The organism is Treponema primitia ZAS-2 (assembly GCF_000214375.1).
Lineage (GTDB): Bacteria > Spirochaetota > Spirochaetia > Treponematales > Breznakiellaceae > Termitinema > Termitinema primitia.
Map to the genome: position 1 here is coordinate 1 of NC_015578.1, position 461373 is coordinate 461373.

The 461373-nt window shown below is 48.8% G+C and carries 402 protein-coding genes, 4 tRNA genes, 3 rRNA genes and 3 riboswitches (1 of these 412 only partly in view); of the genes, 272 read left to right on the forward strand and 137 right to left on the reverse strand.

What is annotated here, in order from left to right; genetic code table 11:
- Positions 1-300 precede the first annotated feature (300 nt).
- The 5 genes from dnaA (at position 301) to TREPR_RS00030 (ending at position 5961) form a co-directional block, all read left to right on the forward strand.
- Entirely contained in the window at positions 301-1740 is a 1440-nt protein-coding gene (gene dnaA, locus TREPR_RS00010) for a chromosomal replication initiator protein DnaA (RefSeq protein WP_015706206.1), read from the forward strand.
- Positions 1741-1937: 197 nt separating this feature from the next.
- A complete protein-coding gene (gene dnaN, locus TREPR_RS00015) occupies positions 1938-3041 on the forward strand; it encodes a DNA polymerase III subunit beta (RefSeq protein ID WP_015706208.1) in 1104 nt (367 codons plus the stop codon).
- 23 nt (positions 3042-3064) lie between these two features.
- The gene (gene recF, locus TREPR_RS00020) at positions 3065-4174 is read left to right on the forward strand and encodes a DNA replication/repair protein RecF (RefSeq protein ID WP_015706209.1); all 1110 of its coding nucleotides are present in this window, start codon (positions 3065-3067) and stop codon (positions 4172-4174) included.
- Positions 4171-4749: a DciA family protein gene (locus TREPR_RS00025; protein ID WP_015706210.1), complete on the forward strand. Its 579-nt coding sequence runs from the start codon at positions 4171-4173 to the stop codon at positions 4747-4749. Before recF ends, TREPR_RS00025 begins: the two co-directional genes overlap by 4 nt.
- Positions 4750-4752: 3 nt before the next feature.
- On the forward strand, positions 4753-5961 hold the full coding sequence (locus TREPR_RS00030) for a hypothetical protein (protein ID WP_015706211.1): 1209 nt from the start codon (positions 4753-4755) through the stop codon (positions 5959-5961).
- A gap of 41 nt (positions 5962-6002) precedes the next feature.
- On the opposite strand, the gene TREPR_RS00035 is transcribed toward TREPR_RS00030, so the two are convergent.
- Both TREPR_RS00035 and TREPR_RS00040 read right to left on the reverse strand, forming a co-directional pair.
- Positions 6003-6791: a hypothetical protein gene (locus TREPR_RS00035; protein WP_015706212.1), complete on the reverse strand. Its 789-nt coding sequence runs from the start codon at positions 6789-6791 to the stop codon at positions 6003-6005.
- Between the two features lie 9 nt (positions 6792-6800).
- Positions 6801-7661 carry an RsmE family RNA methyltransferase gene (locus TREPR_RS00040; protein WP_015706213.1) on the reverse strand — a complete coding sequence of 287 codons (861 nt, stop codon included), beginning with the start codon at positions 7659-7661 and terminating at the stop codon, positions 6801-6803.
- Between the two features lie 157 nt (positions 7662-7818).
- Here TREPR_RS00040 and TREPR_RS00045 point away from each other — a divergent pair, with 157 nt between their 5' ends.
- Genes TREPR_RS00045 through TREPR_RS00055 form a run of 3 tightly spaced genes read left to right on the forward strand, consistent with a single transcriptional unit; the run spans position 7819 to position 11290 of the window.
- Complete coding sequence (locus tag TREPR_RS00045) at positions 7819-9312, forward strand: sugar ABC transporter ATP-binding protein (RefSeq protein WP_041610941.1); 1494 nt, start codon at positions 7819-7821, stop codon at positions 9310-9312.
- 15 nt (positions 9313-9327) lie between these two features.
- Positions 9328-10293, forward strand: coding sequence for an ABC transporter permease (locus TREPR_RS00050; protein WP_015706215.1), 966 nt, complete (start codon positions 9328-9330; stop codon positions 10291-10293).
- A 55-nt stretch (positions 10294-10348) separates the two neighbouring features.
- Positions 10349-11290, forward strand: a complete 942-nt coding sequence (locus TREPR_RS00055) for an ABC transporter substrate-binding protein (RefSeq protein WP_015706216.1) — start codon at positions 10349-10351, stop codon at positions 11288-11290.
- A 34-nt stretch (positions 11291-11324) separates the two neighbouring features.
- Here TREPR_RS00055 and TREPR_RS00060 read toward each other — a convergent pair whose 3' ends face one another.
- Positions 11325-12350, reverse strand: a complete 1026-nt coding sequence (locus TREPR_RS00060; protein ID WP_015706217.1) for a LacI family DNA-binding transcriptional regulator — start codon at positions 12348-12350, stop codon at positions 11325-11327.
- An 88-nt stretch (positions 12351-12438) separates the two neighbouring features.
- Between TREPR_RS00060 and thrC the strand changes: the two genes are divergently transcribed.
- The gene (gene thrC / locus TREPR_RS00065; RefSeq protein WP_015706218.1) at positions 12439-13743 is read left to right on the forward strand and encodes a threonine synthase; all 1305 of its coding nucleotides are present in this window, start codon (positions 12439-12441) and stop codon (positions 13741-13743) included.
- Between the two features lie 21 nt (positions 13744-13764).
- A complete protein-coding gene (locus TREPR_RS00070; RefSeq protein WP_015706219.1) occupies positions 13765-15291 on the forward strand; it encodes a mechanosensitive ion channel family protein in 1527 nt (508 codons plus the stop codon).
- Positions 15292-15316: 25 nt separating this feature from the next.
- Here the strand turns inward: TREPR_RS00070 and hemB are convergent, their stop codons facing one another.
- From hemB to thiS, 6 genes are read right to left on the reverse strand one after another with little or no spacing between them, the layout of a single operon-like run.
- Positions 15317-16303: a porphobilinogen synthase gene (gene hemB, locus TREPR_RS00075; protein ID WP_015706220.1), complete on the reverse strand. Its 987-nt coding sequence runs from the start codon at positions 16301-16303 to the stop codon at positions 15317-15319.
- Positions 16304-17884 (reverse strand): uroporphyrinogen-III C-methyltransferase, encoded by a 1581-nt coding sequence (gene cobA / locus TREPR_RS00080; RefSeq protein ID WP_015706221.1) that lies wholly within the window; start codon positions 17882-17884, stop codon positions 16304-16306.
- Positions 17881-18882 (reverse strand): hydroxymethylbilane synthase, encoded by a 1002-nt coding sequence (gene hemC, locus TREPR_RS00085; protein WP_015706222.1) that lies wholly within the window; start codon positions 18880-18882, stop codon positions 17881-17883. Before hemC ends, cobA begins: the two co-directional genes overlap by 4 nt.
- Positions 18879-19457 (reverse strand): precorrin-2 dehydrogenase/sirohydrochlorin ferrochelatase family protein, encoded by a 579-nt coding sequence (locus TREPR_RS00090; RefSeq protein ID WP_015706223.1) that lies wholly within the window; start codon positions 19455-19457, stop codon positions 18879-18881. Before TREPR_RS00090 ends, hemC begins: the two co-directional genes overlap by 4 nt.
- 1 nt (position 19458) lies before the next feature.
- Positions 19459-19863 (reverse strand): M67 family metallopeptidase, encoded by a 405-nt coding sequence (locus TREPR_RS00095; RefSeq protein WP_015706224.1) that lies wholly within the window; start codon positions 19861-19863, stop codon positions 19459-19461.
- Positions 19857-20069, reverse strand: coding sequence for a sulfur carrier protein ThiS (gene thiS, locus TREPR_RS00100; RefSeq protein WP_041611300.1), 213 nt, complete (start codon positions 20067-20069; stop codon positions 19857-19859). The genes TREPR_RS00095 and thiS overlap by 7 nt, the downstream gene beginning before the upstream one ends.
- A gap of 90 nt (positions 20070-20159) precedes the next feature.
- Here thiS and TREPR_RS00105 point away from each other — a divergent pair, with 90 nt between their 5' ends.
- The 11 genes from TREPR_RS00105 (at position 20160) to TREPR_RS00155 (ending at position 32160) form a co-directional block, all read left to right on the forward strand.
- Positions 20160-21362, forward strand: coding sequence for a threonine synthase (locus tag TREPR_RS00105; RefSeq protein ID WP_015706226.1), 1203 nt, complete (start codon positions 20160-20162; stop codon positions 21360-21362).
- Positions 21363-21473: 111 nt separating this feature from the next.
- Positions 21474-22541 (forward strand): sulfate ABC transporter substrate-binding protein, encoded by a 1068-nt coding sequence (locus TREPR_RS00110; protein WP_015706227.1) that lies wholly within the window; start codon positions 21474-21476, stop codon positions 22539-22541.
- A gap of 9 nt (positions 22542-22550) precedes the next feature.
- Positions 22551-23396, forward strand: coding sequence for a sulfate ABC transporter permease subunit CysT (gene cysT, locus TREPR_RS00115; RefSeq protein ID WP_015706228.1), 846 nt, complete (start codon positions 22551-22553; stop codon positions 23394-23396).
- Complete coding sequence (gene cysW / locus TREPR_RS00120) at positions 23393-24238, forward strand: sulfate ABC transporter permease subunit CysW (RefSeq protein WP_015706229.1); 846 nt, start codon at positions 23393-23395, stop codon at positions 24236-24238. Before cysT ends, cysW begins: the two co-directional genes overlap by 4 nt.
- 11 nt (positions 24239-24249) lie before the next feature.
- Complete coding sequence (locus tag TREPR_RS00125; protein WP_015706230.1) at positions 24250-25317, forward strand: sulfate/molybdate ABC transporter ATP-binding protein; 1068 nt, start codon at positions 24250-24252, stop codon at positions 25315-25317.
- Entirely contained in the window at positions 25307-26017 is a 711-nt protein-coding gene (locus TREPR_RS00130) for a phosphoadenylyl-sulfate reductase (protein WP_015706231.1), read from the forward strand. The genes TREPR_RS00125 and TREPR_RS00130 overlap by 11 nt, the downstream gene beginning before the upstream one ends.
- Positions 26014-26910 (forward strand): sulfate adenylyltransferase subunit CysD, encoded by an 897-nt coding sequence (cysD, locus tag TREPR_RS00135; protein ID WP_015706232.1) that lies wholly within the window; start codon positions 26014-26016, stop codon positions 26908-26910. Before TREPR_RS00130 ends, cysD begins: the two co-directional genes overlap by 4 nt.
- Complete coding sequence (locus tag TREPR_RS00140; protein ID WP_015706233.1) at positions 26910-28295, forward strand: sulfate adenylyltransferase subunit 1; 1386 nt, start codon at positions 26910-26912, stop codon at positions 28293-28295. The genes cysD and TREPR_RS00140 overlap by 1 nt, the downstream gene beginning before the upstream one ends.
- 206 nt (positions 28296-28501) lie before the next feature.
- Entirely contained in the window at positions 28502-29380 is an 879-nt protein-coding gene (locus tag TREPR_RS00145; protein WP_015706234.1) for a nucleotide-binding protein, read from the forward strand.
- Between the two features lie 9 nt (positions 29381-29389).
- Positions 29390-30799, forward strand: a complete 1410-nt coding sequence (locus TREPR_RS00150; RefSeq protein ID WP_041610942.1) for a nitrogenase component 1 — start codon at positions 29390-29392, stop codon at positions 30797-30799.
- A 2-nt stretch (positions 30800-30801) separates the two neighbouring features.
- Positions 30802-32160 carry a nitrogenase component 1 gene (locus TREPR_RS00155; protein ID WP_015706236.1) on the forward strand — a complete coding sequence of 453 codons (1359 nt, stop codon included), beginning with the start codon at positions 30802-30804 and terminating at the stop codon, positions 32158-32160.
- A 19-nt stretch (positions 32161-32179) separates the two neighbouring features.
- Here the strand turns inward: TREPR_RS00155 and TREPR_RS00160 are convergent, their stop codons facing one another.
- From TREPR_RS00160 to TREPR_RS00185, 6 genes are all read right to left on the reverse strand, one after another.
- Complete coding sequence (locus TREPR_RS00160) at positions 32180-33028, reverse strand: HesA/MoeB/ThiF family protein (protein ID WP_015706237.1); 849 nt, start codon at positions 33026-33028, stop codon at positions 32180-32182.
- Between the two features lie 10 nt (positions 33029-33038).
- Entirely contained in the window at positions 33039-33293 is a 255-nt protein-coding gene (locus TREPR_RS00165; protein WP_015706238.1) for a sulfurtransferase TusA family protein, read from the reverse strand.
- Positions 33290-34156 (reverse strand): 4Fe-4S binding protein, encoded by an 867-nt coding sequence (locus tag TREPR_RS00170; protein ID WP_015706239.1) that lies wholly within the window; start codon positions 34154-34156, stop codon positions 33290-33292. The genes TREPR_RS00165 and TREPR_RS00170 overlap by 4 nt, the downstream gene beginning before the upstream one ends.
- Before the next feature lie 100 nt (positions 34157-34256).
- Positions 34257-35549, reverse strand: a complete 1293-nt coding sequence (locus TREPR_RS00175) for an HDIG domain-containing metalloprotein (protein ID WP_015706240.1) — start codon at positions 35547-35549, stop codon at positions 34257-34259.
- A 78-nt stretch (positions 35550-35627) separates the two neighbouring features.
- Positions 35628-39512 carry an alpha-amylase family protein gene (locus TREPR_RS00180; protein ID WP_015706241.1) on the reverse strand — a complete coding sequence of 1295 codons (3885 nt, stop codon included), beginning with the start codon at positions 39510-39512 and terminating at the stop codon, positions 35628-35630.
- Positions 39513-39524: 12 nt separating this feature from the next.
- Positions 39525-41555 (reverse strand): 4-alpha-glucanotransferase, encoded by a 2031-nt coding sequence (locus tag TREPR_RS00185; RefSeq protein ID WP_015706242.1) that lies wholly within the window; start codon positions 41553-41555, stop codon positions 39525-39527.
- 166 nt (positions 41556-41721) lie between these two features.
- Between TREPR_RS00185 and TREPR_RS00190 the strand changes: the two genes are divergently transcribed.
- The 3 genes from TREPR_RS00190 to TREPR_RS00200 are packed head-to-tail and all read left to right on the forward strand — an operon-like array spanning position 41722 to position 44837.
- Positions 41722-43269: a DUF1538 domain-containing protein gene (locus tag TREPR_RS00190; RefSeq protein WP_015706243.1), complete on the forward strand. Its 1548-nt coding sequence runs from the start codon at positions 41722-41724 to the stop codon at positions 43267-43269.
- Positions 43256-43966, forward strand: coding sequence for a P-II family nitrogen regulator (locus tag TREPR_RS00195; protein ID WP_015706244.1), 711 nt, complete (start codon positions 43256-43258; stop codon positions 43964-43966). The genes TREPR_RS00190 and TREPR_RS00195 overlap by 14 nt, the downstream gene beginning before the upstream one ends.
- 1 nt (position 43967) lies before the next feature.
- Entirely contained in the window at positions 43968-44837 is an 870-nt protein-coding gene (locus TREPR_RS00200; RefSeq protein WP_015706245.1) for a VIT1/CCC1 transporter family protein, read from the forward strand.
- 68 nt (positions 44838-44905) lie between these two features.
- On the opposite strand, the gene TREPR_RS00205 is transcribed toward TREPR_RS00200, so the two are convergent.
- The 6 genes from TREPR_RS00205 to TREPR_RS00230 form a co-directional block, all read right to left on the reverse strand.
- Positions 44906-45814, reverse strand: coding sequence for an ABC transporter permease (locus tag TREPR_RS00205; RefSeq protein WP_015706246.1), 909 nt, complete (start codon positions 45812-45814; stop codon positions 44906-44908).
- The gene (locus TREPR_RS00210) at positions 45811-46911 is read right to left on the reverse strand and encodes an ABC transporter permease (RefSeq protein ID WP_015706247.1); all 1101 of its coding nucleotides are present in this window, start codon (positions 46909-46911) and stop codon (positions 45811-45813) included. Before TREPR_RS00210 ends, TREPR_RS00205 begins: the two co-directional genes overlap by 4 nt.
- Positions 46904-48457 carry an ABC transporter ATP-binding protein gene (locus TREPR_RS00215; RefSeq protein WP_015706248.1) on the reverse strand — a complete coding sequence of 518 codons (1554 nt, stop codon included), beginning with the start codon at positions 48455-48457 and terminating at the stop codon, positions 46904-46906. The genes TREPR_RS00210 and TREPR_RS00215 overlap by 8 nt, the downstream gene beginning before the upstream one ends.
- 33 nt (positions 48458-48490) lie before the next feature.
- On the reverse strand, positions 48491-49513 hold the full coding sequence (locus tag TREPR_RS00220) for a BMP family ABC transporter substrate-binding protein (protein WP_041610943.1): 1023 nt from the start codon (positions 49511-49513) through the stop codon (positions 48491-48493).
- Between the two features lie 120 nt (positions 49514-49633).
- Positions 49634-49776, reverse strand: a riboswitch (FMN riboswitch).
- A 100-nt stretch (positions 49777-49876) separates the two neighbouring features.
- Positions 49877-50491, reverse strand: coding sequence for a TlpA disulfide reductase family protein (locus TREPR_RS00225; RefSeq protein ID WP_015706251.1), 615 nt, complete (start codon positions 50489-50491; stop codon positions 49877-49879).
- Between the two features lie 34 nt (positions 50492-50525).
- On the reverse strand, positions 50526-51473 hold the full coding sequence (locus tag TREPR_RS00230; protein ID WP_041610944.1) for a cytochrome c biogenesis CcdA family protein: 948 nt from the start codon (positions 51471-51473) through the stop codon (positions 50526-50528).
- A gap of 1056 nt (positions 51474-52529) precedes the next feature.
- Here TREPR_RS00230 and TREPR_RS00235 point away from each other — a divergent pair.
- From TREPR_RS00235 to guaB, 4 genes are all read left to right on the forward strand, one after another.
- Complete coding sequence (locus tag TREPR_RS00235) at positions 52530-53819, forward strand: O-acetylhomoserine aminocarboxypropyltransferase/cysteine synthase family protein (protein WP_041611305.1); 1290 nt, start codon at positions 52530-52532, stop codon at positions 53817-53819.
- A gap of 202 nt (positions 53820-54021) precedes the next feature.
- Positions 54022-54408, forward strand: a complete 387-nt coding sequence (locus TREPR_RS00240; protein ID WP_015706254.1) for a hypothetical protein — start codon at positions 54022-54024, stop codon at positions 54406-54408.
- A gap of 39 nt (positions 54409-54447) precedes the next feature.
- Complete coding sequence (locus tag TREPR_RS00245; protein ID WP_015706255.1) at positions 54448-55920, forward strand: lyase family protein; 1473 nt, start codon at positions 54448-54450, stop codon at positions 55918-55920.
- Between the two features lie 23 nt (positions 55921-55943).
- Positions 55944-57380, forward strand: coding sequence for an IMP dehydrogenase (guaB, locus tag TREPR_RS00250; RefSeq protein ID WP_015706256.1), 1437 nt, complete (start codon positions 55944-55946; stop codon positions 57378-57380).
- A 20-nt stretch (positions 57381-57400) separates the two neighbouring features.
- On the opposite strand, the gene TREPR_RS00255 is transcribed toward guaB, so the two are convergent.
- The 6 genes from TREPR_RS00255 to TREPR_RS00280 all read right to left on the reverse strand — a co-directional run bounded on the left by TREPR_RS00255 (position 57401) and on the right by TREPR_RS00280 (position 63142).
- Positions 57401-58033, reverse strand: a complete 633-nt coding sequence (locus TREPR_RS00255) for a GyrI-like domain-containing protein (protein WP_015706257.1) — start codon at positions 58031-58033, stop codon at positions 57401-57403.
- Between the two features lies 1 nt (position 58034).
- The gene (locus TREPR_RS00260; RefSeq protein WP_015706258.1) at positions 58035-58421 is read right to left on the reverse strand and encodes a VOC family protein; all 387 of its coding nucleotides are present in this window, start codon (positions 58419-58421) and stop codon (positions 58035-58037) included.
- 95 nt (positions 58422-58516) lie between these two features.
- Entirely contained in the window at positions 58517-60043 is a 1527-nt protein-coding gene (gene malQ, locus TREPR_RS00265; protein WP_015706259.1) for a 4-alpha-glucanotransferase, read from the reverse strand.
- Positions 60044-60047: 4 nt separating this feature from the next.
- Positions 60048-60902 carry a carbohydrate ABC transporter permease gene (locus TREPR_RS00270; protein ID WP_015706260.1) on the reverse strand — a complete coding sequence of 285 codons (855 nt, stop codon included), beginning with the start codon at positions 60900-60902 and terminating at the stop codon, positions 60048-60050.
- Complete coding sequence (locus tag TREPR_RS00275) at positions 60899-61741, reverse strand: carbohydrate ABC transporter permease (RefSeq protein WP_015706261.1); 843 nt, start codon at positions 61739-61741, stop codon at positions 60899-60901. The genes TREPR_RS00270 and TREPR_RS00275 overlap by 4 nt, the downstream gene beginning before the upstream one ends.
- 78 nt (positions 61742-61819) lie before the next feature.
- Positions 61820-63142, reverse strand: a complete 1323-nt coding sequence (locus tag TREPR_RS00280) for an ABC transporter substrate-binding protein (protein ID WP_015706262.1) — start codon at positions 63140-63142, stop codon at positions 61820-61822.
- 197 nt (positions 63143-63339) lie between these two features.
- On the opposite strand from TREPR_RS00280, the gene purA reads away from it, so the two are divergent.
- From purA to TREPR_RS00300, 4 genes are all read left to right on the forward strand, one after another.
- Entirely contained in the window at positions 63340-64566 is a 1227-nt protein-coding gene (gene purA / locus TREPR_RS00285; RefSeq protein ID WP_041610945.1) for an adenylosuccinate synthase, read from the forward strand.
- Positions 64567-64645: 79 nt separating this feature from the next.
- Positions 64646-66319, forward strand: a complete 1674-nt coding sequence (gene guaA, locus TREPR_RS00290) for a glutamine-hydrolyzing GMP synthase (RefSeq protein ID WP_015706264.1) — start codon at positions 64646-64648, stop codon at positions 66317-66319.
- A gap of 260 nt (positions 66320-66579) precedes the next feature.
- Positions 66580-66819: a type II toxin-antitoxin system Phd/YefM family antitoxin gene (locus tag TREPR_RS00295; RefSeq protein ID WP_041610946.1), complete on the forward strand. Its 240-nt coding sequence runs from the start codon at positions 66580-66582 to the stop codon at positions 66817-66819.
- Positions 66816-67217 (forward strand): type II toxin-antitoxin system VapC family toxin, encoded by a 402-nt coding sequence (locus TREPR_RS00300; RefSeq protein WP_015706266.1) that lies wholly within the window; start codon positions 66816-66818, stop codon positions 67215-67217. Before TREPR_RS00295 ends, TREPR_RS00300 begins: the two co-directional genes overlap by 4 nt.
- Before the next feature lie 47 nt (positions 67218-67264).
- Here TREPR_RS00300 and TREPR_RS00305 read toward each other — a convergent pair whose 3' ends face one another.
- Positions 67265-68143 carry a nucleotidyl transferase AbiEii/AbiGii toxin family protein gene (locus tag TREPR_RS00305; RefSeq protein WP_015706267.1) on the reverse strand — a complete coding sequence of 293 codons (879 nt, stop codon included), beginning with the start codon at positions 68141-68143 and terminating at the stop codon, positions 67265-67267.
- Positions 68140-68730 carry a type IV toxin-antitoxin system AbiEi family antitoxin domain-containing protein gene (locus TREPR_RS00310; protein WP_041610947.1) on the reverse strand — a complete coding sequence of 197 codons (591 nt, stop codon included), beginning with the start codon at positions 68728-68730 and terminating at the stop codon, positions 68140-68142. Before TREPR_RS00310 ends, TREPR_RS00305 begins: the two co-directional genes overlap by 4 nt.
- Before the next feature lie 208 nt (positions 68731-68938).
- Between TREPR_RS00310 and vapB the strand changes: the two genes are divergently transcribed.
- Both vapB and vapC read left to right on the forward strand, forming a co-directional pair.
- A complete protein-coding gene (gene vapB / locus TREPR_RS00315) occupies positions 68939-69157 on the forward strand; it encodes a type II toxin-antitoxin system antitoxin VapB (protein ID WP_245534759.1) in 219 nt (72 codons plus the stop codon).
- On the forward strand, positions 69120-69557 hold the full coding sequence (gene vapC / locus TREPR_RS00320; protein ID WP_015706270.1) for a type II toxin-antitoxin system tRNA(fMet)-specific endonuclease VapC: 438 nt from the start codon (positions 69120-69122) through the stop codon (positions 69555-69557). Before vapB ends, vapC begins: the two co-directional genes overlap by 38 nt.
- Before the next feature lie 11 nt (positions 69558-69568).
- Here the strand turns inward: vapC and TREPR_RS18540 are convergent, their stop codons facing one another.
- The gene (locus TREPR_RS18540) at positions 69569-69706 is read right to left on the reverse strand and encodes a hypothetical protein (RefSeq protein WP_015706271.1); all 138 of its coding nucleotides are present in this window, start codon (positions 69704-69706) and stop codon (positions 69569-69571) included.
- Between the two features lie 146 nt (positions 69707-69852).
- Here TREPR_RS18540 and TREPR_RS00325 point away from each other — a divergent pair, with 146 nt between their 5' ends.
- The 17 genes from TREPR_RS00325 (at position 69853) to TREPR_RS00400 (ending at position 87334) form a co-directional block, all read left to right on the forward strand.
- Complete coding sequence (locus TREPR_RS00325; RefSeq protein WP_015706272.1) at positions 69853-70815, forward strand: UDP-glucuronic acid decarboxylase family protein; 963 nt, start codon at positions 69853-69855, stop codon at positions 70813-70815.
- A gap of 43 nt (positions 70816-70858) precedes the next feature.
- Positions 70859-72220, forward strand: coding sequence for an O-unit flippase-like protein (wzx, locus tag TREPR_RS00330; protein WP_015706273.1), 1362 nt, complete (start codon positions 70859-70861; stop codon positions 72218-72220).
- Positions 72221-73042 carry an FkbM family methyltransferase gene (locus TREPR_RS00335; RefSeq protein WP_015706274.1) on the forward strand — a complete coding sequence of 274 codons (822 nt, stop codon included), beginning with the start codon at positions 72221-72223 and terminating at the stop codon, positions 73040-73042. It abuts the gene before it with no gap.
- 53 nt (positions 73043-73095) lie between these two features.
- Positions 73096-73509, forward strand: a complete 414-nt coding sequence (locus tag TREPR_RS17700; RefSeq protein ID WP_052299676.1) for a hypothetical protein — start codon at positions 73096-73098, stop codon at positions 73507-73509.
- 506 nt (positions 73510-74015) lie between these two features.
- Positions 74016-75029: a glycosyltransferase family 2 protein gene (locus tag TREPR_RS00345; RefSeq protein ID WP_015706275.1), complete on the forward strand. Its 1014-nt coding sequence runs from the start codon at positions 74016-74018 to the stop codon at positions 75027-75029.
- Positions 75026-75928: an SDR family oxidoreductase gene (locus TREPR_RS00350; protein ID WP_015706276.1), complete on the forward strand. Its 903-nt coding sequence runs from the start codon at positions 75026-75028 to the stop codon at positions 75926-75928. The genes TREPR_RS00345 and TREPR_RS00350 overlap by 4 nt, the downstream gene beginning before the upstream one ends.
- Before the next feature lie 10 nt (positions 75929-75938).
- On the forward strand, positions 75939-77114 hold the full coding sequence (locus TREPR_RS00355; protein WP_015706277.1) for an EpsG family protein: 1176 nt from the start codon (positions 75939-75941) through the stop codon (positions 77112-77114).
- A 100-nt stretch (positions 77115-77214) separates the two neighbouring features.
- A complete protein-coding gene (locus TREPR_RS00360) occupies positions 77215-78372 on the forward strand; it encodes a glycosyltransferase (protein ID WP_015706278.1) in 1158 nt (385 codons plus the stop codon).
- A gap of 115 nt (positions 78373-78487) precedes the next feature.
- Complete coding sequence (locus TREPR_RS18300) at positions 78488-78751, forward strand: class I SAM-dependent methyltransferase (RefSeq protein WP_148257199.1); 264 nt, start codon at positions 78488-78490, stop codon at positions 78749-78751.
- A 66-nt stretch (positions 78752-78817) separates the two neighbouring features.
- Complete coding sequence (locus TREPR_RS17705; RefSeq protein WP_052299677.1) at positions 78818-79132, forward strand: hypothetical protein; 315 nt, start codon at positions 78818-78820, stop codon at positions 79130-79132.
- Positions 79133-79150: 18 nt separating this feature from the next.
- Positions 79151-80074: a hypothetical protein gene (locus tag TREPR_RS00370; RefSeq protein ID WP_052299678.1), complete on the forward strand. Its 924-nt coding sequence runs from the start codon at positions 79151-79153 to the stop codon at positions 80072-80074.
- Positions 80075-80145: 71 nt separating this feature from the next.
- The gene (locus TREPR_RS00375) at positions 80146-81249 is read left to right on the forward strand and encodes a glycosyltransferase (RefSeq protein ID WP_015706281.1); all 1104 of its coding nucleotides are present in this window, start codon (positions 80146-80148) and stop codon (positions 81247-81249) included.
- 3 nt (positions 81250-81252) lie between these two features.
- A complete protein-coding gene (locus TREPR_RS00380) occupies positions 81253-82020 on the forward strand; it encodes a glycosyltransferase family 2 protein (protein ID WP_015706282.1) in 768 nt (255 codons plus the stop codon).
- A gap of 137 nt (positions 82021-82157) precedes the next feature.
- Positions 82158-83168: a GumC domain-containing protein gene (locus TREPR_RS00385; RefSeq protein WP_041611309.1), complete on the forward strand. Its 1011-nt coding sequence runs from the start codon at positions 82158-82160 to the stop codon at positions 83166-83168.
- On the forward strand, positions 83165-84631 hold the full coding sequence (locus tag TREPR_RS00390) for a polysaccharide biosynthesis/export family protein (protein ID WP_015706284.1): 1467 nt from the start codon (positions 83165-83167) through the stop codon (positions 84629-84631). Before TREPR_RS00385 ends, TREPR_RS00390 begins: the two co-directional genes overlap by 4 nt.
- Positions 84632-84720: 89 nt before the next feature.
- Positions 84721-85575, forward strand: a complete 855-nt coding sequence (locus TREPR_RS00395; protein WP_015706285.1) for a methyltransferase domain-containing protein — start codon at positions 84721-84723, stop codon at positions 85573-85575.
- The gene (locus TREPR_RS00400; RefSeq protein ID WP_015706286.1) at positions 85559-87334 is read left to right on the forward strand and encodes an LTA synthase family protein; all 1776 of its coding nucleotides are present in this window, start codon (positions 85559-85561) and stop codon (positions 87332-87334) included. The genes TREPR_RS00395 and TREPR_RS00400 overlap by 17 nt, the downstream gene beginning before the upstream one ends.
- Positions 87335-87418: 84 nt before the next feature.
- On the opposite strand, the gene TREPR_RS00405 is transcribed toward TREPR_RS00400, so the two are convergent.
- Positions 87419-87814: a type II toxin-antitoxin system VapC family toxin gene (locus TREPR_RS00405; RefSeq protein WP_015706287.1), complete on the reverse strand. Its 396-nt coding sequence runs from the start codon at positions 87812-87814 to the stop codon at positions 87419-87421.
- Positions 87811-88050 (reverse strand): type II toxin-antitoxin system Phd/YefM family antitoxin, encoded by a 240-nt coding sequence (locus TREPR_RS00410; protein ID WP_015706288.1) that lies wholly within the window; start codon positions 88048-88050, stop codon positions 87811-87813. Before TREPR_RS00410 ends, TREPR_RS00405 begins: the two co-directional genes overlap by 4 nt.
- A gap of 96 nt (positions 88051-88146) precedes the next feature.
- Here TREPR_RS00410 and TREPR_RS00415 point away from each other — a divergent pair, with 96 nt between their 5' ends.
- Together TREPR_RS00415 and TREPR_RS00420 are read left to right on the forward strand one after the other, a co-directional pair.
- Positions 88147-88434, forward strand: coding sequence for a type II toxin-antitoxin system Phd/YefM family antitoxin (locus TREPR_RS00415; RefSeq protein ID WP_015706289.1), 288 nt, complete (start codon positions 88147-88149; stop codon positions 88432-88434).
- Entirely contained in the window at positions 88431-88814 is a 384-nt protein-coding gene (locus tag TREPR_RS00420; RefSeq protein WP_015706290.1) for a putative toxin-antitoxin system toxin component, PIN family, read from the forward strand. The genes TREPR_RS00415 and TREPR_RS00420 overlap by 4 nt, the downstream gene beginning before the upstream one ends.
- 341 nt (positions 88815-89155) lie before the next feature.
- Here TREPR_RS00420 and TREPR_RS00425 read toward each other — a convergent pair whose 3' ends face one another.
- The 4 genes from TREPR_RS00425 to TREPR_RS00440 form a co-directional block, all read right to left on the reverse strand.
- Positions 89156-90346, reverse strand: a complete 1191-nt coding sequence (locus TREPR_RS00425) for an ABC transporter substrate-binding protein (RefSeq protein WP_015706291.1) — start codon at positions 90344-90346, stop codon at positions 89156-89158.
- Between the two features lie 99 nt (positions 90347-90445).
- The gene (locus tag TREPR_RS00430; protein ID WP_015706292.1) at positions 90446-91513 is read right to left on the reverse strand and encodes a GGDEF domain-containing protein; all 1068 of its coding nucleotides are present in this window, start codon (positions 91511-91513) and stop codon (positions 90446-90448) included.
- Positions 91482-92903: a hybrid sensor histidine kinase/response regulator gene (locus tag TREPR_RS00435; RefSeq protein WP_015706293.1), complete on the reverse strand. Its 1422-nt coding sequence runs from the start codon at positions 92901-92903 to the stop codon at positions 91482-91484. Before TREPR_RS00435 ends, TREPR_RS00430 begins: the two co-directional genes overlap by 32 nt.
- Positions 92904-92920: 17 nt before the next feature.
- On the reverse strand, positions 92921-93436 hold the full coding sequence (locus tag TREPR_RS00440) for an NUDIX hydrolase (protein WP_015706294.1): 516 nt from the start codon (positions 93434-93436) through the stop codon (positions 92921-92923).
- A gap of 46 nt (positions 93437-93482) precedes the next feature.
- Between TREPR_RS00440 and TREPR_RS00445 the strand changes: the two genes are divergently transcribed.
- Complete coding sequence (locus TREPR_RS00445; RefSeq protein WP_041611311.1) at positions 93483-93890, forward strand: acyl-CoA thioesterase; 408 nt, start codon at positions 93483-93485, stop codon at positions 93888-93890.
- Between the two features lie 4 nt (positions 93891-93894).
- Here the strand turns inward: TREPR_RS00445 and TREPR_RS00450 are convergent, their stop codons facing one another.
- Genes TREPR_RS00450 through TREPR_RS00460 form a run of 3 tightly spaced genes read right to left on the reverse strand, consistent with a single transcriptional unit; the run spans position 93895 to position 100004 of the window.
- The gene (locus TREPR_RS00450; RefSeq protein WP_015706296.1) at positions 93895-97914 is read right to left on the reverse strand and encodes a transglutaminase domain-containing protein; all 4020 of its coding nucleotides are present in this window, start codon (positions 97912-97914) and stop codon (positions 93895-93897) included.
- A complete protein-coding gene (locus TREPR_RS00455; RefSeq protein WP_015706297.1) occupies positions 97892-99085 on the reverse strand; it encodes a DUF58 domain-containing protein in 1194 nt (397 codons plus the stop codon). The genes TREPR_RS00450 and TREPR_RS00455 overlap by 23 nt, the downstream gene beginning before the upstream one ends.
- Positions 99054-100004 (reverse strand): AAA family ATPase, encoded by a 951-nt coding sequence (locus TREPR_RS00460; protein WP_015706298.1) that lies wholly within the window; start codon positions 100002-100004, stop codon positions 99054-99056. Before TREPR_RS00460 ends, TREPR_RS00455 begins: the two co-directional genes overlap by 32 nt.
- A gap of 165 nt (positions 100005-100169) precedes the next feature.
- Here TREPR_RS00460 and TREPR_RS00465 point away from each other — a divergent pair, with 165 nt between their 5' ends.
- The 3 genes from TREPR_RS00465 (at position 100170) to TREPR_RS00475 (ending at position 104477) form a co-directional block, all read left to right on the forward strand.
- Positions 100170-101258: a hypothetical protein gene (locus TREPR_RS00465; protein ID WP_015706299.1), complete on the forward strand. Its 1089-nt coding sequence runs from the start codon at positions 100170-100172 to the stop codon at positions 101256-101258.
- Between the two features lie 162 nt (positions 101259-101420).
- Positions 101421-102164, forward strand: coding sequence for a septal ring lytic transglycosylase RlpA family protein (locus TREPR_RS00470; RefSeq protein ID WP_041610949.1), 744 nt, complete (start codon positions 101421-101423; stop codon positions 102162-102164).
- A 399-nt stretch (positions 102165-102563) separates the two neighbouring features.
- On the forward strand, positions 102564-104477 hold the full coding sequence (locus tag TREPR_RS00475) for an AMP-dependent synthetase/ligase (RefSeq protein WP_015706301.1): 1914 nt from the start codon (positions 102564-102566) through the stop codon (positions 104475-104477).
- A gap of 53 nt (positions 104478-104530) precedes the next feature.
- On the opposite strand, the gene TREPR_RS00480 is transcribed toward TREPR_RS00475, so the two are convergent.
- Both TREPR_RS00480 and pepT read right to left on the reverse strand, forming a co-directional pair.
- On the reverse strand, positions 104531-105418 hold the full coding sequence (locus TREPR_RS00480) for a lysophospholipid acyltransferase family protein (protein ID WP_015706302.1): 888 nt from the start codon (positions 105416-105418) through the stop codon (positions 104531-104533).
- Positions 105418-106680 (reverse strand): peptidase T, encoded by a 1263-nt coding sequence (gene pepT / locus TREPR_RS00485; RefSeq protein WP_015706303.1) that lies wholly within the window; start codon positions 106678-106680, stop codon positions 105418-105420. The genes TREPR_RS00480 and pepT overlap by 1 nt, the downstream gene beginning before the upstream one ends.
- Before the next feature lie 265 nt (positions 106681-106945).
- On the opposite strand from pepT, the gene TREPR_RS00490 reads away from it, so the two are divergent.
- From TREPR_RS00490 to TREPR_RS00515, 6 genes are all read left to right on the forward strand, one after another.
- On the forward strand, positions 106946-107845 hold the full coding sequence (locus TREPR_RS00490) for an ABC transporter ATP-binding protein (RefSeq protein ID WP_015706304.1): 900 nt from the start codon (positions 106946-106948) through the stop codon (positions 107843-107845).
- Position 107846: 1 nt separating this feature from the next.
- A complete protein-coding gene (locus TREPR_RS00495; RefSeq protein WP_015706305.1) occupies positions 107847-108683 on the forward strand; it encodes an ABC transporter permease in 837 nt (278 codons plus the stop codon).
- A 104-nt stretch (positions 108684-108787) separates the two neighbouring features.
- On the forward strand, positions 108788-109810 hold the full coding sequence (locus tag TREPR_RS00500) for an ABC transporter substrate-binding protein (protein ID WP_169313395.1): 1023 nt from the start codon (positions 108788-108790) through the stop codon (positions 109808-109810).
- A gap of 14 nt (positions 109811-109824) precedes the next feature.
- Positions 109825-111102, forward strand: a complete 1278-nt coding sequence (locus tag TREPR_RS00505) for a radical SAM protein (RefSeq protein ID WP_015706307.1) — start codon at positions 109825-109827, stop codon at positions 111100-111102.
- 14 nt (positions 111103-111116) lie between these two features.
- Complete coding sequence (locus tag TREPR_RS00510; protein ID WP_015706308.1) at positions 111117-111602, forward strand: pyridoxamine 5'-phosphate oxidase family protein; 486 nt, start codon at positions 111117-111119, stop codon at positions 111600-111602.
- A 109-nt stretch (positions 111603-111711) separates the two neighbouring features.
- The gene (locus TREPR_RS00515) at positions 111712-112056 is read left to right on the forward strand and encodes a type II toxin-antitoxin system PemK/MazF family toxin (RefSeq protein ID WP_015706309.1); all 345 of its coding nucleotides are present in this window, start codon (positions 111712-111714) and stop codon (positions 112054-112056) included.
- Positions 112057-112091: 35 nt separating this feature from the next.
- Here TREPR_RS00515 and tsaD read toward each other — a convergent pair whose 3' ends face one another.
- From tsaD to TREPR_RS00540, 5 genes are all read right to left on the reverse strand, one after another.
- Entirely contained in the window at positions 112092-113150 is a 1059-nt protein-coding gene (gene tsaD / locus TREPR_RS00520; RefSeq protein WP_015706310.1) for a tRNA (adenosine(37)-N6)-threonylcarbamoyltransferase complex transferase subunit TsaD, read from the reverse strand.
- Positions 113131-114240, reverse strand: a complete 1110-nt coding sequence (locus tag TREPR_RS17710) for a divergent polysaccharide deacetylase family protein (protein ID WP_015706311.1) — start codon at positions 114238-114240, stop codon at positions 113131-113133. The genes tsaD and TREPR_RS17710 overlap by 20 nt, the downstream gene beginning before the upstream one ends.
- 293 nt (positions 114241-114533) lie before the next feature.
- The gene (locus TREPR_RS00530; protein ID WP_015706312.1) at positions 114534-115388 is read right to left on the reverse strand and encodes a sigma-70 family RNA polymerase sigma factor; all 855 of its coding nucleotides are present in this window, start codon (positions 115386-115388) and stop codon (positions 114534-114536) included.
- A 179-nt stretch (positions 115389-115567) separates the two neighbouring features.
- The gene (locus TREPR_RS00535) at positions 115568-116983 is read right to left on the reverse strand and encodes a sigma-54-dependent transcriptional regulator (RefSeq protein ID WP_015706313.1); all 1416 of its coding nucleotides are present in this window, start codon (positions 116981-116983) and stop codon (positions 115568-115570) included.
- Positions 116980-118329, reverse strand: a complete 1350-nt coding sequence (locus TREPR_RS00540; RefSeq protein ID WP_015706314.1) for a sensor histidine kinase — start codon at positions 118327-118329, stop codon at positions 116980-116982. The genes TREPR_RS00535 and TREPR_RS00540 overlap by 4 nt, the downstream gene beginning before the upstream one ends.
- Positions 118330-118676: 347 nt before the next feature.
- On the opposite strand from TREPR_RS00540, the gene TREPR_RS00550 reads away from it, so the two are divergent.
- The 4 genes from TREPR_RS00550 to TREPR_RS00565 all read left to right on the forward strand — a co-directional run bounded on the left by TREPR_RS00550 (position 118677) and on the right by TREPR_RS00565 (position 122371).
- Positions 118677-119177 carry a hypothetical protein gene (locus TREPR_RS00550; protein ID WP_015706316.1) on the forward strand — a complete coding sequence of 167 codons (501 nt, stop codon included), beginning with the start codon at positions 118677-118679 and terminating at the stop codon, positions 119175-119177.
- Between the two features lie 130 nt (positions 119178-119307).
- Positions 119308-119856 carry a helix-turn-helix domain-containing protein gene (locus tag TREPR_RS00555; RefSeq protein ID WP_015706317.1) on the forward strand — a complete coding sequence of 183 codons (549 nt, stop codon included), beginning with the start codon at positions 119308-119310 and terminating at the stop codon, positions 119854-119856.
- A gap of 1 nt (position 119857) precedes the next feature.
- Complete coding sequence (locus TREPR_RS00560) at positions 119858-121570, forward strand: AMP-binding protein (protein ID WP_015706318.1); 1713 nt, start codon at positions 119858-119860, stop codon at positions 121568-121570.
- Positions 121571-121576: 6 nt separating this feature from the next.
- Entirely contained in the window at positions 121577-122371 is a 795-nt protein-coding gene (locus tag TREPR_RS00565; RefSeq protein ID WP_015706319.1) for a PHP-associated domain-containing protein, read from the forward strand.
- Positions 122372-122393: 22 nt separating this feature from the next.
- Here the strand turns inward: TREPR_RS00565 and proC are convergent, their stop codons facing one another.
- Both proC and TREPR_RS17715 read right to left on the reverse strand, forming a co-directional pair.
- Positions 122394-123269 (reverse strand): pyrroline-5-carboxylate reductase, encoded by an 876-nt coding sequence (gene proC, locus TREPR_RS00570; RefSeq protein WP_015706320.1) that lies wholly within the window; start codon positions 123267-123269, stop codon positions 122394-122396.
- A 77-nt stretch (positions 123270-123346) separates the two neighbouring features.
- Positions 123347-125155 carry an ATP-binding protein gene (locus TREPR_RS17715; protein WP_015706321.1) on the reverse strand — a complete coding sequence of 603 codons (1809 nt, stop codon included), beginning with the start codon at positions 125153-125155 and terminating at the stop codon, positions 123347-123349.
- A 214-nt stretch (positions 125156-125369) separates the two neighbouring features.
- Between TREPR_RS17715 and TREPR_RS00580 the strand changes: the two genes are divergently transcribed.
- Both TREPR_RS00580 and TREPR_RS00585 read left to right on the forward strand, forming a co-directional pair.
- Entirely contained in the window at positions 125370-125654 is a 285-nt protein-coding gene (locus tag TREPR_RS00580) for a TRL domain-containing protein (RefSeq protein ID WP_041610951.1), read from the forward strand.
- Between the two features lie 63 nt (positions 125655-125717).
- Positions 125718-126215 carry a hypothetical protein gene (locus TREPR_RS00585; protein ID WP_041610952.1) on the forward strand — a complete coding sequence of 166 codons (498 nt, stop codon included), beginning with the start codon at positions 125718-125720 and terminating at the stop codon, positions 126213-126215.
- A gap of 61 nt (positions 126216-126276) precedes the next feature.
- On the opposite strand, the gene TREPR_RS00590 is transcribed toward TREPR_RS00585, so the two are convergent.
- From TREPR_RS00590 to TREPR_RS00630, 9 genes are read right to left on the reverse strand one after another with little or no spacing between them, the layout of a single operon-like run.
- Entirely contained in the window at positions 126277-126486 is a 210-nt protein-coding gene (locus TREPR_RS00590; RefSeq protein ID WP_015706323.1) for a SlyX family protein, read from the reverse strand.
- 26 nt (positions 126487-126512) lie between these two features.
- Positions 126513-127304 (reverse strand): glutamate 5-kinase, encoded by a 792-nt coding sequence (proB, locus tag TREPR_RS00595; RefSeq protein WP_015706324.1) that lies wholly within the window; start codon positions 127302-127304, stop codon positions 126513-126515.
- Positions 127305-127321: 17 nt separating this feature from the next.
- Complete coding sequence (locus TREPR_RS00600; RefSeq protein ID WP_015706325.1) at positions 127322-128581, reverse strand: glutamate-5-semialdehyde dehydrogenase; 1260 nt, start codon at positions 128579-128581, stop codon at positions 127322-127324.
- 11 nt (positions 128582-128592) lie between these two features.
- Positions 128593-128802, reverse strand: a complete 210-nt coding sequence (locus TREPR_RS00605; RefSeq protein WP_015706326.1) for a hypothetical protein — start codon at positions 128800-128802, stop codon at positions 128593-128595.
- 19 nt (positions 128803-128821) lie between these two features.
- Complete coding sequence (locus tag TREPR_RS00610; protein ID WP_041611319.1) at positions 128822-129454, reverse strand: GNAT family N-acetyltransferase; 633 nt, start codon at positions 129452-129454, stop codon at positions 128822-128824.
- A gap of 59 nt (positions 129455-129513) precedes the next feature.
- Positions 129514-130362: an HRDC domain-containing protein gene (locus TREPR_RS00615; RefSeq protein ID WP_015706328.1), complete on the reverse strand. Its 849-nt coding sequence runs from the start codon at positions 130360-130362 to the stop codon at positions 129514-129516.
- Positions 130355-131380, reverse strand: a complete 1026-nt coding sequence (locus tag TREPR_RS00620; protein ID WP_015706329.1) for a P1 family peptidase — start codon at positions 131378-131380, stop codon at positions 130355-130357. Before TREPR_RS00620 ends, TREPR_RS00615 begins: the two co-directional genes overlap by 8 nt.
- Entirely contained in the window at positions 131377-131928 is a 552-nt protein-coding gene (locus TREPR_RS00625; RefSeq protein WP_015706330.1) for a flavoprotein, read from the reverse strand. Before TREPR_RS00625 ends, TREPR_RS00620 begins: the two co-directional genes overlap by 4 nt.
- On the reverse strand, positions 131925-132731 hold the full coding sequence (locus TREPR_RS00630) for a phosphopantothenoylcysteine decarboxylase domain-containing protein (protein ID WP_015706331.1): 807 nt from the start codon (positions 132729-132731) through the stop codon (positions 131925-131927). The genes TREPR_RS00625 and TREPR_RS00630 overlap by 4 nt, the downstream gene beginning before the upstream one ends.
- 62 nt (positions 132732-132793) lie before the next feature.
- On the opposite strand from TREPR_RS00630, the gene TREPR_RS00635 reads away from it, so the two are divergent.
- Positions 132794-133870, forward strand: coding sequence for a polysaccharide deacetylase family protein (locus TREPR_RS00635; RefSeq protein ID WP_015706332.1), 1077 nt, complete (start codon positions 132794-132796; stop codon positions 133868-133870).
- Positions 133871-133943: 73 nt separating this feature from the next.
- Positions 133944-134042 carry a type II toxin-antitoxin system Phd/YefM family antitoxin gene (locus TREPR_RS18050; RefSeq protein ID WP_245534760.1) on the forward strand — a complete coding sequence of 33 codons (99 nt, stop codon included), beginning with the start codon at positions 133944-133946 and terminating at the stop codon, positions 134040-134042.
- A gap of 23 nt (positions 134043-134065) precedes the next feature.
- On the opposite strand, the gene TREPR_RS00640 is transcribed toward TREPR_RS18050, so the two are convergent.
- From TREPR_RS00640 to TREPR_RS00650, 3 genes are all read right to left on the reverse strand, one after another.
- Entirely contained in the window at positions 134066-134575 is a 510-nt protein-coding gene (locus TREPR_RS00640) for a GNAT family N-acetyltransferase (protein ID WP_015706333.1), read from the reverse strand.
- A 9-nt stretch (positions 134576-134584) separates the two neighbouring features.
- A complete protein-coding gene (locus TREPR_RS00645; RefSeq protein WP_015706334.1) occupies positions 134585-135640 on the reverse strand; it encodes a hypothetical protein in 1056 nt (351 codons plus the stop codon).
- A gap of 94 nt (positions 135641-135734) precedes the next feature.
- Positions 135735-136463: a hypothetical protein gene (locus tag TREPR_RS00650; protein ID WP_015706335.1), complete on the reverse strand. Its 729-nt coding sequence runs from the start codon at positions 136461-136463 to the stop codon at positions 135735-135737.
- 506 nt (positions 136464-136969) lie between these two features.
- Here TREPR_RS00650 and thrS point away from each other — a divergent pair.
- From thrS to TREPR_RS00670, 4 genes are all read left to right on the forward strand, one after another.
- Positions 136970-138787, forward strand: a complete 1818-nt coding sequence (gene thrS / locus TREPR_RS00655; protein ID WP_015706336.1) for a threonine--tRNA ligase — start codon at positions 136970-136972, stop codon at positions 138785-138787.
- A 14-nt stretch (positions 138788-138801) separates the two neighbouring features.
- Entirely contained in the window at positions 138802-139335 is a 534-nt protein-coding gene (locus TREPR_RS00660; RefSeq protein ID WP_015706337.1) for a nitroreductase family protein, read from the forward strand.
- 86 nt (positions 139336-139421) lie between these two features.
- Positions 139422-140456, forward strand: a complete 1035-nt coding sequence (locus tag TREPR_RS00665; RefSeq protein ID WP_015706338.1) for an NAD(P)-dependent alcohol dehydrogenase — start codon at positions 139422-139424, stop codon at positions 140454-140456.
- Between the two features lie 12 nt (positions 140457-140468).
- Entirely contained in the window at positions 140469-141236 is a 768-nt protein-coding gene (locus TREPR_RS00670) for an SDR family oxidoreductase (protein WP_015706339.1), read from the forward strand.
- Positions 141237-141258: 22 nt separating this feature from the next.
- Here the strand turns inward: TREPR_RS00670 and TREPR_RS00675 are convergent, their stop codons facing one another.
- Both TREPR_RS00675 and TREPR_RS00680 read right to left on the reverse strand, forming a co-directional pair.
- Complete coding sequence (locus tag TREPR_RS00675) at positions 141259-142056, reverse strand: DeoR/GlpR family DNA-binding transcription regulator (protein ID WP_015706340.1); 798 nt, start codon at positions 142054-142056, stop codon at positions 141259-141261.
- Between the two features lie 189 nt (positions 142057-142245).
- On the reverse strand, positions 142246-143037 hold the full coding sequence (locus TREPR_RS00680) for a DeoR/GlpR family DNA-binding transcription regulator (protein ID WP_015706341.1): 792 nt from the start codon (positions 143035-143037) through the stop codon (positions 142246-142248).
- Positions 143038-143287: 250 nt separating this feature from the next.
- Here TREPR_RS00680 and TREPR_RS00685 point away from each other — a divergent pair, with 250 nt between their 5' ends.
- The 4 genes from TREPR_RS00685 to TREPR_RS00700 all read left to right on the forward strand — a co-directional run bounded on the left by TREPR_RS00685 (position 143288) and on the right by TREPR_RS00700 (position 148132).
- Positions 143288-144526 (forward strand): S1C family serine protease, encoded by a 1239-nt coding sequence (locus tag TREPR_RS00685; protein ID WP_015706342.1) that lies wholly within the window; start codon positions 143288-143290, stop codon positions 144524-144526.
- Between the two features lie 2 nt (positions 144527-144528).
- Positions 144529-145500 (forward strand): cation diffusion facilitator family transporter, encoded by a 972-nt coding sequence (locus tag TREPR_RS00690; RefSeq protein WP_015706343.1) that lies wholly within the window; start codon positions 144529-144531, stop codon positions 145498-145500.
- A gap of 221 nt (positions 145501-145721) precedes the next feature.
- A complete protein-coding gene (locus TREPR_RS00695) occupies positions 145722-147533 on the forward strand; it encodes a hypothetical protein (RefSeq protein WP_245534761.1) in 1812 nt (603 codons plus the stop codon).
- Between the two features lie 128 nt (positions 147534-147661).
- Positions 147662-148132, forward strand: a complete 471-nt coding sequence (locus TREPR_RS00700) for a single-stranded DNA-binding protein (RefSeq protein WP_015706346.1) — start codon at positions 147662-147664, stop codon at positions 148130-148132.
- Positions 148133-148514: 382 nt separating this feature from the next.
- Here the strand turns inward: TREPR_RS00700 and TREPR_RS18305 are convergent, their stop codons facing one another.
- Positions 148515-148715, reverse strand: coding sequence for a hypothetical protein (locus TREPR_RS18305; protein ID WP_148257200.1), 201 nt, complete (start codon positions 148713-148715; stop codon positions 148515-148517).
- Positions 148716-148845: 130 nt separating this feature from the next.
- Here TREPR_RS18305 and TREPR_RS00710 point away from each other — a divergent pair, with 130 nt between their 5' ends.
- A complete protein-coding gene (locus TREPR_RS00710; RefSeq protein ID WP_015706348.1) occupies positions 148846-151005 on the forward strand; it encodes a peptidase U32 family protein in 2160 nt (719 codons plus the stop codon).
- Between the two features lie 130 nt (positions 151006-151135).
- On the opposite strand, the gene TREPR_RS00715 is transcribed toward TREPR_RS00710, so the two are convergent.
- Positions 151136-153085 carry a VWA domain-containing protein gene (locus tag TREPR_RS00715; protein ID WP_041610953.1) on the reverse strand — a complete coding sequence of 650 codons (1950 nt, stop codon included), beginning with the start codon at positions 153083-153085 and terminating at the stop codon, positions 151136-151138.
- A 13-nt stretch (positions 153086-153098) separates the two neighbouring features.
- Positions 153099-153929: a formylglycine-generating enzyme family protein gene (locus tag TREPR_RS00720; RefSeq protein ID WP_015706350.1), complete on the reverse strand. Its 831-nt coding sequence runs from the start codon at positions 153927-153929 to the stop codon at positions 153099-153101.
- Between the two features lie 113 nt (positions 153930-154042).
- Here TREPR_RS00720 and metH point away from each other — a divergent pair, with 113 nt between their 5' ends.
- Positions 154043-157774, forward strand: a complete 3732-nt coding sequence (gene metH / locus TREPR_RS00725; protein WP_015706351.1) for a methionine synthase — start codon at positions 154043-154045, stop codon at positions 157772-157774.
- A 16-nt stretch (positions 157775-157790) separates the two neighbouring features.
- On the opposite strand, the gene TREPR_RS18715 is transcribed toward metH, so the two are convergent.
- From TREPR_RS18715 to TREPR_RS00740, 3 genes are all read right to left on the reverse strand, one after another.
- Positions 157791-159149 carry an MATE family efflux transporter gene (locus tag TREPR_RS18715; RefSeq protein ID WP_015706352.1) on the reverse strand — a complete coding sequence of 453 codons (1359 nt, stop codon included), beginning with the start codon at positions 159147-159149 and terminating at the stop codon, positions 157791-157793.
- A 12-nt stretch (positions 159150-159161) separates the two neighbouring features.
- Positions 159162-160430 (reverse strand): ABC transporter substrate-binding protein, encoded by a 1269-nt coding sequence (locus TREPR_RS18720; RefSeq protein ID WP_015706353.1) that lies wholly within the window; start codon positions 160428-160430, stop codon positions 159162-159164.
- 177 nt (positions 160431-160607) lie between these two features.
- Positions 160608-161228, reverse strand: a complete 621-nt coding sequence (locus TREPR_RS00740) for a shikimate kinase (protein WP_245534762.1) — start codon at positions 161226-161228, stop codon at positions 160608-160610.
- 41 nt (positions 161229-161269) lie between these two features.
- On the opposite strand from TREPR_RS00740, the gene TREPR_RS00745 reads away from it, so the two are divergent.
- Both TREPR_RS00745 and TREPR_RS00750 read left to right on the forward strand, forming a co-directional pair.
- On the forward strand, positions 161270-161932 hold the full coding sequence (locus tag TREPR_RS00745; protein ID WP_015706355.1) for a PrsW family glutamic-type intramembrane protease: 663 nt from the start codon (positions 161270-161272) through the stop codon (positions 161930-161932).
- Between the two features lie 57 nt (positions 161933-161989).
- Positions 161990-162062, forward strand: a tRNA-Met gene (locus TREPR_RS00750).
- Positions 162063-162123: 61 nt separating this feature from the next.
- Here the strand turns inward: TREPR_RS00750 and TREPR_RS00755 are convergent.
- The gene (locus tag TREPR_RS00755; RefSeq protein WP_015706356.1) at positions 162124-163485 is read right to left on the reverse strand and encodes a M15 family metallopeptidase; all 1362 of its coding nucleotides are present in this window, start codon (positions 163483-163485) and stop codon (positions 162124-162126) included.
- A gap of 222 nt (positions 163486-163707) precedes the next feature.
- On the opposite strand from TREPR_RS00755, the gene TREPR_RS00760 reads away from it, so the two are divergent.
- The 4 genes from TREPR_RS00760 to TREPR_RS00775 are packed head-to-tail and all read left to right on the forward strand — an operon-like array spanning position 163708 to position 166760.
- A complete protein-coding gene (locus TREPR_RS00760; RefSeq protein ID WP_052299680.1) occupies positions 163708-164178 on the forward strand; it encodes a hypothetical protein in 471 nt (156 codons plus the stop codon).
- Entirely contained in the window at positions 164175-165371 is a 1197-nt protein-coding gene (locus tag TREPR_RS00765; RefSeq protein WP_015706358.1) for a hypothetical protein, read from the forward strand. Before TREPR_RS00760 ends, TREPR_RS00765 begins: the two co-directional genes overlap by 4 nt.
- A 17-nt stretch (positions 165372-165388) precedes the next feature.
- Complete coding sequence (locus TREPR_RS00770; protein WP_015706359.1) at positions 165389-166105, forward strand: FecR family protein; 717 nt, start codon at positions 165389-165391, stop codon at positions 166103-166105.
- A gap of 1 nt (position 166106) precedes the next feature.
- Complete coding sequence (locus TREPR_RS00775) at positions 166107-166760, forward strand: hypothetical protein (RefSeq protein ID WP_015706360.1); 654 nt, start codon at positions 166107-166109, stop codon at positions 166758-166760.
- A gap of 10 nt (positions 166761-166770) precedes the next feature.
- Here TREPR_RS00775 and TREPR_RS00780 read toward each other — a convergent pair whose 3' ends face one another.
- Both TREPR_RS00780 and TREPR_RS00785 read right to left on the reverse strand, forming a co-directional pair.
- Positions 166771-169764: a chromosome segregation SMC family protein gene (locus TREPR_RS00780; protein ID WP_015706361.1), complete on the reverse strand. Its 2994-nt coding sequence runs from the start codon at positions 169762-169764 to the stop codon at positions 166771-166773.
- Positions 169765-170092: 328 nt separating this feature from the next.
- Positions 170093-171211 (reverse strand): ABC transporter ATP-binding protein, encoded by a 1119-nt coding sequence (locus TREPR_RS00785; RefSeq protein WP_015706362.1) that lies wholly within the window; start codon positions 171209-171211, stop codon positions 170093-170095.
- 216 nt (positions 171212-171427) lie between these two features.
- On the opposite strand from TREPR_RS00785, the gene TREPR_RS18060 reads away from it, so the two are divergent.
- The 3 genes from TREPR_RS18060 to pgsA all read left to right on the forward strand — a co-directional run bounded on the left by TREPR_RS18060 (position 171428) and on the right by pgsA (position 172660).
- Complete coding sequence (locus tag TREPR_RS18060; protein WP_148257201.1) at positions 171428-171742, forward strand: BrnT family toxin; 315 nt, start codon at positions 171428-171430, stop codon at positions 171740-171742.
- Positions 171687-171941 carry a hypothetical protein gene (locus TREPR_RS00790; protein ID WP_015706363.1) on the forward strand — a complete coding sequence of 85 codons (255 nt, stop codon included), beginning with the start codon at positions 171687-171689 and terminating at the stop codon, positions 171939-171941. Before TREPR_RS18060 ends, TREPR_RS00790 begins: the two co-directional genes overlap by 56 nt.
- Positions 171942-172069: 128 nt before the next feature.
- On the forward strand, positions 172070-172660 hold the full coding sequence (pgsA, locus tag TREPR_RS00795) for a CDP-diacylglycerol--glycerol-3-phosphate 3-phosphatidyltransferase (RefSeq protein WP_015706364.1): 591 nt from the start codon (positions 172070-172072) through the stop codon (positions 172658-172660).
- Between the two features lie 41 nt (positions 172661-172701).
- On the opposite strand, the gene TREPR_RS00800 is transcribed toward pgsA, so the two are convergent.
- On the reverse strand, positions 172702-172893 hold the full coding sequence (locus TREPR_RS00800) for a hypothetical protein (RefSeq protein WP_015706365.1): 192 nt from the start codon (positions 172891-172893) through the stop codon (positions 172702-172704).
- A 2-nt stretch (positions 172894-172895) separates the two neighbouring features.
- Positions 172896-173030: a hypothetical protein gene (locus tag TREPR_RS19070; RefSeq protein WP_015706366.1), complete on the reverse strand. Its 135-nt coding sequence runs from the start codon at positions 173028-173030 to the stop codon at positions 172896-172898.
- A 347-nt stretch (positions 173031-173377) separates the two neighbouring features.
- On the opposite strand from TREPR_RS19070, the gene TREPR_RS19075 reads away from it, so the two are divergent.
- From TREPR_RS19075 to rrf, 10 genes are all read left to right on the forward strand, one after another.
- Entirely contained in the window at positions 173378-173512 is a 135-nt protein-coding gene (locus TREPR_RS19075; protein ID WP_015706368.1) for a hypothetical protein, read from the forward strand.
- Positions 173502-176051 carry a carboxypeptidase-like regulatory domain-containing protein gene (locus TREPR_RS00805; protein WP_148257202.1) on the forward strand — a complete coding sequence of 850 codons (2550 nt, stop codon included), beginning with the start codon at positions 173502-173504 and terminating at the stop codon, positions 176049-176051. Before TREPR_RS19075 ends, TREPR_RS00805 begins: the two co-directional genes overlap by 11 nt.
- Positions 176052-176217: 166 nt before the next feature.
- Positions 176218-176649, forward strand: a complete 432-nt coding sequence (locus TREPR_RS00810) for an IS66 family transposase zinc-finger binding domain-containing protein (RefSeq protein WP_281054604.1) — start codon at positions 176218-176220, stop codon at positions 176647-176649.
- Between the two features lie 69 nt (positions 176650-176718).
- Entirely contained in the window at positions 176719-177555 is an 837-nt protein-coding gene (locus TREPR_RS00815) for an Rpn family recombination-promoting nuclease/putative transposase (RefSeq protein WP_015706371.1), read from the forward strand.
- Between the two features lie 206 nt (positions 177556-177761).
- Positions 177762-178364: an Rpn family recombination-promoting nuclease/putative transposase gene (locus tag TREPR_RS00820; protein ID WP_015706372.1), complete on the forward strand. Its 603-nt coding sequence runs from the start codon at positions 177762-177764 to the stop codon at positions 178362-178364.
- Positions 178365-178525: 161 nt separating this feature from the next.
- Positions 178526-178660 (forward strand): hypothetical protein, encoded by a 135-nt coding sequence (locus TREPR_RS19080; protein ID WP_281054602.1) that lies wholly within the window; start codon positions 178526-178528, stop codon positions 178658-178660.
- A gap of 690 nt (positions 178661-179350) precedes the next feature.
- A 16S ribosomal RNA gene (locus tag TREPR_RS00835) occupies positions 179351-180891 on the forward strand.
- 154 nt (positions 180892-181045) lie between these two features.
- Positions 181046-181119: transfer RNA gene (locus TREPR_RS00840), tRNA-Ile, on the forward strand.
- A 175-nt stretch (positions 181120-181294) separates the two neighbouring features.
- Positions 181295-184256 (forward strand): 23S ribosomal RNA (locus TREPR_RS00845).
- Positions 184257-184387: 131 nt separating this feature from the next.
- Positions 184388-184503 (forward strand): 5S ribosomal RNA (rrf, locus tag TREPR_RS00850).
- Together the 16S, 23S and 5S rRNA genes with 1 tRNA gene alongside form the textbook arrangement of a ribosomal RNA operon.
- A gap of 169 nt (positions 184504-184672) precedes the next feature.
- On the opposite strand, the gene TREPR_RS18310 is transcribed toward rrf, so the two are convergent.
- From TREPR_RS18310 to TREPR_RS00880, 7 genes are read right to left on the reverse strand one after another with little or no spacing between them, the layout of a single operon-like run.
- A complete protein-coding gene (locus tag TREPR_RS18310) occupies positions 184673-184984 on the reverse strand; it encodes a hypothetical protein (protein ID WP_148257203.1) in 312 nt (103 codons plus the stop codon).
- Positions 184985-185039: 55 nt separating this feature from the next.
- The gene (locus TREPR_RS00855) at positions 185040-185921 is read right to left on the reverse strand and encodes a DUF1848 domain-containing protein (RefSeq protein ID WP_015706374.1); all 882 of its coding nucleotides are present in this window, start codon (positions 185919-185921) and stop codon (positions 185040-185042) included.
- 8 nt (positions 185922-185929) lie between these two features.
- Positions 185930-186817 carry a glycerophosphodiester phosphodiesterase gene (locus tag TREPR_RS00860; protein ID WP_015706375.1) on the reverse strand — a complete coding sequence of 296 codons (888 nt, stop codon included), beginning with the start codon at positions 186815-186817 and terminating at the stop codon, positions 185930-185932.
- A 24-nt stretch (positions 186818-186841) separates the two neighbouring features.
- Positions 186842-187702 carry an ABC transporter permease gene (locus TREPR_RS00865; RefSeq protein ID WP_015706376.1) on the reverse strand — a complete coding sequence of 287 codons (861 nt, stop codon included), beginning with the start codon at positions 187700-187702 and terminating at the stop codon, positions 186842-186844.
- Positions 187703-187713: 11 nt separating this feature from the next.
- Positions 187714-188559 carry an ABC transporter permease gene (locus TREPR_RS00870; protein ID WP_169313396.1) on the reverse strand — a complete coding sequence of 282 codons (846 nt, stop codon included), beginning with the start codon at positions 188557-188559 and terminating at the stop codon, positions 187714-187716.
- 8 nt (positions 188560-188567) lie between these two features.
- The gene (locus TREPR_RS00875; protein WP_015706378.1) at positions 188568-189635 is read right to left on the reverse strand and encodes an ABC transporter ATP-binding protein; all 1068 of its coding nucleotides are present in this window, start codon (positions 189633-189635) and stop codon (positions 188568-188570) included.
- Between the two features lie 55 nt (positions 189636-189690).
- On the reverse strand, positions 189691-190860 hold the full coding sequence (locus TREPR_RS00880; protein ID WP_015706379.1) for an extracellular solute-binding protein: 1170 nt from the start codon (positions 190858-190860) through the stop codon (positions 189691-189693).
- A gap of 284 nt (positions 190861-191144) precedes the next feature.
- Here TREPR_RS00880 and TREPR_RS00885 point away from each other — a divergent pair, with 284 nt between their 5' ends.
- Together TREPR_RS00885 and TREPR_RS00890 are read left to right on the forward strand one after the other, a co-directional pair.
- Entirely contained in the window at positions 191145-192176 is a 1032-nt protein-coding gene (locus TREPR_RS00885; RefSeq protein WP_015706380.1) for a LacI family DNA-binding transcriptional regulator, read from the forward strand.
- A 65-nt stretch (positions 192177-192241) separates the two neighbouring features.
- Complete coding sequence (locus TREPR_RS00890; protein WP_015706381.1) at positions 192242-193405, forward strand: DUF362 domain-containing protein; 1164 nt, start codon at positions 192242-192244, stop codon at positions 193403-193405.
- Here TREPR_RS00890 and TREPR_RS00895 read toward each other — a convergent pair.
- The 3 genes from TREPR_RS00895 to TREPR_RS00905 form a co-directional block, all read right to left on the reverse strand.
- Positions 193356-195098 carry a hypothetical protein gene (locus TREPR_RS00895; RefSeq protein WP_015706382.1) on the reverse strand — a complete coding sequence of 581 codons (1743 nt, stop codon included), beginning with the start codon at positions 195096-195098 and terminating at the stop codon, positions 193356-193358. The two genes, TREPR_RS00890 and TREPR_RS00895, sit on opposite strands and share 50 nt — an antisense overlap.
- 36 nt (positions 195099-195134) lie before the next feature.
- Positions 195135-198515, reverse strand: a complete 3381-nt coding sequence (locus tag TREPR_RS00900) for an ATP-binding protein (RefSeq protein ID WP_015706383.1) — start codon at positions 198513-198515, stop codon at positions 195135-195137.
- 112 nt (positions 198516-198627) lie between these two features.
- Entirely contained in the window at positions 198628-199374 is a 747-nt protein-coding gene (locus TREPR_RS00905; protein ID WP_041610958.1) for an early set domain-containing protein, read from the reverse strand.
- Positions 199375-199549: 175 nt separating this feature from the next.
- Between TREPR_RS00905 and flcA the strand changes: the two genes are divergently transcribed.
- From flcA to murA, 4 genes are all read left to right on the forward strand, one after another.
- The gene (flcA, locus tag TREPR_RS19085) at positions 199550-203389 is read left to right on the forward strand and encodes a periplasmic flagellar collar protein FlcA (protein ID WP_015706386.1); all 3840 of its coding nucleotides are present in this window, start codon (positions 199550-199552) and stop codon (positions 203387-203389) included.
- A 69-nt stretch (positions 203390-203458) separates the two neighbouring features.
- Positions 203459-203530: transfer RNA gene (locus tag TREPR_RS00915), tRNA-Val, on the forward strand.
- 180 nt (positions 203531-203710) lie between these two features.
- Positions 203711-204361, forward strand: coding sequence for a diacylglycerol/polyprenol kinase family protein (locus TREPR_RS00920; RefSeq protein ID WP_015706387.1), 651 nt, complete (start codon positions 203711-203713; stop codon positions 204359-204361).
- Positions 204362-204419: 58 nt separating this feature from the next.
- Positions 204420-205700, forward strand: coding sequence for a UDP-N-acetylglucosamine 1-carboxyvinyltransferase (murA, locus tag TREPR_RS00925; RefSeq protein WP_015706388.1), 1281 nt, complete (start codon positions 204420-204422; stop codon positions 205698-205700).
- A 6-nt stretch (positions 205701-205706) separates the two neighbouring features.
- Here murA and TREPR_RS00930 read toward each other — a convergent pair whose 3' ends face one another.
- The 6 genes from TREPR_RS00930 to TREPR_RS00955 form a co-directional block, all read right to left on the reverse strand.
- Positions 205707-207101, reverse strand: a complete 1395-nt coding sequence (locus TREPR_RS00930; RefSeq protein WP_015706389.1) for a neutral metalloprotease — start codon at positions 207099-207101, stop codon at positions 205707-205709.
- 74 nt (positions 207102-207175) lie between these two features.
- Positions 207176-208996, reverse strand: a complete 1821-nt coding sequence (locus TREPR_RS00935) for a hypothetical protein (protein WP_015706390.1) — start codon at positions 208994-208996, stop codon at positions 207176-207178.
- Positions 208993-209985 (reverse strand): hypothetical protein, encoded by a 993-nt coding sequence (locus TREPR_RS00940; RefSeq protein WP_015706391.1) that lies wholly within the window; start codon positions 209983-209985, stop codon positions 208993-208995. The genes TREPR_RS00935 and TREPR_RS00940 overlap by 4 nt, the downstream gene beginning before the upstream one ends.
- 354 nt (positions 209986-210339) lie before the next feature.
- Positions 210340-211038: a PspA/IM30 family protein gene (locus TREPR_RS00945; RefSeq protein WP_015706392.1), complete on the reverse strand. Its 699-nt coding sequence runs from the start codon at positions 211036-211038 to the stop codon at positions 210340-210342.
- A 33-nt stretch (positions 211039-211071) separates the two neighbouring features.
- Positions 211072-211449, reverse strand: coding sequence for a type III secretion system chaperone family protein (locus TREPR_RS00950; RefSeq protein ID WP_015706393.1), 378 nt, complete (start codon positions 211447-211449; stop codon positions 211072-211074).
- Between the two features lie 34 nt (positions 211450-211483).
- Positions 211484-212035, reverse strand: coding sequence for an STAS domain-containing protein (locus TREPR_RS00955; protein ID WP_041610959.1), 552 nt, complete (start codon positions 212033-212035; stop codon positions 211484-211486).
- Positions 212036-212278: 243 nt separating this feature from the next.
- Between TREPR_RS00955 and TREPR_RS00960 the strand changes: the two genes are divergently transcribed.
- Positions 212279-213085 (forward strand): RNA methyltransferase, encoded by an 807-nt coding sequence (locus tag TREPR_RS00960; protein ID WP_015706395.1) that lies wholly within the window; start codon positions 212279-212281, stop codon positions 213083-213085.
- Here TREPR_RS00960 and TREPR_RS00965 read toward each other — a convergent pair.
- The 4 genes from TREPR_RS00965 to TREPR_RS00980 all read right to left on the reverse strand — a co-directional run bounded on the left by TREPR_RS00965 (position 213066) and on the right by TREPR_RS00980 (position 216958).
- Positions 213066-213884 (reverse strand): WecB/TagA/CpsF family glycosyltransferase, encoded by an 819-nt coding sequence (locus TREPR_RS00965; protein WP_015706396.1) that lies wholly within the window; start codon positions 213882-213884, stop codon positions 213066-213068. The genes TREPR_RS00960 and TREPR_RS00965 overlap by 20 nt on opposite strands.
- Positions 213857-214738 carry an RsmE family RNA methyltransferase gene (locus TREPR_RS00970; protein ID WP_015706397.1) on the reverse strand — a complete coding sequence of 294 codons (882 nt, stop codon included), beginning with the start codon at positions 214736-214738 and terminating at the stop codon, positions 213857-213859. The genes TREPR_RS00965 and TREPR_RS00970 overlap by 28 nt, the downstream gene beginning before the upstream one ends.
- Positions 214739-214742: 4 nt before the next feature.
- Positions 214743-216260, reverse strand: coding sequence for a S41 family peptidase (locus tag TREPR_RS00975; protein ID WP_015706398.1), 1518 nt, complete (start codon positions 216258-216260; stop codon positions 214743-214745).
- 98 nt (positions 216261-216358) lie between these two features.
- Entirely contained in the window at positions 216359-216958 is a 600-nt protein-coding gene (locus TREPR_RS00980) for a hypothetical protein (RefSeq protein ID WP_015706399.1), read from the reverse strand.
- 56 nt (positions 216959-217014) lie between these two features.
- Here TREPR_RS00980 and TREPR_RS00985 point away from each other — a divergent pair, with 56 nt between their 5' ends.
- Positions 217015-217833, forward strand: coding sequence for a metallophosphoesterase family protein (locus tag TREPR_RS00985; protein ID WP_015706400.1), 819 nt, complete (start codon positions 217015-217017; stop codon positions 217831-217833).
- Positions 217834-217864: 31 nt separating this feature from the next.
- On the opposite strand, the gene TREPR_RS00990 is transcribed toward TREPR_RS00985, so the two are convergent.
- Genes TREPR_RS00990 through TREPR_RS01000 form a run of 3 tightly spaced genes read right to left on the reverse strand, consistent with a single transcriptional unit; the run spans position 217865 to position 221574 of the window.
- A complete protein-coding gene (locus TREPR_RS00990) occupies positions 217865-218503 on the reverse strand; it encodes a CatB-related O-acetyltransferase (RefSeq protein WP_041611335.1) in 639 nt (212 codons plus the stop codon).
- Between the two features lie 37 nt (positions 218504-218540).
- Positions 218541-220751, reverse strand: a complete 2211-nt coding sequence (locus tag TREPR_RS00995) for a putative glycoside hydrolase (RefSeq protein ID WP_052299682.1) — start codon at positions 220749-220751, stop codon at positions 218541-218543.
- A 7-nt stretch (positions 220752-220758) separates the two neighbouring features.
- Positions 220759-221574, reverse strand: coding sequence for a phosphohydrolase (locus TREPR_RS01000; RefSeq protein ID WP_041610960.1), 816 nt, complete (start codon positions 221572-221574; stop codon positions 220759-220761).
- Positions 221575-221644: 70 nt separating this feature from the next.
- On the opposite strand from TREPR_RS01000, the gene TREPR_RS01005 reads away from it, so the two are divergent.
- A complete protein-coding gene (locus TREPR_RS01005; RefSeq protein WP_015706403.1) occupies positions 221645-222757 on the forward strand; it encodes a vWA domain-containing protein in 1113 nt (370 codons plus the stop codon).
- Between the two features lie 75 nt (positions 222758-222832).
- Positions 222833-223498: a hypothetical protein gene (locus tag TREPR_RS01010; protein ID WP_041610961.1), complete on the forward strand. Its 666-nt coding sequence runs from the start codon at positions 222833-222835 to the stop codon at positions 223496-223498.
- Positions 223499-223547: 49 nt separating this feature from the next.
- On the opposite strand, the gene TREPR_RS01015 is transcribed toward TREPR_RS01010, so the two are convergent.
- A complete protein-coding gene (locus TREPR_RS01015) occupies positions 223548-225371 on the reverse strand; it encodes a methyl-accepting chemotaxis protein (RefSeq protein WP_015706404.1) in 1824 nt (607 codons plus the stop codon).
- A gap of 129 nt (positions 225372-225500) precedes the next feature.
- Between TREPR_RS01015 and TREPR_RS01020 the strand changes: the two genes are divergently transcribed.
- Together TREPR_RS01020 and TREPR_RS01025 are read left to right on the forward strand one after the other, a co-directional pair.
- Positions 225501-226424, forward strand: a complete 924-nt coding sequence (locus TREPR_RS01020; protein WP_015706405.1) for a M15 family metallopeptidase — start codon at positions 225501-225503, stop codon at positions 226422-226424.
- Between the two features lie 94 nt (positions 226425-226518).
- Positions 226519-226872 (forward strand): helix-turn-helix domain-containing protein, encoded by a 354-nt coding sequence (locus tag TREPR_RS01025; RefSeq protein ID WP_015706406.1) that lies wholly within the window; start codon positions 226519-226521, stop codon positions 226870-226872.
- 8 nt (positions 226873-226880) lie between these two features.
- Here the strand turns inward: TREPR_RS01025 and ftsH are convergent, their stop codons facing one another.
- A complete protein-coding gene (ftsH, locus tag TREPR_RS01030; protein WP_015706407.1) occupies positions 226881-228842 on the reverse strand; it encodes an ATP-dependent zinc metalloprotease FtsH in 1962 nt (653 codons plus the stop codon).
- Positions 228843-229041: 199 nt separating this feature from the next.
- On the opposite strand from ftsH, the gene TREPR_RS01035 reads away from it, so the two are divergent.
- From TREPR_RS01035 to TREPR_RS01230, 42 genes are all read left to right on the forward strand, one after another.
- The gene (locus TREPR_RS01035; RefSeq protein WP_015706409.1) at positions 229042-231918 is read left to right on the forward strand and encodes an InlB B-repeat-containing protein; all 2877 of its coding nucleotides are present in this window, start codon (positions 229042-229044) and stop codon (positions 231916-231918) included.
- Between the two features lie 7 nt (positions 231919-231925).
- Positions 231926-234967 (forward strand): hypothetical protein, encoded by a 3042-nt coding sequence (locus TREPR_RS01040; RefSeq protein WP_148257205.1) that lies wholly within the window; start codon positions 231926-231928, stop codon positions 234965-234967.
- A 1-nt stretch (position 234968) separates the two neighbouring features.
- Entirely contained in the window at positions 234969-238925 is a 3957-nt protein-coding gene (locus tag TREPR_RS01045; RefSeq protein WP_015706411.1) for an SUMF1/EgtB/PvdO family nonheme iron enzyme, read from the forward strand.
- 12 nt (positions 238926-238937) lie between these two features.
- A complete protein-coding gene (locus TREPR_RS01050) occupies positions 238938-239774 on the forward strand; it encodes a hypothetical protein (protein ID WP_015706412.1) in 837 nt (278 codons plus the stop codon).
- Between the two features lie 44 nt (positions 239775-239818).
- A complete protein-coding gene (locus TREPR_RS01055) occupies positions 239819-241756 on the forward strand; it encodes a tetratricopeptide repeat protein (protein ID WP_245534763.1) in 1938 nt (645 codons plus the stop codon).
- 2 nt (positions 241757-241758) lie between these two features.
- Positions 241759-243375 (forward strand): hypothetical protein, encoded by a 1617-nt coding sequence (locus TREPR_RS01060; RefSeq protein WP_015706414.1) that lies wholly within the window; start codon positions 241759-241761, stop codon positions 243373-243375.
- 90 nt (positions 243376-243465) lie between these two features.
- Entirely contained in the window at positions 243466-244494 is a 1029-nt protein-coding gene (locus tag TREPR_RS18725; protein WP_174269880.1) for a hypothetical protein, read from the forward strand.
- Between the two features lie 60 nt (positions 244495-244554).
- The gene (locus tag TREPR_RS01070) at positions 244555-245904 is read left to right on the forward strand and encodes a galactokinase (protein ID WP_015706416.1); all 1350 of its coding nucleotides are present in this window, start codon (positions 244555-244557) and stop codon (positions 245902-245904) included.
- A 53-nt stretch (positions 245905-245957) separates the two neighbouring features.
- The gene (dinB, locus tag TREPR_RS01075) at positions 245958-247148 is read left to right on the forward strand and encodes a DNA polymerase IV (protein WP_015706417.1); all 1191 of its coding nucleotides are present in this window, start codon (positions 245958-245960) and stop codon (positions 247146-247148) included.
- Between the two features lie 117 nt (positions 247149-247265).
- Positions 247266-248966: a hypothetical protein gene (locus TREPR_RS01080; RefSeq protein ID WP_015706418.1), complete on the forward strand. Its 1701-nt coding sequence runs from the start codon at positions 247266-247268 to the stop codon at positions 248964-248966.
- A 12-nt stretch (positions 248967-248978) separates the two neighbouring features.
- Positions 248979-250403 (forward strand): DUF5723 family protein, encoded by a 1425-nt coding sequence (locus TREPR_RS01085; RefSeq protein WP_015706419.1) that lies wholly within the window; start codon positions 248979-248981, stop codon positions 250401-250403.
- Positions 250404-250534: 131 nt separating this feature from the next.
- Positions 250535-250608, forward strand: a tRNA-Arg gene (locus tag TREPR_RS01090).
- 208 nt (positions 250609-250816) lie between these two features.
- Positions 250817-251935: an S-methyl-5-thioribose-1-phosphate isomerase gene (mtnA, locus tag TREPR_RS01095; RefSeq protein ID WP_041611340.1), complete on the forward strand. Its 1119-nt coding sequence runs from the start codon at positions 250817-250819 to the stop codon at positions 251933-251935.
- Positions 251928-252545, forward strand: coding sequence for a class II aldolase/adducin family protein (locus tag TREPR_RS01100; protein WP_015706421.1), 618 nt, complete (start codon positions 251928-251930; stop codon positions 252543-252545). The genes mtnA and TREPR_RS01100 overlap by 8 nt, the downstream gene beginning before the upstream one ends.
- Positions 252546-252587: 42 nt before the next feature.
- Positions 252588-253334, forward strand: coding sequence for an S-methyl-5'-thioadenosine phosphorylase (mtnP, locus tag TREPR_RS01105; RefSeq protein WP_015706422.1), 747 nt, complete (start codon positions 252588-252590; stop codon positions 253332-253334).
- Between the two features lie 575 nt (positions 253335-253909).
- Positions 253910-254401: a hypothetical protein gene (locus tag TREPR_RS01110; protein ID WP_015706424.1), complete on the forward strand. Its 492-nt coding sequence runs from the start codon at positions 253910-253912 to the stop codon at positions 254399-254401.
- 123 nt (positions 254402-254524) lie between these two features.
- Positions 254525-255451: an FkbM family methyltransferase gene (locus TREPR_RS01115; protein ID WP_015706425.1), complete on the forward strand. Its 927-nt coding sequence runs from the start codon at positions 254525-254527 to the stop codon at positions 255449-255451.
- 154 nt (positions 255452-255605) lie between these two features.
- Positions 255606-255803: a pyruvate formate lyase family protein gene (locus TREPR_RS19200; protein ID WP_425358174.1), complete on the forward strand. Its 198-nt coding sequence runs from the start codon at positions 255606-255608 to the stop codon at positions 255801-255803.
- Positions 255804-256482: 679 nt separating this feature from the next.
- The gene (locus TREPR_RS01120) at positions 256483-256734 is read left to right on the forward strand and encodes a hypothetical protein (RefSeq protein ID WP_041610963.1); all 252 of its coding nucleotides are present in this window, start codon (positions 256483-256485) and stop codon (positions 256732-256734) included.
- 57 nt (positions 256735-256791) lie between these two features.
- Entirely contained in the window at positions 256792-258108 is a 1317-nt protein-coding gene (locus TREPR_RS01125; protein ID WP_015706427.1) for an MATE family efflux transporter, read from the forward strand.
- 272 nt (positions 258109-258380) lie between these two features.
- The gene (locus TREPR_RS01130) at positions 258381-259094 is read left to right on the forward strand and encodes a class I SAM-dependent methyltransferase (RefSeq protein WP_015706428.1); all 714 of its coding nucleotides are present in this window, start codon (positions 258381-258383) and stop codon (positions 259092-259094) included.
- A 47-nt stretch (positions 259095-259141) separates the two neighbouring features.
- Positions 259142-259918 (forward strand): glycosyltransferase family 32 protein, encoded by a 777-nt coding sequence (locus TREPR_RS01135; protein WP_015706429.1) that lies wholly within the window; start codon positions 259142-259144, stop codon positions 259916-259918.
- A 23-nt stretch (positions 259919-259941) separates the two neighbouring features.
- Complete coding sequence (locus tag TREPR_RS17720) at positions 259942-260937, forward strand: glycosyltransferase family 2 protein (RefSeq protein WP_015706430.1); 996 nt, start codon at positions 259942-259944, stop codon at positions 260935-260937.
- Positions 260934-261893, forward strand: a complete 960-nt coding sequence (locus TREPR_RS01145) for a UbiA prenyltransferase family protein (protein ID WP_015706431.1) — start codon at positions 260934-260936, stop codon at positions 261891-261893. Before TREPR_RS17720 ends, TREPR_RS01145 begins: the two co-directional genes overlap by 4 nt.
- Complete coding sequence (locus tag TREPR_RS18065; protein WP_015706432.1) at positions 261890-262258, forward strand: SMR family transporter; 369 nt, start codon at positions 261890-261892, stop codon at positions 262256-262258. Before TREPR_RS01145 ends, TREPR_RS18065 begins: the two co-directional genes overlap by 4 nt.
- Positions 262259-262263: 5 nt before the next feature.
- A complete protein-coding gene (locus TREPR_RS01150; protein WP_015706433.1) occupies positions 262264-262938 on the forward strand; it encodes an HAD family hydrolase in 675 nt (224 codons plus the stop codon).
- A gap of 52 nt (positions 262939-262990) precedes the next feature.
- Positions 262991-263563 (forward strand): hypothetical protein, encoded by a 573-nt coding sequence (locus TREPR_RS01155; protein WP_041610964.1) that lies wholly within the window; start codon positions 262991-262993, stop codon positions 263561-263563.
- Positions 263560-264981, forward strand: a complete 1422-nt coding sequence (locus TREPR_RS01160) for a hypothetical protein (protein WP_015706436.1) — start codon at positions 263560-263562, stop codon at positions 264979-264981. Before TREPR_RS01155 ends, TREPR_RS01160 begins: the two co-directional genes overlap by 4 nt.
- A complete protein-coding gene (locus TREPR_RS01165) occupies positions 264981-266288 on the forward strand; it encodes an O-antigen polymerase (protein ID WP_015706437.1) in 1308 nt (435 codons plus the stop codon). Before TREPR_RS01160 ends, TREPR_RS01165 begins: the two co-directional genes overlap by 1 nt.
- A gap of 69 nt (positions 266289-266357) precedes the next feature.
- Positions 266358-267467: a glycosyltransferase family 1 protein gene (locus TREPR_RS01170; protein ID WP_015706438.1), complete on the forward strand. Its 1110-nt coding sequence runs from the start codon at positions 266358-266360 to the stop codon at positions 267465-267467.
- A gap of 113 nt (positions 267468-267580) precedes the next feature.
- A complete protein-coding gene (locus TREPR_RS01175) occupies positions 267581-268276 on the forward strand; it encodes a TylF/MycF/NovP-related O-methyltransferase (RefSeq protein WP_015706439.1) in 696 nt (231 codons plus the stop codon).
- Positions 268277-268297: 21 nt separating this feature from the next.
- The gene (locus TREPR_RS01180) at positions 268298-269365 is read left to right on the forward strand and encodes a glycosyltransferase family 4 protein (RefSeq protein ID WP_015706440.1); all 1068 of its coding nucleotides are present in this window, start codon (positions 268298-268300) and stop codon (positions 269363-269365) included.
- Positions 269366-269678: 313 nt separating this feature from the next.
- Complete coding sequence (locus TREPR_RS01185) at positions 269679-270644, forward strand: glycosyltransferase (RefSeq protein ID WP_015706441.1); 966 nt, start codon at positions 269679-269681, stop codon at positions 270642-270644.
- Between the two features lie 42 nt (positions 270645-270686).
- Positions 270687-271607, forward strand: a complete 921-nt coding sequence (locus TREPR_RS01190) for an NAD-dependent epimerase/dehydratase family protein (RefSeq protein WP_015706442.1) — start codon at positions 270687-270689, stop codon at positions 271605-271607.
- On the forward strand, positions 271604-272269 hold the full coding sequence (locus TREPR_RS01195; RefSeq protein WP_015706443.1) for a sugar transferase: 666 nt from the start codon (positions 271604-271606) through the stop codon (positions 272267-272269). The genes TREPR_RS01190 and TREPR_RS01195 overlap by 4 nt, the downstream gene beginning before the upstream one ends.
- 16 nt (positions 272270-272285) lie before the next feature.
- A complete protein-coding gene (locus TREPR_RS01200; RefSeq protein ID WP_015706444.1) occupies positions 272286-273476 on the forward strand; it encodes a UDP-N-acetylglucosamine 4,6-dehydratase in 1191 nt (396 codons plus the stop codon).
- An 11-nt stretch (positions 273477-273487) separates the two neighbouring features.
- Positions 273488-274492: an LPS biosynthesis protein gene (locus TREPR_RS01205; RefSeq protein WP_015706445.1), complete on the forward strand. Its 1005-nt coding sequence runs from the start codon at positions 273488-273490 to the stop codon at positions 274490-274492.
- Positions 274489-275949, forward strand: coding sequence for a polysaccharide biosynthesis/export family protein (locus TREPR_RS01210; protein ID WP_015706446.1), 1461 nt, complete (start codon positions 274489-274491; stop codon positions 275947-275949). Before TREPR_RS01205 ends, TREPR_RS01210 begins: the two co-directional genes overlap by 4 nt.
- 200 nt (positions 275950-276149) lie before the next feature.
- Positions 276150-277424, forward strand: a complete 1275-nt coding sequence (locus tag TREPR_RS01215) for an MBOAT family O-acyltransferase (RefSeq protein WP_201765753.1) — start codon at positions 276150-276152, stop codon at positions 277422-277424.
- 77 nt (positions 277425-277501) lie between these two features.
- Positions 277502-278572, forward strand: coding sequence for a hypothetical protein (locus TREPR_RS18325; protein ID WP_148257206.1), 1071 nt, complete (start codon positions 277502-277504; stop codon positions 278570-278572).
- 81 nt (positions 278573-278653) lie between these two features.
- On the forward strand, positions 278654-279871 hold the full coding sequence (locus TREPR_RS01225; protein ID WP_015706449.1) for an acyltransferase family protein: 1218 nt from the start codon (positions 278654-278656) through the stop codon (positions 279869-279871).
- Between the two features lie 65 nt (positions 279872-279936).
- Positions 279937-280194 (forward strand): hypothetical protein, encoded by a 258-nt coding sequence (locus tag TREPR_RS01230; RefSeq protein ID WP_015706450.1) that lies wholly within the window; start codon positions 279937-279939, stop codon positions 280192-280194.
- Positions 280195-280501: 307 nt separating this feature from the next.
- Here the strand turns inward: TREPR_RS01230 and TREPR_RS01235 are convergent, their stop codons facing one another.
- Both TREPR_RS01235 and TREPR_RS01240 read right to left on the reverse strand, forming a co-directional pair.
- Entirely contained in the window at positions 280502-281728 is a 1227-nt protein-coding gene (locus tag TREPR_RS01235; RefSeq protein ID WP_169313397.1) for an integrase catalytic domain-containing protein, read from the reverse strand.
- Positions 281729-281909: 181 nt separating this feature from the next.
- Positions 281910-283148, reverse strand: a complete 1239-nt coding sequence (locus tag TREPR_RS01240; protein ID WP_169313398.1) for an integrase catalytic domain-containing protein — start codon at positions 283146-283148, stop codon at positions 281910-281912.
- A 137-nt stretch (positions 283149-283285) separates the two neighbouring features.
- Between TREPR_RS01240 and TREPR_RS01245 the strand changes: the two genes are divergently transcribed.
- Positions 283286-284350, forward strand: coding sequence for an acyltransferase family protein (locus tag TREPR_RS01245; protein ID WP_015706455.1), 1065 nt, complete (start codon positions 283286-283288; stop codon positions 284348-284350).
- A 171-nt stretch (positions 284351-284521) separates the two neighbouring features.
- Here TREPR_RS01245 and TREPR_RS17725 read toward each other — a convergent pair whose 3' ends face one another.
- The 3 genes from TREPR_RS17725 to TREPR_RS01255 form a co-directional block, all read right to left on the reverse strand.
- Positions 284522-285469, reverse strand: coding sequence for a transposase (locus tag TREPR_RS17725; RefSeq protein WP_052299683.1), 948 nt, complete (start codon positions 285467-285469; stop codon positions 284522-284524).
- Positions 285433-286065, reverse strand: a complete 633-nt coding sequence (locus tag TREPR_RS17730) for a transposase (protein WP_052299684.1) — start codon at positions 286063-286065, stop codon at positions 285433-285435. The genes TREPR_RS17725 and TREPR_RS17730 overlap by 37 nt, the downstream gene beginning before the upstream one ends.
- 195 nt (positions 286066-286260) lie before the next feature.
- Complete coding sequence (locus TREPR_RS01255; RefSeq protein ID WP_015706456.1) at positions 286261-287352, reverse strand: IS110 family RNA-guided transposase; 1092 nt, start codon at positions 287350-287352, stop codon at positions 286261-286263.
- A 687-nt stretch (positions 287353-288039) separates the two neighbouring features.
- Between TREPR_RS01255 and TREPR_RS18070 the strand changes: the two genes are divergently transcribed.
- A complete protein-coding gene (locus TREPR_RS18070; protein WP_015706459.1) occupies positions 288040-288423 on the forward strand; it encodes a TylF/MycF/NovP-related O-methyltransferase in 384 nt (127 codons plus the stop codon).
- A gap of 469 nt (positions 288424-288892) precedes the next feature.
- Here the strand turns inward: TREPR_RS18070 and TREPR_RS01260 are convergent, their stop codons facing one another.
- The gene (locus tag TREPR_RS01260; protein WP_015706460.1) at positions 288893-289786 is read right to left on the reverse strand and encodes a DMT family transporter; all 894 of its coding nucleotides are present in this window, start codon (positions 289784-289786) and stop codon (positions 288893-288895) included.
- Positions 289787-289844: 58 nt separating this feature from the next.
- Here TREPR_RS01260 and TREPR_RS01265 point away from each other — a divergent pair, with 58 nt between their 5' ends.
- The 4 genes from TREPR_RS01265 (at position 289845) to TREPR_RS01285 (ending at position 296409) form a co-directional block, all read left to right on the forward strand.
- On the forward strand, positions 289845-291578 hold the full coding sequence (locus tag TREPR_RS01265; protein WP_052299774.1) for a B12-binding domain-containing radical SAM protein: 1734 nt from the start codon (positions 289845-289847) through the stop codon (positions 291576-291578).
- Positions 291579-291839: 261 nt separating this feature from the next.
- Positions 291840-292043: a hypothetical protein gene (locus TREPR_RS01270; RefSeq protein WP_015706462.1), complete on the forward strand. Its 204-nt coding sequence runs from the start codon at positions 291840-291842 to the stop codon at positions 292041-292043.
- Positions 292044-292451: 408 nt separating this feature from the next.
- Positions 292452-293852, forward strand: a complete 1401-nt coding sequence (locus tag TREPR_RS01280; protein ID WP_015706464.1) for a ClC family H(+)/Cl(-) exchange transporter — start codon at positions 292452-292454, stop codon at positions 293850-293852.
- Entirely contained in the window at positions 293836-296409 is a 2574-nt protein-coding gene (locus TREPR_RS01285) for a DNA polymerase domain-containing protein (RefSeq protein WP_245534764.1), read from the forward strand. The genes TREPR_RS01280 and TREPR_RS01285 overlap by 17 nt, the downstream gene beginning before the upstream one ends.
- Before the next feature lie 124 nt (positions 296410-296533).
- Here the strand turns inward: TREPR_RS01285 and cls are convergent, their stop codons facing one another.
- From cls to TREPR_RS01300, 3 genes are read right to left on the reverse strand one after another with little or no spacing between them, the layout of a single operon-like run.
- Positions 296534-298072 (reverse strand): cardiolipin synthase, encoded by a 1539-nt coding sequence (gene cls, locus TREPR_RS01290; protein WP_015706466.1) that lies wholly within the window; start codon positions 298070-298072, stop codon positions 296534-296536.
- A gap of 55 nt (positions 298073-298127) precedes the next feature.
- Positions 298128-298985 (reverse strand): GNAT family N-acetyltransferase, encoded by an 858-nt coding sequence (locus tag TREPR_RS01295; protein ID WP_015706467.1) that lies wholly within the window; start codon positions 298983-298985, stop codon positions 298128-298130.
- A 3-nt stretch (positions 298986-298988) separates the two neighbouring features.
- Positions 298989-300686, reverse strand: a complete 1698-nt coding sequence (locus TREPR_RS01300; protein ID WP_245534765.1) for a glycoside hydrolase family 3 protein — start codon at positions 300684-300686, stop codon at positions 298989-298991.
- Between the two features lie 172 nt (positions 300687-300858).
- Between TREPR_RS01300 and TREPR_RS01305 the strand changes: the two genes are divergently transcribed.
- The 13 genes from TREPR_RS01305 (at position 300859) to TREPR_RS01365 (ending at position 314581) form a co-directional block, all read left to right on the forward strand.
- Positions 300859-301884 carry a helix-turn-helix transcriptional regulator gene (locus TREPR_RS01305; protein WP_015706470.1) on the forward strand — a complete coding sequence of 342 codons (1026 nt, stop codon included), beginning with the start codon at positions 300859-300861 and terminating at the stop codon, positions 301882-301884.
- A gap of 78 nt (positions 301885-301962) precedes the next feature.
- Positions 301963-302286 (forward strand): nucleotidyltransferase domain-containing protein, encoded by a 324-nt coding sequence (locus TREPR_RS01310; protein ID WP_015706471.1) that lies wholly within the window; start codon positions 301963-301965, stop codon positions 302284-302286.
- Positions 302279-302677, forward strand: coding sequence for a HEPN domain-containing protein (locus tag TREPR_RS01315; protein WP_015706472.1), 399 nt, complete (start codon positions 302279-302281; stop codon positions 302675-302677). The genes TREPR_RS01310 and TREPR_RS01315 overlap by 8 nt, the downstream gene beginning before the upstream one ends.
- 539 nt (positions 302678-303216) lie before the next feature.
- Positions 303217-303810, forward strand: coding sequence for a 3'-5' exonuclease (locus TREPR_RS01320; protein WP_015706473.1), 594 nt, complete (start codon positions 303217-303219; stop codon positions 303808-303810).
- A gap of 46 nt (positions 303811-303856) precedes the next feature.
- The gene (locus TREPR_RS01325) at positions 303857-304531 is read left to right on the forward strand and encodes an endonuclease/exonuclease/phosphatase family protein (protein ID WP_015706474.1); all 675 of its coding nucleotides are present in this window, start codon (positions 303857-303859) and stop codon (positions 304529-304531) included.
- 194 nt (positions 304532-304725) lie between these two features.
- Positions 304726-306756, forward strand: coding sequence for a flagellar biosynthesis protein FlhA (locus TREPR_RS01330; RefSeq protein WP_041610967.1), 2031 nt, complete (start codon positions 304726-304728; stop codon positions 306754-306756).
- 45 nt (positions 306757-306801) lie between these two features.
- A complete protein-coding gene (locus TREPR_RS01335) occupies positions 306802-307545 on the forward strand; it encodes a hypothetical protein (RefSeq protein ID WP_015706476.1) in 744 nt (247 codons plus the stop codon).
- An 85-nt stretch (positions 307546-307630) separates the two neighbouring features.
- Positions 307631-308413: an exonuclease/endonuclease/phosphatase family protein gene (locus TREPR_RS01340; protein ID WP_015706477.1), complete on the forward strand. Its 783-nt coding sequence runs from the start codon at positions 307631-307633 to the stop codon at positions 308411-308413.
- A 158-nt stretch (positions 308414-308571) separates the two neighbouring features.
- Entirely contained in the window at positions 308572-309924 is a 1353-nt protein-coding gene (locus tag TREPR_RS01345) for a tetratricopeptide repeat protein (RefSeq protein ID WP_015706478.1), read from the forward strand.
- Between the two features lie 96 nt (positions 309925-310020).
- Complete coding sequence (locus tag TREPR_RS17735) at positions 310021-310896, forward strand: tetratricopeptide repeat protein (protein ID WP_052299685.1); 876 nt, start codon at positions 310021-310023, stop codon at positions 310894-310896.
- Positions 310897-311106: 210 nt separating this feature from the next.
- Positions 311107-312696 carry a tetratricopeptide repeat protein gene (locus TREPR_RS01355; RefSeq protein ID WP_015706479.1) on the forward strand — a complete coding sequence of 530 codons (1590 nt, stop codon included), beginning with the start codon at positions 311107-311109 and terminating at the stop codon, positions 312694-312696.
- A gap of 115 nt (positions 312697-312811) precedes the next feature.
- Positions 312812-313357, forward strand: a complete 546-nt coding sequence (locus TREPR_RS01360) for a hypothetical protein (protein ID WP_015706480.1) — start codon at positions 312812-312814, stop codon at positions 313355-313357.
- Between the two features lie 132 nt (positions 313358-313489).
- Positions 313490-314581 (forward strand): tetratricopeptide repeat protein, encoded by a 1092-nt coding sequence (locus TREPR_RS01365; protein ID WP_015706481.1) that lies wholly within the window; start codon positions 313490-313492, stop codon positions 314579-314581.
- A 43-nt stretch (positions 314582-314624) separates the two neighbouring features.
- On the opposite strand, the gene trxB is transcribed toward TREPR_RS01365, so the two are convergent.
- Positions 314625-315551: a thioredoxin-disulfide reductase gene (gene trxB / locus TREPR_RS01370; protein ID WP_015706482.1), complete on the reverse strand. Its 927-nt coding sequence runs from the start codon at positions 315549-315551 to the stop codon at positions 314625-314627.
- 90 nt (positions 315552-315641) lie between these two features.
- Between trxB and TREPR_RS01375 the strand changes: the two genes are divergently transcribed.
- Positions 315642-317126, forward strand: a complete 1485-nt coding sequence (locus tag TREPR_RS01375) for a hypothetical protein (RefSeq protein WP_015706483.1) — start codon at positions 315642-315644, stop codon at positions 317124-317126.
- Between the two features lie 249 nt (positions 317127-317375).
- Here TREPR_RS01375 and TREPR_RS01380 read toward each other — a convergent pair whose 3' ends face one another.
- Genes TREPR_RS01380 through TREPR_RS17740 form a run of 3 tightly spaced genes read right to left on the reverse strand, consistent with a single transcriptional unit; the run spans position 317376 to position 321189 of the window.
- Positions 317376-318410 (reverse strand): hypothetical protein, encoded by a 1035-nt coding sequence (locus TREPR_RS01380; protein WP_041610968.1) that lies wholly within the window; start codon positions 318408-318410, stop codon positions 317376-317378.
- A gap of 21 nt (positions 318411-318431) precedes the next feature.
- On the reverse strand, positions 318432-319052 hold the full coding sequence (locus TREPR_RS01385) for a hypothetical protein (protein ID WP_148257209.1): 621 nt from the start codon (positions 319050-319052) through the stop codon (positions 318432-318434).
- Complete coding sequence (locus TREPR_RS17740; protein ID WP_015706486.1) at positions 319024-321189, reverse strand: leucine-rich repeat protein; 2166 nt, start codon at positions 321187-321189, stop codon at positions 319024-319026. The genes TREPR_RS01385 and TREPR_RS17740 overlap by 29 nt, the downstream gene beginning before the upstream one ends.
- A 115-nt stretch (positions 321190-321304) precedes the next feature.
- Between TREPR_RS17740 and TREPR_RS17745 the strand changes: the two genes are divergently transcribed.
- Complete coding sequence (locus TREPR_RS17745) at positions 321305-321640, forward strand: helix-turn-helix transcriptional regulator (protein WP_201765754.1); 336 nt, start codon at positions 321305-321307, stop codon at positions 321638-321640.
- Positions 321641-321648: 8 nt separating this feature from the next.
- Here the strand turns inward: TREPR_RS17745 and TREPR_RS18080 are convergent, their stop codons facing one another.
- Both TREPR_RS18080 and TREPR_RS01400 read right to left on the reverse strand, forming a co-directional pair.
- Complete coding sequence (locus tag TREPR_RS18080) at positions 321649-321822, reverse strand: type II toxin-antitoxin system HicA family toxin (protein WP_015706488.1); 174 nt, start codon at positions 321820-321822, stop codon at positions 321649-321651.
- The gene (locus TREPR_RS01400; protein WP_015706489.1) at positions 321819-322010 is read right to left on the reverse strand and encodes a hypothetical protein; all 192 of its coding nucleotides are present in this window, start codon (positions 322008-322010) and stop codon (positions 321819-321821) included. The genes TREPR_RS18080 and TREPR_RS01400 overlap by 4 nt, the downstream gene beginning before the upstream one ends.
- Positions 322011-322140: 130 nt before the next feature.
- On the opposite strand from TREPR_RS01400, the gene thyX reads away from it, so the two are divergent.
- The 7 genes from thyX to TREPR_RS17750 all read left to right on the forward strand — a co-directional run bounded on the left by thyX (position 322141) and on the right by TREPR_RS17750 (position 330521).
- Positions 322141-322983, forward strand: coding sequence for an FAD-dependent thymidylate synthase (thyX, locus tag TREPR_RS01405; protein WP_015706490.1), 843 nt, complete (start codon positions 322141-322143; stop codon positions 322981-322983).
- Between the two features lie 21 nt (positions 322984-323004).
- A complete protein-coding gene (locus TREPR_RS01410; RefSeq protein WP_015706491.1) occupies positions 323005-323916 on the forward strand; it encodes a nucleotidyltransferase family protein in 912 nt (303 codons plus the stop codon).
- Complete coding sequence (locus tag TREPR_RS01415; protein ID WP_015706492.1) at positions 323916-325046, forward strand: phosphotransferase enzyme family protein; 1131 nt, start codon at positions 323916-323918, stop codon at positions 325044-325046. Before TREPR_RS01410 ends, TREPR_RS01415 begins: the two co-directional genes overlap by 1 nt.
- An 82-nt stretch (positions 325047-325128) precedes the next feature.
- Complete coding sequence (locus tag TREPR_RS01420; protein ID WP_015706494.1) at positions 325129-326397, forward strand: ABC transporter substrate-binding protein; 1269 nt, start codon at positions 325129-325131, stop codon at positions 326395-326397.
- 72 nt (positions 326398-326469) lie between these two features.
- Positions 326470-327381, forward strand: coding sequence for a carbohydrate ABC transporter permease (locus tag TREPR_RS01425; protein ID WP_015706495.1), 912 nt, complete (start codon positions 326470-326472; stop codon positions 327379-327381).
- Positions 327382-327390: 9 nt separating this feature from the next.
- Positions 327391-328242 (forward strand): carbohydrate ABC transporter permease, encoded by an 852-nt coding sequence (locus TREPR_RS01430; protein WP_015706496.1) that lies wholly within the window; start codon positions 327391-327393, stop codon positions 328240-328242.
- 2 nt (positions 328243-328244) lie between these two features.
- A complete protein-coding gene (locus TREPR_RS17750) occupies positions 328245-330521 on the forward strand; it encodes a DUF5107 domain-containing protein (RefSeq protein ID WP_015706497.1) in 2277 nt (758 codons plus the stop codon).
- A 73-nt stretch (positions 330522-330594) separates the two neighbouring features.
- Here TREPR_RS17750 and lgt read toward each other — a convergent pair whose 3' ends face one another.
- On the reverse strand, positions 330595-331656 hold the full coding sequence (lgt, locus tag TREPR_RS01440) for a prolipoprotein diacylglyceryl transferase (RefSeq protein WP_015706498.1): 1062 nt from the start codon (positions 331654-331656) through the stop codon (positions 330595-330597).
- Positions 331657-331855: 199 nt separating this feature from the next.
- Positions 331856-331952, forward strand: a riboswitch (glycine riboswitch).
- 1 nt (position 331953) lies between these two features.
- Positions 331954-332045, forward strand: a riboswitch (glycine riboswitch).
- Positions 332046-332131: 86 nt separating this feature from the next.
- Between lgt and gcvT the strand changes: the two genes are divergently transcribed.
- From gcvT to TREPR_RS01490, 10 genes are all read left to right on the forward strand, one after another.
- Positions 332132-333217: a glycine cleavage system aminomethyltransferase GcvT gene (gene gcvT / locus TREPR_RS01445; RefSeq protein ID WP_015706499.1), complete on the forward strand. Its 1086-nt coding sequence runs from the start codon at positions 332132-332134 to the stop codon at positions 333215-333217.
- A gap of 24 nt (positions 333218-333241) precedes the next feature.
- Positions 333242-333613 (forward strand): glycine cleavage system protein GcvH, encoded by a 372-nt coding sequence (gene gcvH, locus TREPR_RS01450; protein ID WP_015706500.1) that lies wholly within the window; start codon positions 333242-333244, stop codon positions 333611-333613.
- Between the two features lie 10 nt (positions 333614-333623).
- Entirely contained in the window at positions 333624-334973 is a 1350-nt protein-coding gene (gene gcvPA, locus TREPR_RS01455) for an aminomethyl-transferring glycine dehydrogenase subunit GcvPA (RefSeq protein WP_015706501.1), read from the forward strand.
- A complete protein-coding gene (gene gcvPB, locus TREPR_RS01460; protein ID WP_201765770.1) occupies positions 334967-336403 on the forward strand; it encodes an aminomethyl-transferring glycine dehydrogenase subunit GcvPB in 1437 nt (478 codons plus the stop codon). The genes gcvPA and gcvPB overlap by 7 nt, the downstream gene beginning before the upstream one ends.
- A 10-nt stretch (positions 336404-336413) precedes the next feature.
- Positions 336414-337442 (forward strand): lipoate--protein ligase, encoded by a 1029-nt coding sequence (lplA, locus tag TREPR_RS01465; RefSeq protein ID WP_015706503.1) that lies wholly within the window; start codon positions 336414-336416, stop codon positions 337440-337442.
- A gap of 22 nt (positions 337443-337464) precedes the next feature.
- A complete protein-coding gene (locus tag TREPR_RS01470) occupies positions 337465-338970 on the forward strand; it encodes a dihydrolipoyl dehydrogenase family protein (protein ID WP_015706504.1) in 1506 nt (501 codons plus the stop codon).
- A 63-nt stretch (positions 338971-339033) separates the two neighbouring features.
- Positions 339034-339756 (forward strand): DUF5058 family protein, encoded by a 723-nt coding sequence (locus TREPR_RS01475; protein WP_015706505.1) that lies wholly within the window; start codon positions 339034-339036, stop codon positions 339754-339756.
- A 14-nt stretch (positions 339757-339770) separates the two neighbouring features.
- The gene (locus TREPR_RS01480; RefSeq protein WP_015706506.1) at positions 339771-340451 is read left to right on the forward strand and encodes a hypothetical protein; all 681 of its coding nucleotides are present in this window, start codon (positions 339771-339773) and stop codon (positions 340449-340451) included.
- Positions 340448-341800 carry an amidohydrolase gene (locus TREPR_RS01485; RefSeq protein WP_015706507.1) on the forward strand — a complete coding sequence of 451 codons (1353 nt, stop codon included), beginning with the start codon at positions 340448-340450 and terminating at the stop codon, positions 341798-341800. The genes TREPR_RS01480 and TREPR_RS01485 overlap by 4 nt, the downstream gene beginning before the upstream one ends.
- Positions 341801-341901: 101 nt before the next feature.
- Positions 341902-342807, forward strand: a complete 906-nt coding sequence (locus TREPR_RS01490) for a 4Fe-4S binding protein (RefSeq protein ID WP_148257210.1) — start codon at positions 341902-341904, stop codon at positions 342805-342807.
- A 135-nt stretch (positions 342808-342942) separates the two neighbouring features.
- Here the strand turns inward: TREPR_RS01490 and TREPR_RS01495 are convergent, their stop codons facing one another.
- Both TREPR_RS01495 and TREPR_RS01500 read right to left on the reverse strand, forming a co-directional pair.
- On the reverse strand, positions 342943-344082 hold the full coding sequence (locus TREPR_RS01495; protein ID WP_015706509.1) for a nucleotide-binding protein: 1140 nt from the start codon (positions 344080-344082) through the stop codon (positions 342943-342945).
- The gene (locus TREPR_RS01500) at positions 344073-344624 is read right to left on the reverse strand and encodes a hypothetical protein (RefSeq protein ID WP_015706510.1); all 552 of its coding nucleotides are present in this window, start codon (positions 344622-344624) and stop codon (positions 344073-344075) included. Before TREPR_RS01500 ends, TREPR_RS01495 begins: the two co-directional genes overlap by 10 nt.
- 576 nt (positions 344625-345200) lie before the next feature.
- Between TREPR_RS01500 and TREPR_RS01505 the strand changes: the two genes are divergently transcribed.
- On the forward strand, positions 345201-345380 hold the full coding sequence (locus tag TREPR_RS01505; protein ID WP_015706512.1) for a hypothetical protein: 180 nt from the start codon (positions 345201-345203) through the stop codon (positions 345378-345380).
- A gap of 235 nt (positions 345381-345615) precedes the next feature.
- Here the strand turns inward: TREPR_RS01505 and TREPR_RS01510 are convergent, their stop codons facing one another.
- The 3 genes from TREPR_RS01510 to TREPR_RS01520 form a co-directional block, all read right to left on the reverse strand.
- Positions 345616-346023, reverse strand: a complete 408-nt coding sequence (locus TREPR_RS01510; protein WP_015706513.1) for a PIN domain-containing protein — start codon at positions 346021-346023, stop codon at positions 345616-345618.
- A complete protein-coding gene (locus tag TREPR_RS01515; RefSeq protein ID WP_041610969.1) occupies positions 346013-346261 on the reverse strand; it encodes a hypothetical protein in 249 nt (82 codons plus the stop codon). Before TREPR_RS01515 ends, TREPR_RS01510 begins: the two co-directional genes overlap by 11 nt.
- A 109-nt stretch (positions 346262-346370) precedes the next feature.
- A complete protein-coding gene (locus TREPR_RS01520) occupies positions 346371-346757 on the reverse strand; it encodes a DUF6941 family protein (protein ID WP_041610970.1) in 387 nt (128 codons plus the stop codon).
- Positions 346758-346905: 148 nt separating this feature from the next.
- Here TREPR_RS01520 and dnaE point away from each other — a divergent pair, with 148 nt between their 5' ends.
- The 5 genes from dnaE to TREPR_RS01545 all read left to right on the forward strand — a co-directional run bounded on the left by dnaE (position 346906) and on the right by TREPR_RS01545 (position 355742).
- Positions 346906-350898 (forward strand): DNA polymerase III subunit alpha, encoded by a 3993-nt coding sequence (gene dnaE, locus TREPR_RS01525; RefSeq protein WP_015706514.1) that lies wholly within the window; start codon positions 346906-346908, stop codon positions 350896-350898.
- Between the two features lie 10 nt (positions 350899-350908).
- Positions 350909-351496 (forward strand): YggT family protein, encoded by a 588-nt coding sequence (locus TREPR_RS01530; RefSeq protein ID WP_015706515.1) that lies wholly within the window; start codon positions 350909-350911, stop codon positions 351494-351496.
- 24 nt (positions 351497-351520) lie between these two features.
- Positions 351521-353806, forward strand: a complete 2286-nt coding sequence (gene recG, locus TREPR_RS01535) for an ATP-dependent DNA helicase RecG (RefSeq protein ID WP_015706516.1) — start codon at positions 351521-351523, stop codon at positions 353804-353806.
- Between the two features lie 323 nt (positions 353807-354129).
- Positions 354130-355032, forward strand: a complete 903-nt coding sequence (locus tag TREPR_RS01540) for a sigma-70 family RNA polymerase sigma factor (protein WP_015706517.1) — start codon at positions 354130-354132, stop codon at positions 355030-355032.
- A gap of 17 nt (positions 355033-355049) precedes the next feature.
- Positions 355050-355742 (forward strand): HAD family hydrolase, encoded by a 693-nt coding sequence (locus TREPR_RS01545; protein ID WP_015706518.1) that lies wholly within the window; start codon positions 355050-355052, stop codon positions 355740-355742.
- 260 nt (positions 355743-356002) lie between these two features.
- On the opposite strand, the gene TREPR_RS01550 is transcribed toward TREPR_RS01545, so the two are convergent.
- The 3 genes from TREPR_RS01550 to TREPR_RS01560 all read right to left on the reverse strand — a co-directional run bounded on the left by TREPR_RS01550 (position 356003) and on the right by TREPR_RS01560 (position 358967).
- Positions 356003-357118, reverse strand: a complete 1116-nt coding sequence (locus tag TREPR_RS01550; RefSeq protein ID WP_245534767.1) for an SPOR domain-containing protein — start codon at positions 357116-357118, stop codon at positions 356003-356005.
- Between the two features lie 189 nt (positions 357119-357307).
- A complete protein-coding gene (locus tag TREPR_RS01555) occupies positions 357308-357964 on the reverse strand; it encodes a Crp/Fnr family transcriptional regulator (protein WP_015706520.1) in 657 nt (218 codons plus the stop codon).
- 1 nt (position 357965) lies between these two features.
- Positions 357966-358967 (reverse strand): cyclic nucleotide-binding domain-containing protein, encoded by a 1002-nt coding sequence (locus TREPR_RS01560; RefSeq protein WP_015706521.1) that lies wholly within the window; start codon positions 358965-358967, stop codon positions 357966-357968.
- A gap of 146 nt (positions 358968-359113) precedes the next feature.
- On the opposite strand from TREPR_RS01560, the gene TREPR_RS01565 reads away from it, so the two are divergent.
- From TREPR_RS01565 to ettA, 8 genes are all read left to right on the forward strand, one after another.
- Complete coding sequence (locus tag TREPR_RS01565; RefSeq protein ID WP_015706522.1) at positions 359114-360001, forward strand: PHP domain-containing protein; 888 nt, start codon at positions 359114-359116, stop codon at positions 359999-360001.
- 37 nt (positions 360002-360038) lie between these two features.
- Positions 360039-360458: a hypothetical protein gene (locus TREPR_RS01570; RefSeq protein WP_015706523.1), complete on the forward strand. Its 420-nt coding sequence runs from the start codon at positions 360039-360041 to the stop codon at positions 360456-360458.
- Between the two features lie 71 nt (positions 360459-360529).
- Positions 360530-361507: a DHH family phosphoesterase gene (locus tag TREPR_RS01575; RefSeq protein ID WP_015706524.1), complete on the forward strand. Its 978-nt coding sequence runs from the start codon at positions 360530-360532 to the stop codon at positions 361505-361507.
- 77 nt (positions 361508-361584) lie between these two features.
- Positions 361585-362448 carry a hypothetical protein gene (locus TREPR_RS01580; protein WP_015706525.1) on the forward strand — a complete coding sequence of 288 codons (864 nt, stop codon included), beginning with the start codon at positions 361585-361587 and terminating at the stop codon, positions 362446-362448.
- Positions 362449-362539: 91 nt separating this feature from the next.
- On the forward strand, positions 362540-363424 hold the full coding sequence (locus TREPR_RS01585) for a 23S rRNA (adenine(2030)-N(6))-methyltransferase RlmJ (RefSeq protein ID WP_015706526.1): 885 nt from the start codon (positions 362540-362542) through the stop codon (positions 363422-363424).
- Between the two features lie 282 nt (positions 363425-363706).
- On the forward strand, positions 363707-366472 hold the full coding sequence (locus tag TREPR_RS01590) for a hypothetical protein (protein ID WP_015706527.1): 2766 nt from the start codon (positions 363707-363709) through the stop codon (positions 366470-366472).
- A 101-nt stretch (positions 366473-366573) separates the two neighbouring features.
- Positions 366574-367230, forward strand: a complete 657-nt coding sequence (gene trhA, locus TREPR_RS01595) for a PAQR family membrane homeostasis protein TrhA (protein ID WP_015706528.1) — start codon at positions 366574-366576, stop codon at positions 367228-367230.
- Positions 367231-367283: 53 nt separating this feature from the next.
- On the forward strand, positions 367284-368981 hold the full coding sequence (gene ettA / locus TREPR_RS01600) for an energy-dependent translational throttle protein EttA (protein ID WP_015706529.1): 1698 nt from the start codon (positions 367284-367286) through the stop codon (positions 368979-368981).
- Here ettA and TREPR_RS01605 read toward each other — a convergent pair.
- Positions 368978-369736 (reverse strand): hypothetical protein, encoded by a 759-nt coding sequence (locus TREPR_RS01605; RefSeq protein WP_015706530.1) that lies wholly within the window; start codon positions 369734-369736, stop codon positions 368978-368980. The genes ettA and TREPR_RS01605 overlap by 4 nt on opposite strands.
- Before the next feature lie 87 nt (positions 369737-369823).
- Here TREPR_RS01605 and TREPR_RS01610 point away from each other — a divergent pair, with 87 nt between their 5' ends.
- Genes TREPR_RS01610 through TREPR_RS01620 form a run of 3 tightly spaced genes read left to right on the forward strand, consistent with a single transcriptional unit; the run spans position 369824 to position 372893 of the window.
- Positions 369824-370555: a winged-helix domain-containing protein gene (locus tag TREPR_RS01610; protein WP_015706531.1), complete on the forward strand. Its 732-nt coding sequence runs from the start codon at positions 369824-369826 to the stop codon at positions 370553-370555.
- Positions 370556-370590: 35 nt separating this feature from the next.
- On the forward strand, positions 370591-371697 hold the full coding sequence (gene serC / locus TREPR_RS01615; RefSeq protein ID WP_015706532.1) for a 3-phosphoserine/phosphohydroxythreonine transaminase: 1107 nt from the start codon (positions 370591-370593) through the stop codon (positions 371695-371697).
- Positions 371698-371717: 20 nt separating this feature from the next.
- Positions 371718-372893, forward strand: a complete 1176-nt coding sequence (locus tag TREPR_RS01620; RefSeq protein ID WP_015706533.1) for a phosphoglycerate dehydrogenase — start codon at positions 371718-371720, stop codon at positions 372891-372893.
- A 184-nt stretch (positions 372894-373077) separates the two neighbouring features.
- On the opposite strand, the gene TREPR_RS01625 is transcribed toward TREPR_RS01620, so the two are convergent.
- Both TREPR_RS01625 and TREPR_RS01630 read right to left on the reverse strand, forming a co-directional pair.
- On the reverse strand, positions 373078-373506 hold the full coding sequence (locus tag TREPR_RS01625; protein ID WP_015706535.1) for a flavodoxin: 429 nt from the start codon (positions 373504-373506) through the stop codon (positions 373078-373080).
- Between the two features lie 170 nt (positions 373507-373676).
- Positions 373677-375989 (reverse strand): MFS transporter, encoded by a 2313-nt coding sequence (locus tag TREPR_RS01630; protein ID WP_015706536.1) that lies wholly within the window; start codon positions 375987-375989, stop codon positions 373677-373679.
- A 130-nt stretch (positions 375990-376119) separates the two neighbouring features.
- On the opposite strand from TREPR_RS01630, the gene TREPR_RS01635 reads away from it, so the two are divergent.
- The 13 genes from TREPR_RS01635 (at position 376120) to purF (ending at position 395058) form a co-directional block, all read left to right on the forward strand.
- The gene (locus TREPR_RS01635; RefSeq protein WP_015706537.1) at positions 376120-376851 is read left to right on the forward strand and encodes a DUF1638 domain-containing protein; all 732 of its coding nucleotides are present in this window, start codon (positions 376120-376122) and stop codon (positions 376849-376851) included.
- Positions 376851-379853: a PD-(D/E)XK nuclease family protein gene (locus tag TREPR_RS01640; RefSeq protein WP_015706538.1), complete on the forward strand. Its 3003-nt coding sequence runs from the start codon at positions 376851-376853 to the stop codon at positions 379851-379853. Before TREPR_RS01635 ends, TREPR_RS01640 begins: the two co-directional genes overlap by 1 nt.
- Positions 379846-383655 carry a UvrD-helicase domain-containing protein gene (locus TREPR_RS01645; protein ID WP_015706539.1) on the forward strand — a complete coding sequence of 1270 codons (3810 nt, stop codon included), beginning with the start codon at positions 379846-379848 and terminating at the stop codon, positions 383653-383655. Before TREPR_RS01640 ends, TREPR_RS01645 begins: the two co-directional genes overlap by 8 nt.
- 12 nt (positions 383656-383667) lie before the next feature.
- Positions 383668-386190 (forward strand): helix-hairpin-helix domain-containing protein, encoded by a 2523-nt coding sequence (locus TREPR_RS01650; protein WP_015706540.1) that lies wholly within the window; start codon positions 383668-383670, stop codon positions 386188-386190.
- 5 nt (positions 386191-386195) lie between these two features.
- Positions 386196-386993, forward strand: coding sequence for a 16S rRNA (guanine(527)-N(7))-methyltransferase RsmG (locus tag TREPR_RS01655; RefSeq protein ID WP_148257214.1), 798 nt, complete (start codon positions 386196-386198; stop codon positions 386991-386993).
- Positions 386978-388363, forward strand: coding sequence for a DUF3943 domain-containing protein (locus TREPR_RS01660; RefSeq protein WP_015706542.1), 1386 nt, complete (start codon positions 386978-386980; stop codon positions 388361-388363). Before TREPR_RS01655 ends, TREPR_RS01660 begins: the two co-directional genes overlap by 16 nt.
- Before the next feature lie 145 nt (positions 388364-388508).
- Positions 388509-389099 (forward strand): TetR/AcrR family transcriptional regulator, encoded by a 591-nt coding sequence (locus TREPR_RS01665; RefSeq protein WP_015706543.1) that lies wholly within the window; start codon positions 388509-388511, stop codon positions 389097-389099.
- Entirely contained in the window at positions 389096-389743 is a 648-nt protein-coding gene (locus TREPR_RS01670) for an MBL fold metallo-hydrolase (protein ID WP_015706544.1), read from the forward strand. The genes TREPR_RS01665 and TREPR_RS01670 overlap by 4 nt, the downstream gene beginning before the upstream one ends.
- Positions 389740-390915: a YhgE/Pip domain-containing protein gene (locus TREPR_RS01675; RefSeq protein WP_015706545.1), complete on the forward strand. Its 1176-nt coding sequence runs from the start codon at positions 389740-389742 to the stop codon at positions 390913-390915. The genes TREPR_RS01670 and TREPR_RS01675 overlap by 4 nt, the downstream gene beginning before the upstream one ends.
- Positions 390916-390918: 3 nt before the next feature.
- Positions 390919-392307 carry an MATE family efflux transporter gene (locus TREPR_RS01680; RefSeq protein WP_015706546.1) on the forward strand — a complete coding sequence of 463 codons (1389 nt, stop codon included), beginning with the start codon at positions 390919-390921 and terminating at the stop codon, positions 392305-392307.
- Positions 392308-392400: 93 nt separating this feature from the next.
- Complete coding sequence (purE, locus tag TREPR_RS01685; RefSeq protein ID WP_015706547.1) at positions 392401-392895, forward strand: 5-(carboxyamino)imidazole ribonucleotide mutase; 495 nt, start codon at positions 392401-392403, stop codon at positions 392893-392895.
- On the forward strand, positions 392892-393611 hold the full coding sequence (gene purC, locus TREPR_RS01690) for a phosphoribosylaminoimidazolesuccinocarboxamide synthase (protein WP_015706548.1): 720 nt from the start codon (positions 392892-392894) through the stop codon (positions 393609-393611). Before purE ends, purC begins: the two co-directional genes overlap by 4 nt.
- Positions 393586-395058, forward strand: a complete 1473-nt coding sequence (purF, locus tag TREPR_RS01695) for an amidophosphoribosyltransferase (RefSeq protein ID WP_015706549.1) — start codon at positions 393586-393588, stop codon at positions 395056-395058. Before purC ends, purF begins: the two co-directional genes overlap by 26 nt.
- 99 nt (positions 395059-395157) lie before the next feature.
- Here purF and TREPR_RS01700 read toward each other — a convergent pair whose 3' ends face one another.
- Entirely contained in the window at positions 395158-395508 is a 351-nt protein-coding gene (locus tag TREPR_RS01700; protein WP_015706550.1) for a cupin domain-containing protein, read from the reverse strand.
- Between the two features lie 30 nt (positions 395509-395538).
- The gene (locus tag TREPR_RS01705; protein ID WP_015706551.1) at positions 395539-397161 is read right to left on the reverse strand and encodes an FGGY family carbohydrate kinase; all 1623 of its coding nucleotides are present in this window, start codon (positions 397159-397161) and stop codon (positions 395539-395541) included.
- A 161-nt stretch (positions 397162-397322) separates the two neighbouring features.
- Between TREPR_RS01705 and lsrF the strand changes: the two genes are divergently transcribed.
- From lsrF to bioB, 6 genes are all read left to right on the forward strand, one after another.
- Positions 397323-398201: a 3-hydroxy-5-phosphonooxypentane-2,4-dione thiolase gene (gene lsrF, locus TREPR_RS01710; RefSeq protein WP_015706552.1), complete on the forward strand. Its 879-nt coding sequence runs from the start codon at positions 397323-397325 to the stop codon at positions 398199-398201.
- A gap of 41 nt (positions 398202-398242) precedes the next feature.
- Positions 398243-399343 carry a phosphoribosylformylglycinamidine cyclo-ligase gene (gene purM, locus TREPR_RS01715; RefSeq protein ID WP_015706553.1) on the forward strand — a complete coding sequence of 367 codons (1101 nt, stop codon included), beginning with the start codon at positions 398243-398245 and terminating at the stop codon, positions 399341-399343.
- Positions 399344-399487: 144 nt separating this feature from the next.
- Positions 399488-400099 (forward strand): phosphoribosylglycinamide formyltransferase, encoded by a 612-nt coding sequence (purN, locus tag TREPR_RS01720; RefSeq protein WP_015706555.1) that lies wholly within the window; start codon positions 399488-399490, stop codon positions 400097-400099.
- Positions 400100-400129: 30 nt separating this feature from the next.
- Complete coding sequence (locus TREPR_RS01725) at positions 400130-401299, forward strand: aldo/keto reductase (protein WP_015706556.1); 1170 nt, start codon at positions 400130-400132, stop codon at positions 401297-401299.
- 14 nt (positions 401300-401313) lie between these two features.
- Positions 401314-402978 carry a bifunctional phosphoribosylaminoimidazolecarboxamide formyltransferase/IMP cyclohydrolase gene (gene purH, locus TREPR_RS01730; protein WP_342610060.1) on the forward strand — a complete coding sequence of 555 codons (1665 nt, stop codon included), beginning with the start codon at positions 401314-401316 and terminating at the stop codon, positions 402976-402978.
- A gap of 23 nt (positions 402979-403001) precedes the next feature.
- Positions 403002-403979: a biotin synthase BioB gene (gene bioB / locus TREPR_RS01735; protein WP_015706558.1), complete on the forward strand. Its 978-nt coding sequence runs from the start codon at positions 403002-403004 to the stop codon at positions 403977-403979.
- 113 nt (positions 403980-404092) lie between these two features.
- Here the strand turns inward: bioB and TREPR_RS01740 are convergent, their stop codons facing one another.
- Positions 404093-405622, reverse strand: coding sequence for a TDE2508 family outer membrane beta-barrel protein (locus TREPR_RS01740; protein WP_015706559.1), 1530 nt, complete (start codon positions 405620-405622; stop codon positions 404093-404095).
- Between the two features lie 149 nt (positions 405623-405771).
- Here TREPR_RS01740 and purD point away from each other — a divergent pair, with 149 nt between their 5' ends.
- Positions 405772-407103: a phosphoribosylamine--glycine ligase gene (purD, locus tag TREPR_RS01745; RefSeq protein WP_015706560.1), complete on the forward strand. Its 1332-nt coding sequence runs from the start codon at positions 405772-405774 to the stop codon at positions 407101-407103.
- Positions 407104-407197: 94 nt separating this feature from the next.
- On the opposite strand, the gene argA is transcribed toward purD, so the two are convergent.
- Positions 407198-408550, reverse strand: a complete 1353-nt coding sequence (gene argA / locus TREPR_RS01750; RefSeq protein ID WP_015706561.1) for an amino-acid N-acetyltransferase — start codon at positions 408548-408550, stop codon at positions 407198-407200.
- Positions 408551-408678: 128 nt separating this feature from the next.
- On the opposite strand from argA, the gene TREPR_RS01755 reads away from it, so the two are divergent.
- The 4 genes from TREPR_RS01755 (at position 408679) to TREPR_RS01770 (ending at position 413408) form a co-directional block, all read left to right on the forward strand.
- Positions 408679-409149 (forward strand): bacteriohemerythrin, encoded by a 471-nt coding sequence (locus TREPR_RS01755; RefSeq protein WP_015706562.1) that lies wholly within the window; start codon positions 408679-408681, stop codon positions 409147-409149.
- 456 nt (positions 409150-409605) lie between these two features.
- Positions 409606-412047: an endopeptidase La gene (gene lon / locus TREPR_RS01760; RefSeq protein WP_015706563.1), complete on the forward strand. Its 2442-nt coding sequence runs from the start codon at positions 409606-409608 to the stop codon at positions 412045-412047.
- Positions 412048-412052: 5 nt separating this feature from the next.
- On the forward strand, positions 412053-412454 hold the full coding sequence (locus TREPR_RS01765; protein WP_015706564.1) for a hypothetical protein: 402 nt from the start codon (positions 412053-412055) through the stop codon (positions 412452-412454).
- A gap of 93 nt (positions 412455-412547) precedes the next feature.
- Positions 412548-413408 carry a M48 family metalloprotease gene (locus TREPR_RS01770; RefSeq protein ID WP_015706565.1) on the forward strand — a complete coding sequence of 287 codons (861 nt, stop codon included), beginning with the start codon at positions 412548-412550 and terminating at the stop codon, positions 413406-413408.
- Between the two features lie 6 nt (positions 413409-413414).
- Here the strand turns inward: TREPR_RS01770 and TREPR_RS01775 are convergent, their stop codons facing one another.
- Entirely contained in the window at positions 413415-414653 is a 1239-nt protein-coding gene (locus TREPR_RS01775; protein ID WP_245534768.1) for a tetratricopeptide repeat protein, read from the reverse strand.
- A gap of 61 nt (positions 414654-414714) precedes the next feature.
- Entirely contained in the window at positions 414715-415659 is a 945-nt protein-coding gene (locus tag TREPR_RS01780; RefSeq protein WP_015706567.1) for a PilZN3 domain-containing protein, read from the reverse strand.
- Positions 415660-415900: 241 nt separating this feature from the next.
- Between TREPR_RS01780 and TREPR_RS01785 the strand changes: the two genes are divergently transcribed.
- The 11 genes from TREPR_RS01785 to TREPR_RS01835 all read left to right on the forward strand — a co-directional run bounded on the left by TREPR_RS01785 (position 415901) and on the right by TREPR_RS01835 (position 426275).
- A complete protein-coding gene (locus TREPR_RS01785) occupies positions 415901-416329 on the forward strand; it encodes a 4Fe-4S binding protein (RefSeq protein WP_015706568.1) in 429 nt (142 codons plus the stop codon).
- A 182-nt stretch (positions 416330-416511) separates the two neighbouring features.
- Positions 416512-416994 (forward strand): GNAT family N-acetyltransferase, encoded by a 483-nt coding sequence (locus TREPR_RS01790; protein ID WP_015706569.1) that lies wholly within the window; start codon positions 416512-416514, stop codon positions 416992-416994.
- 103 nt (positions 416995-417097) lie between these two features.
- A complete protein-coding gene (locus TREPR_RS01795; RefSeq protein WP_015706570.1) occupies positions 417098-417595 on the forward strand; it encodes a HigA family addiction module antitoxin in 498 nt (165 codons plus the stop codon).
- Between the two features lie 368 nt (positions 417596-417963).
- Positions 417964-418515, forward strand: a complete 552-nt coding sequence (locus tag TREPR_RS01800; protein ID WP_015706571.1) for an ECF-type riboflavin transporter substrate-binding protein — start codon at positions 417964-417966, stop codon at positions 418513-418515.
- A gap of 1 nt (position 418516) precedes the next feature.
- Positions 418517-420310 (forward strand): ABC transporter ATP-binding protein, encoded by a 1794-nt coding sequence (locus TREPR_RS01805; RefSeq protein ID WP_052299686.1) that lies wholly within the window; start codon positions 418517-418519, stop codon positions 420308-420310.
- Positions 420307-421137, forward strand: a complete 831-nt coding sequence (locus TREPR_RS01810; protein WP_015706573.1) for an energy-coupling factor transporter transmembrane component T family protein — start codon at positions 420307-420309, stop codon at positions 421135-421137. Before TREPR_RS01805 ends, TREPR_RS01810 begins: the two co-directional genes overlap by 4 nt.
- Positions 421138-421456: 319 nt before the next feature.
- Positions 421457-422986: a YjjI family glycine radical enzyme gene (locus TREPR_RS01815; RefSeq protein WP_041610972.1), complete on the forward strand. Its 1530-nt coding sequence runs from the start codon at positions 421457-421459 to the stop codon at positions 422984-422986.
- A gap of 16 nt (positions 422987-423002) precedes the next feature.
- On the forward strand, positions 423003-423869 hold the full coding sequence (locus tag TREPR_RS01820) for a YjjW family glycine radical enzyme activase (RefSeq protein ID WP_215904811.1): 867 nt from the start codon (positions 423003-423005) through the stop codon (positions 423867-423869).
- Positions 423866-424819 (forward strand): carbohydrate kinase family protein, encoded by a 954-nt coding sequence (locus TREPR_RS01825; RefSeq protein WP_015706576.1) that lies wholly within the window; start codon positions 423866-423868, stop codon positions 424817-424819. Before TREPR_RS01820 ends, TREPR_RS01825 begins: the two co-directional genes overlap by 4 nt.
- 9 nt (positions 424820-424828) lie before the next feature.
- Positions 424829-425752, forward strand: a complete 924-nt coding sequence (locus TREPR_RS01830; RefSeq protein WP_015706577.1) for a pseudouridine-5'-phosphate glycosidase — start codon at positions 424829-424831, stop codon at positions 425750-425752.
- Positions 425753-425777: 25 nt separating this feature from the next.
- Positions 425778-426275: a DsbA family protein gene (locus tag TREPR_RS01835; RefSeq protein ID WP_015706578.1), complete on the forward strand. Its 498-nt coding sequence runs from the start codon at positions 425778-425780 to the stop codon at positions 426273-426275.
- Positions 426276-426526: 251 nt separating this feature from the next.
- Here TREPR_RS01835 and cysK read toward each other — a convergent pair whose 3' ends face one another.
- Complete coding sequence (cysK, locus tag TREPR_RS01840) at positions 426527-427447, reverse strand: cysteine synthase A (RefSeq protein WP_015706580.1); 921 nt, start codon at positions 427445-427447, stop codon at positions 426527-426529.
- A 641-nt stretch (positions 427448-428088) separates the two neighbouring features.
- Between cysK and TREPR_RS01845 the strand changes: the two genes are divergently transcribed.
- From TREPR_RS01845 to TREPR_RS01975, 28 genes are all read left to right on the forward strand, one after another.
- A complete protein-coding gene (locus tag TREPR_RS01845; RefSeq protein ID WP_015706581.1) occupies positions 428089-428580 on the forward strand; it encodes a hypothetical protein in 492 nt (163 codons plus the stop codon).
- Between the two features lie 104 nt (positions 428581-428684).
- A complete protein-coding gene (locus TREPR_RS18545) occupies positions 428685-428846 on the forward strand; it encodes a hypothetical protein (RefSeq protein WP_169313399.1) in 162 nt (53 codons plus the stop codon).
- 105 nt (positions 428847-428951) lie between these two features.
- A complete protein-coding gene (locus TREPR_RS01850) occupies positions 428952-429539 on the forward strand; it encodes a hypothetical protein (protein WP_041610973.1) in 588 nt (195 codons plus the stop codon).
- Positions 429539-429712 (forward strand): hypothetical protein, encoded by a 174-nt coding sequence (locus tag TREPR_RS18550; RefSeq protein WP_169313400.1) that lies wholly within the window; start codon positions 429539-429541, stop codon positions 429710-429712. Before TREPR_RS01850 ends, TREPR_RS18550 begins: the two co-directional genes overlap by 1 nt.
- A 434-nt stretch (positions 429713-430146) precedes the next feature.
- Positions 430147-430980, forward strand: a complete 834-nt coding sequence (locus tag TREPR_RS01855; protein WP_015706583.1) for a glycosyltransferase family 2 protein — start codon at positions 430147-430149, stop codon at positions 430978-430980.
- Positions 430981-431009: 29 nt separating this feature from the next.
- Positions 431010-432404 carry an O-antigen polysaccharide polymerase Wzy gene (gene wzy, locus TREPR_RS01860; protein WP_015706584.1) on the forward strand — a complete coding sequence of 465 codons (1395 nt, stop codon included), beginning with the start codon at positions 431010-431012 and terminating at the stop codon, positions 432402-432404.
- 19 nt (positions 432405-432423) lie between these two features.
- A complete protein-coding gene (locus tag TREPR_RS01865; protein ID WP_015706585.1) occupies positions 432424-433467 on the forward strand; it encodes a glycosyltransferase family 4 protein in 1044 nt (347 codons plus the stop codon).
- Between the two features lie 44 nt (positions 433468-433511).
- On the forward strand, positions 433512-434348 hold the full coding sequence (locus TREPR_RS01870) for a glycosyltransferase (RefSeq protein ID WP_015706586.1): 837 nt from the start codon (positions 433512-433514) through the stop codon (positions 434346-434348).
- A 534-nt stretch (positions 434349-434882) separates the two neighbouring features.
- Positions 434883-436454 carry an ABC transporter ATP-binding protein gene (locus TREPR_RS01875; RefSeq protein ID WP_245534814.1) on the forward strand — a complete coding sequence of 524 codons (1572 nt, stop codon included), beginning with the start codon at positions 434883-434885 and terminating at the stop codon, positions 436452-436454.
- A gap of 9 nt (positions 436455-436463) precedes the next feature.
- Positions 436464-437312 (forward strand): aminoglycoside phosphotransferase family protein, encoded by an 849-nt coding sequence (locus TREPR_RS01880; protein WP_015706588.1) that lies wholly within the window; start codon positions 436464-436466, stop codon positions 437310-437312.
- 2 nt (positions 437313-437314) lie between these two features.
- Positions 437315-438382 carry a hypothetical protein gene (locus tag TREPR_RS01885; protein WP_015706589.1) on the forward strand — a complete coding sequence of 356 codons (1068 nt, stop codon included), beginning with the start codon at positions 437315-437317 and terminating at the stop codon, positions 438380-438382.
- A gap of 14 nt (positions 438383-438396) precedes the next feature.
- The gene (locus TREPR_RS01890; RefSeq protein WP_015706590.1) at positions 438397-439407 is read left to right on the forward strand and encodes an NAD-dependent epimerase/dehydratase family protein; all 1011 of its coding nucleotides are present in this window, start codon (positions 438397-438399) and stop codon (positions 439405-439407) included.
- Positions 439408-439498: 91 nt separating this feature from the next.
- Entirely contained in the window at positions 439499-440356 is an 858-nt protein-coding gene (locus TREPR_RS01895) for a hypothetical protein (protein ID WP_015706591.1), read from the forward strand.
- A gap of 194 nt (positions 440357-440550) precedes the next feature.
- Positions 440551-441336: a DUF268 domain-containing protein gene (locus TREPR_RS01900; protein ID WP_081468617.1), complete on the forward strand. Its 786-nt coding sequence runs from the start codon at positions 440551-440553 to the stop codon at positions 441334-441336.
- A 36-nt stretch (positions 441337-441372) separates the two neighbouring features.
- Positions 441373-442269, forward strand: a complete 897-nt coding sequence (locus tag TREPR_RS01905; RefSeq protein WP_015706593.1) for an alpha-1,2-fucosyltransferase — start codon at positions 441373-441375, stop codon at positions 442267-442269.
- Positions 442269-443189, forward strand: coding sequence for a hypothetical protein (locus TREPR_RS01910; RefSeq protein ID WP_015706594.1), 921 nt, complete (start codon positions 442269-442271; stop codon positions 443187-443189). The genes TREPR_RS01905 and TREPR_RS01910 overlap by 1 nt, the downstream gene beginning before the upstream one ends.
- Complete coding sequence (locus tag TREPR_RS01915) at positions 443190-443801, forward strand: acyltransferase (protein ID WP_015706595.1); 612 nt, start codon at positions 443190-443192, stop codon at positions 443799-443801.
- Between the two features lie 169 nt (positions 443802-443970).
- The gene (locus tag TREPR_RS01920) at positions 443971-445071 is read left to right on the forward strand and encodes a glycosyltransferase family 4 protein (protein ID WP_041611367.1); all 1101 of its coding nucleotides are present in this window, start codon (positions 443971-443973) and stop codon (positions 445069-445071) included.
- 35 nt (positions 445072-445106) lie between these two features.
- Positions 445107-446114 (forward strand): GumC domain-containing protein, encoded by a 1008-nt coding sequence (locus tag TREPR_RS01925; RefSeq protein WP_015706597.1) that lies wholly within the window; start codon positions 445107-445109, stop codon positions 446112-446114.
- Positions 446115-446177: 63 nt separating this feature from the next.
- Positions 446178-447797 (forward strand): hypothetical protein, encoded by a 1620-nt coding sequence (locus TREPR_RS01930; protein ID WP_015706598.1) that lies wholly within the window; start codon positions 446178-446180, stop codon positions 447795-447797.
- A 223-nt stretch (positions 447798-448020) separates the two neighbouring features.
- Positions 448021-449400: a hypothetical protein gene (locus TREPR_RS01940; protein WP_015706600.1), complete on the forward strand. Its 1380-nt coding sequence runs from the start codon at positions 448021-448023 to the stop codon at positions 449398-449400.
- A gap of 151 nt (positions 449401-449551) precedes the next feature.
- Positions 449552-451003, forward strand: a complete 1452-nt coding sequence (locus tag TREPR_RS01945; protein WP_425358175.1) for an SLBB domain-containing protein — start codon at positions 449552-449554, stop codon at positions 451001-451003.
- A 61-nt stretch (positions 451004-451064) separates the two neighbouring features.
- Entirely contained in the window at positions 451065-452120 is a 1056-nt protein-coding gene (locus TREPR_RS17755) for an acyltransferase family protein (RefSeq protein WP_015706602.1), read from the forward strand.
- 580 nt (positions 452121-452700) lie between these two features.
- On the forward strand, positions 452701-452991 hold the full coding sequence (locus tag TREPR_RS01955; protein WP_015706603.1) for a type II toxin-antitoxin system Phd/YefM family antitoxin: 291 nt from the start codon (positions 452701-452703) through the stop codon (positions 452989-452991).
- Positions 452991-453428: a PIN domain-containing protein gene (locus TREPR_RS01960; RefSeq protein WP_015706604.1), complete on the forward strand. Its 438-nt coding sequence runs from the start codon at positions 452991-452993 to the stop codon at positions 453426-453428. Before TREPR_RS01955 ends, TREPR_RS01960 begins: the two co-directional genes overlap by 1 nt.
- 386 nt (positions 453429-453814) lie before the next feature.
- A complete protein-coding gene (locus TREPR_RS01965; RefSeq protein ID WP_041611369.1) occupies positions 453815-454624 on the forward strand; it encodes a substrate-binding periplasmic protein in 810 nt (269 codons plus the stop codon).
- A gap of 18 nt (positions 454625-454642) precedes the next feature.
- Complete coding sequence (locus tag TREPR_RS01970) at positions 454643-455302, forward strand: amino acid ABC transporter permease (RefSeq protein ID WP_015706606.1); 660 nt, start codon at positions 454643-454645, stop codon at positions 455300-455302.
- Positions 455303-455315: 13 nt separating this feature from the next.
- Positions 455316-456092, forward strand: coding sequence for an amino acid ABC transporter ATP-binding protein (locus TREPR_RS01975; RefSeq protein WP_015706607.1), 777 nt, complete (start codon positions 455316-455318; stop codon positions 456090-456092).
- Positions 456093-456113: 21 nt separating this feature from the next.
- On the opposite strand, the gene epsC is transcribed toward TREPR_RS01975, so the two are convergent.
- From epsC to TREPR_RS02000, 5 genes are all read right to left on the reverse strand, one after another.
- Positions 456114-457073, reverse strand: coding sequence for a serine O-acetyltransferase EpsC (gene epsC / locus TREPR_RS01980; protein ID WP_015706608.1), 960 nt, complete (start codon positions 457071-457073; stop codon positions 456114-456116).
- Positions 457074-457084: 11 nt separating this feature from the next.
- A complete protein-coding gene (locus TREPR_RS01985; RefSeq protein ID WP_245534815.1) occupies positions 457085-458926 on the reverse strand; it encodes a family 2A encapsulin nanocompartment cargo protein cysteine desulfurase in 1842 nt (613 codons plus the stop codon).
- A 22-nt stretch (positions 458927-458948) separates the two neighbouring features.
- Positions 458949-459893: a family 2A encapsulin nanocompartment shell protein gene (locus tag TREPR_RS01990; protein ID WP_015706610.1), complete on the reverse strand. Its 945-nt coding sequence runs from the start codon at positions 459891-459893 to the stop codon at positions 458949-458951.
- A gap of 161 nt (positions 459894-460054) precedes the next feature.
- Positions 460055-461230, reverse strand: coding sequence for a molybdopterin-synthase adenylyltransferase MoeB (gene moeB / locus TREPR_RS01995; protein ID WP_041610975.1), 1176 nt, complete (start codon positions 461228-461230; stop codon positions 460055-460057).
- Positions 461230-461373: the 3' portion of a MoaD/ThiS family protein gene (locus TREPR_RS02000; protein ID WP_015706612.1), read on the reverse strand. Its footprint extends 141 nt past the window's final position; only the last 144 of its 285 coding nucleotides appear in the window; its start codon lies off the right edge, out of view; the stop codon is at positions 461230-461232. The genes moeB and TREPR_RS02000 overlap by 1 nt, the downstream gene beginning before the upstream one ends.

Consider the following 461373-nt stretch of genomic DNA (forward strand, 5'->3'; position numbering starts at 1 on the left):
AGTAAAATCACTTTCTATAGATAGGGCTGTTATATTTCCCTGTTTTCTTGTGGGTAACTTGTGTATATCTTGTCTGTAATCTGTAGATACTGGGACAGTAAAAAATGTCTCGGAGGTGCTTTTTCGTAAATTGTATTTTTATCAATACTAATTATATACAATACAATGAATTACAAACCTTATACTATTCATGTTTTAAGGTACTCCCATAATGTAACATAAATATATCTTTTTTTTTCATTTTGATATATGATTATCTCCTGTGGATAATATGTTAATAAATTTCATATAAAGGGAACCATGGCTGACGGGGATTACGATTTAATCTGGAAAGAGACAATGAGCCAGATCCAGGAAGAACTGGGGGAGCAAGAATTTGCCATGTGGTTCAACCTGGAGTATCTGGGCGCCTCAGAAAATGAATTAACCATAGGGGTTCCCTCTTTATTTTACCTGGATCAGGTTAAAACCCGATATCAGCTCTATATCGAAGGCAAAATTCGAGAACTTATCGGTAAAAATATATCCATTGTCTTTATTATCAAGACCAGAACAAAAGAGGATCCTGTCCTGCCACCGGCTGAGGGAAAACCTGTTCCGGAATTTGCCCCTACGCGGGGAACTTCGTTGCAAGTGTCGCGAGGAACTTCGCAAGTTACGCCAAAGCCCATCCAGGGCGTTACTATGGCACATAAAAAACGCCATCCCCAGCTGCGGGAGGACTATACCTTTGATAAGTACGTCATCGGCGACGACAACAACTTTGCCGCCAATGCCGCCCAGGCCGTTGCAAAAAATCCGGGAACCGCTTACAACCCCTGCCTTATCTACGGCAGCGTTGGTTTGGGCAAAACCCACCTCATGCAGGCTATTGGAAACTATATCCACGAAGGTACGGATAATAAAATCATCTATATCACCGCTGAAGGCTTTATGAATGAGTTTATCCAGTACCTTGGGGAAGGCAAAATGCCGGCTTTTAAGAACAAGTACCGGTATGTGGATGTGCTTCTGATTGACGATATCCATACCCTGGGGGCCAAGGGCAATCAAACTCAGGAAGAACTGTTCCATACCTTTAACGCCCTTTACAATGACAAAAAACAGATCGTATTTACCTGTGACCGGCCTGTTTCGGAACTGAAAAATTTGACTGACCGGCTAAAATCCCGGTTTTCCCAGGGCTTGAACGTGGATCTGCAACCCCCTAATTATGAAACCCGGTGCGCCATTCTGAAAAAGAAGGTCGAATTCCAGGGCATTTCCATCCCCGATGAGGTAATCACCTTTGTAAGTAAGAATATATCCACCAATGTCCGGGATTTAGAGGGCGCCCTGAATAAATTAATCGCCTATACGGTACTTGGGAAAAAGACCCTGACCCTGGAAATTGCCCAGCAGCAGCTTAAGGACATAATCCATTCCTCTAAAACAAGCCAAATGTCTATCGATATAATACAAAGGGTCATCGCCGAGCACTATCATTTATCGCCAAATGACCTAAAGGGAAGAAAAAAGACCCAAAATATCGTCACCCCTCGGCAGCTTGCTATGTATATAACCCGGGAGCTGACTGAAAATTCAACTACCGAAATTGGGCAGTTCTTTGGGGGCCGGGATCATACCACGGTAATGCATTCCTGCCAAAAAATAGAAGAAAAGATCCGTTCTGATCCCCAGACCGAATCTTTGATACAGACCCTTATCAGGCTGATAAAGGACAGTAGCGTCAAATCTTAATAAAGTGTTATTATATGGAGCATAAACGGTGGATTATTTTGGCATATGTGGAAACTGTGGAAAAACAGGGTAACTTTTCCAGAAAATGTGGAAAGCATAATTCTTTATTTTATAAGGAATTAAATGATTTTTCCACATTCCTGGGCCCTCTACTAATACTACTATTAGTTTATATATATAAATAGGAGAAATAGAATATGAAGTTTACATGTGAACGAAGCATATTACTCAAGGAAATTGCCATAGCCCAGGAAATCATTTCCTCCAAGAATGCAATTTCAATTCTTTCCAATATTTACCTGGAAGCGGAGAATGATTCCCTTATCATCAAGGCTACGAATATAAAGGTCAATTTTGAGACCCGGGTCCCGGTTATGGTCGAGGAAGCGGGATCTACCACGGTATTTGGAGAGAAATTTCTTGGGATCCTCAATTCCATACCCGATGGGGAGTTGGAATTTGACCAGAAGGATATGAGGATCATCATAAAGCCGACCCAGAGAAAGATAAAATTCCAGCTGAAAAGCATTGCATCGGATAAATTTCCCGAATTTCCCGTGCCAAATAATAATGATGCTTTTGATTTGCCGGTTAAAGACTTCAAGGAGATGATACAGCAGACTGTTTTTGCGGTCTCTGATGATGAAACCCGGTATTTTATGAACGGCGTGTTTTTTGAAAAACAGACGGACAAGCTTATCATGGTTGCTACCGATGGTCGGCGCCTGGCCTATATCGATAAACCTGTTGGCGCAAATATAAAGGACTTTGCCGGCATTATAGTACCTCCAAAGATTCTCAATACCATTATGAGGTGGGCCGGGGATGAAGGGTTTGTAAGCATTTCTATCACGGATAAGATAATTTTTATCCAGTTTGGTTCCTATCAGCTTTCTTCAGTGTTAATTGAAGGCCAGTTCCCCAATTATCACCGGGTTATTCCTGAAAGCCAGAGCTATTCCTTTTCCATGAACCGGCTTGAAATGCTGGATGCCCTGAAGCGGGTTTCCCTTCTAGTGGAACAAAAATCCCGGCGGGTATACCTTGGGGTTTCCCCGGGGCTTATGTCTATTTCTTCAGAGGAAAGCGATATAGGGACCGCCAAGGAAGAGATACCCTGTAAGTACGAAGGGGAGGATGTGTCCATGGCCCTTAATTATCGGTACATTGAAGAGCCCCTTAAGGTTATGAGCGAGGTAGAGATTAGTGTCCACTTTACGGAGCCAAACAAGGTGATAACCATAAAGCCGGCGCCGGAAAAGGACTTCTTCCATATCCTTATGCCCATGCAGCTCGATTAATCCGGCTCTTAAACGGCTGAACCATGCCCTTTGAAACCCTGCGAACCGCTGCTTTCCGGAACCTTGAGGATATTGAAGTAGATGTGCGGGGAAAGGACATATTTCTGGTCGGTGAAAACGGTCAGGGAAAAACCAATTTTTTGGAAGCCCTCTATTTTTGTTCCTATGCCGCTTCTTTCAGGGGAGTACGGGATAACGAAGTTGTCTGTACCGGAGAAAAGGATTTTTCTGCAGCAGTAAAACTATCCGGTTCACTCTACAACCGGATACTGGTAAAATTTGAAAAAGGAAAAAAATCGGTTACCATTGACGGGAAACCCCTGGAGGACCGGAAGGATCTTCTGGAGATAAGCCCCTGCATTGTGTTCTGTCATGAGGACATGGAATTTGTTGCCGGCGCTCCGGAACGGCGGCGATGGTTTTTTGATCAGTGTTTAAGCCTCTATGATCCGGTGTATCTGGATGACCTCAGAAGGTACCGTAAAATTTTAAAAACCCGGAATGCCGTGCTGAGGGAAGCCCAGGGAAATGCAAACCGCAGTCAGGTCTATTCTGTTCTTGATGCCCTGGACTCCCAGATGGCAGTCTACGGCTTACGTCTCATGGAAAAAAGGGAAGAGGCAGCCAAGCTCTTTTCTGAAACCTTTGGGCCCCTCTACGAAACAGTGGCGGAAATAGAGGGGATTGAAGTACGGTACACTCCTTCCTGGAACAGAAAAACTGCGGGCCTCGAATCCCTTACAGCATACCTGGAGGAACGGCGGGATATGGATCTTTCCGCAGGGCTTTGCCTGTCCGGGCCCCACCGGGACCGTTACGGCTTTACCTGCGCCGGCGCCGATTTTTCCGCCAAGGCCTCCACAGGCCAGCGGCGCCTTCTGGCCCTGCTTCTGCGCATTGCCCAGGCCCGCCGCTTCTCCGAAATGACGGGCCGTAATCCGGTGCTGCTTCTGGACGACGTGCTCCTGGAACTGGACCCGGAAAAGCGGCGGCGCCTCCTTTCGGTGATGCCCGGTTATGATCAGGCCTTCTATACCTTTCTCCCCGAGGAACCCTATGAGCGGTATCGTAAATCCGATACCCTGGTGTATTATATGCAGGGCGGTCGGGCATCCGCCCGGGGAGATGCATGAAAAGAGCAGGTGAACTTCTTTCCTCATTTTTTGACGAAGGTTTTCTGAAAACCGCCCGGGAATATTCGGACTTATTTTCCTCCTGGCAGTCCATTGCGGGGGACAAGATCGCTGCCCACTCCTGGGTCCGGGAGCTGGAACGCTCTGTCCTGCTAGTGGAGGCGGACCACCCCGGGTGGATACAGATTTTGCAGACAAAAGAGAAGTATCTCCTGGACACCCTGCGCCGCCGTTTCCCGGAACAGAACATTACCGGCATTGCCTTCCGTTTGAGCCGGGAGCCGCCAGGGCCGGGCCAATTACGGGCCGGTATGGAGCCGGGAGGCACTGCGCCGGAGACGCGCCCAGCGGGTTCGGGGGATGGTTCCGGTGTGGAACTTCACCCGGCGAGTCCGGAGGAGGGGTCCGGGGGAGATGTGGGCTTAGCAGAAAGCTCCGGGGAAGCCCTTGGGGAACAGGCCGGCGCCATAGAATCGGACGGCGGCGACCCTTACGGGAAAATAAGCGACGAGAATTTCAGGGAAACTCTGAAACGGTTGGAAGAAGGGATTATTTCCAGGAATAAATTGGGGTAAAAAATGACGAAGAATGTTTTTCGGTCGTTAATTATAACAATGTTGGTGTTGGAAATGGGTATTATTTCGTGCGCTACAGATGTTCCAATCAAGTCGGTGAGGCTACCCACAATAGACACAACCGGAATACAGCGGCTGGGTATTAAGCCATTCGAAAATGTAAGCGGGATTGACGGCTCTGATACTGCACAGCTTACACGGTATCTAACGGACAAAGCGACAGCGCTGATTACGGGTACCCGAAAGTTTACCATGGTAGCCCCTGGGGATCCAAATGCAGATGGGATATTTTCAGGTGAACTCACAATCATTACATCGAAAGATTCACAGGAAACACAGGAAGTTAAAGATAAAGATGGGAAACCTTATACCCTAATCACGTATAAACGTGATGCCTCCATAGAATTCTCGTATAGCATAATTAGTTCAAGGACTGATATGCCGGTTGGAAAGGTTGTAAAAAAAGGTTCGACCTATTCTACCAGCTCATCGCCTGGTGAGCTTTCTGATACATTGACACTTGCCAAGAGTATAGTTGATTCCCAAATGCGCGGCTTCTCCAACGATATAGTTCCCTATATTGTCAGTGAGAATCGTAAGCTGATGAATGAAATTTCAAAAGACAAAGTTTTGAAAGGGAAGATGAAAGCGGTTTTGGCTCTCGTTAAGAATGGCAATTATGAGGAAGCTATAAAGCAATACGATATAATTAGCAGCGAAAACGGCAGTGTTGCCGCCCAAATAAATGCCGACATTCTAAGGCAATCTATTGCAAGTGATAACGCTGCTAATGCCAGACTGTCAGAACTTCTCAACGATAAAAGCGGATTGACTGAGAAGGCGATCAAGCAGGCAGTTGACGCGCTACATTCAAAACTGCCATCCGGGACAAACATATCAATTATGAAAACACGATCCACAGAGCGCGATATGATTGATTATGTTGTTAACCAGTTGACAAAGACCATTATTCAGACGGGGAAGCTTACGATAATTGAGCGTTCAGATCAGGCTTTGATTGATGCCGAGCAGCAATTCCAGTTGTCCGGCGCTGTAAGCGATGAATCGGCAGTCTCTATAGGCAAACAGCTTGGCGTTAAATACATAGTGCTCTGCTGGATAGGCGGCGAGAAAAGCCTTCGCCGATTTTATACAGAAGTGCTAAATATAGAAACAGCACAGATCGAGTATCAAGATGATGTTGAGATATAAACGCTAAGAGTCCGTTTTCGTGGGGGGTTCTTGGCTGGGTGCTACTCCCCCGCATCCAGCTCCCGTTCAACCTCATCCAGCCGCTTGGTGAGGGACGCGATGGTCCGCTCCAGCCGTATTTTCTCCTTCTCCAGCTTGTGCCGGGGATCCTCATCGTCAGGTTTTTTCTTAGCTTCCAGTTTTACTGCGTCCGGGCTCTTTCCCGCAAGCAGGGATTTTTCCGCCGTCATCCGGTCATCTTCGTTTTTGATTCCCGCCAGGAAGCGCATGTTATCGGCGCCGACTGCGGGGTCCAGGTCGTATTCGAACATCTTCATGGACATCTTGGCTGCGGCCCGGGGTATGCAGAGGACCCGGTCTATATAATCCTCAAACCGGGCGCCGATGGCGTTACAGAGTTCACCGGCTTTAAGGAGCAGCATTCCCAATTCCTTCACCAGGCTGCCGTTTTGCAGGAGGCACTTTTGCCGGATGGTCTCGGTCAGCTCCGCCAGTTCTGGGGATTCGGTAAAGACGTTTTTGTAGACACCCCGGGCTTCGGCTTTTTCCAGAAGAGCGTGGAGTATGGCCCAGAATTCCGTCGAATGGGCCCGGGAAGGGAGCGTGCCTCCCTGGGAACAGGCGTGAAGATGGTGGGCGTATTCATGGATGGCGGTGTACAGGAGCAGGTTGTCGTCATCAAAATTTTTGTTGTGGATGATGATTTCCCGAGTGTCCGGTTTATAGAGGCCGTTTACCTTCACGCTTTTTTTGCCCGAAAGGATAACCGTGAAATCCATGGGGGCGTCCTCTATTGAAAGGAGCGTGGCCTTTATCTGATCCTGATTCATGGGGACAGTTTACCAAAGCGCCCCGATTTTTTCCATAGCCAGTACTGCCGCTGTTATACAGGCGGTTTCGGTGCGCAGTGCCCGGTTCCCTAGGGAGAGCCGGGCAAAGCCGGCTTTGTCCAGCAGGTCCCGTTCCCGGTCAGACCAGCCCCGTTCCGGGCCTATGGCCAGGACTATCGGCCCCCCGTGGGGGGGAAGGCTCGCCATGGCGCCTGAGGGGCGGACATTGTCCGGGGCAATCAGCAGTGCACGGGGGACTTCGTTGCAAGTTGCGCGGGAAACTTCGTTACAAGTGGCGCTTTCCTGCCCGGCGCCCCTTGCAACATCGGCTTTAGCCGGAGAGTTCCCCGCGTCCGGGGCTTTATCCCAGGGCCGTTTTTCCAGCCACTCTATCAGGCTGGGATAGAGTGAAAGTTCCGGGATGGTGGTATCCCGGGCCTGGACCGCCCCTTCAATAAGAGCGGCCCGGGCGCCGCCATCGGTAAACAGTTTGGTATCCCGGTAGCTCTTTTCGCCCAGCTCGGTCCCTATAAAGTCCACCGCTTCCAGGCCCAGGTTGGAAAGGTCCCGCAGGATACGGCGTATCTGTATGGGCCGGGGAAAACCCACGGCTATCCGTATGGGCAAGCGGGGGGGCGGGATTTCGTCCAGGTCCAGGGAATAGGCTAAGGCCCCGTCCGGCTCTATCGCTTCGATTTTTCCGGCGCCCCGGGAGGCTTCTCCGGGAATGCCCGGCTTGTCCCTGAGGATTCCCGCGTCAAAGGTATCGCCGGGTTTTTTGTGCAGCACCTTGAGCAGGTGTATGGTCCGTTCGTCCCGCTTGGGAAGGGGCTTTCCCAGCTCCGGGGGTTCAAAGAGGATGATGTTCACGGTATAGGTATATCATACAAGAGAATATTTGTAAAATTTTGTTTGACAAACTGGAAAACCCCGGATATCATTTTAATAAAGAAACTTTTTTTGATAGAGAAAAATGAAACCGGTTTCATTTCCCGGTTTGCTGTTTAAGGGGGGTGCTGAATACAATATGGCGGTCGATTTAGTTACGGTTGAGCACATATCGAAGTCATTTTCCGGCGTTGCGGCCCTGAGGGATGTCAAATTTGATCTTCGGCCCGGTGAGGTTCATGCCCTGCTGGGTGAAAACGGGGCGGGAAAATCTACTTTGATGAAGATCATTTCCGGGGTCTACACCCGGGATGCGGGGGATTTTTATGTTAACGGGGATAAGATAAGCGGTGACTTGAGCCCCCAGACCGCCCAGAACCTGGGCATAGGGATCATTCACCAGGAATTGAACCTCTGCCCCCACCTGACGGTGGCGGAAAATATTTTTTTGAACCGGGAATTTACGGTTACGGGGTTTCTTAATACAAAAAAGCAGAACGAAGAATCAAAGGGCTATTTACAGCAGCTTAACCTGGACATTGATCCCAATACCCGGGTGAGCGAACTGCCGGTTTCCAAACGGCAGATGGTGGAGATATGCAAGACCCTGTCCATGAACGCCCGGATAATTATCATGGATGAACCCACTTCGGCGCTGACAGAAAAGGAGATAGAGGATCTTTTTAAGGTAATTGCCCTGCTGAAAAGCGAAGGCCGGGGGATCATCTATATATCCCACCGCCTGGAGGAGCTGTCCCGCATTGTGGACAGGGTTACTATTCTGCGGGATGGACAGTACGTTAAGACCCTTAACTTTGCCGAAACGGGTCTTCCGGAAATTATCAGCCTTATGGTGGGCCGGGACCTGACAGAAAAATTCCCCCGGATAGAAGTAAGCCGGGGAGAAAAGGTGCTGGAGGTAAAGGGCCTGTCCTCCCCCCATGGCGCGGGGGTAAAAAACGTTTCCTTCAATTTGTACAAGGGAGAGATCCTCGCCTTTGCGGGACTCATGGGTGCCGGCCGGACTGAAACGGTTCGGGCAATTTCCGGCGCCGACCGGATGAGCGGCGGGGAAGTAATAATCAACGGGAAACCCGTGGCTATCCGCAGCCCCAGGGACGCCATCCGCAACGGGCTTTTCTGCGCCCCTGAGGATCGCAAACAGGACGGCCTCTGTGTCAAGATGACCCTTGCAGAAAACATCACCCTGCCGAGTCTGGATATCATATCCAGGTTCGGGATTATCAGCAAAAATCTGGAAGCGAAAAAATCCAAAGAGATGATGCAGAGCCTCAAAATAAAGTCTCCCAGCGTCGAACAGTATGTGCGGAATTTGTCCGGGGGAAATCAGCAGAAGGTAGTGGTGGGAAAATGGCTCATGCGAGATGCCCAGGTGGTGATCTTTGATGAGCCGACCCGGGGCATTGACGTGGCTTCAAAAATAGAGATCTACAATATTATCAATGAACTGAAAAAGAACGGCATCGGCGTGATGTTTGTGTCGTCCGAATTGCCTGAGGTGCTGGGCATGTCTGACAGGATTATTGTTATGTGCAACGGCAAGATTACTGCGGAACTGGTGACGAAAGATACTAACCAGGAAGAAATCCTCCATTATGCAACCCAATATTAAGGACAGGAGATATTTATGAGCGATAGTGCGGCAAAAAGCGGTTTGAAAATACAGGTGTCCCGGTCACAGAAACAATTGCTGTCAACCTTCAGCGGCTTGTTCATCCTTGGGGTGGTTTTTTCCATATTAAGCCCCTACTTCTTTTCGGTGAACAACCTCCTGACCGTGGCTACCCAGACGGCGGTGATCGCCATCATCGCCATTGGGCAGACTTATGTGCTTATCACCGGGGGCATTGACCTGTCCATCGGTTCCAACATCGCCCTGTCTGCCATGGTGGCCGGGCTGGTCATGCGGGCCCAGCTGCCGGTACCCCTGGCAATTTGCGCCGGGCTGGTCACCGGGGCGATCTCCGGGGCGGTCGGCGGCATACTGGTCGCCATTGCCAATATCCCGCCCTTTATCGCAACCCTGGGAACCATGACCATAGCCCGGGGTTTGGCTTTGACCTTGACCCAGGCTATTCCCATCAGCGGCCTGCCGAAAAGCTTTACGGTGTTGGGAACCGGAAGTACCCTGGGCATACCGAACCCGGTTATTGTAATGGTGCTTCTGGTGGTTGTTTTTGGATTTATCCTGGCAAAGACGAAGCTGGGCAGGCATGTCTACGCCACGGGAAGCAACTTCGAAGCGGCGCGACTTTCCGGGGTAAACACCAAAAAAGTTCTGATCACGGTGTATGTTTTTTCAGGGCTTCTGGCGGCTTTTGCAGGGCTTATCATGGCGGCGCGGATCATCTCCGCCCAGCCTGCAGGAGGGGACGGGTATGAGCTGGACGCGGTGGCCTCTTCGGTCATTGGCGGCACCAGCACCATGGGCGGTGAGGGAACTGCGGCGGGGACGTTTATCGGCGCCTTCGTCATCGGAGTTCTCAGGAATGGCCTTAACCTGATCGGGGTATCTCCCTTTATTCAGAAAATTGTTATCGGCATCGTGATTGTGGCTTCCGTATTCCTGGATAGGATGCGGAAGAAGGATTAAATTTGCAACATGGTCCTCTTATGGGGATCATAAAATATGCAGGAGGATAGGAAAGATGAAAAAGAAAATTTTATTACTCGCGGTATGTTTTGCCGCGCTGGTTGGTGTTCTGCCAATCTGGGCCGGTGGTAAAGCTGACGACAGTGGAAAGGTTAAAGCTATTTTCATAGCCATGGATGCCATGGATGAATATTGGCTGAACATTCAGAACGGCGCCAAAGCCAAGGCTGCGGAACTGGGTAATATTGACCTTACCTTCAATGCACCGGCTGGGAAAAATGATCCCGCCACACAGCTCCAGATGGTGGAAGATGCCATCACCCAGAAAATACAGATACTGCTGATTGCGCCGAACCATGCAGATGCTCTGGTTCCGGGAATTGAGAAGGCCAAGAAAGCAGGGCTCAAGGTAATTTTTGTAGACTCTGGTGCCAATACCGAGGACTATGATTCCTTCCTGTTCACCGACAACGCCGCCGCCGCACGGCTCGCTGCGGACACCCTTGCCGCGCAAATCGGCGGAAGCGGTAAAATCGCCATCATCAATGCCCAGGCGGGCGCCGGGACCACCATGACCCGGGAGAATGAGTTTAAGGATCAGATTAAAACCAAATATCCTAACATCACCGTGGTGGGGACCCAGTATTCCGACGGGGATCGGACTAGGGCACTCAATATCGCCACGGACTTCATGACTGCCAACCCCGACCTTGTCGGCATCTACGCCTGTAATGAAGGCGCCACCATTGGCGCCGGCAATGGTATTGAGCAGGCCGGGAAAGCGGGTAAGGTAAAACTTGTTGGGTTTGACTCCTCTGCGGATACCACTGCGCTGATCAAGCGTGATGTTCTCCAGGCCACCATGGTGCAGAATCCCTACAAGATGGGTTACCAGGGACTGCAGCTTGGGGTGGATGTGCTCCAGGGCAAAGCGGTTCAGAAAAGGTTTGATACCGGCGTAACTGTGGCTACCAAGGAAAATGTTGATAGCCTTTAGTTAAAAGTTTTTTATGAAACAGAGAGAGGGCATCCTAAAGGGCGCCCTCTTTTTTTGGCACCGGAGGGCAGGTTGAATCCCGGACTACGAGACGGGGTTCGATGGTGTGCTTGAAGGGCGCCTGGCCGTCTTTTTTGATAAGATGCATCAGGGATGCCGCCGCAATCCGCCCCATATCAAAGACCGACTGGGAAACCGTGGTAAGGGGCACCTTGCAGAAGGCGGAAATACGGATATCATCAAAGCCCGCTACCGCAACCTGGGCGGGAATGGGGATGCCCATTTCCATGAGCCGGACCACAATCCCCATGGCTACATAGTCGTTTGCCACAAAGAGGGTGGTTTTTTTTGTCCTGATGGAATCGTGTTCCACCAGGTCCGGGGCGAGTTTATAGCCGTCCTGGTAGGTCTTAGCGTTGAAGTACCGGGTTACCCGGTTGGTTTCGGCGTGAAGATGGTCCTCAAAACCCGCAAGCCGATCCTGTACCGACTGATGGTCCGCCACAGAGATGATTATCACCTGTTCCCGGCCCAGGGAATTGATATGTTCCGCCATGAGGCTTCCGCCCTTGTAATTATCGCAGCAGACATAGGATATATCGGGATCCGGGGAGTTGCAGTTCATCAGCACAAAGGGGAGGCCGGATTTTTTAAGCAGGTCCACCGCCAGGGACTCCGGGGAAATCGGGGCAATTAATATGCCGTCAACCCGGTTCATGAGCATGGAGCGGATCCCCTGGGCTTCCCGTTCTGGCAGCCAATGGGAACTCATGACCTGAAAAAAGTAATTATTAGCTGAAATTACGCTGTCAATGCCCTCTGCCAGCTCTATATAAAAAGTATTGGGAAATTCATCAACGATTACACCGATGTTTTTGGTGGGCAGCCCGGCGAGCCCCTGGGCAAGGACATTTGGGGTATAGGAATATTTATCAATGATGGAGAGTATCTTTTTCGTAGTTTTTTCGCTTACCAGCTGGGGGTTGGACAATACCCGCGATACCGTGGCCTTGGAAACTCCGGCCTCCCTGGCAATATCGGTGATGGTAATTTGCTTCATTCTGAGTATTATACTTGCCCATACGCCCTTTGGGGAGTACTATAGAAAGTATAAGTAAATACGGATAATTAATAAAACAGAGGATATAATGCAATTTAGGTCTACACGGTCACAAAGTCCACTTGTTTCTTTTAAGGATGTGATCCTGCGCTGTTTGCCCTCAGACGGTGGGCTCTATGTTCCCGCAACAGTGCCTGATATGCGGCAGTATTTTCTTTATATGGATACGGATACCAGCTTTCCCGAACTGGTAGCCACCGTGGCTCCGGCCTTGCTACAGGGGGAGCTGAATCCTTTTTCCGCAGCCCGGGTAGCCGAAAGCGCCTTTGACTTTGAGCCGGAACTGATACAGCTGGATGATAATTTTTCAGTATTAAGTCTTTATAACGGACCTACCGGTGTGTTTAAAGATTTTGGTGTTGCTTTCCTGGCAGCGGTTATGGAGGAACTCCTCAAAAATGAGGGTCAGGCCATGATACTTTCTGCAGCCCGGGAAGATACGGGGTTCAGCATAGCCCATGCCTTTTCCGGACGCAAAGGCATAACTTCGGTTATACTCTACCCTTCCGGGCCTGTCCGGGGCTTGGATCCAAAGTCCTATAGTACCAATGGGGGCAATGTTATTCCCATACAGCTTCGGGGTACCTTTGACGATTGCCAGCGTATTATCATCGAAGCCATAAAGGACCTGCCCTTTGCGGATCGCTACAGTATTACCACGGCCAATGCAATAAACATAGGCCGACTCCTTCCCCAGGTTTTTTATTACCTTTATGCTTTTATTAAACTGAAAAAGAAATTGTCCGGGGATCTTCTTTTCAGTGTACCGGCGGGAAATTTCGGCAATTTGATAGCCGGTCTCTATGCCTGGAAGATGGGGATGCCCGTAAACGGTTTTATTGCCGCCATGAACGCCAATAATGCTTTTGGGGACTATATTAGGGGGGGAGAATTTAAACCGGGAAAATTGATTCAAACCAATTCTCCGGCCCTGGATGTGAGTGCGCCGTCAAATTATGAACGGCTGGCGTCATTCTATGGTGAAGCGCCGGCGGTGATGCGGAATATGGTATATCCCGATGCTATCGATGATAAGACTACCCTGCTGGCCATAGAAAAGGCCTGGAAAAAATACCATATTATGCTGGATCCCCACGGCGCAGTGGCCTTTGCTGCTGCCCAGCGTTTATCCCAATCCAAAGGGTTTAACGGCCATGTGGTGGTCCTTGCCACCGGGCACCCGGCTAAACATGCCGACCTGGTCACGCAAGCCACCGGACAGCCGGTTGATATTCCGGAAAAATTTACCAATCTTTGGAAAAAGACCGATCCCATGGCGGATATTCCGCCTCAACTTGATGCCCTTGAAGGAGCCATAGCCAGCTGTAGTTAAACTATCGGAAAGGAGGCGACGATGAAGATTCGGAAATTTGTGTCCTCTGTTTTGTTCATAGAATTGATATGTTTATTCCTTCCCGGCAGTACAACTGCTCAGGAAGGCGGCAGCGAGGAGCTAATCTCCCCAACCTTGCAGCAAGTTCCGGCGCTACCCTCCCCGGAATTGGATGGTAGCGCCGGCGCAAATGCGGCTGAACCTTTTCTTCCTTCCTCGGCCCTACAAGTTCCGACGCCGGATTTAACCGGAGAGCTTCCTGCGCAGGAAATCATAGAAAACGCTCAGGGTTTGGGCGAAGAAATAAAACTCGCCGTTGAAAAAGAGCCGTTCAACTTGAATATCTTTATACGCTTAGGGATCGCGGCAGCAATCATCCTTTTCCAGATTTTGTTAATCCGGTTCGTGTGGTATCTTTTTAAAGTGTTTCAGGAAAAGCTTTCCGCATATGGGTCAAAACATTTCAAGTCCCTGACCATAAAAAAATTCCACATAATGGATACCAAGCAGATCCTCAGCATACTTTTTTCATTATTAAAAATAGCAAAATATATTGTTACCGTGTTTCAGTTGTTTCTCACCATTCCTATTGTATTCAGTCTGTTTACCCTGACAAAAAACCTTGCCTCGGTTCTGTTCGGGTATATTCTGAATCCCCTTAAAAGTATTGCCCTGGGGATAATCGGTTATATTCCCAATATATTTACCATTGCGATTATAGTTATCATAACCCGATATGTGATACAGTCCCTTAAATTTTTCACCGTCCGTATTGAAAAAGAAAGGCTGGTGATACCGGGGTTCTACCCCGACTGGGCCCGGCCGACCTTTAATATTTTGCGGATACTCCTGTATGCCTTCATGATAGCGATTATATTTCCTTACCTTCCCGGTTCAGAATCAAAATTCTTTCAGGGAGTTTCGGTATTTGTGGGTATCATCATTTCCCTGGGGTCCAGTACTGCCATAGGAAACCTGGTGGCCGGGATGGTGATCACCTATATGCGGCCTTTTAAAATTGGCGACCGGATAAAGCTTAACGATACTGTGGGATTTGTGGTTGAGAAGTCCCCTATTGTCACCAGAATAGTTACCCATAAAAATGAATATGTTACCGTTCCTAATCTCATGGTTCTCACTTCAAAGATTGTTAATTATCATACCTCAACGGAGAATGAAGAAGGGCTGATACTTTATGCGGATGTAACCATGGGATATGCGGTTCCCTGGCGGCAGGTACACGAGATTCTTATTAATGCTGCAAAAAAGACTTCCCATACGGAAGCGAAGCCCGGCCCCTATGTATTACAAACTGCCCTGGATGATTATTACGCCCGGTATCAGATCAACGTGTATACCAGGGAAGTGGAACTGGTGCCCGCCATCTATTCGGAACTGTATCAAAATTTGCAGGACGGTTTCAGGGAAGCGGGCATAAGCCTGACGGCGCCGGCTTACCAGATCCGGCTGCCCCCTGACAATGGGACGACGCTGCCTTCAGGATCTACTCGCAACGAAGTTCCCCGGGCCACGCCGGAGAAGGGGTGATCGGGCAGTGAGGCTGATCGGTAATTTACCGGTCAAGCCTGCCTTCATCGATCCATCGGGCCAGTTGGGGGGCGTAATAGGTGATCAGTATCCGTGCGCCGGCCCGGAAGATGCTAATTGTTGCTTCGGATACTACACGGGGTTCATCCAAAAGGCCCGCCTTGGCGGCGGCGCGCAGCATGGCGTATTCACCGCTTACGCTATAGGCGGCTACAGGCAGCAGGGAATCTGACGCGACCCGGTACAGAATATCCAGGTAGGGTAAAGCAGGTTTCACAATCAGGATGTCGGCGCCTTCTTCCGTATCAAGCCGGGCTTCTCGCAGGGCTTCCTTGGCGTTGTGGGGGTCCATCTGGTACCCCTTCCGATCCCCAAAGGCTGGGGCTGAACCCGCTGCGTCCCGGAAGGGGCCGTAAAAGGCGGAGGCATATTTTACCGCATAGGACATGATCGCCCGTTGCTCGAACCCTTCGCTGTCCAGGGCGGAGCGGATTGCACCGACTCTCCCGTCCATCATATCCGAAGGGGCGACTATATCGGCCCCTGAGCGGACATGGGACAGGGCGGTTTTGGCCAGAAGGGGCAGGGTTTCGTCGTTTTGAACAATGCCGTCCTTTATCACCCCGCAGTGGCCGTGGCTGGTGTATTCGCAGAGACAGACGTCGGTAATAACCGTAAGTTCGGGAAAAGCCCGCTTTGCTTCTCTAACCGCCCTTTGAACCGGGCCGTTTTCGTCCCAGGCGGAACTTCCGGTTTCGTCCTTATGATCCGGAAGGCCAAAGAGCAGGATGCTCCGTACCCCTGCGGATACCGGTTCTTCCAGCAAAAAGGGCAGCTTGTCCGGGGTGCAGCGTTTCTGTCCATCCAGGGAGGGGATGTCCTCTACAATGCCCTGTCCCTCCCGGATGAAGAGGGGATAGACCAGGGCGTTTTTGGAAACCCGGGTTTCCATGACCATAGACCTGAGCCCTTCGTTTGCACGCAGCCTGCGCGGACGCTCTGTTAAATCCATTTAATTATTTCCTTTTTTGTTGTGGATTAAATCACAGAGAAGCTGCACCATGGCGTTGGTACTTGCTTCTGCCGGAACATAGGTTTCCATGCCGTATTCCTGGGCTTTTTTTGCCGTACCTTCGCCGATACAGACTGCCTTGACCGGTTTCTGCAGGAAGTCTCCACGGTTTTTTCCAAAGGTTTCCCTAAAGGTGCTTACTGCCGAAGGGCTGGTGAAGAACAGATAATCAAAACGCCCCTCCCCAATGACCTGCCGGGCATAATCCCCTATTACCGCAGGAACCGTATCGTAGACCGTTAACTCCCGAAAGGAGGCGCCGCTATTAGAGAGGATTTCTCCCAGGTCCGGTGCGCCCTGCCGGGGACGGATTAGGAGGATTTGTTCTTTGGGATTTATTTTCTTTACCAGTTCTTCACCCAAACTCCGTCCATTATAGACCTGGGGAACATGGTCAGCAATAAATCCACGCCATTTCAGGGCTTCCGCTGTAGCGGGTCCTATCGCAGCAAAGCGACAGGCAGAAAAACTGCGGAGATCGCCTCCTCCGCAGAGATACTGATCAAAGAACATATCTACCCCGGTTGAACTAGTAAATACTATCCACCCGGTGAATCTCTCTGAAAAAAGGGGGCCGGCGTCATTCTCCAGGGGTATGGTTTTGATGCACGGGATAGGGAGGGCTTCTCCGCCGAGTTCCCGTATCCGCCGGCAGAGGTCGGCATTTCCCGGTTCGGGTCGGGTTACCACAATGCGAATTCCCTCTAGGGTCCGGTTCCCGCAGTCCGGCGAGTTCTTCTCCTGAAGGCGAGCTTCCTGTGCTTGGGCTTCTACCGGCTGGATTTGGCTGGGCGCTGTTGGTTTTCCTAAAGAGCAGACATGGCCGATCACTATTAACGCCGGAGAAACGAGACCTTCAAAGTCTGCGGTTTCTCCCATCCTGTTCAGGGCGGTAATCCAGGTCCGTTGCTGGGGGCTTGAGCCTTGTGAAATAATTGCAGCGGGAAGATCCGGGTTAAATCCCGCTTTTATCAGGCGGACACTTATGTCTTTCAACGCTGCGGATCCCATGAGGATAACCAGGGAGCCTCCTGCCTGGGAAAGACCGGTCAGGGCTTCATCGGTGGGGGTCCCCTCTTTTCTTTGCCAGGTAATGATGTGAACCGAGGAACTCAGGTCCCGGTGGGTCAGGGGAATACACGCATTCGCCGGAACCGCAAGGGCGGAGCTAATACCACTTATCACTTCAACAGGAATTTTCTTTGCAGTAAGGATTTGGACTTCCTCACCGCCCCGGCCAAAAAGATAGGGGTCTCCTCCCTTGAGCCGGACAACCTGTTCTCCCCGGAGTGCCTCTTCAAGCAATATGCGGTTTATTTCTTCCTGAGGAACAGGATGGTTTCCCGAAGATTTTCCAACGTTGATAAGCCGGGCTTCCGGGGGAATGGTCCAAAGTATGGCTTCAGAAACCAGTCGGTCATAAACAACCACAGTGGCTTGCTGTAAGGTTTCTTTTCCCTTCAAAGTTAATAGTCCCGGATCTCCCGGCCCGGCGCCCACAAGCCAAACTTTACCCTTCATCGACGGCCGCCTTCCGGCGCGTCTCGCTGCGGAGTCCTGCCGGGATCCCGGCTTGCAGCTTGGATGAGCCGACGGGCTAATTCTTCCGCCAACTGAAGGGCGTGTCGCCGATCACCGGAAATTTCCTCCCGGGCGAAGGGTATTTCATCTATATTAGTAACATTGGCTAGGCCGATTCCTTCGGTTTCCAGGGGAGTATACATACCGGTAATAAAAATTTCATTTCCCGAGATTTTTGCATAGGCGGCAGCGGGGGATGAGCAGCCGCATCCCAGGGTTCTGATAAGAGCCCGTTCAGCTAGCGCCTCCTCTTCGGAAATCGGGTCACGTAAAAGCTCCAGGAAGGGGTAGTCTTCACCACGCCGGCCTTGAATCGCAAGGGTACCCTGGCCTGCGGCGGGGATCATTTCCTGTAGGGAAAAAAGACGTCCACCCTGACGGGTAATGCCTAACCGTTCCAGCCCTGCAGCCGCAAGGATCAGTGCCCCGTATTGACCACTGTCAAGTTTGGACAGGCGGGTGGGAACATTGCCCCGGATCGGGGCGCTATGCAGCTCGGGGGCAAGTGCCTGGAGTTGAATACGCCGCCGGAGACTGGAACAGCCGATGGGGAGAGCCTTTTCAAGGGCTGTAAAAATATCTTTTTCATCTTTGCCCTGGAAAAAATCCTGGGGTGGAATTAGCATATCCCAGGGATTACCCCGTTTTGGTATTGCCAGGATGGGCAGATCCTCTGGCTGGGTTTCCGCCATATCCTTAAGGCTGTGAACGCAGAGGTCCAGTTCCCCCGCAACTAGGGCCCGCTCTAAAGTACCGGTAAAAAGGGCCTTCCCAGTGAAGCCCAGGGGCAGGTCCGGGTTAAGATCCCCTTCGGATTTCATGGTAACCAACCGCAGGGATAGTTCAGGATGGGCCCGCATAATGGGGTCCATGATTAGGCGGGTTTGAGCTATGGCCAATACGCTTTCCCTGCTGCCTATACGAATTTCACGAATCAATGCGTTTGCTCCTCAAGTATTTCGGAGATCAGACGGTCCAGTTCCTCAACTATAGAAGCAGTATTCTTCGTTTTCTTGAGACGGTGGCGCTGTTCTTTGAGTAATTCCAGGGACTTCCCAAGATCAGGAGACCAGGCTTCATCAAGACGTTCTCGAAGCCGCGCTGCCAGACGGGGACAGGCTCCGGAGGTGGAAATACCTGCGATCAGATCTCCCCGCCGTACTAGAGCAGGGAAGAAAAAGGTACACAACTCCGGGTCATCCGCAATATTTACGGGTATCCCCGCATCTTTGGCGTCCTGGGCTATCCGGGCGTTCAGTTCCCGGTTATCGGTAGCGGAGATTACCAAGCTTGCCCCGGCTAAATCTTCCGGGCCGCCATAGGGGCGCTCTTTCAGGATGATGCGGGCCAGCCGGGAAAGGGAGTGGACTTCCTCTGAGGCCTTTGTTGTTAGGACAAGGACCTTTGCCCCAAAATCGCTTAGGGCCTGCATTTTTCGGGCTGCCACCGGACCGCCGCCCACCACCACACAATGCTGACCATTCAAGTCCACGAATAGGGGAAAAAAGGGCATGCTATACCTGAACCGGTTCTTCTGAAGCGGCGCCGTTCCGGATGATAAAACTTTTCAGTGCCGGGTCCGGGTCTTTTAAGGAGATGATAATGTAGCTTAAGGAGGGATCGAAGGCGAGACGTATATCCTCTTCCGAAGGCCGGGCGGGAGTAGCAGGGTGGCTGTGGAAGTTGCCCAGCAGGGTGTAGCCCTTTTTTCGTATATCCGCGATAGCCTTAAACTGTTCTTCCGGGGCCATGGAAAAATGTTCTGCGCTTTTGTCTGTATTGGTAAGGCAGTATACCGCCTTGACGGTTTTTTCGTTCCCTACAGTTTCGCCCGCAAAGAGACCGCAGGCTTCGTTGGGAAGCCCCTGGACCGCATGGGCTATCATGAGGTCAAAATGCTCCTTGGGCAGGATCAGCATCTTCCACCGCCGCCCATATAGTAGAGAAATTCAACAACAGCGCCTTCTTTCACCAGGGTGGTGTCAAAGTTGGCCCGCAAAATCATTTCATCGTTTAGCTGGACACTGACATATTCGGGCATTTCAACCTTGGCTTCTTCAAGCAGCTTGCTGACGCTGATTTCCCCGGAAACTTCAATTTTTTTTCCATTTGTTGTAACTGTCACCGCGGCTTCCTCCAGGGTTTTTATTACATGTTTACATCTTTTTTGCAAGCCCCTTGACATAAATCATCATACTATTTACCTATAATTAATATGAAAAGTTCTATAACTGGACTGATATGTCCCAAGTGTCACGCGCATTATGATCACCGGGAATTGCAGGGCCTTTGCCGGTGCGGTTCTCCCCTGCTGGTCGAATATGATCTGATCAGTGTGGGTAAAAAGGTAAACCCGGACAAACTTCGGCACCGTCCTGCCACGCTCTGGCGCTATGGAGAACTGTTGCCGGTTCTGGATGAAAGCAATATTGTGTCCCTGGGCGAAGGTTTTACGCCCCTTACCCTACTTCCAAAAATTACCGCTAAATATGATTTTGGCAATCTGCTTATGAAGGACGAAGGAGTGATCCCTACCGGGACCTTCAAAGCCCGGGGCGCAGCGGTAGGGGTGTCCAAGGCTAAAGAATTGGGTGTGACCCATGTAGCTATGCCGACTAACGGTAACGCCGGAGCCGCCTGGGCAGTATACGCCGCCAGGGCTGGTATTTCGGCCCACATCCTCATGCCCGAGGATGCGCCCCGGATCACCAGAAATGAAAGCATAGCCGCCGGGGCAGAAGTGTACCTTGTCCAGGGGCTTATCAGCGACTGCGGCAAAATTCTGGCCCGGTCCATCCCTGCCCACGGCTGGTATGATGTCAGTACCCTCAAGGAGCCTTACCGTATTGAAGGCAAAAAGACCATGGGTTATGAAATTGTTGAACAATTAGGCTGGCAGGTTCCGGACGTCATTGCCTACCCCACAGGTGGCGGTGTGGGGATTATCGGGATTTATAAGGCCTTAAAGGAGATGCAGGGATTGGGCTGGATCGGGGAGAAATTGCCCCGGCTGGTGGCGGTCCAGGCTTCCGGCTGCGCTCCCATTGTGGAGGCTTACCGTAAAAAGGCAAAAGAAAGTGAATTTTTCCCCAATTCAAAGACAATCGCCTTCGGCATTAACGTTCCAAAGGCGCTGGGGGATTTTTTGGTCCTGGAAGCCCTGTATGAAACCGGCGGCTGTGCGGTCGCGGTGGAGGATCGGGAAATACTGGAATCCCTTGCGGAACTGGCTTCGACGGAGGGCGCCTTTGTCTGTCCGGAAGGCGCGGCGGTTCTGGCGGCCTTGAAAAGACTAAGGGCCGAAAACTGGCTCAAGGCGGACGAAACGGCGGTTTTGCTGAATACCGGCGCGGGTATTAAATATCCCGATACCCTGCAATTTAAACTAAACTATTGCCCAGTGGATGGGACTATTTGATCTTATCGATACTTAATTTTTTTAGGCTGTTCTAAATTCGCTTGACAGGAAATTCTCGATACAATATGATATTAAATATCTATATTTAGTAGGATATAAAAGGAGGAAAAAATGAAAAGAGAAGGTTTTGGTAAAATAGTACCCTATGCATTAGTGGTTTCCCTGTTTTTTGCAGCGATAGGCGGGGTCAGTGCGGGCGGACAAAGCGCCTCCGCTGGTGGGACAGAACAGAAGGGCAGCGTTGAGTTGCTCAATGTTTCTTATGATCCCACCCGGGAGTTATACCGGGAGTATAACGATGCCTTTGCAAAGTATTACAAGGATAAGACCGGGGTTGAGGTAACCATCCGGCAGTCCCATGGCGGTTCCGGGGGACAGGCTCGGGGCGTTATTGAAGGTAACGAAGCGGATGTGGTTACCCTGGCATTGGCCTACGATGTGATGCAGATAGGCGATAAGGCCGGCATCATTGACTCAAACTGGCAGACGAGGCTCCCAAACAACAGTTCCCCCTATACCTCGACCATCGTGTTTCTGGTGCGGGCGGGAAATCCCAAAAATATTAAGGATTGGGATGATTTGGTAAAGAGCGGCGTTCAGATCATAACCCCGGACCCCAAGACTTCCGGCGGGGCCCAGTGGAATTACCTTGCGGCCTATGCCTTTGCCAAGGAAAAATACGGCAGCGATGCCCAGGCCAGGGAATTTGTGAAACAGCTTTACAATAATGTCCCGGTCCTGGATTCCGGTGCCCGGGGGGCCACCAATACCTTTGTACAGAGGGGCCTGGGGGATGTGCTCCTGGCTTGGGAAAATGAGGCCTTCCTTTCTATCAATGAGCTTGGGAAGGATCAGTTTGAGATTGTGGTTCCTTCCCTGAGTATCCTGGCGGAACCCACGGTTTCCTGGGTGGACGGAATTACCTCCAGGCACGGAACCCTTGAGGTGGCCAAGGAATACCTGAGCTACCTGTATTCCGATGAGGGCCAGAGGATAGCCGGGAGGAACTACTACCGTCCTTCAAACCCGCAGATAGCCCAGGAATTTGTGACCCAGTTCCCCAATTTGAAGCTGGTTCATATTGATGATTACTTCGGCGGCTGGAGAAAGGTTCACGATTACTATTTTTCTGACGGTGGGGAATTTGACACTATCATAGCGGAACTGAAGAAGAAATAGGGACGTAGTATGGGAATAAGGATATTCGGACCGAAAAAGAACAGGGCCAAGCTCCCGGGTTTTGGATTAACCCTGGGTTTGTCCATGCTCTATATGACCATCCTTATCTTTATTCCCTTGAGCGCCCTCATCTTGTATTCCGCTAAGCTGCCGATTAAGGAATTCTGGGCCCTCATCTCGGATGAACGGGTTGTTACGGCTTTTAAAATTTCATTTTCATCAACTTTCTATGCGGCGGTTTTTAATTTTTTCTTCGGCCTCATCCTGGCCTGGGTTTTGACCAGGTATAATTTTTTTGGCAAGCGGGTTCTGGATGCCCTGATCGATCTGCCCTTTGCCATACCAACCGCAGTGGCAGGTATTTCCCTGGCCACCCTGTTTTCCAAAAACGGAATCCTGGGGGTCTTTCTGCATAAGTTCGGCATAGAGATTGCCTATTCAAAAGCAGGGATAGTAATAGCCTTGATCTTTATCGGGCTACCCTTTGTGGTACGGACCGTGCAGCCGGTTATCCAGGAACTGGACAAGGAGCTGGAAGAAGCCGCCAGCAGCCTGGGGGCGAATTTCTACCAGATTTTTTTTAGGGTACTTTTTCCCGCTATTTTTCCCGCCCTGCTTACGGGCTTTGCCCTGGCCTTTGCCCGGGGCCTGGGAGAGTACGGTTCCATCATATTCATTTCCAGCAACATGCCCTACGAAACGGAAATCGTACCATTGTTGATAGTAAAGAAACTGTTACAGTTTGATTACCGGGGCGCCAGCGCCATCGGTGTAACCATGCTTGTTTGCGCCTTTGTACTTTTGCTTTTAATCAACCTTCTGCAGAGTTTTGCCCGGAGGAGGAAAATTAATTGAGCGCCTATCATCGGCTCAACAAGGAGCCCCGCTGGATTAAACCGGTTTTAATAGCTATTTCCCTGATTTTTATGGCGGTATTTATTTTTATACCCCTCATAACCATCTTCTCCCAGGCCTTTGACTCCGGGGTGGGCGCCTATTTTAAGGCTCTGGGCAACAAGGATATTTTTGCCGCCATACGGCTCACCCTGGTTACCGCCTTGGTCTGCGTTCCCCTCAATACATTCTTTGGCATTTTGCTTGCCTGGGCTATCACTAAATTTGATTTCAGGGGTAAAAATATTCTTATTACCCTTATTGAAGTACCCTTTGCCATTTCTCCGGTTATTGCGGGGCTGCTTTTTATTTTTCTCTTTGGTTCCTTTGGCTGGTTCGGACACTGGCTTATGGCCCATCATGTAAAAATTGTTTTCGCTGTTCCGGGTATTTTTATTGCCACCGCCTTTGTCACCTTCCCCTTTGTGGCCCGGGAACTGATTCCCCTGATGCAGGAGATGGGCAAGGATGATGAGGAGGCGGCCATGACCTTGGGTGCAAACGGCCTGCAAACCTTTTTCAGGATTACCCTGCCCAATATTAAGTGGGGGCTCCTGTACGGGGTGGTCCTGACCAACGCCCGGGCCATGGGTGAATTCGGCGCAGTGGCGGTGGTCTCCGGGCTTATCCGGGGGGTAACTACCACCATGCCGCTATACATTGATATCCTCTACGGAGAGTATCTGTTCCGGGCGGCCTTCGCGGTGGCCTCCCTCTTAACCCTCCTTGCCCTGGTAACACTTATTGCCAAAACTATCATTGAACATTTTATTGCGGAGCAGCGGAAATCCGCTGAAGTTTAAGGAAGCGCCTTATGAGTATAGAAATCGCGGGGATACATAAAAAATTCGGGGACTTTACTGCTCTGGAAAACGTCAACCTTTCTATTCCCACCGGGGAGATTACCGCCCTTCTGGGGCCCTCGGGCTCGGGGAAGACAACGTTACTGCGGATCATCGCCGGGCTTGAAACTCCCGATGCGGGAACCATCAGTCTATTCGGCGAGGATTCCACCAACAAGCAGACCAAGGATCGGAAGGTGGGCTTCGTCTTTCAGCACTACGCCCTGTTTAAACACATGAGCGTTTTTGAGAATATTGCCTTCGGTCTGCGGATTCGCCCCCGGAAGCTGCGGCCCTCTAAGGCGGAGATTCGCGATAAGGTCTTTAAGCTGCTTTCCCTGGTTCAACTGGAGTCCCTGGCGAACAGGCTGCCTTCCGAGTTAAGCGGCGGCCAGAAACAGCGGGTTGCCCTGGCCCGGGCCTTGGCCATTGAGCCCCGGGTACTGCTTTTGGACGAACCCTTCGGCGCCCTGGACGCCAAGGTGCGGCAGGAACTGCGGCGCTGGCTCCGGTTCCTCCACGACGAAATCCACATTACCAGCGTGTTTGTGACCCATGACCAGGAAGAGGCTTTGGAGGTTTCGGATAATATTGTTATTCTGAATAAGGGAAAGGTTGAACAGGTCGGGTCCCCTGAAGACGTGTATGATCATCCGGCGAATCCCTTTGTATATGGATTCCTGGGTAATGTAAATCTCTTTCACGCCCGGCTGGACAAGGGGGTTCTTAACCTGGAACACCGGGAAGACGATCCCCAGGATGCGGATGTTTCATTCTTTGTCCGGCCTCAGGATGTTGCCATCAGCCTTACGAACGGGGATGGGCGGGGCATTGAAGCGCAAATTCTTACCCATAGAATTCTGGGGGGCAGGGTACGGGTGAACCTAAAAACTCTGGTGGGGGATAAAGAAATCGAAGCAGATATTGAAAAGAAACAGTGGAACCTTATAAAAGAAGAAAACAGGGATAGGGTGTATATCATTTTTTCCGGGGCTAAAATATACTCAAAGGATGAAGTTTGGAGCGACTATGCCATCTAACCGGATACTGGCCTCTATATTGGATAAGATCAGTGGCCCCATGGCCCTTGCGTTCAGCCATCAGGCGGAGGACGCCGCTGTATTGCACCTGGTATTACAGTCCTTTCCGGAATTCGCTTCCGGGGGCTTAGAAGGATCGGGCCGGACTCTGGAAGTTTTTACCCTGGACACAGAAAAACTATTCCCCGAGACCCTCGCGTACCACGAAGAGGTGGAACGGTTTTTTAAAGTTCCCATTAAAAAGTACCGCCCCGATGGGGGTGAAGTCAAAAAACTGGAAGAAGAGCTTGGTGATGAATGGGGCATGCGGGGGAGCCTGGAAAAACGGCACCTCTGCTGCAAGGTAAGAAAGGTGGATGTCCTGGGCAAAGTCCTGGCGGGCAAGAGTGCCTGGATCACGGGCCTTCGGGCTGCCCAGTCGGTTACCCGGACGGGCCTTCAGGTTTTAGAATACGATGAACAGAACGGGCTTATCAAAATAAACCCCCTGGCCGCCTGGAGCGACGATGACCTGGCTGCCTATATTAAAGAACATCAGATACCTCTTAACCCCCTGTATAGTGAGGGTTTTAAAAGTATAGGCTGCGCTCCCTGCACCCGGGCGGTGAAGGAAGGGGAGGATATACGGGCCGGCAGATGGTGGTGGGAAAACCCGGACCACAAGGAATGCGGCTTGCATAATAGAAGGAAAACAGGGTGAGTGAAGAAACCGGATTGACAAAACTGGACAGGCTGGAATCCCAAAGTATTTTTATTATCCGGGAAGCCTATAAATCATTCAAGAACATCGGTATGCTCTGGTCCATTGGCAAGGATAGTACGGTGCTGTTATGGCTCGCCAAAAAAGCCTTCTTCGGCCATATCCCCTTTGAACTGATCCACATCGATACTAATTATAAGATCCCCGAAATGATAGCCTACCGGGACCGGTTGGCAAAGGAACTGAAGCTGCGGCTTGTGGTGGGGCAGAACAAAAAAGCCCTGGCGGAAAAGCGGACCTTTGTGGATGGCCTGGACCGGATATCCTGTTGCAAGGAACTCAAAACCATACCCCTCAGGCAAACCCTGGACGGCGTTGGCGCCCGGCGGGTCTACGATCCTAACCGGGATGTATGGGAAGAGTTTGAGACCGCCGAACCCTACAACGCGGTGATCGTGGGGGTACGGAGTGATGAAGAGGGGAGCCGTTCCAAGGAGCGGGTTTTTTCCGCCAGGGACGAAAAGAGCGAGTGGGACGCCAGTGCCCAGCCTCCTGAATTGTGGAATCTTTACAAAACCGAGTTCGCCCCCAAGACCCATGTGAGGGTCCACCCCCTGCTGGACTGGACCGAGCTTAATATTTGGGAATACATTGAGCGGGAAAAGATACCCACCATTTCTATTTATTATAACCAGGGTGAAGGCAAACGCTACCGTTCCCTGGGCTGTTACCCCTGCACCAGCCCGGTGGATTCCGATGCCCGGAACCCCGGGGAAATTATTGAGGAACTTATCAGTGGCAAATTCCGTAATATCGCTGAACGGTCCGGCCGGGCCCAGGATATAGACGGGGGCGGTACCCTGGAAACCCTGCGGAAAGAGGGGTATATGTGATGGCTATAACAACGACGGTGGAAGCTGCCAACCGGGAGCGGATGGACATCGTTATTACCGGTCATGTGGACCACGGCAAGAGCACCCTGGTAGGCCGGCTTCTGGCGGATACCCAGTCCCTGCCGGAGGGTAAATTACAAGCCGTGAAAGATTCCTGTAAAAAAAACGGCCGGGTTTTTGAATACGCCTTTCTCCTGGACGCCCTGGAGGATGAACAGAAACAGGGCATTACCATCGACAGCGCCCGTATATTTTTTAAGAGCAAGGTCCGGGAGTATATTATCATCGACGCTCCGGGGCATATCGAATTTTTGCGGAACATGCTGAGCGGTGCGTCCCGGGCAGTGGCGGCGGTGCTGGTAATCGACGCCGTTGAAGGGGTGGCGGAAAATTCCAAACGTCACGGCCTCCTCCTCTCCCTCCTGGGGATATCCCAGGTCCTGGTAGTGGTGAATAAGCTCGACGCCTTGAACTATGATCGGCAGGTATTTGAGGATATTAAAAAAGAATATGTGGCCTACCTGGAAACCCTTAAGGTAAAGCCCCTGGCCTTTGTGCCGGTGAGCGCACGGGAGGGCAAGAACATTACCGAAGCTGCGTCGGAGATGCCCTGGTATACTGGAAAAACGGTTCTGGAGATCCTCGATAGTTTTCGTAATCTCCCCTCCAACGAGGATTCCTTTTTTGCCATGCCGGTTCAGGATGTATACCGGTTCAGCAATGACAATGATGAACGGCGGATCTACGCCGGCACCATTGTAAGTGGGGAAATCAGCGTGGGGGAGTCCGTAACCTTTCTGCCTTCCCGCAAGGAAGCGCATATTAAAAACATTGAGGTTTGGAACGCGCCTTCTAAGACCAGGGCCATTACCGCTGAAGCATCAGGCTTTACCCTGGAAGAGGAAATCTACGTGAAGCGGGGGGAGGTGATGGTCAAATCCGCCGAGAAAGCCCCGGTGCAGACCGCCGAACGGATTCGGGCCAATGTAATTTGGCTTGGCGTCCGGCCCTTTAGTTTCAATAAGTCCTATCTGTTAAAATTGGGAAGCGCCCGGGCGGAAGTCCGGCTTGAAAAGATAGAAAGTTTCCTTGGCGAAGGCGAGCGGGAAGAGTACAGCGAACTCCGCCGTAACGACTGCGGCAGCGTGATCCTGAGCCTTTCCCGTCCCATGGCGGTTTCCGCTTTTTTTGACAACCCCGTTTTGGGGCGCTTTGTTATCGTGGACGGCTATGACGCCGCCGGCGGGGGCATAGTGCTGGAAAACCTGGATGCCAAAAAGACCTGGCAGAGCTTGAACAGCTTTGAGGGGGTCAACACCGGCGGGGGGTTTGAGGAAGAGCTTTTTGCGCTGCTGAAGAAGTATTTTCCCCATAGGTTCGAATGATGCTGTTGAATTTGACCTTTATCGGTTGGAACAGGGAATCCGGATTAATGAAGCGGGAAAATTGAAATATACCGCGGGGAAGCGGTTTGAAAATAGTTTTGTTGGATATTATTGGGATTGAAACGGAAATAGCGGTGTTTTAGCCGTGAACCCTAGTAATAACCTATAAATAATAATATACTGAGTGAAAATTGGAGATCAAAACCATGGGTAATCAGAAAGGAAAACACATTGCCATTTACGGCAAAGGCGGTATCGGGAAATCGACCACTACCTCCAATATCAGCGCCTCCCTGGCCGAGGCGGGATTTAAGGTAATACAGATAGGCTGTGACCCGAAAAGCGATTCCACTAATGTCCTACGGGGGAATGAATATCTGCCCACCGTGCTGGACAGTATGCGGGATGGCGGAAAGGTCCACCTGGATGATATTTCCAGGGCCGGATTTGGAGGGGTGCTGTGCATCGAATCCGGCGGGCCGGTGCCGGGTGTTGGCTGCGCGGGTCGGGGGATCAATGCCGCAGTAACTTTGCTGCAGGAACTGCATCTTTTTGACGAATTCAAGCCTGATTATGTGCTCTACGATGTGCTGGGGGACGTGGTATGCGGAGGCTTTGCCGTACCCATCCGGGACGGGATCACCGACCGGGCCTATGTGGTCAGTTCCTCGGATTTTATGGCCATCTATGCTGCAAATAATCTTTTTAAGGCCATCAGCAAATATGCCCCTTCAGGGGGAGCAAAGCTGGGGGGCATCATCGGCAATGGCCTTTCGGCGGGATATTCCCAAAGCATCATCGACGATTTTGCCCAAAAGACCGGTACAAAAGTGACGGGCTATATTCCCCGGTCTCTGGTTGTTTCCCAGAGCGAGCTCTACGGAAAAACGGTAATTGAGGCAAGTCCTGAATCGGAACATGCAAAACTGTACCGCGCTCTGGCAAAGACTGTAGCGGAAAATGAGGATTTGATGGTACCCAACCCCTTGGCGACCACAGAGCTGCGTTCCTGGGCAAAGGACTGGGGCGACAAGGTCTTTAAACTAGAGGAAGGGATAGTTGTAGGCAGCAGGGAAGCAATTTAAGAAAAACCAATGGCATTACTTGAAAGCAGAAAAGCGCTGACTAGAGAGAAACGAAACGGCGCGATCAGTCATTATCACGGGACCCTGGCGTCCATCTTGGAAGATAGTTCGGGGAAAGAACTTCAGTCCCGGGTCCGTACCTTAACCCAGAGCTCCCCGGGTGAAATAATATACGCCCTGCAGGCGGTAAGCGGCATTCATGATGCGGTGGTGATTATCCATGGCGCTTTGGGATGCGCCGCATCGGGGGTATGGTTTAATTCGGGCGAAAATCGCTCCTGGTATACCACCAACCTGAATGAAAGCGATACTATTCTTGGGGGTGACGAAAAACTGCGGGCTGCTATTCTGCGGGCTTATAATGAAAATCATCCTGAAGCAATTTTTATCATCGGAACCCCCATCATAGCAATCAATAATGATGATGTGGATTCGGTGGTCATTGAGCTGAGCGACGAACTTGGATGTAAAATTATTTATATAGATGTAAACGGCTTTAAAACAAAAAATGCCCTTTCCGGGTATGATGTGATTTTTCATGGGTTCCTGAAACATCTGGTGGAACCAAAGCAAAATCCGGTCAAGCCCTTTCTCAATCTTTTTACTGTATCGGAAAGTCCTGATAACGTGGCCGCAATCGTAGAACTGCTTCAGGTTCTTGATATTCCCTGCAACATTGTACCCCGGTTTTCCGGCCTTAATGGGATACGCCGTGCTTCCGGGGCCCTTTGCAGTGTTTCTCTGGACGATGCGGAAAATGAATATATAATGACCGGGCTTGAAGAACAGTATGGGGTTCCTGTGGTAAAAACAAATCCGCCTATAGGCACCGCAGGGGTTTATGATTTTATTAAAAAAATTGCCGCCCACTTTGACCGGAATGCACAGGCGGAGACGCTGATAAAAGACGAGGAACAGAAGATCAGCGGCCGACGCAGTAAGAAACCATTCGCAGGTAAAAAGATTCTACTGGAGGCGGATTTGCACCGAGTCGTGAGTTTTTCCTCATTGATTGAAGAATTGGGGGGAGAAATATCCGGCATTGTAATCCCTCATTTGGATATTCAGAATGCGGGTAAATTAAAAGACCTTTCGATACTGCCCAGAACCGTACCTTTTATAGTGGCCCAGGGGCAGCAGTTTGAAATTGCCAATGTTCTGAATAGATATCCGGCGGATTTTTATATAGGGCGATCCGAAACTGCGGCTGCGGCAGCCCGGTTTGGCGCAATTCCTCTTCCCCTTGATGGGATTACCTATTATGGGTATCGGGGGATCGGCGAAGTGGTAAAGCGGGCTTTGAAGCTGGGGACGAATAATAACTATGTTTCTTTGCTGGGCCAGAAATTGGGGGCACCCTATTCTGAATCATGGCTCAAGCGAAGCGGAAACTGGTATGTCAAATTTGAGGTAAAGTAGCCATGCATGAAGTACTGAAGAATTCCCGTCATGGGTGCGATCTGCACGGCGCCCTGCAAACCCTGGAAGAACTTTCCGGCGTAGCGGCGGTGGTACATGCCAACGCCGGCTGTGTGTATCAGCATTATTTGGCGGACCGGGCTGGCCATCTGGCTGGCGGGAGTGTTTATGGGCCGGAGATACCCTCTACTGAGGTTATTGAAAAGCAAATCGTTTTCGGCGGGGCATCCCGTCTGCGGGAAGAACTCAAAAATGCGGCTAAGGTAATTGACGGATCATTGTATATCATCCTGGGAAGCTGTGAAGCTGCCATGGTGGGGGATGATCTGGCGGCCATGACCAAGGAAGCTACCGATATTGCTCTGCCGGTTATTTTTTATTTTTCCGCAGGATTTAAGGGAGGCAGCCACTGGGGTTATGCTAATATTATGCGCGTCATTATACAGCAGCTGCCCTCGGTGAGAAAATTTAGCTCGGAAAAAATACCTGGTTTGGTTAATGTCTTAGGTATACTGCCTAAGGCGGATATCTTTTATAAAGGGGATATCCGGGAGATAAAACGACTCCTGGAAACTGCGGGATTGACGGCCAACACTTTTTTTGGGCCCCGGGACGGCGTAGCAGAACTGGAACGGAGCGCCCTGGCGGAGCATAGCCTGGTGTTTTCCCATTGGGGGCTTGCCGCTGCAGAACAGTTGAAAGAACAATACGGCATTCCCTATACGTTTTTTGAAAGTCTGCCCTTGGGAATCGAAGGAACAGCGGCATTTTATAAACAGCTTTCATCGGTGATTAAAATTGACGAGACGAGAACCACTGCTTTTCTGGGACAGGAAGAAGAACAATACCGCTATTACCTAAAATCCCTGACCGATGTCTATTTTGGAGAAACCCTGCAGAAAAACACAGCCCTGGTGGGGGACATCAGTACCGTAAAACGAATAAGCCCCTTTTTGGAACATTCCCTGGGCACGGTGATTCATACAGCAGTACTAACCGATGTATATACCCACGGTAAGGAAGAAGCCCGGCCTCCGGTTCCTGAGGGATTGGCCGGAGAAGTTTTTAAGACCGATGACAGCGCGGAAATTGATCAGATCCTGAGTGATGCGGATGTGGAGATGGTCCTGGGAAGTGCTCTGGAAGAGGATGCTGCGAAGCGCCTCAAAATTCCCCACCTTACCATTTCGACCCCTAATGGAAACCAGGTTCTGCTCCACAAGACCTACGCGGGGATCACGGGCGCGTATTTTCTTCTGGAAGACTATGCAAGCGCAGTCTTGCGGAACAATGCAGAACAGCGGGAGGAAAAACGGCGTTTTTTAAAAAGCCTGGACGTTTTCCAAGAGCCTTTATCTTAATAGCCGTTTTCGCCCCTGTTTAAGAAATACTAACTTCTGCTTCTTTCTCGTTATGATAGTCTTTCAGGCTGCACACCGCCTGTTCGTAATCGATCAGTGTAGTGATGCTGGGATGCTCACCACAGACCTGGCAATCATGATTTGGGGCAAGCTTGATCTTGCGAAACTCCATGGTCATAGCGTTGTAGGTTAAAAGGTAGCCGTTAAGAAGGCCCTCCATGCCCATGAGATACTTCAACGCTTCTGTGGCCTGGAGGGTTCCGATGACCCCGCCCATGACGCCGATGACCCCCGCTTCACGGCAGGTGGGTACCGCATCAGCCGGGGGCGGCTCTTTGAACACACAGCGGTAGCAGGGGCCTTTGCCGGGGATGTAGGTCATAAGCTGGCCCTGGAAGCGTATGATCCCCGCATGGGAGAAGGGTTTGCCCTGCATGACGCAGGCGTCGTTGATCAGGAACTTTATCGGGAAGTTGTCGGTCCCGTCGATGATAAAATCGTAGTCCCGGTCTTTGATAATGTCGACAATATTGGTGGAGTTGATCCATTCCCGGTAGGTCACCACTTCTACGTCGGGGTTCATGGCGTTCATGGTTTCCTTCGCAGAGATGACCTTGTGTTTCCCCACATCCGGGGTTGAATGGATGATCTGCCGCTGAAGGTTGGAAAGATCCACCGAGTCGGCATCGGCGATGCCAATGGTTCCCACCCCGGCTGCGGCCAGGTACATTGCGGCGGGCGCCCCCAGGCCGCCGGCACCGATGATCAGGACCTTGCCTCCCATGATCTTTTTTTGTCCCTTGACGCCGACTTCCTTTAAAATGATGTGGCGGGAATACCGCTCCAGTTGTTCATCTGAAAAAGCCATGATTGCTCCTTTAAGAGGACAGCCCGCCCTTGACTACGGTGAGAAGCCAGGTTCCGTCCTCAGTTTTAGTAACATTGGTTACCTTATGTCCTTCGTCCTTGAGGCTTCGGGGTACGTTTTGAATGGGTTCTCCGTCGTTGAGCCGGACTTCCAGTACCTGGCCGTCCTCCAGCTCTTCCAGTGCTACCTTGGTTTTAACAAAGGTCACTGGGCATACCACGGTAGTGATGTCTACCCGGGCGTCAATTTGCAGGGCATCGCTCATTGTACTGCCTCCTCAACTTCTTTTTTTAAGCCCCCAGATCCCACCCGGATAAGGGTTCGGCCCAGACGTTCCCCGCCTTTGCCGTTGTTCTGGTAGAATTTGACCGTGGCGTCCACGGCTTTAAAGACCTTTTCCTTGTCAAAAAGCAGGGGCAGGAGGTGGAGGCCCTCTTTTATTTCATTGCCGAACATTCCTCCGAATGAGAGGAAGTAGCCGTTTTTTCCCTGCCATGCGCTGGAGGGGCAGCTCTTAACGCATTTACCGCAGTAGACACAGGCGGACTCAGTAAAGCTGAGCTCCGATTTATCCTTATCAACCTTTACCGCATTTACCGGGCATACCGCTTCGCAGACCCCGCAGTAGGTACAATCCTGCTTGTTCCATTCAGGGGAGATGCCCCCCTTGATACCCAGATCGTTTTCCTCCGCCTTGAGGCAGTTGTTCTTACAGCCCGTGATGCCTATTTTGAACTTGTGGGGCAGCTCCCGGCCAAAATACCGGGTGTCCAATTCTTCCGCCAGGGCGCTGGTTTCAATGGCGCCGGAAGGGCAGATTGTCGAGCCCTGGCAGGCGGTGACGGTCCGCACCCGGGGCCCGCAGACGCCGATGCTGACCCCTGCAGAGGAAAGTTCCTTCTTCACCTCCTCAATATCCTTGAGGGAGATGAAGGGAATCTCCACCCCCTGGCGGCTGGTCAGGTGAATATAGCCTTTGCCGTATTTTTTTGCGACCTCGCTGATCTTTTGCAGATGCTCCGCTTTGAGCTGGCCACCTATTACTTTTAGACGCATGGAAAACTGATCCGTCTGGATTTGCCGCATGAAACCACCCTTCTTTAGGGTGGCGTAATCAACTTCCGCCATTGTTGCCTCCTACTTTTCTATAAAGCATATGGGTTTTCTATGTTATCGATTCTGTGAGTTTTTAACAAGACCCATTGACCGCCGTCGGCGCCAAACATAGCTAGTATTTCCGGGTACCTTGTTTCCCGAGTTTTTTTCCATCCGCAGACCGGTAGGGGTTGCGGCGGTTACGCAGGTAGCTCTGATAGGCAGCGCTGCTTTCATAGTACCCGTCCAATCCTTTGAAGGATGATGACTCGTCACAACGGTAGAGTTCCAGCAGGGTGGGAAACAGGGGGGATTCCAGGATTTCCTGGGTACGGATCAAGGGAAGCCGTGGAAGAGCCGCAGGGAGCATATGGTTCTTTACCAGATAATAAATATCTTCAATAAGGGAAGATTTGAATTCCATGCGTTCCAGAAATTTTCGTGCTGCTTGGGCGCCTAGTTCGGCATGGCCGTTGAAACGGCGGCTTCCGGAAGATGCCGACAGGGGTTTACCCACATCGTGGAGCAGGAGCCCCAGGGAAAGCCGAAAATCGTAGGCGGCCCGGTTATGTGTTGTGGTTTTCCGGTATCGTAAGGTTTCCAGGGTGTGTTTCCAAACGTTGCCCTCGGGGTGGAATTCCTTAGAGTGATCCACATCGTCCAGTAGATCTAGTTCCGGCCAGAATTCGCGGATGAACCCGGCGGCTTTTAGGAGTTCCAGCCCTCTGCCGGGGTTGGGGGATACCAGGATGCCCATCAGGAGGAGCCGCTGGGCTTCGGATTTTGGGGGGAGTCCCGGAGAAAGGGTATCCAGGGACCGCAGGATTTCTTTAAGCGGCTGGGTGTTGCGCCCGATGATGGAATCGCCGGGTTCATCGTAGCGGGCCAGGATAAGGGCTGCATCCATGAGCGCCTGGAAATGGTCCGCCCTGGGGTTGAGGCCGGATTGCCAGGATAGGTACTCACTGGTCGGTAGGGCGAATTCTTTCTGATTACCGGGATCGAGGCGTAGGGGATCTTTTTTGCTGCCAGGAATTTTCCGGGGGTCTCCGGTAAAACGAAGCGCCCGGATCAGGGGGTACATATCAAGGGGGTCCCGGAAACGTTTGGTGTTCCAGTTCTGGTAGAAAGACAACAGGGTATAGGAAGGGGAACTTGGATTTGAATTATGGAAAAAGTCCTCGGGATCAATACAGCGAAAATAGTAACTATGCTCACCAGCATCTACTGCCCCATCGGCAATATCCGTGCCTGGAAAGCGGAGACCCTCCAGGAGCCGGGCCAGGGCGGGAATGTCGGCATTGGTATCTACCCGGGTAAAGGGCAGGGGGGTAAACCCCATGTAGCAATCCAGGGCGCTGAACCCGCAGAGGCTCACCGAATGACCGGCGGAAACAAGGGGCCCGAAGATCGCTGAATGGTCCATGAGTCAGTTTAGCACATTAGCTACCGTTGTAAAACCGGCTGTTATTTCCCGAATGAGTATAAGATTATACCAGCCCGATTATTTTTTTCTTTTAGGCTTTTCTGGCAGGGCCTGGGGTCCTAAGGCTTCCAGAAGCCCATCAAGCCGGTACCCGGATTTTGCCTCCGCTGTGGCGATTGCCTCGGTGATTGCTCCAATCTTTGCAACCCGGTTAAGCCAGTCATCGCCGGTTAAAGCCGACGCTGGAAGCTTCGCGGTGTCCTTCACTTTAGATGCGGTCTTTTTCGGCGGACGAGGGACCCCTTCCAGGGCGGCGGCGCTATCCAGTGCTATGAACAGGGGTGCGTAGAAAAGCGCTTCCTCAAAGGCTTCCTTGTTGAACCATACTACGTCCTCGAAAAGGTTCACCCCCAGAAGTTTGCGGAAGTCTTCGGCGTGATAATTTTTCAGGATTAGTGTTTCTGCGGGAGACAGGGACTGGGCGGCGGCCTTTGGGGTCGGTGTCTCAATGACCGGGCTGGTTCGGGCAAGTACAGCCTTCATGATTTCCGTAACCCGTCCAGCTTCATCCCCAGCTATGCCGAGGCCGGTAAAACATTCCCGCAGTTTCCGGTCCAGGCTCCAGTGTTCGGCCAGCGCTCTGGCCTCCGCCCCGGAAGCGCCGGCACCGAGTATATCCCGCAACAAGGTGAGTGCCCCATAGGCGGTAGCGTAAATAGCGATACTCGGCTTGGCAATAATTTTGGCGCCCTGTTCCTGCAGAAAGCGGTCCGCAGGTTTAGCGCCTTTTTTCCCTGCGGCGTGTCCATAGTCTATCAGCGCTATCAGGCGCTCAAAATAGGCGGTGAGTCCCTTCCGGATTTGTTCATGCGGGACCCGGGGGTATGACCACTGGACGGTGAAGGGATCGTACTGGCCTTCGGCACCGTCCAGGAATTTCTCTGCGGCGGCGATAAAGTTCAAGGCAGGGGTCTTCAGGGCCGCGAAAAGTTCCTCTGCGGACCCAGCGCCGTTTCCGGCTGGAGCAGACGCTGATTGAGCCACTGTAGCTTGGGTCAGTTTTTCTGCGGACCGGGCATCGTCTCTGATCGGTACAGATATTGATTTATCTGTCGTAGCCTGGGTCGTCTTTTTTGCAGACTTAGCCCCAGAGGCTTTACCCGACGCCGCGCTTTGCGCAGGACCTTTGGTAATAATACTGAGCAGGTTATCGATAATGTCCTGCTTAAAGAGTTCCGTAAATCGGTAGTAAAGCTCTCCCAGGTAAGTATCCTGAATCGCGGCTTGAACATCCTTGACGCCCCGGCCGTTAAGTTCCGCGTGCAGCCGGGCAAAGCGGCCCCTGCTATCGTCCTCTACCTCTTGAATATCGATAAAGACCTGGGCCTCGTAACCCCGCAGAGAAACGAAGAGGCCCCGTTCGGCAATTTCCTTGGAGGAACGGATATACCAGAGATCCTGCCGCTGTTCCTTGAGCAGGGCGAAGAATTTGTCCGTCCCGTGGAACCCCAGAGCCTGGGAGAGGCTGTCCTGACGGGAACTGCCGTCTTTCTGGGGGATAGCCACTGCGCCCCGGTGGATCCAGCCTGAGGCTTCGGAGTAGGCGTTGTTGTAGAGTACCAGGCTCCGGTCATCCCCGGCGCGGTTCGAGTAGGCAAAAACGTTTTCGTTTACCGATTTCTGGGGGGTGAAGAGATCGTAGAGACAAAAATCGACGCTGCCGGAATAGATGTGCCGCTTTTTCATCAGGGGGAAAATTTCGTGTTCGTGGCGGTCTACCAGATGGCGGTCCGGCTGTTCGTCCCGGTAGGCCCGGCGGTATTCCATGCCGTACTTTTCCTCGTAGCCCTCAACTTGGCCGTGGCCGAACATGGGGAGCCCCGGCATGGTTACTAAAAGTGTGGCAATGCCGAAGTACTTGTCCCCCTTGCCGAACTGGGCAACCGCCGTGTCCTCGTCAGGGTTGTTCATAAAGTTGACGAAGCGTTTGAGTATTTCCGGGTCAAATTCCAGGGTGTTCTTGATGGTGGCCCGGTATTTGGCGTTTTCTTCGTTTTTGAGCATGTTCATGAAGGCTGAATTGTACACCCGGTGCATACCCAAGGTACGTACAAAGTAGCTCTCCATCATCCAGAACGCCTCTGCCAGAAGCAGGGTGTGGGGCGCCTCTGCGGCGCAGCGGTCCACTACTTCCCGCCAGAATTCGTTGGGAATGCGGCGGTTGAATTCCGCAGAATCGATGGCGTGTTCAGAACGGCTGGCAATGTCCCCGCCGTGGCCCGGCTCGGGGTACCAAAGCCGCTGTATGTGCCGCTTGGCCAGGGTCATGGCCGCGTCGAAACGCACGATGGAGAATTGCTGGCAGACTCCGATGATGGTACGGATCACCGCTTCCCGCGCTTCGGGGTTCAGAAAGTCTATCTGTGCGGTATCGTTCCAGGGCATGGAGGTGCCGTCATTGCCGTGGTAGATGTAGCGCACATCCCCGGTATGGTGATCGATACGCTTAAAAACTACCGCAGCATCACTGCGGTTGTAGTAATGGTCTTCAATCTGAACAGTAATCCCGTCCCGGTTAGAAAGATTGCCGCCGTTAAAGGTATAGGTCGGGAAGGGGGGATAGCTCAGTTGCAGGAAACGGTCCGGGTGTTCCATGACCCACCGGGAGTCGATGCCCGTGTGGTTGGGGACCATGTCCGAACCAAGCCGTATGCCCCGCTTGAAACAGCGTTCCCGGAGATTGGTCAGAGCCCCCCAGCCCCCCAGTTCCCCGGCTATGTCGTAGTCGTGGAGACTGTAGGCGCTGGCTGCAGCTTCGGGGTTGCCGGTCCACTGCTTGATGGTTTTGGAGGCATTGCTCCGTTCCCAGAGGCCGATGAGCCAAAGCCCGGTAAAACCACGGCGGGCCAGTTCGTCCAGTTCTTCATCGGGGATTTGGTCCAGCCGTTCTATGGGGTGGGCGTATTTTTTTGAAAGCTGGAAGAGCCAGACCAGGGTGCTTTTTGCCATAAGTACCGTCCGGGGCATCCATTCCTGGTCCGGGCTGAAGCGCTCGTACTCATCCAGGCCATCGTAGGTATAGACCTGGGTTGGGCCGGGGCCGAAAAATGAGGGCTTTTCTTCTTCTTTAATAACATCCAGGCCCAGAAGAAGCCGGGCTATAAATTTGCTTAACAGGAGCCCCCAGCGGCTTCGCATATAATCAAGCTGGCCGCTCAGGGTATCAGAGGCCAGGGCCGGCGCCCGGAGCAGGTCCCAGAGGTTCATGCCGTCCGGGCCAAAGGGGGGCAGTTCCGCCAAATAGGTCCGCAGTTCTGAAATCGCTTCATTATAAACAGTTGCGGTTTCCAGGTCCTTATCATCAAAGAGGAAGACAAAGGGTTTAAAGGCGGGGTTGAGGTTTGCCAGGGCCAGGAGCATTAGTTCTTCCAGAGCCAGGGATTTGCAGCTTTCTCCCTCGTCGGAACTCTCAAGGTATTCGGTTACCGTCTGTTCCTGAGTATAGACTTTCTGGGGCGGGAATTGGGCGCCGAAGGATTCCAGAAGCTGGGCGGTTTTGTCCTCTCCCAGGGAATTGTTCAGCCGTTCCAGGGCGGTTTCAAAGATATCCCGCTGGATCTCCTGACGGTAGAGGGCCACCATGTAATGCAGTATTTCGTCGATAAGCCCCATGGCATTAAGCTGGCTTGCTTTGATAATGCTTTCAGGGTGGGCAGCGCCATCAACTTTGGCGTTGAATTGGTTGGTAAGTTTCCGGACCTGCTGAAAATCTGCAAGGACAACATTCCCCCGCAGGGAGAAGAGCGCTGTTTCCAGCCCATGCTCAAGCCGGACATCCTGGCGTATATGAAATTCCATGGTGGCTCGGCGTTTGTCCGCCCAGCCTTCAGTCGCAGATTGCAACGCCGACTTCAATCGGAGAGTTCCCTGCGCTGCCGGAAATTGTATGGCAAATTTTTTCACTGTTTATTTCCCCTATCTGCTCTTTTTTTTCGGCGTAACTGCGGCCAACTCCTGTATTGATTTGATAAGAGCCTCGTCTTTCCGTATCTCCTTAATGGCCGCCGGAAGACGGTAGGTCCAGTTAAATTCGTTGACAAAGCCGGGCACGTTGATCCGTTCAGACGCGGGATCCTCGGCGTACCATTTGGTGGAAAGGTGGAGCAGGTCCTGGATCTGGAAGACCCGGAACCGGGAGGCCGCCGCCGCCGCATGGCTCAGGATGGTTTTGGCTGTTCCGGGATTATAGACCTTGGGCAGGGAGGGAACCCCCAGGAATGCGCTGAATTGCCCCTGGTCCGCTTCCTTGTCCCACCATTCCCGCAGGGTGGAGCTGTCGTGGACCGAGGGGGTGCATACGCTCAGCTCAGGATAATCCTCAAAGGCGTAATAGGGCTGACCCGGCTTGTCCCATTCCCGGTGCCAGCGGATAACCCGGAGCCCCAGTATCTTCAGCTTTGCCAAGACCTTGGGAACGCAGTCCGGGACCGCCCCCAGATCCTCCGCGCAGGGCAGCATCTTGGAACTTTCAACCAGAATGGAGAGAAGCTTTTTCCCCTGGGTTTCCCAGGTCTTTTCAGATTCCTCCAGCCGCTTTGCCAGCAGCGCATCCAGGGCGTTTCGTTCATCCCCGGAAAAAGACTGGTAAGCCCGGGATTCCCGGTAAAGCCAGACCGGGAAGAACTTGCCCTTTTCGTATTCCAGGAAAAGCCGGTTCCGCCAGGCTTTGCGGAGATAGGCGGTCGGCGCCGGGTGGAGACCCAGGGCAGTTATGTCCTGTTCCCCTTTGATGGATTTCTTGAAAAGCCAGAGCTCCTCATTGCCGATACGGTCCAAAACCTGGGAAAAGATTTTTTCCGCTTCCTTGGCAGCGGCGCCTGTGTCCTGTATTTCGTTCAGAGCGCCCCAGACTTCACTGGTGGGCACATGGGGCTGGGAAATCCAGCGTATCCGGCCTTCGTCAAAGTGAAGCTCATCCAGGTCCTTTTTCGTGATCGGCGAATAGGGCACATAGCGGCCCAGAATTGCATTATCGTAATTGTTTTCCCGCAGGGAGGACCAGATGCGGAAAAAGCCCAGTACATGGTCAATGCGGTAGGCGTTGTAGTACTTTTCCGCGATACTCAGGCGCTGCCGCCACCAGGCGTAATCGTCCTTGGCTTGGGCCTGCCAGTTGTAGGTAGGGAAGCCCCAGTTCTGGCCTTCGGAATTGTACATATCCGGGGGGGCCCCGGCGGAAAGTTCCGGGTAAAAATACTCAGGGTGGGCCCAGACATCGCAGGAATCCTCGTTCATCAGAATGGGCAGGTCCCCTTCCAGGAGTATCCCCATCTTGTTCAGGGCCTTGGCGGCCTTGCTGAACTGGGTGTCCAGGGCTTCCTGGAGCCAGGCCCAGAACAGGTGTTCTTTTTGCTGCTTCTGGTCCTTCCAGAGCACCTGGATATCCTCAGGGTTAACGGTCCGGTGGGTTTTCCATTCCTTCCAGCTCTTTTCCCCGTTAATTTCCTTGAGCCGGCGGTACACCGCATATTCCTTTACCCAGGGATTTTTATCAATCCAGGTGGCCAGGGAGCCCCCGGACTTAGCCTTGGCAGTAATATCTTTTTCGTTAGCTGCAAATATTTCTCTGAGCAGATCAATTTTTGCCCGGAGAATCTTGTAGTAAGGGAACCGGGTTTCCCCGTCGAACTGTTTTTTCAGGGCGATAAGTTTGTCCGTAAAGCCGGCGGCTTCTCCCAGATCCCCGATTCTCAGGTAGAGGGGATTCAGGGCAAAGGCGGTCAATGAGCCGTAGGGGGAGCTTTCGTACCCCGTATCGTTTACCGGCAGGATCTGGATCAGCTCCACCCCCATGGTTATGCAAAGCTCGGCGAATTCCACCAGATCCGGGAATTCCCCCACCCCAATACTCTGTTCTCCCCGGAGGGCCCCCACCGGGACAGCCACGCCAATCAGGCGTTCGGTGGAAATTCCGGCGGCATTCTGTTCTTTCTGCGTTTTAGCCATATTTGTCCTCCAGAGAATAACGTACTTTCGTTTCAATTTTAAATATAAATATAGTATTACCCATAAATACGTAAAATGAAAGGGTCTAAGCGGGGTATCGCCGAGATTTAAAGGGACTACTGGTTAAACCATCGGAATTGGGGTAGCCTGTTACCAGAGCCGTATTATGAACAAAATACTTAAAGAAAAAATTCGGGAAGCCTATACATCGGTGCTTCCAATTTCCGTGATAGTTCTTGTGGCAAGCGTGGTATTGGTACCCATGCCTACGGGTACTATCCTGATGTTCATCGTCGGCGCCGCCCTGCTTATTGTGGGGATGGGGTTTTTCACCCTGGGGGCGGATATGGCCATGATGCCCATGGGGGAAGGCATCGGGATACAGCTCACCAAAACCACAAAGTTGGTGTTGACCCTGGTTATCAGTTTTTTTATGGGGGTCATTATCACCATTGCCGAGCCGGACCTCCAGGTTTTGGCTGCCCAGGTGCCTTCGGTTCCTCCGGTTACGCTGATTTTAACCATCGCCCTTGGGGTAGGTCTGTTCCTGTCTCTGGCAATACTCCGTATCCTCTTTAAGATACGGCTTTCCATATTGCTTCTGATTTTTTACGGTGTGGTGTTTGGGGTTACGCTTTTTACCCCGGTTAATTTCATCCCCGTGGCCTTCGATTCCGGGGGCGTTACCACCGGCCCTATTACGGTGCCCTTTATCCTGGCCATGGGAGTCGGCGTCGCTTCCATCCGGTCCGACAAGGACTCCCAGGATGACAGTTTCGGCCTGGTCGCCCTGTGCAGTATCGGCCCTATATTGGCGGTCCTTATTTTGGGGATGTTTTTTAAACCCACCGGGGCGGAGGTGGGGGCTTTTGCCATTCCTTCGGTTGAAACTACCCGGGATGTGATTGAACATTTTGCCATTGAATTCCCCGAGTATACCAAGGATGTGTTTCTGGCCCTGGCGGCAATTGTGGTGTTCTTTATCATCTTCCAGGTCGTTTCCAGACGTTACCAAAAACATCAGCTGGGCCGTATTTTCATAGGTTTCCTGTATACCTTTATTGGCCTGGTAGTTTTTTTAACCGGGGTCAATGTGGGCTTTATCCCTGTAGGGCATTTCCTGGGAGAACAACTAGGAGCTTCCCCTTATAAGTGGATACTGGTTCCTCTAGGCATTTTGATCGGTTACTTTATCGTGGCTGCGGAGCCGGCGGTTCATGTGTTGAATAAACAGGTCGAGGAAATTTCCCGAGGCACCATTCCCCAGAAGGCCATGAAGCGGGGGCTTTCCATCGGCATGGCCGCTGCCCTGGCGATCACCATGGTTCGTATTCTGCTGGGTATACCCATCATGTGGATACTGATCCCCGGCTATGCCTTTGCGCTGATCCTGACCTTTTTTGTTCCCAGAATATTTACCGGCATTGCCTTTGACTCAGGGGGCGTTTGCTCCGGGCCCATGACCTCCACCTTCCTGCTGCCCCTGGCCATGGGGGTCTGCCAGGGTGTTGGGGGCAACCTGATGACCGACGCTTTCGGTATTGTAGCCATGGTTGCCATGACCCCCCTTATTGTTATACAGATCATGGGGCTGCTCTATGGTCATAAGATCAAGACTGCGACGAAACTCGCCGAGGAACAGGTTATGGATACCACCGGCGCCGGAGAAATTGTTGAATACCGAGTGGAGGATTCCTCTGATGACAAACAGTGATGGAATAAAAATACCCCTGTTAAAATGCGTGATCTTTATTGTTGACTGGACGAAAGCCCAGGTGGTTACGGATATTTTTGAACAGGAAAAGGTCCGGTTTCACTTTATCAGTAAAGGCCGGGGTACCGCCCGTTCGGATATTCTGGATATTCTGGGCATAGGGAGTACCGAAAAAGCGGTGATCATCTGTCTGGAGCAGGACATAGGGGTGCCGGTGCTTTTAAAGGAGGTTGCCAAGAAACTGGGCCTCCATAACCCCGGCGCGGGGATTGCCTTTACCCTCCCCCTTTCGGGGATCAACCAGCCCATATTACAGGTGTTTAAGACCAGCATAGAGAAAAATTTTAATATTTCAATTGAGAAGGAAGTAGAAAAAGTGAGCACCGAAACCAAATTTGATTTGATAGTATCAGTGGTGAACCAGGGATACAGCGATGAATTTATGACCGTTGCCCGTGAGGCGGGGGCTACCGGGGGAACCGTGATCAATGCCCGGGGTATCGCTCACCAGGGGCCGGTAAAATTTTTCGGTATTTCTGTCCAGGACGAAAAAGAAATCATCACTATCCTGGCAACCCGGGAGAAGAAGGCGCTTATCATGCAGGCTGTAAGCCAGGCCTTCGGTATAAACACCAAGGCGGGGGGGATCATCTTTTCCCTGCCCGTGGACGGAGTGGCCGGGTTGGATTTGAAGTAATATGAGGGAAGAAGCAGAAATCCGCACCATCGCTCTGGGGATCCAGCGTGAAGAAATAACCGAATATCATGTGTATACCCAACTGGCAAAGATTTGTAAGGACCCTCATAACGCCGGGACGCTTCGTAAGGTTGGGGAAGCGGAAAAAAAACACGCCGCCTTTTGGCAGTCCAAGACCGGCGTCCGGATAAAGCCGGACAGGTTTAGGGTTTTTACCACCGTCCTCACCGCCCGGGTTCTGGGGCTTTCCTTTACCCTGAAACAGATGGAAAAAAACGAAGGCACTGCCTCTAAACGCTACCTGGCCCTGACGGAACAGTTTCCGGAGCTGCTGTCCATAAGCCTTGAAGAGGCGGAGCATGAAAAGGAACTGCTGTCCATGCTGAATGAAGAGCGGCTCCAATACGCCGGTTCCATCGTGCTGGGCCTGAACGATGCCCTGGTGGAACTGACCGGCGCCCTGGCGGGGTTCACCCTGGCCCTGGGGGAAACCCGTACCATAAGCATGGCCGGCTTGGTAACGGGAATATCCGCCGCCTTTTCCATGGGCGCCTCGGAATACCTTTCCTGCAAGGCCGATAATGACCCCCGGGCAGTGAAATCCGCCCTCTATACCGGGACCGCCTACATCATCACGGTGATGCTCCTGATTCTCCCCTTCCTGCTTATCCCGAATAAATATGCCGCCCTGGGAATAACCCTGGCCGCCGCAGTGTTTATCATTTTTCTTTTTAATTACTACTTGGCCATCGCCAAGGATCTGGACTTTAAACGGCGCTTCGGGGAGATGACCCTTATCAGCCTTGCGGTGGCGGCCCTATCTTTCGCCGTGGGTTGGGCGCTGAAGAATGTCCTTGGAGTAGACGGGTAGTTTCATGGCGCTGATGCGCCTCTTGCAACGCAGCTCCCCACAATTATACGCCGATTGGAACTCCGGTGCTAAACTTTTTTCCTCCCCTTAACCCTGCCGACAACATTAGACAGCGTATACAGCACCAGCGCCAGTGCCGACGGCAACCCCAGGACCACCGTGGCGGGTAATGCGCCAAAGCTCTGCACCCCCAGTCCTATCCGCTCCGCCAGGGCGAACACTAACGCTGCTATAAGGGTCCCCCAAACCCGGCGGAACCCCAGGAATACTGCGGCCAGGCAAATCCAGCCCCTGCCGGCAACCCCGCCGGGGGCATAGACCCCCACACGAAAGCTAAGGGCGGCGCCGGCCAGTGCAGCAAGAAAGGCGGCGGCGGCCCAGGCCCCTTCCCGATACCGTTCCGGCCGTATGCCCCGTTCCGAGGCGGCCTCCGCCGACAGGCCCGCAGCCCGCAGCCGCAGCCCAAGGCGGGTTTTGCCCACCACAAACGCTGCCAGTATCGTTAAGCCCCAGGCAAGATACACCGAAGGCTGATTGCCCGAAAGTATATTTCCTATGAAGGGGATGTTTTCAACCAGAGGAATGTGCAGTGGTTTCGGGAGGGAGATGGCCGGGTTCCGCAAAACCCCCTTGGTACCAAACCAGAGTATCGAAAGGGTTTCGGTGATCCCCCCGGCGGCGAGGTTCATGGCCAGGGCGGCGATAAAGGGGTTTGCCCCGGTAAGGTGGACGAACCGGGCCAAAGCCCAGCCGATCAGGGCGGCCAGGAGGGCGGTGAAGAAGATGCCCCAGAAGGCGGAATGCATCCACCCGGTAAATATCCAGGAAAAGAAGGAACCCAGGGACATGAAGCCTTCAATAAAGATTCCCAGGGAACCGGAAATTTCCGTAAAGAGGGCCCCCAGGCTGCCCAGCATCAGGGGGGCGGCGGATTGGAGGAGGCTCCGGATTGCTTCTGAAGAAAAGAGGGCGCTCATGCTTCATTCCTCCCCGAAGTGTCCGGGGCTTTCCGCGGTAATTTGCGGGGCTTCAGGATAATCGGCGCAGTAAACCGGATGGTCGCCAGGATGAGTACCACCGCCTGGATGAAGGAGGTGGTTTCAAAACTGAGGCCCCGGGACAGCAACGCTGCGTCGGACCCAGCCTTGAGCCAGCCGAAGATCAGGGCTGCGGGGATCAATGCCAGGGGACGGTTCCGGGCGATAAGGGACACTGCTACGGCGTTCCAGCCGAGGCCCCCGGGGAAGCCCAGGTGGCAGAGTCCGTAGGTACCGGCCACGGCGAAAAAACCTGTCAAGCCATTCAGGGCTCCCGAAACGGTCATGGCCGGTACTATGCATCGTTCGGGGTTGATGCCGCCGTAGCGGGCGAAATCCGGGGCGGACCCGGATATCTTGTACCGGTAGCCCCAGACGGTGTGGTATAGGAAGATGCGCCCCAGGCAAACAAGGGCCAGGGCGAAAATAAAGGAGAGCGAAAGATTTGATGGGGGCATGATTCGGGGAAGTAGGACGGTGAAGCGCCTTGTAGCCATGAGGCTTCCCTCGGGATTCCGAAAAGGCCCAGAAATAATATAGTCCGCCACCGGGGACAGGGCCGAGGAGATGAGAAAGGAGGTGATCAGCTCGTTTGCCCCGAAGCGGCGTTTGAGTATCCCCGAAAGGCCGCCCATGGCGCTCCCGATCAGGATCGCCGCCAGGGCTGCCAGGGCGAGTATGCCAAAGGCTGCCAGGGTCGGCGGGGTGTTTTGGGGGGACGCCTTCAGGAGCACCACCGATGCAGCCAAGCCGCCCAGGTAGATTTGCCCCTCCCCTCCTAAATTGAAGCAGCCCCCCCGAAACGCCAGTGCTATGCCTAGGGATGCAGTCAGCAGTAATGCTATGCTGTCCAGGGTATTTCCCAAAAACCAGGAGGATTTCCAGGGGCCGGTAAAAAATGCCCGGAGCGTAAAACCGGGATCGGAAGAGGTGAACAAAATGATGAGCGTTGCCAGGAATACTGCGCAGACTACCGAAATGATGGCCCCCATCAGGGCGCCGGGTATGGTAAGGTTTTTCCGGTTTGTTTCAGACATTGTTCGCTTCTCCAATCATGGCCCGGCCTATGCGCTCCTTAAGCCCCCGTACCGTATCAGGGTCCCCGGGAACTCCCGCTAAGGAAATGCGGTCGGAAAATTCACCATTCCGTAATACCAGGATTTCATCTGAGACAGAGAGAAGTTCATCCACGTCGGTGGAAAAAACCAGGACCCCGGTCCCTTTTTCGGCCTGGGCCTCGATTTCCCGGATAAGCCTGGCCCTACCTGCATAGTCCAGCCCCCAGCCCGGGTCCGCCAGCACCAGGAAAGCCGCGTCCTCGGCAAATTCCCGCATCAGGATTATCCGCTGCTGCATACCGCCGGAAAGGGAATCTGCTTTTTGCATGGGGTTTGCCGTGATCCCCGCATTGCTCAGGATAGTTTTTACCCAAGACTTTAAAAGCCCCGTATCCATGATCCCCAAAGCACCAAGCAAACCCATCCGGGACCGACGGTGCACATGGATAATCAGGTTATCCCTGATCCGCAAGCCCGGCGCCAGGGCGGTCCCGGATCGGTCTGCCCCAATGTAGGCGCCCCGGGCATCTCGAAACGCCCGGGGCCCCTTCCCGGTAATGTCCCGCCCGCCCAGGCTCACCGTCCCCCCGGCGGGTGGCAAAAACCCCGTAAGCCCTAATTCCAGGGTTTCCAGGCCGCTGTCCCGGACCCCGGCGATTCCCAGCACCTTCCCGGGCGGCAGGTCCAGGTCCACCTTGCGTATAAAGGGCTTGCCCGGAACCTCCACCGAAAAGCCCCGGACCGAAAAAAGGGTGCCAGGCACCGTTTTGGCAAAAGGGTACTTGGCACCCTTTTGACCGGTGCCAATTGCAGCGCCGAACATGAGGGCGCCGGCTTTTTCGCTGTCCAGGGATGAAGCGGGCATGGTTGCGATGGTTTTCCCTTTCCGCAGAATACTTACCCGGTCGGCGAGCCCCAGGGTCTCTTCCAGTTTGTGGGAGATGATGACAATGCCCTTTCCATCGGCACTGAGCTGCCTGAACAGGCTGAAGAGACCTTCAGTTTCTCCGGGGCTTAAAACCGCAGTTACTTCGTCAAAGATGAGGTACCGTTCCCCCCGGAGCAGCAGGGCGAGGATCGCAGCTTTTTGGCCCTGACTTACGGTTAGTGTTTCTGTTGGTTTATCTAGGGGCAAATCAAAGCCCCAGCGATCCGAAAGGGCCTGGACCTGGGCGCGGGCTTTGACCCGGTTTACCAGGCCCGCTGAAAGGGGTTCTGCGCCGAGTATGCAGTCCTCCCAGACCGTAAAGCCCGGTACCAGGTGGGGGTGCTGGCGGACCATGCCTATGCCCGCTTTGAGGGCGGCTCCCGGGGCGGGGAAATGATGTTCCGTTCCGTCGACCAGTATCCGCCCCGAAACGGGTTTGAGGTACCCTGCCATGACATGCATGAGGGTAGATTTCCCCGCGCCGTTTTCTCCCAGGAGGGCATGGATTTCCCCGGGCCGGAGATCGAATTCCGCATGGTCCAGGGCAATAACCCCGTTGGAGGAAAAGTGTTTCTGTATACCCCGCAGCTCAACCACCGATCATTGCTCCCACATCCCAACCGGGACGAATCATTCCAAGACTAAATCCCGTGAACGGATGCGTTTAATAAGAGCCGCCTGTTTTTCCCGCAAATCCGCAGATACCGCCGCGATATAATCGGGATCATCTTCTATAAAGTCCACGTAGCCATCGGCAACCCCCACCATTTCTGCGCTGCCAAAGGGGAGGCTCCCTTCCAAAAAACGCCTGGTCTGTTCGTAAGCGGCCCGTTCCTGGTGGAGAATAGCGCTCCCCACCACGACACCCGGCCGCAGGGCATACCCGTTGATGTCGAACCAGACCACCTTGGCCCCCGCTTCGGAAGCCGCCTGGAGCACCCCCTCGTTGGCCCCGCCGGCGATGCCGAGAATAACCTTAACCCCGCCGAGGATCATGTCCTGGGCGATTTCCGCGCCCCGCTCGGCGTCAAACCAGTTCCCCACCAGCCGAAAGTCTACGGTATAGCCGGGGTTCACCGCCCGGCCCCCTTCCCCGAAACCGGGCAGGATGACCTTGTTCATGGCCGGATACTCCTGGGCAGCCACCAGGCCGATCTTCCGCACCTGGGGCCCGGCGGCTTCGGTGATCAGGGCGGCGATATAACCTGCCATATAGGCCTGTTCCCGCTGATTATAACGCAGGGTATAGATCATGGGGTTTCCGGAAAGTTCGCCATCCAGGAGCAGAAAGCGCTGCTGGGGAAACTTAGCGGATACCGCCTCTGCGATAGTCGGCAGGGAGGGGTTTGAAGACACGATAAGATCGTAATCCCCCGAGGCGGCCATGGAAGTTACCCGGCTTTCCCACTCAGCCTGATTGTACCCGCCTTCGATTACTGTGGCTTCAGTCCCGGCTTTGTCCGCCGCCGCCCGTTGCACCCCCTGGGCCAGCATCTCGTAAATGGGACTGCCGGACATTACCCCGGGAATGAAAATACCTATGGACACTGTTTTTGTGTCCCCGCCGCTTTTTGCTCCGTCTTTTGTTCCTCCGCAGCCCCCAAGCAATAAACCTGCAAGGGTAAGGGAGAGGATCAGCCGCACATGATTCATAAAGGCCTCCGATGGATTGTTCAATCGGGGCAAAAAAATGCCCCGGATGAAATCCAGGGCTTGCATTCATGGGAAATTCGGGCGTTGAACGTATATATTTTGTATATACAAATTCGGGCTCGAGATTTTCTTCCATCCGGACTATACCGTCGGCACCGGAATCTCACCGGTTCGATCTGGGGTTTTTTACCCCCGATTCGCGGGCTATACCGCCGGTTGGGAATCATGAAGTCGCCTTCAATCACCCGACCCTGAAAATCTTAATTCATATATAGAATAATCAGTATGGTTTAGAAGGTCAATAGGTGCCAGGGCACTCCGGGAACTCTCCGACTGAAGTCGGCGTTGCAAGTGGCGCTTGCCCTAAGCTTTCAGCAGTATTTCAAAGAGCTCAATCAGTTCCGGAACATCCCAGTTAATCGCCCCTACCAGCCTGGTAATGATCCCCCCGTTCCGGTCTATGATATAGGTTGTCGGAAAGGCCTCAATCGCGTAGTTCGCGGCAATATCTCCATTTGTATCCAGGGCTGCGGGGAAACTGAGCTTATACTCGTCCATAAAGGCCTTCACATCCTTTTGGCTTTCCCGGACATTTACCGCGAGAATCTCAAGCCCATCTTCCTTAAAACGCTGATACAGGGCTTCCATAGAGGGCATTTCCATCCGGCAGGGACCGCACCAGGTGGCCCAAAAATTCAGGAAGATCAGCTTCCCGGTCAGATCCCTTAGATTTATGGTTGTTCCATCCGCAAGGGTTACAGAGAAATCCAGCATGGGTATGGGCTGTTGTAGCACAGGGATCCCCAATTCCTCAAAGGCCAGTTGAATTTCCGGGGTTATTTCTGGCAGGGTTTCCCAGTTTACATCCTGGGCTTCCGTATTTCCGGATTCAGGCTCAGCGGACTTCTCTGTCCGGTTGCATTGGGGAAATAAGAAGAAAGCTGCGAGGATAATAAAAAGGCCAAAAGACTTTTTCATATTATTAACTCCCTATCTGTTCATAATAACCGATTTATATGGTCTGCCGGTAGAGAAGCCACTGTGCAAGAAGGCCCGCGCTGTCCAGGATTCCTGCGGCCTGAACAATGCCCAGGATAAAAAAAATTCCGGAAAAGATAATCGGGGGCAATGAACGCAGGGGCCGTTTTCTGAGCAGACGAAAGACCGGGGGCAGTGCGGCAATAATGAAAAAAAGTATTGTCGGTATAAGCCGGACCAGGCTGCTCCCGCTTTTCGTCCAGGTGGAGAAGGCGTATTCGCTTTTCATGAGAAAGATATTCAGCCGCTGATATTGTCCCAATAGGATGAAGATACCGATGCCGATGAGGAAGATTCCGCTGATTCGTCTTATCAGGGGCAGGTACGGGCGGAGTTTTGCAGTCCCTCTGAAAAAGCGGTTAAAAAAGACCGCCCCTGCCAGAAAGGGCAGCCCCAGCCCGGCGGAATAGGCCGTCAGGTACAGGGCAGCCTGTCCCGCTTTGCCGCTTTGCCCTGCTAAAAGGAGTATGCTCCCCAGGATAGGCCCTACGCAGGGGCTCCACCCGGCTCCAAAAGCGATCCCTGCCAGGAAGCCCCCAACCAGGCCTTTGGGGCGCCTGGTGAGCTGAACCCGTTTTTCATAGTTCAGGATTCGGAGAAAATCAAAGAGAACGTTCAGCCCCAGGATGATGACGATGAGCCCCGCAGCTATATTGATATACCGGGCTGCCCCGCCTAAAAGGAAAAAGGTCCCCGAAAGAAGTATGCTCAGAACCACAAAGACGGCGCTGAACCCCAGGATAAAGCTTATCGTTACCGCAACCAAGTGGGGGTTGAATGCTGGGTTGCCGCGGTTTGCCGAAGTCCCGCCTACGCCACCAAGAAAGGCCAGGTAGGAGGGGATCAGGGGTAATACACAGGGTGACAGGAACGAAAGCAAGCCTGCCCCAAGGGCTAAGAAGACAGATATATCTTGGGCCATAAGCTCCTCATAAACAAAGTTCAAATCGGCAAAAGATCCGGTTGACAGATTTAAATATAGGGTATAAATTGGTTTATGTAAAGCATACTAATCCTATGGTATTTATATAATATAAATTCAATGGGAATAGGGCTTATAAATTCACTTAATAAGGAGAATAATGGAATAAAGTTATATCTGAGATGATGGGGGTGCCCTCAGGGCTGGGTTATCTGGTAATCTACTCGGGTCCGGGGAATAATGATGAGCGATAACAATGAACTGAAAGAAAGAATTGTCTCTTATGCGGATCAGCTGGGCTTAAGCCTTTTGGGGTTTGCGCCGGTAGAGCGGTGGCAGGAGACGGGGAATCAGCACCGGGAATATTTCCCCCAAAGTATTTGGCCCTGGAGCAAAACAGTTATTGTGGCGGGGGTGCCGATCTTTCTGCCCATGGTGGAAACCACTCCGTCTAATCTGTACTCCGAGCTGTACAACACTACCAACCGTTTGCTGGACGATGCGGCCTATAGGATGGCGAGCCTGCTTTTCTCCCTGGGCCATAGGGCCCACTTCTTTCCCCGGGACGGGTATGGGGAGATTTCTGCCCTGGTAAAAAAACCGGAAGCGGCTTTCTCCCAGGTTATGGCGGCCAAGTATGCCGGGCTGGGGACCATAGGGGCCAACCACTGTCTCCTTACGCCGGAGTACGGGCCCCGGGTACGCTGGGTCTCGGTGATCACCGATGTGGAATTTGCCGGGAGCCCTTTACAGGAGAAGGAGCTTTGCATCAGCTGCGGACGTTGCCAAAAGGGCTGCCCCATCGGCGCCTTTACACCCCGGCCGGATTCTATCATCAACGATATGGAAAAGTATAAGTGCGCCCAGTACCACCAGTTTTTGCGCCAGGAATTGCGTTATCCCTGTGGAGTCTGCACCGTGGTGTGCCCCGTGGGGAATGATAAGAAACTCTACGGGGATAAGGCCATCTCCGAAGAGGGATTTTACCATGTTCAGAATTTTGGTTCCAAAGAAAGGAACGCTACCGAATTTTATAAAGCCAGAAGGAGATACATTATGGCTAACAAGAATTACAAGTTCGAAACCCTCCAGGTCCATGCAGGACAGGAGAAGCCGGATTCCGCCACCGATGCGCGTGCGGTACCTATCTATCAGACATCCTCGTATGTTTTCCCTTCATCAAAGTCGGCGGCAGATCGTTTTGCCCTTACTGAATCGGGGAACATCTACACACGGATCATGAACCCCACATGGGATGCCTTTGAGCAGCGGATCGCCGCCCTGGAAAAGGGTGTCGCCGCTCTGGCCACTGCGTCCGGGGCTGCCGCCACCACCTACGCCATCCAGAATATCACCAAGGCGGGGGATCACATCGTTTCTGATTTCCAGATCTACGGCGGTACCTTCAACCTTTTTGCCAACACCTTTAAGGATCTCGGCGTGGAGACCACCTTTGTGGACGGCAGCAAGCCTGAAAACTTTGAGAAGGCCATTAAGCCCAACACCAAAGCTATTTTCTTTGAAACTCTGGGTAACCCCAACTCATCGGTGGTTGATATTGAAGCGGTGGCGAAGATCGCCCACGGCCACGGTATCCCGGTAATTGTGGACAACACCTTTGCCACGCCCTATCTTTTAACCCCCATTGAGCACGGCGCCGACATCGTGGTCCATTCGGCTACTAAGTTTATCGGCGGGCACGGAACCTCCATCGGCGGTGTCATCGTGGACGGTGGTAAATTCGACTGGGCGCAGAATGATAAGTTCCCCGGCCTCAGCAAGCCCAACCCCAGCTACCACGGCGTGGTCTTTACCGATGCGGTGGGCCCCGTGGCCTTTATCATCAAAGCCCGGGTCACCCTGCTTCGGGACACCGGCGCTGCCCTCTCCCCCTTCAACGCCTTCCTCTTCCTCCAGGGCCTGGAAACACTATCCCTGCGGGTGGAGCGTCACGTGTCCAACACCATCAAGGTATTGGACTTCCTCAAGACCCATCCCCAGGTGGAAAAGGTGAACCACCCGCTTCTGGCGGATCACCGGGACCACAATCTCTTTGTGCGCTACTTCCCCCGGGGCGGCGGCTCCATCTTCACCATTGAAATCAAGGGCGGCGCGGAAAAAGCCAAGCGCTTTACCGAAGAACTGCACCTCTTTTCCCTTCTGGCCAACGTGGCGGACGTGAAATCCCTGGTGATCCACCCGGCATCCACCACCCACTCCCAGGTTGAAGAAAAAGACTTGCTGGTCCAGGGCATCAAACCCAACACCGTGCGGCTGTCCATCGGAACAGAGCATATTGATGATATCATCGATGATCTGAAGCAGGGCTTTGAAGCAATAAAGTAAAAAAGGCGCCTGCGGACCTTTGAAGAAGGTCGGTCACCTTTATGTAAATTCGGACCTATCCGTACACGATTAAAAATTGTGTGCAGATAGGTCTTTTTTATGCTAAAGCAAAGCCCAATGTTGCCGCCGGCTTATTCCGTAAACTTATTCCGCCGAATAGAGCCTGATTATTTGCAATAGCAGATCGTCCAGGGATTCATCGGTGGTATTTTGGGTTCATTATAAGAAGAAAAAGGATCTTTTCTATGACGGTTCGGAGGGCTGGGAGGAACTTTCTTCCGGCTTTGAAGGGATAGGCGCTGCCTTTTTGCTTATCGATATCAGTATACCTTCCCTCCGTATAGGCCGTGGGAAATCCCTGTATTTTGGAATAGGCAAAGTCCTCGCAATACCCTGGGGATATGAAATTTTTTCCCTGGATAATGAAGAGAATACCGGTGGTACCGACAGCAGCGGGGGTGGTGGCAGCGGAGGAAGCGGGGGCAGTATCGGCGGCGGCGGGGACAGCGGCAGCGGGGATCAAAGCCAATGGCTCCGAACAATATTTTTATCAGGCTTATCCTTGAATATTAAGCTTATCATAAATTAAGATATGGACAAAATTCCCCATTCTATGCCATAGTCTGGTATGGAAGCCCGTAACATTTTCCAAAACATTTCCCCCATTGATCACCGTTATTCTATTTCTGAGAAAGCCCTCTTTGACTCCCTGGGCGCCTGGATTTCCGAGGAAGCCTCGGTCTCCTCCGAGGTAAAGGCGGAAATTGCCCTGGTTATTGCCCATCTGACTGTCCGGGACGGTCTGACGCCGGCCCTGAAGGCTGCCTTGGAGGCTGCTGGAGCAAAGATAGACCCGGCGGAGGTGTACGCCGAGGAAGAAAAGACCAGGCACAATATTCGGGCCCTGGTAAATGTCCTCAAGGCCAAGGTTCCACCTGAGACGGCGCCCCTGGTTCACCTGGGGGCCACCAGCGTGGATATATTGGATACTGCCCTTTCCTACAGGATGCGGGGGGTTACTGAGGGGGTGGTTTTGCCCCAACTGAAAAAACTGGAACTCCTGCTCTGCGACTTTGTTGAGCGGGAGGCGGAAACCCCCCAGGTGGGGCGTACCCACGGTCAGCACGCGGTGCCCATCACCGTGGGCTTTGCCCTGGCGGAATACGTTTCCCGGTTGGGGAAGTCCATCCTGGAAATACAGCGCCTGGCAGGGCAGCTCAAGGGCAAACTGGCCGGCGCGGTGGGGGCCTACAACGCCACCGCCATGATCGTCAGGGACCCGGAGGAACTGGAGCGGATTTACCTGGCTGAGCTTGGGCTTGAGCCGTCTGAACATTCCACCCAACTGGTGGAGCCCGAATACCTTCTGCGGCTCCTTCTGGAATTCAACGTGGCCTTTGGTATCATCGCCAATCTGGCGGATGATCTCCGGAACCTCCAGCGCACCGAAATTGGCGAACTCAAGGAAGGCTTTTCCGCCGACCAGGTGGGCTCCTCCACCATGCCCCAAAAGCGCAACCCCTGGAATTCCGAACACGTTAAAAGCCTTTGGAAGGCCTTCATGCCCAGGGTTACTAGCTTTTTCATGGACCAGATAAGCGAGCATCAGCGGGATCTGTCCAATTCCGCAAGCCAGCGTTTTGTGGCGGATTATACCGCAGGGTTCTGCATGGCGGTGAGCCGCATGGCCTCGGTCATAGAAGGGCTGGGCGCGGACCGAGAGCGGCTGCTCTACAACCTCCGGGGCGCTGCGGGAAGCGAAAGCGGCAAAGGTCCCGGCATACCCGGGGGCGGTATTCCCGGCGGAATCATGGCGGAACCGGCTTACATACTGCTGGCGGAAACCGGAGTTTCCGATGCCCACGAGGTGATACGGAAGATCACCCTGGCCGCAGAAAAAGAGCACAGCAGTTTTGCTGCGGCCCTGGCAAAGGAAGGGGACGTACTCCCCCGCATCGGGGCCAAAATGTCGGAGCTGGGACTGGTCGGCACAGCCGCAGAAGCCCTGACTTTTTTTGAAAAGCCGGAACGCTACTGCGGCCTGGCAGTGAAAAAAGCCCGATCCCTTGCCGCAAAATATAGAAAGTTAATAAATAATTAGCAATACTATTCTAGGAGTTAACCATGTTTGAAGAAGCTTTATCCTACGATGATGTCCTCCTTTTGCCGGGGTATTCAGATATCCTGCCCAAGGATTGTGATGTGCGGACCCTGTTATGCGCTGATGTGAGCCTGAATGTCCCCATCGTTTCTTCCGCCATGGATACGGTTACTGAAGAAAAGCTGGCCATTGCCATTGCTCTGGAAGGGGGCGCCGGGGTGATACACCGAAATCTGGGGCCCGATGAGCAGGCCCAGCAGGTGTCCAACGTGAAGCGTTACCTCAACTGGGTGATTGATTCCCCGATTACAGTCATGGAGAATGCCCTGATCCGGGACGTAAAAACCCTGCGGGACAAGTTCCGTGTTTCCGGTATGCCGGTGCTGAACAAGGAAGGCGTGCTTGTGGGGATCATCACCAGCCGGGATCTGCGCTTCTGCCAGGATGATACCCTGGCGGTGACCGATGTGATGACCAGGGACGTGGTGGCGGAACAGGGTGACCCTTCGGTTTCCAGCGCCCGGGAAAAGTTTGACAAGCACCGCATAGAAAAACTGCCTGTTGTTGATGACCAGGGACGGCTCACGGGGCTCATTACGGTGAAGGACATGGAAAAACACGCCCGTTACCCCCGGGCCGCCACTGATAAAAGCGGCCGGCTCATCGTCGGCGCTGCAGTGTCCCCCCAGGATTACTTGGTACGTATGCCCCTTCTTAAAAACGCCAAGGTTGATTTTGTGGTTCTGGACACCGCCCACGGGGACTCCAAAAACGTGATGGACGCGGTGCGGGGCATCAAGGAACAGTTCGGCGTCCCGGTTATCGGTGGAAACGTGGCTTCCAAGGAGGGAACCCGCAGGCTTATTGAAGCCGGGGCAGACGCAATAAAAGTGGGCATAGGCCCCGGCTCGATCTGCACCACCCGCATTGTGGCCGGCGTGGGGGTACCCCAGTTTACCGCCGTTTGGGACTGCGCCGAAGAAGCCGCTAAATCAAACATCCCGGTCATCGCCGACGGGGGCATCAAGTTTTCCGGGGATATCACCAAAGCCATAGGCGCTGGCGCCGGTGTGGTAATGATAGGAAACCTGTTCGCCGGCCTCAAGGAAGCCCCGGGCAGTGAAATTATCTACGACGGCAGGATATACAAGGAGTACCGGGGCATGGGCAGCCTCGCGGCCATTGCGGGTGGCTCAGGAGATCGCTATCAAATCACTAAAGACGAATCCCCGGTGCCCGAAGGCATCGAAGGCCGGGTTCCCTACAAGGGGGAGTTGCGGAACTTCCTGCATCAGCTGGTGTCGGGCCTCCGCAAGGGAATGGGCTACTGCGGCTGCAAAACCATCGATGAACTCAAAAGCTACCGCAAGTTTGTGCGGATCACCGCAGCAGGCCTGAAGGAAAGCCATGCCCACGATGTGACCATCACCCAGGAAGCGCCGAATTATAGCAGGGTGTAGATTCTTTACTGATTGCCCCTCTAAATTTTCTTTACCGGTATTCTTAATACCGTTTTCAGTTTCGATGGTTCCACTTTCCGCGGATCCGACAGATAGATTTCATGATGCCATCTTTTTTTGTTTATATCATTCAGCAAATTATTCTCTTCAATATAGCTATCAATCAGTTTCATTGTTTTCGGCTCTTCGTCAAACGGCCCAAGGTGCATACATTGAACGCATAAACCTTCCTTGGTTTTCAGATATTTCGCTTTTTCCGTATTCAGATTTTTTTTCTGTTTGACAGTATCGCAAGCCCTTTTAAATATTTTGTCATTAACAAATTCGGGCAGCCGTATGATAGAATTCCAAATATATTGAGACTTGTTTTTTATATTATCTTTGTTATCAACCCACCAGAGACCCTCAAGGGGCGGAACTACATAGTCAAAATAGCCTTCCGGTATATGATCGCCCATTTTGCTCATTTTTATTGTGTATTGTATGGCATACAGTAATTCTATCGCTTTAGCGTATTCGCCATCCTTATCATTAGGATCGCCTTTTCCTTCAATTGCAACAAAATGTATTTCCGGAATTTCTATTAGCATAGGCTGGGTTTTGAGGGAATAGAAATCTTTATATTCCTTTTTGTAATCCAATACGTCCGCCATATTACGCTCCAAATGAACCTATTTCCAGTAAATTTCCTTCCGGATCGGCTATATAACAGGTATGCTGTCCCCAAGGCATTGTTGTCGGTGGGAAAAGACTTTCAGCGCCTAATTCTATAAGGCGCTTATATTTTTTATCAACAGCATCATAGGTTTTCAGGTTAAAGGCTATTTCCATTGTTCCGTTTAATCCCCTGGGATACACAAATGATTTTGAAACCATGTTTTCAAAATCATTCCTGCCGAACATTATTAAGCGGCAGTTTCCCGCCTCAAGGTCGGCATTTGGCTCGCCATTCCAGTTTGTGTTTAAGCCAATAATATCGCGGTAAAATTTTACCATAATTTCCATATTTTTTACAAAAAGTCCGATGCACGCTATTTCCATAGCTTGGTATTATGGATATTTTATTTTTTTTGTCAAGTATCTATATAGCCAAAGAAATTCACATTATTCCTAACAACAGTGATATAAACGCAGTTCTATGTCCGCCCGTAAATCCGCGTAAGCCGCTCAATCTTTTTCGCCAGCCCGCTGTCCAAGGCATCACTCTGTAATCGCCAGCGCCAGTTATTGCCCCCTGTGGTGGATGGTGTGTTCATCCGGGCATTGACGCCCAGGCCCAGATAGTCCTGCATGGGGATGACCGCCAGGTTGGCGACGCTGGACAGGGCTGCGCGGATAAAAGCCCAGTGGCCTTCCCGTATATCCTTGAGGCCCAGGTATTCCCTTGCCAGGACCACGTCCTCGAAGCGGGCGGTTTTCATCCAGCCCAGGGTGGTGGGGTTGTCGTGGGTGCCGGTGTATACCACGCAGTGGCGTTCAAAGGTGTGGGGCATATAGTCGCTGGATTCCCGTGAGTCGAAGGCGAATTGCAGTATCTTCATGCCGGGGTAACCGGAAGCGCGAAGGAGTTCCCGCACCTCCGGGGTAAGGTAGCCCAGGTCCTCAGCAATGATGTTGGCCCCGGGCAGTTCCCGGTTCAGGGCGTTAATAAAACTGAGCCCCGGCCCCTTTACCCATTCGCCCCCGCTGGCATCCCTGTCGGCGGCGGGAATGGAATAGTAGCTTTCAAAACCCCGGAAGTGATCGATGCGGGTAACGTCGTAGAGGGCCATGCAGGCGCGGAGCCGGGAGATCCACCAGGCAAAGCCGCTTTGTTCCAGCAGGTCCCAGCGGTACAGGGGGTTTCCCCAGAGCTGCCCGGTGGCGGAAAAGGGATCCGGGGGGCAGCCGGCGACCCGGATTGGCCTGCGCTGTTCGTCCAACTGGAACAGATCGCTGTTTGCCCAGGTATCGGCGCTGTCCATGGCAACGTAGATGGGAATGTCCCCGATGATCGAAACACCGTTACTGTTCGCGTAGGCTTTGAGGCTTTCCCACTGGGTATAGGCCTGGTACTGTACGAATGAATGGTATTCGATATCCCCGGCGAGTTTGTCCCGAAAGCGGGAAAGGGTTTTCTCGTCCCGGAACCGCAGCGCATCCTCCCAATCCAGCCAGGAAGCGCCTTTACTGCGGCGTTTCAGGGCCATGAAGAGGCTGTAATCCTTGAGCCAGTGGGCGTGTTTCTCCTGAAACGCGGTGAAGGCGGGATCCCCCCGTGCGGAAGAATTTTCCCTGAACCGGGCAAAGGCTTCCCGCAACACCTTCTCCCGGTGGAAGTACTGGGCGGCGTAATACACCCGGTTTGGCTTTTGTCCCCAAGGTAGGGTCTCAATCTCCTCACTGGTAAGCAGTCCCTGATCGCGGAGTATATCCAAATCAACATAATAGCTGCTCAGGGCAAAGGCGGAAAAACTCTGGTAGGGACTGTCCCCCCAACCGGTGGTTCCCAGAGGCAGGATCTGCCAGTACTTCTGCCCGGCCTCTTTCAGAAAATCTACCCATTGCCGGGCGGTCTGCCCAAAGGTCCCGATGCCATACCGGGAGGGCAGACTGCTCACCGCCAACAGTATTCCTGCGGCCCGTTGGTTCTGAACCGCAGGGGAAACAGCCGTTGTTGACATGGCCTTAACCCTTTACAGAGCCGGCGGTGACGCCCTGAATAATGTGTTTCTGGCAGACAAAGTAGAAGATGATGATCGGGATTACCGCCAGCACTATCATGGCCATCATATAGCCCCAGTCGATGGAACCGTAACCGCCCCGCAGGTATTGTACCGCCACCGGGATGGTCCGGTATTCGGAGCCGATGATCAGATTGGGCAGGAGGAAGTCGTTCCATATCCACATGGCGTTGAGGATCGCCACGGTGATGGCAATGGGACTCAGCATGGGGAATATGACCGCGAAAAAAGCCGTGATGGGGTTGCAGCCGTCAATAACCGCCGCTTCTTCCACCGCAATGGGAACGGACTTGACGAAGCCACTGAACAGAAACACTGACTGGGCCGCGCCGAATCCCAGGTAGAGTACCAGAATTCCCAGGGGGTTATCCAGGTGGAGCAGGTTTGCTACCTTGGTCAGGGGGAACATCACCATCTGGAAAGGGACTATCATGGCGAATACAAAGGCAAAGTAGAGAACCTTGCAGAAAAGGCTGGTGCAGCGGGTGATGTACCAGGCGGTCATGGCGGAGAAAAGCACGATGATCCCCACGGAGAACACCGTGATGAACAGGGACCAGCCGAAGGCAGAGGGAAATCCCGTAGCGGTGATACCGCTGACATAGTTGTTGATCCCCGTAAAGGTTTCTGCATTGGGAAAAGCAAATGGGGTGTTGATTACATAGAGTTTTCCCTTAAAGGAATTCAGGAACACCAGCAGGATGGGAGTGATGAAGAGCAGGGAAATGACGCAGAGTAGTAGGATTAACACTATCCCGCCTGCATTCAGGGGTTTCTTTTGTTGTTGTATACCGCTCAATTTACTATCTCCTTTCGTCGGGTAATGGAAAGCTGTACCAGGGTGATGACCACCACTACCAGGAAGAACATCAGTGCCTTGGCCTGGCCCACCCCTTCCCAGCCCACGCGGCTGTAGAAGGTATTGTAGATGTCCAGGGCAACCATGGTAGTTTCCTTACCCGGAGCGCCTGCGGTAAGGGCCAGGTTCTGGTCGAACATCTTGAACGAGTTGGCCACGGTCATGAAAAGGGTGATGGTTATCGAAGGCATCACCAGGGGCACGATAATTTTTCTGAGGGTCATAATGGGCCCTGCGCCATCGATGGTGGCGGCTTCAAGAATCTCCTGGGGCACGTTCTGTATACCCGCAATAAAGATAATCATCATATACCCGATAAATTGCCAGTTGCTCAGTATTACCAAGCCCCAGAACCCGTATTTGGCGTCCACCGTGATGGTTACCCCAAAGACGCTGAGAAAGCCGTTGATGATAAACTGCCAGATGTACCCCAGCACAATGCCCCCGATAAGGTTGGGCATGAAAATCATGGTACGGAAAACATTGGTGCCCCGTATGCCCCGGGTAAGGAGCAGGGCCAAGGCAAAGGCGATAACGTTGATGAAGATCACCGAAACGATGGTGAAGGACGCGGAAAACTTCAGGGCGTTCAGGAAGTCGCTGTTTGAAAAGGCCCGGACATAGTTGCTGAATCCAACCCAGCTTATATCCGTCATGGTGGTAAACCTGGCAAAGGACAGGACAATCCCCGCAATAAAGGGAATCACAAAGGCGATCAAAAAGGCAAGCAGGGTTGGTCCTACAAAGAACAGAAAGTATTTCTTCAGGGATTTTTCCATCTCATCTCCTTTAACTATTTATCTATAAACAAGTGGCGGAACGGAACGCGCCCCGCCGCTTTTCCTAACGAAACACTATTACTGTATAGCAGCTTTTTCCGAAGCCCAGCTCGCGATAGTCTTTTTGGTAAGATCATCCCAGGACTTATTGCCCAGGGCGTACTGATACAGGTCCGCTCCCAGCTCGTTTTTGAATTCCTGGCTGGGGAAGGTGGGGAAGTTCCAGGCCACCGAATTAAGGCCCGGATTATCCAGGTACCGGAACATCTCTGCAACTAGGGGGTCCGCAGGCCGTTCCGTGGGCCCAAAGGTACTGAAGGGCGCCACAAAGCCCAGCTTTTCGATAACGTTCTTCTTCCCGGCCGGGGTATTGAAGAGCCATTCCAACAGTTTTAGTGACGCTTCCTGGTCCGCCTGAGAAGCCCGGGCGTTCACGCAGATAAAGTTTTCCGTCCCCGTGCAAAGCCCCTGGGTTTCTTCCCCGCTTACACCGGTATAGATAGGCAGAAACTTTACGTCCTCAGGCCGCACCACATTCCCGGCCTCATTGGCGATTTGCCCCCAGCCCCAGTTCCCGTTCTGCACCATGGCCACCTTCCCCAGGGCGAATTCCGACATGGAGTCCCCCACAGTTTTGGAACCAATCATCTTGCGGTCCGTGACAGAGTTGTTGATATAGAGGTCGAAAATGTTCTGATAGTCCTTAGTATAGGTAAGATCGATTTTCTCAAGGTCCCCCACCCCCTTGGCCTTGTACTCATAGTAGATGGGCAAATTGGCCAGGTGGGTCTGCCATCGCCAGTCCTCCCCGGGGCTGAACGAGGTGGAGGCAAAGACCCCGCCGATTCCCAGGGCAGCCCTGTTTTTCGTCATATCCTCCACCACTGCCTTCAGGGTGGCGAAGTTTTTGATCTCCCCGGCGCTGGAAACATTCACCGCCTTGTTAGGCAGGGCAAAGTACTTCCGCAGAATGGCATCGTTGTAGATGATGCCGTAGGTCTCCACCGCGTAGGGGATGCCGTACACCCCGTCCCCAGAGCTGACCGCCATGCTCTTGTCCAAGAGCCAGCTATAGAGCCGGGAATCCTTCAGGTCCGCGCAATAGCTGGCCCAAGTTTTATACCCCACCGGCCCGTTGATGTTAAACACCGTAGGGGGTGCGGATTTTGCGATTTCAGAGCGCAGGGTCTGTTCGTAGCCCCCGCTGGCTGCGGTAACCACCTTCATGGGGATCCCGGTTTCGGCGGTAAACTGGGCCGCCACCTCCTCCCACTGGGTCTGGATTTCCGCCTTAAAGTTGAGCAGGTAGACCGATGGGGCGGTATTCTTTTTCGCGCAGCCTGAGACCAGGACCGCCAGGACAAGAATGGGTAAGTATCGGAACCCTTTGTTCCTTTTCATATAATTCCTCCAGAATATATTATTTATAGTATAATCATCTTACTTAGGGCTTAATTTGTCAATGAAAGGGTAAATATGTCAAATGAAACTTCGTATTTTTACGATATGTAAGAAGGGCTAAGCTTCCAGATCGACAGCCCCGCAAGATTTTCCCCAGCCCCTAGCTTCAAGCCGCGCCCTCATGCTACCCTTTGCCTATGAATGTAGTCGTTATGGGCGCCCAGTGGGGTGATGAGGGAAAGGGTAAAATCGTGGATTATCTGGCCAATGAGGCCCAGATAATCGTCCGTTTTGCCGGCGGAGCCAATGCCGGGCATACTATCGTCATTGGACAGGAGCAATATGCGCTCCATTTGATCCCCTCGGGTATATTGTACCCGGATAAAATGGTGATCCTTGGCGCGGGGATGGTTATCGACCCGGTGGCCCTGTTTAGCGAGCTTAAAATGCTCCGGGATCGGGGAATTGATACCACCGGGCGGGTTTTTATTTCCGACCGGGCCCACCTGGTGCTGCCCCGGTACATTCAGATTGATAAGGACCGGGATTTGGCCCGGAAAAAGCCTATCGGCACCACCGGGCGGGGTATCGGGATCACCTATTCCATGAAGAGCGACCGAGACGGCATTCGCATTGCCGACCTGGAGTGGAAAGAAAAGATGGAGGAACTGGAGCCGGCGGACCGGAATTTCCTGGCCCCCTATGTAGAACAGCTCAAGGGTATGTCCATCGATCTTTCCGCCTACATGGTACACCACAAAAATGCCCAGATTTTGTTTGAAGGCGCCCAGGGTGCCCTTTTGGACCTGGACCTGGGAACCTACCCCTACGTGTCTAGCGGCATGTCCTCTGCCGCCGGGGCTGCTATCGGCGGCTGCATAGGCCCCCGCCGGCTGGACAAGGTGCTGGGGGTATTCAAGGCCTATTCCACCCGGGTCGGCAACGGCCCCTTCCCCAGCGAATTCGACCCGGACTCGGAGGACGAGCTTTGCCGCTTTGTCCGTGAAACCGGCCGGGAATACGGGGTCACCACTGGCCGCCCCCGGCGCTGCGGATATCTGGACTTGGTGGCTTTGCGCTACGCCTGCCTGACCAACTCCATTGATTCCCTGGTGATGACCCACCTGGACGTATACGACACCCTGGATGAAATCAAGGCTTGCATTGCCTACCGCATTGATGACCGGATGGATGAAAATTTTCCCGCCTCCGTGGAGGCCCTGAACAAGGCCGTGCCGGTGCTTCGCAGCTTTACGGGCTGGAAAAAATCACTCGCCAATGCCCTGACCTATGATGAATTCCCCACTTCGGCAATGGAGTATATTGAGTTTATAGAACGGTTTTGCGAGACCCCCATTGATATCGTTTCTGTGGGCTATGACCGCAAGGAAACTATTATACGAAAGAGCCCGTGGGCTAAATAAAAAATCTTCAAATTTTTTATTTAGCCCATTGGAGTTTTTCATACTGAAAAACTCTACAGTGAAATAGGCGGATGATATTATGGATAAAATACTTATTTTAGATTTTGGCAGCCAGACCACCCAGCTCATCGGACGGCGTATCCGGGACCTGGGGGTCTATACAGAGATCATCCCCGGGGACGCGGTTCTCACCGATACTATTCTTGCAGGAAGCGAAGGCAGCGTACTGAGGGGCATCATTCTTTCAGGTTCCCCCGAATCGGTCTATACCCAGGAAGGCGCCGTGCCGGACAAAAAGGTCTATACTTCCGGCCTTCCCCTGCTGGGGATCTGTTACGGCCTTCAGCGCATGACAGCTGATCACGGTGGCCTGGTGGAGCCTTTGCCCAAGCGGGAGTATGGCAGGATAGGGGTAACAGTCAGGAATGAGGAAGATACTGCGGGGAAGGGGCTTATTCGGCGCTTTCTTACGGGGTTCGATAAGGCTATCCCCCTGGAAAAAATTGTTGAGGGGGCGCCGGGTACTTTGCAAGATCAGCCCTGTACCATTACTGCCTGGATGAGCCACGGGGATACCCTTACCCGGCTGGCCCCGGGGTTTCGGGAATACGGCGTCAGTGACACCGGCTACCCCGCAGTGGCAGCCCACGGAGAAAAACCCTGGTTCGGGCTCCAGTTCCACCCCGAGGTAACCCATACCGAGCGGGGCCTGGAGATACTCGCAGCTTTTGTGTTCGGGATTTGTGGTTGCAAAAAAAGCTGGACCATGGAACAGTACGTAGAAGAACTCGGCGATGCCCTCCGGAAACGGGTGGAAGCAAACCCGGTGTTGCTCCTTATTTCCGGCGGGGTCGATTCCACTGTGGCGGGTGCGCTGCTCCTCAAAACCCTGAAACCGGACCTGGTCCACCTCATGTATATGGACACCGGCCTCATGCGCAAAGATGAAACAAAAACCGTTTCTACCGCCCTGGAAAAACTCGGGGCAAAACATCTGCATATTATTCACTGTGAGGAAGAATTTCTCTCTGCCCTGAAAGGTCTTGAGGACCCGGAGGCGAAACGCAAAGCCATCGGGGATCTGTTCATCACCATCCAGGAGCGTGAGGTGAAGCGGCTGGGCCTGCCGGATTCCTACTTCCTCGCCCAAGGCACCCTCTACACGGACCTTATTGAAAGTGGCAAGGGGGTAGGCAAAAAGGCCCATCTGATCAAGAGCCACCACAATGTGGGAAGTCCCCTGGTAGACGCCAAGCGCAAGGCCGGCCGGATCATTGAACCCCTGGACCGGCTCTACAAAGACGAAGTCCGCCAACTGGGCCGTATTCTGGGCATAGACGAGGAGGTGGTCCTCCGGCACCCCTTCCCCGGGCCTGGCCTGGCGGTGCGTATCCTGGGAGAAGTAACCCAGGAAAAGTGTGACATACTCCGGGAAGCGGACGCCATCTATATTGAAGAATTAAAGAGCCGCCTCTCCCCTGAGGGCAAACGGCTCTACGATGAGATATGGCAGGCCTTCGCGGTACTCCTCCCCATACGCTCCGTAGGCGTGGCTGGGGATGTCCGCAAATACGGCTGGGTCCTCGCTCTGCGGGCCATAGTCAGCGCCGACGGCATGACCGCCGATGTGTACCCATTCCAGATAAAAGACCTGCTGGAAATTTCCACCCGCATCACTAATACTGTTAAAGACATAGGCCGGGTAAGCTACGATATTTCCTCCAAGCCCCCGGCGACCATTGAATGGGAGTAGAATCCTACACAACGGACCTTGCAGCAAGCGAGGTTCCTGGGTGCAAATTTCCAAAATTTTACTGAATTTTACCTATTTTGAGATATTGCGCTATTTGTTTGTGGTATAAAGAATTAGGTAGGGTTTCGAAATTTGCTGGAGTAGACAGAAATAGCTATTATGGTGAGTGGGATCACCGTTGCAGCAAGGCCTGAGACTGCTCAGAGAAAGCGACATACCATATACTTGACAAGTTGACAAAATAGAGCGATACTAAACATATGAAAGCAATGCCGGTTGGGGAAGTTAAAACGCACTTTTCAGAGGTCCTTGAAGAAGTGAGGCAGGGAAGCACGGTGGGGATTTTATACGGCAGGGCCAAAAAACCGGTCGCTATGATTGTCCCGTACGTTGAAGAAAAAGTTAAAAAGAGGAAAATAGGAATTTTGGACGGAAAGATGACCGTGAAATTTATGCCCGATTTTGAAATGACCGTAGAAGAATTGCTCGCTGTAAAATGAAATTACTGCTGGATTCCCATACGCTCCTATGGTCTATAGGGAAAAGCGATGAGTTATCAAAAAAAGTTATACAGGAACTGGAAGATACTAATAATGATATTTTAGTAAGCGCCGTATCATTATGGGAACTGGCATTAAAACAGAGCATTGGGAAATTAGTTCTTAGCTCTTTTGATATAAAAGATATTCCCTATTATTGCAAAAAGATGGGCTTTGAACTGATACCGTTAAATCCTGTGGAAGCATTGGAAAGCTTTGCCTTAGCGCAAAAAGAAAAACATAAGGATCCATTCGACCGGATGCTGATTTATCAATGCATACGCAATAACTATATATTTGTAAGCCGCGATACCAAGAATGAATTATATAAAAAAGATGGATTAAAATATATTTGGTAGAATCGTTCTGACTTATGCAGAAAGTATCTATATCGTGGAAAGGTTGCTCAAGGGGTGATGCGCAGCTTTTCTTGTGAAAGGGAAATGAAAAAATCCTTGCTCCATAAGTCCAGTGGGCGGGTGTCCCTGATAAAAGGGAGCACATCGTTTTTTATCTGCTTATAATCAACCGATGAAAAGCGGTCTGTTAGCAAGCGGAGTATATCTTTTAGGGCGAGAGGCTCCGGCCCGGCCCAGTGCCCGCCCTGGCGTATGCCGGCTTCTAAGTACCGGCGATTGACCGGGATGCCCTTTGAAAGGTACCAGAGGTAGTCGTAAAAATCACGGCCCTTGGCGCGGGATTTCCAGGAGCGGTACAGGAGCGCGTGAAGTTTGCCCGCGAAAAGCGATGGAAGGTCAAAGAGCCGGACCGAATAGGGGATCGGCATAAGGCCATATTTGACTTCGTAGCCAGCGCCCGGGTAGGGGTTCGTATCAACTTCAAATTTGACCTTAATCAGTTCATTTGGGGGAACACCGGGAACCGGCGGGGTGATGGAACCTATCTTTAAAAGATGAAGCAGGGTTCCCCCTTTAATAAAGGCTGACTGAACGGCGGTGTCAGTCACCTTTTCTTTCGTTTCTACGGTCATGTCAAAACCGTATGATCCCAGCTCGTCCCAGACAGCGTTCAGATAGAGACCTAAGTCAAAGGATGAGTCCGGTTCCATAAGACTGAAATCCAGATCTTCGGAAAAACGGTCGAGCTGGTGAAAGATACGGAGGGCCGTTCCTCCATAGAAAGCAGCGTGGGTAAAAAAATGGGCGCGGTCAAGGGCTGCCAGGGTGATTTCCTGAATAATCTCCTTGAGGGCGTCCCGGCGTTCTTCGGTAGTAGTACAATGGTACTGCTCAAACATTATTTGTACCGGTGATTTGGTGTTCATTGGTATACTTCCTTGCCCAGCCAATCGGCCAGGGCCAGCAGTGATTTTCTGCGGTAGAGCGGAGCAATCCAGCGGATAAAGGCGCCATCCAGATTGCGGAGATCTTGGCGATCAATGCGCCAGTCCTCTAGGAGCAGGGACCCCATATCGTTCAGGGAAGTAATTAACGGATTTTTATAGACCATATCGCAGAGGGCCTTTTCCGGCGAAGCGATAAGATAGGGCAATCCCGCCTCTTCCCGCACGGTAATGCCATAGGGATACACCGTAGGGGGAAGATAGAAATACCGGAATTCCCCCAGAGGAGTGCGGAACACCTTGTCCTTGTTTTTATTGAAGCTTGCGGATGTTACCACCCGTACCCGTTCAGGGATAAGGCCTGCATTGGCCAGGGCGTACTGAAAGGAAATATAGGAAGGTCCGTAGAGCAGCGGGGCAATAGGCGGGTGGGGAGTTGCGGGATCGTCCACAAAGAGGCCTTTCCGCAACTGTACCAGGGCGCCGGCCTTTAAAAGCCGGGTAAGCCGCGCTTGGGGGGAAGCATAGCCTGCGAGTTCATCCATAACCATCAAATGGGTCTTAATCATTGTATCTCCGGTAAGTACAAATATACGATACTTTCTGGAGATAAACAAGGGATAAAAACACAAAATTTCGATATATCGAGAATATTCAAGCAATCACGAGAAAATCCTCGATATATCGAGAAACCTAAAGAAATTGGCCAAGCTGCGGCCCTTGACTTTGTATACACACCTGTATATACTAAATAATACAGGCGGTGGTACAATGCAAATGACGAAGGTTTTTAAAAGCGGAAATAGCCAGGCAATACGTATTCCCAAGGAATATCAAGTTGATGAAGATGAGCTATGTATCAATAAAATTGGCAATACAATAGTCCTTTTCCCGAAAAATGATCCATGGGAATTATTTAAGAAAAGCCTAACTGAATTTTCAGATGATTTTCTTTTTGATGGGAGAAATCAACCTCCGATGCAGAAGCGTTTTTAGTATCGTGTATTTATTAGATACTAATATTTGCATTTATATAATTAATAAACGGCCGCAAAAGATCATAGAGAAAATTAGTCTGCATGAACCTGCAGAGATAAAAATATCGGCTGTATCAATAGCTGAAATGGAATATGGGGCTGCCAAAAGCGCCTATCCTGAAAAAAACAGAAATGCCTTACGGGATTTTTTAATATCATTTGAAATAATCCCTTTTGATCTTAAGGATGCAGAGATTTACGGAATAATACGAGCCGAGTTGGAACGGAATGGAGAAGTTATAGGTCCCTATGACATGCAGCTTGCTTCCCAGGCTTTAAGCCGGGATTATATTTTTGTAACAAATAATATTCAGGAATTCCAGAGAATTAAAAAACTTAAATTAGAGAATTGGGTATAAACCGCAGAATCTTATTCAGGCCTCGGGTCTAACTTAAAAACGACAAAGAAAATTCGAAAGGAATTGCCTGAATTAGTGATGTTTTTCCCGATGAAGAGCCTGATTTTCCTGATAAAATCGTCCCGGTTTATGCAGAATATGTCATCCATATCTAGTGTTTCTCCTTAATGGATATAGTTTACTCGGTATATCGGGTAAATGAATATCCCATAAAAGACTATATGTTGACACATATTTATCATGATTCAAATTGGTTAATAATAAAAGCAACAAAATAGAGTTGTGTGGAGTTTCTATGAGCAGGAAAGATCAGTATGCTCTTAATACCCGTGCGCTTGTTACAGGTGGGGCAGGATTTTTAGGTAGCCATCTGTGCGAACGATTAATCAAAGAAAAGTACGATGTTCTTTGTCTGGATAATTTTTTTACCGGGCAAAAACGTAATATTGAGCATCTTATGGGGAATTCATATTTTGAGCTTGTTCGGCACGATGTAACGTTTCCCTATTACGCAGAGATTGACCAGATATATAATTTTGCCTGTCCCGCAAGCCCACCACATTACCAGTACGATCCGGTCCAGACAACCAAGACCAGTGTGCATGGAGCTATCAATATGCTGGGCTTGGCGAAACGTACCGGGGCGCGTATCCTCCAAGCATCGACCAGTGAAGTATATGGCGATCCGGTAGTACACCCACAAGTTGAATCTTACTGGGGGAATGTTAACCCCATCGGAATCCGGTCCTGCTATGACGAGGGGAAACGATGTGCTGAAACCCTGTTTTTTGATTATCACCGGCAGCATCAGGTTGAAATAAAAGTAGTCCGAATTTTTAATACCTATGGGCCGCGTATGCATCCCAATGATGGCAGGGTTGTAAGCAATTTTATCATGCAGGCGCTCCGGGGAGATAACATAACGATATACGGTGATGGTAGTCAGACCCGGTCGTTTTGTTATGTGGATGATTTGATAGAAGCTATTGTCCAGATGATGAAGACGCCCGCAGACTTTACCGGCCCGGTAAACATTGGAAATCCCGGAGAATTCTCTATGCTGGAGCTTGCGGAGACCATTTTATCCCTCACCGGGAGCAAGTCCAAAATTATATATCAGCCACTACCATCGGATGATCCAAAGCAACGGAAACCTAATATCGCCTTGGCAAAAGAAAAGCTGAATTGGGAGCCAAAGATTCATTTGCGGGATGGATTAAAAGAGACGATTGCATATTTTGAGGGACAGATCAAATAACATATAATGTTAAATTTTGTAAAATTACGATGGCGGAAAATAATTGCAAATTGATCGAAAAGATGTTTTGTGGAATTATGCTGCTACATTCTTACAAATAGCAGCGCAACTTATACTTTTCCCATTTATTTTACGTATTTTACCTCAGGAAACAATAGCAATTTGGACTATTTTCTCAACAATTATTATTTTAATTAATTTATTGGATTTTGGTTTTAATCCTTCATTTACTCGCAATGTAGCTTATGTGTTTAGCGGTGTAAAGGCTTTAAAGACAAATGGCTTTTCTGTTGTTGACACTGGGCAAACAACAGATGTTGACTATAAACTACTGAAAGACCTTATTACTGTCATGCGTTTATTTTATTCATGCGTATCAGTAATTCTTTTTTTTATTCTAACCACAATAGGAACATATTATATTTATACTGTTCTAAAAACATATATCGGTAACCAAACTGAAGTATATATAGCTTGGTTTATATTGTGCTGCATAAATGCTTACTCCTTCTTTACCCTCTATTATGATTCCCTCTTACAAGGAAGAGGTTTAATAAAACGGTCAAAACAAATAGGGATTATAGGGCAGTCTTCATACTTGATTGTTGCAATAATTTTAATATTATCAGGATTTGGCCTTATTGCTATTGTTAGCGCACAGGCGGTATCAATTATCATTCGGAGAGTTTTATCGTATAATTCATTTTATACTGCGGATATCAGGCTTAATTTACATAATATAGTTAATCAAACACAGCGAGGTATTCTGAAGGCAATTTATCCGAATGCGATTAAAATTGGTATAAATAGTATAGGTGGCTTTTTGATTAATAGATCGCCTGTAGTTATTGGATCGCTTTATCTATCGCTGGATTTCATTGCTTCTTATGGTATAACGACACAGATTATTGGAGTTATTTCGTCATTGGCGAGTGTTTATTTTTCAACTTACTTGGTACAAATAATGCACTATCGAGTACAGAATAATATGGATGAAATAAAACATATCTATTTCAAGAGTTGCTTGTTATTCCTTATTATGTATATTTTTGGTGGACTGGTTCTTATATTTTTGGGTAATTTTATGTTAGATATAATAATTAAAAGCAAGACACCTCTTTTGTCACAACGATTTATTATTATATTATTGATTTCAGGTTTATTGGAAGCAAATACGAGTATTGCTGGTAATATATTGCTTACAAAAAATGAAGTTCCATTTTTTAAAGCGGGACTGATTTCTGGAATTTGTATATTAATTCTACTTCTTGCTCTTTTTAAATATACTAATTTAGGAGTATGGAGCATAATTTTTGCGCCTTGTGTTGTACAGTGTTGTTACTCATATTGGAAATGGCCTTTGAAGGCATATAGAGAATTAAACGTTAGTCAAGTGAGACATTAGATGAAAAAAAAAATAATTACTGCTATGCGAATCATTTATAGTAAAATAAATAAAGATATATTTTATTTTAAAGAATTCGGCTTAAAAAATTTACTTCGTGCAAAGGGTCGCCATGTTGCTTTTCCCTGTTTGATAGAGGTAAAGCGGACAGATTGCAAGTATCCATTTTGGCTTAGAGAACCCTCAACAGATGTTTCTATGTATTCACAAATATTTATTAATTTCGAGTATGATTTTGCCATAGAGAAAGAACCGGAAGTAATTATTGATGCAGGAGCAAATATAGGGTTAGCTTCTATTTATTTTGCAAATAAATACCGACAGGCTAAAATTATTGCTATAGAACCGGAAAAGAATAATTTTGAGTTATTGCTAAAAAATACAGCACAATATACAAACATTATACCTATTCAAGCAGCATTATGGAATTTGGATGGTAAAATTGATATATTGGATTCAGGATTGGGTGAATGTGGATATATGGCTTCAGATAAAAGTATAAATACGGTTTTAAAAACACCATCTGTGCGCTATGTTCAACAGGTTACATCAGTTACAATAAAAAAAATTGTTAAAGAATATCAATTAGACAGAATTGATATTCTTAAAATGGATATAGAGGGATCTGAAAAAGAAGTTTTCAGTAATTCTGTTGAATGGATAGATAAAGTAAAATCAATTATTATTGAATTACATGAATATATGAAAAGTGGATGCAATAGGATATTTTATAATTACACAAACGACTTTGATAATGAATGGCAACAGGGAGAAAATGTTTTCTTATCAAAAGGTCATTATCTTAAAAAGATTTCCAGGTAAATAATATGCTATTAGTTTTAATTATAGATGGCATAGGATGATTAATATAAAAAATGATGTTGGGTATATTCACAAGATTATTTAAAAAGAATTGGCCAAACATTTATCGACGCATAAAATTAATAAAGGCGTCCGGTAAAGGGGATGCGCTTATTCCGGATTATCCAATTGAACATTTTTATTCTCCATTTGCAACAATGAATGAGATAAAGGAATATGAAAGCTATTTACCGCTTGAAATTCAAGGCATTGATTTAAATGATAAAGTTCAATTAGAATTATTATCTATATTTGATTCATTTTATAGGGAATTACCTTTCAGGGATGAAAAGACCGAAGGATTAAGATATTATTTTAAAAATGATCATTATTCTTATTCTGATGCTATATTTACGATATTTGAAACCACAAAAGTTAATAGAAGTTGGTTCTGGTTTTTCATCCTGTGTGACCCTGAATGCCAATGAAATATATTTCAAAAATAAATTTTATTGTACCTTTATTGAGCCATTTCCTGATAGATTAAAATCATTGACAGGGGATTCATCCGATATAGAAATACTTGAATTAAAATTACAGGATATTCCATTAAAATTATTTACGCAATTAGGGGAAAATGGCATTTAATTTATTGATTCAACGCATGTTTCCAAATTTAATAGCGATGTAAATTATATTATTCATAACATATTGTCTTTACTGCAAAAAGGTGTGTATATCCACTTCCACGATATATTTTATCCATTTGAATATCCAAAAGAATGGCTGCTTGAGGGAAGAGCATGGAATGAACAATATATATTAAGGGCCTTCTTGGAATATAATAGCAATTTTAAAATAGTACTATTTAATACATATTTAGAATTGATGTATGAAAAAGAATTAGTGGAAAAGTTTCCCCAAATTTATAAGCAAACTGGTGGAAGTCTTTGGATAAAAAAAATATAAAATTAGTTTTAAAAAGAAAATCAGTATGCCATTAGTATCGGTTATAATGCCTGTCTATAATGCTGAAATATTTGTCAGAGAAACTATAGACAGTATTTTAAATCAAACATTTCATGATTTTGAATTTATTATTATTGATGATGCCAGCAGTGATTCTTCGCCGGATATTATCAAATCTTATAATGATCCGAGAATTAGATTTTATAAAAATGAAAAAAATATTGGTTATGTCGCCAATCTTAATAGAATGATTGATTTGGCGCAGGGTAAATTTATTGCCCGCCAAGATAATGATGATATCTCACATCCTGACAGATTAAAAAAACAAGTTGCTTTTTTGCAAAAATATGAAAATGTAGGCGTTTGCGGATCCTATGTACAATTAATAGGTACAAAGAAAGGATTATTTAAACGACCTATAAGAGATAAGGATATCCGGGCAAGGCTTTTGTTTTTTTGTCCTATGGTGCATCCTTCTGTGATGATGAGGGCATCCCTTTTTAAACAGGGAATAAAATATGACGAGGAATTAAGTCCAGCTGAAGACTATAACCTGTGGTTTGAAATATCAAAAATGACAAAAATAGCAAATATACCAAGGGTATTACTGTATTATAGATTGCACGATAATAGTGTAAGTAACTTAAAGCAAGATATTCAAACAAATATAAGCGATGCTATTAGACATAAAATAATAGAATACTCATTATCAATTAGACTGACTGAGGAAGAAAAACGTGTTCATGATCTAGTTGTACGCCCACATACTATTAGTTATAACGACTTAATTTTATTGCAAGAATGGTTGATGCATCTTCAAGCGTTAAGTATTAAAAGCAATTATTATAATACAAAGGCTGTAAAGAATGCAATTTTTGAAGCCTGGTCTGGTGTTTGCAGAAATAACAGTATAATAAATCCGTTTCAAATGTTATGTTTTTATTATAATTCTACTTTTTTTAATATGCATAAAATATTTATAATTCAATCTCTTAAAACAACAATAAAAATACTATTTAAGATGGTAAAAAATATATGAAAAAGAAGATATATATTGCTGGTTGTGGTGGAATGTTAGGGGAGGCTTTTTATGGGCAATACAAGGATAAGTATACTCTTAAATGTACTGATAAGGATGTAAATGCCAACTGGCTCAGTTTCCTTGATTTTCGTGATTTAAAGGAATATCGAAACCAAGTCAAAGAATTTGCGCCCGATTATCTGTTTCATTTAGGTGCTTATACTGATTTAGAATTTTGTGAAAAAAACCCGGAAGACACCTATGCAACTAATACTATATCGGTTGAAAATGCAGTATATATTGCCAATGAATTGAATATTCCTCTTTTGTATATTTCAACTGCGGGTATTTTTGACGGCAAAAAAGATTTGTATGATGATTGGGATGTGCCTAATCCCCTTGGTGTATATGCCCGTTCAAAATATATAGGGGAACGATTTGTAGTAGAAAACGCAAACCGTTTTTTGGTTTGTCGTGCAGGTTGGATGATGGGTGCAGGTCCAGGCAAGGATAAAAAATTTATTCAAAAGCTGATGAAACAGTTAAAAGATGGCAAAAAAGAACTTTTTATTGTAAATGATAAAGATGGAACCCCCACATATACTCATGACTTTGCAAAAAATGTAATGCTTTTGCTGGAAAATGAATATTGGGGATTGTATAATATGGTTTGTGGAGGACAAACAAGTCGCTATGATGTTGCTGTAGAGCTTTTAAAAATATTGAATTTAAATGATGTTGTCAAGTTAACCGCCGTTTCTTCTGATTATTTTAAAGAAACGTATTTTGCTGCTAGACCGCCGTCGGAACGCCTTTTAAATCAAAAATTAAATATTCGCAATATTAATGTAATGCGAGATTGGCGTATTGCCTTAAAGGAATATGTAAATATTTATTATAAAGATTATTTATTCTAAAAGTATCAAAATGATTTATATAATTTTTATAGTAATTCTTTTTATATTTTCTTTAGTTGAAATTATTGAATTTGGAAATAATATCTTATATAAAAAAGATGATAAAATATTTTTTATTCTATTTTCGTTTTTTATGATAAGTTTGTCAGCCCTTAGATATAAAACTGGAGGTGATTGGTATCATTATATTCCTTATTTTGATAATATAAAAAAGACTTATAATCCTTTGTTCGATATGGAATATGGATATTTTCTGTTAAACGTTATCTTTAAGCATACATTTAATAATTATTTTATAATGCAGTTTTTCCTTGAGCTGTTTTGTGGAATCTGTGTTTATCATCATATCTATAAGTATTCTACACACCCTGTTTTTTCATTATTTTTATACTTTTTTTGGATGTATTTTTCTTTAGATATGGCACTTAATCGTCAGTATTTAGCAGTGGCAATTGTTTTATGTGGCTATAAATATATACAGAAAAAAAAATTTTTTTCATATTTACTTATAATTATTATTGCTATGCAATTTCACAGCAGTGCATTTGCCTGTATAGTAATTTATTTTTTTAATAAACAATTGCCAACATATTTAGTTTGCCTTGTATTCTTATTTTCTGTTTGTATAGGATTTTGGGGACATGAAATAACCTTAAGTGCTTTGAAATTAGTTTATCCATTTATGCCGCTAAGATTTTCTAGCATGATAGACTTGTATCTAAAATCAAGTATACATACTGGAGTAATAGAAGCTAATACGGGACTTGGTGTTATTATGATATTATTAATAGCAGGCATAATAGTATTTCTAAACAGTAGAAAGAAAATGAATCCTATGTTCTTTAATAGTTTTCTTGTATTATTTTTAGTCAATCGTTCTGGTGTAGGAATTTTGGGACGCTTCAATTGCTATTTTTATCTAATTGGAGGTGGTTTATTTTCTTATAATATTCTTTTAGACAATGACTTCTTCAAAAAGATATTTTCAATAAAGTACATATATTTCGTATTGGTGTTATCATATTTTGTATTTACCTTTTATAAAGGCACTTTATTTGTAAGGCACTATAATTGGCCTCCAATGTGGGATCTATTTGTGCCATATCATATTGTTTTTTCTTCAGTTGATGAACCTGGTCGTGAAACCTTAGGCTTATTGTTAACTAGAGGAGTATTTAATAGATAGAATGAAGTATGAAACTGAAAACTGTTCTAATACTAAAATATTTCTGTAAAAACCAAGTTAAGTTTAGCGGTTAATTAAAATAGTAAAAGGATAATATTTAATGAAAAAAATATTATATATTGCAACAGGTAATCCATTTGTTCGATCCGGGGAGGGGTTGGCTACGATTGCTTATTATAATGCATTAATGAGTATTTTTAATAATAATATTGATATAATAATGGGTCTGGAAGCTATCGATAAACATAAAAACAAGAATAATTATTTTGGCGCACCAAGAAGAAATAAACTATATGCCAGTATAGCTTTAATTTTTGGACATTTGCATCGAAATAAAAAATATGTCTATTTGCATCTGCAAAAATATAAAGATCAATATATGTGGTGTATAATAAATGGAGGTATATATGCAGGTGATATGATAGATTATATTAAGTCTATGGGTATTAAAACTATTGTTATTCACCATAATTATGAAAGAGAATACAGTGTAGATAATCGAACCATAACGTCTTTTGGTGGGTTATTTCCGTATTATATTATACGAAATGAAAAAAATGCTTATTTGAAAGCTGATTTAAATATGTTTCTAACTAAATCTGATATGAAGTTATTTGAAGAAAATTATGGTGTTTGTAACGGTGAAATAAATTTACTTGGAGTTTTTGAGCCAACTATTGAAAATATTCCAATGGTAGTACAAAAACAGAGTTTAGTGCCAAGTATAGTAATTACCGGAACATTAGGTAGTGTTCAAACGGAACATGGCATTCGTAATTTTTACAAATATTACTATCAAACCTTAATAAAAATTTGTCCTATGGCAAAAATAGTGATTGCAGGAAGGAATCCAACAAAAAAAATTAAAGATATTGAAAAAAATTCAAATAATCGAATTAAAATTATTTCTAATCCTGATAATATTGAAGATATAATCCAGTCTGCTTCGATTTATTATTGTCCTATAGATATTGGCGGTGGTTTAAAGTTAAGAGTAATGGATGGTTTAAGGCAGGGCTTGCCTGTCTTGGTTCATGAAGTATCATCAAGAGGGTATGATGTTTTTTTTGGGAAGCCATATTTTAAAATTTATAATGATTATGAAACGTTTAAGGAAGGGTTTTCGAGTCTTGTTAGGATGTATGGTAATAATGAAATTGATAATAAACAAATACAAAATGATTATGTTGAATATTATAGTTTCAAAGCAGGTTGTATAAGGCTAGAAAAGGCTTTGTATATTTTGAAAAATGAATAGAATCCTCTACAAGAATATAAAAAAATTATAAATGAATTAAGAGTATTTGAGTCCGGATGGAGTTAAAAGAATTTGTGTTACTATGATGATAAAATACTTGACACAAGGATATTTTATGAGAAAAATGAACAAACAACAAACAATCTATTTACAATATGGCTGCGGCTCATCCGCGCCAATAAATTGGTTGAATTATGACGCCTCTCCGATGATTATATTGCAAAAAATACCGGGTATTGGATTAATGATACAAAAAATAAGAAATGTATCATTCGATAAAAATGTAAAATATGGTGATATTGTTAAAGGAATTCAAAAATATAATAATTCATGTGATGCTGTATATTGTTCACATGTATTGGAACATTTGACCTATTAAGAATGCCTAATAGCAATACAAAACACTTATTCCCTGCTAAAGGACGGTGGGGTCTTTCGATTATTAATGCCAGATTTAAAAGAAATGTGTGAAGAGTATATGTCGGGAAGAATGGATCCCGAAGCATCAATTAAATTTATAAAGTATTCTGGATTATGTATAGAAAAGAAGAGGAGATTTTTCGATAGAATAATTAGTGTATTCAGTAATTCCAGGCACAACTGGCTTTGGGATTACAAATCCACCGAAATGATATTAAAAAGAGCCGGGTTTAAAGGCATTCGGGCCTGTAATTATCACGATTCAAGTATTAAAGCCTTTGAAATCGTCGAAAACGCCGACCGTTTTAAGAATTGCTTGGCAATAGAAGCAATAAAGTAATTTAAAGGATGAAGATAAATGCCGATTAATTTTAATCGATCTCCGCATGAAGCACCCGTGTTATTTTTGGTTTTTAATCGACTGGAAACTACAAAAAAAGTTTTTGAATCAATTCGGGAGAAAAAACCATTGCATTTATATATTGCTAGTGATGGACCTCGAAATGATCATATGGGTGAAGATGAAGTAGTTCAATCAGTGCGTGATTATGTACTAAATAATATAGACTGGGATTGTAAAATAGAAAAACTTTTTAGAGATACTAATCTTGGTTGTGGAAAGGCAATAAGTTCCGCTATAACATGGTTTTTTGAAAATGAAGAAAAAGGAATAATATTAGAAGATGATTGTTTGCCAAATCAGAGTTTTTTTTCATACTGCGAAGAATTACTTGAATATTACAAAAATGACACACGCATATTTGTAATTAGTGGGAGAAATAATAGTGGTATATGGAATCAGGATCGATATGACTATTTCTTCTCAAAGACGCCGTTTATTTGGGGGTGGGCAACATGGGCACGGGCATGGAAATATTATGATATTAATATGTCCGACATTGACGAATTTATTAAATATAATAATTTTGTGAGGTTTCTTGGGAAAAAACTGGGTCCTAGATGCCAGAATATTATTTATAATAGAATTATGACAGAAAGAGTAGATACTTGGGATTATCAGTGGAGCTATACGCTTTATAAAAACAATGGTTTGGCATGTATTCCATCGAAAAATATGATTAAAAATATAGGAAAGAATTTAAATGCAACTCATCGTACAATAATAAAAAAAGAAGAACCAAAAATTTATGAACTATCATTTCCACTCAAAAAAAATAATTTTGTAATTGCAGATGGTATATTTGATAAATCTTTTTGGGAATATAATACTCTTGTTTTCCGTATAGTTAGAAAAATTATTAAATTTATTTTTAAAATATAAATTAAGAAAATATCAGTCCTAAGAACTGCAAAAAGATCACAAGTCAATATATATTTATAGAGATATTTTAAATGAAAGGTACAATAGTTGTAAATGCTTCTGCTTTAAGAATTGGCGGTGCATTAACGATTTTATATCAGTTTATTGCCGCATTGCCCGATGATGATTATCAATATATTGTGTTTGTCCATAAATCAATAGAGAACTTACAGTTTAAATTAAATTTAAGAATTATATATGTTGATAAATCTTCCCCTATTAAAAGGGTATTATGGGATGCGTTTGGTTTAAGAAACTGGTTGAAGCTTAATAATATAATACCTATTGCTTCAGTATCTTTGCAAAATACAAGTTTTCGAATTAATAATGACTGCCCTAATTTTATTTATTTTCATCAACTGATTCCATTATATCCGTACAAATGGACTGCCCTTTCTTATGAACAGATAAAACGATTTTTTGTTAACAAAATATTATATAAATATTTTGTTAAAAGATATTTTGATGAATTTACAGAAATATTTGTTCAGCTTAAATGTACAAAGGATGCTTTTGTTAAAACATTTAAATTCAATCAAAATAGAGTTCATATTATATATCCCTCGATTTATCTTCCCGAACCAGTTAATAAAAGTGGTCTGTTTATAGATAACCAAAAGTTAAATATTTTTTTCCCTGCTACTCCTTATTCATATAAAAATCATTCTATACTAATAAAAACTTTCAAATATATTGATATTTTATTAAAAAAGAAAATTACTTTATATTTAACATGTTCTCCAAAAGAAATACATAATCCATATTCATTTAAAAATATTGATATTATTTTTCTTGGTACCTTAAAACATAGTGAAGTAGTTTGCCTTTATACAAAATTAGATGTTTTGGTATTTCCTAGTTTTTTGGAATCATTTGGATTACCGCTAATAGAAGCAGCTTCATTTGGACTACCAATAATTGCATCGGATCTACCTTATGCCAGAGAGGTATTGAAAGACTATAGTGGGGCAACATTTGTCAAATACAATGATTATCATAAATGGGGGAAAGAGCTTTTAAGATTAAGTTTTGAACCAAAGAATAAATATAAATCATTAAAAATAGATGAAAAAAAATCATGGAATGAATTATATAAAATTATAGAAAAAAAAATATGCAATTATAATGCAAAATGATAAATGAAAATATCAATAATAACTGTCTGTTATAATAGCGAATCTACTATTCGTGATACATTTGAGTCTGTATTAAAGCAAAATTATCCTGATATCGAATATATTGTAATCGACGGTCAATCAACTGATATGACCGTAACTCTGATAAAGGAATATGAATGTAAATTTAGGGGTAGGATGAGGTGGATTAGTGAGCATGATAAAGGAATTTATGATGCTATGAATAAAGGCATAAAAATGGCGAGTGATTCAATTATAGGGATTTTGAATGCTGATGATTTTTATACTTCAAATGATATTCTTGAAATTGTTAATAAAACAATTACAGAAAAGGATGTAGATTCCTGCTTTGGAAATTTGTTATATATTAAGGATGATAAACCATACCGATATTGGAAATCAGGAAAAAATAGAGCATTTAAATATGGGTGGATGCCTCCGCACCCGACTTTTTTTGTAAAAAAAAGCATATATGAAAAATATGGATTATACAGATTTGACTGTGGTTTAAACGCAGACTATGAACTAATGCTTCGTTTATTAGATAAAAATAAAATATCGACGATTTGGATAGATAAAACATTTGTATATATGCGTGCCGGCGGAAGTAGTAACAATGGAATTAGATCAAGAATAAATGCAGTTATTGATGATAAAAATGCATGGGTAGTTAATAAATTGTCAATGCCGTTTTTTGTTTTATTGCTTAAAAAGGCGAGAAAGTTCCCACAGTTTTTTCTATCTATATTTTACCGTTTTCATAATGTTTGATAATTTATGCATATTTAACCAAAAGGGGAACTGATAAATCAAAATGTATATATGCTTGATGCATAAAATCGTAGAAGACAAATTCCGATGGCCAGTAAAGGAAATCAAATTCACTTGTTATGGCCTTAGAAGAAAATATGGAAAAGATAGAACAAGATAACGAAATCAGTCTTATTGATATCTTTGCTCTCCTCTGGCGTCATAAATTTATGATCATCATCATCACACTTATCGCCATGTTCGGTGTAGTTGTATTTGCTGTTCTCTCTCTAGTCCTACCATCCGAGACCTCCCCGCTTCCTAACGAGTATACTCCTTCAGCTCATATGCTCATAAATAATACATCTTCATCTAGTGGTGGCATGGCCACTATGCTCAGTGCCAGCGGCCTTGGTGGGTTGGCTGGCCTTGCTGGAGTGAACACCGGTTCATCCTTCAGTGATCTCGCAATTTATCTTGTCGGTACCAATTCTTTCATGGATGCAGTGGTTGAAGAATTCGACTTGGTTACCCGATATAAAATTGAAAAGCCCGATAAGAAAGCAAGGTCTCCCCGGACTGATAGTCGCAAGGTGCTGAAGAAAAAGCTTATCGCTTCTTATGAAGAAAAAAGCGGTGTTTTTAGCATCAGTTTTACCGATATAGATGCAGCTTTTGCCCAGAAGGTTGTTAACTTCTGCATGCACTATCTTGAAGGCTGGTTTAATGAATTGGGAATTGATAAAAATAAACTGGAACGAGAAAATCTGGAACGGAACATCGAAAACACTTTCCAGGAAATACAAAACTTGGAACAGGAAAGCCAGAAATTGGGCGTGTCAGTTACCGACGGAAGGACTATCCCATCAATCGCTCTTGAACAACGCCGTATCGCCCTGGAATTGGGCGCCCAGCAGCAGGTTTATACCCAGCTTAAAGTTCAGTATGAACTCCTTAAGGTAACCATGGCTAGTGAAAAGCCTGTTTTCCAGGTATTGGAAATGGCTGAAATCCCGGATAGGAAATCTGGTCCAAGCCGGGGAGTAATTTGTGCCATCGTTACTTTTGCTGCATGGTTCCTCGCAGTATTCTTGGCATTTGTGCTAAACGCAATAACTAATATTAAAAGAGATCCAGAAGCTATAGCAAAATTACGAGGCGCATCTTGAAGCATAGACTGATTGCTCTCTGTTTTTTACTTATTATTATCCTCTTGAGAGTTTTTGCGCAGGAGTTAAATGCCTCTGAAGTAAAGGAATCTGATGCGTTAAGCCGATTTGCCCAGGTGGCCCTCTCCAGCTCCGATTACCGGGTTACCGCCGGGGATATCTATACTCTTCAGTATGCTGCTGGTACTGTCCCAGTGGTTTATAAGATCGTTGTGGATTCCAGTTATCGTATCAATGTTTCTAATCTTGGGATTATTAATGTTGCGGGAAAAAGTTATCAGCAACTTAAGACTGATGTAGAAGGCATTGTTACCAACAACTACCCATTAAGCGGGGTTCAGTTGGTCCTCACCGAACCGGCGTCATTCCGGGTTCGGGTTACTGGGGAGGTGCAGAATTCCCAAGAAATTGTAACTTGGGCCTTAGCTCGGCTCTCTGGTCTTTTGAATATAGATAACCGTACCCCTTATTCCTCCCTCAGAGATGTGTCGGTACGTTCTCAGAATGGTCAAATCCGGACTTACGACCTCTTTAAGGCCCAACGTTTCGGTGATATGACCCAAGACCCATATGTTCGCCCAGGAGATGTGATTACGGTGAGCCATGCTACCCGTGTGGTCACTGTGGCTGGGGAGGTAGAGCGCCCTGGGATTTATCAGTTGTTACCTGGGGAAAGTCTCCGGGAATTGATTGGCTATTATGCCAATGGACTCTCTCCAATAGCAGATCCTACCCGGATAGAACTGGTGCGGCAAGTGGAAAGTGCCGTCGATTCAGGGGATAAAATTTACCTGACTCGTGATGCTATTGACTCAGGCTATCCTCTGCAGCATCTGGATGCAATCAGGATTCCTTCGATAATTGAGCTGATTCCGGTGATGTTCGTGGAAGGGGCGGTCCGGTTAACTGAGGAAGGTGATGAACTAAGCACCGCTACCCGGCTAACGGTTCGGTTTACTGTGGGGGAAAATTATGCATCCCTGGTACAGCGAAACCAAGCCTGGTTCTCGGCTATTTCAGACACCAAAAATGCCTACCTCATACGAGGCGTTGCACGTATTCCCCTTAACTTGAACCCTATGCTCTACGATTCATCTTACCGTAGTCAGTACTTTGTTGAGCATAACGATACATTGATTATCCCGTTCCGGCAGTATTTTGTAACTGTATCCGGTGCGGTCCATTCGCCGGGGCGTTTTCCCTATATTCCGGATCGGTCCTGGGACTACTATATCGGTCTGGCCGGGGGGTTCCTTCCGGAACGGAACTCCCATAAGATAGTAGATATTATAGACTTTGCTGGGAATAAGCTGACGAAGAAAGATATTATTACACCAGAGACGAATATCACTGCCCGGGCGAACAGTGGATTATATTATTTTAACCAATATGCGCCGGTGATTACTACCGTATTATCTGTTGTTTCTACCTTTATTACTATTACATTGCTTATTTCGCAATAAGTATGATTTATATATATAAGCTGTTTTAAGATTAAGATACGGTTCATATTTGCGGATGAAGAGTGTGATAAGGAGTTTGACAAAAGGGTATGAATAATTCAATAACAAATTTTAATGATATTTTGAAAGATGAAAGGGCAAAATTTTATTTGAATTGTGTAAATAATATAATTAAAGAAAAAACATCAAAAATATTAGTTTGCGGTGGTGGGGTTTTAGACAAAGCTATATTTGAAGCATTGAATTTTAAATATGTGACTATCTCAAATCTTGATACACGAATGAATGAAAATGAATATTTTCCCTTTAATTGGAAATTTGAAGATGCCGCATCTCTGTCTTTTGAGAATGAATCATTTGGCTTTGTAGTTATTCATGCGGCAATCCATCATGCCTCTTCGCCTCACAAGGTTCTAACAGAAATGTATCGTGTATCAAAGATTGGAATCTTAGCATTTGAATCAAGAGATTCCTTAACTATGCGTATATTAGAAAAATTAAAATTAACACAAACCTATGAACATACTGCCGTATTTTACAATGATTGTAAATATGGCGGTGTCAATAACACAGAAATACCTAATTATATATATAGATGGACGGAGAGGGAAATTGAAAAAACCATACAATCATATTCGCCATATTTTAAACATAAATATATTTATAGATATGGTACTGCCTTCCCATGTACGCCTGAATTACAGAGAATAGGGTGGTTTAAATATTGTTTTTTAAAAATTATACGCCCACTCTCCTTTATTTTTTTTAAATTATTTCCTAAACAGCAAAATCAATTTTCATTCTATGTTGAAAAACAAAATGTAAAAGAATCACTTTTCCCATGGCTTGTTATTGATGAAAATAAAAATATAATATTTAACAGGGAATGGGGCAAAAAAAATTATAAAAAAACACCGGAGATATCTAATGTTTTTAATAATTAATTCGTTTATTGCAGTGCTACCGCTGTTTGTTTATGTTCTAATAATAAGAAAAATGTCTATAATAAAAACATTAGGGATATTATATATTGGGGGCAATGCATTTTTTCTATGTATGTATACCCTTTATTATGTTCTTGTTTCTGCGACAACGTTAGATCCTTCAAATAGTTTAATTTTAATCTCTCAGAGACTTTCGCTTAAATATATAGTTGTCTCATGTTTTTTAGGTATATGTGGTATATTATTATATAGTATATTGATTCATAATAATATCATTTCCATAAAAAAAAGAAAATGTGGAAGCATTTATATATCGTTTTTTTGTACATTGTTGATAATTAATTTGACATTACATTATTCTTCAGTGTTCGGAATTAATGCTATTGCGGCGTTACATTTTCATATTATACAGCCAATAAATGAAATCAATTTTGTAATGGTAAAACAATTTGTTATATTGCCATTTATTAGTACGGTACTAATGTTTGTGGTTTTTTTTATACTATCTTCTATTAGATTAAATATCAGTTTTTTTATGATTACGATTTCAAAATCAATAAAAAAAATATGTTCTATAACTATATCTATTATAATGCCGATTATTGCCCTTGTGTTTGCAGCATTTCAAATTGGTCTACCACAATATTTACGGACCTTAGATTTGCCTCCATCAAGTTTTTATGAGAATAATTATATTGACCCGGTAAATATAAAAATTTCTTTTCCTGAGAAGAAACGAAATCTAATTGTAATATTTGTAGAATCTCTTGAGATAGGTTTTTTACCTTACGAACTTGGAGGAGGTTTTTCAGAAAATCTTGTTCCTGAAATAAAATATCTTATAGAAAATAATATTAGTTTTAGCAATAGTGAAAATTTTGGTGGTTCAAACCAAGTAAATGGAACCGGATGGACAATGGCGGGCATTTTATCCCAATTGAACGGGGTACCAATTGCTCCTTCATTTGGCGGTCATTCGTTGGGCTATTATTTTGCCGATACATTTATGCCCGGTGCATATGGTGTAGGAGATATACTAAATTCCAATGGATATAAACAATATTTGATATGTGGTGCTGATGCGAATTTTTCAGATAAAGATAAGTATTATCTAACCCATAAAGATTCTATAATATATGATTACAAATATTTTCAGGAGAATAAATTTATTTCAAAATTTTATAAAGTATGGTGGGGTATTGAAGATAGAAAATTATATTCATTTGCCAAGGAATTAATCTCAAAAAATATAGAAAATGACGAGCCATTTTTTCTTACAATAGAGACAGCAGACACGCACCCAATTGATGGATATCTTGATAAAAATGCTGAAAGAAATTATGACTCTCAGTTTAAGAATGTATTACATGATATGAGCAAGCAACTAAATGATTTTATTTCATGGTTAAAGCAGCAAGCATTTTATAAAAACACAACAATTGTAGTATTGGGAGACCATTTGTATATGGATGATACTGTTTTTGACACAGTCCCGTCAGAGAGGCATCCTATAAACATATTTATCAACTCCCTGCTTGATGATACCTATTCTAAAAATAGGCAATTTACCAGTTTTGATATTTTTCCGCTGGTTATCGGATCAATAGGCGGAGAGTATAGTGAAAAGGGGTTGGGGCTTGGACGTTCAATAAATACCAGTGAGAGAAGTTTGCTGGAAGAATTTGGTGATATACAATTACTCAACAATGAGCTTAGCCTAAAATCCATACTATATAATGAATTAGTAGGGATTAATTGAAACTATAGTAAATTGGAGTTGTTTTTATTTCTCCCAAGAATGACATTTTTCTGAAAAACGTCATAATAAACTAGATTTTTTCGTTTAGTTTACTGTTCGTAATCCGTCATTTTTATATTCATTGATTGATCCATCAACGGTTATTAAGACAAAATCATTTCTTATTGCTTCCCATACTAAAAACCTGTCAAACGGATCTTTATGGTGTAATGGTAAATGATAATTTGTGATTATGTCCGGATTATTTATTTCTTTGCATAAATAATAACTATTATCCAATTCTTCAAAGAATTCTTCCGGCTTTAGTCCTTTTAGGTCTAATTTTTTTAATGAGTACTTTATAGAAATTTCCCATAAATTTATTGGGCTATAGTATATATCATTATTTTCATCCAATAATATTATCTTAACATTTTTAGATAGTTGTTCCGGTTCAATAAATGACCATAATAGAATGTGGGTATCTACAAGATATTTCATGGGTTTATAAATTCTTCCGTGCTTATACTGAAATCTTTAGAAAAAGTTACTTTTGCCCTATGTTTTAAGGTGCCTAATTCTCTTTTTTTTGATTTCTTCCATTGTTCATACGGAATGATTACGGCAATAGTCTCTTTCTTTTTGCCATAACAAATAGCTACCTCATTGCCCAGTTCGACATCTTTTAATACTGCGGAAAAATGATTTTTAGCTTCTGCTAACGGTAGAATTTTCATATCCACAATATAGCCTATTTGTCCAACTTGGTCAAGTAAAATTGGGTGTTGACAATTGTGAGACGATAGTGTATTATTTAACGCAAGAGGTTAATTGTGAAATTTATATCCGTAAGGGATTTTAGAACATCTTCTGCCAATATCTGGAAAACATTGCCGGAGGAACAGGAAATGGTAATAACAAACAATGGAAAGCCGATTGCATTATTAACCCCCTTGAATGATAAGAACCTTGAAAACACCCTTGCTTCACTGCGGCAGGCTAAGGCAATTAATGCCGTAAAATTAATTCAGCAAGAATCTGTGGCAAAGGGACTGGATAGGACAACCATGGGAGAGATAGACGAAGAAATTAAAAAAATCAGGAAAGAATCAAAAAGATGAAACTTGTCCTGGATACGAACATAATCGTTTCAGCATTTTTAAACCCCATGGGAATCCCCGGAGAAATACTTTCAATGGTATTAGCAAAGAAAATAAAAATATGTTATGACAATAAAATTTTTGCGGAATATACAGAAGTCCTGACCAGATCAAAATTTAACTTTAATAAAGAACTGGTTAATGATTTTTTGGAATTTATAAAAATCTATGGCGAATATGTATTGGCTGAACCGCAAAACATAGTATTTATAGATGAAGACGATAAAATATTTTACGATGTATTAAAAAGCAGTAATGCAGATTACATTATAACGGGCAATAAGAAACATTATCCTAAAGATAGAAGTATTGTATCTCCAAAAGAATTTAAAGAAAAGTGACTATCTGGGAGATATGACCGAGGCCGGTTTTTATTTCCCTCAAGAATGACATATTTCATAAAAATGTCATAATAAACCTGTTCCATCCAGGACTCTCCCCTTCCATTATGATTGAAACTTTCCCTAAAACACGGTATACTTTCAATCATGATGGAATCTATTCCGAAATACACGGAACCTTCCGCTGGATATCGCCAAACTTGTTGAACAGGCAGTGTATCTGTTCTTCATTCAAAGGGGCTTTGCTGTTACTGTCGGAAAAATAAACGCTATGGAACTGTAGATCTGGCTATATATTCCAATCTCTTTTCAATGCCTATGCCTATCCCTTTCACTCAAACTTATGGGTTTACGATAGTTTCAAAGACGAACTTGCCGCCTTTTACGCTTTTGATGAAGGCGCTCTTGGTGGCGTCTCCATTGGCGTCCAGGGTGACTGTTCCGGTGGCGCCTACAAATCCGGTGGTTTTGGCGATGGCGTCCCGTATGGCCTGGGGATCAAGCGAGCCGGCCCGCTTGATGGCATCCAGGGCGACCAGGTAGCCGTCATATCCCAGGGCGGTGACCGCCACGGGGTCTCTGCCGCCGTTCCGGGCGCGGTATTCCTTGAGGAAACTTTCCGCTACCGGGGAAGCGGTGTATACGGCGGCGAAGAAGGTGGAGAACACCACCCCTTCAACGGATTCCCGGCCTAGGTCGATGAATTCTGGGGCCTCCCATGTATCACCGCCGATGATGGGTACAGTAATTCCCATCGCCCGGGCCTGTTTGATCATCAGGGCGGATTCGGTGTAGTTCCCCGGGGCAAAAATTATTTCAGGGTTCAGGGATATAATGCTGGTAAGCTGGGCAGTGAAATCCCGGTCACCGGTATTGTAGTTAACTGTGGTCAGGATGGCGTTGGGGTTCCTGGTGAGGAGCTTGAAGTTGTCGGAGAAGAATCTTGCCAATCCTACGGAGTAATCGCTGGAAACCTCCTGAACGATAACGGCGTTTTTGGCTTTGCGGTTATTGAAGGCGTAGTTGGACATGACTGTGCCCTGGAAGGGCTCGATGAAGCATATTCGGAAGTAATAGTCGTTTCCGGCAGTAACCAGGGGGTTGGTACAGGAAATTCCTATTGCGGGGATTCTTGCACCCTTGATGATTTCCCCGGCGGCTATGGACATGGAGGAACCATAGGAGCCCAGGATTAGATGGGCCTTATCCCTATCAATAAGCCGCTGAACCGCGTTTACCGCTTCAACTTTATCGGATTTGTTATCCTCCATGACCAATTCTACCCTGTAGGTTCTTCCGCCCACTTCGACGGTGGGGAAAAGTTCATTGGCAAGGCGTATTCCTTCCACTTCCATGGCCCCGCCGGCTGCGTAGGCCCCGGTTATGGGTTCAAAAATCCCGATACGAATTACATCCCCAGCGGGTTCGCTAGCCCCTCCGGCGAAAACAGGCAGCGCCATAAGCGTCATGAGCAGAGCTATGATCAGTACTGCGGGAAGCTTCGCTGGAACTACCTTTACAGCTTTTCTCATAATCTCCTCCTTGAATAGGTGATGGTAAGTCATTTCTATTATGCAATAATGACCCTGTAATGGCAAGGTGAGTGGAAAAGAAATAAAGGAAGGCTCTGCTTAGTCTTTTCTCTTCATTTGCAGTTTCCGGGCGTACATGTTCTTATCTGCCTGGTTGATCAGATCCTCCATGGTGGTTTTTCCGAGGCTTCCCAGCACATGCCCTGCGGCGTAACTGATCTTTTCCAGCTCGTTGACGCAGATGCTGTTCCGGGCGACTATCCGGCTGTTAAGCCTGGACAGATAGGATTCCGCCGCCGCGTCATTGGCGTTCTGAAAAATCGCCAAAAATTCATCCCCGCCGTAGCGTCCCACAAAGTCAGATTCCCGAACTTCGCTTTTCAGAAACTGGGCAAAGTCTTTGATGATCTTGTCTCCCCCCTTGTGGCCAAAGAAATCGTTGGTCAGCTTGAGGTTGTTCATATCAAACATGATCACCACGATATCCTTTTCCGGCGGATATGTTTTCAGTTTGTTAATAAGCCTTTCACAACTCGCCCGGTTTTCAATCCCCGTGAGGGGATCAATGTAGGCGATGGCGTTCAAGGCCGCCAGTTTTCTCTGTATCCTGAGGGAACGCAGAAAGCAGGCCATGCTGATAATAATTAGGAGGAAGAAGCACCCTATGGCAGCTATAAGGGAGATGAGGCTCCGGCGCAACACCTTTTCTGAATACCGTTCTGCGGAAAATACCGTGTCATTTACCAGGCTAAAATAATCCTGGCTTAAATCGTAGAGGGGCATAGTGTCCTCTTTCTGGCGTATATCCTGGATTTGATTTTTCAGACGGCTCCAGTATTCCTGTACCTGCCGCATATGGTTCAGGAAATCCCTATCCGGCAGGACGATAAGATCGTGCTGGTCGGTTTGTTCGTCGGTGTACAGTTCCGTTACTATGGAATCAAGCCGGGCGATCAGAGCGTCGTTGGGGTGACCCAAAAGTTCTTCCTTAACTAGTTTCTGGGTTGCCCCCCGGACTATGCCCACATAGTTTATTACCCGGGCGTTACCGTGTAGTTTTTTAATAGAAGACAGTGAAAGAAAGCTGACAAAGACAAAAAGAAATACCATTACGACAATTACTATGTATTCATTTTTAATTTTTCTTTTTTTTACCTGAATGTCCATTTGAATCCCCCATTATTTTCTGCATGGTATGAAAGGCTTTGTCGATGTCCACGGGTTTTCCGATATGTCCATTCATTCCGGCGTCATGGACTTTTTGTATATCTTCTTTCATAACATTCGCTGTCATGGCAATTATGCTGATTGTCAGCGCGTCACTACGCTTGCTTTGGCGTATCTTGATGGTGGCTTCACAGCCATCAAGCACGGGCATCTGCATATCCATCAATATTAAATCGTAATATCCTTCCGGAGATTTCATGAACATGTCCACTGCCTCCTGACCGTTTTCTGCGGTTTCCATTTCCGCCCCGGTAACGCCCATGAGTTCTATACAGATTTCTCGGTTGATATCGATATCGTCCACGATGAGGAAACGTTTGCCTCTAAAATCAGGGTTATCCGCCGAATCATCTTCATTCTTTGGCTGTTTTCCCGATTCCTGGGATTTAACCCGGATAGTAAAACTAAAGACGCTGCCCTTGCCGCCCTCACTTTGAAGTTCAATTTCTCCGCCCATCATTTCTACGATATTCTTTGAGATTACCAGCCCCAGGCCGGTTCCGCCGAAATTGGTGTTAATCCCGGCATTGGCCTGGACAAAGGGGGTAAAGAGTTTTTTGGCTTGTTCGCTCTCAATGCCGATCCCCGAATCGCTTACGGTAAAACGGTAGACCCCTTCATTGCCCATATGGAGCAATTCTTCGACGACAAGATCGATCCGTCCCCCCTGGGGGGTAAATTTAAGGGCATTGCTCAGGAGGTTTATCAGTACCTGGTTAAGTCGCAGTGCATCGGTGATGATGCCTTCATTTTTAATATTCTGCAGTTCCGCATTGAAGCTGATTTCTTTATCGGTCATTCGGGATTTGAACATGGAAAGGATGAAGTCCATGTTCTGGGTAAGAGAGATGAGACTTTCATCCAGGGTGAGTTTTCCTGCTTCAATTTTTGAAAAATCCAATATGTCATTGACGATCCCCAGCAGGTGGTTCGAGTTGTCTTCTATTTTCTGGAGACAGTCCAGTACCCGGTCTCCTGCAGCGTCGTCGGGAAGCTGTTCATCCTGGAAGCAGCTTTTGGCAATCAGGGTCATGCCGATGATGGCGTTCATGGGGGTGCGGATCTCGTGACTCATCCGAGAAAGGAAATCACCCTTGGCCCGGCTCATGTTGGCCATGTTTTCCATCAACACATTGAGGCTTTCGGCGATTTTTCGGAAATCAGAATCACCTAAAGCTTCGATCCGTTCGTCCAGGTAACCCTGAGACGCCCGGGTAGAAAATCTGCTGACCTGTTTCATCCGCTTATGGGACACCCACTTAAATCGTACAAGGAAGGCCGAGAGTATCACTATGCAAGCAAAGGCTGAAGCCAGTAAATAATAGTACATTTAATCCTTAGAACATCCTATTTTCTGAAATTCAAAAAGGCGTTTATTGCCCGCCTTGTTGAATCAAAGGCTAAATCCTCCTGTTTTATTTCGAATGGGTTTACAAAAAGTACACCCCCAATTTCATGCTCCTCCAGTTTAAAATCCCCGGGCTTGAGTCCCGGCGCGGTGATGGTAAAGAAGAGGTCGCAGGTATTATAGGTAATGTTTTTATAGGGGTAGATATTGGGGAAGGAGGCGAAGAGGACTAAGTCCGGTCCCGGGTCCCAGCTGATTTCCTCCAGGCACTCCCGGCGCAGCCCTTCGATGGCCCCTTCCCCGGGGTTTATGAAGCCCCCGGGGAGGTCCAGTTTTCCTTTGGCGGGGTCCTTGGCCCGGATCAAAAGGGCGATTTCCGTCCCGGTGCTGATGACACAGCCTGCGGCGGCGGCGGTGTTATGGTAGAAGGTAAACCCGCAGTCCGGGCAAAAAGATTTTTTGCCTTCTTTGAATTGTATATTCTGTGAACTGCAGTCAGGACAATATCTGAACATGGCAACCTCGTTGAACCTTACTTCTCTATATTATATAATAAGCGGCATGATTTGTGAATGTTTTTTAACCGTTCGTACCTACGAATGTGATAGTAATGGGCATGTAAACAACGCTAACTACCTGAACTACCTGGAATACGCCAGGTATGAGCTGCTCAAGTCCGTAGGCTTTGATTACCCTTCTATGGTAAAGGCGGGCTACGGTGTCTATGTTGCCCGGGTTGAGATCGATTACAAAAAATCCGCCTGGGCGGAGGATGAACTTCTCATCCGCTCTTGGCCCATCAAGAAAGGCGCGGTAAGCGGCGTCATCGCCCAGTGCATACTCCGGGGGGAGGAGATCATCGCCGAAGCAAAGGTCACCTGGGCCTTTGTGGACTCCAAGGGCGTTCCTACCCGGATTCCGCCTCAGTGGGATATGCCCGGACTCAGGCCGGAAAAACCCCAACCTTAGGGATTCATCTTACCGAAAAAGCCGTTCCCGCCAGGGTGCGGGCAAATTCCGCCAGGTCCTTCCTGGACAGGCTGGGTAGGGGGATGGAGCGCTGCCAGACCTTTGTTCCCCGGCCACCATCGTAGAGTTCGCAGTGAATTTCTGCGGCCTCGGTGGTGGTGAGCTTTAGGATGAAACGGGGAGGGATGGCTTCGTCGCTTGGCTTAACCGGCTCCAGGCCAGCCTTGGGGAGGATCTTGCGGAGGGCGCGGTCCAGGCGGCGGGTATCTGCGGCAGAATCGGGCGAAGCGTCCAGGGTCAGTTCTACCGGAAGCTTTAAGCCATTTTGGCGGATAGCGCCCCGGTTGAGGGCATAGAGCCGTTCGGTGGTGTCCCGCAGTTCCGTCCGGCGGGAGAGGCCGGTGGAAAGTTTAGCTAAATCGGCGTAGGTGTCGGCTATCATGTCCCGTTCCCAGATGGGGTCGAAATTGTCGATGGACTGGCGGAGCAGGTCCCGGTTTTTCAGGAGGGCCCCTAATTCCTCATCGTAGGAATAGGCCGCCTGGGGTATTTGGGCGACTTCGGCGTCCCGGGCCAGGACAAGGTAGGCCTGGGCCCGGCGGGGATAGGCTTCAAAGGCGTTGTAGTACTGGATCAGGGCGTCCTGGCGCAATTCACCCGGGGCCTGGGGATCCGCCCGATAGGCGTCTGCCGCAAGGAGGCTGTACTTCCGGAACAGGTGACGATGGACCGCGGATTGGAAGCGGTAGTAGCCGGCCCGGGCCAGATGGTTGAAGCGATTCCGGATGCCGGTCCAGGGGGTCAGGGTTTCGGTTTTTCCAAGACCCTCGTAGGTATACCAGAGTATCTGATGGATATCCCGTTTATACCGGACCGGATCGATGCCGTAGTTTATCATCCACGATAAATCCCGGCTGCCTAAACAATCTTCTGCGTAAAGCCGGGCTTCCTCCAGGCGGCCGGCAATTTGAAAAGCCTGGGCCATGTTGATCTTGGACAGGGGGGAGTTGTCGCTTTCGTAGGCTTCCTGATAATCAGCGAAGGTTCGGGGGAAGTCCAGCCGGTGAAGGTAGAGTTCGCCTCGGGAAAGCCACCCCGATGAACGGTTCTGGGCTGCCAGGGAAGCGTTGGTCCGGTCAAGGGCCTCGGTAAAATGGTAGAACCGGGCTTCCAGGAGGGAGAGGTTGTAGTGGGCCACCGAGGCGAAGCGCATGTCCCCTGCCCGTTCGCCCCCGGCTATGGCTTCCAGGTACCACTTTTTAGCATCCTCATAATAGAACATTTCTGAATAAATGGTTCCCAGGGTCATGGCAAAATCCGGGCTGTGGCCCAGCCGTTCCTGGGCGTCTATGAGAAGCCGCTCCCCTTCATTCAGTCGGTGAAGCTTATAGTAATTCCAGGCTAGGTTGCCGATGGCCTCCTGTTGATCCGGGTACAGGGCCAAAAGCCGTTCCAGGTATTCCACTGCTGCTACGGTTTCATTCAGGTATCCTGTAGTCTGGGCCATCTGGTAAAGCAGTTCCCTGTCCTTGGGGTCTATGGCTTCCGCCTTCCGGTATACGTCCCAGGCCAGGCCGTAGAGGCTGCGGCTATCATAAAGCCGGCCCAGGGACCAGGGGAAACGGAAGTCATTCGGGTAAAGTTCCATCCCCTGTGAGTAAAGCTCGATAGCCCGCTCCCAGAATTCCGCCTGTTCGGCATCCATAGCTTTCCCATACAGGACGCTTGCAGGGCTCCCTTCTCCGTCAATAAACTGGGCCTGGACCCCATCGCCACTTAAGGCAATCAACAATATGACAAGCAGCCCAAAAAGGTGACTGTCACCTTTTTTCCTTTTTATTAGGGCCAGGGGTGGGCAGAGCCAGGCTAGGATGCGCCGGGAACGGGGTATACGCCTGGCATATTCGGCGGAAAAGGCCCGGTACAGGTCTGCGAAGGGCAGCCACTGTTCCGGACGGTAGTCTGGGGCATACCGGGCGGCGGCTACACCCTGGTAGAGACCGTACACCCCGGGGATGGCTTGTTCCAAGCCCTGGGCCCATTCGGCTTCCCCGGTTCGGGGATCCCGTTTATAGCCTGCCAGACGGAGCCTGCGCAGGGTATGGGCCCAGAGGAGCCCCGTCTTTTTCCGGGGGAATTTCTGCCCGGTCAGGAAGGAAAGCCAGAGGAGACCTGAGCGTATGCTTAGAAAGACGAGACAGACAAGGAGTATTCCCAGGGGAATCCAGTAGCGGCCAAGGAAATGGCGGACATTCCGGCCCAGGGCGCCCAAGGCGGAGGATGAAGCGCTGTCATCGGCCCCTTCCTTAGGAGAAAGCCGGGAGCGGTTTTCCAGGATCTCCCGCATGAGCCGTTCAAACAGGTCCTGGGGGACCCCGGATGAAAAGCGGAATTCCTCATCCTCCGCCAGGGTCACCGAGGTTGGGTCGTATTCAATCCAGCCATATCCGGGGAAGCGTACCTCTACCCAGGCATGGGCCATATCGGAACGGACGGGGTAGTAATTAAACGTATTTGTTTCGGGATCAAGGTAAAAACCAGCCGCCACCCGGGCGGGTATGCCCAGGGAGCGGAGCATCAGGGTCATGGCAAAGGCGTAGTAGGAACAGTAGCCCCGCTTAGCATCAAAGAGGAAGTAACCCAGTTGATCCCCGTCCGGGGCTATCCCCGGTTTGAGACTATACCGGTAGTCCCCGTATTTCAGGGTTTCATAGATGAGCTCCACCTTTTCCCAATAGGAATCAAGCCCCTCGGTGAGTTCCCGGGCATGGGCGGCGATAGGTCCGTTTTCGCCGTATTCGGTGTACCAGGCGTACTCCTCCGGGCTTAGGCCCAGGAGTTCAGGCAGGGTTTTGCCATCCGCCGGGATAAACTTGCCTTGAGCGGAAAAGGTTCCCGCCACAGAATCCGCCATTTCAAAGGGGAAGACGTCGCTGGCATAACTGCGTACCCCATAGGCGGAACTGAAGGAGGATGCGTCCCAACTGTCAAAGGGAAGTATTTCTACAGGCTCTTTCATGGCAATCAGGGCGGAAGAATCGAAGTTTACTAAAAAATATTCCTGATTTGTTTCCCGAAAATTGATGATAGGCTCCGTATCCAGAAGGATCCGCCGGTCCGGCAGCCGCTGGGGCTGGGCCGCCTCATCGATAGTTTCGTGACGGTAGAATCCCTGCTTGGGATTGTACCCGGAAAGCACAAAACGCCTGAGGAAGATATGATCATCCTCAGGGTCCTTGCGGACGATAAAGGCCAGATCATCGTTCATGCTGATTTCACTTTCTAATCTGAGGACCTGGGAAAAATCAAAGTGGAACAGGTTCGGTTCCAGGAGCCCGCCCCCCTTGCCCACCGCACCCTCTTGGGAAGGCCGGATCAGGAGTATGCCCCCCAGGCAGACCAGGATGAACAGCACCGCGCCTCCCAGGATACCCTCCCGCTTCCGCAGCTTGTATTCCGGGGGCAGGGATAATATGAAGGCAAGCATCTGTAAAAAGAGTATGCCTGCAAAAAGGGCAATCATCAGAACCGGCCAGCGGTAAGCTTCCAGGTCCGAACTCCGTATGATCGAGTACAGTATCAGGATGAGCAGATCCGCGCACAGGATTTCCCCCCGGAGGAAGCGCCGGGACCGTGCGGCAAAATAACTGGTGATTGCTGCCCAATAAAAGGGGAACAATGATACAAAGTTGTTCCGATCCAGGTTGAGGAGCAGGGAATCCAGTTGTATGGCGCCGACGCCTATCCCCTGACTGGGGGTGAAAAACCGGGGCAGGGCGATGGCAATCCGGGTAATCCAGGGTATGAGAATAAGTATCGCCAAAGCGGGAAGGGCCCGGACCTTTTTCCCCCCCAGGATAAAGGCTGCCGCAAAGGCACAGCCCAAGGCCGCCGCATAGACCGGGGTATCCGCCAAATCCGCCGCCAGCAGCCGGAATTGCCAGAGTATGGCAAAGAGGGCCAGGGACCGGAGGACCAGGGCCGCCGCCTTGGGGGCGATGTTAGAGCCGGATTTGCCGGGCATGGATCCCCCCCCTCCGGTTATAGGCCTGCACACAGGCTTCGGCGGCCTCCTCCAAGTTTTCCTCATGAAGGAACGCCAAGTCCAAGCCCTGCCCTGCCCTGCCGCGCTCCTTCAGAAAACGGTCTAGGGCGCCGGCATCAGCCTCAGTCCGGGGCAAGGCCAGAATCAGCAGCCCCCGGTCTGCCGGCGGAACCGGCAAGTCCGCGGAGTTTCCTCCGGAGGCTGCCGGATAGGCCAGCGCTTCCGCCAGTTCCGGACCTTGCCCTTCAATCATAATGCTGCCGGTATAGCCCAGGGAGATTTCCATGCCCCGGAGCTGATATTCCAGGACAATCGCCAGGGCGTTCTCACAGAGCAGATCCACACCCCGCCGGCCTGCAGCGGGATCGTAGAGGGCCGGGTCCGCCAGGGTATCTATCAGTATGGTCAGCCTGGAATGGGGGGGCGGCTCCGGCTCCCCTTCCCGGACAAAGAGCTCGCTGGAGGGGGCATGGCCGTAGAGCTTCCAGTTGATCCGCCGGGGATCGTCCCCAGGCATATAGGGCCGGTGGTCGATAAGGTTGTCTGTGCGCTGATAGTGGACATTCTGGCGCTGGGAGTCCCCGCCGGAGTGGATATATACCGGTATGGGCTCAGACGCCGCTCCGGGGAGGGCCAAAAGCCGCACTTCCTTTTCCTGGGGGATGGGAAGGTACAGGGTAAAAAACCCCAGAATATCTCCTATAAATAGCCGATCTAAAGGGCCATAATAGGCTCCCCGTTCAGGGACCGGGAAAGAGGAGTATTCACCCTTCAGATCCGGATCAAAAAGGTGGTGAATCTCCCGGCCGTCACGGGTTCCGAGCCGCAGTTCGTAGCGTATGAGTATGCCTGGCAGGCGAAAAAACCGGCGGCTCCCGGCTTTATCCCGGTTGAGGGTCAATTCCCCGGTTCCACCAGCGGGGATACTGCGGTTCAGTATGCGGGCTGAAAGGAGCCGGACCCGCTTCCGGTATAGCCCCCCCAGAATGAAGGCGGCGACGAGGAAATAGATCAGGGCCCCAAGAAATACGGCGCCCACCAAAGTCAGGGCGAGTTCCTTCCGCAGGGCTCCCACTGCAAGGGCCAGAACGGTCAGACCGAACAGGGAGGCCCCCAGGTCAGAGGGTCTTGATCCTGTCGATTCGCGCAAGGCAGATCTCCCGAATAAGCTTTTCCCCGTTTCCGATCCGGGGGTCCCGGAGTTTCAGCCGGTGGGCCAGTACCGGCGCCCCCAGGGCCACCAAGTCTTCGTCAATAACAAAGTCCCGGCCCCGGACCAATGCTAAAGCTTTTACCGCTTCCAGCAGGTGAAGGGCCGCCCGGGGTGAGGCCCCCAGGAGGAAGCCCCGGTGGGTGCGGGTATCCCGGACCGTGTCGGCGATGGCCTCCTTCAGGGAACGGTGACAGAAAACCGCTTCCGCCGCCTGTTGAGCTGCCAAGAAATCTTCCATAGTGAGCGCAGGTTCAAGATCATTGAGAGCGTGTTCAGAAGGGTTGTCCTCCAAGATTGACAGTTCCGCATCCCGGTCAGGGTAACCCAGGGAGAGGCGCATCATGAACCGGTCCAGCTGGGCGGCAGGCAGGGGAAAAGTCCCCTCGCTTTCAATGGGGTTCTGGGTGGCTATGACAAAAAAGGGCAGCGGCGGGTAGTGGGTGGAGGCGCCGATAGTTACCTGCCGTTCCGCCATTACTTCCAGCAGGGCGGACTGTACTTTGGGAGTGGTCCGGTTGATTTCATCGGCCAGCACGATATTAGCCAGCACCGGCCCGGGGACAAAGCGGAAGGAGCGGCTTTCAGGGTCAAACACGTCCACCCCGGTAATATCATAGGGAAGCAGATCCGGGGTAAACTGGATACGCTTAAACAGCAGCGGCTTGCCGTCTGCACCGGCGATGAGCTTTGCCACGGTTTTTGCCACCGTAGTTTTGCCCAAACCAGGATAATCTTCTATTAATACATGTCCTTTGGCGAGGATCGCCGCAGTGAGCAGTTCCAGAAAGGAGCCTTTCCCCCGGATAATCCGCCCAGCCCCGGCAATCAGGGCTTCCGCCGCTTGTTCAGGTTTCATATAAAGTTTAGCATACCATACATTGGGGAATGATTGGAAGTCAGAACAAAGGCTAAACTAATATCGGAAAATCATAGAAAAAGTTGAGAAATTTATGGGCAAAATCGCATTAATTGACGATAATTATCATGGTAGACTAAAAATAACTGGCGGGTTAGTAACCAAATGAAAAAGCTATTATGTGTAACAATTTGTTTCTTCTCGGCTGTCCTGGTATTTTCCCAAAACAGAGCAGATACCACGATATTTGTTGAACCCGTGACAGGCGGGAGCCGGGCGGACCAATCCTTCTTTGAGGAAAACGTCAAGATGGAAGTTTCCGCAGCGGGGTACACCATCATTGACGATCTCCTGGATGCTATTTACTCGGTTAGCAGTTCCTTAGCTCCGGAAGATGATGGGAATGTGCTGAGCATTACCCTGAGCAGCGTGAGAGAAGGGCGGGAATTGGTTGCCCAGGAGTTGTTTTATACCCGGGTAGAAGAATCCTATGAACAGCTACCGTTCCTGGTCTGGCAGATGATGGCTAATGCCCCCTTTCTTGTTTCCGAAGCCCCTCCCCCGGTGGTGATTGCCCCCCCTTCCGATACCTCGGAAAACAATTCCGGCCGTATAGCCAATATCGTTAACCTGGTTAACGCGGTTCCGGATGATGATTCTTGGAAGCATAAGTGGATATACTTGGGCGGGAAGATCGGCTTGTCCCCCCGTCTGTATAGTCCCAGTGGGGATGATTTTGATGTCTGGACTTTTACCGGTGAAGCAGGGGTAGATGCGGGAATACATGTTGTTAATTTTCTGACTATTCAGACGGAAGCAATTTTCAGTCTGGACAATGCTGAATTTTCTTCCTTAAAGGCTGCATCCGCCGATGGGACAGTGGCTGCGGGAGCGAAGGGCAAATATACAACTCCCCTGTTCACCATTCCCTTTCTGGTTAAGGGGGTAATAAAGCCCGGGACTTCCTACCTTGTTGAACCTTATGGGGGGATATATACAACCATCGCCCTCACTGAAGACAGTAAGCCTTCCCCGTTAGGCTGGTGCGCCGGTTTGGACTTTGGGATTAAATCCGGAGCGGGTATCCTGGTGTTTGATATGCGGTTCAATATGGACCTCTTGAATAACACTACGGTCAAGGATAAGCGGGTTGAGTATCAGCGGTATGTCATTTCCGTTACCGCCGGGTTCAGAACAGGGTTCATGAACCGGAGGCAGGGTGTCAACCGGCTGAGAGGCGCAAGGTTTAACTAGGTGTTGTTTGCCCCGGGGGCCGTGTCCTTGGGGCGTTTTAATTCGTATTTATGGGCATGATACCCCTGCTTGTGGCGGGATATGTTGATTTAATAATACGGAACTATTGACCGATAAATATACAGTATACCCAGGGAAGGGTATTAACTTGTGAGGTATAAAATGAAACGGATTTTTACGGTACTTTTGCTGGGTATGATGATCACAGGATTCTGTGCTGCACAAGCCCAAATCCGGAATTTCAGGCAGCGGGGATCTGCAACAGGAACTCTGGATTCAGATGGGCTTACCGCAGCCCACCCTAGCTTGCCCATCGGTACCACTATAAAGCTAACCAATACCGAAACCAATCAGGAAGTCACCGCCACTGTTACAGGGCGTATACAAACATCGGTGGACCGCATAGTGGATCTGTCCCGTGCGGCGGCCGATGCAATTGGCATACCTGCGGATGGTTCAATCCCGATCCTTCTGGAAAGAGTGACCGTTGTGGCTGCACCGCCTCCGCCGCCTGAGCCGGAACCGGTGGTGATTGTTGAGGCCGAGCCTGAGCCGGAACCAGAGCCTCCGGCAATCGTGGCAGCGCCGCCGCCGCCCCCTCCGCCTCCCCCACCGCCGCCACCCAGACCGGTGGTCAAGCCTCCCGCCAGGATCATACCCCGTATGCCTGAGCCAGGCAGCACCGCCATATTCCGCGTGCAGGCAGGGTCCTACCGGCTGCCCTTACATGCCAAAGAGGCCTTTGATCGCCTGGTAGCGGCGGGCTTCCACCCCTACTTTGAACGGTTTGAGGACTATATCCGGGTGGTAATTCCCGGCGTGCCTGCGGCCTATATACCCTGGATAGCCCAGCGTTTAGGCAACCTGGATGTTACGGAAGCCTGGATTAGGCCTGAGAGTTATTAATACTTGCTTTTAGTGAAAAGGCCCCGCAAAATAGCGGGGCCTTTTCTTTCAGAGCTTATTTGAGGGGAAAACAGGCGGAATTTTCAAATTTTTGTGTTTTATTACTCTATTAATCAACTATTTTTTTCCTAATCTCTTGACCCTGGGGGGTAAATATTATATCTTTTAACTTGATGAAGCGGTTATTTAGACGAGCCTTTACATCAGTGTTTTGCAATCAGTCTAAAATTTGTTAAGCAGCATAGCTAATGCAACAACCGTTTTGTCTTTGCCTCCCGGGTTTCTTCACCTCCTTTTCCCGGGGGGCTTTTTTTTGCCCGAAAATGACAAATTGGCAAATAGTGTCATCTTGACATTGCATATGAAAGGGGGTATACTATCTCCGGAGTTATTGTTTTTATGGAACAAACCCTTCCTCTTATGCTTCGGGAACGCGTCCGGGCTATTCCAGCCGTTGGGGCTCAGTATGCGAAGGATGCCTCCGGGCATTTTCAGCCCAAGACCTATCAGCAATTTTATGATGAGATTCGCCATGTGGCAGCCGGGCTTTTGGAGCTTGGGGCTAAGCGGGGGGATCATATCGGTATTATTTCGGACAATCGCCAGGAATGGCTGGTGAGCGATTTTGCGGTGCTGTCTATAGGCGCCGCGGACGTACCCCGGGGCTGCGATTCCCTGGAACAGGAAATTGCCTATATTCTGGGATTTACTGACTGTACCATCAGTTTTGTGGAAAACCAGAAGCAGATAACCAAGATACTCGCCCGCAGGGAGGAATTGCCCCTGCTTAAAACCCTTATTAGCTATGACACAGTTGATGAAAAGACCCTGGAAGCGGTAAAGGCTGGGGGGCTCTCTGTCTGCCTGTACGAAGAATTACTGAAAATGGGGGAAAAGCGTCATTCCCAAAACCCTGAAGAGATAGATGCGGAAATGAATAAGGGCCAAGGGGAAGATCTGGCGACCATCATCTTTACTTCCGGCACTACCGGGATACCCAAGGGTGTTATGCTGACCCACAGGAATTTTCTGGTTCAGCAGCCCTCGTTCCGCCTGGTGTTCGAGACAAAGACCGGGGATATCTGGCTTTCGGTTTTGCCGGTATGGCATGTTTTTGAGCGGTCTATAGAGTACGTTATTTTTTACCTGGGCAACGGCATTGCCTATTCTAAGCCCATATCTTCGGTGCTGCTACCGGATTTCCAGAACATACGCCCACAGTGGATGGTCAGCGTTCCCCGGGTCTGGGAATCCATCATGGACTGGACCAACCGGAATGTAAAACAGCAGGGCTGGTTTTGGAAAAACTGGTTTAATTTTTTTGTCAATTTAGGGATCATGTACAATTACTTTCGGGACCTGACTTTTGGCCTACTCCCCAATTTTCACGGGCGGATCCGTGTCCTGGACGCAATTATCGGCTTTTTCCCCTGGGTCTTGCTCTGTCCGGCCCGGGGCCTTGCCTGGCTGTTGGTGTTCCGGCGGGTAAAGAAGCGGCTTGGCGGGCGGTTCAGGGCGGGCATTTCCGGCGGGGGCAGCCTACCCGTGAAGGTGGACCTCTTTTTTAACGCTGTGGGCCTGCGGCTTCAGGAAGGCTACGGCCTTACGGAGACATCGCCCATTGTGGCGGTTCGCCGGTACAAGGCTGCCCGGCGGAATACCGTGGGACAGGTCCTCTTGGACACCGAATGCAGGATCGTGGACAATAAGGGTGCTATCCTGCAGCCGGGGAACAACGGGCATCTCCAGGTACGGGGGGGCCAGGTCATGAAGGGCTATTACCGGAAGCCCGAGGAAACCGCCAAGGTGCTGTTCGACGATGGCTGGATTGAAACCGGGGATATTGCCATGATGACCTACGACAATGAGGTGCGGATCACCGGCCGGGCCAAGGACACCATAGTACTCCGGGGCGGTGAAAACGTGGAGCCTATTCCCATAGAGCTTAAGATCCAGGAAAGCCCCTGGGTTGCCCAGTGCATGGTGGTCGGTCAGGACCAAAAGTACCTGGCAGCCCTGATCGTCCCGGTCCAGGAAGCGATTATGGGCTTTGCGGAGGAAAACAACATCCCCATTGTGGACTACGATCTGCTCCTGCAGCAGCCGGAAATAAATGAACTGATAGCCAATGATGTTTTCCAACTGGTGAGCCCCCAGGCAGGGTTTAAGCCCTTTGAGCGGATCTTTAAGTTCAGGCTTATTCCTAAGCCCTTTGCAGTGGGAGTTGAGCTGACCGGCAAGATGGAGCTGATACGCCAAAAGATTTCCGCAAACTACAGCAGGGAAATTGCGAACCTGTTTAAGGGCAAATGAGCCTTCGCGGGGCAAGCCCCACCGGGGTATTAAACCAGACTCACGAATAAAAGTTATTTTTTCAGATATCCTTGCCGGTCCGCCTCGCCGGCAATGTGCATTTCTTCCAGCCTTTCCATGATCGTATCCACCACGGCTTGCTTCTTGTCCTCTACCCCGGCAGCTTCGGCTACGGCCCGGGCGGCACTGCGGAATTCGGCGCAGGAGAGGACCGGCCCTGCGGTGTAGCGCACCACATCTTCGCTGACGAAATCATCCATCATGTCACCCGGGCTGACGTGGAGGACTTCTCCATTTATGGCTACCATGCACATATATTCAAAGGATTTTATATAGGAATCAATTTCCCGGACACCCTTCTTGGTTTGGGGATCCCAGGGCCGGTACCGGGTTCCGGAAGGGAAGACCAGGATCAGTTTGCCCTTCACCTTAATATCGCTCAAGGCTTTCATGGCGGCCCGGTTGATGCCGTTACTGCGGACTAGTTCGGCCCGGTCCTTTACAGGGTCCAGGTGGGACAGTGAACGGCTGGGATAAATGACCAGCCGGGTATGGGCGCCGGTGAAGGCCGCCACCACCGGGTTTTCTTCGTTAAGCTTGATCCCCGCAATGGCTACCAGGGCATCGGCGATGGCTTTGCCCGGGTCCGGTTCCTTCTGTAAAAGATAATGGAAGGCTGACAGATCCATATTGCTGTAATGTTCCACAAAGAGGAGGCAGGAATGGCCGGCGTTGGCCTTTTCCAGCAGTTCCTTCAGGTGCTCAAAGCCGGAGATACCCGAACCGGGCAGGACCAGGGTTTCCACCATCTTATGCAGAAAGGGCAGGACATTCTGGTCCCCTTCCTGGTAGACATCCTGTTCGGTCACCACCGTAGAGACTTTTGAAAGCCGTACCGCTTTCTGTATTTGTTCCTTGAATTTCCCGCTTAGTGTTTCCATTATACTTCTCCCCAGCTCCGTATTAGTTCGATCACCAGTTTGCAAGCCGCGATCATCTCGGAGACCGCCGCCCATTCGGTGCGGCTGTGCCAGTTCCGGCCCCCGGTAAAGATATTGGGGGTGGGTATCCCCAGCTCTGTAAGCCGTGAACCATCGGTGCCGCCCCGTATAGGCTTAAGATAGGATTCGATTCCCAGATTAGAGGCTGCTTTTTGAAGTATTTCCAGCACTTCCGGCCGGGCGTCAATTTTTTTCTTCATGTTAAGATACTGGAGATCCGTATTCATAGTGATTGACCCTCCGGGGAACTGGGCCTGTACTGCAGGTAAAAAAGATTCCAGAGCCGCAATCCGCCGCTCTATGCCGGATTGTTCAAAGTCCCGGATATTAATTTTCAGGGAAGCGCTTTCCGGATTGCCTGTAATTTCCATGGGGTAGTAGTAACCGTAATAGCCATCGGTAGCTTCCGGGCTCTCCGACCGGGGGAGCATAGTGGCGAAGGAAGCCGCCATGAGGACTGCATTGGCCATGATCCCCCGGGCATAGCCGGGATGTATGGCCTTCCCTTGAAAATTAACCGTTGTGACATAGGCGTTAAAACATTCAAGCTCAAGCTCACCCCAGGGGCCGCCATCCAGGGTATAGCAGGCAGCAGATTTGATGCGCTCCAGGGGAAATTCCGGAAGGCCCTTGCCGGTTTCTTCGTCCGGGGTAAAGATAATTTCCACCGGCCCGTGGGGAATCTCCGGGTGGGAAAGGAGCCATTCCAGGGCGCCCATAATTTCCGCAATGCCCGCCTTGTCATCCGCCCCCAGGAGGGTGGAGCCGTCGGTGTGAATAATGGCCTTCCCCTTCTGAGCGGCAAGGGAGGTGTCCTCTTTTGGGTCAAGAACATTGGTGCCGGTTAGTTGTATTTTTTGCCCATCGTAGTTTTTAACCAATTGGGGCTTAACATCCTTGCCCGAGACATCCGAGGCGGTATCCAGGTGGGCCAAAAATCCCACAGTCTGTCGGGATTCCCTGCCCGGGCTGGGGGGCAGCCGGGCTATGACATAGCAATGATCCGTTAGGTCTACGTCCGTAAGCCCAAGACCCCGCAGTTCTTCAGCCAGGGCTTTTGCCAGGTCCCATTGGCCGGGGGTAGAAGGGGTTTCCTTAACATTGGGATCGCTGGTGGTCCAGTACCGGACATATTTCAGAAAACGGGGTATCACCAGCTCCGAGAGCCGGGAATCGTCGATATCGCTGATTTTGGTAGCCATAGGGGGGTAGTATACCATTCACGGGAATGGTATGCAAAGTACCTGAATTTGTCGCATCAGCCATTGGCCGCAGTTGCAGTTATTTTTTCCGGACACGCCGACACAATACGGCAGCGATATTATAAACTTTTGTGAAACTGTCGTAGTTTTCACGACATACAGGCACTATTAAAAGCCATATCTTATTAAACATAAGTATATTATAATATACACTGGATACCTTGAGTTCTATCGAAAAAGCAGGATCTGAGAAGAGGGAGAAAGTATGCCTAGACAAAGGGCGATAAAAATTCAGTCAAAAGGCCTCAATATGAGTTTTGTGCTGAGACCTCAAAAAAAAGGCAAAATTGGTGGACCGGATCTGCCAGGGAGTTTTATCGCACTGAAGGATGTGAATCTTGAGGTCCTGGAAGGCGAATTTATGGTACTGGTGGGACCCAGCGGATGTGGAAAGACTACTTTTTTGCACTTGCTGGGAGGACTGGAAAGAGCAACCGGCGGTGCCATTTATATCGACGGTAAACCCATAAACGGGCCTGGGCTTGACCGGGGTATAGTGTTTCAACAATATGCCCTCCTGCCATGGAAAACAGCTTTGGGAAATGTAGAATTCGGCCTGGAAGTTAAAAAGGTAGCTAAAAAGGAACGAATAGCAATTGCAAAACGTTACCTTACCTTGGTGGGGTTAGATGGTTTTGAGGATAGGTATCCCCACGAACTTTCAGGTGGAATGAAGCAGCGGGTCGCTATTGCCCGGAGCCTGGCCTATGACCCGGATATACTCCTCATGGATGAACCTTTTGCGGCTCTGGACGCACAGACTCGCGAAACCCTGCAGGATGAATTGTTACGCATTTGGGAAACTACCGGAAAAACTATCGTGTTTATAACCCATTCTATTGATGAAGCGGTCTATCTGGGACAACGGGTAGCAATAATGACAAGTAAACCAGGGAGAATCAAGCAGGTTGTAGATATATCATTACCCTCTTCACGGCAGGATATTGACGATTTGCGGTCGGACCCTGAATTTGTACGGATTCGGCATATAGTTTGGGAATTATTGCGAGAGGAAGTTAAAAAAGCTCAAAGTGAGAAGATCCAAAAGGGGCTGGAAAAAAATAATGGAATAGATCTTACGGTCAACTTGAAAGAGGTTGTTTAAAATGAGTGAAATAATCCTGGAAGCGGTCACAGACAAGTGTGATAACAAGGTGGGAAGTATAAAAAAAAATATTGATCCCTTTGTGTGGGTTATTATAAAAAGGATACTCCTCTTAAGCTTATTAATAAGCGCTTGGGAGATTGCACCCCGTAAGGACTGGGTAGATCATACCTTCCTCCCTCCCTTGTCCTTGATCCTAGCTGAATTTAAAAAAATGATAATGTCAGGAGCCCTTTGGCGCCATGTATCTATCAGCCTTTTTAGATCAATTGCAGGTTTTTCCATAGCCATAGGAATTGGGATACCTCTGGGACTGGTTATAGGCTGGTATAAAACCATGTCTGATCTGCTTACCCTACCCATTGAGGTATTCAGAAATACCTCTGCCCTGGCGATGTTACCTGTTTTTATGTTATTTATGGGGATAGGAGAGGCGTCCAAGTTTACCATTGTAGCCTTTGCCTGTCTCTGGCCTATTATCTTGAATACCATCAGTGGAATAAAAAATGTGGATCCTCTGCTCATCATGCTGGCCAGATCCATGGGACTGACCAATGCGGTTATGTTTCGAAAAATCATCATACCTGCGGCTATACCCTCCATATTTACAGGGCTGCGGATTTCATCTGCAGCGGCAGTGTTGGTGATTATCGCCGCCGAAATGGTGGGCGCTAAATCCGGTTTGGGCTATCTCATCACCAATGCTCAATACAGTTTCATGATACCCCGGATGTACGTTGGGATTCTTACCACCATGATATTGGGAGTATCAATAAATTATCTGATTTTAGGAATCGAAAACAAATTTACCTCATGGAAACCAAAATCTAGTCCATAAAGGATAGTCCTAAACTGTTAAAAGACAGTTATGACATATATTTTTCAAAAGGAGAAAACAGAATAATGGTTTTTAGGAAACAAATAGGAATCTACTTAGCAGGTATGGCCTCAGTTTTTTTCGTTCTTGGATGCGGAAATAGCGGAACCAATAAACCGGCGGTCAATACACAAAACGCTGCTGTAGACCAGTATGAGACGCTTGAAATAAGGTACCAGGGAAGCCCTGGTATGGTACAGCCCTTTGAGTTGGCCGAAGATCTTGGGTACCTGGAACCTTTAAAGCTGGTTTATGTTGGGAGTGGCGGCGGTGGGCCGCAGTCTTTGCAGACTCTACAAACAAATCAAATCGATCTTGGTGGGTCCCACATGACCGGAATTATTAACTTGCTTGCATCGGAGGCTGATCCCGCTAATGGAAAATTGATAAGCATCATTGGTTCCCTTGGCAGTGATGAAAAGACGACCACTGGTTTATATGCTTTGGAAAGCAGCGGTATCCGAACCCCACGGGATCTTATCGGCAAGATAATAGGTTTAAATAGTTTCGGCGCCGCATCTGAGGCTTTTATCAAAAAATATCTTACTAACGGAGGACTTAGCCCTGCGGAGATAGAACAGGTACAGCTTGTACTTGTCCCTGCCATGAATGCTGAACAGGCCCTGCGCTCAAAACAAATTCATGGGGCTACCCTGAACGGACAAACAAAAGAAAAAGCGGTAGCCGGCGGCGGGCTTTGGGAATTGAGCACCGATGTGGCAACCTTTGGGCCCACGGTTTCCAATATCAGTACCGTTACCAAAGAATTTGCAAAGAATAATCCTAATACAACCAGAAAACTGGTAGAGGGCATAGCGACGGCTATAGAATGGTCCAAGAATAACCCACTGGATGTGGTTGTTGCCCGGTTGAGGAACATTATGGAAAAAAGAAATCGGGAGGAGGATCCGGCTGTAATGAATTATTGGAAGGGTTTTGGCATTGCCAGCGAGGGGGGGCTCATGTCTGAGCAGGATGCTCAGTTGTGGATAGACTGGCTCGTGACTTTGGGAAATGTAAAGGAGGGGCAAATAAAACCTGCCCACTTGTTTACCAATGAATATAATCCCTATTACAAGGGCAAATAAACAAAGGAGAAAAAATGAATTTAGAAAATGCAAGTTCTGTTTTGAAGGATACCGCTGAACGTTTTCAGGATATTCCGCCGACCATTTTATTCAAAACCGATGCTTCCCTGCGGGGGATCAGGGCGACCGATAGTGCGGAGGTGTTGGCGCTAAAAAATGGCTATCTCTTTGAGACTACAAATGGAGGAAAGAAAAAATACATCCTTGATGGATTTTTTACCAGCGATGGATTGAATCTTGAAAAGCCGAGATTCCCCGGAGAAAGTTCCCAGTCGAAGGATCAGGATATACGCCTTGAAGGCAGTTCCCCCTATGTCCTAGATACAATTGATGATCAGTTTTGGATCTTTGAAAACAATAAACCGGTAGAACAGGTATTTCTTTCCAGTTATGCAGAATATTATGGAAAAAAAACCAGTCGCGGAACCCCTATGGAAGAGGTGGTTTCCGTCGTTCCCAATGGCTGCCTTACGGTTGATGTCTATGGATATTGTCATTTTTGGAAAGAGGGAATTCCCTGTAAGTATTGCAGTTTGGTTGGGGATTATATTAAGGGTGGTTCAAAACAAACAGAAGAAAGTTTGCAGGATATAACGGAGACCATAACAGAAGCGCTGAAAGAAAAAGGCCGTTGGCAGGGATTCCGGGTTACCGCAGGGTCCGATCCCAGGGGAGAAACACCCTATGATTATGAGGCCGATGAATACCTCAAGGTTATGGGAGCGATAGAAAGGGGAGCTGGTACCAAAGATCTTAACTGCCGGCTTGTGGTAAGCGCTCTGGGTAAAGAACATTGGAAAAAACTCAAAGCCGCAGGGGTATCCGCAGTGGAGCCTCACCTTGAGGTATGGGATCGAAAAATGTTTGCTGAAATTTGTCCGGGAAAGAATAAATACAACGGGTATGATTATTGGTGGGATAGCGCCCTTAATGCGGTGGAAATATATGGAAGGGGCAATGTATGTAATCAAGTGGTAGGGGGCGCTGAATTGGCAAAACCCTATGGATTTAAAACTATTGAAGAGGGTCTGGAATCTACCTTGACGGGTGCCGAAATTATGGCCCAGCATGGGGTTAGTACTACCCTCTGTGTATTATGGGTCCGAAAGCCATCGGTGTTTTATCGGGAAGGGCAGACTCCTCCGTCATTGGAATATTATGCCCGCCTTACCAGGGGTTTATATGAACTGCGTAAAAAATATCATATCCCGGTTGGTTTTAATGATTATCGTCGTTGCGGTCATGTGGATTCTTCCCTTAGCCGTCTTGATTACCCCTACATAACTGTTTAAGGAGTTTTATAAAAATGAGTATATTGACACGGGAAATTATTGATCTGATTCAAAGTGACAAATCGATCAAAATAATAGCCACCACTGATGAACAGGGGAGTCCCCATGCGGTTGCGAGAGAGGATTTTCTGGTATTGGATGATGGTCTTATTGTATTTGCGGAATGGCGGGAATCTTCCCGTACAAACAGTAATTTGGTCCGGGCTATTTATTTTGGCAATTATGTATCTTTGTCGGTCTTTAATGACCGGGGACATTCCTTCCAGATTAAGGTAAAGCCTGTTCGTTTTGATTTTTATAGCCCCCTGTTTAAGCAGTTTTTTGCAGCCATAAGGAAAAAACGCGGAGATGATTCGGATATTACCGGACTATGGTACCTGGCTCCGGTTGATATTAGAAATGAAAACCCGGAGATTCGGAAGAAAGAAGAAGATGTTTTACATCCCCATTTCCGATATCTGGACCGATCAAGTATCAGGCCGGGGGTGAATTCCTTGTAAATCAAGTACTGTAACCAATCGGCCAAATTCTCAATATAGGGGAAAATTCCATTCTGGATGATGATATACAACAGGCCCAATCGGCCCTGTTTGCCGGGGAAGACTGGTAATGGTTCGGGGTGAAATCTGGTGGACGGAATTGCCGCCGCCCAGGGGATCGGAGCCGGCAAAACGGCGGCCTGTTCTGGTTATCCAGGGGGACACCTATAACCGCAGCGCCCTTAGTACGGTAATTTGCGCAGTCCTTACTTCAAACCTGGAACTTGCCAAGGCGCCCCCAAATTTTCTATTGGAGAAGGCTGTTTCCGGTCTGGAAAAAACATCTGCTATTAATTTTTCCCAGATTTTCACGATTGATAAATCCTATCTTTTAGAACAGGTTTCCATGCTTCCCAAAAGTGTTATGGAAAAAATCAATGCGGGGATAAAGCAGATATTTGAACTTCCGGAATAAGAGCTGTTTACCTTAACAGCCGAACAGAATTGCTGTCAGGGATATTTTTTCTTAAACCCCTGTACCCGGGCGGAAGCAACCACATTTAGCGGCGAGCGATCCCCCCGGGCGAGGTATTGATAGCCGATGCCGGCGATCATGGCGCCGTTGTCCCCGCAGAATTCCAGAGGCGGGAAGATGCAGCGCAGCTCGGTCTTTTCTGCGAGCCGCGCCCGGAGCAGGGAGTTTGCCGCCACCCCGCCGCCGGCTACGATGGTGGTCAACCCCGTGTCCTCAGCGGCCCGGAGGAGGCTGCGGAGTAGTATTTCTACCGCAGTTTTCTGGAACGAGGCGGCGATATCTTCGGGCCGCGAGGCGGGGGTCGCGCCGTCCGGGGCTGATGCGGCTTTGGAATTGCGGAACTGGTTCAACTGGTTAATCACCGCGGTTTTGAGTCCCGAGTAGGAGAGGTCGTAGGGGTGGTCCCCCTTGTGGAGGCTGGGCATGGGGAAATGGAAGGCATCGGGATTCCCGGTTTTTGCGAGCCGGTCGATGTAGGCACCCCCGGGGTAGCCGAAGCCGTAGTATTTGGACACCTTGTCAAAGGCTTCACCCACCGCATCGTCGATGGTGGTCCCCAGGACGGTGATGTCGTCAAAATTCTCTACCCTGCAAATGATGCTGTGCCCGCCTGAAACCAGGAGTCCTAAAAAGGGGTAATCAACTTGCTGCACTGTTTCCCCGGTTAAAGAAAGACGGGGGGCGTAGAGGTGGGCTAGCATATGGTTTATGGCGATAAAGGGGAGCTTCCGCGCCCAGGCAAAGGCTTTGGCAAAACTGAGGCCCACCAGGAGGGACCCCAGCAGCCCCGGGTGGGCGGTGGCGGCAACCCCATCAATGTCTGCGGGGCTGAGGCTTGCCTTTTCCAGGGCTTCCTGCACTACCCCGTAGATCCATTCGGTATGCATACGGCTGGCTATTTCCGGGACCACCCCGTTGTACTTGGCGTGAAAAGGGATCTGGGTGGCTACCACATTGGAGAGTACCCGTTCCCCATCCTCCACTACCGCTGCGGCGCATTCGTCACAGGAGGATTCAATACCAAGAACCTTCATCACCGATTCCCATCACGAGCCGGGAAATGGTTGTCAGGGAGAAGCCCCTTTCTACCAGCTCCGGGTACAGTTCCATCAGGGTGGAGGCAAGTTCCTGGGACCAGGTATGGCCGATCAAAACCGCGCTTCCTTTTTGCTCCGCTTTTTTCATTCCCTCTTCCATTGACCGGATCATAGCCGCCTTTTCCTGTATGTTGTCAATAAACACGTCCCGTTCTCCTATTTTTATGCCCATCTGCTTTGCCAACCCAGGCGCGGCGGTATTTGCGGTGGTCTTTGAATCTAAAAAATATATGCCATATTCACGGCAGATGGCAAGTACGGTTTCCATTGCCTCCGGGTCCAGGGAAACCTTGGAGCCCTGATGGTTGTTCATCCCCGCAATAGGCCCAATTTCAGCGATGTTTTTTTCAATAATAGCCCGTATCTCCCGGGGGTTCATGCCGCTGTAGATAGCCCCGGGGCCCGGGTCCTGGCCTCCCAGGGCTTCCATGGGCTGGTGGAGAAAAACCTCCTTCCCCGCCGCCCGGATGCGCAGAGCCGCTTCGGCAGAATGGGGCAGCCCCGGCAGCACCGCGATGGTCAGGGCACCGGGAAACCGCAGAAAGGGGTCCAGCTCCCAAAGGTTGTTCCCGGCATCATCGATCACGAAAGCCAGGGTTCCCAGGTGCACCGGCGCAGGTCTTGAGGGAGCGGCGGAAGGGGTGAGCGGCGCCGCAGGAAGCGCCGGTTCTGCGGGAGACTTCGACGGAAGCACCGGCGCCGGATTGAACGGCGAGGGCGCCTCCGGGTTGTGGCTGTCAGGCGCCGCCGGCGGAGATTGCCGGGGCAGAGTAGGAGTATCCGCCGTAGGATTCCGCGGCCTGGTTTGGAGCGCTACAGGGTTGGTCAGTAATAGGATGAGAAAAACCAGCCCCGCAGCAGCGATAATAGCCGCCGCTGCCAGGATTGCAGAGAGGCTGGATTTTTTAGCTTTCTTTTTTCGAGCTGTGCTGCGGGAATTGCCCCGGGGTTCCCGTGTTTTTTTTCGCCCGGATTTTGTTGATTGTTTTCGCTTAGCCGGCCCAGGCTTTCTAGGAATTTTCCCCACAAACCAGAAGATACTCCTTAATAGGCGCCTAGGTCAACGCATATTAACCAATCCAGTTTACCCAGAACAATGTATAACAATAGTTTTACGGTAGATATACAGGGATAGAGGCAGGGGCGGGAGGGGAATAGCCCTGCCCCCTGTCTCTGGAATTCCCTGCTGGAGGAGACCTACTGGGCTCCGCAAGCAGACTCTACAGGTTAGGGTCGGGGGGGGGGGGGGGGGGGGGAATTGCCTGCTCGACCCGGTCAGTAACCCAATATAGTCATCATAAACAGAATTGTTAATGCAAGCTATATTGCTTCCAGATACATACAAGTTTTCAATTCCTCCGCATGAGGCTGCATTTTTTTCAAGGCTCGCAGTTCAATTTGCCGCACAGTTTCTGTGGAGATGCCCATCTTATCGCCTATTGACTTGAGGGTAGGCCGTTCCCCGCCGTTGAGCTGGTAGCGATCCAGGAGTATGCTTTTTTCCCGGTCCTTGAGACGGTTCAGAAATCGGATAGTTTCGAGCCGGGAAGATTTTTTCATGAACGCCCGTTCGGGACTGTAGGTAAAATCCTCCTGAAGATCCGCCACGGTTATTGATTCATCGGTTCCGGCATCCATATCCAGGGAGATCAGACTACTGGTCATACGCAGGATGAATTCGATTTCCTCAACCGGAATTCCAATTTCTATTGCAAGATCATTACTGGTAGGCTTGTGCATCAGAGTCTGACTGAGGGAATGATAGGCCCGTTGGATTCTTTTCAGCAGCAGTTCCTTCCGGTGGGGCAACCGTATAGCCCGACGCTTGTTGGTCAGAGAACGGGTGATGGATTGGCGGATCCACCAGCAGGCATAGGTTGAGAAGCGAACCTGCTTCTTATGATCGTATTTTTCTGCCGCATGCATAAGTCCGAGGTTTCCTTCCTGAATGATATCCATGAAGGGCATATCCGAGGTCATATAGGAACGGGCGATTTTTACCACCAGTCGCAGATTGGCCTCAATAAGCCGGTTGCGGGCGGCGTCATCCCCTTGCTGTATTCTTTTTGATAATTCCAGCTCTTCTTCGAAACTCAAAAGGGGAATCCCTTTGATCTGATCAAAGTAGGTTTGTAACGCATTTTCAGATTGGCTGGTAAGTTGTTTCTTTTCCATAATAACCTCGCACTATATACAAGCATAAATCGTGCCAAGTAATTGTATTAATAAAAGAAAATTAGCTAATTCTTTCTACAATAAGGAATTAAATTTAACAGCAAATTTTTTTTAAGAAAAATTTTGCCTTTTTAGTATGAAATAACATACCTTTTAGCAATAATGGTGTATGAAAAATGTTACTCCAATTTATAAGCTTTGATTTTATTGATGATGGTTTTTCGGCTGATTCCCAGCAAAGAGGCTGCTCTGGTCCGGTTCCCCTCTGTGCTGGCAAGGGCATTTCGTATAGCTTCCCGTTCAACGCTTTCAAGGGAGGAAACGCCGTTCTCCGTTTCATTACCGTTATGGCTGTTTATCCGGATTTCACTGTCCCCAGGGTCTCCCTGCGGGGCCGGAACCCCGGTGTCATCGGTCTCGGCGGTATGTACCGGGCCTCTACCGGGGCGGCGTAGATCGATGTCCTTTGGGGTGATGGTTCCACCTTCACCGTAAATAAGGGCCCGTTCCAGGATGTTTTCCAATTCCCGCACATTGCCCGGAAAGGGGTAGCCCCGGAGTTTTTCTGTGGCCCCCTGGGAAAGAGCGGGAAGGTGGCGCCCCATGCGGGAACTGAGTTTTTTCAACAAGTATTCCGCCAGAAGAAGTATGTCTTCCGGATGTTCCCGCAGGGGCGGAATTGTCAGGCGGAATACGTTGAGTCGGTAATAGAGGTCTTCCCGAAAGTGGTTTTCCCGGACCAAGGTCTCAATATCCCGGTTGGTGGCGGAGATGATCCGGGCATTGACGGGGATGTCGTCGTTGCCACCCAGGCGGCGGATCTTCCGTTCCTGAAGCACCCGCAGGAGTTTGACCTGGAGGGGCATGGGCATTTCGCCCACCTCGTCCAGGAAGAGGGTGCCCCTGCCGGCAAGCTCAAAGAGGCCTTGTTTCCTGGCGGCGGCCCCGGTAAAGGCGCCCTTTTCGTGACCGAAAAGCTCGCTCTCCATGAGCCCCTCGTGGATGCCGCCTATGTTTACCGCCGCAAAGGGCTCCGGGGCATAGCCGCTGCGCCGGTGTATCTCCCGGGCAGCCACCTCCTTGCCGGAGCCACTTTCACCGGTGATCAGCACCGTAACGTCCGAGACGGCGATCTTATCTATTTGGGCGGATAGTTCCCGCATTGCCGGGCTGTTTCCAATCAGGGAATTTTCCCCGGCTCCGGCGCGATCCTCCGTTTCCTGGCGGTTTTCCCGGCGCTTGTTTTCAACCAGCTGCCGGAGTTTGATAATCAGCTCCGCAGGATCAAAGGGCTTTACCAGGTAGTCCCTGGCCCCGGATTTCAGGGCCGTCACTGCATCGGCGATCTGCCCGTGGGCGGAGATCATGATCACCGGGGAGAGTATGCCCCGGCTCTGGATCCATGCAAGCACTTCCTGGCCGCTCATCCCAGGCAGCTTGAGGTCCAGGATTACCGCGTCAAAGGCTTCCCGTTCCAGGCAGCGGAGCGCCGATTCTCCGGTTTCCGCGGCGGTTGAATCTATTTGTTCAAGGTTTAAATATTTTTTCAGGGACTCCCGGATGTTCCGTTCATCGTCTACTATTAATACTTTCATGATGCCCTCTCTGTTGTTTGTTCTTTGTATTCTTTCAGGGTAACCGAAACTACGGTTCCGCCCCCTTCCCGGTTTTCAACTTTGATGGTCCCCCCGGCGGCTTCCACAAAGCGCTTGCTGATGGAAAGGCCGATGCCGGTGCCGGTACTTTTACTGGTAAAAAATGGATCGAACACCCGTTCCAGATCCTTCTCTGCTATGCCGCCGCCCCGGTCATAGATACTGATGGTCAGGCTGGTTTCACCGCTGGAATTGCCTTCGCCGATCCGCGTTATAGAAGCGGTGATAGCCGCATCGGGGCTTCCGCTTTCCAGGGCGTTTCTGAGTATATTTTCAAAGACCGAACGGGCCCTTTCACTGTCCATAAGGACAAACCCATTCTGAACAGAATTTTCATCAATACTATTTCTGCCCAGGAGTCTGATTGATATTTCACTAAGCACAGTAACACTATTTATTGGTACAGGATGCCCTTCGGCTTCCCGGAGATAATCATTGATGCGGTAGCTCAGGGCGGAAAGGCGGTCAATTTCTTCGTTGATAATTCCCAGTTCTTCCTTCCCCTTGTCGGGGAATATTTTTGTCAGTATTCCTGTTTGGAGTCGGATGGAGAGGAGGGGATTTTTTATTTCGTGGGCCAGGGTGCTTGCGGCGGTTCCCAGGACTACCAGATTCTGCTGGGCTTCGATACGGTCCCGGTATTCCCGGTTGCGGAGGTACAGCCCCCGGACAAAGAAAATTAGCGCCAAAAGGGCCAGTTCGGTAAGGGGAAAGAATACTGCGGTCAGTGTCCGGTTTCGCCAGTAGGCTTTGTGGTCTATATCAATGTAGATGTACTTGCTCCGGGCAAGGTAGTTGAAGAAACCTGGCAAAGGCTGGGGGATTTTTTCGCGGTGGTCATTACGGTTCTTGTTCGTTTCCTGGTTGCGCGGGGGAGGCTGGGGGGCGGGCATCCACCCGGTTTGGAGTATGAATTTTACCCGGGACCCCCGTTTGTCCGGAATGGTGTAGCGGCCGTTTTTGACGGCCCTCAGATTCTGCAGCCCGCTTTCATCAAACACCGGGGGTACTGTCCCCCAGTAATAGGACAGGGTGAGATCTTCCCCATAAATACCAAACCCGGCGATCCGTTCCATAAGAACCGGGGAAGACTCAATGGCGGAACCAAAATCGTCATAGGTTCTGAGGCTGGTAAAGAGCAGGTTAAAGAGCTGCTCATTATCGTTGTCCCGAATAAGCCGGGCCCGGTCCCGCATCCCCAGGATGATAAAAACCGTGAGAGCCGAAAAGAGGGCCCAGCAAAGCAAGGCTGCTATAAAGGAGGATGTCCGTTGAGAAATTTTCATGTATTTTGTCCCCTTCCTTTCATTATATCGGCGCCGCCTGGATGTCCAGGGTAGTTTTCCCGGTTTTCTACTCCTGGTATATATTAAGCAAGAATCATGCCAAGGACAGGGACGGGCTAAAACAGGCGGGTATAGTACTCCGGACACCGTGTTTATTCGTCATCGTGGAGCGGAACTGTATAAAATTTACCCATTCCTGGTCAACAATATATAATATTTACGCAGTCCGGTGTACTCTTCCAGTAAAATTTCGTGCCCCGTCGGTCTATGCTGGAACGATGACCGGAATATGCACAAGCTGTTCTGATGTGGCACGGTTTTTGCTATATATAAGCGTGGAGGCTTATATGAAACGAATGATTAGTATGTTGGCGGTGATGTTCTGCCTTGCCGGAACCCTTTTTGCCCAAAATCAGGGACCCCGTGGCGCGGGTAGCCGGGAAGCGCCTGTAACTCTTACGGTCAGTGGAACCCTGGAACTTATTAATGGGAATATCGGCCTGAAAGAGGGGGATACCACCTATTATGTATTCGGCCTGGACAGGCTTATCGGTTTTGTGGACGGATTAAAGGAAGGTGCGGCAGTAACCCTGGAAGGAAGGGCTTTCCCCGCTCCCCGGCAGCCGAATTTCAAGGTTTTGGCGGTTTCCAAGCTTAGTTTTAACGGGAAAGACTATGAGGGGTTGGCCCCATTTTTCGGGGAGTTCGGTCCCGGTTTCGGTCCGGGGACTATGCCCCAGGGGGATACACGCAATTGGGGTTCATCGAACAGGAGACCATCGACTCGGAGCCGGAGAGAAGGCTGGGGACAGCCCTGGAATCGTTCGGGACCGCATCACCGGAACTGAGTAGAATTTATACAAAGGCGATAGAAGGCGTGTAATTATTGCACGTCTTCTATCACCAACTTTTGTCATCATCCCTTATCTTCCCAATTTCCCCATTATGGTATATATTCACCAAGACAAGGAAGATCGCATGCAAGATAATCTGGCCCAGATACCGGGCAGAATTAAGGAACTTCGGGAAATCATGGAAATTAGCGCCATGGACATGGCTGCGGACATTGATGTTCCCTATGAGACCTATTCCCGGTACGAATCCGGGGAATTGGACATCCCCATCAGTGTTCTCTATAAAGTGGCCAACCGCCTGGAGACAGATACCACGGTGCTTCTGACCGGGGAGGACCCCAGAATGGACACCGCCGGAGTATGCAGGGCCGGGAAGGGCGTCCAAATAGAGCGGTATCCGGGGTATGAGTTTTCAAGCCTGGCCTATAATTTCAAAGGCCGGACCATGGAACCCCTCCTGGTGTCCCTAGACCCCAACAAGAAGACTGCCGCGCCGGTAACCCATTCCGGACAGGAGTTCAACTATGTGCTTGAAGGGGTAGTTAAGGTAACGGTCAATAAACGAGAGTACCTCCTGGAAGCGGGGGACTCCATCTACTTTAACGCCCTGCTTCCCCACGCCCAGAGCGCGGTTAAGGTTCCCTCAAAATTTATTACAATTATACAGGAATGATATGAACGAGATACTGTCCAAATATTGTCCCCGGATAGAATTTGAAAGCTATGAGGATTTCTATCGGAATTATACCTGCCGGGTCCCGGAAAATTTTAACTTCGCCTACGATGTGGTTGATGAATGGGCGCGGATTAAACCGGATAAGACGGCCCTAGTCTGGACCAACGATGCGGGAGATATGGCGTCCTTTACCTTTGCTGATATGAAGCGCCTGAGCGATAAGGCCGCCAATGTCCTTCTTGCCCAGGGCATCGTAAAAGGTGATGTGGTCATGCTCATCCTCAAGCAGCGCCCCGAGGTATGGGTACTGATGATCGCCCTGATGAAGATCGGCGCGGTCTGTATCCCCGGCACCTATCAGCTTACCCAAAAGGATATTGTATACCGCTGTAATATTGCCGAGGTTAAGTTACTGATACATGTGGACGATCCGGATCTGCTTAAAAACATCAAGGGCGCTTTGCCGGAATGTACTTTCCTTAAAAAAACCGCCGTGGTGGGGACCCAAATCCCAGAAGGTTGTATTGATATGCGGGCGGAGATCGACAAGGCCTCCGCAGAGTTTACCCGACCCACAGGTTCCGCAGGGACCCAAAACACGGACCATATGCTGATCTACTTTTCCTCGGGAACCACCGGGATGCCCAAGATGGTACTCCACAACTACACCCTTCCCTTGGGGCATATCGTTACTGCCAAGTACTGGCAATGCGTGGAGGATGATGGGATACATTTGACCCAGACCGATTCGGGGTGGGCCAAATTCGCCTGGGGCAAGATCTACGGTCAGTGGATCTGCGGCGCGGCCATAGGCGCCTACGATACGGAGAAGTTTACCCCCCAGGGCATACTCGCCGCTCTGGGCCGTCTGCGCCCGCTTACCTTTTGCGCCACCGCCACGATTTTCCGGTTCCTCATCAAGGAGGATCTTTCGGGGAATGATTTTAGCTATATCAAACACGCCTCCGTTGCCGGAGAACCCCTAAGCCCCGAGGTGTACCACAAGCTTAAGGAACTTACGGGCATGGAACTTAGGGAAGGGTTCGGCCAGTCGGAAACTTCGGTAATGGCCGCCACATTCAAGTGGCTGCCGGTAAAACCCGGTTCCATGGGGAAGCCCTCGCCCCTTTTCGGCCTCAACCTGCTGGACGAAAACGGAAAGCCCTGCGACGACGGCATCGTCGGGAATATCAGTATTACTAACGGCGGGGATAATCCGCCGCCGGGATTGTTTACCGGCTATTGGAAGGACGAGGAGATCACCCGGAACTGCTGGTACGACGGGGTCTACCACACCGGGGACATGGCCTGGCATGACGGCGACGGCTACTACTGGTTCGTGGGCAGGAACGACGATGTGATAAAATGCTCCGGGTACCGTATCGGGCCCTTTGAAGTGGAAAGCGCCCTGATGGAACACCCCTCGGTGCTGGAATGCGCGGTCACCGCCGCTCCGGACCCTAACAGGGGCCAGGTGGTTAAGGCCACCATCGTGTTAGCCCGGGGCTTTACCGGGTCGGATGAACTAAAGCGGGAACTGCAAAACCATGTAAAACGGGTTACTGCTCCCTACAAGTACCCCCGGATTGTGGAATTTGTTGATGAACTGCCAAAAACCGTCAGCGGGAAGATCCAGCGGAACATGATACGGAAGAAGGATGCATCGGAATTTCCCTCGTCGGAACCCACACAGTCTCCGGCAAAGGGTTAAATCCCGGTGCAGTATCTGTATGAAACCCACCTACACACGGTTCAATCCAGTTCCTGCGGAGAATCTGATGGCCGCTCCTATATCCGGGGATATAAGGATTTGGGTTATACCGGCATTATCGTGACGGATCATTTTTTTAACGGGAACAGCGCCATCAACCGTCATCTTCCCTGGCGGGAATGGGTAAACCGTTTCTGCCAGGGCTATGAGGATACCCTGGATGAAGGGGAAAAACAGGGGCTTGATGTATTTTTCGGCTGGGAAGAAACTTTTGAAGGGGATGATTACCTTATCTACGGACTGGATAAGGATTGGCTCCTGGATCATCCTGAAGCGGCCCGCTGGACCCGGCTGGAACAGTTTAACGAAGTACGCCGATACGGCGGCTGCGTGGTTCAGGCCCATCCCTTCCGGCATGTGTACTATATTGATACTGTTCATTTATCTACCGGCTGTGTAGACGCCGTGGAGGCCGCCAATGCCGGTAATGCCTCCCCTGCCTACGATGCCGCAGCCAAACGTTACGCCGGGAAACTGGGCCTCCCGGTTACCGCCGGATCGGATATCCATAACTGCAAGCAAATCAAAGCCGGTCAAATTTTCGGGGTTTATCTGGATAAAAAACTGGATACTATCCAGGATTATGTAAGGGCAATTAGGGAGCATACCATAACAGGATTACGGATACCCCAGGGGCGTTGTGATTTTTTTAATAAAAAAGACATCACCCTCCCGGTGGATATCCGGGATGCCGACGACCGGAGCACCAGGCAGAGTCTATGGGATTTTCTGGAACGGTAAATTCCTACCGTCCCTTGTCTGTTCAACCCAGTTGCTTTGACCGCTTGTAGGCCGCTTCCACGGCGTTTATCACTGTGCCCCGGAACCTGCCGTTTTCCAGGGCGGCTACTCCGGCTATGGTGGTCCCAGCGGGGGAGGTTACCATGTCCTTGAGTTCCCCCGGATGTTTGCCCGTTTCCTTAACCATGGCGGCAGCGCCCAGAACCGTCTGGGCGGCATAGCGCAGGGCCTTGTCCCGGGGCAGCCCGGCCTGAACCCCACCATCCGCCAGGGCTTCAATGAACAGGTACACGAAGGCCGGCCCGGAACCGGAGAGGCCGGTTACCGCATCCATATAACTTTCATCAATACGATCCACAATTCCTGTGGAACTGAGTAAGCGTTCCAGTTCCGCCAGGGTTTCCTCCGGGACCTGGGGTGAAGCGGCCATGGCGATGACCCCCTGGGAGATAAGGGCTGGGGTATTTGGCATGATCCGCACCACCGGCACAGGTTTGGTCAGCGCCGGATTTGCCTCGGCCCAGTCGGGGCCCATGAGTTTGGCCGTGCTGCCCACATCCAGGAGGATCTGGATTTTCCTGATGGTCCATCCCGCAGCCATGGAGACCAGGATCGCCGGCTTCTTCTCCTCGATCCGCATTTGCAAAGCCGGGGCAATCTCTTCCAGAACCGTCCCTAGCACCTGGGGCTTTACGGCAAGAAAGACAAACTCCGCATCTTTAACCGCATCATAGTTGGAGGGGAACACCCTGGCCCCAATTTCATCCGCCAGGGCTTGGGCTTTTTCCTGATTCGGGTCGGTAAAGCTGATATTTTCGCCCCCGATGATTTTAACGGCCCCTTTCATCAGGGCGCTTCCCATATTGCCGCTGCCTATACAGGCGATAGTTATAGCCATGTTTGTTTCCTCAGTATTCAGGATAACTCTATTAAAACACAATTGCGGAATTTATTGAAGTATTTGCGAACTGGTTTTTACACCATGAATCCGATATTGCCAGGTTTTTCCTTTTCCAGCTGCTCTTCCTTGCAGAAGGAGATGATCTTTTCCATCTGGGGATTACTGCCGGAAAGGGCCTGTTCCATAACCCATTTTCTGGCAACGTTTTCTATCTGTCCACCTGAAAATTCAAAAAGGTCCGCAAGGATCTCCATATCCGGCTCTGAAAGTTCGGGGATCATGGAATGCCAGATAGAAAGGCGGTTTGGGCGATCCGGTTTGTGGAATTCAATCTTAAAGAGGAAGCGCCGTTCAAAGGCCTTGTCCAGATTGATGGTCATGTTGGTGGTGGCGATCAGGATGCCCTTCAGATCCTCCATTTCCTCAAGGATGATATTCTGCATAGAATTCCACATCCGCTCCACCGAGGGGTTATGGGGGGTAAGCTCCATACGTTTTGAGATAAGGCCGTCGGCTTCATTAAAGAGCAATATGGGCGCAGTTTTAGTATTTTTTACTACTGAGCGGTAGTGATCAAACTGATCCTTGATGTTTTTTTCGCTCTCCCCCACATAGGCGCCTATAATATGGGGAATATCGACCTTCATGATGTCCCGTTTTGTTTCCCGGGCAATCTGAAAAGCCGTTTCGGTCTTGCCGGTTCCGGGCCCGCCGGAAAAAAGGCAGACAAAGCCCGTCCGCATCTTCTTGTCGGCCAGCCGCTTGCAGACCGCCCGGTAGCTGTCTCCCTGGAGTATGGAACTGAGTTTGTTCACCTGCTCCGTCTCAGGGCCGTTATAGAACATTTTCCGGGACTGTATGGTCTTGTATCTGATGAGATCGTTTTCTTTCCGCCCGTCTCTCCGGTCCCGTTTTTGTTTAAGCTTCAGTTCGCCCAGGAGTTCCCGTTTAGCCTTGTCGGTAAGGCAGAAGGTGGCGCTGTCCGGAGAAGCGGGGGACGCATCTTCATCGGTGGTTTCCTTCCCGATCAACCGCTTTTTTATCAGCTTATGAGAACCATCCAAAAGGGACCGCAGCATTTTTTTGGAGGAGGCCTTTTCGTCATAGAGTTCCATAACCGGCTCTAGCCAGATGTTATCGTTGTTGTAATAGGCAAAGTTGTAACAAAAATATATGAGCAATGTCAGGTTTTCATCCGACAGGGCGTATTCTTTTATTTTTTGGGAAAAACGCAGATGTGGATTCTGATCAATCAGGGACTTTAATTCCACCGCAAGAAAGTTAAAGGTAAATTCTTCATTACTACGCTGATCAAAGAGGGTCTCCGCTATTACCAGCAATTCCGTCAGGGGAATATCCCGGTGTTCGGCGGGTTTAAAAGGTTCGCCCCGTATCAAAGCTTCCATGAGATCCTTCGGAACACTGATATAGGGCGACCCTTCGGTTCTGTGATAACGGATGAGTTTTTTACTTTCCAGCGCTTTAAGGTCATCCTGGTATTGGAAAAACTCCAATTTACCGCAGTTGATACCCGTGGCTAAATCGCTCATGGTGATACTGTGGTCATCATAGCGGACCAGGCACAGAGAGAACAGGGCTGCCTGAATCGGAGTGACGGCGAATTCCTGGATTACCGGTTCCAGATGGTCCTTGAGGGTCTCTAAACTATGCTCGTTCAAGCCTTCTTCAGCGATGTGTTCCGCCAGCTTAGTGATGTGTTTCAGTAAATGAATATTTCCTTTATCGCCGGGGTTATTTTTTTCCCTGGCTGACCGCGTTTTGCCGGAACCGGATGTCTTGGCGGAAGATGACGGAGGGCCGCCTGCAGCAAGTTCCGGCTCTGCTTTCTGGAGATTGTTTAAGTCCTGGGTCAATTCGGCCATTTTCTTTCCTTATATAATATAAACTAAGCGGAAATGGGGATAAAATCAACCCAAGAATACATTGTATGGGGCTTTCTAAGAGTGCAAGAAATACTCCCGGTGTAGGCATAGTTTCTGAGAAAAATGTAAAAGCGATGCTTGACAAAATCATATACTTTTGTTAAAATTGACAAAATTCGTCGTGGGACGTTAAACCTATTAAGGAGGTTTCTTTATGAAGAAACTTATCGCAGTGATGGCTCTTGTGGCTGTTTGTTTTTTTGCCGTTGGTTGTGCTTCAATAACCAGCCCTGTGGGTGCTACTACTAACCCGGTTGGTAGTAAAGTAGGACAAGCTTCCGGAAAAGTCTGGTTTGGTGCATTTGGACGTGCTGATGCCGGGATACAGGCAGCGGCAAGCAATGGTGGGATCAAAAACATTTCAACCATTGACTATACCACGAAGCTTGGTCTTCTTGGTCTCTGGGTTGAGTATGAGGCAACTGTAACAGGCGAATAAGCCCTTAGGCGCTGGGTGTTAGAATGTAATCATTGTAACACTCGGCCTTAAGAAGCCTAATATATGAAGAGACTCCTGCTCTTTTTAATCCCATTTTTTATTATGTCTTGTGTTTCGCGGCCTCAAATAAAACTATATAATTTAAATAGTGGTGTAAATATGTATTTTTTCCCTGCATCAACATGGGTTGGAAAAAATATAAAAATGGATATTGATTTTAATTTTAAAAATGATGCCAATATTGAAACTATTTGTAATATTAATATAAGCCAAAAGAGGAAATTACCCAGCGGGCTGTCTTCCATATCGTTAAATGCTGATTCTATTGACTATCCCTTGTATAATATAAAAATACTAACGGTTGATAGTAGATCGAATACAGTGAGAATAACATCTGCTTTGAACTATGATGATTTTCTAAAGATAATGAAATCAAAAAATATTTTTCTGCAAATAATTATTGACGATGTAAAATATGAATGTATTCCATCCGGCTCTTTTTTCATGCTACAGAGTGAATTTCAAAATAATTATTTTACGATTGAGACTATATTAAAATAACAAGAAGTTGTACTGCGAATAACCAACCACAAATACTAGTTCTGTTATGGACATCATGTAGTCAATAATGCGGCGGCCTCTGATTGGGGATTTCTTCAATATGCCGGGAAATAAACCGGATCCTCTCCTTTATGGCCGAGTTTTCTGTAATAAGCTTGTCCATGTCTGCGTTCCGACCCACAAGTTCTTCCTGGAGGCGGTTCAGAAAATCTTCCAGGTAGGCGAGTTTTGTTTCGATTTTATCAAGCCGGTCGCTAAGGTCCTCTGGCATAATGGCTTCCTTTTTATAATAACAGCTTATACCAAAAACGCCGTTCCCTGTTGGGTCCCTGCGGCTAGGGCTTCCAGCACTCGACACCCGCCCCCGTGGGCGAGAACGGTGGGGATACCGTAGGACGCTGCACGCTTGGCCGCTTCCAGCTTGGTGGCTATGCCCCCGGTGCCGAAGCTGTTGGCGCTGCCAATGGTGATGCTTTGCTTCACCGCCTCAATGTCCCGGACTTCGCCGATTAATTCCGCATCCGGGTGTTCCTTGGGATTCTTGTTGTAGAGCCCGTCGATGTCGCTGAAAAGCACCAGGAGGTCCGCGCTCCAGAGCACCGCAGACTGGGCCGCCAGGGTATCGTTGTCGCCGATTTTGATTTCTTCCACAGAAACGGTGTCATTTTCATTGATGATGGGGATTATCCCCTCATCCACCAGGGTAAAGAGGGTGTTCCGCATGTTGAGGGTCCGTATGGGGTCGTTGAAATCGTCCTGGGTCAGGAGTATCTGGGCAATGTGGATGTTGTATTTTTCAAAGGCCCGCTTCCAGGCGCCCATGAGTTCCACCTGGCCCACCGCGCAGAGGGCCTGCCGGTAATGGATGTCCCGTTTGCGGGCCCATTTGTCCATGGTGGAAAGCCCCGCCACCTGGGCGCCCGAGGAAACGATGGCGATCTGCTTGCCCTTTTTGATAAGATCCGCAGCCTGCCCGGCGAATTCATCCAGGAACACCGGATTGATCCGTCCTTCCTTGTCCGCCAGGGTGTTGGAGCCTAATTTGAAAACTACTTTCCGCGCATCGGCGATTAACTGGGGTATGCTCATATCTGTCCTTGTGTAATTTATGGCCGTATCTGACCGGAACCGTGTATACGATACTTTATCGTGGTCAGGGCTTCAAGTCCCATGGGTCCCCGGGCGTGGAACTTCTGGGTGCTGATCCCCAGTTCTGCGCCGAACCCGAACTGCCCCCCATCGGTAAACCGGGTCGATGCGTTGACGTACACGCAGGCGGCATCAACCTGCCGCTCAAATTCCTCTGCGGCCTTAAGGTCCTTGGTGAGGATGGCCTCGGAGTGTTTTGTCCCGTACCTATTGATATGGGCGATGGCCTCCTCTAGGGTATCCACAGTTTTGACCGCCAGGATATAGTCCAGAAACTCGGTTTCCCAGTCCCCGTCAACAGCATCCCTGAGGGCCAGCCCCTGGGGCGGGGCGCCAATGGCAGCCTTGGACCGGGAATCGCAGCGGAGTTCTGCCTTGCCCGCGAGTCGGGCGGACACCAGAGGCATGAGGGCGGCTAGGGCTTTCGGATGGATGAGAAGGGTTTCTACCGCATTGCAGGCCCCGGGTCTCTGGAGCTTGGCGTTTTCGATGATGTCCACTGCATTGGGGATATCCGCGCTGCCATCCACGTAGATATGGCAGTTTCCCTGCCCGGTCTCGATCACGGGAATACGGGCGTTGTCCACTACCCGGCGTATCAGGTCTTTTCCGCCCCGGGGCAGGACCACGTCGATTTTTCCCCGGGCCTGGAGTATCTCGTCCACCTCATCCCGGCTGCCGGATTCTGCCAGGGCCACCGCGTCCGGGATGCCCCCACCGGCTGAGAGCCCATCCCGGATAGCCTTCACCAGGGCTCGGTTCGATTCCAGGGCCGCCGAGGACCCCCGGAGCAGGATAGCGCATCCCGCCTTGTAGGCCAGGCTGAAGGCATCGGCGGTAACATTGGGCCGGGACTCGTAGATGATCGCCGCCACCCCCAGGGGGACCGTGGTCTGTTCTACCTGAATGCCGTTGGGCAGGACCCACCCCGCCCGGATCTTGCCGATGGGATCATCCTGGCGGATCACCGTATCAATGCCTTCGATAATATCATTGACCCGCTCGTCGTTGAGGAGGAGCCGATCTATCAGGGCTTCCTTCATGCCCCCGGCACGGGCTTTCTCCACATCCGCAGTGTTGGCCTTGAGAATAGTCCCCCGGCCGGTTTCAATTGCCTTGATAACCGACCTGAGGGCGGCGTCCTTTTCCTGCCTGTTTTGCAGGGCTAATCGGGCTTGGGCTTTTTTCAGGGAATCAAAAATGGTTTCCAGTGCCATGGCATATCTCCTTATTTATCCATTTGATTAAATGTAATATGTTTTTCCTTCATAGATATTTTGCCGACCTGATACCCAAATTGACCGGCTTCTTTTTTATAAGTTAAAAACGAATGGTCTATATCAAATCCAATAATAGTTTTGATTTTGTCAAAAGAGAGCTTTAGTGTAAGGCTTCCATCAGCTTGAAGATATTTCCATAAATGTTCATATTTACTCATAACTATTCTTCTCTTATTTTTATAAGTATTTACTTGCTATTTCCATAAATTTTTCTTGGGATTTTTTGACTTCTTTTGGTTTTTTATAAAACCCCATTTCAAATTTTTCTAATTCCGTTTCATCTATTTCATAAATACTCCCCTCGTCAAATACTCCGTTTATTCCATTTAAGGCATTAGAATACAATTCCAAAACCAATAATGCTGCTGGATATTTTTTATCCTTGTTTGTTATGCTATATTTTTTTGATTCTTTAAATTCAAATCTTTTATAATATTCAGGGTCACCATATATTATTATAGCCTTATACCCCATTTCCTTTGATAATTTTATAGTGTGATTTATTAATTTTCCGCCAATTCCTTTATTCTCATATTCAGGCAATACGCTTATTGGTCCAAATGTTAATACGCTATGTTCTTTATCATTATCCTTAATTTTTGCTTCAACATACACAATATTTCCAACAATTTCATTATTATGAATTGCCACAAAATCCAATTGCTTAATAAATTCACTGGTTTTTCTTAAATTATGAACAAGTAAATGTTCGTTACACCCGGGAAAATATACGTTCCAAAATGCTTCTCTGGTTAATTCTTCAACGAGTCTATGGTCTTTTTCTTCTTCCAGCCTTAATGTTATTTCCATAAACCAACCATAAATTATTTCAAAAATATTGTCAATGTGCCCCACCTTATAGAATCTTTTTACGTTAATAAGCCCTTTAATCTCTCAATAATTTCATTTTTTGTTTTTTCAGTTATTTTTTTATCCAGCCGCACTTTTCCCGGGGACTCCATTCCGTTTACTAAATTAAATATTGCTTCGTTACTTAATAGATTGTTTGGGGGCAAATTATATTCCCTCGCAATTTCATCGCGCAAAGCATGAATTTTAGTAAATGTATCTTTCTTCCCTTTGGCCAAATTTTTGAATTCAATTTTTCTGAATACTCCGGGAACCCTTTCTTTTTCAACTTCAAAATCCCTTTTGATTATTGACAGCAATAGATCGTTATACTTGTTTTCCTTTATTATTCTATCCATCAAAATAGCATTTATCTGAAACAGATAGGCGACATCATTTAAGGCATATTGCAGGGCTTCCTTGTCAATCGGGCGTCTTAACCAATTGAGCATCTGGAATTTCTTTTTATTCTTTGTCTCTATATTTAAAATATTTTTTAGAATTGCATCCAGGCCTCTTGGCTCTATTTCCAGCAGGTCTACTAATATCTTCTGATCAAACACGCTGGCCAGTTTTACGCCGTATTGTTTATAGATAAGGCTGATGTCTGATTCAGTCCCGTACATATATTTCACTATTTTTTTGTTTTCAAAAAATAGTATTAGTTCTTCGTTCCGTATCTTTAAGGGATCTATTATAAAATATCTTTTCCCGTCAAATATTTGTATTAAGCATAATTTCTCACCATAGGCATGAAGATTATAATCCCCTTCAAAATCCATGGATATTTTATCAATATTTTCCCGATGTAAATAGTTTCTAAAGGCGATAAGGCCGGACTCATTCTCTATGAGTGTAAAATTATCCATGTTTATTTTTACCTTTTATATCTGTTTCTGCGATATAGCCCCCGAAAGACCGGGCGTTTCTTATTGCGTCTAGTATGGCTGCCTCTACTGCGGCAGCGCACAGTATCCCTGCGGAATCCGCCGTTGCGGCGACTTTGCCGGTACACAGGGCAAAGACAGTGTCCCCGTCGTAAATTGAGTGGGCTGGATGGATACGGCGTGCTATGCCGTTCTGCCCTTGGGCGGCGAGCCGGGTGGCGCCGGCTTTGTCAAAATTGGCGTTGGTGATAATACAGCCCAGGACGGTATTGCCGTCGTTTTTTCCCGCAGCGTTACTGTTGGTGATGCCGCTGAAAAAGTCTTTGTTTTCCTGGTACTCCGCCAGGATAACCGCCTCGCTATCCGCGAAACTCAGGCGGTCATCAGCCAGGGCCCCGGCGATGATGGTCCCGCCGTCGAGCACATCCCCAACGCAGTTTACCGCCACGATAGCCCCGGCTTCCAGGTCCCCGCAGCGGAAGGCCGCAGCGCCGATGCCGCCTTTCATGGCGAATTGTGTCCCCCGGGACTTGCCTACGGTAGCGCCGGTTCCTGCGCCGAAGTTTCCGCTTTGGAAGGGCGTGTCCCGGAAGGCGTTTTCACAGGCAGCGTAGCCCATGGCGGCGTCCGGCCGGATGCGGTAATCTCCGCACTTCAGGTCAAAGAGTATGGCGGCGCATACGTTGGGCACCCTGGTCAGTTCCACGTCCCGGCCTATGCCCCGTTCTTCCAGGAAGCGCATCACCCCGCCTGCGGCATCCAGGCCGAAGGAACTGCCCCCAGCCAGAAGTACTGCGTGAACAGTTTTTCTGTTATTAACGGGGTTGAGGGCATCGGTGTCCCGGGTTCCCGGAGATCCGCCGCGGACATCCACGCCGCAGGCTGCCCCGGTTTCAGAAATAATAACGGTGCAGCCCGTGGCAGCGTCCCTGTCCTGCTCTTGGCCTATGCGGAAACCCGCTATGTCACGGATATCAATCTGCTCTATCCCTTTCGTCAAACTATTGCCCCCTGTTCAAGAAGCCGGTGCACTGCAGCAATAATGGCGTCCAGATTCGCCAGAGCGCCTTTGCCCAGATCGCCGCAGGCAAGCCGGGCTTCCCGGGGCTCCACGAATTGATAACCGTACCCGGAGAGCTTCTTAATGTTGTCCTGGGTTACGGGGTTTTCGTACATGGCGGTGTTCATGGCGGGGCATATCACTATGGGCTTTTTCTGTATTGCCATGATCACTGTGGTGAGCATATCGTCGGCGATACCTGCAGCGAGTTTCCCGATGATGTTGGCAGTAGCCGGAGCGATCAGGGCGATATCCACCTTTTGTGCCAATGATATGTGGCGCACATCTTCATAGATGATCTCGTCGAACATTTCGGTGTATACCTTATTTTTAGTAAGGGTCTGAAAGGTAATGGGGGTGATGAACTGCTGCGCAGAGGCGGTCATGATCACATGGACTGCGTGGCCTTCCTTGGTGAAGGTATTGGCAAGGTCCGCAGCTTTATAGGCGGCTATGCTGCCGCTTACCCCTAAGATAATATTTTTCATGGGTCCCTCCGGGGCATTTGATTTTTTTCATTGAATTTTTTAATTACATTTTCTGTGATACCCCGGGCAATTCCGCTTTTGTCCTCAAAACGCTGAACCCGGCGTTCTGCATCCACAAGGTAGCCGATATGGGCATCCCCGTGAATATCAGCGGCATCGTTGGCAAGCACATAGGCGCAGTGATTCTTTTCCAGGAGCCGGTATGCGGTGTCGATCAGGGTTTCATGGGGCACGCTGTCCAGGAGCTTAAACCCCACAATTAGAGAATGGGGGGCCAATTCCTGAAACAGGGATATAATTTTCACTGTGGGTTCCAGAATAATGACCAGCCGCTTTTCATCGGAGCTGATTTTGGCGCCCTGTTCCAATGAGGGGGCGTTTTCTAGGGCGTTGATCAGGGCGCCCTGTTCTATGGACGAGGCGTTTTCCAAGGAATTTGTCAGAGCAGACTGGTCCGAACCCGGCCCGGCTGCACTGGCGATAAGAGCCGGGGTGGTGACCGCCCTGACCCGGTAGTCGCTCACCGCCATGCTGTGGATGATGGCGTCCACCCGGCGGCTTTGCAGAATATCCCGAACCACTCGCTCCAAGCCGGCGGTATCTTCAATTACCGTGATTTCCGCCTTGGGGGATTCGGGCTGTGGCGCGTTTTTTCCGCAAATGTAAAAGATGCGTTCCGTTTCCGGTGCTTCATCAAAACAGCGGGCCATGAGGCTGCCTAGCCTGCCGGTGGCGTGGTTGGTAATGCTCCTGACGGAATCGATCCGTTCCATAGTTCCGCCTGCGGTAATCAGAATATTCACCCCGTATGCCCCTTTGCCATAATATGGTATCATAGATTCGGTTTTTGAGGAATTATGCCCCAATGGAAAAACGGGTTTTTCTTTTCGTTTCTGTTCTCACGGCGCTCAGTGCCCTCTCCTGCGCGAGCAGACCCTCTTCTGTTCCCAGCGGGGCCCCGGAATCCCCGGGCAGCCAGGATGTTGCCCCGGAATATCCGGCGGAGCTTCCCGGTGAAGCCGAGCCGCCCCCTTTGTCTATGGAAGAACTTATACGGAAAATAAAAGCCAATGATCCGGATCTCCCTCGGGAATATTCCATTGATGAGGCCGGCCGTATTGTTGTTACCGGGGATTTGCCGGGCTACGGGATTAGCTGGGACCCGGCGAACGCCCGGCTTCGGGAAACCGGCGCTTCCGGGAAACCGGAGTTTGAGATGGATTTCTCGGTTACCGAAAAAGACAGCGGAGATGAACGGACCGGCTCGTTCCTTTGGGAAATTAAGGAAGACGATTCGGGGATACTGCTGGGCTTTGACGATGATTACCAGGCTGTCTGGGAGCGGTACTTTGATCTTCTGGATCGTTATGAAGCCAGGGTTACCTTTTTTATTCAGGGAGACTATTCTTCTTTCTGCACCGCCGCGCTAAGCCGGGGCCATGAGATCGGGTACCACACAAAAAATCACTTGAATTTAGTTAAGGTTTCCCGCCAGGTGTTCTTCGAGGAAACCCTTGGCGCTGTGGAAACCTTCCGGTTGCTGGGGTTTCCCCTTAGGGCCTTCGCCTTTCCCTACGGCCTTTCCGAGCCCTGGATGTATGAAGCCCTGGAAACGGCCTTTTCTGTACTCAGGGGCTTCGGCGTTACCTATCGTTTATATACTGCGGAAGCTATACGGGCCGGCTACATCTCCTCAAAGTCTATTGATAATACCCAATACAAAAATGACGAGGCTTTCAGGGCAGATATCAGGGCCATGCTAAGGGTTGTGAAGTTTTCAGGCGGCGTCCTGCCCCTCACAACCCACACCATTGCTGCCAATGCCGCCTGGGGCATCAGCCCGGAACGGTTAGAGTATTTGCTCAAAACGGCGGCGGAACTGAAGCTGAAATTTTACCGATATGGGGATTTTTTTAGCGGGGAGTCTGGAAATGATAATTGAGGCTGTGAATCTTAGGTAAAACCACGTGATAAAGAAGAGAAAGTACAATATATTGCACATAAGAGGATCGGATATGGATGCAGTTACATACACGGATTTAAGACAAAACTTAAAAACTTATATGGATAAAGTTTTTCAGGATCACGATCCGCTAATAATTACACGAAGATGAATAAAAAACATACCCGTAGGTATTTATAGCTTCCCTATCCGGCTAGCCAGTTCCGTAAGTTCATCCCCGGTGACCCTGAAGGTGGTCCACTCCGTAAGAGGCTGGCCGCCCTGGGCTTTGTAAAAGGCGATGGAAGGTTTATTCCAGTTGAGGCAAGCCCATTCCAGACGGGCGTAGTTTTTCTCTTTCACCAGAAAGGCGAGGCAGCTGAGCAGGGCTTTTCCCAGGCCCTTGCCCCTCAGTTCCGGTTTTACGAAAAGGTCTTCAATGTAAATGCCGGGCCTTCCTCGGAAGGTGGAAAAGTTGCAGAAATACAGGGCAAATCCTGCGGGGACCCCATCGTATTCGGCGATGATAGCCTCGGCTTTATGTTCCTGGAAGATGTATGTTTTCAGGTTCTCTGCTGTGGCTTCAACCCGGTCCAGAAGATGTTCATATTCCGCCAGGCCCCGGATAAATTCCAGAATCAGGGCGGTGTCTTTTTCTTCCGCATAACGCAGAAGTGTATGGTCGCTTTTATAAAGGTAGTCCACGTGGCGCCTCTACTGGTACAGGATCAGGTAGGGCCGGGGGTTCAGAGCGTATACATCCCGTGGGGAAAGGAGGGGATCGTCATAGCCCGCCCCGGGGATACTGAAGTTATAAAAAAGCTTAAAGCTTTTTAGGGGTATGTTTTTTGCTTCCGCATTGGAGGCATAGGCGCTTCGTTTTTGGTTAGGATTGCCGAATCCATCGGCGCAGTGGATAAGCCGGACCTTATCAAAGTTACTGTGGACTTGGGTACGGTTTTCAATCATCCAGGGCTTAAACTGATGGATCACCAGCATCCGGTCCCCGGGGAGGTTGTTATCAATGATGTACTGTTCCATAACCCGCTGAGCTTCGTTCAGTTCCGCCGCACTAACCCTGCCTATCTCCTGCATGGGTTTGGTAGTCCGCCATTCCGGGTCCAGGGCCAGGTGCACATTGGGGTAACGTAAGTAGGGCAGCAGCTTTTTGAGGGAAGCCACCGGTTCATAACGCCCGATCTGGTGATCAAGGAATATCAGAATATCGTGGTCCAGGGCGTATTGTATGTATTCCATAAGCACCGAGTCCCGAATTATTCCGATTTCTCCCTCGGGCCAGACGGTTCCATAGATAATATAAAAGGCCCGGCGCACATTCCGGCCGCCGCTTACGGCTTTATAATCCAGGGCCAGTTTGGTTAACCGGGCGTCCAGTTCCTCAATGGAGTAACGTCCCAGGATGCCCATATTTTTAGAAAGGGGGTGCCCGTAAAAGGCGAGAATATCGTTGTTGAGAAGTATGGATGTGTTTTCCCGGAGCGTTTTTGCCAGGGTATTGACCTCTGTCTCCGAAGCCGCCCAATAGGGCCGGGCTGCTTCTTGGGCTTTGTAGGTATTGTACTGGTCGGTAAAAAAGAGGTACGGGAAGGGCGGTTTTACAGGTTCACGGACCAGATCGGTTGCGCTTGTCTGAGGGGCGCCCACGACACTCTGGGCTTCCGTCACAGGGGCAAGAGAAAAAAACAAAAGGGTAAACGCGAAATAGAACCCTTTCTTCATAAGCTTCTGATTCTGGGCTTGGGTAAACATAGTTTTACCAGTATCGGCAGAAGCAGGCGTAGAAATAAGCCTTTTCCCATCCTTTTTCCGGAATCTGAGATTATGAGAGCCTTTTTCAGTATCCTTATGTATCGGTGCTTACAAATTCCTGGAGAAACAGATAACAGGCATTGGCCAGGGTGGATCGGAAAAGATCCAGCAGTTCTTCCTGATTAAAAACTCTGAGGGCGACCCGTATCTTGTCATCACTGATTACGAGCCGGTTTTTGTTGTATACGATCTTGCCCCTCTCATCTACGATAATGACTTTCATATTAACCTGGGTCCGGAAGGTTCCGGATTTGCCCATACCGGAGGCCATTACCTTAGAGAAATCAAAACTGATATAAAGCCCCGCCTTAATCTCTGTTTCCGCCGCAAGTGCGGCGGCGAAATTTTTATCCTTATAATTAATGGGCCGGTACCCTGTAGCGCTTAGGGTATTTTTATTTTTCCAGGCGCGCAATAGCGGGGCGTTCTTGTAGGCCTGGGATTCGAGTATCTTTTCCTTCGGCACTATGTTACTTACCCCCAAATCGACAAAGGTCTGGCGGAGTATCGCCTCCGCATCTTCAATAAGCACATCAGCCCTGGAAATCTTTGTCTTTTCAGGATTTTCATTTTTACCAGGCCTGTCTGATGAAGTGGGATCCTCATCGTCCCAGTAAATATTGTAGTTTGATACCACCGCAACGATGCCCATGGGTACATCGAAGGAAAAATTTTTGTCTTTCCAGGGTCCAAGGCTGGCGCATCCTGTGCAAAGAACCGCCGCCAGGATCGCCCCTGCAAAATGTGTGACCGGAATTTTCATAGGATCCCCCTCAGGGCGTTTCCGCTCCAATGCGTAAAATGCGTAACTGATAGTGTAATCAATTCCTGAGGAAAACGCAAGTTCCCTGGCGGCCCTTGACGCGGGGATGAAAAAAGTAGACCATAAAGATAATAGCTTTGACGGAGACGAGTAGGCTTTGTCCCCGGATTAAGAGAGATCGTGTCATGGAACCTGATGGTTCCTAAGCTGTAAACGCGGTTATCCGGAAATTGTCGAAAACCCCTCCCGAGCTGCTTTGAGGAAAGGATGCCGCGCCCTGGCGCCTCCTGAGTATTCAAAGCCGATGGAACAAATTTTTTGAAGATTTGTTTCTGCCCTCGTTAACGGCGAAGAGCGCGCCCCCCGTCATGGGGTGGTGAAGCAGGGTGGTACCGCGGACTGCGGCGTCTTCCGTTGGAAGATGGTCTTTCGTTGAAAGACCCGGTAGTCCGTCCCGGCGATTTTATTACGGGGATGGCAATTGCCATGCCGTAGAGAGGTACGTTATGTCCGACGTCAAAAAAAATCAGGAACAAACAAAACCGGAAGCAGGCCAGCGGCTTGCCCTTATCCGCCATTCGGTAAGCCATGTCATGGCTCAGGCGGTTACCCGTCTCTTCCCGGGAACCAAGGTGGCCATAGGCCCCTCTATAGAAAATGGTTTCTATTACGATTTTCAGTTTCCCCCTTTGCCGGATGGTAAAGCGCCGATTACAGCGGGGGATCTTCCCGCTATTGAGGCAGAGATGAAAAAAATCATCGACTCCAAGCAGGATTTTGTCCAGCTTGAGCTGAGCCGGGATGAGGCGCTGAAACGCTTTGTCGATGAACCCTTCAAGACCGAGCTGATCAACGAGCTCCCGGCGGATGAGGTGATTACCATTTATGAAAACCGGGATGCCGGGGGAGCTGTTCAGTGGGCGGACTTTTGTCGGGGGCCCCATGTGGCGAATACCCGGGAGATCAATTCTGCGGCATTTAAGCTGATGAGTATCGCCGGGGCTTACTGGCGGGGGGACGAGAAACGGGACATGCTCACTCGCCTCTACGGAACCGCCTGGGAAAACCCCAAGGACCTCAAGGCCCACCTGGCCTTCCTGGAGGAAGTGGAAAAACGGGACCACCGACGGCTAGGCAAGGAAATGGACCTGTACTCCATCCATGAAGACGCCGGGGCGGGGCTCATCTACTGGCATCCCAATGGCGGCCGTATGCGGGTGGCGGTGGAAAATTTTTGGCGTACCCTCCATTACCGGAACGGGTATGAGATCCTCTACACCCCCCATATCGGGAAGTCCTGGCTTTGGGAGACCTCGGGGCACCTGGGCTTCTACAAGGGAAATATGTACTCCCCCATGGAAATCGATAACCAGGACTACATCATCAAACCCATGAACTGCCCCTTCCACATCATGATCTATAAAAACAAACAGCGGAGTTACCGGGAGCTGCCCCTGCGCTGGGCTGAGTTGGGAACGGTTTACCGCTATGAACGTTCAGGGGTCCTCCATGGGCTGCTTCGGGTCCGGGGCTTTACCCAGGACGACGCCCATATATTCTGCACCCCAGAACAGATGGACGGGGAAATACAGGAGGTTCTTCGGTTCAGTCTCCAGCTCTGGAAGGTCTTTGGCTTTACGGACATCAAGGCCTATCTTGCTACCAGGCCTGCGGAATCCGTGGGGGAGCAGTTCCGCTGGGACAATGCCCTGGAATCCCTGCGCAAGGCGGTTACCGCCGAAGGACTGAACTACGAGATAGATGAGGGGGGGGGCGCCTTCTACGGCCCCAAGATCGACCTTAAGATCAAGGACGCCCTGGGCCGGGAATGGCAGATGACCACCATCCAGTTTGATTTCAACGAGCCTGAGCGTTTTGACATGACCTTTGTGGACGCCGACGGCCAGCACAAGCGGCCCTATATGATTCACCGGGCCCTGCTGGGCTCACTGGAACGGTTTTTCGGGGTACTCATCGAACACTTCGGCGGAGCCTTCCCGGTGTGGATTGCCCCGGAGCAGATTGCGGTGATCCCCGTGGCTGAAGGCTTTAACGAATACGCAAAAAAGGTGGCGGCGGAACTGAAGGCTCGGGACCTCAGGGTTACTGCGGAGCTTGATGACAGCCGACTCAATGCGAAGATAAGGAATTGCCAGAACCGGAAGATTCCCTATATGCTGGTAGTTGGGGAACGGGAGGCCAATGAAGGAACCGTGTCCATCAGGCGGCGTGACGGGAAGCAGCCCGATTCTCCGGCCATGAAAGTGGCTGAATTCGCCGATTATGTGGTGAAAAAGGTCGACACCCAAGACCTGGAACTATAAGAAGGAGGTGTACTATGAGTAAAAGTACCCTAAAAGATCTAAAGACAAGGCGGAGTGTCCGATCCTACAAACCGGATCAGATTACTGATGAAGAGTTGGACCTGATCCTTGAGGCAGGTACTTGGGCGCCCACCGGCGCCGGATCCCAGTCGCCGGTGATTGTGGCGGTGCAGAACAAGACCCTGATAAACAAGCTGCAGAAACTCAACGCCGAGGTTTTGAACAACCCCAAGGCCAAGCCCTTCTACGGCGCCCCCACGGTATTGGCGGTTTTGGTAGACAAGAGCAAACCCACCCCCCTGGAAGACGGCGCTCTGGTATTGGGCAATCTGCAGAACGCCGCTTGGGCAGTCGGGGTAGATTCCTGCTGGATACACCGGGCCAAACAGGTGTTTGAAAGCGAGGAAGGCAAAGCGCTTCTCAAGAAGTGGAAACTGGACAGTGATACCTACTTTGGGGTTGGTTTCTGCCTCCTTGGCTATGCCAAAGAAGGACCCAGGCCCAAGCCCGCGGCCCGGAAAGCCGGGTATATTATCAAGGCAAAGTAGACACGGAACCAGTCTTTCGCAGAAAACTTATATTCCGGACATTAAAAAAATGTCCGGAATTTTTGGTTTATAGGAGGCAAGTTAATATGAAAGCCTTAGTACTTGAATCGGTTAAGAAGCTGAGCCTGCGGGATTATCCTATTAATGAGACCGTGGGTCCCTATGATGTGAAGATCCGTATACAAGCCTGCGGAATCTGCGGCAGTGATGTGCATTACTATCTGGAAGGGGCCATTGGGGATTTTATAGTTAAAGAACCCATGATTCTGGGACATGAGGCTGCAGGGATTATCATCGAAAAAGGTGAAAAGGTAAGCGATTTTGCCATCGGGGATCTGGTCTGTATGGAACCGGGTATCCCCAACATGCGCTCCCGTGAAGTAATGGAAGGCATGTACAATATTGATCCGGATGTGGTTTTTTGGGCTACTCCCCCGGTTCACGGATGCCTCCGGGAGACCGTGGTCCATCCTGCACAGTTTTGCTTTAAGCTCCCCAAGGGGATGAGCGCTGCCGAGGGCGCCATGATGGAACCTCTGGCTATTGGTATTGAAGCGGCAAAGAAGGGGGCGATTAAACCCGGTGATACTGCTCTGGTGGTAGGCTGCGGTACCATTGGGGTTATGTGCGCTATTTCTGCTCTGGCCGGGGGATGCAGCAGGGTGTATATCTCCGACATAAAGCAGGAAAAACTGGAACTGGCCGGTTCGGTCCCCAATATAATCCCGGTAAATACCGCAAAGGTAAATCTCGAGGAATTTATCATGAAGGAGACCGGCGGCAGGGGCGTTGATATTATATTTGAAGCATCCGGCAGTCCCAGGGTATATCCGGATTTCTTCCGCTGCGCCAGGAAGGGGGCCAGGGTGGTCCTGGTGGGGATGATGAACGGTACAGTTCCCATTGACGTGGCCTTTTTACAGGGCCGGGGTATCAGTATCGAGACCATATTCCGGTATATCAACTGTTTTGACCGGGCGGTAGCCCTGGTAAACGCCGGAAAAATTGATATTAAAAAATTTATCAGTAAGACTTTCAAGTTTGATGATGCCATTGCGGCTTATGAATACGCTGCGGCAGGTCATCCGGAAGTAGTAAAAGTAATGATCGATTTAACATAAAAGGATGGTATTATGAGTTATCTGGAAAAACTGTTCGGTTTGAAGGGAAAGGTGGCTATTGTAACCGGGGGCGGCCGGGGAATAGGTCAGGTAGTTGCGATGGGACTTGCCGGGGCAGGGGCGGAAATTGCGATTATTTCCCGTACCGGCGCTGACGAAACGGTTCGTCTTATTGAGAAAGAGGGGGGAAAGGCCTACAGTCTCCTGGCGGACGTTACCAAAGAAGATGAAGTGGATACCGCTCTTAAAACGGTGGTTTCCCGTTCTGGCTCCATAGATATTGTGTTTAACAACGCCGGTATTTGTATTCATAAGGATACCCTGGAGGCCAGTATCGCCGAATGGCGGGAAGTGTTGGACATCAACCTGACCGGCGAATATATCGTTGCCAGGGCGGTGGGAAGGATCATGATTGAACGGGGTATTAAGGGGAGTATCATCAATATGGCATCCATGTCCGGGTCCATCGTGAATGTACCCCAATGGCAGGCTTCTTATAATGCCTCAAAGGCAGGGGTTATCCACATGACCCGCTCTCTGGCGGTGGAATGGTCCCGGTATGGTATCCGTGTGAATAGCCTGAGTCCGGGATACATCGGCACACCCATGAGTGTGGATACTCCCCAGGAGTTGAAGGATGCCTGGATGCCCCTAATCCCCGCCCACCGCATGGGTGATCCCAAGGAATTGGTGGGGGCGGTGATCTATCTGGCTGCAGAAAGCTCCAGTTATACCAATGGCAGTGATTTAATTGTGGATGGAGCCTATGTCTGTCAGTAGGTTCCCCTCCGGAAACCTGCTGCTATGAAGTAGAAGAAATGGTCCTGTTAAAGGGTTCGTCTTGGGTCTCAGACGGCGCCTTATGGACCAGGATCTGTTTTTGCAGCAGGAAGGCTTCCACCTCCGGAGGTATGCGATCATCGGTATAAACTGCGGAAACATCCTCAGTCCGTACCAGCCGCACCACTCCTTGGTGGGAAAATTTATCCGAATCGGTTAATACTATGACCTGCCGGGATTGTTTCGCCAGGCCCTGAACGGTTTCGGCCCGGATATGATCCCTGCCGGTAAACCCGAATTTTTCGGTAAACCCATCGGCGCCAATGAAGAGTTTATCTGTAAAGAATTCTTCCGCGCATTTTAGGACAATGGGGCCTACCGTCACCTGAGCCTCGGTCTGGTAATCCCCCCCCAGGAGTATAATTTTTATATGCGGGGCATGGCGTATATGGTGTGCAATAAAGGATGAATTGGTGATTATGGTAACATCCCGCTTATTATTGGCCAACTCTTCCGCCAGAAAGGCGCAGTTGGAGCCCGATTCAATAAGTACGGTTTCCCCGTCTATCACTGACCGGGCCGCAGCCTGGGCTATACGCCGCTTTGTTTCATATTTATAGGCCATACGGCGTCCTATATCATCTGTGGGGCCGGCCACCGCAAAGCCGTGTTCCCGGCGCAGCACCCCCAGTTCTTCAAGTTCCGCCAGATCCTTGCGAATCGTGACTTTAGAGACATTCAGCAGTTCCGCCAGGGCGCTTACTTCAATTTTCTGGCGCTGGGTTATTGCATCCAGTATTTTGACATGCCTATTTATCATATTTTTATTTCCTTGGGATAAACATAGTTTAAAAAATATCTTTTGTCAATATAATAATTTCGTACGAAATTATTATGCTATTTTACGAAAATAAAAAGCCCTCGGAGAAGGGCTTTTAGGGAGATGGAGAAAGCAGATTTTTCGACTTTACGAGAACAAGATACCCCGGTCGTTCCGGAGTTGTTGATATCAGCTGGATACTCTTTCCAGTGCTGCCGTGGGCTGGGTAACGGCGGACACCTTGTTAACAAGGACTTTTCTTTCGGTTAAGAAGGCATCAATATCCTGGGGGATTTTATCATCCGTGTATACCGCCGTGATGTCTTCGGTCCGGACAATCCCTTCAACCCCTTGGCGGAAGAATTTTTCCGATTCCGTGAGAACAATAATCTCCTTAGCCTGCTCAGCCATATCCCGTGCCGCCTGAGCCCGGTAATGATCCCTGCCGGTAAACCCGAATTTCTTGGTAAACCCGTCGGCTCCGATGAAATATTTGTCAGAAATGAACAATTCAGCGTATTTTCTGGTCATAGGACCCACCATAACCTGGGAATTCTTCTGGTATTCGCCTCCCAGGAGAATAACCCGACCATAGGGGCTGTGCCTTATATGGTTGGCCAGGTAGGCCGAATTGGTCACAATAGTGACATCCCGCTTGGTATTGGCCAGTTCTTCCGCCAGGAGGGCGCAGCAGGAGCCGGATTCTATCATCACCGTTTCCTCGTCCTCCACCAGTTCCGCGGCGGCTTTGGCGATTCTCCGTTTGGTATCGTAGTGAAAGGCCATGCGCCTTCCCACATCATCAAAGGAGCCGAAGAGGGCAAAACCATGTTCCCGGCGTATAAGCCCCCGTTCTTCAAGCATATCCAGGTCCTTCCGTACCGTTACCTGGGAGACATCCAGCAAGTTTGCCAGGACTGTCACCTCAACCCGGTGATTCTGGGAGAGGGTTTCTAAAATCCGGTTGTGTCTTTCATTCATCTTTTACCATCCTTTCATTTCGTTTTACCCGTAGCGCTACCGGTTTATAGGGATAGGCTTATCTTTCCCTTACTTATAAGATACAAAACTGAGGATAAAAGTCAAGAAAATAATTACGTAAGAAAGTAATTAACTTGCTTTAGAAGGATTAGCGATTTCTTTTGTTTCATCGGGGGTATTTTAGCTATAGTCTTTAATTTCCCACGCTGGTTTGATATACTTATGTTATATTGAAATGCGGGGGTATCGGATGAAACTTTACAGTCGGGGGCAGGTGATCTTTTTTTCCCTCCTGAGCGTCCTCATTGTAGTCATGTTCGCCGTGGGAATAGGCTTTTTGCGGATTCCCCTGAAAAACGGAGATGCGGCTGCCCAGGCCGAGAGCGTCAAGCTTGCCGAAGCAGACCCCCTGGAGGCGCTCCAACTGCGGCAATCCCCCTATACCAACCCCCTGCTGACCAAAACTGCGGAACTGGTGACCTATACGGAGGATGAGCGGGAGAATATTTCGGTTTACGAGCAGCTCAACGAGGCGGTGGTGAACGTTACCACCGAAACCGTGGCGATTAACTGGTTTTTGGAACCGGTGCCCCAGGAAGGCGGTTCCGGGTCAGGGTCCATCTTCGATACCCGGGGATATGTACTTACCAATAACCACGTTATCGAAAATGCTTATAAAGTCTTTGTAAACTTGGCCGACGGCACCCAGTTGGAGGGCTCCCTGGTGGGTACGGACCCGGAAAACGATCTGGCGGTACTGAAATTCGATCCCCCCCGGGGGACGGAGCTGAAGACTGTGCCCTTCGGCGATTCAGGGAACCTCAAGGTGGGTCAGAAGGTAATGGCCATAGGGAACCCCTTTGCCCTGGAGCGTACCCTGACGGTGGGCATAGTCTCCGGGCTGGGGCGGCCCATTCAGACCTCCCGGCAGAACATTATCCGGGACATGATCCAGACCGATGCTTCTATTAATCCCGGGAATTCTGGGGGGCCCCTGCTGGATTCTCAGGGCCGGATGATAGGCATCAACACCATGATCTATTCACCCTCAGGGGGTTCCGTTGGCATAGGTTTCGCCGTGCCGGTGAATACCGCCAAACGGGTGGTGGCTGAACTTATCGCTTACGGTAAGGTCCGGCGGGGCTGGATCGATGCGTCGGTGGTGCAGCTTTTCCCGGCATTGGTGAGTTATGCAAAACTGCCGGTTAGTTCGGGGCTCCTGGTTTCCCGGACCAAACGGAACGGCTTTGCGGAGCAGGCGGGGATACGTCAGGGCAGCGAGCCGGTGCGCTACGGCTCCAGCGTGATCTACCTGGGCGGGGATATTATCACCTCCGCAGACGGCATGAAGATCGAAACCCTGGCGGACCTCTATTCAGCCCTGGAGGACAACAAGCCCGGGGAGCGGGTGGCGGTGGAACTCATACGCGGGGGCCGTACCATAAAACTTGACGTAATCCTGGCGGACCGAGAAGAGTCCGGGTTGTAGCATTGGCGAAACCTTCTGAAATTTCCGGCGAAGCTTCTCCCCTGGAAGCAGCTCGGGCACGAAAAACCAGGCTTATTAATACCGCAGCCTGGGTGGCCCTGCTGGGGAATGCCCTTTTAGCGATCCTGAAGATCGCCACGGGTATCTACGCCGAAAGCCTCGCGGTGCTTGGAGACGGTATTGATACTTCGGTGGATGTGCTCATTGCCGTGATGACCCTGATGGTTGCCAAAATAATTTCCCGCCCCGCTGACCCGGAACACCCCTGGGGCCACGGCAGGGCGGAAACCGTGGCCACCGCTTTCCTCGCTTTTATCCTTTTTTTTGCCGGCGCTCAGCTCATGCTCAATTCCGGGGCCCAACTGATTTCCGGCGTTCGCCGAGGGGTTCCGGAACCCATTGCCATCATAGTTACCCTTATTTCCATCGCCGGAAAAATACTCCTGGCCTGGAGCCAGTATATCTTTGGAAAAAAAGCCGACTCTCCCATGCTTCGGGCTAATGCAAAAAACATGACCGGGGATGTGGTGATCTCCGCAGGGGTTCTGGTTGGGCTGGGGCTTTCTATAATTACCGGTATAGGCCTCATTGACTCCCTTGCGGCCCTGCTGGTGGGCATCTGGGTGATCAAGGCTGCGGTGGAGATATTTGTTGAGGCTAACGCAGAACTTATGGATGGCGGTTCCGGGGCAGAATTCTACAAGTCGGTCTTTGAGGCGGTTCACAGCGTTCCCGGAGCGGGACATCCCCACCGGACCCGGATGCGGCGTATTGCCGGACTCTGGGATATCGACATCGATATTGAGGTGGATCCGACCCTGACTATCCGGGAAGCCCATACTATCGCGTCTAAGGTAGAACAGGCGATCAAGGAGCGGGTGGAGGGTGTCTACGATATTATGGTCCATGTGGAACCCGCAGGTAACCGGGAAAATGAAGGATACGGCCTCCAGGAGGATCACTTGCCTCAGTAGAGGCATTGCCTCAGTAGGCCCTGGTTTGTATTTTAGTGCCAGGTTATTGATTTTCTGAACGGTAAACCCTTCTTTTGTGAAGGAAAACATTGCAGTTTTTGTTAATTACGAGTACTATACTAATATTAATGACTTTAAAACCGATTTTATACAGCATGCTCACCTCATTTGCGAATAAAAATCACTCTCCGTATATTGATAGCGAAGCCTTTATCAATTTTGTGGAAAAGTATGCCCAGCATTATGCCAATGAACAGCCTGAATGGGCCCGGTGGGCAAAAGATACAAGCAGAAGGATCTGGGAGGAAATAACCCCCTTGTTTGAGGCGGGGAAATGTACGCTCCTCACTGAACAGAGCGGTACCCGGATATATATGAACCGTTTCTACCTGGATCTACTGGAAAATGCCTATCAATCCCCGGATGACAGCGCAGATATGATCTTTCCTAACGAAACTACCTTAAAAATAAAGATACCTCTGGACCATTTGCGGTCCATCAATGTTACCACAGATCTGGTTACCTACCTTGGATCCCCCCAGGAAGGACCCCTGCCGCTTATAAAGTTGATTTTTCCCAGGGGTATTCCCGATGCCCTGGTACTTTCCTCTATGATACCCCGGCGCCTTATGGAGGCGGCGATACTCAAAATTCGTAGTTTCCTCCGAAAAACGGATAACAAGGAGTACATACAGAACAAGCTTATCCCCTACCATCAGGGAAAGGAAAATCAGCTGAGGGATGTTTTTAACCGTATCATGGTACGGCCCCTGGAGTGCCTTAGCAATTTGGAAGAGGGGGAGGATTTTTCTTTTCTTTTCTGGTCCAGTTTTTCCGGCATGATAAAGAGCGATTTTGCCAAGCGGAATGAGCTGGAAAATGAGGATCTGTTAGTGCTCCAGTCCCTATATCTCATAGAGATCATAAACAATTATTACCGTGCCAAAGCCTTTAAGCGGAAAGAAAGGAGTATGGCCTTTAATGATCTGGATATTTTGATTGGCCAGCCTCCCTATGCCTATTCCATTGATTCCATAATTAAATTTGTCAACAGCAAGGGAGTTCCCCTCCTGGGGCTCTACTCGGATGAGGATCTGCAATCCTGGCTTCATAACAAAGTCACGGATCATAAAGAGGATGAGTTGCCTGCGTTGCTCCTTATTACCGGCCCTGCGGACGCTAAACGGTATATTAAAAAGGAAAATTATTATCCATTCAGTTTGAAGCTTCTGCTGGACGGCCGGCCAATAGTACGGAAAGCTGTTTCAGACCGCTGGCTTTCAATCATCAAGGATTATCAGGATGAGCCAGCCATGGAAAAGGACGAGGAATTTGAGCGGCTCCTGAAACGCTATGTGGGTGAGTTAACCCCGGAGCTGATGGCAGTGTTAACGGATAAAAAACTATTCCTGGCCTGTGATGAAATGGAACGGGGGGGGATTGTTTTTGATAATTCGCGCTTCTTTTCCCCTGAGGGCGCCCTGTTTCCCATGGCCACCCTTTTTTTAGTTAATCGGAAGGAGATGCTCTCCGATGCCCGGGCTATTCTGCCCTTTTGGTATTCCATCCCTTTGCTTATATCTTTTATATCTTTCCTACAAAAAATGAAAAATATAAAGGGTGAAATGGCAAAGAAAAAGGCGGAACTGGGAGGCCCGAAAAGGACTGCGCCGGCTAACAAGAACCGGGATATGGAGATACGCGAAGCCGGACAGAAGCTGGAAACGGAAATAGTCCCCCCTGATAATGACATTGACAACTACCTGGCCCAGCTGGAAAACCGCTGGAACACCCTTCTTAAAAAGCAGGCCCGAGAGGACCTCTTAACTGATATACAATCCCTGGTCCGGGACCGGCTGCGGCAAACACTTCGCGGCCAGAGACACGTCATGCTGACCAAGGATTCCCTGGACAAGCTTGCCCGCCGCATTGTAGAAGAAAACCCCACCCTTCGGGATCTCCATAATCAGGATTACCTGCGCCAATACACAGTGCTTTATATGGTAAAACTTCTGCTACAGGTAAAATTTTAATTTTTTTTAAATCCCATTAAAGCATTTTTATTCCTTTTCCCCCTAACCCTTGTATCATGGGCAGTCCAATAAACCCCATGACCGGTGGTTCTGATTATCACCGGAACAATCATTTTTGGAGGGTTACTATGAATAACCTCAATTCCATCATTATCGAAGGCAACCTGGTTCGGGATCCCCTGCTCCGTTCCACTCAGAAAGGGACATCGCTTTGTACCTTTAGCCTTGCCTCTAACCGTTTCTACAAACAGGAAGGAGGATTTGAAAAGGAGGTCAGCTTTTTTGACGTAGAAAGCTGGGCAAAATTAGCGGATGCCTGCTATAACCTGGGGCATAAAGGCCGGGGCGTCCGGGTAGTGGGGAGGCTGAAACAGGATCGGTGGAATGGGACCGATGGAAAACAACGTTCACGAATAGCCATAGTGGCGGAACACGTGGAATTCCGTCCTGAATTTAAACGGGATGGTTCCGGTGAGGAAAACCCTGCGGAAACAGCCGCCTCTGCAGATATGGCCGGCGAGGCTTTCGAGGATATATCTCCCATGCCTGAAGACGGAATGACGGCGGAAGATATTGAAGAACTGGCAGTGACTTTTTAAAGGAGGTGATGATATAGAGAAAAATTAACATATCTATAAGTGTCGCATAATTCCCCCTACAGGGGGCCAAGGTGTTACCGAGGCCCCCTGTTTTTTGTTCGCAGTATTACCCCCATTGAAAGTTGTTCACAAAATGAACAAACGGGCATTTGAACGCGTGACATGCTTTACAAAAGCTTGTTATGTTTAACCGTAGTTTTATTCTGTAAGGGGAATTGTAAGGTGTATTTGCACAGGGTGACTTTTAAAGTACAGATGAATCTCATCAAGTATATAAATCAATACTTGACGTCTGTTACCGATTACTCTCTCTGTTTGCTTATTTATATTTCTGTTTAAAATAATCCGGTCCTTCCCGGCATTCCCTTATTATTTCAATAATTTATTTTGTTGAAATATCTGTATTTATTCCTTCGATATCTAACGGCGAATTTTTATCCTTTTTATTAACAGATATTATTTTAAATTTGCTTCCGTCTTTTCTGGTAATAAATACTTCTTCCTTCAAAGCGGTATTTAATACTGTCCGCATGGGTATAGTTTCGAATAGAGAATAAGCTCTTAAAACTTGTTCTTCATTCAACCTTTGTTTTTTACCATCCTTGACAATTTAAAGTATTTTGTCAATACGTAGGTTTTCCCTTTAACCCGCATATATTCCAAGCTCTCCTTTCAGGCTATACTGTCCCAATGAACATTAAGTTAGGCCAAAAATGGTAACACCTAAAGTAGAGCTTTTAGCACCCGCGGGCTCACCGGAAGCCCTAGACGCCGCCATTGGCGAAGGGGCGGATGCGGTTTACCTGGGGCTGAAAAACTTCAACGCCCGGATCAGGAGCGCTAATTTCGCCTATTCCCAGTTTGAGGGGCTGCTGCGGACGGTGCACCGGATGAACCGCCGGGTCTATGTAACGGTTAATACGGTTTTTGAACAGCGGGAGGCGGACAGGGTCTACCAGTTATTGAAGTACCTGGATGGCCTGGGGCCGGACGGTATCATCGTCCAGGATTTCGGGATTGTTAAGATGGTCCGGGAGCATTTCCCCAAACTCAAGCTCCACGCTTCTACCCAGATGAATATTGCCTCCGCCCGGGGGGCGAATATCCTTTCCCGGAATGGGTTTTCCCGGGTGGTATTGGCCAGGGAGCTTTCCCTGGAGGAAATCCGTGAGATTCGGGATACTACCAACATGGCCCTGGAAGTTTTTGTCCACGGGGCCCTTTGCGTCAGCGCTTCCGGGCTGTGCCTTTTTTCCAGTTATCTGGGGGGCAAGTCCGCCAACCGGGGTATGTGTACCCAGGCTTGCCGGCGGCTCTATCAGCATGAGGATGAAAAGGGCTACTACTTCAGCCCCGGGGATTTGCAGCTCCTGGAACAAGTGCCTTCCCTGGTGGAAGCGGGGGTCAATTCCTTCAAAATCGAGGGGCGGATGAAGAGTGCCGAGTACGTGGGCGCCGTGGTGTCTGCCTACCGTCGGGTCATTGACGGGCTTGAGGGGGACCGGGAAGGGAGTATGCAGGAGGGGCTGGCCATGCTCCGCAACGACTTTGCCCGGGGAAAAACTCAGTTTTATATTTCAGGCGGGGTGGAACCGGAGACTTTGCTCAACCCAGCCCAGGATGGGGGTACGGGTATAGCCCTGGGAACCATACTCAGGGTACGGGGCGGTGATGGCGAGCGCCAGGGACTTATTCCCAGTGGGCCGGTTATGCCCGGGGTGGGGGATTCGGTCAGGTTCCACCGTGCGGACGATTCGGATCGCAAGTCTCATAAGCTGACCCTGGCGGAGGATGAGCCGGCTGAGCGGAACCCTGGTGGGGCCGGGCCAGGACCGGGTGGCCGTAACGGACATACGCCGAACCGGTGGATTTCCATCCCTGAGGGGTTTGATATGGGAGATTCGGTTTACCTCATCCAGACCAGGGCTATGTCCAGGCGCTATCCCCAGGTTATACCCGGGAACCTGGATTCCTGCCGCCGTATGCCCGGCCGGGATAGGGCCCCGGAGATCAGTTTGCCCGCACAGAAGAAAAAAGAGACAAACGCTTTTCCCGACGGCATTTACGGGATGACTTCCCGGATCGAGGACCTTTTTATTATCCAGTCGGTGCGGCCTTTGCGGGTTATACTGGAGTATAACCGCAAAGTCGCCGCTTACCTTTTGGGGGAAAATATGCCGCCCCTGCCTTTTAGAAGTGGGGAACTTATTCTGTCCCTGGATCCCTATTTTCCCCAGGGTATGGACCGGGCGCTGACTGAGGAAATCCCTCTGCTTGTCGAACGGGGGTACCGGGAATTTGTGGTGAATAATCCGGGGCATTTTTCTCTTTTTCGGGATATGGAGGGGGTCAGGCTTATTGCCGGGCCTTCCCTTTACGCCTTTAACCGCTGGTCCGCCGCGTTTATCACCGCCCTGGGGGCGGAGTCGCTGATTTCCCCACTGGAAAACAACCGGCAGAACTGGGAGCGGACTATTGAGACCGGCAGGAGGGCTCAGACTTTTATCACAGTCTTTGCCTACCCGGCGCTGTTCCGTATACGGGCGGACCTGGGATCGATTTATCCTTTCGGGAGTTTTCAGGATGGCAGGGATGAGCGGTTCCGGCTTATCAGCGAGCGGGATGGTTCCCGGGTCTACCCGGAAAAGCCCTTTTCCATCATCGACAAGATTCCCTTCCTTCAGGAAGCGGGGTTTCGCCGGTTCATCCTGGACTTTTCCGGCCATCCTTTGAAGAAAAAGGACTATAAGGACATTATGGACGCCGTTAAAAACGCTGCTCCCCTGCCCAATATCGTCCGGTTTAACTGGAAGGACGGGTTTTTTACCCAGGATGCTTCACCCGCGAAGGGTGTGACGGACAACAAGGGATAGGCGTAGTAGTAGAATTTATGTTTCAATCCGCGCACTCGCGACCGGCCGCTGTTTGATTTGTTCAGAAGGCCGAATGAGTTTCAATCCGCGCACCAGCGAAGGGTGCGATCTGAAGCAGTTATCCGGCTCCCTACTGGGTCATCCGGGAGAAAGATCCGCCGTCTTCATAGAACATCCGGGAGCGGCTTTCATTCATAAAGGAGCGTCGGTTTTCCCCAATGCGGTCATTGAGCAGTTCGGCGTACTTTGCCAGGATACCCAGTTCCGGGTAATAGGCGTTATCGTACTGCAAGCTCCGTTTGGTGGTTTCCAGTATCCGGGATGCCTCATGGTCGAGCCTGAGGGCTGTTTCCAGCCGGGTTAGATCCCCCGCATTATTGTAGTAGTGGTTTCCAACTTCCCGAATGGTTTCCGCGAAATTCAGCACTGCCCTTGAATGAAGGAGCATCCTGGCTGCAAAGTCGTTGGTCTGATCCGTCAGGACTATGACCCGGTTAAAGCCGCTGGGCAGGTCTGGGGTGGTGTTCCCATCGGTGTAGAGGCCTATCTCCGGTACGATGATCGGTTTTCGTTCCTGTTGATTGCGGACCTGGACGGCGGCAACCTGGAGCCCCTGGTTTTGCGGGGGGATCCGGTACCGGACAAACAGGGTTTTATAGTCTCCCTGGTGGAGGCTGGGAATGCGGCAGATGACCCGGTTCTTTTCTATGCGGCGCTGAAATCCCAGGACTTCGAGTATTTCGATGCCCGGGGTAAATTCTAGTTCCAGTTCCAGGTTTTCCGCAGCGGTTACCATAATGCGTTGGAATTCCCGGTCCGTGTTCAGGACACCGTTCATCACATCTATATTGGGCAGGGAACGGGAAGCACCCTGGCCGTATTCCGCCAGGGTCCGCAGGAGTTCTTCGTCAAAATTGCTGCCCAGGCCCAGGGTGGAAATGGAAACTCCCTGCTGTTTGCGGAGTTCCACCAGTTGGTAAATTTGGTCCAGGGTATCGGCGCCGGTATATTCAAAGGAACAGACTTCGGTTTGGCTGCTGCGTCCGGAACCGGACACGGCGCCCTCAAAATAGAGGTATTCCCTGCCGTTCTTTATTTCTACCTGGAAGGGGGTGGGATAATCCCGGGGCTCGTTGATGGCATAGTTTTGTACGTACACCCGGTAGTTTCCAAATACGGCGGTATTTTCGGCCCAGAAAATACTTTCCATGGGCCGTTCGGTTTCTCCGTACATATTCCGGTCCACGTCCATCCAGCCGCCTGAGGAATCCCTGGGGTTTTTAAAATTGACTACCTCACCACGGGGGGTTACCACATAGAGGTCCAGATCGTTCCGGTTGTTCCACATCAGGGAAATGCGGATATCCCCGGTGTGGGCTTTTGCCATGGAAAGCCGGGTGGAGAATTCGTCCCCGTCAGAGAAAAGAAGCACCTGGTTTATGGAATTTTCCCGGAAGTTGGGGATGATCTGTTCGTAGCCCAGGGTGATGCCCGCTTCCAGGTTGGTGATGCCCTGGGGATACAGTTTATCCACCGCCTCAAGAAAGAGTCGGCGTTTCTGGAGGGAATCCATCAGGGTGGGTTCAAAAGCCACCCGGGCGGTATTGTTAAAGCTTACCAGGGAGAGTGAATCCACGCTTCGGATTTTCTTGATAAAATTCCCCATGGACGCCTTGAACCAGTAGAGCTTATTGTCCTCGTTCATGGAGATGGATGTGTCAACCACCAGTACCAGGTTCAGGGGGGGCAGTTCCGAGAAGCCCCAGGTCTTGCCCTGAAGCCCTACCTGGATAATGCCCTCCCGCCCCAGGTGGTTTCGGGATGAAGAATCCGGGCGGTTTAAGGTATTGTAGATATTGACCCCCACATCGGTTTCCGGTTCCGGGTAGCCATAATTATAGGAGGCAAGGTAGGAATCAACGAAGATATCCTCCGGGGCCAGGATGACGCCATTATTTGCGATATACCTGCTGCGGGCTTGCTGGGAGGAGCTCTCGGCGAATCCTTCGGCAAATAAAACGCCCGGGATGATGCAGAGCAGCAGGCCCAGGAGTAAACTTTTTACTTTATTGGGGAACATGATTTCCTCCATGTTATAATGCTGAACGTACAACCCGGAAACCGATATAGTTAGTTTTTGCGGTGTGATCCATTGCTACCCGGTTGGCGGAGCGTAGGAACCGTGCCTCGCTGGTCCAACTGCCCCCCCGTATGACCGCGGGGTTTTTCAGGGAGCCGTCGAGCGCCGAGGTGTTTTCGTAGGGTTTGTATTGATCCCAACACCATTCATAAACATTGCCGTGCATATCGTATAAACCCCAAGCATTGGGCGCATAACTCCTCACCGTGGTGGTTCGTGCCCGGTAGCGGCTTTTTGCACTTTTGTTATAGGGGTAGTTTCCGTCAAAATTCGCCTGAAAGGCGGTTATATTATTGCCCGAGTGAAAGACCGTGGTCCCTCCGGCCCGGCAGGCGTATTCCCATTCCGCCTCCGTGGGCAATCGGTACCCGTTGGCATTGTGATCCCAGAGTATTTCCACCTCCCGGATGACGTAGGCCGGGGTAAGCCCCTCAATGATGCTCCGGGCGTTGCAGTAGGAAACGGCGTCAAACCAGCTAACCTGTTCCACCGGCAGGCTGGCGCCGGAGAATTGGCTGGGATTTGTCCGCATTATCTGCTCATATTCCCGCTGGGTAACCTCGTTTTTAGCCATATAAAAGGCGCCGACCATTACCTGGTGCTGGGCTTCATCCTTTTGCCGGGAAACTTCCCGGGCCGGGCTTCCCATAAAAAAGAAACCACCCTCAATTTTTACAAAATCAAGGAGTATATCCGCCTGAATGCTTTGAGCGCCTATCCGTGCGGAGCCCAGAGAGAGGCTGATAAATACAAAAAGGGACAATAGCCGGATTGGTCTTTTCATTCCTATAATCCTTTAAACGAATAATACCATAAAGTATATTTTTAGACAGTCTCAATGTCAAATTTCGGCAGAAACTACTGCCCAGTGAAGGTTTTTTTTGCTATGATCCAGAAATGACTATTCGGGAACAACTTACAGATATAGCGTCGCGGCGGATCCTCGTCCTGGACGGGGCCATGGGCACCATGATCCAGCGGTATAAACTGACTGAAACGGAATTCCGGGGCGGTAAGTTCGAGGACCATCCCACGTCCATCCTGGGATGTAACGATGTGCTCTGCCTGACCAAGCCGGATATTATCAGTTCCATCCACGAGGCTTATCTTAAGGCCGGGGCGGATATTATTGAGACCTGTAGTTTCAATGCCACCGCGGTTTCTCTGGCTGATTATGGTCTGGACCACCTGGCCTGGGAAATCAGCCGGGCCTCCGCAGAAATTGCCCGGAAACAGGCGGACAAATTTTCTACTCCGGGAGTCCCCCGGTTTGTGGCGGGTATCCTGGGAGGGGCCGCCAAGAGCGCCAGCATTTCCCCGGATATGAACGATCCGGGGAAACGGAGCGTTACCTGGGACGAGCTGGAGGCGGCTTACTACGATAACGCCCGGGGGCTCCTGGACGGGGGGGTGGATATTTTGATGGTGGAGACCATCTACGATACCCTCAATGCCAAGGCGGCGATTTTCGCTATTTCCCGGCTTTTTGAAGAACGGAATATCGATGTGCCTCTGATGATTTCCGCCACCGTGGCGGATGTTTCCGGGCGGATTCTGGCGGGGCAGACCCTGGAGGCTTTCTGCGTTTCGGTGCTCCACGCCAAGCCCTGGTCCATGGGGCTCAACTGCTCCTTTGGGGCGGGATCTCTGAAAAAGCATGTTCAGGAACTGGCCGCACTGGTACCCTGCTTTGTCAGCGCCCACCCCAATGCGGGGCTGCCCAATCGTTTCGGGGAATACGACGAAACCCCGGAAACCATGGCTGCGGTTGTGGAAGAGTACCTGAAGGAAGGGCTGGTGAACATCATCGGGGGCTGCTGCGGCTCTACCCCGGACCATATCGCCGCCATAGCTGCCAAGGCGAAGAACTACGGTCCACGGCCTCTGCCTGTGCAAGCGCCGCGAAAGGGGACGGTCTTTGCGGGGCTTGAGCCCCTGCGGGTAAGCCGTGACGGGGGGCTCACCAAGATCGGGGAGCGTACCAACGTTGCGGGGTGCCGCAAATTCCTGAAACTGATTAAAGACGAAAACTACGGCGAAGCTTTAGGGCTGGTCCGGGAAATGATAGAACAGGGGGCCTCCCTGATAAACGTGGGCATGGACGATCCCTTCCTGGACGCCAAGGCTTGCATGACCCGCTTCCTCAATTTGGCCTTGGCGGACCCCGACATTGCCCGGCTGCCGATCGTGGTGGACAGCTCCCGCTGGGAGGTGATTGAAACGGGGCTGAAGCTCCTCCAGGGGAAGGGGCTGGTGAATTCCCTCAGCCTCAAGGAAGGGGACGGCGAATTGCTCCGCAAAGCCAGGCTTGCCCGGCGCTATGGGGCCGCAGTGGTGGTGATGCTCTTTGACGAGCAGGGCCAGGCTGCGGGGTATGAACGGAAAATCGAAATTGCCAAACGGAGCTACGATCTTTTGACAGGGGACGGCTTTCCCCCTGAAGACATCGTCTTTGACCCTAACATACTTTCTGTGGCCACCGGCATCCCTGAACACGATCGCTACGCACTGGATTTTATCCACGCCTGTGAATGGATCACCGCAAACTGCCCTGGGGCCCAGATATCCGGTGGCGTCACCAACCTGTCCTTCAGTTTCCGGGGCAATGATACGGTGCGGGAGGCCATGCACGCAGTATTCCTGAAACATGGAATAAAAGCGGGACTTTCCATGGCCATCGTCAACCCCGGTGCTTTGGTCCCTTATGAGAACCTGGAAAGCGGCCTGCGGGATGCGGTAGAATCGCTGCTTCTCTGCAAGAGCCCCGATGCGGTGGACCGGCTCCTGTCCATAGCGGTGGCCCTGAAGGACGCCGGGGAGGGGCAGGGTGCCGGGACAGCTGCTAAAAGCGCGTCCTGGCGTTCCCTGGATGTGGAAGAGCGGGTGGTCCACGCTATGGTTAAGGGCATCGATGACTATATTGAAGGTGACGTATTAGAACTGCGGCCCCGCTACGCCCGTCCCCTGGAACTGGTGGAGGGCCCCCTGATGAGGGGTATGGGCGAAGTGAGTCGCCTTTTTGGGGAAGGGAAGATGTTCCTCCCCCAGGTGATCCGCAGCGCCCGGGTGATGAAGAAGGCGGTGGCGGTCCTGGAGCCTTTCATGGAACGGGAGCGCCTTGCAAGCGGGAACACCGATACTGCGGGGAACGAAAAGATTCTGCTGGCCACGGTGAAGGGGGATGTCCACGACATCGGGAAAAATATAGTAGGTGTGGTGCTGGGCTGCAATGGCTATACGGTTCTGGATTTGGGAATTATGGTTCCGGCGGAGGATATACTAGCGGCCGCTGAAAAAGAGGGGGCCAAAATCATCGGGCTTTCGGGGCTCATCACCCCCTCACTGGAAGAGATGGTCCGTACTGCCCGGGAGATGGAAAAGCGGGGGATGAAGATCCCCCTGATCATCGGAGGGGCCACCACGAGCCTGGCCCATACTGCCCTGCGTATTGCCCCGGAGTATTCCGGCCCCGTGGTGTATGTCAGTGATGCGGGGCAGTCCGCTGGCACGGTCCGGGCCTTGCTTGCTGAAACCGATCGGCCCCGCTTTCTGAAAGACCTGGAACAGCGCTACAGGGAAGCGGCGGAACAGCATGAGCGGATAGTCGCGAAAACGGAACTCCTTTCCCTGGAAGGGGCCCGGAAAAACCGGGGGTCCCAGGCTGTCTCCGGTCAGGCGCCCAAAAGCCGGGGGCTCCAGGACCTGAACGGCTATGCTTTGGAACGGGTTATCCCTTTTATAGACTGGGAGGGCTTTCTCCGTATATGGGAACTGGACCGGGAGCAGCATTCCCCTGAAAAGGATGTTGCAAAAGAAAAACTACTGGAAGACGCCCGGAAGATTCTGGATCAGGTTCGCACAGAAAAACTGCTCCAACTCCGGGGCGTCGCAGGGATATTCCCTGCCTGCGCTGATGGGGATGATGTGCTGGTATACGGCTCCGGCCCGGAACCTGTACGCTTCGCTTTCCTGCGGAATCAGGAGAAAAAGCGGGCTGGCGGCGCTAATCTTTGCCTGGCAGATTTTCTGCCGTCTGGGCATTCAGGTGGGGGAAATCCCGGCGCCTCCCCCAGGGATGGAAATCCTGGCGTCTCTTCCGGAGACGGGAACCCCGGCGTTTCCGGTGGTGGCTGGCTGGGACTTTTCGCCCTCAGCGCCGGCTTTGGCCTGGAGGAAGCGGCGGCTGCATTCCGTTCCCGCAACGATGACTACGGGGCGCTCCTGCTGGGCACCCTGGCGGACAGCCTGGCCGAAGCCTTTGCAGAGGAAGTCCACCTCCGCATACGCCGGGAATGGTGGGGCTATGGGGAAGGAGAAACTCTTTCTGTTGAAGATGTCTTCAAGGGGAAGTACTCAGGCATACGCCCCGCTTTCGGCTATCCTCCTTGCCCGGACCATCAGGACAAACGGATCGCTTTTGATTTGCTGGAAGCGCAGAAACGCTGCGGTCTTACCCTGACCGAATCGGCTATGATAATCCCCGCAGCATCGGTGTGCGGCATGGTTTTCTCAAATCCGGAAGCACGGTATTTCAGCGCTGCGCCGGTTGGGGATGATCAGCTGCAGGACTGGGCTAAGCGGAAGGGGATAAAGGCAGAGGAAGCCCGGAGACGGCTGGGGCGAATTTAGGCGGGGCATTCAGACCCTAACCGGTAACATTGTGCAGCCAGCGGCCTGATTTAAGCCGCCAGAACCCCAGGAGCATCTTAAAAACTTCCTCGCTGCAAAGACAAAGGTAGATGAGCCACACCGGGGCGTGAAAAAGAAAACTCGCGGCGGCTGCCAGGGGCAGGGTTATCAGCCACATGAAGATCAGATCGTAGATGGCGCAGAAAACCGTATCCCCCCCAGCCCGACAGATGCCCACCACCATGGACATGTTAAAAGCCCTGAAGGGATAGGCGCAGCAAAGAATGACAAACATGGCCCTTGTATGGGCGAGGACCTGGGGATTCACATTAAAAATAAGGGGCAGGAGCCGGGACAGGGGGAGCAGGATGAAGACCGCTGCGATGGCCGTCAGGGGAGCGAAGATTGTTATGCGGTCCGCGTAGTCCCGGGCTGCAGTGTCTTTCCCTTCGCCTATTTTTTTGCCGATCAGTACCGCTACTCCGTTACCCAAGCCCATAAAGATAACCCAGGTCAGTTGAGAAAAAGTGTTGGTAATATTAAAGGCTGCGATGGCATCGGTGTGGGTTCTGCCCAGGATGATGTTCTGTACGGTTATACCCAGGGACCAAAGGGTTTCATTGATTATCACCGGGGCGGTGATGCGGAAGAAACGGGCGATAAAGCCGGCGGAAAAGGACGTCAGTTCCCGGAGAGTCCCCGCCGGGGCATAGCGCTTTGCGTAGCTGACGCTTACCAGGATGATCATTTCTGCGATCCGGGCTATGACGGTGGCAATGGCTGCCCCGGTAACTCCCATGGCCGGGATGGGGCCGACGCCGAAGATGAAAAAATAGTTCAGCACCACGTTGATTAACAGGGCAATTACCGTGGTGACCATGGCAAGGCGCACCTTTTCTACCGAACGGAGGGTGATGATAAAAACAAAACTTACCCCAAAGGGGATGAATGATGGAGCCAGGGTCCGAAGATACTTGGCGCCGGCCTCAACCACCGCAGGGTCCCTGGAATATATGCCGACGATCCGGTGAGGATCGACCAGGACCGCGACAGTAAAGATGATCGCCACAGCGCTATTGAGGATGAGACAGAGGCCGGTATTTTTTCTGATCCCCGAAATATCCTGCTTTCCCCAGAACTGGGCGATAAAAATAGCGCCCCCGGAACAGATCCCGAAGAGCATGAGTGAAAAAACAAAGAAAACCTGGTTTCCCAGTCCCACGGCGGCAATTTCCGTGGCGCCCAGCCGGCCTATCATTACCGTATCAACCATATTTACAAAGGCATTAACCAGGTTCTGCAGCATTATGGGCGCTGAAATGACGAAGAGGCTTTTATAGAACTGTTTATCTTTGAATAGATCCCGAATATGCATAGGTGTTTTTGCTTATAGCTCTTCCCAACGCCGTTGTATGCCCTTTGCTGTTTCTTCCGGACTCTGGTCTTTTTCAAACAGGGCGTATACCTGATCCCGAACTATGGCTTCAAGTTCATCCACCCCGGAGACTCCGGCGAATTCCTGAACAGTTTCCCCGGCGGCATACATATCGTAAGCCTTGGCAAAGAGGGGGTCCCGAGTGTTGAAATCAATAACACTGTTTCTGCTGCCCGGTACCGCATGGGCCTTTTCAGCGATGAACGAGCCCCGCTCCTGAAGATAGGACAGGAAAGCCCAGGCTTCATCCTTCCGGGCGCTTCCCCGGGGTATGCCGAGGTACCAGCTGGTTAAGCCCATGATGGGTTTCCCCCCCAGGGGGGACTCGCCGGGAATAACGGTAATGCCGAAGGAGGTTTCTCCCATTCGTTCCTGCAGGGTATAAATATCCGCCACTGAGCCTATCATCATAGCTGTACGGCCCCGGATAAAATCTTCCCGTTTCTCTGTTTCAGTCATGGTAAAGGTTCCCGGTAGGAGGAGTTCTTCCTCCCGTAGTTGTTTCAGAAATACCATGGCCCCGGTAATACCCGGAGCAGAAAAGTCCGGCTTACCTTCTCTGATCAGGGAAGGGCCGGAAGCCCAGATCCAGGAAAAAATATCCCGGTAAATTCCCAGGGGATTTTCGGATCCCAATGCCAGGGCCAGGCCGTACTTGCCCGAAGCTTTATCCGTAACCGCCCGGGCGCAGGCGAGTAATTCTGCCCGGCTTTTAGGGGGCCGGTCAAACCCGGCGTCTCGAAGCAATTCAATATTATAGAAGAGGGGGCTGATGAAGGATATTAAAGGGAGTCCGTATTTTTCGTAACCATTTTCGGTATCAGGGGTAACAGAGTTTTCTTCAGGTTTGCTGTAGCCGTCCAGGGGTTCCAAGACTTCCCGGCGGATCAGATCATCAAACCAGAGGGGGTCCAAACCGATAATATTCGCATTCAAAGCGGAGTCTTCCCCTGTCCGGAGGGCATCCCTGATTTCTTCATAGGAGCGATTATCCAACTTTATGGTGATATCGGGGTGTTGGGCTTCGAATTCGGCAATCAGGGAGGGAAGGGTTCCTTCCTCCAGTTCATCATCCCACCACTGGGTAAATACCAGGACCTTGTCTTTTTGCAGGGTTATGCCTTTACTACTCAGGGCAAAAAGAAAGCCCACCACCAGTACAACCAATCCCAGAATCAGCAGCAGACGATCAAATTTTTTTGTGTTCTCTGTAAGTTTCATTTTCCCCAAATCCGTTTAGTTATTAAAGCAGAAACTTTCTTCATTCGCAAGCGGGTTTAATACCCAAGCACCCGCTTGTGCGGGGGAGCTTTAGAGCGTTTTTAACCAGATGAAAATTTGAATTATAGGGGTATTAAACCCGCATACAATCCATACCTTACAGAACAACATACCCTGTTACTCTGCAGCGGGGTATGTTGATTGCCTATGGCCGGCTAATCCCGTCAGAGCCAGGGCCGCGATTTCCCGGCCTATTGCTTCGGGGCTTTTTTTATCCGCCTGGATGGTGAAAGCGGCAAACTCCTTATAAGCCCTGCCCCTTCTCTGGTGGAGGGCGGCGTGGGTTTCCCGGGGATTTTCGGTACTGAGGAAGGGGGGCAGTTCCCCTTCGGCTTTTGCGGAGGCGTTGATCCGGTCCCAGGCGGTTTCCGCGCTGAGTTCCAGGAAAACCGTTACCGGTATAGTACCAGGCCGCCTGAGCAGTTCCAGGGCAGCGGGATTGTCGATAAGGCCGCCGCCGGCAGCTACCACCCTTGGGCCGGCCTTGGCTTCCAGGGCCTCTGCCGAAACAGTCTCGGAGAGAAGCCTTTCCAGGGCCAGGGTTTCCGCTGCCCGAAACACTTCAGGCCCTTCCTTATAAAGAGTCCGGGGGCTCTTCCCGGTTAGCTGTTCTATGAACTCATCCAAATCGGTAAACCCGGTTCCCAGGATCGCCGCTGCTGCCCGGCCGGCGCTGGTTTTTCCTGAATGTTTCGGTCCGGTTATGATAATTACCCCCGGAACTGCTCCCTTTTCCATGGACTTTACCATATATAATAAATTATCATTAAGCTATAGATATGAACGGTATTTGGGTTCTGCTGCTATTAATAGGTCTCTCTGCTCTGCCGATTCTGGCGGTATTACTCTGGATACGCCTCCGCCATTTCCCCATTAAGCTGCCCTGGTTCCTTCTGGGCATCCTGGGGGGCGCCCTTTCCTTAGGTGTAGCCGCTATTTTGCAGAGTTTGTTCCCCAAGATGGGTGAAGCAACCATAAGTATACTCCTGTTCAAGATTTTTATTCAGATTGCCCTGACCGAGGAACTCAGCCGTTTTGGAGTACTGTTCCTCTTTTTTTGGGGTTTTCGCCGCATCAGTAAAAACCAGGAGTTTTATACCCCCGCTTTCAGCTCCCTTATGGGTCTTATCGTGGGGCTGGGCTTTGCGGTTATAGAAACCGCCATGTACGGGGTGGGAAATTTCCGCATTGCCCTGATCCGGGCCGTTACCGCCGCCCCCTTGCACGGAGCCTGCGGTATCCGGATCGGTCTGGGAACCTATCATCTGGGCGACGCCCCGACTCTTGCCCTGGTCCGGTTCCTCTACGCCGTGGGCATCCACGGAATATACAACTTTATGCTCGTGAGTCCGGGGATACCCGTGGTTTTTCCGGTTCTCATCGCCTTTACCGCCCTGCTTTCTTCAATGCAAATGATCCGTTATTCCGGATCGGTTGTTTGATAAATACCAGTTGACTTGTTATTATACAATGTAGTATACTATTCAAACATACTTTAACGCAGGGTAGAGCAGTTGGCAGCTCGTCGGGCTCATAACCCGGAGGTCCTAGGTTCGAGTCCTAGCCCTGCTATAGAAATTAAGAGACGCTTTAGGCGTCTCTTTTTGCATTTAATGCCATATCACCACGCCTCCTACCTGCCGGCTCCCAGGATCAGCAGTTCCGGGTGGTACTCGAAGTGCATGGTATCATAGCGCGGCCATCTGCCGCCCCATATAAAGCCCTGTTCCTCAAATGCGCGGATTACCGGGGCGGGCGGGTTTTGCCTTTTTTCGGCGGGGACTGTCTGCCAGTTAATTCCTTTGGCGGCGGTCCACTGCCAGTAGGTTTCCATACCCGCCTGGGCCTTCATCAGTAAATCTACCGCGACCCCGTAGGCATGAAAGCTGCGGCTTTCACTCCCCGCGACGTTCCTCCAGTTCCAGGCGGTAATGCTTGCCAGGTTTTTTATCCACCCCTGTATTTCAGGGCTGTCCTGGGCCAGTTCCTGAATACGCGCTTCCACCCGGCTCAGGGGCGCCACGATGTCCTGGTGTACCTGCACAGACCATCCCAGAAATTTGATCCATTGCTGGTGAGCGTAAGCTTCTGTTCTGTTCCCGGCTTGCCAGATGGCCTCAACAAAGGGAGAACGCTTTGCGCCGGGGTTGGCTGTTATGCGGTTAGGCCCATAACCGGTGTATTGCCGCCGGGAAAGGATCCGGTTCGCCGTGTCCTGCCACGGGCTCGCCTCGCCGCCTGAGGGCTCCGGGGTATACCGGTATAAAAATGGGGGGCGAAAATCCTCCGGCCTATACGCATCTTCCTGGGGGAGGAATCTGCCCTGGGCATAATACCAGCGGACCCCGTCCATCTCCAGAGTCCAGTCCCGGTCCTGAAAGACCGCCGGGCTAAAACGGTTGCTGTAGGCTGCCGCGAAGAGCTTAACCATATCCTCGGCCTGGTTTCCCCCGGCGGCCCTGCGTAACCCAAGTTCCGTGAGCATATCCTGAGTCCAGGTTTCGGCCATGGCCTCAATTTCCTTCGTTTTTATCTTCCGGGCAAACAGAAACCCTCCGCCGGGAAGGAAGCGCGCCCCATGTAGGCGTTTTTCAAACTCACTGTTCAAATCCCCGTCAAAGTCGCCGCTGGTCCAAAAGGGGATGACCCTGCCGTCAAGGAAATCGGTTTCCGCAAGAAAAGCCTCCAGGGGCGCAGGAATCTTGCCCGCCGTGAGGGAAGCGCCTACAAAAAAGGTCTCGTAATCCAACAGATCAGGCAGGGGCCTTTGGCGTTTTCGCCCGGCGCCGCCGCTTATTTCAAACAGTTCCCCTCCGCTTGTCCGGGCAATAGCCTCTGCCGCAGGGCGGGTTTCGCTTTTCTCGGCAAAATAGATGACCAGGTTAGGCCCTGCCCTTTCGTCCGGTATTATTAGTACGCCGTCTTTTTGGAACAAGGCGCACCCGGTCAGGCCGAGGATCAAGGCTATAAGGAAACAGGACCGCGATTTTTTCAATATACTCAATCCCCGAATAGTTCTGTGCGTTTTCTACCCTTCTTTTTTTGTAATAATACCATAAAACACGGAAAAAAAGTAGTTGTATGACATAAATTTTTTATGCCATAGGTTAATATGTTTTAGATTGACCTAATTGAAAATAACCAATAAAATTATGAAGATTCTTCTATGCAAAGGGGTTCTTTAGACTAAGAACCTGGAAGTCATTCTTGGAGGAAAATGAAGAAGATGCGCCGCTTTTTTATGCCGGTTTTATGTTTATTTACCGCCCTGTTTTTTCCGGCATTCCTCCACGGTCAAACTGCGAAAGCCTTGGATGCTATCCTTGAAAAAGAACATATAAGCAACGCTGAAGCGGCCTGGGTTGTTTTGGCTGCGGCTGAGCTGGTGGGCGCAAATGCCTCTGCCACTGAAGCCTTTGATTATGCGTTATCCCATAAATGGCTGCCCCTGAAAGCGGAAGCCGGGACGGAAATCAAACTGGACGGCCTGTCCCTGCTCATCATGAAATCCTTCGACATAAAGGGGGGGCTGATGTATACCTACCTTCCCAGGGGCCGTTACGCATACCGGGCTATGGTGCACCGCGACCTCATTCAGGGGTTTGCCGATCCTTCCTTGCCGGTATCGGGGGAGCAGGTTTTGTTTATCATGAGCCGGGTATTAGCCTATACTGAGGGCAGTTTATGAAGCGGCTTGTTTTCTTTGCCCTTTTTGCAGCCATCTTTTCCGCTTCCGCCTTTAGCTATGATTTTGGGCTGGTCCTGGATCAGGGCGGCAAATTTAGTGATGATGTCAATTCCTATTCAGCAGGTTTTGTGCCCTGGTTCTCCTGGGGGACAAACGAAAAATTGCAGCTTTACTTTTCAGGAAACCTCACCATAAAGTATGAAGGAGATGACTGGCATCGGCCATTGCCTCTTTTCGAGATTGGACGTTTTGAGGCGGACTATATGCTGGCGCCGGGAACGGCGCTTAAGGCGGGCCGCATAGCTTATGGCGATAGTTCCGGGCTTGTCGCTTCCGGGCTTTTCGACGGGGTCAACGGAAACCTTGACTGGCGTCTGGGGCGTTTGTTCCTGGGCGCCTATTATACCGGGCTCCTCTATAAAGAAACTGCTGAAATAACCATGACCGGTGAAGATAGTTTTGATTACTATGCGCCCTGGGATGCCGATGATATGGGAAGCTATTTTGCGCCCCGCCGTTTGCTTGCCACTCTGCGCTATGATATTCCCGGTATTTTGGGCGCCCTTAATAATCTGTCCCTGGAAACTATTTTTCAATTCGATGTGTCTGCCCATGATAACCCCCTTCATTCACAGTATATAGAAGTGGGGTATGCCCTTTTTCCCATCCGGTATTTTCAAGTTGATTTAGGGCTGATAGTTGAAGGGATGGAAAGTAAAGCTAAGAATTTTCAGGCAGCCTTCGCAGGATACGCGGATGTCAAAATGGATATCCCCGGTTCCTTGAAAGATCGCTTTTCCTTGGGCATCCGCGTTTCATCAGGAAAAGCGAATGATACTGTTACTGCTTTTAATCCAATTAATGGGAATTCTATGGGGATGGTGTTTGCCCCAAAATTTTCTTCCATCACAGTGATTTCCGGCATTTACGAAGCGAGGCTTCTTGAAACCCTGTCTCTTGATTTTGAGGCCCGGTATTTTCTGCGGACCGATACAAGCAATACCGGCTATGGGGGAATAATTGATTCGGATTCCCCTGGGCTGGGTGCGGAATTTTACAATTCTTTTATCTGGGCGCCCCTGGATGATATTTCGTGTACTCTGGGCGGAGGGGTGTTCTTTCCCGGCAAGGCCTTTGCCAGTAAAACGCCGGTTAAATGGAATATTTCGATGGGTCTTATCCTGTCTTTATAGTCGCTTAGGAGATGCTTATGAAACGGTTTTTGTATGTGATAATGATTGCTTTGTGGGGGATTTTCCCCCCCTTTACCCATTTTCTGGCGGCGGATCCCATTGCACGAATCCAGGATATTTCCGGCACCGTGGAACTAAAAAAATCCGGCGCCTCTTCCTGGACGCCTGCCAGAACAGGTGATACGCTTACTAAGGATTCATTAATTTCCACAGGCTTTAAGAGCACCGCCATTCTTGCCCTGGGAAATTCGACCATCACCGTGAAGCCTCTGACCCGGCTTTCCCTGGCGGAACTGACCACAGTAGACGGCACAGAACAGGCAGCCCTGAATCTCCACACCGGGAGGGTGCGGGCGGATGTTGCGCCGCCGGCCGGGGGTAATGTTGATTTTTCTGTTCGCAGCCCTTCTGTCACAGCATCGGTGCGGGGTACAGCCTTTGAATTGGATGTCCGGAATATCCGGGTCTCCGAGGGGACGGTACTGTTTAGCCCTACATCAGGGAGTGGCAGGGCGAAGGCGATACCGGTATTGGCGGGGGAATCCAGTTTTGTAGATACCCGCACCGGAATGGTGATAAGCCCCGTAATGGTAAGGGCCGCAAGCCTCAACCCCCCTGCGCCTACAGGGCGGGATACTCCGGTTAAGCCCCGTGCTTCGGGTGTGGCAGGCGTAGCAGGGAATCAGCCGGGGTCATTAACCATTAACGTAGAATTGACCCAGGGAGGAGACTGATATGAGACGAAATTCGGCGGGATTCTTGGTCTTCTTTTTTATAGCGTTTTTCCTGGGCTCCTGTTTTTCTCCGGCGAATGATAACTACGGCGCCCTCCGGCTTAATCTGGGCGGCGGAAGCGGAAACTCACGGGCAGCCGGGGACGAAAGGTTTCGATACAAAATAGTGTGTACTGGTTCCTCTACTGAATCTACGGAAACATCCGGGGGAGCCATCACCATCCCATTGGCAAGCGGCGATTGGCGGGTTACCGTTACGGTGCTGGACGGGAGGGATGTGATGGGCGTCGGTTCCGCAATGGCAACCATTAGTCCGGGAAAAACCAGTTCCGTCAGCATTCATATTACCTTGAATAATGAGCCCTGGCCATCTGATAAACTGGCTGATAACGGACTTTCCGGTTTGGCTCAGCCTGCTTCAACAACCCTTAAGTCTTTTACTGACCTATGGCTTGTTGGCATGGTCATAACATTGGGTGATGCGGACGCAACGGACTACGATGCTTTCTGCGCGGATATTAGAGCGATCCCGGGAGTTACTGGCCCAGGCATTGATTTTTTGGGGGTGAGGACGTATGATTGTCCAGGTAAACTTCTGACGGTAAGCTGGGATTCCGATGATGCTGAAATTACCCTGACAATTATTGGCACTTAATCTTTAGCGGTCAGTGACTCTCGTTGTCCGCTGCCGGAACCGACCGTGCGGCGCCTGCCCGTATGGGCCGCAGTTCCGCTTCGCTGACCAGGGCAGGATCGTTGATACCTATGGGCAGTTCCCGGCCTTCTTCCGGTTCCACGTCTTCTTCCTCGAACAGGGGCGTGTCTTTGTCGGGTTCGGGGGTCACCGCAAGCTCTTCGTTTTTCAGTTTTACTGAAATAACCTTGGTAATTCCCGACTCTTCCATGGTCACCCCTAAGAGTGTTTCTGCGCCGGTTACCGTTTTTTTGTTATGGGTGATGACGATGAACTGACTGGTGCTGCCGAATTCCCGCAGCAGTTGGACGAAGCGGATAACGTTTTGCTCGTCCAGGGCGGCGTCGATTTCGTCCAATAGACAAAAGGGCGAGGGTTTTACCATATAGGTGGCAAAGAGAAGGGCCACGGCGGTCATGGATTTTTCACCCCCCGAAAGGAGGGTGATGTTTTCCAGTTTTTTCCCCGGGGGCTGGGCGTAGATTTCAATCCCCGATTCCAGAACATGGTTGGGGTCCACCAGCCGGAGTTCCGCCTTACCGCCCCCGAAGAGCCGGCGGAACATATTGTGAAAGTTTTTCTTGATCTTGTTGTAGGTTGCTATGAACAGATCCGAGGATTCCTGTTTGATTTCCTTGGTGATGGCTTCCAGATCGTCCCGGGCCTTGGTGAGGTCCGCCATCTGGCTGGAGAGGAATTCGTAGCGTTCCTTGGTTTCCGCAAATTCTTCCGGGGCCATGAGGTTTACCGATCCCAGGTCCTTGAGTTTGTTCCGGGCCTGGCTCAGGCTGTCCCGCAGTTCTGCTGCGGGGGTAGTGATAGTAAAAATACGCTCTTCAAATTCCATCAGGTCCCGGGAATGGGTTTCCCGGAAATTATCCTGGATGTTTTTAATTTCTGTTTCTGACTGGACCAGTTCCAGGTGTATACGCTCCAGGGTCGCCTGAACCTTGGCAAGGTCCGCAGTCCGTTTCTTGATGGTCTCCTGTTTCCCCGCCACATCCCCGTTCTTTTTGCTAATATCCTTTTCCAGCTTTTCCAGGTCTGCGGTCAAACGAAGTCCCTTTTGCTCAATTTCCGCAAGCTCCGATTCAGTGTCGGCTATACGTTCATTGATTTCATCAAACCGTTTGCGGCCCAGGAAAAGTTCGTCCTGCACGGTCTTGAGGAGCCCTTCCTGGCCGGCCAGTTCCCGGCGTATAAGTTTGGACTGTTCCTCCGCCGCCTGTGCCTGGGCGGTCATCCGCGCGCGGCCTATACGAAGCTCTTCCAGGGTGGCCCGGTACTCATCGATCTTGATGTTTAGGTTTTCATTATCCTGCCTGAGGCCGGCAATACGGCTGCGCCGCCCGGTGATACCTTCGTTGGCGGCCCGGATATTGGTGTCCAGGGACCGCTTTTTGGTGATGATCCCTTCCGGGGCGAGGAATTCGTCGATGAAGCTGGGGGTACTTTTCCGGTAGCTTTCAAAAAGGGCCAGGACCTTGTCCCCATAAGCCGCCGCATCCCCCAGGGCTGCTGCGAGCCCTTCAGCGATGCGCTTCAATTCCGCCGAAGAGGGGAGCTGGTCTCCCGCCGCAGACCGTTCTGCCGCAGCTGCCAGATCCCGGAGCAGGGTTTCCCGGCCCGCAAGCAGGGTCCGCAGGAACCCCAGGGTTTCCTCCAAGGACGCCTCGGTGCTGCGCCGTTCCGCCGCCGAATACCCTGCTTCCCTGAGCCCCGCATCCAGGGCGGCCACGATATCGTCGGTGATGGCCTCCAGGGCCTTTTCGTGATCCCCCCGCTCTTTCTCTAAATTGCGGATCTCCTCCTCACTCTGGCGCACACCCGAATCGTTTTCTCCGATTCGGGAAGCGGCGGCTTGGACGCTCTCCTCAAAGCCGGTGATGTTTGCTTCTATATCGTGGACTTTTTTTTGCAGATCCCGGACTACCCCGTCCTGTTCTTCCGCATCCTCGGTCAGTTCTTCGATCTTTATACCAATGGCCCGTTCCCGGCTTTCGTTCTGCTGGATCGCCGCTTTGGTATCAGCCCGTTGTTCCGCGAAAAGCCGGGCTTCTTTTTCCCGGGCATTTTTTTCTACAGCCAGGCCGTAAATATCCTTCTGGTACTGGATGAGGGTTTCTTCCATAGAATTAACCACATCCATGTTTTCTTCCAGGGATTTACTGACCGCATCAATATCCGAGCGGATGGTATCCCGTTCTTCAGTTCGCCTTTTGAGGTTTTCGTTCCGTTCATCCCGCTCGTACTTGAACTGTTTCAGCCGCAGGAGCTGAATATCCAACTCAAACTGGAAAATTTCCTCCCGCAGGGAACGGTATTTCAGGGTTTTGTCCGCCTGGACCTTGAGGCTATCGTAGGAACGCTTCACTTCCCCCAGAATACCCTCAACCTGGCGCATATTTTCTTCGGTTTTAGCGAGTTTCCGCTCTGCCTCGGCGCTTTTCACCTTAAAACGGGTAATACCCGCAGCTTCTTCAAAGAGATAGCGCCGTTCATCGGGCTTGGAGGACAGTACCTGGTCGATTTTGCCCTGTTCCATCACCGAATAGGCCGCCTTGCCCACCCCGGTATCCCAGAACAGCTCCCGAATTTCCTTTAATTTGACCGGCGTCGAGTTGATGAAGTACTCGCTTTCCCCGGACCGGTAGAGCCGACGCTTTATCTGGATTTCCGCCACATCCATAGGAAGCCGCCCGGATTCATTTTCGATGGTCAGGGCCACTTCCGCTACATTCAGGGCCTTGCGGTTTTCGGTACCGTTAAAGATGACGTCTTCCATCTTTTCGGCCCGCATAGCCCGGGAAGCCTGTTCCCCCAGCACCCACTTGATAGCGTCCACCACATTGGACTTACCACAGCCATTGGGCCCCAGCAGGGCAGTAATGCCGTCAGCAAAATCGACCCGAGTTCGGTCGGCAAAAGATTTGAAACCAAAAATGTCTAAATTTTTAAGGAACAATGCAAACTCCGCTTTCTTTATAGCACGGTGGGCTGGAAACGGCAATGCTTTGTCATGATGGCTTGTATGGGGTACTGACCGGGCGGGCCGGGGAATTCCCCCCCGACCCTAACCTGTAGAGTCCGCCTCCGTCAGCCTCGCTTCGCGAGTCTGCTACGGCGGGGAATTCCAGAGACGGGTCGGGAGGGAATTCCCCGGCCCACCCTGCCTCTATCGCCATGTAGCTAGCATAAAATTATTGCCGTACCAGCTGTAGGGGTAGCTTAAGCTCCAGAGACGGGAGGGACGAATTGCCCCTCCCGCCCCGGTCAGTACTCCAGTGTCTTTTCTACCTAGCCCGTTCGTCCAGCTCTTTCAGTATAGAAAGCTCTGTTTCCTTGTCAAAGTATCGAGCTTTGTCCAGGTGAGGGACCAGGTTGGCCGTATCCCCTACCTTAAAGGTGTAGTGAGGCTCGGTCCGGGCTACCAGGGGTTGGGTTTCGGTGGTAAGCCAGAGGTGGATATCTGCGCCCAGGGGTTCAACTACGGTAATTTTTACCTTCATGTTGTTTTCTGCTGCCGGGGTTTCCACAAAATCCAGGTTTTCCGGGCGTATACCAAAGTAAATTTCCTTGCCCACGTATGGTTTGAGGTAGGTCACATGCTCCGGCGCGGGTTTTATATCGAAGGAACCCTCTTCCAGAACGAGGTCGCCGCCTTTTTCGACAACCTTTACGGTGAGGAAGTTCATAGGGGGGGATCCGATGAATCCGGCCACGAATTTGTTAACCGGGTGGTTGTAGAGGTACAGGGGGGATCCGATTTGCTGAACCTTCCCGTCCTTCATTACCACGATCTTGCTGGCCATGGTCATGGCTTCCACCTGGTCATGGGTAACGTAGATCATGGTAGCGTCCAGCCGGTGGTGAAGGTCTGACAACTCTACCCGCATCTGGACCCGGAGTTTCGCGTCCAGGTTGGAAAGGGGCTCGTCAAAGAGGAACACCTTGGGATTACGGACTATGGCCCGTCCCACGGCAACCCGTTGGCGCTGGCCCCCGGAAAGGGCCTTGGGCTTGCGTTCCAGGAACTTTTCGATATCCAGGATCTTCGCCGCCTCATGGACCCGGCGATCAATTTCGGATTTTTCAACCTTCCGTATCCTGAGCCCGAAAGCCATGTTTTCATACACCGACATGTGGGGATACAGGGCATAATTCTGGAATACCATGGCGATATTCCGGTCCTTTGGGGGGACATCGTTCATCGGCTCCCCGTCGATTAACAGCTCCCCTTCGGTAATATCCTCCAAGCCGGCGATCATCCGGAGGGTAGTGGATTTTCCACACCCCGAGGGCCCTACAAAGACGACAAATTCCTTGTCCTCCACGGTGATGTTGGCATCGTCCACAGCGCGGACATTCCCCTCATACACCTTCCCGATATTTTTCAGTTCTACCTTTGCCATTACGGCCTCCCTTATTTAGCCCCTTACAGAGCTGGGTTAGTTTATGGTGTAAGTGTAGGCCTCTCCGGGGGAACTTGTCAATTCAGTCCTAAGCTCGGGACAGTAGGCACAAATTTCAAAAAGCCTTCGCCGCCCATTAAAGCAAAATCCTTCCTTATTTTCCTAACCCCTTCTGTGCGGGGGGGCGGGTATTTTACAAAGGGAAGGTTTTTTATTATGATTAAGTTTAAATGGGACCCCGCAAAGGAAGCGTTAAACTTTCAAAGCCACGGAATTCATTTTGAAACGGCAACGAATATATTCAAGGACCCGTTCAGGATGGAACGCCATGACGATGACAGTAGCGACGATGAAGATCGGTGGCAGACCATGGGATTTTATAATGACGTTCTTTTTGTTGCCTATACGGAACGGGAAGAATATACGTGGATAATATCGGCCCGTTTAGCGGAGCCTTTTGAACGGAGGATATACCATGAACAAGGACGAGGACGTAGTGATCTACGAGGGTGGGAAAGAGTTAACTCCTGAGCAGAAAGCAGCAGCAAAGGCAGAAATAGAGGCAGCGGCAAAGCGGCCCTATGTATATGACCCGGATTGTCCCCTCCTGACCCCTGAACAACTTGCGGAGTTTAAGCCGGTTAATTTTTCCAGTATGGAGGAACGGGCGGCGGCGATGCGGGCTGCGGGGGTCACAGCGGCAGCCTGGACTCCGGAGGCGGTTACTTAATACCCCGATAGGATATTAGCCCTGGGGAGCTTACGGACAAAGACGATACTATAAATTAGTCCGCGTTATCCCTCCCTCCTTGACCCAGGCAATTGACAATCCTTCGCCCCCTGCCCATACTTTAATTCATGTATTTGGCTGACAAAGTAACCGCGTCACGATTGGTATTTTCCCCGCTTTTTTTCCTGGTATACCACTTGCACAACATAGCCCCCTTTTGGTTCCCCGCCCCTGCCCCCTGGACAGTTCCGGCCCTGTGGATTCTGTTTTTTGTGACCGAAATAACCGATTTAATAGACGGGAAGGTCGCCCGGAGCCGGAAAGAGGTCAGCGATTTTGGCAAGCTTTTCGATCCCTTTGCGGACACTCTGGCCTGGATCACCTTTTTTCTGTGTTTTGTGGCGGACGGGATACTGCCGGCGGCCCTTTTTGTCGTCATTTTGTACCGTGAATTTGGGATTCTCTTTTTACGGAACCTGATGCTGAAGAAGGGCATTGCCATGGGGGCCAGGAAGGGGGGCAAAATTAAGGCTTTTGGGTACATGTTTACCGGCATAGCGTCTCTGCTTGCTTCCAGTGCGGGTCGTTTGGGCCTGGAACCCCGTTTTTTTGACCTTTTTTGCCGGGTGGCGCTGGCTTTTTTTGTCCTTTCGGTGGTGATTTCCCTGGTTTCCTTTGCTGACTATCTCAGGGTATACCGGGCTGCGCCAAAGTCCTAAACGGTATAAGTTTTTAGAGCTGTCCATTCAGTAAACAGCATTTACTTACCTGTAGTTTGTGTACCGCTTGTGCGGGATAGTTTCATTTTAATCTGCTCTGCCGTATATCCTTGCTTCACAAGTTCAAGGACCATGTTTTGGCCCTCGTTACGACCTTCCTGGCGGCCTTCCCTGCGGCCTTCTTCGTACCGGTATTCAAGGGCTTCCTCATCTTTCCATTCAGTAAATAACATGTTTATTCTCCGATGGCTATGGGTACGCTGGGATCAAGGGAGACCCCTTCCAGGGCGTTGTAGAGGTCACGTAAGGCCGCGGGATTGCCAAAAAGAAGGGAAAATACGCTTGCTTTGTACTCGCGGTTCTCGTCCATTAATGCCTCTAGGGTTAAAATTAGGGGAATTTCGGGGAATTTTCAAGTACTTTTGGCGGTATTTGGAAACTCATTCCTAAAAGGTGACAGTCACCTTTTAGGGCTGCCCAAAGGCTTAAAATTTATTCTTTTTTTTGTAAATTCCTCCTTGACAGTTCATAAAACAGTGTTGACATAGTTGGTAAAGCATGGTACTCTAAGTCAAAATGGATTTGATATCCTGGAAAAGGTATCTTATCTTCTATTATATGAATGGACGTTTTGAGGGAGTCTGTTTGTACATTTTTGGAATCTACAGGCGTTGACCTGTGTAAATTTTTTTTCTTTCAATTATAAGGAGTTCTAGTATGAAGAAGAAATGGATGACCACGGCAGGGATCTTTCTCACCGTGGCGCTTTTTGCCTCTGTTCTAATACTGAGTTGCGAAAGCACAGTTACCGATGATTTCCTGCCCTCCCCCCCCGGTTACGGTGGTTCCTGAGGAAGATCCTTACCAGGAAATAGACCTGAATGCCGAAGCTGGCCTGCAGGGTAAAGCCACTGTCCGGGCTAATATTTCCGGCGTTGTAGTTGAAGCCGGAACCTTTAAACCCATTAAAGGCGCTCTGGTAACCCTTGGCGGCAGCTCCAAAATAACCGGTGATAATGGCGAATATGAATTCTCGTCAGTTGTTCCGAATGAAGCCGGCACCGCTGGTAGTACCCAGTATTGGTTGCATGTCACGGCGAAAGGGTATCGGACTACGCAGCCTGTCCAGATAGCGAATATCAACCCGAAAGAATACACCGCTGCGGATCCCCAGGGGATACTTGATAATTTAAATGAATTTTTTGGCGTTCTTGAATCCCTTGGATTACCCACCCCTAAAGGCGGTGCCGGTGATTCTTGGACCTATACGCCAACCGGCGACGGTATCGTCTATGCCGATGGAACCCAGATTGCCTGGGACGAAGCATTCGGCTCCTATGTAAAGACCCTTAATGCCGGCTACACCTTCGGCATTGGCCAAACGTATACTGCCCTGATACCCGATGAGAAAATCAATATCACCGGCAATCTCAAGGTTGTGTTTAGAACTCAGGCCAACGCTGCCTATACCCTGGCAGAAGCGCTAGTGCCGAATAACTCCGCGCCCATCAGGAAGGACGCCGTAATAACTCTTACGTACGTTGATGCGGATGCTTTAGATCCTATTGGTGGTGCTGGTACTGTTACTAACACTGTCCAGGCCCAAATTATAGTAGACGAAGAAACCAAGGAATCTACCGGAAAGTTTATCTTTAAAGATGTACCCGTATCGGCGGGTTTCGATTACACTAGCATCACTGTTTCGTACATTTCCCAGAAAAAGGGAACAGGAGCTGACGCTGAAACCTATCTTTTCGGTGGCCCGACTTCTCCCGACACACCCTGGACTTTTGTCCATGGTAATACCGCCGTGGAGCTTTCGGACTACCTTGACACCTACGATGGCTTAATCACCGATATTGACCTGGGGGACATTTTCCTCTATGCAAGTTCCACCGGTGTTGGGCTTACGGTTACCCAGAATGGTGAGGTTGCTGCACCTATAGCAAAGAGAGGCGCCATTAAGCTGGCTTTTGATAAAGCCATCATTACCAACGACTTTGAGATTGCGGCAATTGTCGACCCCACTACCCCCAATGATTCTCCCAATAGTACATCTACATCAGTTGCTGGCGCCGGTGCAGCGGTATTTGATTATAAGTGGACTGATACTAAAACGGTAGAGATCACCCCCAAGCTGGGTTATATCTGGCCCTATAGCATAGACGGAAGTAAGCCGGTCGTTACATTCACCATAACCAGAGGCCATGCGGTTGACGGTACTGATATTAGGAATGCTGTCGTTGCTCCCGGTACCCTGGAGCAGACCATTTCTTACCCGGTATATACGTTCCAGCGGATCACTCTGGAAAGCATTACGGAAATTACTAGCGTAATCGCCCCCGGTTCCCGCTTCGCCTACCGGGTTGATCAGGGTAAAGGCCTCAAGCTCCATTTCAGCAAGGCTATTTCTACTGCTCCTGCCCAGGTTGCGGTTCAGGTTGGCTCAACTAATGTGGACTATACAATCTCCGGTAATGACTTGAACGTCTATATTGACAGGGAGTTTTCAGTTGCCAGCAACCTTGAGTACACAGTTAGATCTTATCTTGATCCTTATGATGATTGGATCGACAATCCAACACCCGTGGATACGATTGTAACCAACAATGCTCCTGTTCTGCAGCATATTACCCAGTACATCGGCGGCTCTCAAATTACCCTTCCTCCTGATACTACCTATCGGTTTATTGATCCGAGGGCTAATAAGCAAATTATCCTTACCTTTGACGTTCCTCTTACTTCGGGTTCCGCCAAGTTGACCTATAAGAACCAACTGACCGCGCCGCTCGCTACAGTCTCCGATGATGGCCGCCGTTTGATTATTACCTATGATCATCCGCTTGTTTTCGATACAGCGGCAGCAGGGGCAGCTGGCTATCAACTAACGTATACTGCTACAGCTAATGGTATAACCATCGCTCCGGTTACTCTCAACCTGGATACGACCATAGGGAGTTTGGTACCTTCTATCGGCGATGTGACGGAAGACTTTTTTGCCGGAGCGTATACCGTTAGCAGCGGTACGATAACCGCTTCTACTGGAACTACCGAGACTATGACGGTTAATCTTAACGGCGTTCTGGCTGCTACTTTTGGAGCGTTCGAAAAGGATCTGGTAACCTGGTACAGGTCAACCGCCTATGGTGATGGTACCTTCAGGGTTGCTGATTCTGGTCCTTTTACTGTTGTTAAAGGTATAACCACCGGTTCCGTTATTAATACGGTACAACCAGTTGCTACTATTAACGATATAGGTGCCGCCGGGCCTGATGGCTCGCATGGTAATGCTGAAGGTGATATAGTCATTATTGCCTTCCCGCGCGACGATGGGTACGTTCAGATTCTGAGGGCTACGTCCGTGGGTAATACAACGAACTTTACCTACTAAGAGTAATTCTCTCTCATAACAAAACAAGTTTTTAACAGCGCGCCCCCAATCACGGGGGCGCGTTTTATTTGGGAAGAGGTGACAAGTTGTAAAAAGTCACACTCGTTCAGCAAAGAGCCGCAAGCCGCTTAACCCTGTAATTCCCCGGGTAGTTGAAGTTATAGATATTCCTGAAGAAGACAAACACTGTGCGTGCGGGCATGACTTGAGATGTATCGGTGAAGACACAACTGAACGGCTGGTGATAATCCCTGAACAAGTATATGTAGTGCAATATCATATTAAAAAATATGCCTGCCGCAACTGCGAAGGTTCCGGGGATGAAAGCAGGGCGGCAGTACGGAGCGGGAAAACTCCTGCAACACTGATTCCGGGGAGCTCGAACCTCTGGTTCGCTGCAACGCCGGGGCTGTTAAGCTACGTGTTTGTGAAGAAATATGCGGATTATGTTCCGTATTACCGGCAGGAAGCGGGTTTTAAGCGAATTGGGGTGGAATTATCCCGGCAGGACATGAGCAACTCGTTGCGGGCAGACGGAGGCGGACTCAACATGTTAGCCCCCCCAGCGCCTCCCCTCCCCGCCGACGGGTGGGGTTAAGAGTTACCTGAGACTAATGCCATTAAAGCAAATCCCACCTATACCCCCTGATATCTTCAGGAGGCACATATGAAAAGCACTTTTCTATCACCCTTAAACGACTATGTTGTCAAAAGCATCTTCGGGGACCAGAAAAACATCGAGAACACAGAGGCACTTCTTAAAGCGATCCTGGTAGACATCTCCCCGGAAGAGTTCGGTAAACTCACCATCGTGGACCCCTTCCTCAAACGCATCTGGAGGAAGGACAAGCTCGGCATCCTGGATATCCGGCTTACAACCGCCACCGGCAAGGTTATCAATGTAGAGGTGCAGGTCAACCGCTATAAATCCATGGTCAAGCGCATCATTTACTACCTGGCAAAACTGCTGATCGAGCAGATGAAATCCGGCTTTAACTATGAAAAGATCAACCAAACGATCTGCGTGGTCATCGTCGACCACATACTCTGCCCGGAGGAAGAGCATTACCTGAATTTCTACGATTTGCGGAACCCCCTGACCGGGCGGCCGTTTACAGATTTGCTAAAAGTGGTTATAATTGAGTTACCCAAGGTTCCGAAAGCCGACGATGGCCAGCCTATCTGGCCGTGGCTCAAGTTTTTCAAATGCCAAACCAAGGAGGAGCTTACGATGCTGACAAAAACCCACCCGGAAGTAAAACCTGCGGTAAACGAATATGCAAAGATCAGCTGGAGCGACCGGCGCCGGATGATAGCGGACTTCAAGGAAAAGCAGCGCCGGGACAAGTACGACATGCTGGAATTTGCCAAAGATGAGGGCCGTGATGAGGGTATCCGGCAAAACCAGCTCCAAACCGCCCGGAACCTCAAGGCTATGGGGATTGCCCCGGATAAGATTGCCGCCGCTACCAGCCTCTCACTGGAAGAAGTCGAGAAATTGTAGCTTTCAAATTTTAGAGAAAAGAGCGGCAACCGTAAGGTGGTTGAAAACATCGCTTAAAATCATTTTTCAAGAAAGTTGCATCATTTTTTATTCAATTTTTCTCGGCAATCAACTAACCTTGGGAAGAACCAATTTGACGGTTACTTTGCCCTCGCCATTAAAGCGCAATATCCCCCCAACCCCATACTATGTGCAGGGGGCACTGTATGGCCATTTATCACGCCAAGGACAATTCCTTCAAACTCATCCTGGGCAACCACGAACTATTCGTCGAATTTCTGCGGGACTTCATCAGCATCGACCTGCTGAAAGATATCCAGCCTGAGGACATCGAGGACCTCACCGAGCGGTTCCTGCCGCTTTTCCAGAATGCCCAGGACTCAGACATGGTGAAGCGGATCAACCTCAAGGGGGAGGCGCCTCTTTTTGTCATCGCCATAGTAGAGCACGAATCCCAGGTTAATTACCGCTCCAGCTTCAAGCTGCTCCAATACATCACCCTGGTCCTGGACAGCTACGAAAAGGACGCCAACCGGGAAACCCCGGGGATCAGCGCAACCAGGGATTTCCGCTATCCCCCGGTACTCCCGGTGATCTTCTACGACGGCAAAGCGCCATGGACTGCGGAAAAGAACTTTCTGAACCGCACCGCCCTAAATGGCCTGTTCCGCAAGTACATCCCCAAGTTCGAGTACGAGCTGGTGGACCTGAACCGCTATACCCGGGAGGACATCCTCCGGTTTAACGACATGCTCTCCTTCATCATGCTGATTGATAAGATCGAAACCCATGACGGGTTTCGGTCCTGAGCAAATTGCCCCGGGAGTATATAGAGCAATGGGCATTGAAAATCCCGGAAAACCTATATAAACTATTACAGAATGTCGTAACGGTCCTGTTAGACCGCCTGAAAGTCCCGAAGGACGAAATACAGGAAATAACCCGCCACATTACCGGCAAGGAGGATCAGATGCTTTTTGACCGATTGGTGAATTCAATACTGGAAGAACGCCGCCAGGATAGGGAAGAGGAGCGGAAATATTTTCTTGACCTTTTGGAGCAGTATACTCCGGAACAGATTAAGGCAAAATTAATGCAGAGCTAACAAAATGGCGCCTGGCACCGTTCTGGCGAGCTCTGGGAAGAGGGTCTCTGGCAAACCAAGCCCAAACGGTCGGCCTTTCCCCTGTGATTCATGGGAACCGGAAGGCCGTTCTGATGTACCGGCTCCGAGTTTTCGCGATTTTTATCCATTTTTTACTCATCCGGGCAATTTTTTTACCGATACTTTTGAATACAGGCTGACAGAGAATAAAATAAACATAATATTTTTTGCAATGCCTATTGACATTTTTATCTGAAAAGGGTATTTTAACCATAACGCCTAGTAAAACAGGCCTATGGATATCGTAAATTGCCTGAAGTCTTTTGAAAAATAGCATAAAAAGATGAAAAGTGGCTTGACAGTCAATTCGTAGGTGTGGTAGTGTCTGCGTCACCGTTGTGAAGCAGCGCGATAGGGGAAAGTTTCGCTTCGGCGCAAACTTCAATGTTCTTTGGCAATATAGGGAAGGGGAGAAGACGGTAGGCGGAAGTCTACCGTTGGGAAGAACGGGGCAGGACGGAAGTCTTGCCCAGCCAGCAGAAGCATCGTGGGGAACCGCGGTGCAGAAGTGAGCGTATTAGAGAGGGACCGACGATGTCCGGAAGGGCGTTGTCAGCCATGGCATGCGGGAGCCCGTGTGTTATGGTTCAAAGTGATATTTCTTGCGGCCTTCGGGTCGTTGGAAAATATATCATGGAGAGTTTGATCCTGGCTCAGAACGAACGCTGGCGGCGCGTCTTAAGCATGCAAGTCGAGCGGCAAGGGGGAGCAATCCCCCCTAGAGCGGCGGACTGGTGAGTAACGCGTGGGTGACCTACCTAGAGGTTGGGGATAGCCATTAGAAATAGTGGGTAATACCGGATATGGTTGCGGGGTTATGACTCTGCAAAGAAAGGGGCTTCGGCCCCGCCTCAAGATGGGCCCGCGTCCCATTAGCTAGTTGGTGAGGTAAGAGCCCACCAAGGCGATGATGGGTAGCCGGCCTGAGAGGGTGAACGGCCACACTGGGACTGAGATACGGCCCAGACTCCTACGGGAGGCAGCAGCTAAGAATATTCCGCAATGGACGAAAGTCTGACGGAGCGACGCCGCGTGGATGACGAAGGCCGAAAGGTTGTAAAATCCTTTTGTCACTGAAGAATAAGCGGGGGAGGGAATGCCCTCGTGATGACGTTAGGTGACGAATAAGCCCCGGCTAATTACGTGCCAGCAGCCGCGGTAACACGTAAGGGGCAAGCGTTGTTCGGAATTATTGGGCGTAAAGGGCGCGTAGGCGGTTATGTAAGCCTGGCGTGAAATCCATCGGCTTAACCGGTGGACTGCGTTGGGAACTGTATAACTAGAGTCATGGAGGGGTAGTTGGAATTCCGCGTGTAGGGGTGAAATCTGTAGATATGCGGAAGAACACCGGTGGCGAAGGCGAACTACTAGCCAATGACTGACGCTGAGGCGCGAAAGTGCGGGGAGCAAACAGGATTAGATACCCTGGTAGTCCGCACTATAAACGATGTGCACTAGGTGTTGGGCCAAGCGGCTCAGTGCCGAAGCGAACGTGATAAGTGCACCGCCTGGGGAGTATGCCCGCAAGGGTGAAACTCAAAGGAATTGACGGGGGCCCGCACAAGCGGTGGAGCATGTGGTTTAATTCGATGATACGCGAGGAACCTTACCTGGGTTTGACATGGTAGTGAATGATGCAGAGATGTATCAGCGTAGCAATACGCGCTATCACAGGTGCTGCATGGCTGTCGTCAGCTCGTGCCGTGAGGTGTTGGGTTAAGTCCCGCAACGAGCGCAACCCCTACTGCCAGTTACTAACAGGTAACGCTGAGGACTCTGGCGGAACTGCCGGTGACAAACCGGAGGAAGGTGGGGATGACGTCAAGTCATCATGGCCCTTATGTCCAGGGCTACACACGTGCTACAATGGGCGGTACAAAGCGACGCGAAACCGCGAGGTCAAAGCGAAGCGCAAAAAGCCGCCCGTAGTTCGGATTGAAGTCTGAAACCCGACTTCATGAAGTTGGAATCGCTAGTAATCGCGCATCAGCATGGCGCGGTGAATACGTTCCCGGGCCTTGTACACACCGCCCGTCACACCATCCGAGTTGGAGGTACCCGAAGCCGGTAGCGTAACCGCAAGGAGCGCGCTGTCGAAGGTACGTTTAGTGAGGAGGGTGAAGTCGTAACAAGGTAGCCGTACTGGAAAGTGCGGCTGGATCACCTCCTTTCACACTGAAAGGGCGCGGGGTTCTGAGAATCCCGCACAGTCGGAGTGCGAGCGCTCCGGCGGGGCAGACGGCCTAACCGCCGCTTGTCCCAAATCGGGCCGTATGGCCCACAATCCCTCTTCGTTCTTCCTCCTCCCTTTCCCTTTTTTTCTTTGGGCCAGTAGCTCAGTTGGTTAGAGCACTGCTCTGATAAGGCAGGGGTCAATAGTTCAACTCTATTCTGGCCCATAAATGGAAAGCAGACGCTTTTCATTTTTTTGTTCTTTGAAAGAGGCCTTAGGGTCTCAACATAGGGAAGGGGTATGGATTAAAAATCCTGAGGGATTTTTAATTAATGAGTTTGGGCGGAGCCCAAACTCAAAGGAACATATGCGGAAGCATATGTTCCCGGGAACAATAATATGGTCAAGCGAAATTAGGGTTTACGGTGAATGCCTTGGAGTCACGAGGCGAAGAAGGCCGTGGTAAGCTGCGAAAAGCCTGGGGGAGGAGCACACATCCATTGAGCCCAGGACTGCCGAATGGGGTAACCCAGCAGGAGCGATCCTGTTATCCGAGCGCTGAATCAATAGGCGCCGGAAGCGATACTAGGGGAACTGAACCATCTAAGTACCCTGGGAATAGAAATCAATATGAGATTCCGAAAGTAGCGGCGAGCGAAATCGGAAGAGCCTAAACCCGTCATTAGACGGGGGTTGTAGGGCCGTCGACGCGTTCAAACGCGGCGGAGTTGACAAGTTTCAGTATAGCGGAACGGTTTTGGGAAAGCCGGACAGAGAGGGTGAAATCCCCGTACGCGACATACTGAAGCCTCCGTGAGACGGTACCTGAGTACGGCGAGGCACGAGAAACCTTGCCGGAATCCGGGTCGACCACGATCCAAGGCTAAATACTACGTGACTACCGATAGAGCAGAAGTACCGTGAGGGAAAGGTGAAAAGAACCCCGGTGAGGGGAGTGAAAGAGAACCTGAAACCGTAAACCCACAACAGGTCAGAGCCTCAGCAATGGGGTGATGGCGTGCCTTTTGTAGAATGAGCCTGCGAGTTACGATATATAGCGAGGTTAAGGCGATGGAACGCCGGAGCCGGAGGGAAACCGAGTCTGAATAGGGCGAGTGAGTTGTATGTCGTAGACCCGAAGCCAAGTGATCTAGTTACGGGCAGGTTGAAAGTCAGGTAAAACTGAGTGGAGGACCGAACCCTAGTCTGTTAAAAAAGGCAGGGATGACCCGTGACTCGGAGCGAAAGACTAAACAAACTTGGAAATAGCTGGCTCTCCCCGAAATGCCTTGAGGGACAGCCTCATCCAAAAATACTGAAGGTAGAGCACTGGATGGACTAGGGGGCTTCACCGCCTACCAAACCCAATCAAACTCCGAATGTCAGTATTCAACGGATGGGAGTGAGACTGCGGGCGACAAGGTTCGTAGTCGAGAGGGAAACAGCCCAGACCGTTAGCTAAGGTCCCTAAATACCGCTAAGTGTAAAATGATGTGTGATGGCGAAGACAGCCAGGAGGTTGGCTTAGAAGCAGCCATTCCTTAAAAGAGTGCGTAATAGCTCACTGGTCGAGTCATGATGCGCAGATAATGTACCGGGGCTAAGCGGTATACCGAAGCTACGGGTTCAGTAAGCAATTATTGGACGGTAGGGGAGCATTCCACGGACCGATGAAGGTGTACTGGGAAGTGTGCTGGAGGGGGTGGAAGAGAGAATGCAGGTATAAGTATACGAAAAGAGGGGTGAGATCCCCCTCCGCCGAAAGCCTAAGGATTCCTGGGTAAAGGTCATCTGCCCAGGGTAAGTCGGCCCCTAAGACGAGGACGAAAGTCGTAGCCGATGGGAAACTGGTTCAGATTCCAGTACCTTCCTTAGTTTTGAAGGGATGACGCATGAGGTGAAACCCGGCCGGGCGACGGTTGTCCCGGTCGAAGTGGTAAGTTATTAGGGTGGTAGGCAAATCCGCCATCTTAGATGAGCCATGACAGCGAGTGAACCTACGGGGGAGCGAAGCGGGTGTAATCAGGGTGCCAAGAAATAATCCCTAAAGCTAGGCTGAGGAAGACCGTACCGTAAACCGACACAGGTAGGCGGGATGAGAAATCTAAGGCGCTCGAGAGAACTCGCGTTAAGGAACTCGGCAAAATGCATACGTAACTTCGGGAGAAGTATGGCCATTGACAGTTTAGCAATAAGTTGTTGGTGGTGACACAAAGCAGTCCCAGGCGACTGTTTACCAAAAACACAGGCCTCTGCGAATCAGCAATGAGACGTATAGGGGCTGACACCTGCCCGGTGCCGGAAGGTTAAGGGGAGCGGTTAGACGCAAGTCGAAGCTGTGAACTGAAGCCCCGGTAAACGGCGGCCGTAACTATAACGGTCCTAAGGTAGCGAAATTCCTTGTCGGGTAAGTTCCGACCCGCACGAAAGGTGTAACGATCTGGGAGCTGTCTCAACGCGAGACTCGGTGAAATTTATGTACCGGTAAAGAAGCCGGTTACCCGTGGTTAGACGGAAAGACCCCGTGAACCTTCACTGTAACTTATCATGGGGACTTGGTGCGGCATGTGTAGGATAGGTGGGAGACTATGAAGCATGGGCGTTAGCTTGTGTGGAGTCACCGGTGAAATACCACCCTTGTCGGATTAGGTTTCTAACCTTTCCCATGAATCTGGGGAAGGGACAATGATAGGCGGGCAGTTTGACTGGGGCGGTCGCCTCCCAAAGAGTAACGGAGGTGCGCGAAGGTCTCCTCGCCTTGGTTGGAAATCAAGGTATGAGTGTAAAGGCACAAGGAGGCTTGACTGCGAGACTGACAGGTCGAGCAGGTACGAAAGTAGGTCTTAGTGATCTGGCGGTAGCGAGTGGAAGCGCCGTCACTTAACGGATAAAAGGTACTCCGGGGATAACAGGCTGATCTTCCCCAAGAGTTCACATCGACGGGAAGGTTTGGCACCTCGATGTCGGCTCATCGCATCCTGGGGCTGAAGCAGGTCCCAAGGGTTTGGCTGTTCGCCAATTAAAGCGGTACGTGAGCTGGGTTCAGAACGTCGCGAGACAGTTCGGTCCCTATCTGCCATGGGCGTTGGAAAGTTGAGAGGAGCTGTTTTTAGTACGAGAGGACCGAAATGGACGAACCTCTGGTGTATCTGTTGTCCTGCCAAGGGCACGTGCAGAGTAGCTACGTTCGGAAGGGATAACCGCTGAAGGCATCTAAGTGGGAAGCCCACCTCAAGATTAACTTTCCCTGGGGGTTTAACCCCCCTGAAGGTACCAGGAAGACTACCTGGTTGATAGGGTGGCGGTCTACGCACGGTAACGTGTTCAGCCGACCACTACTAATCTACCGTGAGGCTTGACCATATTATTGTTCCTGAGGAAAACGCTTACAGCGTTTTCCTTAAGGAGTTTCCGTTCCGGAAACTCCAAGACAAACAGCCCGCTAGGGGTGTTTGTCCACATACCCTGTTCCCGCATAGCGATGTAATTAATTGCTTGGTGACTATAGTGGAGGTGTTACACCCGTTCCCATTTCGAACACGGAAGTTAAGCCCTCTCACGCCGATGATACTGCCCCCCTGAGGGGTGGGAAAGTAGGTCGTTGCCAGGCTTTTTTTTATTTTAGACCCCATGCCTACTTTTCCACCCCTCAGCTTTGGAATGATGTTTCGTGGGAAAGTAGGCGCCCCGTAGCAGCACCCGCAGGGTGTGTACCCAATAAAGGCCCCCGGGCGTGGGCCTCAAAAAAAGCGGCAGTCCCGGGAAAAAGCAAGCAGCCTTTAGGCTGCGCCAAGGCCCCAGACGTTGCCGGGCTTTTTTATTTTTGTCTCCGCGCTGCCTTTTTTGAAGCCCACGCCATGCTGCCTGAAACCAGGGGACACGCTCAATGTTTCGCGTGCTTTATACGGGCGGGCTTTTTTTATTTTTGTCTCCGCGCTGCCTTTTTTGAAGCCCACGCCATGCTGCCTGAAACCAGGGGACACGCTCAATGTTTCGCGTGCTTTATACGGGCGGGCTTTTTTTATTTTTGTGTCCGCGTTACCTTTTTTGAAGCCTACGCCGTGCTGTCTGAAACTAGGGGACACGCTCAATATTTCGCGTGCCTTATGCGGGCAGGCTTTTTTTATTTGTATAGGGCTTGTGTTGTTATCTGCGCGCGTAACAGTACACACATCCGGCGGGACAGGGGCCGTAGCTGCCTATGTCTGCGCTGAGGGCGCAGCGGCAATGGGGGCGCTGGTTTTTGTCTTTGCCCGCAGCTTCGATGCCCCACAGTTTCCGGATAAGCTCCCCGTCGATACAGGCGCCGGGGATGATCCCCAAATTTGTCATATCTTCAGCTTCCGCGCAGGATTGCATAGTCATTCCAGCATCGGCGGCAGTTTCTGCAAGTCGGGCCAGGAGGGTCCGCCACATGCAACGCAGTTCCCCGCGCAGTTTCGGGAGCAGTTCTGTGCCGGGGCCTTCGCCGGCATAGTGGGGCAGTACCCTGAAAGCGCCGCCCTGCTCCAGCGCCGCAAGCCGCCGTTTCGCAGCGGCGTACTCGTCATAAACACTGATGATTACCCGGCTGACCGCCCCGGACAGGGAGTTCGCTAGGGCTTTGAAATTGCGGAGGTGGAAGGCGGCGTCAGTAATATTACTCAGAAGAACCGGATCGTAGCGCCAGATTATGCGTTTGGGACCGAAACGGTCTGACAGTTCCCTCATGGCGGCGATAACTGCTTCCGTTGGGGGCGGGTTTGGCTCCAGCAGGGCGGGGTAAGTTGTGAGGGTGGTCATTACGCAGAAACGGTGCCCCCGCTCTTCAAGTTCCGTTCCGCGTTCAAGAATGGGCCGGGGGTCACGGGTCCAGAAAATCAGGACTTGGGCATCTTCAGCTTCATCCCCGGGCGACAAGGATACCCGCCTCAGCTGCTTGCGGTTAAATGGGTTTGGCACATCAACAAAACCTGTGTCCAGCCTTTCCATGAACCAATCAAACTGGAAGCGGGGGATGTCGCAGCGGCGGGAAACACTGATAATCATGGGATATTTTATACTTTAAGAGACTCCAATGACCACCAGCGGGTATAGGCTTCAGCATAATTGGTTTTAAATCCTAAGATGTTCAGGCGGCAGAGTTCCCGCCACCAGTCCGGATAATCTCCGAGGTTGGAGAAAACCTTGATCCCCCGCTGATCCAGCCATAGTAAATCTTCTTCCCGAATGTGGTTTGCATTTAAACCCACTTCGTATAGATCCATACCGGCTATCTTCTTTTTGGCCTCTTCATTGAGCCATCTGACATTGGCTGCTAGTTTTACCCCTCTGGGTTGGCCTTCCTGCTTTGTTACCTGCTGAATCTCCTGGATGTATTCCGGCGTACCTGAAAACATGATACAGCGGTCAGCTGCGGATGTAGCATCCAATAGATCCAGTATTTTTTTTACTGCTCCGCCTGCTTTAATTTCGATCTCCGCCAGAATACCCGGAGCTCCTTCCAGCCATCTCAGGAATTCCTCCAGTCTCATCAATGACGCCATCCGGGGTTCCTGTTTAAGGGCCTCCACATAACTTCTGCCGTGTTCCTGTCCCATGAGCCGCTGAGGAAGGGTGGCTAAAAATTCGTCTTCTGGCTTTTCCGGTAAATCAACATCTAAAAGATGATTGGCATAGGGTATTTCTATTCGGGACAATTCTTCCCAGTCAAGGTCGGCAATAAGGGCATTGGTGAATTTGTTCGGATGCCCCAGGGTCAGCTTGGTAAGATTGTCATCGTGGACTACCACTACTTCTCCATCCCGGGAAAGCTGGACATCAATTTCAAGCCCTTCAAATCCGGCTTGAAGGGCCGCGTTAAAAGCGCCCAGCGTATTTTCCGGCGCTGCTTGGACTACCCCTCTATGGGCGATTCTCATTGGTCCGTTGTAAGATTTTTGCATGTTACTATTCCTATTGTTTTGATGTTACATTTTTCCTAAGGCTGCACTCATATATTCTGTTTTGATAAACCGCTCGGTAATCAAAAGAAGTGTCAGATTTGGAATAAGTAAAATAAGAGACACCACCGATGCTCTGGTACGTATAAAATATTCACCCAGATATGAGAATAATACTGTGGGAATGGTTTTTACCATTGGTAAGCCGATGATAAAGGTAAGGTTGAATTCTTCCATGCTGTTAATAAAAGTAAAAATCGCACCTGCAATAAGCCCCGGCATGATCATGGGAAGATATACCTCAAAAAAACGGGTAACGGCGCCTGCTCCTAAATTGGAAGAAGCATCGACCAAATCCTGGGGTACGGATTCAAAATTTACCACCAGAATGCGCATCATATAGGGAACCCCCATCAGGGTATGCGCCAGGATTACCCCGATATAGGTCCCCGACAGATGGAGCATAAATATCATGCGCCCAAGAAAGATAGCCATGGCCATACCGGGCAATACCAGGGGGAGAAGCATAATGGTTTTGTATATCGCCGCTCCTTTGAGTTTTCGCCTTCCCAGAGTATAGGCTGTCGGCAGGGCAATGAGAAAGGAGAGCAGGGTTGTACTTCCGGCAATAAGGAAACTGGTAATGACTGAATCCAATATTCTGGTATTTTCTATAATATACCGCCAATGAAAGAAAGAAAGTTTTTCCGGCAGTACCGCAGGATAGGACCATGGATATTCGGGATCTACCATGGACCAGAGAAAACAATAGATCATAGGTATACCAATCCAGGCCAGGAAGATAAGACCGATGGCGCAGGGTATTAAATAGCGCAGGAGCTTGTAGGTCAATTCAATAGGCTTGCGCTGGATTGCGGTTTTATTCATGGTTCTATCCTTTATAGGTGTTGGAGCAATTTTTTGCTGATATAACTGTATATAGACACAAAGGTCACGGCGGTTATCAACATCAGGCAGCCAATGCATGCGGCGGAATGCCAGTCATCATAAAGATAGGCGGTAACATGCATTAAATTGGAAAGGGTGTTGGGATAAAGGGGACCCGCCGTTCGGGAGATGATAAAATCGTTGAAAACCCGGATAAACACCAGAATAACTGAAATCAATGCGGATGGCAGGGTCAGGGGAAGGACAATCTGTGATAAAATAGATATTCTTCCTGCGCCAAGGTTTCTGGCGGCGTCAATAATATCCTTGCGTACTCCTTCCACGGCGGAATACATAATGATCATCATGAAAGGAACATTTTTCCATATCTGGATGAGCAGCGCCGCTGTACCCCATTTATCATTACGCATCCGCAGGGGTTCTTCTATGATACGCAGCTTAATCAGTACGATATTGATAATACCATGATAATCAATGATATTAAGTACGAGTAACGATGCTACCAGGGCAGGGACGAACATGGGGATTTTCATCAGAGATACGATGGTCTTTTTTCCGGGTGCCTTTTGTATAATCAGCGAAAGGGGATAAATAAGAACGATACAAATGAAAGAGGCAAATACGGCTATCTTCAGAGAATAGAAAAGATCATCTGTAAAGCTTTGGGTAATAATATTTTGCCAGTACTTTAAGGAAAATGATGAGCTGCCGGTATAATTGAAAAATCCGAAGCTCTGTCCTATCATCATGCCTACAGCGCCGGCCAGAAAAAACAGGATATACCCTAATCCGGGGATGAGCAGAAAATATCCCCATTCCAATTTTTTTCGTTTCACACTCATCATTAACTCTCCAACAGCCGGATTTTTGCCGGGGGAATAGTAAAGTCTATCCGGGCGCCAACAGTGATTAGATAGTCCTTTGACACATTAACCTGGAGAAAATGGTCCTTAACCGTAACCCGAAGATCCAGCATGCTGCCCATGTACACAGAATTTTCTACCACCCCGTTAACCAGGTTCATGGCGGAGGTATCTTCCCCGGCCAATGCCGGCCGGACATCCTCAGGCCGGATGCAGAGGAACGCTTCCCCCTGATCCCGGGGAAAATCCTGATCCTCCGCCCGGAGCGTACCGTAGGGGCTTTCTGTACTGAAAAGGGATCCCCCAAGACGCTTTACGGTACAGGGCACTATATTGGCAGAGCCGATAAAGTCTGCAATAAACTTGGAACTGGGCTGATCGTAAATAGTCCGGGGGTGGGAATTCTGAAGGATGGTACCGCTTTTCATAGCGACAATCAAATCCGAAATAGCCAGAGCCTCCGCCTGATCGTGGGTTACATAGATTGTGGTGATCCCAAGTTTTTTTTGCAGATCCCGGATTTCAACTCGGACTTTTTCCCGGAGTTTTGCATCCAGGTTGGACAGGGGTTCGTCAAATAACAGTATCTCCGGGCGTACTACCACTGAGCGGGCCAAGGCTACACGCTGTTGTTGTCCACCTGAAAGTTCATAGGGTTTCCGGTGTTCCAGCCCCGTAAGGTTTACCATGGCCATTGCTTCTTCAATCCGCGGATGGTGTTCTTCTTGGGGGACCTTGCGCATTCGCAGCCCGAAGCGGATATTTTCATATACAGTTTTATGGGGAAAGAGAGCGTAGGATTGAAAGCACATTGCGGTATTCCGCTTATTGGGAGGGATATCGTTCATCACAGTCTGGTCAAAGAGTACTTCCCCCTCGTCGGGTTCCAGAAATCCGGCGATGATACGCAGCAGGGTAGTTTTTCCGCAGCCCGAAGGACCCAGAAGCGTCACAAACTGACCCGGCGGAATATCAAAACTAACCTCTGAGAGAGCCTTAAAGTCCCCGAAGGTTTTAGTAATGTTTTTGAGTGATAGTCCTAAAGCCACGAAGATCCCTCCATAAAAAAAAATGAGGGGCCAGACGAGACCGGCCCCTTTGAAGTTATTGCAGGATGTTCCGGGTAAAGTCGGAAATATACTGGGTTTTGTATACCGCAGACATCCAGTCCACATTCTTGTCAGATTCCCCGGGGGCAAGCATGGAAACATCTACCTGCACATCGGTTCTGGCGGTCATGAAATTCAGGTATTTAGCGGCGGCTATCTGGGCTTCTTCGGAGGTGATCCAGTTAAGCCAGAGCAGCGCTGCTGCAGGATGGGGAGTATTTTTCAGGATTGCCAGGGTATCCCCTGAATAGCAGAGCCCAAATTGGGGAACGTAGTATCCGTAGTGCTTGAATATTTCGCCGGTTTTTACGGCGCTGTTCACACCTGAATTCCAGGCGACCACCAGATCCAGCTCTCCGCTGTTAAGCCGGGCAATTGCATCGGCGTTATTGTTGACATACACAATTTTATCTTTTCGGGCATCAAGCCAGTTCCATACAGTCTGCCATTTGCTGAGTTTAGCAGAATCAACTGCGGGATCAAGGAGATACTGATCAAGGCCGCCGGTGAGATTGGCAATAATTGCTTCCATCATGGCTTGGCCGGTACCGCCCTTTTCGGGGAGACAAAAACCAAAGCGTTTGGGGTTTTGGTCGATATAGGCTTCAAATTCTTTCCAGGTCTGGGGAGGGTTTTTGATATTGTTGGTATTGTATAAAAATCCTGCGGGGTTAATATTGACCGGCGCCCAGTACTGCTTATCATTGCTGACCCCTTCTTTACGCAGGCTGAGTCCCTGGACCAGCTTGCTTTTACTTTCCAACTTGCCCAGTACCCCCGACGCCAGAGCATTGGCGTTCATGAGGGAGTTAACGGTTTCACCGGATAGCATCATTACATCCAGGTTACCCTTGCCGCTCAGTTCCGCAAGGGCCTTGTTCATAACCGCTATTTTTTCACCCAGCACCAAATTTACCTTAATACCGTATTTATCGGTAAAGAGCTTGCCCACTTGGGTCCATTCCGCTTCATCCATCCAGACGCAATAAACAACTTCCTTTTCCTGTTTTGCCTGGGCCTCAATTTCCGCCCAGGGTTTATTCAGGAGTTCCTCCAGGGTTGCCTCTCCGCCGGTTAAAGCCTTCCCGGTTTTCGGACTGCATGAAATGAATACCGTACAGAGTAAAGGTATCGCGACAGCTAAATATACCAATTTCTTTAACATAACCATCCTCCTCCAGATTGTTAGGGCGTTAAAGCCATTTTTGCGTGTCCGAGCACGCATTTATAAAAAGATTATAGACCAGGAATTTCAGGCTGTCAAGAAATATTTTAATAATCAATTTTTTTTACCATTGAAAGAATTTAATTCTTATTTATGGATAAATATATAATAAAATAGCGTAAATAAATTGTTGTTGGGTATATACAAAGCCTTTTTTACCGGGTATACCGGTATGGGTGCTAAAATTATAAAATGTGCACATGCACGCATATTATGGAGTGTATATGGCAATTACGATCAAGGAAATTGCATCCCTGGCGGGAGTTTCCAGGGGCACGGTGGATCGGGTACTGCATAACCGGGGCAGGGTCAATGCGGAAGTTCGGAAACGTGTTCAGGCTATCGTGCAGAAATTGGAATATAAGCCCAGCAGGGCCGCTAAACAGCTCGCTGTCCAAAAACAGAAACTGAAATTTGGAATTATTTGCCGCAGCGATGTACGGGGGTTCTGGTCAGAGCTGCTGATAGGGGTGGATAAGATTACCACCGAATTGGCGGAATATGAAGTGAAGGTACTGCGGCGGTTTTTCAATTACTTCAGGCCGGAAGAACATCTTGCCCTTATTGATGAGCTTTATGCCGAAGGTATTTCAGCTCTGGCCATTGTTCCCTTAAACGATCCTTCGGTTCGGGAACGGCTGTTCCAGCTTAAGGCTGCCGGTATTACCGTGGTGGTTCTCAATTCGGAAATTGAAGGGTTTGAGCCTTTTTGTTATGTCGGAAATGATTACTACAAAAGCGGCAGGACCGCTGCGGGGCTGCTACATCTTTTTGCCCGGGGGAAATACCAAAATATTGCGGTCCTTAAGGGTACCCATTATATGATGAGCCATCAGCAGCGGATCGCAGGATTTATGAGTGAGCTTAAAGCTCTGGGTACCCGCTGTGTTGTGACCGAAGAGGCGGATATAATCATGGACCCGGTTTTTACCTATGAGAAAACGATGATCCTTCTGAAAGAGCATCCTGATATTGATGCGATTTTTACTGTTGCAGGAAATGCAATTCCCGTATGCCAGGCTATTAAGGATCTGGGGCTGATTGGCCGGATTATCCATATCAGTTTTGATCTGATCCCGGCTGCTAAACTTTGTTTGATAGAAGGATCCATGACCGCCGTGATCGGCCAGGAGGCATACCGTCAGGGTTATCTGCCGCTTAAAGTTCTCTTTGACTATCTGGTCTGCGGAATTGAGCCGGAGGAACGGCATATACTGACCCACAATGAGATTTTTATCAAACAGAACAGTTTGTAAAACCGGATATTTGGTACTCTATGCAGCGGTAGATTTTATGGGGTATTTGAGGTAATACCATTGTAATGAACAAGCAAGTCGCCATTACCCGTTGTGAAACCTACGAACCGGAAGCGGTCTACCGGGCTCTTTGCCTGGCGGTGGAGGCTGCCGGGGACTTTGATGTCCGGGCTAAGCGGGTGCTCCTCAAACCGAACATTGTCTCCGATGAGCCGCCGGAAAAGGCGGTCACCACCCATCCGGTGTTTTTGGAGGCCGCCATACGGCTGGTCCGGGAACGGGGGGCCGCCCGGATCATGGTGGGGGATAGCCCGGGCTTGCAGAAACCGGGTTTTACGGGGAAACGGTCCGGGCTGGGGGAGCTAACTCTCCGGATGGGCGCCGACTGGGTGGACTTTACCCGGGAAAAGGCTGAGGTCCCCTGTCCTGATGGCAAGGCGATGAAGCAGTTCACCATTACTGCTGCGGTTAAAGAAGTGGATTGCATTATCAGTCTCCCTAAACTTAAAACCCATCAGCTTATGTACTATACCGGGGCTATGAAGAACCTCTTTGGGCTTATACCTTCGGTGATGAAAAGCCCCATGCACGTCCGTTTCCCCAGTCGGGAGGGGTTTGCAGCAATGATCGTGGACCTGAACACAGCGGTGATGCCCCATTACGCTTTGATGGATGCCATTGTGGGTATGGAAGGTCCTGGTCCCGGATCGGGTTACCCCCGGCAAATAGGCCTGGTTTTGGGTTCATCAAACCTTCTGGCAATGGATATCGCCGCCAGCGAAATTATCGGTTATCCCCCCCTGGAAATTCCGGTTACCCGAGAGGCGTTGGACCGGGGCATTTGGCTCTCGGCGCTTCCGGGGAAGCTCCCGGAGATAGTGTACCCCCTGCTTGCCCCGGGGGAACTACATATTCCGGACTTTGAGAAGATACCCTTCAAAAAAAAGGGTGGCCAGCTTACTGAATTTCTCCTCCCCCGGTCCTTTCGCAAATTCCGGGAACGCCTGACCCCCCGGCCGGTAATAGACCATGCGCTTTGTCTGCGCTGCGGGGACTGCACCCGTATCTGCGGTTCCAAGGCCATGACCCTCTCAGGTGAGGGTTCGGAAAAGCGGGTGCAGATTAACTACAAGGTTTGTATCCGCTGTTACTGCTGCCATGAGATATGCCCGGTCAAGGCTATTGGGATAAAAAATGTTCCCCTGGGAGAAGTGCTGCTCGGAGAATAGGGCTAAGGTATGGGACTGGGGCAGCCTGCCCATCGAGGGCCTTCAAGGGAGAGGCCCGGGTCGTCGCTGTTTTTGGAGGATTTGGCTGGCTCACTGCCGTCAGGTTTATGGATATGGACTGGAAGCTCTTAAAGGATACGGTCGCATTTTTATTGAAATTAACCGGGAGCGTGGTAATGTACATTTTACCACTACCATCCGTGTCCTCAACAATGATACCAACGTTATAGAGACCGCTTCCGTTCCAACTACTGCTCACTGAATAGCTTTCTCCGCTGACCGTAATACTTAACAGGTTGCCGGTAATGGATGTCGTACCTGCGGGTATGCCGCCTATGGCGACTGCGGTGGGTATGAAGTTGGAGTTTAGTAACTGTTCAAAGGTTATCAGAAATGCCAGGTAATACTTGCCCTGAATTTTGTCGGGTATGCCGTTAATGGTCAGGGTCTTGCCATCCCCTGGGGTGCTGCCGGTGAGCTCAAAGTCTAATATGGATAAGGATGTCGGATCGGTATCAAAATTGACCGGGTTCCTGGTGAGGAACATTGCAATAATATCACTCTGGGTGGGGCTGGTTATCGGCGTTGTTGCAATAATGAGACTGACGTAATAGGGACCGCTCCCGACCCAGTTGTCATTGCTAAGTCCAAGGTTAGCTCCGCTGCTCGTAATAGTTTTCAGGTCACCGGCAATGGATGTCGTACCTGTGAGTATGGGGCCGCCCCCGGCGCTTGCGACAGCAGTGGTGAGGTCCGTAGTGGTTGTCAGAAATACCAGACAATGCAATCCCAGACCCTGAGCCGCGGTAGGTATGCCGGTAATGGTCAGGCTCTTGGTGAGGGTAGGCGCTATAGCCGGGAAGGTGATAGTTACAGCGATTGTTGCGCCTGAGTTCTCCGTACTGGTTACCTTTGTTGAACCGGTATAAGTAAAGGCCGTTACGCCGGTAAAGGTAAAGTCGTCCTCAGCGTCCAGGGTAAGCACGGCTTTATATACTGTGGAGACTGCAAAAGGGTCGGAAAAAGCGGTTCCATCAGCGAGTTGCCATTGGACAGATGAAACTGTATACTGCGGGTCGTCCGGGGTATTTACCGTGGTACTGGGTGTTACACCGGCAACAGGGGCTTTAATGAGGCTGGTTAAATTCAGGTCATTCACCGGGATGTCAACACCGACAGCAGTAGTAGCCTGGAAGGAAATAGTTACGTTACCTGAGTTCACCAGGTTAGGTGTTATTATGCCGATGCCTGAATAGATAATGGCGCCTGCCGCAAAGCCGGAAAAGGTGTACCCGGGCTTGGCGCTCAGAGTAACGTTGGCTGTATATACGGTATTGGGCAAAAATTTAGCATCGTTGGACAAAGCGGGGGATCCTTCGGTTTGCCAGGTGATAGTCCCTGTGTACTGTGCTTCGGTAGTAATTGTGGTAACCGGAACTTTATTTTTAATAGGAGCATTAATCAGGTTGGTAAGATCGACGGCGCTTACCATCGTATCGACGGCGGATGGGATGTAGGGCGGCGGATCCGAAGGACTGTTACCGGGGCAGCCGATGAACGTCAGAGCAAGAAGAAGGGCGGATACTGCGCCTAGTCTGGTGAGCGAGTTCCGAAGCTTCGCTTCGGCGTGAGCGAATAATTTTAAGGCTGATTTCTGATTTGTCATGGCAGTCCATAACTGTTTGTTATACATAGTTTGCTCCTTTTTATTCGCATGACGGGAACACCGTTACTGGGCTTGTCCTAGCCGTTCCTCTATTTCCATAAACCCTGACATGTTCACTTGGTTCCGCAGCCATTCTACCAAGTCAGATCCTGAGTCGTAGGAAAAGTGTTCCAGTTCTTCCATGACCTTATCCACCGCCTTGATGTCCATCAGCTTGCAGGCTTCAAGCAGGGCAGCAAGTGTTGTTTTGTCCGGTTCAACCTTGTGTGGTTTTGGGCGCTCCTCTTCCATGCTCTGGAGCATGTCGGAAAGGCCGGCAATCAATGCTTCCGCCTTTAGGATAAACCCCTGATTGTTTTCCTGCACAAAGGTGAAATCTCCCGCCTTTGAAGCGTTTTCCAGTGCTTCCGCCAGGGCACCTGCGGTTTGGGCGCCGATGCCGTAGCTGCTGCTTTTGATGCCGTGGATGACTATGCTATATGCAGGCAGGGCTTCTGCGGTGCAATTCTTTAACTGTTCAAGCAGAGGGGGCGTATTCTGTATATAGGATTTCAGAACCCCGGTGTATAATTTCGGATCCCCGCCGAAACGATCCAAGCCTTTTTGCAAGTCCATGTCTTCTATATTGGTGTCTACCGGGAAAGCCGGGTCTATGGAAAGATCCGCCGTATGACCCTGTGGCGTTTCATCGTTCATGGGGGTGGTATTTTCCCAGGTAGGCAAATCTGTCTCCTGGTTTTTGTCCCGTATCCAGTGGTTGATCGCCGAATCCAGGCGCATGATTTCGATGGGTTTTGAGAGGAAAGCCTGGAACCCGTGATTTAAAAACATTTCTTCGTTTCCCACAATGGCGTTGGCGGTCAGGGCGATGATGGGAACGGTCTTGGCGTATTCTGTACCAATTTCTTCCCGGATGATGCGTACCGCTTCAATGCCGTCCATTTCAGGCATCATGTGATCCATGAAAATGGCGTTGTATCTGATTTCTTCTTTACGAATAAGATCAATGGCAGCGGGGCCGCTGGCCACGCAGTCTATCTGCATTCCGTAGGGTTTCATCATCCCTATAGCCACATCCAGGTTGGTCGGGACATCGTCCACCACCAGCACCCTGGCATAGGGGAGCCGGGTCCGTACAAACTGGGAGTTTTGCCTGCGCTGGTCATCGGTATAGTTAAATTCGCTGAGTTTTTCGGCAATTTCTTTTCCAATTACGTTACATTCCACCAGCCCCTGGCGCAGACGCACTGTGAATGTGCTGCCTTTGCCGTATTCGCTTTCCACGGTGATTGACCCGTCCATCATCTCCACAATTTTTTTGGTGATAGAAAGGCCAAGCCCAGTCCCTTCAATGGTGCGGTTGCTCTTGGTATCCACCTGGTTGTAATCGGAGAACAGTCTTTGTACATCCTCAGGCTTTATGCCGATGCCGCTGTCGCTAATGCTGGAAACGATCCATGCGCGGGGAATTGCGTTGGAAGTGGCGCTGTCACCGTCCTGCTCAAAGGAAAGACGCCATTCTACCCGGCCTTCTCTGGTGTATTTAAAGGCGTTGCTCAGGATGTTGTTAAATATCTGCTTGACCCGCAGTTCGTCGCCAAATAATTTTTCCGGTAAATTTTCATCTATATGCAGTTCAAAGCTGATGGGCTTGTCATTGATACGCATTATATTAAAGTTGATAGTATCGTTGATAAGGCTGGGGGTATAGTATTCCACAGGGATCATTTCAAATTTTCCGGATTCTATTTTTGATATATCCAAAACATCATTGACGATCCCCAGGAGGGTCATGCCGGAGTTGCGAATCTTTTCCAGGTTTTCAAAATTTTCACCCTGTAGGCTGTCGGACCCCAGGAGCATTTCGCTGAAACCTATGATGGCATTGAGGGGGGTGCGCATCTCATGGCTGGTATTGGCGAGGAAGCGGCTCTTTGCTTCAGTGCTTTCCAGGGCTATTTCTCGGGCTTGTACCAGATCCAGGGTCATTTCATTGCGCAGCATGGAGTCGGCGATTAGGAGGCCCCCTGAGCGGAGAAGGTTTTCTTCCTCCAAAGAAAAGATGCGTTCCTTCCGGCAGTCGTCAAAGACCACAAATCCCCAAAACTGTTCCTTAAAGAAAACCGGTATAACCAGTATGGAAATGATGCCCTGGGGAGAAAGCTGGTCCTGTTCCGCTTTTGAGAAAGTAGACACTATGCCGTTGATACACTGGCCGGATGAGAGTTTTTCTTCCCAGCCGGGTATATTTTCGTCGTAGGGGATATTTTTTGTGATATCCTTGCCTTCCTGTGGTTCGGCCCCTTCGGACCACTCGTAAATCTGGGAACAGTATAGCTTTCCGTCAATGGTACTGTTTTCCCAGATGCGCATACGGTCCACCCCTACGCATTTGGCAAACATATCCATACAATTATGGAGATCTTTTTCAAAACGCTCCACATCTGATTGAAGCAATACTGCCGCAGCATCGTTGATGGTGTGAAGAACACTGGCCTGATATTCCAGAGCAGTGTTCATGTCGTGTATGGTTGTATAGGGCTTTTCTATGAAGGAGGAAGCAAAAATGGCGGCGAAAACACTCAGCAGGAGGCATATTACCCCTACCAGAAGCAGCCCGTTTTGTACGTCTGACAGGGCGCTTTCCCTTAATGGAGCGATTACACCCAGTGACCAGCCGGATTTTGATCCCGTGATCGGTCGGAAAACACTGATGCGATCGACTCCGTCCATGGAAAACCTTCCTACACCGGTTTCTCCCTGGATCATGCGGTGTACCATTGCTGCGGCTCCTTCATACTCGCTGTTGGTTTTCGCCATTTCAATGAAGTTGTACCGTTCCAATACCCATTGGGGCCGTGGGTTAGCCAGAACATATCCTTCCCCATCGTCTACAAAGATGTGGCCGGACTCCCAGATGGTGAAATCGGAAAGTACGTCACTGATTCTCATACCAAGTATGGTTGCGGAGAGTACCCGTTCTTCATCTATGGGTACCAGAACGTGAAAAACCAGAACTCCTGCGGCGTCGATCCTGGTAGTTGTCACAACCATATCACCCGAAAAAGCGCGCTGTATGTAGGTATCATCTAACACATCAAGAGGCGTAGGGGATGGGCCGTAGGACGCAATGACCCTGTTCTGGTCCAGCACCGTAAGGGTGGTGAACTCGGCATTTACATCAACCTGCTCTTTCAGGGCGCTTGATAATTGGTCCATTGGTATATGCTGCAGGTACCCCGCTGCCCTGGCGGTATTAGACTTAAACAGGTATATATCGGCGGTGATCAGTCGGTCAGCAATATCTGCCATCACCTGCATATCGTTTACTATGGTTGTTTGCATATGGGTCGTGGTAAAAAACATACCTGCGCCTATACCAAAGACTATAATAAAAACCGCAATAAGGGTGATTGCATAGATAACTTTTATGCGGAGTGACATGGTCCACCATCCTTTTTCTGACCGTAGCTTCAGCGGGTGTAGAGATTTTTAATCGTATTTTCTAGTAGGAGTATAGCCCCTGTTATGGATTAGTTCAAGATTTGCCAGGGAGCTAGTGTACCACAGCTTCTGTGACGACCATCCCTTCGATGGTATAGGCCCGGTTGTGGTTAAAAGGGTCCAAAATGCGCTGACCCCGGTGGAAAAAGACGTAATGGTAGGTTCCCGGTGGCAAAGGGAGGGTAAGGGCATAATTACCGGAACTGATTTCCCGTAGTTCGTACATAAAGGGGTCCCAACCGTTAAAGGAGCCTGCCACAGTGATGGTTTCCCCCGATGAGGTCTGGTAGTTGAAAGTCAGGGTTCCCGGCGGGCCGTCAAAGGCGGTGGGGATCTTGTTCGGCTCCGGCATGGGGATTACTGAACGGACTATTCCGGATTTTTGGTCGATCCGGTACAGGGGATTCAGAGGGTCCGTGGTCCAGAGACCGTCGATAACCAGGCGGTACTCCAGTTCCCGAATCTCCGGAGGTACCGTGTAAACATGAAAGAGTATCCCCGAATCTCGGTACTGATCCACGATATTTTTGCTTTTTTCTTCCTGTGGGGTCAATTCGTCCTTGGCCTTCATCAGCTTTTCAAACCAATAGACCCGGGCAAAGCCTTCATGGGCGTAGGCGATGCCAACCCTCCGGTGGGTGGAGGGGGCGGTAAAAATTACCCCATCGTCGAACAGCTCCGGCGTCCCCGGGCCGGGGAGGGTCAGGAGGTGATTGATAAACTGGTAGGAGTCCATATCTATGGCGCCAATACCGGTGATAATACCAAGAAGGAGCGCCGGGATAATGATTTTTTTCATGCCCACTGTCATACCTTGTTTTATTATCGGTTTACAGGGGAATATCTTAATCGGCGGTATAAGATTCTATATCCTGCCTTTAATTTTGCCGATAAATTACCATAAGGAGCATCAGAATTATGGCCTTTTTTAGACCTTATTTACAATTCCACCCTGATGCCTCAAAATCTTAGTAATGCCGTCATTAGAGCAACTGAAAAACTTTAAAACCTCTTTTGGCAATATCGCCGACGAAGCCATGGTTCTGTCCCAACTGGAAATCCCCCTGGATGACCTGCCGCTTCCCGGCTCCGAACCTGTACCCCTTCCCCCGCCGGCCCCGAAAGCTCCTCCAGAGGAGCCTATAGCCCCACCTGCGCAGGAGCCCATAGATTCTCCACAAGAGCCCATAGCCCCAATTCCGCCTCCCCCTCCCACGGGGGCTCCGGCCCGGGAACCTGCAACGGTGTCTCCGGCGGCGGATGTTGGTAGGGCTCAGGCAACCCCCCCCCGGCCTTTCGGAAATACCCCCTCTGCACCACCCGCAGCCACTCCGGCGGTCCCGGTTGAAGAAGAAGATGATGATTTAGGCCTCGGTTTTAATTTCGGAGATCTCCTGGGGGGCGGTCCTGCAAATTTAACTCCACCACCGCCCACTGAAAGTGTTTTTGACGAAATTCTTGCCGCTCCGGCGGAACCTGTTGGTGAAACAGAGCCCCCAGGGGAAGAAGCCCCGTCCGGCGAAGGTTTACCCGAAACGGACGCCGCAGAAGCAGACCTTTCCGACTTGGGTGACGATTTTAACATTGATTTAGGTGATCAGGACGGCGAGTTCATCAGCTCTGAGGTTTCAGAACCCGCAGGAGATGCGGAAACCCCGGACATTCCGGATGCCAGTTTTGACATAGATTTCGGCGATCCCGGAGATTTGGGCAATGAAGCTATCCCGGATACTGATATTCCCGATGCCAATTTTGATGAGGATTTCGGCGATTTAGGGGATGATGCAGTCACTTCAGCTGATGCGGAGGAGGAACTTTTCTCCGATTTGGGCGATACCGATTTGGACCTGGACGCGGGATTCCCGGACTTTGATGAAAATGCTGCCGAGAACGCCGGTACTGATGAACCCTTCCCGGACTTGGGCGAAACTGATCTGGACTTGGATGCGGGATTCCCGGACTTTGATGAAAATGCTGCCGAGAACGCCGGTACTGATGAGCCTTTCCCGGACCTGGGCGAAACTGATCTGGACTTGGATGCGGGATTCCCGGACTTTGATGAAAATGCCGCCGAGAACGCCGGTACTGATGAGCCCTTCCCGGACTTGGGCGAAACTGATCTGGATCTTTCGGGACTGGACCTTGGGCCAGACCTGGATGGCGGCTTGGATCTGGGTGCGGAGCTTCCGGCTTTTGAGACGCCTGATGAAAGCCCTGGAGATGGTGCAGAGGATTCCTTCCCGGATATTGGCGATTCAAGCCTTCCAGACTTGGACAGTACGGATGATGGGTTCCCAAGCTTTGATGGCGATTTGGGAGAAAACACCGGTACTGATTCGGGCTTCCCGGACCTTGATTCCAGTGCCATGGATGGCTTGTTGAATGGTTTCGCTGATGATATAGAGGAAGCCGCTGGGGGAGATACCGGTCTGTCCGAGGCAGAGGGTATTTCCCTGATGGATGATGGGGAAGCCGGTGACGGTTTTGAGGCAGAGCTCCCGGATATCAACCCCGATGAAGTGGCAGCCGGGGAAGAAGGCGCCGATCCCTTTGACGGGTTCAGCCCCGATGGCGGGGACATCGGGTTCGGCGCTGCAGAAGAAACCGAGGCGAGTACCTCTGGTTTCCCCGATATGGAAGATTTTTCCTTACCCGGGATCGATGACAACCTCAATGCCGGCGGTACTGCCCCCAAGACACCTGGCCCGGGCAAGCCTGCCAAGAAAGCAGGATCGCCGGCACCGGAAGATACGGTGGAGGAGATCCGTTTAGACGAGATCGAATTTGACCGGTTGCGGAAAACCCTCGCCGGCTATCCCCTGAATTTACGGATTGCCATTGAAGAAATAATCGCTGAACAGGCTGTGGCCCCGGATCTCATGTCCGCACTGGTCAAGCTTCTGGTCCGGGGTGGGCCCGCAAAAGAAGCAGCCACCTTGGCGGGAAAAATTCTGGGCAAATCTATCACCATCCCCAAGGGGTTTGAAAAGAAAACCGGTGAAGAGTTAGAGGCCGAACAGGCCAGCTTTCATTATGTCTTTATTCATAAGTTCCTGCCGGTCCTGCGGCTGTTCCTGATCATCGCCATGCTGGCGGCGTCCCTGTTCTACCTGGGCTATGAATTTATCTACACTCCCATGTACGCCAATTCGGTTTATAAGCAGGGCTATGAACTTATTCCCACCGGTAGCTATGCCCAGGCAAATGAACGGTTTAACCGGGCCTTCCAACGGCACCGGCAGAAAGACTGGTTTTACAAATACGCCGAAGCTTTCCGGGATGCCCGGCAGTACATCTACGCGGAAGAAAAGTACGATGAACTTCTGCAGCATTACCCCAAGGATAAAAAAGGCGCCCTGGACTATGCAAATATGGAAACTAATTACCTCAGGAACTATGCCAAAGCGGATCGCATCCTCCGTTTAAGTCTTCTGGAATATGCTATTGATGATAAGGACGGACTCCTGGCCCTGGGTGATAATAACCTGCTCTGGGGAGAAGTTGATCCCTCCCGTTATGAAGAAGCCCGCAGCGCCTACGCCCGGGTACTGGAAAAGTATGGATGGGAGGATCCTTCGGTCGAGCGGATGATGAGGTACTTTATCCGGGTTGATAACCTGGGGGAGGTCCTTCCCTTGCAGCAGTACTTTATGGCGGATCCCTCTAAACGGAAAATTTCTCCGGCTACCCTGGCGGAATTGGGGGGCTATCTGCTGGACAAGCGTTTTGAGGAAGCCCGGGGTGTACCGGATGAACACATCAGCCAGATTGAGGGAATGAGGGATATCCTGATCCGGGCAGTGCGGGCTGCCCCCCGGTTGCCTGAAGCCCATTATCACTTGGCCCGGTACTATAACCGTTTTGGTAATAACCTGGAGGAACGGCAGACCCTTGAAATTGCTGCCCAGGCTTTTGACCTGGCCCCCGAGGAATCTACCCGGCGTACCCAGTATCGGCTGGACACCCAGCGGCGTCTGGCGGAGATGATGATCGGGGCCCGGGAATTTTTCCCTGCCGAGGAGGAGCTTATCAAGGGCATCGGTATCTATGAGGATGCCCTCAGCCGGCGTTTCCTCAACCGCTCCCCTGAATTTGGCAGGCTCTACGCGGATTTGGGTGATCTGGAATACTTCACCAAATCCGGCAATATGCCCCAGGCCTTAGAATACTATTTACAGGCTGAACAGAACGGCTGGGCTCCGGCGGAAATTCAGTACCGTATCGGCTCAGCCTATTATCAGCAGCAACAATGGGCTCCGGCCCTGGATCGGTTCTTTACGGTTTCCTCGGAGATGCCCCTGAACCGGCGGCTCCTCAATGCCCTGGGGAACGCCTCCTATATGCGGGGCAACTACTTCAATGCACAAGGCTATTTCAACCGCCTCCTGGACCTCCTGGACTCCGAGCGGGCCCGTTTCCCCCTGCTCATGCCCAACGACCGGCCGGAACACCTGGAATTGGCGGAGCGGATGATGGTGGCCCGGAACAACCTGGGGGTCACCCTGGAAGCCCTGACCAAAGCAACCGGTAACCGCAGTTACCGCTCCCGTGCCCTGGCCCTCTACACCGAATCCTCCCGGGCCTGGGACTCCCTGACCCGTAATCCCGTTTCCATGGTTCGATCCGGAGTGGGGGACCTTTCCTCTCCGGGTATCAACCTGGCCTACCTCAATTCCCGAAACGCCCTCTATCCCGAACCGGGTTATGAACCCCAGCTGTACAACCAGATCGACAAGGACATGCTGGAGCCCTCGGTGTGGGAGGAACTGGTGCCACAGGATTTCCGGCTTACCAGTGTGACCGAGCAGCCTTAGTTCTTCGAGCGCTCCATGGGATGCTCATGCGTTGACAGGGGCGCCGCCGGGGTGGTAATATACCGTCACGGGCGATTAACTCAGTGGGAGAGTGCTACCTTCACACGGTAGAAGTCACTAGTTCAAATCTAGTATCGCCCAAAATTATTTCCAAACAAGCCATAGTATTTTTTGAATATGCTCTGTATGTTTTTTTGTACACTTTTAGCTCAAAGGTTTTTTCAGAGATTTCCTGCCTTTTTTAATTGCTTGTAATACAATGAATTAGAAAACATTATCAAAAAAAATCACAGATGGCACAGTATTTGCTAGTAATATATTATGGAAAAGGTGAGTGCAAAGAAAATCGGTATAAATATTTCCCGCTTAGTGAGGTTTGATGCGGAGGCCCTTGGCTTCCAGGAAATCAAGACTGAACTGGTCCGGAAATCTATGCATTTTCTCATTGCCCTCAGCCCCAGTATGGCGGCGATTAATCGGCCCTTTACGGTAGCGCTTCTCATGGTTGGAACCTTTTTTTACGCCTGTATGGAGACTCTCCGGCTTGCGGGGGTGGAGGTTCCCTTGGTTTCCTCCCTTACCAGTATGGCTTCCCGGCCCAGGGACCGGGATCGTTTTGTCCTGGGGCCGGTTACCCTTGGATTAGGCGCCTTGCTTGCCCTGCTCTTGTACCCTTCCCCGGCGGCGGCCATTGCCATCTATGCCTTGGCTTTCGGTGATGGTTTTGCCAGCCTTATCGGCAAGGCCTTTGGTCAACATAGGCCCGGCTTCATGCGGGGCAAGAGTGTTGAAGGCTCCCTGGCCTGTTTCGGGGCGGTGTTCTTTACCGCTTATCAGGTTTCTCTGAACTCACGAACCGCCCTGATCGCTGCCGTTACCGCGACCCTGGTGGAAGCCCTGCCCCTGGAAGACTACGATAACATAGCCCTGCCCATAAGTGTTGGCTTTATGGTGCAGTTGACCGCCCTGTAAAAACAGTATCCCTATCAAGTCCTTTGACATAAACCGCTTCGCCGGGTAAAGTCGTCTTATGAATCAATACCTTATTGAGGGTGGGTTTCCCATTAGCGGGACCATCCGGGCCAGCGGTAATAAAAACGCTGCCCTGCCCTGTATCGCAGCCGCCCTCCTTTCCGGTGAGCCGGTCATACTCCGGAATATTCCCGATATTGAAGATGTCCAGGTGATGCTTTCCATATATCGTTCTTTTGGGGGGACCGTTGAACCTCTAGGACCCAATGCCTATCGCATGAGCCTGGGTGATATAAAAAACTCCGAGGTGCCCCTGGAGTATGCCCGGAAGATACGGGCTTCTATCCTCTTTGCAGGGCCGCTTTTGGCAAGGACCGGCAAGGTGGTGCTGCCCCCGCCCGGGGGGGATATCATAGGCCGTAGACGGCTGGATACCCACTTCCTGGTGCTCACCGAGTTGGGGGCCCAGGTGAAAATTGACAGTGCCTTTAACTTCAGTGCTTCGAAACTTATGGGGGCGGATATTTTCCTGGATGAAGCTTCGGTAACCGCTACTGAAAATGCCGTGATGGCGGCGGTGCTGGCCCGGGGGGAGACTATCCTGACCAATGCCGCCAGTGAGCCCCATGTTCAGGATCTGTGCCGTATGCTCAGCGCCATGGGTGCAAAAATCGACGGGATTGGTTCCAATATCCTCAGAATACGGGGGGTAACAAAATTATCGGGTTGCGATTTTGAGATAGGGGCGGACTTTATGGAAGTGGGGTCCTTTATCGGCCTTGCTGCGGCCACCGGGGGGGAACTTTTCATCGAAGGACCCAGCTTCAGGGACCTGCGGCCGGCGAAGATAGCCTTTGGGAAGCTGGGCATAGTCTGGGAGCATGAGGGTTCCACCCTGCATGTACCGAAAGACCAGGCCCTGGAGGTGAACTGCGATTTGGGGGGGATGATACCCAAGATCGATGACGCCCCCTGGCCGGGCTTTCCACCGGACCTGACCAGTATTATTACTGTGGTGGCCACCCAGGTTAAGGGCACCGTGCTGGTTCACGAAAAGATGTTTGAGTCCCGGATGTTTTTTGTGGATAAGCTCATCGGTATGGGGGCGCGGATTGTACTTTGTGATCCCCATCGGGCGGTTATCTCCGGCCCTACCAAGCTTTCTGGATCAGAACTGCAAAGCCCGGATGTACGGGCCGGTATGGCCATGGTCATTGCTGCCATGTGTGCCGAGGGTAAGAGCATTATCCGCAATGTTTACCAGATTGAGCGGGGTTATGAACACCTGGTGGCCCGGCTTTCATCACTGGGGGCCCGGATCAAGGCCAGCGAAGACTGAACCGGCTTATTTCCAGGGCGGCAGGAGGCTGGTGCCGTCTATCCGTCGGGGCGCTCCTATCCTGATGGTCCGGGGTGTGGTGGTTTTTTGTTTCGGCGCTGGTATCCCGGTGACATAAGCGGCTTCTGCTTCTCCATCGGCATCCCCGGCATTATAGGTCAGGAGAAAATTGCCGGAATAGGTTTTTAATTCCGGGTTATAATCCGGCGCTTGCCCTTCACGTAACAGGGCATAGCGGATATGTTTGCCGCTATCCCCGGGGGTAAAGCCGCCGGCAGGAAGGGTGCTGAAAACCCCCTCGCCGGGGAGCAGCCATTTAATTTTTTCATTTCCCGAATAGGGATGAAACGCGAGGTCTTCGAATTCGTTGTTATATCCATAGAGTCCCAGGGGGGCGGTTTTATCTGCCACCTGTAGATAATTTGCCGTGAGCCAGGCCCGGAGCAGCTTCTCCCAGGAATCCAAATCTTTGTCTATTAGTTCTTTTGCTGCGCGGACCACCGCAGCGGTTCCCGGACTGTTATCATCGGGAGACGTTGCATCAAGATATTCGCATATTTTTTTGTAAATTCTGAACCCCTTGGGGTCATCTTCTGTGGGAGGGGTCTGGATACGGAGCCATTGAAAAAACAGGTAGGCTGTGGAATAATCCGCCAAATCGGTACTCTCCCAATAAAAAAAGTTGTTTCCCTCCGCAATAGTTCCCTGGGGATCCTCGTTATAAAACCAAATCGAATCATCAAGGTATTCTTCTAGATAGATATACTCCGCAGCGGTGGAGAGTCCCTCGTTCAGCCAGAGAGGGGTTCCGCGGGTTTTCTGCCGGTACTCGGCGGAGTACCGCAACAGGTGCTGCAATTCATGGGCTATGGTGGCGTTAAAGGGCTGCGTCCCCGGGAAACCTGGGGAGATATCCATGTAGATGATCTCCCCCTTGTTGGAGTTAGTTGAGTTTCCCATATCGGTGGCATAAAAGTATCCTGCAATATAGGAATCCGTCCCTGGGGGGATGCCGTCAATTATATCCAGTAATATGATAATAAGCTTATTATTCTGATCAATATCCAGAGGTTCGCCGAACGCCTCGGTTACCCTGGGGTAGATTTTTTCGCTATACTCCTGCGCAACTTCTTGGATCCGCTGTTTCATGTATGGGGAAATTTGCCTGGCCCAGGAGTTTTCCCCGTAGATGATGCACCGGTCATTCTCCGCGAGGTGCAGACCATACATAGTATAGGCGCTTTTTGTTTCAAAGTTATGGGCGATAAAGGCCCGGTCATAATACCAGGGGTCTCCCGGATTTTCTATTAAAGGGCTGGGATTAAAAACATTACAGGAACCTGCTGCGGCCAATATGATAAAAAGAAGCAGGGTCCTTCCCCACTTTGAACTATTCCTCAAGAATAACCCCTTTCTATGGTTGTTATGGAAGCTCCTGCTAGGCTTCTTTTATCATTATAAACATTTTTTTCCCATTATCCATGTTGGGAAGCTAAAAATATCAGAGTTAGGATAAAAAAGATCAGTGAAACGACGATAAAAAGGGTAATCGCCATGGAAAATCCTAGAGAAAGGAGCAGCCAAAGCTCCAGAACCCTGGAAATAGCCCGGGCAAGATGCACTACCCCGTTCAGTACCAGGGGAATAATGGCCAGCATGGGTATCCCCAGGTATTTGGGCCGGGCTTTTGCCCGAAACCGCCATCCTATGATGATTGACAGGATGGTTAGGGGCAGCAGAAGCACTGGCTCGGAAATACGCCGGATAATTTCCATCTGGAATACCTGGGGTATGTACCCGTAGTTCCCAAAATCCCGGCTCATGGCCATGAGATCCGCCATGTTCAGGCTGTCTACCCGGCGCCGAGCCTTAGAAAGTCTGAGAAAGTGCTCGTAGGTGGTATCCAGGGCGATCTGGGCATCCCCCAGGTCGGAGTACCCCGGTCCGGTCCAGACCGGCTCCCAGCGGACATTCTCATTATACCGGTCCAGGGTTCGGAGCAGAATAACCAGTCGGGGTTTTCCCCGCACCGACATGGGGATGAATTTGGCGTAGGCCGCTTCCATTTCGTAAAGGGGACGGTTATTTCCATCAAAGGCCGCAAGCTCTACCCCTATGGCGTAGGAATAGTCCCGGAAAGTGCTGAGGGAGTTGGTCCGCAGTACCACCCGGCCGCCTGGGGTTCCATCCCTGGAACTGCCCCCGGCAGTCTGGGCGGTGGGTACCAGGGGCAGGGAGAAAACCGCCCCGGTAAGATTTTCCCCAATCCCCGCTTCGATCTCGTCAATAAAGAAGGCTACCCCGGCGGTTCCCTGTTCGCTCAAGGCAAGGAATTTTGCCACATCCGGATCATCCGGGGTCTGTTCCGCCAATTCCCGGAAAATATAATAGGCCCTGATCCATTCCTCGGAAACCATGGCTTCATATCCGTCCCGTTTCAGACGGTACAGGGCGTAGATCCGGTTTTCCTGGGCGCTTGGCTCCAGGGAAGAAACAGCGTTCCAGGCAAGGCTCGCGGTGCGGGCGGCTTCCTGGGCTTCCATGCTTCCCGGTTTAGTCAACTGGGATGCCAGGGTAGCCAGCCAGTGGGCGTCATAATACCGTTTTTCCTGCAATGCAGCTTTGGACAGGCTCAGGGCTTCCGTGGCGTCCTGTACTGCCCTTTTCTGGTCACCCATGATGGGGTTTGCCGCCCTGGTACTTTGCGTACCATGCCGGGAATCCCCCAGGCCAATTCCGGAAGACCAGGCGGTTTCTACCCCGATGGATATCCGTATCCGCAGTTGCTCCATTTCCGGACTCTGGGGCCAGATATTTTCACAGACCTTGAGGAACTGGGACGCCTCTTCCCATTCCCCTTGCGCACTATGCAGCTCTGTCCGGGATTTTGCCATGGTAAACAGCTCACCTTCAAAGTGCATATTGGACTGGCTTTCCTCCGCCAGGGGGAGGGCAATAAAGAACAGGAGACCGTAGACGGCGGTGGCGATAATGGCGGCTAAGATGGCGCTTCGTAACTTTTCCAGGAATCTGGGGGAGAACCGGGTATAGGCTTCGTCCATGTCGATTTTAAACCCGAAGGGAATAACCAGAGCGGACATGACCAGGGCGGGAAAAAGGGCAATATAGTCCAGTATCCCCCGGCTGAGCCGCCAGTCAGCAAAGAAACACCCCAGGGGCGCCGGTTCGCCGGGGAAAATAAACCGGAAACCCATGATGACCAGAAAAGAAATCACCATATAGAGGACAAAAACACCGGCGGGCGAAGAAATTTGCTCCCTGGTTATCTTGATCATTGCCGGACCTCCCGGCGCCGTTTCTTCCGCGAATTCCGGAGAATGCGGCCCTTGGGTTTCCCCTGGCTCCGGACAAAGCTCACCAACAGGGTATAAATAAGGACGATAATCCCAATTCCGGTAAAAATAACGGGACTTATAAAAAACGCTTCAATCCGGTTATCAAAAAACTTCAGGATAAATTCTTGAATGGCCGAGGCATCGATGAAGGTTTGAAAAGCCAGGATGCCCCGGAATACCAGGGCGCCGGAAAAGAGGTTTGCCAGGGGCCAGGAACTTAGATCCAGGACGAAACGGAGGGATATGAGCAGGAAGATGAGGGCAGCGCCGTAAAGGGCAAAAGGGAAAAGCCCCTGTTTTAGTCTGGACGAGAACTGTTTCGCCACCAGGGTGGAATCGACCAGGATGCCGCTCATCAGGTAGGAATTCTCGTTTCTGAAAGGCGCCGGGGGTAGGGCCAGGATGGTATTATTGGGACCCGAGGGTACTTCCTGGTATATCAGGGGGCGCCCGGGGATGGATACCACCCGTGAGCTGCCGCTTTTACCGGGATCCCCTAGAACCACCATAACCGTGTCTCCCTGGGACAGGATCAGCCCCGGAGCGCCCATGGTTTTGGCCGGCGCCCCGGGGCGACTGGGGGGAAACAGGCCGCCGGGGCCTATGCCGGTGCTTTCCAGGGTGTCCAGACCCAGGGAAAGGCCTAAGGTTATTCCGCCGGCCAAGATAAAGAGGCCGATCAGGGTTACGCCCAGGGGAATATCCCGCCGGACGGTGTAACTGAGGGTCATCAGGATAATAATATAGAGCAATAGGGGAAATATGTTCCGGAGTGTGGCAATAAATTCAGCCAGTTTTACCGGGGGACCTGCGGGTATGGTCCTGGCGGCGTCCGCCGAAAGTTGGAGGTAATTCAGGACTCCCGCCACGGCAAAGACGATGATAAAGCAGAGGCTGAAAAAAAGCACCAACCGGGCTATATTTTTCATTACTCAAGCCTAGCATGGTAAAACCGTGAATGCAAGCAACAGGGGAAGCTTCCTGTGCAGGAACCGAAAATTACTTTGTTCCTGCACGACTTATGCACAACGTAATACTTGATGTTTTTGCACTGCTTTTTCCGGGCTTATGGTTTTTTTCGCTATTTTTAACAAGTAAAAACATTATATACAGTAAATAAAGACTATAATTTATTATAATATAATGAATTATAAATCAGGCTTAAAAGGAGGGCTGTATAGAAAATATCAGAATGTATAAAAACAGATACACGGCAGCCTCTTTTCCCAAGGTATCAACGCTTTATCCACAGGGCTTTAACAGGGTTTTTCAACCACCCTAATTCATTCAGAAGTGGAGCCGGGCAGGGCCTTCATTTTTTCTTTTAATTCCAGGAGCATCATATCCGCGCTGGTATCTGACTTTTCCAGCTCCGCAAACTTCTTTTCCAGGTCATTGTCGGCGGAAAAATCGTCCAGTTCCTTGGCGGCATCAGCCTGGGCTTCCATCTGGTCTACCTTCTGGGCCATACGGTCAAAGGCATCAAAGGCGGTCCGGTTGCCGGAGACGCTGGAAATGGTGTTCTGTATCTTCTGCTGGGCTTCCGCCCGTTTTGCCCGAGCTACCAGGAGATTCTTCTTTCGCGAAGCCTCTTCAATCTTATTTTGCAATTCACGGAGGGATTCCTTGAGCTTGTCCACCGAAGCTTTCTGGGCTTCCCACTGTTTGCGGTACTCGGCGCTGCTGTTTGTGTATTCCTGCTGACGGAGCAGGGCCTCTCTGGCCAGGTCGTCCTTGCCCGCCCGTACCGCCAGCATGGCCTTTTTCTCCCAGTCCTGGGCTTGGGCTTCCTGGTTTGCCGTTTCCCGCTCAAGCTTTTTTTCGTCCGCTATGGCCATGGCCACCGCTTTTTTAGATTCGATAAGCTGGGTATTCATATCGATCAACAGCTGGTTGAGCATTTTTTCCGGGTTTTCGGCTTTATTGATTATATCATTCACATTTGAAGAGATAAGGGTTTTTAATCTTGAAAAAATTCCCATGTATATGACCTCCCGGCTGGCTTGCCGTAAAAATTATCGGTATTTACTTAAAATTGGATAGTGCTGAATCAGGGCCAGGCTAAAGGCGTCCAGGGAAGCCCGGAATTCGGTAAAATCCATGGTATCGTATTCTAAAGTATCAATTAAAACTATCTTATCGCCCTCCAGGGCATAGGCGCCATGCACCAGATCATTGGAATTCAATTCTAGGAGCTTGGTGAACAGTTCCAGTTGGTTTCTTTTCGGGGTGTCCATGACAACTGCCCGCAGGATCACCAGGGGTTCGCTCAGGGCTACCGCTACACCCTGCAGAGCATGTTCTTCATCATCAATCAGCCAGACATTAGTGTCCGCTTCCTGATACGAAAGCATTAGATCAATAAGGTATTGTTCTACTTTATTTTCCGCCATGCCAGACCCTCCGGAAAAGAATCATAAACCGAGCTTATCCAAGGAACACTTGTCCGGAATTGTCGATTGCCAGGATGGTTTTACATTCGGAACACCGGAAGCGGCCGGGTTTGAGGGCCTTAAGTTTTTTGGAACAGATGGGGCACGAAAAGACCTTGGGGAAAAGGGAAAGCTGTTCCCCGGTTGTGCCGCTTCGGAAAAAGTTTACCGAATCATCCAGATTGTCTTTGATATTGAAAAACTGGGAAAATCCCAGCAATTGGAATACCTCATATACCTTTGGCTGGATTTCCAGAAGCACCAGGTCACCCCCTCGGGGTTTAACGGACTTCAGGAAGGCGGTAAAGGAGCCTATGCCGGTGGAAGAAACGTAGTTAAGTCCCCCGCATTGAAAGACCAGGCGTATAAAGCCTGACTCAATAGCTTTGGCTACCCGTTTTTGGAAATAATTGGAATTGTAGGTGTCAATATAACCGGAAAGATACAGAACAAGACAACCCTCTACTTCTGCAATCTTTTGCAGCTTTATCTTGAGGCTTTCATCTTTTTCGTCGTCAAACCCGGCAATAATCTCGTTATTAGTCATAACGCTCCCTTCGCCCAAAAATCAACCCTCCATCAGATGTCTATACGAACTTATTACTTTATAATATCGACAGATTATACTTCTTTCTATAATATAATCTCGTTTATGGTTTGTCAAATATACCTATTCGTATATTAAAATAATATCAACTCTAACATATTACAATACCAGTTCGTCGTCAACCTGTATAAAAGCCAGGAAGCGTACCCTGCCCAATATTGTTAAAATTGGATAAAATGAATCATGTATCTTTCAGATCTGGTGATTATCCTCTGCCGCCCCTCTGAATCCGGAAATGTGGGAGCGGTTTGCCGGGCTATGATGAACATGGGCCTGAGCCGGCTGCGCCTGGTTGCTCCGTTTCCTCTGGAAGATGAGGTAGTCCGAGCTCGGGCGGTCCACGCGGAACAGGTTTGGGAGGAGGCGGAGACCTTTGACACCCTTTCCGCCGCAGCGGCGGACCTGTCTCTGGTTATAGGCACTACCCGCCGCCGGGGCCGGCACCGCAAGTCCGTCACCCTGACTCCGGAGGAATGCGCTGCCTTCTTCCGGGGCCACCCTGGCCAGGCCGCCCTGGTTTTCGGCAACGAACGTACCGGCCTGGAGGCGGAGGAACTGAATTTTTGCAGCCTGGCCTCCCATATCCCGGCGAACGAAGCCTTCCCATCCCTGAATCTTTCCCATGCGGTCCAGCTTTACGCCTACCAGTTCTTCCGCCTACTTGCCCCTGCCCCGGGGACCGCCCCGGCTGAATTTGGCTCCGGCCTGGTGGATGCCGCTCCGCGAACCTTCCCCAGCCAAACCGTAAAGGGAACCTGGGTCCCCCTGGACCGAACCTCTGCGGATACCCTGGCCAAATCAATGACCAATACCCTGGCTAGCCTGGGTTTCTATAAACAGCCCGGCCGGGAGGATCAGGAGCGGCTCTTTCGGGATTTAATCGCCCGGGCCGGCCTGTCTGAGCGGGAAGGGCGGTATTTGGGGGAGATTTTTTCAAAGGCCCTGATGCTGGCGGGGAAGAAAGGGAACCCTAGTTCCGATTCTTCTTAAACAACCGGTAAATCACCAGCAGTATTTTATAGTAAAAATAGGGAAAAATTCTAAAAAACCGCAAAGGGTGCTGAAAACAGTAGCCTATCCACTCAAAGCCACCCTCAAAGATCCTCCGGGAAGGGCGCCGTTTCCGTTCCGCAAAAACATCAAAAATGTCGCTGCACCAGAGCCGGAGCCCGGGATTGAGTTGGCCGCTGTTTCGGGCGATCCACCGTTCTTCGCCGTGGACTCCCTTACCGATGAGCAACAGTGAAGGCGCTGCCTTGCGTATGGCTTCCAGTATGGAGGCCTCATCCTGGCGCCTGAAGTTTCCCACAAAGCGGCCTACTATCCGGAGATTCGGGAAGGTCTGGCGTATGTTCTTTTCAGCTTTTTTAAGGATCCGGGCTTTGGCACCTAAAAGGTAGACCGACAATTCCCGATTTTCCAGGACGGTCAGCAGGTTGATGATAAAATCAAAGGGCATATACCGGAATGGGGTTTTGCCGGTTAAAAAACGCGCTCCCCCAACCAGGCTTTTTGAGATGGGGACGATCAGGGACGCAGTCTCTACGAACGAACGGTACTCATTATTCCCCCTGGCTCGCAGGAGATCCCATAGGGACAGTAAGATGATGTTTTTGCCCTTAACGGTCCCCTTTTCCGCTGTGGGGAGCTTGCCGGCTGAAGCCGATGCTGGAAGATCCGCAAAGAGTAGCTTATAAACCGTAGGGGCTAAAGATTCCTGGGGCACTATATCCAGGGGGACCCTGAGCATATTGATCCGTTCTACCTGTCGGGGTATTTCAAGGTCCACGTTTTATTCTCCAAAAGAATGACCCGCACCGCCGCAGCTGCATACAGGGCGGCGGTTTCGGTTCTCAAAATAGTGTTTCCTATTACCAGGGGCTTAAACCCTGCAGCTAAAAACCGGCTTAGTTCATCAGGTGAAAATCCACCTTCCGGTCCCACCGCGAGGGCAACCAAATCGGGGTTTATACTAAGATAATCGTGAAAAGTATCCCGTGCAAGGGGTCCGACAGACCCCCGGGGTCCAGTGGACATCTGGGGGGTCTGGTGGAGGATGATCCCCAGGGGCCGCTCGCACTTTTTCCGCAGTTCCCCCCAATACTCCAGCAGGGCTTCCACAGTACAGGGCGCTTCGATTTCCGTAGCAATTGAGGAGCCGCTTTGCTGTCTGGCTTCCTTTATGATACGCCGCCACCGTTCCACCCGGCCCGCTTTATCCTGCTCGTCCTTTTCCACGAAGCCCCTGGGTACCGCATAATCGGAAATAAAGGGGCGGATTTCGTTAATGCCCCCCTCAGTGGCCTGACGTACAATGAGGTCCAATTTAGCCCCCTTGGGAAGTGCCTGGAACAGGATGATAGGGGGCAGGGCAGTTTCGTCAATGAGTTCCACAGGGAGACATTCCCCGGTAAGCACCCCGCCGGCCAAGGACTGCACCAACACCCGGACTTTCACCCCGGTGCTTTCGCGGGAAGTTCCGGCATCAGCTTCTGCCGAGGGATTCGCCCGGGGGGGCAGCAGGGCCTCGAAAACGGCCCCTTCTTTGAGCCGCCGGACCCGAACCAGGTAGTGGAAATCCTTACCCGAAAGCCGGACCACCCCTCCGGAATCCGGCGCTTCGTTCAGGATGAACTGTTTCATTGTTTTATGACGCCAGGGCGGTTTCCTCTACAGTGGCCTCGTTTTGCAGTTCCCTCAAGGTCTTGGTAGTTTGCATTAACTGGCCGAAGTTTCCATTTTGCAGAATATTCACCGCTTCCTGGAGCTGTACATCGTATTCCAGATCGTACACCGGGGCAATGGCGGTCCGGGTCTGCTCGTTCCAGATTAAGCGGCGGAGCAGGGTGAGATCAATCATGTATTCGGTGTTTAATTCCTTGGCAAAGGTGTCCACCCTGGCTGGGCTTGCATCGGGATTGGCCTCCACAAAGGCGGGGATTTTATTGTCTGTGATAAGGGCGCTTAACTTTTCCGCCTCATCGTTGGTGAATTCCGGGAACAGCACCTCCCGATCCGGGGGGATGCCGATTTTGTCAATGTTTACATCACTGGGGGTATAGTACCGGGCTGTCGTAATCCTGAACCCCGCCTTTTCCAGGGGGAAAACCTGCTGGACCGAGCCTTTGCCATAGGATTTTTCTCCCACCAGATAAGCTCGGCCCCGGTCTTTCAAGGCGCCTGCCACGATCTCCGATGCCGAGGCGGAACCCCGGTTGATCAGGACCACAATAGGAATATTCGAAGGAACCACGGCGCCCCGCCGGGCAGTAAATACGGCGTTTTCCGAAGAAATCCGGGACTTGGTGGATACCACCACCCCGCCCTCCAGGAAGAGATCGCTGATCCCTACCGCAGAATGGAGGAGCCCTCCATAGTTATTCCGCAGATCCAGGATAAAACTCGTATAGCCCTGATTTTTAAAATCCTCCAGGGCTTCCCTGGTCCGGTCTACGCTCATGGGGGTAAAGGTAAGAAGTTTGAGGTACCCTATCTTTTCGATCATGGCATGTTTCACCGTGGGAACTTCGATAATGGCCCTGGTGAGGGTCACCGGGAATACCAGCTTTTCCCCCCGGCGGATCAGGAGCCGCACATCCACCCCGGGGGCGCCCCGGAGACGGCTTAGCACTTCGTCCATGGTCAGGGCATCGGTGGATTCATCGTTTATCTCCACGATCAGATCTCCAGGGCTTATCCCCGCCCTGGCGCCCGGGGTGTCCTCAATGGGGGAGGCAACTTCCACATAGGCGGGCTTGCCATCGGGCCGGGCGCCTGTGGGTTTGGAAATATACAGCCCTACGCCGCCGAAATTCCCCTGGGTGGTATCGTTTAAATCGGACATAGCCGATTCGGGCAAAAAAGCTGTGTAGGGATCACCCAGGGCATTGAACATGCCGGTCATGGTGCCTTCGTAGAGGACTTTCGGATCCACCTCTTCCACATACCGCTTCTGAATAAAATCAAATACGCTTTGAATAATTGAGGTGTACTTTTTCGAGTCCTGTTCCTCCCCCTGAGCTGAGGCCCGGGGTACGGAGACAAAGATAAAAACGGCGCATAGGACCAGGGTCGCCACAAACCATAATACAGGTATCTTTTGCGGGTTTTTTTGCGGAACATTCTGTAAAGTTTCCCCGGATTGCAGTTCGGTGTTATAATCCATATTATCACATCCTTTTTATAAGCCTTTATACTTTTCGGCGTTTCCGGCTTAAAAACACGAATTTTAATTGTAGAGAACCAAAAAGCTTTGTCAATCCGCTACCGTAAATGTTTCAGCCCGCTCAGGATGAAGAGGCTGTTTGCGTTACATATTGCGGCAAACCGTTCAAAATCCGCCTTGGTTTCCGTATCCGAGCCTGAAAGGATCAGATCCTGGCCGTGACGGAGGTACCAGAGATAGTGCCGATCTTTGATTTGGAGCCGAACCTTATGAGCGGCGCTTTCAGTTTCCAGCTGTCGTTCCAGGAATTCCGCCAAGGCAACGTGGTTATCATCCCCTGCGAGGGAATAAATGGTCGTATCGGAAATAAAAACGACCACCCGGCGAAACCCTTCCCCAAGACAGGCATCGTTTCGAAACCCGTCAACAATGAGGTTCTGTTTTCCCAGGCTCAGATCGTAGCCCTGGAGACGGAGTTGTTTCCGAAGTTCCGTCAGCTCCGAGCGTATACGCTGGGTAACATCGGGATTGCGGGAAGCAGTTTGCAGTTCCGAGCGCCAAACCCTGAGCTGAATTTCGTAGGCGTCCATCTTCCCGGTTCTGCTTAAAAAAACAGTGGTTTCGGAAAGAAGTTTCCATACATCGGAAAATTTGTCCGAAAGTATATCAGTTAGCCGTGTTGTTTTCTTTTTTTCCATTCGATATCCTGATTCACCTTCCATCAACCTCTATAGTATACTAAAATATAAATAAAATGAGAATATTAGTCGTTTCGGATATACATGCCAATTTGGCTGCCCTTGAGGCGGTACTGGAAAAAACCCAGGGGGATCGGGACGAAATTGTCTGCCTGGGGGATCTGGTCGGCTACGGCCCGGACCCCCGGGAATGTATCGCCCGGGTAAAGGAAGTCTGCGCCCTTATTCTGGGGGGCAACCACGATTTAGCAGCCGGGGGAGCAATCGGGCTTGCCAATTTTGCGGATCATTCCCGGGCTGCTATAGAGTGGACCATCCCCCGATTGAGCCCTGAAGACCGGGAGTACCTTTCCAAACTTCCCCTGAAAACCGGCTACCGGGACCTGCTCCTATCCCACGGAAACCCCCGGGATCCCCTTTGGGGCTACATTTTTTCCCAATACGATGCGGAGACAGCCTTTAGCTTTATGGAAAGCAGCGCCGTTATCTGCTGTTTTTTTGGCCATACCCATGTGCCATCATTTTTTCTGGAAAGCCGGGAACAAGGTTCTTGTCTAGTCGGGTATGGTGAGCCGGACTTGATTATTGAAACTCACGGAACTTCCAGCGCAGCTTCCCGCGGTGAAAAGCCCCAGGGGGAGCTGCGCGAGGAAGGGCCACTCAGGGAGCTCCACCGGAATAACCGGGTTTTACTTAATCCGGGGAGCGTGGGGTTTCCGCGAAATGAGCCGGACGCATACAGTCCCCGTCGGGGCAGGTACGGCGCAGCCCGGTATGCTCTGTTCGATACCGAGTCGGGAATCTGGCAGTTCAAGCGCATTGAGTACGATATGCAGGATACTGCGAAGCGGATGAAACAGCAGGGACTGAGGTAGGGCAGGGGAGCCGGGGTGGGTCACCCCTTTTTTATTTAAGGGCCTTTTTTAATTCTTCTTTTACATATTCTATATCTTTATTATGTAGTATTGGTATTAATTTTCTGATTTCACTAACCGGTAAATCCCACCATTTCAATTTTAACATTATTTCTATTAATTCATTGCCAAACCTTTTTCTGATAATTTTTGCAGGATTTCCGGCCATTATTGTATAAGGTTCTACATCTCTTCCTACAACACTTCTCGTTCCAATTATTGCCCCATCACCTATTTTTATTCCGGGCAATATTGTAGAATTTTGCCCTATCCATACATCATTTCCAATAATTGTGTCCCCTTTTGTTTGAATTTCATCCGGGGATACAATTTCATTCCATTTTTTGAATATATTAAAGGGAAACGTTGACACACAATTCATTTGATGGTTTGCTCCATTCATAATAAATTCAACACCGGCTGCTATTTGGCAAAACTTTCCTATGATTAATTTATCATTGAGCCATTCATAATGATGGGTAACCTGTTTTTCAAAATCATCGCCGCTGAAATAAGTAAAATCCCCTACGATAATATTTTTGTTTTTGATTGTAGGTTTTATATTGATTAACATATTTAGATTAGGTATAGGAAATATCATATCAGGATCGGGCAATTCATTATTCTCCATTATATCCTCCAGAATATATTTTCTGCTGTTCAAGGCCTTACAATCCCGGCGCCCCCCGCAAGGGTATATCATCATAGCGCCCCGAATTATTCCAGTAGGTGAGCCCGTTTGCCCCGGCGTCACGGACGCCTTCAACCTGGCGGCGCACATAGTCCGGGTTGTAATACTGTCGGTCATAGGAAACGTTGAGAAAGAATGCCTGCACATAGGGGCGGACTATGATTTGCCCACGGCCTATGCGCTCGGTGCGCTGGCTACCCTGGAAGTAGATACGGTAGGGACGTTGTTCCGCAGGGGATTGGGCCAGGAAATCCTGCTCAAAGTGGCTGGGGTAGTACATGGGGCAAATCACGTCCACATAGGGGGCTAAGAGCTCCACTTCCTGGCCGGTACGGGCGCCGGTGCGGTACCAGCCATTGGCGCCGTAGATGTCTATGGAAATGGGGGCGGTGATACGGGAACGTATGTGCCGCAGGAAGGAGAGGATGGCGCTGTCCATGTCCATGCCGTTTTCCCGCCAGCGATACTGCGCGTCACCGAGGTTTGCGCCGTCCGTGGGGAAGCGGATGTAGTCAAACTGTATTTCGTCAAAGCCCCGGTCAATGAGTTCCCCGGCTATGGCGGCGGTGTATTCCCAAACTTCTTCTGAATAGGGATCAACCCAGCGCTCGTCGTAATAAGTTCGGAGTATTTCGTAGGTGGGATCATCTGCGGACAGTATTGCTGTTTCGTAGGAGGAATCCTTGTCCGCCCCGGTTCCCTTGGGCTGGCGTTGGTCGTAGTAACCCACCCAGGGTTTCCGGTTGTGGCTGTCCCAGACGGCGAATTTTCCTCCCTCCTTGCGGGCCAGTTCCGGGTCCTTAAATACTACGATTCGTGCCACGGTGTAGATGCCCCGGTCCTGCATGGTTTTCAGGAATGCGTCGATGTCCACAGGCCGGAACACCCGCCCCTTTTCGGGGATGGCCGGGTTATTGGGGCTGAACCGGAGCCGGCCGTAGTCGTCCTTCATATCAATGACCACCATATCCAGGGCGCTTTCTTCGATCACCTTCAGATAAGGCGCCAGGGTCCTGCTCTCCATGGCGTGGTTTACCGGGAGATAGAGTCCCTGTTTGCCCCGGGCGGCTTCCTTGCCGGTTCCGGTGTCCAAAAGCCAGAGTTCAGAAAGGGTAACCGGATCCTCGTCGATCCGGGCGGCGCTTCCCCAACTGATGAGGCTGGAGGGTTTGATCCCCCAGGCTGAGGGGATTTGCCGGATGAAGCTGTTGAGGTCCGGCCTGTCCCGGGTAACCAGAGAAGTGCTGCTTACTGCGGAGATCACCGCCGGGGGGTAATTTAATTCCATGACCGCCCCTTCCTGGACAAAACGTATTCCTTGAGCGCCGATGTCCAGGGAATCTACGGTGCCGAAATCGGCGCTGTCCGACCAGATGGGGGTGAAGCGTTTCTGTTCCCAGTTTAACTGGTAGATGCGGCGACGAAAGGTCTGGGACACGTAGATCCGGGGCGATCCATTCCCGGCGCTTCCTGTGGGGACTGCTACGGCGATGTCCGATACCTCATCGGGGTTCGTGGTTGTTTCCAGCCGCTCAAGCCCCTGGTTCATTTCTACCCAGCCGGCATTTCTACTATCCAATGCCCGGTAGTAAATACCGTAGGTGCTGTGGGATAGGAACACCGTGAGTGCCGGCTGGGCGGAGCCGGGGGCAGGCAAGAGGGTCGCAGCTACCGCTTTTATGCCATTGGTCCGGTAGGGGGGGGCGCCGAGGCTTTCCCAGGTTTTCCCGGCGTCCCTGGAGAGGAATACTGTGTCCTTGGTGGCGCAGACCAGGGTTTCCGGGTCCTCTGGAAGGGCTTCCAGATCCTTCAGCTCCTGGACCATGTAGGTAAAGGTCTTTTGTCCATCATCGTAATTTTTTATGGTTTTTACCGGCAATCCCCGGTTCCGGGTCTCCCAGCGCAGTAAATCTGTTGAAACCAATATCCCCTGATCCCCCAGGATGGCCCAGTAATTGGCGGTTTTAAGAATTTTCCTCACCGCGCCCCCGGTCCACAGGGGCCGGACTATGCCCAGCCGGTCCATGCCGTAGAGGCCCTTATCGGTTCCTATCACGGTGGGCCAGGTGTTCTGAGCAGGCAGACTGGTTTGGGTTCCTGCGCCGGGGGAAAGGAGGATCAATAGGGAGCAGCTTAACAAAAAAGTCACGGCCATGGAGTTGAAAGGGCGGGGGGATTTCAAAACCATGCGTTGCTTACAGGTACCTCTTGAGTTCGCCCTTGTCCATCAGGGCGTACAGTTCGGTATAAATCTTGGCGGTGCTTTTGGCGATTTTCCCCAGCAGTACCTCCTCAATCTGAAAAAGGCCTATCTCGCCGGACATCCGTATGTCAATGCGAATGGGCTGTTCCGTACCCCGGGAAATCCGCACATCCTCAATGGAATTGGCCGATAGCTGGTGAATGTCCCCGGGCCGAGGGCCGCCGGCCACGATCAGGGGGATCCGGGCCCGGCCTTTGGTCATGTCACAGCCATCGGCTATCTGGATAAGCCCCGCCTCCAGGGAGTGGATGGTTCTGGTCCCCATATGCCCGGAAATGCCCTCCAGGGCCAAGGACCGGACCGTTACCAGTTTCTGTAAATCCGCAGCATAAACTTTCCTGAGCAGCCGGTCCAGTATGGGGTAGGCCAAGTACACGCTGTGGAGTTCGTGGTCCTGGCGTCCGATGGTCATGCCCAGGTCGTGGAGTACCGATGCCAGGAGCACCGCGATAAGGCTATCCTCAAAAGTACCGCAGTCCTCTTTTTCCAGGTTGGTCTTGATCCCCGCATCCCGGAGCAGCCCCATCATGATCAGGGCGTTCAAGGCCACGGTCCGCATATGCACTGGCCCATGATCGTTGTAGTTCAGCCGCATGATGGACACCGTATTGGCGTATTCCTGCATGGCCTGGACCTCGGCATCCTCTAAAACGAGCTTTGCCGCCTCAACCGCCTTGCCGCTCAGGCCAAACCCGGTAATCATTTCAATAATCTTTCCGTCTAATACGTTTCCTTTTTGGGATCTCATCCTTATAAAATACGATTATCCGGCATAAAAATCCAGACCTTTCCCGTACACTCGGCCGATAATAAAATCTATGCGACGTACCTGTTCTATCCTTGCTGGTATTTTTTTCTTTCTGGCTCCGCTCTTCATCTTTAGCCAGGATCTGTCAATACAAACGGAGGATCTGCGCATAGAACAGCGGGTGGACGGGGGCTTTCACCTCTTTATACGGAAAAAGCCCGGCATCAACTCGGTGCTCCTGACCGAATCCACCCGGGACCCCTCGCTTAACGAGGACAACTACGCCTACCGCGCCGCGGAATGGAACCCCATAAACGGTGACGAAATCCGCTTGCTGGACGGCGTCCCCATAGCCCGGGAAAGCGGCATCTGGTCCCTCATCGACTCCACCCCGGAGCCTGACTCCCAATTCGGCCAGGCCTTCCGGATTTATATCCCCTGGATACTGTATTACGGCTATTCCGACACCCGACATGGCGAGATCTACGTGGTGGACGGTACCTATCTCAATATCCGCGCCTTTACCCTGCCCTACGGGGATTACCAGGGAAGTTTCCGGGACAATCCCTTTGCGGTGCTGGTGACCCAGCAGCCCCTGGCGGGCCCGCCAGAGGGCAATTACATGAAGGACACGGTGGATTCCTTTACGGAAATCGTGGCTGGCAAGGGGGATCTGATCTATTCCACCGGGGCGGACGATCTGGTGACCAAGATAGGCGAAATTTTGGAAGAGGAGAAGGGCAAAAAAGTGGACATCGTCCTCTGCCTGGATACCACGGGCAGTATGCGGGATGACATCGATTCGGTCCGCCGGCTCCTCATCCCCCTGCTGGAAGGCATGATCGCCGACTTTAACGGCTTCCGCATAGGCATGGTCCTCTACAAGGACTACTACGAAACCTACCTTACCCGGGTAGTTGGCTTTACCGCTGATTTTTCAAAGTTCCGTACCACCCTGAACAACATCCAGGTCGGCGGCGGCCGGGACATCCCCGAAGCGGTCCACGAAGCCCTGTACGAGGGCGCAACCAAATTCCCCTGGAACGCGGAGTCCAGGTTGCTGCTCCTCATCGGCGACGCCCCTCCCCACCCCCGGCAGCGGGGCAAGATTTCCAAGGAAATGGTGGACAAGGCCGTGGAGGATAAGGGTCTGAAGCTGAGCGCCATTATTCTGCCCCAGTAGCTGTCCCGTTGGGGGTCCCTTTGGAGGCCCAAATAGGGGGCGTCACAAGCCACTGATTTATGCTATAATAAAGATATGCGGGTATTTAAGGTCGCCCTGATGGCGGGCATATTCTTTGCATTTTTCCTCCTTCCCCTCCTGCCGGCTGAAGAGCCGGACACCGGTACCCTGCTGGATACCATACAGGAATTGGCAACCCCGATTCCGGAAACTTTAAAAAATGAAGCTGAAGCTGAGGAGTATGAGGATTTTGACGATTTTGACGAAGAGACCATCCTGGATTTTGAAGGCCCTGAAATCACGATCTTTTATAATGAGAGAAACGAAGCGGATTATATAGAAGTTAAAACAGACGAAAAAATCGAAGAGTATCACTATTTGAGCCATATCAAATACAGCGATCTTATTTTTGTCCTTAGCGATTTGCTCCGCAGGATTACCCGGGAAGGCTATCAGTGGGCAAGGGCTCCGGCCATTTCCTACGAAAAGAGCGATGAGATAGTGCTCCTGTACCGGAAGGATCTGGTGAATGACATGGTGTACGGGATCGTACAATTCCCGGATTTCAAAGTATGGCTCAGCGCTATCCGGCAGCAGGACCGGGAACATCGATACAATGCCGGGAGTGGCCGGGATATGCTGATGTTGGTGTATGCCTTTGCCCAGTGCCTGGCCCAGGCTGAGCAGACCCTGGGCATCAGCCAGGTTGAATACACTATGAGGTTTTTCAAACCCGAGTGATCCCGGTACTCAACAGGAATAAAATTTTTTCGGAAAAAAGTTACAAAAGCTACTCTACCTTAAACCGGGCGACCTCTGTGGCAAGGGTGTTGATATGCTCCTGGTTATCCCCGCTGATAGTATTCACCCGGTTAACCGCCGAATTGATCTGCTCCGCCCCGGTGGCCATTTCATTCATCCCGTTGGTGATCTCCTGAGTTACCAGTTCCAGGTTTTTGCTTTCGTTGATCACCTCTTTGCTGCCCTCAAGCATCTCCAATGAACCTTGTTTTACCTGCTGGGTGATGTCGTTCAGTTTGGCGATGGCTTCCAGTATCTGCTGGCTCCCCTGGCCCTGTTCCTCCATGGCGTTGCGGATGTGAGTCTCCTGATCCGATACGGTCTTTACCCCCGTATCTATGGCTTCAAAGCGGTTCAGTACGGTGTTGGTAGACTTGGTTATTTTGTCGATGGACTCTTTTATCTTTTTCAGGGTGTCCGAGATGATCTTAGACTGCTGGCCGGAATTTTCCGCCAGCTTACGAATCTCGTCGGCTACCACCGCAAAGCCCCGGCCCGCTTCTCCTGCATGGGCCGCTTCAATGGCTGCGTTCATAGAAAGCAAATTTGTCTGGCTGGCGATGTTCTGCATTACCGAGTTGATCTCCAGAAGGCCCTCGGATTCCCTGGCTATTTCCTGGATGTCTGCGGAAACTCCCTGGAGCCCTGTGCGACCCACCTCGGAGGCGGCGATCAGCTCCTCCACATTCTCCGCATTCCGCACCAGGGTCTGGGTGACGCTCTGGATGTTGGCCAGCATTTCCTCAATGGCCGATGAGGACTGGGAAACGCTGGAGGTCTGTTTTTCCACCTGGCTATTGAGCTTTTCAATGTTCACCGTTACTTTTTCCATCACCGAGCTGGTCTCGCTTACCGAGGCGGACTGGTTCAGGGCTTGTCCCTTGATGCTCTGGATGTTGGAGGTGATTTGGTTAATCGCTGCAGCGGTTTCAGTCATGTTGGAGGATAGCTCGCTCCCAATATCGGAAAGGCTGACGGTTTGCTCTTTGATGGTAACCACCATGTTCCGGATCTTGTCCAGGGTCTGGTTAAAGAAACTTGCCAGGGTTCCTATTTCGTCCATACGCTTAATGGTGATCCGTTTGGTCAGGTCCCCTTCGCCTTCTGATACTGACTTGAGGATGCTGCTCACCGTGCCCAGGCGGCTGAAGAGCGCCCTGAGGAAGAACCAGGTAATCACAATGCCGATAAGGGACAGGATAACTCCCAGTGCCACCTGCCGGATGGTCTGGGTTTGTATCATATCGAAGAGGGATTGGGCTTCAAAATCGCAGCCCACAATTCCCACCATCTGGCCCCGGGAATTTTTAATCGGGGAATAGACCGAAACCAGCCAGCCCCAGCCTCCCTGCTTGACCATACCGCCGCTCTGCTGCGTCCCAGTCTTCCAGGTTCTCTGAAAGGCTTTGTCATAACTGGAGGTATCTTCCTCGGCGCCCAGGGGAGAAAAGTTTTCCTCATCATCAGGAGGGGCGCTCCCGTCGATGATGTATTTGTAAACGCTGCCCTGGACCGGCGCCATGGTATACAGGTACAGGGTGACCGAGTTTTCCTTCAGGAAAAGCAGCTCTAGCCTGGTGTCTTCGTAGAAGGGATCATTTTCATCCAGGGAAGCGCTTAAGCGCTCAAAGGCATCACCATCAACCATGTCAACGGCTTTATTAATTACGGCGATCCCCTCCCGGATAAAAATAGTGGTCGCCACTTCAAGACTTTCCCGCAGGGCCAGTACCGTGATGGCGGTGCTCAAAACCAGAATAAATGCCGTAAAAAACACCATAAACTGAGTCTTTAGGGAGACAACTTTTTTCATGGGTAGAGAGCTCCTTTTTTGCTGTGAATTACCTGTTTCTGCCACGGTACTGTATAAAACGGAGTTTACACTATCCGTAGAATTTTGGTAAGGGTTTTATATCACACTTCTTTGTGTTATTATCGGTATATGTCCTTGTTTTACACCAAAAAGCGAAACATACGCCAATGGGCTTGTGCACTGGGGATTTGCTTTCTTTTAGCCGGGAGGGTCTTTGCCCAGACCGCGCCGGACCGGGGGGAAGCGGTTATGAAGGCCCTGGCGGCAGCTTACCCCGGACGGGTTGGAGCGGCGGTGTTCCGGAAAGGGACCCCGGCTGATACAGGGGACTGGGCTGTGCAGATCCGGGAGACATGGTTTTACTATGCCCAGGGACGGCTGCTCCCGGAAGAGCTGCGGAACCGCTACGCTGAATACGACCCCCAGCCTTTTTACAATTACCCCGCAGAATTACCCGCCTGGAAAGATCCCTCCCCGGAAGAAACCGAGCGCTTCAGGAACTCCGCCCAAATGCGGCAGGCCAATCCGCCGAAGCGGTCCCAGTTTTTTTTCGACGCCCTGTGGCGGTCCTCCACCCGGGAGGAGGCCTACGAGCGGGTAAAAACCATGCGCTTCCTGGGCAAAAGCGTGACGGTCCATTACTCGATTATGGAGGAGCTTGCCCTGGTTGAGGAACGCATCCTCTGGGAAGCGAACAACAGCACCCTGGTGCGGCAATGGGTGAACCGGCTGGATACCCTGGCGGGCTGGAACTGGCGGAGTATTGCGGACACCCAGAGCCGGAGCTTCCACGCCTACGGCGCCGCAGTAGACCTGCTCCCCGCCTCCCAGGGAGGGCTGCAAAGCTACTGGCTCTGGACCTCGCAAAATTACCCCGCCTGGTGGGCGGTGCCCTATGAAAAAAGGCTCCATCCCCCCGCAGCGGTGATCCGGGCCTTTGAGGAATACGGCTTTATCTGGGGCGGGAAATGGCTTTTTTTCGACACCATGCACTTTGAATACCGGCCTGAGATACTGCTGCTGAACAATATGCCCGTCAAAGCCGCTTATTGACCCTGAGTTTCCGTTAATGTAACCACGCTATTAGCGACAATTCGCATCCTCTGGCTATTTGCATTATACATAATAAATACGGAAACTTTGCATCATGTTGAGCAACAATGAAGAAACCAAAATTCGCGGACTTCTCAGTAAAAACATCAAAAGACTCCGGGCAAAAAACAGCCTCTCCCAGATGAACTTGGCTATTCAGGCCGGGTTAACCCATAATTTTATCAATGATATTGAAAGCGGGAAAAAGTGGCTTTCACCGAAAACCCTGGCTAAACTTTCCATGGCCCTCCAGGCGGAACCCCACGAATTTTTTGCCCCGGAAATAACGATACCTGAAGCGGATTCAGGCACGCTGTCAGAATATCTTGACGATGTTACCGAAACTTTTCAGCGAATGGTTGAGGATATTAAGGAACGCTACTTCCAGGATACGGACAGCAAGGACTAAAGGCCGATTTACACCGCCGCCACAGGCTGCCCAATAAGGCCTTTGAATTCTTTCTCGTCCAGGGTTTCCTTTTCCAGAAGCTGGGCGCCTACCAGATCCAGCAGGTCCCGGCGCTGCTTGAGGGTATCCTTTACCCCGGCATAGCGGGTTTCAACCATCCGGGCTATTTCCTCGTCAATGTACTGTTGGGTGGCCTCGGAATATTCCCGGTGGAACATGGGTTCCTGGGCGGCTCCGCCCATCATGCCTGCGCCGCGCTGGGTCAGGGCCACGTTTTTGAAACGGGCGCTCATGCCGTAATCGGTGATCATCTTCCGGGCTATGTCCGTGGCCTTGGTCAGGTCGTTGGCGGCCCCGGTGCTTATGCGGCTGAAAACCAATTCCTCCGCAGCCCGGCCTCCCAGGAGCACGTCGATTTTTCCCAGAAGCTCGTCCTCGGTCATGAGGTAGCGATCCTCCACGGGCATCTGGAGGGTATAGCCCAGGGCGCCGAAGCCCCGGGGGACGATGGAAATTTTCTGCACCGGGTCGGAGCCCGGGGTAAAGGCTGCCACCAGGGCATGGCCGGTTTCATGAAAAGCCACGATCCGGCGTTCGTCATCGGAAATGATCCGGTTTTTCTGCTCCAGCCCCGCCACGGTCTTTTCGATAGCTTCCTCAAAGTCCTTCTGGGAAACCACCTGCCTGCCGCCCCGGACCGCCAGCAAGGCCGCCTCGTTGACGATATTCGCCAGATCCGCCCCCACAAAGCCCGGGGTTCCCCGGGCAACCGCAGCCAGGTCCACCTGGGGATCAAGTTTTACCGCCTTGGCGTGGATACGCAGTATGGCCTCCCGGCCTTTCAGGTCCGGCCTATCTACCAGGACCTGGCGGTCAAAGCGGCCGGGCCTGAGCAGGGCCGGGTCCAGCACATCGGGCCGATTGGTGGCTGCCAGGATGATCAGGCCGCTGGTGGCGTCAAAGCCGTCCATCTCCACCAGAAGCTGGTTCAGGGTCTGCTCCCGTTCATCGTTGCCCCCGGCGATATTGTTCAGCCGGCTTTTGCCAATGGCGTCCAGCTCGTCAATAAAAACGATGCAGGGGGCCTTTTCCCGGGCCTGCTTGAAGAGGTCCCGGACCCGGGCTGCCCCGACGCCCACAAACATCTCCACAAAGTCGGCGCCGCTCATGCGGAAAAAGGATACTCCCGCCTCCCCGGCCACTGCCCGGGCCAAAAGGGTCTTTCCGGTGCCCGGGGGCCCTACCAGGAGCACTCCCTTGGGTATTTTACCGCCAATATCGGTGTACTTTTTAGGGTTTTTCAGGAAGTCCACCACCTCCACCAGTTCGTCCTTGGCCTCGTCCACCCCGGCTACATCGGGGAAGCGGGTAACGATGTCACCTTCCGCCACGATCACCGCCCGGTTCTGGCCTACGGAAAGCACATTGCCCCCCATATTGCCCAGACGCTTCATCAGGAAGCGCCATATAAAGAAGAAAAAGGCAATTGGAAGGACCCAACTGAAGATAAGGTTGAGCACCGTGCTGCCCTCACGGGACACCGCATAGTAGGAGACCCCCTTTTCGTCCATGAGTTTGATAATATCCGGATCGTTCAGGGGGACCGTGCGGAATATCGCATCAGGGGACGACCCATAGGGGTTTCGGAGGCCTGGAGTTGGGGCAACAGTCTTTTGAGCAGCGGTATACCCGGTAAAATAGGAATCGGTCATCTCTACCCGCTTGATTTCCCCGGAGACAATCTTGTTCTTAAACTCCGAAAAATCAATGGTGGGATTTACCTTGTTCAGAAATACATAGTTAAAGAGGCTCATCCCCACTACCAGGATGAGGATATATACGATGGAAAAGCGCCACCCTCCGAACTTTTTTGGATCCGGCAGCTTGGGTCCCCCAAAGGGAAACTGGGGCCCGGAATTTTTGGGCTTTTTTTTATCGTTCCCGGATCCATCGTTCTGGTAATCGCTCATTAAACGCTCCTTGGAAGCTATTTCTTTATATCTAGTACTAATATCCGTCTTTTAGAGAGCTTATTCAATATAATTCGAGGGACTTTCAAGATTTCCCAGGTTTTGTATAATATAGTAGAGAAATACGTAAAGGGGATCTTCAGTGAAAAGGTTAGGATTCTTGTTTTCTTTCAATTTTATTGGAGTCGCGGCGATTCTCATGGCTTTTCTAGTCGCTTCCTGCGATCTTTTTATGAATAAACCGGAAAGGAATATTAGAGACGATATTAAGACCACAGTGGAGATCGCCAATGCGCCTATAATAAGCGTGACCGTGGAAGCGGTTCCTGCGGCAGCCGGAAGGACTAACCCGGAAGGGGCGCATACGGAAAAGCAGAGGGTGCCTTTTACTGTCAGCTTTATCATCAGTGATGAATACTCATTTATCACCTGGCAAGCGTGGCAGCAGGTAAATGGCGTGGAGACCCTGCTATCCGGGGATCAGGTGCAGTTCAGCGCCACAGGAAATGAAAATTTTGAAACCCAGGTAACCATTATCAATACCGGCAGCGCCATCAGTGTCCGGCCCCTGGTGATTGCCCGGCCCCGGATGGTCTTTAACAACCTGCCGGGCGGGGAATACCCCCGGACGGTTACCAATTACCCGGTCCGCATCTGGTTTGCCGAGCCCTTGTCCCGGGAATCCCTTTTGGATCCGGCTAATTCGATTAACTATAAGAATATCTCCGTCACCGGGAAGGGCCGGTTCGGGGCGGATCCCGAAATTGATCTGAAAGGCTATTTCAACCTGGGCTTGAATGATGACGGAACCCTGCTTACCTTAAAGGTAAATACGGATAAGGGCTATATAGGGCTTCCCGGTAATACCAATGTGACCATAACCCTGGAGACCGGGATCCTAACCGGGGGTGAACACGGGGTTTCCCTGCTCAATCCGGTGGTTCTGCACTATGGGGTGGGGGATAAGCCGGACCGGGATCCCCCGGTGGTGGAAATACTCCGGGGCTTCTTTCAAAGCGGGGGAAGCGACAAGATGATCGATGATGGGGATAGTTTCCGATTTGTCTACGATGGTTCCTATACTTTTTCCGTTGAGGCCCCAACGCGGCTGGCGCCGTTGGATGCAAACGGTAAAGCCACGGCCATTTATTTGGTTTTTAAGGCCTATGACGAACTGGGGGAGATACAGGGCGTTACGGTGAGCGAAAACCGTATCTATGACCTTGAAGGGGGGAATCCGGTATACGAAACGGATACTGAAAATGTTACGGTTTACCAGGATTACGATCAATTCCACGAATCCCTGCCCCTGGATCAGATGGCTACGTATCAATCCCTTCTATCCCCCGGCGAATCGCCGCCCCTGGTTGTACGGCATGTAATCAAATCCGCCGAAGACGGTATCCTAGACCTCATCATCCTGCCCGAGGACTCGGTGGGGAACCGGGCGGATCCCATGGCAGCCTATGAGCCGTTCCAGGCCCCCCAGAGGATACGGGTGGCATTGGATTTCCCGCCGGACCCGGTAAAATCCCTTACCGGGGAATACAAAGAGCCCAATCTGGAAATCTCCTGGGCCAATCCCCAGGCAAAGGATCTGGCTGAAATCCGGCTGAGCTACAGGAATAACAGTGCCGGGACCCCGGAGGAAACGATTGTCCTGCCGCCGGTTTCGGTAGACTATCCCATCGGTGTTGTTAAGGGTAACAATTATACTATACGCCTCACGGCGGTAGATCATGGGGACAAGGAATCCAGCCCGGAGGAAATAACCATGACGGCTTCGGCGCCTCCGGTGGCTACGTATCGGATACGGGCAACGGCCTCCGCCGGAGGAAGGGTCTCCGCCAACCCGATACGATCCGCCGAAGGCGGCCTGGTGACCCTCACGGCAACGCCGGACAGGGGATACCGGTTCAGGGGCGGCTCCTTAAGCGCAAAGCTGGCTGAAGACGGCGCATCGATACCTCTAAGCGGCAATACCTTTACTATGCCCGCTGGGGACGTTGAAGTAAGCGCCGGGTTTGAAGCTGATGAATATGCGATTACCGGCTTCAATGCCAACGGAGGAACCATTTCTGCGGTTCCTGCGGGAACGAGGATCACTGCGGGAAAAACAGTTACCCTGACCGTAACGCCGGACCCGGGGAATGTGCTGAAAACCCTGGCAGTAAAACGGACCGATACCAATGGGGCGGTGATGGTTAGCGGCTACAACAATGTCTATACCTTCACCATGCCCGCTGGGAATGTTGAACTAAGCGCCCTGTTTGAGCCCTTGCCATCGAATGCCTATCTGATAAATATGGCTCCCTGGATCAACGGGGGATTCATCAGCTCCCCATTGAATTACGGCATTGCCGGCTCTTTGATTACTCTGACGGTAAAGCCTGTTTCCGGTTTTCAGATAAAGCCCAATGCTAGGCCGACGGTAACCCGCACTGACACTAATGTAAAGCTGCCGGTGTACGGCGCTACCGGCGCTACTGCCTATACCTTCACCATGCCCGCTGCCGCAGTTGAACTAAGCGCCGAGTTTGAGGGGCTTCCCATTACGATACAATCGCCCCCCAATAAAACGGCTTTTAATTTGGGGCATACTTTGACCGAGGCGGACCTTGAGGGCCTTGTGGTAGCTGCGGTTAATACCAATGGAAGCTCCCAGCCCTTACCGATTGCCCTGAACAATATTTCAGGGTTTAACAGCAATGTTTCCGGCGTCCAGACCCTGACGGTCACGGTCAACGGGAAGACCGCGAGCTTTACGGTAACCATAAGAGATCAGGGAAACATCAGTATCGATCTGGACGATCCTAACCTGGGACTGCCCAAAGATATTGTCATTTCTAAAACCAGCGCAGCTCCCAACCCAAAGACCGTAACTGTTTCGGTGTACGGAACCTATACCGCCTATAACTGGTACGTTAATAATACTGAGATCAGTGATTCAAAAGACCGCCCAATACTGATTCTGGATGCGTCTAAATATCCCCTGGGGAGAAACTACCTCCGAGTGGAGGTGCGGAAAGGGAATGTTTACTATTCCCGGGAAATTGACTTTAAGGTTGAAGGGTAAGGAAAATATGAAAACTAGAATGCTACCAATCGCCTTTATAGCGCTCATTCTCGCAGGATGCTCTAACCCTTTGACAAGCCCCCGGAAGGAAAACCCTTGGACCCCGGGCGCCGGGCCGGGAACGGGCCAAGTTCGGGTTATCATCGACAATAGAAACAGTACTGCCCCCAGGACCATTGTCCCTCAGGACCCAGACTTTGTTTATACCCTCAGTTTTACTAAGGGCGGCGTGACCGAGGAATTCCCGGTAGAAAACCCCGGCGGGCAGATCGTGGACTTAGAACTGGGCGCCTGGACCCTCAGGGTACAGGGAACGAAAGATGGGGAAAAGGTCGCCGAATCGGATGACATTTCGGTGAACCTGGGGGCAGCCGGTTCCTCCCAGGAGATCCGGGCGCTGATCCACCCGGCAACAGGAGCGGGGACAAGCGGCGGCAGTTTCAAATATGATATTATTTTTTCAGACATCAGCAGTATTACTAATGCAAAACTGACCCTTACCCGGCTGAGTGATTTAACTGTGACAACGATCTCCAATTTAGCAACCAACGGCGCAGGAACACTGTCGGCCCTGGAAAGCGGGTATTACCGCCTGAAAGTGGAACTTACCCGGGACAGGCAGACTGCGGTTCGGGGTGACATAGTCCACATTTATCCTAAAATCGAAACTTTTCAGAGCTACATCTTTACTGCGGATGATTTCGCTCCGGGAATTTTCCTGGCAGGCCGGGTGATCCATTCATTTATCGGTTATACTGCGGAAGAGATACAGTTTTTTAACAATGACAGCCATAACCTTATCGGAAGCGCCACTATTGACAGTCAGGGGAATTGGGCTGGGGTTATTTCCGGGACGCCAAATTGGGTTTGGTACAAGGTGAGATTTTCCGGAACCGGCGGGGAGAGCTATTACAGCAGCGAGCAAAGGTATCCCCAGACAGGGGACCTGGATTTGGCTGGGGTAGAAAACATCCAATTGTATCCGGAATTCGAGGGTATGATAAATATTGAAGGGGTTATAAGCTCAGGCCCCCTGGGCCTCTCTTTCTCAGGGGAACTCCGGACTGCTGATTCCGGCGGTGATGTGGAAATCAGTATTAGTAACCCCAGGAACGATACTGTGACCTGGAGCGGGGCTATCACCGATGCCTGGGGAAGCCGGCAGGCTCTGACCCTTTCTGATGGCATCAGCGGCAAATCTTACCGCAGATTTACTGCCCCCACCCAGGCGGGACTGTATACGGTCACCATGGCGGCGGCCCTTAACGACCGGGTCTATTCCGGGTCTTTCCCCCTGTATGTCTGGGGTCAGGGTGAACTAGGGCCGGAGGAAGTGTATGATTGGGCTGGTTTAAGTAACGCCATTGTATCCATGGCGGGCGCTAGCAAGATTGTTATTATTAAAAACTCTTTCCCCTTTTCGGGAAAAATTACCATAACAGGCGGTACCTTTACCATTATCGCAGCGAAGCCAATAGTTTTAATCCGGGCTAGTGATAATGGACCTTTTTTTGAACTGAGCAATGGGGGAGAACTTATCCTTGGCTTGCCGGGCAGCGGCGGGACGCTAACCCTGGATGGTTATTCCGCTTCAGCTATTAATTATCCTATTATTAATGTAAACGGAGGCCATTTTACTCTGAATGCCAATGCGGCATTACAGGGGAATACCAATACATATACTTCTGGTTTTGGTGAAAATGGGGGAGGCGCGGTAATTGTTGAAGGCGGAATCTTTACTATGAATGGCGGGAGCATCAGTGGAAATGCCGCTAATGAGACCACCGACGGCAGCAGCGGCGGCGGCGGCGTGCTTGTGGTTAACACCGGCAGCTTCATTATGAACGGCGGCGTTATCAGCGGAAATACCACCAATCAGAGCGGCGGCGGAGTATTAGTGGATTCAGGCAGCTTCACCATGAACGGCGGCCTCATCAACGGGAATGCCGCCATCAGCAAAAATACAGCCACTGGCGAAAATTCCGGCAGTGGCGGCGGGGTGTCAGCGCTTAGAGGCAGCTTCACCATAAACGACGGCGCCATCAGCGGGAATGCCGTCAGGAAAAAGGGCGGTGGAGCGTATATTTTCAGCAATACATTCATCATGAACGGAGGAAGCATCAGCGGGAACACAGCCAGCGGAGGGATTTACGGCAGCCTGGGCGGCGGGATATATGTAAGGGAATCACGATTCACCTTGAATGACGGGTTTATAGACGAAAACCAGGCTGAGCGAGGCGGCGGAATTGTAATTGAAGGAATTTCAAACGTTCCGACCATCTTCACCATGAACAACGGAAGTATCCGGCGTAATAGGGCGGAGAAACATGGCGGCGGGATAGAGATATTGGGGACGAGAATTTCGGTTACCATAAACGGCGGCGCGGTGGAGGAAAATACGGCGGAGGGCAGCGGCGGCGGAATTCTGGTGGGCGGCTATAACGCTTCGGTCACCATGAACGGCGGCGCGGTGAGCAATAATACGGCGATGGGCAGCGGCGGCGGAATCCTGGTGGGGGAGTCTAATGTGGACGCCGAGAGTCGTTCACAAAGTGGTACCTTTACTTTAAAAAATGGGAGCATCACTAATAATAGGGCAAGCATTGGCAGCGCCGTATATTTAGGGGGGGTCCCATGGGGCGCCCTGCATATACCCAGTACGGCGAATGGCTTTATCGCCACAGGTGGGGTCATTAGTGGGAATAAGAATACAAGTACGAGCAGCCTTGAAGATACCCCGCGTTTCGGCGTTTATATACAGTATGGGAACTATTTTAGCATGGAAGGCGGATTCTTATTTGGGAAGGATAATTATTTTTATCTGAGCAATGGCGCGAACCTTTCCCTTACGGGAACAAGTGCCCTTGCCGCAGAGAAAATCTCCATAGAACCGGAAATTTCCGCTCCGGGTACGGTACTGGTCGATGGGCCCAAAGCCCTGCTGGACTTAGACAAATTTGCCTATTTTAGCCCGGGCGCCAATAAAGAGCTGGAAGTAATCAATACTGTAAATGTTTATGGCGCCATTGTAATTAAAGGGGGAGAATGATATGGCCACTAAAAAAAGGGTCCCCATTATAACGGTCCTGTTTGCGGCTCTGCTTGCCGCTATGCTTATCTCCTGCCAAAACAGCCTACTGGAAGCGCCGGATTCGCCGGAAAACCCGGGGACGGTGATCATACAGATAGGCTATCCCGCTGTGCGGACCGCTGTGCCGGACATAAGCTCCGCAGCGGGACTGGGGCTGAACTATAAGATTGTTATCGCCGATGCGACCGGGTCCGGAAAAATCTATGGAAAAGCCGAAGGACCCGGCAATACCATCACGGTTATTTTGGATGAGCTGCCCGCTGCGGGCAATTACGCCCAGGTAAGCGCAGAAGGATACCAGGGAGAAACACTGATGTTCCGGGGTATCAGCGAATCCCTGCCCGGGGCAAACCTGAAAAGCCGACCCGTTTCCATCACATTAACCCCGGTAATGGAAGGGACAGGCTCGGTGAACCTGACGGTCCAATTCCCCGGCAGCGCCGCCTACTCTGTTGCCCGTGTGGAGGCGGCGCTTTATCTCCCGGGAATAGGTTACCCCGATGACGCGCCTTTTTCCTCGCAAAGCTTTACCCCCGGCGATAGTCTGGACCTCATTTCCGAGGGAGGCGGGCTGGAGGGGAATAAAATTTTCCAAATCTCCTTTACCGCTCAGGATGTACCTGCAGGAAATGCGATCCTTTCCCTGCGCTTCTACAACGGGGAGGGGATCCTGATAAAGACCTTTGAAGATTTAGGGATACAGATCTGCAAAAACCTTGAAACCAAGACTTGGATTATTGCCGGTAGAGAGGAAGCTATTCTGATGCTTTCGAAGGATGATTTTCTTTCTTCCGATACGGACCTGGCGAAGGTGAGTATACAGTATAACGGCGCTTTCCTGCTGGCCAACGTTGATGATCTTGTTCCGGGTGACCCGCCTGCGTCTCTCCCGCTGACCTTTGAATCCGATCAGTATTATTATTCCATAGCCGACTACATCTACACTTCCTCCACTTCTTTTAATTTGTATGTCACCCTTAAAAATCCCGGCCAGACCCTAAAGGTGTCCTTAAACGGATTACCCCAAGCGCCGGCGTCCTCAATTCCCTCAGAATACTATCGGTTTTATTTTCCTCCGAAAGACCGAAAGCTGAACCAAATCCTCCTTACAGTTACCACAATGGATGGCTTACACTCCCGGAGCTATACCATTGATTGCATACAAGCAGGTCCGGGAACGGAACAACAGACCATGTTTTTTGTGAGCCAAGGTGGTTTAGATACCAATGGCGGGACAAGCCGGGAAGACGGCTTTGCTTCGGTGCAGCATGCGCTTGAGGTGATACATGCCGTATCCACATCCTCCTGGCCGCAAATGCTCTCCCCAGGCACCGGTCCCGAACCGGCGCTGATCATCGTTTCGGGAATGATCAGCTATACAGCCGGAACCGTTGGAAACAAAGGCATGATAGATACCAAAGGCATAATATATACCGACGAATACTTAAACCTGCCGCCAATCATACTGCAGGGAAATCCGCAATACCCCGGAACTATAGATGCCGGGGGAAACAAAAGGGTCCTCTATATTGATGGCTCTACCAGTGTGAATATTACCCTGAAAGAAAATCTTACTCTGACCAATGGTAACGCAGTCAGCGACAACGGAATCGGCGGCGGTGTATACGTGGCCGGCGGCGGGCTATATACCCACCGCTTCACCATGGATGGGGGAATCATTGGCAGGTCGGGCGACGTCAAGAATACGGCGGCAAACGGCGGCGGGGTGGCGGTGGATTCAGGCAGCTTCTTTATCATGAACGGGGGAACTATCAGCGGAAATACTGCGGGCACAGGCTGCGGGGTATATACAATGGGCAGTTTCACCATGAATGGAGGAACCATCAGCGGGAATACTGCGGGCATAGGCCTTGGTAGCGGTACCGGCGGCGGTGTATCCGTGGTCGGCGGCAGCTTTGCCATGAGTGGGGGAACCATCAGTGGAAATAAAGCCACCGGCGTTAGTAACAATACTGGTGGCGGGGTATACGTGGGCAGCGGCAGCTTTACCATGAGCGGGGGAACCGTCAGCGGAAATACTGCGGATAAAGGCGGCGGGGTATTTCTCGCCAATGCCAGCAGTTTTATTTTGTACGGTGGAACCGTCAGCGGAAATACTGCGGCCACAGGCCTTGGTAGCGGCGGCGGTGTATACAACTACCAGGGTAACTTTACCATGAGCGGGGGAAATATCAGCGGGAATAAAGCCACCGGCGCTAGTAACAATACTGGCGGCGGGATATACAACGACCAGGGTAACTTTACCATGAGTGGGGGAACCATCAGTGGAAATGAAGCCGGTTCTGGGGGCGGAATATATTCTACCGGCATCGGCTCCATCTCCACCATGACGGGAGGGGAGATCAGCGGGAATACCGCTTCCGGCTTAGGCGGCGGGGTGGTTCTTTACGACGCCTTCAACTTGAGCGGGGGAAAGATAGCCGGAAATACTGCACTTCACGGAGGCGGGCTGGCTGTAGAAACCGGCGCTTTCACCATGGAGGGGGGAAGTGTCAGTGGAAATACCGCCGGCGGGGAAGGAGGAGGAGTACGAAGCTCCACCGCAGGCACATTTACCCTGAAAAGGGGAACCGTCAGCGGAAATACTGCGGACAAAGGCGGGGGAGTAGATGTAAATGACACCGGCATTTTTAACATGGATGGGGGAAGCGTCAGCGGAAATACCGCTACCGGCGGGGAAGGCGGCGGAGTAAGGTATACCGGCTCAGGTACATTTACCCTGAAAGGGGGAACCATCAGCGAAAATACCGCCACCACGGGCAGCGGGGTTTATCACAACGGGAATACCTTTTACTTGTCGGACAAAGGGATTGTGGCGGAAAATAACGATGTCTATCTGGCGACGGGTAAAACTATTACCATAAATGATTATCTCAGTACTTATTTCCGCTGGTCTGCGGTGGTCGCTCGCTTAACCCCCGCAAACTATGAGAACTTCACCAATCCTTTGCTCAGTTCTAGTCTAACATTTTTTCAGGCGTATACGGCGCTGTTCACCATAACTCCCCCTCCGGGAGATGAGAATACCGATAAATACTATATCGGCGATCTCGGCAACTTGAGTAAAATCCGCAAGGCCCCGCTGAATCAGTTTGTACGGATAAACGGAGGGACGGTCACCGCCAATATTGGCGAGGCACAAGGCCCTTTCGCTAATGCCAGCCCTACCACTCCGGTAACAGTAAAAACCTTCATGATGGGAACCACGGAAGTAAGCTATGAACTTTGGTGGACCGTTATGCAACGTAGCGACCCCGGGTATAATTTTGGCACTAATTATCAGGAAGGTTCTCGTTCCGGCGCTTCTAAAAGGGACCCCACAAGCAGGAGATACGAGCCGGTGACCAATATAAGCTGGGCGGATGCCCTGGTGTGGTGTAATGCCTACAGCGAATTGACCGGAAGAATGCCAGCATACCGCTACAGCGAAACCTACTCAGTAGACATAAGAAAAAGAGGTCAAACTGTGCAGAGCTCCTCGACCGTGTCCTCCCCCAGTGATGTCGTTTTGAACGCCTATTATAACGGCTACCGCCTGCCCACCGAAGCGGAGTGGGAATACGCCGCCCGAGGCGGGCTTGGGGCGGCATCATGGAACTACGATTGGCCTGGCGCTTCGTTGGTCGCCGACTTGGCCTGGTATGCCGCAAATGCCGGTTATACCCACCCGGTAGCCCAAAAAACCGCCAACTCCCTGGGCCTCTACGATATGGCCGGGAATGTAGCGGAATGGTGCTGGGATGGATACACCGGCAGCAGTGATGATAACCGAGTCCTTCGCGGAGGTTACTATAACAGCACCGCCGACGGGTTAAAAGTTTCTGCACGGGACAGCGACCATTTTAAGACCACCCCACCCACAAACACGGGCCTCCGTGTGGTTTACACCCCCTAAAGGAAGGCGCGGATGATGCGGCATTTTTTCAGTCATAAAACTACTCTCCCCGGCCTGGGACTTGCGGGCATTGCCCTCATGGGCCTTGCCCTGCTGTCCGGCTGTGATACCCTTTTCGGGGAGCCCGAGGAGAATGTACTCACCAAGATAGAGGACGCCGTGTGGCAGGCCACGGCGCCGGATATTGGGGTCATCGTGGGGGTCCGGGCCAACGCCGAGGGGCGGACCAACCCCGCAGGGCCGGCCCAGGCGAAGCAAAAGGTCCCCTTTGCGGTACGCTTTACGGTTAATGACGAGTATCAGTTTATCCGGTGGCAGGCTTTTCAGGGGGGCGTACTCCTGGCCGCTGATCAGGCGGTATTCGAGAACCCGGCGGCAGCGGAAACCTGGCTGTCCATTCAGGGGACCGGGAATAGCTTCACCGTCCAGCCCTTGACCCTGGCCCGGCCTAGGGTGGATACCACCAACCTTCCCCAGGGCGGCTCCCTCAGGGTGGCGCTCAATTATCCTGTCCGGATCTACTTTGCCGGTCCCCTGGCCCCGGACTCACTCATACTGGAGGAGACAGGGAAGCCTAATTTTACAAACATCAGTATCACAGGAAAACTGTCCTATGGACAGGGGGCCGATGTGGATCTGACGGATCGTTTCAGCGCTGCGTTAGGCGAAAATGACAGCTTTCTTGTGCTGACACCCTTGCCTGATAACCCTTTGCCCGGTAACTGTAATGTTACTGTAACCTTGGGTGCGGATATTCAATCGATCCACACAATCGATGGGGAAACGTACCGGATTCCCTTGCTAAAACCGGTGACCCTGAATTACGGGGTGCATGATCGGGCTGATTAATGCGGCCCCTTAAATATACTAGAGTGAATGGAGTTATGGCGGATATGAAAAGAAGGTCCCTTAAAAAAATCTGCTTAGTCCTGACCTTCCTGGGAATCCTGGGGAATCTTTCCGCCCTGGACCTGAGTCTCCGGGGCCGGGGTTTGGGGTTTTTCCCCCTGGGGGATGGCGCAGCCGATTATAGTTTCGGGGGCGGCGGGGAGTTTCTTTTCGATGTGGATTTATCCCGGCTTTTCCCCAGCTCCCTGGGGCTTGGCTTTACCCTGGACGCCGAAGCGGGGATCAATTCAAGCCCCCTGTCCAGCGGGGAAGGCGAGGATCTCCGGCTCTATTCCCTGGGGGCCGGGGCGGGGATACACTTCTTTCCCCTTTCCCGGCTGATGGTCCGGGGCGAAGGGGCCGGCGGCTATTACCAGGGCTATTTTCAGGATGCCACCTCCGGCTCCTGGTGGCTGCGGGCCGGGGGCGAAGCGGGTTTCCGTATTACCCCAAGGCTTATCAGTTCCCTCAGCGCCGGTTACCGTTACTACAACGACAAATACGGCGGGACCATGAACTCCGGGATTTATCTGGGCATTACCCTCCAGATAAATCTGGGGACCGGCTCCGGCGGCGGAGCGGACGCAACGCTGATCCAGGATGAACCCATTTTCCCCCTCTTCCTTTCCCTTTACCAACAGAACGCCGGGGGAACTCTGCGGATTACCAACCACGAATCGGCGGAACTGCGCAATGTCCGGGTAAGTTTCCGCGCCCAGGGCTACAGTTCATCAGAGTTTCTGTGCGGTACCCTGGCCCAGATACCCCGGGGCCGCACAATGGAGCTGCCCCTCCTGGCGGACTTTTCCCCGGAACTGCTGAACATGACCGAAAACGGCCGTATCCTGGGGGAAGTGGTGGTTCGCTACGAGCTCCTGGGCGCAGAACGGAGCGCCCTTACCGGAATAAGCGTCCGGGTTAACAATCGGAACAGTTTCCGCTGGGTGGACCCGGGCGCGTTGGCAGCCTTTGTGTCCCCCACTAGCCCGGAAATTCTGGAGCTGTCCCGTTATTTATCCGGCATAGCCCGGGTTCACCAACAGACCGCCCTGAATCCAAAAATGCAGTTCGGTATTTATTTTTTTGAGGGGCTTCGGGAAGCGGGTGTCCGGCTTTCTCTCAACCCGGCAACCCCCTACGCCGGGTACCATACCGGAACGGATTCTCCGATTCAGAAAGATTCGATTGATTCGATACAATTTCCCCTCCAGACCCTGGCGTTCCGGGGCGGCGATGTGGATGATTTAGGCTTGCTCTATGCGGCGCTTCTGGAATCTGCGGGAATCCGGGCTGCCCTTATCCCTATGAATAATGATTTTATCACCGCCCTTTCCCTGGGGATTTCCTCAGCCCAGGCAGCTTCCCTTTTCAATGGCACAGATAAACTGCTCATCATCAACGATGAGGTATGGCTCCCTCTGTCCTTTTCGTACTTTAATAACGGATTTTTCGACAGTTGGACTGCGGCAGCGGACCAACTTACCAGGGCCTTTAGTAATGGCGAATGGGTGGATATCATCATTCTGGAAAATGCCTGGCCTTCCTATCCCCCGGTAAACCTTCCGCCCCAACAGGTCCGGTTTACCCCGCCGGTGGAGACGGCGACTATCCGGGAGGCGGAAGCCGTATTGGGCCGCTATATCAGCGCAGAGATTCTTCCCAAAATCGAAGCCCTTAATGCCAGCCTGCGCAGCGGGGCCACAGGCGCCCTGTATAACCAGTTGGGTCTCCTCTATACCAGGGCGGGGATGCAGAGGGAGGCCCGGACTGCCTATCAGCAGGGGGCGGATATGAACTATGTCTCGTCCATGCTGAACCTGGGCAATATGGCGATACTGGATAATGATACTGCCCTGGCGGAGCGCTGGTTCCGCCAGGCTTTAAGCCTTGCCCCGGATAATGCCGCCGCAAAACGGATGCTGGATCAGATGGCGGCAGATTAGCGATGAAAACCAGACCCCTTACAATAGTGTTGCTGTTGGTACTCCCGGTCTTCCCCCTTTTGGCTGAAGAAGGATCCCGGCCCCGGGAGGACAGCCGGCTGGATTTCCACCTGGTCCCCGGAACCAGTCTGCCCCTGGACAGCCGGGGGCTCTTCCAGCCGGGCCTTGCGGCGTCCATCGCCCTGGACTGGAGCTTCCTGCCCTTCCTGGGGATCTCCGGCCAGGCGGGGTTTTCCAGCATCCCCACCAACGCCGAAGATGCGGTCACCCTTATTGAAGGCAGTCTGGGTCCCCTGCTCCGTTGGCGGCTCCTGGACCGGCTCAGCCTGGGACTGCGGGGACAGGTGGGGCTCTACCAGTTCCAATGGCGGGAATACAGCGATTTCAGGCTGCGCCTGGGGGGAAACCTTTCAGCATCCTTTCACATCTCCCCCTTGATCTCCCTTACAGCATTTGCCGGCTATACCAGCTACCTCTATCAGCCGGACCCATTCCTGGATTCCATCAACCTGGGCCTGGGGGTTTCCTTCAACCTTTTTGAAATTACCCGGAAGCGGACCCGGATACAGGGGGAACAGATCATGCGGAACATGGTCTTCCCCGTATCCTATGCCTGGTACGAAAACAACCCTGTGATAAACATGAGAATTACTAACCTTGAGCCGAATTCGATTAGCAATGCCAGGGTAAGTTTTTTTCTGGAACGGTATATGTCCCAGCCCACGATAGCGGCGGATATTCCCCGACTTGCCCCGGGGGAGTCTGCGGACATCACGGTTACCGCCTTGTTCAATGAGACAATGCTGGACCTTACGGAAAACATCAGCGCCAATGCCCGGATCCTCATCAATTACCAGAGCCTGGGGAGTTTGAAGGAGGCGGCTATTCCGGTCCAGCTCCCCATCTACCACCGGAACGCCATGACCTGGGACGATGACCGGCGGGCGGCGAGTTTTGTCTCCCCCCGGGACCCGATTGCGCTGCTCTTTTCCCGGCACGTAGGCTCCCTGGTGGAAAGCCGTATGCAGGGGGATTACAACCGGAACATCCAGTACGCCCTGGGGCTTTTTGAGGCCCTGAACCTCTACGGCATCTACTACATCATCGATCCTGCAAGTTCCTACGCTGAGCTTTCCGACGATGCGGGGCAACTAGACAGCCTGAACTATCCCTTTGAAACCCTGTTCTACCACGGGGGGGATTGTGATGATCTTTCGATCCTCTTCTGTTCCCTCATGGAGGTCCAGGGCATAGACACCGCCTTCATCACTATCCCCGGCCATATCTACATGGCCTTTGATTCGGGGCTGAGCGAAGACGAAGGCCGGCTATCCTCCTTTGCCCCGGATCTGATCTCCTATGAAGGCCGGGCCTGGGTCCCCCTGGAGATAACCATCCCCGGATCGGGCTTTTCCCAGGCCTGGCGCGTAGGGTCCCGGGAATGGCAAAACGCCGCCGGTGAAAGGGAGATTTTCCCCCTAAAAGAGGCATGGAGCCTCTACCCCCCGGTAAATGTCCCCGGCGCGGGCAGCCACAACATCCTGCTCCCCGATGCGGCAGCCATAAACGCCGCATTTGAGGCGTCCCTGGCTAAGGTTAAAAGCCTTCCCAAAAATTAATTCAATTTCCCCCTGGCCCCATATTTAGCTTAAATTGCGCTTCATATTCTCCGATAATCTAATGGGATTATAGGAATTCAGGGGATTCAGATGACGTACAAACGAACAGCCGTATTAGTAACTTTAGGGATTCTCTTGGCCGGCTTCATAGCCGGTTGTGCTACACCGCCGGAACCGGAGCCTGCACCGGCGCCGGCCCCCCGGAGGGATCCGCCGCCGGTTCGGATAGCCCAGCCTGCGCCTCCTCCGCCACCGGAGATTCCGATCCGGCCCATAACCCGGGAGATTCTGGATCTGATAAACAAAAGCACCTACGAAATGGGGGATCTCCAGTATTATATTTCAGCCCCAATCACCCTGGAACATGGCAAGGGTCTGCAATACGACATAGAAATATACCCTGGCGGGGAAGGGATAATTCAGGAAACCAATGCCCAGGAAAAGATAATCATACCCAAGGATACCGGCGGGGTTCTGATACCCGATTGGGCAACACGCCCTATGGGGGCGCCCCGGGCACTGAAAATCTGTTTTGACGATAACGATGCCCATACCCTGACCTTCCGGGAAAATCCCGCGGATAACCGTTTCTACCTGGCATTCCGGGAAGACCGGGTATACGGGGAATTTACCGATTATGGCGAAGAGTCCTACAAGTTAAGCCTCAGCAGCGAAATTCCTTACCTGTATGTAAGGGTTGATGAGATTTCAAATACCCAACCAAGAACTAAGGAACTCAGAGGCCGTTATTTGGGCCCCCGGGAAGCGCCGGCGGAATCCACTGAGCTTCCCTCATACCTAATGGAAGACGCCGAGCTCCCCTCATACCTCCAGGAACCGGTTTCAGAACCGGCGCCGGAAATGCTTCCCGAGCAAGTGCCGGCTGCGGTACAGACTCCGGTGGTGGAAACTGCCCCTGTAGCGGAACCTGTCCCGGCAGCTCAGTCGGCCAGGCGCACTCCGGAGAATCAGAATGCCTCAAATAGGCCCCCCCGACCGCCTACTGCGGTGTCCGCCCCGGCCCCAGCACCGCCCCGGACTCCGGCGTCAGTTGCACCGGTCCCGGAGCCTGCGGATGAAGATGAGGAGCTGGACCTGGAAGCGCTTCTGGGCATGTAAGCTTCCATATTACAATTTTTGCCCCCATTCCGTTATAATGACGGTAATGGGGGCTTTTTTATGACCGGAAGAGAACTGCTTGAAGCGATTCAAGCTGCCAAGGCTAGGGGTATTTTTGAGGGACTCTACGGGCCCGGCACGGCGGAAACCGCACAGTGCCGTTACGCATCCCTTATCAAGGGGATACTGGATGACGCACCCCAGGGGTTTCCAGAGGCGGATTTTCCCGAAACTAAGGACGGGCTCCGGGTTTTTACCGCCGCGGGCCGCACTGAGCTGGGGGGCAACCATACAGACCATAACCGGGGCAAGGTATTCGCCGCCTCCATCCAGATGGATGCTGTTGCCATAGTCGCCCCCAGGAGTGACAAAAGGGTGCTTTTCCGCTCCGGGGGTTTCCCGGATGTGCAGGTGGATTTGACTGACCTCAGCCCCAGGCCGGAAGAAAAGGGGACCACCGAGGCCCTGGTCCGGGGCATTGCCGCAGAATTGACCCGGCGGGGAACGGCGGTGGGGGGCTTCACCGCAAACGCCGCTTCCACGGTGCTTCCCGGTTCGGGGCTTTCATCCTCCGCTGCCGTAGAAGTCCTCTTTGGGCGTATCTTCGACAATCTCTACGGCGGGGGGAAACGCGCTTCCCTGGAAATTGCCCAGATAGGACAGATTGCGGAGAACAGCTACTTTGGGAAACCCTCAGGGCTTATGGACCAGACCGCCTGTGCCTCAGGGGGAGCGGTGGCCATCGACTTTGAGGACCCCGCCAAGCCTAAGGTCAAAGGGGTAAACTTCGACCTGGAATCCCTGGGCTACGCCCTGGCAGTGACCGATACTCGGGGGAGCCACGCGGACCTGACCCCGGATTATGCGGCTATCCCCGGGGAGATGAAGGCGGTGGCTGCCTTTTTCGGCAAACAGGTGCTGCGGGAAGTGGATCCCCGGGAAGTCCTGGCTCATGCCCCGGAAATACGGAAGGCCGCCGGTGACCGGGCCCTGCTCCGGGCCTTCCACTACTTCAACGAAAACCGCAAGGTAGATGCCATGCTGGCCGCCCTGGAAAAAGCGGTCTCAAGCTCCGGGCCTGAAAAACAGGCTGCCTTCGCCGCTTACTTGGACCTGGTCAACCAGTCCGGGGACTCCTCCTGGGAACTGCTGCAAAATGTCTACTCCCCGAAAAATCCCGCAGTCCAGGGGGTTTCTGTAGCCCTGGCAGTGACCCGGGATTTTCTGGCGGAAAGCGCTTCCATTGGCGCATGCCGGGTCCATGGAGGCGGCTTTGCCGGAACCATCCAGAGCTATATCCCCCTGGACCGCCTGGGCGCCTATAAGGCCGTAATGGAGGGGATCTTCGGCGAAGGTTCGGTAACGGTACTGCGGATACGCCCTGTGGGCGCTGCGGAGCTATATTTCTGAGCTTGCGCCTCAACCGGGACTGCGCGTGATTCAGGGGGAAATACAGAAAGCCTATGACCTACTTCATCCACGCAGACCTTGACGCCTTTTACGCCTCGGTGGAACAGCTTGACCATCCCGAATACTGCGGCAAGCCCGTCATCGTGGGTGGCCTTCCCGGGGACCGTCGCAGCGTGGTGTCCACCGCCTCCTACGAAGCGCGGAAATTCGGTGTCCACTCCGCCATGCCCGTAGCCCAGGCCTACAAACTCTGCCCCCAGGGAATCTACCTGCGGGGCAACATGAAACGCTACCGGGAAAAATCCGATGAAGTCATGGCTGTTTTTTCTGATTTTACTCCGGATGTCAAGCAGATTTCCATCGATGAGGCCTTTCTGGATATTACAGGCACAGAAAAACTGTTCGGCCCCCCTGGTCTTATGGCAAAAAAACTGAAAGAGGCGGTCCGCAGCAGGACCGGGCTGACCGTTTCCCTGGGGCTTGCCTCCAACAAGTACGTCGCCAAGATCGCCTCGGGCTTGTCGAAACCGGATGGGGTCTCCATTGTCGCGCCCGGGGAGGAGGAACGCTTTATGTCCGCCCTCCCGGTGTCCAAAATCTGGGGCGCCGGGAGCAAGACCCAGGAGCAGTTTAAAAAGCGGGGGCTTAAAACCTGCGATGATATACTCAGGCTGAGCCTGGACCAGCTCAAGTCCCAGTTCGGCGCCGCCTTTGGGCTTTTTTTGCACCGGGCGGTCCGGGGCCAGGCAGCGGCAGCCTTTGAGGATGAGCGGGGGACCCATTCCATGAGCGCCGAACGGACCTTCCCCTACGACCTGTACGACGAATTTACGATTGAAACCACCCTTTTTGAAATTTGCGAAACCCTCATGTTCCGCCTTCTGGACCTCAACTGGCAGAGTCGTACCATTTTTATCAAAATCCGCTACGAGGACTTTTCCACCGAAAGCGCCCAGGAAACCCTGCCACGTCCGGTTTCTACCATAAATGAGCTGTTTGACCACCTTTCAGCCCTGTTCCGTCGGAAACGCCAAGACGGTCGGGGGGTAAGGCTCATCGGCGCCGGGCTTTCAAACCTGGAAACCGACCACACCCCCCTCCAGAGGGAACTGTTTGACACAGGGAATGAAAAAGAGCAGGCCCTGGAGAAGTACATCCTGGAAATCAACAAAAAGTTTCCCGGCGCCGCCTTACGAAAGGGCCGCTCCCTTATGGAGCGGGCATCGAAGCCCGCGGATGAATGAACCCTTAGCTAAACCGGCTAAACAGTGGTTTGCTATTATGTTGGGATATAGTATTGTCTTATTTCTAGGGCCATGCTATTATTGTAATTAACATTGTCTAAGTTTAGGAGGTTTTAGATGCGTAATAAATTGTATATTATTCTTATCGGAATACTATGCTTTGGTGTAATGACTAATTGCGAGATTCCCGAGTCTGTGGATATTAAGGGACAACCAGGGTTGTATATCAATCTGGGCAGCCCCTTTGGCTCAGACAATCTTGTAAAAGAGTATCTGAGCCCGGAAGGCATAGCGGAGCAGATGGGGAATAGCGGTTCTGACAGCGATATTTATCAATATACGGCCTCAGATTTCCTATTTAACGGTGCAACCATTGATATTAATAATACGCAGACCTATTTGATACAATTTCCGATTGCGAATCAGGATTTAGATTTTTCGGAATATTTGAAAGAACTGAATACAGACCTTGACTTTACTGTTTATCAAGCCGGTATTGTGCCGGAGCCTGTTTCCATCCCGTTGGAAATGAAGGATATGGCCAGTTGGGTAGAAACTATTGATATAAATGACATTCCTGGCGGTAAAATTTCCAAGATTATTCTAAAAGACAAAGACGGAGCACCGGACTTGGTTAAGAGCCTTGAAAAAACGATTAAGCTGCGGGTAAAAAATCTGGGAATCAGTACGGCAGGTGATTATAAGTTTGGGAGGCCGGATAAGGATCCAGTTGATGGAAAATATATCCTGGTATTTGACGCCGAGGTTCCTGTTACGGAGTATAGCCCGAAGGATAAAACAGATCCAATAAAGATAGATACGCAATTTGTTGGTGCATCGACAAAAACCGGAACATTTTCTATTGATGTTGACCTGCAGTGGAAAAGGGCGGTAGTAAACCCCGGGGAAGTCGGCGATGAGGGTACTCAAAAGGGTGAATTCACCGGTCTTAAATTTAGCGACCTTACAGAATTTCTAGGGGGTGTTGAATTTAAAAACGTACCCGGATATTTATATGTGAGTGGTTTGGACAATGCTAATGCTACAATAGAGCTCAAGGCGGAAATTTTAGGAACATCGAAAAAGACTGAAACACTCATACCATTAAAGGAAATAAAGCAATCACATAAGCTTGAGCTTAATTCGGACGTTCCGGAGAAAAAAATCTATTCGGGAGCTATTCCCCCGGTTGAATTTTCTTTTCCCCTTGAAGATGTATTTAATGCCAAAGGTGATGTTACCCTGAAGTATGAAATTAAGATTGTTCAGATGACAATGGATAATGATGGTACGCCAAAAGACCCAATCAAAATTGACCTGGTCATAGTCCTTCCCCTGGACTTCACTGTTCCACCAGCCCCGGCAGGAGTTAACTATAACTTTCCTGATCCTAAAACTGAAAATTTAATAAGCTATTATCCGCTGAACCTGTCTGCCCTTCCTGATCCGGACAGTAATGATGATATGCTTAACAGGGAGGAGGGCGAGGATAATTTGTTTGAGTCATTAAAAGAAGCGAAAATAATAATTAACCAAGTCCAAAATGACGTAATTGATGGCCTAATCCTGGCTGTCAAAACAAAAGATCCTGATCACAAAAAAGCCGAAGTAATACCATTAAATGATGGTAATTTTCAAATAATAACGTTTACTCCGAGCGACTTGGCCATTCCGTTTAATCCCGGGTTTTTGCTTCTTGTGAAAAGCTCAGATCCTAACCTAACGGTAAAACGGGTAGCAAGCGACGCTGATCCCAAATTTGATTTTAACCTAGCCTTACAAGCCAGGACCGACCTGAACATAAGCCAGAAATTTTAAGGAGCGGCGAAAATGAAGAAATTAACATTATTTTTTATTATATCGTCATTGGCCTGGGGACTGTACGCTCAGGAAGCGCCGCTTGAAGAAGTTGTGGCGGAAAGTGAAGATACCGGGATTGTTCTAGATGATTCCCAGTCGGAATACTCTCAGTTGGAAGAAATAGCCGCTAAAGCTGCGGCGGAGGCTGAAGCTTCAGCTCTGGAGGCGGAGACTGAATTTGCCCAGGATGAACCGGTTCAGGAAAAGAATCAATCTGCTCTGGCCAAATTCGGCGGTCAGGTGCTGGATTATTTCAATAAACCGGCAACCACCCGGCATAATGAACCTCTCCGGGGTGTTGAGTTTGGGTATGATTTTACCGGCGGGTTTGGGAATAGCCTTATCGGAACCGGTGATATTTTCAAAAAGAATATCGTCATAAACTTGAATACCTGGAGTGATCAGATACAAGACCGGGGGGTTGATTTTGGCTTTGATTTTGACTTCCATACTTTCATCAATGTTAATATCGGAAAAGGCGCATGGGGGCTTGGGGAATTTATTAATAGCGACAGCCGCTTTGACATCAATCTGCCCAAAGACTTATTCGAACTCTTATCTAAGGGGAATTGGGATAACCACAACCAGTCCGGTAATTTTTCGGTATCCGGCGCCACTTTTGCGGAAGCGGGGTTAAAATGGTACGGGACCTTCCTGGACAAAAAGCTGCGGGTCGGTGTTGCCCCGGCTTGGTATCTTCCTTTGGTATATATTCCCAAATCCAGCCTTAGCTATGTCTTACAAGCTGATCCCAGTTTAAGGGTGGCTGTCAGCGGCGATATGGCGGTCTATATGCCCTTTTCCCTGGATCCCTTTGAACTTAAAGACCTAGGCGGCGCGGACATTTCTCTCAGCGGTGAATACGCCCTCTTCCCCATTATCGATGTGGGGACTACGATAAGTCATATTCCCTTTGTTCCCGCCACCCTGTCCAATGGACAGACACTTACTTTCAGTAACGACATCATACCGGAGACAACCAATCTTTTAAGCGACTTTCCCGATATAGGAGATATCGACCCGGATACTTCAAGCTTTACCGATGCCAATAAGATAGTGCTGCGCCCCCTGCGGGTCGATTTTTATGTTCTTTACCGGCCCCTACGAAGGGATTTGCTGACCATTAAACCGAATATTGGGTTTACCGCAATAAACCCCAGTGAGGAAACGTATTTTAACGGCGCTATAGAGCTTCAGTTGAATCTGGCCCGTATCTTTTTCGTCCACCTGAATACCGGTATTGAGGAAGGGTATTGGAGGCATAAGCTGGGCTTTGCCCTTAACCTGCATGCCTTTGAACTGGACCTTGAAGGGGTATTGAAATCCCAGGATTATTTGAAGAGTTACCAGGCAAGCGGATTAGGCGTTACGCTTGGAATGAAAGTCGGGTTCTGACAGAGCCGCCCGAACAGGGACTGGCTAGAGCCTTTGCATAATGAAAACCCAGGACAGGCGCCTGGGTTTTTTATTCGTTCAGGAAACAGTAGGAAAAGTTCCGCTTCTATGGTAATATAAGCCCCGTATTTGCGACACTAGCTCATCCGGATAGAGCAACGGCCTTCTAAGCCGTAGGTGGTGGGTTCGAGTCCCGCGTGTCGCGTCGCAATTTGGCATCGCCAAATTGCGTTGGAGAAAATTGCATCGCAATTTTCTCCACACTAACAAGTATAGGGGGGGACTCGAAGGGAGTGAGCGCCGACCGAAAGGGAGGAAAAGGCGGCAGGATGCCGCCGGCAGCGAACTCCCCGGCCTGGAGGGGTGAGGCAGGACGCCGAACCCCGGAAGGCGAGTCCCGCGTGTCGCGTTTTATGAACGTAAACGGAAAGCATTATCGTACCATCTGGCTCAAGGAAGAGGATAAGCGGGTTGTACAAATAATCAACCAGCTTGTTCTGCCCCATAAATTTGAAATTTTGGATTTACATAGGGTCGAAGATGTCCGCCGGGCAATCAAGGACATGTATGTCCGGGGCGCCGGGCTTATCGGGGCTGCGGCAGCTTATGGCATGTACTTAGCGGCCCTGGAAGCCTCCGACTCCGCCTTTGAGCGTGACCTGCTTGCCTCAGCCCAGATATTGAAGGCCACCCGTCCCACTGCAAGCAACCTGGCCTGGGCAGTGGATGCCATGCTGGCAAAACTTACCGGCCCTTCCGGTGATATGGAACAGAAACGGGTGGAAGCCCGCAGTCTCGCCGGGGAAATCGCCGACCAGGATGCGGAGTACTGCCGGAACATCGGCCTTCACGGAGCGGAAATCATAGCCGGCATAGCGGAAAAGAAGAAGGGCGAAACCGTCAATATACTGACCCACTGCAATGCAGGGTGGCTGGCCTTTGTGGATTACGGTTCCGCCCTGTCCCCGGTTTATACAGCCTTTGACCGGGGTATCAAGGTCCATGTCTGGGTTGACGAGACCCGCCCCCGGAACCAGGGCGCGAGTCTGACTGCCTGGGAACTGGCCCAGCACGGGGTAAGCCACGACCTTATCCCGGATAACGCCGGGGGCCACCTGATGCAGCACGGCATGGTAGATATGGTGATCACCGGGGCGGACCGGGTGACCCGCTGCGGGGATGCGGCGAATAAAATCGGTACCTACCTTAAGGCGGTGGCGGCCAAAGAAAACGGGGTTCCCTTTTATGTGGCCCTGCCTTCGTCAACCTTTGATTTTACCATGCGGGACGGTCTCCGGGAGATTCCCATTGAAGAGCGGGATGCTGCGGAAGTGCGATATGTCAGCGGAAAAACCTCAGGGGGCATTATAGAAACGGTGCAAATTTGCCCGGACGCCACTCCGGCCCGGAACTGGGGCTTTGACGTAACCCCTGGCCGGTACATTCGTGCCCTGATAAGCGAGCGTGGTGTCTGTGAGGCTTCGGAACGGGGCATACTTTCCCTGTACCCGGAAAGGGCGGCCAATGGTTAAGGATGGGTATGTTAAGTATAGGGCGATTCACACTCCTGCTGGGGCGACTGAAAGCCCTCTCTGGGCGCAGCTTAATGAAGCCCGTACCCGGCTCCACGATCTCGGCTTGGTGGGAGAATATCCCGGCGGACCGGGTTATGGTAATGTTAGTGTGCGCCTCGGGGAGAATGATTTTTTAATCAGCGGAACTGCTACCGGAGAAAAACGGGTCCTTACAATCAACGAGTATTCCTGGGTCAGTTCTTTTGACATTGAAAAAAACACCGTTACTACCAAAGGGCCGGTTCAGGCATCCTCGGAATCCATGACCCATGGCGCTGTTTACCGGGCCTTTCCCGGCGCCGTCTCGGTATTGCACATCCACAGCCGGAAAATCTTTGACGGAATGCTCCGGGATGGGTACCCTTCCACTCCGGCGGGTGCAGCTTATGGAACGCCGGAAATAGCCCTGGCGATCAGTGACTGTGTTGCCCGGTTGGGAAAACCCAGCGGGGTCATTGTCATGGCGGGCCATGACGAGGGGGTCATCGCCTGGGGGCCCGGTATTGATAAAGCCCTTGATCTGGTATTGGAGCTTTGCACTAAATATAAGCTAGACGCTAAAAACTGAAGTTTTTGGAAATTATCACATAAGGGAATAAGGAGCAAAATTATGGCAGTAATCGGTATAATCGGCGGCAGCGGCCTGGATAACCCGGACATTTTTTCCAATCCTCGGGACGAGAAGCTTACTACCCCCTATGGAGAACCCTCGTCGCCTTTGAAGCACGGGACCATTGGAGGCACAGAGGTGGTGCTCCTGGGCCGCCACGGGCGGGAGCATACCATACCACCCACCCAGGTAAATTACCGGGCGAACATTGCGGCCCTTAAAGCGGTGGGATGTACCCACATTGTAGCTACCACCGCCGTAGGGTCCCTGCGGGAAGAAATAGGCCGGGGGGATCTGGTTATCATTGATCAGTTTATCGACTTTACCAAACAGCGGAAGATGACCTTTCACGAGTCTTTTGAGCCCCATAATCCCGTGCATACCCCCATGGCGGATCCCTACGACAGCCGGCTCCGGTCTATCCTGATAGCCCAGTGTAAAAAGCAAAACTACCGTTTCCATGAAAAAGGAACCGTGGTGACCATCGAAGGCCCCCGGTTTTCTACCCGTTCTGAATCCCACATGTTCCGCACCCTGGGGGCGGACATCATCAACATGTCCATCTCCACCGAAACCATTCTGGCAAATGAGATCGGCATACCCTACGCCGCAGTGGCCATGAGCACCGACTACGATTCATGGAGAACCGACGAGGAGCCGGTAAGCTGGGAGGCCATTTCAAAGGTTTTTGCGGAAAACGCAGAAAAGGTAACGACTCTGCTGACCGGGATTATTCCGCAGATATAGTGGAGAGGGTCCCTGGTTTAGTCCCGACTCGTCTTCCCACGGATAAAAAGTTGTTCATAAAATGAACAAAGTAGCGGTTGAATGCTTGACATGTTTTATAAAAGACTGCTATGTTTACCCATAATTTTATTCTAAAATGGGAGTGGTAAGGGTGCATTTACGTAGGGAGACATATAAAACACCAATAAATCTCTATCTAGTACGAAAGTACTTGTTATCTGTTACCCCCCCCCCCCCCCCCCCCACGAAATATAATTGTTTATATAGCAAAGAATTAGCTCAATTATCTGATATTGTAATTTCTCAAAATGCGCCAGTTCCCATAATGGGTTATTGGCTTTTTTATATGCCCTTTCCATCCATGCGAAGGGGTATCGGCTTTAAGGAGTCGGAACAGCAACCGGATTAAGTTCCCGATGCTGTTACGGCGCACGGGGAATTATCTGCGGTAATACAAGAAAAAAAACGGGTACAAGAGGTGTACTGTACACTAGGAGTAAATTTGCCCTGGCGATAACACAAACAGTATCCGGTATCGATCTTTATAAATGGGGGGATCGGAGGGGGTAAAAGGCATGTTTTTGGATTTATTTAAGAAGAATATTATCAATCAAATCGTGGCGGCGGATGACGGCAGGGTTCTGCATAGTCCTGTGGAACCCTATTTTCATGCTTTTACTGGGGAGTTCTCCCAAGGCATGCCCTTTACCTTTTATTTTGAGGAAAAAAATAAGCCGATTATGTTCGTCTACGACTCGACCCCAATTGACCGGCGTTCCAGCCATGCCTTGTTTCTTGAGCGCTGTGAGGAGATAAAGGTAAACATTCTACCCATCACCAACTTTATTCAGAAACTTACCGATGATGGATATGTAACGGTACGGCCCCTGGACTTTACTGACCGTCCGGAATTACCCCCTGATTATGCCAACCTGTGGCGCAAATATAAACAATTTTACAGTGATGTTATGAACGGGCTATCCTTTGCCTGCTTTTCACGGTTTGTGCCAGAGCAAAAGTTGTACGATGTTTGGATCAAGTTTAATCCCAAGGTGCTGGCGGGATAAAAGGGTGTTCAGTAGATGCTGGGTAGACAGGGGTAAACGGCTTATCAGCGCGGTGAAAATGTCGTATTTGGCATCTATAGTATCAATTGCAGTAGACTTAAAAAAAGGGGAATTTTGCATATAATGAAAATAACCAAAAGCTTAAGACAAATTATAAAATGGTTCGTACCATTTGGAATAATCGAATATCGATATAAAAAATCAGGGCGCTTAAATGCAGAACGAATACAAAAAGGAAATGATATAGCGATATATTTTAAAAACCTGGATAGAGATAATCAAGACCCAGAAATAGTCAAAATTATTGAATATCTTGAAAGAAACCAATGTTCTATGTATCCATATGAATTTACAAAGAAGTGTTTTTCAGAAAATATTGTCATATATATGGATAAAATATGTAAAATGAACTATGTATTACATGAAAATAAACGGATGTATTTTCCAAAAAACTGGGAAGCAAATCAAATCCGGGAATATTATAACTGGCTTTTAATGGAACAAGATGTAGATTCGCCACATCGTTATGATACAGCAGTATTTCGTGTTCAAGAGGGTGATGTTATCGCAGATTTAGGGACAGCAGAAGGATTCTTTGCATTGTCTAATGTTGAAAAAGCAAAGAAAATATATTTGTTTGAATGTGATAATAAATGGCTTAGAGCATTAAAAAAGACATTTGAACCATGGCAAGAAAAGGTAAGTATAGTAAATAAATATATTTCAGATACTACATCCAAGAATTATATAACTTTAGACGATTTTCTGGACGGAAAGGAAATTAATTTTATAAAGGCTGATATTGAGGGAGCCGAAATAGCACTTTTAAGGGGTGCAAAAAAGACCTTGTTAAATCAAAAGAAATTACAATTCTCTCTTTGTACTTATCATCGACAAAATGATGCAGAGGAAATTAATCAGATATTAACCCAAAATGGTTTTACTACTGAATATTCAAAAGGCTATATTATAACTATATTTGATAGGGATTCAAAAGAACCTTATTTAAGAAGGGGTATAATCAGAGCAAAGAATAATGAAAGTATATAAGAATTATTGTAATAGTGATAATAAATGTGATAGTTTTAAAAAAAGCAATGAAACGTTGAAGGAAATAAAACTTTATTTACAAAGATGTACTTCATATATTAAAGAAATAGATTCTGTGTTTAAAAAGCAAAAATTAGCTCATTTGTAAATAATTATAACGAATAGAGCTGAAACTTTTTATGAAGCGCTTCAACGAGTTTTGTTTACTAATCAATTAATATGGCGGGAGGGACATTCTTTTATAGGGTTGAGGCATTTAGATAAAATACTCTATCCATATTATGAACATGATATAAATAATCGTTTGATCACTAAAGAAGATGCATATAAATTCATAAACATTTTCTTATAATTCTTCATAAGTATTATAAGTATAAAAGCCATGTTCTGCTTGTAGATACTGGGCAGATAATAATTTTGGGTGGGTTTGATCAAAATCAGATGCAAACAATATTTGTTATCTTGATTTTATAAATCCACTACAAGATATATTATTTTCTGAAAACACTTACGATATTTCTTATAGTGATTTTGTTGTAGAGTATAAACAGCGATTGCAGACCTATATTCAAAAATGTTTGATTGATGTCTATAAACTTTCCTATGAAAGCGCTCCATTATTATCTTTGTTTATGTCTGAATGTAACGATAAAAACATGGATATTTCAGAAGGTGGTGCAAAATATAATAATTAGGGAATAACTACTGTTGCTTTGACTAATACTATTAATTCTTTAATAAATATAAAAAATATGTCCATGATTTTAAAATTCTAACTATGTCCGAATTAAAAACTATGATATTAAATAATTATAGTGGTAGAGAAAATGTGCAAAATTATTTCAGAACGAACAGATGCGCTACGGTGTTGATAATGATGAGGTTTTAACGCTTACAAACGATATACTTAAATTCACAACAAAAATAATTAAAGAAAATGCCCCAAATAATACAACCTGTAAGGTTAAATTTAGACTTAGTTCTCCAAACTATATTTCAGAATCTCATAATTTAGATGGTAGAAAGAAAATATGCTATTTGCAGTTCATATCACCAACTTTATTCAGAAACTTACTGATGATGGATATGTAACGGCGCGGCCCTTAGACTTTAATAATCGTCCGGAATTGCCTTCTGATTACGCCAACCTGTGGCGCAAATATAAACAGTTTTACAATGATGTTATGAACGGGCTATCTTTTGCCTGTTTTTGGCGGTTTGTACCGGAGCAAAAGTTGTACGATATTTGGATTAAATTTAACCCCAAGGTACAGGCGGGATGAAAGGTTCTGTAGGTACTAATTTCAATAGCATTTTGTATTTGATAATTATTATTTTATATGCAACAGCAGCATAAAGATCTGCTATTTACTTTAATAAATCAGCTATGGCGTATTGTTTCAGGACCTATAACTATGATACTTATTCCACTGTTCCTTTCACAGGAGCAGCAAGGGTATTGGTATTTGTTTGGAAGTATAGCTGCACTCAGTTCATTGGCAGATTTAGGATTTTCCAATATAGTTATGCAATTTTCAGCTCATGAATATGCATTTTTACATACTGGTGATGATGGGTTGCTTAGCGGCGAAAAAATATATTTACAAAGACTTGGTAGTTTTTTTCATTTTTCAGTTAAATGGGTTTTAACCATTTGTATAGTTGCTTTTCCAATTATTTATATAATTGGCGTTTCTTTTTTTTCAAAAGATAAGGTATTGAGTACTTATTTATTTCCATGGACTTTATATTCAATTGGTTCAGCTGTTAATTTTTATAATAAATCCATTTTATCCTTTTTTGAAGGCCTTAATAGAATTGAAATTATACAAAAGATATATTTCGTTGTTTCTGTTTTCAATACGGCTATAACAGCGATTGTACTTTTCCTTAGCGGAAATATCTATGCATTGTCATTTGGAATGTTGTTGAGTGCTTCCGTAATATTTTTATTTACAATCGGTAGTTTTAAAGATATTATAAAACAAATTATAAATTTATCAAAAGGATATTTCTTTAACTGGAAAGATGAAGTAACGCCCTTATTTATGAAATATGCTTTTAGTTGGATTGGTGGGTATTTTGTTTTTCAGATATATACACCGCTTATGCATTATTTTCATGGACCTATTTATAGTGGTAAAGTTGGATTCACGATTTCGTTGGTTATGGTAATATATAATATTAGTTTTATCTGGATTTCCACAATATTACCAAAAATAAATATGCTCATTTCAAGTAAAAGCTGGAAGAGCCTTGATATACTTTTCAGAAAAAGAATGTTATTATTATTAGGGACTTATATAATTCTGGCTTTGAGCGTAATTATTTTTATTTTACTATTTAAAAACAATATTTTAATATCAAAAATCATAGTACGTTTTTTGCCATTACGTTCAATAATTACATTATTTATATGTTATTTTCTTCAATCATTTGTGGGAATGTTAGCGGTCTACCTACGTGGCCATAAGAAAGAACCATTACTAATATATAGCCTTGTTACTGGCGCACTTGTTTTTATTTTAACATTAATTATTGGAAAATTTATGGCGCCGGAATATTTTTTTTCTGGGTTTATGTTTAGTTATATTGTAGCTATTCCATGGATTTTGTGTATATTTATAAACAAACGAAAAGAATATCGTTTATTATAGTAACAAAATTAGATATGTGAAAAGATAATTATGTTTGATTTTAATAAGTGACGTCTTGTAGAAACAGATAATTTGATTCATGTTGGTAATTATTTGATGCCATATAATATCAAAAAAACAAATAGCCAGAACAAAATCACTCTATCATTTGGAATTAACAAGGATTGGGACTTCGAAAATTATTTTTGTAAAATAAAGCCTCACCCTTTCATCTCAAGAGTATTATTTAGCAATTATATTTATTAATAAAAGGTAATTCAATCAACATTCAAATGAGTTTAAAACACATTTATTATCTAATACTTACACCATTTCAAAGAATGAAATGGTGGTTATTTAATTCTGTTTTTTCTAAAAATGAAATTATTTCTGAAAATAATAAAAATATATTTAGAAAAATATATAAAAATAATTATTGGGCTTCACAAGAGTCGTTTTCCGGAGGCGGTTCTCATATTGAAACAACTATAAATATAAGAAATGCTTTACCTGTTTTATGGGAAGAATATGATATTAAGACTTTTTTAGACATTCCCTGCGGAGATTATAACTGGATGAAAGAAGTAAGCAAAAAAAATATTGTTTATAGAGGGGGGGATATTGTAAGTGAGATTATTGATAGAAATAATCAACACTATAAAGATATAAATATATCTTTCAATGTTTTTGATATAACTAAAGATGATTTACCAAATGTTGATATGATATTTTGTAAAGACTGTTTTCAACATTTATCGTTTAGTAATGTATTTAAAGCGTTAATAAATTTTAAGAAATCAAATTCTAAATATTTATTAACAACATCATATCCATTGACGTGGGTTAATTGGGATATTGCTGATGGTGATTATAGAGCATTAAATTTAAGACTAAGGCCGTTTAATTTGCCTAAACCTATATATAAGCTTCACGAAGGGTCAAAAGGATACCAAATGGAAGTTGACAAATATTTTTATTTATATAAGTTGAAAGAAATTAATATATAGCTATATAAAATTAATATAAATTAATGTCTTATTAAGGAAATAAGATAATGATCCCTAAGATAGTACATTATTGCTGGCTTTCAAACGATCCAGTACCTGAAGATTTAAAAAGATACATGGATTCATGGAAACGAAATTTGCATGGCTACGAATATATTTTATGGGATTTTAATCGCTTTGATATAAGTACTTCATTGTGGGTGAAACAAGCTTTCGAAGCAAAGAAATATGCTTTTGCAGCTGATTATATTAGACTTTATGCCCTATATAATTATGGTGGTATATATCTTGATATGGATATTGAAGTTTTAAAGACATTTAATGATTTATTATATAATCAGATGATAGTGGCTTACGAGGATGACAAAAAGATTGGTTTTGAAGCCGGGTGTTTGGGTGCTGAAAAATATTCTGTATATATAAAGAAATGTTTGGATTATTATGATAAACGGGAATTTATTAATTTTGATGGTATTTATGATACATTGCCTTTGCCAAGAATAATGAATGATCTTATTTTGAGTTTGCTTAATAAAGATAATATTGAAATTTATCATAGTGATTATTTCACTGCGAAATCTTTTAGAACTGGCATAATTACTATTACAGACAATACATATTGTATACATCATTTTGCTGGTAGCTGGCTTTCAGAGATAGATAAAAAAAATATTGAAATACAATATAAAATATTTAAATATTTAGGAGATAGTTATTTTTCAAATTTATTACTTAGATTTATTTTTGTATATAAACATATTAAAAAATATGGAATATGTATGTCTATTAAATATTATTTTTATAAAATATTTAATATTCGATAAAATACTATGTCTATTAATGAGTTATGAATAATAAATCACCACTCGTATCTGTAATTATCCCATGTTATAATAGTGCGCAATATGTAAAACAATCAATATTATCAATAATAAATCAATCATACAAAAACATAGAAATTATTATTACCGATGATTGTTCAACTGATGATTCTTTTTCGGTAATTGAAGGGCTTGCAAGTATCGATAATCGTATTATTGTGATAAAAAATTCTGAAAATCTGAAATTAATTAAAACGCTGAATAATGCGATTGATATAGCCAAAGGTAAATATATTGCACGAATGGATGCTGATGATATATCTATGCCTATGCGAATAGAAAAACAGGTTTCTTTTATGGAATTGCACTCTGATTATGCAATTTGTGGTACGAACGCATGGCATATAAATGAAAGGGGGAAAATCATCGGGAAAGCTATTTTGCCTCTTTCAAATGTAGAGATCCAGAACTCAAAGTTTTGTTCATGTCCGTTTTATCATCCGTCAGTTATAATAAGAAGTAATATATTAAAAGAATTAAATTATAATGAAATATTTATACATACAGAAGATTATGCATTATGGTTAGAAATATTAGATCATTATAAAGGGTTCAATCTTAAAGAAAAGCTAATCAAATATCGTAAACATCAGGATTCTATAACACAAAAATATAAAGATATTATGCGGACAACATTAATACATATTATGTCAAAGTATTTGACAAATAAAGATTATGCTTTATCAACTTTATATATAGATAATATTTTTTTGCAGACAAAATATAATAGGAACATTGAGGTTGATACAATTGTTATAAAAAATATGAAACGTATTCATAATATGAATGGATATAATTTTAATATTTCCAGGAAATATTATAAATATTTTAAGAGAACAAATAATATTATCATCTTTTTTAAAGAGCTATCAAATATTAATATACTTATTTTTATGAATAGGTTGTTTATGTATTACTTAAAAAGAGTTATTTATATATTGCTGTTAGGATATGAGAGATGAAAATTTATCCTTTTGTTCGAGAAAAATATTCAATTATAAAAATGTATTTAAAATGTGCTCGCTTTGATCATTGGGTGAAACAAATATTCATATTTCCTGGCATAATATTCGCATTACTTCTCATTGATTCTTCTGTTATTAATACACGAAGTATTATTTTTGGTTTTTTTGCTACATGTTTAATTGCTTCCGCTAATTATATAATTAATGAATGGCTTGATGCGAAATTTGATAAATATCACCCTACAAAGAAAAATAGGCCTGTTGTTTCCCTGAAACTCAAATCAGGATATATTATTTTTGAATATATTATTTTTTCCATTTTTGGACTTTTTCTGGCATGGATAGTTAACGGCTTTGTGTTTATTTTTGTATTAGCTCTTTTTATTATGGGAATTATTTATAATGTACAACCTTTGCGCTCAAAAGATATCCAATATATAGATGTACTATCAGAGAGTATTAATAACGCATTACGCTTTCTTATAGGTTGGTTCACCGTTACTTCTGTTTATTGGCCGCCGGTTAGTATTGTTTTTGGGTATTGGATGGGTGGGGCATTTCTTATGGCTACAAAAAGATTTGCGGAGTATAGGATGATTGCCAACAAAGAGCAAGCAGGATTGTATCGTAAATCGTTTAAATATTATAGTGAAAAAACGCTTTTAATATCAGCTTTTCTTTATGCATTACTTTCAGTATTTTTTTGTGGTATTTTTATGATTAAATATCGAATAGAATTATTAATTGCAGTACCTTTTTTATGTGGCTTGTTCTGTATTTATTTGAATATTTGTTATAAGTTTGATTCTTCGGCACAAAAACCGGAAAAACTATTTAAAGAAAAAGGATTAATGGCATATATATTATTCTTTATTGTTTTACTTTTGATATTGTTGTTTGTGCCATTGCCATTCTTACAATATTTTTTAGAAACATCATTTATAACATCATGACGATAAAAAACATTTTTCAAATCTTATTAGGAGTATCTTTAAATTCTGTTGCACAACTGTTAATGCGAAAAGGTATGTTGCAAGTTGGAATAATTATATTTGATAATACGCTATTTAATTTAATACCCAAGATTATAAGTAATATTTTTTTATGGTTATCTATCTTTTGTTATATTTTGAGTGCTTTTGTTTGGATGGCAGTACTTTCAAAGGTAGAAGTAAGTTTTGCATATGCGTTTAATAGTTTAGGATTTGTTATTATTTCCGTTTCAGGCTATTTTTTATTTAATGAAAATATTACATGCCTAAAAATTATTGGATTTATTCTTATTTGTAGCGGTGTTTATTGTGTTTCAAGAAGTTGACAAATATGCGTAAATTTAAAAAAGGGAAAATATTTGATTATAATTGTATTATATTAGACATGGATGGAACTTTATATTATCAATTTCCTTTGCGTGTTTGTATAGTATTTATGATATTATGTCATTATATATTACATTTAACAAAAATCAAAGAAGTATTTATATTATGGAAATTCAGAAAATTGAGAGAAAATTATATTGCATCAATTAATAAAGATGATTTCGAAGAAGAATTATATAAAAAATTATCAGAATACTATCATGAAAGTTTAGAAAGCATTAAAAAATTAATTGATTATTGGATTAATGAGCGGCCGTTACCACTTATATATTTTTTTAGGGATAGAAAATTAATAAAGGCAATACAAAAGTTGAAAATGAATGGGATAAAAATTATCGTATATTCGGATTATCCTGTAGAAAAAAAAATCTCAGCCTTAAAAACACTCTATGTCGATTATCAATTTTGCGCTCATGATAAAAACATTAATTGTCTCAAGCCGGACATACAGGGTATTAAATACATCATTGATGTCTTACGGGAATCAATTGAAAATATACTTTTCATAGGTGATAGATATATAAAAGATGGCAAGTGTGCAGCGGGTGTGGGTATGGATTATATTATTTTATCTAGAAATCCTTTTTTAAGAGCATTTCAAATATTTTCTATGTTTTAATATTACGAAACATCACAAATATAACGTGGATGTAATAAAAGGTACTATTTGTATGATACAAGTAAAAATTATAAAAAAAATTTTATTGGTAATTTCGATGGTTGGAATTATTGGATGTTTATTGTTATTTATTCCACAGGTTCGATCTATGATTATCAAATTCATCGAAAAATCAATTCTTCATAGAGAATTAAAAGGTATAAATTTATGGCATCAATATTTATTTGATCTATCGATCAGTATTTATAGCATATTCTTTTTAATTTTAAACATTCTGTATTTGCAATTAAAAAGAATAAAGGTTCTGTCAATATTTGCAGGTCTTATTGGTATTCTCTCATTATTTTGGCTGATTAATACAATTTCGCCTCAATATGATCAACGTATCCATGAATTAGAGACTCTTGGTAGAGAAATAAAAACAGCAGAACCGGTTGGTAGTTTTCTTACAACAGAAGAAGGTGACTTATATCGTTTACAATTTGTATTATCTCCTCGAAAAATCAATTCTGCTGATATTAAAACTCGATATATAATTTGCTATATAAATGATGAAGTACCTAATGACCATGTTTTACTTTTGACTACAGATAATTTTGCATTATATGAAATTGATATGGAATGATATATCTCTATGCTATTTTTTTAAATATTATTTTTGGTATTTCAATTGTAACTTTGCTTGTCAATCTTCCAAATCGAAAAAGCAGCATAGTTTTTGTTTTATCGCTTGGAATTTTAATTGGAACTATTGGATTAGGTGCAATATACGGGGCAATAGCTTTTTTCTTTCCGATTATTTATAATAACCGCATTCTTATTGATACATTAATAACCTTATGTGTATTTATTCTTGCTTGGCGAAAAGGTTCTTTTGAGCGGATCATTGGTAAAATTCATTTTCGAAAAAAAATAGATGTTCTTAATTTAATAATGTTTTTTTATGGAATATTTTGGTGTTGTATAATTGTAGGCGAATTATACATGGAGCCTGATGGTGGCTTTGATTCATGGATGATGTGGAATCTAAAAGCCCGTGCGCTTGCAGCTTCTGGTGGAGATATATCGGTAACATTATTAAATGGGTATCAAAATAGTGATTATCCTCTACTATTACCGTATATTAATGCGAGGGCATTTCAGTCATTTGGAGCATACTCGACTATTATACCCCGCATTACTATGCTTCTTTTTTACATTGCATTTATGGGGGTATTTATCTCGTTTGTTGCTCTCCTGAAGGGGCGTCTGGTAGCATGTTTTGTTATGGGTATTATGTTTTCTATACCCTATCCGCGAAAAATTTTTATTTCCCAATATGCTGATGGTCCGATTTTTACACTGTTTATGGCGCTTTTTGCTGTAATATGGCTTAATGAAATATTTAACAAAGCCGAACCAGGGAAAGAATATTATCATATTTCGTTTATTTTACCAGGGATATTGCTTGGTGCACTTATTCTGATGAAAAACGAGGGCATTCTTCTTGCTGGTAGTTTTTTTTGTGTATATATTCTTTTTCATTTTATTGAAAAACGTACTTCTATAATATCTAAGGTAGTATTACAGATGGCTTTAGGATCATTATTATTTATTATGTTATTTTTTTCCGCTCGAATTTATTATCCTACTGAAAATGCTTTTATATCGACGAATATATTGGAAAAATTCCAAGGGTTTATCGATATATCCCGATACAAAACAATCGCAGTTTATCTTTTTAAAGAAATATTTTCCGATCACTGGTTATTCATTCCTGTTTTGCTTTCATTTGTACCATTTGTACTAGGATTTATTTCTTGTTGGAAAAAGGCGACAATTATTATGTTATTTCCAATTGTTATTTCATTTATAGGATATATGGCGATATACCTAATAATTTCAGACAATCTGCAGTGGTATCTTCGTTTTACTATCGATCGTGTTATTTCTCATTTAGTACCGGCATATCTTTTATATCTGATTATAATAACCCGGGTTCCTTTAAGATATCAAGATAGAAATCTCGAAAATTATAATTTTCAAGGAAGTATTTTACAATAATGGAGGATAATTCTATCCTTGAAAATAAAGAAATAAAATTAATTTCTAAATTAATAATCTTTGTCTTATTCTTCTTATATTTATACCCCTTAAAGTTTATTTTTTTTTCTGGTATAAGTACTAGATTATTTATAGGAGGCATTGGTTTTATTTTATTTGCTACTAAACGGCTAACAACATTACCTAGCAAGATATTTATTGTTAAGAAAGAATGGGCGGTAATTTCATTTTTATTGTGCTTTATATTAGTTATCTCTCTTTTGACTAATATGATAAATAGAACGTCGGAAACTCAATTTACAACTTATCCAATATCAATGATAATGATATTTTTTGCTGCATATTTTATATCAACTATTCTAAAATTAAACTATGGATGTATTAAATTCGAATTAATAGCTAACTATATCGTTATATGCATTTTCATGCAAATGATATTTGCCATTTTAATAATTATATTTCCTTCATTTAGAGGTATAGTAAATATGTTGTCTGATGAATCTGGAGGTATACATTTTATTAAAAACGATATTTTATTGCGAGTAATTGGTTTAAGTAGTCATTCATTTGGCGCTGGCGTTATTAATAGTTTTGGCCTACTACTAATATCATTAATGATAAAACAATATGCTTTAAAATGGAATGAATATTTATATCTAATATTTGGGTTTTTTTTGGTGAGTATTGTCGGTTGTATGATGTCAAGGACGACTGTTGTTGGAATTTTATTGTCGTTCTTTATATTGATTCATAAATCACTGATATTAAAATTCAGGTTCACCAAGAAATTTCGGTCTGGATTAAAATCAATAGTTTTTATTATTATATTTGGCACAATTTTATTATTCATATTGTTCAATGATATAATTATGAATTTAGAAACTTTTTTCCGTTATGGTTTTGAGTTTTTATATAATCTTTCTGAAAAAGGAGATCTAAGCTCAGCGTCTACAGATCAATTAATTGATATGTATAAAACTATTCCTTCTGAGATAAAAACATGGATTATTGGAGATGGATATTGGGCCGACCCCTTGGGAGATGGATATTACATGCATACTGATGTAGGTTATATGCGAAGTATATTTTATTATGGGTTGATAGGAACTCTTATTTATTATGCATATGAAATGGCGCTTATATGGTTCGCGGATAGAAAGACGAATAAAGAGTTTCAGCTTTTTTTTGCTATAAGCGCAATTCTCTTATTGATTTGTAGTCTAAAAGGTTTTACGAATTTTACATCATTTGTTGCAGTCTTTTTGTTTTGCAAAAAAGATAATATTTGTAATCTACACAATAGATAAAACAAGTATAGTTTCAATCTAATTAATCTAAAATTAGATGCTAAGCTAGATTCTGGCTTAAAGGAAAATATGGCAAATAAGATAAATATTCTTGTTGCAAGTATGTACCCTGGTATTTTTGGCGGCATAGATAGGTGTATTATGAATTATGTAATAAATATGAATCCTGATAAATTTCAATTTGATTTTATTTGTTATAGTTATCATAATGAGCAGCCTGGTTGCAGGAAAGAAATAATAGATAATGGAGGACGAATATTCATAGTTCCAGGAAGAAAAAAAAATATTTCTAACTATAAAATGTTAAACAAAATATGTAAAAATAATTATTATGATATTGTATGGGTAAATCTGGGAGATTTATTTAATATTCGTTTACTGAAAATTGCACGCAAACACAATATTAGAAAACGTATAGTGCATGGGCATAGTATTGGTAGCGAAGCTGGGATTATAAGTCGCCTCGTTCATCAGATAAATAAAATATTATTACCAAAATATGCAACTGATTTTTGGGCATGTTCAAAAATAGCAGGCGAATATTTTTTTACAAAGAAGATACGTTGTTCTTCTTCTTTTAAAATTATTCATAACGCAATAGACGCAAAAAAATTTAATTTTAAAAACGATATAAGAAACATGAAAAGAAAGGAACTCAACGTTGATGGAAATTTTGTTATTGGTCACGTTGGACGATTTTCACCTGTAAAAAATCATCAATTTCTTGTTAAAATATTTTATGAAATATACAAAAAGTGTCCTGATTCAATACTTTTATTGATAGGCGAAGGTGAATTACGTACAGATATTGAACGACTTGTTAAATCACTGGCATTAGAAAAAAATATCTATTTTCTTGGACATCGTATGGATATGCCTGAATTGTTTCATGCCATGGACGTATTTGTCTTTCCTTCATATTTTGAAGGTTTGGGATTAGCCGTAGTTGAAGCTCAAGCTGCATCATTGCAATGCTTTGTTTCGAAAACAGTACCCACGGAAGTTAAGATAGTTCGTGATTCGGTTTCTTTTATTGATATAAATGAAACCGCAGAAAAATGGGCGGATGAAATATTGCAAAAGAAATATTATCAAAGAATTAGTACTTTGGAGGAAATGAAAAATCAAGAGTATGATATAAAAACAGAATCTAAAAAAATGGAATTATATTTGAGTTAGTTACATTTCGACAGAATGTGAATTAATTTTTAATTTAAACATACTTCTAGAGTATCTATATAATACCTCTGATTTGTAAAAGATTTATTTCATAGGAGCAATACTGTAATATTATGTTAATTTCATTACCATTTGTTTATTTCAAGGAAATAGCCAGAAAGATAATAAATACTCTTTTAGTAAAAATGCGGTATGCTATTTGTAAAGATATGATATATTTAGGAAGGAATAGAAATTTATATGTAAATATAGGTGATTATGTTCGTATATCATCTCTAGAACTTGTTGCATATAATATTAATGAAAATAATATAGAGGGTTGTGTTGCAGAACTTGGTGTATACAAAGGAGATTTTGCCCAACATATAAATATTTTATTTCCGGACAGAAAACTATATTTGTTTGATACATTTGAAGGATTTGATGCAAGAGATGTTATGGTTGATGTTAAAAACAAATATTCAGCTGGCACACAGAACTTTTCTGGGACGAGTATAGAATTGGTTCTAAATAAAATGAGATACCCTAAAAATTGTTTAATTAAAAAAGGATATTTTCCAGAAACAACAAAAGACATTGAAGAAAGATTTGTATTTGTAAGTATTGATGCTGATTTACTTGAACCAATATATCAAGGACTTAAATATTTTTATCCGAGATTACAAAAGGGGGGATGTATTTTTGTTCATGATTTTAATAATATGGAATATGCTGGTGCAAAAGCAGCGGTAAAAAAATATTCAATGGAATTAAATATACCATATTTCCCATTAAGTGATATTTGTGGTAGTGTAGTATTTATAAAATAAAGGCTCTGGAATAGTATAGAAATGAATAATATTCTTTTTATCACAGCCTTCCCACCAAATAATAAAAGTGGCGGACAGACGTTTTCTATGAACCTACTTAGAGATTTAGCAACAAAATATAGTATTGACTTAGTTTATTTTTCGTATAAAAATCATACTATTGATCCAACTTTACAATTAAATTTAGCAAAAATATTTACTGTTAAAAATGCTAATTCTCTAATTTGCCCTATAATCCATCCAATTTTTACTAGGCGGTTTAATAGAACTATATTAAATTATTTAAAAGGCATTATAAAAAATTACGACATAGTATTTTTTGACCATATACAGGTTGGTTTGTATGCAGTCTATTTAAATCATCCTTATAAAATAATACGATGCCATGATATATTAGCACAAAAATATACGCGATCAGGAATAATTGTAAAACAATGGATTAGCATAACAGAAAAGAAAATATTAAAGATGGTTCATAAAATATTTGTTCCGTCAGAAAAAGATGTAAATTTTGTAAAAAAAGTATATGGAATTGATGTTCTTTTCACCCATGAATACTTAAAAAAATATTCTTACAGTACTACAAAAAAAATGGATAATATTTTTATCTTTTTTGGCGTATGGTCACGGAAAGAAAACGTTAAAGGATTAATCTGGTTTATCAAAAATGTATACCCGCGTATCAATTGTAGTTCTGATATTAGATTTATAATAATCGGTGGTGAATTAGCTTCAAAACTACAAAAAAGATATGTATTGCCTTATCATAATATTGAATATATTGGTTTTGTTGAAAACCCGCTTGATATCTTGCATACCTCTAGCGCTCTTGTTGCGCCTCTTTTTGCAGGAGCCGGAGTTAAGGTTAAAGTTATTGATGCGTTTACTACAGGGACTCCGGTTATAGGAACGGATATAACTTTTGAAGGATTACCGTTTATAGAAAAACTGGTTTATCACGCAGATGATCCGCAGGAATATGCGGATATTATAAATAATTTTTGTTCTATGTCTTTTAATGAAAAGCAACAAAACGCGCAAAAGTTTTGTATGCAATATAATAACCATCATTTAGTGGAACAATTATAACTACCTGTTCAGTCTGTAATATTAAACTAGAAAACACATAAATATGTTCGCAATATTTGTTTATATTTATAACACTCCCAAAGAACTTCTTGATGCTCTTTTTTAGACCTTTTTTGAACTATGGTCAAGGATTGAAAACAGCGATAGATTAATTTTATTTATTAAAAATGTATACGCCTTGATTGATAATAGTAATAATATTAGTTATTTAATAATAGGCAGTGGTTTATCAGATAAAATAATTAAAAATAAATAGCGGTCAATACGAATATCAATTATTTGTGATTTGTTGAAAATCTATAGGGTGCTTAATTTGGAAATAAAAGATAAAACTTGTAAGCCAAATATTGCTGTATTATTAGCTGCATATAATGGAGAAGAATGGATATATGAACAAATAAAAACCATTTTAAATCAAAATGATGTAAATATACATATATACATTAGTGTTGATCTGTCTACAGATAATACTTATAATATTGTAAGAAGTTTATCGGAAGAATGCTCTGAAATAACTCTTTTGCCTTATGGAGAAATATTTGGAAGTGCCGCAAAAAATTTTTATAATCTCATATTAAATGTGCCTATAGAAGATTATGATTATATTTCATTATCAGATCAGGATGATATTTGGCTCGAAGACAAGTTATCCAAGGCTATTGATAAATTAAATAAACTAAATGCGGATGGCTATTCTAGTAATGTAATGGCTGTTTGGGAAAGTGGAAAAAAAGTTTTAATTAAGAAATCATTTCCTCAGCGTAAATATGATTATTTATTTGAAGCACCAGGGCCGGGCTGTACTTTTTTGTTGAAAAACAATTTGATAATTGGACTTAAAAAAATAATGGCTGATAAAAAAAAATATTTATTTCAATTAAATATGCATGATTGGTTTATATATGCGTATGCGCGAAGTCATAATTATAAATGGATAATAGACAATAAATATTATATAAACTATAGACAACATAATCATAATGAATTGGGAGCAAATTTTGGATATAGAGCATTTATTAATAGAATAAAAATTATGCTAACGGGATATGGAATTAGCCAATCAATTTTAATTATAAATTATCTTGAGTTACAAGATATTCCATTTGTACAAAAATGGTATGCCGCTAATAAAATTGATTTTAGAAATCTTGCACTAAACACAAATCAATGCAGACGAAGAAGAAAAGATAGGTTTTTCTTCTTCGTACTTTGTATATTATTGTTGATTATAAATAAATTCAAGGGAATTTATGATTCAAAAATATATTTTGCTGGATAGAAGCAAGCTAGTCGTTATCGTCAGGGAAATTACGGCTAAGTAATGAATATCCTTATTACTGGAATACATGGCTTTGTTGGAAGTAATCTTGTTAGATCATTGGAAAATCATACTATTTATGGTTTAAGTACCCGTTCACCTTTTTGGGAAAATTTAAACGGCTTGCCTCCAATTGATTGTATTATTCATTTAGCAGGTAAAGCCCATGATACAAAAAATATAACAGAATCAGAAATATATTTTAATATAAATACCGAATTGACAAAAAAAATATTTGATTATTTCCTGCAAACAAGTGCAAAGAAATTTATTTATTTTAGTTCAGTAAAAGCGGTTGCTGATACGGTTGATACTATTCTAACCGAAGATGCTATCCCTCTTCCAATAGGTCCATATGGTGAAAGTAAATATTTTGCAGAAGAATATATTAGGACGGTTTCAATAAATGCATCTATACCAAATAAACAAGTTTATATACTTCGCCCTTGTATGATTCATGGCCCTGGTAATAAGGGCAACTTAAATTTATTATATAATATAATAAATTTAAGTATTCCCTGGCCGCTTGGATCTTTCGATAATAATCGATCTTTTACTTCAATTGATAATTTGATTTATATAATAAATAAATTATTGGAGCATGAAATAGCTTCGGGGGTTTATAATGTAGCTGATGATGAGGCATTATCAACCAACGAAATAATACAATGTATAGGTGAAACAATACCCCGCAAATGCAAAATTTTGTATATAAATAAACGATTAATGGCAGGTGTCGCAAGATTGGGGGATATATTTCACCTTCCCCTGAATCAAGAGCGTTTGAAAAAACTAACTGAAAACTATATTGTTTCAAATGAAAAAATTAAAAAAGCCTTGAGTATAGATTATCTGCCATTGTCAGCCAAGAACGGATTGATAAAAACCATTCAGTCTTTTAAATCGGAGAGTATTCAAAGATGATCCGTTTTTTTGACATTTTATTTTCAGGTATTGCAATTATTATTTTGCTTCCCTTTATGATCCCAATAGTAATTGGGTTAAAGTTGACAGGGGAACATTATATATTTTATGAGCAAATAAGGGTTGGTCGTCATAGCAAAGATTTTAGATTGCTCAAATTTGCCACAATGCTTAAAAATTCTCCTAATTTGCCTGGTGGTTTATATACGAATGTCAATGACCCAAGAATGCTTCCTATGGGAAAATTTTTAAGGAAGACAAAAATAAATGAGCTTCCACAGCTGATAAATATTTTTCTTGGCCAAATGAGTATTGTTGGTTATAGACCAACAGTTAGAGAACATTATAATGCATATCCAGAATATGCTAAACAAAAATTATATTATTCAAAGCCAGGATTAACCGGGATGGGGTCTATTATCTTCAGAAATGAGGAAGAAATCCTTCAAAAATTTGAAGATAAAAAAAACTTTCATCAAAATGTGATTATTCCATATAAAGCCTTGTTAGAAAGTTGGTATATTGATAAAAGAAATTTAGTAAATTATTTTAAGATAATTATTATTACAGTCATTGTGGTGTTGAAAAGTACTAACGATTCATGGAAGAAAAGTTTTCGTGATATTCCTTCTCCGCCTCCTGAATTACAGCCATACATATAATAGAGGAATTTAAATTATGAATTCAATGCTTTCTCTTATTGGCCGATATGAACCTCTTTTTGTGGCGGATATAAATGTCTATGAGAAATCATTAAAAGATATTATATCTTCATCCCGATTTTTGGTAATTGGAGGTGCTGGATCTATTGGTTCTGCTTTAGTACAGGAAATATTTAAACGGAACCCAAAATTGCTTCATGTGGTTGATATAAATGAAAATAATATGGTTGAGTTGGTTCGGGATATTCGAAGTTCTCTGGGATATATCGATGGTGAATTTTCAACTTTTATTATTGACTGTGGTTCGGATATCTTTGACTCATTTATAAATAATGGCCCAGGGTATGATTTTGTTTTTAATTTATCAGCGTTAAAGCATGTAAGGAGTGAAAAAGATCCTTATACTTTGATGCGTATGATAGATATAAATATTCTCAATATTGACAAAACAATAAGCCAAGTTAAAGCAAAAGGAGCCCAAAAATACTTTTGTGTATCTACAGACAAGGCAGCAAATCCTGTAAATATGATGGGTGCATCAAAGCGAATTATGGAAATGTTTCTTATGCGCCATTCTTTGGAATTACCAGTTTCTACAGCCAGATTTGCAAATGTTGCTTTTTCTGACGGAAGTTTATTATATGGATTTAATCGCCGTATTGAAAAAGAACAGCCTATTTCTGCTCCAAATGACGTTCGCCGGTATTTTGTTACACCGCAGGAATCAGGAGAATTGTGCCTCATGTCATGTCTGCTGGGTGAAAACAGGGATATCTTTTTTCCAAAATTGGATTATAGCATTAATCTGATAACTTTTAGTGAAATAGCTATACGCTTTTTGGAAGGCCTTGGTTATGAACCTATTCAATGTGCCACAGAAGAAGAAGCTAGGAAGCGGGTAATTGAGCTCAAAAAACAGAGAAAATATCCGGTTTATTTTTTTAAGAGTGATACTACCGGGGAAAAGGATTATGAAGAGTTCTATACGGAAAGTGAAACTATTGATTTTGATAGATTTAAATCAATAGGGGTTATAAAAAATGAAGCGCTTTATGATGATCAGAAAATGAATATTTTTATAAAAAATATTCATTTCTGGAGAAACAAGTGTACTTGGTCACGATTCGAACTAATAAATTTATTTAATCAGATGATACCAGAATTTAAGCATCAGGAATCTGGTAAATTTCTTGATGGAAAGATGTAGAGTAACATTGTATGAATGAAGAATCAAAAGAAGACGAAATCAGCCTCATTGATCTCTTTGCAGTCATCTGGCAAAGGAAGATAATGATAATTATCATAACCATAATAGTCTTGATAAGTGTAATTATCTATTCCATTATTTCTATCAAATTACCATCTAAAAAATCTCCCCTCCCTAATGAATACACCCCTGTTGCTCTCATGCTTATCAATAATGGCTCTTCGTCAGGTAATGGTATGGCCTCTGTGCTTAGCGCCAGTGGCCTTGGTGGATTGGCAGGCCTAGCCGGCGTCAGTACCGGTTCATCCTTCAGTGACCTCGCGATTTATCTTGTTAGTACGAATTCCTTCCTGGATGCGGTGGTTGACGAGTTTGATCTTATTACTCGGTATAAAGTTAAAAAATTCTTTCGAGCAGGAAGCCGTAAAGCGCTGAAGAAGAAACTCGCCGCATCTGCTGATGAAAAAAGCGGAGTCTTTAGTGTTAGCTTTACCGATATTGATCCTGTATTTGCACAGAGGGTGGTCAATTATTGTGTCTCATACCTCCAGGCCTGGTTTGATGAGCTTGGCATTGACAAGAACAAACTGGAAAAAGAAAACTTGGAAAGGAATATCGAGAATACTTTTCGGGAAATACAAAGCTTGGAAATGGAAAGCCAGAAACTAGGCATGTCGGTCACTGGCGGTGGGGGGGCGGCTTCCATTCCTTCAATCGCCCTTGAACAGCGCCGTATCGCGCTGGAACTGGGAGCCCAGCAGCAGGTTTATACCCAGCTTAAAGTTCAGTATGAACTTCTTAAGGTAACCATGGCCAGTGAGAAACCAGTCTTTCAGATCTTGGAAATGGCCGAAATCCCGGACCAGAAATCAGGTCCTAGTCGCGGAATGATTTGCATCATCGTTACTCTTGCCGCAGGGTTTTTTGCTATATTTCTTGCCTTCATTCTGAATGCCATAGACAATGTCAAAAAAGACCCTGAAGCCATGGCAAAACTGCGGAGGACCCGCGTTTGAAGTTACAATGGCTTACCATCTGTTTTTTACTTATTTCCTTACGCGCTTTTGCACAGGAGCCCAGTGTTTCTAAAGTAACAGAATCTGAGGCTTTAAGTCGCTATGCCCAGCTGGCTCTCTCCAGCCCCGATTACCGGGTTACCGCAGGGGACATCTATACCCTGGAATATGCCGCTGGTACTGTCCCTGTGATCTATAAAATCGTTGTGGATACCAGTTACCGCATCAAGGTTTCTAATCTTGGGGTGATTAATGCCACTGGGAAAAGTTATCAGCAGCTTAAGAGTGAAGTTGAAGCTATCGTTACCAATAACTACCCCTTAAGTGGGGTCCAGTTGGTCCTCACCGAACCGGCATCCTTCCGGGTCCGTATTTCCGGGGAGGTGCAGAATTCCCGGGAAATCGCAACCTGGGCCTTAGCACGGCTTTCCGGCCTCTTAGGCGCCGAAAACTTAACCTCCTATTCTTCTCTCAGGGATGTGTCGGTAACATCACTGAATGGTCAAACTCGGGCCTACGACCTCTTTAAGGCCCAGCGTTTCGGGGATATGTCCCAGGACCCCTATGTCCGCCCCGGGGATGTGATTACGGTGAACCGTATCACCCGGGTGGTCTCCGTGACCGGGGAGGTGGAACGTCCTGGGGAATACCAGCTGCTGCCCGGGGAAAGCCTCCGGGAACTGGTTGACTACTATGCCAGCGGACTTTCTCCAATAGCCGACCCTTCCCGGATAGAACTGGTGCGGCAGGTGGGGAGCGCTGTCGATTCAGGGGATAAGATCTACCTGACCCGGGATGCTATTAATTCAGGTTACCCCTTGCAGCATCTGGACACTATTCGGGTTCCTTCGATCGCTGAACTTATTCCGGTAATGTTTGTGGAGGGGGCGGTCCGGGTGACCGAAGAGGGGGACGAGCTGACCACCGCTACCCGGCTGACGATCCGGTTCAATGCAGGGGAGAACTACGCTTCCCTGGTACAGCGGAACCAGGCCTGGTTCTCGGCTATTTCGGACACTAAAAACGCCTACCTCATCCGGGGGGCTGAACGTATTCCCTTAAACCTGAATCCTATGCTCTATGATTCGTCGTACCGCAGTCAGTATTTGGTAGAGCATAACGATACTCTGATCATTCCCTTCCGGCAGTACTTTGTAACGGTGTCCGGTGCGGTCTATTCGCCGGGGCGCTTCCCCTACATTCCTGACCGGTCCTGGGACTACTATATCGGCTTGGCCGGGGGCTTTCTTCCTGAACGAAATACCCGCGAGAAAGTGGATATCGTGGACCTGGCGGGGAAGAAGCTGACGAAGAAGGATATTATTACCCCGGAGACGAATATCACCGCCCGGGCGAATAGCGGATTATATTACTTTAACCAGTATGGGCCGGTGATTACCACGGTATTGTCTGTCGTTTCTACCTTCATTACCGTTACGCTGCTTATCACGCAGTAATCATGAGCTCTAAAAGATAAATCTGGAGATATAATTTGCTCTTTTCGTCCTATGGCTTTATTTTTATATTTTTGCCCATAGTTTTTGCAGGGTTTTTCTTTCTTAACAGGGTTAAGTGTAAATACATTGCAAAATTGTGGCTGGTGGTCGCATCCCTGATATTCTATGCTATGGGAAGCCCCGCATTTTTCCCTTTTTTTATGGGGAGTATTTTTGGTAATTATATCCTGGGCATTATCCTGTCAGCCGTTAATGCGGAAAAGCCCGTAGGCGGGGTTTCCCTGTTTGATCAGAAAAAACTGACCCTTGCCATAGGAATTGCCGCCAATGTTATCCTGCTGGGTTATTACAAATATACCGATTTCTTTATATCAAACATCAATTTGATTGCCCATACCGGTATTTCGTTGCGGCATATCATATTGCCCATAGGTATATCTTTTTTTACTTTCCAGCTGATTGCCTTCCTCGTTGACTCCTATCGGGGGCTTACCCGGTCTTATTCCATCCTTGACTATCTCCTTTTTATTACATTTTTCCCCCAGCTTATTGTAGGGCCTATTGTCCATCATGGCGAAATAGTCCCCCAGTTTGAAGATGAAAACAAGGCAAAGCTCGACTGGGGTGCGGTTGCCGCCGGCCTGTTTCTGTTTTCCATCGGCTGCGCCAAGAAAATACTGCTGGCCGATCCCATGACTGCAAGCGCCAGTGCCTTTTTTGCGTCCGTCCCTTCGCATCCCGGATTTATTGAATCCTGGTGGTATTCGGTTGAATATACGGTTTCCTATTATTTTGACCTTTCCGGGTATGCTGATATGGCAATTGGCCTGGGGAAAATGTTTAATATATCAATCCCCCACAATTTTAATTCCCCCTACAAGGCGCGGAATTTTCAGGACTACTGGCAGCGCTGGCATATAACCCTGTCACGGTTTCTGGGGGATTATATTTTCCGGAGTATTTACCGGAAAGGGGATAAATATCGCAATTACTATATTGCCACTATGGCTACTTTTTTTGTGAGTGGATTCTGGCATGGCGCTGGATGGACTTTTATTGTATGGGGGCTTGTAAATGGCCTATTTGTCTGTGCCGCCGGCTGGATGAAAAAAAGGCATATACGATTCCCTTTTTTTATCGCTGTTTTTCTGACCATGCTAGGAGTTGTCGCGTTACGGGTGTTATTTGTGTCTGGATCATTTGCCGATGCGCTGTCCGTATATCAGGGTATGATAAACCTGGAGTCACTTTTTAATAACGACATAGCTATACCGGGGACGATCACTTTAACTGGAAAACTCACCGCGGTGATATTTATCTTCGGTTTATTACTTTGCTGGCTTGCCCTGAACTCGGTTAGAATGGCGGTTTTTTTCAAAGCTAGATGGCCTTATTTGTTATTTTCAATTCTTCTTATGGGGTTAAGTTTGTTTAGGATGAATAATGGTATGGCATTTCTCTATTTCCAATTTTAAGGTTGATGATGAATATAAGTTCTAAAAGATGGTGTATAGTGTTTATTGCCTTTAGCATTATTACCATGGGGATAATTATGTCAGTAAATTATTTTATTGACCCGTATGGATATTTTTCTGACGTACCACCGAGAAAGGATTCTGGGGATGGGCTTGTATTAAGAAATGCAAAACTCAGTTATATTAGAAATCATTCGATACTTTACGATGGATTTATCATAGGTGGTTCTCGTGCAGGGGTTATTGATCCGAAACCTGTTTCTATTTACACAGGGCTATCGTTTTATAATTTATTTTTTACCGGTGGATATCAAGAAGATTATGAGAGGAGTATAGATTTTCTGATTGAAAATACGGCTGTAAAAAATATTTTTCTGCAAATCCATGGTAGGGAAATTATTAATGGACGAAGCCTATTTCAGCATATATATGCAGTAGATTCTAATATACCATCAAAAATTAGATATTATAGAACAATATTATTATCAGATTGTTCTACGCCGATTTTAAATTATATTATAAAGAGAGATAATTATCCGATTAAAAATAATGGTATGATAAATTATTTTGAAGTATTCTATGACCCAAGTCAAAAAGAAGGTATGCAGTATGTAAATCAGAAGTTTGTTAATAATTTTCGGGAAAGGGAGGAATACATTTTTATTGAAAAATCAAAAGATGATTTTCCTGACCTTGAATATACACTCGATTCCTTAGTGCGAATTAGAAACAAATGTGCAGAAAATAATATTGCCCTTACCTTAATAGTATGCCCCAGTTCTGTTCTTGCATTATCAGGCATTGAATCGCCCATTTTTTGGGAATTTCTTAAAAGAGTATCATCAATCACTGGTTTCTATAATTTTAATGGATATTCGAAATATAATTTTAACCCATATAATTATACTGATGAAACTCATTATAGAAATGAAGTGGCTGATAAAATGCTTCGGATAATATTTAACCAGGAAACACCACCGGATGATGATTGGGGTATCTTTTTAACTCCTGAAAATATTGATGAATATCTGGAACGGCGAAAGAATGAATACTATGGTTTAAAAAAGATATATGAAACCACAGGCGAGATTCCCCTGGGAGATATGACAGATTCCAGCTTTATCCCTCTTAGTAAAGGGAACTTCTAAAACCCCCGTTTAGAAGTTCCTTCTCATTTTTTTCTAACTAAAATTTTTTCAGACTATTATATAAAAAAGGTTGCAAATTCAATGGAAACAAAAAGATTTAAGGCATTAGACGGCATAAGAGGAATTGCCGCCTTAATTATTGCATTTATATATCATTATCAGAATTTTGCGCCAGAAACTTACCCATTCCGCAAAATATTATATTGGCCTTATCATTTTGGCTGGATAATGGTTGATTTGTTTTTCATATTGTCTGGTTTTATTTTTTTAAGTATGTATGGAGAAAAAATAAATAATCGTAATATGTCTGGTAAAAGTTTTTTTATATTAAGATTTAGCCGTTTATATCCATTACATTGGCTAATGCTGTTGGTAGTAATAATTGTAAAGCTTTTGCGTAAAATCACTATAGGAACAGGTTTCTTCGTTTATCATAATAACAACCTATTTACTTTTTTACAGAATTTACTACTAATACAAAATGGCTGGTTACAAACTGATTTTTCATTTAATGGACCGGCATGGTCAATACCTGTTGAAATACTAATGTACATTGTTTTTTTTGCAGTGTTTTATTATGCAAGGAATAAAAAAGCATATATCGTTACCTGTTTAGCGCTAATCTATTATGGGCTTATTATGTATTGTTCGGGCCGGAATAATACATTATTTAATGGTCAAATTGCACGAGGATTGATAGGATTTTTCATTGGTTGTATAACTGCGGAAGTTTATAAATATTCTATAATTAATCCTAAAAAAGGTAATAAGTTCATTTTATTTTGTACTATTTCACTGGGGTTCTTAACGGTTATACCGATAATATTTGGGTATAATGTTTTAAGAAGATGGGATTTATTATATGTATTTATATTTTTTCCTGCTTTATTACTTGTCGTGTTAAGAGTTAGCACTGTGGCAAAAATATTTTCAATAAAACCGCTGGTGTATTTAGGAGAATTATCATACTCAATATATTTATTACATTACCCAATGCAGCTTATTGTTAAAACAATAGATGATAATTTCAATTTGTCTATAAATTATTCAAGTTGGCTGTTTTTTATAATATTTAGCATCGGTGTAATAAATTTATCGCATTTAATTCATTATGGCTTTGAAAAACCTATTCAAAATTATATAAGAAAAAATTTGTATATGGAGGCCTCTACACGTCTCTACTCTACCCCCCCCCCCCCCCCCCCCCCCCCCCCCCCCCCCCCCCCCCCCCCCCCCCCCCCCCCCCCACACACACACACAGGTTTAGAACTTCCTTTTCATTTTGTTTTTGTTGACTAAAATATTTTTCAGACTATTTTATAAAAAGGTTGTAAATCTGGGCTTCTTGACCACCAATTTACACTATGGGCATACGGATTCTCTACTCCAGCGGCAATCCCGACGACCCGGCCAACAAGGACTACCGCATCTGGTACAACCTGATCGCCCCGGACAAGGAGCCCCCCGCCGGGCCTGAAGACCTGCGCGAATCCTTCTTTACCCGCCGGAAAAAGGACCTCATGGAATTCGCCTTCGGCGACAGCGGGAAGACGGCGTACTTATGCATCCAGATAGAGAGCGACGGCAAGAACGGGCCCATGGTGAGCGCGCTGATTTCGTAACAAAATAGTAATACTGTAGGTCGATATAAAAACCATGTTAGTATTTATATCGTTCCTGCAAAAAATTCATCTGTTCTTCCGAGGGTATGGTATAAACGCAATTGGTTGCGTTTATACCATAAATTTTGGAGCTTATGTAAATGCGTTTCAACAGCGATCGTGGGGGGATAAAAAAAATTCGTATAAAGTACGTTAAGTGCAATTGTATTTTGCCATCATTTGAAAAATATGCTGACAAAAAAATTATAAAAATATATAAAAATTATGGGTAATACCCACCGTAATGCCTCATTTCAAAAAAGATACCTTAGGGGCCTTTGGCCTTGTGAGCCGCAATGAGAGCGTTAACGGCTCGGTGGACATTCTGCTGAAGCTGAACCGGGTTGTAAAGAGCCTTGGTCGCGGTCAGCTTTTCTTTCAGTTCCTGCGAGATGGAGGACTCCATAAGCCGCTGGTACGGGGTCTTTAGGTCCTTATCGTAGGTCTTCACGGTTTTCGAACCCACGGTTGATTTGCTGAGCAATTTTTTGTTAGGGACAAAGAAATTGAAGAGCGGGCAGAGGTAAGCATAGACGCGGCCGAGAGCCTCGTATTCCTTGTCGGTATCGTAGCGGGCAAGCCCAATGTAATTTCTGACGAAGGCATTGTTCTTCTGTTCAGCGAAACAATTGTCGTTACTGTGGTGGGCCCTGCTTCTGGTGAGCAATACGTTGGCAAGATTCCTGGCGGTCTTTGCCAGATTGACGGTATCCTTGTTGATAAACTCGCTGCCGTTGTCGGAGTGAATTTCGGAAACCGGGAAGGGGCTATGGTCCAGCATGAACTGCAACCAGGAGATAACCCACTGATGGGCCTTGTTGCGCAGGGGGAAGAGGAATATCCAGCCGGAGGCGACATCGGTGGCGGTGAGCGTGAGGCAAAATATGCCCGAATCGGCCCATCCACAGTGGTGTACGGTGTCTATTTGGCAAAATCCGGGGGTAATCCGCTCTTCGTTGGTATAGCTTATCCTGACGAGAATTTGGCGCATGAGCGACTGATCCCCCAGCCGGGTCCCGCTCAAGCCCTTGCCGCGCAGCGCATCCTTTTCAGCCCTGAGCCTGCGGTCAATCTGGGCCGGGCTGATGGCGACAAGCTGTTCTTTGATTGCAGGGGTGAGGTGAAAATCCAGCTCCCTGCTTTTCGCAAGCAGGCCTATGGATTCCCGGATCAGGGGTGCAAGATATTTCCCGCATTTCCACCAGTAGAACGCCCAAATCTTTTTCAGGGCTTCGATGGTGTCATCGCCATACGTAGGTTTCCCTGTGCGATTCCATCTGCGTTTCGGATGGGTGCTTTTGAGCTTGACAGTTCTGCCTGCGATTACGGCCAGTTTCACCATATCAAAATGCCGCAGCAGTTTGACCGCGTATTTCCTTTGCCGGTACCCGGTCGCGGCGAGAAACTCATCCAGGATTTGGGTCTTCTCTTTCTTCTGTTTTGCCCGCCTATACCTCGCTGCATATTCCTTCGTCAGCTCCAATCGTGTACTCATGGATACCCTCATTTTGACCTCCGTCCCTTGCTCTCTGACGGTATAGTCTGTTATTTTTGGGTATCTTTTTTAAAATGAGGCACAGCCCCTTTTGGGTATCTTTTTCAATGAGGCACTGCGCCCACCGTGATGCGCCACGTAAAAAACGAACCATAGGAGAACCGATGCGCCATGTTAAATTCTAACCATGACGCTGAGCCCCGCGACGCGGGGCAATAGCAGGCACATCATGGGCGGAGTTGAGCAGATGGTCAAGCGCCTTATCCATGAGATCCCTTTGAGCAACAATGGGTATAGTACCCCTGAGTTTCAGGGCCTCCTGTTTAACCCGAATTTCCTCAAGGGCCTCCTGGAAGGGCTGTTCCAAGAGCCGCTGGAAGGGCGTTTTGGCGGCGTCATAGTGACGCTTTTTCTTGGCGCCGACCCGCTCGCAGCTGATTTGTTTCATGCAAGGGTAATACAGGTTAAGGAGGGGGTCGTAGGCTGAGTAGACCGCCTGGAGAGCGGCTACCCCCTCATCGCCCTCGTAGCGCGCATAGCCGATGATCTTGCGGACAGTGGCGTAGTTTTTCTGTTCGACATAGCAATTGTCGTTTTTGTGGGTGGGACGGCCCCGGGTGAATTCAACGCCATGGGCTTGGCACCACTTGTCAACGGGCTCGTTGATGAACTCGCTGCCGGTATCGGAATGGATGCCTTTCAAGCCCATAGGGAGGGTTATACGGGCCATTTGGAGGGCCTCTTTGACCCAGAGGGCCGCCTTGTTTCTGAGGGCGAAATGGACGGTCCAGCCGGTCTTCACATCGGTCATGGTCAGGGTGTAGCAAAACTCGCCGGAAGGATTGCCGCCATCGTGCTGGACCAGGTCGATTTGGAAAAAGCCGGAGGATCGCTTTGCGTAATCAAACCAGGTGACGATGGGGATAGCGCGATGGAGGAGGCGGACCGGTTTTGTCCCACTGGTACCGTGGATTTTCATCTGCTGCTTTGGTTTCTTGAGCAATCGGTCGATAGTCCGGGGGCTGATTTTTTTGAGCTTTGCCGCGACAAGGTCTGACATGGCGTAGGGTTCTACCTGCCGTATGATGTCGAGGTTTTGCTGCAAAAAGGGTGCGAAGAGCTTTCTGCATTGCCAGTTGAATGTTCGCCAGAGGAAAAGCAGCATGTTCGCCACCTCTTCGTCGTAATAGGGCTTGTAAACACGTTTTTTCCGGCTCTTTTCGACGACGTTGACGTTCAGCGTCTCGCCGCCGATGCTGCGGAGCTGGGTTTTCCCGACGCGGTTCAGCTTAAAAATCGCGTATTTCCGACTTTTGCTGCCGGTAAGCCTGAGATATTCATCCAAAAGGTTTATTTCAGCCTTTTTCGCTTGCCGGTACCTCGGCGCATATTCTGCCGTAATCTTTTTCTTTTCCGCCATAGTAAACCCCATCCTGTTCCTCCGGCTTATGCCGAAAGTAGTGTGTCCGAATGGTTAGATTTTTACTTGGCGCATTCGTTTCCCTATGGTTTGATTTAACATGGCGCAATTCGCCCACTTGACAAAAGGAGATTTTCGTGTATAATGAAGCAACCAATCTTTTATTAAAAAAGAAAAATGTTTCAGAATATATTATTGGAGACATTAGTAAAAATAACAATATTAATTTTCTAAGATTATTATTAGCCTATATGGTGGTAATATTTCATTCAATGTCCTTATCTGGTAATAAATATCCATTGGGAAAACTATTTGACGGGCATATTGCCGTATGTGGATTTTTCATAATAAGTGGTTTTTTAATTATAAGAAGTTATTGGTCCTCAAAATGCCTTAAAGATTATTTGATTAAACGTTGTAAAAGATTATTACCGGCATATTGTTTTGTAATAATAATTTGCATGGTTGGATTGTCATTAATGTCAAATTTATCAGCAGAAGAATATTTTAGATCGCAACAATTAATAAAATATTTTATTGCCAATATATTTTTTATGAATTTTTTGTACCCTTCGTTGCCAGGTGTATTTAGTGGAAATCCAGTAAATGGTTCATTATGGACTATAAAATTGGAAATAGGTTTTTATATTATAGTACCTATAATCGCATATATATTAAATAAGTGCAAAACAAAAAAGCGAATAAATATATTTTTGGCTTGCTTGTATTTATCTGGTTATATATATAACTTTATATGTTTGTATATGGCAAAGAAAATGGAAAATAGATTTATTGAAGAACTTGCACATCAATTACCCGGGTTTATTCAGTATTTTGCTGTTGGAATATTTTGCGTAATAAATTATAATTTCGTCCGTAAATATGACAAATTTTTAATTATACCCGGAATAATAATATTGGTATTGTATTATACTATTGGTAATGAATATTTATTGCCTATAGGGTTGGGGATAATAATAATGTATATAGGTTTTAATTTTAACAAATTAAATAATATCGGCAAAAATGAGGATTATTCATTTGGAGTATATATATACCATTTTCCAGTAATTCAAATATTAATAACATTAGGGTATTTTAAATTAAATAAATATATAACATTAATAATTGTAATGGGAACGGTATTTTGTATGGCATATATATCATGGAATATGTTGGAAATGAAATTCTTAAAAAGATAAGTTAAAAACAAAATACAACTTCGCATAATCAGACTGTCGATTTAATCAGTTATAGGACATTATTTTCTTTAAATTATTTTAGTAAACAGCAATAGTGTTGTTAGTTTATATTTTTTCTGGCAAAAGGTTAATTATTCATCCGGTTAAGGAAAATCAACCTTCCATAACCCCCTATACCCCATATCGAAGGGCCAATGGCTGTCTACATTTGGCAATATTATGGACCATGCAGAATAACAGCCATTGGATGTTTACTTTTATCTTCGAGCGGAGCGAAAACCGGTTCATATCTTTGCAGTAGGTAATATCAGCAAAGACCGGTTCAATTATCTGCATCCTCCTCGAATACAATTCTCGATAAGCCGGATCGTCTATCTTTTTCCTCATCTTGTCGCTGAGGTTTTCAGCATATTTTGAGACCGGCAGGTATAAAGTACGCATATGGGTTTTCCCTCCGCGAGAAGCAACACACCGTGAAAGGAATCGGCAATTCTTGCAATCGGCAGGGGAAGCCTGGTATTTATCGCCGCTATTCCGGTTGAGTTTGATAAATCCTTTATGAACGAGTGTTTTTTTATTGGGGCAAAGAAAGGTATTATTTTTTTTATTGTAGGCAAAGTCCTGGGCAGTAAACCGATTAACCGTATGGCCTTTCCGGTTGTCAAAATACGGATCGCGCCTACGGAATTGCTGATCAGGGATAAGTACCGAAATATTTCTGTTCTTTGCTTCCTGTAAATTATTCTCTGAAAAATAACCGGTATCCCCTGTCACCAACGCTTTCTTGAGCGGTTTTTCTTTCCCGGTTACCGTCTGCATATTTTCCTCAAGGGAATCCAACATGGCAGGGAAATGCTGGCTTTCACTGCCGCTTCCAAAGGCTTCTGCTGAAACAATGACTAGATGGGCAGAATCAGCTATTGCAATACCATTATATCCCTGGATATACCTATGTGGACTTTTAATTCGGGCGCTCTCGGGATCGGTGATATTTGACTGTACTTCCCCAACAGAACCGCCAAGACGGGGTTCCGCGGTTTTAAGAAACGTATCGAGCTTGGCTATTTTCTTTTCAATGCGGTCTATATGCCGCTGGCGTCTTTCAGTATCATCTCCCATGGTCTTGCAAAAGGCTTTTGTTTTTCCCTTGAAGAATTAGCGGACGTTCGATCTAATTCTTTATGCTGTTCAATTATCCGTCCTGCTAGTCTTTTGAGGTCGGCTTGTTTCTTTTTAAGTTCCGCAATACTGCCGGACCATTCCCGGGAAGCGTTGGAAGGTAATTTACACCCGTCTATGGCGAACATTTCACCATTTATTAATCCTAATTGGCCGCATTGAATCAATATTTGAGTAAACAAGTCTTTTATGGCATCACTATTTGAGGAAATAAAATGGGCAATAGTATCATGGTCAGGTTCTGCATCTGCGGCAAGGGCTTTAATTACGATATTGGTTTTGGCTGCCTGTTCAATAGGCCGGGATGTGATAATCCCCCGTGAATAACAATAGAAGATGATTTTTAATAACGCAGCAGGTTTATACGCAGGCGCTCCCTTTTCATCATTGTCATATTGAAGATCGAACAGAGAAAGGTCTGTACGGTCTATAAGATAATCGAGAGTCCATTCAAAGGAACCGGGAATAAGCTGGTCCTTGAGGCTAACATTGAGAAATAAGCTCTGCGAGGGGTCCTGGTATTTATAACGTGCCATAATGGCACATAGTATAGCATGGTTATTTTAATTTGTCAATCTACTTAATGAGGAAACATGCGATATTATCACAGTAATACTGCTTTATAATTAAATCGACAATTTCAACAGGACTGTATATGCTTCGCCGCCAGTAGGCGGCTCGGGCTACAACCGGAACGTCTATGAGAAAAGTCAAGCAGAAATTTGATAATTTTATTGAAAAACAATATTATTTCTTTCAAGAAGCTTTTTGTATTCCAGTATCTTTTTATCGTGAAGCCGTGGGTTAATAAAGCGGTGGTATTCGTTCTTCTTAAGTACCTGATATATATCGGTAAATACCCTCCGGCATAAAGCCATTCGAATAACTCCTTTTTTCTTGTAAATGCTGAGCCTCCCATACCAGGCATTTAATTTCTTGTTTGAATCCCTGAAATGGTTAAGAGACTGGGAAAGTAACGTAATTGATAGCTTCCTTCCCGCCTTATTGGTGGATTTAATAATCGTATGCTCATTGGAACTTTCCGCCCTGGAGGCGCTTCTCGGGTATGAAGCGAATTTCTTTGCGTTTTTAAAACGGGAAACATCAATAATATCGGCAATAATGGCAAGGGCAGTAATTACACTTAAGCCGGACAGGGAGGAGAGAAGATCAATCTCTTTCATAAAAGGCGCTCTGGCAATCTTAATCTTTTCTTCCAGAATGTCAAAAGAGGATTCAAGCTGCTCAAGAGAGCCCATACATAAATTGATCTGGAAAGAAAGGATCTGGTCCTGGGAAATGGCACGGATGGCTTTCCTTGTTTTCTTCCCGAAGATATACTCCTTGATAAAAGGATACAGGTTCTCTTTTAAAAGGGAATGGATACGGTTTTTGGTTTGAGTAATCTGTTTCCTGATAATCCTGTAACTTGCAAAGAGGGAACGCAAATCGCTGATTTCCTTGGGAGGAATCGTAACTCCTACAATAAGCTTTTCCCCACCCAGAAATTGGAGCTTGAGCATCCTGGCCAATTTGTCAGCATCAACCTTGTCCGTCTTTTTATCCGACAGATTGATATTTTTAAGCTGATAGGTATTGGCGATAATGACTTCCTTAACTGCATGCTGAAACAGCTTTGCGAAAGCAAAGCTGTTTATGGTCGCTTCAATAAGGACAACCGTATCCAGAGTTAAAGTCTTATGGAACTCCTTTAGATCATCCGCCTTGAGCTCGAAAGTCCTCATGGTTTTTTCCCTGCTGCCTTCATTCAGATAACAGCACGTAAACCGATTAGTGTGCAAATCAATTCCGACAAATTGCATAGAAACCCCCTAACAAATAAAATTTAGATTCGGAAGAAAACCGGTATATTACCAAATGTCTATACGGGGTAATAATGTGATTAGGACTATTCCCCAAAAAACAATGCGGTTGCCGGCTGTTATTCGTTAGTACGGGGTCAAGTTACCTTGCCTCAGTTCTGGCTACAACTAGCAATCGTTCTTACCGAACTGCTTTTAATATACCAGCTTCCGCATCTTCTTTCATCATAGCTTCGTTATGCGAAATGCCCTATCCGTTAAAAAATAATAAAAAAGACTTGGCATTATGATAAATATGTAATACTGTGAAAAAAGAAAATACGTTCCATAGGGGACTTGACAAAAGGAGATAAATATGGTTAATAAAACTAACCAAGAAGGTCCTGTAAAAACAGTTACCAATTTGCGGGTATTTGTAGGTGATTTTGCAAATATTTGTATAACAATTACGAATAAAATATTATCAAAAATTATGTTTGTAATGTGTTAAAATGCGGGATCCATTATGGAAAAGAAGGAAGTTTATTTATGGATATGATTATATTAGGTTTTCAACTTTAGAATTAGTCTCGCATGAAATATATGAAAATAATATGCAGAGATGTGTTGCAGAATTAGTGTGTATAGAGGAGATTTCGCACGCTGCATAAACGAAGCCTTTCCCGTGAAGGATTTGACCAAAAAAATTTGGCGGAAGATGCAAAATCAAATTTTTCTAAAAATTCTAAAAAGCTATTTTCAAATACAAGTGTTAATACCGTATTAAAAAGGATGAGATACAAAAACAACTGTATAATAAAGCAGGGTTGGTTTCCAGAAACGATAAAGAATATTGAAGCAACATTTGCTTTTGTAAGTATTGACTGTGATTTATATGAACCTATATATAATGGTTTAAAATACTTTTTTCCACGTTTAAATAAAGGTGGGTATATATTTGTGCATGAATATACAAGTTCAATTTATAAGGGTTCAAGAGAAGCTGTAAAAATATTTTTAAGCGAAGAACATACTGCACATTTATTTCCACTGACAGATCAGGGTGGGACTGGTATAATCAAAAAATCGTGAGGCACAATACATAATATATTAATTGTCAATAGATAAATTATATAATTGAAAGAAAGCACAGAAAAGCGTGCCTAGCACCAGATGACTGGCACCAAACGGCGTATCCGGGAAACCGGGTACGCCGTTTTTTTTGGGGGGGAGGGGGATGGTGTGTTAGCCAGTGGCGCCACCCGCTAACATATGGGCAAACACATGTTCTACCTGCACCAGAATGTGTGATTTTGCTTTATTGTTCCTCTTTTGCGTCCACGATACTTCCACTATACGTGATTATCTTCCAACTGCTTGGCAAATCGGTAGAATCTTATTCTCCCACCTTTTGCATCTTATAATTAACCAAGATTCTGTTTTACCATTCGCAGGTTTATTTCTTTCAATTATGACATATTTCTAAAATATGTCATAATTGAAAGAGTTTTTCGGATATTTCTCCCTAAAACGCATTGACGGAAAATACGCAATATTACTACTAGTGTTGTTTTTTCTGCTCTGTATTTTTTCTCTCTATCATGGCAAAGGTGACCCCGGAAATTACCAGTGCTGCGCCCGCCCATTGGATGGGGGTGAGCCGGTCGCCCAGGAGAAAAAATCCTGCTATGGCAGTTATCACGGGAATAAAATTGATGAAAATCGATGAGATTGCAACGCCCAGGTCTTCCAGGGACTGTGCGTAGAGCCAGTACCCCAGGGCGGAACAGCAGATCCCCAGAAAAACTACGTGGAAGATTACTGGAAGTCCCGGCATGGCCCAGCGGGAATGTTCGGCGATAGAAAAGGGAAGGAAGGCGATGAAGCCGAACACGCTCTGCCAGAACACGATGTGTATCCGGGAACAGCGGGCAAAGAGGGGCCGGGTGAGGAAACAGTAGGCCACCCAGCTCAGGGCGGCGCCCCCCATGTAGATGTACCCAAGTATGCTGCCTGAAACTGAGAAGGAAGCCCCCGCTACCAGCCAGACCCCGGCGACTGAGACCAACGCCCCCAGCCAGCGCCAAAGGGCGATGTGTTTTACCGCCCCGAAAATCCGTTCCGCTACCAGGGTGAGTACCGGGATAAAGGCGATAGTAATAGAAGCTTCCGAGGCGCTTACCAGGGAAACCCCGTTGTTTTCGCAGAAAAAATAAATGGTGACCCCGAATATTCCCGCCCCTGCAAGTAAGGGCAGGTCCCGGAGTATGAGTTTTTCACCAGGGGCCATTTTTTGTTTTATAAATACCAGGAATACCAGGGCTACGGCGAAGCGGAGGGCGCCGAGGGTCATGGGGGGAATTACTGCCACCGAAACTTTTATGGAAATAAAGGAGAATCCCCAGAAAAGGACACAGATGATGATTGCCAGAAGGGCTTTTTGCTTAACAGTCATGATCCAATCATAGTCTATGGTTGCACAAAAATCACTGTCCGGGCTATGCTTTTTGGTAATGGAAACTCCTTTGAAGATAGTCCTGGCAGCGGTTCACCTGGAGGAAGGCCCCGATGCTGTTCCCCTGGGCGCCGCCTCAGTTGCCTCCGCCCTGAAAGCCGCCTTCCCCGGTAAGCTGGCGATCACCCTGGCCGAAGCCTTTGTCTCCCAAGGGCCTCAAGTACTGGCAGCCCGGATAAAGGCGGCGGACAATGCGCGGGAAACTCTCCAACTAAAGTCGGCGTTGCAAATAGCGGCGGCAGGCTTCTCTGTCTACAGTTGGAACCGCACGGTTATGATAGAAGCCGCACAGATACTGCGCACTGAAAACCCCGGCATATTCCTCTTCTGCGGCGGCCCCGAGGCGACCGCCCTTCCCGCCGGGCTTGCCCGTTCCGAAGGCGGCCCATTTGACGCGGTGATAGCCGGGAAGGGGGAGGTGGCTGCGGTGGAACTTCTGGGCCGACGGTTTTTCGGAGCGCCGCCTGAGGCTGCTGCACCGGACCAAGCTTTAGATGCGCTTCCTCCGGTGGAAAGCGAGGATGAAGGAGCCGCAAACGGGCTTGCGGGGCTGCCCTCACCATGGCTAGACGGAACACTGGAAGCCCGGGGAAGGGAGGGGGTGCTTTGGGAATTGGCCCGGGGCTGCCCTTATTCATGCACGTACTGTTACGAATCCGGAGGATTCGCCGAGTCCGGAGGATTTGCTGCATCCGGGACAGAGAAGCGGGTCCGATACTTTCCCGAAGAGCGGATCAGGGAAGAGCTGCGAGTTTTTGTGCGGGCCCAGGTTCCCTACGTGTTTGTCCTAGACCCGACCTTCAACAGTAATAATAAGCGGGCCCTGGGGATACTCAGGATGATCCGGGAGGAAACCCGACAAAATAAGGGGCCGCCTACCCACTGGCACTTTGAGGTACGGGGGGAACTCTTGACCCGGGAACAGGCTCGCAGTTTTGCTGCTTTGGGGGCGTCCCTCCAGATCGGGCTCCAGACCGCCGATTCGAAGGTGGCCGCCCTGATAGGCCGCAGTTTTAATAAGGGCCTCTTTGCTTCCCGGATCGGGCTGCTCAATGAGGAGGGGACGATCTTTGGGCTGGACCTCATCTACGGCCTTCCCGGGGATAGCCTGGATGGATACCGGCGCAGCCTGGACTTTGCCCTGTCCCTGTACCCCAACAGCCTGGATATGTTCCGCCTGGCGGTGCTGCCCGGAACCGCCCTCTTTGACAAGGCCGCCGAGTACGGACTTGCCTCTGACCGGGACGCGCCCTATACGGTCCGGTCTACGCCGGGTTTCCCCGGGGAGGATTTGGACAAGGCTGCGGCCCTGTCCCATGCGGCGGATCTGTTCTACAACCGGGGCCGGGCAGTGGCTTGGTTCAACCAGGCACTGCGGCCCCTGCGGATAAAACCTTCGGCTTTTCTTGCGGGCTTCGGCGGCTTTGCCGGTTCCGATGTCGCAGGGAAGGGCATTGAGGAAGCGCAGCTTGCCTGGCTGGAGCAAAGCTACCGGCGGGCGAAGAAGGAGCCGGTCCTTCCGGCGCTGCGGGACCTGGTCCGGTTTCACGGCGCCTGGGGCAGGGCTCTGGCGGAGGGGGCCGCTGCGGATATTGCGTTTAGCTATCACCCCGATGAGGTGCTGGGGGAGCAGGCTCTGGATTTGGAAGCCTTTGCCGCTTCGGCCCGGCCACGATCAGTGCGGGTCCGGGTGCGGCCGGGGAGTAAGGGGCCGGAGCTTGAGTGGGGATGAATGAGAGAGGGCTAGGCAAAAAGGCGCCCCTGAATGGGCAACTCTATACCATAAATAGTCAAAAAGATCCGCTAAAGGTCCCAAAAGGCCATCATCGATTCAAAAGGAGAAAGCCCAATAGAAAAGGTGACTGTCACCGTTTCCCAGTAGTGCAGGCATCCTTTCCCTTTAGGCGTACCCCTTCCTCCTTTTTATATACGGTTGCCCTAAATGGCGCCAAATTCCGCTTGACTTTTAATAAACTTGAGGTATATTTAGTTTATGAAACTAACGTATACCTATTGGCAGGAAAAAGATGGGTGGTTTTTAGGGTATCTTAACGATTGGCCGGATCATTGGACACAGGGAAAAGATTTACCTGAACTTGAAGTAATGCTTGCGGATTTATATGAAATACAACAGGAAGAAGAACCCAGAATAATACCCGAAAGAAAACTCGGAGAACTTATCGTAGCAATCGCATGAAAAATGGAGCTTTAATAAAGATCTTGATGGATCATGGGTGTATATTTGTTAAACATGGCAAGAAACACGATGTATATAAGAATCCTAAAACAGGCATAACAGATCGAGTTCCCCGACCTCCGGATATAAATGAAATCTTGGCAAAGCATATCATCAAAAATCTGTCATAGCTTGATGTCATAAAAGCCGATATCAGGGCAAAGCAGGTTACTTTTTAATTCGGCCCGGCACCCTAGACCGTAGAAAAGAACTTCCTTAACCGCACCGCCTGAGCAAATTACCCCAGGATTACCTGGAGCACTGGGCATTGAAAATCCCTGAAAACCTGCGTAAACTATTACAAGATGTTGTAACGGTCCTATTAGGCCCTGCAAGGAGATTTGACCTTGGGTATTCATTGTAATTAATATGAGTAAAACAAATATCCCTATAACCAAAACGATTCGGCATATTTACAATTCCCGTTTGGCGGTGGTCCTGGAAAGTGTCGTCATCGGCTTTGCGGTGGGGTTCGTGGTGGTGCTGTTCCGACGGCTGTTGACTGGCGCAGATGCCCTGCGGCGCTGGATGTACGCAACGCTTCTGCCCGGCAAGCCCTGGTACTGGATGGCCGGCCTGGTTTTTGCCCTAGCCCTGATAGGCCTCTTTCTGGGCTGGGCCGCAAAGGTACGGCCCATGATCCGGGGCAGTGGTATACCCCAGGTGAAGGGCGCCCTGCACCGGCAGTTGAGCCTGAACTGGGCGCCAGAATTGCCCCTTAAACTGATCACCGGGGTGCTCGGCCTGGGAGCGGGGCTCTCCCTGGGACGGGAAGGGCCTTCCATACAGATTGGCGCCTATGTAGGGATGGGGATACTCACCCTGCTTCGCCGGCCCTATGGGGAACGGAAATTCCTCGTCACCGCCGCATCCGCTGCGGGAATAGCGGCGGCTTTTAACGCCCCCCTGGCAGGGGTGCTCTTTGTGCTGGAAGAATTGCAGGCCTCCTTTTCGCCCCTACTTTTGGCCTGCGCCATGGGGGCTGCCATGGCCGCAGATACTGTGGCGGGGTATTTTTTCGGTATGGGCCCGGTTTTCGATTTCCGACAAATCAGGATACTGCCTATTCATTCCTTTCTTTGGGTGGCGCTTCTGGGGGTAATCTGCGCTTTGCTGGGTGAATTTTTTAAGCGGACCCTCTACGGTTCTCTGGATCTCTATGAGCGCCTCAAAATACCCCAGCTTTTCCGGCCTATTATCCCTCTGCTGGTCTCGATCCCCCTGGGGTTTTTTCTCTTTGATGTCTCAGGCGGCGGTCATGGCCTGATAGAATCCCTGTCCGAACCAGGCCGTTCAATAGAATTGTTGGCAGTATTACTGCTGGGTAAAATACTCTTTACCGTATTTTCTTTCGGTTCGGGGACTTCGGGTGGTATCTTTCTGCCCATCCTGGCCTGCGGCGCCCTTACCGGGCGTATTCTGGGAGACTTGCTTTTCGCCGCAGGGTTCATTAGCGAAACCCAGATCCTCAACCTGATGATCTTGGGTATGGCCGCCTTTTTTACTGCGGTGGTTAAGGCCCCGGTTACAGGGATTGTGCTGATCCTGGAAATGAGCGGTAATTTTAGCCACATGACCACCCTGGTCCTGGTTAGTCTTACTTCCCTGGTTACCACGGACCTGCTCGCCTCCCGACCAGTGTACGGCGTGCTCCTGGATCGGATACTGCGGAACAAAAAGGCCAAAGAAGCGACCGATACCGGTATCGGTACTTCCATTGCCGCTTCCACGGATACTTCCGCCGGTGCACCGGGTGACAAGCTTGGATGAGTTCCGGGGCTTCCTGGTTCATACCTGGGCGGACCTGCGCCGGGATCGGCTCTTCCTTACGGGCCGTCTGGAGGACGGGCGCTCTTTTGCGGCGGCTCAGAATTGGCGGCCCGGTTTTCACATTTACGAACATGACTGCGCCCGGTGCGCAGTATTACTGTCATCTATAAAACATGAAGTGCAGCCATCACCTCTTGAATCTTTTTCAGGGAGAGAAAAACTGTGCCACCTCTGTTTTTTCCGGTATGGAGACAGGATCGCTGCGGCGAGGATTTTGGAGCAGGCGGGCATCCCCAGCCCCGACATGGACGCCCGGCCCCCGGACCTTTTCCTGGCGGAGAAGTACATCCGGGGTTTCCTGCGGATCCGTGGCGCCTTCCGCCCGGGCCGGCTGGTGGATATGGTCTTCCCTGATGCGGAACTGCTGCCCCCGGATGAGCGCCCCATCCGGGTGGTTCTTCAAATCGCATCAATAGATATCGAAACTGATACCAAAGACCAGTCTATCCGCGCGGTGGCCATTGCCCAAACTGATTCTGATTTTCAAAATACCGCCGGCCTGGTACGGGTGCTCTTTCCCCCGGGCGGAGAAAAAGGGGCTGTCACACAAAACGGTACACATTATGGTACACATAGTGATACACTCGCGGAGCCTACAGCCGGTCAACCGGGCAGGCTTATTTTTCACCACGATGAAGCGACCCTGCTCAGGGCCTTTGTGGCGGATATACAGGGCATGGACCCGGATGTGCTCACGGGGTGGAACTTTTTGGACTTCGATTTTCCCCGGCTGGCGGAACGCTGCGAGCATCATGGGATACCCTTTGCCATAGGGCGTTCTGCGCGGGGAACTTCGTTGCAAGTGGCGGGAACTTCAAACCAGGAGGGGGCAAAGTTTTTCTCCGGGGAAGGGAGGCGATCCGCCGCAGCGTTAGTGCCGGGCCGGCAGGTGATAGACGCGCTCAGAATAGTCCGCTCCGGCCCCCGGCGTTTTCCCGACTATACCCTGGAAACAGTTTCCCAGGCCGTGCTGGGGGAGGGCAAAATCGTGACCGCTTCGGGGAAGGACAAGATCGCCGAGCTGGACCGGCTCTACGCGGATGATCCTGAAACCTTCGGAAAATATTGTTTCAAGGACGCCGCCCTAGTCCCGGGCATACTCGCTAAAACCGGGCTTTTCCGGCTGACCCGGGAGCGGGCCGCCCTGACCGGGGTCTCCTTGGACAAGGCCTGGACCAGCGTGGTGAGTTTTGAGCGTATCTACGGCATGGAACTCCGCCGCCGCTTCATCGCCCCGCCGCCCCCACCCCCGCCGGAACACCAGGTGTCAGGCGCTGTTGGCGGCACGGTGTTGGAACCCATGCCGGGACTCTTCAACAATGTTGCGGTCTTTGATTTCAGAAGCCTTTACCCCACCATCATGCGCACCTTTAATGTGGACCCCCTGGCCCATGAGCGATCCGCCCTGAAAGAGAGCCCGGCGGATTCCGCGCCATCATCGCCGCCCATACGGGCCCCCAACGGGGCGGAGTTTTCCCGGCAGCCGGGAATATTGCCGGAACTTATCGCAGAATATTTCGCTGCCCGCCGTAAGGCCCTGGATGCGGGAGATGAGAACGCAGCTTTTGTGTATAAGATACTGATGAACAGTTTTTACGGCGTCTTGGGAACTTCAGCCTGCCGCTACGGGCGCACCGAGCTTGCGGGGTCCATCACCACCTTTGCCCGGAAATGGCTGCTCCTGTCCCAGGACTGGTTTACCGAAAAGGGCTACCAGGTCCTCTATGGGGATACGGATTCGCTTTTTGTGGAAACCGGCCTGGGGGATGGGGCTTCGTATACGAACTTTGCGGAAACCTGCGGCGCCCTGGCAACGGAATTGAACAGTTTTCTTACTGAGCAGATAGAATCTGAATACCAGGTAGAATCATTTTTGGAACTGCGTTTTGAAAAAGCCTACCGCCGTTTCCTGATACCGCCTCTGCGGGGGTTTCATGACGAGGGCGCCGCCCGGGGCCGGGCCAAGGGTTACGCCGGCTATCTCCTGGACAGCGGCGGCGGGGTGTCGGTGGAAGTGAAGGGCATGGAGGCTGTGCGCAGCGATGCTACTCCCCTGGCCCGGCGGGTGCAGATGGAGCTCCTGGAACTGGTGTTTTCCGGGAAAGATGAAACTGCCTTCCGGGAACGGGTCTTTGGAATACTGCGGGAGCTTGGGTCTGGAAATTTGGACGGAGAACTGGTGTACCGGAAGCGGCTTTCCCGGCCCCCGGAAACCTATACATCCTCTACGCCCCCCCAGGTTAAAGCCGCCCGGGCCCTGGGATGGAAGGGCCGCCGGGGCACGGTAGAATTTGTCTGGACCACAGATGGCCCGGAACCGGCGTCCATGCCCCACGCCCCCTACGATTACGACCACTACACTGATTCCCAGGTGCTGCCGGTGGTTCTCTCTATTGCCGCCGCCGCAGGGTGGGATACGGAACAGTTTCCCCGGAAGGGCAGGGGCCGCCAAGCCTGGGTTGACCTGGCTGGAGGACAGCTGGAGTTTGAATTTTAATCAACAACCTCGCCCTAAAGGGCGAGGTATGTTGTTCTCATAAGGTATTTGTATTCGGGGTTTAATACCCCTTTAAACGCCCTAAAGGGCGGGGTATTAAACCCCTCAACACGAATAAAACTGTTTACATGAGGGGTGCGAAGATACGGAGCACGTCCCGGATAAAGGTACTGACCGGACCCCGGACGCAGTCTTGCAGGCTGATCAGTTTTGAAATAGGAACTGTGTTGAGGAAATCTTCTTTTACCTTTGCTACAGCGCTGCTTTTGTAGATCCAGACACCGCACTCAAAGTGCAGGTAGAGGCTGCGAAAATCCAGGTTAGTGGTGCCCACGGTTGCTACCTTATCATCGGAAACAAAGGTCTTGGAATGGTTGAACCCCTCGGTGTACTCGTAGACCTTTACCCCGGCCATGATCAGCTGGCGGTAATAGGACCGGGAGACCATACGGACAAACCACTTGTCCCAGCGATGGGGGGTGATGATCCGCACATCCACTCCACTTTTCGCCGCCAGGGTCAGTGCGGAAAGGAGATTGTCGTCCACCACCAGATAGGGTGTGTTGATGTAAACGTACTCCTTGGCATTGTTGATGATCTGTATGTAAACGTGTTCACCCACATTTTCTGTGTCAATAGGGCTGTCCGCATAGGGCTGTACATAGCCGTCGGAACTTACCGGGCAGGGATCGTTCCGCCAAGGATAGAAATCCCCGCAGTTATCCTGAACTTTTTGTCCTGAATTCCACATCTGTAAAAAGATTAAGGTCAGGCTCCAGGCCGCTTCCCCTTCAATCATAATCGCTGCATCTTTCCAGTGGCCATACTTAGGGTAGATGTTGATGTACTCGTCCGCCAAATTCATGCCCCCGGTAAAGGCGACCTTGCCGTCTATGGAAATGATCTTCCGGTGATCCCGGTTGTTTTGCAGGGAAGAAAAGATGGGCTTAAAGTGGTTAAAGATGGTACACTGGATTCCCCGCCGTTCAAGCTGGTGTTGGAAATCCGAGGGCAGGGACATGAAGCAGCCTAAGTCATCGTACATGAGCCGCACATCAAGCCCTTCCCGGGCTTTCCGTTCCAGAATATCCAGAATGGGGTCCAGCATTTGCCCTTGCCGGAGTATGAAAAATTCCAGGAAGATATAGCGCTCCGCCTTTTCAAGTTCTTCCAGGGCTTTTTTGAAAAAAGTTTCTCCCGAGGGAAAGTATTCGGTCTGGGTGTGTACATAGATGGGGAACCCGGCGTATTCCTGGAGGTACCGCGCCTGGGGCAGACAGGTTTCGTAGTTTTCCATGAGGAAGGGCAGGGAATCCCCGGGGAGCAAAAAGAGGGGCTGGCAGCGAAGATCACTTTCAGCAAAATAACGCCTGAGCTTGCGGGGGTTGGACTGGAAATAAAAGAGTATGTACAGCAATCCTCCGAAGATGGGGAAAAGCATAATGGTGAATATCCAGGTTAGTTTATAGGCGGATTTTTCTTTTTTATTGACAATATAAATACAGACCACCACACTCACCGCGTTCAGGGCCCAGCCGGTATAGCGGGAACTCAGGCTGGTAGCGTCGATGAGGTACAGGAGGAACCCTATTTGTATAAACAGGATAGAAATAACAAAGACCCTTTGCCGGAATAAAACCCGTACCCACTTTTTTTGCTTCACCTTTTATAATACTCCACTGTTAAGTATACTACACAACGTTTTCGCAAGCCAGTCCTCACTGATAATAACTGATCCGGTAATCCGCCACAGCGGAAAAACCTGCCTTCTGATAGGCCGCCCGGGCGGGGACGTTTTCTTTTTTTACAAACAGGGTAATGCCCCTGCCCTGGGCGATAAGCTCCCCGGCAAACCGGGTAGTCATGCAGCCGGCTATACCCCGGCCCCGGTATTCGGGAAGCACATAGACCCCGCCTATCTGGGTCCGGGAAAAAGCTGCGGCATTGGTGTTTATTTTTCCCACCACCCGCCCGTCCATGCAGGCGATGAGCGCCTGCTCATTGGACAAAATACGACTCAGGGTGAGGCGACAGAGAGCCGCGTTGAATTCGGCCCCCTTGGGAAGAACCTCTTCCTGCTCATAGCCGGCTTGGAGGGGAAAGAGGGCATCCATATCGGTAAATTCCGGCCGGCGTAATATAAGTCCCGGGGGAAACTCGCCGGACCCGCTTTGGGCAGGCGCCTTGTCCAGGGCCATAAGATCGTAGGTCCGGCGATCTTTTGCCTGATAGCCCAAATTTTCCATGGCATTTTCCAGAATCGCCGCATCCTTAAGCAGGCCCTGGACCGCATGGATGGGAATCCTGCCCAGGAAATTTTTCATAAAATGGGGGAGGGGTATATCCCCGGTTTTCCCAAAGACCGGAAGCAGGGCCCGGCCGTAGTGGAGGAGCAGGGCCGATACGGTTCCTTCCTGATCGGTTAAATGCCACACATGATCCTTGGCGGACTGCCTGTTCAGGAATTTTGCGCAGGCGGTTACACAGTAATACTCGTAATCTTTGAGGAAGGTTTCGGTACGATCCGCCTCCGCCCGGCCGGCTCTCCGCCAGCGGCGTTTTACCAGGGCCTTCACGCTTCAGCTCCCTGGCCTGCCGTCCCCGGGAAGTGCCTGCAGGGGAAGCTGCCCCTGGGCGGGGATACGGCCCAGCATGGATGAGAAGCCCGCCACAAAGGATTCCGGGGCATAACTGTAAACCGCCAGGGCCCCGTCCACCCAGGAAACCTGGTCAAGGTAGACTGGGCTCAAGACGGAAAAAACGATCACCCGTTTACCCAGGTTCCGCAAACTGCGCAGAACCCCCAGCCCCTCGGCATCGGAGAGGCAGAAAATAACGGTGTCCGCCCGGCGGGCATAGCTCAGCATTTCTTCTATCGCCCCAGGTTCGGATGTGTACCAGTAAGCGGAAGCCCCGGGATAGGCGGCTCTTCCGGCGCTGAAAAAATCCAAATATTGGCCTGCCAGAAAAACTTTTCCCGCCCTTTCCGTGGTCAAGGGAAAAACGTTTTTTACATCTTCTTTTCCTTTAAGAATAGTAACGCTGCGGGCCGCCAGGTCCAGGAAGAAGCGGCTCCCCTCGGGGTCCGGCAGCCCCGCCTCTACCTTTGCCAGATTCGGCACATAGGGTACCGCAGTTTCCCCCCGCAGATGTTCCAGCTTTACCGCAACAATCCTGCGGGCCGCGTCCTGTACCCGTTCCCGGAAAGCCGGCTCCTGCCTCATGGAGGCCAGCAGACTGGTCCAGACAGGATCCCAAAGGCTGGGGGTTTTGGAAAGCATGACAATATCGTTACCTGAAAGCAGGGCCTGTTTCGCCGCCTGGGAAAGGCTTCCCGCCCAGGCAGTAGCCCCGTTCATCATAAGGTCGTCGGTGATGACGAGCCCCCGGAACCCGATACGCCCCCGGAGTATGTCCTGCAAAAACCAGGATGACAGGGAAGCCGGCGCGGACCCCGCTTGGGTATTGGGAAAGGATAAGTGCCCGCTCATGATCGCAGGAATGTTTTCCCTGGCTAAGATACGGTAGGGGATAAGCTCCCGGTCCCAGAGCACATCAAAGTCCGCATTGATCCGGGGCAGTACCCCATGAGAATCCAGGTCCGTGTCCCCGTGGCCCGGGTAATGCTTTGCCGTGGCAATAACCCCCGCGGTCTGCTGGCCCTTCATGAAAGCCGCTCCCAAAAGCCCCGCCCGCACCGGATCGTTCCCAAAGGACCGGGGCCCGATAACCGTGGAGGCCCGGTTAGTGTAAATATCCACCGTAGGCGCAAAGTTCATGTTGATCCCCAGGAGCGCCAGCTCCCGCCCAATATAGTACCCCGAAAGGTAAGCGTCCCGGGGATACCCCGAAGCGCCGATGGCCATATTCCCGGGAGTCTCGCTGGTGGCGCCCTTCACATGCCGAATCCAGCCCCCCTCCTGATCCGTGGCTACCAGTAGGGGAATCTTAAGCTTCCCCGCCAGGGCCGTCTGCTGGAGGGTTCCCACGGTTTCCGCCAGGCGCAGGGTATCCCCGGTATTCCACCCGAAGATCTTCACCCCCCCGATATGCCGGTCCCGAATCCAGTCCATGATTAAAGGCGAAGGTTCCGCCCCCACCCAGCCCAGCATGAAGGTCTGGGCCAGGGCTTCCTCGTCGGACATGGCCGCCACCAGGGCCGCCGCCAGCTCGTCTGTATCCCCGGGATCGGTGAAGCTCTGGGCAAAAAGGCTCCTGGAAACGGAAAGGCATACCAGAAGCAGAAAGGATGATAAAATCCGCAGTTGCATAGTCATAGAGATTAGTTAATTATATAATAGTAAATTAGTCAATTGAAAGGGAAGGATCCGGTTTAAGGGGCAGCGGGATGACTGATATATATCCAGAGAACCGGACAGAAAAACAGAATCGGCGGATTTACGAATCACTCTATCATCAGCTGATAGACTAATGTAGTATACTCGTATTATGGCAAACCGAAAGAACCTCCCCAAGACCGCCCTCCCCCGGATCTACTTTATCGATAAAGAAATCGCCTCCGGCAAGTACCCCAACACCAAAGCCCTGGCCAAACTCTACGAAACCGGAACCGCCACCATCAGCCGGGACATCGAGTTCATGCGGGACCGGCTGGGCGCCCCTATCGAGTACGACTATTTTCACAAAGGCTATTACTACACCGAAAAAACCTTCCGCCTCCCCGCAGCCTTTACCTCCGCCGACGACATGCTGGCCCTGGGCATGGCAAAGACCCTGCTTTCCCTGTACCAAAATACCCCGATCTACGAAGCCGCCCGCCAGTTGGTGGACGCCATCACCGCTCCCCTGGAGGACCCCGGCAAGACCCGCTGGTACGAGGACCGCATCGTGGTCCCCCCGATCCCCTCGGTACAGTTTTCGCCGGAACTCTGGCAAACCATCACCGAAGCCCTGGGGGAAAACCGCATCCTCAATTTCGAGTACCGGAGCTCCTGGTATACCGCCTTTGAAACCCGCCGGGTCCGCCCCTACCAACTGCTCTTTGATAACGGTTCATGGTATCTCTACGGCTATGCGGAAGAACGCCGGGGTATGCGGATGTTCTCCCTCCCCCGGATACGAAAGATAAGCCTGTCGGACAAAACCTTTACCCTTCCCACAGGATATGATTTCCGCACTAAAACTGAGGGCAGTTATTTTGGCGCCTATTCAAATGAACGGAAACAGCGTTACTGCATTAATTTTTACGGCGAGGCGGCCCTGCGTATCCAGGAACGGCAATGGGCGGCGGATCAGCGTATTGACGAAATCCCCAGCCGTGGCAAAGGCCGGAATAGAAAAGCCCCGCCTGAGGGGGTTACCCTTAGTTTCACCAGCGCCCAGTACGGCAAGGTCCTGGAACTGGTCCTGGCATCGGGCCGGGACGCCCTGCCCCTGGAACCGCCGGAACTGGTGGAGGACTGGCTAGCCAATGTGGGGGATATGGCGAGGAGGGCGAGGATCATACGGCGGTAGTGATAAAGGGCGCTGATTGGGTTTAGGGATATGGCGTAAGTATAAAAATGTGTTATACTATAATACATAGAGGGTTACATGGAACAGGCAGTACAGGACCAGCTCAATGATATCAAAAACGTAATTGTGTCTACCATTCCGGTGGAACAGATTTACCTCTTTGGGTCCTATGCTTATGGAACACCCCGTGCCGATTCGGACCTGGATTTATATGTGATAATGAAGGATGACGCCCCCTATGATGCATTGGATGCGGAACTCATGATTTCCAGCGCTGTACACAGGCACAAATCAATTTCCGCCGATATACTGGTCCTCAAAAAATCCCGGTTTCAATACCGGCTTGGTGCGCTTACCCTTGAACATGAGGTAGCGGAAAAAGGGATCATTATTTATGGATAAAATGGACAATACGGAATATGCCCGGGAATGGCTCTATTTTGCAGAAATGGATCTAAGCAGCGCAGAGTTCCTTTTGGAAAAACACCCTGTACCCATGGAAATAATTTGTTATCATTGCCAACAGTCCGCAGAAAAATGCTTAAAAGGGTTTTTGGTTATAAATGGGGTTATGCCGCCAAAGAACCATGATCTAAAAGAGCTGTATAATCTTTGTGAACCCTTCAACTCTAACATCGGTGCAATTATGGCTCAGTGCGATGCTTTGGATCCATATGGCGTTCAACCAAGATACCCAAGAGAAATAGCGATAACTGAACAAAAAATGAATGCCGCAATACAAAATGCAAAGGCCATCTTTTCCTTCATGCAGCCATTAATTCAAAGTAAGTAGGCGCCTGAGAATCACCACAGGATATTCTTTTGAGCGGGAAAAATATTTCACTCTATCTGTATATGATAGAGTGAAGTGGTATAATGGCGCATATGTCCCGCTATAATATTCTAAACGCCGATCGCTACCTTCTGGAAATCAGCAGCGATGAAAGTAAAATAATTTAAAAAAATAGTTCAGTCTACCACTCTATGATAGACTGAATCAGGGGACGATATTACTCACAGCTTCGTACGACAGTTTATATTGATGACACTAATGGCGGTAGTAATATTGTCTATTTTGATGTTGATTATCTGGTAAAAATACCACAGCCATCAATCGTTGATGCTTTATTAACGGTAAAATCAAGGTCCTATGGTGGATTTGAGTATGTTTGCGTTGAAATGGTACCAGTGCAATAATTATAAATTAATATTGGTTCACCATTTTTATTTTTTGAAAATTTATGAGGAAATCAAGGATTGCACCTATAGAATATATCATGTATACTAAAACAACGTAAAGAATGAAGTCAAATAATTTGCAGGAGTACTATAATGTATACACGCCGTTTTTGGGTAGACACCGAAACCACCGGACTTGATTCGCGGAAACATTTTGCGTTTCAAATTTCATATCTCATTGAAGAAAATAACCGGCTGCTCCTTGAGCGCACCCTGGAAATGCGCCCGGATAATTATAAACAGTTTGAGTTCGACTCGGAGGCCGAAGATGTCCATGGGTATTCAAAGGAAAAGATTTTGTCCCTCCCTTCTGAATCAGAACAGTTCGGCGTACTTCTTGAAGACCTGCAACAATATGGGGAAAATCGGCTTACCATAACCGGGTATAACGTGTCCTTTGATATTTATTTTCTACGAGCCCTTTTTGCGCGGGAAACTGCGTTGCAAGATACTCGGAACGAATCGTCGAAACAGAAAGCAAAGAAATTTTATGATTACTTTGATTACATGCACTGTGACGTCATGCAGTTGGTCCAGGCCTATCGGGTCGCCGGGAAACTTGATTTGCCCAGTATTGAACTGGAGAAGGTATGCAGGCATTTCGGTATCAGCACTGAAGGCGCCCACAACAGTATGGCAGATATTGTGAATACCAAGGCGGTTTTTGACCGGCTGGTTGACAGGTAGGGTGAGGGGTGATGGGTGATGGGATAGGGTAAATAGGAGGAACGGTATGAAGATTGTAAGTTGGAATTGTGGTAGTACTTTTGGGAAAGGATTAACTCCAGGTAAAGGCATTGAAATTCAAAATATTTCTTCAGATGCTGCCATCCTTGTCATTCAGGAAATAAACGAGGATGAATGTAAAAACATTCATGGGTTTGAGAATTTCAAATGGTATGGAGATCATTATAATGACGAGCCGGGTGGAATCGCAGTTTTTGTCCAAAAAGGGTATGAAATAAATTTTATTCCAAAGTCAGAATTTGGAATAAAATTTAGATATGTAATTCCCTTTTCTGTAAAAGGAGAAAAAGAATTTACATTGGTAGCTGTATGGGCAAAAGGAAAACCTTATTATTATACAGAATCAATCCTTTTGGCATTGTACGAATATCAAATAAATCATCCTGCAATAATAATTGGAGATTTTAATACAGGTAGTCAAAAAAATAAAGATTCTTACTATGAATATCTTGAGAAAGGATTAAATAATAAGCAATTTTATAATTGTGATAAAGCCGATGATCCATCATATACATTTTTTAGAGGAGAAAGATCGTATATTGACGATTATTGCTTTGCTTCTGAAAAGATATCATTGTCGGCTGAATTAATTGTTGTTGACACAGATAAATTTGAAAATCAATCTGATCATCGTCCAATTATTGTAGATTTCAATTTTTAATAAAAAACAGTTTCTTGTCAAGAGGACCGGCGCCCCCAATCCTCTTGTCTTTTTTTATCAATTCCAGACAATAACGCAAAAACCATTCTCACTCTATCGTTGTATGATAGATTAACCATTCTATACTTGCCGCAGTTTTGAATATTTTAACCGTATCCGTACATTATAGGGTTATAAAAGGGCTGGGTTGAATGATGTCCGATATCTGGGATTTTTTGTCTAAGAATCTGTTTGGTAACCGCAGAAAATTCTTTATGGCGGTAGTGACAGTGGGGATGATGCTCCTCATCCCCCTTCCTGCGCCGCTTCTGGACGCCCTCATGGCCATAAACCTGGTTTTAGCCTTGCTCATACTCCTGGTCGCCATCAATAAAAGAGCGTCTGTTTTTTTTAGCATATTTCCCTTGATACTTCTGGCATTAACCGTGTTTAACCTTGCGCTGAATGTTTTCTCTAGCAAACTCATACTGACCCAAGGTTCGGGGTTTAATGGCCACATGATCCGGATCTTTTCTTTCTTTATGGTCGGTTCCGGGGATACCGAAGGTCTCGTGTTAGGGCTTGTTATTTTTGTCGTGATAATCACGGTCCAGGCAGTAGTTATCATCAAATGCACTACCCATATTGCCGAAGCCGCTACCGGATTTGCCTTAGATGCTCTTCCGGAGAAACAGGTAGCCATAAAGGCGGGGTACAGCTCCCGGAGAATTACTGAGGAAGAATCTATTGCCCTAGAGAACGAGCTCCAACAGGAGCTTAACTTTTACAGGGCGATGGGCGGTTCCAGCAGGTTCATATCCGGAAATGTTAAGGTGGGAATCCTACTCATTGCGGCGAATATCTTGGGAGGGATCATCATCGGCACGGTGATCCATGGGGAGCCCATCTCCCAGGCAACCGGTCTCTACATCCCCTTCGCTATTGGAAGTGGCCTCCTTTCCTTGTTTCCAGCGCTGTTGGTTTCTACTGCCACTGGTATTGCTGTAATCCAGTCGGTTTCCAGCGGCGCTTTTAGGGAGGATGTTTCCGCTCGTTCTTCACCCGCCGCCCAGTTGATCATCCTGGCGATTCGGTTTGCTGAAAAACAGGCAAAGGATTTTTCTGTGCCAGCCAAGTCTGTAGAGGCAAAGAGTCCCAAACGCGCAGCAGAAGAAATGCCTCCTATAATTCCACTAGATCCCTTGTCCCTGGAACTTGGCTATAGCCTCATCCCTCTGGTGGATCGGGAAAAGGGTGCGGAACTCCTGGAACGGATTAGCCGGATTCGCCGGGAAATCGGGTTGGAGCTGGGGCTGGTTTTTTCAGGAATGCGAGTCATCGACAATATTCGGCTGAAATCCTCCGAATACTGTTTCAAGATTCAGGGAATGGACGTAGGCCGGGGTAAACTACGGTTGGGACATTGTCTCTGTATTAACCCCGGGGGGGGAAAGGACGAGCTAGGCGGGGAAAAGACCTTGGACCCAAGCTTCGGTCTTCCGGCGCTCTGGGTAAGCGAAGACAAACGGGATGAGGCGGAACGTCTGGGGTACACCGTTGTTGATCCCCCTTCGATTATCGCCACCCATTTGACGGAGATTATCAAGCGTCATGCTCCGGAGATTCTGGATCGTCAGAAAACCCAGTCAATCCTGGATGCCCTTGAGAAAGATTACCCCGCAGTGGTGGTGGAGGCCCAGAAGATTCTTACCCTGGGAGAAATTCAGAAGGTCCTCCAGGCTTTGCTCCGGGAACAGGTTTCTATCCGCAATATGGTAGTTATTCTGGAGGCGCTGGCAGATTACGGACAGACAGCTAAGACTGCCAAAAATATGCCGTTCCTCATTGAAAATGTCCGGCAGGCCCTTGGTCGACAGATATGTTTGCAATATGCCTCCGACGATCGGATTCTTCGGGTACTCACCCTAAGCCAAAGCCTGGAACAGAATATCCTGGACAGCTCTTTGGAAACCTTTTCGGGGATCGTGTCCGCCATGGACTCGCCCGCCAGAGCTGCCTGGATCATGGCTCTTTCACGGTCAATAAAAGCCGTACAAGATCAGGCCTGGCATCCGGTGATCCTCTGTTCCGAGGCGGCCCGGTTCCTGGTTAAGTCTTCAACGGAACGGGAAATTCCGGAACTGGCAGTACTTTCGGTACCGGAGATGGTTTCTGATATCATCGTGAAAGCGGTGGGGGAAGTAAAAATTGAAGAGAAGAAGCGGCGAAAAAATCATGAAACTTAAACTAAATGTTGCTACATATTATATACAATATTCCAGGATTAACAAATGAACGATACCCTCTATGATTTATTTCTTCGGCAATTCCAATTAGTACAGGGCCCTCATAAAGACCAGGAAGGAGATGAAATAATACCAACAAACGTAAAAAAGATATTTGATAAAGTTGTATCAATGATTATTGAGAGTAATGATAATTATGTTACTAAAAATGATTTATTTTTTCTGTTTCATGATGTGACATATACCCTTTTCCCTATATGGGAATCAAAAACATTGGTTGACAATGAAACCACAACTAATGTATTGAAAGGTTCTTATGCCAAACCAATTGTATTGGGAAATGATACTGAAAATAATATAGATGATTTTATAGCCAGGTATGATATGTTTAATATTAACTCACTTCCGCTTATTGAAATTGCTGGCTTTTTGGGGATAAAAGTTGTTAAAGAGAAAAAAATTCGTGAGGATTGTGTTGCTTATTATTCCCCTCTGGAAAATATGATAGTTATGGGGACTGATAATCCCCAAGCGTTTTTACATGAACTCGCACATGCAATAGACTGGACCTTACCAAACAGAGACCTTGATTCAGATATACGTGAAATAATAGCGGAACTTACGGCGGCCTGTCTTTGTACGCTTTATAATATTCCGGTTTATATGTTTCATTCAAGACTTTATATTAGATATTATGCCAAGGGGAGAAATTTAAAACAATGTGTTATGGATGCTCTAAAAAGGGTGGAAATGATATATCAGCATATAGAAAAGATACATGGGAGATAATAGTTTTGGCTTATTGGAAAATTGGATATTTTCTTGACAGGGCTATCGGTGTGGCGCTATGATATGGGGGAATAGGAGGAACGGGATGAGCAAACTGAGAATTGTTAGTTGGAATTGCCATTATGGATTTAGCGAAGAAAAACAAAAGACAATAATGGAGGCAGATATATTTAAGGGTGCAGACATTTATATTATACCAGAATGTAAAAAATCTGACTGGGAACGTCTAAATTACCCTAAACAAAATGCTGATTGGTATAGCGACGGAAAAGATGCTAAAGATTCGTCAGGCGGTATTAATGAGGAGAGAGATTTAGGCATTGGAATATTTTGTAAAAATGATATTACAATAAATCGTTTGGCTAAATATTGGAGCGATGATCCCAGTTTTCGTTATGTTTTACCATACCAAATAAACAAAGATGGAAAAGACTTTATCTTATTCGCTGTCTGGACAAAGAACAAGACCGATGTTACAGATCCACTTGATTATGTCCAAAAAGCTCATGCCGCTGTTGATTATTACAAAAATAAAAATTTATTGACGGGAGATGTAATATTGATAGGGGACTTCAATAGTAACGAAATATGGGATGATTGTTATAAAAGTAATCTTAATCACACAGCTTTGGTAAAAAAGCTCTCGGATTATTATATTGTTAACTCTGCCAAAAAATTCGATAAAGAAAAAATTGAAACATATTTTTACACATACAAATCACAAAAAAAGAAAGTTACAGACGATTACTGTTTTATTTCAAAACCATTATTGGAAAAAGTTACAGATTTTCATATTGGAGATTCGAAAGAATGGGTAGAAACAGACCTTTCTGACCACTGCCCTATAATGGTGGAGTTTACCCTTTAAGTTACTATCTGCCTAATATTTTAAACGGAGGACCGGCATCCCGGCCCTCCGTTTTTCCAAAAAAACCTTATAAAATTCATCTACCCTATCACTCTATGATAGATTGACGGTATATACTGACATTAACCGTCAAAAGCCATGACCAATGGAGGGATCAAATGTCTAAATACAATCAGGATTTAAATTATCTGCTTCGGGGCACAGATATTTCCGATACGGAACTTTTCGAAAAAATCACGGAGGCCGACAGGATAATCCTGGAAAAAAAGGTAAATCCGAAAATATTGGCCGAGGCATATCTTAAAAAAAGCCAATGCTTATCTATGCTTGGAGCGTATGGAGATGAAGAGGATGATAGGGATTATTCTGAAGAAAGCAAAGAAGCTCTAGAAAAAGTATTAGAATTATACCCCGGTATGACCGAGGCGATTGTATTATTAGGGGACTTTGCAATAAGGCCATCGGAATCAATAGTAATGTATACCAAGGCGATTGAATTAAAACCGGATTATGCGGCTGCTTATTGTAAGCGTGGATTTCACTATTACATTTCAGGAAAGTATAATCAGGCTATGGCTGACTATGACGAAGCGATACGGCTTAAACCGGATTATGCATGGGCTTATCTTTGCCGGGGAACTAATAGGCATGAATACAATCAGGCAATTGCGGACTTAACTGAGGCAATACGCTTAAAACCAAATGATGTGGGAGCTTTTCATAATCGCGGATCTAAATATTTGCGTCATAAGAAGTACGACAAGGCGATTGCTGATTTTACTGAAACAATACGCTTAATTCCGGATGATCCCAGATATTTCAATATGCGGGGGCGTGTATATGTTGTTAAAGGGGAGTATGACAATGCAATTAATGACTTCACCGAAGCAATACGATTAGGGCTGGATTGGCTGGATTATATTTTAGATATTTATTATAACCGGGGAATTGTATATGATGATAATGGCGAATACGAAAAGGCTATTGCCGACTATACCGAAGTAATACGTCTGAACCCGGAAGGCGCTGTAGAGGCCTACTATAATCGGGGACTATCGTATGCAGCCCTGGGGCAAAATGATAAAGCTACAACCGATTATGCCGAAGCAAAACATTTGGAGCTATTGAACCGTAAACTTACGTATGAGGGAAAAACTATTAGACGTCTTACTTATTATGATAGTTTTTTTGTGAGAAGTGATTTAGAAGAAAGGTCGGATAAGATTCTTGCTGATTGTACCAAGGCAATCCGATTACATCCAGGGGAGGCTGCTATCTTTTATGAACGGGGAAGATGGTATGATACTTTAAATCAATTTGATAAAGCTATATCCGATTATACTGAAGCAATACGCCTAGACCCGGAGAATGCTGAAAAAGCCTGTTATGACCGCGGGCGTATGTATGAATCTCTGGGCTTGCATGATGAGGCTGCATCTGATTATACCGAAGCGCTAAGCCTTTATATAAACAATAGAAAAAAGAAAGGGCTAACCGCCAGATGGTTTTAAAAAAGAAGGATGATTATTTCACCATATCATCCCATGATAGATTTACGTTATATATTGACATCACCCGTCGAAAGCCGTGGTCAATGGAGGAATCAAATGTCTAAATACACCCAGGAAATAGATTACCTAATCGTGGGGGCAGACATTTCCGAAGAAGAAATCGCGGAAATAATTACAGAAGCCGACAGGATAACCCTGGAAAACAAGGAAACTACGGAAAAAATCGCGGAAGCATACCTTAAGAAAAGCCAATGCTTGCAGAAGCTGGAAAAGTACAAGGAAAGCGAGTTGGTTATTGAGAAAGCGCTGGAACTGTCGCCCGAAATGGCCGAAGCTATTACCCAGTTGGGAAATATTTTTCGGAATGAAAAAAACTATGATGAGGCAATAGCCTACTATACGGAGGCAATACGGCTTAAACCGGATTATGCGGCGGCATTTAACAACCGGGGGGCCAGCTATGACCTCAAGGTTGATTTCCTTCAGACAATAGCGGACTATACCGAAGCGATACGCCTAAGACCGGATTATGCAATTGCCTATTATAACCGGGGAAACAAATACAAAGAGCTGGGACAGTTTGAGCAAGCCCGAGCGGATTGGGGAGAAGCTATTCGGCTAAAACCATTTTTAAAACATTTGGTAAACAGAGAAATCATCATCTTTTTAAGTGCCTCTGAGGACACTTCGGATAATGAGGAAATTGAACAGCTTACCCGTGCAATATACCTTAATCCCGATGATGCGACTCTTTTTCATAACCGAGGTTGGTTTTATGCCATGTGCGGTGAATATGACAAGACAATTGCCGGTGGGGTCGAAGCTATACGACTTGATCCGGACTCAGCCACTGGTTTTGAAAAACGGGGGAAGGTTTATGAGAAATTATTGAGAAAGCTTGACAAAGTGGCGAAGCGGCAAGGCTTGAAGAGGATCATTGTAATGGAAGCGATATTACAATTAAATTCATAGTCAGTTTTGTTTACAAGGATATACTGTAATTACTTGATGCAGAAGGACTAATTGCAGAAAACAAGAAATTCCTGAGAAAATAGCAGAGGCGTATCCTAATGTCTATAGAATTGTTGCGAATGTTACTTGGTTTGTCTTTTGGGGTATAAATAATGTTTGATTCTAAGAAAATTCCACCTGAAGTTCTTCATTTAGCATCGGAGGAAGCAAATGTCTAAATACAACCTGGAAATAAATTACCTGTTCATGGGTGCAGACATTTCCGAAGAGGAAATCGCGGAAATAATCACAGAAGCCGACAGGATAACCCTGGAAAACAATGAAACCCCGGAAAAGATCGCAGAAGCGTATCTCAAAAAAAGCCAATGCTTGCAGAAGCTGGGGAAGCGCCAGGAAAGCAGGGAACCTCTGGAGAAGGCGCTGGAACTGGCGCCCGCAATGGCTGAAGCCATTACCCAGTTGGGGAACATTCTTCACGGAGAAGAAAACTACGATGAGGCAATAGCCCGTTATACCGAAGCGATACAGTTAAAACCGGATTATGCGGCGGCATTTAACAACCGGGGGGTCAGTTTTGCTGGAAAAGGTGAATATAATAAGGCGATAGCGGACTATACGGAAGCAATACAGCTTAAACCGGATTATGCAATTGCCTATTATAACCGTGGAAATAAATACAGGAACATTGGAAAGTTTGAGCAAGCTCTGGTGGATCGGGAAGAAGCCATTCGGCTAAAACCAGGTTTAAAAGATTTGGGAATGGATCTGCCTCTTGATATTGTTCTTAGACACATAGTTGGTTCTGATGCCGATGAAATTTTTGAAATGTACAATGATGCAGAAAAAGTAATTAAGGAGGAAAAAGAAAAACCTGAGAAAATAGCGGAAACGTATCTTAAGCAAAGCTTATATTTATTTTTGAACGAAAAAGAAGAAAATGGCAAAGAAGCCATCAAAAAAGCTGCTGATTTATATTCCGGCATGGATGAGGCGGATGTCATCGTACTTAAATCAGATCTTGTCAGAGCTTTAAATGTCCATGGAACAACCGTGGGAGAAGGATTTGATGAAGGAATTGCCGAATGGACCGATGTCATAGGTAAAAATTCGTGGGAAAGAGCTATTTTTTTTAATAACCGGGGCAATACATTTATTGAAAAAGGCAGGTATATCAAGGCTTTTAGCGCATGGCAAGAGGCGATGCAACTGGAAAAAACAAGCGATGAAAGTAAAATAATATTTGACCAGGCTATTGCCGATTATACCAAGGCCATGGTATTAAATAAATCGACTCCGCGTAATTTTGCGAGAATGCTTAAAAACCGGAGTATTGCCTATATCGAAATCGGTGCATACGACAAAGCTATAGCGGATTGTGATGAAGCCCTGGCGCTCAGTAAAGATGAAGGCGTTTTTATCTTGTACCACCGCGGAATTGCTTATGACGCCAGTGGTGATCGCGAGCAGGCTATTGCCGATTACAGCAGGGCTATAGAATTAGCCCCCTGCAATTACGAGATGCTGTTCTATGAGCTATTCTATAGCCGGGGCCTTGCCCATGATGAAAAGGGTGAGTACGAACTTGCCATTGCAGACTATACCCAGGCGATATGTATTGCCGCTGCAATGTTTTCCCCTGGCGATGCCTTTGATGCATACTGCAACCGGGGCCTTGTCTACAAAGCGCTGGGACAGCGGGATAAGGCGGAAGCGGATTTTGCCAAATTGGACGGGAAAACTGCCTATAAACGGGGAAGAAAAAAGGGTATTTTGTCTACTTTAATTAATTTAATCGGATAAATAGTTCAGTCTATCGTTATATGATAGACTGAAATGATATTATGACTGCGTAAGGAGGAAAATACTATGTCGGCATTAGCTAATGTTATTTGGTTTATATTTGGGGGTATAAAGTATGTTTGATTCTAAGGATATTCCACCTGAAGCTCTTCATTTAGCTAAAGAAGCAGCCAATGCAAAAATAGGCATACTACCTATTGAATTTCCTAGAAATAATAGGATTATATCAGATACTTTATACAACGAATGTAAAAACATACTCGTTACTCAATTAATAAAAATGGGATTTGTTTCTTGGATTGAAGGTGATAAAATTTTATTATATTCTCTATATGATTTTGAGATTAAAAAAGTTGATTCTTTGATAGAAATTGAAGGCTATAAAGTTTTTTATTATTGTCCTGATTCTGACCCAAATGAAAAATCAGAGCTTATAGATTTAATATATATATGTGAACGTGCGAGCGATTTGGAAATGTCTCACGAAGACATGATACGTGATACGGAAAACATGATACGTATCATGATTGAAGGTTATTTTGAGGGCATGAAGTTCATTAGGAGAGTTAATGCAAAATTAGAAAAACTTGAAGAAGAGAAGAAGAAAGGCAGGATTGATGATGATAAGACAAAGAAAACAAGTTATTATTGGAAAAAATAAACGATAAAAGTAAAACACTGTTTGACCAGGCTATAAAAGATTATACAGAGGGTAGTAACTAAAAAACAAGCCTATGCGTCGGTGGTAGCCAATGAAATGGAGAAGCGAAGTGGACGGTGAAGGTAAAAAAATATGATTTCTCATAAAATAGCGAAATATGACCTGGATCTGAATTATTTGTTTCGAGGCACAGATATTTCAGATGCGGAACTTGTCGAAATAATCGCAGAAGCCGACAGGATAATCCTGGAAAACAAGGTAACTCCGGAAACATTGGCCGAGGCATATCTTAAAAAAAGCCAGTGTTTGCAGAAGCTGGGGAAATATCAGGAGAGCGAGGCGATTATTGAGAAAGCGCTGGAACTGGCGCCCGAAATGGCCGAAGCCATTACCCAGTTGGGAAATATTTTTCGGAATGAAAAAAACTATGATGAGGCAATAGCCCACTACACGGAAGCGATACGGCTTAAACCGGACTATGCGGCGGCCTTTAACAACCGGGGGGTCAGCTATGCCCGCAAGGGTGACTCTGTTCAGGCAATAGCGGACTATACCAAAGCGATACGCCTAAGACCGGATTATGAGACCGCCTATTATAACCGGGGAAACGAATACAAAGAGCTGGGGCAGGTAGAGCAAGCCTTGGCGGATCGGGAAGAAGCTATTCGGCTAAAACCGTTTTTAAAATATTTTGGAAACAAAACTATTCATTATTTTTCAAATGTCTCTGAGGACCCTTTTGATAATGAGGAAATTGAACAGCTTACCGGTGCAATATACCTTAACCCCAATAATGCAACTCTTTTTAATAACCGGGCTTGGCTTTATGCCAGGCGCGGCGAATATGACAAGGCAATTGCCGGCTGGACAGAAGCTATACGACTTGATCCGGAAAACACTTTTTATTTGGAAGGCCGGGGAGATGTGTATGCCGATAAACTGGGCGAATATGATAAGGCTATCGCGGACTATTCTGAAATTATACGCCTTGAGCCGTACTCAGCCGGTTGCTTTGAAAAGCAGGGGAAAATTTATGAGACATTGGGACAGCTTGACAAAGCGGCGGCGGATCGCGGCGAAGCGGCAAAGCTGGAAGAGGAGAATTCTGATATTGGTATAGATATTAAACATATGCTTGGGTCTATGGATTTTAACAAATTTCTTGAAATGCACGATGATGCAGAAGAAATAATCGAAGAAAACAAAGAAAGCCCTGAAAAATAGCGGAGATGTATTAACGTTTTGTGGTGAACGATATCCAAATTGTTTAACAAAAATTCTCAATATACTCCGCAGCACAGTGTGCTGCAATGGCCCCTTCGGCGGCGGCGACCACAACCTGGCGGAAGGGGCTGGCGCGGACGTCTCCGGCGACAAAAATGCCTGGGATTGAGCTGGCCATGCGCTGATCCGTGACGATATAACCTGCCTCGTCTTTTTCTGCGTCCGGAACCAGGCTGGTCTGGGGGGTGGTTCCGACGAATATGAATACTGCGTTTACCGGCTCTTCGTATTGAGTGTGATCCGCCGTGTTTTCCAGAATTACGGCGTTTACCTGTTTGTCCCCCAGAATTTTCACCGGGCTGGTGTTGAGCCGGACCTCAATGCGGGGGTCATGAAGTACCCGCTCGGCAAGGCTTTTCTGGGCGCGGAATTTGTCCCGGCGGTGGACCAGGAGCACCCGGTCAGACAGGAAGGCAAGAAACCGGGCTTCGTCGCAGGCCGCATCGCCACCGCCTACCACCAGGATACGCTTGCCCTTAAAAAAGGGGCCGTCGCAGGAGGCGCAGTAGGAGACACCCCGGCCGTTAAATTCCGCTTCCCCGGGTATGCCCAGTGTGCGGTGTGTGGCACCGGTGGCGAGGATTACTGCGCGGGCCTTGATTTCTCCACCACTTCCTAAAACAGCAGTAAAACTGTTTTTTTCATTTTTTAATGACAGGACGGCATCGCTTAGAATTTTTGCGCCGAAGTTTTCAGCCTGGCGGTGCATATCCTCTGCAAAGTCAAAGCCCGAGCGGGGGGTAGGGTCACCGGGGTAGTTTTCCAGTTTGTCAATGGACAGGGCCTGGCCGCCGGGGGAAAGCTGTTCAATGGCCAGAACCTTGAGGTTGGCCCGGCTGCCGTACTGGGCGGCGCTGAGACCGGCAGGACCGGCGCCTAAGATGAGTAAATCGGCTTCTAGCTGTGCCATAGCTGCTCCTTTGCAATACCTGTTATACTTTTTATATAATAAGAAAAGACCTATAGTACCGTCAACGGGGTTATGCTACACTATTTTTCTATGAAGAGTAAGTTTTTTGCCGGGGCGCTGGCCCTGGTTTTGGCTGAATTGGCCTTTGTACATCCCCTATGGGCCCAGACGCTTCAGTTTCCGGGGCTTGATCCTGATCCCAGTGCATCTGCATTTGCCCGGGTACGGGATTACAACTGGCAGGATATCGGGGAAATAGGGCTTTGGGCCTCCTCGGTAGGGGTTTCGGGGGCAAATACAGCAGCCTATGCGGAACTTATCCGGAACAGTGCAGCAGATCTGCTGGCCTTGCCGGATTTGCCCATTGATCTTCGGGAGCGGGGGGAATTTGTCCTTACCTTTATCCATCAGCGCTTCCTTAAGGGAGGCTATGTAGAACACCAGACCCGGCTGGACGAACTTTTCAGGACCGGCAGGTATAACTGCGTTTCTTCGGCGGTGCTCTACACCGTCTTTGCCTCCGCAGCGGGGCTGGATGTCCGGGGGGTGATGACCAAGGATCATGCTTTTATTACCGTGCATATTGGGGATGAGCTTATCGATGTGGAAACCACAAACCCCATGGGCTTTGATCCGGGGAACCGCCGGGAATTCCACGATGGATTCGGCAGGCTGACCGGCTTTGCCTATGTACCCGCCCGGAATTACCGGGACCGTACCGCCATCAGCCAGATTGAACTGGTCTCCCTCATCCTGACCAACCGCATCTCCGAACTGGAAACCCGGGGCCGTTATAACGAGGCGGTGCCTCTGGCTTTAAACCGGGCGGCCCTTTTGAAAGATCGCCGGGACCCGGTGGTTTCAGACTTTTTTTCGGATCCCCAGAAGGATCTTGTGGACCGGCTCCTCAATTACGGATCATCCCTGATGAAGTCCAACCAGGAGGCTGCGGCTCTCCAATGGGCTGCCTTGGCAAGCAGGCAGTACCCTGACCCGGTGCGCTGGCAGGAATTTATCTACGCCGACATGAATAACCTTCTGGTCCGGCTCCTGCGGGGCCAGCGTATCGCCGAGGCCCGGGATGCCCTGGAAGCTAACAAGGAGCTACTGAGTCCGGAAAACCTGGTTAAGCTGGACACCCTGGTGGTGGATGCGGAATTAGTACAGCTCTCCGCACGGGTCAAAACCGCCGAGGAAGCCCGGGATATACTGCAAATCATAGAATATGCCCTGGTCCGGGGTTCTCTTACCGAAAGCCGGGCCCGGGAGATACGGGATTTTGTCATTCTCAAGGAAGGGGAGCGGCTTTCTTCCGCCGGGGCTTCCCGGGACGCCATTGAGTATACCGAAGCGGCGCTTGCCAAATACGGCAGGGATCCCCAGCTGGAGGGATCTATCAGGGTGTACCGCTCAAACCGAGTGGCGGAGCTGCACAATGCCTTCGCGGCGCTTTTCAATGCCGGGGACTACGAACAGGCGAACCGCTTTATCCGCGCCGCATTGGAGGAATTTCCCCGGGACCGGAATTTGACCCAGGACCTCAGCTTGGTGGAGCGGGCTTTAAAGAGCCGGTAGGAAGCTGCAGCGTCTATTAAAAAGTTGATAGGCTGTTTCTGTTTAAATTTTTTTATCGATTTATTCGTGAGTCTGGTTTAATACCCCGCGGCTTGCCGCGGTTGTTACCAAGCGAAGCCTACGAAATTTGGTATTAAACCAAAGAACTCGCTTTCGCGAGGGAGGGTATAATAAACTTCCTATCGAACGAGCCTCCGTTCAAATTATGCAACGCTAAGGATACCGTGGGGCTTGCCCCGCAGAGGCTCATTATTTTTCTGCATTGGCGTTGAATTCCGTAGAGAATGATTTTTGTACCTGCTCTGCAAGGGCAGTATAGGCACGCCGTTTTGCCACATCCGGGGTTACCGCACTGGCGCTGCCTGCGGAAGCATTATAGGTGAACAATGCGCCGGAGCTTCCGGTAAAAACCGCTTGCAGCGAAGGGTAGTAAAAAATACCCAATTCGCGTTTCTGCATTCCTTCGTCTACAGTGATGGTGCAGACTGCAGCAGCTCCGGCGCGGGTTTTGGCAACCGGGAAGCCTTCGGAGATGAGGGCGCGGGAAAAGGCATTGACGATAAGGGATTCAAAGTCTACCGGGCAGTCGATATAAACGTCAGCGTTCCGGCGGGCATTGTCGATTTTTTGCGGCAGAGACGCAGTATTGCTGCGCACTACAGAAAAAACGACGTTCATTTTTGCCGAATTTAAGATTTGCCCAAAACTATAGGCGGCCTCGAAATCCGCGCTTTGGGCGTATCTGTTCGTTACACCCCAAAGCAAGGCTTTTTTGAATAAATCACCCTCGGTTTCCGCAGCCTGATACAAGCCTCTCAATGCTTCTGCCTGTTTTTGAAAACGTGGTTCGTAAATTGCCCATGCTTCGGCGCGGTCTATATAGGCCGTAGTCTCCCATTGTTTCTCCGCCTTGTTAAACCAAGCTTCGGCATACCGAACTGCAAAAAGTTCAGTCTGCGAATTGACAAGGATTTCGGATGTGGCTGCGAGCTGCGTTTCTGTTGTTACACCGTTCGTCTGCCGCTCGAATTCTAAAATGCCTGTGGCGCTTCTTACCTCACTGATAAAATAGCGGGAAATTGCGGCGGCAGCGGAGGCTTCGGCGGCCTCGCGGGTTTGGCCCTGGCCGTGTTGGGCGATGTAGGTGTCAGCAGGGTACACGCGGGTGATGGCAGAAGGGGATTTAGCCCAGTCGGGGAGCGGAGCGGTGGCACATGAGAGGAGGAAAACTGTGAAGGCGCATAAAGCCGCTGGGCGGAAGATTTTATAATGTGATTCCGGCAATTTTGTCCTCATCAGGGGGTTTTATATTTTGCACAGGAGGTGGTTCCCGAACTCCATTGCCCCGTTTTGTATTATATCACGCCAGCTTTTTTCATCCCCGGTTATTGGATTTTCAATCCAGTATTTTTCGTCCCAGTCAAGAAGCGCTATTACTTCGTTGGCAGGTTTATTGGCATTTACGGAATTCTCAAAAAATACGCCGCAAACATTATAGAACCGCTTCTTCAACTCCCCGATCATTTGTTCAATATCGGGTTGAACTAAATGGGAGGATAAAATACAGGCATCCGCTTCTTTAAAATGGGAACTGAAAAAGTCAGGTACGGATTGATACTCTTTTTCCTGGAAACTCCGGTTCATCAGCGAGATTGTCTTGATATTATTATTGCCAATGCGTATACGGATATCAAATGTCAGATTACAATCAAGATGTTGATATCTGTTAAAGGCAACAAACCGTATTAGCTCCTTTTGGAATGTAGTTTTTCCTGTATAGTCATCGCCAATTAATATGTATGCCCATTTTATCATGGTTTTCCTCCTGATATTTCTGAGTTTTTCAGCGCAGTAAATATACGTTGATTTCGTATAACAGTTGCCCCCCCCTGTATTTTTATCGCCGAGTCCAATTCTTGCCATCATACGTGTAAGTCCCTGCACGTTTACCCTGCCTCTCATAAAAACCATCAAATCCGGAAATTGAGTTGTTATATGCAAGATTAGTATCGAGTTTAACACCGCCTCCTATAGTCACGGTTGTCAATAGATTTCCGGCAAATGCTACGGCACCAATAGATGTAACGCTATTGGAGATGGTAATGCTGGTTAATTGATTTCTAGAAAATGCACCGCCTTCAATAGAAGTAATGCCATTAGGAATAATGACATCGGTTAATTTATTATTGGCAAATGCATTATTTTCAATAGAGGTAATACTATTAGGAATAATAACACTGGTCAATTTTCCGCCGTTTAATGCGCCGCTTCCATATAGGTTATACCCAATAGCGGTAATGCTATTGGGTATGGCGATACTGGTCACCTCTCTCAAGTTTAACTCATTCCAACTAATAGAAGTAACGGGTATACCATCAATGCTTGACGGTATAGCAATGTCTTCTAAAGGACTGGAGTATCTTGTTATTTTTCCTCTTTCAAATCCAAATAACTTATTCCGTGCTGTCCTCGCTTCCGTCAAGAAATTACCCCGGGGTAACTGGAGATATTCTTCTTTGGTGGTAATCATGATATGACCATCTCTGCCTGCTGTTTCAGCGGCAATGCCGTCCACACTGACCATTTTCATGGTTAATTTGTCGGTAATTAAATCAGCCTTGACTGCCGGGAAGAGTACTAAATTTGTAACAATCGGCTCTGGTATTATTGTCAAGGGGTTTATTAACCGTTTCTTCTCCCATCTTTTTCCTTCCTCAAGCTTTACATCAAAGAACCATCCATACGGCAAAATGATACTCTCTCTGCCTAGGCTAATCCCCTTTTCATTCACCAGTTCTGCAACAATGGTAAAGGCGCTATGCCGTTTTGTAAAAAAATCTGCGCCCTGGGTTACTGTTTTAACCGGCCAGTCCGACAAGCCCCAATCTCCGGTTTTGCCGGTAGCCTCTAAACCTACTTTTATAGTGTTTACCAATTTTTCCATGGTATCAAGCCATACAGTAGAAGCGGGAAGCAGCTCTATTTCAAAACTAATGGGGACAGTTTCATTGGCATAATTGACGGCGCCAGTCTGCAAATCCGTGGAGTATACCAAGTCATAGGGAACGGCGGGAGTTTTTACATAATTTCTTAAATAATTTTCCGTTTCCGTTAAACGCGTAAGCCATGCCCTGCGCCATGCAATATCGTTCCGGGTATTCTCTCCGATATTGCCGCTGGAGATATCCGCAGACATCACCGATGCCCGGCTTACCGCTTCGGACAAAGAAGGATCAATGGAGGCTGCCTGAAAGTAATAAGCCAGGGTCTCCACCACCGTCCCGCTCTTTTGGGCGGTAATACCTTTGGCAAGGGCGGTTTCACCATTAATGGCCTGTTGGGCGCCGGCTCCGGTAAGTTCTTCCCTGCCTTTCGCGGTAAGCGCAACCCCCATTTGGGTAAGCAGGTCCAGGGAGGCTTTTTTTATGCCCGTGAAATTGTCCAGTTCTCCGGCTGTACAGGCGCCGGAATAGGACGCCTTTGTTACGGCGCTTGCGGTATCGGTTATCTGTACCTGCAATGCAAAACCTGAGGCCGTTTTTGTCAGCGCCCCGGTCAGGACATAGCCCACATTGGCGATTTCCCCAATGTGGGAATAATCTTCTGCGCTCTTATAGATACCGCTTTCGGTTTCCGTAAGCACCTTTTCCAGGCTTTGCCGGTCCAGTACGGATATGGCGGAAAATTTGCTTAAATCCCCTACAAAAACGCCCTGTACCAGGGTGGGCAGGTATGCCTCGGCGACGGAGAGGTTCTTCCCTTCGGGAATCAATATGGCAAGGCTGGTCCCCTTGCTGCCATCCCCGTCATAGTAGGGGTTTTGGGGTACAGGGGGCGGCGGTGGAACGGGGCTTGCATCCGGAAGCGGGGTGGCCTGCTGGGTTCCGTTTGCTGGCTGTGCAGGGGTGGGGGCCGAGGCTGCTTGCTGTGTTCTGTTTCCGGGCTGTACGGCGGCGGGAGTTGAGTCTGGGGCGGCCTGCTGTGCTGGTTTCTCTTTACCGCCCCCAGCGTAGAGGGTAAAAGCGGCGGATAAAAGCAGTGCAAGGATAATCAACTTTTTCATAGTATGCCTCCATATATAAATTTTTGCCAAATAGTCATAAATTTATATACAAAACACATGACATAATGCCAAGTAGTCAATAATGATTTTTGACTAATAGATAGTAGGTATGGCTTTGAAAGGGCTTTTTGTGGTAAACCTGAAAAAATTCAGAAAAGAGGAGGGCCTGTCCCAGGAGGCACTTGCCAAACGATGCGATGCTTCCGCCAATCATATAGGGCAGATCGAGATGGGCCGGAGATTTCCTTCGATAGAATTAATAGAAAGGATCGCCGCAGTTCTGAAAGTGAAACCCTACCGCCTGTTTAAGGATGAAACCGGGGAAGAGCCGGACGAAAACCGGGAAACCAGGGACTTTCTGGCAAATTTGCCGGATCGGGTTAGGCGGGTCCTTAAAACGCAGCTTCTGACGGCAATTAGCGACGATATTGACGAGACATTGAAACCGTAAATCAAATTTTATGAAAAGACTTTTATAATTGCCTTAGCCAAGGGCTCTTTAATCTCGTTATGCCGGGGAACTGCCTGCACGGCGCCTGTTTTATGGTTGACATACCAATCGTGATTCGCCCCATGCCGTTCAAGAACCGCTCCAAGTTTACTGATCTTTTTGATGAGATCGGCCCTTTTCATGCGGTTACTTTAATTTTTCCTGGATGTCGTATGTACGGAATAGTATTGGATTTTATATCATCATACAGTGATTTCAGCATTTCTTCCAATTCTTCAAGGGTTTGCCCTTGAGTCTGATAATCCGGATAATCATTAAGATGGCCTATAAACCAAGCTTCGTACTGATAATAGGTATAACCCAGTTCCACCTTTGTATCCTCCATGGTTATTTTAATATGTCATGGGCTTGATTACAAGATCATCGATTAGCACCGGGACCCTTTCTTTCCCGCCCCATTCCAATTATACTATGGATGATACTCAATTTTCGGAGGAAGTATGGCTCATTGTGTAGTACCGGAAGCGGAAGCTATTCTGGACAAGGAATTTCCCGTTTTGGACAAGGGATTTATCCGCCTGGTGGATTATATGGGGGGGGACGAGCGGGTGGTGCAGTCCGCCCGGGTTTCCTACGGGGAGGGGACGAAAAGTTACCGGGAGGATGCGGGGCTCATCGACTACCTGCTGCGGAACCGGCATACCAGTCCCTTTGAACAGATTTCCCTTACCTTCCATGTAAAGATGCCCATTTTTATCGCCCGGCAATGGATACGCCACCGTATGGCCCGGCTCAACGAGATTTCCGGCCGTTATTCGGTGATGAAGGACGATTTTTACGTGCCTGGGCCGGAGGATGTGGCGCTCCAGAGTACGGACAACAAACAGGGCCGGGCGGAAACGGTTATTGAGCCGGCGAAGGTGGAACGGGTGCGGTCTTTCCTGGGTGAAGGGCAAAAACATGCCTACACCGAGTATACTTCCCTGATCGATCAGGGAATTGCCCGGGAAATTGCCCGGATCAACCTGCCCCTGTCCCTGTATACCGAAATTTACTGGAATATTGACCTCCATAACCTGTTTCACTTCCTGGAACTGCGCCTGGGGGCTCATGCCCAGAAGGAAATCCGCCTTTATGCCCAAACCCTGCTGGAAATAACCAAAAAAGTGGTTCCCCGGTGTTGCGAGTCCTTTGAAAAACACCTCTTGGGAGGGATGAATTTCTCAAAAGAGGAATTTGCGGAGCTGAAGAAGCGGCTTGGACAGGGCGGGGAAAGCGGCCTGACCGGGAAAGCTTTAGAGCGCTTTGAGGAAAAACTCCGTTCCGGAGAAAATCATTCATAAAAAATAAATAAGGAGCGTAAGATGAAAGGACCAATTTTAGTGGTATTAGCTGCGGGCATGGGCAGCCGTTACGGCGGGCTCAAGCAAATGGACAAGATTGGCAAAAGCGGGGAAGTGCTCCTGGACTATTCGGTATTTGACGCCAAACGGGCGGGCTTTACCAAGGTGGTGTTTATTATTCGCCACGATATCGAAAAGGACTTCCGGGAAATTGTCCTCAGCCGGATCAAGGGCATTGAATGTGAGCTGGCTTTCCAGGAACTGGACAGCATCATCCCCTCGGATGTGCTGGAGGCAAGCCGGAAGGCCGGCCGGACCAAGCCCTGGGGTACCGCCCACGCCCTGCTCTGTGCCCGGGATAAGATCGACGCCCCCTTCACGGTGCTTAACGCCGACGATTTTTATGGTAAAGAAGCCTTTGACGTCATCGGAAAATACCTGGCGGACCCCAATATCACTGACGGGGCCATCGTGCCCTACCGGTTGGAAATGACCCTCAGCCCTCAGGGCACCGTAACCCGGGGGGTCTGCGAGGTGGTCAACGGCTATCTTGGGTCGGTGGATGAACTGAAGTCTATCGAAAAAAAGGACGGCGCAATTTTCAACACCGGCGCTGACGGGAAGAAACAGCCTCTGGCGGCGGATACTCCGGTGTCCATGAATTTCTGGGGTTTTCCGGTGAGCATCTTCCCCAAACTGCAAAACTACTTTGACGATTTCCTGAAAAGCTCCGGGGCCGAGCCTAAGAGTGAATGTTACCTGCCCCTGGCAGCGGATTGGTTTATCAAGAACAAGCATCTGAAAATCCGGGTCCTCAAGGCGAACTCTGAATGGTTCGGGGTAACCTATAAAGAGGACCGTGAATCCGCGGTGAACCGCATCGCCCAACTGGTTACACAAGGGGTCTACCCGGAATCGCTCTGGGGAGTGTAATGGCTGGGGATCGGCTTTCGCTCCTTACTGGGCTCCTGGATAAATTCGCCATCTACGGCGAATTTGAGTCTGCCGAGCCCTTTGGTTCGGGGCACATTAACGCTACTTTCAGGTCCCGGTGGAATCAGGCGGGGGTACCGGTGCGGTATCTGCACCAGCGGATAAACGAAAAGGTGTTTCTCCGCCCCCATGAGGTAATGGAAAACATACAGCGGGTCACCGCCCACATCACAGAAAAACTGCGGGGCGCCCCGGGCTGGAGCCGGCGGACCCTGACCCTGGTTCCCGGCCGGGACGGAAAGCCCTGGGTACGGGATGCTGAAGGGGGCTGGTGGCGGACCTACCTTTTTATCGAAGGTACCCACAGCCAGGAAGTGGTTTCCTCCCCCGGGGAAGCGGCTTTTCTGGGAAAAAGCATTGGGCATTTCCAGAAGCAGTTGGCGGACCTTGGAGGGGAGCGGCTTCACGAAGCTATCCCTGATTTTCATAACATGGAATATCGGTACCGCCGCTTTTACGAAGCTCTTGCCAGGGATACTGCGAACCGGGCCGGAGAGATCCCGGAAGAAATCGCCTTTATGCGTGAAAATGAGGACCGGGGATGTATCCTGATCCGGGCGCTTAGGGACGGCAGTATTCCTGAGCGGATCTGTCACAACGATACTAAACTGAACAATATTCTTATCGACGATGTTGATTCCGAGGCCCTCTGTGTAGGGGACCTGGATACGGTGATGCCCGGAACCATCCTTTTTGATACCGGGGACCTGATCCGCACCGTAACTACCCGGGCGGAGGAGGATGAGCGGGATCTTTCCCGGGTGGTCTTTGATCCGGAACTGTTTAAGTTTCTTATGGAAGGGTACCTTTCCGAGGCTGCAGAATTTCTCACTGGCGAAGAACGGGGGCTCCTTGCAGAATCGGGCCGGACTATCACCCAGATCATGGGTCTGCGTTTTCTTACGGATTACCTTGAGGGGGATCAGTATTACCATATCGACCGGCCCGGGCATAACCTGGATCGCTGCCGTAATCAGATTGCCCTGATCCGGTCCATGGATTCTCGGTGGGGTGAGGCAGAGAGGATTATTAACAAGCTAGACTTTTCAGGAAGCGCCGGAGCTTCCTGAAAATTTTTGCAGATATATTTTTCGGAATATGGAAATTTTCCAATTTTCCGTTAGTATAAAGGAATAGCAGGAGGAATACGCTATGAAACGAATTTTTGCAGGGGCAGCCCTGGCGGTCATTGGGGCCGCTCTTTTACTGACCGGATGTTCCAAGAAAGCCGACAGCGCCGATACGGTAAAGCTGGTGTACTGGTCCATGTGGAATCAAACCGAACCCCAGGCTCAGGCCATTGAAGAGGGGATTCGGGACTTCGAAAAGAAGAACCCCACCATTAAGGTGGAGATCAACTGGAACGGCCGGGAGATACGGAAGACCCTTCAACCCGCTCTGGACAATAACCAGACCATTGATATCTGGGACGAAGACCTGGAACGGGTCATCAAAACCTGGGGCAGCTACTCTTTGAAACTGGACAGCTACCTGGACAAAACCTATCCCACCACGGAAGGCAAGGCTTATAAGGATGCGGTGATGGGTTCCCTGATCGATCTGTCCCGGTTCTACGCTTCCGACGGTGCGGTCTACGCCATTCCCTATCAGCCCTTTGTGTTTGCCTTTATGTACAATAAAGAACATTTCCAAAAGGCGGGAATTGCCTCGACTCCGAAAACCTGGGATGAACTGATAGTGGCCATGGGCAAACTCAAGGCCGCAGGTTTTGTGCCCATGACCATGGATGACGCTTACATGGATACCCTGCCGGGCTACTACCTGGCCCGTGCTAAGGGCTACCAGTGGGTGGAACAACTGGTGAACGATAACACCAATGCTCTCTGGAATGATCCTGCGGTACTGCAAATGGCCAAGGCCTTTGAAGCTATCGCCAAGGCCGGGTATGTCTCCAACACCGTTGCTGCCAACAAGTGGCCTGCGGGTCAGCAGGATGTGGCCGCAGGAACCGTGACCATGTACCTCAACGGGACTTGGCTGGTGAACGAGATCATGGGAACCACTGGGCCGGAATTCCCCTGGGGCACCTTTGCCTTCCCCTCGGTACCTAATGGTGTGGATGACGGGACCGCCGCCAACTACGGCGCTCAGGCCTTCCAGGTTAACAAAAACAGCGCCAACCCTGAAGCGGCCTTTGCCCTGATCGCCCACCTGACCACCGGCGCCTGGGACAAGGAACTGGCCCAGCGTTCCTACGGGGTTCCCGTGGGGGGTACTACCGACTGGCCGGTCCAGCTGGCGGAAGCCAAGGCTATTTTCAATAACCTGAAGATCTGTTACCCCTGGGCTGGGGGTATTCAGGCCAATACAGACAAACTCCCGGTTATTGTGGAAAGCTTTACCCGGCTGCTCGGCGGTACCATTACTGCGGATCAGTTTGTGGCGACTATGAAGAGATAGGACGTTTAATAATTGCAAACGGATCGGGGGACGGTTCGCCGTTCCCCGATTTTGATCCCCTGAAGAGGAACTATGCGAAAAAACAGTACCCTTCCGATGAAGATTATCTTTCTGGGCCCTGCAGTTTTTTGTTATTTGGTGGTTTTCCTGTACCCCACCCTGCGAACCGCCTTTATGAGCTTTTTTAAGGTTGATGCCATCACGGACGCTCTGGCAAAGTGGAGCTTTACAGGCCTGGGGAACTATGCTTCCCTTTTTAAAAGCACACTTTTTATGCGCTCCATGCAAAACATCGCCGGGATTTGGTTTTACGGCGGCCTTTTAGTGTTTGCCCTGGGGCTGCTCTTTGCGGTGATCCTCACTTCCGGGGTGCGGTACAAGGCTTTTTTCCGGGCATTTATTTACCTACCCAACGTTATTTCCGCGGTTGCCATGGGTACCATGTGGATGCAGTATGTCTACAGCCCCCGTTATGGCCTTTTGAAAAATGTTTTTGGCTTTCTTAAACTTGAAAAACTTGCGGCGATCCAATTGACATCGCCGGATTATATATTTGCCGCCCTCCTGGTAGCCTACTGCTTCGGTATGGTGGGCTACTTTATGCTCATCTTTATGGCGGGGATAGAAAAAATACCTGTGGACTATTATGAAGTTGCGGTGATTGAAGGGGCCTCCCGGTGGAAGCAGTTTGTAAAGATCACCATCCCCCTTATGAAAAACGTGCTCAGGACAAATATTGTGCTCTGGACCATCAGCACCGTGGGCTTTTTTGTCTGGTCCATGATCTTCTCCCCCCTGAACCCGGAGCCGGGTACTGTTACCCCTATGGTGTATATGTACCAGATGATCTTTGGGGCAAATATGGTGGTCACTGAAAGGAACGTTGGTATAGGCGCCGCCGTGGGGGTGTTGCTCTCCCTGTTGGTAGTAGTGGTTTTTGCGGCAGCGACCAAACTCATCAGGGATGATGATGTGGAATTCTAGGAGGCCTGTATGTCAAACAAACCTTTAGCCGGCAGAAAAGCCGACTCTACCCTGATTCCCGGTTATGCAGTAGTAGTGCTATGGTGCCTTTTTACGGTGGTAATCATAGGCTGGATAGTGGCTGCTTCTTTTTCCACCACCAAGGCGATCTTTGCGGGGAAGATATTCAGTGACGGCTTCCACCCGGAAAATTACATTAAAGCCCTTATCACCCACAAAGTTGGTGTCTATTTTGTGAATTCCATCATTTATACCCTTACCACCTGTTTTGGGGTTATCCTGGTTTCCGCTCCTGCGGCGTATATTCTGGCCCGCTATGCGTTTAAGGGCAATAAACTTATTCAGAACACCTTTGTTGCTGCACTGGGGATTCCGGCTATCATGATCATCATGCCCCTGTTTGCCCTGATTACCCGGCTTAACCTGACCAATTCCCGGGGATTACTGGTATTCTTGTATATCAGTATCAATATGCCCTTCACGGTCTTTTTTATGATCGCCTTTTTTCAGAATATTTCCTTTTCCTTTGAAGAGGCTGCGTCCATTGACGGCTGTGGGCCTATCAGGACCTTCTGGGTTATCATTCTGCCTCTAGCTCAGCCGGGCATAATAACCGTGACGATCTTTAACTTTATCACCGTATGGAACGAATATTTTATGGCCCTGATCTTTGCCAATAAGACAAATCTGCGCCCGGTGGCAGTGGGGCTTTATTCCATGATCCAGTCCATGCGCTACACCGGGGATTGGGCGGGGATGTTTGCCGCAGTAGTAATAGTGTTTCTGCCCACATTCCTGCTCTACATCTTCCTTTCTGAGAAAATTATTGCCGGGGTTACCAGCGGGGCTATCAAGGGTTGATTATGCCGGGTAAAACTTCTGTCCGCACCGACTGGCTTTTCCTCAAAGGGAGCCCCCGGGGCTTGCTTCCCGGGATGCTTCCCCCGGACCCGGGTCTAGGCGCTCTGGCGAATCCTCAGCCCCTTTTCCGGGACCCTGCCCCAGATTTGCCCGTGGCGGCGGCTTTTGGGTTCCCTGAGGACAAACACGCTACCTTTGGCAGCGAAACTGCGTTCCGCATACTCCCCTATACCCGACAGGATCGCTACAACCGGGAACTGGAGGACCTTGAGCTGCCATCGGTGGTGTTGGAAAACGATTTTCTCAAAGCCGAATTTATCCCCGCCCTGGGCGGCCGGCTCTGGTCCCTGTACGATAAAACCGCTAAGCGGGACATACTCTACCGCAACCCGGTGTTCCGGCCCGCAAACCTTGCTATCCGGGATGCCTGGTTTTCCGGGGGCATCGAATGGAATATAGGCCGCCTGGGACACTCGGTACACACCTGCGCCCCGGTTTTTGCGGGGGTGCTTGAGACCGCCGCTACGGGTGGAGCTCCCTCCTCCGGGCCTGTGTTGCGTATATGGGAATTTGAGCGTCAGACCCGGCTCTTCTGGCGCATTGAATTCACCCTGGCCGATGAGGTCCCGGTGCTTTACGCTGCGGTCTGTGTTGAAAACCCCGACCCGGTGACGAAACCCCTGTACTGGTGGACCAATGCTGCGGTTCCACAAAAACCGGGAGTACGGGTTCTCTCTGCCACCGATGAGGTGATTTACTTTGTTCCCGGCACAGGAAAAATGAAGACCATGGGGGGCGCAAAATTACCTGAACTGCCCACCATGCCCGGAGCCGATACCAGTTATCCTGCAAGGTTTACCTATTCTAACGAATATTTTTTTCAGAACGATCGGACAATTCAAGATAATAGTAATAATGCGGATCAGGCTTATCCCTGGGAAATCGCGGTTTACGAAGATGGCTATGCCTATGCCGAGGCTTCCACGGCGCCCCTGCTGTACCGGAAGATGTTCTGCTGGGGCAGCGGCCCGGGCGGGCGGCGCTGGCAGGATTTTCTTTCCCTGAAGGGTGAGGAGTACTTGGAAGTTCAGGCCGGCCTTGCCCCGACCCAGCTCCATACGGCAGAGATTGCCGGGGACAGTGTTGTTGACTGGGTGCAGGGTTTTACAGCCCTGAACCTGGACCCGGCGGAGGCCCACCAGAAAGACTACGCTGCCGCCGGGGCATACTCCGGGGCACAGCTTGCGGACCGCATCAGCCGGGCGGATTTGGGACAGGCCCTGGAAGCGGCGAGGCGGCGTTGGGAAACGCCGGTATCCTCATGCCTTGCTTTGGGCAGCGGTTGGGGCGCCCTGGAAACGGAACTTCGGCATGCGAGTGGGACGGTGGCGGATTCAGCGCCGTGTATGTCCCAGGGTTTGGTTTTTTCCGGGGCGGTGGAATCTGCGCCGGGCATGTCACAAGGCCTGGGTTTTTCCGGGGCGGTGGATTCAGTACCGGGCATACCACGGGGTTTGAGTTTTCCCGGGGCGTCCATAGGCGAAGATGAGCGGCCCTGGCTGGAACTTATTACCAAAGGCGCCTTGCCTATGCGGCCTGTTGAAGAAGGCCCCGGGGGTTTTGTTGTTGATGAAACTTGGGAAAGGCTTTTAATGAAAAGCCCCGGGCGGGAAGGGGACTGGCTGACCCCCTATCACCTGGGGGTTATCGCCCTTGAACGGGGGGATGCGGCACGGGCACGGGCCTGCTGGGAGGAATCGCTGAAAGGCGCTGAAAACCCCTGGGCTTACCGGAACCTGGGGGTAGTTTTTCTGCGGGAGAATAAGCCTGCGGAAGCCTTGGATCAGTACCGGAAAATATTCAGCCGTTTTGGCGGCGGGGACGCGGTCAGTCTGGATCGTTCCTTTGCGGAGGAATACGTGACCCTGCTCATGGAACAGGGTCTGGATGTGGAAGCCGCCGCTGTGCTGGACGCCTGGGTTTCCGGCGGGGAACCCCGATTTATGGCAGAAGATTCCGGCCCCCTGACCGACGCCTTGGCCAAGCTTGCCTTTGCCCGCAGGGATGATGCGCTGCTGGATACACTGTTTTCCCGGGAACCTGCTCATATACGGGAAGCTAATACAACCCTGATAGACTTATGGATAAGCCGGGAGGCCCGGCGGCTTGGTGAAAGGGAAAATCTTTCCACGGCGGAAGCAGAAGAGCAGATAAAGCGCAGGGTTGCATTGGGGGAATTATCCCCACCCATGGAAATAGATTTCAGGATGTTTACCTGACCCTAATGGTCGTCTCCTGATGGAGTATCGGTCTGCTGACAGAATCATTGTCACCTGGGAAGACGTTGTTTTCTTATCGAAGCCGTTTCCTCATTTTACGTCGGTTTTTCCGGGCTTCTTCCCGCTCTTCAGGGGGAATAATCTTGGGACTGTCTGTTTTGGGAACATTCGGATAGATACGGATCACTTCGTGGCCGGGAAGCTTGCGGGCAATAAAAAACCAGGCAACGGCGATGGCCACCATGCAGAACGAGAAAATCTGGCCGGTAGAAAAACTCAAGGCGGGGTGGGCCTGGGCGGTGGGGAGCGTTGTGGGGATAAACTGAATGCGGTAACCTAGATCTGAATCAGGCTCCCGGAAGTATTCGATGAAAAATCGGAAGATGCCGTAGCCCCCCAGGTAGAGGCTGACTAAAAAGCCCTTAAAGGGTTTACGGTTCCGCCAAATCCAGATGATCGCCCAGAGGATCAGCCCCTCAAAGAAGGCTTCAAAGAGCTGGGAGGGGTAACGGGGCAGGTTCAGCAGCGCAGTCTGGCTGGGTATGGCAATGCCGGTCTTTTCCGCCGCCTCCCTGACCCAGCTTTCCTTGGCGGAAAGGAGCTGGGCGTGGGGGAAGATCATCCCAAAGGGGCCGGTGGTCACCCTGCCATAGAGTTCGCCGTTGATAAAATTACCCAAGCGGCCAAAGGTATAGCCTAGGGGAATACTTGCGGCGTGCATATCAATGATTTCCCGAAAGTCCCAACGTTTTATTGCAGCGTAGATGATTGTCGCCAGGGCGCCCCCTATGACCCCGCCATGGTAACTCATGCCTTGGAGCCCGGTAAAGCGGCCGTTCTGAAAGGGCCAGAACACCAACCAGGGCTGGCGCCGGTAAATGTCCCGGGTTTCATACACCATGGTAGAAAAAATTCGTGCCCCCAGGAGCAGGGCCAGGATACCCCAGAAGTAGATACCCGAAAGCTCATCTTCGCTCATGGGAAAATTCCGCTCCCGCACCTGTTTGCGGTACAGCAGAAAGGCAATGCCAAAGGCTACGATATACATCAGGCCGTACCAACGGAAGGGGAAACCGGGGATTATTTCCGGGGTGAGCCAGGGGGGAAATTGTACCGCCAAAGGGTTTAGGTTCATTAACAAGGGTTTTCCTTTATACCGGATTTTCTTACTATACCTTAGAGTGTCATAGGAAAATAGTCAATTATGTCCGAAGTCTCTTCCGCCTGATGCGGGGGTAAAAGGGCCTGGTTGTGACAGAGCGGCTTTTTTGAAAAATTGTATTGATACTTGACTAGGAGCATAAAACATTATTAAACTTAGATTAATAGTTCGATTGATGAATTCGGGAGAGAATGGAAGCGCATGGTGCGTTTTCGTCGCCGAAGGGGCAAACGCACAAAACTCTCAGGCAAATGTACCGAATTTTGACGACACTCCGAAAAAGCCGTGATGATTGAAACACGGCGCCGAAGGGGCAACTCTCTGTTTAGCGGGGAAGAATCTCTCAGGTTGTAGACGGAGAGCATTCCTGAACAGCGGCTGTCTTACCATTAGACAGCTTGTTTATGTTCAGGAAACACTCGTTTATATACCTGTAGGAGGCCCCGATTTGGAAAAGAAAACACCCCTTTATCAATGGCACGAATCTCATGGCGGAAGAATAGTCCCCTTTGCGGGGTACCTGCTCCCTGTGCAGTATGAATCCGGCGTTATCGCCGAACACAACGCGGTCCGCGAAAAGGCCGGCCTTTTTGACGTTTCCCACATGGGGGAATTTGTCATCCAGGGAAAGGCTGCCCTTGCCAATCTTCAGCGCATTTTAACTAACGACTTTACCAACATGACCATAGGCCGGGTCCGGTACACCCTGATGTGCAATGACGGGGGAACCATCATCGACGATCTGGTGGTGTGTAAAATGGAAGAGGGCCGCTATTTTCTGGTGGTCAATGCGTCGAACCGCGAGAAGGATGCGGACTGGATCAAGGCACACCTGAGCGGGGACGTCACCTTTGATGATGTTTCCGATACCTATGCCCAGATTGCTCTGCAGGGGCCCGCTTCTCCGGGCATACTGGCGTCCCTTTCCAACACTATTCCTGCGAAGTACTACACCCTGATCGAGCAGGGGACGGTAGCCGGTATAGACTGTATTGTTTCCCGGACCGGGTACACCGGTGAGACAGGTTTTGAGTTTTACTGTAAGAGTGCCGATGCAGAGCGGCTCTGGGAAAAACTCCTCGAAGCAGGGAAGGGCGCAGGGCTGATTCCCTGCGGGCTTGGGGCCAGGGATACCCTGCGGCTTGAGGCGGCCATGCCCCTCTACGGCCACGAGATGAGTGATACGGTGAATCCCTTTGAGGCAAATCTTTCCTCTGCGGTTAAAATGGACAAACCTGATTTTATCGGGAAGGCAAGTCTGACTGGAAAGGAAAAACCTTCCCGAATTCGGGTGGGGCTGCGTATCACCGGGCGGGGCATAGCCAGGGAACATTTCCCGGTATTTGCCGGGGGCAAGCCTGTGGGGCAAACCAGTTCGGGTACCTTCTGTCCCTGGCTGAAGCAGGCCTTTGCCATGGCCCTGGTGGACTCCGCAATCGCCCAAGTGGGAACCCCCTGCGAGGTTGATGTGCGGGGTAAAAAAGTTGAAGCTGAAATTTGCGCTCTTCCGTTTTATACGAAGGGACAAAAATAAAATTAGTTATATGGAGGAATTGAAATGAATTTTCCGGCTACTCTCAAGTACACAAAATCCCACGAGTGGGTAAAGGTTCTGGAAGGTGGACTTGTCGAAATCGGCCTGACCGATTATGCGCAGAAAGAGTTGGGGGACATTGTGTTCATCAACCTGCCCCAGCCCGGTGACAGCATTAGTGCGGGAGTCTCCTTTGCAGACATCGAATCAGTAAAGGCGGTCTCGGATATTTTTAGTCCCCTCACGGGAACCGTAAAAGAAATCAACAGCGCCATTCAGGACAGCCCCGAATCTATCAACAAGGCGCCCTACGAAGCATGGCTCATCCGCGCAGAAGGTGAAATTCCCCAGGGGGAACTGATCAGCGCCGAGGAATATCAGGCGCTTTTGTCTTAAAGGAGTTCTTATGGGTTCATATATACCGCATACCGAAGATGACCGCCAGGGAATGTTGACGGCCATGGGCCGGAAATCAATAGATGAGCTGTTTGCGGCGGTTCCGAAAAACGTCATGGTCAAAGAACTGAATCTGCCGCCGGGCATGGCTGAGCTTGAGGTGTCCCGCAAGCTGGGTGCCCTGGCGCAGGAAAACAAAGTGTTTCCGACAATTTTCCGTGGCGCCGGGGCTTATCGGCACTATATCCCTGCGGCGGTCAAGCGGATTACCGCCAACGAAACCTTTATTACCGCCTACACTCCCTATCAGGCGGAGATAAGCCAGGGTATACTGCAATCGATCTTTGAGTACCAGACCATGATCTGCGAGTTGACCGGCATGGATGTTTCCAACGCCTCGGTCTATGATGGCGCAAGCGCCGCCGCCGAGGCGGTGAACATGTGCCGGGACCGGGAAAAGCAGCATATCTACGTTTCAGAATCCGCCCATCCCCAGGTTATCGAAACCATACGCAGTTATTGTGAAGGCTATGGTGTTCCCGTAACCCTGGTGCCCGCAGGCAAGGACGGCAGGACCGATACGGCAGCTCTGGAAAAACTGATCAACACAAAAACTACGGATAAAAACAGCAAGCCGCTTCAAAGCGCCGCGTGTCTTTACCTTCAGACCCCGAATTTTTCCGGTCTGATAGAAGACACCGCCAAAATAGCGGAAACGGTTCATGCCGCAGGCGCCCTGCTTGTGACTGGGGTGAACCCCATTTCCCTGGGACTGCTGGAAAGCCCCGGCGCCCTGGGCGCAGACATTGCGGTGGGCGAAGGCCAGCCCCTGGGCTTGCCCCTGGCTTTCGGCGGCCCCTACCTGGGCTTCATGGCCTGCAAAAGCGCCCTGATGCGGAAGCTTCCCGGCAGAATCGTTGGCGAGACCACGGATGCCAAAGGAGAGCGGGCTTTTGTGCTCACCCTGCAGGCCCGGGAGCAGCATATACGGCGGGAAAAGGCGTCGAGCAACGTCTGTTCCAACGAGGCCCACTGCGCTCTGACTGCGGCGGTCTACCTGTCCGTGCTGGGTGAGGAGGGCTTCACCGAAGTCGCCCGCCAATGTCACTCAAAAGCGGTCTACGCTGCAAAGCTCCTTTCCGCGCTTCCGGGCTTTTCTCTGGTGTATACCGGCGAATTCTTCAACGAATTTGTTACCAAGTGCCCGGATGCGAAAAAAGTTTTGGCGGTTCTTGAAAAGCATGGCATACTTGGCGGCTATCCTCTTTCGAATGAAATCACCCTTTGGTGTTTCACCGAACTCAACACAAAAGAAGAAATCGATGAACTGGTCCGTATCCTCAAGGAGGAAGTATTGTGAAACTGATATTTGAAAAGGGCAAAAAAGGCCGGGGCTGTTCCATACTCCCCCCATCTGACGTACCGGAAGCCAAGCTTGTTTCTTCCCCGGTCAGAAAAATTCCCGCTAAGCTCCCCAGTTTGGACGAAAACGAAATTTCCCGGCACTATAGTGCCCTGGCAAAACGGGCCTTTGGGGTGAACGACGGCTTCTATCCCCTGGGCTCTTGTACCATGAAGTACAACCCTAAGCTCAACGAGGAGATCGCCGGCCTTTCGGGGTTCCGGGATATCCATCCCCTGCAGCCCGCCCATACTGTGCAGGGCTGCCTCAAGCTGCTGGATACCTGCGCAGCTTATCTGCGGGAAATTACCGGCATGGACGCCATGAACTTCCAGCCCGCAGCCGGAGCCCACGGGGAACTGACCGGGCTGCTTCTCTTCAAGGCCTACCACCGGAGCCGTTCCGATGTGGCGCGCACTAAAATTATTGTGCCCGATAGCGCTCACGGCACTAACCCTGCCAGCGCCGCCATGGCTGGTTTCCAAGTGGTGAACATCCCCTCCGGGAAGGACGGCTGCGTTGATCTGGCCGCTCTTAAAGCTGCGGTGGGGCCGGACACAGCGGGGCTCATGCTCACCAATCCTAACACTGTGGGCATCTTCGATCCTAACATTCTCGAGATTACTGAGATCGTCCACAAAGCCGGAGGGCTTAATTACTATGACGGCGCCAACCTCAACGCCATCATGGGGATAGTCCGGCCCGGGGACATGGGCTTTGACGCGGTGCACCTCAACCTGCACAAATCCTTTTCCACCCCCCACGGTGGCGGTGGACCGGGGTGCGGCGCGGTGGGCTGTAAAAAGCTACTGGCCCCCTTCCTGCCCCTGTCAGGAACCGGCCTTGACGGCGGTGCAGCAAATCAGCCGCAAAGCATAGGCAGGGTGCGGGCCTTCTACGGCAACTTCCTGATTGTGGTACGGGCCACCGCCTACCTCCTTACCCTGGGTAAGGAAACTGTGCCCGAAATAGCCCGGAACGCGGTGCTCAACGCCAACTACCTGATGGAGCTGATCAATAAAAAGTACCCCGCAGCCTATGCCGGGCCCTGTATGCACGAATTTGTAATTTCCCTGGATGAGCTGAAAAACACTAAGGGTGTTTCCGCCCTGGACTTTGCCAAGGCGCTGCAGGATAGGGGTATGCATCCGCCTACCATATATTTCCCACTGATTGTGCACGAGGCGTTGATGGTGGAGCCCACAGAAACAGAATCACGGGAAACCCTGGATGCAGCGGCGGAAGCTTTTTTTGCCCTCTTTGCACAAGCGCAAAGTGCGCCGGAAAGTTTCCACGCAGCTCCACTGTCTACGGTTATCGGCCGCCCGGACGACGTAAAAGCCGCCCGCCAGCCGGTTCTTCGCTTTAACTACACCCAGGCAAGCTGAAGGGGGGCATATGGTACGGCAGACCTTTGTTTTTCTCACAGGCAGGACAAATCCTTACCGTAACATAGCCCTTGAAGCTTTGCTGCTGGAAAAGGTTCCCCAGGAAAGCTGCATCCTGTACCTTTGGCAGAACCGGCGCACGGTGGTCATAGGGCGGAACCAGAACGCCTGGAAAGAATGCCGGGTCCAGGAATTGGAAGCCTCAGGGGGCTACCTGGCCCGGCGCCTTTCCGGGGGTGGGGCGGTTTTCCACGACTTGGGAAATCTCAACTTTACGTTTCTTGTTCCCCAGGCGGAATACAGCCTGGATACCCAGACCGATGTGATCCTCCGGGCCGTTCAAAGGCTCGGAATAAACGCAGTAAAAACCGGCCGCAACGATATTGAGACCGATGGCCGCAAATTTTCCGGGAACGCCTACTACCGTTCCGGGAAAAACGCCTATCACCACGGCACCCTGCTGGTCAACGCCGACAAGGAAGCTGCGGCCCGTTACCTTTCGGTGTCCCAGGACAAGATCCGCTCCAAAGGGGTGGAATCGGTTAAGAGCCGTATTGTCAACCTGGCGGAATGTAATCCGGCTATTAGTATTACTGCGCTCATCGAAAGCCTCCGGGCGGCCTTTGATGAAGTATATGGAATTAAAGCCCGGGAATTGAGGTTGGAGAATATTTTTACGGAATTTTTCGGGGCTGGTAAAGATCGCTTGGCAGAACTGGAAGCGCAGTTTGCCGATCCCACCTGGAAGTACGGCAAGAACCCGCCCTTTACCTTTGAAACAGCATCGCGTTTTATTTGGGGAGGGGTAGAGATAGGGCTTGATGTCCATTATAATACCATTCGGGAGGCCCGTATTTTCTCTGACGCCATGGACGGCGATTTTATTCCGGAACTTGCGGACTTGATGAAAGGAACTCCCTTTAACCGGGAGGCATTAAGCGGCAAAATTGCCGCTGCTTACAAGGATGACCCGCTTCGCCGGGAATATGCTACAGATATTATTAAGCTGATTTTTGATGAATCTGAAAAAATCGGGTAATTAGAAGAACAGGAACGTGTAAATGGAAAAATTTGATCTGATTATAATCGGCACCGGCCCTGCGGGGGCCGGTGCGGCTTTTAAGGCCCGTTCACTGGGCCTCAGCGTGTGCCTGGTTGAAAAGGGCGATACCGGCGGGACCTGCCTTAATCGGGGCTGTATCCCCACAAAAACCCTGCTTCATGCGGCAGATCTGATCCGGGAAGAGCGGGAAGGTGAACGCTACGGTGTTTTTGCCGGGGACATACGGTTTGATTTTGGGAAACTTATCGAATGGAAAAACACTGTGGTAGATTCACTGCGAAAGAATCAGAGCGTGGCCTTGGTAAAAGCCGGGGTGATTATGGAAACCGGGACGGCCCGGGTCGAAGGGCCGGGAAAGGTTTCTGTTACCGGCGAAGACGGCGTAAAGAGCCTTGAAGCGGCGGCTATTTTGGTTGCGGCGGGGACTGCTCCGGCGATGGTTCCCATTCCGGGGCACGAACTGCCCGGGGTGTGCACCAGCGATGCCTTCCTCACCGGAGAGGGGCTTTTCCCCAAGCGGCTGGCTATCATAGGCGGCGGTGTTATCGGCGTGGAATTCGCAGCGGCTTACAACGCCTTTGGGAGCGAGGTTACCATTATTGAAGCCCTGCCCTCTCTGCTGGCCAACATGGACCGGGAGATAGGGCAGACCCTGGCCCTTCAGTTTAAAAAGAGGGGCGTCGGGATTCATACCGGGGTCCGGGTTGAAAAAATCGAGCAGGGGAAAGGACAGCCGGGAGAGTTGGCAGTGATAGTGTCCAGGGAAGGCGGGGAAAATACCGTTGTGAGCGCAGATATTGTGCTTTTGGCAGCGGGCCGGAAACCGGACGTCGCTTCCCTTTTTGCAGCTGACAGTATTCCTGCGCTTAGTCCGAGAGGCTTTATACAGGCCGATGCAACCATGAAAAGTTCCATTTCCGGTGTTTATGTTGCAGGAGACCTTTCGGGCGGTATCCAGCTCGCCCACGCGGCGGCGGCGGAAGGGGAGTATGCGGCGGCTTGTATCGCCGAGGCGCTGGAGGGCGGCGACAGGGCGAATGGCGGGAAAGATAGCGGCGGCAGTGTAGGCAGCGGGAAAGATGGCGGCGGGAAAGCCAGCAGCGGGAAGGATACTGGTAATAAAGAGGCCGGCCGGGCAAGGGTAATCCCCGCCTGCGTGTATACGGTTCCCGAAATTGCCTGTGCGGGACTTAGCGCCGCTGAGGCAAAGGACCGGGGTATTCCGGCGGTCACCGGGAAGGGTGTGTTCGGCGCCAATGGCAGGGCGTTTCTGGAAAACCAGGAGCGGGGCTTCATCAAGCTGGTATTCCATGCCGAAACCCAGGCCCTCATTGGGGCGCAGTTTTTGTGTAACCATGCTACCGAAATAATTCCCTGGGCAGTCCAGTGTATAGAGGACGGCCTGGGGCTAGAGCAAATACGACGGATCGTATTTCCCCATCCTTCCTACGGCGAAACCATAGCCCAGGCGGTGAACGATGCGGTGACCCGGGGAGGTCTGTAACAGAGATAATGAATCCCGGATTATGCTGAACCGGGGTCATAATATTTTTCAAGGAGGCTTATTATGGACAGGTATTTAGATGTGGCGAATTCACCGGTTATGTTTCTGATTGTACTCATACCGGTTGTTTTTGTACTGGCCCAGGCTCTTGTTTATATCCATTTGGGTGCAAAACGGATACAGGAACTTGGTATGGAGAAAGGCACTGTGCGCAAGGTTATTGTCAATAGTGCTATCTTTTCTGTTGTTCCGTCCCTGCCTATTGTCATAACCCTTGCCGCATTGATACTGGTGCTGGGGAAATATGTGCCCTGGCTCAGGCTTTCGGTTATCGGTTCGGCAATGTATGAAAGTATGTGTGCGGATATGACTATCAAAGCCTACGGTTATACCGGCCTTGGTGACACCAGCATCAGTACCACGGTGTTTGCCAGTGTTGTGTGGGTCATGTGCGGCGCTGCCGTTGTATGGCCTCTGACCAATGTTATCGGTCTGCGCTTTTATGACAAACGTATAAAGGCCCTTCAAAAGACCAGCGAATTTATTCGTCCCGCCACCACGGCGATGTTTATCGGCCTTATGGCGATTATGGGGGTGCCCCGTTTCTTAAATTACAAAAGCCCCGCCGGTCGGCTCGGCATTGTTGTGTGTAGTGTTTCAGCTATAGCTGTGCTGCTTATTGAATACATCGCAAAAAAACTGAAGGTCAAAACATTGTCTGATTTTGCCTTTCCCCTCGCAATGGTACTGGGCATGGTCGCGGCTGTAATAGCCGGTAACGCATAAACAAGGAGTGTGACATGAAAAGTTCAGAAATCTTTACCACCTATGATAAGAACGTACATCGGTTCGGCATAATTTCCACGATTATTATTATTCTAACCTTTGTGGCGGTTCCCCTTGGCATACAGATAGCCTTTGGGGTGAGCATCGACGTCCAGAAGATGCTTATTACCCTGCTTGCGGCGCTTGCGGTGTTCGGCCCCATTGCGGTTTGCGAATTTGTCTCCTATGCGCCCATCATCGGCGCCGGCGGTCAGTACCTTGATTTTATCACAGGCAACATGATGAACATGAAGGTGCCTGCCGCAAAAAACGCGCAGAAAATCTGTAATATTGATGCGGGAACCCCCGAAGCCGATGCGGTCGCAACCATTGCGATTGGGGTTTCATCAATCGTAACAACCGTGATATTGTTTATAGGAATGTTGCTTATCGGACAGATCGCCCCATTCCTGCAGAAGCCGGCATTCAAGCCCGCTTTTGATAATATCATGCCCGCCATTTTTGCTCCTTTGGCCATACCGGCCATTGTGAAAAGTTTTAAGATCGCTTCAGCGCCGGTTATCCTGACCATTGCTGGCACTCTCATTTTCGGGTATGCGGCTGTTGCCGCAAAACAGAGTTATCTACTCCCGGTGGCCCTTGTTCTGTCGGTCCTCTGGGCTTACTTCCTGTATAAGCGCGGGGCAATCAAATGAACGAAACCATTAAAAAGTGGTTTGATTCCCATGCGGCGGATGTGATAAAGCTTTCGGACAGTTTATGGGATCATCCTGAAACAGCCATGAATGAACAGCATAGCTGTGCGGAAACTACGGAGTTTATGCGCAGCCAGGGCTTCACAGTAAAGGCTTTTAACCTGCTTAGCGGGAAGCCGGAGGAAGCAAACTGTTTAATCGCAACCTATGGGAGCGGGAAACCGGTAATCGGCATCCTGGGCGAATTTGACGCCCTTCCCAACCTTGGCCAGGACAGGGTAACAACCCGCACTCCCAAGGAAAGCCCCGGTCACGGCTGCGGGCATAACCTTATGGCCTCAGGGTGCGCGGGTGCAGCATCGGCGTTGAAACTTGCTATGGAAACAGAAAAACTGTCCGGTACCCTGATTTACTACGGCTGTCCGGCGGAAGAAACCCTGGAGGGCAAGGTACATATGTCCAAACAGGGTCTGTTTGACAAACTGGATATCTGTCTTGCCTGGCACCCCGGCCCCGTTGCTCTGAGTGTTCTTGAAAACAGTATGCAGTCAAGCACGGCTCTGAAATTCAACTTCCGTGGGAAAACCGCCCATGCCGCCGTAAACCCGGATCAGGGCAGAAGCGCCCTGGACGCAGCGGAACTGATGAACGTTGGTATACAGTATCTACGGGAGCATGTCAGCTCCGATGTGCGTATACACTATATCTACACCCATGGCGGGGTTGCTCCGAACGTAGTGCCTGATTATGCCCAGCTTTACTACTATGTACGCGCCCAAAGCCGTTCTATGAACGACGAGGTGCTAAAGCGGGTAATTGATGTTTCCGAAGGGGCCGCCAAGATGACCGGCACCAGCACGGATTATGAACTTCTGGCGGGCTGCTATGATGTTTTTATCAACCACCGGCTGAACAAGCTCTGTCAGGAAGCGCTTCTGAAAATTCCACCCATAGAATATTCAGACGAGAATAAAAAGTTTGCCGCCGAAGTCTACCGAAACGCCACGGGTAAGGAACCTGTAACGGAACTGCTTGATACCGCAGTTCCCCCGCTGACAGGGATTGTAAGGCCCATGACTGGTTCTAGTGATGTGGGGGATGTGACGCACATTCTGCCGACCACCCAGTTTATGGGCGCCGGTATGATTGGGGGCCTGCCCTTCCACCATTGGGCGGTTACCGCCTGTACCGGCACTGAAATCGGCCATAAGGCTGAATTGCAGGCGGGAAAGGCATTGGCCCAGGCCGGGTATGACGCATTTAAGAACCCTGCGGCCATTGAAGAGGCATGGGAAGAATTCCGCAATGCCAGAAAAGCTATGGACGCGTATAAACCGGTCCTGCCCTGATTTTTGTTAAGGGAAGTAATTCGAAAGATTACTTCCCTTGTTTTTTAAATATAAAATCGTCAAAATTTGTGTGAATCCATACTTTATCTGAAAAAGGAATTATGAGGCAAATTTTAATAAACTTAATTCCATTATTTATCGGAATTTCTCTAGCCATTTCTATGGGTTTAACCAGATGGGCCGGTTTTTTCTTTGTGTTTATACCCATTGGATTAAGTATATCAATAGGATTATTCATAGATTCAAATAATAAAATAAAAAATAAAGGACTCGGAAGAAAAATTGGTCTTTCATTAGTTGCATTGGATTTATTGATATTTCTTGGAATAATGCAACATGAAAATTTACAGATAGAAGAGACAGTGTTTTATTTTGCATATTTTATAAACACCGGATTATTTACAAGGGTTTTAGTACATTATGCTATTGCAAAAGTATTTGGCCCATTGATTTGGGGTAGGGGTTATTGTGGCTGGGGTTGTTATACAGCCGCGTTGCTCGAATGGTTACCAATAAAAGAGAATAAAACTATACCTAAAAAATATACATACATAAGGATAGTTGTTTTAATATTGTCATTATTAATCCCATTTATTTTCATAAAAAATGGTTATGATTATGTTAATAGGCATATTTTTTCTCCACTTTCTTCATCAGAATCATTACCATTTCAACCGTATAAAGTAGATCAATTTATATGGTTTCTTGCAGGAAATATAGTGTATTATATTATTGGAATAATGCTTGCAATAATATTTAAGAAAAAACGTGCATTTTGTAAAATTTGGTGTCCTGTTGCTTTGGTAATGAAACTTCAATCACGTATTTCGTTAATTAAAATAGCTCCAAGTGGAAATAAGTGTATAGAATGTGGAAACTGTAATGAAAAATGCCCAATGGACATTGATGTAAGAAATTATATTAAAAACGGGAAAAAAATTTTATCTTCAGAATGTATTTTGTGTGGTACTTGTGTAAATATCTGTCCTGCAAAAGCTATTAAATAATAAACACGTTTACTGTATGTGCCCTGCTATCCGCATCGGAATACAATTTTGGATTGGTTAAAAATAGTACTTGAAAAGTATTGAAAAAAATATAAGGACATCGGCATTACGCCGTGGTCTCCATTTCTATTTCTATCAGGGCTTAAACCCTTCCCGTATCGCCCTGGAGAGGGTGTATTTCAAAAAATTGCTTTCCTTTTTCAGTTTGGAAATTTCAATCTGCTGGGTCTTTACGGTTTCTATCAGGTCCCCTTGGCTCAGGGCGCCTGAGTGCATCAGCTCTTCCACGTACTCCATCTTGTTTTCAAAGTCCGTCTCCGCTTCCACGGCAGCTTCCTGGAAGGTATCGTTGATCTCCTCGTCGGTCAGGGTAAAGTTGTCCTCGTCTGACTGGAGTATCTTGTCGGCGATGCGGAAGATGGCCTGGGATAGCACCGACTGGGGTTTGTAGATGGTGATGGGCAGCCGGGCGGCCAGGCTGGTGTCCTGAAGGGCATCCCGGTATATGATCCCCAGGTGCTCGATTTTCAGGTCCAGGTATACTTCGCAGGAGCGCCGTATCTTGGCCGCCACATCCGCGTCCTTGGGGTCCTGGACCATGTTCATGATAAGCCGGGGGTGGATGCGATCCACGTTGGTTTTGAATTTGTTATAGGACTTTGTATCGATCTTCTTAATATCCTGGAGCATCTTGGGCAGGTAGAGCCGCTGGAGCCCTGAGCCTTCCTTGCGCAGTTTTTCCAGGTAGTTGTAGGCCTTGGTGTCCTTGAGAAAGGCGGTGTACATGAGCCGGAATATGGTGTTCTTGAGGAACACGTAGGCGTTTAGGGTTGCGGTAACCGTTGGGGCAGAGACGATGATGCCCTGGCCTGAAAGGAGGAAAAATTCCAGGATGGACTGGTGGGTGCCGGCTCCCAGGTCGAGGATCAGGATATCTGCGTCCAGGGCCAGGAGCCGCTTGACCAGGGCCTTGCGCTGGGAGGGCTTGAGGTTGGCGGTGCCGGGAATCTCCGTGTCCCCGGGGATGAACCTGAGGTTGGGGATATCCGTGTCCGCCACTACCTTGGAAAAATCAGAACGGGTATCGCTGAGGAAAGTCCCGATGCCCAGCTGGGGGGCCTGGTGGCCGATGACCAGGTGCAGGTTCGACGCCCCCAGGTCCAGGTCCGCCAGGATCACCCGCTTGCCCGCCTGGGCAAAGGCTACTGCCAGGTTCGCCGCCACCATGGATTTGCCCACCCCGCCTTTGCCGCTTGCTATGGGGATTATTCGCATTGTACACCTTCCTCGGAGCTTATTTTCCGGTCCCCGCTAACCAAAACAGCGGCTTCCTGCCCCGCCAGAGGCGCCGACAGCGGCGCCGCCAGAAGCACGCCGGTTTGTTCCGCCGGGAACACCTGCTCTCCGGTGAGGATCTTTTTTTTCAGCACCACCCCGCCCAGGATCGTCAGGGCATCCCCCAGGGTCAGAAGCAGGGCAGTCCCAACCACGGTAAAGGAAGGCCGGGTATTCACCGACAGGGCATGGGTGATATTGGGGAGCGAAAAAATCAGCCATGCAAAAACCGCCACCACCGCGAGGACCTTCCCGGCCATATACAGGGCGATATAGGGTTTGTAAGCATCCAGGCGGGTCCACAAAAAGAGGCTCATCAGGGGAAAGAGGCCGTTGGGCACAACGTAAAAGAGCAAAGGGAACACCCGGTCATCCCCGGAACCTTCCAGGGGAACAAAGGCCGAAAGCAGACTTACCATGACAATAAGGCGGGCAAGATCGTAGATAAAAAAAATGAACCGTAGAGGCCGATATGATTCCATTATAGAAAATTCTACGGTTCCAGGGGCTTAGGGTCAAGAGGGGGATGGGGTAAATACCTGTTTATTCAAAGGGTACGCTTATTCTCCGGGAGGGATGGGGATTACCCCCGGCCCCTAACCTGTAGAATCTGCTTGCGGAGCCCAGTAGGTCTCCTCCAGCAGGGAATTCCAGAGACGGGGCCGGGAATAATCCCCATCCCTCCCGGAAACCTGAGCCAACATTTGGAAAACAGGGGTTGCTTTGGTGTTTACCTTAGTCGGGGGTAGGCGCATGGGGAGGGCGCCAGGCCAGTTGTTTAACTTGTTGCACAAGTTTTCTGTATTGACTACACTATTCCCATGTTTCAGGCAACGGCAATCCTAAACCCTGTAAAACAGACCTCGCCTTTGCCCGCTCACGGCTCTTTAGCTAAATCACCGCATGTCAAGTATCTAACGCCCCAGTTTTCCTCCGTATATCAAATTTCCTCAAACCCAGGTAAAACCGCGCCCAATCGGGCGTAGGATTGCTCTATTCCTGGAGCCCGCTGGTTCAGGCCCTTATTCCCTGAAAAACATGTTAGCAAGGAGTAAGCAATGAAAAAGATATTGACCATCGCTATGATAATTACCGCAACCGTCCTGGCGCTGACAAGCTGCGATAATCCCGCCGGCGACAATAAGAACAAATGGATACCGTTACCAAACAATACCCCCGACTTACCGGTCAGGCGTAAATCTGTATCGGCGCTGATACCTAGTTATGCGGTTGGGTAGAACATCAATAGCCCGTGCCAATGCGTTCTATAAGAGTTTCCAGGGCTCCAAAAACTCCTCTTGCAGATACTTACCAACATGGTCAATTTGAATATGCTCATCCATAAAAGCTCCCTATGCAATCCGTATTAGATACTACGGAATAGTCTCGATTTTGTCAAAGTGTCCCTATGAGAGCAGCGCAAGTGGTGAGCGTCCCTATATTTATACCAATGACAATTTATTGCAGTCAGCTTTACAGGAAGATGTTTTTAATAATAAGGCCGTCAATTATCTGGCCATCCTGCAAGTCTTCGGTGTATAAATATGAGCACTGGCATTCTATCGCGGCGGCGGTAACCTGGCTGTCAAAATATGAAAACCCATACCGTTCTTGTATGGTAAGCGCATGTTGTATTGTTTCATCATCCAGGATAAACAGCTCGCAGGCCTTAAGAATTTCGGTTATTTTTTCCCGAATTTCTGAAACCGGATAATGTAATTTTTTTATGCATACATTACAAAATTCACTTAATGTCTGGGTACTAATCACATTGGTATAAGTACTCAGGGCGTTAACTGCCTGTTGTTGTTTTTTTAACTCGGTTTTTGAATAGGCATAAATGAGTACGTTGCTGTCAATGAAGACGTTTTCAACGTCCATTGGCTTCGTCCCGATCAAATTTCCAAGCTTCGGTATTAATAAAGGGGGTAAAGCTGTCTTTGGTAATGGGACCTTTTTCCTTGCGGGGGAGTATGTGCGGGGGTGTTAGCCTGTCTGAGTATTTATCCGTGATGGTAACGATTACCGATCGGGTCTCCATGGATGATGTCCCGCAGTATTCTTCGGGTATTTTAAGGATATTCCCCTGAATTTTCGATTCAAATGTAATTGACGACATACAATCCTCACATGGGCACTTGGCACCTTCAATTTATTTTATGGCAAAAAGGTGTAATTTGTCAACTTTTTTGGCCAGTAACCCGGCCCAGCTATCATAAACTGAGGATTCACCCCTTTCTCACATGCAATGGTATAGAGTTTAATTCCTTATCATCCATATAAATAACAAAGTTGATCACCCCGTTGCCGTTGAAATGCAGGTTGGAAATGGTAAATACCAGGTTGGAGACGGCGGTGGCTTTTCCTTCGCCGGAGACCTCCACCTGGCCGCTTATGGGCTCAATGCTCTGTTCCCCGTTCAGATCCCGGGTTTCGATGCGGAATTTGTGGGTCGTGAACTCCCAGAGGTCAAAGCGGATCCGGATAACCACCGCCAGTTGGGGGTGTACGCAGGGGAAATTCCGGGCAATGATGGTATCGAAGGTCCCTACTATGGTGAGTTTACCACTATTCTCCTGGGCAAAGTCGCAAAAGGTAAAAATTTCGGTTCTCATATTCTGTTACTAAAGAATGGGTTATATCCTTGATAAAATCAATATGCACCGGTACTATTGAAGTATTATGATCGATTCGCAGCGAGGGTATATACCCGAGTCTGATACCTCTAAAGAACAACCATACCCCGACCGCTCTGGGGCGGGGTTGGTTGAATTTGTTCACCTCCATGTCCATTCGGATTTTTCCTTACTAGACGGCGCCGCCTCGGTGGAAGCCCTGGCAGCCAAGGCAGCGTCCCTGGGGATGAAACATTTGGCTATCACGGACCACGGCAACATGTTCGGGGCCCTGAAGTTTCGTAACGCCTGTTTAGGCGATAAAGACCACCCCCTTAAGGACCGCGCTCCGGTGCATCCCATTATCGGCAGCGAATTTTACATGGCTCCGGGGTCCCGAACCGATCGGAAGGGCGGCGAGAACGGGAACAAGTACTACCATCTGATCCTCCTGGCTACCAACGAAGAAGGATACCGGAACCTCATGAAGCTTTCATCCTATTCTTATACCGAAGGGTTCTATTATAAACCCCGAATCGACCGGGAATTGCTGGAAAAATACCATGCCGGGCTTATTTGCCTTTCCGCCTGCCTGGCGGGGGAAATTCCCAGTCTGATCCTCCGGGGGCAGATCCAGGAGGCGGAAAAAACCGCCCTGTGGTTCAACAGCCTCTTTGGGCAGGACAATTTTTACCTGGAAGTTCAGGATCACCGCATTCCGGAGCAGCGGCAGGTAAACCCCATAATCGTCGAAATTGCGGGTCGTACCGGCATCCCCCTGGTGGCTACCAACGACATCCACTATATAGAAAAGGAAGATTCCATTGCCCAGGATCTGCTCCTCTGCATAGGCACCCAGGCGAAGCGGGGGGATGAAAAGCGGATGCGCTTTGACACCGACGAGTTTTACTTCAAAACCGGGGATGAAATGGCGGCCCTGTTCCCGGAAGCCCAATACCCCGGGGCCATCGCCAATACGGTGCGGATTGCCGAACGCTGCAAAACCGAGATTCCCAGCCCCGGGCCGCTGTTGCCGGACTTTGCAATTCCTGAGGGCTACGCCAATGCAGATGAATATCTGCGGCGGCAGACCATGGAGGGGATGGAAAAGCGATACCCCGCCATGGACGCTGAGGTTGTCCAACGGGCGGAATATGAGCTTGGGGTGATCATCTCCATGGGCTTTACAGGCTACTTCCTCATCGTGGCGGATTTTATCAACTGGGCCAAAGAGCATGACATCCCCGTGGGCCCCGGGCGCGGTTCCGGGGCGGGCTCCATTGTTGCATACGCCCTGCGGATTACCAACAACGACCCTATTAAGTACAAGCTGCTCTTCGAGCGTTTCCTCAACCCTGAACGGATATCCATGCCCGACTTTGACGTGGACTTTGCAAACGAGGGCCGTCAGGACGTGATTGACTATGTGACTGAAAAATACGGCAAGGAAAAGGTGGGGCAGATTATCACCTTTGGCACCATGAAGGCCAAGGCTGCGGTTAAAGATGTGGCCCGGGCGCTGGACATAAGCATTGACGAGTCCAATATGCTGACCAAGCTTATCCCGGAAGACCCCAAGATGACCCTGAAAAAAGCCTTTGAGCAGGAGCCCCGGCTGCGGGAACTGGAACAGGAGCCTAAGTATCAGGAACTTTTTGCCATGGCCCGCAAACTGGAGGGGAAAAACCGCAATTCCAGCATCCATGCCTCGGGGATCGTGATCGGCAAAACGGATTTGACCGACTATGTGCCCCTTTACCAGGATAAGAGCGGCGCCGTGGCGAGCCAGTACACCATGGACCTGATCGAACCCCAGGGTCTGGTAAAGATGGATTTTCTGGGGCTTAAAACCCTGGACCTTATTGACCATTCGGTAAAACTTATCCGCCGCCGGGGTGGGGAATATGCGGCTTTTGACATCGAAACCATAAGCGAGACCGGAACGGCGGAATCCGATGCGGTCTTTAAAATGTTGGGAGAGGGGAAGAGCTACGGGGTGTTCCAGTTTGAATCCGAGGGGATGCAGAAGGTCCTGAAAGATGCCCAGCCCACCAGTATCGAAGACCTTATCGCCTTAAACGCCTTATACAGGCCGGGGCCTATGGATAATATCCCCCAGTTTATCGCTTCCAAACACGGCCGCCAGGCCATTGTCTATCCCGATCCCAGCCTGGAAGGTATTTTGAAAGAGACCTATGGGGTTATCGTCTACCAGGAACAGGTCATGCAGGTGGCGCAGATCATTGCAGGGTACAGCCTGGGGCAAGCAGATATACTGCGCAGGGCCATGGGAAAGAAGAAACGGGAAATACTGGACAAGGAAAAGGTGCCCTTTATTGCCGGGGCGCTGAAGCGGGGCTTTAAAGAAGCGGACGCAGACCGGATCTTTGAAATCCTGGCGCCCTTTGCCGGCTACGGCTTTAACAAGAGCCACGCTGCGGCCTATGCGGTGCTGGCCTACCAAACTGCGTACCTCAAGGCGAATTTCCCGGTGGAATTTATGGCTGCAAATATGTCCAACGAAATTTCTAGCGTGGACAAGCTCCCCCTCTATATCGACGAGGCCCGGCGCATGGGTATTTCCATCGATCCCCCGGATATCAACCGCTCGGACCGGCTTTTTACTGTAGTGGACGGCCGCATTGTCTACGGCTTTGTGGGCATTAAGGGCCTGGGGGATGGTTCCGCAGAGGAGATCATCAACTGCCGCAAGGATGGCCCCTACAAGAGCTTTATGGATTACCTCGATCGGGTGAACATTAAAACTGTGGGCAAGAAGGTGACGGAGATCCTGGCCAGAACCGGGGCCTTCGACAGTTTCGGACAGACCCGGCAGACCCTGATACAGAACCTGGAAACTGCGGTGGATCACGCCCAGAACAAAAAAGCGGACAAGGAACTGGGGCAGGCCAGCCTCTTTGATGACACCGACGAACAGGCATTTCCGGATTACAAATTTACGATCCATCCCGAAATGGACCGGGAGGAAAAGCTCAACATCGAAAAGGAACTTATCGGCTTTTATTTTTCCGGCCACCCCCTGGACGATTATAAAGAAGAATGGGAAAAATTTGTAAAACTGGATCTTTCGGATCCCGATAACGCCCCGGAGCGGGATTATACCCTTATAGGGATTCTGAAAACCCTGAAGCCCTACACTAATAAGAGCGGCAGGGCCATGGCCTTCGCTTCTTTGTCGGATTATCGGGGTGAAATAGACATAGTGTTTTTTGAAAAGCCCTGGGAAAGCTGTCGGGATAAAATTGCCGAGGGTGACAAGATCGTTCTCAAGGGCAGGCTGGACAAATCCCGGGGTAAGGCAAGTCTGCGGGTAGAATCGATACTCTCCCCGGAACGGCTTAAAATAAAAGAAGATCTGCTGGAGTATTGTTCATCCGGCCATCCCCTGGATGATTTTGCGGAAGCCTGGGAACAGTTTGTAAAGCTGGACCTTTCAAAGACCGAAAGCGCCCCTGAGGAGGAGTATACCCTGATAGGAATGCTCACCAGCCTCAGGCCCATCACCACCAAGGCTGGCAAGGATATGGCCTTTGGTTCCCTGGCGGATTACCGGGGTGAAATAGATTTAGTGTTTTTTACCCGGGCATGGACAAACAGCAAAGAAAAGCTGATAGAAAACCAGTGTGTTGCCCTTAAGGGGAAACTGGATAAAAGTCGTGAGAAGCCCAGCTTTCAGGTAAGTTCGGTCCTGGAAACGGACAAGCTCAGGAAAAAGGCGGCAAAAAATGCGGCGCCTACGGAGCATCCCGGGGAGGAAGCAGGGCCGGATACAGAGACCCTGGCGGCCCAGGCTGCCGGAAACCCGGGGCAGGGCGGCGGGAGTCCCGATGTTGTGCGGGCTCCGGTTTGGCGGGAACTGCACATACGGCTAAAAACTGCGGTCTGTGAACGGGAAGAGAATCTCTACCCCCTGCGGGATTATCTGTATGACAATTCCGGCCCCTGCTCGGTGTTCATCCATGTTCCTGAAGCGGCGGAGACTGCCACGGTCGATTCAGGGGGTAAAGTAGCCGCGGAGACGGTGATACGAGCCGCTGCCGGGATAGGCGTATCTGCGGATGCTCCCTGCATTGAGGCCCTGAGCCTCTATGCTGCGGTTGCCGAAGTGTGGGGAGCATGAGGAGAGGAATATGCAAGGGTTAATGAACATACTGGGAGGGGTCACCAGTGTCTATATGATCCTTATTTTTATTAGGATCATGCTCACCTGGTTCAGTGGGGCCAATTTTGGCAGGGCATACAAGCTCCTTTCGGATGTCACAGACCCCTACCTTGACTGGTTTCACCGCTTTCCCTTCCTCAGGGTAGCTAACCTGGATCTGTCCCCCATCGCCGCATTAGCATTGCTGTCGGTGGTGAACAATGTATTTCTGACCCTGGGCCGCTATGGGCGTATTACCCTGGGGGTGATCCTGGCCATGCTGATTTCTGCGGTGTGGTCTGCGGCTTCCTTTATCCTGAGCTTTTTTATCATTGTCCTAGCCCTACGCTTTATTGCCTACCTTGCCAACCGGGATGTGTACCACGGTTTCTGGCGCATCGTTGACATGATCTCCCAGCCCGTTCTGTACCGCATCAACCGGATGGTGTTCGGAAAAAGACTGGTGCGCTATGTGCCCGGCATTGTCTCTGCCCTGGGGGTTTTAGCGGTCCTCCGGGTGGGCCTGGAACTGCTGGTGCGCTTCGGCCTGAAGCTTCTGGTTCAACTCCCCTTCTGAGGGATAGTCCCGGCGGAGGGCACAATGTTTTTACGGGAACTTACCATTTCTGCGGATCATGTGGCAGGCATCGGTCCCGAATCCGTCAAATTCCTGGCCAAGGCCGGGGTCATCAATGTGGCGGATCTGCTCTGTTACTATCCTCGCAGATGGGAGGACCGGAGCCGGCAGGTACCCCTTAGGGATTATAGATCCGCAACGGTGTGCACAGTAGTAAAAGTAATCGCCCATGACTGGTTTTATGTAGGACCTAAAAGAACCCTGAAAATTTACATTGAAGATGAAAGCGCCCAGGCGGTGGTGCTGTGTTTCAACCGGGATTTTATGAAAGACACCATGCTGGTTGGAAACTACTACCGGCTTTGGGGCGCCTTTGAGTATAAACAGAAATACGGCGAGGTACAGGCTTCCGTCGTTGATACGGAGCTTTGCGAAGAGGGCGCCAGCATTGGGCCGGAGCTAAGAAGCCCCAAGGGATTCGGGCATATCGTTCCGGTCTATCCCCTGCGGGGAAAACTGACCCAGGGGAATCTGCGGAAGTTCATCCGCCAGGCTTGGATACAATACGCCAAACCCCTGGAGGACGAGCTTCCCCAGGCTATCATTCAGCGGGACGGCCTTTTCCCCAAAAGTCTTGCAATCAGGGCCTACCACTTTCCCAAATCCATGGAGGAAAAGGATCAGGCCCGGAAGTCTCTGATCTACGAAGAGCTTTTCTACCTGGAAGTGATGGTGGGGAAACGCGCCATGGAACGACGCGCAACCCGGGAAACATCGGCGCCTGTCAGCAGCGATACTGCGCGGGTAACTGCGTTGCAAGCAGCGCCGAGTCCCGGCATTTCCGGCGTCGGCTCCTCCGGGGAATTTTTTCCTCTGCAGGCACATCTTCTGGAACGGCTCCCCTTCGACCTCACCCCGGGGCAGACAGCGGCTATTAGTGAAATTAACCGGGATATGGATGGCCCCTATCCCATGGCCCGGCTGCTCCAGGGCGATGTGGGGTCAGGAAAAACCCTGGTAGCTTTTCTGGCGGCCCTGCGGGCGGTGGAGGGGGGCAGCGGGAAGGCCGGGCGGGCGAGACAGGCGGCTGCACCTGGTCAGGCAACGGCGCTACCCGGGCAGGCGGTGATCATGGCGCCCACGGAACTGCTGGCCCGGCAGCACGCGGAAAACGCCGCCCGGCTTCTGGAGCCCCTGGGTATCAGGCCGGCTTTTTTGACCGGGAACATCAAGGCTGCCGGGCGGTCCCGGCTGTTAAAGGCCCTGGCTGCAGGGGATATAGATCTGGCGGTGGGGACCCACGCCCTCTTTTCTCGGGATGTGGCCTACCGGAACTTGCGCCTGGTGGTGATAGACGAGCAGCACCGCTTCGGGGTAACCCAGCGCCAGGCCATCATGGCCAAGGGCTATGCAGGGGAAAATCCGGCCCTTCCGGACTTATTGATGATGAGCGCCACCCCCATTCCTCGTACTTTGGCTTTGACGGTTTTCGGCGACATGGACGTGTCGGTGATCCCCGACCTGCCCCCGGGCCGCAAGCCCATAAAGACCCACCTGGCCCGTGAAGCTAGCGAAGGGCGGGTCTACAACTTTATTCGCAACGAGCTGGCCGCAGGGCGGCAGGCCTATTTTGTCTATCCCCTGATCGAGGCAGACCTGAATAAAAACCTGAAGGATGCGGAATCCATGGCGGAGCGGCTTGCAAAAAAAGTTTTCCCCGAATACCCCGTTGCCCTGGTCCATTCAAAGCTGGATGACGAGGAAAAACGGCAAACCATGGAAAAGTTCCGCCTGGGGGAAATCCGCGTGTTGGTGGCCACCAGCGTGGTGGAGGTGGGGGTGGATGTACCCAACGCGAGCTGCATGGTGGTAGAACACGCCGAGCGCTTCGGCCTTTCAGCCCTGCACCAGCTCCGGGGCAGGGTTGGCCGTGGAGAGGCGCAGTCTTACTGTTTCCTGGTGTACTCCGATGCATCCGATGAGTCGCCGGGGATGCTGCCCGAAGCCGGTGCGGCCCTGACCGATGACGGCAAGACCCGGCTGAAGGTGATGCTGGAAAACACCGACGGCTTTGTTATCGCCGAGGAGGACCTGAAACTCCGGGGCCCGGGGCAAATCGCCGGCATAGAGCAGTCAGGCTACCTTTCCCTAGGTATAGCCGAACCCATCCGGGATGCAGAGGAACTCGCCCGGGCCCGGATCGACGCCTTTGCCATACTGGAGGAGGACCCAGGCCTGCTCCTGCCGGAACACCGCCGCATAGCCCAGGTGCTGGAACGGGCCCCGCCTTTTTCAAATATAACTTTGTAGTGGGGTTTAAAGCAGTTTTGTGGTAATGTATCAAAATGACCCATAAAATCACCTGATTTAGCGAAGTGAGTCATTTTGGAACCCTATAAGCCCGGTCTTTTCTTATTGCGTTAAAACGACACAATTTCTGTTTCCAACGAAATTATTTTTCTTTCGTTAGATGAATTGTCAATTGTAAGCTGCCAACCATAAATCGACATAACTTTATATATTATAAAGAATTACGAAACAAAAACACTTTTGAAGTTTAAATCTTGCAAATCATTTGCAGTTTGGCATGGTTCTTGCTTATTATATATAACGAATAATAATAGGAGGCCCTAATGGCAACAATGACAGCGAAAGTAAAAAAAGAGACCCGGAACATTCAGCGAAATTCTTCCCGGAGCACTAATTCCGATGAAAATATTCTCTCCATGTATTTAAAAGAAATTAATAAGATCCCCCTTTTGGCCAGAGAAGAGGAAGAGGAAGCTGCCCGCCAGGCAGCCAAGGGAAACCGCGCTTCCCAGCACAAACTGATTAACGCCAATCTCCGATTTGTGGTCAACGTGGCTAAAAAATACCAGGGCCAGGGGCTTCCCCTTTCGGACCTGATCAGTGAAGGGAATATCGGCCTTATGAACGCTATTGAGCGCTACGATGTGGACAAGGGCTACCACTTCATTTCCTATGCGGTCTGGTGGATACGCCAAGCCATACTCAAGGCGATTTGCGAAAAATCCCGGATGATTCGGCTGCCTCTGAACCGGGCCAATGAGTTGGTGCAGATTGAGAAAGCCAAGAAGTGCGTCCAGGAAGTCGGCAGCGGAGAGGCGGAGATCAACGAGATCGCCAGGCTCCTGGAAATGGAACCGGACCATGTGGCGGATCTGATCAATATTAGCCGGGACCTGGTTTCCCTGGAAAACCCTGTGTATGATGAGAAGAATTCTTCTACCCTGGGTGATTTTATCGAAGACGAACATTACGCTTCCCCGGAGAAGTACGCCACCGATTCGGCCCTCCAGGACGATATTGAGTCGGTGTTAGGCACCCTCAATCCCAAGGAAGCGGACATCATCCGCTACCGTTTCGGCCTGGGCGCAAAGGCCCCCATGTCCTTAAAGGAAATTGGGGATCGCTTCAACCTGACCAAAGAACGGATCCGCCAGATTGAGAAAAAGGCCCTTAGGCGCTTACAGCACCCTTCACGGATGTGTGTCCTTGAAAGTTATGTAGCCTAAGCATTATTCTAATCTCTATGGAACCTACTTTTGGCAAAGCGCCCCCTCTGGGGGCGCCATTTCTTCCCAATGCGGTTATCTTCGACATGGACGGCCTGATGATTGACTCGGAAAGGCCGGGGATTCGTGCCTGGATAGACGCCGCCCGGGAGTTAGGCTGGGATATGGCCGAAGAGCTGATACTTCAGGCTGTAGGGAGAAATGAAGAATCCACCAAAAATCTCCTGATCGACGCCTTCGGCCCGGGTTTCCCCTATGAAAAGGTCCGGGATTTAACCCGGGAACGTATTATTGAACGAGCAGAAAAAGAAGGTATTCCCCACCGCCCCGGGCTCATCGCCCTGCTGGATCACCTTGCCGCCCTGAAAGTCCCCCTGGGTGTAGCCACTTCAACAGACCGGGAAGCCGCCCTATGGAAGCTCCGCAAGGCAGGAATACTGGAACGTTTTTCCGCAATGACCTTTGGTGATGAAATCCGCCGGGGCAAACCCGATCCGGACATCTTCCTTCTGGCAGCAGCCCGCCTGGGCGAAGCGCCCCGGGACTGCATAGGCTTCGAAGACTCCCCTGCGGGTCTCATGGCCCTCCACGCCGCAGGAATCCGATCGGTATTTGTTAAAGATATTCTGGAACCCTCGCCAGAGGTCCTGGCTACAGTCTGGCATCGCTGCGCCGACCTAGCAGAAGCCCGCGCCCTCTTCGGCCACTAACCCCTTTCCAAAGCGCCGCCGAAGGCGCGCCCAAGCCATTCCATGTAGCGTTTCCAAACTCCCCAAGCCCCGCCGGAGGCGCAACCAAGGCCATCCCCCCCAGGCTTTTAACCAAGGCGCCGGCAGGGTGGGGGAGCCTTCGGGGGGCGTCTATGGAATTCCCCGCCGTAGCAGACCGCGTAGCGGGCTGACGGAGGCGGACTCAACATGTTAGCCCCCCGAAGGCTTCCCCGCCCTGCCGGCATTTGTTTAAAGAGCCGCTAGTATTCTTCCCGCAGCCAAACTTCCCGGAAACCCGCATTGTAGAGCCGTTCCCCCACGCCCTGCATCTCAAAGCCCCGAATCCAGGGAATGAGTACCCGGGTCATGGTGCCCTGTTGTTCAAAGACCGGGCTGAACCCGGCGTTTAACAGGCGGTCAAAAACCTCCTGGGCGTTTATCCGGGCTTTGAAGGAGCCTACCTGGACCCGGTACACCGTGTTATCACGGGCGCCTGGCATATGGGGTATCACCTTGACTGCGGGACCTTGACGGGGTGGCGGGGGGGCCAGAGTCGGAGCAGGCGCATAGGCCGGCGGGGCCGGAACTTGGGCCGGGCCGTTTACCCTGGGCCGTTCAATCCCTGAAATCCAGGGTGCGGCCAGTTCCGGCAGCAGGGGATCAGTGGGTATAGGCCGGGGAATAAAGGGTTCCTGCTCCCAAGGGGGAACAATGGGTTCAATTTCTGAGGTTGGGGTTATTCCGGACGGTGCCGGGGAGGCTGCGGCAGGGATCGGCACGGAAGCCACCGGGGGCGGGGGAAGGGTATCAGAAGCAGCCGGCTCAGATGTTGCAGCTACTGGCTCCGGGGCATCTGTAGGCCCCGGGGTGACAGCAGCCACAGGCGCCGCTGGGGTAGTTACCCCAGGCGCGGGTATTGTAGCCGATGTTGGCGCAACAGCTACAGGCGCCGCCGGGACAGTTGCCCCAGGCGCGGGTGTGGCAGCCGGTGTTACCGCCGCAGTAGCTGTTGCTGCTACAGGCGCCGCAGTTGTTCCTGCGTCCTGATTCAATATCGCTTCAATGGTTACCTGGGTAGTATCGTCAAACATGGCAATGGCCGCGGCTGCGGCAGGGGAAAGGTTTATGATCCGGGAATTTGACTGGCCTATACGCTCAGTAATTGTTACCGTGGCCTCGGCGCCCGTCTCCAGATTGGTTACCTTAACTTCCTGGCCTATAGGCAGGATGGCGTGACCTGCAACGAGTTCATCCGATTCCAGATCCTGGGTTGCCGCACCGGTTTGAACATAATTCAATGGTTTGGCCTGGGCTGCGCAAATCGCAGTAAGCATTACACTGAACAACAGTACGGTAAGCACACGTTTAATCATCATTATTCCCCTTTCATCGGGTTTTCCCACAGCGGCGCCACAGGCCGGCCCCGGTAATTTGGTCTAGTATTACCTAGTATTACCTATACTAAGGGAAAAACCAAGGTCGTAATCTGAATTTCGGCATTTTTAGTCTTGGATATTACCTAAAAAAATACCAGCCAAGGAGAAATTGCTTTGCTGTATGGGGTGCTACAGGATTTGACGGCGGCGGGAATTTACATAGCGAGAAAAATCATTGATGTTTTTGACCACAATACGGTCACTGAGGAGTTCCATCCGGCGCTGGGTGACAAAATGGTTGATGATTTCCCGGGCTTCGTTGACGCTCATGGCTGCCCAGTGGGCTATATCATCTACGGTGGTGCGGAATTCACGGCGGTCGATGGTCTTGTCATTGTCGGCCTGCTGTTCGTCCAGCATCAGAAAGACGTCCGCAATACGGGCCTGGGGTTCCTCCAGGGTGAGAATCATGAATTTGCGCTTTGAATCGTACAGGCGTCTTGCAAAGGTTCGCAGGAGTTTCAGGGCTATCTGGGGATTTCCGGATATGAGAATTTCAAAATTTTTCCGGTTGAATTCCAGAACCTGCACCTTGTCCAAGGCTATGGCAGTGGCGGACCGGGGGGAATTTTCCAGGATCGCCATTTCGCCGAAGGTTTCCGGGGGCTGGAGTATGTCTAGGGTTTTTTCCACATCCCCGAGAACCTTGACCAGTTCTACCCGGCCTTCCTGGATGAGGTAAAAGGTATCCCCGGGTTCGAATTCGGAGAAGATCATCTCCCCGGGCTTGAAGGTCCGGGTAAAACGGGCAAAGACGGAAAGATCCGCCTCGGGAAGCAGGGCCATGCTAGGCACCTCCCAGACTGGACAGGGCTTTCTTTGCTTTCTGATGGACCGGCTCTTCCTGGTCGGGGATCATCGAAAGGATCTTTTTATAAAATACTATCGCCATATCCTTCATGCCCCGGTTTTCATGGGACTGGCCTATGAAGTACAGGGCATCCCCCAGGTTTGGGTGCTTGGGATAGCTGGTGATCATGATCGTAAAGTGCTGGATGCACTCATCAAATTTATTCATCATAAACAGACAGCGGCCGATTTCGTAAGTACTTTTTGCCATGTACTCCAGGTCCTCTTTGGCGTCCACGATCTGATTCAGGGCAACGAAAGCCTGCTGGAATTTTCCCTGGGAGATAAAACTGACTGCGTCATAATAGGCTTTGGCAGTGGCGGAACTGTTTTCCCCCGCAACGGCCTGGCCTATGGATGATTTTCGCCTGATCGGTGGCGGGGGCGGCATAGCCTCTTGCCCGGAATTTTCGGTGACCTGCATATTTTGCGCCGCCTTAGCGGCATTCTTCCCCGAGGGGTAGTAGGTCAGATAGCGGCCGAAAATATACTTTGCCTGGGAAAAACGTTTGTTTTTCAGGTAGTATTCCCCCACATTGTAGAGACTCTGCTCGGGATTTTCAGGATTATACCCTTCTTTTTCCATAATATTGGCGATTTGCTGGTGGACGCGCCGCTGCTGATTGGAAAAAACCTTGAGCATCTTCATGATTATCCGGGTATTGGAACTGGCCAATTGTTCAAATTCGGAAACCACAAAGGCCATAACGGTAGTTTCCTGGTAGGCAATGGCATTCTCTTCCCGGGGATACTTGCCCAGGGCGGATTTAACCCCAAAAAATTCCCCTTTCTGTACGGAGTCTAATATGTTCTCCCCATTTTCAATATCCTGATAGGAGAGATTTACCTTGCCACTCTGGAGCAGGTATATCTTTTCCGAGTTGGTTTCCCCGGCAAAATAGATAACCGCGCCGTCTCTGTATTGCAGTGTTTTAGGCATACATCTCCAGAACCATCCTTACATATTCGTATTTTTATTTTATGTCGGTGGCCCCATACAGTCAACTGCTGGAATTCTGTTTAGCTAGGGATGCGCCTGGTACCTTTTACCCAATTATAGTATAGTTTACCCATAATTGGAGAACCATGATCGATCTGCATACCCATTCCAGGGCCTCCGACGGCTCTTTGACCCCTTCTCAGCTGATACAAGCCGCTAAAGAGCGGGGCATTTCCGCCCTTGCCTTGACGGATCACGATACCGTCGACGGCCTTGAAGAGGCCCGGGTGGAGGCGGTAAAGGCTGGGATACGGTTCATTCCGGGGATAGAGCTGGAGATACGGTATGAAAACGAAGCGGGGGCCAGCGCGGTTAGCGGGGAATTCCATCTTTTGGGCCTGGGGCTCCGGGAGATCGGGCCGGGTTTCCGGGAAACCCTGACAGATTTGGGCCGTAGGCGGGAAAACCGGAACTTACAGATCCTGGACCGCATGGTGGAGCAGGGGATCCAGGCGGAGTATAGCGAAGTCCAGGCGCTTTCCGGGGGCGGCTCTGTGGGGCGGCCCCATTTTGCGGACCTTTTGGTTAAACGGGGCATTGTGAAAAACCGGGAACAGGCTTTTGACCGGTTCCTGGGCAAGGGGCGGCCCCTGTATATCCCCAAGGAGGGGCTGGAATTTACCAGGGCCCTGAGCCTTGTCCGGGATGCCGGAGGTATCCCGGTGTTGGCCCACCCCATGTCCCTCTATATTGCCTGGGGTCGGCTCCCGGACTTTATCGCGGATCTGGCTGCCCAGGGGCTTGCGGGTATTGAGGCTTGGCACCCCACCACTAAAGTCCAGGCCTGCAAACGTCTGGAAGAACTGGGAAGATCCCTGGGGCTCTACATCACCGCGGGCAGCGATTTTCATGGGGAGTCCCGGCCGGACCGGAAACTGGGGATCACCGCCGGGGGCCTGAAAATCGACGATTTTTTTCTGGATTCTATTCCCCCCTTGCAGAATCTACCTGAAAACGCTATAATTCAAGAATAATTGTGATTGTTCCGAAACCCAATAGAGGGAGAACGCTGTGAAAAAATTTTTGTTTATCGCAACCCTGTTCCTTATCGTGGCAGGTATTATACCCCTGGCCGCTCAGAGTATGACCGGTGCAAACGAGGGCTTGTATTCGGTTACCATAAGCCTGGAAAAGATTTACCCCTACCGGAAGGGTTATGTGGTTAAATATCGGAAGGGTATGACCCAGACCGTGGACGCCTATCTGCCCATTGATTGGTTCCACGGAACCGGAGCCAAAGCGGATTTGATTCTCCTTGGTTCCGGGACCGATTGGCCCCATCTGACGGTTTTTTACAAGGATGGTGAATTCAGCCATGTTCGCCTCTATGTGCGTAAGGAACGGACCCATGAGACCTGGGGGGATGTACCCCTGAATGTCGATATTGACGATCGTTTTGAGAATGTTGAAGATATCAGGCTCGAATTCTAAATGCCCTTTGCTGAATTAGATCGAATACAGGAAGCCATCCGGGCAGAAAAGCTTGACCGGTGGCTTTTTTGGTGAAAACCCCGATACCCCAAGCCCTGCTTGAATTTATTCAGGAAAATTCTAAATTTCTCATAGCCGGCCACCGGGAGCCCGATGGTGACTGTGTGGGAAGCCAACTAGCCCTTGGTTCCGTCCTGGAACGGCTGGGCAAAGAAGTCATCCCCTGTTCCGCCGGACCTTTTAAGCGGGGGGAAATAAAAGGCTACGAACCACGGTTTAGCTCCGGCCCCACCGATGCGGAGCGTTCCGGCGCGGCGGTGATCATCCTGGATTGTAGTTCCCCGGAACGTACCGGGGACCTGGCCCCCTTTCTAAAGGGGCTCCCCACGGCGACCATCGATCATCACCGCACTGGGGAAACCCATGAATTCCTGAGCTACCTGGACCCCTCGGCGCCTTCTACCACCTTTCTGGTCCTGGAACTTATCGAAGCCCTGGGGCTGAGTCCCACTAAAGAGGAGGCGGAACTGCTTTTCTTTGGGCTTTGTACAGACACGGGCTTTTTTCGCCACGTGGACGACCAGGGTGCCGAAACCTTCCGCTGCGCCTCCCGGCTTATCGACGCCGGGGCCAATCCCAAGCGAGTATTCCAGGCCATGAACGGCGGCAAAACTCTGGATTCCCGGATACTCATGGGCACGATCCTTGCCCACGCGGAATCCTATTTTGGGGGCAAGCTTCTCTTTTGCACAGAAACCCTGGAGGATACCCAGCGTTACGGTCTGGAAGGCAGGGATTCTGACAGCCTCTACCAGCTTCTCCAGGCTGTGGAGGGGGTAGAAGCCATCGTCATCATACGCCAGGAAAGCCCCGACAATTGTACTGTGGGCTTCCGTTCCCGGGACGCCGTGGATGTGGCGGCCATAGCCGCAGGCTTTGGCGGCGGGGGACACAAAAATGCTGCAGGACTCAGCGTAGGCGGGGTCATAGAAGAACTGCGGCCGCAAATTCTCCAGGCCTTCCAAAAAGTTTTTAACCAGAACCCGTGATTCAAATCATTTTAGACATTTAAAAAAAGCTCTCCGCTCCGTTTACTCCCGATATACCGGAAGAGGAGTAAACAATCATGGACAGCACTGTTTTAACAAAACTACTGTACCGCTATTTTCGGGGGCAGATCAGCCGGAAGGATCTGGAAGGCCGCATTTTTCAGCACATCAAAGATAATTACCATCAGTTTCGTCCGTATAATTTCAACCAGGATGATTATATGGATTACCTCTGCTGGCTTTACCCGCGAATATCCCGGGCAATAGACCATTATCATGATCAGGGCGCCACTTTTGATGCCTACATAGGCGCCCTGGTTCATTGGAGTATCCGCGAATACCGCACCATAGAGACCGAACACCATATCGCGGAATACGCTTGCTGGAAAGCCAAGGCCCTGGATGAAGCGGCGGTCAACGAGGAGGAACCTGAGTACCTTGAAAGTGAACCGGCCTTTGATTCGGTTCCCAATCCCCGGCAGATGTTAGTATTACTGCTTAAATCCTACCAGTATATGTCACCGGATTTTCTGGAACGGGCTGCACCGGCACTGGGTGTTACTAAAGAAAAACTTTCTGAGTTGGTTGATCAGTTACGGATACTGCGCTTAAACCGGGAAGAGGAGATCCGTTCGCTTCAGGAACGGATTTACAGCCAGTTTTACCGGTGCATCATTTTTGAGAAAAAGCTCCTCTCCGCCGCCCCCCGTTCCAGCCGCTATGAACGGATGAAGCGCCGCCTCGGCCGGGCCCGTAAACGGCTGGACTCCATGCGCAGACGGCTTGCGGGCATGAAAACCGGGGCCAGCAACCGCCAGGTTGCAGAAATACTGAATTCCGCCAAGGGGACTGTGGACGCCCAACTCCACGCGGTAAAAGAGAAGTATGAGGATAAGGGCAAGGATGAAGGGAAGGACGAGGGGAAGGAAGGCCATGAATAAGTAAAAATCAGATCGGCCCCCCGAACTTACGTCGATTCGTCTTCGCCCAACAGGGCTTATACACTGGGCTGTTAAAGGTTACGATATCTACATGTTAAGTTACAGGCACGGGTTTCATGCGGGCAATGGTGCGGATGTCCTGAAGCACGGGGTTTTGATTTTTTGCCTGGAGTATCTCTGCCGGAAAGAGACGCCTTTCTTCGCCATTGATACCCATGCCGGGGCGGGGCTGTATGCACTGACCGAAGGGTTCGGGGCGCTGAACCGGGAATGGGAGCGGGGGGCGCAGCGGCTACTGGAAAGCCCCGGCTTGCCGCCTCTTCTAGCCCGGTATGCCGCCCTGGTAGCGGAATCCCTGGACGCCTGGGGGAACTATCCGGGTTCTCCGGCTATTATGCAAAGGCTGCTCAGGGATCAGGACAGGGCGGCTTGTTTTGAACTTCACCCGACAGATTTTGCCGGCCTGGAGCAAGCCCTGGGCACGGACAGCCGCTTCCGTCTGAGCCGGAGTGACGGCTTTGCCAGCCTGAAAGCCCTGCTCCCGCCCCCGTCCAGGCGGGCTTGTATCTTCATGGACCCTTCCTACGAACTTAAAACCGATTATACCCTGGTTCCCGCCTCCCTCGCCGAAGCCCTAGGGCGTTTCCCCACGGGGCTGTATATTATCTGGTACCCTTTATTGCGCAGTTCCCGGGAGCCCTCAGCCGGTGCGAGCCTGGCGGAAACCCTCATGGCTCTGTACCCCGGAAACCGCTGTGCCGTGGAAATCCGTACCGCTCCCCCTGAATTTCCGGCCCAGAATACCCCGTCGGGCAGCCCGGTACTGCGCCTGTACGGTCACGGTCTGGTTATCTTCAACCCCCCCTGGACCCTGCGCCCAGCCCTGGAAGAAAGCCTTCCGGTACTGGCCTCGCTCTTGGGAGGAGAAGCGGGAAGCTGGCGCCTGCAGTGGGAAACCGAGCCCCCGACCCCGTAGCTAAGATTTCCTCTGAATTACTTATTTGACAATACCCTTCTATTTATATATATTTACTAGGGTATTCAAAAAAAATGAAAACCAGAGGGAATATATTGACTCTTTTACCGTTTTATAATAGACTGTTTCTATCTCTTGTATTTTCTAAAGGGGGTGTATAAAAAATGTACAAGCTTTTCGTATATTTCCCCGGCAATCCCAGCCGGCCCGCACCGTTCTTACCCCTAATCCATGGCAATCACGGGTGTATTCCCGTCTAGATAATATTTATAGGAGTAAGTAATGAAGAAAAGAATCTGGATTTTCAGCGCTCTTTTTGTGGCGCTCCTTTTGGTTTTCGCATCCTGTGATTCCGAAGAAACTGTAGTCGAGGAATATACCAGCCTAGGCACCCAAGACAGGGTCAAAAATGATGCATATCTCGACCTGGTCCCCGGGGTGTATATTCCGATAATCACCGGTTTTACGGCTGAAGATGGCGCTCCGATCATTGTCCAAACCATTACGGAAGCCATAGCGGAGATACCCGGTGTCCCCGGTACTCCCGGTACTCCCGGCAAAACTACCACTACTACTACCGGCGCTGGTAATGCGATAAAGGGCCTTGAAGACGCCTTCAACCAGTACGATAAGATCTGGTACACCGGTGGCGGCAGTGTTATCGTGCCCCCTGGGAAGACCTTGTATGTTTCCGGCAGAACCGTAAATTCTTTCTCCATAGCCTCGGGTCCCTTAAGCACCGGTAGGGTCGGCATCGGCATCGGCCCCGGCACCCTGGTTGTTTTGGATGGCGGTAGTGTGGCTCTGAGTGAGGATGGCGCTCTTGGCGGCGCTCTTGAAGTGAATTATGGTGGCGCCATAACTGGCAGCGCCAATATATACGGCTCCGGCTATCTCAATGTGCGGGGTTCTATTGAGTTGGACGGAAATATTGATATTGACGGCGATATATACGTTGGCCCGAAGAGTGGCTCCGACTATAATTTCCGTCACAATGGGCATATTCAAGTCGCTAATGTTGTCAGTGGGGGCAAAATAGAGGTGGATGGCGAAATCGGTATTACGATCCTCGGTGGTGTTGTTGCAACCCAGATTGAGGGAGTTAATGCGGAGTGGCAGATACTGGTCGGACCCAAGGGCCGCATATATACCGCCAGCCCTTTCAGCTCACTTAAAGTTATTGCGAACGGGAGCATAAAAGTTTCCGAAAAAGGCGAAGTTAACGGTGATGTCATTTCTAAGAACGGTAATGTTTTTGTAGATAAAGATGCTTCTGTTTATAATATCGAAGCCGAAGGTGAAATAGCTAACGTTTGGGTGTATGGCGAGGCAAATAATATTTTCGGCCATTATAATGTTACAATAGGCGAAGGCGGCAGAGCTAGTGTTATTAATACCTATTATGATTGGCCTATCTCTTCTCCCTACACTCATAGTTCAAACGCAGGTATAATCGAGGTAAAAGGATCTGTGATTTCTACTGGAACTGCTGTCGTGGCAGGTGGTGACTTTAACCTTGCAAAATTTGATTACGATTTTACCTCTCCCTCTTCCAATTGGCCTAACGGTTTTATTGCCGGAGAGGTAGTACTCAGCGGCCAATCCAGCAAAAACGATATATATGGTTTTATTGGTGGTTATGAAGAAGATGCGGATCTGCGCAAAGATGGAAGTGGGAATACGCTTCCAATAACTGGTGGGCTTACGTTAAATGGTGTTACCGCGACCATCTATTCGGACGCACTGGTTTCCGGCGCGATAGCGGTTAATACTGATTCTGATGATGATGGTATCATTCCATCAACCCTCAATATTGATGGAACGGTAAGCCTTTTCAAAGGACTACTTGGACCTGGTGTGACTGGTTATACTCCTGATCCTCAGAGTTTAACTGTTGCCCGTGGATCCCAGATTGTACTCGCCAGCTCCGCAGAAATTGATGCCTACGCTATTGTTGCCGGCTCTATTGGTGGTTCTATCTGGATTAACGGCGCTTCACTCTCCGTGGATGATATAGTTGAAGCTGTTCTTCACAACAGTGATGATGTGGTTTTGGCATCAAGTTCTGTGCATCCTACCGCTCCTATTGTTTACAACAAGGGTGTAAAAATATACACCACAATCCCTCTGGAGCCTAAAAACACGGGTGCTTTAACAATCTTAGCAGGAACCCCCTTTATACATACCAAAATTGCCGACACCGGTTTTACTTCTACCGCCATCACCGGTACGTTTACCGTAGCGGCTGACAATTTTGTTACGCTATTGCAGACTACCAATTTTGGCGGAGCCTTGGCTGTATATGGGACGCTTGATGCACGCACCAGCGGTTTCGTGTTAGACCGCACTACCGCTCAGAACATTACTGTCGGGCCTGATGGAAAGATAGCATTAGCTACATACACCATTGAAAACAGCACCAGCGACGATGCTGTTGTCGCGAAAGCCGGAGGGACCGTAAACTTCAATCATAATAAGATTATTTTAACCGGGGCTACTGCTGTCGAGAGTGTTACTGTTGGATCAGGCGGGTTGAAACTTGGCAGCAAGGGTGGCGCCGCAGAATATGAATTTTATATTACTGCTGGTGGTGGTGGCAGTAGCATAGTTCCTGTTATAGATGCCGGTGACAAGACCATTAACCTGGTGGAAGGGGGCTTCGTAAGCGCCGACGGCAGCGCGCACATTTCCTTTGGCAGCGGTTCCTTTACTTTGGGGGCCGGTGGTTTGAGTTTAGCTACCGGCGCTCAAATTGACCTGTCAACTACTACTAAGACTCTTAACCACAATGCCCTTTATCTCATTTTTGGTCAGCCCGCACTCGGTTGGGTTGCCACTGACAATATAGTGGGGCTGGGTAATTTCACCGAAGGTACCTTCGACGGAGGAGCCAAAGTGGGTCCTTTCACGACCGCCGGCTTTACTCCTAATACAGCGCTGACAAGCTTGCTCTCTATTGTCGGCAGCACCCGTTATCCTAAGTGGAAACTCTCCGGATCAACACAGAGAATTGCACTTAGTAGTAATGTTTACACCGACAACAACTAAAAATCCTGACGATTTTTAAGTTCAAGCTGCCTGGTCAAAAGATCGGGCAGCTTTTTTTCGGCCCTTTAGCAACCTTTCCAAGCGGCCTGTGTCTTACTATTATGAAACAAAATAGTAAGCTGCCCTTTCAAACTATCGGTGAAGAAATCGCCAATTCCATACTCCATGGATTCGGGGCCTTCCTGGCCATTGTGGGACTCGTTCTTTTGGTACTCCGGGGCAATGGCTACCTGGGTGTTGCCGCCGCCGGGGCTAAAACCATCACATCCTATGTGGTTTTTACCGGGGCCATGTTCTGCATGTTTCTGGCTTCCACCTTGTACCACGGTATTCAGCATGTGGAGGCCAAGCGTATCCTCCGCATTCTTGATCATTCCGCCATCTACCTTTTTATCGCCGGCTCCTACACCCCCTTCTGCCTCATCGGCCTCAAAGGCGCTTGGGGCTGGGCTATCTTTATCGCCGAATGGGTCCTGGCTGCTGCGGGGATCACCCTCCATGCGGTCAACTTTCGGGCTTTGAAAAAGGTTGAGCTTATTGTTTATCTGCTCATGGGCTGGGCCATCGTGATTGCCACGATTCCCCTGGTCAGGTCCATCTCCCACATTAGCCTCATTTTGCTGGCCGCCGGGGGCGTGGCTTATACCCTGGGAGCCCTCTTTTACCGCAAGCGTGAGATCCGGGGCACCCATGTCACCTGGCACGCCTTTGTCCTGGTTGGGGCTATCTGCCACTGGCTATCGATTTGGTGGCTGTAGGGAGCGCCCCATCTTGCCTTCCCTGAAGCTTACAAATTTGTTATAGTATCCCCATGGCAACAACCGTTGACGATAAAAAAATTATTTATTCCATGCACCGGGTCTCTAAAAAACACGGGACCAAGCAGGTGCTCAAGGATATCAGCCTCTCCTACTTTTACGGGGCAAAGATCGGCGTAATCGGCTTGAACGGGTCGGGGAAGTCCAGCCTTCTGAAGATACTGGCCGGGGTGGACACGGAATTTTCCGGGGAAAGCTCCGCAAGTCCGGGGTTTAACATCGGGTTTCTGGAACAGGAGCCGGTCCTGGAGGCCGGGAAGACCGTGAAAGAGGTCGTTTCCGAGGGGGTCCAGGAGTTGGTGGACCTTTTGGCGGAATTTGACAAGGTGAGCGAGGCTTTTGGGGATCCCGATGCGGATTATGACAAACTCGGAGCCAGGCAGGCTGTCTTGCAGGAGCAGATCGAGGCCGCTGATGGCTGGAACCTGGACAGCCGGCTTGAACTGGCCATGGACGCCCTGCGCTGCCCCCCGGGGGAACAGGTGGTGGATGTCCTTTCCGGGGGCGAGCGGCGGCGGGTTGCCCTGTGCCGGCTCCTGCTGAAAAAGCCGGATATCCTGCTCCTGGATGAGCCTACCAACCACTTGGATGCGGAGACCGTGGCCTGGCTGGAACGGCATTTGCGGGAATACGATGGCACGGTTATCGCCGTTACCCATGATCGCTACTTTTTGGACAATGTGGCCGGATGGATCCTGGAACTGGACCGGGGCGAGGGGATTCCCTGGAAGGGGAACTATACGGGCTGGCTGGAACAGAAACAGGCCCGGATGGCCCAGGAAGAGAAGGGCGAAAGCGAGCGGCGGAAGACCCTGGAACGGGAGCTTGAGTGGATACGCATGAGCCCCAAGGGCCGGCACGCCAAGAGCAAAGCCCGGATCACCCAGTACGAAAAACTTTTCCAGGATGACGGCCGGGAAAAAATCCGGGAGAACCGGATCACCATCCCCGCCGGGCCCCGGTTGGGCCAACTAGTGGTCGAGGCCAAGGGGCTGTTAAAGTCCTTCGGGGATCGACTGCTCTTTGAAAACATGGAATTTGCCGTGCCGCCCGGGGCCTGCGTGGGGATCATCGGCCCCAACGGCGCAGGAAAGACCACCCTGTTTAAAATTATCACCGGCCAGGAAACGCCTGATGCCGGTACTCTCCGCCTAGGGGACAGCGTTAAGCTGGCTTATGCGGACCAGATGCGGACCAGTCTGGACGGGGAAAAGACCGTGTGGGAGCAGCTTTCAGGGGGTCTGGACATTATCAAGCTGGGATCCGACCAGGGCTCAGGGGTCAAGGAAGTCAATTCCCGGGCCTACTGTTCCTGGTATAACTTTTCCGGCGGGGACCAGCAGAAAAAGGTGTCGATACTCTCCGGCGGAGAGCGGAACCGGCTCAACCTGGCCATGATGCTCAAGGAGGGAGCCAATGTGCTGCTCCTGGACGAGCCCACCAACGACCTGGACGTGAACACCCTCAGGGCCCTGGAAGAGGCGGTGGATACCTTTGCAGGGGTAACCCTGGTGATAAGCCACGACCGCTGGTTTCTGGACCGGATCGTCACCCACATCCTGGCCTTTGAGGACGGGGAAGTCATCTGGTATGACGGAAACTGGTCCGAATACGCCGAATGGCGGCGTCAGAAATTAGGCGCCGAGGCGGACAGGCCCCACCGTTACGTGTACCGGAAACTGGAGCGCTAGACCTTGATTGCATCAATAGAGGCCTGAAGGCACTGCTTGATAAAGCGGTGAATAGCGAGCTTGCTGTTGTCGGCTATGCTTTTAGGGTCAAAGAGGAGTATCCAGATATACTGGCTGTCAAAACGGGGGCCCATGAAGACCATATCCGCCATGGCAAGGGATCCGTGGAGCTTTAGCTGTACCCCCTTGAGCTGGGAATTTTGCCTGAGCTCATAGAGCTTACTTACCCGCACCGCAAAACCCGCTGAGCTGATGTCCAGGAGTTTGCCTTCGATAATTTCCCCGCCCTTCTTGCAGTTCATGGTCGCCAGGCCCTCTTCGACAACGGCCCTAAAACATTGCCGCCGGCCCTTGGCTTCATTCGCCAGCAGGGCGGTAAAAATAATCTGGGTGCTTTCCTTGGCCCCTAGTTTAAGCTGTATGTAGCCGCAGGGGACCAAAAGCTCCATGAGGTATTTTTGCATAAGTTCCCGGTCATTGTTGTAGGACATAATCCCCAGCCGTACCTCGGTATCCGGGTCTTCCTGTATCTCCGTAATATATGCTTCCCATTCCTTTTCTTCCAGCCGCTCATCTATATTGATGAACATGATGGACCCGGGAAAGCGTTTTATAAGGGTCCTGGCCCGTTTGTGGTCTCTGAGTATGTATATTTCGTAGCCACTCATAATGAGCTCATCCACCATGGCATCCTGGATAACGCTGTGGGGATATAAAAAAAACACTTTTCTGCCTTCGAGCTTCTGCTGTTCCATAGAAGTATATACTAGCACATATTTGTATATTGACACAATTATTCTTTAAGGGTATTTTATCTGTGAAATATTTCACAAGGTATGGTAATGGCACAAATTCCTGAACCGGCAAAAGAACGTCTTCTCTACCTGATGCGGCTCCTCGAAAAAAGGGGGGAAGCCCGCATTACCTCAGGAGAGATAGAGTCCATCACCGGCTGGTCCAGCCATACCATACGAAAGGATATTTCCTACCTGGGAAATGCCGATGAGGGCGCCTGTGTCCCTGATACAGCCGCCGGAGCTTCAGCCGAGACAGCCCTTCCGGAAAGCGAAGCCAGCCTTGGGAACAGTGCGGGCTACAATCCCCGTAGTCTTATCGCTGCCATCAGACAAGCTCTGGGTCTTGGGGGGCGCCGCCGGCTCTGTGTGGTCGGCCTGGGCCGGCTCGGATCGGCTTACCTGAACTTTCAGGGTTTTAGCCACCACGGGGGGACACCGGACCGGGTTTTAGCCGGCGAGCTTCCTGGGGATTTGGCTGAATTTGAACTGGCCGCAGGGTTTGACAGTAATGTCAACCGGGTGGAGATTCTTAAGTCCCCGGCGCCCCTGTACCCGGCCTTTAAGATGGGTGAGGTGATTAAGCGCTTTTCCATCGAGATAGCCCTGCTCTGCGTGCCCGGGGACGCAGCCCAGGCCGCGGCGGAAAAACTGGCCGTCGCAGGTATTCGGGGTATCGTCAATTTTGCCCCAGTGGCTTTAAAACTGCCCCCGGAGATTGCGGTCCGTAATGTTTATATAGTAGATGAACTGCGCGCTCTGGCGGTGAAAATTAAATGAAAGCACAGGCTTAGTCCTGCACTGAAGGAGTTTTTATGCGGGTATACAACTTTGCCCCCGGACCCTCGACCTTGCCCCTGCCGGTATTGGAGCGGGCTGCGGCGGAAATGACCGATGTCAACGGCACGGGCCAGTCGGTAATGGAGATGAGTCACCGATCCGGGGCCTTCAAGCCCATTATCGAAAAGGCAGAAGCCCTGCTCCGGGAACTGATGGGCATCCCTGCCAACTACCGGGTGCTCTTTGTCCAGGGCGGCGGGTCTTTGCAGTTTTCCATGGTCCCCCTCAACCTGGGCGGAATTGAGCCGGGGGCGCCGAAAAAAAAGGCGACCTATGTGGAAACCGGCATCTGGTCCAAGAAGGCCGCTGAGGAGGCGTCCAAATACCTGGACGCGGTAACCCGGGCAAGCTCGAAGGATAGGGCCTACTCCTATATTCCTGTAGCCCCTGCCCCGGCGCCGGATGATGCCTATTATCACATCACCCTGAACAACACCATTGTAGGGACCAAATGGCCGAGCCTTCCGGAAACCGGCGCTATCCCCCTGGTGGCGGATATTTCAAGCTGCATCCTTTCCGAGCCGCTGGACATTAGCCGTTTCGGCCTGGTTTATGCGGGGGCTCAGAAAAACCTCGGCCCTGCGGGAACCACGGTGGTCATTGTCCGGGAAGACCTGATCGGCCGAGCCCCCTCCTGGACACCGGCCCTGCTCCGTTATGATATCTACGCCGCCGAGGGTTCCATGTACAACACCCCCCCCTGCTACGGCATCTACATCATCGGCCTGGTTCTGGAATGGCTCAAAGCCTTGGGTGGCCCTGTTGCCATGGCAAAACTGAACCACGAAAAGGCGGATCTGTTTTATGCGTACCTGGACAATTCCTCCTTTTTCCGTTCCCCGGTGGAAAAATCCAGCCGCAGTCTTATGAACATCCCCTTTGTCAGCACCATTACTGATTCCGGGCACCGGGGAGAACTGGAAACCCGTTTTGTTAAAGAAGCCGAGGCCCAGGGCCTGGTAAATCTGGCCGGTCACCGTCTGGTGGGAGGTATGCGGGCCAGTTTTTATAACGCCATGCCCATAGAAGGTGTAAAGGCCCTGATCGCCTTTATGGAAAAATTTGAAAAGAGCGAAAAGTAAAAGTAAAAAGGAGATGCACCGTGTTTCGTATACGTACATTGAATAAAATTTCCCCCCTGGGGCTGGACCTGTTTCCCCGGGACCGTTATGAGGTGGCCAGCGAGATACCGAACCCCGACGCCATCCTGGTGAGGAGCGCGGATCTCCATTCTGTGGAAATTCCTGAAACCGTGATAGCCATAGCCCGGGCAGGGGCGGGGTTCAACAATATCCCTGTTTCCCAATGCAGCGACAGGGGAGTGGTGGTGTTTAACACCCCCGGGGGTAATGCCAATGCCGTAAAGGAGCTTGCCATAGCAGCATTGCTGCTTTCTTCCCGGAAAATTCTGGGGGGGATAAACTGGATGGCTTCCATTGCCGGTAAGGCCGATGAGGTTCCGGATCTGGTGGAAAAGGAAAAATCCCGCTTTGAGGGGCCTGAAATCCGGGGAAAGACCTTGGGAGTGGTGGGCCTCGGCGCCGTGGGGGTGATGGTGGCCAACGATGCCATTGCCCTGGGCATGGAAGTTATCGGTTACGATCCTTTCATATCCGTTGATGCAGCCTGGAACCTGTCCCGCTCGGTTCAGCGAGCGGATACCCTGGAGGGGCTTCTGTCCCGCTCGGATTATGTCAGCCTCCACCTCCCCCTCAGTGAAACTACCAAGGGACTCCTGAATGCAGACAAATTTCGGCTCATGAAAAAAGGCGCACGGGTCATCAACTTTGCCCGGGGAGGGCTGGTAAACGAGGCGGACATTATCGCCGCCTTGGATGCAGAAAAACTCTCCGCCTATGTCACGGACTTTCCATCCGCAGAACTTCTATCTAATAGTAAAGTCATCTGTGTCCCCCATCTGGGGGCCTCTACCCCGGAAGCGGAAGATAACTGTGCTATCATGGCAGCACAGCAGCTCATGGGATTTCTGGAATCCGGGAGTATTAAAAATTCAGTGAACTATCCGCGGTGTCAACTGGACCAGCGAGCCCCCTTCAGGCTATTGGTGATCAATCGGAACATCCCCAATATGGTGGGGCAGATCACTACTACCCTTGCGGGAATGAGCATTAATATTACAGACCTTATCAATCACCACCGGGAGGACTACGCCTACAATATTATTGATACGGAACAACAGATACCCGAAGAAGCCCTTGCCAAACTCCAGGCGGTGGATGGAATCATCCGGGTGCGGACCATAGCGAAGGGAGAGTAAAAAAACTAAAAAAAACCCCAGGCGCATTGTATCGCGGGATGCGCCTGGGGTAAACATGGAGAGTATGCTTTTTTTAAATAACCCATATACCTTTCTGAGTTTTACTGTGCACGGAAACTCCGTGCAAGTGGTGTTTTTGCCGAGAGAGGTGAACGACAAAAACACCCTCAGTATTGGCCAATAATTAAGTTGCCAGCCTTTTGCCCAGTTCGGAGCATTTAGCCAGTTCCGCTTCCCCGGGCACAAGCTGGGCGATAATCCCTTCGCCGTCAAGTTTTGCCCCCAGTCCCTTCATCCTGTCAGTCCAGCTACGCATCCACTGACCGTCCCCCCAGTCATAGGACCCAAAGAGCCCCAAGGGTTTATCCTTCAGAATATCCGCCCCCAGGGAGGCGATGAAGGGTTCCATCTCATCTTCTTCAATAAGTTCATCCCCCATAGCCGGGGATCCAAAAGCCAGGGCATCCGCCGACTTTACCAGTTCCGCTAAGCCCGCTTCCGGGGTCTTGAGAATCGCCTCGCCACCCCCATCGGTAACCCCCTTGGCCACCGATTTGGCCATGGTCTCAGTATTGCCGCTGCTGCTCCAATATACGATTAAAACCTTTTTCATATACAAATTCCTTTAGTTAGTTTTTAATAACAATCTTATATAAAACTAACATATATCATCGGAAAAACTTTGTAAAGGGGTTTTTGCAAAAAATTTACAAAAATTTAATAATTATTGATAATTTTAAAAAAAGGCGGAAAATATGAAATATATAAAGGCATTTTAATTAATCATTCCAGGGCGAAAGGTAATGCTGTGGGCGGGGGCGTTTTGTCCCGGGCCAGGAGCCGCAATTGGTGTGCAGCCCAGTGGGAAATGAGGAGTTTAAGCCGCTCATAGGAGTTGAATTCATCATCCAGCACTAATTCCGAGAGGACTATCCGGATCAGCTCATGGATTTGCTCATCCGGGAGTTCCAGTATCCACCGTGACAGGGGGGCGCCCCTGGATTCGTTCATGTAAGCCCCTACCGCAGGCTGCAGCGCCTTGGCCTGTTTGGTATTGAAAAGGCGTTTATCCTGCTGGGAAGCCCTCTGGCCCTTCTGTTCCGCCATGTAAGCCTCGAAGGCAATTTCGGCTTCGTCTATGGCCAAAATGGGCGCCCGGGATAGATCCTCCAGCAAATGGACCAGCAGGGGATAAAATTTATTCTGAATGTCCAGGATGCTTGCCATGGCCAGGATCACTTCGTCCCGGAGGTAGGGCGGGGGGTCCGTCACCCGCAGGGTATCCAGGAGAGTTGTAAGAGAAGTAGGGGAGCCGTAGAGCCCCAGGGCTTCAACCCCCATCATTTTAAGCCGGGGATTTTTTGTTTTGAAGATGATCCGTTCTATCTGGGGGCGGAAAGCTTCGTCCCGGAGCTTCGCCAGGGCGATCATGGCCTCCCCAGCCAGCATATAGTCCTTGGAAACCGCCAGTTCCTGGAGCACCGGTATGGCGGAGAAGTACCCGTGGTTCCCCAGGATGCGGGCGGAGAGGTAGGCGGTGGTATAGGGATTGTTGACCAGATCTGCCATCAGTGCCTGTTCCCCGTCTTCGCCAAGGTTTTCCATGGCCCCCATGGCCCGAATGGCGTCTGAGCGGGTGGCAAGCCGGGGGGATTTGGCCTTTTCCAGAAGCCCTGCCAGGGCCAGCTTTGAGGGGGAGTCATACAGGGCTTCCAGGAGGATTTCCTCTTCTTCGGAATCTTCGGATTTCTTCAGCTTGTCCAGGAGGGTGATGGCCCGGAGATCCCTGTAGGAGAACATTATTTCTAGAGCCCCCTTTAGCGGAAGGGAACCCAGGGACACCAGTTTCTTCTGAAAGTAGAAAACCACCGCGAGGATTATTAATAGAAGAACAAAAAGCACCTTAAAGGTAAGGAATACTGAAAGGCCGAGCAGAGTGAAGGTATCCAGGAACAGCCCTGCCAGGAAGGAGCCCCCGGCGCCGGCGATACCAAAGATGAAAAAGTAGAGGATGCCAAGGTCCAGCATCTCCTCTGCGGGGATCAGGGTGAGAAAATAGGTCTGGGCAATCCCTTCAGCGCCGACGAAACCGAAATTTACCATGAAAAACAGGAAGCTCAGGTAGGGTATGACCGAAAAGGGGTTGTCCACCGCCCCCAGGGGAAAGAACACCGCCGGGAGAAGGCTGATAAAGCCCACGATGATGCAGGTAAGGTACAGGGGCTTGGCCCCGATCCGGTCCACCAGGAATTTGATGATCGTCCCCATCATCAGGGCGCCCAAGCCCCCGAATACCGTATATAGGGACACCATGCCATCCCCCTGGGAGAACACCTCCCTAGCGTAAACGACGATGAATATACGGGCAATGGCGGAAACCAGGGCAACCAGGAGGAAAAGGATCATAAAGTTCCGGAAAGCGGGCTTGGAAAAAGCGTTCCTGGTAACCGTCCAGAGACCGCCCACTGTTTTTTTCGACTCCTTGGGAGGTTCGGGAATTTTTTGGAGTTTTATGCCGCTGAACACCCCTCCCACAATGCCTGCCGCCATGATAAGCGCATAGAGTCCAAGGGAGGGATTCCGCCCCAAGAGCATGGCCAGGGCAAAACTGGCAAACATGGCCACCGCGTTGTTGATGATCTGGATCAGGGTCATATAGCTGCCCCGGTCAGGTCCCACCGCCAACTCGTCAAGTACCGGATTGTTGGCGATCAGCCCTATACCCCGGAAGAAATGAAACAGGCTTACCCCCAGGATGGTCAGGCTCAAGGCGGCGCTATGGCGGCCTGCAGCTTCCATAAAGGGTACAAAGAGCAAGGGTATTATGGAAACGGACCGCAGCATCCAGGTTATGGAGTATATCTTTACAATAGGAAAGATTTTACAGAGGCTTTTTCCCAGGGGCAGGAAAAAATATGAGATATACACCAGGGCGTTGAGGAGCCCGATCATGGTGGAAGACGCATTAAGCCGCATGGCGAAAAGGGTGATGATATTCCCCGCTATCAGGGCATAGGAAAGGGCGTTAAAGAAATTGAAGACATTGTACTGATCCCGAGCTTTTCCAAGGCGGTAAGGCGAGAGTGCTGCTGGCATATATGTAAGTAATACCCCTTGGCCGGGGAAATATCAAGACGTTATTCGGGCAACAGCGGTATCCTGGCCACTTGATGGAAAGAAGCTGCTATGGTATAAATTTTGTTGTACCTAGCGGGGGGAAGAGAACATGGGCGCGGAGAAAGGTAAGCGGTATAAGCTCATCGCGTGTGAGATTTTCAGAACCGAAGTGGAAACCCTGGTTCCTCAATGCGGTAACCATGTGGACGTTGAGATTTTGCCCATCGGTCTTCATTCGATTGGTAAGGAAAAAATGTCGGCGGAACTTCAGACGGCCCTTGATAGGGTGGACGTTTCCCGTTACGATGCGGTGCTTCTCCTCTATGGTATGTGCAGTTACGGTACCTGCGGGCTGCGTTCGCCGCTTCCCATGGTCATTACCAAGGCCCATGATTGTATTACCCTTTTTATGGGCTCCCGATCTTTCTATAAAGAATACTTTGACGCCCATCCGGGGACATTCTATGCAACCTCGAATATCATGAACAGTGATCTTAGTCTGGACCGTATAGCGGTGAAATACGATGAACAGGTAGCTTCTTTTAAAGAAAAATACGATGGTGAAGACTTGGAATACCTCCTGGAAACCTTAAGCGATCCCCTCAAAGACTACAGCCGCATTGCTTATGTGAATAATGGTGTCGGGAATATTGAAGATGGGATGAAAAAAACCGCCGCCTTCGCGGAGTCACGTTCATGGACCTTTGATGAAGTTGCAGGCAATACTTCCCTTATTGAACGTCTCCTTGCGGGGGATTGGGATGAAAATGTTTTCCTGGTTGTTCCTCCGGGGAAAACTCCGGGCCCCAGCTATGAAGAGGATGTTCTTCATACGGTCTGATGTCAGCAGAAACCCAATATAACCACGTAGAGTCTATACTCCTCAAAAATATTGACGACCCCACTGCACTTTTTGTATTCCCAACAGATATCGCGGTGAGTCATTGGGTAGACCAGCTTTTGACTTTGCGTGGCGGCGGGACCGTTGCAATGGACCAGTTTACTGCCTGGGATACCTTTAAACAAGAATCTATAAGGGCACAAAAACAGGATAAGAAAAGTGTGCCCGCAGTTTTACGGAAAATCTTTGTGAGCCGTCTGATTCAGGAAAACAGTGAGCTTTACAGGGCCGGGGGGGCGCCTTTATTCACCTTTCTTATACCCCCCGAATATGCCTATGCCGGCGCCTCCTTTGTTTCCTGGTTTACCAGGATACTGCCCCAGCTTGGTTCGTGGTTTGAAAAAACCTCAGGTGTTCCGGTGGCGCTTATCAACGAAAAAAACGGTCTTCTTGCCGGAGAGGGTTTGGAGGGTGATGATCGGGATCTTTACACCCTGGCCTTAAGGTATCAGCAGTTTCTGGATGCCCACGGGCTCTTTGAGCCCGCCTGGGAAAAGCCGCCCTTTGAGGATACAGGAAAAAAATGTTTTATTTTTTTCCCCGAGTCTCTGATGGACTACAGCGAATATGCGGAGCTGCTGGAAAATACCGGTCATGTTACGCCGGTACGGGTCTCTGCGGGAAGTACCTATGCCGGCGTGGTAGATAAGCCTTACAATACTTTTTTTTACACTAATTCCCGGAGGGAGATAAGCGAGGCTGCCCTGTATATCCGGGGTTTACACGAAAAGCAGGGGGTGCCCTTTGAATCAATCGTGGTCAGTATCCCGGATACAGAAAACTACGAACCCTATGTGCTCCGGGAATTTACCAATCGCAACATTCCTTTTGTGCGCCGGGCAGGGAAACCTCTGGCTTCCTATGCTGCGGGACAGCTCTTTGCTACTCTTTCGGATTGCGCTTCTCGGGATTTCCCTTTTGATGCAATAGCAGGGCTTCTGCTGAATAGGCATCTTCCCTGGAAAGATAATGAAGTAATCAATCAACTTATTAATTTTGGAATCAGGAATAACTGTATTACTTCTTGGAAAGAGGCCGATGACAAGGGAACCGGACAAACAGAAATTCATGTATGGGAGGATGCCTTTAAGTCTCCCATGGGGAACAGGGAAGAGCGCGCCCGCTTGTTTTATGAAAGCCTCAAAGGGAGTGTGGAAAAACTATGCTCTGCCGTTTCTTTTGCTGATCTACGGAACCGGTACTTTGTTTTCCGGGAAAAATTTCTTAACATGGATGAATGTCTTCCGGAAACTGATTTAATTCTTTCCCGTTGCGTATCGGAATTATTATCCCTGATAGAAATTGAGAAATCATTTCCTGATATTATAATCCCCGATCCCTATACATTTTTTGTTGAATATCTCCAGGAAAAAAACTACCTTCCCCAGCAGTATTCCGCCGGGGTAACCATCCTTCCTTACAGAACTGCTGCGCCGGTGCCCTTTGGGTGCCACATCATTCTTGGATCAACCCAGGACAACCTTTCGACGGTCTTTTCGCGGCTTGGATTCCTGTCCAGGGCAAAGCGGGAGGAACTCGGCCTGAAAGACGATGATGCCTCTGAAGCCTTTATCAACCTGCATAAACTGAATTCCAGTCTCCCCGCAGTTTTCTTCTGCGCCCAGGAAACTTTTGCAGGGTATGCCATCCCCCACAGCCGTCTCAATGTTACTGAAAAGCCCCGTATGCGGTATGGTGAAGGTAGTTCTGATCAAACAGATACGCCGGCTGGTATCTTTGAGGCGGACCTCTTTGACGCCGAGCGGGAATTTTACCTAGCCCTGCAAACTGCTGCTTCTCCGGCTTTCCCGCACAGTATTCATCAGGGACAGAGCTGTGGGTTTAATGCCTGGGCAGAGCGGAGAAGTCAGGACGGTACAGTTGATGAAAAGAGATGGAAAGCGGACCAGGCGCTTCTTGATTTAATCGGGGAGCGTTACTGTTACAGTGAAGAATTTCCCGGAAAATTCAGCGTGTCCGCCTCATCCCTGGAGCCATACTATAACTGCGCTCTGGTATGGCTTTTTCAGAGGGTTCTCAACCTTGAAAATATCCGCATTGAAACAAGCCTGATGGCAGAAAACATTATGGGTTCCGTGTATCATGCAATACTGAATTGTTTTTTTGAAGCGGTAAAAAAAGATGGGAGCATACTTTCCCGGCTTCAAAACGGTTTCCTTCCCCATGATTATAGTACCCTGCTTACAAAATGTATTCAAACCATATTTGACGGACTTCCCGCACTGCTGCCCCGTAAGAAGCCTGAGATGAGCGCCCTTACGGTCCGGTTGATCCGTGCCGGAAAAAAAAGTGTTGGGGAAAATCTTGAGCGGCTGCTTACAGCCTTTCTTAGTTTTTTTTCCGGATACCGTATTATAGGGAGTGAAACTTCCTGGAAATCTGATAAAGGATCCTACTATCTCAATGGTACTGTGGATTGTATGCTTGAAGCCCCCCTGAAAAATACGGAAACCAGGGGCACGGTAATTGTGGATTTTAAGCTGTTTTATATGCCGGATCGGAACGCCTGTACCGCAAAGGAAGATGATGGGCTTACGAATTTTCAGCTTCCTCTGTATATGACCCTGGCAGAAGACAAGGGCGGAAAGCCTGTAGATACGGCGCTTTTTTTTAGCATTGTGAAGGCTGCGCCCCAGGTACTGTTCGGTGTGATTGAAAACAGCGAAACCGGCGATTCCCTGCCCAAAGCAGAGGGCCGGATTCTGCGGACTGGTGCAGCTGAAGACCAGTTCCGGCTAATAATGGATGAATTTCGGGAAAAGGCGGATCGATACGCTGCGGAAATCAGTACCGGTAATTTTTCTACTTTCAGTAACAGCTTTAGAAAATGCGTCGGATGTTCTTATCAGCCTGTTTGCCGTACAAGTTATGCGGTAGACAGGGAGTCAAATCTACTGAAATGGAGCGCAGCCGGTGGGTGATAAGAGAACGATTCCGGAACTGAATGCAGAACAGCAGGCCGCCGCCTATTGTAAAGAAAACGCGGTGGTTGCCGCCGGCGCCGGGTCAGGGAAGACTTCGGTACTCGCGAGCCGCTTTGCGTACCTTTTAACCGAAAAAGGGTACCGGGTAGATCAGATTCTTACCCTTACATTTACAAAGAAAGCTGCGGCGGAAATGTACCAGCGTATTTACAGTACCCTCAGTTTTATTGCAACAAATGATCCTGGTATCAAAGGGGAGCGGGCGAGAGAGGGTATACGCGAATTTACCCATGCCAGAATACAAACCCTGGATTCTTACAGTGTTTCTATTGTCAAACAGGCGTCATCCCGGTACGGTATACGCCCTGACTTTACCAATGATGAAGATCGGTGTTATGCCCTGGCCGGAGAAGAAGCTCTGCCCTTTTTAATCGGCCACCGGCATCATCCGGCTATTGAGCGCTTGTATTCACAAAAGGACCCAGAGGGCATTGCAAAAGAAATTTTTGCGGATACGGTCTTTAATTTCAGCCATATTGATGACCCTCCTGATTTTATGGCGGATGTGAGAAAACAGTTCGATGTAATCTGCGCTGAATGGAAAATATTGACCGGAAAAATCACAGAAAATCTGAATAAACTGGCGGAGCTCTTTGTCGGTAAGGATGGGGATAAGCTGCTTCCGGATGCGGCCTCCCTGGTTGGTAAATTTACATCCGGAAGTGTTGGCTTTCCTGCTGAAGAAGAAATTCGCACTTATTTTGATTCGTTGCTGCCACTTGATGATACCGAATGTATTGCTCACTCTGAATCCCATCCAATCAGGACTGCCCTCTTGGAGATACTCAAGTTTCTGGGAGAATTATCTTCAATCAATCTGCGCAGGGGCAAGAAAAGTGATAATCCTGCTAAGGATATTATTAAGAAAATTAAGGCCCCTCTATTCGGTTCTTTTTCGTCACTGACGGTTTTCTGTATGCAGGCAGGTTTTATACTCTCGGTGATGTCCCTTTTGGGGGATCTTCAGAAGATATACCTTGAAAAAAAACGGGCTGAAGGAGTCCTCACCTTCACTGATGTGGCCCGGCTTTCCAGGACCATACTCAGGGATCAGAGTGATATCAGAAAAAGTGAAAAGAAGTCTTTTGAAGCTATCATGATTGATGAGTTTCAGGATAATAACGAACTGCAAAAAGAACTGCTCTTCCTGCTAGCGGAAAACCCGGAACGGATGGATAAGAGTATACCCTCTGCCGGGGAACTTGTGCCGGATAAACTCTTTTTTGTGGGGGATGAAAAACAGTCTGTCTACCGTTTCCGGGGCGCCGATGTTTCGGTATTCAGGAAATTGAAGGATGAACTGGCCTCCGGAGATTTACCCCTTAAAATCAACTATCGATCGGCGCCGGAACTTATTGGGGCTTTTAACACTTTTTTTGGCGGAAGCGAATTTGATCCCAATGGTGAAAAGCCCTTGGGGGAATTTGCTTCAGTGTTTGCCCCGGCGGGCATTCCCGGTAACGATTCTGATCAGCTTGGTTTACCATTGCCCCTTTATGAAGCGGCTTACAGCCCTTTGAAGGCAGGAAGCCTAAATAAAGGGAAGTTCACCGTATGTATACTCAACACCGATGATGACATCTCTGATGAAATGCCTGCTGGTTCAGGCGGAACCGAGCAACTCATTCCTATTGAGAATGAGGCTCGTTTTACCGCCGAACGTATACAGGCGTTGTTGGCCGAAAAAAACGAAGCTGGTGAACCAAAGTACAGGCCCGATGATATTGCTGTTCTTTTCCGTGCCCATAGCCCGCAGCAATTGTTTGAGAAACATCTCAGGCTACTGAATATTCCCTATGCCAGTGAAGCTATCAATGGGTTTTTTTATGGCGGACCTGTTAATGATATTATGTCTGTACTCCGCCTCGTTGCTTATCCCTTGGACACGGAAGCCTATGCGGTGATGCTCCGTTCCCCCTTTGTGGGACTCACTCTGCAAGGCCTTGCTGTCTGTCTTGCGGTTTTTAGCCGGGCAGCGGATAAAGACGTAGAAGCTCTCCCTCCGCAGCCTTTCTCCGATGATGCCCTCTCCCGGCTTTCAGAAACAGAGCAGGCTAAATTTATCTGTGGCCGGGAACTGTACCGGCGTATCCGCGGAAAGGCGTCCCAGGAAACAGTAAGCGCCCTAGTCAGCGAGTTATGGTACACCGAAGGGTACCGGTATGAGACTGAATGGCATTCCCAGACGATTGTTTACCGTGAATTGTATGACTATCTGTTTCACCTTGCTGCTAAAACTGACGAGGACGGGCTGGGGCTTGCCGCTTTTACCGATTCAATACAAAACCTGCGGGATAGCGGCGGGAAGCTGGAGAAAATTGATATTCCTCTGGAACGTTCCGGCGCAGTGCGGTTGATGACCGTCCATAAAAGTAAAGGCCTTGAATTTCCCGTAGTATTTCTTTGCGGCTGCGGCAAGTGGAGTAAAAGGGGCGGCGATTCTGCTGATGTGTATGAAACCACTATTGGAGGTGTATCTTTTAATCCCCCCATGCCGTCGGATTGTTCAGGCATACCCGGTGTTAAGAGAAATTTTTTCTATGAGCATTCTTCCGCAGAAGAAAAGCGAAAAAAAACAGCGGAACTGCGGCGTCTCCTCTATGTTGCCATGACCAGGGCAGAGAAGGAATTATACGTCACGGGAAGTTTGAATCTTGGAGAATCCGAGGGTGATTTTTCACTTCTCCTGAAGGCTTTTGTTGATAAACAGCGGACGAAGATTAAGCCGGCTGAACGTATCGCCGGAGACCTCATCCTGGATAATGACACTTTCTTCGGTCTGTTTCTCCCTGCCCTGGGGGATCATATTTCAGCAGATGGATTGACTGCCCAGCCGTCTTTTTTTAACCTGGAACCTATTCCGGTATATACCGAAGATTATATTAATAGCCGGGAGCACCAGGGGACCCTGTTCTTCAATGACCGTAAAGGAATTGGCGCGTTTATAGAAAAGGCGGCGCCGTTTTATAATTCCGCAGAGATAATTACTACTTTAAAAATCGAGAACAAACACCGAACTCCCACATCTTTCCGGGAATTGAATAAGTCAGATGATGTATCACTTAGTTTTACTGTGGATAAAAACTATTCTGGTGAAAGCAGCGATGAAATATTCAGTAAAGTCGATGGTGTCCTCAAGCGATTTGCCCTGGAAGGGGATGGTAGAGAAACCGGCCCTGGAGCGGTTCCCCCCCGGGAGGCATCATTCACCCCCGCTGATTTCGGGACCATTGCCCACGCCTGTGTGGAAGCCCTGATGAACCATATAATACCGGAGATACCTTCCAGGCTTGCAGGTCCCCTTTCCCCCCAGGAAGCAGATACCCTTCTTGATGCGGGGGTGAAGCTTGCAAAACGATTCCTTTCATCATCCCTGGGAAAAGCTGCTGAAGGCGCGTCTTTACGGAAAAGCGAATACCGGTTCCGGAGCCTCTACGGAGAGACCGGGCATGCGCAGCATACCGGGCATGCAGAGCATGCCTTCATAAACGGGACCATTGACCTTCTGTTTGAGAATGGGGAAGCCGTTTATGTGGTGGACTTTAAAACCGACAGCCGGGAAGACCCTGCCGAACATGCCGCGCAGATGGCTTTTTATTATAAGGCAGCCATGGATCTTTTGGGTTTTCCCCATAAAAAGGATTGCCGGGTATTCCTCTTTTATCTCCGTACCGGACACGCGGTGGAAATGACCCAAGCGGCGAAGCAATTCAATCTGGAAAAAATATTTCACCTTTGATACAATGGATAAATGGAATTAACGCAAGAATTTATCGACGGCCTCACGGTCAACGAAGTGAACATCATGAAGGGTATCGCTGAAAAGCTGGGGGTTAACCTGGGGCAGGTTTCGGCGGTTGTGGGTCTTTTGGCTGAGGGGAGCACGGTCCCCTTTATCGCCCGGTACCGGAAAGAGCAGACCGGCACCCTGGATGAGGTCCAGGTCCGGGATGTGGACCATCTTTTTTCCAGTGGGAAGAACCTGGAAACCCGGCGACTGGAGATTGTCCGTGGGATTTTTGATCAGGGAAAGCTTACGGAGCCCCTCTATGAGAATATCACCAAGGCCGCCACCCTGACGGAGCTTGAGGATATATATGCCCCCTATAAGCGGAAGAAAAAGACCCGTGGTATGGTGGCTGCTGAGAAGGGCCTGGAGCCCCTAGCGGAGGCCATGCTGGAGCTGGCGGATGCCGCCCTGGTAGCAAAGGCGGCGGAGTTTATCACCGAAAACGCCGAGAACCCCACACTGTCCGTGGCCAGCGCCGAAGAGGCCCTTCAAGGGGCCATGGACATACTCGCCGAGCGAGCTGCCCAGGAACCGGAGAACCGGGCCTCCATTAAGAGCTTCTATAGAACGGACGGGCGGATCATTGTCAAGGGGATCGGGGACGATGAGGTCAAGAAGACTTCCACCTATCAGATGTACTGGGACTATACAGAATCTCTTTCCCAGATCAAGCCCCACCGGGTGCTGGCGGTGAACCGGGGCGAGCGGGAAAACCTTCTTGAAGTTACCATTGATGTGGACGAAAATACCGCAGCAGAACTGTTGCAGAGAAAGTACGTTTTGAACAACGATTATCATAAAACCGCCATCGAGGACGGGCTTAAGCGGCTCCTCTCCCCGGCGGTGATCCGGGAAATCCGGGGGGATCAGGGGGATACTGCGGATGATCACGGAATTTCTGTGTTCAGCCAGAACCTCAAAAACCTTCTGATGCAGCAGCCCATCAAGGGGACCCGGGTGCTGGGTATTGACCCGGGTATCAGGACCGGAACCAAATGCGCCTTCCTGGATGATACCGGAAAGTACTTGGCTAATTTTGTTATCTATAATCACAAAATCGAAGAAGCAAAACGGCTCCTTCTGAATGGTATTAAAAATTACGATGTGCAGCTTATCGCCGTGGGGAACGGAACCGGTTCCAAGGATGTGCAGGAAGTCGTCACTGCGGTGATCGCCGAGAACAATCTTGAGGTCCTCTATACCGTGGTGGACGAGGACGGTGCTTCGGTGTACTCCGCCAGTGATATTGCCCGGGAGGAATTTCCCGAACTGGACCTGACCATACGGGGGGCCATCTCTATAGGGCGGCGTCTCCAGGACCCCCTGGCTGAATTGGTAAAGATCGATCCCAAGTCTATCGGGGTAGGGCTCTACCAGCATGATGTGAACCAAAAGAAACTCTCCGAAACCCTGGACGAAGTGGTCTCTTCGGTGGTGAACAACGTTGGTGTCAACCTCAATACCGCAAGCGCCTCCCTGCTCCGGTATGTGTCAGGCATCAACGGCCCCCTGGCAAAGAAGATCGTCAAGTACCGGGATGAGAAGGGGAAGATCGCCTCCCGTGAAGAGCTGACCTCGGTACCCGGCATGGGCCCGAAAAGCTTTGAACAGTGCGCAGGTTTCCTCAAGATACCAGAAAGCGCTAACCCCCTGGACAATACCTGGGTTCACCCGGAAAATTACGCCATAGCCAAGATTATCAGGGATACTATTACCGCCACAGGCAATCTCGCCTCTGTGGAAAGCAAGGCTTTACAGGAACAGTACGGGGTGGGAAGCACCACCATCAGTGATATTGTGGAGGAACTCAAAAAGCCCAACCGGGACCCTCGTGAAGGCTATCCTAAACCCATTATGCAGAAGGGGGTGGTAAACTTTGAGGACCTTAGTGAAGGGATGATGATCACCGGAAAGATAAAGAACGTGGTTGACTTCGGCGCCTTTGTGGACCTGGGCATTAAAGAAACGGCATTGGTGCACATTTCCGAACTGAGCGACCATTTTGTGAAGGATCCCATGGACGCGGTCAAGGTGGGGGATGTGCTGGAATTCCGCATCATCGGCCTGGACCTGGACCGCCGCCGGATCAGCCTTTCCCGGAAAAGTCCCGGCGCAGATACTGGCGGACATGGCGCTGCCGGACAGAGCAGCAATGCTGCCGCCGGGCCTGGCGGAGAGGGCCGGAAAAAAGTGGTGGTGGTGAAGAAGGGCGATACCGCCGGAAACCCCGGCCACGGTAATGGGGGCAGTGCAGGGGGAAGGAGCGGCGGCAGTTCTGGTAACAGCGGTAATGCAGGCGCCGGCGGAAGGGCCGGTAGCGGCCCCGGAAACGGAGATACCCGTCCGAATAGAAGCGGCGCTTATGCCGGCAGGGGCGGCGCAGATTCCCAGCGTTCCTCCAGAGACCGCCCCCCCGCCGATGACGATGGCACCATGTACAATCCCTTTGCGGAAGCCTTTAAGAAAATGAAGGAAAAGAAGTAGGCGGTATGACGCCGGAATCTGCGAAGCTTCCCGCAGCACATCCAGCGAAGCTCCCCGCGGACATGGAGCTCTTGCGGGAAGGACTCCTAAAGCTGCGGGAAGCGGATAAAGATGCAGACCGTCTTTTGGGTCCCCGCATGGAAGAAATTATAAGCCTACTCAACAGATATACTGATGAGATAGAACTCTTCAACCCTGCCTACGGACTGGTAGGCGCTGCGGACCGGCAGGAACTGACGGTAAAGCATATCCTGGATTCCCTTGCCCCAATAGAGATACTCCTGCGTATTATGGAGGCTCATTTTCCGGACGCCGGTTTCCCGGGCAGTGGGCAGTCGGCTGAAAGCCCGGACCAGGCGCTGGAAACACATATCCTACGAATTGCCGATGTGGGTTCCGGTGCGGGTTTTCCGGGTATACCCCTGGCTGTAGCTATGCCGAACTGTTCCTTTACATTGATTGAGCGCATGGGCCGCCGGGTGGGCTTTCTTAAAAACACTCTGGCAGTTCTGGGGCTGTCCAATGCGGGGATCGAGGAAAAGGAAATGGAACGAGCCGCCCCGGCTCGTTTTGATCTCATTACTTTTCGTGCGTTCCGGCCCTTGGAATCGGATATAATTAAAGGATTGTTCCGGCTCCTTGCCCCTGGAGGAATACTTGCGGCTTACAAAGGGCGGCGGGATAAAATAGAAGAAGAAATGAAAATGGTACAGGACTTCACAGTTACCTGGGACATATATCCCTGCCCCGTCCCTTTTCTTGATGAAGAGCGCCACCTGGTGGTAATATGCAGAAAGTCATAATACTTTTAGTTTTGTTTTTGGCAATATTCGGACAGATTGGTGCACAGGAAACAGAGGGCACAGAAGATGAAAAGAAATCATTGTACCCGGCTTTGCTTGGCGGAGTGTTTACAAATACTGTATTCCATTTAACAAGCCGGCTATTCGGAGCAGATTTTGCCCAGACAAGTTTAGAAAGCATTAAAACGAATCTTGAATCTCCGTGGATATGGGATAGCGATGCATTTTTGTTTAACCATCCCGGGCATCCGTATCAGGGCGGATTGTACCATGCGGCGGCCCGCTCAAATGGTTTTAATTTTTACGAATCTATTCTCTTTGATGCGACAGGAAGTTTAACATGGGAATTATTTGGTGAAACTGATATTCCTTCGTTAAATGACCTGGTTGTTACTACTTTTGGCGGTGCAGCCTTCGGTGAAATGCTTCATCTTCTTTATTTGGAGATAGATAACCCCTGGGCAGCTGCTTTGGTAAGCCCAATGGATGCGCTTAATAATGCAGTATTGCAAAAAAAGCCGCCAAGGACAAACAACCTCTATTATATTTCCGCATCTTTAGCGCCGGGATGGATACGATCAATTAAAGAAGACAGGCAGATACTGCGCCAACTTCGGGATAGTGATATTAATCTGACACCGTCTAATATATATACAATAAATATGGACGGAGAAGTAATTTACGGAGATCCGTTTATTCATAATTCGAAGAAACCTTATTCTCAATTTGAAGTTAAATGGCAGCTGGGTGGTTCATTTGATTTTTCATGGTTTGACTGGACTTTACTAACCGATGGTTATCTTATATCAATTAATCCAATAGATACGGAAAAAAATAGTTTATCCACAGGATTATCCATGCAATATGATATGATTGTAGGCAATAACACTAATTTTGCCAGTAATGCGCTTGACTGGTCGCAAAAATGGAAGCATACATTTAAAAATACTACCCTGGAATTAAAAACGCATATCGGATGGACATTTCTCGGTTCATCAGAATACTACCCTTTTGCGGAATTGTCGGGCATGAATTTAGATCCCCATGAAACGGATAATGATTACGGAATAGGCGGTAATGGGAAAATATTTTTTACCTTACAAAATTCAAAATATGGAAAATTGACACTGGGATCATGTAACTATTTACTCTATATAATCCCTTGGAATAAACCCGAGTCCAAAGGCAGAGAATATTTGCATATGTCCTTTTTTGAATACGCTTATTCATTTACAGAAAAATTTTCTATCTTTGTAAATGATTCGCTGTATATAAAGACCGGAACATCGCATAGAAGAGCTAATGTGGTCTCTGTTGCCGATCGCATTCTTCTTGGTGTACAATGGACATTTTTAAACAAAAACCTATAGGGATTTTTTGAAAATACAGTTTCAGGGGCGCCCTTTGGGGTAAAATTAAATAATGAACTGAGCCAAATTAAAAATGCCCTAATGAACTTGACAAACTAATCATATTAGTTATATATTATGTATATTAGTTTGTAAGGAAAGCAGTATGGGGCAAAAAAGAGGATTGGATGATGAGGCGATTCTTTCTGCAGCGGTAACTCTTACCGAATCCCAGGGCTTTGAAGGCTTGAGTCTGCAAAGCCTGGCTGCCGCTTTGGAGGTAAAACCGCCGTCCCTCTATAACCATATCAATGGCCTGGAAGATTTGCGGATACGCCTGGCTCAATTTGCCCTGGAGTTCATGGAAAAGAGTATCCGGGACAGGGTTGTGGGCCGCTCCCGGGAACAGGCGATCAGGGAAATTGCGACGGCCTACCGGGATTTTGCAAAAAAACACCCCGAATTGTATAAAGCCTTCTCCATTATACCCCAGTCGGAAAATGCTGAACTCAAGGAAACGGCCCATTCCCTGCAAAATACATTATTCCGGATTCTGGAACCCTACAAATTGAAACCCAATGATGAAATACACTTTATCCGTTTTATACGGAGCAGCCTGCATGGATTTGTCTCCCTTGAAGCCATGGGGTTCTTTCGCCAAGGCCGCGGAGTGCATAAAGAGGCAAGTTTCAACGAAATAGTAAATATGTTTATTATTATGCTGAAAAACTACCAAAAAAAGAGAGTGCGCCTATGAAAATAGCTGAGGGTATCTATTCTCTGGACTGTGCAGGGCATGGTCATGTATTTTACCTCGAGGATGAACAAACCCTGATTGACACAGGTATGCCGAATAAGGGACGGCGTATTTTGAAGGAACTCTCCCGGCTCGGCATAAAACCGGAAGGCATAAAACGGATTTTTTTAACCCACCACGATGTGGATCATGCCGGTAATGTTCGGTTTCTTGAAGAAAAAGCCGGAGCCGAAATTTTTATCGGTAAAGAAGATCTACCCTATCTTATGAACCAAAGGGCAAGGCCGGGAATAAAAAAATACCTGACAAAACTTTTAGGGCTAGTTCCTCCAAAGCACGCCAAGACATTCGAGGTTATGGGGAATTCCTCTGGGATACAGACGTATTATACGCCAGGACACACTCCTGGGCATCATGTTTTTCTTTATGGGGGCATACTTTTTGCAGGTGATCTTTTCAGGATTGAAGGGGATCGTGTAAAAGCCATGAATCCCAAAATGAACTGGAATGGGGATATTCTGGGGAATTCCATTTCCCTGATCAAGGAAATTCCGTTTACTGTTGTCTGCCCGTCCCATGGAAATCCTATGACGAGAGAAAAAATGCTGCCGCTTATTGAAGAATTAGGAGGAAAACAACCATGAATGCGCTGCAAATTTTTAAACACGGTTTAAAGTCAAGCCTGCGTAAACCGGGTAGCATTTTCGCAACAATACTGATACTTGTCGTTCCGGTAATGTATCCATTATTTTGGTTACAGGCATTCTGGAATCCCTATGCAAATATTGGTAATCTACCCGTTGCGTTCGTCAACGAGGATTCAGGTGTTTACGGGGCAGGCCTTGAACAACAGCTGCGTAATTCGATTGATGTTAAATGGTCTTTCCCCGGCAGAAAATCCGCCGACAGCGGGCTGAAAGATAAGACCTACTATGCAGTGTTTGTCATCCCCGAAAATTTCTCCCAGAGCATATCTAACGTACGGACAGCAAACATTGAAACCTATGTAAACGGCAAAAACAACTTTATGGCGACGCTTCTCGCTTCACAGATTGAAAAAAGGCTTGAGGAACAAATTTCCGCGCAAATAGTGCAAAACGTGACCGGGAAATTACCCGGAGGAGATATGGTGGCGGCATTTGCGGCAAACCCTATTGAGGGCAAACAAATCGACATCAACCCCGTGGCAAATACAGGAACGGGATTCGCTCCCTATTTTTCATCCCTTGCGCTGTGGATAGGCGCGCTTTTGATCTCCCTTGTACTGGGCCGGCGCGTTGATAAATCAAAACTATTGTCCCCGGACGGCGTAAATCTCACCCTGGGGCGTTTTCTTTTGTTCGCCTGTGCGGGCTTGGTACAGGCTGTATTATTGACAGCAATAATCTATGCGCTTAGAATAGATGTCCAGAGCGGTTTATTGACCTTAGCCGCGCTGGCGGTGTCGGCACTGACGAGTATAGCCCTGGTATCAACACTTATCAGCATATTCGGAATGTTCGGGCAAATGTTGTCCATGTTCTTGCTGATATTCCAGCTTACCGCAAGTGGCGGCACTTTTCCGACTGAACTCACCCAGGGCGGATTGTTTATAGCGCTTCACCCGTTTGTACCCTTCACGTATTCGCTGAACGCGCTGCGTGAAACAATTTCCGGGGTTCCACCGGACGGAAATGTATTGGTACGATCTCTCGCCGTACAGATCGCAGTTTTAACCGGTGCATTAATTATCTGCGCGGCAGTTGAAACGTTTCGCGGCAGAGGGCAAACAAAATTATCCGGGCGGGAACTGATCTTGCCCCAGGGGAATAGCTGATTTATGGAACAAACAATGAAGGATGATCAGCAGAACGAAAAATTTATTAAAATGACCACCGCGCCAATTGGCCCGCTTATCATCGGCCTTGCCATTCCATCTGCAATAATCATGCTTATCAGCGCCCTGTATAATATGGCAGATACCTTTTTTGTGAGCTTCCTGGGAACCAGCGCCACTGCGGCAGTGGGGGTAAGCTTTCCCCTTATGGCGGTGATACAGGCCGTTGGGTTTTTCTTCGGCCATGGATCAGGTAATTATATTGCCCGCGAGTTGGGAGCACAAAATTATACAAACGCCTCAAAAATGGCGGCAACCGGCTTTTTTTCGGCCTTTATTGCCGGTGTATTGCTTGCGATTTTTGGTGTCTTATTTTTGGAACCCCTGGTCCGCCTGCTTGGCGCCACGGATACTATTCTTCCTTTTGCACGGGAGTACCTGCGTTTTATTCTTATAGGCGCACCTTTTATGATGTGTTCCCTGATGCAGAATAACCTGCTGCGTTATCAGGGCAGTTCTTTTTACGGCATGATTGGCATGGTGAGCGGGGCGCTTATTAATATTGCTCTTGATCCGTTATTCATCTTTGTTTTCCATTTAGGATCAGGCGGGGCGGGGCTTGCTACTATGATCAGTCAGTTTATTAGTTTTTGTATTCTCTTAATAGCGTCGGGTAAAAAAGATAATGTGCGCATAAGGTTTAAATATTTTTCCCCCAGTTTGGCAAATTACCGGGAAATGTTGCGGGGCGGCCTGCCTTCCCTGGCACGGCAGGGAATAGCCAGCATATCCGGTATTTGCATGAATAACTTTGCCGGAAGCTTCGGAGATGAAGCTATCGCGGCAATAACCATAGTGCAGCGTGTCTTTATGATGGCAGCGTCACTGGTAGCCGGTATAGGCCAGGGATTTCAGCCGGTATGCGGTTTCAATTACGGAGCAAAATTATACCCCCGGGTAAAACAGGGGTTTCTTTTTTCGATGCTTGTCATGACCATTCCTTTGATACCCCTCGGCATTTTAGGTTTTATATTTGCACCCCAGATCATTGCACTGTTCAGGCCGGATGATACTCTGCTCATAGAAATCGGCGCCAGGGTATTCCGGTATCAATGTTACACCATCCCCCTGCTCGGCTGGGTAACTATCAACAGTATGATGATGCAGACCATGGGTAAGGCGTTCAAGGCAAGCCTTTTGGCAATAGCCCGCCAGGGCTTGTTTATGCTGCCCCTGCTGTTCCTGCTCACTCCGCTTTTTGGGTTTACCGGGATTGCGGTCAGCCAGCCCCTGGCCGATTTTGGTACGTTTATTTTGTCAATTCCCCTTTCCATAAGCGTTTTTCGTGAAATGAAACACGATAGTCCTGGTGCGATTACAATCAAAAAATAACACGGACTTGCTCAGCGGTTTTTAATGGCAAGCGGATGGTCCCTTGATACCCCCTTGCCCTCCCCGCCCCATACATGGTAAATTTTCTTTACCATGAAAGCCGCCATTATCTTCGGATCTACGTCGGATAAAGCTGTAATGAAGAAAGCCGCCGATGTTTTACGGGAATTCGGGGTGGAGTTTTCTGCCCATGTCATTTCCGCACACCGGACCCCGGAATTGCTTACCGAAACCCTCAAAACTCTGGAAGCCCAGGGGGTGGAGGTGATTATCGCCGGGGCGGGGCTTGCGGCCCATTTGCCCGGGGTTATCGCCAGCCAGACCCAGGTTCCGGTCATCGGAGTGCCTATTAGCTCCGGTGGGCTTGGCGGGCTGGACGCCCTGTTGTCTATCGTACAGATGCCAAAGCCCATACCGGTGGCTTCAGTGGGGGTGGACAATGGGGCCAACGCGGCCTACCTTGCCTGTGAGATTCTTTCTATTAAATACAGTGAATTAAAAGAGAAGTTGGCGGCTTTCAGGATTAAGATGAAGGCCGATTTTGCCAGGGATAACTCGTTATCGAAAGACGGAGGAGTAGAATTATGAGTGAGGTAAAGCAGGGCGCCCAGCTCTACGAGGGCAAGGCTAAGCAGGTATACGCTCTTATCGGAGCGGATGATCAGGTTATCATCCATTACAAAGATGACGCCACAGCCTTTAACGGGGAGAAGAAGGGGCAGATCGAGGATAAGGGGATCATGAATAACAAGATCGCCTCCGGGCTTTTTGAACTTCTGGAAAAATCCGGGATACCCACTCACTTTATTTCCCGTCTGAATGAACGGGACATGCTCTGCAAAAAAGTTAGTATCGTTCCCCTGGAGGTGATAGTCCGGAATGTGGCTGCCGGGTCAATGGCTAAGCGGCTGGGCCTTGCGGAAGGGACGGCGCTTAAGACAACTGTTTTTGAGCTTTCCTACAAGGACGATTCCCTGGGCGACCCCTTGATCAACGACTACCACGCAGTTGCTATCGGCGCATCTACCTTTGAAGAAATTGAAAAGATTAAAACTATTACTTTTAAGATCAATGAACTTCTCTCTGCATTTTTTCTAAAGAAGGGTATCAAGCTTATCGACTTTAAACTTGAATTTGGGCGTACTGTAAAAACCGGCGATCTGGTTTTGGCGGATGAAATTTCCCCGGACACCTGTCGTTTCTGGGATGCCAAGACCAATGAGAAACTCGACAAGGATAGGTTCCGCCGGGATCTGGGGAATGTAAAGGAAGCCTACATTGAAATCCTCAATCGAATTGGTTGATAAGATGACGGCCTATGAAGTTTGTTGTCCTGAGGATGATAAGCTGCACGAAGAGTGCGGGGTCTTCGGGGTGTTCCTTTCTGATCCCCAGCGGGATGCAGCGTCCCTGACCTACTACGGACTTCTGTCCCTGCAGCACCGTGGGCAGGAGAGCGCAGGTATCGCGGCGGTCCATGAAAAGACAATAGAATGCAGAAAGGGTATGGGTCTGGTGGGGGATGTTTTTAACCCCGATACTGTTGCCCAGTTAAAGGGTCCCGCCGCGGTAGGCCATGTGCGGTATTCCACCGCCGGGGGTTCCTGTGTTGAGAACGCCCAGCCCTTTGTGAGCCGTTTTAAACTGGGGTCCATTGCGGTGGCTCATAACGGTACTCTTACTAACGCAGATGTGGTACGGGAACTGCTGGAAGACGCAGGCATAGGGTTTACATCCTCCAGTGATAGTGAAGTTATCGTCAATCTGATCGCCAAAAACTACAAGAAGGGGCTGGAAAAAGCCCTGACCGACACGATTAAATTTATTAAGGGTTCCTACGCCCTGGTGGTCCTTACCGATGACGCCCTGGTGGGCGCTCGGGACCCCAACGGCATACGGCCCCTATGTCTGGGAAAACTGACCGAGGGCAGCAAGAGTGAAGGCACCGCCGGCTGGATCCTGGCTAGCGAATCCTGCGCCATCGATGCTGTGGGGGGAGAGTTCGTCAGGGACATAGAGCCCGGTGAAGTGATTATTATCAATAACGAAGAGGTTCTCTCATTCAGTTTCAGTGAAAAAACCCGGCGGGCGGTATGTTCCTTTGAATACGTTTATTTTGCACGACCGGACAGTATTATTGATAAGGTTGATGTCTACGGCTCCCGTATCAGGGCAGGAGAAATCCTGGGAAGGGAATCGGCAGTTTCCGCAGACCTGGTCATCGGGGTTCCCGATTCGGGGGTACCCGCAGCAATCGGCTACGGTAGGGCCACAGGCACGCTTTTTGGGCTGGGGATAGTCAAGAGCAAATATGTGGGACGCACCTTTATTGCGCCGGATCAGGCTATGCGGGAAAAGGCGGTTTCAGTCAAGCATAATGTGATAGACCGGGAAGTCCGGGGTAAACGGGTGGTGGTTATTGACGATTCCATAGTCCGGGGTACCACCAGCAGGCGGCTGGTTTCTATCCTGCGGAATGCCGGGGCTAAGGAAGTGCATATCAGGATCTGTTCACCCCCGGTACGTTTTCCCTGCTACTTCGGCATTGACACCCCCCACCGTAAGGACCTGATCAGTAACGGTAACAGTGTTCCCGAACTTTGTAAGTCCCTGGGCGCAGATAGCCTGGCCTTTATCTCTGTGGAAGGTCTTCTGGAATCCCTGGACGCAGACGAGGAACACTCTTACTGCTTGGGATGCTTTACCGGGGAGTACCCTATACCGGTTTCAGGGGAGACCAGGGGAGAGTAGAAGAGGTGATCAACTCTATGGAGTTGTAGCTTAATTCTGGTACAACACTTCCTAAGGAAGACTGTCGATTTAGTCAGAATATCGGAGGATTTTTAAAGCCTATACTTCAGGATTCTCCACTTCGATCTTGTCCGTTTCCTGAAAGGGCGCCAGGGTGGATACCATGCGCATCACTGCGCCGGAACGGTTAAGCACATAATGAACCTCCCGGGGTTCGATGTGGATAAACTGCCCCTTAGTAAGGGTGTGGGGTACATTGTCCACCACGATGGTAGCCGTTCCTTCCAAAATATAGAAGTTTTCTTCCATAATTTCGTGGTAATGGGCGCGAAAATCCTGGCCGGGCATAAACTGCACTATCGCAAAATTGCTCCGGGGGCCTTTCATCAGATACTTGGGGCCGTTATCACCTGAACGGTATTCCCTGTCTTTTTCATCAATTATAAACATACTTAATCCTCCTGTGTGTAGTAATACTAATTATAAGCCCGGGGCAGACCACATGTGCCTGGTACTGTTTTCATCACTAAGCCGTAGTTGTGCTGCGTACACGGTCTGCCAGGCATTATAGGCTTTCTGATACACCCCCTGATTTTCCGGGTTTGGGGTAAATTCCTTTTCAATCTTTACCAGCCTACGGGCCGCTTCCTTTATATCCGGGTACAGGCCGATTCCCTTGCCGGCCAGCAGGGCTGCGCCCAGGGATGTTGCCTCTTTGACCACCGGCACCTGGACCGGGATGCCGAGGACGTCGGCCAGTATCTGGGGCCAGAGTGCGCTCTTGGAGGCACCGCCGGCAAACACTACCTTTCCGAGCCGGTTCCCTGTGGCCTGTTCCACCAACCGCAGATGCCCCAGGGTTATGAGGGCGGTGTTTTCCATGATCGCCCGGTAAAAGGTGTACTTGTTAAACTGTGCGGGATCAATCCCAAAATTAGTAAAGGTGGGGGCGGCGTGCCTCCAGGAAATATAGTTCATCACATCAGAGAAGGCGCAGATCATGCCGTGGCTTCCTGCGGGGATCTTCATCGCTTCCTGATCCATTACCGCATAGGGGTCGGTGTTTTTTTCAGCGGCTATGCGGACTTCCTCCTGGCAGAAGGCGTCCCGGTACCAGCGCATCACCAGGCCGGGATTGAAGGCCAGGGCTTCGTATTGCCACTGGGATTCCAGGGCGTGGCAGTTTACCCGGACATCGCACTTGGGAGAGGTCTTTCCGGTGCCGGTATTGTACTCGTACTGCCAGAAACTTCCGCCGAATACACCGGCGTCGTTCACGTCAACCATGCCGACACCCAGGGACCCGGCTTGACAGTCCCCGGCGCCTACCACCAGGGGTGTCCCCTCCAAAAGCCCGGAGTCCGCTGCGCCCTGCCGGGAAATTGTTGCAGCCTGGGTTCCGCATTCCTGGACTTCAGGAAAGATATCGTCTCTGAGTCCGCAGCGGCGGGCTATGGTTTTGTCCCAGGTCCTGGTTTGGAGGTCGAAGAGCCCGGTGGTAGAACCATTGCTGGGCTCTACCGCCAGTACCCCGGTGTTACCGGCGAAACTTCCTGCGGTGTTTCCGTTGGTTTTAGCCTGAGGGCTTCCCGCAGAAAGGCGGTAGATGAGCCAGTCGTTGAACATACCCAGGCGGGCGATCTTTTTGTATACTTCCGGGAGTTTGTTTTTTACCCAGAGCAGCCGGGGCAGGGCGCCTAATGCAAAGGTCTGTCCTGATTCAATGTAGATTTCCTTTTCCAAATCCGCAGAAATAGCCTTGAGCTGCCCTACCTCGTCGTTGCTCCGGGCGTCCACATTTGCGCAGGCCCAGATTTCTTTGCCCGCCGAATCGTAGAGCACTATACCCTCACGCATACAGGTGGTGGAAACTGCGGCGATTTGGGAAGCTGTGACGCCTGTTTTCTCCAGGGCCTCCCGGGTGCAGGTACAGGCCAGCTTCCAGTTGACGGCCCAGTCAAAGTCCATGCTGCCGGGATATTGGGGGTCCTCCCGGTGGAGCCACTCCCTTTGGCTATAGCCGATCTGGTTCCCCAGGGTGTCAAAAATGACTGCCCTGACGCTGCCTGTTCCTGCGTCAATAGCCATCACATAATCAGACATAGGCTCCTCCCTTATCCGATCGCAATTATAAAGCAAGCAGGCTGATTTGCCAATGAGAAGTTTTAGCTATTTGAAATTGACAGTTTTCTGTTTCAGGCATATAGTTAAGGGCCGATTGATACCGGATCGGTAAAACGCAAAAAACAAAGCAGGGGCACAATATGGCTGATCTGGACGGAATTAAGGTTGATAAAAATTATCATTTGGACAAAGAATTTGCCACGGATGGCAATTTTCATGTCAAGGGCGCGGCTAATCTTGACTGGGGCATGAAGAAACGGCTGACCAATATTTTTAACCCCAAAAGCGGCAACACGGTTATGTTTGCCTTTGACCACGGGTATTTTATGGGTTCCGTATCCGGCCTTGAACGGCTTGATATTCTTATCCCCCAGTTGATCGATCATGTTGATGTGCTCATGGCCACCAGGGGCGCCCTGCGTACTTCAGTTAAACCCGGTTTCAGAAAAGGTGTTGCCCTGCGGGTTTCTTCGGGTTCCTCCATGCTGAACGACGATCTTAGCCATGAAATTGTTGCGGTGGATATTGAGGACGCCATACGGTTGGATGTGGACTGTTTGGCGGTCCAGGTGTTTATCGGCGCCGAGGGGCAACTGGAAAGTATTGATAACCTGTCCAGGGTTATTAATGCCGGTAACCGGTACAGCATACCTACTCTGGGTGTTGTGGCGGTGGGGAAGGACATGGAGCGGACGGATCAGTATTTCAAGCTGGCCACCCGTATCCTCGCCGAAATGGGGGTCTCCATTGTCAAGACCTACTATTGCGATAAATTTGAAGAGGTGGTCGCCGCCTGCCCGGTACCTATTGTGGTGGCCGGGGGCAAAAAGCTCCCGGAAAAGGAGGCCTTGGAAATGGCTTACAATTCCATGCAGGGTGGGGCCCGGGGACTTGATATGGGCAGAAACATTTTCCAAAGCTACCACCCGTCCCAGATGGCTGATGCTATCGGCAAGATTGTACATGAGAAATTTACCGCCAAGGAAGCCTGGGACTATTATTCGCAAGCTATCCGCTAACTTGTAGTCAAGCCCTATAAATATTCTTATAATGGCCATATATGGATTATAAGCAGGCAGGGGTGAATATCGAGGAGGGCTACCGGGCAGTGGGAAAGTACCGGGACCTGGCAGCCTCCACAGGTAACGCCTCGGTGTTAAACGGCCTGGGCAGTTTTGCGGGAATGCTCTCCATCGGGGACCTGATCCGCGCCGGGCAGGGTATGGAGGAACCGGTTTTGGTTTCCGGTACCGACGGGGTGGGTACCAAGCTGGATATCGCCTTCAGGTTGAAAAAATACGATACTGTGGGAATCGACTGTGTGGCCATGTGTGTAAATGACGTGCTCTGCCACGGAGCTCGGCCCCTGTTCTTTCTGGACTACCTGGCCTGCGGCAAGCTGGACGCCGATGTGGCGGCGGATTTTGTAAAAGGGGTGGCAACAGGCTGCCGGGAAACCGGGAGCGTCCTCCTGGGTGGGGAAACCGCCGAAATGCCCGGCTTCTACGACGAAGGAAAGTACGATATCGCCGGCTTCTCCGTGGGTATTGTGGATAAAGAAAAGATCGTTGACGGCAGATGCATTCAGGATGGGGATCTGCTGGTGGGGATCGCCTCTTCGGGGCCCCACTCCAACGGATTCAGCCTGATACGCAGGGTTCTGCCCGACCTGGGCGAGGACTTTGGCGGCATTTCCCTGGGCCAGGTCCTGCTGGAGCCGACCCGGCTCTATGTCAAACCCATCCTTACCCTGCTGGAACAGGTTGCTATCCGGGGTATGGCCCATATCACCGGCGGCGGGTTCTACGAAAACATCCCCCGGATGTTTTTTGCGGAAGATGGCAAAACCTGGGGCTTTGACGCGGTTATAAAAAACGGGTCCTGGCCCATCCCGCCTATATTTGCCCGGATAGCCTACGGGGTTAACGGCGGTGCTCTTACCGGCGCGGCGGCCCGGGAAACAGGGGCAAAGCTTCTGGAAACCGACGCCGCTTTAAGAAAACTGATGTTCAATACTTACAATATGGGAATAGGCTTTGTGCTGGCCCTGGCACCTGGGGACAGCGGCAGGGCGATAGAGTTTCTGAATGGCGCGGGCTTCCCCGCCCGGGTAATAGGCCGGGTGGAAGCTGGTGGAAGCGGAGAACTGCGCTTTGAATGATAGTGTTACTCCTAAGAAGACCGGGAAGGATAAAAAAATAACCCTTTCCCCTTTTCTTGTCCGCCTTATTCGCATTGGCGGTTTGATTATCTTCATCTTGGCGGCTTGTCTCTTTGGATTTTTAATTTCTTCCCGGGCGGCGAAGTGAATATCCTTGTCCTGGTTTCCGGGGGGGGTACCAACCTCCAGGCCCTGATCGATGCGGAACGGGCCGGCCGGCTGGGGCCGGGGAAAATAGTTGCGGTGATTTCAGATTGCCGGTCAGCCTATGCCCTGGAACGGGCCAGGGCTGCAGGGATTCCTGCCCTGATCGAAGCGCCGGACAGGGGGCTCCCGGAAGATACGCGGCTTCCGGAACTTTCGGATCGGATACTTCGCCGTGCCCGGGAACTGGATGCGGGCCTGATTATCCTGGCGGGGTTCCTCTCCATACTTGGGGGGGAGCTTATCGGAGCCTATGCTGGAAGGATCATCAACCTGCACCCGAGCCTGCTGCCCAAATTCGGCGGGCCGGGCATGTACGGGGAACATGTCCACCGGGCTGTTTTGGCTGCCGGGGAAACGGAGTCGGGGTGTACGGTGCATCTGGTGGACGCCGGGACCGACACCGGGACTATTTTACTGCAGCGGAAGGTTCCGGTTCTGAGCGGGGATACTCAGGATACCCTGGCAGCGCGGATCCACAAAGAAGAACATATCGCCATTGTCGAGGTCGCGGCCTTGATGGCGAAAAAGTTAAATACCCTTGCCGGATAAGCTGGTGGTGGAAAACAATGGAGGTACAAGATGGTAGAGAAACGATTAATTAAAAAAAGCGGCGAAGAACTTTCCCTTTTGGGCTTCGGCCTGATGCGGCTGCCCTTAAAACCGGGCACCAAGGATATTGACAAAGCTTTGGCCTTAGAAATGGTGGACTATGCGAAAAATAAGGGTATCAATTATTTTGATACTGCCTACGTGTACCATGAGGGGAATTCAGAACTTTTCGCAGGGGAAGCATTGTCGCGGTATGACCGGAACTCTTATAACTTGGCCAGCAAGATGCCCCTGATGGTTGTGCGGAGCGAAGCGGATGTGGAGCGGATTTTCGAGGAACAGCTCAAAAAGTGCCGGGTCGAGTATTTTGATTACTACCTGCTGCACAGCATGAATGTGCATCACCTGAAGATCGCCGAAGACAACAAGGTCTATGAGCAGCTCAAGGAAAAACAGAGGCAGGGAAAAATTCGCCGGCTCGGTTTCTCCTTTCATGATGCGCCGGAAGTGTTGACGCAGATAGTGGCAAAATGGGACTGGGACTTTGCGCAGATCCAGCTTAACTACTTGGACTGGGAACAACAGGACGCCAAAGGGCAGTACAAAATACTCAACGATAAAGGAATCCCGGTAACCGTGATGGAGCCTGTCCGTGGCGGGTCTCTGGCGAGCCTCGGCGATGAAGCGGATAGTATATTCAAGGCGGCTGATCCCAAAGCCAGCGTTTCATCCTGGGCGATCCGGTTTGCAGCGACGCTGCCGGGCGTACAGGTTGTTTTGAGCGGTATGTCCAATCTGGATCAGATGAAGGACAATATCAGCACCATGGAGAATTTCAAACCCATTAACGAAGCAGATCAAAAGGTGATCGATAAGGCCGTGCTGGCCTTCCGGACCACCGGGGCTGTTCCCTGCACGGGTTGCCGGTACTGCATGGAGTGTCCCCAGGGCGTCGACATTCCCCGGAACCTGGCGCTCTACAACGCCTACCTCTTTAATAAAGAGCGGAACCGGCCAAACTACCAGTTTGGCTTTATGATGGAATACAACGGGATGGGCAAAGCGAAGCAGGCGCAGAACTGCGTGGAATGCAAACAGTGTGAGGAAAAATGCCCCCAGCACATTGAAATTTCCAAGCAGATGGGCTTGATCCAGGAAGTGAATAAAACGGTGACAGCCTCCCTGCCGCCCAGGCACTAAGACAATTTGGAGTAATGATGAAAAAGCGGGCCTTAATAAGTGTCTTTTACAAGGATGGTATTCTGGAACTCGCTTCGTATTTATACGGGGCGGGCTGGGAGATTGTATCCACCGGGGGAACTGCGAAGCACCTGCAGGAAAATAATCTTCCTGTTACCGATGTGTCAACAGTGACGGGTTTCCCCGAATGTCTTGACGGCAGAGTAAAGACCCTGCATCCGGCTATCCACGCCGGGCTTCTTGCCCGGCGGGATCTGGCCTCCCATATGGAGACCCTGGAACGGCAAAGCTTTTCTACCATTGATTTAGTCTGCGTCAACCTCTATCCGTTTTTTGAAAAAGTTCAGGCAGGGCTTTCCCTGGAGGAGACGGTGGAGTTCATCGATATCGGTGGACCCACCATGCTCCGTTCGGCGGCAAAAAACTACCGGGACGTACTTGTCCTGACTGATCCCGGGGATTATGCGGAAACCATTAAAGGCCTTAAAGCCGATAGTATTTCTGCGGAATTCCGTAAACACCTAGCAGGAAAAGTGTTCAATCTTACCTCCGCCTACGACGCCGCCATTTCCCGGTATCTCCTGGAAACCGGGAGCCCGGAGCCGGTGGAGGAATACCCCGCCTACTGGTCCATATCCCTTAAAAAAGCGCAGGAACTGCGTTACGGCGAGAATGGTCACCAGTCCGCGTCTTTCTACGTTAATACCGACCGTACCGGCGCATTGGGCGCCATGGAGCAGCTTCAAGGCAAGGAGCTGAGTTACAACAATATCCGTGACCTGGACCTGGCCTGGAAAGCGGTCTGTGCTTTCGGCCTTCCCTCAGATAAACTGGCGCCCCAGGGGGAAGATGACGTGATCCGGTTTCTGCCGGAATACCGTTTCAGTTCCCAGGATGCACAGGTTTGCTGCGTGGCGGTTAAACACAATACCCCCTGCGGCATTGCCTTGGGGGGGACCCTCGGTGAAGCCTATGCCAAGGCCTTTGCCTGCGATCCGGTTTCCATCTTCGGGGGTATTGTGGCCTCCAATGTTATCATGGACGCTGTCACAGCAGAAAAGCTGGGGGAGCTCTTTTTGGAAATAGTCGTGGCCCCGGGCTATGAGCCCGCAGCTCTGGCGATTTTACAAAAGAAGAAGAACCTCCGGGTCATGCGGGCCCCCAGGGGCCCCCGGGAAAAACAGGAATGTGTTTCTGTAGACGGTGGCCTCCTGGTGCAGGAAGCCAACCGGAAACTTCTGGAAAAATGGGATGTGGTTACAAAAGCTGCGCCTGACCCGGCGGATATACCGGATATGCTTTTCGGTATGAGGGCGGTAAGCTACGTCAAGTCCAATGCCATTGTGGCGGTGAAAGACCGGGCCGCAGTGGGCATAGGAGGCGGGGAAACCAACCGCATCTGGGCGGCGGAACTGGCCCTGAGCCGGGGCGCCCGGACCGTTGCTGATGCGGCGGAAACGGGGAAGGGTAGCGCCATTAGTCCCGACGGCGCCCCCCCAAGGGTGCTGGCATCGGATGCCTTCTTCCCCTTCCCGGATGTGGCGGAGGCCGCTGCCGATGCGGGGATCAGGACCATCATCCAGGTGGGGGGTTCCAACAACGACAACCTTTCTATTGAGGCCTGCGATAAACTGGGGCTTGCCATGGTCTTTACCGGTACCCGGCATTTCAAACATTAACAGTAATACTGCGACGGAAAATTATGAGATTGGACTTAAAAAGAGACTTTGAAACGGTTCCTTTAACAAAGGAAGAAGCCCTGGATATCCTTGATTGGGATGATCGGGATTTGCCGACCCTTCTGGATGCCGTATATAAGTTACGTAAAAAGTACAAAGGCAACACCGTGGGCATCCAGATCCTCACCAACGGCAGGAGCGGGAACTGTTCCCAAAACTGCGCCTACTGCGCCCAGTCCCGGGAATCCAGTGCAGAGATAGACACCTACCGCCTGGTACCCTACGAAAAACTTGCCCGGGACGATCGGCTGGTTAAGGAGAAAGGGCTTGCCCGGCACTGCATAGGTCTAAGCGGTATCAGCTTTACTGATGAGGAAATTGACGAGTTTGCTACCTATGTGCGGAGCCTGAAAAAAGAATCGGGTACACACATTTGCTGTTCCATTGGGTTCCTCACAGCAGATCAGGGGCGAAAGCTTAAAGAGGCAGGGGTAAACCGGATTAACCACAATCTCAACTCCAGCCGTAGCTACTATCCTCAAATATGCACCACCCACACTTGGGATGAGCGGGCAGCCAACATTAAAATGCTCCAGGGCCTGGGTTTTGAAATCTGCTGTGGGGGCATAGTGGGCCTGGGGGAGGCTAGGGCTGATGTGGCGGATCTGCTCCTCTCTATCAGGGAAATTAATCCCCAGTCGGTGCCAATCAACTTTCTCCTGCCCCTGAAGGGGACTCCTCTGGAAAGCCAGGATACTTCCTTTCTTACGGCGGAATACTGCCTCAAGGTACTCTGTCTTGCCCGTCTTATGGTCCCCGCATCGGATATACGTTGCGCCGCCGGAAGGGAAGTGTACCTGAAAGGCCGGGAACGGCAGATGTTCATGGCCGTGGATTCGATCTTTGCTTCCGGCTATCTTACTGCGGGAGGCCAGGGGGTTGATGATACTATCAAGGTTATTACCGATGCAGGATTTGAGTACATGGTAGAGGGTACATAAAACGGCGTACCCCGGGTCCCCATTGTTAATTTTCTATTTGTGTTGCTTGATATAAAAAACGGCCCCTTATGGGGCCGCTATTTTATATCAAGGGGCTTCCGCTTCTCCGGTTTCTAGTATTTAACAGTAGCCAGGAGGCTTAAAGTTGTAAGATCAATATTAAAGTTCTGAGATGTATCTGTAGGGGCAAAATTAAGATCAAGGGAAAGCATGTTATTAAAGGTAAGTGTTCCGCCTATCCCAAAACTGGGTATAAGCGCAAACGTGGTGGTACTTGTTTTTTTCAGCGATTGCCCTGTGGCCAGCTTATCCTCCCAAGATTCGCTCATAAAAGTGGGGCTGATACAGAGGCCTCCGTTCAAGCTGAAAACAGTGGGGACTATTTGGTATACGAAACCGAGGGAGAAGGAGGGGGCAATCCAGAAACTGGAACTATCCTCATTTTTTGTAACCCTGGGATATGGGGCCGGAGTTCCATCCGGTAAGTCGTATGTATAGGCAGTTCCAAGAGTATCGGACTCTTTTTGTGTTATTTTTTGCGTATCGGAATTTATTTTAAAGGCGATATCAAAGCCGAACCCTGTGGAAAACCGGTCGGAGACTTCGTAGGTTTTTTTAAGGCCGATACTCAGATAATTAGACAGAGAGCTGCTATCCTGGGTTTTTTCCTCAGTTTTTGTATATTCCGGGGTTCCCTCAATAGCCGGGCTTTCCCCAGCAGCTGGGATTCCCTCAACAGCCAGGGTCTTAATTTCCTTCTTCTCCAAGGCATCGGGATAAAAACCCAGAGACAGGTATTCATCGAAAACCAAGGCTAACTGGGAATTTCCTTTCTTTGCAAATTCATATTCCCCCCGCAGCCCAATGTTTAAAGAGGAATGGCCGGGATTGGATGTAATGGTCTCAAGGACGTTGGTATAGGCCTTGTCAACCACTTTAGCCAGGTCAATACTGCCCCCCAGTTCGATCTCCGGTTTAAACGACCCGCCTCCCAGTCCGATTTTTTTGCCCCACAGGACTGATAAATCTAAGGCGCCCATGTTGGAATTGGTCGTGGTGTTTAAGCTACCATCGCTGTTAAAACTCTTGGAGGAGTTATCACCGGTCTTTTCCCCCGGGGGAGTGGTGATGTCTCTTCTATCCGAATCAAGAACTATGTCTGCCAAATTAATACTGAGTTTAATGCCCCCAAAAAAAGGGCTGCCCAGCAGGAATGCAAATTGATCGGTCAGAATAAAACCAGTGTCATCTCCGGCACTTATAGTTTTGATTGCATTTGTTGGGTCTCTGCGGCTTTCTATAGTAAGGACATCATTCCATCCTTCATTGCCATCCTCTGCTTTGATATTCTGACCACGAAGGATATTACCATTGTAGTAGAGTCCTAAATACAGGCTGCCAAGATGGGTGGCGAACCCGCCTGCCACCCAACCATTACCACTCCCCTGGAGGAGTACAAAAAATTTACTAAAGTCCACATCTTGAAAATCGTTTACATCAAGATAGGCATCCGCATCAGTCGTGAAAAGCCTATAGGTGTTTTCACCGGTAAGAGATCCGGGCGCTGCAGTTTGGGCTACCAGTGACGGGACAGCGATTAATGCTGCCAGGCATATTCCAACAGCGCTTAAGCGAAATTTCATGCAAACTCCTTTGAATTTAAGAGATTTCCTGTATTATTATCGGTTTTTTTGTGTTTTTGTTAATTATTTTACCGCCCCTCGAAGACTTGTTTCCCCGAATCTCCCTCTGTGCTATGATTGATCTACAAATCTTATTGTAGGGGATAACCATGAAGGTATTGATCATCGGTTCCGGGGGCCGGGAACATGCCCTGGCCTGGAAGCTTGCCGGATCGGAACAGGTGGAGCGGGTGTATGTTGCCCCGGGAAACGGGGGGACCGCCTTGGAGGAAAAGTGCGAAAACGTTCCGGCCGGCCTGGGGGATCCCGCAAGCGAAGCGGGGCAAGAAGCCCTGGCAGGCTTTGTCCGGCAGGCGGGGATTGGCCTTACCGTGGTGGGCCCCGAGGTCCCTCTGGCTGAGGGCATCGTTGATCGGTTCCGCGCCGTAGGGCTCGCCATAGTGGGTCCTGATAAAAAGGCTGCCCGGCTTGAGGCCAGCAAGGTCTTTTCCAAGGCCTTCATGAACAAATACGGGGTTCGTGCTGCAGGAAGCAGGGACTTCATCGACCCTGCAAAGGCTCTGGACCATGCAAAAGACCATTTTTCCGGCCCAGCCCCGGCGCCCCTGGTAATAAAGGCTGATGGGCTTGCCGCAGGAAAAGGGGTGGTGATTGCCGCTGACCTGGCAGAGGCGGAAACCTGCCTTTCTTCCTTTATGAAGGATGGAGCCCTGGGCGCCGCAGGCAGTTCAGTGGTGCTGGAGGAATTTCTTGAAGGGAAGGAAGTGTCGGTTCTGGCGGCGGTGAGTGTCCGCCCGGGCAGCAAGGGGGTGATTAAGCCCTTTGTGTCCGCCCGGGATCACAAGCGCCGCTTTGATGGCGCCCAGGGGCCTAATACAGGCGGTATGGGGTCCATAGCCCCGGTCCCGGATTTTACCGCCGCCGCCCAGAAAGACTTTGAAACCGCTATACTCCAAACCACCCTCAAGGGCATGGAAGCGGAGGGTATGGATTACCGGGGCTTTATCTTTTTCGGCCTTATGGTAAAAAACGACCGCTGTTCCCTTTTGGAGTACAATGTACGTTTAGGGGACCCGGAAACCCAGGCGGTGCTGCCCCTCTCTGACTTTGACTTTGCCGGCCTGTGTGCCGCCATCCTGGACAACACCCTGGAAAAGTTCCCCCTCACCTGGAAGGCCGGCGCGGTCTGCGCCCCCGTGGCAGTGGCTGACGGTTACCCCGGTGCCTACCGCAAAGGGGACCCCATTGCGGTAAACGAAGCTGCCCTCGCCAAAACCGGTGCCCGGCTCTTCATCGCCGGCGCCGAAAAGGTGACTGACACCGTTTTGCGGAGTTCCGGGGGACGGGTCCTGGCAGTCTCCGCCTGGGGTGCCGATGCGGACCAGGCCTGGGCCAGGGCATACGAGGCTCTGGGGGCGGTCAGCTTTGAAGGGATGGCTTACCGGAAAGATATAGGGCGGGAATCAACAAGCTCGCCCTAAATGGTGAGGTATGTTGTTCTTATAAGGTAGTTATATTCGGGGGTCTAATACCCCGCAATACGAATAAAAGGGTGATTTCATTCGTAAGAGCGCTTCACAACTCCAATGCAAAGGCCTTGCTTTTCCGGTTCCGGTCATAAATACGCCGCTTCCGTTCAGGGAGGCTTTCTATGGGGCATTCCTTGAAGCCCAGGAATTCAAACCAGTCCTGGGTGCGGGTGGTCAGTACGAAGACCCGGCGGAAACCCTGGCGTTGGGCCCGGTCGATAAGGTAGCGGACAATGCGCCCGCCCAGGCCCATGTCGGCATAGGCTGGGTCGGTGGCCAGGGCTGCTATTTCGCCCTGGCTTTCCCCCCAGTCATGGAGGGCCCCGCAGGCGTGGACCGAACCATCTATCTCAAACACTGCATAATCCCCCATCTTTTCCTGGATATCCTCGGGGCGCCGCCGCAAAAGGATGCCCTGCTGCATTAAGGGTTCCATGAGCCGGAGCAGGTCCGGGATGTCCTGGGGTTTGAGGGCCCGTATGGATTCGTAATCATCGGCGTAGACCATGGTCCCGACCCCCAGGTTGGAGAAAAGTTCCCTGAGTACCGCCCCTTCTTCCCGGCCGTTGATAATGTGCACCCGCTCTACCCCGGCCCGGGAAGCCCCCAGGGCCAGCCGCAGTTCCTCCAGAGGCTTGTCCCCCGCTTTATCGCTGTTCATTCCCAGAATAGCCTCCGCTTCCTGGGGGGTAAGCCGGACTATGCGGCCCTTTTCCCCGACCTGGATGTTTTCCGGCAGCCTATATGCCCCGGCCCGCAGCCCCGGATCCAGGGATACTATGAAAAGCTTGATTGCACCCAGGGCAGTGGAGGCCGCCAGGGCGATTTCATCACTGGATACATTGTAGGGCTTTCCTGCGGAGCTCCAGCCTATGCAGGGGAGTATGGGGACCATCTCCAGATTCAAAACCCGGCCAATGGGGTCCGTAAGTATCCGGTCCACCATGCCGGTATGCTCCATATCGACCCCGCTTTCTACCCCAAGCCCTCGGGCGCGGACAAAATTCCCGATCACCGCATCGACCCGGCCCGTGACATCGCTGGGGGAACTTCCTGCAGCAAGGCCGGTCATGACCCGGGTGGCCACGTGGAAGGCGGCCATTTCCACAAAGGGGATGGCTGCGCCGGTGGTTATCCGCTTTGTTCCCGCATAATTTGACACGATCCCGTGTTCCAGCAGCACCGAATCGATCCATTCCTTGGCGCCCGGAACAATGACCACCCGGAACCCGGTCCGGGCCAGCAGAGCCAGGTCCTTCATCAGGTAGGAAAAGCCCGGGTCCTCGGTAACAGGAAAATCGATCTTAAAGACCATGGTAGAGCTCTCAAAACGGCTTTGGTAATGAAAAGCCTCCCTGATCAGGTCCACCTGGGAGCTTTCTGAAACGGAATTGTCCATGGTTCCTCCGTTTGGTATTATACCTTTAGCGAATGGAAAAATCAGCCGATAATTAAGAAAATAGTTGATTATACTAAAAAAAATAGTGTAGTATTAAGATAGAATTGCGCTTTTAGGAGAAGCAGCTTATGGACGATCATGAAATAGTCAAATGGAGTCCTACCTATTCAATAGGTATCCGTATAGTTGACGAACAGCATCAGGGGCTTATCAGGCTGACCAATGAGCTTTTTATCAGCTGCCTAAAGGGTGGGGAAGTGGCCAATGCCCGGTTCCTAAAGACCATCCGCGAGACCGTTCAGTATGTACAGTTCCATTTTGCCACTGAAGAAGCCATTCAGAAGCGGGTACATTACCCGGATTATGCGGCCCATAAAAAAGAACACGAGTCTTTTGTGAAGGAAGTGCTCCTTTCTGTGGCAGAATTCAATTCCGGAAAGAAGTTCCTCCCCAACAAATTTGCCAAATACCTCCGGGACTGGGTTCTGACCCACATTGCGGTATCAGACAAGAAACTGGGTGATTACATCCAGACCCTACGGGAAAAAGCCAGCCGTTCAGGCCAGGGCGCAAAGGCCCCGGTCCGCGCAGGAAACTGAACTCGCAACCCGGTAACATTTTTTATAAAGCCAACTCAAATTTCTCAGTTTGCGATAACGCATTACCATAAACCCCAGCCAACCATAACTCCAGCTAACCATAACGGCATGTATTACCGTAAACCCCCGCTAACCATAACCGTATGCATTACCGTAACCCCCACCCAACCATACCAGCACGCAATACCTTAGGCCAAAGTTAACCATACCATCACGCAAAACTTGTTTTATCATACTGACCCAAGTCGGAGGGGGCGGGCAAATCCATCCCTCACCCGTTTCTGGAATTCTCTGCCGTAGCAGACTCGCAAAGCGAGGCTGACGAAGGCAGGTTCTACAGGTTAGGGTGAGGGGTGGATTTGCCCGCCCCCTCCGGTATGAGCCATCATATTTGCTTAAACCAAGAATCGCGTCACTAACCTTGCCTTTCTTGTAAATTTTTACGATATTTGGTATATGCCAGAACAAAGTGTGGTGCCCATAGATCAAATTCTTCCCAATAAACTTCCCTTGGTAGCCCTGATGGGCCGGCCTATTTTCCCGGGGATTTTTACCCCCATCATGATCGGTAATCCTGCGGACGTAAAGGTTATCGACGATGCGGTGACCAGAGACGGGCTCATCGGCTTGGTTATGCTGATGAACGAATCCGATACCCCCAGCATTAACGATCTCTACAAGGTGGGGACCGCCGCCAAGATCGTTAAGAAGATCAACCTTCCCGATGGTGGGGTAAATATTTTCATTTCTACTTTAAAGCGCTTCAAGGTAAAGAAAACCCTGAATCCCACAGCCCCTATCGTGGCTGTGGTAGCCTACCTGGAGGACGAGGAAGACGATACCAGTGAGGTAAAGGCCCTGACCAGGGCTTTGATCAGCGAGATGAAGCAGATCTCCGAGAACAACCCCCTGTTTTCCGAAGAAATGCGGCTCAACATGATCAACATCGACCACCCCGGAAAGATCGCCGACTTTATCGCCAGTATCCTCAATATCGATAAAACCGAGCAGCAAAAAATACTGGAGATCCTCAATGTCCGTAAACGAATGGAGCAGGTCCTGGTTTTTATTAAAAAAGAGCAGGAACTTCTACGGATCCAGAAGAAAATTCAGAAAGAAATCAATGAAAAGATAGAAAAGTCCCAGCGTGAGTACTTCCTCAAAGAGGAACTCAAGGCCATCAAGGGCGAATTGGGGATGACCACCGATGCCAAGAGCTCCGAATACCAGCGTTTTAAGGACAAGGCCGACGAATTCAAGTTTGAAGGTGAAATTAAAGAAACCGTGGACCAGGAATTGGAGAAATTCAGCCTCATGGACCCAAATTCGTCGGAATTTATCGTTACTCGGAACTATCTGGACGTGATTGTGAACCTTCCCTGGAAGGATCCGGAGCCGGAGCTCTTAGACCTCAGGAAGGCCCGGGATATTCTGGAAGAAGACCATTACGGCCTCAAGGATGTGAAGAGCCGAATCGTGGAATACTTGGCGGTTCGTAAGCTCCGTAAGGACACCAAGGGCTCGATTGTGTGCCTGGTGGGGCCTCCGGGTGTGGGTAAAACCTCTGTAGGCCGGTCCATAGCCCGGTCCTTGAATAAGCAGTTCTTCCGGTTTTCCGTTGGAGGAATGCGGGATGAGGCGGAAATCAAGGGCCACCGCCGCACCTATATCGGGGCCATGCCGGGGAAGATCATCCAGGGGCTTAAGATCGTCAAGTCTAAGGACCCGGTATTCATGATCGACGAGATCGACAAGATGGGACAGAGTTACCAGGGGGACCCGGCCAGCGCGCTTTTGGAGGTGTTGGACCCGGAGCAGAACTTCAGTTTCCGGGATCATTACCTGGACCTGCCCTTTGATATTTCCCGGATATTTTTTATTGTTACCGCCAATACCCTGGATACTATTCCGCCTCCCCTGGTGGACCGCATGGAGATCATCCAGCTTCCCGGGTACATTGACACGGAAAAACTGGAGATTGCCAAGCGCTACCTGGTTCCTAAAAGCCTAGATAAGAACGGCCTTAAGAAAAGCCAGGTGTCCTATAACCGGGAATCCCTGCTCCACATCGCCAATGGCTATGCCCGTGAGGCGGGGGTGCGGAACTTTGAGAAGAACCTGGACAAGATTCACCGGAAGCTGGCCAAACAAATCGTAGAGAAGTTCGAGGAACAGAATTCGCCGACGCCTGAGAATAAAAAGACGGAAGCGGCGGCGGGCAAAAAGGCGACAGCGGGTAAAAAGACAAAACAAGCCCCTGCACCGGTGGAAAAATTCATCATTGACAAGAAGCTCATTGAGGAAAACCTGGGGAAGCCCATATTTCCCGAGGAGATTACCAAAAGGGCGGACCGGCCCGGCATGTCCGTGGGGCTGGCCTGGACCAGCATGGGTGGGGACACCCTGGTTATAGAGGCCACCTCGGTGCCCGGCAAGGAGGGGCTTACCCTCACCGGCAAGATGGGGGACACCATGAAGGAGTCCGCCACCATTGCCATGACCGTGGCCCGCAAGCTGGGGGCGGAACGGTACGGAATCTCCAATGAGTGGTTTGAAAAGAACCATATCCACCTGCATATTCCCGAAGGCGCCACCCCAAAGGACGGCCCCTCTGCGGGGATCACCATGGCCATTGCCCTGCTTTCCCTGATACGGAACAAGACCATCGTGGATCGGCTGGTTATGACCGGGGAATTGAGTCTTACCGGCCAGGTGCTACCCATCGGGGGGCTCAAGGAAAAGACCATCGCCGCCCGGCGTAACAAGGCCCAGCACATCATCATCCCCAAGCAGAACCTTCGGGACCTGGATGAGATTCCCGATCACGTTAAGAAGGGCATCACCTTCCACCCGGTGGAACGTTTTGAAGAGGTGTTAGCCCTGGCGCTGCCCGGTTAAGGCCCATGTACACCCATCCCAAGCTCGTTGCTTTTACCGGGACCCTGGAAGCCCTGTTTCGGGAGGTGGATGAGTTTCTTGAAGATGAATGGGGCTCGAGTTTTTCCCTCCACCCAAACCGGCCCCAGCGGGGGGAAACCAACAACCCCGAGATGGATGGTTTGTACAACATAGGCCCGGATTTTACTACCGGGCTGGGTTCAGAAAAGGGCAGGGGTTACGTGATTTCCCTTAAAGCTGCAACCTTGGAAAAGGTGAGCCCGGAACAGTTTGAATTCCTCATGGAGCAGGCTGCTCTGCTAATACGGAAAAAACTTCCCGAATACTTCCCCGGCCGCAACCTGGAGGTGGTTCGGGATGGGCGGGCCTTCAAAATAATCGGGGATTTTTCTCTGGGTGAAGCGTAAAGAATCTGCCCGACAATGTTGTTTTTTCCTGCTGTTTACTATATGTTCTACAATAGCAAGAACCGGACTCGCTTTTTGCATTCGGGAGTTTCTATGCGTAATTTTGTTTTTATACTAATCCTGAGTCTCTGGGTATTCACCGGACCTGCAGCGCAAAGCAGCGGATCCGGCGTCCTTGGCTTGGATATTTCCGACGCTTTTTCTCAGATGGATGCCGCTCTTGCGGAGAATGATATGAGTCCCGAGGATTTCTATTATATGGGCAGGGCGGTGGCGGCAAATATACTCACCCGTTACCGCTTATATACACAAAAACCAGCCCAGACCCTTTACCTGAACACGATCTGTTCCGCCATTACTGTCAATTCCCCTCAACCGAATCTTTACAATGGCTATCATGTGATGATCCTGGATACTCCGGAGCTTAACGCCTTTGCTACACCGGGGGGCCATATCTTTATAACCCGGGGTATGTTGGAGGCGGCCAATTCCGAAGATGCCCTGGCTGCGGTTATTGCTCATGAAATTGCCCATATCCAACTGAACCACGGCGCCACACTCATCAAAGAGATGAAGGATATCCGGGATCTTTCCAACGTGGCGGACCGGGCGGCGGCTATCGCCACACGGGAAGCTTCGCTGAATGAGCGTACCATGCTCTTTGACAATTCAGTGAGAGAAATGGTAAACACCCTGATCCAAAACGGCTATGCCCGGGAGCAAGAATTTGCCGCGGATACCTATGCCCTGAGGCTTCTGTCACTCGCAGGATATGTACCATCAAGTCTGGTGGATGTTTTAAATAGTATACAAAAAACCGGGACATCCGGGGGGATCAACGGTACCCACCCATCACCGGCCCAGCGCATTACCAATGTCCAGAGAGAACTGCCGCGGTACCGGACTCAGGACACCCGGTCCTTCCGGGCATCCCGCTTTACGGTGACAAAATAGGGACGCTTAGGCCAGGTCCCCGCTTCCCAGGTACTCCCGGGCTACCGGGTCTTCAGGTTCCAGCTCCAGAACGGTGCGGAAAAAGCCCGCCGCTTCATCATCGTCGCCCTTACGCAGGGCCAGCACTCCCAGGTTAGAAATTATTTTCACGTTTTCCGGTTCTTCACGCAGGGCGGTTTCCAGTTCACGCCGGGCTGCCTGGTAATCACCCTGTTCCATCAGGCAGATGGCCAGTTCGTTCCGGGTATCGCTGTTGTCACCCCCCAGATCAAGGGCGTGGCTAAAGGCGGCGGCGGCATCATTCCAACGGGAAAGCCGGCGCAGTCCCCAGCCCAGGATGAACCAGCCGTTCCACACCAGGGGGTGCTGTTCCAGGAAAACCCGGATTTTTTCCAGCCCCTTCTGTTCTTCTCCCAGCCGGATAAAGTCGTAGGCTTGCCGGAAAATCTCGTCATCCAGGCTGCGGCTTTCTATCTCCCGGACTATTTCCCGGGCTTTGTTCCGCTTTTCTGAAGGAAGCTTTACCGGAAGGGCCGTGGGGAGCTTTCCGACTGAAATCGATGTTGCCGGGTCTGCCTCCGCCTCCAGGGCAAGGTAGGATGAAAAACAGTCCCTGGCTTTGGAAAAATTCCGCCGCCGCATGTAGAAAAAGCCTGCATTAAAAAGGCCGTCCGGAAAAGACGGGTGCAGGGCAAGCAGTTCTTTATAGGCTTCGTGGGCCAGGTCGTATTCGATATCGGTCTCTTCAGCATCAGCGGTTTCCCCAAGGGATCGCTCCAGGGCTTCCGCCCGGTTTTCCAGGATCAGAGCCCGGTCAAGGAGTATCACCGGTGAACCCGGGAAGAGTCCCCGTACGGCCCCTATAATTTCCAGGGCCATGTCGTAATCGCCGTTCCTGGCCTTGAGGATAGCCGCTTCGGTAAATTCCCCCAGGATATCCGGCCGCACCGCCAGAACAAAGCGACGGTAGTAGTCTGCGTCCTCCACGCTGATTTCCGGATCAGCCCCAGGAACAGCGGAATTTCCGACGAAGTCAGAAACGACCCGGAGCATCCCGGAGATTATCATTTCCCAGGAAAGCTGCTCCAGGTCCAGCTTGGTTTCCCCCTGGGGCAGTTCCACCGGGATAGGGATGGCCGGATCTATGGAAAAGCCCTCCTCGTCATCGGTTTCCAGTTCTTCATCTTCCTCATCGTCATGATCGTGGTCATGTTCGTGATGATGAGGTCGGGGTAGGGTTTCCATTTGCCCTCGGAGAGATTCGGGAACCGATAAAAAGACAATACTATTTCTTTTGATTTCCATTTTATTTTATGACCGCGTCTTCCGCCGGAGCTTCCGGGGCCGCGTTTTTTTCGGCCTTTGCTTTGGCGGAGTCTTCCTTAAGTTTGGAGATAGCGGCTTCCGCCTGGTTATGCTCATCCTGAGCCTGCGCCGCATCACCCCGGTTATCCGCCCGGACCACGCTCAGGAAGTCGTTCAGCCGCACCTTATAGCCCATGGGGATCACCCCTTCATCGAAGGTTATCGCCAAGGCTATCAGTTCCTTCCGGCCTTCCACGGTTTCAGCCCGGATAAACTTTCCCCGGACCAGAAAACTCTCCCGGGGGTCCTCAAAATCCAGTCGCAATGCGGTTTCCCGGTCTACCAGGAATTTGGCTACTCCCATCATGATGATTTTGGCGCCCGAAAAGGAAAGATCCCGGAGTATACAGCGCCGGGGTACTTTTTCGATAAAGGCGGCAGTATCCTTGGACATGACCTTCAGTTTCCGTATAGAATCCGCCGTAAGGAGTACCCGTTCATCTTTCCGTTTTGTTGAATTGATATTGGCGTCCAGAATCCGCCCCATAATTTCAATCAGGTCATCCGGCGGGCGTTGGGTAAATAGGAGGGTGAACAGGGCAGTATCACTGGAACCCCCGTAGGGGCTGTACCCCGCCACCCGGGCGGTTACAAAGAAGGTCACCGGGCTTGCCGAGTCAGCGCTCTTAAAACACAGCCTGAGGCTGACTGAGTTATTTGCCTGCTGCAATTTCTCTGTCAATCCCGACTTGATATTGGCCACCACTTTGGCCCCTTGAAAGGAAGACGAATATATCACGCAGGGCCAGAAATCCCCCACGCATTTGAGTAAGACCTGTTGCGTAATCAACCCGGTAACCTGGATGATTTCTTTGGTAAAGGTGACATCAATCTCCTTATACCGTTCGTAGTAAGAGGCTATTTTCTGGCTGGTAAGTACGCTCATCTCCCTCTAATATAAAGCCCTTTTGGGTATACGTCAATGAAGTTGATACCCATCCAATCATTTTGGAGGGTTTTCTATGGGGAGGAAACCCCCTGGGAAGGCCCCCAAGGGCCGAGGGCTTGGGTCAATATTGGAGAAAACAGATATTCCGTACCATTGCGTATGGCTGCCCAGGGGATATTTACCTTGACAGATACCGCTTACCACGGTTAAACTAGCCCCATCGCGGGAGAATAAACTCATGAAGAAATTAGCTATCAGGGATCAGAGCGCCTGTATGTTCTGTCTGACCTGTGAGAATGCTTGTGCCCAGGCATTCTACAAAGGTGAGAACACACAGAAACAGGATCTGTCCTGCATTCACGTGTTGGGGACTGATGTTCCCAATAAATTCAAGATCACGGTTTGTGTGCAGTGCGGTAAGTGCTCCAAGGCTTGTGAGGCAGGGGCCATCACCCAGAACGCCCAGGGTGTGTATATGCTGAACAAGAAACTTTGTGTGAACTGCGGCAAGTGCCTCGAAGCCTGCCCCTTTGGGGTCATGGTGAAAGCCGAGGACAAACCCAGCCCCACTAAGTGCATAGCTTGTGGCATCTGCGTTAAGGCCTGTCCTCAGGATGTCCTCTACATTAAAGAAGACGCCAAAGAAGCAGCCAAGGCCACAGCGTAAGCGAAGGCTCGGAGCAGCAGCTACCTTATCGGTCTAATCTCCCGGTTTTTGCCTTATTAATAGGCCGGGAGTGGTTTATCCTTTTCCTCAGCATGGCAGAGCTTGCCCCTTAGGAGATTCCGAAGGAGTCAGGTGGAAGCCCCTCTTAATCAAATTTGATAATTATGATACTTTAAATTCCTATGATAGAATACAGAAAGGCAAAGCTTGATGACATTGAAGCGTTAACTGAGCTGAGGATTAATATGCTCCTTGACCAAGAAAAGTGTTCAGGGTCCTTTGTTGGCAAATTTGGTAATGTTAATAATGCCTATTTGCAAAAAAGCATAACCGATGGATCCTATATTATTTTTGTTGCTTATGAGAACAGTAGTATTATAGCAATGTGCGGTATAGCACTATTTACATTGCCGCCAAACACCTGGTGTATAACGGGGAAGACTGCATATCTGAGCAGCTTGTATACAAAGAAAGAATATAGAAATAACGGGATTGCCTCAAAACTTTTAACAATGGTAATGGAGGAAATTAAAAATAGTAATATTGAACGTGTATTATTACACACAACAGAACAAGGGGAAGCCTTATATAAAAAAATCGGATTTGAATATTCTGAAGATACAATGGCATTTTACCCCCTTGGAAAAGATTTTGAAAAGATATAGAGGGTATCTATACAGTATTTTCGTAATATGCTAAAAATAAATAAGGGAATTTTAAAAAACTTTAGTTTTAGAGTCGCCCGCAATTTATTTTATAGGAGCATTCATGCCGAAATTAGCACAGACCCCCGGAACCGTCCTCAAATCCTTATTGGACGAGTATCAACTATCCACCGCCAAATTAGCCCAGGCAATAGGACTAAGCAATTCAGCGGTCTACCAAATAGCCATAGGCAAAACCAGAGTAAGCGCCCCGGTAGCCCTCCGGCTTGCAAAGTATTTTGGGCAGACTCCCGCCTATTGGCTTGAGTTGCAGACCAAAACAGACCTTGCCGAAGCTGCCGGGGACAAGAAACTTTCTTCCGATATCAAAGCCATAAGCAAAGCGAAAAAGCCTAAAGCCCCAAAGGTGGTAAAAGCCAGCAAACCGGCAAAGGGTGCTGGCGCTAAGAAAGCCCCGGCAAAGAAGGCTGCCGGGAAAGCCACAGTCAGGAAGGTCTCTGCCAAGAAAGCTGTCCGGAAGGCCGAAAAGGCCCCTGCCCCCAGGAAACCGGCTGTCATATTAATTAAAAAATCTGCACCCACTTCGGAAATAACGAATTAACCGGCAGACTTTTTTTTGAATACCGGATTGGTATTGCAAGCTTTAAAAAGGCGGTACTGGCACAAGTACCGCCTTTTTGCTGAAATTTTGTGATGAATTCACATTCTTTTCTATAAAATTATAACATAGTAATCACCTGTGTATTATAGGACTTGAACAATTTCTTGCTTTTTCTTATAATAAAATCAATGGCCCTGCCCTAAGGGGGGGGTATTAAACCCGCTTGTGAATCAACAACCTCGCCCTAAAGGGACGAGGTATGTTGTTCTCATAAGGTATTTATATTCGGGGTTTAATACCCTTTTTAAGCGCCCTAAAGGGCGGGGTATTAAACCCCTCAACACGAATAAACCTAAGGAGGTTTTAGTATGGCAAAGAAAGTGATTTCCGTAAGAACCGTGGTGGCTGTTGGTATAGGCGCTGCCCTGGTGTTCGTATTGATGCGTTTTGTGGCTATCCCTTCGGGGGTTCCTAATACCAACCTGAACCTGGCGTCGGGGATTTTGGCGATCTTCGCGGCAATTTTTGGGCCCATAGCGGGGTTCCTTATCGCCTTCATCGGGCATACCCTGACGGACCTTACCTGGGGTGGAGTTTGGTGGAGCTGGGTCATTGCCGATGCCGTGTTCGGCCTGCTGATCGGCCTTTTCTGGAAGCTCTATAAAATCGAAGAGGGCGAATTCGGGATAAAAAATGCGGTGATTTTCAACGTGGTCCAGATACTTGCCAACGCTATTGCCTGGGTCGCCCTGGCGCCCACATTGGATATACTTATCTATCAGGAGCCGGCGGACAAGGTCTATCTTCAGGGGCTGGTTGCCGGCGGCCTGAACAGCGCAGTGATTCTAATCCTGGGTACCCTCCTGGCATTCGGCTACAGCCGCACCAAGGTGAAGGCGGGAAGCTTGAAGGAAGAGTAAGATTTCCGATCCATCGGCGGCCCTTTGTTTTAAGGATTTTTCTTTCCAATATCGGTCCCAGTCCGGGCCTACTCTGTTTGATATCAACCTGACCGTGGGGCGGGGAGAGAAGATCCTTATCCTGGGGCCTTCAGGGTCCGGGAAGTCTACCCTGGCCCATTGCATCAACGGACTGATTCCCCATGCCTTTAAGGGAACCATAGGCGGTTCATACACTATCATGGGTGAGGACGGGCAGGGGCTGGATATTTTTGCCCTTTCAAAAAAAGTAGGCACCCTGCTGCAGGATACGGACGGGCAGTTCGTGGGGCTCAGCGCCGGGGAGGATATTGCCTTTGCGGCGGAGAATGATTGTGTTTCCGTAGAAGAGATGCACCGCCGGGTGCCGGAAGCGGCAAGACTGGTTCATATTGAGGATCACCTGGCAAAGCCGCCCCAGGATCTATCCGGGGGGCAGAAACAGCGGGTGTCCCTGGCGGGGCTCCTGATGAACGATGTGGAACTTCTCCTTTTCGATGAGCCCCTGGCAAACTTGGATCCCGCCACGGGGAAAGAAGCAATAGAACTGATTGACCGGCTTCACCGGGAAACGGGAAAAACCGTTATCATCGTGGAACACCGACTGGAGGATGTCCTGCACCGTCCGGTGGACCGCATCATTGTTATTGAAAAAGGGCGTATCATGGCGGATCTGCCCCCGGCGGAACTGCTGGCTTCGGATCTGCTGGGAAAGGCCGGTATACGGGAGCCCTTCTATGTAGGCGCCCTGCGGTATGCCGGTGTTGAGCTGAAACCGGATATGGGGCTTGAATCGGTAGAAACACTGCGCTTTGATCCCCGGATTTTGAAAGATTGGGATGCAGGGCTTAAAGAAGATGCGCCGGATAAGCCGGCCCCGGTTCTCCTGGAAGTCCGGGGCTTACAGTATCGCTACCCTGATGTTGCCGATCCTTCACCGGGGGCAAAACAGGTGCTAGATGGGGTGTCTTTTTCCCTGGCTAAGGGGGAGTGTATCAGCATGGTGGGCCGGAATGGGGCGGGGAAGTCCACCCTGGCAAAACTCATCGCCGGGTTCATTCGTCCCGATGCGGGTCAGATTTTTTTTGACGGTAAGGATCTGGCGGCCTATTCTATAAAGGAGCGTTCCGAACATATCGGCTATGTAATGCAGAACCCGAACCAGATGATCTCCTTTCCCCTGATCTTTGACGAGACCGCCCTGGCCCTGCGGAACCGGGGGATCAATGAAAATGAGACACGGGACCGGGTGTTTGAGGCCCTGGGCGTCTGTGGGCTCTATCAGTTCCGGAACTGGCCGGTGAACGCCCTGAGCTTCGGTCAGAAGAAGCGGCTTACCATTGCGTCAGTGTTAGTGATGGGACCTTCCCTGATCATCCTGGACGAACCTACCGCCGGGCAGGATTACCGCCACTATTCGGAGATCATGGAATTTTTGCGGAAGCTCAACCGGGAACAAGGGCTCAGTTTTCTGCTGATTACCCACGACATGCACCTGATGCTGGAATACACTCGCCGAGCCCTGGTTCTTTCCGAAGGAAAGCTGCTGACCCGGGACGGTCCCGGGGGCGGGGATACTCCAGCGGCGGTCCTCACCGACGATTTTCTGGTAGAAGCGGCAAGCCTGAAACGGACCAGCCTCTACGATTTGGCAATTAAGGCTGGCATGACGGATCCCCGGGCTTTTGTGCGGCGCTTTATTGACCACGAGCAAAGCCGCCGGGAAGCGCAGCTTGATGCGGGGCTGAGGGCTTCAGCCCAAGGGGCCACGCCATGAGCCGCTTCATGCTTTCCTATGTGGACCGGCCTTCCCCGGTTCACCGGCTTACCGGGGCGACCAAGCTGATAATTTTTCTGCTTTGGTCAGTGCTGACCATGGCGGGCTACGATACCCGGGTTATGCTGATCATGAGTGTTTTAGGAATTGCAGCCTTTGGGGTCTCAAAGGTCAGGTTTCGGGATGTGGCGTTTATTTTTAAAATGCTCATCCTGTTCATGGTCCTTAATATTATTACGATTTATCTTTTTGCACCCGAACAAGGGGTGGAGGTCTACGGAACCCGGCATATCATCCTTAAGGGTATCGGGCGTTTTACCCTTACCCGGGAACAGCTTTTCTACGAGTTCAACATACTGCTGAAATACTCCATGATGGTTCCCATGGCAATAATCCTGATCGTCACCACCCATCCCAGCGAGTTTGCGGCATCATTGAACCGTATAGGGGTAAACTATTCCATAGCCTACGCAGTAAGCCTGGCCCTGCGTTATATCCCGGATGTGCAGCGGGACTACGAAAGCATATCCCAGGCCCAGCAAGCCCGGGGCGTTGAGCTTTCCCGGAAGGTGTCCTGGGTAAAGCGCCTGAAGGGCGCATCGGCGATACTCCTCCCCCTGGTGTTTTCATCCCTGGACCGCATCGACGTGGTAAGCCACGCCATGGAACTGCGCAGTTTTGGCAAACACAAACGCCGCACCTGGTATTCCGGGCGGCCCTTTACCAGGGCGGATGCGCTGGTACTGATTCTGGGGACGGTCCTGTTCGGCTTAGGGATCTGGTTCACTTTTAAAGACGGGAGCCGGTTTTACAATCCTTTTGAGTAGCTGCTCTCCGATCTTTTGTACCCAAAAGGTGACAGTCACCACTTTGGAGCCAAGTTTCGACCTTTCCACCAGTTTTCCCCCCGTGACTATGATAGCTGTAATGTGATAACGGCAGGGGAGGGAGGGCAAAGCCCCCCGGCCCGTCTCTGGAATTCCCTGCCGTAGCAGACCCGAAGGGGCTGACGGAGGCAGATTCTACAGGTTAGGGCTGGGGGGCTTTGCCCTCCCTCCCCGATCACTACCCCACTACATCCATCATAAACATCCATCATACCAAGCCATATTTGACTTTTCCCCCTGAAAATACTATTTTTAGTATATGCGTACAATAACCATGGAACGGGTGGAAGAAACCCGGCAAGCCATACTGGATACGGTCTGTAGCGGGGTCCTTACCCACGAACAGAAGGTCACGGGCCTGGAAAAGCTCTCGGAATCCCTGATAGAGGTTCTTGATTTGCCCCCGGAGTACCTGAAACTAAAGGAAGCGGGGGTTATCTGCGATTTGGGAGAATCCAACGCCCCCCCCAGGCCCCGGTACATCGTGCCGGACTACGACAGGCTGTTTAAGCGGGGCTGCGAATTCTTGGAATTGACCCCCCCGGCGGACCTGGACGAGGCCCTGAACGTGCTGTCCATTTTCATCCGCCATGTCCCGTCGGTAACCAACTTCCCGGTATTCATCGGCTTTCTGGACCGGCTCCTGGAACCCTTTGTGCAGCGGGAGGACCCCCTTTACGCTAAAAAAAAGATAGGTCTCTTTCTGCGCTACGTGGACCGCACTATAACCGACTCCTTCTGCCATGCCGATATCGGCCCCGAAGATACCCGGGCCGGGCGGCTCATCCTGGAATGTGAAAAGGAGGAGCCCAAAAGCGTGCCCAATATCTCCTTCCTCTACGATCCCCAAACTACCCCGGAGGACTACGCCCTTAAGGCGGCGGAAACCGCCCTGACCAGCGCCAAGCCCAGTTTTGCCAACCACAAGATGTTCCTTTCGGAACTTGGGGAAGGCTACGCGGTGGTCAGTTGTTATAACGGGCTGCTGGTGGGGGGCGGCTCCTATACCCTGTCCCGTCTGCGCCTGGGGCATCTGGCCGCCGGCGCAAAAAACCTCGCCGGTTTCTGGCCCCTGCTGGAACAGGCCGCGGAAACCATGATGGCCTATATGGATTCCCGAATTGCCTTTATGGTTGAACAGTCCGGTTTCTTTGAATCCAACTTCCTTGCCAAAGAGGGCTTCATCAGCAAGGATCGCTTCACCGCCATGTTCGGCCTGGTGGGACTTGCGGAATGTGTGAACACCCTCATGGAGCGGGAGGGAAAAAGCGGCCGCTTTGGGCACAGTAAAGATGCGGATGATCTTGGGGTAGCAATAATGAAGAAGCTCGACGCCCTGGTCAAGGCCCATCACAATCCCTACTGTTCCGCAACCGGAGGGAACTTCCTCCTCCACGGGCAGGTCGGCATTGACAGCGATACCGGTGAAAGCCCCGCTACCCGCATCCCCATTGGGGAGGAGCCTGAGGAACTGAGCGATCACCTGGTACACTGTGGGCTTTTCCACGGCTACTTCCCCGCAGGAACCGGAGACGTCTTTACCCTGGAAGCCACAGCCCTCAGAAACCCTGCCTATCTTCTGGACATGGTGAAGGGCGGCTTTGCCAAAGGGGGCCGGTACTTCTCAATATACTCAAGCGATTCCGATGTAATCCGGGTAACCGGCTATCTGGTCAAACGCTCCGAGATGGACAAACTGGCTGCGGGTAAAAGCGTGCTCCAGGATACTACCGCCCTGGGCCTCGGTTCAGCGCGAAACGGACATATCTTGGAGAGGAAACGGAGGTAATGTCAAAGGAATACCCGTGGAGGAAAGATCCGTGGACAGTACCCCCGCCAGGGCACCGGTAAATCGCATCCTGCGCTCCAGCATAGTTGACGGGCCCGGTAACCGGGCCGCAGTATTCCTGCAAGGCTGCAACTTTGACTGCGTTTATTGCCACAATCCTGAAACCATCACCCTCTGTTCTTCCTGTGGCACCTGCGTCCCGGCCTGTCCCGCAGGGGCGCTGAGTGTAGGCGAATCAGGGGGCATACTCTGGAACCGTGACGCCTGTACCCTCTGCGACAGCTGCCTCAAAACCTGCCCCCATAATTCCAGCCCCAGGGTTCGCCTTTTAAGCCCAAAGGAAGTGATGGCTGAAATTGAGCCCTCTATCCCCTTTATCCGGGGCATCACCGTCTCAGGGGGCGAATGTACCCTATACCCGGACTTTCTCCGGGAACTGGGGGAACTTGCCCGAGAGCGGTCCCTCAGCTTTTTTCTCGACAGTAACGGCAGCTACGATTTTGCCGCCGACCGGGGTCTTATGGAAATTACCGACAGTGTTATGCTTGATGTAAAAGCGGACCCGGAAAATGGGGCGGAATACCGCAGGGTTACCGGCAATGACGGAAAGGGCATCCTGGACAAGGCAGAATATTTGGCAAAAACAGAAAAACTGTACGAACTCCGCACCGTGGTAAGTCCCGGCCTCTTTGACCCTGTTGCGGTGGTGGAAAAAGCCTGCCGCCGCATCGTCGGTACTGGGTCCCGATACAAACTGATCCGCTACCGTCCTGTAGGGGTCAGGCAGGAAGCTGCCGCTGCCCTGGCAGAACCGGATGATCTGTTGATGGAAAAACTTGCCGGAATATGCGCAGGCCACGGCATAGAGGCAGTAATAGTATGAAGATCACGGTTATTGGCGGGGCAAATATTGATATTTCCGGCCGCTCAAATGCGCCTCTGGTTGCGGAGGACTCCAACCCCGCCCATGTAAACCTGAGCCCCGGCGGGGTAGGCCGCAATATCGCTGAAAACCTGGTCCGCCTCGGGGCGGATGTTTCTTTTATTAGCGCCATCGGGGACGACGGATTTTCCCGGCTCATGGAAGGCTACTTTAACGAAGCCGGCATGGATACTGCTCATCTCATACGGCGCAGAGGCATCCACACGGGGCTGTACCTCGCCCTGTTTGAGCCCGCAGGAAAATTCTTCATCGCCGTAAACGATATGGAGGCGGTTGAATCCATCACCCCGGCTGATATAGATGCTGCGGGGGGTCTTCTGGTACACTCGGATCTGGTTGTACTGGACGCGAATCTGCGCCCTGAAACCTTGGAAGCTGCCCTTGCCGCCGCAGGCAATGTTCCGGTCATGGCGGACAGCGTGTCCGAGGCCAAGGCGGAACGGCTCAAGGCAATTCTTCCGGGCCTAAGCATACTCAAGGCCAACCGCGCCGAAGCGGAGGTGTTAGCCGGTTTCAGTTTTGACACCGATAACGCACTCCGGAAAGGCTGCCGGAAGCTCCTTGACGCCGGCCCTAAGCAGCTTTATATTACCCTGGGCAAGCAGGGAGCCTGCAGCGCCGTCCGGGGCCATGCCGGCGAGTGTGTGCTGTTCATGCAGCCGGTTCTGCCCGGCGCCCTGGTGAACGTAAACGGCGCTGGTGACGCCTTTGCCGCCGGGGCGGCTTACAGCTACTGTCTGGGCTATACCGTGGAGGCAAACGGCCTTTTCGGCGCAGCCTGCGCAGCGATCACCGTGGAATGTGAAGACGGGGTTTCCAAAAACCTTACCAGAGCTGCGGCAGTAGATAGGATGGCCGCTGTCTTGCGTAGTAATACTGACACTAATTAGGAGAATTATATGAAAGCAGTAGAAAAATATCTGGACATACAAGGCGAAGTTCGGGAAGCCCTTGCGAAAGGGCAGGCGGTGGTCGCCCTGGAATCGACCATCATTTCCCACGGTATGCCCTACCCTGACAACCTGGAATGTGCTGCCGCCTGCGAACGGATAGTGCGGGAACACGGCGCAATACCTGCAACCATTGCCATACTCAAGGGCCGGGTAAAGATCGGCCTTACGTCGGAGGATCTTTCCTACCTTGCTTCGGCAAAATCGGTGTTCAAGTGTTCCCGCCGGGACTTAGGCTATGTGCTGGCCCGGGGCCTGGACGGCGCCACCACCGTAGCCGCCACCATGATCCTGGCCGCCCGGGCAGGGATACGCTTCTTCGCCACCGGCGGCGTCGGTGGTGTGCACCGGGGCGCTGAGAGCACCATGGACATTTCTGCGGACATGACGGAACTGCAAACTACGGATGTGTGCGTTATCTCCGCCGGGGTCAAAAGCATCCTTGACATAGGCCGCACCCTGGAATACCTGGAAACCCTGGGTGTCCCGGTGGCGGCCTTTTCCCAGAACCGTTTCCCCGCCTTCTACACCCCCGACTCAGGCTTCGACGCCCCCCTGCGGCTGGACAGCGCCGAAGACGCAGCAAAGATGATGAAGATAAAGTGGGACTTCGATCTCCACGGCGGCGCCATCATAGGCAACCCCATCCCCAAAGAATACGCTGTGCCACCGGAAAAGATAAACGCCGCCATAGACAGTGCCCTGAAGCAGGCCGGAGAACGGGGCATCGCCGGAAAGGCGCTCACACCGTTTCTGCTCGATAAGATAAAGGAACTCACCGGTGGTGAAAGCCTGGAGGCGAATAAGCACCTGGTCTACAATAACGCTGCCCTGGCTGCGGATATCGCCTCAGCCTTTGCTGCGTTGAAATAGTAATTTTACTCAGAAGGAGAAAGATATGGCAAAGATGCAGATTTTCTACGATTATGAATGTCCTTATTGCAAGCGGGGGTATGAATACCTCGGCGAGTTTATCGGGAGTCATCCTGAAATCGAAATTGAATGGCGGCCTGTGGAAGCCCATCCCCGGCCGGAGAACCATCCGCCCCACACGGATCTGAGCTGTCAGAGTTACTATATTGCCCGGGAACTGGGCGCGGATATGCCCAAGTTCCACGCCGCCATGTTCCAGGCGGTGGCCGGCGAGCGGCGGGATGTGGAAAAGGCCGATGTCCTGGTTGATATTGTCAAGGGTCTGGTGGACGGAGCGAAGTTCAAAGCCGTCCTTGAATCGGGTAAGTACGCCAAACAGATTGACGAGAACAACGATCTGGCCTATGAGCAGAGCGGCGTCTGGGCTGTCCCGGCTTTCCGGATGAACGGAAAAAAGCTGGACGCTGCGGTAGGGGTTGGGGTTACTAAAGAGCAGGTTAAAGCTTTTCTGGAACAGCGCTGAATTTCAAAAGGCATGCCCATAGAAATTCGTGATCTCTATGGGCATGCCTTTTGTTTTTTAATTATTTTTTACATAACCCTATTATATTTATGGAGGTAAGAGGGCATTGATACCGGGGCCATTCCGTTATCGGTATGGCTTTCGCCTTCACAGAGGGGAGTTACCGAGCAACCCGCCACCCCATAAAAACTCCCCGTTTTGTGGAGAAATCGGCCCAAAGGCCGATTTCTCCAAGAGAGTTTTTAAAACTCTCAGTCGTCCCAAAGCCAGGTAGACAGGTAGCGTTCCCCCGTATCGGGCAGCACCGCCACAATGGTCTTCCCCTTGTTTTCAGGCCGCTTGGAAATGGTTAGGGCCGCTTCCAGGGCTGCGCCGGAAGAAATACCCACCAGGATACCCTCTTCTTTTGCTGCCCTGCGGGCTGCTGCCCCGGCTTTAACGTCATCGGTCTGGTAAATCTCGTCAATAATATCTTTGCCGTATACCTGGGGCACAAAGCCCGCGCCAATACCCTGGATCTTGTGGGGGCCGGGCTGGCCGCCTGACAGGACCGGGGATGCCGAGGGTTCCACGGCGATTACCTTCACCGAGGGTTTCTTGGATTTCAGGTATTTACCCGCCCCGGTAACGGTTCCGCCGGTGCCGACCCCGCCGATAAGGATATCAACCTCACCCTTGGTATCGTCCCAAATTTCGGGACCCGTGGTTTTCTCGTGAATGTCCGGGTTAGCAGGGTTGTTGAACTGCTGGGGGATAAAGGAATTGGGAATAGTTGCCGCCAGCTCTTCCGCCTTAGCAATGGCCCCCTTCATACCTTTGGCGCCTTCGGTCAGCTCCAATTCCGCCCCCAGGGCTTTGAGAAGCTTCCGCCGCTCAATACTCATGGTCTCCGGCATGGTCAGGATGATCCGGTACCCCTTCACCGCCGCCACAAAGGCCAGGCCGATGCCGGTATTGCCGCTGGTAGGTTCGATAAGAACCGTACCCTTCTTAATTTTCCCATCTTTTTCACCCGCCTCGATCAGTGCCAGGGCGATCCGGTCTTTAACGCTGGAAAGGGGGTTAAAGCTTTCCAGCTTTACATATACCGTAGCCCCCCCCTCGTTAAGCTTGTTGATTTTCACAATAGGGGTTTTCCCTATCAGATCTGTAATTTTGTCTACTCTAGCCATAATTAACCTCCTGTGTTAATTCCTAGTATTAATATAGGCATTATATAAGAAAAATCAAGCAAATGTCAAGCGATTTTTTATGAAATTTGGCAAAATTTTTTCAAGTTTTGTTCGAAGCCTCCATCACCGACATATTGAAAGTTGTTCACAAAATGAACAAACGGGTATTTGAACGCTTGACATGTTTTATAAAAGCTTGTTATGGTTTAGCCGTAGTTTTATTCTGAAAGGGGAATTGTAAGGGTGTATTCACACAGGGATACTTATAAAGTACAAATGAACCTCCACAAGTATGTGAGTCTGTACTTGACGTCTGTTACCCCCCCCCCCCCCCCCACGAAATAATTGCTTATACCACAAAGAATTAGCTCAATCATTTGACACTTTAGCTTCTCAAAATGTACCGGTTCCTCTACGGGGATATCGGCTTTTTTATATGCCCATTCCATCCACGCGGAGGGCCATCGGCTTTAAGGGGCCGTGACAGCAACCGGATTACATCCCCGATGCTGTTACGGCGCACGGGTAAGTATCTGCGGTAAGACAAGAAAAAAAACGGGTACAAGAGGTGTACTGTACACTAGGGGAAAATTTGCTCTGACGAAAACACTAATAGTACCTGCACCAGAGGAGGTAGAGGCGTGTTTTTAGATTCATTTAAGAAAAATATTATTAATCAGCTCGTAGCAGCGGACGACGGTAGGGTCCTGCACACCCCTATGGAACCTTACTTCCTTGCCTTTACCGGCCAGTTCTCCCCGGGCATGCCCTTTACCTTTTATTTCGAGGACCGGAACAAGCCGGTACTGTTCGTCTACGACCCAACCCCCATTGACCGCCGTTCCAGCCACGCCTCGTTCCTTGAGCACTGCGAGGGGATAAAGGCAAACATCCTGCCCATCACCAGCTTTATGCAGAAACTAGCCGACGAAGGGTATGTGACGGTACGGCCCCTGGACTACAATGAGCGCCCTGAATTGCCCCCGGATTATGCCAATCTGTGGCGCAAGTACAAACAGTTTTACAGCGATGTGATGAACGGGTTATCTTTTGTCTGCTTTTCACGGTTTGTACCGGAGCAGAAGCTCTACGATGTTTGGGTGAAGTTTAATCCTAAGGTGTTGGCGGGGTAGAAGGGAAGCGGAAATCCTTGTTTAGAGGGCAAAATCCCAGTATACTAGGGAAATGAGCCGAAGGTTGCTCATTGGGATACAGGATTTTGCCAGAATTCGAGAGGATGGTTTTTTTTATTATAGATAAAACCGCTCGAAATTATGATTTGATTGCCGGATCGAGAGGGACCTTCTCCCTGTCCCGGCCCCGTTATGGGGACCTCTGCGGTATAACCCAGGAAGAGCTCAAGCGGGATTTTGCACCGGAGATAGGGCAGATTATTTAGGGTAAAAACACTGAAAAGAAAATCTACCTTAATGAACTGAAACGCTGTTATAACGGCTATCGGTTTTCAAAAAATCCGCTTACCGTATACAATTCCTTTGATTTATTGAACCATTTTAATAATAGCGGGTTTTTCGATTATTACTGGTATGCTACCGGTACTCCGACCTTTCTTATCAAGCTGATTGAAGATCAAAAGATCGACATAGTGAACCTGGAAAACGAAAGCGTCATGATGGCGGATTTCCAAAGGTTTGATGCAGAAAACATGGAAGCGGTTCCGGTTCTGTATCAAACAGGTTACTTGACCATTGTTGATTATGACGATGAGCTGGATGAATATTTCCTGGACTATCCCAATGAAGATGTGCGCACATCATTTTCCAAATCATTGATGGAACACTACATTCATGCGCCGGCAAGCGATTTACGGGCATTGATCAGAACCCTGCCAAGGGCGCTTATTCAGGGTGACCTTGCCGGTGCGGTAAATGCGATGAAGTCCTTTCTGACTGACGTGCACTACGATATCCAGATAGGGAATGAGAAATACTACCAAACCGTGTTTCATCTTATTTTCCGGATGCTGGGTTTATTCTACCGATCCGAAGGGCAGGTTATGAAGGAATATCTCTGGCACTGGCGCAGGACGAAAACATGCCCTTCCGTTCATACAGTCTGTCTGCAAAAATAATGCGGAGAAGAAAGGACTATTACCTGATTCTTGAAGATGTGCAGAGCCTCCGGGCAATCAAGGCGACCGCATTCCGGGAAATAGAGGATATGCATTCCAAGGGATTGCTTACACGTTTGGGCAGCGAGAGAAGTGTGCGGTATGAGCTTGATGGCGGGGTAAACCAGCCATAACACAAGGGGTGATACAATTCAAAGGGCTAAGGTTTTTAAAATCGGAAATAGCCAAGTAATATGTGTTCCTACAGAATATCAAGTTGATAACGATGAGCTATGTATCTATAAAATTGGCAATAGTCTTTTTTAGAAAAAATGATCCATGGAAGTTGTGTAAGAGAAATATTACTGAAGTTTAATTCTCAGATAGTAATTATGCTTTTAGTGAAGTACGTTATGATATACAAGATGTATATTTAAAAAAATAATTATTAATTCTAAGCGATGATACATTACTTGCAATGAAATAACACCTGGTTATTTCGAAACATATAAGCAAGATGAGTTATTAAAAAAATATCCAATTCATATATAGTTGATGAAAAGGTTTTAACTAGCAAAGGGAACTATATTATTGTATGGGTATTAAATGATGCTTAAGGATTGCTAATATGTTAATTGGTGGACTTCGATTAAATGGCATTACAAAAAAGTCGCAAGAAAATATGCCATTGATCACGGTTATAACCGTTGTTTATAATGCCAAAGATCAATTGGAAGAAACTATTCTTAGTATAACAGGGCAAACATATAAAAATATTGAATATATTATAATAGATGGCGCTAGTACTGATGGAACATTAGACATCATTAAAAAACATGAGGGTCTAATAGATTATTGGGTAAGCGAACAGGATAATGGTTTATATGATGCTATGAATAAAGGTATTGATTTGACTTCGGGTAACTGGATTAACTTTATGAATAGTGGTGATACATTCTATGATAATAAAACTATAGAATTATTAGTTTCAAATATTAAATATAATGATAGTATTTCTGTATTTTATGGTGATGCTGAAGTGCATTTCAGGTCGGGCATAAATATTATAAAGGCTCCGCTGGCAATTCAAGGTAAAATGAACTTTATGAAATTTCGTCATCAAAGTTCATTCACTAAAACGTCTTGTCTTAAAGAAAGGCATTTTGATGTAAAATACAAAATTGCTGCGGATTTCGATTTGTTTAGATATTTATATATTAATAATGGCAAATTTTGTTATATCCCAATAGTAATATCAAAATACTATGGCATAGAAGGAGTTTCAGTTGACAAGCCAGCTGCGTATGAATATGAAAAATGTAAAATAAATGGGTTTCTTGATAAAAAAATTAATTATGCATTTTTATTTTTTATTATAATATTTGCAATTGGTAAATATCAACTGAGGAAGATATTTCCGACATTTCTTTTAAAAACATATAGAGATTATAAATTTAAATAGAAAAGGATTATCAAAAATAAAGGGTGAAAATGCCTATATATTATACTTTAATGCCACTAATGTTTTTTGGGTCCTTACTGTTGGGTAATATTGCTGGCAGTACAATAAATTTTACACCTATTATTATGGCTTTTCTATTTTTCTATTTTATAACCCTTATAAAAGCAATATACATTTTTGGAATATTTTCTCTTTATCCAATTTATCTTTATACAAGCTTTTTTTTTGTATATACACGTTTATATTTTCATGTAATTGGATATAGATCATTTTTAGATAGTAATACAGTTGTTGGTAGGCATATTTTTAATAATTCAGTTGGTATTATATTTATTTGTATTATTTTTTTGTCTCATTATATAATTGATATTTTCTACACTTGCTCGTTTAGAAAAATAAATATAAAAAACGAATTAATATACTTACCTAAAATTGAATCCTGTGGATTATTTTTAATGATCCTTTTCTCTCCTGCTATAATTTATAAACTATATCTTCAATTCTTATACGTTTCAGAAAATGGCTATGTTTCTATGTATCTTTATGGTTTCAAAAATATTTCTTATCCATTTTGGACAAAGGGAAGCGGGACATTTTTTTTACTCGGTTATTTACTAATTCTTTTTTCGTATCCGGCGAAAAAAATATTTATATTTGCATCAATTATCTATTTTATATATGCCTTAACGGGTAGTCTGAAGGGATCGCGGGGAACACTTTTAGTTCCCCTTGTTGCTATAATTTTTTTTTATTATAAGTTATATCACAGTAAAATATCATTTAAAATGATAATGGTTGTCTTGATATTCTTTGTGCTATTTTCAATAGGACTTGGGAAATATAGAGGCTCTTATGGAAAAAATAAAATTAATGCCTCCATTCAATATGGTATGATTAATTCTTTTTTTTATGGACAGGGTAGTACTATAGATGTTCCTTTGGGCCTTATTTCGGAAAGTAAAAGAATAGAGAAATACCGCCACTTTCCCTTTATTTTTTCTGCACTCTTAAAACCAATATTTTTTCAGCTATATCCTGATAATGGATCTGAACGTTTAATGATAACGTTAGAAAAATATAATAACATGCCAGCTATTGTTACATATATTTTATCGCCTAAGATTTATTTAACAGGGCAGGGTTTGGGTGGTTCTGTAATAGCAGAAATGTACGATTGTGGGAAATTTGTAGGAATAATAGCTTGGTCATTAATACTAGGATTTATCATAAAAATAGTTGATAAAATATTGGTTTTAAGAAATAGGTATATTCCTTTTTGTTGGTTTTTAGTAAATTCGGTTATCGGAATGCCTAGAGATTACTTTTTTTCTTTTTCAAACGCAATACCATATATGATCATAATATTTGTTATTATTAATTTAGTTAATATAATATTTTCATCAAAACAAAAGTTATTAAATTAATGGAAATTTATCGTTAATAATGAATATAGCATTTATATTACCCTCTTTAGCAAATAAAGCTCCAATTAAATTAATAGCAAGTATTTCAAATTATTTAACATTAACAGGTAATTTGTGTTCTGTCTTTTATTTTGATAATATAGTTGAGTTACAATTTAATTGTAAAATAAATAGAATAAGTATGAAAGAAAAAATCGAATTTGATAAATATGATATTATTCATAGCAATATGTATCGCCCTGATAAATACCTATATCATTGGCGAAAGGAAATTAGTAATTCAAAGGTAGTCTCGACGTTGCATTGTGATATTTTTCATGATTTGTATTATACATATAAAAATATATTATTTGCAAAATTCTTTGAAAATATATGGATATATAGATTGAAATATTTCGATAAGGTAATTTGTATTTCCCAATATGTAGAAAATATTTATAAAAATAAAATGAAAAATACAACAGTTATATATAATGGTGTTGAAATAAACAAAACCAGTAATTTTGATTTAGGAATACTAAATAAAATTAATAAATGTCGGGAAGATGGCTATAAATTAATTTTATGCTATGCATATATAACAAAAAGAAAGGGATTAGTTCTACCAATACAAGCAATAAAAGATAAAAAAGACTATGTATTATTTATTATTGGCGATGGACCTGAGAAAAAGAAGTTAATACGTCTTGTAAAATTATATCAATTAACTGGCAGAGTGTTTTTTTTTAGTCAGCAATTTGATCCTTATCTTTATTTGAAATATTTTGATTTATTTATAATGCCATCAATAAATGAAGGTTTTGGTCTTGCGCTTGTAGAAGCAATCTTAATGGGAAAACCATGTATATGTTCAGATATTGAAATATTTAAGGAGCTATTTTCTTCGTTACATGTTACCTTTTTCAACTTAGAAAATATCAATTCTTTGAAATCTGCTATTGACTATGCATATAAATATGGATTAGAAAAAGCTGAAGTGGCTAAAGAATATGCAAGTAAATATTATATGGCCAATAGTATGTGTAAAAAATATTATGAATATTATAATTATTTATTATCATAAAGTTTAAATTACAAATTAACATTATAGAATAATAGGAAAAGTCAATGCACTCTGAAAAGATGATTTCAGCCTCAATAGTTCTTTATAATACAGATCCTTTACAATTGCAAAAAGCAATAGCTTCATATAATCCATCTGAAGAAAAAATATTATATTTAATTGATAATTCACCAGAACAGACAAATATTAAGCATATATTGAATGATAATGGCAATATTCGATATTACTATACAGGTAAAAACAAAGGGTATGGGGCAGGACATAATATCGCAATAAGAATGGCATTAAATGAAAATGCACAATATCATGTAGTGTTAAATCCTGACTTGGAATTTGAACCGCATATAATAGATGAGATTGTTGAGTTTATGGAAATGGACGTTAGTATTGCACAAGTGATGCCTAAAGTTGTTAACTATAAAAAAGAGATTCAGTATTTATGCAAGTTAATTCCAACTCCTATTGACCTAATATATAAAAGATTTTTTCCAGGATCTCTTTTTAAAAAACGTTCATTCATATATCAATTAAAATTTACCAGTTATAATAAACAAATGAATATCCCTTGTTTATCTGGTTGCTTCATGTTTTTCAGGGTATCTGCCCTGGAAACGGCAGGAATATTTGACGAGCGGTTTTTTATGTATGCTGAAGATATAGATATTACGCGTAGAATGCATAAGCTGTATAAAACAATATATTATCCTAAAGTGTCCATTATTCATGCTCATGCAGCGGAATCTTATCATAGTAAGAAAATGATGGTGATGCATATTATTAGTATTATTAAATATTTTAATAAGTGGGGTTGGATATTTGATAATGAACGAACCATAATTAATAAAAATATATTAAAAGAATTGGATTATGAGCGGTTATAATATGTCCATTACAATCAAATTGCTAGTGACAGATTTCTAATGGTAGGAAAAAGAAAATATTTTACATCAATGGCATAAGTTGAAAACATCGCATCTTTTATCCAATATAATATTGATAATACATTCGGGGAATATTTTTCATTGGCTTTATTCGCTATGTTACGTAGGTGGGTTATGTTTTAAATTATTGTCAAAATTATTACATAAGAAATTACCTATTAGCTCAATTAGGGTAAAAAATATTGAGCAAACGCTATGTTTGAATTTTTAAAAATAACAAAAACTATTTTTAAGGTCCTGGTAAAACTCGTTGAAAGGCTTAAAAATACTACAAAAAATGAATTTACTAATAACATTGATGTGATTGTATTTTATACGGAATAAATAAACATAATAATGAATCTAAATATTTTTACTGAAATACCTAAAAAAATTCGACGGTTACTTACACGAAAACAAAAAGTTGAGTTTGTTTTCGTGTTTTTCCTCACAATACTATTTTCAATAATTGAAACAATTGCAGTTTCTATTATTATGCCATTTATTTCTGTGATTTCAAATCCAGTCATTCTTAATGACGGTTTGTATAAGAAATTGTTTGATGCATTTCGTTTTACGAGTAATAATGGCTTTATTATATTTTTTGGAATTTTTATTATTTTATTGTACATTTTTCGTTCAGCCTATAATATATTTTATATATATTTATTAAATAGGTTTTCATTTGGAATGTTTCGGTATCTTATTTTCAATCTCTTTAAAACATATATAACTTTACCATATAAGGTGTACGTGCAGCGGAATTCAACCCAATTTACGGAAGTAATAACAGGAGAAGCCTTTCAAGTAAGTTTACTATTACAGAATTTAATACAAATGTTTTCAGAGACATTTACTGTATTATTGCTTTACATATTAATATTTTTAATGGAATGGCGCATTACATTGATATTAACTATAATATTTGGTTTATCAGTCTTTGGAATAATGACGATAGTAGCAAAGGTGAGTAAACAACAAGGTATAAAACGCACTGAATCGTATCAGGTATTATATCAAATGCTAAGTGAAACTTTTGGGAATTTTAAATTTATTAAGCTTAAAGGAAATGATGGTGGGATATTAAATAATGTAGATCAAACAGCGCAAAAGATAGCTCGTACTCAAATAATAAGCAATTCATTTGGTATTATGCCACGAATAATTTTAGAGTGTTTTGGAGTTTCATGTATTGTTAGTTTAGTTATTATTATTGTTTGGCAATATCATAATTTTGACAAAGTTATTTCATTGATTATGATGTATGCTCTAGCATTTTATAGAATTTTACCTGCAATATCAAGAATGTTAACAAATTTTAATAGTATTATTTATCTTGAGCATCCACTTGATGTTGTTTATAATGATATTTATCAAGAGACAGAGAAGGATGGAAATGATTCAATAATTTTCAAAGAAACAATAAAACTTAGCGGTATTTCATTTTTTTATCTTCCGGATAAGGAAATTTTAAACAATATTTCTCTTGAAATAAAAAGAGGTGAGAAAATCGCTATTACAGGTGAAAGCGGAAGTGGTAAATCAACTCTTGCTGATATTATAATTGGAATTAATAAACCCTTGACAGGGACACTTTATATAGACGATATTCCAGTTACTGAAAAGAATATTCGTATGTGGCGTAATAAGATAGGATATATCCCGCAAAGTATTTATCTTATTGATAATACAGTTGCCGAAAATGTAGCATTTGGTACTGAAATTGATGAAAAAAAAATGATACATGTACTGCAAATGGCAAATATTTGGGATTTTTTACTAACAAAGGAAGGTATAAATACACAAGTAGGGGAAGCTGGGATACAATTAAGCGGTGGACAGAAGCAGCGTATTGGTATTGCAAGAGCTTTATATAATGATCCAGAGGTTTTGGTGCTTGATGAAGCTACATCTTCATTGGATAATGAAACAGAAGCAAAAATTATGGATGAAATATATGAAGTAAGCAATAAAAAAACACTAACACTAATTGTAATTGCGCATAGGCTTTCAACTGTGAATCTTTGCGACAGAGTGATAAAAATCAATAATGGAAAGATAGTGTAAATCAAATTTATGATTAAGCTAAATGGTCATTCGGGTTGTATAATTGAATTGATAAATATAAATGAGAAAAATATTGTTATTAAGAGATCAAAAGATATATCTTATAATAAGCGACTTGAAGAGCAGTGCAAGAAACAGGAAAAATATTCTAGAAATATTTTTAGTGCTGTTAGAGTTATTGATAAAGGTGCTGATAAATCAGGGTTGTTTTGGTTTTCCATGGAATATATTAATGGATTAACTTTAGCTGATTATATGAAAACAATAGAATTACAAAAAATTAAAGACATTGCTCAAGTATTTTTAAGTTTAATTCCCTCGTCTTTTGATAATATTGAATATGATGCAAATGCAAAGAAAATATGTTTATTAAAAGTAAAAACATTATCAGAAAATATCATTGAAAAAAGCGAAATAATTGATGTGGTATTAAATAAGTTGGAAAATTATCAATGGAATTATATACAATATTCAAAATGTCATGGAGATCTAACATTAGAAAACATTATTGTATCACAAAATAATTTATACCTTATAGATTTTCTTGATAGTTTTTATAATAGTTGGCAAATTGATATTGCTAAAGTATTGCAAGATATTGAATTATTTTGGCATTATAGAAAAGAAAAAATAGATAATAATTTATTTATAAGATTATTGGTGCTAAAAGAAATTATGCTGACAGAATTACTTAAAAAGAATGATGGAGAGAAAATAGTAGAGTCAATTTACTATTTATTATTACTTAATTTATTAAGAATATTACCATATACAAAAGATGAATCAACCTATGATTTTTTACAACAAAGCTTAGTGTCTATAAATAGTAAAATTTATCATCGAAATTGGGAGAGATAATTATGAAAACTCTTATTATTCCTTGTGGCGGAAAATCATCCAGATTTCCAAATATGAAACCAAAATATTTATTAACCCATCCAGATGGTAGTTTAATGATTGCAAAATCATTATCAGGTATTAATATGAATATATTTGACAGAGTAATTATTACTATTGTTAAGCAGCATGATGAAGATTATGGATCAAAGTTAATACTTGAACAAATCTTCTATAATAATGATAAAAATATTGAAATTTGTATTTTAGATGATTTTACTACATGTCAAGCTGAGACAGTAATAAAAACCATAGAAAAAAAACATATAACCGGAGAAATTGTTATAAAAGATTCAGATAATTATGTAGAAATTAGCAATATAAATGAGTTTAATAATGCAATAGTCGGGTTAAATATTGAAACTTTTTACAAAGAAATAAACAGGCTATCCGCAAAAAGTTTTTTAATTGTTAATGATCAAGGGTTTATTGTTGATATAATAGAAAAAAAAATTAAATCGCAGTTTATTTGTATTGGAATATATTGTTTTAGCGATGTTGATATATTTATTCGAGCTTATAATAAAATAAAAAAAAATAATGAAAATAACCGCGAAATATATCTCTCTCATGTTATCTCTTATATAATAGGTTTAAATGAAGCTAATTTTAAATTTATTGAGGCGCAGGATTATGAAGATTGGGGTACACTTGATGATTGGAAAATTGTGCAACAGAAATATAAAACATATTTTATTGACCTTGATGGTGTACTTTTGAAAAACAGAGGAAAGTATGGTTTAAAAAACTGGAGTAATAGTATGGATCCTTTAATAGAAAATATAAGCATTGTAAAAGATCTTTATAGTAAAGGAGCTCAGATAATCATTACTACAAGTAGAGAAGAAATATATAGGGAAAATATTAATAAATTTTTTGATGATAATAATATAAAATTGCATGGCTTAATAATGGGATGCAATCATAGTTGTCGTGTTATCGTAAATGATTTTGCACCGACCAATCCTTACCCAAGTTGTGAAGCTATTAACATAAAACGAAATGGGGATTTGTCTGATTATTTATTTTAGTATAGGAGGATTATATGAAAGTATTAATTACTGGAGCTGCAGGATTTGTTGGATCTGAGTTTGCAAAATATTTATTTCAAAAAAATATTGACCTTGTGTTAATTGATAATATGGAATACGGATATAAAGAAAATCTTGTTATAGGAGATAATGGTCAGGAACTCCTTTCAAAATTGATTATTGATGATATTAGAAATCCAGAAATAGCCAAGTATTTTTATGGTGTTGATATTGTTTTCCATTTTGCAGGCATATCTTCACTCCCCGAATGTGAATCAAATCCCGATAAAGCCTTTGAAGTCAATGCATTAGGGGTGATTAATATATTAAATAGTATGCGTGACTCTCATATTAAAAAATTTATAATGGCTTCAACATCTGCACTATATGAAAACAACCACGAAGAAAAAATGACGGAGGATTTAAAAGTATCCCCTAACCTTATTTATGCTACAACGAAGCTCTCGGCAGAACAGATTTGTCGTTCGTATGCTGAAAATTATGAAATGGATATTTTTATTTGTCGTTTTTTTAATGTATATGGACCGCATCAGGATTTTAAGCGACTTCAACCTCCGTTTACTAGTTATTTGATCCGAGAAATAAGCGCGGAAAGAACGCCAATCATATTTAATACTAGCGATGTAAAACGAGATTATATATATATTGACGATTTAATGATTTACCTTGAGATGATAATATATTCTAAAAAGCATTATTGTGCAGATATTTTTAATCTTTGTTCATCTTTTGGATATTCTGCAATGGAAATTGTTAATATGATTTTTGATATATTTGGAAAGCCAGTTAAAGTGAATACCGGTAACCCAATAGACTTTTGGAACAAATATCCTGGCTTGTTTTCAGCAAAATATAATCTTTTGCGCACTAGAATAGAAAAAGAAGTCTATAAAAATTGTATTGGTTCGAATAATAAAATAGAAAACGAATTTAACTATACTTGTCAGATTGGTATGAAAAGCGGGTTAAAAAGGATAGTTGATTTCCAATTAAAAAAATATTAATTGAAAATGTCTGAAAAATATATCTTACTTTATTAAAGTTATCGTGTGATGGCTGTAACATTATTATCATAAGATTATCAGAGAGAAAGCAATGAAAAAAATCGCAATACAGTTATTTGGTCATTTGCGCACTTACAGATCTACTTATAAAAATTTTATAAAAAATGTTGTGGAAGCAAATAGAAATAATGGTTATGACGTAGATGTCTTCATTCATACATGGACAGAATCCGATCATTCAAATATTACTTGGTATAATCAGAATGGACAAAAAAGTAATAAACCAGTAACTGATGATATTATTAAAGAAATTTATAAATATTATAGCCCTAAAAAATTTTTGATAGAAAATCAAATTGAAGTTACGGATCATATAATTACTTCAAAATTTGGATTTAATCATAGTTACAAACATCTTTTTAACTTTACATATACTGTATATAAATCATCGGAATTGAGGCATGATTACAAAAATGAGTTTGGGGAAATTTATGATTATGTAATAGTTACGCGGCCTGATATCATGTTTTATAAACCATTCATACTGGATGACATTCTTGGTTTTTACCAAACAAGAAATATAGATATTCCTGGAAATGGAATATTTTATATTGGTGGAGAGTATAATAAAATTGTGGATAGACGGTTTATTGGCGGAAATGATTTATTATATTTTGGAACTGAATATTCGATTGATAAAGCTACTAATCTTCATACAACGTTAAATCGTAATGAATTAATAAGGAATTTTTATAGCGGTGATTATTTATGGTATAATCATTGGATTAATGGCGCAATGCTTGAGCCAATTGGAATAAAAAATACATATTGGCGATTAATTGGCAAGAGACAGAGAATAAAATTACATGTATTAATATTTCGAATATTTAAAAAAATGATAAAATGTTTATTACCTTATGGTATAGTACATTATCTTATTAAGAGATAATATAATAGTGAAGAATAAACAAAAAATAAAAATAATTAGGCAACAAATATTTATAATAATAGATTGGAATATTGTAATAAAATTAAAATAATATTATTTTATATGAATCATAAAAGTTTCTTATAAATCATATTTGCAATTAACGAATCTAAGCTATATTCCCATGTTCTGATTATTATTTAATAGTGAATAAAATGTTTAAAAAAATATATATATTTTTAACGCTATTTGGTATAGCGCCTCTAAAAACAATACAGGGAATAAAATCATATTCATGGTTTCTTAATGATTTAAGAAATTTTAAAAGACAGTATGATGACGGAGAGGGGGTATTTCCGCTTAAAAGCTTATATCCTTGCCTATATGACAAGCATGATACAAATGGTTCTGTGAAAGGTCATTATTTTCATCAAGATTTACTTGTAGCAAGAAAGATATATATTAATAATCCACATAATCATATAGATATTGGTTCACGTATTGATGGATTTGTTGCGCACATAGCCAGTTTTCGTTCAATCGATGTTCTTGATATACGTCCACTGGCTAAAAGTATACCTAATATAAAGTTTGTACAGCAAGATTTTACAGTTCCTTTAAAAACTGAATTGATAGAATCTTATGATTCTGTTTCATGCCTCCATGCTTTGGAACACTTTGGGCTAGGGAGATATGGTGACCCAATAAATCCTGATGGTTACCTTTTGGGGTTAAAGAATTTGTATGCGATTATAAAAAAAGGTGGAAAATTATATTTTTCAGTACCAATTGGTCCGCAACGCCTTGAATTCAATGCGCATAGGGTTTTTTCAATGAAATATCTATTATCGTTATTTGACAAATACTATAATATTGATAATTTTTCTTTTGTTGATGATAATGGCGATTTACATGAAGATATAAAAATTTCAAATTCTAGCTTAGAAAATAATTTTGGATGCATTTGGGGTTGTGGAATATTTGAGATGACAAAGATTTAATATCTTATTGATTTATTGAATAGGTAGGTAAGTATAATGATATTATTTTGGTCAGACGGTGGACTAGGTAATCAATTTTTTCAATATGTTTTTATTAAAACATTGCAGCAAAAAAATGAAAATGTTATAATATTTGGCAATGGGTTTAAAGATATAGACGATATTTTTGAAAAAATAGAATTTACAAAAATTAAATACTTTTCTAAAATAATCAGTTTTTGTATGAATAGAATTGCTAAATCATTTATTTGTTATTTGGCATACAATAATGTAATTTCATATATATTTGTAAAAGAAGAATATATACTTAGTAAAAAATATCAAAGGGAAGGTGATACTGTTTCTTTTAAAAAAGGATTATTCACGAATATAAAATATATAGAATCAAATTTTTTTCAGTCTGAAATATTCTTTAATAAAGAAATTGTAGGAAAAATTAAGCTAAAACAAAAATTTATAATTCAAGCTGAAAGATTTATTCAGATGATACCAGTAGGCGCTAATAAAATATTTGTTCATATCAGAAGGGGAGACTATGAAAATTTTAAAGTTTGTGAAAAATCAGTTATATTACCGTTTGCTTATTTTCATAGTTGTATAAAATATTTTCTTGAAGTAATAGAAAATCCATATTTTATATTTTTATCTGATGAAATAAACTTAATAAAAACTGAATTTACTTATCTTGAAAATATGATTATTTCAGAAAATCAGCATTACGGTGTTGACTTTGCAATAATGACTTTATGTAATAATGCCATATTGAGCCCAAGTTCATTTAGCTGGTGGGGTAGCTATCTTATGAAAAACAAAGACATAATATTAGCCCCAAAATACTGGATGGGTTTTGCAAGCAGAATTGAGTTTCAAAAAAATCCATTGGCATCATATATGAAAATAGTTGATGTTGAAACATTTGTGATTGATAAATAATGTATAATATTCCGGTTCTTTTTATAATTTTCAATCGCCTTGAAACTACAAAACAGGTTTTTGCTAAAATTCGGGATGCTAAACCAATGATATTATATATTGCCGCTGATGGCCCGCGTGTTGAAAAGGAGGGCGAAAGGACAAAATGTGATATCATTCGTCAATATGTACTTAATGCAATTGATTGGGAATGCGAAGTAAAAACCCTTTTTTCCGAAATAAACCAAGGATGTAAATGGGCTATTATCAAAGCAATAAATTGGTTTTTTGAAACTGAAGATTTCGGTATCATTCTGGAAGATGACTGTATACCGCACCTAGATTTTTTTCGTTTTTGTATGGAGTTAAATTTATTGTACAAGAATGACAATGATATATTTGCAATATCAGGAACAAATATAAATGTTAAAGAAGATATTGAATATGATTATTTTTTTTCAATATTTGGGGGTAATTGGGGTTGGGCAACCTGGAAACGGGCATGGGTATATTTTACAGATAATATTAAACCAATGATGATTGCTAAAAATTGGAAAATAATAAAGCATAATATTAACAATAACAGAGCATATTATACAATTAAAAAAAATTTAAAGTCAAAAGAAGCAAAGATTCAAATGGACACGAGTGCATGGGACTATCAATGGTTGTTTATTCGAAGCCTAATGAATAAAAAAACAATAGTACCAAAATATAATTTAGTTTCAAATATTGGATTTGGTTCAGATTCAAGCCATACGTTCGATGAAAATCATCCTTTGGGGAATTTACCGATACATGAATTAGAAGCAACTTTAAAACATCCGGGAGATACGAATGTTTTAAAGACGTATGATAAACAATTTTCATTTTATGTAGTAGCGCCATTTTTTAAAAGAGTGATATTAAGATTAAAAATGATTATAGGAATTAAAATTTGAATGTTTTTATTAAGAAGAATATATAAAAAATATAAATTAAATAAAGTTATTCATAAAAATCATAGGTATATAAAAATCGATGAAACTGCAATGATATTACCTGAGTGTACTATAGAATTTAGAACACAACGAAAATCCCAAAGCATTATTATAGGTAATGATTCAATGATTAATAATAATTTTATATTTGAATCAATAACGGGATCAATTATTATTGGGGAAAGAACATTCATAAATAGTGATACTAATTTAATTTCAATTAATAAAATTGAAATAGGAAACGATGTTGAAATTGCATGGGGGTGTAATATATACGATCATAATTCACATTCGTTTGACTGGAATAATAGGCATAAAGATTTATTTGATATGAGAAATAATTATCAGCAATATGGGGATTTTGTGCGGAATAAAGATTGGACTACAGTAAAAAGCGCCCCAATAAAAATAAACAATAAAGTATGGATTGGTTTTGGTTGTACAATACTAAATGGTGTTACAATCGGCGAAGGAGCTATTATTGGTGCAAAATCAGTTGTACGTGAAGATGTAGAACCATGGGTGGTTGTTGCTGGAAATCCAGCAAAAATTATAAAAAGAATTAGAAAATAATATTTTTAAATATATTGAGGTGATATTATTTTATAAAAACACATGCTGAATATATTTAGCAATATAAAGTTGGCAGGTAAGTAAATGAAAGTATTGTATGATTATCAAATATTTTCGAGCCAGAAATTTGGTAATATTTCACGATATTTTGAGGAATAATAGTAATATTATGAAGATATTATATGATCACCAAGTATTTTCATGGCAGAAGTTTGGTGGGATTTCCCGTTATTTTTATGAATTAATGATGCACAGTCAAGGTCTATTCGATTATGAATTATCAGGAATATTTTCTGATAATGAATATATGGGAACATTAAAAACATATAAAAATTTTTTAATACCATATCAATTTAAAGGGAAGCAAAGAATAGTAAATACACTGAATAGAACACAATCAATTAATTTAATAAAAAAAGCAAAATATGATATCATACATCCTACATATTATGATCCATATATATTGAAATTGAAAAAAACAAATAGAATTCCACTTATCATTGATGTACATGATATGATTTATGAAAAATTTCCGAAAAATTTTAGAAATCCTCAAAAAGTTATAAATAATAAAAGAAAATATTTTATTCGGGCAGATAAGATAGTCGCAACATCAGAAAAAACGAAAGAGGATTTATTATCAATTTATTCTGATATTCCTGAAAATAAGATTGTTGTGATTTATCGTGGAAATACTTTTCCTGTTAATAATATCGAACAAGAAAAAGAAAGATATTTGTTGTTTACCGGAAGTAGACATGGATATAAAAATTTTAATAATTTTATTATTGCAATAGCTCCATTAATGAATAAATATAATTTAAAATTAATTTGTACCGGACAGAAATTTTCCAATAAAGAAATGAGATTATTTGAAAATTATAAAATAGAAAATATGGTTTTTTGTAAAATGGTAACAGATTGTGAATTAATAGAATTATATCGTAAGGCTTCTGCTTTTATCTTTCCATCACTTTACGAAGGATTTGGATTGCCAATTCTTGAAGCCTTTTCTTCTGGGTGCCCGATAATTCTTAGTAATTCTAGCTGTTTTCCCGAAATAGCTGGTGATGCGGCCGAATATTTTGACCCTTGTAGTTTAGAAGATATGCGTGTGGTTATTGAGAAAGTAATAACATCTTCTAGCCTTCGGGAACAATTAATAAGTAAAGGAAAAGAAAGGGTGAAACAATTTTCATGGGAAAGATGTGCTAATGAAACAGCACAGGTATATTCGAGTTTATTAGGGAATGTGCAGCTTGCACGGTAAGGAAAAACAAAATGATGATAAGGAATTGAATATTCATGAATGAAGAACAGGATAACGAAAAAGGGATTAATTTAATTGATGTTCTTGCGATACTTTGGCATCGAAAGGTTATGATAATTGTTACTACTCTTATTGCTATAGTTGGAGTGGTTATATATTCGGTTTTATCCCTCGTCTTGCCTCCTGAAAAATCCCCACTTCCCAATCAATATACTCCTACAGCCCTCATGCTCATTAATAATAGCTCTTCATCAGGTAGTGGTATATCCACTATGCTTAGTGCAAGCGGCCTCGGAGGTTTATCAGCTCTTGCCGGAGTTAATGCTAGTGCATCTTTTAGTGATCTTGCCATTTTTCTTGTTAGTACTAATTCCTTTTTAGATGCAGTAGTTGATGAATTTGACCTTATTACTCAGTATAAAATCGAAAAATTCCCGCGAGCGGAAAGCCGGAAAAAAGTAAAGAAGCAGCTTACTGCATCCTATGATGAGAAAAGCGGTGTTTTTAGCCTTAGTTTTACCGATATTAATCCGGTTTTTGTGCAGCAAGTGGTTAATTTCTGTATGCATTATCTTGAAGCCTGGTTTAACGAATTGGGCCTTGATAAAAATAAGCTGGAACGGGAAAACCTGGAACGAAACATCGAAAATACCTTCCGGGAAATACAAAATTTGGAGCAGGAAAGCCAGAAATTGGGTGTTTCGGTTACCGGTGGTGGGGCGGCAGCGACTATACCCTCAATAGCCTTAGAACAGCGCCGTATTGCCTTGGAATTGGGCGCCCAACAGCAGGTTTATACTCAGCTTAAAGTCCAGTATGAACTTCTGAAAGTAACCATGGCCAGCGAAAAGCCGGTTTTCCAAATCCTTGAAATGGCCGAAATTCCGGACCAGAAATCCGGTCCGAACCGGGGAATGCTTTGCATTATCGTAACCTTTGCTGCCGGTTTTTTTTCAGTGTTCCTCGCCTTTATTATGAATGCTATCGCTAATATCAGAAAAGACCCTGAAGCCATGGCAAAACTGCGGGGGACCCATACTTGAAACTGCGATTAATTATTCTTCGTTTTGCTATCTATTTATGCCTCAATAATTCTGGTGAAAACAATGAAAAATAAAAACTGGTTGTACCTATTTATTTCTGTTATGCCGCCATTTATATTTATGTTTTATTTTTATGCAAGAAATTCTTCATATCTGAATTACTGGCATGTTTTTATTGTGGCGATAACTTTAGCATTTTGTGGTGCTATTTTTTATTGGATTGTTGCCTTGGTTGGAAAATCGTCACAGGCAGCATCGCTTATGATAGTTGTTTTTTGGATATTATTTTTTATCATTGGAAATATTTATAGAAAAATATTACTTCCAATAGTTGTACGTTTATCCAGGTTGTCCAGATATTCAATATTGTTTATATTGATAATTTTGTTTTTAGTTGTCGTGTTTTGTATTGGACATCGGTTACGAAAAAAAGAACCATTTTTATTTATAGCTGTATTTGAAGCGGCTATATTTTTGTTGAATATTGTCCCTGCAACTTTTTCATTTGTTTCAAGTAAGAATTCGCCCGTTTCTGATTTAGGTTACGTAAAAACATTTAACATTGACTCTGATACTCTAACCCCCAATATATATTGGTTGTTTATGGACGGCATGCTGGGATTCAAAGCTATGGAAGACCTCTTTGACGATTCTCAGTTGAAATTTGAATCTCACTTAATAGAGCGCGGTTTTCTTGTTAACCGTGAGGCACAGTTCGAAATAGGTCATGCCACTGTCAGAGCTGTTCCAGCATTAATGAGTCCTAATTATTATGACTCAACCATGACCCCTATACTGACATCAATTAATCTGGATAATTATGATTCGTCCCAGAAGTCTTTAACGAACTTGGATACGATTTTTGGACGGCGAAACAATGAGTTGCTTCTGGGATTTAATGCCAGAGGCTATCAAACAAATATTCTCGCAATTAGCCTCACTAGATATTTTTATCCAGTGACGACACATTATTATATTAATGGGAAAGAATTAAAAATAAACGGTATGGATGTTTCGGAGCTTGCAAGTATTAACCAACTAGAGGAACTTTTTGAGCTTCTAGAAAACACGGCGCTTTCCGGTCTCATTTTTACACATATAATAATTCCTTTTATTGGGAAATTTAAGGATAACTCGATGGAAATGATAAATATAAAATCATCTGGTATTGATAAAAAATCAATCTACGGAGCTGCTTATCCAGGCGGCGATACTTGGCATATTGACGCTTTAGCTAAAATAATGGAAAGACCGGAACCGCAAATATGCATCATACATGATTCAAAAGCTCATTTTCCTTTTTATTTAAATGAAGATGGTTCTACTGCTGCCAGAACAGAAAGAACGATTTTGGACCCTTATAATTATCCACCTCAGCATCGTTATGTAAGAAATATGCTGGTTAACTTTATTGACCTGATTATTGCTTCAGATCCTGATGCAGTAATCGTGATACAGGCTGATCATGGTTTGCATAGTGAAGAAACCCGGAAACAAATGCTTGCGATATCTGGCGGTGACGCAGAAAAAGTACGGTTAATGCAAAATCAGACAATGAGCGCGGTAAGGATACCGGAACGTTGGGGCGGTTTGGATGTGCCACTTGATCCGCTTAATATTACCCGGGAATTGGTCAATCGGTATGTTGGCCCTAATTATGAATTATTGGATGCCCATCCATAATAATATCGTTAGAGAAAGATAAGGAGAAATTTATGTACCTTGATCCAGGTTTTGGGAGCATGGTTATTCAGTTGCTTATCGCGGGAATCGCTGCTGCGGGTTCTTTTTTTTATATTTTTCGGCAAAAACTAAAGATATTTTTTATCCGGCTAAGAAATAAAAAAAACAAAAGCAAGGCGGAAGAAGATGTAACTCCCGCTAAATTCGAATAAGTAGACGGCGTATGATATCGATTGATACGGCAAAGCAAGAGAACGAATTTAGTTCCTTTCGGGACCCCTCGGGCTTGGTATTTGAACATGATGGTCTGGTTTACCGGAAAATATACCCCGTATATATGAACCAGTACCGGCACTTGATGTCTTCTGGTTTATATGATGCGTTAATTACAGCACGGCTATTGGTCCCCCATGAGACAGTCAATCAGGAAAATCTTAATGAACTGCTGATCCTTCCTGAACAGGTGCCTTTTATTTCATATCCCTATGAATGGTGTTTTGAACAGTACCAGGATGCTGCTTTAACAACCCTGCGTATACAGCTTCTAGCCATGCAGTTTGGCATGGCCCTGAAAGATGCAAGCGCCTATAATATCCAGTTTATAAACGGGCACGCTGTGCTTATAGACACCCTGTCCTTTGAAATGTATAAAGAAGGCCCATGGGTTGCATACGGGCAATTTTGCAGACATTTTTTTGCACCCCTGATGCTTATGCTCCATGTGGATCAGCGTATGGGTAAACTGATGCAGGAGTATATTGACGGTATCCCCCTGGACCTTGCGGATCGGCTATTGCGAGGGAAAGGCGGGTTTGCCGCATGGCAGCATATACACATTCATGCCATGGCGGTGACTCGCTACGGGCAGGCAGGAGGGAAAGCAGGGGAGCCGCCTCGGCTAACTCTCAGTAAAGCTATGCTTGTTGCGATGATTGAGTCGCTGATACGTTCAGTACAGAGCTTGAAGCCTAAAAAACAGATTACCGAATGGGGGGATTATTATTCTGCCACGAATTATACCGATAATTCTGCGCAGCAGAAAGAAGCTCTTGTCGGGCGTTATCTGGACAGGACTGCCCCCGTTTCTCTGGTGTGGGATTTTGGCGCCAATGACGGGCGGTATTCCCGGTGTGCCATAGGCCAGGGCGCGTATGCCGTTGCATTTGATATTGATCCGGTTGCGGTAAGCCGGAATTACTTTGCTGCCCGAAAATCGGGGGAGAAAATGCTGCCCTTGTTGCTTGACCTGACCTGCCCGAGTCCCGCCATCGGCTTTGCAAACAGGGAACGCAAAACTATTGCCCAACGGAAGAGGCCGGATGTAGTCCTGATGCTGGCGGTAGTACACCATTTGGCTATTTCAAATAATTTGCCATTAGAGATGTTGGCAGCATGGCTGTCATCATTATGTAAATATCTTATTATTGAGTTTGTGCCAAAAAGCGATTCACAGGTTGGACTATTGCTAAAAACACGCATTGATATATTTCCCGATTACCACGAGAAGGGGTTCGAATTGGCTTTTAGCAAGTATTTTCAATTATGTAAAAAGACATTGATACCGCAAAGCGAACGTACTTTGTATTTATTTAAGGCCACCTAAAAACTATAATTGTCCCAAGATAAAAAATGGCGATTGATCAAAATAATTTTAAGGGTAATTTTATAGTAAACTGTTCAAAGTTTTCAAGGAAAATGATATTACAAAATTTTCGGCTGATGAAATTACGGGGGACCCACACTTGAAGCGGCAAATGATAGGTTTGTTCTTTTTACTTATACCTTTGAGTGCCTTTGCACAAGAGACCAGTGTTACCGAAGCAGCGCGGCAATCCAATGCTTTACAGCAATCCGCCCAGTTAGCCCTCTCCAGCCCCGATTACCGGGTCACTGCCGGGGACATCTATACCCTGGAATATGCCGCCGGTACCGTCCCTGTGGTCTACAAGATCGTCGTGGATACCAGTTACCGCATTAAGGTCTCTAATCTGGGCGTGATTAACGCCGCCGGGAAAAGTTACCAGCAGCTTAAGGCCGAAGTCGAAGCCATCGTTACCAACAACTACCCCTTAAGCGGGGGCCAGCTGGTCCTCACCTCCCCGGCGTCCTTCCGGGTCCAGATCGCCGGGGAGGTGCAAAATTCTCGGGAAGTCGTAACCTGGGCCTTAGCCCGGCTTTCCGGTCTCTTAGGCGACGAAAACCTAACCCCCTATTCCTCTCTTAGGGATGTGTCGGTAACATCCCTGAATGGCCAAACCCGGGCCTATGACCTCTTTAAGGCCCAGCGCTTCGGGGATATGTCCCAGGACCCCTATCTCCGCCCCGGGGATGTGATTACGGTGAACCATATTACCCGGGTGGTCTCCGTGACTGGGGAAGTGGAACGTCCTGGGGAATATCAGTTGCTGCCCGGGGAAAGCCTCCAGGAACTGGTTGCCTACTATGCCAGCGGACTCTCCCCGATAGCCGACCCTTCCCGGATAGAACTGGTGCGGCAGGTGGGGAGCGCTGTCGATTCAGGGGATAAGATCTACCTGACCCGGGATGCTATTAATTCAGGTTACCCCTTGCAGCATCTGGACACTATTCGGGTTCCTTCGATCGCTGAACTTATTCCGGTAATGTTTGTGGAGGGGGCGGTCCGGGTGACCGAAGAGGGGGACGAGCTGACCACCGCTACCCGGCTGACGATCCGGTTCAATGCAGGGGAGAACTACGCTTCCCTGGTACAGCGGAACCAGGCCTGGTTCTCGGCTATTTCGGACACTAAAAACGCCTACCTCATCCGGGGGGCTGAACGTATTCCCTTAAACCTGAATCCTATGCTCTATGATTCGTCGTACCGCAGTCAGTATTTGGTGGAGCATAACGATACCCTGATCATTCCCTTCCGGCAGTACTTTGTAACGGTGTCCGGTGCGGTCTATTCGCCGGGGCGCTTCCCCTACATTCCTGACCGGTCCTGGGACTACTATATCGGCTTGGCCGGGGGCTTTCTTCCGGAACGAAATACCCGCGAGAAAGTGGATATCGTGGACCTGGCGGGGAAGAAGCTGACGAAGAAGGATATTATTACCCCGGAAACGAACATCACCGCTCGGGCGAACAGCGGACTGTATTATTTTAACCAGTATGGGCCGGTAATTACCACCGTGTTGTCTGTTGTTTCTACCTTTATTACCGTTACTCTGCTTATTACGCAGTAAATGCCATCTTATCTTCTTGTCTTTTGCCATCTAAAATTGACCATGAATTTGGATATTTTTCGTGTATAATGAAACCAATAGTATAGGTAATACGCGTTTTGATTACGTTGATGTATTAAGGGGTATTGCAGTTTTAGGAGTAATAGCAGTACATACTGGTCAACATGGAAATATTACTGTTCCTGATTTGATAAAGCCTGTCATTAATAATGGCCAAATGGGTGTACAACTTTTTTATCTAACCAGTGCTTTTACACTTTTCTTGTCATTGAAAACACGCTTTTCACATGAACATTTCCCTATTAGAAATTTTTTTATTAGAAGATATTTTAGAATTGCACCAATGTTTTATATAGCAATCATTGTTTATTATTTCGGATCGAATCAGCCGGGAATTACAGTGTGGAATATTTTAGCGCATTTTACATTTTTACATGGTTTTAGGCCTTCGTGGATTAATACATTAGTTCCTGGAGGTTGGTCTGTTGGTGTTGAGATGATATTTTATGCATTAATGCCTATAATATTTTATAAAGTAAATAATATAAATAGTGCTACAAAATTACTGCTAATTTCAATAATATTGATCCCGTTTTATGTGTTGTTGTCAACAATAATTTCAGTTGGTGATTTTGGCTATTATTGGTATCAATTTTTTCCTAATCAATTACCTTTGTTTTGTTTGGGAATAATTATGTATTTTATCATTATTGAAAATAAAAGTTTGTGGGAAGTATCAAAAAGAACTTTGTTATTATTAAGCCTGTGTATATTGGGACTATTGTTTACCGGAGTAGGATCACATGTTTTATTTGGAATAGGGTTTTTGTTATTTTCAATTTCTCTGAGCCATGATAAATTAAAAATATTTGTAAACCCATTTTTTATTTATTTAGGTAAAATAAGCTTCAGTATGTATTTAGTACATTTTGGAGTATTAAAAATATTGACAAAAATAAAATTTATAGATTATGTAAATAATGGCATAATAAATTATATTATTAGGTTTGTTATCGTTACATTAATAGCAGCAATAATATCATCCGTGTCATATAATATTATTGAGAAACCATTTCAAAAAATAGGGGCTAAAATTATAAAAAAAATGGAGAGGTAACAATGCGCTTTTCGTTGTTTTCCTGGTGTTTTTATTTCCTTTAAAAATGACATTATTCAGAAAAATGTCCCGCCTATATTCTCCCCTGTCCTTACTTGGAGCGAATATACCCCACTGCTTACGTACTTGCTGCGGGGTATGTTGATTAATTCTTGTCCTTCCCGGCTTCCAGCAGCTTGCGCTTAAGCTCTGCAATCGTCTAGTCCGGACCTGTAGTCCATGGCCGCCTTCTCACGGAATAGAGTCCGCGCCCATAGTTCCCCTATCAGGGCTGCCATCTTTTCGACATTCCTATACTTGAAAAATATAGCCCACTTTTGGTCAGCAGGCAATACGGACATATCCTTTTTGCCGCTTACACAATCCTCGCCGTATCTGCTTGTAAGATTCACCCCGCTTTGCTTGGCCAGAGAGCATGCGGGTATAAGTGGGATAGCTTGATGAATACGTGTATGTTGTTCTCTCGAGAATGACATATTTTAAAAAAATGTCATAATAAAGTGAACTTTCCCGCCTATCTCTCCCTTGTCCATGTTTAAAATACTTGACAAATATGGCTATAGTGGCTAATATTTGAATCATGATAACTGTAGGCGTTAAAAATTTAAAGGATCAGCTTTCCCTGTATTTACAATATGTCAAAAATGGGGAAAAGGTCATTATTACAGAGCATAATAAAATTATTGCTGAATTATCGGTTCCTGCCCAAAAAGATGCTATATCAACATTTGAACAAAAGTTAGTTCAGTTAAGCGAAGAAGGGAAAGTAATACTTGCCAAAAGAACTATTTCATTAGTAAAAAAACCTAGGATAAAAGAAAAATTGGATTATATATCGGTTCTAAATGAAATACGGTCGGATAGAATATAATGATAGCATATTTTGACTCATCAATTCTTTTAGCAATATTGTTTAATGAAGAACGACAGGATGAAGCATATTCATATTGGTCAGATGCAACCACTAAAGTTAGTTCAATATTATTAAAGATTGAAACTATAATATCATTACGAAGAATGTATGAACTTAATAAAAAAAAATTAAATAGTAGTTGGTTGAGTGAAAAGACCAAAGAATTGGATGAATATTTGGCTGAAATAAACTATCGAATTATCGATGAAGAAATGGAACAATTTATATACCTAAAAAAAGAATTATCAAAATGCCGTTCTTTGGACGCAATACATATAGCCACAGCTTTGATGTATAGAGAAAACAATAACAATGAAAATATAAAATTATATAGTTTTGATAATGCCATGCATGAACTTGCAGTACACTATAAATTTGGAACAAATAAAATATGAGAATGCTGATTGTGGGTTCTTGGCCCCGGTTTTGGATGGGCATTTTCCGATGGCCTTTATTTCTCCCGAGAATGACATATTTTAAAAAAATGTCATGATAAAGAAAAATATCCCGTCTATATTCTCCCTTGTCTATGCTTGGAACGAAGATGCCCCGCTGTTTGCGTTGCTGCGGGGTATCTTCGTTAATTATTATCCTTACCGGCTTCCAGCAGCTTGCGCTTAAGCTCTTCAATGTGATACCCCTGTTTTCAAAAGTCTTGGAAAAAGGCTGCTGCCCGTATATGTATGCAAAATATCGCATAAAAATACACCCCCCGACCGGCTCTTTATTGACATATAAAGAAAATACGGACATACTCCAAGTATTACAGGAGGAGTATGTGATGAAAAAATTGATAAACATTGCCGGCCTGGTTCTGGCTGGTCTGGTTTTGGTCCAGGGGGCCTTTGCCGGAGGCAAACAGCAGACCGAGGGGCTGACTATTAAAAGCGGGACTCTTTTGGTGGGTATGGAAATCGGCTATCCCCCCATGGAGTATTTTGATACCAACGGGACTACCCCTATCGGCTTTGATGTTCAGTTGAGCAAAGCCCTGGCGGAGAAGCTTGGTCTCAAAATTGAGTATGTGGATACCGCCTGGGACGGGATTTTCGCCGGGGTGAATACGGGCAAATATGACCTGATCATGTCTTCGGTCACCATCACTGAGGAACGACTCAAGGCCTTTAATTTTTCCAAGCCCTATATCCAGAATGCCCAGGCAATAGTGCTTCTCAGGGGATCTCCGGTACAGCCTAGGTCCCTAGAAGAACTCAAAGGGCTGCGGGTGGCCTATCAGGCAGAGACCACCTCGGACGATATCATGACTGAAATGGCGGAAGGGGGCTTGCAGTTCACCGCCCTGGAGTACGATAAGGTTATCAATGCTTTTGATGAACTGCGGCTCGGCCGGGCAGACGCTATAGTCTGCGACAGCGTAGTTGCCTACTTCTATACCGCCCAGCCGGGGAATAATTTCCAGATCGTCTGGGAAGGTTCCGGTGAAGAGCTGGGGATTTGCCTCAAAAAGGGGAACACTGCCCTTACCACGGCAGTCCAGGGCGCCCTGGATCAGTTATATGCCGACGGTACCATCCAGAAAATTTCCCAGAACGTGTTCGGCAGCGATCTGGTTTCTTCAGTGCATAAATAACGGCTCCGGCGGAGGAATATGAGTCCCATTCAGAAAATTATATCCTGGATTCCTCCGCTTCTGTCCGGCGCCAGGGTTACTATCGCCCTCACCATTCTGTCGGTTTCTGCGGGACTGGTGTTGAGCCTGTTCCTTGCCCTGGGCAAGATGTCAAAGAACGCCATCACCAACAAACTATGCAGCGCCTATGTGTTTTTTTTCCGGGGGACCCCCCTTTTAATGCAGCTCTACTTTATCTACTACGGGCTCCCGGAAATTACCCCCTACCTGACGATCAACAACCGCTTCATTGCGGCCTTCATCGCCTTCGCCCTCAACTCTGCTGCTTACTGCGCGGAGATTATCCGGGCGGCGATCCAGAGCATCGACAAGGGGCAGTTTGAGGCATCCCGGGCTCTGGGGCTTTCCTACGCCCAGACCATGCGGCTGGTGATCATTCCCCAGTCCATACGCCGGCTCATACCCCCGGTGGGGAACGAGTTCATTATGATACTAAAGGACGCTTCCCTGGTGTCGATCATCGCCCTGACCGATATCACCAAGGTGACCCGGTCCATATCATCCTCCTCCGCCACTGCCCTGGTGTATATCCCCGCAATGATACTGTACCTGATAATAACCGCTGTTTTTTCCTTCGTGTTTCACAAAATGGAAAAAAAGTACTCGGTGTATATATGATCGGAGTATCTCCATGTCAATGATCAAAACCCAGGATGTCTGTAAAACCTTCCATTCCCGTACCACCGGAAAACCTTTGGATGTATTGAAGAACGTTTCTCTCACGGTAGAACAGAAGGAAGTGGTCTGTATCATCGGCCCCTCGGGGGCGGGAAAATCAACCTTCCTGCGCTCTCTCAACCACCTGGAAAAGATCGACAGTGGTAAGATTTATATCGAGGATAAGCTGCTCTTTGACTGCGCCAACGGAGTGGACACACTAAAACTGCCCCATGCAGAACGGGTTAAAGCCCTGCTTGAAGTAGGAATGGTGTTTCAGAGTTTCAACCTTTTCCCCCATAAAACCGCGGTAGAAAACCTGATCCTAGCCCCCATGCACGTGCGGAAACTCACTGAGGCGGAAGCCCGCGAAAGGGCCCGCTCTCTCCTGGATCGGGTTGGCTTGGCGGACAAGACCGACGCCTACCCATCCCAACTGTCAGGCGGCCAGCAGCAGCGGGTTGCCATAGCCCGGGCCCTGGCCATGGAACCGAAGATCATGCTCTTCGACGAACCCACTTCCGCCCTGGACCCGGAACTGGTGGGAGAGGTCCTTTCGGTCATGAAGAGCTTGGCCCAGGGGGGGATGACCATGCTGGTGGTTACCCACGAGATGAACTTCGCCCGGGATGTGGCGGACCGAGTAATATTCATGTACGAAGGTTCAGTCCTGGAAAGCGGCCATCCCAGGGAAATGTTTACCAATCCTACCAATGAAAGAACCCGGCAATTTTTACAGAGTGTGCTTTAGGAAGTTCCTTTAAGGGGATCTTTAGATCATATAATCAAAAACCCCGTCCTGTTGAAATTCTTTATGCTCCCACTTATTCTGCTGCTCATCAGACATGAACTGGAGCTCAGGGTTTTTAACACTGACCTTGGTTTTTTCCGGGACTGACTTGGTGACAAAAGCGTTACTGCCTATGACCACCCCTTCCCCGATGATAGTATTGCCCCCGAGTATCGAAGCCCCGGAGTAAATAGTAACGTGGTCCTCAATGGTGGGATGGCGTTTCACTTCTTTCAGAACCTGACCTCCCCGGGTGGAAAGGGCCCCCAGGGTAACCCCCTGGTAGAGCTTCACGAAGTTGCCAATGATAGTGGTTTCCCCAATAACGATGCCCGTACCGTGGTCAATAAAAAAGTGATGCCCGATGGTCGCCCCGGGATGTATGTCGATGCCGGTGATATTGTGGGCATGCTCGGTCATGATCCGGGGGATCAGCGGGACACCCAGTTTGTAAAGTTCATGGGCCAGCCGGTTGACGGTGATGGCGTAAATCCCCGGGTAGGAGGAGATGATCTCGTCCTTGTTGTAGGCTGCCGGGTCTCCGTCATAGGCGGCGGATACGTCGGTCGCCAGTACATCCCGCAGATCCGGCAGGGTCGATAAAAAGGCAAAGCTCAGTTCCGATGCCCGGGCTGAGCGGAGATCCTCGTCTGCCTGGGGGGGATTTTGAAAACGCAGTGCCCGGGCTATCTGTTTTGTAAGATTATAATTTACATCGTCCAGCAATTCTCCGGTATGGTACTCTATCAGGCCTCCGGAGATATTTTTTTTGCCAAAATAACCGGGAAAGATGAGGCACCGCAGTTTTTCTGTCAACTCAATAATAAGGGATCTGTTCAGCTGTTCGGCGGTATCAAACTTGATGATCTCCACATTATCGTAATAGCTCTTTACCAGAGCGTCGACCAGAAACTTCATTTTGGTATCAACAATCTTTCCCATTTTTATTACCTTTAATGCCGGTGTACCAGGGTGTACAATGCCTGTACCAGGGCGTCTATTTCCCCGGGGGTATTGTAGAACGCCACGGAAGGCCGCACGGTTCCCTCCAGCCCAAAATTACGCAGTACCGGCTGGGCGCAATGATGCCCTGCCCGGACGGCGATGCCCTGGGTGTTGAGGTACTTGCCTACTTCTTCATTGTCATAACCTTCAAGTACGAAGGAGAGGACACTGGCTTTCTGCGGGGCGGTACCGATGAGGCGCAGCCCTGGAACCTTTGCCAGTTCTGCCATGCCGTATTGGACCAACTCGTGTTCATAGGCGCCGATGTTTGCGATACCTATGGCGCTCACATAGTCCAGCGCTGCCCCCAGGCCTACTGCGTCGGCGATATTCCCCGTACCAGCCTCGAACTTGTTTGGAGGTTTCTGATACAGGGTCCGCTCAAAGGTTACGTCGGCGATCATGTTGCCGCCCCCCTGGTAGGGTTTGGCCGCTTCCAGTACCTCGGTCTTGCCGTAGAGAACCCCTATCCCGGTGGGCGCAAAGATCTTGTGCCCTGAAAAGACAAAGAAGTCCGCATCCAGCGCAGTAACATTAACCGGCATGTGGGAAACCGACTGGGCGCCATCAATGAGAATCCGTACTCCCTGGGCGTGGGCAATATGGATCATCTCCTCCACCGGGGCTATGGTCCCCAGGGCGTTTGATACCTGGGTGGCAGCCACAAATTTTGTGCGGTGATTGAAGAGCCTGGAATATTCCGAAAGGATGATCTGCCCTACCTTGTCAATGGGGGCTACCCGTATTACTGCGCCGGTTTCTTCCGCAATGAGCTGCCAGGGCACGATATTGGCGTGGTGTTCCAGTATGGTCAGGATGATCTCATCCCCGGGCCTGAGCAGCTGCTTTACATAAGCCTGGGCCGCAAGGTTGATCCCCTCGGTGGTTCCCCGCACAAAAACGATGTTGTCCGCCGAAGCTGCGCCGATAAACCGGGCGACTTTCCCCCGGGCGCCCTCATAGGCATCGGTGGACCGGGCTGCCAGTTCGTGGGCCCCCCGGTGCACGTTGGAATTTTCGTGTTCGTAAAACTGTGTGAGCCGGTCTATCACCTGCCGGGGTTTCTGGGTGGTGGCGGCATTGTCCAGCCAAACCAGGTCCCTGCCGTTTATCTTTTCTGCCAGTATAGGGAAATCTTTCCGTATCTCCCCCACATTCCTGGTTCCCACATAGAGACTCCGTCCCGGTTCAGGAGAAACGGCGGGGCTTGCAGCAGCGGCAGGAGAGGGCGCCGGCAAAGGCCGATCCTCCGGGAGCACCCGGGGGCTATAAGCTGTAGACGCTGCTGGTTTCTCAACACCGGTGAATGCCGAAGTATCGCTCACCGCTGCGGCGGTCCTGCCGGAATTATCCGCCGGGTCAGCCAGGATACTGCCTATTTCAAGGCTTTCGTTCAGGACCCGCAGCAAATCTGTTTCAGTCAGGGCGCCGGGTGCGGCTGATGCCGGCGTATATTGCCCGGCGGCTTGTGTCGGCGCATACTGGCCGGCGTAGGGCACTACTGATGGCGTATACTGCCCGGTAGAAGGCACGCCTGCCTGTGTCGGCACATACTGATCGGCGTAGGGCACTGCTGGTGTCACATACTGCCCGGCAGAAGGCGCACTGGCTTGTGTCGGCGCATACTGCCCAAGTTGACCCGTGTAGGGATCAGCAGCAGCCGCCCCTCCCGCCTGATCCGCTGCCCCCGAGGGAGCGGCGAATTCCGGAAAGTAGGCCAAGGCCCAGTTAGCGATCTCCGCAGCACTGGGAAGGCCAGGCACACCGGAACTCAGGTATTCACCTGGCACTTCCGGCAAAGCCTCCCGCGGATTAGGCGTAGTCATAGTAATCACCCACCTCTACCTCTTCCAATACTGCAATGGAGTCATCCGCGAGGATGGCGGCGGAGCAATACAGGGAAAGGAGATAGGAGGCAACGCCGTTGTCGTCAATACCCCGGAAACGGACCGAGAGCCCCCGGGACTGTTCGCCGGGAAGGCCCGCCTGATACAGGCCGATAACTCCCCGCTTGGATTCGCCGGTGCGGACCAGGAGTATATTGGTTTTCCCTGCCTTGCCCTTGGGGTCCTTGAGGCCGTCAACAAAAAGTTTGTTTGTAGGGATGATGGGAATCCCCCGCCATGCAATAAAAGTGCCCCCTGCGATGTTAACCGTAACCGGCGGAACCCCCCGCTTGGTGCATTCCCGCTCAAAGGCGGCGATTGCCCTGGGGTGGGCCAGGAAGAAGGATGGGTCCTTCCACACTTTAGAGATCAGTTCATCCAGATCATCCGGCATGGGCCTGCCGTAGCGGGGCTTAACCCGTTGATTGTCAGTAATATTGTTCAGTAGCCCGTAATCATCACTGTTAATAAGCTGGCTTTCCTGCCGTTCCTTGAGGCTTTCAATGCCCAGGGCTAGCTGTTCTTTAACTTGATCGTAGGGGGCGCTGTATACATCAGAAACCTTGGTGTCCACATTAATAATGGTGGCAATAGAATTAAGCTGATACTCCCGGGGCTTGGTCTGGTATTCGACATAGCCCTTAGGAATCACCACCTTCTTGGGATCCTGGCTGCAAAGTACATCCAGGGGTGCATCCCCTTCAACAACCCTGTTCACCCGGTAGATACCCGCTTCCAGGCCCTTGAATTCCAGAAGCCTGGCAAGCCACTTGGGTGTCAGTGCCCCGTACTGGGGCGGCGTCTTAGTAACATTAGCGAGCTGATAAGCTGCCTCTTTCCCTAACGCGTTTAACAAATTTTTCTCAGCCATGATAGTCTCCTTTTATATTTAGGCCTGTACAGACCCACACATTTGCATACGCAAATGCCTATTAATAAATCGGTAGGGAAGTATCCACCTCTCTGGCCCCGCCTAATAATGCACGCGAACCGGTGAGCGTGTTATCGAAAAACGGTAACACGGCGTTGGGCTCAATAAATGGGAACACTTGGATCCACTTCCTTAGCCCAGGCGTTTATGCCGTCCTTAAGATTCAGAAGCCGGCCTGTATAACCTGCTTCCCTGAGGGCGCGGATGGCGAAAATGCTCCGCTGCCCGATTTTACAGATGAACACCGCATCCACTGCGGGATCAAACTCATCAATGCGCCTGGTCATCTGCCCCAGGGGTATGACCTTGGCCTGGGGGAACTTGACGATGGCCCGCTCGTGGGGTTCCCGGGTGTCGATTATCTGGATAGGATCATTCCTGTCCAGCCTATCCTTCAATTCTGTCGCAGTAATACTTTCTATGGGCACTTCGTCGTTATTTTTCTTGAGCCCACAGAATTGTTCATAGTCGATAAGCTCATGGATGGTAGGCTCCTTGCCACAAACAGGGCAAAGAGGATCCTTATCCAGCTTGAGTTCCCGAAACTTCATTTTCCATGCGTCGAAAAGGAGGAGCCTCCCGGTAAGGCTGTCTGCGCCTCCCACAATAAGCTTGATCACCTCGTTGGCTTGTATGGTGCCCACGATCCCCGGCAACACCCCTACTACGCCACCCTCGGCGCAGGAAGGGACCAGCCCCGGCGGGGGCGGTTCCGGGTAGAGGCAGCGGTAGCAGGGACCTTCTTTGGCGTAGAACACCGAAGCCTGGCCCTCAAACTGGAAGATGGAGCCGTACACATTGGGTATTCCCAGGAGCACGCAGGCATCGTTTACCAGGTACCGGGTCTGGTAATTGTCGGTACCGTCGGCCACCACATCGTAGTCCTTCATTATATCCAGGGCGTTCTCGCTGGTGAGGGCCGTATTATAGGTGACCACATCGCAACCAGGATTGATCCCCTTGATCCGGTCCTTGGCGGAGGCCACCTTGGGCCGCCCCACATCTTTGGTACTGTGTATCACCTGGCGCTGCAAATTGGACTCCTCCACAAAATCAAAGTCCACAATCCCCAGCTTCCCGATTCCCGCAGCGGCCAGGTACATCGCCAGAGGCGCCCCAAGCCCGCCAGTACCCACGATAAGCACCTTTGCCGCCTTGAGCCGCTTTTGCCCCTCAATCCCTATTTCGGGCAGGAGTAGGTGCCGGCTGTAGCGGCCTATCTCGTCGTTGCTGAGATCCGCTAATTCTCTGTCTTTAATAATACTGTCTGCCATCATTAACCTCGGGAGGTCCCCCCGGCAATGGCCGGCACCAGCATGATGGTTCCCCCATCCGCAATTTTAGTATCCAATCCCTGGAGCTTTTTGATATTGGTTTCCTCCACAAATACATTGATGAAAGAACGCAGCTCCTCGCCCTG

Coding starts and splice junctions, on each gene's coding strand:
- TREPR_RS01705 (WP_015706551.1), bottom strand. CDS start 397,161: ATGTCTGATTATGTGATGGCTATTGACGCAGGAACAGGCAGCGTCAGG.
- TREPR_RS01260 (WP_015706460.1), bottom strand. CDS start 289,786: ATGACTGTTAAGCAAAAAGCCCTTCTGGCAATCATCATCTGTGTCCTT.
- purC (WP_015706548.1), top strand. CDS start 392,892: ATGAGTGAGGTAAAGCAGGGCGCCCAGCTCTACGAGGGCAAGGCTAAG.
- dnaA (WP_015706206.1), top strand. CDS start 301: ATGGCTGACGGGGATTACGATTTAATCTGGAAAGAGACAATGAGCCAG.
- TREPR_RS00500 (WP_169313395.1), top strand. CDS start 108,788: ATGGCCTCAGTTTTTTTCGTTCTTGGATGCGGAAATAGCGGAACCAAT.
- TREPR_RS18540 (WP_015706271.1), bottom strand. CDS start 69,706: ATGGATGACATATTCTGCATAAACCGGGACGATTTTATCAGGAAAATC.
- TREPR_RS00715 (WP_041610953.1), bottom strand. CDS start 153,085: ATGTTCCCCAATAAAGTAAAAAGTTTACTCCTGGGCCTGCTGCTCTGC.
- TREPR_RS01605 (WP_015706530.1), bottom strand. CDS start 369,736: ATGGAACAGCAGAAGCTCGAAGGCAGAAAAGTGTTTTTTTTATATCCC.
- TREPR_RS00430 (WP_015706292.1), bottom strand. CDS start 91,513: ATGGACATTCAGGTAAAAAAAAGAAAAATTAAAAATGAATACATAGTA.
- wzy (WP_015706584.1), top strand. CDS start 431,010: ATGCCTATATATTATACTTTAATGCCACTAATGTTTTTTGGGTCCTTA.
- TREPR_RS01815 (WP_041610972.1), top strand. CDS start 421,457: ATGCGTACAATAACCATGGAACGGGTGGAAGAAACCCGGCAAGCCATA.
- TREPR_RS00155 (WP_015706236.1), top strand. CDS start 30,802: ATGCATGAAGTACTGAAGAATTCCCGTCATGGGTGCGATCTGCACGGC.
- TREPR_RS00295 (WP_041610946.1), top strand. CDS start 66,580: ATGAAAGCAATGCCGGTTGGGGAAGTTAAAACGCACTTTTCAGAGGTC.
- TREPR_RS00405 (WP_015706287.1), bottom strand. CDS start 87,814: ATGAAATATCTTGTAGATACCCACATTCTATTATGGTCATTTATTGAA.
- argA (WP_015706561.1), bottom strand. CDS start 408,550: ATGGACAATTCCGTTTCAGAAAGCTCCCAGGTGGACCTGATCAGGGAG.
- TREPR_RS01110 (WP_015706424.1), top strand. CDS start 253,910: ATGTTTTTGGATTTATTTAAGAAGAATATTATCAATCAAATCGTGGCG.
- TREPR_RS00635 (WP_015706332.1), top strand. CDS start 132,794: ATGGAAAAACGGGTTTTTCTTTTCGTTTCTGTTCTCACGGCGCTCAGT.
- TREPR_RS00605 (WP_015706326.1), bottom strand. CDS start 128,802: ATGAGTAAATATGAACATTTATGGAAATATCTTCAAGCTGATGGAAGC.
- TREPR_RS01005 (WP_015706403.1), top strand. CDS start 221,645: ATGCGACGTACCTGTTCTATCCTTGCTGGTATTTTTTTCTTTCTGGCT.
- TREPR_RS01625 (WP_015706535.1), bottom strand. CDS start 373,506: ATGAAAAAGGTTTTAATCGTATATTGGAGCAGCAGCGGCAATACTGAG.
- TREPR_RS18725 (WP_174269880.1), top strand. CDS start 243,466: ATGACGTACAAACGAACAGCCGTATTAGTAACTTTAGGGATTCTCTTG.
- TREPR_RS01155 (WP_041610964.1), top strand. CDS start 262,991: ATGATACAAGTAAAAATTATAAAAAAAATTTTATTGGTAATTTCGATG.
- TREPR_RS01345 (WP_015706478.1), top strand. CDS start 308,572: ATGTCTAAATACAATCAGGATTTAAATTATCTGCTTCGGGGCACAGAT.
- TREPR_RS00025 (WP_015706210.1), top strand. CDS start 4,171: ATGAAAAGAGCAGGTGAACTTCTTTCCTCATTTTTTGACGAAGGTTTT.
- vapC (WP_015706270.1), top strand. CDS start 69,120: ATGGGAGAAATCAACCTCCGATGCAGAAGCGTTTTTAGTATCGTGTAT.
- TREPR_RS18050 (WP_245534760.1), top strand. CDS start 133,944: ATGGATGCAGTTACATACACGGATTTAAGACAAAACTTAAAAACTTAT.
- TREPR_RS01915 (WP_015706595.1), top strand. CDS start 443,190: ATGTTTTTATTAAGAAGAATATATAAAAAATATAAATTAAATAAAGTT.
- cysK (WP_015706580.1), bottom strand. CDS start 427,447: ATGGCTAGAGTAGACAAAATTACAGATCTGATAGGGAAAACCCCTATT.
- TREPR_RS00050 (WP_015706215.1), top strand. CDS start 9,328: ATGAGCGATAGTGCGGCAAAAAGCGGTTTGAAAATACAGGTGTCCCGG.
- TREPR_RS00900 (WP_015706383.1), bottom strand. CDS start 198,515: ATGTCACTCCGCATAAAAGTTATCTATGCAATCACCCTTATTGCGGTT.
- TREPR_RS00905 (WP_041610958.1), bottom strand. CDS start 199,374: ATGAAAAAAATCATTATCCCGGCGCTCCTTCTTGGTATTATCACCGGT.
- TREPR_RS01780 (WP_015706567.1), bottom strand. CDS start 415,659: ATGAGCGTACTTACCAGCCAGAAAATAGCCTCTTACTACGAACGGTAT.
- TREPR_RS17730 (WP_052299684.1), bottom strand. CDS start 286,065: ATGGCACGTTATAAATACCAGGACCCCTCGCAGAGCTTATTTCTCAAT.
- TREPR_RS01870 (WP_015706586.1), top strand. CDS start 433,512: ATGCACTCTGAAAAGATGATTTCAGCCTCAATAGTTCTTTATAATACA.
- trhA (WP_015706528.1), top strand. CDS start 366,574: ATGAAACAAAATAGTAAGCTGCCCTTTCAAACTATCGGTGAAGAAATC.
- cobA (WP_015706221.1), bottom strand. CDS start 17,884: ATGAAGGGTAAAGTTTGGCTTGTGGGCGCCGGGCCGGGAGATCCGGGA.
- cysT (WP_015706228.1), top strand. CDS start 22,551: ATGGGAATAAGGATATTCGGACCGAAAAAGAACAGGGCCAAGCTCCCG.
- TREPR_RS00550 (WP_015706316.1), top strand. CDS start 118,677: ATGAAACGAATGATTAGTATGTTGGCGGTGATGTTCTGCCTTGCCGGA.
- TREPR_RS01875 (WP_245534814.1), top strand. CDS start 434,883: ATGCCATTTATTTCTGTGATTTCAAATCCAGTCATTCTTAATGACGGT.
- TREPR_RS00055 (WP_015706216.1), top strand. CDS start 10,349: ATGAAAAAGAAAATTTTATTACTCGCGGTATGTTTTGCCGCGCTGGTT.
- TREPR_RS01865 (WP_015706585.1), top strand. CDS start 432,424: ATGAATATAGCATTTATATTACCCTCTTTAGCAAATAAAGCTCCAATT.
- ftsH (WP_015706407.1), bottom strand. CDS start 228,842: ATGAGCGATTACCAGAACGATGGATCCGGGAACGATAAAAAAAAGCCC.
- TREPR_RS00350 (WP_015706276.1), top strand. CDS start 75,026: ATGAAAAAGAAGATATATATTGCTGGTTGTGGTGGAATGTTAGGGGAG.
- TREPR_RS01355 (WP_015706479.1), top strand. CDS start 311,107: ATGTCTAAATACAACCTGGAAATAAATTACCTGTTCATGGGTGCAGAC.
- TREPR_RS01335 (WP_015706476.1), top strand. CDS start 306,802: ATGAACGATACCCTCTATGATTTATTTCTTCGGCAATTCCAATTAGTA.
- TREPR_RS00940 (WP_015706391.1), bottom strand. CDS start 209,985: ATGAAAAATATAGCCCGGTTGGTGCTTTTTTTCAGCCTCTGCTTTATC.
- TREPR_RS00375 (WP_015706281.1), top strand. CDS start 80,146: ATGAAAGGTACAATAGTTGTAAATGCTTCTGCTTTAAGAATTGGCGGT.
- TREPR_RS00775 (WP_015706360.1), top strand. CDS start 166,107: ATGAGACGAAATTCGGCGGGATTCTTGGTCTTCTTTTTTATAGCGTTT.
- TREPR_RS00650 (WP_015706335.1), bottom strand. CDS start 136,463: ATGAAAATTCCGGTCACACATTTTGCAGGGGCGATCCTGGCGGCGGTT.
- TREPR_RS01810 (WP_015706573.1), top strand. CDS start 420,307: ATGAGCCGCTTCATGCTTTCCTATGTGGACCGGCCTTCCCCGGTTCAC.
- TREPR_RS00860 (WP_015706375.1), bottom strand. CDS start 186,817: ATGCAAAAATCTTACAACGGACCAATGAGAATCGCCCATAGAGGGGTA.
- TREPR_RS01280 (WP_015706464.1), top strand. CDS start 292,452: ATGAGTAAAACAAATATCCCTATAACCAAAACGATTCGGCATATTTAC.
- TREPR_RS01895 (WP_015706591.1), top strand. CDS start 439,499: ATGAAAAAAATCGCAATACAGTTATTTGGTCATTTGCGCACTTACAGA.
- TREPR_RS01580 (WP_015706525.1), top strand. CDS start 361,585: ATGGACAGCACTGTTTTAACAAAACTACTGTACCGCTATTTTCGGGGG.
- TREPR_RS01170 (WP_015706438.1), top strand. CDS start 266,358: ATGGCAAATAAGATAAATATTCTTGTTGCAAGTATGTACCCTGGTATT.
- TREPR_RS00335 (WP_015706274.1), top strand. CDS start 72,221: ATGAAAAAAAAAATAATTACTGCTATGCGAATCATTTATAGTAAAATA.
- TREPR_RS00160 (WP_015706237.1), bottom strand. CDS start 33,028: ATGGCTTTTTCAGATGAACAACTGGAGCGGTATTCCCGCCACATCATT.
- TREPR_RS00245 (WP_015706255.1), top strand. CDS start 54,448: ATGGAAGCCCGTAACATTTTCCAAAACATTTCCCCCATTGATCACCGT.
- TREPR_RS01265 (WP_052299774.1), top strand. CDS start 289,845: ATGGAAACTCCTTTGAAGATAGTCCTGGCAGCGGTTCACCTGGAGGAA.
- TREPR_RS01555 (WP_015706520.1), bottom strand. CDS start 357,964: ATGGCCCTGCTTCCCGAGGCGGATCTTTCCGTCTTTGCCCGTTTTACC.
- TREPR_RS01785 (WP_015706568.1), top strand. CDS start 415,901: ATGAAGAAATTAGCTATCAGGGATCAGAGCGCCTGTATGTTCTGTCTG.
- TREPR_RS01255 (WP_015706456.1), bottom strand. CDS start 287,352: ATGCAATTTGTCGGAATTGATTTGCACACTAATCGGTTTACGTGCTGT.
- TREPR_RS00920 (WP_015706387.1), top strand. CDS start 203,711: ATGGAAAAGGTGAGTGCAAAGAAAATCGGTATAAATATTTCCCGCTTA.
- TREPR_RS01765 (WP_015706564.1), top strand. CDS start 412,053: ATGTACACCCATCCCAAGCTCGTTGCTTTTACCGGGACCCTGGAAGCC.
- gcvH (WP_015706500.1), top strand. CDS start 333,242: ATGAATTTTCCGGCTACTCTCAAGTACACAAAATCCCACGAGTGGGTA.
- TREPR_RS00975 (WP_015706398.1), bottom strand. CDS start 216,260: ATGGATTATAACACCGAACTGCAATCCGGGGAAACTTTACAGAATGTT.
- TREPR_RS00865 (WP_015706376.1), bottom strand. CDS start 187,702: ATGAATAAAACCGCAATCCAGCGCAAGCCTATTGAATTGACCTACAAG.
- TREPR_RS01195 (WP_015706443.1), top strand. CDS start 271,604: ATGATCCGTTTTTTTGACATTTTATTTTCAGGTATTGCAATTATTATT.
- TREPR_RS19075 (WP_015706368.1), top strand. CDS start 173,378: ATGAAGAAGAAATGGATGACCACGGCAGGGATCTTTCTCACCGTGGCG.
- TREPR_RS01180 (WP_015706440.1), top strand. CDS start 268,298: ATGAATAATATTCTTTTTATCACAGCCTTCCCACCAAATAATAAAAGT.
- TREPR_RS00190 (WP_015706243.1), top strand. CDS start 41,722: ATGAACAAAATACTTAAAGAAAAAATTCGGGAAGCCTATACATCGGTG.
- TREPR_RS01510 (WP_015706513.1), bottom strand. CDS start 346,023: ATGGACGTTGAAAACGTCTTCATTGACAGCAACGTACTCATTTATGCC.
- TREPR_RS00175 (WP_015706240.1), bottom strand. CDS start 35,549: ATGGACCATTCAGCGATCTTCGGGCCCCTTGTTTCCGCCGGTCATTCG.
- TREPR_RS01410 (WP_015706491.1), top strand. CDS start 323,005: ATGAAAGGACCAATTTTAGTGGTATTAGCTGCGGGCATGGGCAGCCGT.
- TREPR_RS00560 (WP_015706318.1), top strand. CDS start 119,858: ATGAACGAGATACTGTCCAAATATTGTCCCCGGATAGAATTTGAAAGC.
- TREPR_RS00800 (WP_015706365.1), bottom strand. CDS start 172,893: ATGTTATTTACTGAATGGAAAGATGAGGAAGCCCTTGAATACCGGTAC.
- thyX (WP_015706490.1), top strand. CDS start 322,141: ATGGCTCATTGTGTAGTACCGGAAGCGGAAGCTATTCTGGACAAGGAA.
- TREPR_RS01130 (WP_015706428.1), top strand. CDS start 258,381: ATGAGTTTAAAACACATTTATTATCTAATACTTACACCATTTCAAAGA.
- TREPR_RS01515 (WP_041610969.1), bottom strand. CDS start 346,261: ATGTCGTCAATTACATTTGAATCGAAAATTCAGGGGAATATCCTTAAA.
- TREPR_RS00470 (WP_041610949.1), top strand. CDS start 101,421: ATGAAACGGATTTTTACGGTACTTTTGCTGGGTATGATGATCACAGGA.
- tsaD (WP_015706310.1), bottom strand. CDS start 113,150: ATGAAGGTTCTTGGTATTGAATCCTCCTGTGACGAATGCGCCGCAGCG.
- TREPR_RS01855 (WP_015706583.1), top strand. CDS start 430,147: ATGTTAATTGGTGGACTTCGATTAAATGGCATTACAAAAAAGTCGCAA.
- TREPR_RS17720 (WP_015706430.1), top strand. CDS start 259,942: ATGAATAATAAATCACCACTCGTATCTGTAATTATCCCATGTTATAAT.
- TREPR_RS00300 (WP_015706266.1), top strand. CDS start 66,816: ATGAAATTACTGCTGGATTCCCATACGCTCCTATGGTCTATAGGGAAA.
- recF (WP_015706209.1), top strand. CDS start 3,065: ATGCCCTTTGAAACCCTGCGAACCGCTGCTTTCCGGAACCTTGAGGAT.
- TREPR_RS01830 (WP_015706577.1), top strand. CDS start 424,829: ATGAAAGCAGTAGAAAAATATCTGGACATACAAGGCGAAGTTCGGGAA.
- TREPR_RS00600 (WP_015706325.1), bottom strand. CDS start 128,581: ATGGCACTGGAAACCATTTTTGATTCCCTGAAAAAAGCCCAAGCCCGA.
- TREPR_RS01725 (WP_015706556.1), top strand. CDS start 400,130: ATGGTAGAGAAACGATTAATTAAAAAAAGCGGCGAAGAACTTTCCCTT.
- metH (WP_015706351.1), top strand. CDS start 154,043: ATGACTATTCGGGAACAACTTACAGATATAGCGTCGCGGCGGATCCTC.
- TREPR_RS01230 (WP_015706450.1), top strand. CDS start 279,937: ATGGGCATACGGATTCTCTACTCCAGCGGCAATCCCGACGACCCGGCC.
- epsC (WP_015706608.1), bottom strand. CDS start 457,073: ATGGGAAAGATTGTTGATACCAAAATGAAGTTTCTGGTCGACGCTCTG.
- TREPR_RS01835 (WP_015706578.1), top strand. CDS start 425,778: ATGGCAAAGATGCAGATTTTCTACGATTATGAATGTCCTTATTGCAAG.
- pepT (WP_015706303.1), bottom strand. CDS start 106,680: ATGGCTACCAAAATCAGCGATATCGACGATTCCCGGCTCTCGGAGCTG.
- TREPR_RS01755 (WP_015706562.1), top strand. CDS start 408,679: ATGGACGATCATGAAATAGTCAAATGGAGTCCTACCTATTCAATAGGT.
- TREPR_RS00710 (WP_015706348.1), top strand. CDS start 148,846: ATGGTAACACCTAAAGTAGAGCTTTTAGCACCCGCGGGCTCACCGGAA.
- TREPR_RS00815 (WP_015706371.1), top strand. CDS start 176,719: ATGAAAAGCACTTTTCTATCACCCTTAAACGACTATGTTGTCAAAAGC.
- purD (WP_015706560.1), top strand. CDS start 405,772: ATGAAGGTATTGATCATCGGTTCCGGGGGCCGGGAACATGCCCTGGCC.
- TREPR_RS01670 (WP_015706544.1), top strand. CDS start 389,096: ATGAAAATAGCTGAGGGTATCTATTCTCTGGACTGTGCAGGGCATGGT.
- TREPR_RS00450 (WP_015706296.1), bottom strand. CDS start 97,914: ATGCCCGGCAAATCCGGCTCTAACATCGCCCCCAAGGCGGCGGCCCTG.
- TREPR_RS01490 (WP_148257210.1), top strand. CDS start 341,902: ATGAGGCAAATTTTAATAAACTTAATTCCATTATTTATCGGAATTTCT.
- TREPR_RS01080 (WP_015706418.1), top strand. CDS start 247,266: ATGCGTAATAAATTGTATATTATTCTTATCGGAATACTATGCTTTGGT.
- TREPR_RS00280 (WP_015706262.1), bottom strand. CDS start 63,142: ATGAAAAGGAACAAAGGGTTCCGATACTTACCCATTCTTGTCCTGGCG.
- TREPR_RS01925 (WP_015706597.1), top strand. CDS start 445,107: ATGAATGAAGAACAGGATAACGAAAAAGGGATTAATTTAATTGATGTT.
- TREPR_RS00580 (WP_041610951.1), top strand. CDS start 125,370: ATGAAGAAACTTATCGCAGTGATGGCTCTTGTGGCTGTTTGTTTTTTT.
- TREPR_RS01795 (WP_015706570.1), top strand. CDS start 417,098: ATGCCGAAATTAGCACAGACCCCCGGAACCGTCCTCAAATCCTTATTG.
- murA (WP_015706388.1), top strand. CDS start 204,420: ATGAATCAATACCTTATTGAGGGTGGGTTTCCCATTAGCGGGACCATC.
- TREPR_RS00740 (WP_245534762.1), bottom strand. CDS start 161,228: ATGGAAAAGGGAGCAGTTCCGGGGGTAATTATCATAACCGGACCGAAA.
- lon (WP_015706563.1), top strand. CDS start 409,606: ATGCCAGAACAAAGTGTGGTGCCCATAGATCAAATTCTTCCCAATAAA.
- TREPR_RS01115 (WP_015706425.1), top strand. CDS start 254,525: ATGAAAATAACCAAAAGCTTAAGACAAATTATAAAATGGTTCGTACCA.
- TREPR_RS01000 (WP_041610960.1), bottom strand. CDS start 221,574: ATGAGATCCCAAAAAGGAAACGTATTAGACGGAAAGATTATTGAAATG.
- TREPR_RS01085 (WP_015706419.1), top strand. CDS start 248,979: ATGAAGAAATTAACATTATTTTTTATTATATCGTCATTGGCCTGGGGA.
- TREPR_RS01160 (WP_015706436.1), top strand. CDS start 263,560: ATGATATATCTCTATGCTATTTTTTTAAATATTATTTTTGGTATTTCA.
- TREPR_RS00305 (WP_015706267.1), bottom strand. CDS start 68,143: ATGAACACCAAATCACCGGTACAAATAATGTTTGAGCAGTACCATTGT.
- moeB (WP_041610975.1), bottom strand. CDS start 461,230: ATGATGGCAGACAGTATTATTAAAGACAGAGAATTAGCGGATCTCAGC.
- TREPR_RS01025 (WP_015706406.1), top strand. CDS start 226,519: ATGTTGAGCAACAATGAAGAAACCAAAATTCGCGGACTTCTCAGTAAA.
- TREPR_RS18550 (WP_169313400.1), top strand. CDS start 429,539: ATGCGGAGAAGAAAGGACTATTACCTGATTCTTGAAGATGTGCAGAGC.
- TREPR_RS01530 (WP_015706515.1), top strand. CDS start 350,909: ATGCAAGGGTTAATGAACATACTGGGAGGGGTCACCAGTGTCTATATG.
- TREPR_RS01890 (WP_015706590.1), top strand. CDS start 438,397: ATGAAAGTATTAATTACTGGAGCTGCAGGATTTGTTGGATCTGAGTTT.
- TREPR_RS01740 (WP_015706559.1), bottom strand. CDS start 405,622: ATGAAATTTCGCTTAAGCGCTGTTGGAATATGCCTGGCAGCATTAATC.
- malQ (WP_015706259.1), bottom strand. CDS start 60,043: ATGTCAACAACGGCTGTTTCCCCTGCGGTTCAGAACCAACGGGCCGCA.
- TREPR_RS00700 (WP_015706346.1), top strand. CDS start 147,662: ATGAATAACCTCAATTCCATCATTATCGAAGGCAACCTGGTTCGGGAT.
- ettA (WP_015706529.1), top strand. CDS start 367,284: ATGGCAACAACCGTTGACGATAAAAAAATTATTTATTCCATGCACCGG.
- TREPR_RS01270 (WP_015706462.1), top strand. CDS start 291,840: ATGAAACTAACGTATACCTATTGGCAGGAAAAAGATGGGTGGTTTTTA.
- TREPR_RS00765 (WP_015706358.1), top strand. CDS start 164,175: ATGAAGCGGCTTGTTTTCTTTGCCCTTTTTGCAGCCATCTTTTCCGCT.
- TREPR_RS00310 (WP_041610947.1), bottom strand. CDS start 68,730: ATGATTAAGACCCATTTGATGGTTATGGATGAACTCGCAGGCTATGCT.
- lplA (WP_015706503.1), top strand. CDS start 336,414: ATGGTACGGCAGACCTTTGTTTTTCTCACAGGCAGGACAAATCCTTAC.
- TREPR_RS00495 (WP_015706305.1), top strand. CDS start 107,847: ATGAGTGAAATAATCCTGGAAGCGGTCACAGACAAGTGTGATAACAAG.
- gcvPA (WP_015706501.1), top strand. CDS start 333,624: ATGGGTTCATATATACCGCATACCGAAGATGACCGCCAGGGAATGTTG.
- TREPR_RS00380 (WP_015706282.1), top strand. CDS start 81,253: ATGAAAATATCAATAATAACTGTCTGTTATAATAGCGAATCTACTATT.
- TREPR_RS00960 (WP_015706395.1), top strand. CDS start 212,279: ATGTATCTTTCAGATCTGGTGATTATCCTCTGCCGCCCCTCTGAATCC.
- TREPR_RS00645 (WP_015706334.1), bottom strand. CDS start 135,640: ATGTTTACCCAAGCCCAGAATCAGAAGCTTATGAAGAAAGGGTTCTAT.
- TREPR_RS01590 (WP_015706527.1), top strand. CDS start 363,707: ATGAAGAAAAGAATCTGGATTTTCAGCGCTCTTTTTGTGGCGCTCCTT.
- TREPR_RS00790 (WP_015706363.1), top strand. CDS start 171,687: ATGAACAAGGACGAGGACGTAGTGATCTACGAGGGTGGGAAAGAGTTA.
- TREPR_RS01905 (WP_015706593.1), top strand. CDS start 441,373: ATGATATTATTTTGGTCAGACGGTGGACTAGGTAATCAATTTTTTCAA.
- TREPR_RS18545 (WP_169313399.1), top strand. CDS start 428,685: ATGGTTTTTTTTATTATAGATAAAACCGCTCGAAATTATGATTTGATT.
- TREPR_RS18080 (WP_015706488.1), bottom strand. CDS start 321,822: ATGAAAAGGGCCGATCTCATCAAAAAGATCAGTAAACTTGGAGCGGTT.
- TREPR_RS00880 (WP_015706379.1), bottom strand. CDS start 190,860: ATGTTAAAGAAATTGGTATATTTAGCTGTCGCGATACCTTTACTCTGT.
- purM (WP_015706553.1), top strand. CDS start 398,243: ATGGATTATAAGCAGGCAGGGGTGAATATCGAGGAGGGCTACCGGGCA.
- TREPR_RS01965 (WP_041611369.1), top strand. CDS start 453,815: ATGAAAAAATTGATAAACATTGCCGGCCTGGTTCTGGCTGGTCTGGTT.
- TREPR_RS01070 (WP_015706416.1), top strand. CDS start 244,555: ATGACCGGAAGAGAACTGCTTGAAGCGATTCAAGCTGCCAAGGCTAGG.
- TREPR_RS00540 (WP_015706314.1), bottom strand. CDS start 118,329: ATGAAAATTTCTCAACGGACATCCTCCTTTATAGCAGCCTTGCTTTGC.
- TREPR_RS00440 (WP_015706294.1), bottom strand. CDS start 93,436: ATGTTCAGATATTGTCCTGACTGCAGTTCACAGAATATACAATTCAAA.
- TREPR_RS01520 (WP_041610970.1), bottom strand. CDS start 346,757: ATGAGAACCGAAATTTTTACCTTTTGCGACTTTGCCCAGGAGAATAGT.
- TREPR_RS00950 (WP_015706393.1), bottom strand. CDS start 211,449: ATGGCGGAAAATAAAGTAGAACAATACCTTATTGATCTAATGCTTTCG.
- TREPR_RS00990 (WP_041611335.1), bottom strand. CDS start 218,503: ATGGAGAATAATGAATTGCCCGATCCTGATATGATATTTCCTATACCT.
- TREPR_RS01430 (WP_015706496.1), top strand. CDS start 327,391: ATGTCAAACAAACCTTTAGCCGGCAGAAAAGCCGACTCTACCCTGATT.
- proB (WP_015706324.1), bottom strand. CDS start 127,304: ATGAGCATACCCCAGTTAATCGCCGATGCGCGGAAAGTAGTTTTCAAA.
- flcA (WP_015706386.1), top strand. CDS start 199,550: ATGCCGTCATTAGAGCAACTGAAAAACTTTAAAACCTCTTTTGGCAAT.
- purE (WP_015706547.1), top strand. CDS start 392,401: ATGAAAGCCGCCATTATCTTCGGATCTACGTCGGATAAAGCTGTAATG.
- TREPR_RS01585 (WP_015706526.1), top strand. CDS start 362,540: ATGTTAAGTTACAGGCACGGGTTTCATGCGGGCAATGGTGCGGATGTC.
- TREPR_RS01495 (WP_015706509.1), bottom strand. CDS start 344,082: ATGCGAATAATCCCCATAGCAAGCGGCAAAGGCGGGGTGGGCAAATCC.
- TREPR_RS00435 (WP_015706293.1), bottom strand. CDS start 92,903: ATGTACTATTATTTACTGGCTTCAGCCTTTGCTTGCATAGTGATACTC.
- TREPR_RS00585 (WP_041610952.1), top strand. CDS start 125,718: ATGAAGAGACTCCTGCTCTTTTTAATCCCATTTTTTATTATGTCTTGT.
- TREPR_RS01485 (WP_015706507.1), top strand. CDS start 340,448: ATGAACGAAACCATTAAAAAGTGGTTTGATTCCCATGCGGCGGATGTG.
- TREPR_RS01425 (WP_015706495.1), top strand. CDS start 326,470: ATGCGAAAAAACAGTACCCTTCCGATGAAGATTATCTTTCTGGGCCCT.
- TREPR_RS01505 (WP_015706512.1), top strand. CDS start 345,201: ATGAAAAAGATATTGACCATCGCTATGATAATTACCGCAACCGTCCTG.
- TREPR_RS01100 (WP_015706421.1), top strand. CDS start 251,928: ATGGTTAAGGATGGGTATGTTAAGTATAGGGCGATTCACACTCCTGCT.
- TREPR_RS01010 (WP_041610961.1), top strand. CDS start 222,833: ATGCGGGTATTTAAGGTCGCCCTGATGGCGGGCATATTCTTTGCATTT.
- TREPR_RS01545 (WP_015706518.1), top strand. CDS start 355,050: ATGGAACCTACTTTTGGCAAAGCGCCCCCTCTGGGGGCGCCATTTCTT.
- TREPR_RS00140 (WP_015706233.1), top strand. CDS start 26,910: ATGGCTATAACAACGACGGTGGAAGCTGCCAACCGGGAGCGGATGGAC.
- TREPR_RS00680 (WP_015706341.1), bottom strand. CDS start 143,037: ATGAATGAAAGACACAACCGGATTTTAGAAACCCTCTCCCAGAATCAC.
- TREPR_RS00030 (WP_015706211.1), top strand. CDS start 4,753: ATGACGAAGAATGTTTTTCGGTCGTTAATTATAACAATGTTGGTGTTG.
- TREPR_RS00530 (WP_015706312.1), bottom strand. CDS start 115,388: ATGGAAAAGAAACAACTTACCAGCCAATCTGAAAATGCGTTACAAACC.
- TREPR_RS01310 (WP_015706471.1), top strand. CDS start 301,963: ATGGAACAGGCAGTACAGGACCAGCTCAATGATATCAAAAACGTAATT.
- TREPR_RS00590 (WP_015706323.1), bottom strand. CDS start 126,486: ATGCCAGAGGACCTTAGCGACCGGCTTGATAAAATCGAAACAAAACTC.
- TREPR_RS00395 (WP_015706285.1), top strand. CDS start 84,721: ATGAATAATTCAATAACAAATTTTAATGATATTTTGAAAGATGAAAGG.
- TREPR_RS01655 (WP_148257214.1), top strand. CDS start 386,196: ATGACGCCGGAATCTGCGAAGCTTCCCGCAGCACATCCAGCGAAGCTC.
- TREPR_RS00165 (WP_015706238.1), bottom strand. CDS start 33,293: ATGAGCGATGCCCTGCAAATTGACGCCCGGGTAGACATCACTACCGTG.
- guaB (WP_015706256.1), top strand. CDS start 55,944: ATGTTTGAAGAAGCTTTATCCTACGATGATGTCCTCCTTTTGCCGGGG.
- TREPR_RS00260 (WP_015706258.1), bottom strand. CDS start 58,421: ATGGAAATAGCGTGCATCGGACTTTTTGTAAAAAATATGGAAATTATG.
- mtnP (WP_015706422.1), top strand. CDS start 252,588: ATGGCAGTAATCGGTATAATCGGCGGCAGCGGCCTGGATAACCCGGAC.
- TREPR_RS00820 (WP_015706372.1), top strand. CDS start 177,762: ATGGCCATTTATCACGCCAAGGACAATTCCTTCAAACTCATCCTGGGC.
- TREPR_RS01360 (WP_015706480.1), top strand. CDS start 312,812: ATGTTTGATTCTAAGGATATTCCACCTGAAGCTCTTCATTTAGCTAAA.
- trxB (WP_015706482.1), bottom strand. CDS start 315,551: ATGGCACAGCTAGAAGCCGATTTACTCATCTTAGGCGCCGGTCCTGCC.
- TREPR_RS01775 (WP_245534768.1), bottom strand. CDS start 414,653: ATGGAAACCCTACCCCGACCTCATCATCACGAACATGACCACGATCAT.
- TREPR_RS00515 (WP_015706309.1), top strand. CDS start 111,712: ATGGTTCGGGGTGAAATCTGGTGGACGGAATTGCCGCCGCCCAGGGGA.
- TREPR_RS01945 (WP_425358175.1), top strand. CDS start 449,552: ATGATAGGTTTGTTCTTTTTACTTATACCTTTGAGTGCCTTTGCACAA.
- TREPR_RS17700 (WP_052299676.1), top strand. CDS start 73,096: ATGATGTTGGGTATATTCACAAGATTATTTAAAAAGAATTGGCCAAAC.
- TREPR_RS18060 (WP_148257201.1), top strand. CDS start 171,428: ATGATTAAGTTTAAATGGGACCCCGCAAAGGAAGCGTTAAACTTTCAA.
- TREPR_RS01970 (WP_015706606.1), top strand. CDS start 454,643: ATGAGTCCCATTCAGAAAATTATATCCTGGATTCCTCCGCTTCTGTCC.
- TREPR_RS01955 (WP_015706603.1), top strand. CDS start 452,701: ATGATAACTGTAGGCGTTAAAAATTTAAAGGATCAGCTTTCCCTGTAT.
- TREPR_RS00770 (WP_015706359.1), top strand. CDS start 165,389: ATGAAACGGTTTTTGTATGTGATAATGATTGCTTTGTGGGGGATTTTC.
- TREPR_RS00855 (WP_015706374.1), bottom strand. CDS start 185,921: ATGATTATCAGTGTTTCCCGCCGCTGCGACATCCCCCGCTTCCAGTTT.
- TREPR_RS00720 (WP_015706350.1), bottom strand. CDS start 153,929: ATGAAAAGACCAATCCGGCTATTGTCCCTTTTTGTATTTATCAGCCTC.
- TREPR_RS18300 (WP_148257199.1), top strand. CDS start 78,488: ATGAGAAAAATGAACAAACAACAAACAATCTATTTACAATATGGCTGC.
- TREPR_RS01930 (WP_015706598.1), top strand. CDS start 446,178: ATGAAAAATAAAAACTGGTTGTACCTATTTATTTCTGTTATGCCGCCA.
- TREPR_RS01885 (WP_015706589.1), top strand. CDS start 437,315: ATGAAAACTCTTATTATTCCTTGTGGCGGAAAATCATCCAGATTTCCA.
- hemB (WP_015706220.1), bottom strand. CDS start 16,303: ATGGATTTAACAGAGCGTCCGCGCAGGCTGCGTGCAAACGAAGGGCTC.
- TREPR_RS17735 (WP_052299685.1), top strand. CDS start 310,021: ATGTCTAAATACACCCAGGAAATAGATTACCTAATCGTGGGGGCAGAC.
- TREPR_RS01680 (WP_015706546.1), top strand. CDS start 390,919: ATGGAACAAACAATGAAGGATGATCAGCAGAACGAAAAATTTATTAAA.
- TREPR_RS01225 (WP_015706449.1), top strand. CDS start 278,654: ATGGAAACAAAAAGATTTAAGGCATTAGACGGCATAAGAGGAATTGCC.
- TREPR_RS01420 (WP_015706494.1), top strand. CDS start 325,129: ATGAAACGAATTTTTGCAGGGGCAGCCCTGGCGGTCATTGGGGCCGCT.
- TREPR_RS00105 (WP_015706226.1), top strand. CDS start 20,160: ATGAAAAGTTCTATAACTGGACTGATATGTCCCAAGTGTCACGCGCAT.
- TREPR_RS00935 (WP_015706390.1), bottom strand. CDS start 208,996: ATGATCAAGATAACCAGGGAGCAAATTTCTTCGCCCGCCGGTGTTTTT.
- TREPR_RS00145 (WP_015706234.1), top strand. CDS start 28,502: ATGGGTAATCAGAAAGGAAAACACATTGCCATTTACGGCAAAGGCGGT.
- TREPR_RS01175 (WP_015706439.1), top strand. CDS start 267,581: ATGTTAATTTCATTACCATTTGTTTATTTCAAGGAAATAGCCAGAAAG.
- TREPR_RS01320 (WP_015706473.1), top strand. CDS start 303,217: ATGTATACACGCCGTTTTTGGGTAGACACCGAAACCACCGGACTTGAT.
- proC (WP_015706320.1), bottom strand. CDS start 123,269: ATGGCTATAACTATCGCCTGTATAGGCAGCGGCAATATGGGAAGCGCC.
- TREPR_RS01560 (WP_015706521.1), bottom strand. CDS start 358,967: ATGCCTAAAACACTGCAATACAGAGACGGCGCGGTTATCTATTTTGCC.
- TREPR_RS00360 (WP_015706278.1), top strand. CDS start 77,215: ATGAAAAAAATATTATATATTGCAACAGGTAATCCATTTGTTCGATCC.
- serC (WP_015706532.1), top strand. CDS start 370,591: ATGCGGGTATACAACTTTGCCCCCGGACCCTCGACCTTGCCCCTGCCG.
- TREPR_RS00125 (WP_015706230.1), top strand. CDS start 24,250: ATGAGTATAGAAATCGCGGGGATACATAAAAAATTCGGGGACTTTACT.
- TREPR_RS00895 (WP_015706382.1), bottom strand. CDS start 195,098: ATGTATAACAAACAGTTATGGACTGCCATGACAAATCAGAAATCAGCC.
- TREPR_RS00475 (WP_015706301.1), top strand. CDS start 102,564: ATGGAACAAACCCTTCCTCTTATGCTTCGGGAACGCGTCCGGGCTATT.
- TREPR_RS00615 (WP_015706328.1), bottom strand. CDS start 130,362: ATGGATAATTTTACACTCATAGAGAATGAGTCCGGCCTTATCGCCTTT.
- TREPR_RS00890 (WP_015706381.1), top strand. CDS start 192,242: ATGAACAAGCAAGTCGCCATTACCCGTTGTGAAACCTACGAACCGGAA.
- TREPR_RS00980 (WP_015706399.1), bottom strand. CDS start 216,958: ATGGAAAAAAAGAAAACAACACGGCTAACTGATATACTTTCGGACAAA.
- TREPR_RS00090 (WP_015706223.1), bottom strand. CDS start 19,457: ATGCCCTTTTTTCCCCTATTCGTGGACTTGAATGGTCAGCATTGTGTG.
- TREPR_RS01330 (WP_041610967.1), top strand. CDS start 304,726: ATGTCCGATATCTGGGATTTTTTGTCTAAGAATCTGTTTGGTAACCGC.
- TREPR_RS01315 (WP_015706472.1), top strand. CDS start 302,279: ATGGATAAAATGGACAATACGGAATATGCCCGGGAATGGCTCTATTTT.
- TREPR_RS01055 (WP_245534763.1), top strand. CDS start 239,819: ATGAAAAGAAGGTCCCTTAAAAAAATCTGCTTAGTCCTGACCTTCCTG.
- TREPR_RS01960 (WP_015706604.1), top strand. CDS start 452,991: ATGATAGCATATTTTGACTCATCAATTCTTTTAGCAATATTGTTTAAT.
- TREPR_RS01325 (WP_015706474.1), top strand. CDS start 303,857: ATGAAGATTGTAAGTTGGAATTGTGGTAGTACTTTTGGGAAAGGATTA.
- vapB (WP_245534759.1), top strand. CDS start 68,939: ATGACGAAGGTTTTTAAAAGCGGAAATAGCCAGGCAATACGTATTCCC.
- TREPR_RS01920 (WP_041611367.1), top strand. CDS start 443,971: ATGAAGATATTATATGATCACCAAGTATTTTCATGGCAGAAGTTTGGT.
- TREPR_RS01635 (WP_015706537.1), top strand. CDS start 376,120: ATGGGCGCGGAGAAAGGTAAGCGGTATAAGCTCATCGCGTGTGAGATT.
- TREPR_RS17750 (WP_015706497.1), top strand. CDS start 328,245: ATGCCGGGTAAAACTTCTGTCCGCACCGACTGGCTTTTCCTCAAAGGG.
- TREPR_RS01770 (WP_015706565.1), top strand. CDS start 412,548: ATGCGTAATTTTGTTTTTATACTAATCCTGAGTCTCTGGGTATTCACC.
- dnaN (WP_015706208.1), top strand. CDS start 1,938: ATGAAGTTTACATGTGAACGAAGCATATTACTCAAGGAAATTGCCATA.
- TREPR_RS01190 (WP_015706442.1), top strand. CDS start 270,687: ATGAATATCCTTATTACTGGAATACATGGCTTTGTTGGAAGTAATCTT.
- TREPR_RS00235 (WP_041611305.1), top strand. CDS start 52,530: ATGGCTAACAAGAATTACAAGTTCGAAACCCTCCAGGTCCATGCAGGA.
- TREPR_RS01665 (WP_015706543.1), top strand. CDS start 388,509: ATGGGGCAAAAAAGAGGATTGGATGATGAGGCGATTCTTTCTGCAGCG.
- TREPR_RS00225 (WP_015706251.1), bottom strand. CDS start 50,491: ATGAAAAAGTCTTTTGGCCTTTTTATTATCCTCGCAGCTTTCTTCTTA.
- TREPR_RS00420 (WP_015706290.1), top strand. CDS start 88,431: ATGAAACTTGTCCTGGATACGAACATAATCGTTTCAGCATTTTTAAAC.
- TREPR_RS00745 (WP_015706355.1), top strand. CDS start 161,270: ATGAACGGTATTTGGGTTCTGCTGCTATTAATAGGTCTCTCTGCTCTG.
- TREPR_RS17705 (WP_052299677.1), top strand. CDS start 78,818: ATGCCAGATTTAAAAGAAATGTGTGAAGAGTATATGTCGGGAAGAATG.
- TREPR_RS01020 (WP_015706405.1), top strand. CDS start 225,501: ATGTCCTTGTTTTACACCAAAAAGCGAAACATACGCCAATGGGCTTGT.
- purH (WP_342610060.1), top strand. CDS start 401,314: ATGATGAAAAAGCGGGCCTTAATAAGTGTCTTTTACAAGGATGGTATT.
- TREPR_RS18715 (WP_015706352.1), bottom strand. CDS start 159,149: ATGCATATTCGGGATCTATTCAAAGATAAACAGTTCTATAAAAGCCTC.
- TREPR_RS00625 (WP_015706330.1), bottom strand. CDS start 131,928: ATGAAAAATATTATCTTAGGGGTAAGCGGCAGCATAGCCGCCTATAAA.
- TREPR_RS01385 (WP_148257209.1), bottom strand. CDS start 319,052: ATGATGGCAAGAATTGGACTCGGCGATAAAAATACAGGGGGGGGCAAC.
- TREPR_RS00095 (WP_015706224.1), bottom strand. CDS start 19,863: ATGCTGATCCTGCCCAAGGAGCATTTTGACCTCATGATAGCCCATGCG.
- TREPR_RS18325 (WP_148257206.1), top strand. CDS start 277,502: ATGTCAGTAAATTATTTTATTGACCCGTATGGATATTTTTCTGACGTA.
- TREPR_RS00425 (WP_015706291.1), bottom strand. CDS start 90,346: ATGAGAAAAGCTGTAAAGGTAGTTCCAGCGAAGCTTCCCGCAGTACTG.
- TREPR_RS00130 (WP_015706231.1), top strand. CDS start 25,307: ATGCCATCTAACCGGATACTGGCCTCTATATTGGATAAGATCAGTGGC.
- TREPR_RS00210 (WP_015706247.1), bottom strand. CDS start 46,911: ATGTCTGAAACAAACCGGAAAAACCTTACCATACCCGGCGCCCTGATG.
- recG (WP_015706516.1), top strand. CDS start 351,521: ATGTTTTTACGGGAACTTACCATTTCTGCGGATCATGTGGCAGGCATC.
- thrS (WP_015706336.1), top strand. CDS start 136,970: ATGTCCGACGTCAAAAAAAATCAGGAACAAACAAAACCGGAAGCAGGC.
- TREPR_RS00995 (WP_052299682.1), bottom strand. CDS start 220,751: ATGGTTTTGAAATCCCCCCGCCCTTTCAACTCCATGGCCGTGACTTTT.
- TREPR_RS00200 (WP_015706245.1), top strand. CDS start 43,968: ATGAGGGAAGAAGCAGAAATCCGCACCATCGCTCTGGGGATCCAGCGT.
- TREPR_RS01650 (WP_015706540.1), top strand. CDS start 383,668: ATGGAATTAACGCAAGAATTTATCGACGGCCTCACGGTCAACGAAGTG.
- TREPR_RS00760 (WP_052299680.1), top strand. CDS start 163,708: ATGAAGAAGATGCGCCGCTTTTTTATGCCGGTTTTATGTTTATTTACC.
- TREPR_RS01215 (WP_201765753.1), top strand. CDS start 276,150: ATGGGGAGTATTTTTGGTAATTATATCCTGGGCATTATCCTGTCAGCC.
- TREPR_RS01305 (WP_015706470.1), top strand. CDS start 300,859: ATGGCAAACCGAAAGAACCTCCCCAAGACCGCCCTCCCCCGGATCTAC.
- TREPR_RS17725 (WP_052299683.1), bottom strand. CDS start 285,469: ATGGGAGATGATACTGAAAGACGCCAGCGGCATATAGACCGCATTGAA.
- TREPR_RS01150 (WP_015706433.1), top strand. CDS start 262,264: ATGCGTAAATTTAAAAAAGGGAAAATATTTGATTATAATTGTATTATA.
- TREPR_RS01045 (WP_015706411.1), top strand. CDS start 234,969: ATGGCCACTAAAAAAAGGGTCCCCATTATAACGGTCCTGTTTGCGGCT.
- TREPR_RS01630 (WP_015706536.1), bottom strand. CDS start 375,989: ATGCCAGCAGCACTCTCGCCTTACCGCCTTGGAAAAGCTCGGGATCAG.
- TREPR_RS01825 (WP_015706576.1), top strand. CDS start 423,866: ATGAAGATCACGGTTATTGGCGGGGCAAATATTGATATTTCCGGCCGC.
- TREPR_RS00505 (WP_015706307.1), top strand. CDS start 109,825: ATGAATTTAGAAAATGCAAGTTCTGTTTTGAAGGATACCGCTGAACGT.
- TREPR_RS01640 (WP_015706538.1), top strand. CDS start 376,851: ATGTCAGCAGAAACCCAATATAACCACGTAGAGTCTATACTCCTCAAA.
- TREPR_RS00220 (WP_041610943.1), bottom strand. CDS start 49,513: ATGAATCATGTGCGGCTGATCCTCTCCCTTACCCTTGCAGGTTTATTG.
- TREPR_RS01060 (WP_015706414.1), top strand. CDS start 241,759: ATGAAAACCAGACCCCTTACAATAGTGTTGCTGTTGGTACTCCCGGTC.
- TREPR_RS19070 (WP_015706366.1), bottom strand. CDS start 173,030: ATGGACGAGAACCGCGAGTACAAAGCAAGCGTATTTTCCCTTCTTTTT.
- TREPR_RS00685 (WP_015706342.1), top strand. CDS start 143,288: ATGAAACTTTACAGTCGGGGGCAGGTGATCTTTTTTTCCCTCCTGAGC.
- TREPR_RS00355 (WP_015706277.1), top strand. CDS start 75,939: ATGATTTATATAATTTTTATAGTAATTCTTTTTATATTTTCTTTAGTT.
- TREPR_RS00045 (WP_041610941.1), top strand. CDS start 7,819: ATGGCGGTCGATTTAGTTACGGTTGAGCACATATCGAAGTCATTTTCC.
- TREPR_RS01200 (WP_015706444.1), top strand. CDS start 272,286: ATGAATTCAATGCTTTCTCTTATTGGCCGATATGAACCTCTTTTTGTG.
- TREPR_RS00150 (WP_041610942.1), top strand. CDS start 29,390: ATGGCATTACTTGAAAGCAGAAAAGCGCTGACTAGAGAGAAACGAAAC.
- TREPR_RS00170 (WP_015706239.1), bottom strand. CDS start 34,156: ATGGCGGAAGTTGATTACGCCACCCTAAAGAAGGGTGGTTTCATGCGG.
- TREPR_RS00230 (WP_041610944.1), bottom strand. CDS start 51,473: ATGGCCCAAGATATATCTGTCTTCTTAGCCCTTGGGGCAGGCTTGCTT.
- bioB (WP_015706558.1), top strand. CDS start 403,002: ATGAGATTGGACTTAAAAAGAGACTTTGAAACGGTTCCTTTAACAAAG.
- TREPR_RS00665 (WP_015706338.1), top strand. CDS start 139,422: ATGAAAGCCTTAGTACTTGAATCGGTTAAGAAGCTGAGCCTGCGGGAT.
- TREPR_RS01700 (WP_015706550.1), bottom strand. CDS start 395,508: ATGTTTATAATTGATGAAAAAGACAGGGAATACCGTTCAGGTGATAAC.
- TREPR_RS00510 (WP_015706308.1), top strand. CDS start 111,117: ATGAGTATATTGACACGGGAAATTATTGATCTGATTCAAAGTGACAAA.
- TREPR_RS00345 (WP_015706275.1), top strand. CDS start 74,016: ATGCCATTAGTATCGGTTATAATGCCTGTCTATAATGCTGAAATATTT.
- TREPR_RS01610 (WP_015706531.1), top strand. CDS start 369,824: ATGGCACAAATTCCTGAACCGGCAAAAGAACGTCTTCTCTACCTGATG.
- TREPR_RS00410 (WP_015706288.1), bottom strand. CDS start 88,050: ATGAAAATTCTACCGTTAGCAGAAGCTAAAAATCATTTTTCCGCAGTA.
- dinB (WP_015706417.1), top strand. CDS start 245,958: ATGACCTACTTCATCCACGCAGACCTTGACGCCTTTTACGCCTCGGTG.
- TREPR_RS00035 (WP_015706212.1), bottom strand. CDS start 6,791: ATGAATCAGGATCAGATAAAGGCCACGCTCCTTTCAATAGAGGACGCC.
- TREPR_RS00785 (WP_015706362.1), bottom strand. CDS start 171,211: ATGGCAAAGGTAGAACTGAAAAATATCGGGAAGGTGTATGAGGGGAAT.
- TREPR_RS00670 (WP_015706339.1), top strand. CDS start 140,469: ATGAGTTATCTGGAAAAACTGTTCGGTTTGAAGGGAAAGGTGGCTATT.
- purA (WP_041610945.1), top strand. CDS start 63,340: ATGAATGTAGTCGTTATGGGCGCCCAGTGGGGTGATGAGGGAAAGGGT.
- TREPR_RS00275 (WP_015706261.1), bottom strand. CDS start 61,741: ATGGAAAAATCCCTGAAGAAATACTTTCTGTTCTTTGTAGGACCAACC.
- TREPR_RS00660 (WP_015706337.1), top strand. CDS start 138,802: ATGAGTAAAAGTACCCTAAAAGATCTAAAGACAAGGCGGAGTGTCCGA.
- pgsA (WP_015706364.1), top strand. CDS start 172,070: ATGTATTTGGCTGACAAAGTAACCGCGTCACGATTGGTATTTTCCCCG.
- TREPR_RS01375 (WP_015706483.1), top strand. CDS start 315,642: ATGAAGAGTAAGTTTTTTGCCGGGGCGCTGGCCCTGGTTTTGGCTGAA.
- TREPR_RS01015 (WP_015706404.1), bottom strand. CDS start 225,371: ATGAAAAAAGTTGTCTCCCTAAAGACTCAGTTTATGGTGTTTTTTACG.
- thrC (WP_015706218.1), top strand. CDS start 12,439: ATGCAATTTAGGTCTACACGGTCACAAAGTCCACTTGTTTCTTTTAAG.
- TREPR_RS01035 (WP_015706409.1), top strand. CDS start 229,042: ATGGCTTTTCTAGTCGCTTCCTGCGATCTTTTTATGAATAAACCGGAA.
- TREPR_RS01910 (WP_015706594.1), top strand. CDS start 442,269: ATGTATAATATTCCGGTTCTTTTTATAATTTTCAATCGCCTTGAAACT.
- TREPR_RS01790 (WP_015706569.1), top strand. CDS start 416,512: ATGATAGAATACAGAAAGGCAAAGCTTGATGACATTGAAGCGTTAACT.
- TREPR_RS01120 (WP_041610963.1), top strand. CDS start 256,483: ATGCTATTTGCAGTTCATATCACCAACTTTATTCAGAAACTTACTGAT.
- TREPR_RS01145 (WP_015706431.1), top strand. CDS start 260,934: ATGAAAATTTATCCTTTTGTTCGAGAAAAATATTCAATTATAAAAATG.
- TREPR_RS00610 (WP_041611319.1), bottom strand. CDS start 129,454: ATGGAAATAACATTAAGGCTGGAAGAAGAAAAAGACCATAGACTCGTT.
- TREPR_RS17715 (WP_015706321.1), bottom strand. CDS start 125,155: ATGGCCGAATTGACCCAGGACTTAAACAATCTCCAGAAAGCAGAGCCG.
- TREPR_RS01235 (WP_169313397.1), bottom strand. CDS start 281,728: ATGAGTACACGATTGGAGCTGACGAAGGAATATGCAGCGAGGTATAGG.
- TREPR_RS00675 (WP_015706340.1), bottom strand. CDS start 142,056: ATGATAAATAGGCATGTCAAAATACTGGATGCAATAACCCAGCGCCAG.
- TREPR_RS00535 (WP_015706313.1), bottom strand. CDS start 116,983: ATGAAAGTATTAATAGTAGACGATGAACGGAACATCCGGGAGTCCCTG.
- TREPR_RS01800 (WP_015706571.1), top strand. CDS start 417,964: ATGGCAAAGAAAGTGATTTCCGTAAGAACCGTGGTGGCTGTTGGTATA.
- TREPR_RS00460 (WP_015706298.1), bottom strand. CDS start 100,004: ATGAAACCTGAACAAGCGGCGGAAGCCCTGATTGCCGGGGCTGGGCGG.
- TREPR_RS00480 (WP_015706302.1), bottom strand. CDS start 105,418: ATGGAAACACTAAGCGGGAAATTCAAGGAACAAATACAGAAAGCGGTA.
- TREPR_RS00985 (WP_015706400.1), top strand. CDS start 217,015: ATGAGAATATTAGTCGTTTCGGATATACATGCCAATTTGGCTGCCCTT.
- TREPR_RS01500 (WP_015706510.1), bottom strand. CDS start 344,624: ATGGAATCATATCGGCCTCTACGGTTCATTTTTTTTATCTACGATCTT.
- TREPR_RS01365 (WP_015706481.1), top strand. CDS start 313,490: ATGATTTCTCATAAAATAGCGAAATATGACCTGGATCTGAATTATTTG.
- TREPR_RS00070 (WP_015706219.1), top strand. CDS start 13,765: ATGAAGATTCGGAAATTTGTGTCCTCTGTTTTGTTCATAGAATTGATA.
- TREPR_RS18065 (WP_015706432.1), top strand. CDS start 261,890: ATGACGATAAAAAACATTTTTCAAATCTTATTAGGAGTATCTTTAAAT.
- TREPR_RS01415 (WP_015706492.1), top strand. CDS start 323,916: ATGGCTGGGGATCGGCTTTCGCTCCTTACTGGGCTCCTGGATAAATTC.
- TREPR_RS00205 (WP_015706246.1), bottom strand. CDS start 45,814: ATGAGCGCCCTCTTTTCTTCAGAAGCAATCCGGAGCCTCCTCCAATCC.
- TREPR_RS00955 (WP_041610959.1), bottom strand. CDS start 212,035: ATGACTAATAACGAGATTATTGCCGGGTTTGACGACGAAAAAGATGAA.
- TREPR_RS00195 (WP_015706244.1), top strand. CDS start 43,256: ATGACAAACAGTGATGGAATAAAAATACCCCTGTTAAAATGCGTGATC.
- TREPR_RS00370 (WP_052299678.1), top strand. CDS start 79,151: ATGCCGATTAATTTTAATCGATCTCCGCATGAAGCACCCGTGTTATTT.
- TREPR_RS19080 (WP_281054602.1), top strand. CDS start 178,526: ATGCTTTTTGACCGATTGGTGAATTCAATACTGGAAGAACGCCGCCAG.
- TREPR_RS01240 (WP_169313398.1), bottom strand. CDS start 283,148: ATGGCGGAAAAGAAAAAGATTACGGCAGAATATGCGCCGAGGTACCGG.
- TREPR_RS01900 (WP_081468617.1), top strand. CDS start 440,551: ATGTTTAAAAAAATATATATATTTTTAACGCTATTTGGTATAGCGCCT.
- TREPR_RS01675 (WP_015706545.1), top strand. CDS start 389,740: ATGAATGCGCTGCAAATTTTTAAACACGGTTTAAAGTCAAGCCTGCGT.
- TREPR_RS00400 (WP_015706286.1), top strand. CDS start 85,559: ATGTTTTTAATAATTAATTCGTTTATTGCAGTGCTACCGCTGTTTGTT.
- TREPR_RS01205 (WP_015706445.1), top strand. CDS start 273,488: ATGAATGAAGAATCAAAAGAAGACGAAATCAGCCTCATTGATCTCTTT.
- TREPR_RS01125 (WP_015706427.1), top strand. CDS start 256,792: ATGCAACAGCAGCATAAAGATCTGCTATTTACTTTAATAAATCAGCTA.
- TREPR_RS01975 (WP_015706607.1), top strand. CDS start 455,316: ATGTCAATGATCAAAACCCAGGATGTCTGTAAAACCTTCCATTCCCGT.
- TREPR_RS01340 (WP_015706477.1), top strand. CDS start 307,631: ATGAGCAAACTGAGAATTGTTAGTTGGAATTGCCATTATGGATTTAGC.
- TREPR_RS17740 (WP_015706486.1), bottom strand. CDS start 321,189: ATGAAAAAGTTGATTATCCTTGCACTGCTTTTATCCGCCGCTTTTACC.
- TREPR_RS00185 (WP_015706242.1), bottom strand. CDS start 41,555: ATGGCTAAAACGCAGAAAGAACAGAATGCCGCCGGAATTTCCACCGAA.
- lsrF (WP_015706552.1), top strand. CDS start 397,323: ATGGCTGATCTGGACGGAATTAAGGTTGATAAAAATTATCATTTGGAC.
- TREPR_RS00465 (WP_015706299.1), top strand. CDS start 100,170: ATGAAAAAGCTATTATGTGTAACAATTTGTTTCTTCTCGGCTGTCCTG.
- TREPR_RS00945 (WP_015706392.1), bottom strand. CDS start 211,038: ATGGGAATTTTTTCAAGATTAAAAACCCTTATCTCTTCAAATGTGAAT.
- TREPR_RS01565 (WP_015706522.1), top strand. CDS start 359,114: ATGATCGATCTGCATACCCATTCCAGGGCCTCCGACGGCTCTTTGACC.
- TREPR_RS01135 (WP_015706429.1), top strand. CDS start 259,142: ATGATCCCTAAGATAGTACATTATTGCTGGCTTTCAAACGATCCAGTA.
- TREPR_RS00060 (WP_015706217.1), bottom strand. CDS start 12,350: ATGAAGCAAATTACCATCACCGATATTGCCAGGGAGGCCGGAGTTTCC.
- TREPR_RS01040 (WP_148257205.1), top strand. CDS start 231,926: ATGAAAACTAGAATGCTACCAATCGCCTTTATAGCGCTCATTCTCGCA.
- TREPR_RS18720 (WP_015706353.1), bottom strand. CDS start 160,430: ATGAAACTTACAGAGAACACAAAAAAATTTGATCGTCTGCTGCTGATT.
- TREPR_RS00445 (WP_041611311.1), top strand. CDS start 93,483: ATGATTTGTGAATGTTTTTTAACCGTTCGTACCTACGAATGTGATAGT.
- TREPR_RS00885 (WP_015706380.1), top strand. CDS start 191,145: ATGGCAATTACGATCAAGGAAATTGCATCCCTGGCGGGAGTTTCCAGG.
- TREPR_RS01475 (WP_015706505.1), top strand. CDS start 339,034: ATGGACAGGTATTTAGATGTGGCGAATTCACCGGTTATGTTTCTGATT.
- TREPR_RS01480 (WP_015706506.1), top strand. CDS start 339,771: ATGAAAAGTTCAGAAATCTTTACCACCTATGATAAGAACGTACATCGG.
- TREPR_RS00255 (WP_015706257.1), bottom strand. CDS start 58,033: ATGGCGGACGTATTGGATTACAAAAAGGAATATAAAGATTTCTATTCC.
- TREPR_RS00490 (WP_015706304.1), top strand. CDS start 106,946: ATGCCTAGACAAAGGGCGATAAAAATTCAGTCAAAAGGCCTCAATATG.
- TREPR_RS01880 (WP_015706588.1), top strand. CDS start 436,464: ATGATTAAGCTAAATGGTCATTCGGGTTGTATAATTGAATTGATAAAT.
- TREPR_RS01550 (WP_245534767.1), bottom strand. CDS start 357,118: ATGATGATTAAACGTGTGCTTACCGTACTGTTGTTCAGTGTAATGCTT.
- TREPR_RS01990 (WP_015706610.1), bottom strand. CDS start 459,893: ATGGCTGAGAAAAATTTGTTAAACGCGTTAGGGAAAGAGGCAGCTTAT.
- guaA (WP_015706264.1), top strand. CDS start 64,646: ATGGATAAAATACTTATTTTAGATTTTGGCAGCCAGACCACCCAGCTC.
- TREPR_RS01470 (WP_015706504.1), top strand. CDS start 337,465: ATGGAAAAATTTGATCTGATTATAATCGGCACCGGCCCTGCGGGGGCC.
- TREPR_RS01050 (WP_015706412.1), top strand. CDS start 238,938: ATGATGCGGCATTTTTTCAGTCATAAAACTACTCTCCCCGGCCTGGGA.
- TREPR_RS01660 (WP_015706542.1), top strand. CDS start 386,978: ATGCAGAAAGTCATAATACTTTTAGTTTTGTTTTTGGCAATATTCGGA.
- TREPR_RS00110 (WP_015706227.1), top strand. CDS start 21,474: ATGAAAAGAGAAGGTTTTGGTAAAATAGTACCCTATGCATTAGTGGTT.
- TREPR_RS01940 (WP_015706600.1), top strand. CDS start 448,021: ATGATATCGATTGATACGGCAAAGCAAGAGAACGAATTTAGTTCCTTT.
- TREPR_RS01300 (WP_245534765.1), bottom strand. CDS start 300,686: ATGACTATGCAACTGCGGATTTTATCATCCTTTCTGCTTCTGGTATGC.
- TREPR_RS01165 (WP_015706437.1), top strand. CDS start 264,981: ATGGAGGATAATTCTATCCTTGAAAATAAAGAAATAAAATTAATTTCT.
- TREPR_RS00555 (WP_015706317.1), top strand. CDS start 119,308: ATGCAAGATAATCTGGCCCAGATACCGGGCAGAATTAAGGAACTTCGG.
- TREPR_RS00385 (WP_041611309.1), top strand. CDS start 82,158: ATGGAAAAGATAGAACAAGATAACGAAATCAGTCTTATTGATATCTTT.
- TREPR_RS00970 (WP_015706397.1), bottom strand. CDS start 214,738: ATGAAACAGTTCATCCTGAACGAAGCGCCGGATTCCGGAGGGGTGGTC.
- mtnA (WP_041611340.1), top strand. CDS start 250,817: ATGAACGTAAACGGAAAGCATTATCGTACCATCTGGCTCAAGGAAGAG.
- TREPR_RS01540 (WP_015706517.1), top strand. CDS start 354,130: ATGGCAACAATGACAGCGAAAGTAAAAAAAGAGACCCGGAACATTCAG.
- lgt (WP_015706498.1), bottom strand. CDS start 331,656: ATGAACCTAAACCCTTTGGCGGTACAATTTCCCCCCTGGCTCACCCCG.
- TREPR_RS00325 (WP_015706272.1), top strand. CDS start 69,853: ATGAGCAGGAAAGATCAGTATGCTCTTAATACCCGTGCGCTTGTTACA.